Annotated in this window: 369 protein-coding genes, 1 pseudogene and 2 riboswitches (1 of these 372 only partly in view); of the genes and pseudogenes, 174 read left to right on the top strand and 196 right to left on the bottom strand. The window is 68.4% G+C overall.

Annotation, left to right across the window (positions count from 1 at the left end; translation table 11 throughout):
• Positions 1–215: 215 nt before the first annotated feature.
• The 4 genes from ASD72_RS12310 to aceE form a co-directional block, all read right to left on the bottom strand.
• On the bottom strand, positions 216–1,307 hold the full coding sequence (locus tag ASD72_RS12310) for a crosslink repair DNA glycosylase YcaQ family protein (protein WP_056880218.1): 1,092 nt from the start codon (positions 1,305–1,307) through the stop codon (positions 216–218).
• A gap of 34 nt (positions 1,308–1,341) precedes the next feature.
• The gene (locus tag ASD72_RS12305) at positions 1,342–1,698 is read right to left on the bottom strand and encodes an addiction module antidote protein (RefSeq protein WP_081420314.1); all 357 of its coding nucleotides are present in this window, start codon (positions 1,696–1,698) and stop codon (positions 1,342–1,344) included.
• Position 1,699: 1 nt separating this feature from the next.
• Positions 1,700–1,996, bottom strand: a complete 297-nt coding sequence (locus ASD72_RS12300) for a type II toxin-antitoxin system RelE/ParE family toxin (RefSeq protein ID WP_056880217.1) — start codon at positions 1,994–1,996, stop codon at positions 1,700–1,702.
• 143 nt (positions 1,997–2,139) lie between these two features.
• On the bottom strand, positions 2,140–4,833 hold the full coding sequence (gene aceE, locus ASD72_RS12295) for a pyruvate dehydrogenase (acetyl-transferring), homodimeric type (protein ID WP_056880216.1): 2,694 nt from the start codon (positions 4,831–4,833) through the stop codon (positions 2,140–2,142).
• Positions 4,834–5,080: 247 nt separating this feature from the next.
• Here aceE and ASD72_RS12290 point away from each other — a divergent pair, with 247 nt between their 5' ends.
• From ASD72_RS12290 to ASD72_RS12280, 4 genes are all read left to right on the top strand, one after another.
• A complete protein-coding gene (locus ASD72_RS12290) occupies positions 5,081–7,078 on the top strand; it encodes a SpoIIE family protein phosphatase (RefSeq protein WP_162250383.1) in 1,998 nt (665 codons plus the stop codon).
• Complete coding sequence (locus ASD72_RS20635; RefSeq protein ID WP_081420312.1) at positions 7,050–7,487, top strand: ATP-binding protein; 438 nt, start codon at positions 7,050–7,052, stop codon at positions 7,485–7,487. The genes ASD72_RS12290 and ASD72_RS20635 overlap by 29 nt, the downstream gene beginning before the upstream one ends.
• Positions 7,484–7,870 carry an STAS domain-containing protein gene (locus ASD72_RS12285; protein ID WP_155944619.1) on the top strand — a complete coding sequence of 129 codons (387 nt, stop codon included), beginning with the start codon at positions 7,484–7,486 and terminating at the stop codon, positions 7,868–7,870. Before ASD72_RS20635 ends, ASD72_RS12285 begins: the two co-directional genes overlap by 4 nt.
• 101 nt (positions 7,871–7,971) lie before the next feature.
• Positions 7,972–8,355, top strand: a complete 384-nt coding sequence (locus ASD72_RS12280; protein ID WP_056880214.1) for an STAS domain-containing protein — start codon at positions 7,972–7,974, stop codon at positions 8,353–8,355.
• A gap of 185 nt (positions 8,356–8,540) precedes the next feature.
• On the opposite strand, the gene ASD72_RS12275 is transcribed toward ASD72_RS12280, so the two are convergent.
• The 4 genes from ASD72_RS12275 to ASD72_RS12260 all read right to left on the bottom strand — a co-directional run bounded on the left by ASD72_RS12275 (position 8,541) and on the right by ASD72_RS12260 (position 16,753).
• A complete protein-coding gene (locus ASD72_RS12275; RefSeq protein ID WP_056880213.1) occupies positions 8,541–10,838 on the bottom strand; it encodes an NADP-dependent malic enzyme in 2,298 nt (765 codons plus the stop codon).
• 115 nt (positions 10,839–10,953) lie between these two features.
• Positions 10,954–12,261 carry a hypothetical protein gene (locus tag ASD72_RS12270; protein ID WP_056880212.1) on the bottom strand — a complete coding sequence of 436 codons (1,308 nt, stop codon included), beginning with the start codon at positions 12,259–12,261 and terminating at the stop codon, positions 10,954–10,956.
• Positions 12,262–12,278: 17 nt separating this feature from the next.
• Complete coding sequence (locus tag ASD72_RS12265) at positions 12,279–15,359, bottom strand: TonB-dependent receptor (RefSeq protein ID WP_056880211.1); 3,081 nt, start codon at positions 15,357–15,359, stop codon at positions 12,279–12,281.
• Positions 15,360–15,397: 38 nt separating this feature from the next.
• A complete protein-coding gene (locus ASD72_RS12260; protein ID WP_056880210.1) occupies positions 15,398–16,753 on the bottom strand; it encodes a dicarboxylate/amino acid:cation symporter in 1,356 nt (451 codons plus the stop codon).
• A 137-nt stretch (positions 16,754–16,890) separates the two neighbouring features.
• Here ASD72_RS12260 and ASD72_RS12255 point away from each other — a divergent pair, with 137 nt between their 5' ends.
• Positions 16,891–19,533, top strand: coding sequence for a PAS-domain containing protein (locus ASD72_RS12255; protein WP_155944624.1), 2,643 nt, complete (start codon positions 16,891–16,893; stop codon positions 19,531–19,533).
• Between the two features lie 21 nt (positions 19,534–19,554).
• Entirely contained in the window at positions 19,555–20,469 is a 915-nt protein-coding gene (locus ASD72_RS12250; RefSeq protein ID WP_056880208.1) for an AEC family transporter, read from the top strand.
• A gap of 1 nt (position 20,470) precedes the next feature.
• Here the strand turns inward: ASD72_RS12250 and ASD72_RS12245 are convergent, their stop codons facing one another.
• Positions 20,471–21,115, bottom strand: a complete 645-nt coding sequence (locus tag ASD72_RS12245) for a response regulator transcription factor (protein WP_056880207.1) — start codon at positions 21,113–21,115, stop codon at positions 20,471–20,473.
• Positions 21,116–21,163: 48 nt separating this feature from the next.
• A complete protein-coding gene (locus tag ASD72_RS12240) occupies positions 21,164–22,414 on the bottom strand; it encodes a flavohemoglobin expression-modulating QEGLA motif protein (RefSeq protein WP_056880206.1) in 1,251 nt (416 codons plus the stop codon).
• 103 nt (positions 22,415–22,517) lie between these two features.
• Here ASD72_RS12240 and gltS point away from each other — a divergent pair, with 103 nt between their 5' ends.
• The gene (gene gltS, locus ASD72_RS12235) at positions 22,518–23,720 is read left to right on the top strand and encodes a sodium/glutamate symporter (protein WP_056880205.1); all 1,203 of its coding nucleotides are present in this window, start codon (positions 22,518–22,520) and stop codon (positions 23,718–23,720) included.
• A gap of 150 nt (positions 23,721–23,870) precedes the next feature.
• Here gltS and rsgA read toward each other — a convergent pair whose 3' ends face one another.
• A complete protein-coding gene (rsgA, locus tag ASD72_RS12230) occupies positions 23,871–25,004 on the bottom strand; it encodes a ribosome small subunit-dependent GTPase A (protein WP_056880204.1) in 1,134 nt (377 codons plus the stop codon).
• 91 nt (positions 25,005–25,095) lie between these two features.
• Here rsgA and ASD72_RS12225 point away from each other — a divergent pair, with 91 nt between their 5' ends.
• Positions 25,096–26,376: a pyridoxal phosphate-dependent aminotransferase gene (locus ASD72_RS12225; RefSeq protein WP_056880203.1), complete on the top strand. Its 1,281-nt coding sequence runs from the start codon at positions 25,096–25,098 to the stop codon at positions 26,374–26,376.
• Between the two features lie 198 nt (positions 26,377–26,574).
• Entirely contained in the window at positions 26,575–27,228 is a 654-nt protein-coding gene (locus ASD72_RS12220; protein WP_056880202.1) for an SGNH/GDSL hydrolase family protein, read from the top strand.
• Positions 27,229–27,231: 3 nt separating this feature from the next.
• Here the strand turns inward: ASD72_RS12220 and ASD72_RS12215 are convergent, their stop codons facing one another.
• Positions 27,232–28,059 (bottom strand): polysaccharide deacetylase family protein, encoded by an 828-nt coding sequence (locus ASD72_RS12215; RefSeq protein WP_081420311.1) that lies wholly within the window; start codon positions 28,057–28,059, stop codon positions 27,232–27,234.
• A gap of 50 nt (positions 28,060–28,109) precedes the next feature.
• On the opposite strand from ASD72_RS12215, the gene grxD reads away from it, so the two are divergent.
• A complete protein-coding gene (grxD, locus tag ASD72_RS12210) occupies positions 28,110–29,039 on the top strand; it encodes a Grx4 family monothiol glutaredoxin (protein ID WP_056880200.1) in 930 nt (309 codons plus the stop codon).
• A gap of 148 nt (positions 29,040–29,187) precedes the next feature.
• Here grxD and ASD72_RS12205 read toward each other — a convergent pair whose 3' ends face one another.
• The 5 genes from ASD72_RS12205 to ASD72_RS12190 form a co-directional block, all read right to left on the bottom strand.
• Positions 29,188–29,727, bottom strand: a complete 540-nt coding sequence (locus ASD72_RS12205; protein ID WP_056880259.1) for a DUF924 family protein — start codon at positions 29,725–29,727, stop codon at positions 29,188–29,190.
• Complete coding sequence (locus ASD72_RS20975) at positions 29,724–30,017, bottom strand: hypothetical protein (protein ID WP_155944618.1); 294 nt, start codon at positions 30,015–30,017, stop codon at positions 29,724–29,726. The genes ASD72_RS12205 and ASD72_RS20975 overlap by 4 nt, the downstream gene beginning before the upstream one ends.
• Before the next feature lie 34 nt (positions 30,018–30,051).
• On the bottom strand, positions 30,052–30,399 hold the full coding sequence (locus ASD72_RS12200) for a VOC family protein (protein WP_235578003.1): 348 nt from the start codon (positions 30,397–30,399) through the stop codon (positions 30,052–30,054).
• 93 nt (positions 30,400–30,492) lie between these two features.
• Positions 30,493–30,912 carry a hypothetical protein gene (locus ASD72_RS12195; protein WP_056880198.1) on the bottom strand — a complete coding sequence of 140 codons (420 nt, stop codon included), beginning with the start codon at positions 30,910–30,912 and terminating at the stop codon, positions 30,493–30,495.
• 47 nt (positions 30,913–30,959) lie between these two features.
• Positions 30,960–31,736: an AMP nucleosidase gene (locus tag ASD72_RS12190; RefSeq protein WP_056880197.1), complete on the bottom strand. Its 777-nt coding sequence runs from the start codon at positions 31,734–31,736 to the stop codon at positions 30,960–30,962.
• A 113-nt stretch (positions 31,737–31,849) separates the two neighbouring features.
• Here ASD72_RS12190 and ASD72_RS12185 point away from each other — a divergent pair, with 113 nt between their 5' ends.
• Complete coding sequence (locus ASD72_RS12185) at positions 31,850–33,271, top strand: amidohydrolase (RefSeq protein ID WP_056880196.1); 1,422 nt, start codon at positions 31,850–31,852, stop codon at positions 33,269–33,271.
• 113 nt (positions 33,272–33,384) lie between these two features.
• Complete coding sequence (locus tag ASD72_RS12180) at positions 33,385–34,644, top strand: amidohydrolase family protein (protein WP_056880258.1); 1,260 nt, start codon at positions 33,385–33,387, stop codon at positions 34,642–34,644.
• Positions 34,645–34,657: 13 nt separating this feature from the next.
• Here the strand turns inward: ASD72_RS12180 and ASD72_RS12175 are convergent, their stop codons facing one another.
• The gene (locus ASD72_RS12175; protein ID WP_081420310.1) at positions 34,658–36,340 is read right to left on the bottom strand and encodes a diguanylate cyclase; all 1,683 of its coding nucleotides are present in this window, start codon (positions 36,338–36,340) and stop codon (positions 34,658–34,660) included.
• A gap of 260 nt (positions 36,341–36,600) precedes the next feature.
• Between ASD72_RS12175 and ASD72_RS12170 the strand changes: the two genes are divergently transcribed.
• Genes ASD72_RS12170 through ASD72_RS12160 form a run of 3 tightly spaced genes read left to right on the top strand, consistent with a single transcriptional unit; the run spans position 36,601 to position 38,634 of the window.
• Entirely contained in the window at positions 36,601–37,548 is a 948-nt protein-coding gene (locus ASD72_RS12170; RefSeq protein WP_056880194.1) for a DegV family protein, read from the top strand.
• Between the two features lie 55 nt (positions 37,549–37,603).
• Positions 37,604–37,948, top strand: a complete 345-nt coding sequence (locus ASD72_RS12165; protein ID WP_056880193.1) for a hypothetical protein — start codon at positions 37,604–37,606, stop codon at positions 37,946–37,948.
• The gene (locus ASD72_RS12160; RefSeq protein ID WP_056880192.1) at positions 37,945–38,634 is read left to right on the top strand and encodes an ATP-binding protein; all 690 of its coding nucleotides are present in this window, start codon (positions 37,945–37,947) and stop codon (positions 38,632–38,634) included. Before ASD72_RS12165 ends, ASD72_RS12160 begins: the two co-directional genes overlap by 4 nt.
• 60 nt (positions 38,635–38,694) lie before the next feature.
• Here the strand turns inward: ASD72_RS12160 and fghA are convergent, their stop codons facing one another.
• The 3 genes from fghA to frmR are packed head-to-tail and all read right to left on the bottom strand — an operon-like array spanning position 38,695 to position 40,938.
• Positions 38,695–39,525: an S-formylglutathione hydrolase gene (gene fghA / locus ASD72_RS12155; RefSeq protein WP_056880191.1), complete on the bottom strand. Its 831-nt coding sequence runs from the start codon at positions 39,523–39,525 to the stop codon at positions 38,695–38,697.
• Entirely contained in the window at positions 39,525–40,634 is a 1,110-nt protein-coding gene (locus tag ASD72_RS12150; RefSeq protein WP_056880190.1) for an S-(hydroxymethyl)glutathione dehydrogenase/class III alcohol dehydrogenase, read from the bottom strand. The genes fghA and ASD72_RS12150 overlap by 1 nt, the downstream gene beginning before the upstream one ends.
• A 28-nt stretch (positions 40,635–40,662) precedes the next feature.
• On the bottom strand, positions 40,663–40,938 hold the full coding sequence (frmR, locus tag ASD72_RS12145) for a formaldehyde-responsive transcriptional repressor FrmR (protein ID WP_056880189.1): 276 nt from the start codon (positions 40,936–40,938) through the stop codon (positions 40,663–40,665).
• Between the two features lie 171 nt (positions 40,939–41,109).
• On the opposite strand from frmR, the gene ASD72_RS12140 reads away from it, so the two are divergent.
• Positions 41,110–42,777: a hypothetical protein gene (locus ASD72_RS12140; protein ID WP_056880188.1), complete on the top strand. Its 1,668-nt coding sequence runs from the start codon at positions 41,110–41,112 to the stop codon at positions 42,775–42,777.
• Between the two features lie 40 nt (positions 42,778–42,817).
• Here the strand turns inward: ASD72_RS12140 and ASD72_RS12135 are convergent, their stop codons facing one another.
• The gene (locus ASD72_RS12135; RefSeq protein WP_056880187.1) at positions 42,818–44,161 is read right to left on the bottom strand and encodes an amidohydrolase family protein; all 1,344 of its coding nucleotides are present in this window, start codon (positions 44,159–44,161) and stop codon (positions 42,818–42,820) included.
• A 44-nt stretch (positions 44,162–44,205) separates the two neighbouring features.
• Entirely contained in the window at positions 44,206–45,570 is a 1,365-nt protein-coding gene (locus tag ASD72_RS12130) for a glutamate--cysteine ligase (RefSeq protein ID WP_056880186.1), read from the bottom strand.
• A 182-nt stretch (positions 45,571–45,752) separates the two neighbouring features.
• Between ASD72_RS12130 and ASD72_RS12125 the strand changes: the two genes are divergently transcribed.
• Complete coding sequence (locus ASD72_RS12125) at positions 45,753–46,469, top strand: VIT family protein (protein WP_056880185.1); 717 nt, start codon at positions 45,753–45,755, stop codon at positions 46,467–46,469.
• A 4-nt stretch (positions 46,470–46,473) separates the two neighbouring features.
• On the opposite strand, the gene yihA is transcribed toward ASD72_RS12125, so the two are convergent.
• Positions 46,474–47,073, bottom strand: coding sequence for a ribosome biogenesis GTP-binding protein YihA/YsxC (gene yihA / locus ASD72_RS12120; RefSeq protein ID WP_056880184.1), 600 nt, complete (start codon positions 47,071–47,073; stop codon positions 46,474–46,476).
• A 130-nt stretch (positions 47,074–47,203) separates the two neighbouring features.
• Here yihA and ASD72_RS12115 point away from each other — a divergent pair, with 130 nt between their 5' ends.
• The 4 genes from ASD72_RS12115 (at position 47,204) to ASD72_RS12100 (ending at position 50,494) form a co-directional block, all read left to right on the top strand.
• The gene (locus tag ASD72_RS12115; RefSeq protein ID WP_056880183.1) at positions 47,204–47,986 is read left to right on the top strand and encodes a c-type cytochrome; all 783 of its coding nucleotides are present in this window, start codon (positions 47,204–47,206) and stop codon (positions 47,984–47,986) included.
• Between the two features lie 131 nt (positions 47,987–48,117).
• Positions 48,118–48,768 (top strand): thiol:disulfide interchange protein DsbA/DsbL, encoded by a 651-nt coding sequence (locus ASD72_RS12110; protein WP_056880182.1) that lies wholly within the window; start codon positions 48,118–48,120, stop codon positions 48,766–48,768.
• 97 nt (positions 48,769–48,865) lie between these two features.
• The gene (locus tag ASD72_RS12105; protein ID WP_056880181.1) at positions 48,866–49,693 is read left to right on the top strand and encodes a thiol:disulfide interchange protein DsbA/DsbL; all 828 of its coding nucleotides are present in this window, start codon (positions 48,866–48,868) and stop codon (positions 49,691–49,693) included.
• A 24-nt stretch (positions 49,694–49,717) separates the two neighbouring features.
• Complete coding sequence (locus ASD72_RS12100; RefSeq protein ID WP_056880180.1) at positions 49,718–50,494, top strand: endonuclease/exonuclease/phosphatase family protein; 777 nt, start codon at positions 49,718–49,720, stop codon at positions 50,492–50,494.
• A gap of 12 nt (positions 50,495–50,506) precedes the next feature.
• Here ASD72_RS12100 and ASD72_RS12095 read toward each other — a convergent pair whose 3' ends face one another.
• The 3 genes from ASD72_RS12095 to ASD72_RS12085 all read right to left on the bottom strand — a co-directional run bounded on the left by ASD72_RS12095 (position 50,507) and on the right by ASD72_RS12085 (position 55,932).
• Positions 50,507–51,850, bottom strand: a complete 1,344-nt coding sequence (locus ASD72_RS12095; protein ID WP_056880179.1) for an EAL domain-containing protein — start codon at positions 51,848–51,850, stop codon at positions 50,507–50,509.
• A gap of 172 nt (positions 51,851–52,022) precedes the next feature.
• Entirely contained in the window at positions 52,023–54,914 is a 2,892-nt protein-coding gene (locus ASD72_RS12090; protein ID WP_056880178.1) for a TonB-dependent receptor, read from the bottom strand.
• Between the two features lie 220 nt (positions 54,915–55,134).
• Complete coding sequence (locus ASD72_RS12085; RefSeq protein WP_235578002.1) at positions 55,135–55,932, bottom strand: sulfite exporter TauE/SafE family protein; 798 nt, start codon at positions 55,930–55,932, stop codon at positions 55,135–55,137.
• A 62-nt stretch (positions 55,933–55,994) separates the two neighbouring features.
• On the opposite strand from ASD72_RS12085, the gene ASD72_RS12080 reads away from it, so the two are divergent.
• Both ASD72_RS12080 and ASD72_RS12075 read left to right on the top strand, forming a co-directional pair.
• Positions 55,995–57,971 (top strand): transglycosylase SLT domain-containing protein, encoded by a 1,977-nt coding sequence (locus tag ASD72_RS12080; RefSeq protein ID WP_056880177.1) that lies wholly within the window; start codon positions 55,995–55,997, stop codon positions 57,969–57,971.
• 23 nt (positions 57,972–57,994) lie between these two features.
• Positions 57,995–59,221 carry a multifunctional CCA addition/repair protein gene (locus tag ASD72_RS12075; protein WP_056880176.1) on the top strand — a complete coding sequence of 409 codons (1,227 nt, stop codon included), beginning with the start codon at positions 57,995–57,997 and terminating at the stop codon, positions 59,219–59,221.
• 17 nt (positions 59,222–59,238) lie between these two features.
• Here ASD72_RS12075 and ASD72_RS12070 read toward each other — a convergent pair whose 3' ends face one another.
• Genes ASD72_RS12070 through ASD72_RS12060 form a run of 3 tightly spaced genes read right to left on the bottom strand, consistent with a single transcriptional unit; the run spans position 59,239 to position 61,896 of the window.
• The gene (locus ASD72_RS12070; RefSeq protein WP_056880175.1) at positions 59,239–59,883 is read right to left on the bottom strand and encodes an MliC family protein; all 645 of its coding nucleotides are present in this window, start codon (positions 59,881–59,883) and stop codon (positions 59,239–59,241) included.
• 55 nt (positions 59,884–59,938) lie between these two features.
• Positions 59,939–61,171 (bottom strand): HAMP domain-containing sensor histidine kinase, encoded by a 1,233-nt coding sequence (locus ASD72_RS12065; RefSeq protein WP_056880256.1) that lies wholly within the window; start codon positions 61,169–61,171, stop codon positions 59,939–59,941.
• Between the two features lie 32 nt (positions 61,172–61,203).
• Positions 61,204–61,896 carry a response regulator transcription factor gene (locus tag ASD72_RS12060; RefSeq protein WP_056880255.1) on the bottom strand — a complete coding sequence of 231 codons (693 nt, stop codon included), beginning with the start codon at positions 61,894–61,896 and terminating at the stop codon, positions 61,204–61,206.
• 137 nt (positions 61,897–62,033) lie between these two features.
• Between ASD72_RS12060 and ASD72_RS12055 the strand changes: the two genes are divergently transcribed.
• The 5 genes from ASD72_RS12055 to ASD72_RS12035 all read left to right on the top strand — a co-directional run bounded on the left by ASD72_RS12055 (position 62,034) and on the right by ASD72_RS12035 (position 67,359).
• Positions 62,034–63,752: a glycosyltransferase family 39 protein gene (locus ASD72_RS12055; RefSeq protein ID WP_056880174.1), complete on the top strand. Its 1,719-nt coding sequence runs from the start codon at positions 62,034–62,036 to the stop codon at positions 63,750–63,752.
• A 129-nt stretch (positions 63,753–63,881) separates the two neighbouring features.
• The gene (locus ASD72_RS12050) at positions 63,882–64,601 is read left to right on the top strand and encodes a phosphatase PAP2 family protein (RefSeq protein ID WP_081420309.1); all 720 of its coding nucleotides are present in this window, start codon (positions 63,882–63,884) and stop codon (positions 64,599–64,601) included.
• On the top strand, positions 64,598–66,265 hold the full coding sequence (locus tag ASD72_RS12045) for a phosphoethanolamine--lipid A transferase (RefSeq protein WP_081420308.1): 1,668 nt from the start codon (positions 64,598–64,600) through the stop codon (positions 66,263–66,265). Before ASD72_RS12050 ends, ASD72_RS12045 begins: the two co-directional genes overlap by 4 nt.
• A 24-nt stretch (positions 66,266–66,289) precedes the next feature.
• Positions 66,290–67,024, top strand: coding sequence for a glycosyltransferase family 2 protein (locus ASD72_RS12040; protein ID WP_056880172.1), 735 nt, complete (start codon positions 66,290–66,292; stop codon positions 67,022–67,024).
• Positions 67,021–67,359 (top strand): lipid-A-disaccharide synthase N-terminal domain-containing protein, encoded by a 339-nt coding sequence (locus ASD72_RS12035; RefSeq protein ID WP_056880171.1) that lies wholly within the window; start codon positions 67,021–67,023, stop codon positions 67,357–67,359. Before ASD72_RS12040 ends, ASD72_RS12035 begins: the two co-directional genes overlap by 4 nt.
• Here the strand turns inward: ASD72_RS12035 and ASD72_RS12030 are convergent, their stop codons facing one another.
• From ASD72_RS12030 to ASD72_RS12005, 6 genes are all read right to left on the bottom strand, one after another.
• Positions 67,360–68,430: a PQQ-dependent sugar dehydrogenase gene (locus ASD72_RS12030; protein WP_155944623.1), complete on the bottom strand. Its 1,071-nt coding sequence runs from the start codon at positions 68,428–68,430 to the stop codon at positions 67,360–67,362. It lies immediately after the preceding gene.
• A 262-nt stretch (positions 68,431–68,692) separates the two neighbouring features.
• The gene (locus tag ASD72_RS12025; protein WP_056880170.1) at positions 68,693–69,763 is read right to left on the bottom strand and encodes a heparan-alpha-glucosaminide N-acetyltransferase domain-containing protein; all 1,071 of its coding nucleotides are present in this window, start codon (positions 69,761–69,763) and stop codon (positions 68,693–68,695) included.
• Positions 69,764–69,773: 10 nt separating this feature from the next.
• A complete protein-coding gene (gene nagA, locus ASD72_RS12020) occupies positions 69,774–70,919 on the bottom strand; it encodes an N-acetylglucosamine-6-phosphate deacetylase (RefSeq protein WP_056880169.1) in 1,146 nt (381 codons plus the stop codon).
• Positions 70,916–71,953, bottom strand: a complete 1,038-nt coding sequence (locus tag ASD72_RS12015; protein WP_056880168.1) for an SIS domain-containing protein — start codon at positions 71,951–71,953, stop codon at positions 70,916–70,918. The genes nagA and ASD72_RS12015 overlap by 4 nt, the downstream gene beginning before the upstream one ends.
• Positions 71,950–73,017 carry a LacI family DNA-binding transcriptional regulator gene (locus ASD72_RS12010; protein ID WP_056880252.1) on the bottom strand — a complete coding sequence of 356 codons (1,068 nt, stop codon included), beginning with the start codon at positions 73,015–73,017 and terminating at the stop codon, positions 71,950–71,952. Before ASD72_RS12010 ends, ASD72_RS12015 begins: the two co-directional genes overlap by 4 nt.
• A gap of 11 nt (positions 73,018–73,028) precedes the next feature.
• The gene (locus ASD72_RS12005) at positions 73,029–74,342 is read right to left on the bottom strand and encodes a sugar MFS transporter (protein WP_056880167.1); all 1,314 of its coding nucleotides are present in this window, start codon (positions 74,340–74,342) and stop codon (positions 73,029–73,031) included.
• 380 nt (positions 74,343–74,722) lie between these two features.
• On the opposite strand from ASD72_RS12005, the gene ASD72_RS12000 reads away from it, so the two are divergent.
• From ASD72_RS12000 to ASD72_RS11990, 3 genes are all read left to right on the top strand, one after another.
• Complete coding sequence (locus ASD72_RS12000) at positions 74,723–75,754, top strand: glucokinase family protein (RefSeq protein WP_056880251.1); 1,032 nt, start codon at positions 74,723–74,725, stop codon at positions 75,752–75,754.
• Between the two features lie 114 nt (positions 75,755–75,868).
• Positions 75,869–78,559, top strand: a complete 2,691-nt coding sequence (locus ASD72_RS11995) for a TonB-dependent receptor (RefSeq protein ID WP_056880166.1) — start codon at positions 75,869–75,871, stop codon at positions 78,557–78,559.
• Positions 78,560–78,662: 103 nt separating this feature from the next.
• Positions 78,663–80,999, top strand: a complete 2,337-nt coding sequence (locus tag ASD72_RS11990) for a family 20 glycosylhydrolase (RefSeq protein WP_081420307.1) — start codon at positions 78,663–78,665, stop codon at positions 80,997–80,999.
• A gap of 51 nt (positions 81,000–81,050) precedes the next feature.
• On the opposite strand, the gene ASD72_RS11985 is transcribed toward ASD72_RS11990, so the two are convergent.
• Entirely contained in the window at positions 81,051–81,476 is a 426-nt protein-coding gene (locus tag ASD72_RS11985; RefSeq protein ID WP_056880249.1) for a hypothetical protein, read from the bottom strand.
• The gene (locus ASD72_RS11980; protein WP_056880165.1) at positions 81,464–82,648 is read right to left on the bottom strand and encodes an SAM-dependent methyltransferase; all 1,185 of its coding nucleotides are present in this window, start codon (positions 82,646–82,648) and stop codon (positions 81,464–81,466) included. The genes ASD72_RS11985 and ASD72_RS11980 overlap by 13 nt, the downstream gene beginning before the upstream one ends.
• A 119-nt stretch (positions 82,649–82,767) precedes the next feature.
• On the opposite strand from ASD72_RS11980, the gene ASD72_RS11975 reads away from it, so the two are divergent.
• On the top strand, positions 82,768–83,598 hold the full coding sequence (locus tag ASD72_RS11975) for a 20S proteasome subunit A/B (protein WP_056880164.1): 831 nt from the start codon (positions 82,768–82,770) through the stop codon (positions 83,596–83,598).
• A gap of 120 nt (positions 83,599–83,718) precedes the next feature.
• On the opposite strand, the gene ASD72_RS11970 is transcribed toward ASD72_RS11975, so the two are convergent.
• Together ASD72_RS11970 and ASD72_RS11965 are read right to left on the bottom strand one after the other, a co-directional pair.
• Positions 83,719–84,660 carry an alpha-E domain-containing protein gene (locus ASD72_RS11970; RefSeq protein ID WP_056880163.1) on the bottom strand — a complete coding sequence of 314 codons (942 nt, stop codon included), beginning with the start codon at positions 84,658–84,660 and terminating at the stop codon, positions 83,719–83,721.
• Entirely contained in the window at positions 84,660–86,117 is a 1,458-nt protein-coding gene (locus tag ASD72_RS11965; protein WP_056880162.1) for a circularly permuted type 2 ATP-grasp protein, read from the bottom strand. Before ASD72_RS11965 ends, ASD72_RS11970 begins: the two co-directional genes overlap by 1 nt.
• 184 nt (positions 86,118–86,301) lie before the next feature.
• Here ASD72_RS11965 and ASD72_RS11960 point away from each other — a divergent pair, with 184 nt between their 5' ends.
• A complete protein-coding gene (locus ASD72_RS11960; RefSeq protein ID WP_056880161.1) occupies positions 86,302–87,042 on the top strand; it encodes a pteridine reductase in 741 nt (246 codons plus the stop codon).
• Between the two features lie 6 nt (positions 87,043–87,048).
• On the opposite strand, the gene folK is transcribed toward ASD72_RS11960, so the two are convergent.
• The 3 genes from folK to tsaD are packed head-to-tail and all read right to left on the bottom strand — an operon-like array spanning position 87,049 to position 89,023.
• Entirely contained in the window at positions 87,049–87,540 is a 492-nt protein-coding gene (gene folK, locus ASD72_RS11955) for a 2-amino-4-hydroxy-6-hydroxymethyldihydropteridine diphosphokinase (RefSeq protein WP_056880160.1), read from the bottom strand.
• A 2-nt stretch (positions 87,541–87,542) separates the two neighbouring features.
• Entirely contained in the window at positions 87,543–87,902 is a 360-nt protein-coding gene (gene folB, locus ASD72_RS11950) for a dihydroneopterin aldolase (RefSeq protein ID WP_056880159.1), read from the bottom strand.
• Positions 87,903–87,958: 56 nt separating this feature from the next.
• Positions 87,959–89,023 carry a tRNA (adenosine(37)-N6)-threonylcarbamoyltransferase complex transferase subunit TsaD gene (gene tsaD, locus ASD72_RS11945; RefSeq protein ID WP_056880158.1) on the bottom strand — a complete coding sequence of 355 codons (1,065 nt, stop codon included), beginning with the start codon at positions 89,021–89,023 and terminating at the stop codon, positions 87,959–87,961.
• 135 nt (positions 89,024–89,158) lie between these two features.
• On the opposite strand from tsaD, the gene rpsU reads away from it, so the two are divergent.
• From rpsU to ASD72_RS11925, 4 genes are all read left to right on the top strand, one after another.
• Positions 89,159–89,374 (top strand): 30S ribosomal protein S21, encoded by a 216-nt coding sequence (rpsU, locus tag ASD72_RS11940; RefSeq protein ID WP_002808376.1) that lies wholly within the window; start codon positions 89,159–89,161, stop codon positions 89,372–89,374.
• Between the two features lie 109 nt (positions 89,375–89,483).
• Positions 89,484–89,930, top strand: coding sequence for a GatB/YqeY domain-containing protein (locus ASD72_RS11935; RefSeq protein ID WP_056880157.1), 447 nt, complete (start codon positions 89,484–89,486; stop codon positions 89,928–89,930).
• Positions 89,931–89,972: 42 nt separating this feature from the next.
• Complete coding sequence (locus ASD72_RS11930; protein ID WP_056880156.1) at positions 89,973–90,467, top strand: GNAT family N-acetyltransferase; 495 nt, start codon at positions 89,973–89,975, stop codon at positions 90,465–90,467.
• A 58-nt stretch (positions 90,468–90,525) separates the two neighbouring features.
• The gene (locus tag ASD72_RS11925) at positions 90,526–91,419 is read left to right on the top strand and encodes a YihY/virulence factor BrkB family protein (RefSeq protein ID WP_056880155.1); all 894 of its coding nucleotides are present in this window, start codon (positions 90,526–90,528) and stop codon (positions 91,417–91,419) included.
• Positions 91,420–91,422: 3 nt separating this feature from the next.
• Here ASD72_RS11925 and dld read toward each other — a convergent pair whose 3' ends face one another.
• Positions 91,423–93,111 carry a D-lactate dehydrogenase gene (gene dld, locus ASD72_RS11920; RefSeq protein ID WP_056880248.1) on the bottom strand — a complete coding sequence of 563 codons (1,689 nt, stop codon included), beginning with the start codon at positions 93,109–93,111 and terminating at the stop codon, positions 91,423–91,425.
• A gap of 71 nt (positions 93,112–93,182) precedes the next feature.
• On the opposite strand from dld, the gene dnaG reads away from it, so the two are divergent.
• From dnaG to ASD72_RS11905, 3 genes are all read left to right on the top strand, one after another.
• Positions 93,183–94,916 (top strand): DNA primase, encoded by a 1,734-nt coding sequence (gene dnaG, locus ASD72_RS11915; RefSeq protein ID WP_056880154.1) that lies wholly within the window; start codon positions 93,183–93,185, stop codon positions 94,914–94,916.
• A gap of 67 nt (positions 94,917–94,983) precedes the next feature.
• Positions 94,984–96,948, top strand: a complete 1,965-nt coding sequence (locus ASD72_RS11910) for a prolyl oligopeptidase family serine peptidase (protein ID WP_081420306.1) — start codon at positions 94,984–94,986, stop codon at positions 96,946–96,948.
• A 16-nt stretch (positions 96,949–96,964) separates the two neighbouring features.
• On the top strand, positions 96,965–97,468 hold the full coding sequence (locus ASD72_RS11905; RefSeq protein ID WP_056880153.1) for a sulfur transferase domain-containing protein: 504 nt from the start codon (positions 96,965–96,967) through the stop codon (positions 97,466–97,468).
• Positions 97,469–97,472: 4 nt separating this feature from the next.
• Here ASD72_RS11905 and cyoE read toward each other — a convergent pair whose 3' ends face one another.
• Genes cyoE through ASD72_RS11885 form a run of 4 tightly spaced genes read right to left on the bottom strand, consistent with a single transcriptional unit; the run spans position 97,473 to position 100,890 of the window.
• On the bottom strand, positions 97,473–98,381 hold the full coding sequence (cyoE, locus tag ASD72_RS11900; RefSeq protein WP_056880152.1) for a heme o synthase: 909 nt from the start codon (positions 98,379–98,381) through the stop codon (positions 97,473–97,475).
• A 1-nt stretch (position 98,382) separates the two neighbouring features.
• Positions 98,383–99,546: a COX15/CtaA family protein gene (locus ASD72_RS11895; RefSeq protein ID WP_081420305.1), complete on the bottom strand. Its 1,164-nt coding sequence runs from the start codon at positions 99,544–99,546 to the stop codon at positions 98,383–98,385.
• Positions 99,547–99,568: 22 nt separating this feature from the next.
• The gene (locus ASD72_RS11890; protein ID WP_056880151.1) at positions 99,569–100,141 is read right to left on the bottom strand and encodes a hypothetical protein; all 573 of its coding nucleotides are present in this window, start codon (positions 100,139–100,141) and stop codon (positions 99,569–99,571) included.
• A 26-nt stretch (positions 100,142–100,167) separates the two neighbouring features.
• Positions 100,168–100,890 (bottom strand): SURF1 family protein, encoded by a 723-nt coding sequence (locus ASD72_RS11885; RefSeq protein ID WP_056880150.1) that lies wholly within the window; start codon positions 100,888–100,890, stop codon positions 100,168–100,170.
• Between the two features lie 102 nt (positions 100,891–100,992).
• On the opposite strand from ASD72_RS11885, the gene ASD72_RS11880 reads away from it, so the two are divergent.
• The gene (locus tag ASD72_RS11880; RefSeq protein WP_056880149.1) at positions 100,993–101,214 is read left to right on the top strand and encodes a twin transmembrane helix small protein; all 222 of its coding nucleotides are present in this window, start codon (positions 100,993–100,995) and stop codon (positions 101,212–101,214) included.
• Between the two features lie 93 nt (positions 101,215–101,307).
• On the opposite strand, the gene ASD72_RS11875 is transcribed toward ASD72_RS11880, so the two are convergent.
• Genes ASD72_RS11875 through ASD72_RS11855 form a run of 6 tightly spaced genes read right to left on the bottom strand, consistent with a single transcriptional unit; the run spans position 101,308 to position 106,019 of the window.
• Positions 101,308–102,186 (bottom strand): cytochrome c oxidase subunit 3, encoded by an 879-nt coding sequence (locus tag ASD72_RS11875; RefSeq protein WP_056880148.1) that lies wholly within the window; start codon positions 102,184–102,186, stop codon positions 101,308–101,310.
• 27 nt (positions 102,187–102,213) lie between these two features.
• Positions 102,214–102,792, bottom strand: coding sequence for a cytochrome c oxidase assembly protein (locus ASD72_RS11870; protein ID WP_056880147.1), 579 nt, complete (start codon positions 102,790–102,792; stop codon positions 102,214–102,216).
• Positions 102,789–102,923, bottom strand: a complete 135-nt coding sequence (locus ASD72_RS21665; RefSeq protein WP_255357651.1) for a hypothetical protein — start codon at positions 102,921–102,923, stop codon at positions 102,789–102,791. Before ASD72_RS21665 ends, ASD72_RS11870 begins: the two co-directional genes overlap by 4 nt.
• A gap of 19 nt (positions 102,924–102,942) precedes the next feature.
• The gene (gene ctaD / locus ASD72_RS11865; protein WP_056880146.1) at positions 102,943–104,556 is read right to left on the bottom strand and encodes a cytochrome c oxidase subunit I; all 1,614 of its coding nucleotides are present in this window, start codon (positions 104,554–104,556) and stop codon (positions 102,943–102,945) included.
• Between the two features lie 35 nt (positions 104,557–104,591).
• Complete coding sequence (gene coxB, locus ASD72_RS11860) at positions 104,592–105,524, bottom strand: cytochrome c oxidase subunit II (protein WP_056880145.1); 933 nt, start codon at positions 105,522–105,524, stop codon at positions 104,592–104,594.
• An 18-nt stretch (positions 105,525–105,542) separates the two neighbouring features.
• Positions 105,543–106,019, bottom strand: a complete 477-nt coding sequence (locus tag ASD72_RS11855; RefSeq protein ID WP_056880245.1) for a DUF2244 domain-containing protein — start codon at positions 106,017–106,019, stop codon at positions 105,543–105,545.
• A 262-nt stretch (positions 106,020–106,281) separates the two neighbouring features.
• Here ASD72_RS11855 and putA point away from each other — a divergent pair, with 262 nt between their 5' ends.
• From putA to ASD72_RS11840, 3 genes are all read left to right on the top strand, one after another.
• Positions 106,282–109,512 carry a bifunctional proline dehydrogenase/L-glutamate gamma-semialdehyde dehydrogenase PutA gene (gene putA / locus ASD72_RS11850; protein WP_056880144.1) on the top strand — a complete coding sequence of 1,077 codons (3,231 nt, stop codon included), beginning with the start codon at positions 106,282–106,284 and terminating at the stop codon, positions 109,510–109,512.
• Between the two features lie 246 nt (positions 109,513–109,758).
• Entirely contained in the window at positions 109,759–110,919 is a 1,161-nt protein-coding gene (locus tag ASD72_RS11845) for a GGDEF domain-containing protein (protein ID WP_056880143.1), read from the top strand.
• A 13-nt stretch (positions 110,920–110,932) separates the two neighbouring features.
• A complete protein-coding gene (locus tag ASD72_RS11840) occupies positions 110,933–111,883 on the top strand; it encodes an SMP-30/gluconolactonase/LRE family protein (protein ID WP_056880142.1) in 951 nt (316 codons plus the stop codon).
• A 61-nt stretch (positions 111,884–111,944) separates the two neighbouring features.
• Here ASD72_RS11840 and ASD72_RS11835 read toward each other — a convergent pair whose 3' ends face one another.
• Positions 111,945–113,327: an outer membrane protein transport protein gene (locus tag ASD72_RS11835; protein WP_056880141.1), complete on the bottom strand. Its 1,383-nt coding sequence runs from the start codon at positions 113,325–113,327 to the stop codon at positions 111,945–111,947.
• A 225-nt stretch (positions 113,328–113,552) separates the two neighbouring features.
• Here ASD72_RS11835 and ASD72_RS11830 point away from each other — a divergent pair, with 225 nt between their 5' ends.
• The 3 genes from ASD72_RS11830 to ASD72_RS11820 all read left to right on the top strand — a co-directional run bounded on the left by ASD72_RS11830 (position 113,553) and on the right by ASD72_RS11820 (position 115,950).
• Positions 113,553–114,245 carry a rhomboid family intramembrane serine protease gene (locus ASD72_RS11830; protein ID WP_056880140.1) on the top strand — a complete coding sequence of 231 codons (693 nt, stop codon included), beginning with the start codon at positions 113,553–113,555 and terminating at the stop codon, positions 114,243–114,245.
• A 24-nt stretch (positions 114,246–114,269) separates the two neighbouring features.
• Complete coding sequence (locus tag ASD72_RS11825; RefSeq protein WP_056880139.1) at positions 114,270–114,590, top strand: DUF1820 family protein; 321 nt, start codon at positions 114,270–114,272, stop codon at positions 114,588–114,590.
• Between the two features lie 94 nt (positions 114,591–114,684).
• On the top strand, positions 114,685–115,950 hold the full coding sequence (locus ASD72_RS11820; protein ID WP_056880244.1) for a cation:proton antiporter: 1,266 nt from the start codon (positions 114,685–114,687) through the stop codon (positions 115,948–115,950).
• 13 nt (positions 115,951–115,963) lie between these two features.
• Here ASD72_RS11820 and ASD72_RS11815 read toward each other — a convergent pair.
• The 3 genes and pseudogenes from ASD72_RS11815 to gpmI form a co-directional block, all read right to left on the bottom strand.
• Positions 115,964–117,307 (bottom strand): annotated as a pseudogene (locus ASD72_RS11815) (S41 family peptidase); the annotation flags it as partial.
• 115 nt (positions 117,308–117,422) lie between these two features.
• Positions 117,423–118,679, bottom strand: coding sequence for a peptidoglycan DD-metalloendopeptidase family protein (locus tag ASD72_RS11810; protein WP_056880138.1), 1,257 nt, complete (start codon positions 118,677–118,679; stop codon positions 117,423–117,425).
• Positions 118,679–120,205 carry a 2,3-bisphosphoglycerate-independent phosphoglycerate mutase gene (gpmI, locus tag ASD72_RS11805; RefSeq protein WP_056880243.1) on the bottom strand — a complete coding sequence of 509 codons (1,527 nt, stop codon included), beginning with the start codon at positions 120,203–120,205 and terminating at the stop codon, positions 118,679–118,681. The genes ASD72_RS11810 and gpmI overlap by 1 nt, the downstream gene beginning before the upstream one ends.
• Before the next feature lie 159 nt (positions 120,206–120,364).
• On the opposite strand from gpmI, the gene ASD72_RS11800 reads away from it, so the two are divergent.
• The 3 genes from ASD72_RS11800 (at position 120,365) to ASD72_RS11790 (ending at position 123,499) form a co-directional block, all read left to right on the top strand.
• Entirely contained in the window at positions 120,365–121,021 is a 657-nt protein-coding gene (locus ASD72_RS11800; protein ID WP_200948888.1) for a hypothetical protein, read from the top strand.
• Between the two features lie 79 nt (positions 121,022–121,100).
• Positions 121,101–122,804, top strand: a complete 1,704-nt coding sequence (locus ASD72_RS11795) for a M28 family metallopeptidase (RefSeq protein ID WP_056880136.1) — start codon at positions 121,101–121,103, stop codon at positions 122,802–122,804.
• A gap of 302 nt (positions 122,805–123,106) precedes the next feature.
• The gene (locus tag ASD72_RS11790) at positions 123,107–123,499 is read left to right on the top strand and encodes an MAPEG family protein (protein WP_056880135.1); all 393 of its coding nucleotides are present in this window, start codon (positions 123,107–123,109) and stop codon (positions 123,497–123,499) included.
• Positions 123,500–123,639: 140 nt separating this feature from the next.
• Here ASD72_RS11790 and ASD72_RS11785 read toward each other — a convergent pair whose 3' ends face one another.
• Positions 123,640–124,347 carry a pseudouridine synthase gene (locus ASD72_RS11785; RefSeq protein WP_056880242.1) on the bottom strand — a complete coding sequence of 236 codons (708 nt, stop codon included), beginning with the start codon at positions 124,345–124,347 and terminating at the stop codon, positions 123,640–123,642.
• Between the two features lie 103 nt (positions 124,348–124,450).
• Between ASD72_RS11785 and ASD72_RS11780 the strand changes: the two genes are divergently transcribed.
• Positions 124,451–127,237 (top strand): pitrilysin family protein, encoded by a 2,787-nt coding sequence (locus tag ASD72_RS11780; RefSeq protein ID WP_056880134.1) that lies wholly within the window; start codon positions 124,451–124,453, stop codon positions 127,235–127,237.
• A 930-nt stretch (positions 127,238–128,167) separates the two neighbouring features.
• Here the strand turns inward: ASD72_RS11780 and ASD72_RS11775 are convergent.
• Positions 128,168–129,001 (bottom strand): endonuclease/exonuclease/phosphatase family protein, encoded by an 834-nt coding sequence (locus ASD72_RS11775; RefSeq protein ID WP_056880133.1) that lies wholly within the window; start codon positions 128,999–129,001, stop codon positions 128,168–128,170.
• Positions 129,002–129,132: 131 nt separating this feature from the next.
• Between ASD72_RS11775 and ASD72_RS11770 the strand changes: the two genes are divergently transcribed.
• The 3 genes from ASD72_RS11770 to ASD72_RS11760 are packed head-to-tail and all read left to right on the top strand — an operon-like array spanning position 129,133 to position 130,436.
• Positions 129,133–129,531 (top strand): hypothetical protein, encoded by a 399-nt coding sequence (locus ASD72_RS11770; RefSeq protein ID WP_056880132.1) that lies wholly within the window; start codon positions 129,133–129,135, stop codon positions 129,529–129,531.
• A 45-nt stretch (positions 129,532–129,576) separates the two neighbouring features.
• Entirely contained in the window at positions 129,577–130,017 is a 441-nt protein-coding gene (locus tag ASD72_RS11765) for a hypothetical protein (RefSeq protein WP_056880131.1), read from the top strand.
• Positions 130,018–130,052: 35 nt separating this feature from the next.
• Entirely contained in the window at positions 130,053–130,436 is a 384-nt protein-coding gene (locus tag ASD72_RS11760) for a hypothetical protein (RefSeq protein WP_056880130.1), read from the top strand.
• 7 nt (positions 130,437–130,443) lie between these two features.
• Here the strand turns inward: ASD72_RS11760 and ubiB are convergent, their stop codons facing one another.
• From ubiB to oleC, 5 genes are all read right to left on the bottom strand, one after another.
• Positions 130,444–132,096, bottom strand: coding sequence for a ubiquinone biosynthesis regulatory protein kinase UbiB (gene ubiB / locus ASD72_RS11755; protein WP_056880129.1), 1,653 nt, complete (start codon positions 132,094–132,096; stop codon positions 130,444–130,446).
• Positions 132,093–132,734 (bottom strand): SCP2 sterol-binding domain-containing protein, encoded by a 642-nt coding sequence (locus tag ASD72_RS11750; RefSeq protein ID WP_056880128.1) that lies wholly within the window; start codon positions 132,732–132,734, stop codon positions 132,093–132,095. Before ASD72_RS11750 ends, ubiB begins: the two co-directional genes overlap by 4 nt.
• 117 nt (positions 132,735–132,851) lie before the next feature.
• Complete coding sequence (locus tag ASD72_RS20630) at positions 132,852–133,010, bottom strand: DUF1328 domain-containing protein (protein ID WP_081420301.1); 159 nt, start codon at positions 133,008–133,010, stop codon at positions 132,852–132,854.
• A gap of 154 nt (positions 133,011–133,164) precedes the next feature.
• Positions 133,165–134,166, bottom strand: coding sequence for a 2-alkyl-3-oxoalkanoate reductase (gene oleD, locus ASD72_RS11745; RefSeq protein WP_056880127.1), 1,002 nt, complete (start codon positions 134,164–134,166; stop codon positions 133,165–133,167).
• Positions 134,163–135,806: an olefin beta-lactone synthetase gene (gene oleC / locus ASD72_RS11740; protein ID WP_056880126.1), complete on the bottom strand. Its 1,644-nt coding sequence runs from the start codon at positions 135,804–135,806 to the stop codon at positions 134,163–134,165. Before oleC ends, oleD begins: the two co-directional genes overlap by 4 nt.
• 92 nt (positions 135,807–135,898) lie before the next feature.
• Between oleC and ASD72_RS11735 the strand changes: the two genes are divergently transcribed.
• Positions 135,899–136,279 carry a YkgJ family cysteine cluster protein gene (locus ASD72_RS11735; protein ID WP_056880125.1) on the top strand — a complete coding sequence of 127 codons (381 nt, stop codon included), beginning with the start codon at positions 135,899–135,901 and terminating at the stop codon, positions 136,277–136,279.
• Positions 136,280–136,469: 190 nt separating this feature from the next.
• Here the strand turns inward: ASD72_RS11735 and ASD72_RS11730 are convergent, their stop codons facing one another.
• The 4 genes from ASD72_RS11730 to ASD72_RS11715 all read right to left on the bottom strand — a co-directional run bounded on the left by ASD72_RS11730 (position 136,470) and on the right by ASD72_RS11715 (position 141,855).
• Positions 136,470–137,360 carry an alpha/beta fold hydrolase gene (locus tag ASD72_RS11730; protein WP_056880124.1) on the bottom strand — a complete coding sequence of 297 codons (891 nt, stop codon included), beginning with the start codon at positions 137,358–137,360 and terminating at the stop codon, positions 136,470–136,472.
• A gap of 67 nt (positions 137,361–137,427) precedes the next feature.
• A complete protein-coding gene (locus ASD72_RS11725) occupies positions 137,428–138,444 on the bottom strand; it encodes a 3-oxoacyl-ACP synthase III (protein ID WP_056880123.1) in 1,017 nt (338 codons plus the stop codon).
• Between the two features lie 124 nt (positions 138,445–138,568).
• Positions 138,569–138,886, bottom strand: coding sequence for a DUF4156 domain-containing protein (locus tag ASD72_RS11720; protein ID WP_056880122.1), 318 nt, complete (start codon positions 138,884–138,886; stop codon positions 138,569–138,571).
• 104 nt (positions 138,887–138,990) lie between these two features.
• Positions 138,991–141,855 (bottom strand): pitrilysin family protein, encoded by a 2,865-nt coding sequence (locus ASD72_RS11715; protein WP_056880121.1) that lies wholly within the window; start codon positions 141,853–141,855, stop codon positions 138,991–138,993.
• 143 nt (positions 141,856–141,998) lie between these two features.
• Between ASD72_RS11715 and ASD72_RS11710 the strand changes: the two genes are divergently transcribed.
• From ASD72_RS11710 to ASD72_RS21245, 5 genes are all read left to right on the top strand, one after another.
• Entirely contained in the window at positions 141,999–142,703 is a 705-nt protein-coding gene (locus ASD72_RS11710; RefSeq protein ID WP_056880120.1) for an SDR family oxidoreductase, read from the top strand.
• Positions 142,704–143,103: 400 nt separating this feature from the next.
• Complete coding sequence (locus ASD72_RS11705) at positions 143,104–143,481, top strand: hypothetical protein (protein ID WP_056880119.1); 378 nt, start codon at positions 143,104–143,106, stop codon at positions 143,479–143,481.
• A gap of 107 nt (positions 143,482–143,588) precedes the next feature.
• On the top strand, positions 143,589–144,068 hold the full coding sequence (trmL, locus tag ASD72_RS11700) for a tRNA (uridine(34)/cytosine(34)/5-carboxymethylaminomethyluridine(34)-2'-O)-methyltransferase TrmL (RefSeq protein WP_056880241.1): 480 nt from the start codon (positions 143,589–143,591) through the stop codon (positions 144,066–144,068).
• 19 nt (positions 144,069–144,087) lie between these two features.
• Entirely contained in the window at positions 144,088–144,933 is an 846-nt protein-coding gene (locus tag ASD72_RS11695; protein ID WP_056880118.1) for an AraC family transcriptional regulator, read from the top strand.
• A 95-nt stretch (positions 144,934–145,028) separates the two neighbouring features.
• Complete coding sequence (locus ASD72_RS21245) at positions 145,029–145,169, top strand: hypothetical protein (protein WP_164490777.1); 141 nt, start codon at positions 145,029–145,031, stop codon at positions 145,167–145,169.
• 10 nt (positions 145,170–145,179) lie between these two features.
• Here the strand turns inward: ASD72_RS21245 and ASD72_RS11690 are convergent, their stop codons facing one another.
• From ASD72_RS11690 to ASD72_RS11665, 6 genes are all read right to left on the bottom strand, one after another.
• Positions 145,180–146,445: an FAD-dependent oxidoreductase gene (locus tag ASD72_RS11690; RefSeq protein ID WP_162250382.1), complete on the bottom strand. Its 1,266-nt coding sequence runs from the start codon at positions 146,443–146,445 to the stop codon at positions 145,180–145,182.
• Complete coding sequence (locus ASD72_RS21525; RefSeq protein ID WP_162250381.1) at positions 146,442–148,691, bottom strand: serine hydrolase; 2,250 nt, start codon at positions 148,689–148,691, stop codon at positions 146,442–146,444. The genes ASD72_RS11690 and ASD72_RS21525 overlap by 4 nt, the downstream gene beginning before the upstream one ends.
• A gap of 95 nt (positions 148,692–148,786) precedes the next feature.
• Positions 148,787–151,696: a TonB-dependent receptor gene (locus ASD72_RS11680; protein ID WP_056880116.1), complete on the bottom strand. Its 2,910-nt coding sequence runs from the start codon at positions 151,694–151,696 to the stop codon at positions 148,787–148,789.
• Positions 151,697–152,064: 368 nt separating this feature from the next.
• On the bottom strand, positions 152,065–152,841 hold the full coding sequence (locus ASD72_RS11675) for an N-acetylmuramoyl-L-alanine amidase (protein WP_056880115.1): 777 nt from the start codon (positions 152,839–152,841) through the stop codon (positions 152,065–152,067).
• A gap of 139 nt (positions 152,842–152,980) precedes the next feature.
• Positions 152,981–156,010, bottom strand: coding sequence for a TonB-dependent receptor (locus tag ASD72_RS11670; RefSeq protein WP_056880114.1), 3,030 nt, complete (start codon positions 156,008–156,010; stop codon positions 152,981–152,983).
• A gap of 49 nt (positions 156,011–156,059) precedes the next feature.
• Positions 156,060–157,481: a transglutaminase domain-containing protein gene (locus tag ASD72_RS11665; protein WP_056880113.1), complete on the bottom strand. Its 1,422-nt coding sequence runs from the start codon at positions 157,479–157,481 to the stop codon at positions 156,060–156,062.
• Positions 157,482–157,755: 274 nt separating this feature from the next.
• Here ASD72_RS11665 and ASD72_RS11660 point away from each other — a divergent pair, with 274 nt between their 5' ends.
• Genes ASD72_RS11660 through ASD72_RS11640 form a run of 5 tightly spaced genes read left to right on the top strand, consistent with a single transcriptional unit; the run spans position 157,756 to position 163,273 of the window.
• The gene (locus ASD72_RS11660; protein WP_081420299.1) at positions 157,756–159,216 is read left to right on the top strand and encodes an SH3 domain-containing protein; all 1,461 of its coding nucleotides are present in this window, start codon (positions 157,756–157,758) and stop codon (positions 159,214–159,216) included.
• The gene (locus ASD72_RS11655; RefSeq protein WP_056880112.1) at positions 159,213–160,310 is read left to right on the top strand and encodes a dipeptide epimerase; all 1,098 of its coding nucleotides are present in this window, start codon (positions 159,213–159,215) and stop codon (positions 160,308–160,310) included. The genes ASD72_RS11660 and ASD72_RS11655 overlap by 4 nt, the downstream gene beginning before the upstream one ends.
• Before the next feature lie 55 nt (positions 160,311–160,365).
• The gene (locus ASD72_RS11650; protein ID WP_056880111.1) at positions 160,366–161,220 is read left to right on the top strand and encodes a MurR/RpiR family transcriptional regulator; all 855 of its coding nucleotides are present in this window, start codon (positions 160,366–160,368) and stop codon (positions 161,218–161,220) included.
• A complete protein-coding gene (locus ASD72_RS11645) occupies positions 161,220–162,002 on the top strand; it encodes a L,D-transpeptidase family protein (RefSeq protein WP_056880110.1) in 783 nt (260 codons plus the stop codon). Before ASD72_RS11650 ends, ASD72_RS11645 begins: the two co-directional genes overlap by 1 nt.
• Complete coding sequence (locus ASD72_RS11640; protein ID WP_056880109.1) at positions 161,999–163,273, top strand: dicarboxylate/amino acid:cation symporter; 1,275 nt, start codon at positions 161,999–162,001, stop codon at positions 163,271–163,273. The genes ASD72_RS11645 and ASD72_RS11640 overlap by 4 nt, the downstream gene beginning before the upstream one ends.
• 26 nt (positions 163,274–163,299) lie before the next feature.
• Here the strand turns inward: ASD72_RS11640 and ASD72_RS11635 are convergent, their stop codons facing one another.
• From ASD72_RS11635 to ASD72_RS11595, 9 genes are all read right to left on the bottom strand, one after another.
• A complete protein-coding gene (locus ASD72_RS11635; RefSeq protein WP_056880108.1) occupies positions 163,300–163,698 on the bottom strand; it encodes a transposase in 399 nt (132 codons plus the stop codon).
• A 91-nt stretch (positions 163,699–163,789) separates the two neighbouring features.
• The gene (locus tag ASD72_RS11630) at positions 163,790–164,389 is read right to left on the bottom strand and encodes a NapC/NirT family cytochrome c (protein WP_056880107.1); all 600 of its coding nucleotides are present in this window, start codon (positions 164,387–164,389) and stop codon (positions 163,790–163,792) included.
• A 3-nt stretch (positions 164,390–164,392) separates the two neighbouring features.
• Positions 164,393–164,950: a nitrate reductase cytochrome c-type subunit gene (locus ASD72_RS11625; RefSeq protein ID WP_056880106.1), complete on the bottom strand. Its 558-nt coding sequence runs from the start codon at positions 164,948–164,950 to the stop codon at positions 164,393–164,395.
• Positions 164,951–164,960: 10 nt separating this feature from the next.
• Positions 164,961–167,453 (bottom strand): periplasmic nitrate reductase subunit alpha, encoded by a 2,493-nt coding sequence (gene napA / locus ASD72_RS11620; protein WP_056880105.1) that lies wholly within the window; start codon positions 167,451–167,453, stop codon positions 164,961–164,963.
• Positions 167,437–167,766, bottom strand: a complete 330-nt coding sequence (locus tag ASD72_RS11615; protein WP_056880104.1) for a chaperone NapD — start codon at positions 167,764–167,766, stop codon at positions 167,437–167,439. The genes napA and ASD72_RS11615 overlap by 17 nt, the downstream gene beginning before the upstream one ends.
• Positions 167,763–168,275, bottom strand: a complete 513-nt coding sequence (gene napF, locus ASD72_RS11610) for a ferredoxin-type protein NapF (protein WP_056880103.1) — start codon at positions 168,273–168,275, stop codon at positions 167,763–167,765. Before napF ends, ASD72_RS11615 begins: the two co-directional genes overlap by 4 nt.
• 3 nt (positions 168,276–168,278) lie before the next feature.
• The gene (locus ASD72_RS11605) at positions 168,279–168,449 is read right to left on the bottom strand and encodes a periplasmic nitrate reductase, NapE protein (RefSeq protein ID WP_056880102.1); all 171 of its coding nucleotides are present in this window, start codon (positions 168,447–168,449) and stop codon (positions 168,279–168,281) included.
• A 97-nt stretch (positions 168,450–168,546) separates the two neighbouring features.
• Positions 168,547–169,107, bottom strand: coding sequence for a molybdenum cofactor guanylyltransferase (locus tag ASD72_RS11600; RefSeq protein ID WP_056880101.1), 561 nt, complete (start codon positions 169,105–169,107; stop codon positions 168,547–168,549).
• Complete coding sequence (locus ASD72_RS11595) at positions 169,104–170,348, bottom strand: molybdopterin molybdotransferase MoeA (RefSeq protein WP_056880100.1); 1,245 nt, start codon at positions 170,346–170,348, stop codon at positions 169,104–169,106. Before ASD72_RS11595 ends, ASD72_RS11600 begins: the two co-directional genes overlap by 4 nt.
• A gap of 166 nt (positions 170,349–170,514) precedes the next feature.
• Between ASD72_RS11595 and hemN the strand changes: the two genes are divergently transcribed.
• The 10 genes from hemN (at position 170,515) to ASD72_RS11545 (ending at position 179,394) form a co-directional block, all read left to right on the top strand.
• A complete protein-coding gene (gene hemN / locus ASD72_RS11590) occupies positions 170,515–171,912 on the top strand; it encodes an oxygen-independent coproporphyrinogen III oxidase (protein WP_056880099.1) in 1,398 nt (465 codons plus the stop codon).
• 19 nt (positions 171,913–171,931) lie between these two features.
• Positions 171,932–172,687, top strand: a complete 756-nt coding sequence (locus tag ASD72_RS11585; RefSeq protein ID WP_056880098.1) for a helix-turn-helix domain-containing protein — start codon at positions 171,932–171,934, stop codon at positions 172,685–172,687.
• A gap of 879 nt (positions 172,688–173,566) precedes the next feature.
• The gene (locus ASD72_RS11580; protein WP_056880239.1) at positions 173,567–175,840 is read left to right on the top strand and encodes a nitric-oxide reductase large subunit; all 2,274 of its coding nucleotides are present in this window, start codon (positions 173,567–173,569) and stop codon (positions 175,838–175,840) included.
• 306 nt (positions 175,841–176,146) lie between these two features.
• Entirely contained in the window at positions 176,147–176,605 is a 459-nt protein-coding gene (locus ASD72_RS11575) for a hypothetical protein (RefSeq protein WP_155944617.1), read from the top strand.
• Positions 176,602–176,988, top strand: a complete 387-nt coding sequence (locus tag ASD72_RS11570; protein WP_056880096.1) for a hypothetical protein — start codon at positions 176,602–176,604, stop codon at positions 176,986–176,988. Before ASD72_RS11575 ends, ASD72_RS11570 begins: the two co-directional genes overlap by 4 nt.
• 24 nt (positions 176,989–177,012) lie before the next feature.
• Positions 177,013–177,558, top strand: a complete 546-nt coding sequence (locus ASD72_RS11565; protein ID WP_056880095.1) for a hypothetical protein — start codon at positions 177,013–177,015, stop codon at positions 177,556–177,558.
• Positions 177,559–177,583: 25 nt separating this feature from the next.
• Complete coding sequence (locus tag ASD72_RS11560; RefSeq protein WP_155944616.1) at positions 177,584–178,012, top strand: DUF3592 domain-containing protein; 429 nt, start codon at positions 177,584–177,586, stop codon at positions 178,010–178,012.
• 86 nt (positions 178,013–178,098) lie between these two features.
• Positions 178,099–178,644 carry a hypothetical protein gene (locus ASD72_RS11555; RefSeq protein ID WP_056880093.1) on the top strand — a complete coding sequence of 182 codons (546 nt, stop codon included), beginning with the start codon at positions 178,099–178,101 and terminating at the stop codon, positions 178,642–178,644.
• Positions 178,645–178,686: 42 nt separating this feature from the next.
• On the top strand, positions 178,687–178,929 hold the full coding sequence (locus tag ASD72_RS11550) for a hypothetical protein (RefSeq protein WP_056880092.1): 243 nt from the start codon (positions 178,687–178,689) through the stop codon (positions 178,927–178,929).
• A gap of 171 nt (positions 178,930–179,100) precedes the next feature.
• Complete coding sequence (locus ASD72_RS11545; RefSeq protein ID WP_056880091.1) at positions 179,101–179,394, top strand: hypothetical protein; 294 nt, start codon at positions 179,101–179,103, stop codon at positions 179,392–179,394.
• An 85-nt stretch (positions 179,395–179,479) separates the two neighbouring features.
• Here the strand turns inward: ASD72_RS11545 and ASD72_RS11540 are convergent, their stop codons facing one another.
• Positions 179,480–179,722 carry a hypothetical protein gene (locus ASD72_RS11540; RefSeq protein WP_056880090.1) on the bottom strand — a complete coding sequence of 81 codons (243 nt, stop codon included), beginning with the start codon at positions 179,720–179,722 and terminating at the stop codon, positions 179,480–179,482.
• Between the two features lie 164 nt (positions 179,723–179,886).
• On the opposite strand from ASD72_RS11540, the gene ASD72_RS11535 reads away from it, so the two are divergent.
• From ASD72_RS11535 to ASD72_RS11520, 5 genes are read left to right on the top strand one after another with little or no spacing between them, the layout of a single operon-like run.
• Positions 179,887–181,143, top strand: a complete 1,257-nt coding sequence (locus ASD72_RS11535; RefSeq protein WP_056880089.1) for an NnrS family protein — start codon at positions 179,887–179,889, stop codon at positions 181,141–181,143.
• A gap of 5 nt (positions 181,144–181,148) precedes the next feature.
• Positions 181,149–181,550, top strand: coding sequence for a SirB2 family protein (locus ASD72_RS11530; protein WP_056880088.1), 402 nt, complete (start codon positions 181,149–181,151; stop codon positions 181,548–181,550).
• Between the two features lie 5 nt (positions 181,551–181,555).
• A complete protein-coding gene (locus tag ASD72_RS20970) occupies positions 181,556–181,705 on the top strand; it encodes a hypothetical protein (RefSeq protein WP_155944615.1) in 150 nt (49 codons plus the stop codon).
• Entirely contained in the window at positions 181,690–181,956 is a 267-nt protein-coding gene (locus ASD72_RS11525; protein ID WP_056880087.1) for a DUF2249 domain-containing protein, read from the top strand. Before ASD72_RS20970 ends, ASD72_RS11525 begins: the two co-directional genes overlap by 16 nt.
• Positions 181,953–183,191, top strand: coding sequence for a hypothetical protein (locus ASD72_RS11520; protein WP_056880086.1), 1,239 nt, complete (start codon positions 181,953–181,955; stop codon positions 183,189–183,191). The genes ASD72_RS11525 and ASD72_RS11520 overlap by 4 nt, the downstream gene beginning before the upstream one ends.
• A gap of 25 nt (positions 183,192–183,216) precedes the next feature.
• On the opposite strand, the gene ASD72_RS11515 is transcribed toward ASD72_RS11520, so the two are convergent.
• Positions 183,217–185,277 carry a TonB-dependent copper receptor gene (locus tag ASD72_RS11515; protein WP_056880085.1) on the bottom strand — a complete coding sequence of 687 codons (2,061 nt, stop codon included), beginning with the start codon at positions 185,275–185,277 and terminating at the stop codon, positions 183,217–183,219.
• Between the two features lie 216 nt (positions 185,278–185,493).
• On the opposite strand from ASD72_RS11515, the gene nirK reads away from it, so the two are divergent.
• Genes nirK through ASD72_RS11490 form a run of 5 tightly spaced genes read left to right on the top strand, consistent with a single transcriptional unit; the run spans position 185,494 to position 188,708 of the window.
• Positions 185,494–186,552: a copper-containing nitrite reductase gene (gene nirK / locus ASD72_RS11510; protein WP_056880084.1), complete on the top strand. Its 1,059-nt coding sequence runs from the start codon at positions 185,494–185,496 to the stop codon at positions 186,550–186,552.
• Positions 186,553–186,559: 7 nt separating this feature from the next.
• Positions 186,560–187,342 (top strand): formylglycine-generating enzyme family protein, encoded by a 783-nt coding sequence (locus ASD72_RS11505; RefSeq protein WP_056880083.1) that lies wholly within the window; start codon positions 186,560–186,562, stop codon positions 187,340–187,342.
• The gene (locus ASD72_RS11500) at positions 187,339–187,905 is read left to right on the top strand and encodes an SCO family protein (protein WP_056880082.1); all 567 of its coding nucleotides are present in this window, start codon (positions 187,339–187,341) and stop codon (positions 187,903–187,905) included. Before ASD72_RS11505 ends, ASD72_RS11500 begins: the two co-directional genes overlap by 4 nt.
• Before the next feature lie 55 nt (positions 187,906–187,960).
• On the top strand, positions 187,961–188,416 hold the full coding sequence (gene azu / locus ASD72_RS11495) for an azurin (protein WP_056880081.1): 456 nt from the start codon (positions 187,961–187,963) through the stop codon (positions 188,414–188,416).
• Positions 188,417–188,468: 52 nt separating this feature from the next.
• Complete coding sequence (locus ASD72_RS11490; RefSeq protein ID WP_056880080.1) at positions 188,469–188,708, top strand: hypothetical protein; 240 nt, start codon at positions 188,469–188,471, stop codon at positions 188,706–188,708.
• Between the two features lie 37 nt (positions 188,709–188,745).
• Here the strand turns inward: ASD72_RS11490 and ASD72_RS11485 are convergent, their stop codons facing one another.
• The 7 genes from ASD72_RS11485 to ASD72_RS11455 all read right to left on the bottom strand — a co-directional run bounded on the left by ASD72_RS11485 (position 188,746) and on the right by ASD72_RS11455 (position 198,096).
• A complete protein-coding gene (locus ASD72_RS11485; protein WP_081420297.1) occupies positions 188,746–189,540 on the bottom strand; it encodes a MipA/OmpV family protein in 795 nt (264 codons plus the stop codon).
• Positions 189,541–189,698: 158 nt separating this feature from the next.
• A complete protein-coding gene (locus ASD72_RS11480) occupies positions 189,699–191,039 on the bottom strand; it encodes a HAMP domain-containing sensor histidine kinase (protein ID WP_056880079.1) in 1,341 nt (446 codons plus the stop codon).
• Complete coding sequence (locus ASD72_RS11475; protein WP_200948885.1) at positions 191,032–191,712, bottom strand: response regulator transcription factor; 681 nt, start codon at positions 191,710–191,712, stop codon at positions 191,032–191,034. Before ASD72_RS11475 ends, ASD72_RS11480 begins: the two co-directional genes overlap by 8 nt.
• A gap of 76 nt (positions 191,713–191,788) precedes the next feature.
• Positions 191,789–192,775: an aspartyl/asparaginyl beta-hydroxylase domain-containing protein gene (locus tag ASD72_RS11470; protein ID WP_056880077.1), complete on the bottom strand. Its 987-nt coding sequence runs from the start codon at positions 192,773–192,775 to the stop codon at positions 191,789–191,791.
• 100 nt (positions 192,776–192,875) lie between these two features.
• Positions 192,876–195,977 (bottom strand): efflux RND transporter permease subunit, encoded by a 3,102-nt coding sequence (locus ASD72_RS11465; protein ID WP_056880076.1) that lies wholly within the window; start codon positions 195,975–195,977, stop codon positions 192,876–192,878.
• Positions 195,974–197,128, bottom strand: a complete 1,155-nt coding sequence (locus tag ASD72_RS11460; RefSeq protein WP_056880075.1) for an efflux RND transporter periplasmic adaptor subunit — start codon at positions 197,126–197,128, stop codon at positions 195,974–195,976. The genes ASD72_RS11465 and ASD72_RS11460 overlap by 4 nt, the downstream gene beginning before the upstream one ends.
• Positions 197,129–197,226: 98 nt before the next feature.
• Positions 197,227–198,096 (bottom strand): MlaA family lipoprotein, encoded by an 870-nt coding sequence (locus ASD72_RS11455; protein ID WP_056880074.1) that lies wholly within the window; start codon positions 198,094–198,096, stop codon positions 197,227–197,229.
• Between the two features lie 259 nt (positions 198,097–198,355).
• Here ASD72_RS11455 and ASD72_RS11450 point away from each other — a divergent pair, with 259 nt between their 5' ends.
• The gene (locus ASD72_RS11450) at positions 198,356–198,913 is read left to right on the top strand and encodes a diffusible signal factor-reguated Ax21 faimly protein (RefSeq protein ID WP_056880073.1); all 558 of its coding nucleotides are present in this window, start codon (positions 198,356–198,358) and stop codon (positions 198,911–198,913) included.
• Positions 198,914–199,047: 134 nt separating this feature from the next.
• Here ASD72_RS11450 and ASD72_RS11445 read toward each other — a convergent pair whose 3' ends face one another.
• From ASD72_RS11445 to ASD72_RS11425, 5 genes are all read right to left on the bottom strand, one after another.
• Entirely contained in the window at positions 199,048–200,085 is a 1,038-nt protein-coding gene (locus tag ASD72_RS11445) for an NAD(P)H-dependent glycerol-3-phosphate dehydrogenase (protein ID WP_056880072.1), read from the bottom strand.
• Positions 200,086–200,137: 52 nt separating this feature from the next.
• Positions 200,138–200,653, bottom strand: coding sequence for a protein-export chaperone SecB (gene secB, locus ASD72_RS11440; RefSeq protein WP_056880071.1), 516 nt, complete (start codon positions 200,651–200,653; stop codon positions 200,138–200,140).
• A gap of 98 nt (positions 200,654–200,751) precedes the next feature.
• Positions 200,752–201,195, bottom strand: coding sequence for a rhodanese-like domain-containing protein (locus tag ASD72_RS11435; protein WP_056880070.1), 444 nt, complete (start codon positions 201,193–201,195; stop codon positions 200,752–200,754).
• Between the two features lie 64 nt (positions 201,196–201,259).
• Positions 201,260–201,682 carry a hypothetical protein gene (locus ASD72_RS11430; protein WP_056880069.1) on the bottom strand — a complete coding sequence of 141 codons (423 nt, stop codon included), beginning with the start codon at positions 201,680–201,682 and terminating at the stop codon, positions 201,260–201,262.
• Positions 201,683–201,710: 28 nt separating this feature from the next.
• Positions 201,711–202,169, bottom strand: coding sequence for a YiiD C-terminal domain-containing protein (locus ASD72_RS11425; RefSeq protein ID WP_056880068.1), 459 nt, complete (start codon positions 202,167–202,169; stop codon positions 201,711–201,713).
• 16 nt (positions 202,170–202,185) lie between these two features.
• On the opposite strand from ASD72_RS11425, the gene ASD72_RS11420 reads away from it, so the two are divergent.
• Genes ASD72_RS11420 through ASD72_RS11410 form a run of 3 tightly spaced genes read left to right on the top strand, consistent with a single transcriptional unit; the run spans position 202,186 to position 205,294 of the window.
• Entirely contained in the window at positions 202,186–202,953 is a 768-nt protein-coding gene (locus tag ASD72_RS11420; RefSeq protein ID WP_056880067.1) for a uroporphyrinogen-III synthase, read from the top strand.
• A 47-nt stretch (positions 202,954–203,000) separates the two neighbouring features.
• Positions 203,001–204,038 (top strand): uroporphyrinogen-III C-methyltransferase, encoded by a 1,038-nt coding sequence (locus tag ASD72_RS11415; protein ID WP_081420296.1) that lies wholly within the window; start codon positions 203,001–203,003, stop codon positions 204,036–204,038.
• Positions 204,035–205,294, top strand: a complete 1,260-nt coding sequence (locus tag ASD72_RS11410) for a heme biosynthesis HemY N-terminal domain-containing protein (protein WP_056880066.1) — start codon at positions 204,035–204,037, stop codon at positions 205,292–205,294. Before ASD72_RS11415 ends, ASD72_RS11410 begins: the two co-directional genes overlap by 4 nt.
• Positions 205,295–205,303: 9 nt before the next feature.
• Here the strand turns inward: ASD72_RS11410 and ASD72_RS11405 are convergent, their stop codons facing one another.
• Positions 205,304–206,302 carry a DUF4349 domain-containing protein gene (locus tag ASD72_RS11405; RefSeq protein ID WP_056880065.1) on the bottom strand — a complete coding sequence of 333 codons (999 nt, stop codon included), beginning with the start codon at positions 206,300–206,302 and terminating at the stop codon, positions 205,304–205,306.
• 174 nt (positions 206,303–206,476) lie between these two features.
• Here ASD72_RS11405 and ggt point away from each other — a divergent pair, with 174 nt between their 5' ends.
• Complete coding sequence (ggt, locus tag ASD72_RS11400) at positions 206,477–208,225, top strand: gamma-glutamyltransferase (RefSeq protein ID WP_056880064.1); 1,749 nt, start codon at positions 206,477–206,479, stop codon at positions 208,223–208,225.
• 69 nt (positions 208,226–208,294) lie between these two features.
• On the opposite strand, the gene ASD72_RS11395 is transcribed toward ggt, so the two are convergent.
• A complete protein-coding gene (locus tag ASD72_RS11395; RefSeq protein WP_056880063.1) occupies positions 208,295–209,215 on the bottom strand; it encodes a restriction endonuclease in 921 nt (306 codons plus the stop codon).
• 32 nt (positions 209,216–209,247) lie between these two features.
• The gene (locus tag ASD72_RS11390) at positions 209,248–210,528 is read right to left on the bottom strand and encodes an acetyl-CoA C-acetyltransferase (protein ID WP_056880062.1); all 1,281 of its coding nucleotides are present in this window, start codon (positions 210,526–210,528) and stop codon (positions 209,248–209,250) included.
• Positions 210,529–210,635: 107 nt separating this feature from the next.
• On the opposite strand from ASD72_RS11390, the gene ASD72_RS11385 reads away from it, so the two are divergent.
• Positions 210,636–211,520 (top strand): hypothetical protein, encoded by an 885-nt coding sequence (locus ASD72_RS11385; protein ID WP_056880061.1) that lies wholly within the window; start codon positions 210,636–210,638, stop codon positions 211,518–211,520.
• A 116-nt stretch (positions 211,521–211,636) separates the two neighbouring features.
• Here ASD72_RS11385 and ASD72_RS11380 read toward each other — a convergent pair whose 3' ends face one another.
• From ASD72_RS11380 to glnA, 6 genes are all read right to left on the bottom strand, one after another.
• The gene (locus tag ASD72_RS11380; RefSeq protein ID WP_056880060.1) at positions 211,637–212,200 is read right to left on the bottom strand and encodes a superoxide dismutase family protein; all 564 of its coding nucleotides are present in this window, start codon (positions 212,198–212,200) and stop codon (positions 211,637–211,639) included.
• A gap of 79 nt (positions 212,201–212,279) precedes the next feature.
• Positions 212,280–213,722 (bottom strand): nitrogen regulation protein NR(I), encoded by a 1,443-nt coding sequence (gene ntrC, locus ASD72_RS11375; protein ID WP_056880059.1) that lies wholly within the window; start codon positions 213,720–213,722, stop codon positions 212,280–212,282.
• Positions 213,712–214,764 carry an ATP-binding protein gene (locus ASD72_RS11370; RefSeq protein ID WP_155944614.1) on the bottom strand — a complete coding sequence of 351 codons (1,053 nt, stop codon included), beginning with the start codon at positions 214,762–214,764 and terminating at the stop codon, positions 213,712–213,714. Before ASD72_RS11370 ends, ntrC begins: the two co-directional genes overlap by 11 nt.
• Positions 214,765–214,825: 61 nt before the next feature.
• Complete coding sequence (locus tag ASD72_RS11365; RefSeq protein ID WP_081420295.1) at positions 214,826–216,319, bottom strand: ammonium transporter; 1,494 nt, start codon at positions 216,317–216,319, stop codon at positions 214,826–214,828.
• Positions 216,320–216,334: 15 nt separating this feature from the next.
• Complete coding sequence (locus tag ASD72_RS11360) at positions 216,335–216,673, bottom strand: P-II family nitrogen regulator (RefSeq protein WP_056880236.1); 339 nt, start codon at positions 216,671–216,673, stop codon at positions 216,335–216,337.
• Between the two features lie 432 nt (positions 216,674–217,105).
• A complete protein-coding gene (gene glnA / locus ASD72_RS11355; RefSeq protein WP_056880057.1) occupies positions 217,106–218,515 on the bottom strand; it encodes a type I glutamate--ammonia ligase in 1,410 nt (469 codons plus the stop codon).
• Between the two features lie 243 nt (positions 218,516–218,758).
• Between glnA and ASD72_RS11350 the strand changes: the two genes are divergently transcribed.
• A complete protein-coding gene (locus tag ASD72_RS11350) occupies positions 218,759–219,049 on the top strand; it encodes a hypothetical protein (RefSeq protein ID WP_056880056.1) in 291 nt (96 codons plus the stop codon).
• Here ASD72_RS11350 and ASD72_RS11345 read toward each other — a convergent pair.
• The 4 genes from ASD72_RS11345 to ASD72_RS11330 all read right to left on the bottom strand — a co-directional run bounded on the left by ASD72_RS11345 (position 219,042) and on the right by ASD72_RS11330 (position 221,360).
• Positions 219,042–219,593: an N-acetyltransferase gene (locus ASD72_RS11345; protein WP_235578001.1), complete on the bottom strand. Its 552-nt coding sequence runs from the start codon at positions 219,591–219,593 to the stop codon at positions 219,042–219,044. The genes ASD72_RS11350 and ASD72_RS11345 overlap by 8 nt on opposite strands.
• Positions 219,594–219,606: 13 nt before the next feature.
• Positions 219,607–220,146 (bottom strand): tail fiber protein, encoded by a 540-nt coding sequence (locus ASD72_RS11340; RefSeq protein ID WP_056880054.1) that lies wholly within the window; start codon positions 220,144–220,146, stop codon positions 219,607–219,609.
• Between the two features lie 92 nt (positions 220,147–220,238).
• Entirely contained in the window at positions 220,239–220,769 is a 531-nt protein-coding gene (locus tag ASD72_RS11335) for a tail fiber protein (protein WP_056880053.1), read from the bottom strand.
• Between the two features lie 45 nt (positions 220,770–220,814).
• Positions 220,815–221,360: a tail fiber protein gene (locus ASD72_RS11330; RefSeq protein WP_056880052.1), complete on the bottom strand. Its 546-nt coding sequence runs from the start codon at positions 221,358–221,360 to the stop codon at positions 220,815–220,817.
• A 275-nt stretch (positions 221,361–221,635) separates the two neighbouring features.
• On the opposite strand from ASD72_RS11330, the gene ASD72_RS11325 reads away from it, so the two are divergent.
• From ASD72_RS11325 to ASD72_RS11305, 5 genes are all read left to right on the top strand, one after another.
• A complete protein-coding gene (locus tag ASD72_RS11325) occupies positions 221,636–228,610 on the top strand; it encodes a putative Ig domain-containing protein (RefSeq protein ID WP_056880051.1) in 6,975 nt (2,324 codons plus the stop codon).
• 48 nt (positions 228,611–228,658) lie between these two features.
• Entirely contained in the window at positions 228,659–230,278 is a 1,620-nt protein-coding gene (locus tag ASD72_RS11320; protein ID WP_081420294.1) for an NAD(P)/FAD-dependent oxidoreductase, read from the top strand.
• 109 nt (positions 230,279–230,387) lie between these two features.
• Positions 230,388–231,182, top strand: a complete 795-nt coding sequence (locus ASD72_RS11315; RefSeq protein WP_056880049.1) for an undecaprenyl-diphosphate phosphatase — start codon at positions 230,388–230,390, stop codon at positions 231,180–231,182.
• Between the two features lie 62 nt (positions 231,183–231,244).
• A complete protein-coding gene (locus ASD72_RS11310; protein ID WP_056880048.1) occupies positions 231,245–232,063 on the top strand; it encodes an META and DUF4377 domain-containing protein in 819 nt (272 codons plus the stop codon).
• Between the two features lie 61 nt (positions 232,064–232,124).
• Positions 232,125–233,543: a hypothetical protein gene (locus tag ASD72_RS11305; RefSeq protein WP_155944613.1), complete on the top strand. Its 1,419-nt coding sequence runs from the start codon at positions 232,125–232,127 to the stop codon at positions 233,541–233,543.
• A 48-nt stretch (positions 233,544–233,591) separates the two neighbouring features.
• On the opposite strand, the gene ASD72_RS11300 is transcribed toward ASD72_RS11305, so the two are convergent.
• From ASD72_RS11300 to ASD72_RS11260, 9 genes are all read right to left on the bottom strand, one after another.
• Positions 233,592–234,206, bottom strand: a complete 615-nt coding sequence (locus ASD72_RS11300; RefSeq protein WP_056880046.1) for a YbhB/YbcL family Raf kinase inhibitor-like protein — start codon at positions 234,204–234,206, stop codon at positions 233,592–233,594.
• Between the two features lie 26 nt (positions 234,207–234,232).
• A complete protein-coding gene (locus tag ASD72_RS11295; protein WP_056880045.1) occupies positions 234,233–236,308 on the bottom strand; it encodes a tetratricopeptide repeat protein in 2,076 nt (691 codons plus the stop codon).
• Between the two features lie 49 nt (positions 236,309–236,357).
• Positions 236,358–237,347, bottom strand: coding sequence for an alpha/beta fold hydrolase (locus ASD72_RS11290; RefSeq protein WP_200948883.1), 990 nt, complete (start codon positions 237,345–237,347; stop codon positions 236,358–236,360).
• 91 nt (positions 237,348–237,438) lie between these two features.
• Positions 237,439–238,236: a lysophospholipid acyltransferase family protein gene (locus tag ASD72_RS11285; RefSeq protein ID WP_056880043.1), complete on the bottom strand. Its 798-nt coding sequence runs from the start codon at positions 238,234–238,236 to the stop codon at positions 237,439–237,441.
• Between the two features lie 65 nt (positions 238,237–238,301).
• Positions 238,302–238,730, bottom strand: coding sequence for a hotdog fold thioesterase (locus ASD72_RS11280; protein ID WP_056880042.1), 429 nt, complete (start codon positions 238,728–238,730; stop codon positions 238,302–238,304).
• Between the two features lie 89 nt (positions 238,731–238,819).
• Positions 238,820–240,799, bottom strand: a complete 1,980-nt coding sequence (locus ASD72_RS11275; protein ID WP_235578000.1) for a phospholipase D family protein — start codon at positions 240,797–240,799, stop codon at positions 238,820–238,822.
• Complete coding sequence (locus ASD72_RS11270; RefSeq protein ID WP_056880234.1) at positions 240,796–241,380, bottom strand: YceI family protein; 585 nt, start codon at positions 241,378–241,380, stop codon at positions 240,796–240,798. The genes ASD72_RS11275 and ASD72_RS11270 overlap by 4 nt, the downstream gene beginning before the upstream one ends.
• The gene (locus ASD72_RS11265; RefSeq protein WP_056880041.1) at positions 241,377–241,853 is read right to left on the bottom strand and encodes a histidine phosphatase family protein; all 477 of its coding nucleotides are present in this window, start codon (positions 241,851–241,853) and stop codon (positions 241,377–241,379) included. The genes ASD72_RS11270 and ASD72_RS11265 overlap by 4 nt, the downstream gene beginning before the upstream one ends.
• A gap of 21 nt (positions 241,854–241,874) precedes the next feature.
• On the bottom strand, positions 241,875–242,507 hold the full coding sequence (locus ASD72_RS11260; protein ID WP_056880040.1) for a ParA family protein: 633 nt from the start codon (positions 242,505–242,507) through the stop codon (positions 241,875–241,877).
• A gap of 153 nt (positions 242,508–242,660) precedes the next feature.
• On the opposite strand from ASD72_RS11260, the gene ASD72_RS11255 reads away from it, so the two are divergent.
• Positions 242,661–244,175 (top strand): AAA family ATPase, encoded by a 1,515-nt coding sequence (locus ASD72_RS11255; RefSeq protein ID WP_056880039.1) that lies wholly within the window; start codon positions 242,661–242,663, stop codon positions 244,173–244,175.
• A gap of 27 nt (positions 244,176–244,202) precedes the next feature.
• On the opposite strand, the gene ASD72_RS11250 is transcribed toward ASD72_RS11255, so the two are convergent.
• A complete protein-coding gene (locus ASD72_RS11250; RefSeq protein WP_056880038.1) occupies positions 244,203–244,658 on the bottom strand; it encodes a hypothetical protein in 456 nt (151 codons plus the stop codon).
• On the bottom strand, positions 244,658–245,221 hold the full coding sequence (locus ASD72_RS11245; protein ID WP_056880037.1) for a tetratricopeptide repeat protein: 564 nt from the start codon (positions 245,219–245,221) through the stop codon (positions 244,658–244,660). Before ASD72_RS11245 ends, ASD72_RS11250 begins: the two co-directional genes overlap by 1 nt.
• Before the next feature lie 249 nt (positions 245,222–245,470).
• Between ASD72_RS11245 and ASD72_RS11240 the strand changes: the two genes are divergently transcribed.
• The 5 genes from ASD72_RS11240 to ASD72_RS11220 are packed head-to-tail and all read left to right on the top strand — an operon-like array spanning position 245,471 to position 250,613.
• Positions 245,471–246,145 (top strand): ABC transporter ATP-binding protein, encoded by a 675-nt coding sequence (locus tag ASD72_RS11240; protein WP_056880036.1) that lies wholly within the window; start codon positions 245,471–245,473, stop codon positions 246,143–246,145.
• A 49-nt stretch (positions 246,146–246,194) separates the two neighbouring features.
• Positions 246,195–247,106, top strand: a complete 912-nt coding sequence (locus ASD72_RS11235; protein WP_162250380.1) for an efflux RND transporter periplasmic adaptor subunit — start codon at positions 246,195–246,197, stop codon at positions 247,104–247,106.
• Entirely contained in the window at positions 247,103–248,074 is a 972-nt protein-coding gene (locus tag ASD72_RS11230) for an HlyD family efflux transporter periplasmic adaptor subunit (RefSeq protein ID WP_056880034.1), read from the top strand. Before ASD72_RS11235 ends, ASD72_RS11230 begins: the two co-directional genes overlap by 4 nt.
• Positions 248,071–249,366 (top strand): hypothetical protein, encoded by a 1,296-nt coding sequence (locus tag ASD72_RS11225; RefSeq protein ID WP_081420292.1) that lies wholly within the window; start codon positions 248,071–248,073, stop codon positions 249,364–249,366. The genes ASD72_RS11230 and ASD72_RS11225 overlap by 4 nt, the downstream gene beginning before the upstream one ends.
• Positions 249,363–250,613: an ABC transporter permease gene (locus ASD72_RS11220; protein ID WP_056880033.1), complete on the top strand. Its 1,251-nt coding sequence runs from the start codon at positions 249,363–249,365 to the stop codon at positions 250,611–250,613. The genes ASD72_RS11225 and ASD72_RS11220 overlap by 4 nt, the downstream gene beginning before the upstream one ends.
• 1 nt (position 250,614) lies before the next feature.
• Here ASD72_RS11220 and ASD72_RS11215 read toward each other — a convergent pair whose 3' ends face one another.
• The 3 genes from ASD72_RS11215 to ASD72_RS11205 all read right to left on the bottom strand — a co-directional run bounded on the left by ASD72_RS11215 (position 250,615) and on the right by ASD72_RS11205 (position 253,386).
• Entirely contained in the window at positions 250,615–251,769 is a 1,155-nt protein-coding gene (locus tag ASD72_RS11215) for a hypothetical protein (RefSeq protein WP_056880032.1), read from the bottom strand.
• Between the two features lie 97 nt (positions 251,770–251,866).
• Positions 251,867–252,709 carry a PhzF family phenazine biosynthesis isomerase gene (locus ASD72_RS11210; protein ID WP_056880031.1) on the bottom strand — a complete coding sequence of 281 codons (843 nt, stop codon included), beginning with the start codon at positions 252,707–252,709 and terminating at the stop codon, positions 251,867–251,869.
• Positions 252,706–253,386, bottom strand: coding sequence for a membrane protein (locus ASD72_RS11205; RefSeq protein WP_056880030.1), 681 nt, complete (start codon positions 253,384–253,386; stop codon positions 252,706–252,708). Before ASD72_RS11205 ends, ASD72_RS11210 begins: the two co-directional genes overlap by 4 nt.
• A 60-nt stretch (positions 253,387–253,446) precedes the next feature.
• Between ASD72_RS11205 and ASD72_RS11200 the strand changes: the two genes are divergently transcribed.
• Positions 253,447–254,901, top strand: coding sequence for a PLP-dependent aminotransferase family protein (locus ASD72_RS11200; protein ID WP_056880029.1), 1,455 nt, complete (start codon positions 253,447–253,449; stop codon positions 254,899–254,901).
• A 75-nt stretch (positions 254,902–254,976) separates the two neighbouring features.
• On the opposite strand, the gene ASD72_RS11195 is transcribed toward ASD72_RS11200, so the two are convergent.
• Entirely contained in the window at positions 254,977–255,891 is a 915-nt protein-coding gene (locus tag ASD72_RS11195) for an AEC family transporter (protein WP_056880028.1), read from the bottom strand.
• Positions 255,892–256,021: 130 nt separating this feature from the next.
• Here ASD72_RS11195 and ASD72_RS11190 point away from each other — a divergent pair, with 130 nt between their 5' ends.
• The 5 genes from ASD72_RS11190 to ASD72_RS11175 all read left to right on the top strand — a co-directional run bounded on the left by ASD72_RS11190 (position 256,022) and on the right by ASD72_RS11175 (position 259,974).
• The gene (locus tag ASD72_RS11190; protein ID WP_056880027.1) at positions 256,022–256,681 is read left to right on the top strand and encodes an alpha/beta fold hydrolase; all 660 of its coding nucleotides are present in this window, start codon (positions 256,022–256,024) and stop codon (positions 256,679–256,681) included.
• Positions 256,681–257,832, top strand: coding sequence for a cell division protein ZapE (zapE, locus tag ASD72_RS11185; protein ID WP_056880026.1), 1,152 nt, complete (start codon positions 256,681–256,683; stop codon positions 257,830–257,832). The genes ASD72_RS11190 and zapE overlap by 1 nt, the downstream gene beginning before the upstream one ends.
• A gap of 4 nt (positions 257,833–257,836) precedes the next feature.
• Positions 257,837–258,625, top strand: a complete 789-nt coding sequence (locus ASD72_RS11180; protein WP_081420291.1) for an NAD-dependent deacylase — start codon at positions 257,837–257,839, stop codon at positions 258,623–258,625.
• Positions 258,626–258,650: 25 nt separating this feature from the next.
• On the top strand, positions 258,651–259,205 hold the full coding sequence (locus ASD72_RS20965) for a hypothetical protein (RefSeq protein ID WP_155944612.1): 555 nt from the start codon (positions 258,651–258,653) through the stop codon (positions 259,203–259,205).
• Between the two features lie 97 nt (positions 259,206–259,302).
• Entirely contained in the window at positions 259,303–259,974 is a 672-nt protein-coding gene (locus tag ASD72_RS11175; protein WP_056880025.1) for a hypothetical protein, read from the top strand.
• Positions 259,975–260,194: 220 nt separating this feature from the next.
• Here the strand turns inward: ASD72_RS11175 and ASD72_RS11170 are convergent, their stop codons facing one another.
• From ASD72_RS11170 to ompR, 3 genes are read right to left on the bottom strand one after another with little or no spacing between them, the layout of a single operon-like run.
• Complete coding sequence (locus ASD72_RS11170; protein WP_056880024.1) at positions 260,195–261,100, bottom strand: alpha/beta hydrolase; 906 nt, start codon at positions 261,098–261,100, stop codon at positions 260,195–260,197.
• A gap of 26 nt (positions 261,101–261,126) precedes the next feature.
• A complete protein-coding gene (locus tag ASD72_RS11165) occupies positions 261,127–262,392 on the bottom strand; it encodes an ATP-binding protein (RefSeq protein ID WP_056880023.1) in 1,266 nt (421 codons plus the stop codon).
• Positions 262,389–263,108: a two-component system response regulator OmpR gene (ompR, locus tag ASD72_RS11160; RefSeq protein ID WP_056880022.1), complete on the bottom strand. Its 720-nt coding sequence runs from the start codon at positions 263,106–263,108 to the stop codon at positions 262,389–262,391. The genes ASD72_RS11165 and ompR overlap by 4 nt, the downstream gene beginning before the upstream one ends.
• Positions 263,109–263,301: 193 nt before the next feature.
• On the opposite strand from ompR, the gene ASD72_RS11155 reads away from it, so the two are divergent.
• From ASD72_RS11155 to ASD72_RS11140, 4 genes are all read left to right on the top strand, one after another.
• Positions 263,302–263,826 (top strand): hypothetical protein, encoded by a 525-nt coding sequence (locus ASD72_RS11155; RefSeq protein WP_056880021.1) that lies wholly within the window; start codon positions 263,302–263,304, stop codon positions 263,824–263,826.
• A 108-nt stretch (positions 263,827–263,934) separates the two neighbouring features.
• On the top strand, positions 263,935–264,228 hold the full coding sequence (locus ASD72_RS21660; RefSeq protein WP_056880020.1) for a hypothetical protein: 294 nt from the start codon (positions 263,935–263,937) through the stop codon (positions 264,226–264,228).
• Between the two features lie 8 nt (positions 264,229–264,236).
• Complete coding sequence (locus ASD72_RS11145) at positions 264,237–265,088, top strand: sterol desaturase family protein (RefSeq protein WP_056880019.1); 852 nt, start codon at positions 264,237–264,239, stop codon at positions 265,086–265,088.
• Positions 265,089–265,162: 74 nt separating this feature from the next.
• A complete protein-coding gene (locus ASD72_RS11140) occupies positions 265,163–266,527 on the top strand; it encodes a VOC family protein (RefSeq protein WP_056880018.1) in 1,365 nt (454 codons plus the stop codon).
• Between the two features lie 37 nt (positions 266,528–266,564).
• Here ASD72_RS11140 and ASD72_RS11135 read toward each other — a convergent pair whose 3' ends face one another.
• Positions 266,565–267,335 carry a DOPA 4,5-dioxygenase family protein gene (locus ASD72_RS11135; protein ID WP_081420289.1) on the bottom strand — a complete coding sequence of 257 codons (771 nt, stop codon included), beginning with the start codon at positions 267,333–267,335 and terminating at the stop codon, positions 266,565–266,567.
• Positions 267,336–267,560: 225 nt separating this feature from the next.
• A riboswitch (cobalamin riboswitch) is annotated at positions 267,561–267,777 on the top strand.
• 272 nt (positions 267,778–268,049) lie between these two features.
• Here ASD72_RS11135 and ASD72_RS11130 point away from each other — a divergent pair.
• The 4 genes from ASD72_RS11130 (at position 268,050) to ASD72_RS11115 (ending at position 273,915) form a co-directional block, all read left to right on the top strand.
• Positions 268,050–270,401: a ribonucleoside-diphosphate reductase subunit alpha gene (locus ASD72_RS11130; RefSeq protein WP_081420315.1), complete on the top strand. Its 2,352-nt coding sequence runs from the start codon at positions 268,050–268,052 to the stop codon at positions 270,399–270,401.
• Positions 270,402–270,623: 222 nt separating this feature from the next.
• A complete protein-coding gene (locus tag ASD72_RS11125) occupies positions 270,624–271,643 on the top strand; it encodes a ribonucleotide-diphosphate reductase subunit beta (RefSeq protein WP_056880017.1) in 1,020 nt (339 codons plus the stop codon).
• Positions 271,644–271,867: 224 nt separating this feature from the next.
• Positions 271,868–272,284: an acyl-CoA thioesterase gene (locus tag ASD72_RS11120; protein WP_056880016.1), complete on the top strand. Its 417-nt coding sequence runs from the start codon at positions 271,868–271,870 to the stop codon at positions 272,282–272,284.
• Between the two features lie 92 nt (positions 272,285–272,376).
• Positions 272,377–273,915, top strand: coding sequence for a PDZ domain-containing protein (locus ASD72_RS11115; protein ID WP_056880015.1), 1,539 nt, complete (start codon positions 272,377–272,379; stop codon positions 273,913–273,915).
• A gap of 39 nt (positions 273,916–273,954) precedes the next feature.
• Here ASD72_RS11115 and metE read toward each other — a convergent pair whose 3' ends face one another.
• On the bottom strand, positions 273,955–276,246 hold the full coding sequence (gene metE / locus ASD72_RS11110; protein WP_056880014.1) for a 5-methyltetrahydropteroyltriglutamate--homocysteine S-methyltransferase: 2,292 nt from the start codon (positions 276,244–276,246) through the stop codon (positions 273,955–273,957).
• A gap of 199 nt (positions 276,247–276,445) precedes the next feature.
• A riboswitch (cobalamin riboswitch) is annotated at positions 276,446–276,680 on the bottom strand.
• 62 nt (positions 276,681–276,742) lie between these two features.
• Here metE and ASD72_RS11105 point away from each other — a divergent pair.
• Both ASD72_RS11105 and ASD72_RS11100 read left to right on the top strand, forming a co-directional pair.
• Positions 276,743–277,252 carry a hypothetical protein gene (locus ASD72_RS11105; RefSeq protein ID WP_056880013.1) on the top strand — a complete coding sequence of 170 codons (510 nt, stop codon included), beginning with the start codon at positions 276,743–276,745 and terminating at the stop codon, positions 277,250–277,252.
• Between the two features lie 128 nt (positions 277,253–277,380).
• Positions 277,381–278,601 (top strand): serine hydrolase domain-containing protein, encoded by a 1,221-nt coding sequence (locus tag ASD72_RS11100; RefSeq protein WP_235577999.1) that lies wholly within the window; start codon positions 277,381–277,383, stop codon positions 278,599–278,601.
• Here the strand turns inward: ASD72_RS11100 and ASD72_RS11095 are convergent.
• On the bottom strand, positions 278,596–279,654 hold the full coding sequence (locus ASD72_RS11095) for a linear amide C-N hydrolase (protein ID WP_056880012.1): 1,059 nt from the start codon (positions 279,652–279,654) through the stop codon (positions 278,596–278,598). The two genes, ASD72_RS11100 and ASD72_RS11095, sit on opposite strands and share 6 nt — an antisense overlap.
• A 108-nt stretch (positions 279,655–279,762) precedes the next feature.
• Between ASD72_RS11095 and ASD72_RS11090 the strand changes: the two genes are divergently transcribed.
• The gene (locus ASD72_RS11090; protein WP_056880011.1) at positions 279,763–280,080 is read left to right on the top strand and encodes a hypothetical protein; all 318 of its coding nucleotides are present in this window, start codon (positions 279,763–279,765) and stop codon (positions 280,078–280,080) included.
• Positions 280,081–280,099: 19 nt separating this feature from the next.
• The gene (purU, locus tag ASD72_RS11085; protein ID WP_056880010.1) at positions 280,100–280,951 is read left to right on the top strand and encodes a formyltetrahydrofolate deformylase; all 852 of its coding nucleotides are present in this window, start codon (positions 280,100–280,102) and stop codon (positions 280,949–280,951) included.
• A gap of 113 nt (positions 280,952–281,064) precedes the next feature.
• Here purU and ASD72_RS11080 read toward each other — a convergent pair whose 3' ends face one another.
• Positions 281,065–282,402, bottom strand: coding sequence for an APC family permease (locus ASD72_RS11080; protein ID WP_056880009.1), 1,338 nt, complete (start codon positions 282,400–282,402; stop codon positions 281,065–281,067).
• Between the two features lie 149 nt (positions 282,403–282,551).
• On the opposite strand from ASD72_RS11080, the gene ASD72_RS11075 reads away from it, so the two are divergent.
• Complete coding sequence (locus ASD72_RS11075) at positions 282,552–283,868, top strand: amidohydrolase (protein ID WP_056880008.1); 1,317 nt, start codon at positions 282,552–282,554, stop codon at positions 283,866–283,868.
• Between the two features lie 158 nt (positions 283,869–284,026).
• Here the strand turns inward: ASD72_RS11075 and ASD72_RS11070 are convergent, their stop codons facing one another.
• Entirely contained in the window at positions 284,027–284,812 is a 786-nt protein-coding gene (locus ASD72_RS11070; RefSeq protein ID WP_056880007.1) for a TSUP family transporter, read from the bottom strand.
• 133 nt (positions 284,813–284,945) lie between these two features.
• Between ASD72_RS11070 and ASD72_RS11065 the strand changes: the two genes are divergently transcribed.
• Positions 284,946–286,271 carry a M20 family metallopeptidase gene (locus ASD72_RS11065; protein WP_056880006.1) on the top strand — a complete coding sequence of 442 codons (1,326 nt, stop codon included), beginning with the start codon at positions 284,946–284,948 and terminating at the stop codon, positions 286,269–286,271.
• Positions 286,272–286,460: 189 nt separating this feature from the next.
• On the opposite strand, the gene ASD72_RS11060 is transcribed toward ASD72_RS11065, so the two are convergent.
• Both ASD72_RS11060 and folE read right to left on the bottom strand, forming a co-directional pair.
• Positions 286,461–286,844, bottom strand: a complete 384-nt coding sequence (locus ASD72_RS11060; RefSeq protein WP_056880005.1) for a YchJ family metal-binding protein — start codon at positions 286,842–286,844, stop codon at positions 286,461–286,463.
• Positions 286,845–286,986: 142 nt separating this feature from the next.
• On the bottom strand, positions 286,987–287,592 hold the full coding sequence (gene folE / locus ASD72_RS11055; RefSeq protein WP_056880004.1) for a GTP cyclohydrolase I FolE: 606 nt from the start codon (positions 287,590–287,592) through the stop codon (positions 286,987–286,989).
• A 189-nt stretch (positions 287,593–287,781) separates the two neighbouring features.
• Between folE and ASD72_RS11050 the strand changes: the two genes are divergently transcribed.
• The 3 genes from ASD72_RS11050 (at position 287,782) to ASD72_RS11040 (ending at position 290,054) form a co-directional block, all read left to right on the top strand.
• Complete coding sequence (locus tag ASD72_RS11050) at positions 287,782–288,762, top strand: S41 family peptidase (protein WP_056880003.1); 981 nt, start codon at positions 287,782–287,784, stop codon at positions 288,760–288,762.
• A gap of 112 nt (positions 288,763–288,874) precedes the next feature.
• Positions 288,875–289,303, top strand: coding sequence for a hypothetical protein (locus ASD72_RS11045; protein WP_155944611.1), 429 nt, complete (start codon positions 288,875–288,877; stop codon positions 289,301–289,303).
• Positions 289,304–289,358: 55 nt separating this feature from the next.
• Positions 289,359–290,054: a hypothetical protein gene (locus tag ASD72_RS11040; RefSeq protein WP_056880001.1), complete on the top strand. Its 696-nt coding sequence runs from the start codon at positions 289,359–289,361 to the stop codon at positions 290,052–290,054.
• A gap of 31 nt (positions 290,055–290,085) precedes the next feature.
• Here the strand turns inward: ASD72_RS11040 and ASD72_RS11035 are convergent, their stop codons facing one another.
• The 11 genes from ASD72_RS11035 to recC form a co-directional block, all read right to left on the bottom strand.
• The gene (locus ASD72_RS11035) at positions 290,086–290,436 is read right to left on the bottom strand and encodes a PDZ domain-containing protein (protein WP_056880000.1); all 351 of its coding nucleotides are present in this window, start codon (positions 290,434–290,436) and stop codon (positions 290,086–290,088) included.
• 121 nt (positions 290,437–290,557) lie between these two features.
• A complete protein-coding gene (locus ASD72_RS11030; RefSeq protein ID WP_056879999.1) occupies positions 290,558–292,447 on the bottom strand; it encodes a serine hydrolase domain-containing protein in 1,890 nt (629 codons plus the stop codon).
• Positions 292,448–292,705: 258 nt separating this feature from the next.
• Positions 292,706–294,514, bottom strand: a complete 1,809-nt coding sequence (locus ASD72_RS11025; protein ID WP_056879998.1) for a M56 family metallopeptidase — start codon at positions 294,512–294,514, stop codon at positions 292,706–292,708.
• The gene (locus tag ASD72_RS11020; protein WP_056879997.1) at positions 294,507–294,896 is read right to left on the bottom strand and encodes a BlaI/MecI/CopY family transcriptional regulator; all 390 of its coding nucleotides are present in this window, start codon (positions 294,894–294,896) and stop codon (positions 294,507–294,509) included. The genes ASD72_RS11025 and ASD72_RS11020 overlap by 8 nt, the downstream gene beginning before the upstream one ends.
• A 110-nt stretch (positions 294,897–295,006) precedes the next feature.
• Positions 295,007–295,804 (bottom strand): restriction endonuclease, encoded by a 798-nt coding sequence (locus ASD72_RS11015; RefSeq protein WP_056879996.1) that lies wholly within the window; start codon positions 295,802–295,804, stop codon positions 295,007–295,009.
• Positions 295,805–295,922: 118 nt separating this feature from the next.
• Positions 295,923–296,264 (bottom strand): hypothetical protein, encoded by a 342-nt coding sequence (locus ASD72_RS11010; RefSeq protein ID WP_056879995.1) that lies wholly within the window; start codon positions 296,262–296,264, stop codon positions 295,923–295,925.
• Positions 296,261–296,545: a hypothetical protein gene (locus tag ASD72_RS11005; RefSeq protein WP_155944610.1), complete on the bottom strand. Its 285-nt coding sequence runs from the start codon at positions 296,543–296,545 to the stop codon at positions 296,261–296,263. The genes ASD72_RS11010 and ASD72_RS11005 overlap by 4 nt, the downstream gene beginning before the upstream one ends.
• 167 nt (positions 296,546–296,712) lie before the next feature.
• Positions 296,713–297,258 (bottom strand): hypothetical protein, encoded by a 546-nt coding sequence (locus ASD72_RS11000; RefSeq protein ID WP_235577998.1) that lies wholly within the window; start codon positions 297,256–297,258, stop codon positions 296,713–296,715.
• A gap of 29 nt (positions 297,259–297,287) precedes the next feature.
• Positions 297,288–299,147: an exodeoxyribonuclease V subunit alpha gene (recD, locus tag ASD72_RS10995; protein WP_056879993.1), complete on the bottom strand. Its 1,860-nt coding sequence runs from the start codon at positions 299,145–299,147 to the stop codon at positions 297,288–297,290.
• The gene (locus tag ASD72_RS10990; protein ID WP_056879992.1) at positions 299,144–302,761 is read right to left on the bottom strand and encodes an exodeoxyribonuclease V subunit beta; all 3,618 of its coding nucleotides are present in this window, start codon (positions 302,759–302,761) and stop codon (positions 299,144–299,146) included. Before ASD72_RS10990 ends, recD begins: the two co-directional genes overlap by 4 nt.
• A complete protein-coding gene (gene recC / locus ASD72_RS10985) occupies positions 302,758–306,126 on the bottom strand; it encodes an exodeoxyribonuclease V subunit gamma (RefSeq protein ID WP_056880228.1) in 3,369 nt (1,122 codons plus the stop codon). Before recC ends, ASD72_RS10990 begins: the two co-directional genes overlap by 4 nt.
• A gap of 204 nt (positions 306,127–306,330) precedes the next feature.
• Between recC and ASD72_RS10980 the strand changes: the two genes are divergently transcribed.
• From ASD72_RS10980 to ASD72_RS10955, 6 genes are read left to right on the top strand one after another with little or no spacing between them, the layout of a single operon-like run.
• Positions 306,331–307,119 (top strand): ATP-binding cassette domain-containing protein, encoded by a 789-nt coding sequence (locus ASD72_RS10980; protein WP_056879991.1) that lies wholly within the window; start codon positions 306,331–306,333, stop codon positions 307,117–307,119.
• The gene (locus ASD72_RS10975) at positions 307,119–307,871 is read left to right on the top strand and encodes an MlaE family lipid ABC transporter permease subunit (protein ID WP_056879990.1); all 753 of its coding nucleotides are present in this window, start codon (positions 307,119–307,121) and stop codon (positions 307,869–307,871) included. Before ASD72_RS10980 ends, ASD72_RS10975 begins: the two co-directional genes overlap by 1 nt.
• A 4-nt stretch (positions 307,872–307,875) precedes the next feature.
• The gene (gene mlaD, locus ASD72_RS10970; protein ID WP_056879989.1) at positions 307,876–308,415 is read left to right on the top strand and encodes an outer membrane lipid asymmetry maintenance protein MlaD; all 540 of its coding nucleotides are present in this window, start codon (positions 307,876–307,878) and stop codon (positions 308,413–308,415) included.
• Positions 308,416–308,423: 8 nt separating this feature from the next.
• On the top strand, positions 308,424–309,086 hold the full coding sequence (locus ASD72_RS10965) for an ABC transporter substrate-binding protein (protein WP_056880227.1): 663 nt from the start codon (positions 308,424–308,426) through the stop codon (positions 309,084–309,086).
• Entirely contained in the window at positions 309,070–309,372 is a 303-nt protein-coding gene (locus tag ASD72_RS10960; RefSeq protein WP_235577997.1) for an STAS domain-containing protein, read from the top strand. Before ASD72_RS10965 ends, ASD72_RS10960 begins: the two co-directional genes overlap by 17 nt.
• A 29-nt stretch (positions 309,373–309,401) precedes the next feature.
• Positions 309,402–310,424 carry a VacJ family lipoprotein gene (locus tag ASD72_RS10955; protein WP_056879987.1) on the top strand — a complete coding sequence of 341 codons (1,023 nt, stop codon included), beginning with the start codon at positions 309,402–309,404 and terminating at the stop codon, positions 310,422–310,424.
• 71 nt (positions 310,425–310,495) lie between these two features.
• Here the strand turns inward: ASD72_RS10955 and rmuC are convergent, their stop codons facing one another.
• On the bottom strand, positions 310,496–311,842 hold the full coding sequence (gene rmuC, locus ASD72_RS10950; RefSeq protein ID WP_056879986.1) for a DNA recombination protein RmuC: 1,347 nt from the start codon (positions 311,840–311,842) through the stop codon (positions 310,496–310,498).
• A 164-nt stretch (positions 311,843–312,006) separates the two neighbouring features.
• On the opposite strand from rmuC, the gene ASD72_RS10945 reads away from it, so the two are divergent.
• The 4 genes from ASD72_RS10945 to fabV all read left to right on the top strand — a co-directional run bounded on the left by ASD72_RS10945 (position 312,007) and on the right by fabV (position 316,084).
• Complete coding sequence (locus ASD72_RS10945) at positions 312,007–312,657, top strand: suppressor of fused domain protein (protein ID WP_155944609.1); 651 nt, start codon at positions 312,007–312,009, stop codon at positions 312,655–312,657.
• 173 nt (positions 312,658–312,830) lie between these two features.
• Positions 312,831–314,267, top strand: coding sequence for an amino acid permease (locus tag ASD72_RS10940; protein ID WP_056879984.1), 1,437 nt, complete (start codon positions 312,831–312,833; stop codon positions 314,265–314,267).
• Entirely contained in the window at positions 314,264–314,743 is a 480-nt protein-coding gene (locus tag ASD72_RS10935) for a hypothetical protein (protein ID WP_056879983.1), read from the top strand. The genes ASD72_RS10940 and ASD72_RS10935 overlap by 4 nt, the downstream gene beginning before the upstream one ends.
• Positions 314,744–314,866: 123 nt before the next feature.
• Positions 314,867–316,084, top strand: coding sequence for an enoyl-ACP reductase FabV (gene fabV, locus ASD72_RS10930; protein ID WP_056879982.1), 1,218 nt, complete (start codon positions 314,867–314,869; stop codon positions 316,082–316,084).
• A 75-nt stretch (positions 316,085–316,159) separates the two neighbouring features.
• Here the strand turns inward: fabV and ASD72_RS10925 are convergent, their stop codons facing one another.
• Complete coding sequence (locus ASD72_RS10925; protein WP_056880226.1) at positions 316,160–317,329, bottom strand: class I SAM-dependent rRNA methyltransferase; 1,170 nt, start codon at positions 317,327–317,329, stop codon at positions 316,160–316,162.
• Positions 317,330–317,574: 245 nt separating this feature from the next.
• Here ASD72_RS10925 and ASD72_RS10920 point away from each other — a divergent pair, with 245 nt between their 5' ends.
• Positions 317,575–318,534, top strand: coding sequence for a TerC family protein (locus tag ASD72_RS10920; protein ID WP_056879981.1), 960 nt, complete (start codon positions 317,575–317,577; stop codon positions 318,532–318,534).
• 91 nt (positions 318,535–318,625) lie between these two features.
• Positions 318,626–319,432 carry a rhomboid family intramembrane serine protease gene (locus ASD72_RS10915; protein ID WP_056879980.1) on the top strand — a complete coding sequence of 269 codons (807 nt, stop codon included), beginning with the start codon at positions 318,626–318,628 and terminating at the stop codon, positions 319,430–319,432.
• Positions 319,433–319,590: 158 nt separating this feature from the next.
• Here ASD72_RS10915 and ASD72_RS10910 read toward each other — a convergent pair whose 3' ends face one another.
• Positions 319,591–321,885, bottom strand: coding sequence for a TonB-dependent receptor (locus ASD72_RS10910; protein ID WP_056879979.1), 2,295 nt, complete (start codon positions 321,883–321,885; stop codon positions 319,591–319,593).
• 479 nt (positions 321,886–322,364) lie between these two features.
• Between ASD72_RS10910 and ASD72_RS10905 the strand changes: the two genes are divergently transcribed.
• Positions 322,365–323,402, top strand: a complete 1,038-nt coding sequence (locus ASD72_RS10905; protein WP_056879978.1) for a patatin-like phospholipase family protein — start codon at positions 322,365–322,367, stop codon at positions 323,400–323,402.
• 7 nt (positions 323,403–323,409) lie between these two features.
• On the opposite strand, the gene ASD72_RS10900 is transcribed toward ASD72_RS10905, so the two are convergent.
• From ASD72_RS10900 to ASD72_RS10890, 3 genes are all read right to left on the bottom strand, one after another.
• Entirely contained in the window at positions 323,410–324,021 is a 612-nt protein-coding gene (locus ASD72_RS10900) for a hypothetical protein (protein ID WP_056879977.1), read from the bottom strand.
• Between the two features lie 120 nt (positions 324,022–324,141).
• Entirely contained in the window at positions 324,142–324,444 is a 303-nt protein-coding gene (locus ASD72_RS10895; protein ID WP_056879976.1) for a putative quinol monooxygenase, read from the bottom strand.
• Between the two features lie 61 nt (positions 324,445–324,505).
• Positions 324,506–324,985, bottom strand: coding sequence for an Lrp/AsnC family transcriptional regulator (locus ASD72_RS10890; RefSeq protein WP_056879975.1), 480 nt, complete (start codon positions 324,983–324,985; stop codon positions 324,506–324,508).
• A 130-nt stretch (positions 324,986–325,115) separates the two neighbouring features.
• Here ASD72_RS10890 and phhA point away from each other — a divergent pair, with 130 nt between their 5' ends.
• The 8 genes from phhA to ASD72_RS10850 all read left to right on the top strand — a co-directional run bounded on the left by phhA (position 325,116) and on the right by ASD72_RS10850 (position 333,278).
• Positions 325,116–326,000, top strand: a complete 885-nt coding sequence (gene phhA, locus ASD72_RS10885) for a phenylalanine 4-monooxygenase (protein WP_056879974.1) — start codon at positions 325,116–325,118, stop codon at positions 325,998–326,000.
• Between the two features lie 46 nt (positions 326,001–326,046).
• Positions 326,047–326,502, top strand: a complete 456-nt coding sequence (gene azu / locus ASD72_RS10880) for an azurin (protein ID WP_056879973.1) — start codon at positions 326,047–326,049, stop codon at positions 326,500–326,502.
• Positions 326,503–326,653: 151 nt separating this feature from the next.
• Positions 326,654–329,269: a Fe/S-dependent 2-methylisocitrate dehydratase AcnD gene (acnD, locus tag ASD72_RS10875; RefSeq protein WP_056879972.1), complete on the top strand. Its 2,616-nt coding sequence runs from the start codon at positions 326,654–326,656 to the stop codon at positions 329,267–329,269.
• A 43-nt stretch (positions 329,270–329,312) separates the two neighbouring features.
• Positions 329,313–329,777, top strand: coding sequence for an SRPBCC family protein (locus tag ASD72_RS10870; protein WP_056879971.1), 465 nt, complete (start codon positions 329,313–329,315; stop codon positions 329,775–329,777).
• A gap of 83 nt (positions 329,778–329,860) precedes the next feature.
• Positions 329,861–330,247: an endonuclease domain-containing protein gene (locus ASD72_RS10865; protein ID WP_056880225.1), complete on the top strand. Its 387-nt coding sequence runs from the start codon at positions 329,861–329,863 to the stop codon at positions 330,245–330,247.
• A 12-nt stretch (positions 330,248–330,259) separates the two neighbouring features.
• Positions 330,260–331,453 (top strand): 2-methylaconitate cis-trans isomerase PrpF, encoded by a 1,194-nt coding sequence (gene prpF, locus ASD72_RS10860; RefSeq protein ID WP_056879970.1) that lies wholly within the window; start codon positions 330,260–330,262, stop codon positions 331,451–331,453.
• A gap of 92 nt (positions 331,454–331,545) precedes the next feature.
• A complete protein-coding gene (locus ASD72_RS10855; RefSeq protein WP_056879969.1) occupies positions 331,546–332,652 on the top strand; it encodes a sensor histidine kinase in 1,107 nt (368 codons plus the stop codon).
• A complete protein-coding gene (locus tag ASD72_RS10850; protein WP_056879968.1) occupies positions 332,649–333,278 on the top strand; it encodes a response regulator transcription factor in 630 nt (209 codons plus the stop codon). The genes ASD72_RS10855 and ASD72_RS10850 overlap by 4 nt, the downstream gene beginning before the upstream one ends.
• Before the next feature lie 160 nt (positions 333,279–333,438).
• Here ASD72_RS10850 and ASD72_RS10845 read toward each other — a convergent pair whose 3' ends face one another.
• A complete protein-coding gene (locus ASD72_RS10845) occupies positions 333,439–334,674 on the bottom strand; it encodes a DUF4010 domain-containing protein (protein ID WP_056879967.1) in 1,236 nt (411 codons plus the stop codon).
• 98 nt (positions 334,675–334,772) lie between these two features.
• On the opposite strand from ASD72_RS10845, the gene ASD72_RS10840 reads away from it, so the two are divergent.
• Both ASD72_RS10840 and ASD72_RS10835 read left to right on the top strand, forming a co-directional pair.
• On the top strand, positions 334,773–335,804 hold the full coding sequence (locus ASD72_RS10840; RefSeq protein ID WP_056880224.1) for a class 1 fructose-bisphosphatase: 1,032 nt from the start codon (positions 334,773–334,775) through the stop codon (positions 335,802–335,804).
• Between the two features lie 28 nt (positions 335,805–335,832).
• On the top strand, positions 335,833–336,546 hold the full coding sequence (locus ASD72_RS10835; protein ID WP_056879966.1) for a 2OG-Fe(II) oxygenase: 714 nt from the start codon (positions 335,833–335,835) through the stop codon (positions 336,544–336,546).
• A gap of 13 nt (positions 336,547–336,559) precedes the next feature.
• Here the strand turns inward: ASD72_RS10835 and ASD72_RS10830 are convergent, their stop codons facing one another.
• The 6 genes from ASD72_RS10830 to ASD72_RS10805 all read right to left on the bottom strand — a co-directional run bounded on the left by ASD72_RS10830 (position 336,560) and on the right by ASD72_RS10805 (position 344,217).
• Complete coding sequence (locus ASD72_RS10830; protein ID WP_056879965.1) at positions 336,560–337,093, bottom strand: nucleoside 2-deoxyribosyltransferase; 534 nt, start codon at positions 337,091–337,093, stop codon at positions 336,560–336,562.
• 92 nt (positions 337,094–337,185) lie between these two features.
• A complete protein-coding gene (locus ASD72_RS10825) occupies positions 337,186–338,274 on the bottom strand; it encodes a PA0069 family radical SAM protein (RefSeq protein ID WP_056879964.1) in 1,089 nt (362 codons plus the stop codon).
• Between the two features lie 54 nt (positions 338,275–338,328).
• On the bottom strand, positions 338,329–338,718 hold the full coding sequence (locus ASD72_RS10820; RefSeq protein WP_155944608.1) for a hypothetical protein: 390 nt from the start codon (positions 338,716–338,718) through the stop codon (positions 338,329–338,331).
• A 4-nt stretch (positions 338,719–338,722) separates the two neighbouring features.
• The gene (locus ASD72_RS10815; RefSeq protein WP_056879962.1) at positions 338,723–339,193 is read right to left on the bottom strand and encodes a DUF4019 domain-containing protein; all 471 of its coding nucleotides are present in this window, start codon (positions 339,191–339,193) and stop codon (positions 338,723–338,725) included.
• Complete coding sequence (locus ASD72_RS10810; protein ID WP_056879961.1) at positions 339,180–340,010, bottom strand: OmpA family protein; 831 nt, start codon at positions 340,008–340,010, stop codon at positions 339,180–339,182. The genes ASD72_RS10815 and ASD72_RS10810 overlap by 14 nt, the downstream gene beginning before the upstream one ends.
• 40 nt (positions 340,011–340,050) lie before the next feature.
• On the bottom strand, positions 340,051–344,217 hold the full coding sequence (locus tag ASD72_RS10805; protein WP_056879960.1) for a YadA-like family protein: 4,167 nt from the start codon (positions 344,215–344,217) through the stop codon (positions 340,051–340,053).
• Between the two features lie 257 nt (positions 344,218–344,474).
• Here ASD72_RS10805 and cls point away from each other — a divergent pair, with 257 nt between their 5' ends.
• The 3 genes from cls to ASD72_RS10790 all read left to right on the top strand — a co-directional run bounded on the left by cls (position 344,475) and on the right by ASD72_RS10790 (position 347,054).
• Complete coding sequence (cls, locus tag ASD72_RS10800) at positions 344,475–345,929, top strand: cardiolipin synthase (RefSeq protein ID WP_056879959.1); 1,455 nt, start codon at positions 344,475–344,477, stop codon at positions 345,927–345,929.
• A gap of 64 nt (positions 345,930–345,993) precedes the next feature.
• The gene (locus ASD72_RS10795) at positions 345,994–346,260 is read left to right on the top strand and encodes a hypothetical protein (protein ID WP_056879958.1); all 267 of its coding nucleotides are present in this window, start codon (positions 345,994–345,996) and stop codon (positions 346,258–346,260) included.
• Positions 346,261–346,280: 20 nt separating this feature from the next.
• On the top strand, positions 346,281–347,054 hold the full coding sequence (locus ASD72_RS10790) for a pyridoxine 5'-phosphate synthase (protein WP_056879957.1): 774 nt from the start codon (positions 346,281–346,283) through the stop codon (positions 347,052–347,054).
• Between the two features lie 12 nt (positions 347,055–347,066).
• On the opposite strand, the gene ASD72_RS10785 is transcribed toward ASD72_RS10790, so the two are convergent.
• From ASD72_RS10785 to dnaA, 12 genes are all read right to left on the bottom strand, one after another.
• On the bottom strand, positions 347,067–347,465 hold the full coding sequence (locus ASD72_RS10785; protein WP_056879956.1) for a biopolymer transporter ExbD: 399 nt from the start codon (positions 347,463–347,465) through the stop codon (positions 347,067–347,069).
• Between the two features lie 153 nt (positions 347,466–347,618).
• The gene (locus ASD72_RS10780) at positions 347,619–348,029 is read right to left on the bottom strand and encodes a biopolymer transporter ExbD (RefSeq protein ID WP_056879955.1); all 411 of its coding nucleotides are present in this window, start codon (positions 348,027–348,029) and stop codon (positions 347,619–347,621) included.
• A gap of 3 nt (positions 348,030–348,032) precedes the next feature.
• Positions 348,033–348,461, bottom strand: coding sequence for a biopolymer transporter ExbD (locus tag ASD72_RS10775; RefSeq protein WP_056879954.1), 429 nt, complete (start codon positions 348,459–348,461; stop codon positions 348,033–348,035).
• A 46-nt stretch (positions 348,462–348,507) separates the two neighbouring features.
• The gene (gene exbB / locus ASD72_RS10770; protein ID WP_056879953.1) at positions 348,508–349,257 is read right to left on the bottom strand and encodes a TonB-system energizer ExbB; all 750 of its coding nucleotides are present in this window, start codon (positions 349,255–349,257) and stop codon (positions 348,508–348,510) included.
• A gap of 79 nt (positions 349,258–349,336) precedes the next feature.
• Entirely contained in the window at positions 349,337–350,011 is a 675-nt protein-coding gene (locus tag ASD72_RS10765) for an energy transducer TonB (RefSeq protein ID WP_056879952.1), read from the bottom strand.
• 160 nt (positions 350,012–350,171) lie between these two features.
• The gene (locus ASD72_RS10760) at positions 350,172–351,380 is read right to left on the bottom strand and encodes a tetratricopeptide repeat protein (protein ID WP_056879951.1); all 1,209 of its coding nucleotides are present in this window, start codon (positions 351,378–351,380) and stop codon (positions 350,172–350,174) included.
• 132 nt (positions 351,381–351,512) lie between these two features.
• On the bottom strand, positions 351,513–352,319 hold the full coding sequence (locus tag ASD72_RS10755) for a M48 family metallopeptidase (RefSeq protein WP_056879950.1): 807 nt from the start codon (positions 352,317–352,319) through the stop codon (positions 351,513–351,515).
• Between the two features lie 69 nt (positions 352,320–352,388).
• Positions 352,389–353,210, bottom strand: a complete 822-nt coding sequence (locus ASD72_RS10750) for a CPBP family intramembrane glutamic endopeptidase (protein WP_155944607.1) — start codon at positions 353,208–353,210, stop codon at positions 352,389–352,391.
• Positions 353,211–353,220: 10 nt separating this feature from the next.
• A complete protein-coding gene (gene gyrB / locus ASD72_RS10745) occupies positions 353,221–355,686 on the bottom strand; it encodes a DNA topoisomerase (ATP-hydrolyzing) subunit B (protein WP_056879949.1) in 2,466 nt (821 codons plus the stop codon).
• Between the two features lie 101 nt (positions 355,687–355,787).
• Positions 355,788–356,906 carry a DNA replication/repair protein RecF gene (gene recF, locus ASD72_RS10740; protein ID WP_056879948.1) on the bottom strand — a complete coding sequence of 373 codons (1,119 nt, stop codon included), beginning with the start codon at positions 356,904–356,906 and terminating at the stop codon, positions 355,788–355,790.
• A 202-nt stretch (positions 356,907–357,108) separates the two neighbouring features.
• Positions 357,109–358,209 carry a DNA polymerase III subunit beta gene (gene dnaN / locus ASD72_RS10735; protein ID WP_056879947.1) on the bottom strand — a complete coding sequence of 367 codons (1,101 nt, stop codon included), beginning with the start codon at positions 358,207–358,209 and terminating at the stop codon, positions 357,109–357,111.
• A gap of 315 nt (positions 358,210–358,524) precedes the next feature.
• Positions 358,525–359,865 carry a chromosomal replication initiator protein DnaA gene (gene dnaA / locus ASD72_RS10730; RefSeq protein WP_056879946.1) on the bottom strand — a complete coding sequence of 447 codons (1,341 nt, stop codon included), beginning with the start codon at positions 359,863–359,865 and terminating at the stop codon, positions 358,525–358,527.
• Between the two features lie 278 nt (positions 359,866–360,143).
• Between dnaA and rpmH the strand changes: the two genes are divergently transcribed.
• From rpmH to ASD72_RS10700, 6 genes are all read left to right on the top strand, one after another.
• The gene (gene rpmH / locus ASD72_RS10725) at positions 360,144–360,284 is read left to right on the top strand and encodes a 50S ribosomal protein L34 (RefSeq protein WP_027083663.1); all 141 of its coding nucleotides are present in this window, start codon (positions 360,144–360,146) and stop codon (positions 360,282–360,284) included.
• Positions 360,285–360,375: 91 nt separating this feature from the next.
• On the top strand, positions 360,376–360,816 hold the full coding sequence (rnpA, locus tag ASD72_RS10720; RefSeq protein ID WP_056879945.1) for a ribonuclease P protein component: 441 nt from the start codon (positions 360,376–360,378) through the stop codon (positions 360,814–360,816).
• Positions 360,817–360,829: 13 nt separating this feature from the next.
• A complete protein-coding gene (gene yidC, locus ASD72_RS10715) occupies positions 360,830–362,548 on the top strand; it encodes a membrane protein insertase YidC (protein WP_056879944.1) in 1,719 nt (572 codons plus the stop codon).
• An 88-nt stretch (positions 362,549–362,636) separates the two neighbouring features.
• Positions 362,637–363,977: a tRNA uridine-5-carboxymethylaminomethyl(34) synthesis GTPase MnmE gene (gene mnmE, locus ASD72_RS10710; RefSeq protein ID WP_056879943.1), complete on the top strand. Its 1,341-nt coding sequence runs from the start codon at positions 362,637–362,639 to the stop codon at positions 363,975–363,977.
• A gap of 240 nt (positions 363,978–364,217) precedes the next feature.
• On the top strand, positions 364,218–365,213 hold the full coding sequence (locus ASD72_RS10705) for an energy transducer TonB (RefSeq protein ID WP_056879942.1): 996 nt from the start codon (positions 364,218–364,220) through the stop codon (positions 365,211–365,213).
• A gap of 175 nt (positions 365,214–365,388) precedes the next feature.
• Positions 365,389–365,940: a porin family protein gene (locus tag ASD72_RS10700; protein ID WP_162250379.1), complete on the top strand. Its 552-nt coding sequence runs from the start codon at positions 365,389–365,391 to the stop codon at positions 365,938–365,940.
• Between the two features lie 72 nt (positions 365,941–366,012).
• Here ASD72_RS10700 and ASD72_RS10695 read toward each other — a convergent pair whose 3' ends face one another.
• From ASD72_RS10695 to ASD72_RS10685, 3 genes are read right to left on the bottom strand one after another with little or no spacing between them, the layout of a single operon-like run.
• Positions 366,013–367,194, bottom strand: a complete 1,182-nt coding sequence (locus ASD72_RS10695; RefSeq protein ID WP_056879940.1) for an ABC transporter permease — start codon at positions 367,192–367,194, stop codon at positions 366,013–366,015.
• The gene (locus ASD72_RS10690; protein ID WP_056879939.1) at positions 367,191–367,937 is read right to left on the bottom strand and encodes an ATP-binding cassette domain-containing protein; all 747 of its coding nucleotides are present in this window, start codon (positions 367,935–367,937) and stop codon (positions 367,191–367,193) included. Before ASD72_RS10690 ends, ASD72_RS10695 begins: the two co-directional genes overlap by 4 nt.
• A 43-nt stretch (positions 367,938–367,980) precedes the next feature.
• Positions 367,981–369,489 (bottom strand): alpha/beta hydrolase, encoded by a 1,509-nt coding sequence (locus ASD72_RS10685; RefSeq protein WP_056879938.1) that lies wholly within the window; start codon positions 369,487–369,489, stop codon positions 367,981–367,983.
• Positions 369,490–369,704: 215 nt separating this feature from the next.
• Here ASD72_RS10685 and ASD72_RS10680 point away from each other — a divergent pair, with 215 nt between their 5' ends.
• On the top strand, positions 369,705–370,112 hold the full coding sequence (locus ASD72_RS10680) for a hypothetical protein (protein WP_155944606.1): 408 nt from the start codon (positions 369,705–369,707) through the stop codon (positions 370,110–370,112).
• A gap of 49 nt (positions 370,113–370,161) precedes the next feature.
• Here the strand turns inward: ASD72_RS10680 and ASD72_RS10675 are convergent, their stop codons facing one another.
• Positions 370,162–370,914, bottom strand: coding sequence for a ferredoxin--NADP reductase (locus ASD72_RS10675; protein WP_155944605.1), 753 nt, complete (start codon positions 370,912–370,914; stop codon positions 370,162–370,164).
• Positions 370,915–371,014: 100 nt separating this feature from the next.
• Between ASD72_RS10675 and ASD72_RS10670 the strand changes: the two genes are divergently transcribed.
• From ASD72_RS10670 to ASD72_RS10655, 4 genes are read left to right on the top strand one after another with little or no spacing between them, the layout of a single operon-like run.
• The gene (locus ASD72_RS10670; protein ID WP_056879935.1) at positions 371,015–371,983 is read left to right on the top strand and encodes an ABC transporter ATP-binding protein; all 969 of its coding nucleotides are present in this window, start codon (positions 371,015–371,017) and stop codon (positions 371,981–371,983) included.
• On the top strand, positions 371,980–372,750 hold the full coding sequence (locus ASD72_RS10665) for an ABC transporter permease (RefSeq protein WP_056879934.1): 771 nt from the start codon (positions 371,980–371,982) through the stop codon (positions 372,748–372,750). The genes ASD72_RS10670 and ASD72_RS10665 overlap by 4 nt, the downstream gene beginning before the upstream one ends.
• The gene (gene panE / locus ASD72_RS10660) at positions 372,750–373,679 is read left to right on the top strand and encodes a 2-dehydropantoate 2-reductase (protein ID WP_056879933.1); all 930 of its coding nucleotides are present in this window, start codon (positions 372,750–372,752) and stop codon (positions 373,677–373,679) included. The genes ASD72_RS10665 and panE overlap by 1 nt, the downstream gene beginning before the upstream one ends.
• Positions 373,676–374,578, top strand: coding sequence for a hypothetical protein (locus tag ASD72_RS10655; RefSeq protein WP_056879932.1), 903 nt, complete (start codon positions 373,676–373,678; stop codon positions 374,576–374,578). Before panE ends, ASD72_RS10655 begins: the two co-directional genes overlap by 4 nt.
• Positions 374,579–374,599: 21 nt before the next feature.
• On the opposite strand, the gene ASD72_RS10650 is transcribed toward ASD72_RS10655, so the two are convergent.
• On the bottom strand, positions 374,600–376,531 hold the full coding sequence (locus tag ASD72_RS10650) for a winged helix-turn-helix domain-containing protein (RefSeq protein WP_056879931.1): 1,932 nt from the start codon (positions 376,529–376,531) through the stop codon (positions 374,600–374,602).
• A 182-nt stretch (positions 376,532–376,713) separates the two neighbouring features.
• Between ASD72_RS10650 and ASD72_RS10645 the strand changes: the two genes are divergently transcribed.
• Together ASD72_RS10645 and ASD72_RS10640 are read left to right on the top strand one after the other, a co-directional pair.
• A complete protein-coding gene (locus ASD72_RS10645; protein WP_056879930.1) occupies positions 376,714–377,040 on the top strand; it encodes a hypothetical protein in 327 nt (108 codons plus the stop codon).
• A 99-nt stretch (positions 377,041–377,139) separates the two neighbouring features.
• Entirely contained in the window at positions 377,140–378,393 is a 1,254-nt protein-coding gene (locus tag ASD72_RS10640; RefSeq protein WP_056879929.1) for a vanadium-dependent haloperoxidase, read from the top strand.
• 39 nt (positions 378,394–378,432) lie between these two features.
• On the opposite strand, the gene ASD72_RS10635 is transcribed toward ASD72_RS10640, so the two are convergent.
• A complete protein-coding gene (locus ASD72_RS10635; RefSeq protein WP_056879928.1) occupies positions 378,433–379,230 on the bottom strand; it encodes a TatD family hydrolase in 798 nt (265 codons plus the stop codon).
• Between the two features lie 196 nt (positions 379,231–379,426).
• On the opposite strand from ASD72_RS10635, the gene hrpB reads away from it, so the two are divergent.
• The gene (gene hrpB / locus ASD72_RS10630) at positions 379,427–381,913 is read left to right on the top strand and encodes an ATP-dependent helicase HrpB (RefSeq protein WP_056879927.1); all 2,487 of its coding nucleotides are present in this window, start codon (positions 379,427–379,429) and stop codon (positions 381,911–381,913) included.
• A gap of 230 nt (positions 381,914–382,143) precedes the next feature.
• Positions 382,144–382,521, top strand: a complete 378-nt coding sequence (locus ASD72_RS10625; RefSeq protein WP_056879926.1) for a hypothetical protein — start codon at positions 382,144–382,146, stop codon at positions 382,519–382,521.
• Positions 382,522–382,524: 3 nt separating this feature from the next.
• Here the strand turns inward: ASD72_RS10625 and ASD72_RS10620 are convergent, their stop codons facing one another.
• Both ASD72_RS10620 and ASD72_RS10615 read right to left on the bottom strand, forming a co-directional pair.
• The gene (locus ASD72_RS10620) at positions 382,525–383,061 is read right to left on the bottom strand and encodes a pseudouridine synthase (protein WP_056879925.1); all 537 of its coding nucleotides are present in this window, start codon (positions 383,059–383,061) and stop codon (positions 382,525–382,527) included.
• Positions 383,062–383,118: 57 nt separating this feature from the next.
• A complete protein-coding gene (locus ASD72_RS10615; protein ID WP_056879924.1) occupies positions 383,119–383,988 on the bottom strand; it encodes a class I SAM-dependent methyltransferase in 870 nt (289 codons plus the stop codon).
• A gap of 145 nt (positions 383,989–384,133) precedes the next feature.
• On the opposite strand from ASD72_RS10615, the gene ASD72_RS10610 reads away from it, so the two are divergent.
• The gene (locus tag ASD72_RS10610) at positions 384,134–385,162 is read left to right on the top strand and encodes an NADP-dependent oxidoreductase (RefSeq protein WP_056879923.1); all 1,029 of its coding nucleotides are present in this window, start codon (positions 384,134–384,136) and stop codon (positions 385,160–385,162) included.
• 77 nt (positions 385,163–385,239) lie between these two features.
• Here the strand turns inward: ASD72_RS10610 and ASD72_RS10605 are convergent, their stop codons facing one another.
• The 4 genes from ASD72_RS10605 to ASD72_RS10590 all read right to left on the bottom strand — a co-directional run bounded on the left by ASD72_RS10605 (position 385,240) and on the right by ASD72_RS10590 (position 391,533).
• Positions 385,240–386,145 (bottom strand): hypothetical protein, encoded by a 906-nt coding sequence (locus ASD72_RS10605; protein ID WP_056879922.1) that lies wholly within the window; start codon positions 386,143–386,145, stop codon positions 385,240–385,242.
• Positions 386,142–388,847 carry a bifunctional acetate--CoA ligase family protein/GNAT family N-acetyltransferase gene (locus tag ASD72_RS10600; RefSeq protein ID WP_056879921.1) on the bottom strand — a complete coding sequence of 902 codons (2,706 nt, stop codon included), beginning with the start codon at positions 388,845–388,847 and terminating at the stop codon, positions 386,142–386,144. The genes ASD72_RS10605 and ASD72_RS10600 overlap by 4 nt, the downstream gene beginning before the upstream one ends.
• A 67-nt stretch (positions 388,848–388,914) precedes the next feature.
• Complete coding sequence (gene aceK / locus ASD72_RS10595) at positions 388,915–390,624, bottom strand: bifunctional isocitrate dehydrogenase kinase/phosphatase (RefSeq protein WP_056879920.1); 1,710 nt, start codon at positions 390,622–390,624, stop codon at positions 388,915–388,917.
• Positions 390,625–390,654: 30 nt separating this feature from the next.
• Positions 390,655–391,533, bottom strand: coding sequence for a LysR substrate-binding domain-containing protein (locus tag ASD72_RS10590; protein WP_056879919.1), 879 nt, complete (start codon positions 391,531–391,533; stop codon positions 390,655–390,657).
• Between the two features lie 109 nt (positions 391,534–391,642).
• Here ASD72_RS10590 and ASD72_RS10585 point away from each other — a divergent pair, with 109 nt between their 5' ends.
• On the top strand, positions 391,643–391,879 hold the full coding sequence (locus tag ASD72_RS10585) for a hypothetical protein (protein ID WP_056879918.1): 237 nt from the start codon (positions 391,643–391,645) through the stop codon (positions 391,877–391,879).
• 139 nt (positions 391,880–392,018) lie between these two features.
• Here ASD72_RS10585 and ASD72_RS10580 read toward each other — a convergent pair whose 3' ends face one another.
• The 5 genes from ASD72_RS10580 to queF all read right to left on the bottom strand — a co-directional run bounded on the left by ASD72_RS10580 (position 392,019) and on the right by queF (position 396,688).
• Positions 392,019–392,366, bottom strand: coding sequence for a gamma-glutamylcyclotransferase family protein (locus ASD72_RS10580; protein WP_056879917.1), 348 nt, complete (start codon positions 392,364–392,366; stop codon positions 392,019–392,021).
• Positions 392,367–392,466: 100 nt separating this feature from the next.
• A complete protein-coding gene (locus ASD72_RS10575; protein WP_056879916.1) occupies positions 392,467–394,698 on the bottom strand; it encodes an NADP-dependent isocitrate dehydrogenase in 2,232 nt (743 codons plus the stop codon).
• A gap of 241 nt (positions 394,699–394,939) precedes the next feature.
• Complete coding sequence (locus ASD72_RS10570; RefSeq protein ID WP_056879915.1) at positions 394,940–395,422, bottom strand: hypothetical protein; 483 nt, start codon at positions 395,420–395,422, stop codon at positions 394,940–394,942.
• A gap of 36 nt (positions 395,423–395,458) precedes the next feature.
• A complete protein-coding gene (locus ASD72_RS10565; protein ID WP_056879914.1) occupies positions 395,459–395,764 on the bottom strand; it encodes a LysM peptidoglycan-binding domain-containing protein in 306 nt (101 codons plus the stop codon).
• A 108-nt stretch (positions 395,765–395,872) separates the two neighbouring features.
• Positions 395,873–396,688, bottom strand: coding sequence for an NADPH-dependent 7-cyano-7-deazaguanine reductase QueF (gene queF, locus ASD72_RS10560; RefSeq protein WP_056879913.1), 816 nt, complete (start codon positions 396,686–396,688; stop codon positions 395,873–395,875).
• 33 nt (positions 396,689–396,721) lie between these two features.
• Here queF and ASD72_RS10555 point away from each other — a divergent pair, with 33 nt between their 5' ends.
• The 4 genes from ASD72_RS10555 (at position 396,722) to ASD72_RS10540 (ending at position 400,742) form a co-directional block, all read left to right on the top strand.
• Positions 396,722–397,180 carry a protease inhibitor I42 family protein gene (locus tag ASD72_RS10555; RefSeq protein ID WP_162250378.1) on the top strand — a complete coding sequence of 153 codons (459 nt, stop codon included), beginning with the start codon at positions 396,722–396,724 and terminating at the stop codon, positions 397,178–397,180.
• A 73-nt stretch (positions 397,181–397,253) separates the two neighbouring features.
• Positions 397,254–398,564 carry a lytic murein transglycosylase gene (locus tag ASD72_RS21515; RefSeq protein WP_235577996.1) on the top strand — a complete coding sequence of 437 codons (1,311 nt, stop codon included), beginning with the start codon at positions 397,254–397,256 and terminating at the stop codon, positions 398,562–398,564.
• On the top strand, positions 398,561–399,427 hold the full coding sequence (locus tag ASD72_RS21510) for a D-hexose-6-phosphate mutarotase (protein ID WP_056879911.1): 867 nt from the start codon (positions 398,561–398,563) through the stop codon (positions 399,425–399,427). Before ASD72_RS21515 ends, ASD72_RS21510 begins: the two co-directional genes overlap by 4 nt.
• A gap of 40 nt (positions 399,428–399,467) precedes the next feature.
• The gene (locus ASD72_RS10540) at positions 399,468–400,742 is read left to right on the top strand and encodes a TCR/Tet family MFS transporter (protein ID WP_056879910.1); all 1,275 of its coding nucleotides are present in this window, start codon (positions 399,468–399,470) and stop codon (positions 400,740–400,742) included.
• 51 nt (positions 400,743–400,793) lie between these two features.
• On the opposite strand, the gene ASD72_RS10535 is transcribed toward ASD72_RS10540, so the two are convergent.
• From ASD72_RS10535 to ASD72_RS10525, 3 genes are all read right to left on the bottom strand, one after another.
• Entirely contained in the window at positions 400,794–401,252 is a 459-nt protein-coding gene (locus ASD72_RS10535) for a PepSY domain-containing protein (protein WP_056879909.1), read from the bottom strand.
• 128 nt (positions 401,253–401,380) lie between these two features.
• Positions 401,381–402,556, bottom strand: a complete 1,176-nt coding sequence (locus ASD72_RS10530) for a benzoate/H(+) symporter BenE family transporter (protein WP_056879908.1) — start codon at positions 402,554–402,556, stop codon at positions 401,381–401,383.
• Positions 402,557–402,673: 117 nt separating this feature from the next.
• Positions 402,674–403,558, bottom strand: a complete 885-nt coding sequence (locus ASD72_RS10525) for a methylglyoxal synthase (protein WP_056879907.1) — start codon at positions 403,556–403,558, stop codon at positions 402,674–402,676.
• 147 nt (positions 403,559–403,705) lie between these two features.
• On the opposite strand from ASD72_RS10525, the gene ASD72_RS10520 reads away from it, so the two are divergent.
• Positions 403,706–404,761 carry an NAD(P)-dependent alcohol dehydrogenase gene (locus tag ASD72_RS10520; protein WP_056879906.1) on the top strand — a complete coding sequence of 352 codons (1,056 nt, stop codon included), beginning with the start codon at positions 403,706–403,708 and terminating at the stop codon, positions 404,759–404,761.
• Positions 404,762–404,803: 42 nt separating this feature from the next.
• Here ASD72_RS10520 and ASD72_RS10515 read toward each other — a convergent pair whose 3' ends face one another.
• From ASD72_RS10515 to ASD72_RS10500, 4 genes are all read right to left on the bottom strand, one after another.
• A complete protein-coding gene (locus tag ASD72_RS10515; protein ID WP_056879905.1) occupies positions 404,804–406,252 on the bottom strand; it encodes an FAD-dependent oxidoreductase in 1,449 nt (482 codons plus the stop codon).
• Positions 406,253–406,457: 205 nt separating this feature from the next.
• Positions 406,458–410,930, bottom strand: a complete 4,473-nt coding sequence (gene gltB / locus ASD72_RS10510) for a glutamate synthase large subunit (RefSeq protein WP_056879904.1) — start codon at positions 410,928–410,930, stop codon at positions 406,458–406,460.
• Between the two features lie 240 nt (positions 410,931–411,170).
• Positions 411,171–411,536: an I78 family peptidase inhibitor gene (locus ASD72_RS10505; RefSeq protein WP_056879903.1), complete on the bottom strand. Its 366-nt coding sequence runs from the start codon at positions 411,534–411,536 to the stop codon at positions 411,171–411,173.
• 58 nt (positions 411,537–411,594) lie between these two features.
• Positions 411,595–411,854, bottom strand: the 3' portion of a protein-coding gene (locus ASD72_RS10500) for a hypothetical protein (protein ID WP_056879902.1). It continues 1,567 nt past the right edge of the window; 260 of the gene's 1,827 nt are visible here — the last part of the coding sequence; its start codon lies beyond the right edge, outside the window; its stop codon occupies positions 411,595–411,597.

Here is a 411,854-nt window from a genome sequence, read left to right as displayed (position 1 = left end):
GCCGCCATGGACATCTGGGAGGCCTTGCGCCAATGATGTTTGAGGCGGTTAACTCAAAACAAAGCCCCTAACCGTCTACGAAAGCGGGGGCGTACCACTGCCGACATTCGCCCCTCATCTGAATTCACCATACTCACATTGCTATCGTGCAGTTTAGGCGCTCGAAACGCACCGACTGCATCAGGTCGCCTTCGCTCGCTGGGCGGAAGGCATCATCAATGCAGCCTCAGGAAAACGCAAACTCGCTCCAACTCTACTTCAAGCGCAGCTTGAAACTCGGCATCCCTCGGCCCACGCCCATCCACATACCCAAACGTCGACCGCAACTCCCCACCGACCACGCTAAGATTCGCCCACCCGATCACCCGGTCGCCCCACAGCACCGGTAGCGCGTAATACCCCAGCTTCCGCTTCGGCGCCGGCGTGTACGCCTCGAAGCGGTACGTCCAGCCCCAGAACATCTCGAAGCGCCGCCGGTCCCAGACCACCGGATCGAACGGCGTCAGCAGGCGCACCTGGTCGTCAGGCTTCCAGCGCCGTGAGCGCGGATCCTCGTCCGCCGGCCAGTACCAGTCCACCCCATCGACCCGTGCCGTGCCCAACCGCTGGCGCGCACGCTTCAATGCCGCCGCACGCAGGCCCGTCCACTGCGGCACACCGCTGCGCAGGTAACCCAGCAACTGGCCCAGGCTGGCCGCCGGCAACGGCGCGTACTTGTTGACGATGATGTCGAGCAGCGCATCCAGCCGCGCCTCCGCATCGACTGCCGCGACCGGCGTCGCGTCACCGATGCGCGGCGCGTAAACGCGCGTGCCGCCCTCGCGACGCGCGACCCGCAGCAATCCGCGGTAGTGCATGCCGTCCAGCAACTGCGTGCTCGCGTTGGACGAGCCGCCGAACCAGTTGGTCGTCTTGCCATGACCGAAGTACGCATCCACCTCGCGGGGATGCGCCGTGCCGCGCTCGCTGACGAACTCCAGTACCGCACGCGCCTGCTTCCAGCGCGCGGGCGTCCACGCCTCGCGGGCCGTACGCGGATGCATCAGCTGGTGATGCGCGCGCGGCAGGAAGCCGTAGTTGACGAAGAAGTCTTCTTCCAGCGGCAGGCGTGGATACCGCCGCTCCAGGTCGCCGGCGCGATAGCCGGCGACGCGGTGGCGCAGGGTCAGGTCCTGCGCGCGTGCCGGCGCCCGGATCGGGTCCGCCTGCACGAAGCCCAGCCGCTGGATCGCCCGCGGCAGGGTGGTCGGTCTGAACAGGCTGCGGGCGATGGCATAGCGGCGCAGGTGATCGAGGGTAAGCGTCATGCCGAAGCTGCACGCTGCCGGACGGTGTTGGCACTCATCCCAGCTTGGTCGGCGCGTCCTGCGCCATGGCCCGCTTGCCCGCCCTGCGGCTTGGTTTGGCTCGCTTGCTAACCAGCGCAAAACGATAGCCCATCGCATCGGCCACCTTCAGCACCGTGCCGAAGCTTGGGTTGCCACTGCTGGAGAGTGCCTTGTAGAGACCCTCGCGCGTCAGTCCGGTATCGCGCGCCAGCTGGCTCATGTTGCGTGCACGCGCCGCCACACCCAGCGCATGCACCAGGAACGTAGGATCATCGCCGGCCTCCTCGAAGCACGCATCCAGATAGGCGGTGATATCCGCTTCGGTCTTCAGGTATTCCGCCGAATCCCACGGCGTGCTCTTCAGTGTCATGTCAGTTCTCCAACGCGTTCGCCAGCGCCAACGCCGTCTCGATGTCAGCACGCTGCGATGCCTTGTCGCCTCCGCACAGCAGCACCACCCATGCGTCGCCGTAGCGTGTGAAGTAAACACGATAGCCCGGTCCGCAATCGATCTTCATTTCGCACACCCCGCCAATCAGCACGCGGTGCTGTCCAGGATTGCCGAAGGCGAGCCGATCAATCCGCGCCTGTATGCGCATCCTCGCCTGCCGGTCGCGCAGCGAAACAAACCAGTCCTCGAACATCCGTGTCTTCCTGACCTTGACCATGCAGCGTCATCCATGACGTTGACCCAGCCCGGACTGTGAACCTTGGTTCACGGTCTGTCAATCGGTCGGCCAACAAAAAAGCGGCCATGGGGCCGCTTCTTCGTCCGGTCATCCTCTCCGCGTGCGGAGAGCAACGGCGTGCATCACACGGTAACCGGGTTCGCCTTGTCCACGTCGATCTTGTACTGCTTGATCGCGCGGGCGACGTCCTTGCCGGTCATCTTGCCTTCCTTCGCCAGGGCGGCGATGGCGGCGTGGGCGATGTAGTAGCGGTCCACTTCGAAGTGGCGGCGCAGGTTGGCGCGGGTGTCGCTGCGGCCGAAGCCGTCCGTGCCCAGCACCGTATACGCCGCCGGCACGAAGGCGCGGATCTGGTCGGTGTAGGCGCGCACATAGTCGGTCGCGGCGATCACCGGACCCTGGCGGCCTTCCAGCAGTTCCGTCACGTAGGCCTTGCGCGGCGTCTTCGCTTCCGGGTTCAGGCGGTTCCAGCGCTCGGCGTCGAAACCATCGCGACGCAGCTCGTTGAAGCTCGGGCAGGACCAGATGTCGGCGGTGACGCCGAAATCCTTGTCCAGCAGCTCGGCCGCCGCGATCGCCTCGCGCAGGATGGTGCCGCTGCCCATCAGCTGCACGCGCAGCTCGCCCTTCTTCGGCTTGCCGGCATCGGTGAGCAGGTACATGCCCTTGATGATGCCCTCGGCCGCGCCTGCCGGCATTTCCGGATGGGCGTAGTTCTCGTTCATCAGGGTGACGTAGTAGTACTCGTCCACCTGCTCCTGCAGCATCTTCTGCATGCCGTGCTGCAAGACCACCGCGACTTCGAAACCGAAGGTCGGGTCGTAGCTGCGCACGTTCGGGATGCTGCCGGCGATGACATGGCTGAAGCCGTCTTCGTGCTGCAGGCCTTCACCGTTGAGCGTCGTGCGGCCCGCGGTACCGCCCAGCAGGAAGCCGCGCGTCCGCATGTCCGCCGCCTGCCACGCGATGTCGCCGATGCGCTGGAAGCCGAACATCGAGTAGTAGATGTAGAACGGCAGCATCGGCACGTTGCTGACCGAATAGCTGGTGCCCGCCGCCATCCACGACGACATCGCGCCCGGCTCGCTGATGCCCTGCTGCAGCACCTGGCCCGACTGGTCTTCGCGGTAGTACATCAGCTGGTCGGCATCGACCGGCTTGTACTTCTGGCCGAACGGCGCGTAGATGCCGATCTGGCGGAACATGCCTTCCATGCCGAACGTGCGCGCCTCGTCGGCGACGATCGGCACCAGGCGCGGGCCGACCTGCTTGTCGCGCAGCGCGATGTTCAGGCCCTGCACGAACGCCATCGTGGTGGAGATCTCGCGGTCGCCGGTGCTCTTCAGCAGGCGGTCGAACGCCTCCAGCTTCGGCGTCTCGAACGACTCGCTGGCCTTGCGGCGACGCTGCGGCAGGTAACCGCCGAGCGCGGCGCGGCGCGACTTCAGGTACTGGATTTCCGGCGAGTCCTCGCCCGGGTGGTAGAACGGCACCTGCGCCGATTCTTCCAGCTGCTTGTCGCTGACCGGGATGTTGAAGCGGTCGCGGAACGTGCGGATGGCTTCGTCGTCCAGCTTCTTGGTCTGGTGGGTCGGGTTGAGCGATTCGCCCGCCGAGCCCATGCCGTAGCCCTTCACCGTCTTGGCCAGGATCACCGTGGGCATGCCCTTGGTGTTCACCGCCTCGTGGTAGGCCGCGTAGACCTTGTGCGGATCGTGGCCGCCGCGATTGAGGCGCCAGATGTCGTCGTCGGACAGGTTGGCGACCATGGCCGCCGTCTCCGGGTACTTGCCGAAGAAGTTGTCGCGCGTGTACTTGCCGCCGAACGCCTTGCAGTTCTGGTACTCGCCGTCGACGGTTTCCATCATCAGCTTCTTCAGCACGCCGGTGGTGTCGCGCGCGATGAGCGGATCCCAGTAGCTGCCCCACAGCAGCTTGATGACGTTCCAGCCGCCGCCGCGGAACACGCCTTCCAGCTCCTGGATGATCTTGCCGTTGCCGCGTACCGGGCCATCGAGGCGCTGCAGGTTGCAGTTGACGACGAAGATCAGGTTGTCGAGGCCTTCGCGGCCGGCCAGCGCGATCGCGCCGAGGGTTTCCGGCTCGTCGCTCTCGCCGTCGCCGATGAAGCACCACACCTTGCGGTCGGACTTCTCGATCAGGCCGCGGTGCTCCAGGTACTTCATGAACTGCGCCTGGTAGATCGCCGCCAGCGGGCCCAGGCCCATCGAGACGGTCGGGGTCTGCCAGTAGTCCGGCATCAGCCACGGATGCGGATAGGACGAGATGCCCTGGCCATCGACTTCCATGCGGAAGTTGTCCAGCTGCTGCTCGTTGATGCGGCCTTCCAGGTACGAACGCGCGTAGATGCCCGGCGCGCTGTGGCCCTGGATGAAGAGCAGGTCGCCCGGGTGGTTCTCGCTCGGCGCACGCCAGAAGTGGTTGAAGCCGACGTCGTAGAGCGTCGCGCCCGAGGCGAAGCTGGCGATGTGGCCGCCGAGGTCACCGGGCTTGCGGTTGGCGCGCACGACGGTGGCCATCGCGTTCCAGCGGATGATCGAACGGATGCGCCATTCCAGCGCGGCGTCACCGGGGCTCTTGGCCTCGTTCTGCGGCGCGATGGTGTTGACGTATTCGGTGGTCGGCGAGAACGGCAGGTAGGCGCCGGCGCGGCGGGTGACTTCCACCATGCCTTCGAGCAACTGGTGAGCACGCAGGGCGCCGTTCTTCTCGATCACCGCCTGCATGGAATCGATCCATTCGCGGGATTCCTGCGGGTCCGGATCGCTCTGCAACATCTCGTTCAACCAGTTCATTCCCACTCCTGTTGCGCCGCGCGTGGGGCGTGGCGTCGCCGATTCTTGTAGACCTTGAAGTGTAACGCACGCACCCCGCAGAGGACCTGGCTACGCAGGCGTATGGAACGGACACAACGTAGCTGTCCCGGGACAATGGAAGCACCAAAATAAGACCTTTGCCGTATTGCAACATTCCAATGCGCTTATGATCGGCGCAGGGGGAAGGTTCGGGGGCGGCATGCAAGACGCAGTGCCAGGGAACGTCGTGCCAGTTGCCGCCGGTGCTTCGCACTGGCGCAGCAGCCTGCGCACGCGCATCGCCCTGTGGGCGGGCCTGGTGAACGTGGTGCTGCTGGTGCTGCTGGTGCTGGCGACGTCGTGGTTCGCGCGGCGGATGATCCTGGACAACGCGCGCCGCGACACCCAGGCCAGCGCGCAGGAAGCCGTGCAGCGGCTGGACAACGCGATGCGCGTGGTCACCATCACCACGCACGGCATCTCCGACCTGGTGGGCTCGGCCAACCTGGCGCCCGACGAACTCACCGCCACGCTGCGCGCCATGGTCAAGGCGACGCCCGGCTGTGCCGGTGGCTTGCTGGTGCTGGAGCCGCGCACGCGCGAGGACATCCCCTTCGCACGTTACGTGGCGGCGAACGGGCGCGACCGCGACCTCGTCGCCGACGGATACCCCTATCGCGACCAGGGCTGGTACCAGCGCACCGTGGCGTCGCCGAGCGGCTGGTGGTCCGAGCCCTACCTCAACCAGACCGCGGGCGCGGTGTGGATGGTCACCTACAACATGCCGCTGCGCGACCCCGGCCGCGGCGCACGCACCCGCGGCATGGTCAGCCTCGACCTGCCGCTGGCCAACCTCACCGACATGGTCGAGTCGCTGGCGAACCTGCCCGGCTGGCGGGTGACGCTGGTGGCGCCCGCCGGCACGCTGGCGCTCAATCCGGAAGTGGGCGTCGAACGTCTGGAAACGCTGGGGGAGTACATCCGCCGCGCCGGCCGCACGGACCTGCAGGAAGCCGCGCAGGCCGTCAGGCTGCGGCGGCCGCTGCAGCACGCGCACGTCGATGCCGTCACCGGCGAACGGCGCTACACCGTCGTGGAGCCGGTGGGCGATACCGGCTGGAACCTGATGGTCGCGCAGTCGTACGACCTGATCACCGAGCGCCTCAACCAGGCGCTGTGGATGCTCGCCGCCGTGGGCACGCTGCTGGCGCTGGTCTGCATGCTGGTGGTGCGCAAGCTGGCGCGCCACATCAGCCAGCCGGTGGAACGCCTCTCGGCCTCCGCCGCGCGCCTGGCCGAAGGCGACTATGCGATGCCCGTGCCCTACGTGGGCCGGCGCGACGAGGTCGGCCAGATGGCGCGCACGCTGGAACACGCGCGCGGTTCGATCCAGCGGCAGCTGCGCGAGATCGAAGACATGACGGCGGCGCGCCAGAAGCTGGAAAGCGAGTTGTCCATCGCGCGCGAAATCCAGCAGGCGATGCTGCCGCCGGGCCGGGTGATCGACCGCGAGCAGAGCCACCTGGAAGCCTACGCGCGGCTGGAGCCGGCCAAGGCCGTGGGCGGCGATTTCTACAGCTTCATCGAAACCGGCACGGACGCGCTGTGGTTCGCCATCGGCGATGTGTCCGACAAGGGCGTGCCGGCGGCGCTGTTCATGGCCCGCACGGTGACCGTGCTGGAAGTGGCGGCCAGCAGCCATGCCAGTCCCGACCGCGTGCTCGCCGAAGCCTCGCGCCGGCTGGTGCAGGGCAACGATGCCTGCATGTTCGCCACCGTGTTGTGCGGGCGCGTCGACGTGCGCACGGGCGAGTGCGTGCTGGCCAGCGCCGGCCACGATGCGCCGCTCCTGCTGCACGCCGACGGGCGCCACGAAGCGTTGCCGCTGCAGCCCGGGCCACCGCTGGGCTTCGAGGTCGGCGATGCGTTCCCGGTGTGGTCGGGCCGGTTGCCGGCCGGCGCCACGCTGCTAGCCTGGACCGACGGCATCACCGAGGCCTTCGACCCCGAGAATGTCGCGTTCGGCCCCGAGCGCATCCCCGGCGCACTGCGGCCCGGCGCGAACGCGCGCGAACAGTGCGAAGGGCTGATCGCTGCGGTTCACGCATTTACCGGCAGCGCGCCGCAATCGGACGACATCACCGCTCTGGCCATCCGCCGCCGGCTGGACAGCGCCCCCGCTTCCCCCGAAGCTCCGCCATCACAGGAGACCGCGCATGCAGATGCGACTGTTCATTCCCCGTGAGCACGCCCGTGTCGACGACCTCAACGCGTCGCTCGAAGCCGTGCTGGCCAACAACGGCGTCAGCCGCGCGATCCAGGGCGACGTGCGCCTGATCGTCGAGGAGCTGGCGAGCAACGCGATCGATCACGGCGACCTCGCCCGCGTTGATGCCGAGGAACACGAGCTGTGCGTGGACATCGGCATCCGCGACCACCTGCTGACTCTCGAGTTCCGCGAGAGCGGCATCCCGTTCAATCCGCTCGACCAGCCAGCGCCCGACCTGGACGCCGACATCCTCGACCGCCCGACCGGCGGGCTGGGCCTGCACCTGGTGCGGCAGGTCTCCGAGGACGCCCACTACGAACGCGTCGGCAACTACAACGTGCTGCGGCTGACGCTGCGCATCCCCACCGAGGAGACCGCATCATGAGCCTGGGCATCGACATCCTGCCGCCGGGCAAGGGCAGCCAGCGCGTGGCCGTCAGCGGACGCCTGGACACGCACACCTACGAAGACCTCGACGAGGCGCTGGCGCCGATGCTGTCGCGCCAGTTGCATTCGCTGGTGCTGGACCTGTCGGGGCTGGAGTACATCAGCAGCGCCGGCATCCGTTCCATCTTCAAGGCGCGCAAGGCGCTGGCGCCGCATGGCGGCAAGGTGCTGCTGGTCAACCCGCAGCCGCAGATCCAGAAGGTGCTGGACATGGTCAAGGCGGTACCGTTGAACGAGATCTTCTCGTCGACGGCCGAAGCCGACGCCTATCTGGATGCGATGCAGCGCAAGGTCCTGCAGGCCGGGGAGGACGACGACTGACGGACGCGGGCCGCGTCGTCTCGCTTTTGCTTTACGATCCGACCTCCCTCCCCTCCATACCCGGGCCCCCCACCCGGCACATCCGTTGCACGAGATGCCCGATGACATTGGAGATTGAGGTCTACCCGCCGGTGAACGGCAACCAGTACGTGCTGCTCAGCGGCCGGCTGGATACGCTCAGCTACGCGCAGCTGGACGAAGCGCTGGCGCCGATGCTGGCGGCGCGTCCGCAGGCGCTGGTGCTGGACCTCGCCCACCTGGACTACATCAGCAGCGCCGGCGTGCGCAGCATCCTGAAAGCGCGCAAGGCGCTGGCCCCGCACGAAGGCCGCCTGCTGGTGGTGCATCCGCAGGAACAGATCCGCAAGGTCATCGAGATCGTGCAGGCCGTGCCGATGGACGAGATCTTCGAATCCACCGCCGATGCCGATGCCTACCTGGATGCGCTGCAGCGGCGGATCCTGGATGGCGAGGAAGAGGCATGACAGCCCGATGTAGGAGCGACGTGAGTCGCGACCGCATGAATCAAGCGTCTATGGCGTGTCCATGCATCCGGTCGCGACTCACGTCGCTCCTACAACAGCCCAGCCAGAAAAACGCCCCGCATGCGGGGCGTTTTTTATTCCGGCGTAAACAACCTGCTTAACCCGGCCTGCTCAACCCGGCCTACTCAACCCGGCCCGCTGCGCTCGGCTTCGCGCTGCTGGCGGATCTGCGCGTCCACCGCGGCGATCGCGGTCATGTTGATCACGCGGCGCGGCGTGGCGCTGGTGGTCAGGATGTGCACCGGCCGCGAAATGCCCATCAGGATCGGGCCGATCGCCACGCCGTCGGTGACCACGCGCACCATGTTGTAGGCGATGTTGGCCGCATCCAGGTTGGGCATGACGAACAGGTTCGCGCGGCCGGTCAGCGTGCTGCCCGGCATCATCCGGCTGCGCAGCACTTCGTCCCATGCCGTGTCGCCCTGCATTTCGCCATCGACGTTGAGGTCCGGCTTGCGCTTGAGCAGCAGCTCGCGCACGCGGCGCATCTTGATCGAACCCGGCGTCTCGTGGCTGCCGAAGTTGGAGTGCGACAGCAGCGCGATGCGCGGCTCGATGCCGAACAGCTTCAGGCGGTACGCCGCCTGCAGCGTGGCCTCGGCGATCTGCTCGGCGGTCGGATCGTCCTGCACGTGCGTGTCCAGGAAGAAGTACGCGCCCTGGTTGTTGATCACGCCGGTCATCGCCGAGGTGGACTGCACGCCCGGGTCCAGCGGGATCACGCTGCGCACGTAGCCCAGCTTCTTGTGGAAGCGGCCGACCAGGCCGGTGATCATCGCGTCGGCTTCGCCGCGCGCCACCATCACCGCGGCGATCAGCGTCGGCCGCGAGCGCATCAGGTTCTTCGCCGCCGCCGGCGTCACGCCGCGGCGCGCCGTCAGCGCGTGGTAGTGCTGCCAGTAATCGTTGAAGCGCGGGTCGTCGTCCTGGTTGGTGACCTCGAAATCGACGCCGGCGCGCATGCGCAGGCTGAGGCGCTGGATGCGCGCATCGATCACGTCGGGGCGGCCGATCAGGATCGGGAACGCCAGGCCTTCGTCGATCACCGTCTGCACGGCGCGCAGCACGGTCTCTTCCTCGCCTTCGGCGTACACCACGCGCTTCTTGTCGGCGCGGGCGCGGTCATACACCGGCTTCATCATCAGGCTGGTGCGGTAGACGAACTGGCCCAGCTTCTCGCGGTAGGCCCACATGTCCGGGATCGGGCGCAGCGCCACGCCGGAGTCCATCGCGGCCTGCGCGACCGCCGCGGCCACTTCCACCAGCAGGCGCGGATCGAACGGGCGCGGGATCAGGTATTCGGGGCCGAAGCAGGGCACGTCGTCGCCGTAGGCCGAACCCAGGTCGGAGGCCTCGCGCCGCGCCAGCTTGGCGATGGCGTGCACGCAGGCGACCTTCATGTCTTCGTTGATGACGGTGGCGCCGACATCGAGCGCACCGCGGAAGATGTACGGGAAGCAGAGCGCGTTGTTGACCTGGTTCGGGTAATCGCTGCGGCCGGTGCCGATGATGACGTCCGGGCGCACGGCCTTGGCGTCGGCCGGCAGGATTTCCGGATTCGGGTTGGCCAGCGCCAGGATGATGGGCTTGTCCGCCATCGTGGCGACCATCTCCGGCTTGAGGATGCCGCCGGCCGACAGGCCCAGGAAGATGTCCGCGCCTTCGACGATCTCGGCCAGCGAACGCTTGGCGGTGTCGCGCGCATAACGCGCCTTGTCCGGGTCCAGGTGCGGGCGGCCGCTGTAGATCACGCCGTCGCGGTCGAAGGCGAGGATGTTCTCCGGCTTCAGGCCCAGCGCGACCAGCATGTCCAGGCAGGCGATGCCGGCCGCACCGGCGCCGCTGGTGGCCAGCTTCACGTCGCCGATCTTCTTGCCGACCACTTCCAGCGCGTTGACCACGGCCGCGCCGACGATGATCGCGGTGCCGTGCTGGTCGTCGTGGAAGACCGGGATCTTCATCCGCTCGCGCAGCTTGCGCTCGACGATGAAGCACTCCGGCGCCTTGATGTCTTCGAGGTTGATGCCGCCGAAGGTCGGCTCCAGCGAGGCGATGATCTCGACCAGCTTGTCCGGGTCGGTCTCGTCGATCTCGATGTCGAACACGTCGATGCCGGCGAACTTCTGGAACAGCACGCCCTTGCCTTCCATCACCGGCTTGCCGGCCAGCGCGCCGATGTTGCCCAAGCCCAGCACGGCGGTGCCGTTGGTGACCACGGCCACCAGGTTGCCGCGCGCGGTGAGCTCGCTGGCGGTGTTGGGATCCTCGACGATCGCCTCGCAGGCGTAGGCCACGCCCGGGGAGTAGGCCAGGGCCAGGTCGCGCTGGGTCAGCATCGGCTTGGTCGGGGCGACCTTGATCTTGCCGGGCGGGGACAGCCGGTGGTACTCGAGCGCGGCCTGCTTGAAATCGTCGTTCGTCATCGCGGAAACGGTGCCTGTGGTGAAGGCGGGGGAGCGGCAATTCTACCCGGTCCCCGCCGGGGCCGGATTCCGCGGAATGCGGCGCTGCGTCACGCCGCGCGCGCAAACGCCCCGCTCAGGGTGTCATGAAGCGGCAAGCATCGCGTGGCTGCGACGCACGGCCGCAGGTCTCGCGGAACGCGCCTGGCGCGGGCTTCTCGCCGGTGTCCAGCCAGTGCTCCAGCACCTGCAGTACGGTGGTGTAGGTCGCATCCTGCAGACGGCTGTGGTCCTGCTCGTCGGTCAGCGCCTGCAGCAGCAGGCGGCTGCGTCCGGCAGCGGCGACGGTCGCCGCGTACGCCGCGTCGGCTTCGTAGGACACGGTGGGGTCGTGGCGCGCATGCACCGTCACCGTCGGCAGCACGATCAACCCGGACAGGTCGGCGTCGTAGGCCAGCACGGCCACGGCGGCGGGATCGGCGCTGAAGCGCTCCACGCCCGCGTTCAAAGCGGTGTCGTCGCGCGACCCGCGATAGAGAGTGGCGCTGTTGTCGAACGGATTGCGGCCGCCGAGACGCTTCTGCACCACGTCCTGGAAATGGAACGTGCCCCATGCCAGGTGCGCGACCAGTTGCTTCTCGGCCACGCCGGTGACCGCGAGGATGTCGCGCAGGTTCGCCGCCTGCATGGCCGAGCGCTTCGCGGCGGGAAGATCCACGCCCGTGCACGCGTTCACGCGCGCACGCAGTTCATCGCGCGTCATGCGTGCGGCGGCCGGCAGGCCCTGCCAGAGCGGATACTGCACTTCGCCCTTCGCCGGATGGTTGCGGCAGTAGTACTGGTACACCGCACGCAGGTCGGCACGGAACCCGTAGCCGCGCGTGCCGCCATACAGCATGCCGTTGGTGCTGAGCACGCCGTCGTAGTTCGCGCGGCCATCGATCTCCAGCGCGTACAGCTCGGCCGCTTTCGCCGCCACGTTGCCGCCCCACGACTGGCCATGGAGCAGCGTGCGGTCCGGTCGGCCCCAGCGCGCCCAGAACACGCGCCGGCTGTGCTCCACATCGGCCGCCGCCATGCGCACGCCGTAACCGCCGCGGCGATACGTGGTGCCGATCCAGGCATAGCCTTCGCGCACCACCACCGCGAAACGGTCCAGGTCCTCCGCCGAATCGCCCGCCTTCGGCGCGCCCAGGCGCGGCCCGCCGTGCGCATGCACGATGAGCCGCTTGTTCCAGGCCTCGGGCACCGCGACGAGCAGCCACGCGCCCTGCGCATCGCGCCCCTCGTGGCAGGCGACCTTCGCCCCGACGGACGCCGGACACGGCACGGTGGCGAACGCCACGTCGGCGTCGGCCGCTGTCGCCGCCTGCACGGCGGGCGCGGATGCGCCCAGGCAGGCGGCGAGCAGGAGGCCTCGCCAACGGCGGTGCGGAGATCGCATGGCGGGGGGCACCTTCCTCAGAACGATCGGGCGATGTTGACGTAGAAGTAGCGGCCCCACGGATTGTGCAGCGAACCGCGGTAGCCGCCATCGGCCAGCGCCGGACCTTCGTCGGTCAGGTCGCGCACGCCCAGGCGCAGCGCGGTGCCGTCGGGGAAGCGGTATTGCCCGTACAGGTTGTGGAACAGGCGATCGTCCACCACCCACGGGTCGCCCGACGCGCCCAGCAACTGCGGCTGTTCGAACGAACTCATGTACTGCGCGGAATACCCGACGCGCCACGGCCCCTTGTTCCAGGTCAGCGAACCGCTGGCGCGCCACTCCGGACGACCGTTCTGGCCGATCAGCTGGCTCGGGTCCGGCAGGGGCGTCAGCGGATCGATGGTGCCGGCGGCGCGCGCCGCATAGAGCGCGTTGACGATATCGCCCGGATCGCGGGTGAATTCCAGCAGCTTGGTGGCGTTGAGGCTGGCCGAGAAGCTGCCGAAGCGCGTGCGGCGCAGCGACCAGTCCATGCCGATGTCCAGGCCGCCAGCGGTCTGCGGCTGCAGGTTGATGAAGCGGTCGTTGATCGCGATGACCTGGCCGACCGGATCGATGCCGGTGCCGGCGAAGAAGTCGATGTCTTCCTGCGTCGCCGCGGCACGCACGACCAGCGGATTGCTGCCGCCTTCCACCCGGTTGAGGTAGTCCAGCGTCAGCGCGGTCTGCGCGCCGAGCAGGCCGACGATCTGCTCCTGCTTGATCTTCCAGCGGTCGACGGTGAAGGTGAAGTTGCCGAAGCGCTCGGGAATGAAGGTCGGCTGGAACACCACGCCATACGAGGTGTTGGTGCTCTCTTCCGGCTCCAGGTCCGGGTTGCCGGCCACCAGCAGCGAGGCGCCCGCCGTGTTCTGCCCGCAGGCGCTGAACGAGGCGATGCGGCCGGCGCGCAGGTCGGCTTCGCAGCGGATGTGGTCCACGCCGCTGGCCAGGCGCGAATACTGGGTGGCGTTGGTCTGCTCCAGGTTCGGCGCGCGGAAGCCTTCGGAGTACGAACCGCGCAGGCGGACGCCTTCCACCACGTCCCACGCCAGCGCGACCTTGGGCTTGGCCACCGAACCGAAGTCGGAGTAGTGCTCGTAGCGGCCGGCCAACTGCATGTCGAGGCGGTGCACCAGCGGGATGTCCATGTCGGCCGAGACCAGCGGCACCGCGAACTCCACGTAGGCCGAGCCCACGTTGCGCGAGCCGCGCGTGTCGGGATTGGGGCTCACGGCAGCCACGTTGCTGAGGTTGGTCTCGCCGGTGACCATGTCGGTGAACGTGTAGGTGCCGTCGAGGTTGGCGTCGCGGTCGTCTTCCTGCGTCTCGCGGCGCGCCTCGGCACCGAAGGCGACGCCCACTTCACCGGCGGGCAGTGCGAACAGGTCGGCGCGGCTCATCTTGAAGTCGGCCATGGTCAGCGTGGTGCGCGACTTGCGGACCAGGTCGAACACGATGGCGTCGATCGCCGCCTGCGAGCTGGGCGAGCAGTCGCTGTGCATCGGCGTGCCCACGCAGCCGCCGCTGAACGGGTTGTACGCATCCGGCGTGGCCAACGCGAGCTGCTGCTGCAGCGCGGTCATGTTGATGTTGGGCGACCGGTCCTTGGCTTCGGCCTCGGAGTACAGCAGTGCGGTTTCCCAATTCCAGCCGTTCCACTCGCCGCGCAGGCCCGCCAGGAAGCGCGCCTGGTAGTTCTCCACGCGCACGCGCTGGAAGCCGGTATCGACGTAGCGGTAGTTGCTCATCTGCACCGGCAGGCCGGCGGCGGGCACGTTGGTCAGGCCCGGCAGGCGGTTGGGGTTCGGCGTGCCGTCCGGCAGCGTGGTCGCGCCGAAGGGATTCCAGTAGTTGCTGGCGGGGATCCACAGGCTGTTGAGGTTCACCACCGGCGGCTGCAGCGCTTCGCTGACGGCCTGGTAGTAGCCCACTTCGCCGAACGCTTCCACGCCGTTGTCGAGCGCGTAGTGGCCGGTGAGGTAGGCGTTGAAGCGCTCCACCGACGGCCGCACCGTGGTGCCGTAGCGCGTGTCGTAGCGCATCTCGCGGTTGGTGGTGTTGAAGTTGTGGTTGCCGCTGGCCAGGCAGAGATCGTTGCCGAGGCTGACGCCGCAGCCGAAACTCGACGGCTGGATGCGGAACGCGCCGGCGGTGTTCGTCACCGCCACGCCGTTCGAGCGGATCACCGCGCGCGGACCCACGGTCAGGCGCGCCCAGGGCGTATGCGAAGAGCGGCCATCGAGCGCCGTCAGGCCGGCGAAGTCCGGGTAATCGGCGAACAGCGCGCGCAGGTCGTCGGTGGAGGTGAATTCCTGGTCCGCCGCCATCAGCTCGGAACGATCGGTGTAGTTGAGGAACACCGACACGTTGCCGCGATCGAAGTTCTTGCCGGCGAAGACATTCGTCTCGAACTCGTTCATGCCGGTACCTTCCGCGGTGCCGTAGCGCGCACTGGCGCTGACGCCGTCGAAATCGGTCTGCAGCACGGTGTTGACCACGCCCGCCACCGCGTCGGCACCGTAGATGGCCGCCGCGCCGTCCAGCAGGATCTCCATGCGGTCCAGGCCTGAGACGGGGATCGCGTTGGAATTGAAACTCTGCACCGGCACCGTGCCGGTATCGGACGTGCCCTGGCTGGTCGGGTGCTGCACCAGGCGGCGCCCGTTGAGCAGCACCAGCGTGTTGCCGACGCCGAGCGAACGCAGGTTCACCGAATTGACGTCGCCGCGCGCGGCATTGCTCGTCTGCGGGTTGTTCGACGCATCGAACAGCACGTCGCCCATCTGCGGGATGGTGCGCATCAGCTCGTCGCCGGAGATCGCACCGGCGGCATCGATCTGTTCCGCACCGATCACCAGCACCGGCAGCGCATCGGTGGTGGCCGCGCCCTGGATGTGCGAGCCCACCACGACCACCTTGTCGAGCGTCTTGGCGTCGTCGGCAGGCGCGGCTTCGGCCTGTGGCGCGGGCGCGGCCGGAGCCGGCGCGTCCTGGGCCGCGGCCGCATGGATGACGGCCAGCAAGGCCAGGGTGAGACCGCTCCGCAATGGGGCGGCGCGTCGGTTGGTATGCATCGTTCAGTCCCTCCTCTGAAGACGTGGTGTGGCCGGCGTCAGTCGGCCGTGAGTCGTGTCGGGTCGCCCGGGCCTGCGGCCGGATCGGGCGCGGCGGCGATCGGTGCGGACGGCCCGCCCAGCGCGCGCGCCAGTGCGTCGCGGTCCAGCGCGTTCTCCCAGCGCGCGACCACGAGCGTGGCCACCGCGTTGCCGGTGAAGTTGGTCAGCGAGCGGCATTCGCTCATGAAGCGGTCGATGCCCAGGATCAGCGCCATGCCGGCGACGGGCACTTCGGGCACCACGGCGAGCGTGGCGGCCAGCGTGATGAAGCCGGCGCCGGTGACGCCCGCGGCGCCCTTCGAACTCAGCATCGCGACCAGCAGCAGCATGATCTGGTGGCCGAGGCTCAGCTCGGTGTTGGTGGCCTGGGCGATGAACAGCGCGGCCAGCGTCATGTAGATGTTGGTGCCGTCCAGGTTGAACGAGTAGCCGGTGGGCACCACCAGGCCGACGACGGACTTCGATGCGCCGGCGCGCTCCATCTTTTCCATCAGCGACGGCAGCGCGGATTCGGACGAGGACGTGCCGAGCACCAGCAGCAGTTCGGCCTTGAGGTAGCGGATCAGGCGGAAGATCGAGAAGCCGCACCACCACGACACCAGGCCGAGGATGACGATCACGAACAGCAGCGAAGTCAGGTAGAACGAGCCGACCAGCCACGCCAGGTTGACCAGCATGCCGACGCCGTACTTGCCGATGGTGAAGGCGATGGCGCCGAACGCACCGATCGGCGCGGCGCGCATCAGGATGTGCACCAGCCGGAACACCGGCGCGGTCAGCGCCTCCAGCAGGTTCAGCACGGGGCGGCCCTTCTCGCCGACCAGCGCCAGCGACAGGCCGAACAGCACCGCCACGAACAGCACCTGCAGGATGTTGTCGCCCACCAGCGGGCTGACCAGCGTCTTCGGGATGATGTCCATCAGGAAGCCGACCAGCGACAGCTCGTGCGATTTCTGCACGTAGTCGTTGACCGCGGCCTGGTCCAGGTCGGCCGGGTTGATGTTCATGCCGGCGCCCGGCTGCACCACGTGCGCCACGATCATGCCGACCACGAGCGCCAGCGTGGAGAAGAACAGGAAGTACACCATCGCCTTGGCGAACACGCGGCCCACGGTGCGCAGGTGGGTCATGCCGGCGATGCCGGTGACGATGGTCAGGAAGATCACCGGCGCGATGATCATCTTCACCAGCTTGATGAAGGCGTCGCCCAGCGGCTTCATCGATTCGGCCAGCGCCGGCTCGAAATGGCCCAGCGTCGCGCCCAGCACGATGGCCACGATCACCTGGAAGTACAGCTGCTTGTAGAGCGGCTGCTTCGACGGCGGCAGGACGGGCGCTTCGGCCAGGTGCATGGGGAACTCCGGAACGGACGGCGACGCCGCCCGGATCGGCGGCCGGCATGTTGTACCCCTGCTTCGCCGCGGCACCGATAACCTATTGGTACTAGCCCGCGCCCCGGCGGCGGCGTCCCCGTAGACTGGCCGCCATGCTGCGCACGCGCCGCCACCGCCAGACCCTGCTCGTCGTACTGCTCACCGTGGGCGGCGCGATGCTGGCGATGGCGATGGCCTACCGCTGGGCCGGCGCGCGTGCATTGCGCGACGAAACCGCCCAGTTGCATCGCCAGCTGGACCTGCATTCGCAGGCGCTGCAGCAACGCATCGACCGCTACCGCACGCTGCCGCAGGTGCTGGCCCAGGATCCTGACCTGCGCCAGGCGCTCGCCGCGCCGGTGGACGATGCGCGCCGCAACGCGCTCAACCAGCGCCTGGAAGACGCCAACAGCGTCACCCGCTCCTCCACGCTCACCCTGATCGACCGCCACGGCATCGCGCTGGCGGCCAGCAACTGGCGCGAGCCCACCAGCAACGTCGGCGAGGACTACAGCTTCCGCCCCTACGTTCAGCAGGCGCTGCGCGACGGCCGCGGCCAGTTCTACGGCATCGGCCTGACCACCGGCGAGCCCGGATATTTCCTGTCGCAGGCCATCACCGGACCCGATGGACAGGTGGCCGGCCTGGTCGTCATCAAGATCGAACTCGATGCGCTGGAGCAGGAATGGCTGCAGACGCCGGACATCGTCCTGGTCAGCGACGCGCACGACGTGATCTTCCTCGCCAGCCGCGACGAGTGGCGCTACCGCACGCTCCGCACGCTTACCGACACCGACCGGCGAGAACTCACCACCACCCGCCAGTACGCGCGCCAGCAACTCTCGCCGCTGCGCGTGCAGGCGCTGCCCTCGGATGCGGGCGACGCGCGACGCGTGCGCTTGCTGGACCCACCGCTGGCCGACCCGGTGCTGTGGCAGTCGATGGCGCTGCCCGAAGAGGGCTGGCACCTGCACCTGCTGCACGACGCCTCGGCCACCGTCGCCGCCGCACGCACCGCGGCGATCGCGGCCGGTGGCGGCTGGTTGGCGCTGTCGTTCCTGGCGCTGTTCATGCAGCAACGCCGACGCCTGGCCGTGCTGCGCCAGCGCAGCCGCGCCGAACTGGAAGCCGTGCTGCAGCAGCACGCGCAGGAACTACGCACCGCGCAGGACGGCATCGTCGAAGCCGCGCGCTCGGCCGATGCCGGCCTCAGCCGCAGCCTGGAGCACCTGCCGCAGGGCGTGGTGATCATCGATGCCGACTTGCGCCTGGTGGCGTGGAACTCGCGCTACATGGACTTGTTCCGCTTCCCGCCGGACCTGATCCACGTCGGCCGGCCGATCGAGGATGTGTTCCGCTTCAACGCGCGACGCGGCCTGCTCGGGCCGGGTCCGGTGGAAGAGGCGATCCAGCGCCGACTTGAGCATCTGCGCAGCGGCAAGCCGCACATGCGCGAGAGCGAGAAGGACGACGGCGTGGTGCTGGAGATCCGCGGCAACCCGCTGCCGGATGGCGGTTTCGTCACCAGCTACGCCGACATCACCAGCTACAAGAACGCCGCGCGCGAACTGCGTTCGCTGGCGGACGCGTTGGAGCACCGCGTGGAGGAACGCACGCGCGCGCTCGCCGATGCGACCCAGGCCGCCGAAAGCGCCAACCGCTACAAGACGCGCTTCGTGGCCTCCGCGGTGCACGACCTGCTGCAACCGCTCAATGCCGCCCGCATGTTCGTCTCCGCGCTGCGCGGCCGGCTGCCGGACGAGGAAGCGCGCCGCATCGCCGACCACGTGGACAACGCACTGGTCGCGCAGGACGCGATCCTCAACAGCCTGCTGGACATCGCGCGGCTGGAATCCGGCGCGCTGCCGACGCGGGTGCGCGACTTCGCCCTCGCGCCGCTGCTGGAAACGCTGGCGCGCGAGTTCGGCATCGTCGCGGCGGACCGCGGGCTGGTGCTGGACAGCGTGCCGACCGGCGCCATCGTGCGCAGCGACGAAGCGCTGCTGCGGCGCATCCTGCAGAACTTCCTGTCCAACGCGATCCGCTACACGCGGCGAGGCCGCGTGCTGCTCGGTGTGCGGCGCATCCCGCAGGGCGTGCGCATCGAAGTGCACGACCAGGGCCCCGGCATTCCGGAAAGCCTGCAGGCGGAGATCTTCGAGGAATTCCGCCGGCTCGGCGACGGCGTGGTGAACGATCGCGGCGCCGGCCTGGGCCTGGCGATCGTGGAGCGCATCGGCCGGCTGCTCGGGCACCGGATCGGCCTGCGCTCGCAACTCGGACGTGGCAGCGTGTTCTGGGTGGAACTGCCGCGGGGGGCGGCCGACGCGGCGACCCTGGAACCGGCATTCCCCCTCGTCGAAAGCGACGACGGCTCGCCCCTGCGCGGCCGCCGGGTGTGGTGCATCGATGACGACCCGCGCGTCTGCGAAGCCACGCGCGCGCTGCTGCAACGCTGGGAATGCGAGGTGCCGTTGGCCGCCGGACCCGCCGACGCACTGGCCGCTGCCGCGCCGGGGCAGGCGCCGGACCTGCTGCTGCTCGACGTGCGCCTGGGCGACACCGACGGACCGACGGTCTACACCGCGCTGTGCGAACGCTGGGCAGCCTCGCCGCCGGTGATCCTGGTCACCGCCGAACGCGACGATGCCTTGCGCGCGCATGCACAGGCCTACGGTTGGGGTTTCCTGTCCAAACCGGTGAAGCCCGCAGCGCTGCGCGCGCTGATGACCCAATTACACGTGCGACGCACGCGCTGAGGATCGATCGATGGCCCCGCGATGCTGAGCTACGTCATCCCCGTCCTGGCCATCGTGCTGCTTGGCGCCTGGTTGCGGCGGATGCGCGGCGTCCCCGACGGGCTGTTCCCGGCGATGGAGTGGTTTTCCTTTTACGTGGCCTTCCCGGCGCTGCTCTTCGTCGGTGCCGCGCGACTGAAGCTTTCCGCCGCCGATGCACTCGATCTGTCGCTCGCGGCCCTGCTGCCGACACTGCTGCTGACGGCGGTAGTCCTGCTGGCACTGCGGGCAGCGCCGCAGCTGTCCGGCCCCAGCCGCTCCTCCGTCGTGCAGGGCGCGGTCCGGCCGAGCAGCTACTTCGGGCTGGCCGTGGCGGCGCTGCTGTTCCCGCCCGAGACCACCACGATGGTGATGCTGGCGCTGGCGATCTGCCTGCCCGTGGTCAACGTCATCGCCGTCGTCGCGCTGGCGTGGTGGGGCAGCGGCGACGCCAGCGCGCGCGGCATCGCCCTCGCGCTGGCGCGTAACCCCATCATCCTGTCGACCCTGGCCGGCCTGCTGTTCAACCTCAGCGGCCTGCCGCTGCCGGTGCCGCTGGCGGCGGCGCTCGACATCCTCGCCGATGCCGCGCTGGCGCTCGGCCTGCTGTGCGTGGGCGGCGGCCTGCAGTTCCGGCGCGATCACCTGCGCCCTGTGCTGCTGGGCGCGACGTCGGCACTGAAGTTGCTCGCGCTGCCACTGCTCGCCGTACTGGTCTGCCGATGGCTGGATGCCAGCGCGTCCGTGACGACCGCGGCCTGCTTTTACGCCGCGCTGCCGACCGCCTCCAACGCCTACATCATGGCGCGGCAGATGGGCGGCGACGCGCCGTTGATGGCCTCGCTGGTGACGTGGCAGACCTTGTTCGCGGCCGCCACCGTGCCGTTGGTGATGCAGTTGCCGCGCTGGCTGGGCTGACTCATTCCGCCGGCGGGCCTTCCGGCTCCAACGACTTCACCAGCACCGCGGCCTGGGTGCGGCTGTGGCACTCCAGCTTCTTCAGGATCGCGGTGACGTGCACCTTCACGGTGTTTTCGGCCAGGCCGAGTTCGTGCGCGATCTGCTTGTTGAGCAGGCCATCGGCCAGGCACAGCAGCACGCGGAACTGCTGGGGCGTCAGTTGCGCCAGCCGCGCCGCCAGCGCGGCGTCCTGCTCGGAGCGTTCGGCCGTCAGCGGCGGGAACCAGGCCCCGCCCTCCAGCACCGCGACCACCGCTTCACCGATGGTGTCCGCAGGCGAGGACTTCGGAATGAAGCCGGCCGCGCCGAACTGCTGCGCGCGGCGGATCACCCGCGGATGTTCGTTCGACGAGATCACCACCACCGGCACTTCGGGATGCTCGCCACGCACATGCAGCAGCGCCGAGAAGCCGTGCGCGCCCGGCATGGTCAGGTCCAGCAGGACGAGGTCGGTGTCCGGATGCTGGTCCAGGGCCTGGCCCAGCGCGGCGGCGCCCGCCGCTTCCGTCACCGTGGCGGCCGGCAGCGCCTCGCGCAGGGCGTGGATCACCGCATTGCGGAACAGCGGATGGTCGTCGGCGACGAGGATGGCGGGCGCACTCATGCCGCCAGTGTGCCATCCGGCGCAGGCCGGACGGTTAGCACTTTGTGGCTAGTCGGCGGACACCGCGTCCGCCGACAACCGGTCCAGGCGGATGCGGTTGGCGAACAGCGAGAACGCCAGCATGCCGGCCAACCCGCTGGCGCGGCTCACCCAGCGCGGCAACCAGCGCGGCGGCGCCAGCACGCCCGATTCGAACAGGGGCTCGAAGCCCGCGACATCCTCCAGCGTCATCTTGCCGGCGAACAGCCGGCGGCACAGGCGCAACCGATCCTGCTGCAGCGAATGGCGGAAGAACGTGTGCACGCCGACCAGCCCGCGCAGGTACACCGTGTCCTTGGTGAACGCCGCGCCGCCGCTGGTAGGCACGCCGCGGAACACGCGCTGCGCCGACGAGAAGCTCTCGGCCGGGTTCTGTCCGGCGTCGGCGAAGTAGCGGAACACCTCGACGAAGTCTGCGCCGGCCAACGCCATCGCCACCGCTTCGATGCGCAGGCTGATGCGCTTCATCCGCTCGATGTCAATGCTGCCGGTGATCTGCTCGGCGAACGTCGCCAGCCCTTCCTGGGTCGCGGTCACCCGCGGCGAGGACAGCGCCAGGCTCGGCAGGTGCACCTGCTCGCGGCCGTTGAGCGCGGTCAGCGAATGCACCAGCGCTTCGTGCTGCAGCAACTGGCGGCGGTCGTAGTCGCTGAAAGCGGCACCGTGGCGCAGGCGGATGCGGGTGGCGCCGGCCGCCGCCTTCGCGATCAGGGTGGGATCGAGTTCGACGGTGATGACGCGGCCGTCGAAGAAATCGTCCAGGTCCGCCTGCAACTGGAGCTGCAGGGCCGTGGCGGAGACCGGGATCTGTTCCTCCGGCGCCAGCAGCTCGTGGTCCAGGTCGTTGGCGATGGTGATGAAGTGCCGCGCAGCATCGCGCGTGGTGGGGCCGTCGCCGGGCAGGCATTCCTCGGGAGTACCGAAGAGGGCGATCGAATGTGATGTGACCTGTGGCGACCCCAGCGATTCCAGCAGCTGCGCGGCGATGTCCCAGCTATGTGCGGATTCGCGCAGATAACGGCCCAGGGGGTGCGCTTCGTCCGCGGCGGCCGACACGGCGGCCAGTTCGCGCCGTGCATCGCCGAACTCCAGTTTCGGATACTCGATCACCGGCAGCACCGGCTGGCCGCGCGCCACGCCCGCCAGGAACGGGGCCTGCGCGTCGGCGGGCCAGCTGGCCAGGCTGAGCAGCTTGATCCCGCGCACGGCCCTGACCAGGCGCGCGTCGAGCGCGGCATGATGGACGATGTCGGCCTGCATGGTGTCCTCCCTCCAGTCACTTTAGCCCAACGCGTGAGGCCGCCGTCACAAGGGGCCGCGCCTGCACTATGCTCGGCACTCTTCCATCGGTTGCGGGGGCAGCATGCTGGAACTCGATGCGGTACAGACACTGGCCTTTGCGGGCCTGGCGCTCTTCCTCGGTTACGCCTTCTGCCGTTTCATTCCCGTGCTGTCCCGTTACAACCTGCCCGCGCCCGTCATCGGCGGCTTGGCCGTGGCCCTGGCGGTCCTGATCGCGCGCAACCACGACGTCACCCTGTTCACGCTGGACACCAGCCTGCAGACGCCGCTGATGATCGCCTTCTTCACCACGATCGGCGTCAACGCCAGCGTATCGCTGCTGCGCATCAGCGGGCGCCAGGTGATCATCTTCCTGTTGCTGGCCACCGGCTTCGCCGTCGTGCAGAACCTGCTGGGCATGGCGGTGGCGCTGGGCTTCGGCCTGCATCCGCTGTTCGGCGTGCTGGCCGGCTCCACCACGCTGACCGGCGGCCCGGCCACCGGCCTGGCCTTCGCTCCACTGTTCGAACAGGCCGGCGTGACCGGCGCCGAGTCCATCGCGGTCGCCTCGGCGATGGCGGGCATCATCTGCGGCGGCCTGCTCGGTGGCCCGGTGAGCACCGTGCTGATCCGCCGCCACCGGCTGTACGGCGGGGTGAAGCTGGGCGCGCCGGACGAATCCGCCGCCGAGCCCGCCGGCGCGCGCGACAAACCCGACTTCGCCACGCGCGAATCCGACGCGCTGAAGAGCGTCGTCGTCATCCTGGTGGCGATGTGGCTGGGCGCCGGCGTCAGCGCCGGGCTGAGCGCGGCCGGCCTGACCCTGCCCGCCTACGTCGGCGCGATGATGGTCGGCGCGCTGATCCGCTGGTTCGACGACCGCACCGGCTGGCTCCGCCTGCCCGTGGCCACCACCGACCTGATCGGCAACGTGTGCCTGGCGCTGTTCCTGGCGGTCGCACTGATGAACCTCAAACTCTGGGAACTGTCCGGACTGGCCGCGCCGCTGCTGGTGAACCTGGCCCTCCAGGTGATCGTGGTGGCGCTGTTCTGCGTGGTGGTGTTCCGGGTGATGGGCCGCGACTACGACGCCGCGGTGATGGGCGGCGGCTTCATCGGTTTCATGCTGGGCACCACCGCCAACGCGATGGCGGTGATGCGCACGCTGGTCGAACGCTACGGCATGGCGCCGCGCGCCTTCCTCGTGGCGCCGCTGGTAGGCGCGTTCTTCATCGACTTCACCAACGCACTGATCATCACCGGCTTCATCAATCTCTGGGATTGATCGATCTCTGCAATTGATCGCCCGTTGAGTTTATCGACCGTCATCCCGGCGAAAGCCGGGACCCAGTGACTTCCGCGCACGTTCTTCGTCACCCCCACTCCAAAGACGCTGGGTCCCGGCTTTCGCCGGGATGACGGTGTGGGTGTGAGGCTATCGCTTGCCGTATTTGTCGGTGAGGCGCTTGTTCAACGCCTTGTTCTGCACCTTCGCGTTGGCCTTGTCGGCCAGGCGCGAGGCCAGTTTGTCGGCAGCCGCAGCCACTTCGTCGCGCAGCTTGAGGTAGTTGAGGAAGCGGCCTTCGTCCAGTTCCTCGCGCTCGATCGCCGCGCGCACGGCGCAGCCGGGCTCGCGATCATGCGAGCAGTCGCGGAACTTGCACTGCTCGGCCAGTGCCTCGATGTCGGCGAAGCCGCCGTCGGCCAGGTCTTCCTCGCCGGTGGGCTTGAGTTCGCGCATGCCGGGCGTATCGATCAGGCAGGCGCCGGCCGGCAGCGGAATCAGCGCGCGGAAGGTGGTGGTGTGGCGGCCGCGCGAATCGCTCTCGCGCACTTCGCCGGTCTTCATGCGTTCGTCGCCGAGCAGGGTGTTGGTCAGCGTGGACTTGCCCGCGCCCGACGAACCCACCAGCACGACGGTATGCCCCGGCTCCAGCCATGGCGCGAGTTGCGCCACGCTGGCGGCGTCCTTCGCGTTGACCGTGAACACCGGCACGCCCTGCGCGGTGAGGTCGGCCAGCACCTCGACCGCATCGTCCGCATATTCGGTACGGTCGGCCTTGGTCAGCACGACGACCGGCTGCGCGCCACCGCCGCCGACCAGCAGCAGGTAGCGCTCGATGCGGCGCGGATTGAAGTCGGCATCCAGGCCACAGACGATGAACACCGTATCGATGTTCGCCGCGATCACCTGCTGGTGGTAATGCTCGCCGGCCGCGCCGCGCTTGATGCCGGTGTGGCGCGGCAACAACGCGACGATGCGCGGCCGCTTCGAGGCGGCGTCTTCCAGCAGCACCCAGTCGCCGACGGCGGGGCGCTCATGGGCGGGGAAACGGGGGCGCTGCCACTCCGGCAGCGATTCGGCCTTCACGCCCACGCCGGGCGCGTCGGCGACCACGTAGCCGGAGCGGTGCTGCTCGATCACCCGCGCCGGGGTGGCATGCGGGTGGGCGGCCATGGCGTCCCGCCATGCGGCATCCACCGGCTCCCCCGTGTACGGCCAGCCGATGGCGCGCAGAAGGGTGACGTCGGGCACGTTCGGGACGGGGGTTTCGGGCATGGCGCGCATTCTAGACGGGGGCTGAAGCCGGCGGGGCCGGGCAGGCTAAATATCCGTTAAGCTGGCCGTCCCTCCTCCTTGTGCCCCCTGCGGTCCCGCCATGTCCACCCCGCCCGTCAAACCGCTCGCCACGCGCGAACGCCTGTCCGAAGTCCGCTACGAAATCCGGGGCGAACTGGCACGGCGAGCCCGCGAGCTGGAGGCCCAGGGGCAGAAGCTGATCAAGCTCAACATCGGCAACCCGGGCGCGTTCGGTTTCCGTGCGCCAGAGCATCTGCAGCGTGCGATCGCCGACGACATGGGCCGTACCGACCCCTACACGCACCAGCAGGGCCTGCCCGCCGCGCGCGAAGCGATCGCCGCCGCGTACGCCAAGCGCGGCGCGCCCGATGCGCACCCGGACCGCGTGTTCGTCGGCAATGGCGTGTCGGAACTGATCGACCTGTCGCTGCGCGCGCTGCTGAATCCGGGCGACGAAGTGCTGGTGCCCTCGCCGGACTACCCGCTGTGGTCGGCGGCCACCATCCTCAACGACGGCCGCCCGGTGTATTACCGCTGCGATCCGGAGAACGACTTCCAGCCCGATCCGAACGAGATCGAGCAGCTGATCAGCTCGCGCACCCGCGCCATCGTGCTGATCAATCCGAACAACCCCACCGGCGCGACCTACTCGCGCGAGCTGCTGGAGCGCATCGTCGCCATCGCAGCCAAGCACCGCCTGCTGCTGATGGTCGATGAGATCTACGACCAGGTGCTGTACGACGGCGCGACCTTCGTGCCGGTCGCCCCTCTCGCGGGCGACGTGCCCTGCATCACCTTCAGCGGCCTGAGCAAGGTGCACCGCGCCTGCGGCTGGCGCGTGGGCTGGGGCGTCGTGTCCGGCCACGGCGACGTGGTGCGCGACTTCCTGCATGCGATGGACCTGCTCAGCGCGCTCCGCCTGTGCGCGAACGTGCCGGGCCAGTACGCCATCGAGGCGGCGGTCAACGGCCCCGATACCATCAGCGCGCTGTGCGCACCCGGCGGCCGGCTGTACGAGACCCGCCGCGCGGTGATCGACGCCTGCGACGCCAGCCCGTACCTGGACCTGGTGAATCCGGCCGGTGCGCTGTACGCGTTCCCGGCGGTGGTCGGCGATGCCGCCAAGGGTTTCGACGACCACGCCTTCGCGCTGGAACTGATGGAAACCGAAGGCGTGCTGGTCGTGCCGGGCTCCAGCTTCAACGTGCCCTATCGCCACCACTTCCGCGTCACCCTGCTGCCGGAAGCCGCCACGATGCGCGAAGTCTTCGCCCGCATCGACCGCGCCCTGTCGCGCCGCGCCGAGGCCGCCACCAAGGTCGTGCCGATCAAGGGCAAGCCGCGGCCGGCAGCGGCGTAACGCGCGTCGCCATCCCACTGTAGGAGCGACGTCAGTCGCGACCGCACGCCATGACGCATCCCTCGATGCGTGATCGAGCGGAGGCGGGCGGCATCCACCAGTGGCGCTTGAGAGGATCGACATCGTCCTGGCTGTGCTGGTTCGCGGTCGCGACTGACGTCGCTCCTACAACAGGCCAGAAGGGCGCATCATGCGTCCATGACAACGATCTCCGCCCCGCACACCACCGCCCTCACCACCGAGCTGCGTTACCTCGCGCTCGGCGACTCGTACACCATCGGCGAGGCCGTGGACGAGGCAGGCCGCTGGCCGATGCAGCTGGCGCGCCTGCTGCGGCGGGAAGGCGTGCTGGTCGGCGACCCGCGCACCATCGCCACCACCGGCTGGACCACCGACGAACTCGACGCCGCGATCACCGCCGCCGAACCCTTGGGCCAGCACGACTTCGTCAGCCTGCTGATCGGGGTCAACAACCAGTACCGCGGCCGCGACGTGGAGGAATACCGCACGCAGTTCGCCGCGCTGCTGTGGCGCGCCATCGGCTTCGCCGGCGGGCGACCCGACCGCGTGCTGGTGCTGTCGATTCCCGATTGGGGCGTGACCCCGTTCGGCGCGCAGTCGGGCCGCGATATCGAGCAGATCGCGCGCGAACTCGATGCCTACAACACCGCCGCACGCACCGTCTGCGCGCAGCGTGACGTCGCCTTCGTCGACATCACGCCGGTCAGCCGCACACGCGGCACCGAAGCTGCGATGGTGGCGGACGATGGCCTACATCCTTCGGCGGCGATGTACACGGAATGGACGCGACTGGCGTTTCCGGTGGCGCACCACCTGTTGGCCGGCCGCTAGGCGTCAGGCCACTGCGACCGCGGGCATGCGCAGGCCTTCGGGCTCCGGCACCACCGTGCGGTAACCCTGCGCCTCCAGCCACGCCAGCAGCTGCGCCAGGATCGCCACGTTGTGGCCGTGCGTCGCGCCTTCGTGCAACAGCACGATGGCGCCGGGCGCGATGTCGCGGGTGATGCGCGCGAGCACCTTGCTCGGCTCGCAATCGACGCCATCGAAGCCGCGCGCACTCCACGCCACGCGGGCGAGGCCGTGCCGCTTCAGCGACAGGCCGACGAAGGGATTGGTCATGCCGACGACACTGCGGAACCAGCGCGGGGTCTCGCCGGTGATCGCGGTGAGGATCGATTGGTTGCGGCCGATCTGGTCTTCCATGGCGCCGGGCCCCAGGCGCCAGAAACGCGTGTCCGGATGCGAGGCGCTGTGGTTGCCGATGCCGTGGCCGCGGTCGCGGATGGCCTGCACCACCGCGGGCTCCGCCTGCGCGCGCTCGCCGACCACGAAGAAGGTGGCTTTGGCGCCATGCCGGTCCAGCAGGTCCAGCATCGCCGGGGTCTCGTCCGACGGGCCGTCGTCGATGGTCAGCCAGACCACCCGCTCGTCCGTCGGCAGCCGCGACAGCGCCGGGCACAGCAAGGTGGCCCGCGGGTACAGCGTGGCCCAGACCACCGTCAGGTGGGTCGCCAGCATGGCCGGTGCGCCCACGGTCCAGCCCCAGCGCCACCACAGCCAGGCCACGCCCACTTGCGACAGCGCCAGCAGGCCCAATATCAGTCCGGGATGGCGCGGCGGACGATGCAGTGTTCCTGTCGTGCTCATGCCCCATGATGACATGGGGCGTAAAATCCCTTCTTCAGAGTCCTTCACGCATTCCGGTACCCGACATGTCCCTCGACCCCGCCCTGCGCTCGCGCATCGAATCCCTCCTGCAGTCCAACCGCGTGGTCCTCTTCATGAAGGGCCAGCCGACCATGCCGCAGTGCGGCTTCTCGGCCAAGGCGGTGGGCGCGCTGTCGGCGCTGGGCGTGGACTACGCCCACGTCAACGTACTGGCCGACCAGGAGATCCGCGAAGGCATCAAGGCCTACGGCGACTGGCCGACCATCCCGCAGCTCTATATCGACGGCGAACTCGTCGGCGGCAGCGACATCATCGAACAGATGACCAACTCCGGCGAACTGGCCACGCTGCTCGGCCTGCAGGCCCCGGACCGCACGCCGCCGGCGATCACCATCACCCCGGCCGCCGCCGAGATGCTGCAGAACGCCGTGGCCGACGCCGGCCCGGGCGCCTCCCTGGCGCTGTCGATCAACGCGCAGTTCCAGCCGAACTTCCAGCTGGCGCAGTTCGACGCGAATGCGATCGCCAGCGAATCCAACGGCGTGCGCGTGCAGTTCGACCTGGCCAGCGCGCGTCGTGCCGACGGCATCACCATCGACTGGGTCGACGACATCCGCGGCAAGGGCCTGGCGATCGACAACCCGAATGCACCCAAGCCGGTGCAGGCGCTGTCGCCGATGGACGCCGACGCGAAGATCCGTGCCAGCGAAGTGCTGCTGGTGGACGTCCGTCCGGCCGACGAGCGCGCCATCGCCTCGGTGAAGCTGCCGTTCAAGACCTTCGACGGCAACGGCCGCGCCGAGCTGGAAGCGCTGCCGAAGGACACGGCCCTGGCCTTCCTGTGCCGCAGCGGCGGCCGCAGCCAGCAGGCCGCGGAAGAGTTCCGCGCACTCGGCTTCTCCAACGTCTACAACATCACCGGCGGCATCAACGCCTGGGCCGACGACGTGGACGGCACGATCAGCAAATACTGATCGCGCGTCGCGCAGGAAACGGAAAGGCGGGCTTCGGCCCGCTTTTTTTATGGTGGCTGTTGCTGGTGTGGGAGCGACGCAAGTCGCGATGGACCGTCGGTAAAGCCTCATCGCGACTTGCGTCACCCCACAACAAAGAAGCCGGCCGCTATCCGCGGAAGCCTCCGCCAGCCAGATAGTCGCGTTCTTCCTGCGTGGAGATGCGCCCCACCGCCTCGTTGCGATGCGGAAAGCGGCCGAAGCGGGCGATCAGGTCGTAGTGCAACTGCGCGTACTTCACGTAGTTCTCGTCGCCGGTGGCGCCAAACAGGTCCAGCGAGCGCTGCTGGTCGGCCAGCGCTTCGGAATGTTCGAACGGCATGTAGAAGAAGATCTTCAGCACAGGATCGACCTGCGCATCGAAGCCCGCCTCGATGGCGCGCGCGGCGTAATGCCGTGCCAACCCGTCGGTGGCGTAGGAGTGCGCGCTCTCGCGGAAGCAGTTGCGCGGGAACTGGTCCAGCAGCAGCACCAACGCCAGCGCACCGTCGGCATCGCCCATCCAGCCTTCCAGCTCGCGCCGCGCCGCACGGAAGTGCAGCCCGCGGAAACGCTGGTCGAAGTCGGCGTCGAACGCATCGTCGCTGGCGAACCACTTCTCGTAGCCGGCGTTCTTCCAGAAGGCGATGACGTCGTTGGATTCGTTCATGGTGTTCCCTTCGGCTCGCGTGAAGTATCGGTAGACGTCGCTCTGCATGCCCGGCCAGCAAACCAAACGGTCAAGCTGCCGACTATCAGCAATGGGAGACCATAGAAAACAACAACGTGGACCGCGGACATCTGGGCCGTACCCTCGAAGTCGCCCGGCGAGCGATTGAAGAACAGGAACGCGCACAGAACACAGACGAGAAGTCCCGTTGATGCGGCCATCCAGCCGATGGTGCGAGCGACGGTGATCAGTCTCACGCGCCAGTCCTGCACCTCTCTGGCCTCGTTCATGGAAGCACCTCGTGTTCGGATGGAGGGTCGGGCCTCACCCCGGAATGACATGCCCGATGCGCCACAGCACACCGGTCGGATCGATCAGGGTGAAGTCCCGGATCCCCCACGGCCGATCATCCGGTGGGCTGAGGCGGACGGAGAACCGGGCCACGACACCCGACGCTTCAACGTTCCGGTGCCAGTCGTCCGCATTCTCAACGAGCAGGTGCATGAAGAAATTCTCCGCATGCTCGCGCAGGTAGAAGTGCGACAGCAGGAACGCCGTCTTGCCGTGCTGGACATAGGCCAGGTCATCCGACTCCATCGACACTTCGAAGCCCAGCGCCTCGTAAAAAGCCACGGATTCGGCCAGATCCCGTGCGGGAACGAAGGCCTTCATCTCGATCGTTTCAAGATTCATGCAACCGGCTCCCTACGAGGTTGACGTTCGAGGCCAACCATAGCGCGAAGCGGCGTGGGCCTGGATGAACCGTCAGGCCTTGAACCGGCGCTCTGCATAGAGCGCCGGGTAGGATGCGCGCAACGCCTGGCGTACCGCATCGGTGGATCGCCGAAATCCCAACGCAAGCAGCAGCGTCCGGCCGTCGCGCCAGGAGAGCCGCACTTCATTGGCGGTGAAGAGCTGCCTCCGGACCTCGATCTTCTCCAGGTCGTCGACCGCCCAATGCCGTGAGGACTCGCGCCTGACCAAAGACGACGGATTGCTGTCCGGCGCATACGCCGCCTGGGCGGCCGCCTGACTGCCCGTACTCCCCAGGGCTCCGCCCTTGATGGATATCCAGATACCCAGCGGCTCGGCCTCGATGTGCGTCGGGTGCAAATGCAGAAGCCAGTTCTTGAACCCCCAGTGCGAGTAGAAGGGGCCCAGAACCGGAGCGTGCGGAGGCGACAAGGCTGAGGCGCCGGGCCGATCCGTATTGCCCACGGTGGAAGGCCCGGTCACTCGTCGAACCGCAGGTGCCGCACCGACTTCCCGTTGCGGCGGATCAGCTTCAGCGCTTCGATGCCGACGGTGATGTGGTTCTCGACGAACGAGGAGCTGACCTTGGCGTCGCTGGCTTCGGTCTTCACGCCTTCCGGGATCATCGGCTGGTCGCTGACCAGCAGCAGCGCACCGCAGGGAATGCGGTTGGCGAAGCCGGCGGCGAAGACGGTGGCGGTCTCCATGTCGATCGCCATGCAGCGCATCGCGCGCAGGCGTTCCTTGAAGGCGACATCGTGTTCCCACACGCGGCGGTTGGTGGTGTACACCGTGCCGGTCCAGTAGTCGTGGCCGAGGTCGCGGATCATCGTGGACACCGCGCGCTGCAGGGCGAACGCGGGCAGGGCGGGCACCTCCGGCAACAGGTAGTCGTTGCTGGTGCCTTCGCCGCGGATCGCGGCGATGGGCAGCACCAGGTCGCCCAGCTCGTTCTTGCGCTTCAGCCCGCCGCACTTGCCGAGGAACAGCACCGCCTTGGGCATGATGGCCGACAGCAGGTCCATCATCGTCGCCGCGTTCGGGCTGCCCATGCCGAAGTTGATCATGGTGATGCCGTCGGCGGTGGCGCTGGCCATCGGCCGGTCCAGGCCGACGATGGGCGCGCCGGTGAGCTGCGAGAAGACGTTGAGGTAGCCGCCGAAGTTGGTCAGCAGGATGTGTTCGCCGAACTGGTCCAGGGGCACGCCGGTATAGCGCGGCAGCCAGTTGTCGACGATTTCGTTCTTGTCCTTCATGGAAGCCTCTTTTTCTTGTTGTTGTCCGGCAATTCTGGCACGACTGCGGCGCGTGCACTTGGCAGGACACGCCGTCGCCGGTTAGGGTCGGTGTGTCTTCCAGGGGATACACCATGCGAACCACCTTGCTGGCCGGGCTGATCCTGGCCTCGCTGGGCGGCAGCGCGCTTGCCGCCGCGCCCGCCTCCCGCTTCACCCAGGACCCGTACCCGAGCACCTACCGCGCCGTGCCTTCGGGCCCCGTGCTGTTGGCCAATGCCACCGTGCTGACCGGTACCGGGGAGCGCCTGGACGGCGCCGACGTGCTGCTGGCCGACGGCAAGGTCGTGGCGGTAGGCCGCGGCTTGTCCGCGCCCGAAGGCGCTACCCGCGTCGACGCGACCGGCAAGTGGGTGACGCCCGGCCTGATCGACGTGCACTCGCACCTCGGCGTGTACCCCAGCCCCGGCGTGAAGGCGCACAGCGACGGCAACGAGATGACCGCGCCGGTGACGGCGAACGTCTGGGCCGAGCATTCGATCTGGGCACAGGACCCGGGTTTCCACACCGCCCTGGCCGGCGGCGTCACCTCGCTGCAGGTGCTGCCGGGCTCGGCCAACCTCGTCGGCGGGCGCGGCGTGACGCTGAAGAACGTCGCCTCCACCAGCTACCAGGGCATGAAGTTCCCCGGCGCGCCGTGGGGCCTGAAGATGGCCTGCGGCGAGAACCCCAAGCGCGTCTACGGCGGCAAGAGCGGCCCGGCCACGCGCATGGGCAACGTCGCCGGCTACCGCGCGGCCTTCATCGATGCCGCCGAGTACCTGAAGAAGAATGCCCCCAAGGCCCAGCAGCCGAAGAAGAAACGCTGGTGGGAGCGCGCCAGCGGCGGCGAAGGCACGGACAGCGGTGGCGATGCCGGCGGCAAGCGCGACCTGAAGCTGGACACGCTGGCGGGTGCGATCAACGGCGAGATCCTGGTGCACATCCACTGCTACCGCGCCGACGAGATGGCGACGATGCTGGACCTGGCCAAGGAATTCGGCTTCAAGATCGCCGCGTTCCACCACGGCGTGGAAGCCTACAAGCTGGCCGACCGGCTGGCCCAGGAGAACGTCTGCGGCGCGCTGTGGGCCGACTGGTGGGGCTTCAAGATGGAAGCCTTCGACGGCATCCAGGAAAACATCGCACTCGTGGATCGTCCGGCCAACAGCTGCGCGATCGTGCATTCGGATTCCGAGGAAGGCATCCAGCGCCTCAACCAGGAAGCGGCCAAGGTGATCGCGAACGCGCGCCGCGCCGGCATGGGCGAGATCGCGCCGGAGCGCGCGATCCGCTGGATGACCAGCAACGCCGCCAAGGCACTCGGCATCGCCGAACGCACCGGCACGCTGGAGGCCGGCAAGATGGCCGACGTGGTGGTGTGGAACCAGAATCCCTTCAGCGTGTACGCGAAGGCCGAGCAGGTCTACATCGACGGCGCCCGCCTCTACGACCGCAACGACCGCAGCAGGCAACCGGTCTCCGACTTCATGCTCGGCCAGGAGGTGACGCCATGAGCCGCGCCCGTGGTGCTTTCCGTCGTCATCCCGGCGAACGCCGGGACCCAGCGACGTTCGATGGGATGACGTGTACCGCCAGCAAGCGGCACTGGGTCCCGGCGTTCGCCGGGATGACGGTGAAGTCGCTGGTGATGGCCGCGACACTGGCATCCACCTCATTCGCCGCCCTTGCCCAGGACGTACTGATCCGCAATGCCACCGTGCACACCGCCGGCGCGCAGGGCACGTTGAAGAACGCCGATGTGCTGGTGCGCAACGGCGTGGTGCAGGCGGTCGGCAGCGGTCTCGCCGCACCGGCCGCCGCGACCGTGATCGAAGCCGAAGGCCGTCCGCTGACGCCGGCGTTCTTCGGCGGCATCACCGAGATCGGTATCGAGGAAGTCTCGGGCGAATCCTCGACGGTGGATGCCGCGGTCACGCTCGAAGACCAGCCGATGCGGCCGGAATTCGACGTGACGCTGGCCTACAACCCGGCCTCGATCGTGATCCCGGTGGTGCGCGTGGAAGGCATCGGCTTCACCCTGCTGGCGGCGTCGACGGGCGGCTCCTTCATCGCGGGCCAGGGTGGCGTGGTGCGGCTGGACGGCAGCGCCGACCCGGTCGGCCCGCGTGCGTTGTTCGTGCGGCTGGGCAGCGGCACGGCGGAACTGGCGGGCAAGTCGCGCGCCGCGCACTGGATGCTGCTGGACCAGATGGTGGCCGAAGCGCGCGGCCGCGTGTCGGTGGATTCACCGCATGCGCTGCTGACGCCTGCGGGTCGCGCCACGCTGGCGCGTTACCTGGCGGGCAACGGGCGCATCGTGGTGGCGGTGAACCGCGCCGCCGACATCCGCCAACTGCTGCGCTGGGCGCAACGCGAGAACGTGCGCATCGCCATCGCCGGCGGCGCGGAGGCCTGGAAGCTCGCACCGCAACTGGCGCAGGCGAAGGTCCCGGTGTTCGTCGATGCACTGGCCGACCTGCCCTCGGACTTCGACCAGATCGGCGCCACGCTCGAGAACGCCGCGCGGCTGGATGCGGCGGGGGTCAGCGTCAGTTTCTCGCAGGCCGGCGACGCCTCGCACAACGCGCGCAAGATCCGCCAGTTGGCCGGCAACGCGGTCGCCAACGGCCTGCCGTGGGAAGAAGGACTGGCCGGCCTGACCCGCGTGCCGGCGGAGACCTTCGGCGTCGGCGACCGCGTCGGCACCATCGCACCCGGCAAGCTCGCCGACCTGGTGCTGTGGAGCGGCGATCCGCTGGACGTGGCGAACACCGCGCAGCAGGTCTGGCTGGGTGGCCGTGCGATACCGATGCGTTCGCGCCAGACCGAACTGCGCGACCGCTATCTGCAACAGGCAGGACCGCTGCCGCGCGCGTACTCGAAGTAAGCGCGGGCGGGGTTCAGTCCACGGAGGCGCCTTCGGGCGCCTCTTCTTTTTCGGCATCGCGGCACGGCGCGTCTTCCGCCACCACCCGATCGCCGCCAGCGCGCTTGGCCACGTACATGGCCTGGTCGGCACGCGCTATGAGCAATGCCACCGAGTCCCCGTCACGCGCCTGCGCGGCGCCGATGCTGGCGGTGAGACCGACCTCCACGCCGTCCACCCGCGCACAGTCGCGGCGGATGCGGGCGGCCACCTGCTCGGCGATGCGCACGGCCGCCGGCAGTTCGACGCCGGAAAGCACCAGCACGAATTCCTCGCCCCCCAACCGGCCGAGCTGATCGCCGTACTGGAACTGCTCGCTCACCGCGCGCGTCACCGCGCGCAGGCAGGCATCGCCAAGCGCGTGGCCGTGGCGGTCGTTGACCTGCTTGAAGTGATCGAGATCGATGAACAACAGCGAGGCGGGAATGCGCTCGCGTTCGCGCTCGATCAAGGCCCAGTCGAGCCGGTGCTCGATGCCGCCGCGATTGAGCACGCCGGTCAACCCGTCGCGCTCGGCGTGCTGCTTGGCGCTGTCGCGTTCGCGGCGGAACGTCAGCATGCGGTCGGCCAGGCCCAGCGCCAGTACCACGGCAGTGAAGGCGAGCACCCAGGGCAATCCGTATTCGAGCCACGGCTCCGCGCGTTCGCCACCGCTGAAACGCAGGGCGCGCCACATGGTGAACACCAGCAACGGCACCCAGGCGATCAGCACATAGGCCGCGTGTTTCTGGCCGCGCACCCATGCCACCACCAGGGTGACCAGTGCGACGGCGTTGGTCAGCAGGAACACCGCATTCGCCACGTCCGGGAACCAGGCCTTGTCGGCCGGCCACGGCAGCACCAGCAGCACCAGCGTGGCGGCGCAGCCGTAGACGCCGACGAACCGCATCAACAGGCTCAGCCGCGGCGCCACGCGCCGCAGACTGGCGTAGTCCAGCCACAGGTAGACCAGCAGGATCGTCGCCAGCGTGCCGGAGGCCCAGATGCCTTGCGCACCGAAGCGGGCCAGCGCATCCAGGCCCGGCCAGGCATAGGCCTCGCCGTACGAGCAGAGCGCGTAGATCAACTGGAACAGCATCGCCCCCGCGTACAGCAGATAGACGCGTTCGCGCAGCATCGCCCAGAACAGCAGCACCGCCAGGGAAACGCCGAGCACCGCGCCGATCGCAGGCATCACCAGGCGCAGGTGGCGCAGGTCGGCGGCGGCATACCGCGGCCGCGACTCGACCGCGACGTGCAGGGGGTAGCGGGCGCCTTCCACGCGGACGTAGACAGGTCCATCGCCGGCCAGCGGGAACACCAGCGCGCGGCGCGTGTACTGGGGATCGAGGTCGGCGCGGAACATGTCCTGGACACGCGGCGTGCCGGCGGGCGTATCCAGCACGGTCACGCGCGCGGTGTAGGGGTGATAGACCACCAGCAGCGGCTCCGCCACGCCGGGCTGCGGTTGCACGCGCCACTGGCCGTTGCCGATCACGCGCACGCCATCGTCGTCGCCTTCGAAGCGACGTTCCGAGAAGAGCCCGGCACGCTGTCCGGCCTGCTGTTCCAGCGCCAATGGCTGGATCCGGTCGATCCGCGCGATGTTTTCCCCTAACGCGGCGGATGCGGGCAGCAGGGCCAGAAGCAGTAGGAATGACCGCCACCCCTGTTTCATGTTGCCCCTTGCTTTCCGGCGGAGTGTCGGACCCGACCGCGCCCCGGGCAAGCCCGGCTGCGATGTTAATGTGACGATGGTCACATTAATTTCGCGATTCGATGAGCATCTGCGGCGGGACTTGCGACGCGTTCCGACTGTGGCGCGCGTCGTGGAAAGGTGATTGCCTTCACAGTTCACGCGTTTACGCGGCGACGGCCTCGCGGATGTCCGCTAGCGTGGCGGCCGAGGGAGATGCGACGGATGCCGGGAGGGGCAAAATGCGCATAGGGATTGTCGTGGACTCAGCGTGCGACCTGCCGCTGGAGTACCTGCAGCAACACAACATCGTCATCCTGCCGATCACGGTGCGGATCGGCGAAGCCGTACTCGCGGATCATCGCGACGAACAGGCGACGCTGAGCTTCCTGCACGCGCACGTCGCCGAACGCGGCCACGAGGCCGAGACCACGCCGTTCACGGTCAACCAGATCCGGGACCTGTTCCTAGGCCAGCTGGTGATCGACTACGACCACGTGTTCTGCATGACGATCACCAAGACGCGTTCGCCGATCCACGACAACGCGATGCAGGCCAGCTTCGCCATCCTCAACGACTACAAGCCGGTGCGGCAGGCGGCGGGCCACAACTCGCCGTTCGCGCTGCGGGTGATCGACACGCAGAACCTGTTCGCGGCGCAAGGCATCACCGCAGTGGAGGCGGTGCGCATGCGCGACGCCGGCGCCAATGTGCAGCAGATCCGCGTGCGCCTGGAGGAACTGGCGCAGAACACGCACGGCTACATGATCCCGCGCGACCTGTACTACCTGCGCAATCGCGCGCGCACCAAGGGCGACCGCAGCGTCGGCTTGCTCAGCGCGGCACTGGGCAGCGCGCTGGACATCAAGCCGGTGCTGTACGGCCACGCCGGCAACACGGAGCCGGTCGCGAAGATCAAGGGCTTCGAGAACGCGACCGAACAGATGTTCAAGTTCACCGGCAACCGCGTCATGGCCGGCCTGATGACGCCCACCGTGTGCCTGAGCTACGGCGGCGAACTGTCGGAGCTGCGCGCGCTGCCGGGCTACCAGCGCCTGCGGGACATCTGCGAGAACAACAAGGTCGAGGTGTTCGAGAGCGTCATGAGCCTCACCGGCATGGTCAACGTGGGCAAGGGCGCCGTCGTCGTCGCCTTCGCCGCCCCGCCCGCGCCGTTCAAGGCGACATAACGACGGCCTAACGCGTCAGGGCTACGCTATGCCCCTGGCTCGAACCGGGGGCGCCATGGCGGTCCGTTACTACATCAGTCTGCCCGATCCCGCCCGCGCACGCGGCGGCGATCCGGCTTTCAGCTTCGATGCGCACGGCGCGGAAGCATTCGCCGAGCAACTGCAGCACGCGTTGCGCACCAACGGCCTGTTCGAGCGCTGGCGCGCGCGCCAGGACGATCCCGATGAAGTCGATCCCGGCCTCGGCGTCGTGGATCCGGATGCCTCGGTCGCGGGCCAGCAGGACGACCTCAGCATCCTGCTGGTCGCCCGCTCCTCCATTCCCGGCCATGTCCTGAAGCATCGCCTGCGCTTGCTCGCCGGTGGCGCCTGGGAACTGCGCGACGTCGCCGCGGCTTGAGCCACCGTACGCCCGTCCTGCTGGCCTGGAGCGGCGGCAAGGATGCGGCCTGGACGCTGCACGTCCTGCGGCAACGCGATGATGTCGATGTCGTCGCCTTGCTGACGACGGTCACGCGCGAGCACGACCGCGTCTCGATGCAGGGCATCCACCGCCGCGTGCTGCATGCGCAGGCACGCGCGACCGACCTGCCGCTGCTGGAAGCGATGATCCCCGCGCAGTGCTCGAACACCGACTACGAACGCGCCATGGCGGAGGCCCTGGGCGAGGCGACGGCACGTTGGCCGGGGCTGCGCACGATGGCGTTCGGCGACCTGTTCCTCGAAGACATCCGGGCCTACCGCGTAGCGAACCTGGCGCGCGCGGGCTGGGACGTCGTCACCCCGCTGTTCGGCCGCGACACGGCATCGCTGGCGCGGGAGATGATCGATGGAGGACTGCGCGCCCAGCTGTGCTGCGTCGATACCCAGCAACTGGATGCCGGATTTGCGGGCCGCGACTTCGATCGGGCGTTGCTCGCCGCGCTGCCGGGCCAGGTGGATCCCTGTGGCGAGAACGGCGAATTCCACACCTGCGTATCGGCAGGGCCGATGTTCGATGCGCCACTCATGCTCGCGAAGGGAAACACGGAACTGCGCGACGGGCGCTTCGCTTTCACCGACTACGAACTCGCAGGTCCTGCGTAGGGTGGGCCTTGGCCCACCCTCGTGCTACCGGATGGATCCCTCGGCGGGCTCGAGCCCGCCCTACGTTTTCAATGCCGCCGCATGGTGCGCGATGTGCTCGCCGATGAAACTGGCAATGAAGTAGTAGCTGTGGTCGTAGCCGGGTTGCAGGCGCAGTGTCAGCGGATGACCGGCCTTGGCGGCGGCGGCCTGCAACAATTCGGGCTTCAACTGGCCCTGCAGGAATTCATCCGCGTCGCCCTGGTCGACGAGCAACGGCAGCTTCTCCCGCGCCTGCCCGACCAGCTCGACCGTGTCGTAGGCCTTCCAGGCCTCGCGATCGTCGCCGAGGTAGGCGGCGAATGCCTTCTGCCCCCAAGGCACCTGCGAGGGCGCGACGATCGGCGAGAACGCCGACACGCTGCGGTAGCGTCCGGGGTTCTTCAGCGCGATGGTCAACGCACCATGGCCACCCATCGAATGTCCGCTGATGGCGCGCCGGCCGCTGGCCACTGGATCGGCTTCGACCCACGCCGGCAACTCGTCGACGATGTAGTCGTACATGCGGTAGTGCGATGCCCACGGTGCCTGCGTCGCGTTGACGTAGAAACCCGCGCCCTTGCCCAGGTCGTAACCGTCGGCGTCGGCCACGTCCTCGCCGCGCGGACTGGTATCCGGTGCGACGAGGATGATCCCGTGCTCGGCGGCGTAGCGTTGCGCACCGGCCTTGGTGATGAAGTTCTGCTCGGTGCAGGTCAGGCCGCTGAGCCAGTACAGCACCGGGCACGGACCCTGCTCGGCCTGTGGCGGAAGGTACACGCCGACCGTCATGTCGCAGCCGAGCACCTCGGAACGATGACGGTAGACGTCCTGCCAACCGCCGAAGCAGGCACGGTGTTCGAGGCGCTCCATCAGTAGTGCACCACGCTGCGGATCGACTTGCCTTCATGCATCAGGTCGAAGGCCTCGTTGATGCCGTCCAGCGGCATGGTGTGGGTCACGAACGGGGCGAGTTCGATATCGCCCTTCATCGCATCCTCGACCATGCCCGGCAGCTGCGAGCGGCCCTTCACGCCGCCGAACGCGGTGCCCATCCATTTGCGGCCGGTCACCAGTTGGAAGGGACGCGTGCTGATTTCCTGCCCCGCGCCGGCCACGCCGATGATCACGCTCTGGCCCCAGCCGCGGTGCGCGCACTCCAGCGCAGCGCGCATGACGTTGACGTTGCCGATGCATTCGAACGAATGGTCCACGCCCCAGCCCGTCATCTCGACGACGACCTGCTGGATCGGCTTATCGAAGTCCTTCGGGTTGATGCAATCGGTAGCGCCGAACTGCGTCGCCATCTCGAACTTGGAAGGGTTGGTGTCGATGGCGATGATGCGGCCGGCCTTGGCCTGGCGCGCGCCCTGGATCACCGCCAGGCCGATGCCGCCCAGGCCGAACACCGCGACCGAGTCGCCCGCCTGCACCTTGGCGGTGTTGTGCACGGCGCCGATGCCCGTGGTGACGCCACAGCCGAGCAGGCACACGTGCTCCGGATTCGCCTCGGGATTGACCTTGGCCAGCGACACTTCGGCCACGACGGTGTATTCGCTGAAGGTCGAGCAGCCCATGTAGTGGTAGATCGGCTGGCCTTCGTAGGAGAAGCGCGACGTGCCGTCCGGCATCACGCCCTTGCCCTGGGTGGCGCGCACCGACGTGCACAGGTTGGTCTTGCCGCTCTTGCAGAACAGGCACTCGCCGCATTCGGCGGTGTAGAGCGGGATGACATGGTCGCCCGGCTTCACGCTGGTGACGCCTTCGCCCACTTCGACCACGATGCCGGCGCCTTCATGGCCCAGCACGACCGGGAACAGGCCTTCCGGATCGTCGCCCGACAGCGTGAAGGCGTCGGTGTGGCAGACGCCGGTGTGGGTGATCTTCACCAGCACTTCGCCCTTGCGGGGCGGGGCGACGTCGATCTCGACGATCTTCAGCGGTTCGCCTGCGGCGAAGGCGACGGCGGCACGGGATTTCACGATGGCACTCCTGCGGATTTGAAAGGAATTACTTGAGGTACGAACGGACCAGCGCGACGGCGGCATCGATGCCGGCCTCGCGCTGCGCCGGGGTGGACGCCGGGTGCGCGAACTCTTCGCGCAGGTGGCTTTCGAGGATCTCCGACATCAGGCCATTGACGGCCCCGCGCACGGCAGCGAGCTGCTGCAGCACCGGCGCGCAGTCCGCCCCCTCCTCCAGCGCGCGCTCCAGCGCATCCAGCTGGCCGCGCATGCGGCGCACGCGCGTCAGCGCCTTCTTCTTGTCGGCGGGGGAATGGGGCATGTCGGCGACCGGGGTCACGATAGTGGGGGGGAGTATACACCCGCGGCGCCGACCGCCTATCGGCAGGGACCAAAAGACCCCATGACACCTGCTCGGCATCGCGCCAGTCTGTCCGCTTGCCGGGCCTGTCCCGCGTTGTTCCCGGATACACCCGACCGAGAGGAGGCCACGATGATCCATCGATCCCTGCTCCTGCTGCTGGCCGTCGCGCTGGCAGGCTGCGACCCCGCGCCGAAGACGACCGCCGACCCCGCGGCACCGACCGGAACGGACGCGCTGCCGCTGTTCGATCGCTTCGGCGACCTGCACCGCGATGTCGGCACGCGCACCCCCCTGGCGCAACGCTATTTCGACCAGGGCCTGCGGATGGCTTACGGTTTCAACCACGAAGCGGCCGGACGTGCGTTCGCCGAAGCCGCGCGCCTGGATCCGCAATGCGCGATGTGCGTCTGGGGCCAGGCGCTGGTGCTCGGGCCGAACATCAACCTGCCGATGGATCCCGCGCTGGCGAAGGATGCCACCGCTCTCGCTGCGCGCGCCGCGGACCTGGCGACGTCCGCGCATCCAGCCGACCGCGCGTTGATCCTGGCGCTGCAGACCCGCTATGCCGACCCGGCGCCGGAGGACCGGTCGGCGCTCGACCGCGCCTATGCCGATGCGCTGGCGCAGGTGGTGAAGCAATTCCCCGAAGACGACGATGCCGCGACGCTTTATGCCGAAGCGCTGATGGACCTGTCGCCCTGGGCGTACTGGAACGCGGACGGCACGCCCGCGGAGTACACGCCGCGCCTGATCGGCGAACTGGAGCGCGTGCTGGCGCGCAATCCCCGCCACATCGGCGCGATGCACTACTACATCCACGCCACCGAAGCCTCGCCGACGCCCGAGCGCGCGTTGCCCTATGCCGATGCGCTGGCGGCGCTGGCGCCGGGCTCGGGCCATCTGGTGCACATGCCCGCGCATACCTACATCCGCGTCGGGCGCTATCACGACGCGACGCTGACCAACTTCGCCGCCACCACCGCGGACAAGGATTTCCTGGCGGTGTGCCGTGGCAGCAACGGGGTGTATCCGCTGGGTTACGTGCCGCATAACTGGCACTTCGCCACGATGACGACAAGCCTGACCGGCTCGCGCACGCTGGCGCTGCAGGCGGCGACGCAGACGGCACAGCGCGCGGACCATGCCGCGATGGGCGAGGCGCCGATGCAGTTCATGCAGCAGTTCGTGGTCGCACCCTGGCTCACGCAGGTGCGCTTCGGCGATTGGGACGCCATCCTGGCCGACACCCGCGCGCCACCGACGATGCCGTACCCGACCGCGATACGCCACTTCGCCCGCGGCATGGCCCACGCGCGCAAGGGCGCGCTGGCCGAGGCGCAGCGGGAATCCGATGCGCTGCGCGCGATCGCGGCGGATCCGGCGATGGCGCAGGTGAGCTTCTTCGACATCAACAACGCTGCGACGGTGCTGCGCGTGGCCGATGCCCTGCTGCGCGGGGAGCTGTTGCGCGCACAGGGCAAAGACGACGGCGCCATCGCCGCGCTCCGCGAAGCCGCCACCGCCGAGGATGCGCTGGCCTACAACGAGCCGGCGGATTGGCCGCTCCCGGTGCGCCCCTACCTGGGCGCCGCACTGCTGGACGCGGGCGATGCGAAGGGTGCGGCGGACGCGTTCAACCAGGACCTGAAGACCTATCCGCACAACGGCTGGTCGCTGTTCGGCCTGGCCCAGGCGCAGGAAAAGCTCGGGCTGGCCGATGCCGCACGCGAGACCTCGCAGCGGCAGGCGGCGGCATGGCAGTGGGCGGACGCGCCGCTGACCGCGGCGCGCTACTGAGCAGGCATCCGGTTCGTGCGGCGCAGGAAGCGCCGCACGATCACTTCACCCGCTGGCCGTGCTTGACCACGATATCGACGCGTTGCAGCAGGGCGACCTGTTTCAGCACGTCGCCCTTCACCGCGATGATGTCGGCGTACTTGCCCTCGGTGACGGTGCCGTAGTCCTTGTCGGCCTTCATCGCGACCGCCGGCCAGTAGGTGGCGGCGCGGATGGCGTCGATGGCGGGCACGCCGAGCTTGTTGACCCACACGTCGAGCTCGTTCCAGGTGCTGCCGCTGTGGAACTTCATCGGGATGCCGGAATCGGTGCCAATCAGCAGCATCGCCCCGCTCTCGCGCAGCTGCTGGAACTTGCGCTGCAGGGTCGGCCATCGCTGCGGCGTCTGCTGGAAGTAGCTGATGCGCTCGGGATGTTCGAGCGACTGCTTGATGTCGTCGATGATCGCGGGCGTCAGGCCGACGTGCCAGTCGGTGCCGTCGATGAACTCGTGGTTCTTCACCGTGTGGGGAAAGTTGTAGAGCCCCTCGATGGTCGGCGTCCAGAACAGCGGACCGGAGGCCATGTTGCCGGTGCGCTCGCGCAGCGCGGCGATGACGTCCGGCGGATATTCCGGCGAGGCCGCCAGGCCGGTGTGTTCGAAGCAGTCCACGCCGAACTTCAGGCCACGGCGGATCTCCTCCGGCCGGTGCGCATGCGCAACGACGGGAAGTCCATGCTTGTGGGCTTCATCGACGATGGCGGCGAGTTCGGCATCGCTCATGCCGTCCTGGTCGATCAGCTTCACCACGTCCACGCCGGCCTGCGCGATGCGACGGATCTTGGCGCGCGCATCGGCGGGCGAATCCACGCCCCAGCGGAACTGCTCGGTGCCGGGGTAGGGCTTCTTCTGGATGAAGGGCCCCGACACGAACAGCGTGGGGCCGGGGATGCGGCCGCGGTTGATCGCATCGCGCACCGCGATGCTGTCTTCCAGCGGGCCGCCCAGGTCGCGCGCGCCGGTGACGCCGGCCAGCAGCAGCTGCTTGGCCGACGACGGCATGATCACGTCGCGGAACTGCGCGGGATAGGTCTTGTCCCAATGATCGTAGTCGGCGTGCCCGTTGATCATCAGGTGCACGTGCATGTCCCACAGGCCGGGCAACACCGTCATGCCTTCGGTGGAGATGACCGTCGCATCCGCCGGCACCGGCAGCGTCTTCACCGTGCCGACGGCGACGATGCGCTGGCCCTCGATCAGGATGACGCTGTCGCGGATCGGATCACTGAGCGTGCCGTCGACCAGCGTACCGCCCACCATCGCCACGCGCTGCGCCTGCGCGAGCGGCGCGAACGCCAGGCAGACCACGATGCCGCATGCCTTCCACCACGTTGCCGCCCGCATCGGCCTTCCCCTGCATGGAAAGGCCCAGCCTAACCCGGGTCGGGTCAGTACGCGAATTCGCGGAACACGCGATCGATGTCGCCCTGCCAGGGGCCGTTGAACAGCGCGAGCTTGCGCTCGGCGGAGGTCTCGTTGGCCTCGACGATTTCCACCAGCGCATCGAGGAAGCCGGCTTCGTCCACGCCCTTGCTGTTGAGGCGTGCGCGGCGTTGCAGGCCGCCGATGGCGATCTTCACCGCTTCGCGGGCCAGGTCGCGGACCGTGCCGCCGCGGAACGGCAGCTTCAGCGCATGCTTCGGCACGCCGTCGCGCAGCGCGTGGCGCTCGGCCAGCGAGAAATCCTTGACCAGGTCCCACGCCGCGTCGAGCGCGGCATCGTCGTACAGCAGGCCCACCCAGAACGCGGGCAGCGCGCAGATGCGGTTCCAGGGACCGCTGTCCGCGCCACGCATCTCCAGGAACTTCTTCATCCGCACTTCCGGGAAGGCGGTGGTCATGTGGTCGGACCAGTCGCGCAGCGTGGGCAGCGCGCCCGGCAGCACATCCAGTTCTCCCCGCATGAACTTGCGGAACGACTTGCCGCTGGCGTCGTGGTAGATGCCGTCGCGGTAGGAGAAATACATCGGCACGTCGAGCAGATAGTCCACATAGCGCTCGTAACCGAAGCCATCCTCGAAGACGAAATCCAGCATGCCGGTGCGGTCGCCGTCGGTGTCGGTCCAGATGTGCGAACGGTAGCTCTGGTAGCCGTTCGGCTTGCCCTCGGTGAACGGCGAGTCGGCGAACAGCGCCGTGGCCACCGGCTGCAACGCCAGCGACACGCGGAACTTCCTCACCATGTCCGCTTCGCTGGCGTAGTCGAGGTTGACCTGCACGGTGCAGGTGCGCGTCATCATGTCCAGGCCCAACTGGCCGACCTTGGGCATGTACGACTTCATGATCTGGTAGCGGCCCTTCGGCATCCACGGCATCTCGTCGCGGCGCCACTTGGGCTGGAAGCCCATGCCGAGGAAGCCGAGCTGCAGTTCGTCGGCGACCTGCTTCACTTCCTTCAGGTGCGTGCCCACTTCCACGCAGGTTTCGTGGAGGGTCTCCAGCGCCGCGCCCGACAGTTCCAGCTGGCCCGCCGGTTCCAGGGTGACCGAAGCGCCCTCCTTGACCAGTGCGATGACGCGACCCTTCTCTTCGACGGGCTCCCAGCCAAAGCGCGTCAGGCCCTTCAACAACGTTTCGATGCCGCGCTCACCATCGAAGGTGGGCGGGCGCAGGTCGTCGAGGCGGAAACCGAACTTCTCGTGCTCGGTGCCGATGCGCCAGTCGGCGCGCGGCTTCTCGCCCGACGCGACGTACGTCACCAGTTGCGCGCGGTCGGTGATGGGCGTGTCGGCGACGTGGCTGGGGCTGGACAAGGGCGGGACTCGCGGAAGGGGAGACGCAATGTCGGGCCACCGCCTTCCATTGCAAGGCCGGCACTATAACGTGACCGTGCGCACGCGATCGTCGCCATGGGAACGCCGCAGCGTCCCATCCATGCACGCGACGCCGGTGCGCCCGCTCGACGCGGGCCGCCGCGCTGGCCTACGCTGCGGGCATGCCGCGCCATGCCCGCACTGTCGTCCCGCGCCACCGCGAACTGCACCGCACCGACCGGGTTGGCTGGCTGCGGGCCGCCGTGCTCGGCGCCAACGACGGCATCGTCTCGGTCTCGGGGCTGGTCGTGGGCGTGGCTGCCAGCGGCGCAGCGCCCTCGACGATCCTGCTGACCGGCGTGGCCGGACTCGTGGCCGGCGCCATGTCGATGGCGGCAGGCGAATACGTGTCGGTGCAGTCGCAGGCCGATGCGGAAGCGGCCGACCTCGCCGTCGAAAAGCGCGAACTCCACGAGATGCCCGACGGCGAGCTGGCCGAGCTGACCCAGATCTATGTCGGGCGCGGACTGGAACCGGCGCTCGCGCGGCAGGTGGCCGAACAGCTCACCGCGCACGATGCACTGGCCGCGCACATGCGCGACGAGCTCGGCATCACCGACGCCCTGCGCGCGCGGCCGGTGCAGGCGGCGCTGGCGTCTGCGGCAGCCTTCACCGTGGGCGCGCTGTTGCCGATCGCCACGACCCTGCTGGCCCCCGCCGACAAGGTGGCCATCGTGACCACCCTCGCTACCGTGGCGGGCCTGCTGCTGTCCGGCGGCCTGGCGGCGCGCGTGGGCGGCGCACCGGTGCTACGCGGCGCGTGGCGGGTAGGTTTCTGGGGCGCGATGGCGATGGCGGCCGCCGCGCTGGTGGGCCGCCTGTTCCACGTGTCGGTCTGACGACTTACAGCCCCAGCCAGCCGCCCACGACCATGCGCGCCTCGTCCACGCCCTGCTTGGACTCGGCCGAGAACGTCTGCACGCTGACGGTGTCGCCGAATGCGGAGAACAGCTCCTTCTTCACCGCCTGCAGCGCGTTGCCCTGCTGGCCGCGACCCAGCTTGTCGGCCTTGGTCAGCAGCGCGTGGGCCGGCAGGCCCCGCTGGACCGCATAGCCCAGCATCTGCCGGTCGTAGTCCTTCAGCGGGTGGCGGATGTCCATGACGACCACCAGCCCCTTGAGCGCTTCGCGGGTGCGGAAGTAGCGGTCGATGAAGGCCTGCCAGTGGGCCTGCAGGTCCTGGGGCACCTTGGCGTAGCCGTAGCCGGGCAGATCGACCAGGTAGCGCTCGGGCTGGACCTGGAAGAACACCAACTGCTGGGTGCGGCCGGGGGTCTTGGATACCCGCGCCAACCGGTTGTGGTTCACCAGCGCATTGAGGGCGCTGGACTTGCCGGCGTTGGATCGGCCGGCGAAGGCCACCTCGAACCCGCCATCCTCCGGCAACTGGCGCGGGGTGTGGGCGGAGAGCAGGTAACTGGCGGAATTCAGGGGGTTCGACATGGCGATAGGATCGCACGGTGGCGGGCCGGATACCGTTTGAATTGACCGCGAGCGGCCGCCGCGACGATAATTCGCGGGTTTCGCGGCCCCTTCAGGCGCCGCCATCAGTCAAAGGTTTCGGAGCTTTAGCATGCGCCACGCTCGCGTTATGGGACTTGCCGGATTGGCCGTACTGGCCGTGGGCGCAGTCGCTTTTGCACAGACCACGGTGGTCCCGGTGCCGGACAATGCGCCGGTCGAGACCGCGCCGCTGGACATCAACCTCGCCAAGACGACCTGGGGCGATGCCAAGGCCGGCCAGACCAAGGCGGCCGCCTGCGCGGCCTGCCACGGCGCCGACGGCAATCCCAGCGACCCGCAGTACCCCCGCATCGCCGGCCAGAGCGAGCGCTATATCGCCCAGCAGCTGGCGCTGTTCGCCTCGGGCGAGCGCAACACCGGCATGGCGATGGTGATGGCCCCGTTCGCCCAGACCCTCAACGCGCAGGACATGCGCGACGTGGGAGCCTACTTCGCCACCCAGAAGTCGGGCGCCGGCCTGGCCGACGACAGCGTCGTCGCCGACGGCACCTACCAGGGCATGAAGTTCTACGAAGTCGGCCAGCAGCTGTACCGCAATGGCGATGCCAAGCGCGGCGTGCCGGCCTGCCTGGCGTGCCACGGCCCGACCGGTGCCGGCAACCCGGGCCCGGCCTACCCGCATATCGGCGGCCAGATGCAGGACTACACGGTGCGCCGCCTGACCGAGTACAAGGCCGGTACGACCACGCTGAAGGACCCGGCCCACTTCAACATCATGGCCCAGGTGGCCGGCCCGCTGACCGAGCAGGAAATCCAGGCCCTGGCCAGCTACCTGCAGGGCCTGCACGCCCGCGCCGACGACGTCGCCGCGGCCAAGGCCGGCAGCAAGTAATCCCCGACTTCCGCCGCCTGCCGCGGCCGGAAGTGCAAGCTCCTGTTCATCGCGCCGGCCCCACCATGGCCGGCGTTTCTTTTTCCGCGCCCCGCAGCGTGCCGGGGCCAGTACGAAGCTGGAGAGTCCCGATGGCGTCCCGTCTACTGCCCGTCCTGATCACCCTGCTGGCCCTGGTGCCCGCCGTCGCATTGGCCGCGCCGCCGTCGCCCCCGCCGCTGGTCGAGGGCCAGGACTATGTGGTGATCGAGAACGGCACGCCCTACGCCCCGCTCAACGGCAAGGTCGAAGTGGTGGAGGTGTTCGGCTACACCTGCGTCCACTGCGCCCACTTCGAACCCACGCTGGCGGCCTGGAAGAAGACCCTGCGCAAGGACGTGCGCCTGACCCCGGTGCCGGCGGCCTTCGGCGGCTACTGGATCCCGTATGCCCGTGCGTTCTTCGCCGCCCGCCAGTTCGGCGTGCAGGAGCGCACCCACCAGGCGGTGTTCGACGCCCTGCACAAGACCGGCGCGCTGCCGATCCAGAACGTCTCTCCCGACGAGATCGCCGCGTTCTATGCCCCCTACGGCGTGGACCGGGCCAAGTTCAGCGCCGCGCTGCGCGGCGAGCAGGTCGACCGGCAGCTCGAGCACGCGCGGACCTGGGCGATGGCCGCCGGCATCGAAGGCACGCCGACCATGATCGTCAACGGCAAGTACCGCGTCATCGGTGGCCGTACCTACAGCGACATGCTGAAGATCGTCGACCGCCTGGTCGCACGCGAGCGCACCCGCAAGTGATGACGTCGTCATGGCAGCCCCGCCGGGGCCCATGCAGAATGTGAAGTCCCCGCCCTTCGTGGCAGCCCCTTTTCCCCGATACGTTGGAGTCCGCGCGATGAAATCCCGCCACGTCCTGATGCTGTCCCTGCTGTTGCCGATCCTGGCGGCCTGCGGACCCAAGCCCTCCACCGACACCTCGCCGACCGGCGACACCGCGGCTCCCGCGGCGCCGGCCGCCGAAACCGCGCCGGCCACGGACGTCGCACCCGCCCCGGCGGACGCCGGCACGCCGGCCGCCACGCCGCCCGCCGCCGATGCTGCCGCCCCCGCGCCGAACACCAACCCGGTGGTTCCGCCGCAGGGCCCGGCCCCAGTCGCGGGCACCGATTACGAAGAGATCGCCAACGCCCAGCCGTATGCGCCGCTCAACGGAAAGGTCGAAGTCGCCGAAGTCTTCGGCTATGTCTGCCCCGCCTGCGGTGCCTTCGCGCCCCGCATGGCCGCCTGGAAGGCCAAGCAGCCGGCCGACGTGCGCATCACCTACGTGCCGGTCGCGTTCGGCAAGGCGTGGGAGCCCTACGCCAAGGCTTACTACGCCGCCGAGTCGAAGGGCCTGGTCGACAAGACCCATGACGCCGTGTTCGCAGCCATCCACGTGCAGCGCACGCTGCCCGGCGAAGGCAAGCCGCCGGCCGAACCGGCCGAGATCGCGAAGTTCTACGCGGGTTACGGCGCGAACCCGCAGGAGTTCGTGGCACTGATGAACAGCTTCGGCACCAACGCCAAGATGGGCCGCGGCATGCAGCTGGCGCAGAAGTGGGGCGTGACCAGCACGCCGACCCTGGTCGTCAACGGCAAGTACCGCGTGACCGGTGGCCGCAGCTGGGACGACGTGCTGCGCATCACCGACCACCTGGTCGCGATGGAACGCGCCAAGCGCTGAACCCGGCGGAAGCCCCCCACTTCCATGACCGAATCCGCCACCTCCGCCGCGCGACGGTTGCGCCTGCTGAGCGCCAACATCCAGGCAGGCTCCAGCACGCGCCGCTACAGCGACTACGTGACCCGCAGCTGGTCGCATGCGCTGCCGGCGGGCAACAAGCGCGGCAGCCTGGATCTGATCGCGCAGCTGGCCGGCGAGCACGACATCGTCGGCCTCCAGGAAGCGGACCCCGGCAGCCTGCGCTCGGGCTTCACCAACCAGACCCACTACCTGGCCGAGCGCGCCGGATTCGATTACTGGACCCACCAGCCCAACCGCAACGTGGCGCGCGTGGCCGGCAGTGCGAACGGCCTGCTGAGCAAGCTGGAGCCGGTGGAAGTGACCGACCATAGCCTGCCCGGCCGCATCAGCGGCCGCGGCGTGCTGATGGCGCGTTTCGGCGAGGGCGACGAAGGCCTCACCGTGGCCGTCGCGCACCTGTCGCTCGGCGCCAACTCGCGACGCTCGCAACTGGCCTTCATCGGGGAACTGCTGTCGGGCCATCCGCATGCGGTGCTGATGGGCGATTTCAACTGCATGCCCGACACGCCGGAAATGGAACTGCTCTACAAGCGCACCCGCCTGCGCCCGCCGTCGGTGTGCGTGCCTACGTTCCCCAGTTGGCGTCCGCAGCGCGCCATCGACCACATCCTGGTCAGCGATGGGCTGCATGCGGACAACGCGCGCGCGATGCCTGCCGCGAATTCCGACCATCTCGCGCTGGCGATGGACATCGACGTGCCGGACGTCGCGCTGCGCTGAGCCGGCCCCGCGCTAGGCGGCGCCCATGCGACGGTTGAAGGCATCCACGTCCATCGGCCGACCGAACATGTAGCCCTGGAACAGGCGGCAACCCTGTTCCCCCAGCAGGCCGAACTGGTCCTGCTGCTCGATGCCCTCGGCGATCACGTCGATACCCAGGTCCTGCCCGAGTTGCAGGAGATTGCGGGTGATGCTGGCGGCATGCGCATCCCGCACGATGCCCCGCGTGAACGTCCGGTCGATCTTCATCTCGGCGAACGGGAGTTCGCGCAGATAGGAGAGCGACGAATGTCCGGCGCCGAAATCGTCCAACGACAGCCGCACGCCCATCGCATGCAGCGCGCGCATCTTGCCCGCCGCATCCTCCATGTCGTGGACGAGCACGCTTTCGGTCAGCTCCAGCGTCAGTCGCCCCGCATCGATACCGGCGCGCGCCATCGCATCGCTCACCTGCTGCACGAAATCCGGCTGGCGCAGTTGCAACGCACTGATGTTGACCGACAACCGTAGCGATCGCATTGCGGGGTCCGCATGCCACGCACGCAACTGCGTGCAGGCCGCCTGCAGCACCCATTGGCCCAGCGGCAGGATGAAGCCGGTCTCCTCGGCCGCCTGCATGAATTCACCCGGCCGCAGGATGCCGCGCCGCGCATCGCGCCAGCGCAGCAGCGCTTCCGCCCCCACGATGTGGCCCTCGCCATCGACCTGAGGCTGGTAGAACAGTTCGAAGCGCCGCTGCGACAGCGCATCGCGCAACGCGCGATGCAGCGCCCGATGCTCGGCGATGTCGCTCTCGGCGAGCCGCATCACCACCAGGAAACTGGCGACCACCGTCGCCAAGTTCACCCAGATGCCGATCCTGCGCACATCGTCGCTGATGGCGAACGGCGCAGGCGTACCCACCGGCGTCGCGGCGAACACGGCGAAGGCCAGCAGCAACGCGAACACCGCGCCGTAGCGCAACCCGGGCGGCTCCGCGCGAAACACATGGTGCGCGCAGAGGGCCAGCACGAGCAGGAAGAGATGGCTGGTTCCCGGGATCGTCGTCGTCGATGCATCCAGGAACGCCGAGAAGAAGCACAGCAGCGCGGCCATTCCCGCGAAGGCGACCCACGCGGCCGCGCGCGTCCGGCGCAGCCGCGCCATGAGGATGACCACACCCCCCAGCAAGGCGATCGCCAGCTCCACCGCGGCCACGGCCCAAGCGCCGCGCAAGGCGAAGAACACGCCCCAGCCCAGGCCCAGCATCGCCATGATCAGGCCGGTCGCCATCAGCAGGTTGAAGGCACGGCGACGACGACGGCGTTCCGCCGCGTCCGCCCAGTAGCCGGTGCTTCCGTGGACAGGCGCCTCCATTCGATGCGCTTCCTTCCCTCCCCTCGCTGACGCATCGTACTCCTGCCGGCGCCCCTGTCATGCGGGCAACGCCCGGCCCGGGCCGGGCGACGGCGGCAGATGCGGTCGCGATGCCGCAACGGAGAAAGCCGGCCCTGCGGCCGGCTTTCCCGTTTTCATCCACCGCGGTCCGTCAGAAGCGGTAGTCGGCGCTCACGTACCAGAAAGCGCCTGGCAGGTCGTACGTACCGGCGTCGTAGCCGTTGAGCGAGCAGGTCACGCACACCGGCGGGTCCTTGCCGAACACGTTGTTCGCGCCCAGCGACAACTTCAGGCCAGCCAGCGCGAAGGCATCCTTCCAGCCGAACTGCACGTCGTTGTACGTCGTGGAGCCCAGCGTGTTGACGCCCTCGTCGTTGAGGCAACCGGGCACGGCGGAGATGACGGCGTTGCCGCAGTCTTCCTTGACCGCGCTGATGTAGCGCATGTTCCAGGTCGCGTCGAAATTGCCGCGCTTCCAGCCCAGCTGCAGGTTGCCCTGCCAACGCGGGATCGCGCTGTCGGAGACTTCCCAGCCCACCTGCCGCTGCGAACGGTTGCCGTCGATGTCGACCGCTTCGTAATTGAAGACGGTGGTGGCCTGCAGCGCCGCGCTCACCACGCCCCAGCCCCAGTCCGGGCTCGTCCAGTTGACCTTCACGTCCACGCCATCGGTCTCGATGGTGGCCAGGTTGTCCAGGAAGTTCTCGGGCGGGTTGAGGTTGCCGCTGCTGCCGCGGGTGAACGGCGAGCAGAGCGCCGCGTCCTGACCGCCGGCCGCGAGGCAGGCGTTGAGCAGGGCCTGGATGTCGCGCGGCGCGATCGCGTCGTCGATCTTGTGGTGGTAGTAGCTCAGCTCGAAATCCAGCTTGTCCGACCACGACAGGCCGTCCGCCCAGCCCGGGCTGTACACCACGCCGACCGTGTAGCTGTCGGACTTCTCGGGCGAGAGATCCGGATTGCCGCCGGTGAACGTGGTGATCTGCGTGTTGGCCTGCTCGAAGTTGTTCGGCACGCCCTGCGCCACGCACGCCGCCTCGAGGCCGGGCGAGATGCCGTCGGCGGTGTTCACCACCGGCGAGCCGGTCGGGCCGCATGGATCGACCAGCGTCGCGCCGAACTGGGTCAGGCCGTACAGCTCACCCAGGTTGGGCGCACGGAAGCCCTGCGAATACGTGCCGCGGAAGACCAGGTCCTCGATCGGCTGGAAGCGGAAGCCCAGCTTGCCCGTCGTCTCGCTGCCGAAGGTGGAGTAATCCGAGAAGCGCACCGCGGCGCTCAGGTCCAGCGATGCCAGCACCGGGAAGTTGAACTCGGTATAGACCTCGTTGACGTCGTAGTCGGCCGACACCGGCGCGGCGAACGAGTCCTGCGATTCGCCCGTCTGCCGCAGCGGATCCGGATTGAACTCGCCCTTGTAGCGGCGATGCTCCACGCCGGCCGCGAATTGCGCGGAACGGTCGCCGATGCCGAACAGATCGCCGGTCAGGTTGGCCGACGCGATGTCCAGCACCTGCTTGCTGCTGTCGATCTGGCGCGTGCGGATCCAGTCGATCATCTGCTGCGTCATCGGACGGCCCTGGCCGCCGAACAGGTCCAGCGGCACGCAGCCCGGTACCGCCGCGCAGACCGTCGGATCGCCCAGCGCCAGCGCGATGTTGGCCATGTTGTAGCCGTTGAGGAACACCTGCTCGGCCTTGTTCTCGGCATGCACGTAGTTGGCGTCCCAGCTGAAGCTGCGGTCGCCGATGTTGAACAGGCCATCGAGGCCGATGTTGAAGTAGGTGGTGTCGACGTCCTGGTTGAAGATGCGCGGGCCGACTTCCACCGGGCGCTTGGTGATCCAGCCGAAGTTCTGGCCCGGGATCAGGTCGATGCCGAACGGGTTGTACGGGTTGTCCGCCGAAATCATGATGGTGTCGGCGATGCCGCCGGTACCGGCGTACGGACCGACGAAGATCGGTTCCGGCGCGGCCTGGTTGGCCGACTGGCGGTTGTTGTAGAGCATCTTCGCGTGCAGGCGCACGTTGTCGGTCAGGTCGAAGTTGACCGAACCGAACATCGACTTGCGCTTGCTCGGCGTCAGCAGCAGGTTGTACGGCGCGAAGTTGAAGCGGTCCGCACCGGTGAAGTCGTGGTACGTGCCGGTCGAGGGATCGGCCGGATTCCAGACCGGCGTGGTGGTGCCGGTGTTGAGCGCGAGGTCGTAGAAGAACTCCTCACTGGCCGAGCAGGACCCGTAGCTGCCCGCCGGACGCGCCGGATCGCAGAAGGTGAAGCGGCCCTGCGGGATCGCCGAACTGCCCGCCGCCAGGCCGGCGCCGGGTTCCGGCCATGCGGACTGCTCCCAGTCGCCCGCGCTGATGCGCTTCTGCTCGTAGTAGCTCGCGGAGAACACGCCGTTGAAGCGCTCGCCACCGCCACCCAGCGTCAGCGAGGCCTCGGTGGTCTCGCCGCCGCGGCTGTACTCGCCGTAGTAGGTGTGGACTTCCGCACCGTCGAACTTCTTGCGGGTGATGATGTTCACCACGCCGGCGATGGCGTCCGAACCGTAGATGGCCGACGCGCCGTCTTCCAGCACTTCGATACGGTCGACGATGGCCAGCGGGATGGTGTTGAGGTCGGCGCTGCCGCTGACGCCCGACGCGGAGGATTCGTTGACCCAGCGGATGCCGTCGACCAGCACCAGCACGCGCTGCGAGCCCAGGTGGCGCAGGTCGACCTGCGCAGAGCCGGCGCCGATGCCGCCGCCGTCCGAGGGATAGCCGAAGTTGCCCGAGGAGTTGAACTTCGCGTTCAGCGCCTTGCCGCCCGCGGTGAGCTGCTGGAGGATTTCGCCGACGCTCTGCACGCCGGTCTGCTCGATCTTCTGGCGATCCAGCACGTAGACCGGCTGCGCGGTCACGGCATTGGACTGCTTGATGCGGCTGCCGGTCACGGTGACCGTATCGAGGGTGGTGGCCTCCTGGGCCACGGCCATCGCGGGAAAAGCACAAAGCACTGCAAGTTGAATGGCCGAAGCCAGTTTTTGGCGACGCGCTTTCATGGATTCTCTCTCCGGAAGGGGTTGAGCCGCACGGCCAAACGCCTAAAGCGACTCATCTCACGTTTTAAAGAATCGTTAAAAAGCTCACAACAGAAGAAAGTCACCGTTTTGAAGAAGGTAATCTTGATTTTGCTCGAGTAAATGCAATTACCCGAAGTTTCTACACACGATTATCACGATGATTAACAAGTAAACGGAACTACGTCGGCCCGTTGCTTGCTCAACCGCTGGCCAGGATCGCGATGCCCATGACGATCATGAAGGCGGCAAACACGCGCTTCAGTGCCTTGCCCCCGATGCGATGCGCGAGCCGCGTGCCCCAGGGCGCCGCCAGCACCGAGGCGATCGCCACACCGATGGCCGCAGGCAGATAGATGTACCCCACCGCATGCGCGGGCAACGCGCCCGGCGGCGCGTGCAGCGCGTAACCCGCCGCACTCGCGATTCCGATCGCCACGCCGCAGGCGCTCGACGTGCCCACGGCCCGCACCGGCTGCACGCCACGCCACACCAGCAGCGGCACCGTCATGCTGCCGCCGCCGATGCCGACCACGGCCGATACCGCGCCCACGACCGATCCTGCCGCACTCATCCAGGGCCCGCGCGGCGCGGGTACGCCACGCCCTTCCGGATGCGCATGCCCGCCCAGCACCATCTGCGCGCCGGCGATGAAGCAGTAGCCCGCGACGATCCAGCGCAACACGTTGTCGTCGAGGTACACGGCCAGGCCGCTGCCCAGCCAGCCACCGACCAACAACCCGGGCACCATCCACGCGACCGTCGGCCACAGCACGCTGCCGCGGCGATGGTGCGCATACGCGGACGAGGCCGCGGTCAGCACGATGCTCGCCAGCGAACTGGCCAGCGCGGCATGCATCGCCGCCTCCTTGGGCACGCCATGCAACGGCAGGATCCACGCGAGCGCACCGACCAGCACCAGGCCGCCACCGATCCCCAGCAATCCGGCCAATACGCCCGCCAGCACACCCAACAACGGAAACATCCACACACCGTCCACGCGTCCACTCCTCGCCTTGTCTGTCTACAGGGACGTTCAGCCGGCGCCCGTATAGTCCCCGGATGGTCCGTATTCCCCATTTCATCGTACTCGTTGCCGCCCTCGGCGCTGCCATCACGTCGCCCGCGCATGCGCAGGCGACCGATCCACAACGGCTCCAGGTGGCCGCCGCGCTGGAGGCCGCCGATGCCGGCAGGCTCGATCCCGCACAGTCGGCGGCCCTGGTGCGTCATCCGCTGTACGGCTGGATCGAGTTCGCCGCGTTGCGCCGCGATCCCGACACCATCACCACCACGCAGGCACAGGACTTCCTGCGGCGCTACGACGGGCAGGTCGTGGCCTCGCAGTTTCGATCGCTCTGGTTGGCCGCACTGGCGCGGCGCCAGGACTGGCCCACGTTCCTCGCGGCATGGAAACCCACCGACAGCCTCGCGCTGCAGTGCGCCCAGCTGGCGGCGCGCCAGGCCACCGGTCGCACCGATGCGTCCTGGACCGAGCAGGCGCAGGCGGTGTGGCGCAAGGGCGCGAAGTCGTTGCCCGATGGCTGCGACCCCGTCTTCACCGTGCTCGCCAGCCAGGGCGGACTGCCGCCTGCGCTGAGGTGGGAGCGGATCGAGGCCGCGGCTGCGGAGCGCCAGACCGGTGTGATGCGCGGCGCCGCACGCGGCCTGCCCGCCGACGAAGCTGCGCTGGCCAACGACTACGCCGCCTTCATCGATACCGTCCACGCGCGCGCGCTCACCTGGCCGAAGACCGACCGCAGCCGCCGGATGGCCGCGTACGGGCTGGCGAAGCTCGCACAGAATGATCCCGACACGGCCGAGCGCCTGCTGCCGCAGTACGCGGATGCGCTGGGCCTGGGCGAAGCCGAGCGCGGCCAGGTGCTGTACCAGATCGCGCTGTGGACGGTGGCCTCGTACGGTCCCGACTCCGCGCGTCGCCTGGGCAACGTGCCCGAGTCCGCGTACGACGAACGCCTCCACGAATGGCGTGTGCGCGAGGCGCTGTCGCGCGGCGACTGGCCCGCCGCCCTGGCGGCACTGCGGAAGATGCCGGCGTCGCAGCTTTCGGACTCGCGCTGGCGCTACTTCGAGGCGCGCATGGCGGAGAAGACCGGCGACAGCGCCACCGCGCAGCGCCTGTTCCGCGAGACGGCGGGCAGCCCCACCTTCCACGGCTTCCTCGCCGCGGACCGCGTCAACCAGCCGTATGCGCTGTGCGCGTGGATTCCGAACGATCCGGCAACGGCCAAGCAGGCCGTCGCGCGCGACCCCGCCATCGTGCGCGCGATGGCGCTGTGGCAGCTGGAACGACCGGGCTGGGCGACGGCGGAATGGAACGACGCGCTGTCGCGTTTCGACGACACCCAGCGGCGCATCGCGGTGGAAGTGGCGCGCGACAACGGCTGGTTCGACCGCGCGGTGTTCTCGCTGGGCAGCGTGCGCGGCGAGAGCCGGCCCGACGAGCAGCGGCTGTACGAACTGCGCTTCCCGCTGCACCACGGCGACACCATCCGGCGCGAGGCGGCCAGGCATGCGATCGATCCGGCCTGGGTCGCCGCCGAGATCCGCGCCGAGAGCATCTTCAATCCCAAGGCCCGCTCCGGCGCCAACGCGATGGGCCTGATGCAGGTGTTGCCCGGGACGGGCGCGGGCGTGGCGCAGCGGCTGGGCATTCCCTATGCCGGTGCATCCAGCCTGTACGACTCGGATACCAACATCGCGATCGGCACCGCCTACCTGCGCGAGATGGAGGACAAGTACGGCGTGCCCTATATCGCCATCGCCGCGTACAACGCCGGCCCCGCGCCGACCGCCCGCTGGCAGTCGCAGCGACCGGGCTTCGACCCCGACATCTGGATCGAGACCATCAGCTACAAGGAAACGCGCGAGTACGTGGCGCGCGTGCTCGCCTTCAGCGTGCTCTACGACTGGCGCCTCAACGGCAATGCGCTGCCGGTGACCGACCGGATGATGGGCCGCGTGCAGGCCAAGCGGAAAGCGTTCACCTGCCCCACCGCGCAGATGCCGAAGAGCTGAGCGCGGGCCGCTATCATGGCGGCATGAAGACCTATCTCGTCGGCGGCGCGGTACGCGACCGGTTGCTGGGCCTGCCGCCCGGCGATCGCGACTGGGTGGTCGTCGGCGCCAGCCAGGCGGAGATGGAAGCGCGGGGTTTCAAGGCCGTCGGCCGCGACTTCCCGGTGTTCCTGCATCCCGATACCGGCGAGGAGCATGCGCTGGCGCGCACCGAGCGCAAGAGTGGGCGCGGCTACCGGGGGTTCGTCGTCGATGCCGATCCATCGGTGACGCTGGAAGAAGACCTGCAGCGGCGCGACTTCACCCTCAATGCGATCGCGCAGGCCGACGACGGCACGCTCGTGGACCCCTACGGCGGCGCACGCGATGTCGAAGCCCGCGTGCTCCGCCACGTGGGCCCGGCCTTCGTCGAGGATCCGTTGCGCGTGCTGCGCGCGGCGCGCTTCATGGCGCGGTTCGCGCCGCTGGGTTTCTCCATCGCACCGGAAACGATGGCGCTGATGCGCACGATGGTCGACAGCGGTGAACTCGATGCGCTGGTGCCCGAACGCGTGTGGCAGGAACTGCGGCGCGCGCTGGGCTCGGCGCAGCCTTCGGCCTTCCTGTCCACGCTGCGCGATTGCGGCGCGCTGGCCGTGGTGCTGCCGGAAGTGGATGCGCTGTATGGCGTGCCACAGCGCGCGGAGTACCACCCCGAGGTGGATACCGGCCTGCACCAGCAGATGGTCAGCGACATGGCGGCGCGACTCGCGCCCGGCGACGCCCGGATCGGTTTCGCCGCCCTGGTGCATGACCTCGGCAAGGCGCTGACGCCGGCCGACGTGCTGCCCAAACACATCGGCCACGAGCATGCCGGCGTGAAGCCGGTGATGGCGCTGTGCGAGCGCTTGAAAGTGCCGGTCGACCACCGCGAGCTGGCGGTGATGGCCTGCCGCGAGCACCTCAACGTGCATCGGCTCGACGAGCTGCGCGATGCCACCGTCGTCGAACTGCTCACCCGTTGCGATGCGTTCCGGAGGCCGGAGCGCATTCCGTGGCTGGCTACCGTGTGCGAAGCCGACAAGCGCGGCCGCGGCGGCAACGAAGACGCCGACTATCCGCAGGGGCGCACGCTGGTGCGCCTGCACGAGGCGACGCTGCGCGTCAGCGCCCGGGACGTGGCACGCGACGGCATGAGCGGCCCGGAGATCGGCGAGGCCGTGCGCGAGGCGCGCGTGCAGGCGGTGCGGTCGGCGCGCCAGGCGGGCTGACCGGTACTCCGGCGCGATCACGGCATCGGCCGGCAACTCAGCTTGTCGCCGAAGAAGTCCACGCTGGCTTCGCCCTGGTGCTCCCAGTACTCCACACCGGCACGGCCGTACTTGGCGCCGCTGGCGGCCGGTTGCGGGAATACGATGGCGTCGTCATTGCCCCAGGCCATCACGGCCGCCTGCGGATCGATGTCGTGGTAGTACGTCATCGTGAAGGGCTTGGCGTTGTCGCTGCAGCGGTACTTCACGATCTTGGGCACAGCGGCGTCGGGCGCATGCATCGCCAGTTCGACCAGTCGCGTCTTGTAGGCCTCCAGCACGCAGGTGCGTGCGTCGCCGGCCTTCCAGCAGTCGTCGCGCCCCTTCGCCCACCCGCGCTGCACGGCGGGATCCGGCGCCGGCAATGCGGCATAACGTGCGGCCAGCGTGCGGTCCAGCGCGGCCAGCTCCGCGTCGCCGCAGACCTGCTTCTCCGCCGCGGATACCGCCTTCGCGCAGTCGAACGAGGGCGGCGCCATCGCCGGGGCGACGGCATCGGGGGCGGGCGGATCTGCATCGACGGCGGGAGAGGCCGCCGGCGGCGCAGCCTGCACGGGCGCTGGAGCCTCGCGCGCGCACGCGCCCAGCAGGAGGACGAGACTGCACAGCAGCACGGGCTTCATGGAGGTTCTCCTGCAGGCGGAGAGGGCATGCTAGTCCCCCTCGCGTGAAACCGGCTCAGCGGGAGAGGCGCAGCCGACTGATGGTGCCGCGGCCCGGCGCGGACTGGATGGACAACGTCCAGCCGAGGTGTTCGCACAGGCGTGCCAGCAGGTCCAGGCCGATGCCACCGCCCTCACGGCTGCCGCCGCGCGCCATCTGGGCGTAGATGCGGCTGATGTCTTCCGGCGTCATGCCGTGGCCGGGGTCCTCGAGCGTGACCGTGGCGTCGGCATCGAGCCGCACGTGGATCTCGCCGCGATCGCTGTTCTCGATGGCGTTGCGCAACAGGTTGCCGATGGCGGCCTGCACGATGTGCAGCGGCGCGGCCACGCTGCAGGGCGCCAGCGCATCGATGACGATCGTCAGGTCCTTGCCCTGCATCAGGTGCTGGTGGTCCTCGATGATGTCCGGCAGCAGCTCGTGCAACAGCACCACGTCGTTGTTGCGCGACAGGCGCGCAGGATCCTTCGCCAGCGTCAGCAGCAGCGCGATCATGCGCTCGACGTCGCGTGCGGTGCGATGGATCCGCTGCACCTGCTGGCGCGCGGGTCCCGGAAGGTCCGCCTGATCGAGGGCGAGTTCGCTCGCGCCGGCGATGATGGCGATGGGCGTACGGAGCTCGTGGCTGGTGGTGTCGATGAAGACGCGCTCGCGCTCGATGAAGGATTCGTGCCGGCGGAGATAGTCGTTCAGCGCACTGGCGATCACGACCAGTTCGGTGGTCGCTTTCTCCGACACGGCGATCCGCTGGCCCATGCGGTCGGGGGACAGCGCGCCGATGTCGGCGGCGAGTTGGGTCAGCGGGCGCAGCGAGCGCCGCAGGCCCCAGGCGACCGACAGGCCCATCAGCAGCACCAGCGTCACGGCCAGGCCGAACACGATCAGCGTGAGCGTGTCTTCCTGCGATTCCAGTTCGGTGATGTCCAGCACCAGCGTGTACTTCACGCCTTCGACGGTGCGCACGAGGACGAGCACCTCGCGGTCGCCCATCACCAGTTCGTCGTGGATGCCTTCCGGCAGGCCGACCACTTCGCGCGGCAGCGGTCGCGCGTCGGTGGAGGTGTACAGCTGCAGGTCGTCGGTATCGCTCCAGCGGTAGCGCGGATCGTCGGCGTTGCGCTGCAGGTGGTGCTCCAGTTCGGTCTTCAGCAGCGAATCCCAGACCAGCCGTTCGGCGATCTCGTTGACCAGGAACCCGTGCAGCATCACCGCCACGGTCAGCAGCAGGGCGTAACCGCCCAGCCACATCAGGATGTGCGAACGCAGGCTGCGCCGGGAGATCACGGCGTGCCCGCCTCGTGCGGCACGGCGATCCGGTAACCGGTGCGCGGCAAGGTCTGGATGAGCTTCACCGTGAACGGACCATCCACGCTGCGTCGCAACTCGTAGACATGGGAGCGCAGCATGTCGCCATCGGGGGGATGGTCGCCCCAGAGCGCGTGCTCCAGCTGCTGGCGGGTGACCGCGGCGGGACTGGCCTGCATCAGCGTCTCCAGCAGCTTGCGGCAGGCGGGATACAGGTGCAGCGGCTGGCCGGCACGGGTGGCTTCCAGCGTCGCGAGGTCCAGCTTCAGGTCGTGCACTTCCAGCACCTTGCGGCGCTGTCGGCCATGCACGCGCGCCATCAGCGCCTCCAGCCGCACTTCCAGTTCGGGCAGGGCGAAGGGCTTGGTCAGGTAATCGTCGGCCCCGGCGCGGAAGCCGGCGATCTTGTCCGGCAGTTCATCGCGCGCGGTCAGCATGATGACGGGCACGTCGGAGCCGTGCTCCTCGCGCAGCCGGCGCAGCACCTCCGGCCCCTCCAGCCGCGGCAGCATCCAGTCCAGCACGATGGCGTCGTAGACCTGGGTACTGGCCAGGTGCAGGCCGGTGATGCCGTCGGGCGCCGCGTCCAGCGTATGGCCGCGCGCCTCGAAGTAATCGAAGAGGTTCGCCACCAGGCTCCGGTTGTCTTCGATGACCAGCAGCCGCATCGGCAGGGACTCGTGCACGCGGGAAAGGGCCGGCAGCATCGCAGGCCGGATGTCGAAGCGCCGTCGGAGTTCCGACGATTCTCTTACGCTCCATGATCCACCATCATGCGCTCCGCTGCAGGCCACCGCGACCGCCGATGACCCCGATGCACCTCCGCAACGCCCCCCGTTGGCAGACCCCGCTGCTGCTCCTGCTGATGGTCTGGGCACTGCTGGCCGGGCTGGGCCTGCGCGAACCGATGCCGGCCGACGAGCCGCGCTTCGTGCTGGCGGCGCGCACGATGATCGAGACCGGGCAGTGGCTGTTCCCGCACCGGGGCATCGAGTTGTATGCGGAAAAGCCGCCCACCTTCATGTGGCTGCAGGCGGCGAGTTACTTGGTGGTGCGGAGCTGGCAGGTGGCGTTCCTGCTGCCCTCGCTGCTCGCCGCGCTGCTGACCCTGTGGCTGACGGGCGACCTGGCGCGGCGGTTGTGGGGCCGGCACACCATGCCGTACGCGGTGTTCGGGCTGTTCGTGTGCCTGCAGTTCGTCCTGCAGGCGAAGCGGGCGCAGATCGACATGGTGCTGGTGGGCATGACCACGCTGTCGCTGTGGGCCTTGCTGCGCTACCTGCTGGAGAAGCCGAACCCCTGGTTGCTCGCGCTGGGCACGTTCGCCGCGGGCCTGGGCACGGTGACCAAGGGCGTGGGCTTCCTGCCGCTGCTGGTGTTCCTGCCGTGGCTATGGGTACGGCTGAAGTCGCGGCAGACGCTGCCGCCGCATCGCGGCCTGCATGTCCTGGTCGGCGCGGCGGGATTCATCGCCGGCGCAGGGGTATGGCTGGTGCCGATGCTGTCGGTCGCGCTGACATCGGCCGACCCCGCGCTGTACACCTACGCGCGCGAGATGCTGTTCAAGCAGACCGGCACCCGTTACGCGAATGCCTGGCACCACGTGAAGCCGGCCTGGTACTACCTGCAGACGATGCTGACGCTGTGGCTGCCCGGCGTACTGCTCGCGCCCTGGCTGTTGCCGGCATGGTGGCGACGGCTGAAGCGCGTGGATGCGCGGCATGCGCTGCTGCTGGGCTGGGCGCTGCTGGTCCTGGTGTTCTTCAGCGCCAGCCCGGGCAAGCGCGAGGTCTACATCTTCCCGATGCTGCCGGCGCTGGCGGTGGCCGCCGCGCCGTTGCTGCCGGCCTTGCTGCGGCGGCGTGCGGTGCGCGCGACGTTGTGGTCCTACATGGCGGTGCTGGCACTGGTCGCGGGCGGCCTGGGTGGATGGTTGCTGACGGCGTCGCCTGCGCGCCTGCAGTCGCTGATCGAAGGCCGCGGCATGGACATGGCCACCGTCGCCCAGCTGGGCCGGTGGCTGGTGGGCTTCGCGGTGGTGGCCGCGGTGACGATGGTCGCCGTGGCGCGCGCTTCCAGACACCGCGTGGTGGTGGCACTGGTCACCGTGACCGCCGCCTTGTGGACGGCGTACGGCATGGGCTTCATGCCCGCGCTGAGCCCGGACAGTTCCGCGCGCGCGCTGATGCAGCGCGTGGGCCAGCGCATCGGGCCGGATGCGGAGCTGGCCATGCTGGGCTGGCGCGAACAGCACCTGTTGCAGGCGGACCGCCCGGTGACCGACTTCGGCTTCAAACAACCGTGGGTGGACCAATGGCAGCACGCACACGCGTGGTTGCTGGCATCGCCCGACCGCCGCTGGCTGTTCCTGCGCAAGGAGGCCATCGGCCCCTGCCTCGATCCCGCGAAGGTGATCGACATCGGCGCATCGAACCGGCGCGAATGGATCCTCGCGCCCGGCGATGCCTGGATCGCGGGCTGCGACGTACCCGCGGACTGGTCCGCCGACGTCAGCGAAGACTGAACCTCAAACAACGCTACGCGCACGCGAGAATCATTCGCGCGCGCTTTAACGGGCTTCCGACGGAAGTCCTACCGCGCTACGACATCGCGACCACCAGCATGCGCAGGCCCTTCTCCACGCCTGTCCTGCATGTCGGTTTCGCCATCCCTTGTCCTTCCTTCCCGTCGCAGCGATGTATCGCGGCTGTTCGTCGTCTCGATGGCATCGCTGCTGCTCGCCTGGTGGGCCGCGCGACAGATCGACCTGCATTGGGCGACGCGCTTGTTCCAGTGGGAGGGCGGCGCCTGGACGCTCAAGCGCAGCCTGTGGATGGAGACCGTCCTGCATCGCGGGGGCCGCCAACTCAGCCAGGCAGCGTGGGCGGGCCTGCTGGTCGCGACGCTGCTGCGCTGGCGTTCGCCCGACGCCACCTGGACGCGACCGGCGGCGCGCCTGTTGTTGGCCGTGTTCGCCTCCATCGCCTGCGTGGCCGCGCTCAAGGCGCTGACCCAGATGGATTGCCCGTGGGACCTCGTCGGCCTGGGCGGACACCGGCCCCATCTGGGACTGTTCGACGCGCGTCCCGCGTCATCGGGGCCTGCCGCATGCTTCCCTGCCGCGCATGCCGCCGGGGGTTACGCCTGGGTGGCGCTGTACTTCTTCTTCCTGCACACGGCGCCGCGCTGGCGCCATGCCGGGCTGGGCCTCGGCCTGGCGGCAGGCATCGTGTTCGGTCTCGCGCAGCAGCTGCGCGGTGCGCACTTCCTGTCCCACGACGTCGCCAGTCTCGCGGTCTGCTGGGCGGTGGCGTGCACCATCGAATGGCTCCATCAGCGTGGCGCGTGGACGACGGCGGAGACGCAGGCATGAACGCGGCGACCTTGCACGAGAACCCCCTCGTCCGCGCCTGGCACCGTGTGCGTCCCGTCGTACTGGCGCGGCCCTGGATAGGGACCGAGACGCTGATCCTCGTCGCCTGCCTGTACTTCAGCCTGTTCGCGAACGCCGTGTTCTGGCGCGCAGCGGTACCGCAACCGCTGGCGCAGTGGTCGTGGGCGCTTTCGCTGTTCCTCCTCGTGACCGCGGTGCATGGCGTGTGGCTGTCGTTGCTGGTGTGGCGCCGCACCGCGCGCATCGTGCTGTCGCTGCTCGTCGTCACCGCCGCGCTCGCGGGCCACTACATGGCGGCGTACGGCATCTACATCGACGCCGACATGGTGCGCAACGTGTTGCACACCGACTGGCGCGAAGCCAGCGAACTCGCCGGCGGCGACGCATTGCTGCCACTGCTCGCCGCACTGCCCGCGCTGGTGGTGATCTGGCGCGTGCGCCTGCGCGAACGCACCTGGACGCGCACGCTGGGCCTGCGTGCCGCACTGCTCGCCGGCATGGCCGCCATCGCACTGGCCGGCGTGCTGCCGGTCACGCAGCAGCTGACCGCGTTCCTGCGCAACCAGCGCGAGGTCCGCTACCTGGTCACGCCGGCCAACGTCCTGGTGTCGCTGGCGAAGGCGGTCAGCGAGGACCCGCCCGGACGGGCGCGGGTGCAGCTGCCGATCGGCGAAGACGCGGTGCAGTCCCCCGCGGCCACGATGCGCCGGCCGCGCCTGCTGGTGCTGGTGGTCGGTGAAACCGCGCGCGCCGCCAACTGGGGCCTCAACGGCTATGCGCGGCAGACCACGCCGGAGCTGGCCCAGCGGCGCGTGTTGAACTTCCCGCATGTCAGCGCCTGCGGCAGCAGCACCGAAGTCTCCCTGCCCTGCATGTTCTCCCCGTACGGCCGCGCGCACTACGACGAGAAGGCGATCCGTGGCCACCAGTCGGTGCTGCACGTGCTGCAGCGCGCCGGCGTGGCCACGCTCTGGCGCGACAACCAGTCCGGCTGCAAGGGCGTGTGCGCGGGCCTGCCGGTGGAAGACATGCACGCCCGCACGGACGCGGGCCTGTGCAACGGCAAACGGTGCCACGACGGCATCCTGCTGCAGGGCCTGGACGAGGCCGCGCGCCGCCAGGCCGGCGACCAGGTGATCGTCCTGCACATGCTGGGCAACCATGGCCCCACCTACTTCGAACGCTACCCGCCCGCGTTCAGGCGATTCACGCCGGTGTGCGAAACCTCCGACCTCGGCCGCTGCAGCCGGGAACAGATCGTGAACGCGTACGACAACGCACTCGGCTACACGGACCACGTGCTGGCCGGCGCCATCGACGACCTGGCGCGGCTGCCCGGTTACGACACCGCCCTGCTCTACGTGTCCGACCATGGCGAATCGCTGGGCGAGAAGGGGCTCTACCTGCACGGCATGCCGTACTCGATCGCCCCCCGTGAGCAGTTGGAGGTCCCGATGGTCGCCTGGTTCTCCGAGGGCTGGCGCGCATCGGCCGGGCTGGACGCCGGCTGCCTGCGCCGGGTGGCCGCCGCCCCGCACAGCCATGACGACCTGTTCCATACGCTGCTGGGGCTGGTCGATGTGCGGACCGCGCTGTACCAGCCGGACCACGACATTTTCCTGACCTGCCGGGCCGGACAATAATCCGTTGTTCCCGTGAGGTCTGCCATGACGGCCCTTTCCATCGTGATCCCGGTGTTCAACGAGCGCGGCAACATCGGCCCGCTCGTGCACGAAGTGGTGCAGCACCTGCGCGGGCGGGTGCCGTTCGATATCGTCTGCGTCGACGACCAGTCCGAAGACGACACGCGCGACGTCCTGACCGCTCTGAAGGCCGAGGTGCCCGAGCTGCGCGTGCTGGTGCACCACCGCCGCAGCGGGCAGAGCACGGCCATCCGCACCGGCGTGAAGCACGCGCTGTCGCCCTGGATCGCCACGCTCGACGGCGACGGCCAGAATGATCCGGCCGACATCCCCAAGCTGCTGGCCGCGCGCGACGAGGGCGATGCGCAGACCCGGCTGTACGCCGGCTGGCGCGTGGACCGCAAGGACACCGCCAGCAAGCGCTGGGCGTCGCGCTGGGCGAACGGGATCCGCCAGCGCCTGCTGCGCGACGACACGCCGGACACCGGCTGCGGCATCAAGCTGTTCGAACGCGCGACCTTCCTCGATCTGCCCTACTTCGACCACATGCACCGCTATCTGCCGGCGCTGATGCAGCGCGCGGGCTGGAAGACGGTCAGCGTGCCGGTCTCCCACCGGCCGCGCGGTTCGGGCCAGTCCAAGTACACCAACCTGGGACGCGCGCTGGTCGGCATCAAGGACCTGATGGGCGTGTCGTGGTTGATCCAGCGCAGCCGCGTCACCGCGGTCAGCGAAATCGGCACGGGGCGCAAACCATGAGCGTGATGAACCAGGAAATCGTCTGGCTCGGCTGGACCGGCCTGCACATGACGCCGTGGAAGCTGATCGGCCTCACCGGCGCGGCGATGTTCGGCGGCCGCTGGCTGGTGCAGTTCGTCGCCTCGCGACGCGCGCGCCGGCCGGTGATCCCGCGCGTGTTCTGGTACATGAGCCTGGTCGGCAGCCTGATGGCGCTGAGCTATTTCCTGTTCTCGTCCAAGCAGGATGCCGTGGGCGTGCTGCAGAACCTGCTGCCGGCCTTCACCGCGGCGTACAGCCTGTACCTGGACATCCGCCACACCCGCCAGCAGCGCGAAGCGGAAGGCGTCTCCTGATCAACTGCGGTTGGGCGTCAGTTTCAACAAGCGCCCGCCGCTGCCGTCCTCGAGCAGCCACAGCGCACCGTCCGGCCCCTGCTCCACTTCGCGGATGCGTTTTCCCATCGGATAACGACGTGCCTCGCGCGCCTGGGCCCCGTTGAACTCGATCTCGATCAACGCCTGCGAGGCCAGGCCACCGATGAACCCCTTGCCCCGGTACCACGGGAACAGGTTGCCCGAGTAGATGACGAAACCCGCCGGTGCGATCACCGGATTCCACCACGCCTCGGGCGCGTTGAAGTCCGGCCGTGTCGGATGGTCGGGGATCGGCGTGCCGTTGTAATGATCTCCATTGGAGACGATCGGCCAGCCGTAGTTGGTACCGCGCTCGATGAGGTTGAGCTCGTCGCCGCCCGCCGGGCCCATCTCGTGTGTCCACAGCTGTCCCGCGTTGTCGAACGCGATGCCCAGCAGGTTGCGGTGGCCCAGCGTCCACACCTGCGCGGCGATCCCGCCCTGCGCAGCGAATGGATTGTCGGTCGGTACGCTGCCGTCGTCGTTGAGGCGGATCAGCTTGCCGAGCGTCGACTGCAGGTCCTGCGCGGGCGTCATCGCCTGGCGGTCGCTGGACGTCACCCACAGCTTGCCGTCGGCACCGAAGGCGAGCCGATGGCCGTAGTGGGCATCGCCACTGACCTTGGGCATCTGCCGCCAGATCACCTGCAGGTTGGACAGGCTGCCGCCGTTTCCCGTGGCGTCCAGCGCCAGCGTCGCGCGGGCCACGGCCGCACCGCGGGTGCCACCGCTGCCGGCCTCGGCATAGCTGATGTAGACCAGCCGGTTGTCGACGAAGCGCGGATGCAGCAGCACGTCGCCGAAGCCGCCCTGCCCACCGTAGGCGACCGCCGGCACGCCGGTGACCTGGCCCACCTGGCCCGTGACCACGTTGGCCAGCCGCAGGGTGCCGCCTTTCTCGGTCACCAGCAGGCGCCCGTCGGGCAGGAACGTCATCGCCCACGGCTCGTTGAAGGTGGCGACCGGCGTGCTGGTGAAGGGCGGGTTGGGCACGGCGCGCGCAGGCGACATGCCGCCTGCGACGCGCTGCACACCCGGCAACGTCGCGGGCGCCTGGCCATGCGGTGCCAACGCGATTCCCCCGGCCGTCGTCGCCCTTGGTGTGGACGAGACCACGATGCGTGCGCCGTTCTCGTCGACCGTGGCGCGCTGGCAGGACGCCAGGCAGACCACACAGGCAAGCAGCAACGGCATCTTCATGCGGGCGCTCCGGCAGGGGTGATCGCCGTTGTACGCCGGCCGGCCGAAGAAAAGCGTGATGGCCGCCGGGCCTTCAGACCTTCAGGTACCAACCTCGCCGGTCCATCGCCCACACGACCAGCCACCACACGCCGACGAACGACAGCGCGAACGCCAATGACGGCACGTAGGGCCCGAAACGCGGCGCCATCCAGTCGGCGAAGCCGGTGCGGTACAGCGGTTCCATCCACCCCAACCCCAGCAACAGGTAGGTCATGACGGCCGCGCCCACGTAGGCGGCGATCGCATTGGCACCGAAACGCCGGCCCAGCGCAGGCCATCCCCGCCGGTCCACCGCCGCATGCGCGAGCGCCAGCGCCAGCAGGGCACAGCCGGCGGTGAACAGCGCATACGACGAGGTCCACAGCGCCTTGTTCAACGGAAACACGCTGCTCCATGCCAGGCCGATGGCCACGGCCGCCAGGCCGGCCAGCACCAGCGTGCGCAGCGCACCGCCCCGCAACCAGGCGCCGGCCCGCACGCCGAACAGCGTGGTGGCGATGGCAGGCAATGTGCTCAGCAGTCCTTCGGGATCCTGGCCGCGTGCGAGTACTGCATCCCATTGGTACAGCCATGGTGCGAACAGGGCCGTGTCCACCCGCGCAGGCAGATTCGTGTAGGCCGCATAGCCGGACGGCGCGAGCAGCGCCCAGTAGCCGAGCAGGATCGTGCCGATCAATGCCCACTGCAGGCGAGGCTTCACGTACAGCGCGATCAAGCCTGCGGCCGCGAAGCACAGGCCGATCCGCTGCAGCACGCCCCAGGGCCGGAAATGCGGACGGTCCAGCATCAGGTACGCCAACAGGTGCAGCGCCAGCCCCAGCGCGACGATCTTCGCGGCGCGCCACAGCAGCGCGCGCACCAGCACGCCCCGCGCAACGCCCGCCTCCGCACGCGGCACCACGCCCAGCGAGATCGAGACGCCGACGATGAAGAGGAAGAACGGAAACACCAGGTCGGTCGGCGTTACGCCATGCCATTCCGCATGCAGCAGCGGCACATAGACATGCGACCAGTCGCCCGGCGTGTTGACCAGCAGCATCGCGGCCACGGTCAGCCCGCGCAGCGCATCGACGGACGCGAACCGGGCCGGCGCGACGCTCATGCGCGCGGGATCAGGCGCCGCCGATCCACGTGCCGACGACCTGCAAGTCGGCATCCAGCGCCACCAGGTCGGCGCGGTAGCCGGGGGCGATGCGACCGTGCGTCCCGCCCAGGCCGAGGACGTCGGCGGGGTAGGTGGACGCCATCCGCGCCGCTTCGTCCAGCGGCAGGCCGAGCAGCCGCACGCAGTTGCGCACGGCGGTGACCATGTCCAGCGCCGAACCGGCCAACGCACCGGCGGCATTGCGCACCACGCCCTCGACCGCCGTGATGGTTTCGCCATACAGATCGAATGAAGGATCGTCCGAGCCGACCATCGGCATCGCGTCGGTCACCAGGACCACCTTGCCGCGCGGCTTGGCCGCCAGCGCGACGCGCAGGCTGGCCGGATGCACGTGCACGCCATCGACGATCACGCCGCACCAGCAGCCATCGTCTTCCAGCGCCGCACCCACGGCACCCGGCTCGCGGCCCTGCAGGGGCGACATCGCGTTGTAGAGATGGGTGAAGCCCGACACGCCCGCGTCGATGCCGGTGCGGATCTGTTCGTAACTGCCGGCCGTGTGTCCGGCGACGACGATCGCGCCGCGCGCCACCATCGCGCGGATGGTGTCGGCAGGCACCTGCTCGGGCGCCAGGGTCAGCAGGGTCACGCCGTTGTCGAGCGACGTCGCCATCGCGACTTCGTCCGCACCGGGCACGCGGAACTTCGCCGCATCGTGCGTGCCCTTGCGTGCAGGTGCGATGTACGGGCCTTCCAGGTGGATGCCGAGCACGCCCGGCACGCCCTGCGCGATGGCGTCGCGCGTCGCCGCGATCGCGCGCGCCATCACCCCGGCATCGTCGCTGATCAGCGTCGGCAGCAGGCCGGTCGTGCCGAAGCGCCGGTGCGCCTGCGCGATCGTGCGGATCGCGTCCACGCTCGTGTCGTTGTTGAACAGCGCACCGCCGCCGCCATTGACCTGCGCATCGATGAAGCCGGGCAGCAGCGTGGCGCCACGAAGATCGCGGCGGACGGCATCTGCGGGAAGGGCGTCCTCGGCGACGAGATCGGCGATGCGGCCGTCCTGCATCAGCACGGCCAGGCCCTCGACGAAGCCGTCCGGCGTCAGCACGCGGGCGTTGCACAGGGCAGTGGCGGCGCTCATCGCGTTCATACCGTCTCGGTGACCTTGTTGAGGTGCGGCGGCACATCCGGATTGTGGCCGCGGCGCAGCGCGAGCGCATTGATCGCGCGATAGAAGCTCTGGATGGTCAGCAGCGGTGCGCAAGCCGGATGCGGCGCCTCCACCAGCGGCAGATCGCCCTGGCGCGATGCGACCCACACCTGTGCGCCCCGGCCGCGGAATTCCTGCGCCAGCGCCAGCGTGCCGGCTTCGGTTTCGTCCGGCTGGGCGAAGCAGAGCACCGGGAATCCCGGACCCACCAGCGCCATCGGCCCATGCTTCACTTCCGCCGAGCTGTAGGCCTCGGCATGCAGGCCGCAGGTTTCCTTGAACTTCAGCGCGGCTTCCTGCGCGGCGGCGAGGCCCAGGCCACGGCCCAGCACGAACAGGTTGTGCGCGCCCACCAGCCCATCGGTGAGCGGCGACCAGTCGGCCTGCCACGCGCGCCGCAGTGCGTCGGGCAACGCTTCCGTCGCCGCATGCAATGGCGCTTCATCCTTCCAGTACGCGGCCAGCTGCAGGATCGCCGCAAGCGACCCCAGGTAACTCTTGGTCGCCGCCACGCTGCGCTCCGGTCCGGCGCGCAGCGGCAGCACGGTGTCGGCGAGTTGCGCCAGCGGCGAGTCTTCCACGTTCACCAGCGCCACCACGCGCGCGCCCGCGTCCTTGGCCGCGCTCGCGTTGCGCAACAGGTCCGGGCTCTTGCCCGACTGCGAGATCACCACGTACAGCGCATCGGCCAACCGCTGCTTCGCTTCGTATACCGAACCCACCGACGGCGACGCCGACGCGGTGACCACGCCCAGCTGCGTCTCGAACAGGTATTTCGCGTAGGTCGCCGCATGATCCGAGCTGCCGCGCGCGCAGGTCACGACGAACGGGGGCGGATTGCGCCGCAGATCCTCCGCCAGCGTTTTCACGGTGGCGGCGTTGCGGGCGAACTGGTCGGCGACGATGTCGGCGGTCTGGGCCGCCTCCTGGTGCATCAGGGTGTCGGAAGGAGCGGGCAGCGGCGTGTCGGTCATGGCGAGAGCGGTTCGGGTCGGTCCGCGCGCGGCCGGACCGGCGCGGTGGAACCGCGCACCACCAGTTGCGGCACGAAGCCCTGGTTGTGCACGGCGGTGGGATGGTCGTCGTAGGCGTCCTGGCGCAGGCCGGCGATCAGCAGGCGCGCGGCCTGCTTGGCGATGTCCTGCGTGGCCTGCTTGGCCGTGGTCAGCGGCGGCCACGACTGCTTGGAGAACGGGCTGTCCTCGAAACCGGCGATGGAGAGGTCATAGGGCACGTTCATGCCAGCCGACTTCGCCGCCGCCAGCACACCGGCGGCGATCTCATCGTTGGAACCGAAGATCGCGGTGGGCGGTTCGCGCAGCGCGAGCAGGCGGCGCGCGCCACGGAAGCCATCGTCGAAGGTGTAGTCGCCCGGCACGACGAGATGCTTGTCGAGGGTGATGCCGTAGTCCTTCAACGCTTTCTCGTAACCGGCATAGCGTTCGGTACTCGACCGGTGCGCCAGTCCGCCCCACAGGAAGCCGATGCGCTGGTGGCCGAGCTGGATCAGGTGTTCGGTGATCTCGTAGGCGGCGTCGCGGTCGTCGACGTAGACGCACGGCAGGCCGTCTTCCGGATCTTCGGTGGCCGCGATGATGCGCACCAGCTTCACCCCGCGCGCGGCCAGCGCCGTCACCAGGTCGGCGCGTTCGGACATCGGCGCGGTCAGCACCAGGCCGGCCAGGCGCGAGCGCTGGACGAATTCGACCAATTCCTCCGCCAGCAACGGCGAGGTGGAATCCACCGGGTGGATCTGCAGGCCGAAGCCGGTCTCCTTGCAGGCGGCCAGCACGCCGTTCTGCACGCCGATGATGTGGTACGGATTGGGATTGTCGTACACCAGCCCGATCACGAACGGCGTGCCGCTGCGCAGGTTGCGCGCGGACTGGTCCGGTTCGTAGTCGAGTTCGGCGATGGCATGCAGCACGCGCGCGCGCGTGCCCTGCAGCACCGACGGTTCGTTGTTGATGACCCGGGACACGGTCTTCAGCGAGACCTTCGCGCGTTCGGCGACGTCCTTGATGGTGGGTCGGCGCATGGGCGTTTCCGTCATGGAGGCGAGTCCGCCATGATGCCGCGTTCCGGGACGGCCGTCGCCGGCCGCGCCCGGCCCACCCGGTGCCCGGCCAGCGCGTAGTACAGGATGTACAGGTACCCCGGCACGGCGAGCCCGGCGAACACGAGCTGGAAGTCGTAGTGCTGCTTCAGCACGGCGAACAGCTGCGGCACGATCGCCCCGCCGGCGATGCCCATGATCAGCAGGGCCGATCCGGTCTCGGTATGCCGGCCCAGACCCTTGATCGCCAGCGGGAAGATCGCCGGCCACATCATCGCGTTGGCGAAGCCCAACGCAGCGACGAAGCCGACCGACACGTAGCCGTGCGTCAGCAGCGCGCCAAGCGCGAACAACACGCCCAGGGTCGCGGAGATGGCCAGGTAGCGTTCCTGCGAGACGAAGCGCGGAATCAACGCCAGGCCGACGAGGTACCCGGCCAGCATCGCGAACAGCGTGCAGGTGGTGAACAGCTTGGTCTGGTCCAGCGGCAGGCCGAAACCCCTTCCATACGTCCCGATCGCATCGCCCGCCAGCACCTCCACCCCCACGTAGAGGAACAGGCACAGCACGCCGAGCCACAGATGCGGGAATTGCGACAGCCCGCGTTCGCCATCGGCATCGGCCAATGGCGCGGCGTTGACCTCCGATGGCTTCACCTCCGGCAACGGCGAGAACAGGATGCCGATGGCGACCACCACCAGGATGCCGGCCATCACCAGGTACGGCAGATGGATCTTCGCCGCGAACGCGTCCAGCAGCACCGCCCTGGCGACGGGATCGGCCGCCTCGACCTGTGCGGCGAGATCGCCCACGCCGTGCAACACCAGCGTGCCGATCACGATCGGCGCCAGCATGCCGGCGATCTTGTTGCAGATGCCCATCAGCGCAATGCGCTGGGCAGCGCTTTCGATGGGGCCGAGGATGCTGACGTACGGGTTCACCGCCGTCTGCAGCAACGCCAGGCCGCCGCCGATCACGAACAGGCCGGCCAATGCGCCGGGATACCAGCGCTGGGTGGAGAACTCACCGAACATCGCCGCGCCCACCGCCATCACGAACAGGCTGGCGGCCAGCCCCTTCTTCATGCCGGTGCGCTTGAGCAACGCCGCCGCGGGCAAGGCGAGGAAGAAGTACGACAGGTAGAACACCATCAGCACCAGGAAGGCGTTGACCTCATCGAGCTCGAACGCGAGCTGCACGAACGTGATCAACGGCCCATTGATCCAGGTGAAGAACCCGATGATGAAGAACAGCACGCCGACGATGGCGAGCGAGCGGAACGGGCTGGAACCGGCAGCGGTGGTCATGGAATCCCCTTGATCTGGGGTGCCGCGCGATGCACGACACCGGGAACAACGTTGTCAGAGCTTTCAGACGAACGGTGAGAAAGCAGGCCATGCGGGCCGGGTCCTGGCGCCCTCCATGGGTGCACTGACATCGTGCATTGCAGCATCAAGTCCCATCGGACTTCCCCTGTTTTCGCCTTTCGATTCAATCATTAACGCCATTCCTGCCGACAATTGAATGCTGAATACGGTGATTGTTGCCGATTCCGCATATTCCCATGCGGGCTAGACGGCTATTTCATGACAGAGTCTTGACAACGTTGTCAAACAGTTTCCACACTCCGGCCATATCGGGATGACGGGGTCCCGGCCGCGAACATGTGGGGAGACGTGTGGTCGCCATCGCCAATCCATTGCCGACAGATGCCAGCCGCGGGGCGCGCGACGCCTTCATCGCGGCGGATGTCGGCGGCACGCATGTCCGCATCGGCCTGGTGCGCGGCAGCGGCGACGCCGGCATGCCGGTCCACGTGCTGGAGTACCGCAAGTACGCCTGCGCCGACCATGCCGGCCTGGGCGACATCGTCCAGGACTTCCTGCACCACCTGGGCCTCGACCACGGGCGGGTGACGCGCGGCGTGATCGCCAGCGCCGGCTATGCGCTGGAAGACGGCACCGTCATCACCAACAACCTGCCCTGGCGCCTGTCGCTGGCGGACCTGCGCACGCAACTCGGCTTCGACGACGTCCGCCTGGTCAACGACTTCGAAGCGGTCGCGCATGCCGCCGCGCAGGTGGACGCCAGCCAGGTGCTGCAGCTCACCGGCCCGGCCATCGCACCGACCCGCGGCCCCACGCTGATCCTTGGCCCGGGCACCGGCCTGGGCGCAGCGGTGTGGATCCCGGTCGGCGCGCGCGCCGTGGTGCTGGCCACCGAAGCCGGCCAGGCCGCGCTGACCGCCGGCAACGCGCTCGAGATGGCGCTGCTGGCCGAGATGCTGAAGACCCGCACGCACGTGCCGGTCGAACAGGCGCTGTCCGGTCCCGGCCTGCTGAACCTGCACGCCGCGTTGTGCGCCGTCCGCGGCGCAGCGCCGTCGGGCTATACGCATCCGGGCCAGGTCACGGCCGCCGCGCTGTCGGGCGAGGACCCGCTGGCGCGCGAAAGCCTCGATGTGTTCTGCGGCCTGCTCGGCAGCGTCGTCGGCGACATGGCCCTGCTGTACGGCGTGCAGGGCGGCGTGTACCTCGCCGGCGGGATCCTGCCGAAGATCCGCGAATTTCTGATCCAGAGCAGTTTCGTTACGCGATTCCTCAACAAGGGATCGATGCGCGAGGCGCTCGAACGCATCCCCGTGAAGCTGGTGGAACACGGGCAGCTGGGGGTGGTGGGTGCCGCCAAGTGGTACCTGGAGCAACACCAGGACGATTGAAATGGAAGCGTCGGGACAGGCGTGGCGTCGATTGCAGTAAAGGCTTCAAGCACGGCGGAGCAAGCGCGAGCAAGACCTGCCGAAACTCAAACAATGAATGATGGGAGAGACATCATGAATTACCGCAGATCCATCCTTTCCGCCGCCATCGTGACCTGTCTGGGTGTGGCGGTGCAGGCGCAGGCGCAGGACGCTCAACCGGCCGAAACCAAGGCGACCGACCTAGATACCGTGGTGGTCACCGGCATCCGTGGCAGCATCGAGAAGGCCCTCGACGCGAAGCGCGACGCTACGACACATGTCGAAGTCGTCACCGCGGAAGACATCGGCAAGCTGCCGGCCAAGAACGTGGCCGACACCCTGCGCCAGCTGCCTGGCGTCAACATCGCCTCCTCGAGCGCGAGCGAAGGCGGCTTCGATGAAGCCGACCGCGTCAGCCTGCGCGGCACCAACCCCAGCCTCACGCAGACCCTGGTCAACGGCCACACCATCGGCACCGGCGACTGGTTCGTGCTCAGCCAGGTGGGCAACGTCGGCCGCAGCGTGAGCTATTCGCTGTACCCGTCCGAGATCGTCGACCGCGTCGTGGTGCACAAGACGTCGGAAGCGAAGCTGGTGGAGGGCGGCACGGCCGGTTCGGTGAACATCATCACCCGCCGTCCACTGCAGTTCGCGGAGCCGCTCACGATCCAGGGCTCCATCGGCGCCGTGCATTCCGACCTGCCGGGCGATACCAAGCCGCAGCTCGATGCGCTGCTGAACTGGCGCAACGACGAAGGCACCGCCGGCTTGCTGGTACAGGTCTTCAATGAAGAGCGAAGCCTGCGCCGTGACGGCCAGGAAGTGGTGGGTGGCTACGGCACCATCACCTCGACCAACCCCGAACTGAATGGCGTGCTGTACCCCAACCTGCTCGGCGCCGCCTTGTTCGAGCAGGTGCGCAAGCGCCAGGGTGGTGTAGCCAACATCGAAGCCAAGGTCACCGACAACCTGACCTTGAACGTGAACGCGTTCTACTCGCGGCTGAAGGCGGACAACTACAACCGCAACTACATGATGTGGGCCAGCCAGTTCGTCAATTCGCAGACGCCGACCAGCTACACCGTCCAGAACGGCGTGCTGACCAGCGCCACCTACGCGCCGGTCACGTCCGGTACGGTCACGCCCTACGGCGTGTACGACATGATCTCCCGCCCGGGCGCGGTCTCGACATCGAAGTACATCGCGCTCGACGCCGAATGGAATGCCAGCGATGCGCTGAAGTTCGTGTTCCAACTCGGCTCCACCAAGGGCAACGGCAGCAGCCCCACCCAGGACGTGCTGGAAACCGGCGTCGCCGGCAACGCAGGCGCGAGCTGGAGCATGAATGGCGTGGGCAGCCCGATCGACTGGTCGCTGGGCGGCACCAACACGGCCGCCAACCACCTGCCGCAGAACGGCTGGATCTTCGGCGCGCAGGGCATCGACGTGCTCGACAAGGAAGACTGGGCGTCGGCGGACGGCCAGTTCTTCTTCCAGTCCGACGTCCTGTCCTCGCTGGACTTCGGCTATCGCTTCGCGACGCACGAGCGCAGCAACGACTTCTCGCTCGCCCAGGGCCCGAACTGGGCCAGCAACTGGACCGACATCAACGCCTATCCGGCGGCGGGCGGCGCGTACCCGGGCGACTTCGGCGTTGGCGGTAACGTCCCGTCGGGCATCTGGTACTACACGCCTGCGCAGCTGGCGGAACTCAATGCCCGCTTCGCCAACCGCAACAATCCCGAGCGCTTCTACTTCTCGGACGTGTACGGCGTAGAAGAAGACATCAACGCGGTGTATGCCCAGTTGAACTTCCAGGGTGATCGCTGGAGCGGTAATGCCGGCCTGCGCTATGTGCAGACGGAGACGGACGTGAGCTACAACCAGGCGCTTGCGGTCAACTCCGGCATTCCGGGTGCGATCACGGGCTCCGCGTTCGGCGACTACCTGCCGGTCGTGGTGAACAACGACTACAACGAACTGCTGCCCAGCGTGAACTTCAAGTTCGAGCTGACCGACACCCTGGTGGCACGCGTGTCGGGCAGCAAGACCATGACCCGCCCGGACTTCTCCGCGCTGGCCGGTTCGTTGACGCTCAACGATCTGACCCACGAAGGCAGCGGCGGCAACCCGAACCTCGATCCGCTCGTATCGACCAACTTCGATGCTTCGCTGGAATGGTACTTCGCGCCGCGCGCGCTGTTGGCCGCCAGCGTGTTTTCGATGGACATGGACGGGTACGTCGATTTCGGTAACGTCATCGTCCAGTACAAGGACCAGCAGGCCAGCCAGGCTGCCGGCACGGACGTCTACAGCGACTACCTGGTGTCGATCCCGGTCAACTCGAACGGCAAGGCCCGTGGCGTGGAACTGACCTACGAGCAGCCGATCGGCGAGAACTTCGGCATCAACGCCAACTACACCTACGTGGATGGCGAGGCCGACGGTGGCAAGCCGCTCAACGGTACCTCCGAGAACACCTACAACCTGTCGGGCTGGTACGAGAACGATCGCTTCAACGCCCGCGTGAACTACAGCTACCGCAGCTCGTTCTACGCCGGCGTCAGCCGCGCCGACAACTTCTACCAGGATGACTTCGCCACCGTGTCGGCCTCGCTGGGCTTCAAGGCCACCGACTGGCTGACGATCAGCCTGGACGGCCTGAACCTCAACAACCCGAAGCTGAAGTACTACACGGAGAACGATGCGGTGCCGGGTTACCTGCCGCATGCGTTCTACAGCAACGGTCGCCAGTACTACCTGAACTTCCGCTTCAAGTTCTGATCGCGTCATCGATGTAAGGGAACACTCTCCCTCTGCGGGCCTGGATTTGTCCGGGCCCGCTTTTTTTTGGCACTCTTCCGCTCGTTCGCCCACGAGGATTCCGATGAAACGACCCTTCGTCCGTCGCGCCCTGACCGGCATGGCCCTCACCCTGCTGGTCCTGGCCGGCTGCACCAGGACGGGCAGCGATGCCGGCACCGCGTCCGCATCGGCGCCCATCACGCCGGCCCTGATTCCCGCGCCCGCCACGCTGCAGACGGGCGAAGGCAGCTTCGTCATCAACGGCGAGACCCGTGTGTTCGCCGCCGGCGAAGCGGCGACACGCGTCGCCGGCCAGTTCGCGGCCTACCTGGCGTCGGCGGGGGGGCCTGCACTGGCGACCGCTCAGGCCGACGGCAAGGGCGTGATCCGCTTCGTGCTGGAAGCGGGCGGCGCGAACGACGCCTCGCCCGAGGCCTACACGCTGGACATCACGCCCGACGGCGCCACCGTGAAGGCGCGCGACGAGCGTGGCCTGTTCTACGGCGCGGTGACGCTGTGGCAACTCGCCACCCAGGGCGACAAGGGCGGCGTCACCCTGCCGGCGCTGCATATCGAAGACGCTCCGCGTTTCAGCTGGCGCGGCTTCATGCTGGACCCGGCGCGCCACTTCCAGACCGTCGACGACGTGAAGAAGGTCATCGATGCGATGGCCCTGCACAAGCTCAACACGCTGCACTGGCACCTGACCGACGACCAGGGCTGGCGCATCGAGATCAAGCAGTACCCGAAGCTCACCGAGATCGGCGGCTGCCGCATTCCCGCGGGCGACGGCGGCAAGGATCCGAAGACCGGCGAACCGCGCCCCTACTGCGGCTTCTACACGCAGGACCAGATCCGCGACGTGGTGAAGTACGCCGCCGAGCGCCACATCACCGTGGTGCCCGAGATCAACGTGCCGGGCCACGCGACCGCCGCAATCTCGGCGTATCCCGAACTCGGCTCGATCGACACGCCGCTGGTGCCGTCGAACGAGTGGGGCGTGTTCCCCAACCTGGTCAACGTCGAAGAAGGCACGATCACCTTCCTCGAGAACGTGCTGGGCGAAGTGGTGCAGCTGTTCCCGGGCACCTACGTGCACATCGGCGGCGACGAAGCGGTGAAGGACCAGTGGGAAGCCTCCGCACGTGAGCAAGCTCGGATGCAGGCCGTCGGCGCGAAGACCGAGATGGACCTGCAGGGGTATCTGGTCGAGCGCCTGGAGAAGTACCTCGCCGGACACGGCAAGCGCCTGATCGGGTGGGACGAGATCCTGGAAGCCAAGCTGCCGCCGGAAGCCACCGTGATGTCGTGGCGCGGTATCGAGGGCGGACTGCAAGCCGCGCGCCAGGGCCACGACGTGGTGATGTCGCCGTCGAACAAGACCTACCTGGACTATCTGCAGACCGCCTCACCGAACGAACCCCCGGGACGCCCCGCGCTGATCACGCTGCAGGACGTCTACGCGTTCGAGCCGGTGCCGCCGGAACTGGAGGAAAACCAGCGCCACCACATCCTCGGCCTGCAGGCGAACCTGTGGACCGAGCACACCCGCACGTTCGCGCGCCTGCAGCACAACGCGTTCCCGCGTCTCGCCGCGGTCGCCGAAACCGGTTGGTCGCCGGCGGCGAAGAAGGACTTCGGCGATTTCACGAAACGCTTGCCTGCACAGCTGAAGCGCTATGACGCAATCGGGTTGGGCTACGCGAAGACGCCGTTCGAAGCGATGATCGCGACCGAGGACGACCGCAAGGCCGGCACCGTGAAGGTCACGCTGTCCAATCCGCTCGGCTATGCCGTGCACTACACGACGGACGGCAGCGAACCGACATCGTCCTCCACGGTCTTCGCCGCGCCGCTCGATCTGAAGACGCCGGTCACCGTGCGTGCCGCCGCGTTCGCTGAGGGCCGTGCGCTGGCGCCTGCCGCCACGTTCGAACTCACGCCCGCCGCGTTGCTCACGCGCACGGACGAAGCGATGGCCGTCTGCCCCGATGCGGGTCGCCTGCTGCTGCGCCTGGAAGACGATGGCCCGGCCGATGGCGAGCGCGCGATCTTCAATGCGACGATCTTCTACCCGTGCTGGCAGTGGAACCAGGCCGACCTGGACGGCATCGCGTCGATCAAGGTGCGGGCCGGCCGCATTCCGTACTACTTCCAGCTGGCGCACGACGAGCCGCACCGCACGTTCGAACCCGCGAAGTCGCCGCTGGGCGAGCTGGAAATCCTCGGCGGCGGTTGCAAGGGCACGCTGCTGGCGACGGTCCCGCTGCCGGCAGCGCCGAAGGCCGACGGCTTCCTGGACCTGGATGCGCCCCTGCCCGCCGGCACCGCCGGCACGCAGGACCTGTGCGTGCGCTTCACCGGCGACACGCGTCCGCAGATGTGGGTGCTGGACCGCATTACCCTGCAGCCGCGCTGAGTCGCAGCGCACCCGAAGAAAAAGCCGGGCGGTGCCCGGCTCTTTCTTTTCCTACGAGGCGCGTCGCGGACGCAGGCGTGTATCGAACGCCAGCAGCATGCCGCGCAAGGGCGTGAACAACGTGGCCAGGCCGGCGAGTACGCCGAGCGTATTGGCCAGGGCATCGCGCGGATCGGCCATGCGCGTGGTGGTCAGCGCGCCCTGTGCGACTTCCAGGCCGATGCCCATCATGACCAGCAGCACCGCCACCACGATGCACCCGCGACGCGAGGCGAACAGCTGCATCGCCGACAACGACAGCACGCCGTAAGCAAGGAAGTGCTCGACCTTGTCGCCCCCTTCCGGCACCGGCGGCAGACGACTCAGGTTCGCCAGCGACAGCGCGATGACGACGACGATCGCCAGCAACCACAGGCCCAGCCACAAGCGCGGACGCCGGAACGGACGCAGCGCGAACAGGCCGCTCACAGGCGCCAGCTCAGGTCGTTGAACAGGAACGCGGTGCCGAACTCGACGTCGCTGGAGAAGCCCATCACCTGGAAGCGCTCGCCCATCTCGCTGGGCAACGTCAGCCGCTTGGCCTCGTTGCGCAGGCGCAGCAGCGTGGTTTCGTCGGCGCGTTCCTGCGCTTCGTCCAGCCGCTCCTGCAGGCCATTGCCCAGCAGGAAGTTCGCCTGCGTGGTGTAACCGGCCAGATCGAAGCCCGCATTCGTACCGGCCTCGGCCAGCGCGGTGAAATCGACCGACGCCGTGATGTCCTGCAGGCCCGGCCACAGGTACGCGTCGTTGTGGACGCGATGCCGGTAGTACGCACGCAGCGTGCCCTCGTCGCGATCGGCCTGGTAGAACTCGCGACGCGGGTAGCCGTAGTCGGCGAACAACATCGCGCCCCGGTCCAGCCCGCCCATCACCGCTTGCACCCAGTAGGGCAGTTGCGGCAACAGCTCGGACCGGAAGCCATCGGGGAACGGCTGCCCCAGGTAACGTTCGACATGGCGCACCGCGGCGGCCAACAAGGCATCGGCCGGACGATCGGTGCGGATGAAGCGGCCCTCGCCGTCCAACGCCACGCCTTCCTCGAACACTTCGCCATCACGCAGCGTGAAGCGTGGGGTGGGCAAGGCATCGACGACTTCGTTGGCGAACAGCACGCCATTCCAGGTTTCCGAGGGCGGCGCATCCAGCCATTCGACCAGGTCGAACACCGGCGGGATCAGCCGGCGTCCCAGCCGCTCGCGCTGGCGTTCGCGCAGGTCCGCGCTGGGCTCGAGGATGCCGTAGCGCGCAGGCAGCGCATCCAGGTCGAGCAGCCGCTTGAGCACGATCTCGGCGAACGCACCGCTGCCGCCGCCGACTTCGACGAACTCGGCCTGTGGTCCGATCTGCTGCAGGACCGGTGCCACCGCCTGCGCCACGCAGCTGGCGAACAACGGCCCCAGCTCCGGCGCGGTGGTGAAATCGCCCGCCTCGCCGAACTTGGTGCTGCCCGCGCTGTAGTAGCCCAGTCCGGGCGCGTAGAGGCTGCGCTCCATGAAGCGCGAGAACGGAATGCTGCCGCCCTCGGCGGCGATCTCGCTGCGGATGAAGGCGGCGAGGCGTTCGCTGTGGGCGCGCGCTTCGTCGTCGGGAAGGGGGAGATCGGCCTGCATGGCGCACCGAGAACGGAAAACCCGGTCATTGTACGGGCCGTCTAACACTGGAATGTTGGCCCTAGCCAACCCCGGGGGTGGCGCATAGAATCGTGGTGCACAGCAGCAACGGACACGCCATGACCTATTGCGTCGGCATCGAAGTCAACGACGGCCTGGTCTTCGCCGCGGACACCCGCACCAGCGCTTCGTTCGACGATGTGCGCGTGTACCGCAAGATGCACGTGTTCGAATGGCCGGGCGACCGCGTCTTCGTCATCATGTCGGCCGGCAACCTGGCGACCACGCAGCTGACCATCTCGCGGCTTCAGCGCGACGCCGACGACCCCAACGCCAGGCAGAGCCTGAAGACGTTCTCGCACCTGTACGAGGTCGCCGAGTACGTCGGCGACATGCTGGTCGCCAGCCAGGTCAAGATGAACGACGAGGCCCAGCAGAGCGGCGTCAACGTGCAATCCACGCTGATCCTCGGCGGGCAGATCGCTGGCGAACGCCCGGGCCTGTACATGATCTATCCGCTCGGCAACTGCATCGCCACCTCGCCCGAGACGCCCTATCTGCAGATCGGCGAATCGAAGTACGGCAAGCCCATCCTCGACCGCATCATCCGGCCCGAGACGCCGCTGGAAGACGCCGCGCGGTGCGCGCTGGTGTCGCTGGATTCCACCATCCGCTCCAACCTCTCCGTCGGCATGCCGGTGGACATGGCGCTGCTGCGCAGCGGCGACCTGAAGATCACCCAGAAGATGCGCCTGGAAGCCGACACGCCGCTGTACGCCGAGATCCACGACACGTGGTCGCGCAAACTGGAAGCCGCCGTGCACAGCCTGCCCCGCTTCCCGTGGGAGCCGCAGGGCGAGCGCGAAGCCATTCCCACCAGCGTGCCGACCATGCCGCCGCGTCGCGCGCCGTCGCGACAGGATCCGGGCGACGCGCAGGGGCAGCAGTAAGAGGGTAGCTGTGGGAGCGACGTCAGTCGCGACGGTTGAGTACCGTCACCGTCCCGCCTCCCGATGACTCACCGCAAGCGTTCGCGACTGACGTCGCTCCCACAGACGGCGACGCCGGCCTCACCCGTGGAAGTACCCTTCCGCGATCGCGTCGTGCAGCGCGCCCAGATGCACCTGGATCTGGTCCATGAACTGCGCGGGGTTGCGCGTCGCGAGGACGGCGGGATCGGCATTGCGGGTCAGGCCGATGACGCGATTGAGATGGCGGTCCACGCCGGGGCGCGACGGCATCGTCGGCAGCACGCTCTGCACGCGCGACAGGCAGAAGTGCACGCTGCGCGGAAACTCGTTGTTCTGCAGCAGGAACCGCAGCGCCAGTTCGGCGGTGACGCGCTGGCGCACGTGCCGACGGAACATCTGGTAACCGGCCAGTGAGCGCAGCACGCTCATCCACTGCATGTTCTGGAACGCCTCGCGATCGTCTTCGTTGCGTGGCGTCACCAGGCCGGACGCGCCGGCATCCATGATGCGCGTGGTCATGTCGGCCTGCTCCAGGCCGGTGCCCAGGCGCAGGAACTGGTACCCGATGTCGCGGCTGACGTTGGCGCTCAACAGGCCCGACACCTTCAGGCAACCGTCGACGATGCGCTGAAGGAATTCCAACCGGTACCGCCGGCTGAGGCTGCGTTCGCCCTGCGCAGCGATGTAGAGATGCAGGTCGTTGATCGCTTCCCACACATCCTGCGGCAACGTATCGCGGATGCTGCGCAGGATCTCGCGGGCCGAATCCACGGACGTGCGCAGCGAAGAGGGATTGCGTTCGTCCAGCAGGAGGAAACGGATCACGTCCGCATCGCCAGCGGCATCCGCCGTCTCCGGATAGCACTGTTCGAAGCACTCGCCCGCACCGACCGTGTCGATCATCGGCCGCCACGCGAAGCGCACGGAACGCGGCATGTCCAGCTGCAACTGGCTGCCCACGCCGACCAGGCGCGCGGTGTTCTCGGCGCGCCGCACGTAGCGGCTGAACCAGTAGAGGTTGTCGGCGACGCGCGACAGCATCAGCCCTCCTCCCCGTCGTCGTCGGCCAGGTCCACCACCCAGGTGTCCTTGGCGCCGCCGCCCTGCGAGGAGTTCACCACCAGCGAGCCCTTCACCATCGCCACGCGCGTCAGGCCGCCGGTGGTGACGTAGGTATCCTGGCGCGACAGCACGAACGGGCGCAGGTCGATGTGGCGCGGCGACGGCCCCTGCTTGGTGACGATGGGCGCGGTGGACAGCGCCAGCGTCGGCTGCGCCATGTAGTTGCGCGGATTCGCTTCGATCAGCGCCTTGAACTTCTCGCGCTGGCGCTTGGTGGAACGCGGCCCGATCAGCATGCCGTAGCCGCCGGACTCGTTGGCCGGCTTCACCACCAGCTTCTCGATGTTCTCCAGCACGTACTTGCGCTCCTTCGCGTTGTGGCAGAGGTAGCTCGGTACGTTGGGCAGGATGGGATCCTCGTCCAGGTAGTACTTGATCATCTTCGGCACGTAGGCGAAGACCACCTTGTCGTCAGCCACGCCCGCGCCCGGCGCATTCGCCAGCGCCACCTTGCCCGCGCGCCAGCTGCGGATCAGCCCGGGTACGCCGAGCACGGAATCGGGGTGGAACACGTCCGGATCGATGAAGAGATCGTCCACGCGCCGGTACACCACGTCCACGCGCTTGGGGCCGTACACGGTGCGCATGTAGGTGCAATCGTCGTCGGCGACGAACAGATCGCTGCCTTCGACCAGCTCGATGCCCATCGCCTGGGCCAGGTAGGCGTGTTCGAAATAGGCGCTGTTGAACACGCCCGGCGTCAGCAGTGCGATCACCGGCGTGTCGCCGGGACGCGGCGACAGCGCGGCGAGCGTGTCGTACAGCTGGCTGGGGTACTCGTCCACCGGCAGGATCGAACTGGTCTCGAACAGCTCCGGGAACACGCGCTTGGCCACCATGCGGTTTTCCAGCATGTAGCTCACGCCGGACGGGATGCGCAGGTTGTCTTCCAGCGCGTACAGCGTGCCGTCGCCGTCGCGCACCAGGTCCGAGCCGCAGATGTGCGCCCACACGCCGAGCGGCGGCGCGATGCCGACGCACTGCTCGCGGAAGTTCACCGAATCCTTCAGCAGCATTGCCGGGAACACCTTGTCCTTGACGATCTGCTGCTTGCCGTAGATGTCGCCGATGAACAGGTTCAGCGCGCGCATGCGCTGCTTCAGGCCGGCTTCGGTGCGTTGCCACTCGCTCAGCGGGATGATGCGCGGGATCAGGTCGAACGGCAGCGTGCGGTCGACGTTGCGGCCGTCGGAGTACACGGTGAAGGTGATGCCCTGCACACGCGCCACCACATCGGCGGCGAGCTGACGTTCGGCGATTTCGCGGCCGGACAGTCCGGCCAGGTATTCGACCAGGCGGCGCGCGGCCGGGCGCGGCCGTCCATCGGCCTGGATCAGTTCGTCAAAGGTCGTGGTGCGGTACTTCGCCCAGTCCATTCGCCCTTTCCACTGTCCCCGGCCGGCACATCCGGCGAGGGGTGATGCGTCGCAACATGCACGGTCGGTGTGCGCGCCGTCAAGCATTCGCACGACCACGCCCTCGGCTCACATCCGCCGGCATCGCTTTGCGCCATTCCGGTGCAAAGCAGGGACAATGTCGGCCTCTGCACGGGAGCCCGCCATGTCCACCACGCGTCGCGTCGTCCTGATTACCGGTGCCGCCCGCCGCGTCGGCGCGGCGATCGCGCGCCGCCTGCATGCCGACGGTCATGACCTGGCCCTGCATTACCGCGCGTCGTCCACCGACATGCACGCGCTGGCGGACGACTTGGAGGTCGCGCGTCCCGGCAGCACGCTCATGCTGCAGGCCGAGCTGGCCGACTTCGACCGCTTGCCCGAACTCGTCGCGAAGACCGTAGGCCACTACGGCCGCCTCGATGCGCTGGTCAACAATGCCTCGGCCTTCTACCCGACGCCCGCCGGCACGGCCACGCCGGCGCAGTGGGACGAACTGTTCGCAGTGAATGCACGCGCGCCGTTTTTCCTCGCGCAGGCCGCGGCACCGCACCTGAAAGCGGCGCGTGGGGCCATCGTCAACATCGCCGACGTCTACGCGGAGAAGCCGCGCGCGGACCTGGCGGTCTATGCGGCCTCGAAAGCCGCCCTGCTCGCCGTCACCCGCGGACTGGCCGTTTCACTGGGCCCGGACGTGCGCGTGAATGCCGTGTCGCCGGGCGCGATCCTCTGGCCCGATGGCGGCATCGACCCGGACCTGCAGGAGAAACTGCTCGCGCAGACGCCACTGGGTCGGGTCGGCGAGCCCGCCGACATCGCCGCGACCGTCGCCTGGCTGCTCAGCGACGCGGCCAGTTACGTGACCGGGCAGACCCTCCACGTGGACGGCGGCCGCGCGTTGGGCTGAGCGTCGTCAATCCGCTTCGATCGCCACCGGTTCCGGCGGCGACGCATGGTCCGGATGCGCTTCCCACAAGGCCTGCAACGTCTTGCCGCTGCGCGGATCGATCTTGCCGGGCGCGATGTCCGCCAGCGGCAGCAGCACGAACGCATGCTTCAGTTCATCGCGCGGCAGGCGCAGGTTGCCCGGACCCTGCAGCACCAGGTCGTCGTAGAAGACGATGTCGATGTCCAGCGTGCGGTCGGAGAAGCGCGGCCCGCTGCGGTCGCGACCGTGCGCGTCCTCGAGCGCATGCAGCCAGTCGTTGAGCGCGAACGGGTCCAGGTCGCTGTCGATCACCGCGGCGGCATTGAGGAAGTCGGTGCCGTCGAAGCCCACCGAACGCGTGCGGTACGCAGGCGACAGGCGCACGTCGCCGAAACGCGCACGCAGGGCGTCGATGGCGATCCGCAGGTGGCGCTCGGGCGCCACGTTGCTGCCCAGGCTGAGATAGGCGAGGCCCACGGTCAGTCCGGCCGCGTGCCGCGTTCGATCAGCACGCCGACGTTGCGTGCGCCAGTGACCGCACCCGGCTTGCTGAGCTTGAGCCGCACCCAGGCCACGCCGAATTCGTCGCGGATGATGCCGGCGCAGCGCTCGGCCAGCGTCTCGACCAGGCCGAAGTTCGCTTCTTCCACGAAAGAGATCAGCCGCTTCGACACCGCCTTGTAGTCCAGCGTGTGCGCGATGTCGTCGCTGGCGGCCGGCACGCGGTTGTCGAACGCCATTTCCACGTCGAGCGCCACGGTCTGGCGGATGCCGCGCTCCCAATCGTAGATGCCGATGACGGTCTCGATGCGCAGGTCTTCGATGAAAACGATGTCCATGACGGGCTACAGGTGACGGAGTGCGCGCATGGTAACGGCAAACCGCGGCGCGTCCGTCATCCCGCGCGCGCGACCACCTGCGGCAGCGTGGCCATGTCCCAACGCGGGGTCACCTTCACTTCGGGCGTCTCGTGCTGGCCCGCCTCGAGCCGCAGCGCGCCGGCGAAAGCGATCATCGCGCCGTTGTCGGTGCACAGCGAAGGGCGCGGGAAGCACGCGCGGCCGCCGCGCTTGGCGGCGACTTCCTGCAGCTTCGCGCGCAACCGCTTGTTGGCGCCCACGCCGCCGGCGACGACGATGATGTCGCTGCCGGCCGCATCCAGCGCGCGCTCGCACTTGATCGCCAGCGTGTCGACCACCGCGTCTTCGAAACCGCGCGCGATGTCGGCGCGTGTCTGCGGGGCCTGGTCGCTATCGCGCCAGGCCAGCAGCACCTGCGTCTTCAGGCCGGAAAAACTGAAATCCAGCCCGGGACGGTCGGTCATCGGCCGGGCGAACCTGAACCGGCCGGGCGTGCCCTGCTCGGCCAGCGCGGCCAGCTGGGGACCACCGGGATAAGGCAGGCCCATCATCTTGGCGGTCTTGTCGAAGGCTTCGCCCGCCGCGTCGTCCAGGGTCTCGCCGAGCAGCCGGTAGCGGCCGATCGCATCGACGGCCACCAGTTGGGTATGCCCGCCGGACACCAGCAGCGCCACGAACGGGGGCTCGGGCGGGTCGTCTTCCATCAGCGGGGCCAGCAGGTGGCCTTCCATGTGATGGACCGCCACGGCCGGCACCTCCAGCGCCCACGCCAGCGACCGGGCCACGCCGGCCCCCACCAGCAGGGCGCCGACCAACCCCGGGCCGGCGGTATAGGCCACGCCGTCCAGGTCCCGGGTCTCCAGCCCGGCCTCGGCCAGGGTCTGCCGGATCAGCGGCAACAGCTTGCGCACATGGTCGCGGCTGGCCAGTTCCGGGACCACGCCGCCGTATTCGGCATGCAGGGCGATCTGGCTGTAGACCGCATGCGCCCGCAGGCCGACGGCGGCGGACGGAGCCTGCCCCGTACCCGAGACGGGGCCGGTGTCGTAGACGGCCACGCCGGTTTCGTCGCAGCTGGTTTCGATGCCGAGGACTTTCATGGGAACGATGTGGGGTCCGGGGTGGGGAGGGGCAAGCCTGGCTGGCAGCCGGGGTGGGTTGCAGCGACGGCTCCGGTCGCTATAATACGCGGCTCACCCGGCGTGCCCGGGCCGTTTACACCACCGAGATTACGTATGCCCAGCGTCAAAGTCCGCGAAAACGAGCCGTTTGAGTTTGCGCTGCGTCGCTTCAAGCGCACCTGCGAAAAGGCCGGCGTCCTGGCCGAAACCCGCAAGCGCGAGTTCTACGAGAAGCCGACCCAGGAGCGCAAGCGCAAGGCCGCCGCTGCGGTGAAGCGTCAGCTGCGTCGCAGCTCGCGCGACGTCACCAAGCGCCAGCGCCTGTACTGAGCCGCGTCGCTTCGCCAGAAGCCGGCACGCGCGAGCGTCGCCGGCTTTTTGTGTTTTTGGCGTCCCACGGTCCCCGTGCAACGCCTTCCCCGTTCCCCCGGAGCACACCATGTCCCTGAAACAGCAGCTCACCGATGACATGAAGGCCGCGATGAAGGCCGGCGAGAAGCACCGCCTGGGCGTCATCCGCCTGATCAACGCCGCCATCAAGCAGCGTGAAGTGGACGAGCGCATCGAGCTGGACGACGCCGCCGTGCTGGCCGTGCTGGAGAAGATGGTCAAGCAGCGCAAGGACTCGGTCAGCCAGTTCGAGGCCGCCAACCGCGAGGACCTGGCCGCCATCGAACGCGCCGAACTGGCCGTGATCGACACCTACCTGCCGGCCAAGCTGGGCGAAGCCGAGATCCTGGCCGCCATCGATGCCGCCATCAGCGAGACCGGCGCCACGGGCCCGGCCGACATGGGCAAGCTGATGGGCGTGCTGAAGCCGCGCCTCGCCGGCCAGGCCGACATGGGCCAGGTTTCCGCGCTGATCAAGAAGAAGCTGGCGGGCTGAGTCCGCGCCGCCCCGGGGACGTCTCCATGGCATGCTGATGCCATGGACACCCCAGCCATCACCCTGCGCCCGGCCACCCGCGCCGACATCCCGCAGATCCTCGATTTCATCCGCGGCCTGGCCGAGTACGAAAAGCTCGCCCACGAGGCCGTCGCCACGCCCGCGTTGCTGGAAGAACACCTGTTCGGCGCGCGTCCTGCCGCGGAAGTCGTCATCGCCGAAGCCGACGGCACGCCGGCCGGCTTCGCCCTGTTCTTCCACAGCTTCTCGACCTTCCTCGGGCAGCCAGGGCTGTACCTCGAAGACCTGTTCGTCTATCCCCGCTACCGCAACCTGGGATTGGGCAAGCGCCTGATGGTGCACCTGGCGCGGCTTGCGCTGGAACGCGGCTGCGGGCGCTTCGAATGGTCGGTACTGGACTGGAACACGCCGGCCATCGACTTCTACCGCCGCCTGGGCGCCACCGGCATGGACGAATGGACCGTGCAGCGCGTCAGTGGCGACGCCCTGCGTGCGCTGGCCGACGCATCCCCGTAAACGTCCTCACCACGCCGCGCTAACGAAGCGCTGACACGCGGCGGGCCACCCTCGGCCCATGCATACGCCTGCCCGCCTGCCCGCGATCCGGAAACGCCTGCACCATCTCGGCACACGCGCCGAGCGCAGCCTGCCCGTGGCGCTGCTGCGCCGCTTCATCGACACCGATCTGATGACGCAGGCCGCGTCGCTGTCGTTCTATGCGCTGCTGTCGCTGGCGCCGCTGCTGATCCTGCTGCTGTGGCTGACCGCCTCGCTCTACCCGCCTGCACAGCAGTCGCTGCTGGACCAGATCGCCCAGCTCGCGGGTCCCGATGCCGCTGCGGTCGCCGAGACGGTGATCCGCAACGCGGACGCGCGCCCGGACATCGGTTCGCTGGCGGGCCTGTGGAGCACCGGCCTGCTGCTGGTCGGCGCCACCGTCGTGTTCGCCCAGCTGCAGGGCGCGTTGAACCTGATCTTCCGCACCGACGCGCAACGCCTGAACGGCCTGGTGGCGTGGTTGAAGAAGCGGGTGTTCTCGCTGGGCGTGGTGTTCGCGATCGGCTTCCTGCTGATCGTGTCGATGATCGCCACCACCGCGCTGCAGGTGGCCTTCGCACGACTGCCGTCGTTGCTGCCCGCGCTCGGCTACGCCAGCACCCTGCTGTTGTATGCGCTCGCCTTCGCCTTCTTCTACCATTACCTGCCGGACCGTCGCGTGGCGTGGTCGCGCGCATTCCTGGGCGGCGCGATCACGGCCCTGCTGTTCGCGGGCGGACGGTATCTGATCGGCTTCTACCTGGCCGAAGCGGCACCCGGCAGCGCATACGGCTCGATGGGCGCGCTGGTCTTGCTGCTGGTCTGGATCTACTACGCCAGCGTGGTGTTCTTCGCCGGTGCGCTGATCACCGCGGTGATCGATGAACGCCAGCGCGCCCGGACGCTCGCCAGGGCGCAGGCAGCGACCTGAACGTCATTCTCCCCAGCCGGTGCGCTTGCTGGTCTGGCCGATGCCGGGATTGAACGTGTTGGTGGGGTCCAGCGCACGATAGAACGCCGCGAGCGCCGGTTTGGCCGGATAGAGATGGCCGACGTTGTGTTCGGCTGGATACTCCGCGCCGCGCGCGTCCAGCAATGCCCAGATGCCATGTTCCACCGCGAGCGGATCCGTTCCCCGCCGCACGATGTAGTCCTGGTGGAAGACGTGGCAGAAGAAGTGCCCGTAGTAGAGGCGCGCGACCATCGTGTCGGCCAGCGCGGCCGGCAGCGTCTCCACCCAGTCGCGGTCGTCGCGGCGCAGGGCGACATCCAGGGCGACGATGTCTTCCACCTCCGCGCGATGCACCTCGCGGTAGCGCACCGCCGCACCGGCTACCGCGAACCGGTGCAGGAACGCCTTGCGCCCTTCGTCGGCATCGCAAGCGAAGAACGCGCCCTCACGACCCGCGAAGAAGCGGTCGAGGAAATCGCGCGTGGTGTCTGCGTCCTGCGCCGACACCTTGAGCAGCAGGTGATGTTCGTAGCGCGCGCGGAAATCGCGCAGGCGCGGCGGCAGATGATCCGGCAGCCATCCGGACAGCGTCTGCAGCACGCGGTCGGTCAGGCCGCGCACGCCCCAGCGTTCGCACCAGCCGTCGATGCGGCTCTTCAGCGCGAACGCCGCCGGCACCCGGTCGGTGCCGAAGCGGTCGATCAGCAGGAAGGTGTCCTTGCCATACCGGTCGCCGATGTCGAAGGCGTCGCGGTGGATGTATTCGCCCGAGATCGGCAGGCGCTCGGCCGCGGTCAGCAGATGCCGGCGCACGCCGGTGAGATCGTCGGGATCGTTGCTGCCGATGTAGAAGACCGACGCAGCGTCCTTCTCGAACGTGTCCAGCCGCACCGCGAACACCGCCAGGCGGCCCGCGCAGCCGGAGGCTTCGTGCAAGCGTGCGACATCGGCGTTGTAGCGCGCCGGCGTGCCCGCATCGACTTGCCGCACGTGGTCCGCGTAGTGCTGGTCGGATGCGACGCGCGCGGCGTCGTGGACGACGTCCGCCGGTGCGTAATCGCCGGCCTGCAGGCGGGTCAGGATTTCTTCCGGCGTGTCGCCGAGCGCGATGCCCAGGTGGTTGACCAGCCGCAGCACGCCGTCCGCGCCGCGCTGCGCATACAGCGCCAGTTCGGTGTACGCCGGACCGCGCCGCACCAGCGCGCCACCGGAGTTGTTGCACACGCCGCCGAGCACGGACGCGCCGATGCACGACGAGCCGATCACCGAATGCGGCTCGCGACCCCGCGGCGCGAGCGTCTTTTCCAGCACGTCCAGCGTCGCGCCCGGCAGGCAGACCACCTGGCGACCGCCGTCGAGCACCTGCACGCCGGTCAGCCGCTGGGTGCTGACCAGCACGATGCCGCGGTCGTAGCCGTCACCATCCGGCGTGGAACCCCCGGTGAGCCCCGTGTTCGCGGCCTGCATCAGCACGATCCGCCCGGCCTGCACGGCGGCCTCCAGCACGCGCCACAGGGCGAGCAGCGTGCCGGGGCGCACCACGGCCAGCACCGGGCCGTCGCCGAAGCGGTAGCCCTTGCGGTAGCGGCGCGTCGCCCGCGCGCCGGTCAGCACGTGCGCGGCGCCCACGGCCTCGCGCAGGCGGGCCAGCAGGGCTTCGTCGGACGGCATCGGCACAGGCATGGCCGCATGGTAGCGCGCGATCCCGGCGGCCCGGCCGGGCATGGCATCCTATGCGACCCATGGCCCGCATCCCCGACGCCTTCATCGACGAACTGCTCGCCCGGACGGATATCGTCGAGGTGGTGGGTGGGCGCGTCCCGCTGAAGCGCCAGGGCAAGGAATATTCGGCCTGCTGCCCGTTCCACGATGAGCGCTCGCCGTCGTTCACGGTCTCGCCGACCAAGCAGTTCTACCACTGCTTCGGCTGCGGTGCGCACGGCACGGCACTGTCGTTCCTGATGAACTACGACCGCCTCGAGTTCCTCGACGCGGTGGAAGAGCTGGCGCGCCGCAACGGCATGGAAGTGCCGCGCGAGACCCAGCAGCGCAACGAGAACAACGATACCCGCGACCTGTTCAATGCATTGGAAGCGGCCGCGCGCTTCTTCCAGCGCAACCTGGAGGGCAGCGACAAGGCGAAGGCGTATCTCGATGGCCGCGGCGTGGATGCGGCGATCCGCACGCAGTTCATGATCGGCTATGCGCCGGATGGCTACTCGGCGCTGAAAGACGCGCTGGGCACCGACGAGCGCCGGATGAAACTGCTCGACCGCGCCGGCCTGTTCTCCAAGAACGACCGCGGCCATGTCTACGACAAGTTCCGCGACCGGGTGATGTTCCCGATCCACGACCGGCGCGGCCGCGTGATCGCATTCGGCGGGCGCGTGCTGCAGAAGGACGACGGCCCGAAGTACCTCAACTCGCCCGAGACCGCGCTGTTCCACAAGGGCCGCGAGCTGTACGGCCTGTGGCAGGTGAAGCAGGCCAACCAGAAGATCGCGCGGCTGGTGGTGGTCGAGGGCTACATGGACGTGGTTTCGCTGTTCCAGTTCGGCGTGAAGGAGGCCGTGGCCACGTTGGGCACGGCGACCACGCCCGAGCATGCCGAACTGCTGTTCCGCAACGCGCCCGACGTGTACTTCTGCTTCGATGGCGATGCCGCTGGCCAGCGTGCCGCGTGGCGTGCCCTGGAATCGGTGCTGCCGCGCATGAAGGATGGACGCCAGGCGTTCTTCCTGTTCCTGCCCGATGGCGAGGATCCCGACACCATCGTGCGGCAGGAAGGCGCGGCGGGCTTCGACGCGCGCCTGCAGGAGGCGATGCCGCTGTCGGAATTCTTCTTCCAGGAACTGGGCAAGGACATCAAGCTCTCCACGCTCGACGGCAAGGCACGCCTGGCCGAGCGCGCGCGCCCGCTGCTGGCGCAGATTCCCGATGGCGCCTTCGGCGACCTGATGCGGCAGCAGCTGACCGTGGTGACCGGCGTCGGCGCAGGCAGCGCCGCAACACCGTCGGCACCGCCCACGCCGACGCGCCGTCCGCCCGCGACGAGTCCGGGCCAGAAGCCCAGCCTTGTCCGCCACATCATCGTGCGCCTGCTGCACAAGCCCGCGCTCGCGCTGGCGATCGAATCCACGCATGGCTTCTCCGCCCTGCGCCTGCCTGGCATGGAGCTGCTGCTGGAACTGATCGCGCTGGTGCATGCGCGCCCCGACATCACCACCGGCGTGCTGCTGGAGCATTTCGCCGAGCGGGACGAAGCGGCTGCCTTACAGAAGCTGGCGATGCAGGAGCTGCCCGGCGATGAGGAAAGCTGGCGGCTCGAACTGCTCGACGCCGCCGTGCAGCTGGAAAAGCAGATGCTGCAGCAGCGCCTGGAGGAACTGCAGGCCAAGCAGCGCAATGTCGGCCTCGACGAAGCCGACAAGTACGAACTGCGCACCCTGTTGCAGGCCCGCATCGGCCGCCATTGAAGGTCGCGGGTTTCCGCGGCACACAGGGCAGTCTAGACTCCGGGCATCGACTCGCCACGGAGCTGCCATGCGCCTGATCGCCTTGTCCGTCGTCCTCGTCGCGCTGGCCGGTACCGCGGCCGCCGCGCCCGTCGAACGCAAGCACGTGGGCAACCGCGTCAGCGAGGACGTGCCGGAGATCCCGGCCGATCTGCTGGAGCGTCTCAACCGCTACCAGAACACGCGTGGCGCGGCGTTGGCCGGATGGACGAAGGACGGCTGCCTGCTGATCGGCACCCGGTTCGCCGAAACCAACCAGGCGCATCGCGTCTGCCAACCGCTCGGCATGCGCGAGCAGCTGACGTTCTATCCCGAACCGGTCGCCGGCCTCACGCCCGCACCGCCGCAGGCGTGGCGCGACGGTTTCGTCTTCGGCAAGGACAAGGGCGGCGACGAGTTCTCGCAGTTGTACTGGTTCGATACGCAGACGCGCTCGACCACGCTGTTGACCGACGGCAAGCGCAGCCAGAACAGCGGCGTGGTGATCAACCGCGACGGCTCGCTGCTCGCCTATGCCAGCACCGCGCGGAACGGCACCGATCGCGACATCTGGCTGCGCGATACCCGCGCCGGCACCAGCCGCTTGCTGTTGTCGGCAGGCGGTTCGTGGACGCCGCTGGACTTCTCGCCCGACGGCAAGGAGCTGCTGGTGTCGCGCTACGTGTCCGCCGCCGAGTCCTATCCGGGCGCCGTGGACCTGGCCACCGGCAAGCGGGAGGAATTCCCGGTGGACGGCGGCAAGGCGGCGTTCGGCCGTTTCGCTTATGCGCAGTCCGGCAAGGGCGTGTACTTCATTTCCGACGAACCGGTGGCGGGCCAGCCCAGTGAATTCAGCCGCCTGCGCTTCCACGATCCTGCCAGCGGCAAACTCGAGGTGCTGACGGCCGACGTGCCTTGGGATGTCGAAGACTTCGCGCTGTCCGACGACGGCAAGCACCTCGTTTATTTCACCAACGAGGATGGCATCGGCAAGGCGCACCTGCTCGCCCTGCCCAGCCATCGCCCGGTCGCGCTGCCGGAACTTCCGGTGGGCATCATCGATGGCGGTGCGTTCTCGCCGGACGGGAAGCGCCTGGCGGTCACCCTCAACACCTCCACCTCGCCCAGCGATGTCTACGTGATCGGCCTGGCCGACCGCTCGCTGGTGCGCTGGACGCAAAGCGAAGTCGGCGGCCTCGATACGTCGAAGTTCGTATCGCCGTCGCTGATCCGCTATCCCACATTCGACCAGATCGACGGCGCACCGCGTACGATCCCTGCGTTCTACTACACGCCGGCCAAGGTGCCTGCCGGTCGCCGCCTGCCGGTCATCATCAGCATCCATGGCGGGCCGGAAGGCCAGTCGGTGCCTTCGTTCAACGCAGGCACGCAGTTCCTGGTGAACGAGCTGGGCGTGGCGGTGCTCGTGCCGAACGTGCGCGGCTCCACCGGCTACGGCAAGACCTTCCTCTCGCTGGACAACGCGGAAAAGCGCGAGGATTCGGTGAAGGACATCGGCGCGCTGCTGGACTGGATCGCACAGCAGCCCGAGCTGGATGCCTCGCGCATCGGCGTAGTGGGTGGCAGCTACGGCGGCTACATGGTGCTCGCCTCGCTGACCCATTACAGCGATCGCATCCGCGCGGGCATCGACATCGTCGGCATCTCCGACTTCACCACCTTCCTCACCAACACCGAAAGCTACCGGCGGGACCTGCGCCGCGCCGAGTACGGCGACGAGCGCGATCCGGCGATGAAGGCGGTGTTCGACCGCATCTCGCCGTTGCGCAACGCCGCGCGGATCAGGACGCCACTGTTCGTCGCGCAGGGCCGCAACGACCCGCGCGTGCCGTACACCGAAGCCGAGCAGATCGCCAAGGCGGTGCGCGCGAACGGTGAGCCGGTATGGTTCCTGATGTTCGACGACGAAGGCCACGGTTTCCGCAAGAAGAGCAATGCGGACTATTTCGGCGCGGCGAGCATCCTGTTCTGGCAGCAACACCTCCTGGACTGAGCGGAGCGCGCTCACCATGAAGCCACTCGCACGCGTCATCGCCCTGCTGGCCCTCGTGCTGGCCTGCTTCCCGCTCCATGCGGGCGACTTCACCGAACCCCGGCCCGGCCTGCATACCGGCGGGCAACCGACCCTCGACGAGCTGAAGCGGCTCAAGGACGAGGGTGTGCGCACCGTGATCGACCTGCGCGGCCCACAGGAAGTGCGCGGCTACGACGAGGCGGGCGAAGTCGAAGCACTGGGCATGACGTACATCGCGCTGCCGATCAGCGGCAAGGAGGACATCAGCGCGGCGAACGCCCAGGCACTGCACGCCTTGCTGCAAGGCCGCGAAGGCAAGGTGCTGCTGCATTGCGCGTCCGGTAATCGTGTCGGCGCGCTGCTCGCGCTGGGCGCGGCGCAGTTGGATGGCCTGTCCGCGGATGAAGCCCTGGCCCTGGGTCGTTCCGCCGGACTGAAATCGCTGGAACCGGTGGTGGTGGAACAGCTCGCCACGCCTGCCCCGGCGGAATCGAAGTAAGGCGTTAGACCATCGCCGGCCGCAGCAGCGGCATCATCCAGTGGTCGGCGAGCAGGAACGCGAACAACGCCATCAGGTAGACGATGGAATAGTTGAACACGCGCATGGCGAAGAACTCGTCGGGCGGGTTCAGCAGGCGCCACGCGTACCAGAGGAAGACCGAACCCAGCACCAGCGCGCCGCCCAGGTAGAAGAAGCCGCTCATGCCGAACACCACCGGCAGCACGGTCACTTCCACCAGCAGCACCGTGTAGAACAGGATCTGCCAGCGCGTGTACGTCACGCCGTGCGTCACCGGCAGCATCGGCACCAGCGCGCGCGCGTAGTCTTCGCGACGGAAGATCGCCAGCGCCCAGAAATGCGGCGGCGTCCACACGAAGATGATCAACACCAGCAGCAGCGCGTGCGGCCAGTCCCACTCGCCCTGCATGCCGGTCATCGTGGCCCAGCCCAGCAGCGGCGGCGCCGCGCCGGCGATGCCGCCGATCACGATGTTCTGCGGCGTGGCGCGCTTGAGGAACACCGTATAGACCACGGCATAACCGATCAGCGACGCGAACGTCAGGATCGCGGTGATCGTGTTGACCCACAGCACCAGGATCGCCATCGACAACGCCGCCAGCACCAGTGCGAACACCAGCGCCTGCCACGGCTTCACCTGGCCCTGGACCAGCGGACGCCACGACGTGCGCGCCATCTTCGCGTCGATGCGCGCGTCCAGCAGTTGGTTGATCGCCGCCGCGCTGGAGGCCGCCAGCCAGATGCCGAGGAAGCCGAGCGCCCCGCGCACCAGTTGTGCACCATCAGGCAGGCCATCGATCGCGAGGAACATGCCGACGATCGCGGTGAACACGATCAGCGCCACCACGCGCGGCTTGGTCAGGTCCCAGTATTGGCGGTAAGTCGAGGCCATGTCAGTCGGGCCTGCGCAGGCGGGCGACCAGCGACACCATGGTGAACAACAGCAGCACCGCGCCAGCGTTGTGCGCGACCGCGACCGGCAGCGGCAGGTTGAGCTTCACGTTGAGGATGCCCAGCGTGACCTGCGCGCACACCAGCACCGCCAGCGTCAGCGACCAGCTGCGCATGCCCGGCGTGCGGAACAGGCGCAGCGCCAGCGCCAGCACGTAGAGCGCGACGATCACCGCCATGATGCGGTGGGTCAGCTGGATGGCGATGCGCGAGGCGCCATCGAGCACACCGCCTTCGTAGTCCACGCCGATCCCGCGCCAGAGCACGAAGGCTTCGCGGAAGTCCGCCGGCGGCACCCACTGGCCCACGCACTTCGGGAAATCCAGGCCACAGGCCAGCGCCGCATAGTTCGCGCTCACCCAGCCGCCCAGCGCGATCTGCACGCCAAGCAGCACCAGGCCACCGATCAACCAGCGTCGCAGTGTGGTGGTATCGGCCAGGGTGATCGGACGATCGGTGGCGCGCCACGCCATCCACACCAGCAGCGAGAACGTCGTCAGGCCACCGAGCAGGTGGCCCATCACGACGATGGGCTTCAGCAGCCACGTCACCGTCCACATGCCGAGCAGCGCCTGGAAGATGATCACCGCCAGCGTCAGCGTCGCCGCGCGCGCCAGGTCGATGTTCGACCAGCGCAAGGCGGCGAACAGCAGGATCGCTTCGCCCAGGATCGCCAGCGCGGATGCCGCACCGTGTTCGCCGTGCATGTACAGGGGAATCGCAGCGCCGACCAATCCCGCGGCAACCACGATCTGCGCGATGCCCCAGCGCCGGCGGCGTGCGGCCAGCAGCGCGAGCACCAGCACCAGCACGCCCAGCGATGCGGCGAGATGGCGGTGGATCTGTTCGCGCCATGCCTTGTGGGTTTCGAACGGACGGATCTCGCTGGCCACGTGCGAGGCCGCTTCATCGACCGCCTTCGGCCATGCCGCGCGGCCGTAGCAGGTCGGCCAGTCGGGGCAGCTCAGGCCGGCGTCGGACAGGCGCACGAAGGCGCCGAACACGACGACGCACAGCGTCAGTGCCACCGCCAGCCAGGCGATGCGATGGAAGTGTCTGTAGATCACGGGGCGCGCGATCTCGGGACGGTCGTTGGAAGTCATCATGGTCAGGGAGCGTGCGTGCGGCTCAGATCAGCTTGAGCAGCTTGGAGACGTCGGTGCGCAGATGGCCGGGATCGAAGCCGGGCGCGTAGCGCAGGATCACGAAGCCGTGCGGATCGATCACGTAGACCGGCACGCCGGCCGGATCGTCCACCTGCGGCAACGCGGCGCGCAGCGGGTCGTCGGCACGGACCACGCGCAGTGCCGAGTGGCGCGGCGCGCCGTCGGGATACGCGCCGATCCAGAGGATGTCGACGTCGTTGGCGTTGTGGCCGAACAGCTGCCAGACCTTGTCCAGGTCGTTCGCCAGCGTCAGGCACGCCTGCGCGCAGCTGGCCGGCGGTGCGACCACGATGCGCCAGCCACGCTCGGCCGGGTTCCAGTCGTACCGGCTGCCGTCCGCCAGCACGGGCACGATGGCGCGCGCGTCGGCGGGCGGTTGCAGCATCTGGCCGTGGTTCTTGTGCCCGGCCGGCTGCCAGCCGGCGAAGCGCAGCACGCCGGCACCGAACACGGTGCCGAAGAACAGGGCGAACAGGCCGACCAGCATCCAGCGCCCGCGGCGCCGCTGGGCGGGATCGAACGAATTGGAATCCATGCGGCTATTTTCTCACGCCGGGGCGCTCAATGCCCCTGCCGGGCGGGACGCCGGGAGCGCCAGGTCAGCACCAGCGCGGTGGCGAACACGGCGGCAGCCAGCCCGAACCACTGCACGGCGTAGCCGATATGGCGCTCCGGTGGCAGCGTGTTGGGCAGGATATCGAGGTCGCGGGCATAGCCCAGCGGCCGGTCCGGGTCCAGCTTGAGCACGCGCGGCGCCAACGCCGGCAGCCCCAGGGCCTCCTTCAACGCATCCCGCTGCAGTGCGATCACCAGCAGGCTGCCGTCGGGTTGGGCGCTCGGCGCGGCGTGGGCAATGCCTTCCGAGGGGGGCGGCACCAGCAGGCCGGCGACGCGCAGCTCGTTCGGTGGCAGCGGGATCTCCGGCATCCGGCGGTCGCCCGGGATCGGCAGCCACCCCAGTTCCACCAACACCGGTGCGCCGCCGCCCGCAGGCTGGAAGACACGGTACGCACGCACACCGGCCTGGCGGTCGCGGGTCTGGTTGTCGAGCAGGATCGCGGGGCCCGGCGCGAAGCGGCCCTCGCCCTCGGTCCAGTCGTAGCGGTCGGCACGCGCCTCGTCGGCGGCGATGGCCAGCGGCTGCGGCTGGCGCTCGGCCAGCACGCGCGCGGTTTCGGCCAGCATGGCCTGCTTCTGGTCCGCCCGTCCCAGCTGCCAGGCACCCAGGCTGCCGAACAGCGACATCGCCAGCACGGCCAGGGTCCAGCCGATCGGCAGCGGCATGCGCCGGCTCACGGGCTGCGTCCGAATGTCGCACCCACCACGGGCTCACCCTGGCGGAGCGATAATGCGCGCCTCGCCGCTGCGGCACCTCTCGAGGACGCCATGAACGATTCGCTGAAAACCCTGCTGATCATCGCCTTCCTCATCGTCATCGTCTGGAACCTGGGCGCCGGCCTGTACTACATGCTGGTGGACAAGAGCGAGAGCAAGCGCACCGTCAACGCGCTGACCCGCCGCATCGCGTTGTCCGTCGGGCTGATCCTGCTGGTGATCCTGGCGATCAAGATGGGCTGGATCCAGCCGCACGGCGTCAATCCCGGCTGAGCGCGCATTGTCCCGCGCGCCACCGGCCGCGCCAACCACGGAAAAGAAAAGGGCCGGCATTGCCGGCCCTTTCTTCGTCTCGATCGCCCGCGCTTACAGCACGTAGACGAACAGGAACAGGCCCAGCCAGACCACGTCCACGAAGTGCCAGTACCACGCCACGGCCTCGAAGCCGAAGTGGTTGTCCTTCGTGAAGTGGCCCTTGGCGCAACGGAACCAGATGATCGCCAGCATGATGGTGCCCAGCGTCACGTGCAGGCCGTGGAAGCCGGTCAGCATGAAGAACGTGGAACCGTAGATGCCCGAACCCAGGGTCAGGTTCAGCTCCTTGTAGGCGTGGATGTATTCCTCGGCCTGGAAGAACAGGAACGTGCAACCCAGCAGCACCGTGGCGCCCAGCCAGATCAGCAGCTGGCTGCGGTTGCCGGCCTTCAGCGCATGGTGCGCGATGGTGATGGTGATGCCCGAGGTCAGCAGGATCAGCGTGTTGAGCAGCGGCAGGCCCCAGGCCGGGATGGTCTGGAACTGGCCGCCCACCTGGCCCGGACCGGCGGTCGGCCACGCGGCCGAGAAGCCTTCCCACAGCAGGCTGTTGGTCATCACGCCATCGCCTTCGCCGCCCAGCCACGGCAACGCGAGCGTGCGGGCGTAGAACAGCGCGCCGAAGAAGGCCGCGAAGAACATCACTTCCGAAAAGATGAACCACACCATGCCCATGCGGAACGACACGTCCACCTGGCGGTTGTAGTGGCCGCTGACCGACTCGCGGATCACGTCGCCGAACCACATGAACAACGTGGCGCACAGCATCACGACGCCGGCGTAGAACGCCCACATGCCCCAGGCGGAATCATTGAGCCAGTTGGCCACGCCCACCATGGTGACGAACATGGCGATGGAACCCACGAACGGCCACTTGGAGCTGTGCGGCACGAAGTAGATGTTGGCGTCTGGCGAATGGGTTTGTCCCATGGCGTGGCTTCCGTTTGCTAAGCGTGATCAGGGTGCCGCGAGCGGCGAGGGCGATGCGTTGCCCGTGCCGATCTGCGCGGTCAGTGCATCGTTCTTGAAGAAGGTATACGACAGGGTGATCGTCTTCACTTCCGCCGGCAGGTCCGGGTCCACGATGAAGCGGACCGGCATGTCGCGGCTTTCGCCGGCCTGCAGGGTCTGGGCGGTGAAGCAGAAGCACTCGGTCTTGGTGAAATAACCCGACGCACGCGCCGGCGCCACCGACGGCACCGCGCTGCCCACGATCGGGCGCTCGCTGTCGTTGCGGGCGAAATACTTGGCCTCGTACAGCTCGCCGGGCACGACCTGCAGGGTCAGCTGCTCCGGATGGAAGGCCCACGGCAGCTTGGAATTCACGCCGCCGTCGAACTGTACGGTGACCGTGCGCTTGGCCTTGGCGGCGGCAATCGCCGCAGCCTGGCCAGGACCCTGCTCCAGGCGGATGCCGAACACTTTCTCGCAGGCGATGCGGTACAGCGGCACCAGCGAGAACGTCAGCACGAACACGGCGACGGCCACGCCCACCAGCTTGAACAGCCCGGCCGAGTTGGACTTCGCCGCGGTCATGCGCTGAGCACCGCGCGGGCGATGAAGCCCACGAAGATCGCGAACGCGATCCCGCCGATCACCCATGCGGTCCGCAGCACCGCCTTGCGGCGGCGCGCGAGTTCCTCGGGAGTAAGCGCAGGGGCGTTCATGCGGTACGGCTCAACGGTCTCAGTGGGTCACGTCGCCGTGCGCCAGGTCGCCATCCTTGATGACCGGCGGGACGGTGAAGGTGTGGTGCGGCGCCGGCGACGGCACCGTCCATTCCAGGCCACGCGCGTTTTCCCACGCGCGCGCCTCGGCCTTCTTGCCGTTGCGCAGCGACGACCACAGGATCGCGGCCATCAGGAACGGCGTGGCGAACATGCCGAACGCGCCGATCGAGCTGATGAGGTTCCAGTCCGCGAACACCGGGTTGTAGTCCGGGATACGGCGCGGCATGCCGGCCAGGCCCAGGAAGTGCTGCGGGAAGAACAGCAGGTTGACGAACACGATCGTCCACCAGAAATGGAACTTGCCCCAGAACTCGCTGTACATGCGGCCGGTCCACTTCGGCCACCAGTAGTAGGTCGCCGCGATGATGGAGAACAGCGCGCCGGTCACCAGCACGTAGTGGAAGTGCGCCACCACGAAGTAGGTGTCGTGGTACTGGAAGTCGGCCGGCACGATCGCCAGCATCAGGCCGGAGAAGCCGCCGATGCTGAACAGGATCACGAAGCCCACGGCCCACAGCATCGGCGTTTCGAAGGACAGCGAGCCCCTCCACATCGTGCTGACCCAGTTGAACACCTTCACGCCGGTCGGGATCGCGATCAGCATGGTGGCGAACATGAAGTAGATCTCGCCACCCAGCGGCATGCCCACCGTGAACATGTGGTGCGCCCACACGATGAACGACAGGAACGCGATCGAGGCGGTCGCGTACACCATGGCCTGGTAGCCGAACAGCGGCTTGCGGCTGAAGGTCGGGATGATTTCCGACACCACGCCGAACGCCGGCAGGATCATGATGTAGACCTCGGGGTGACCGAAGAACCAGAAGATGTGCTGGTACATCACCGGGTCGCCGCCGCCGGCGGCATTGAAGAAGCTGGTGCCGAAGAACTTGTCGGTCAGCAGCATGGTGACCGCGCCGGCCAGCACGGGCATCACGGCGATCAGCAGGAACGCGGTGATCAGCCAGGTCCAGCAGAAGATCGGCATCTTCAGCAGATCGATGCCCGGCGCGCGCATGTTCAGCACGGTGGCGATGATGTTGATCGCGCCCATGATCGAGCTGACGCCCATCATGTGGATGGCGAAGATGGTGAACGCCACGTTCGCGCCGCCCTGCAGCGACAGCGGCGGGTACAGCGTCCAGCCACCGGCCGGGGCGCCGCCCGGCAGGAACAGCGTGCCCAGCAGCAGGGTGAAGGCGAACGGCATGATCCAGAAGGACCAGTTGTTCATGCGCGGCAGCGCCATGTCCGGCGCGCCGACCTGCAGCGGGATCATCCAGTTGGCCAGGCCGACGAAGGCCGGCATCACGCCACCGAAGATCATGACCAGCGCATGCACCGTGGTCATCTGGTTGAAGAATTCGGGCGTGACCAGCTGCAGGCCCGGCACCATCAGCTCGGCACGGATCACCACCGACATGCCTGCGCCGATGATGAACATGATGAAGCTGAAGATCAGGTAGAGAGTACCGATGTCCTTGTGGTTCGTGGAGAAGAACCACCGCTCGATGAAGCTCTGCTGGTGACCGTGGTGATCGTCATGATGATCGACGGCGGAGTTGGCCATGTGCTTACTCTCTTGAAGCTAATTCGGACGGTCGATCAACCCTGCGCCGTCGGCGCAGGGGTCTCGGCGGTGGGGGCGGTCTCGGTGGCCGGCACGGCATCGGCCGGCGCGGCTTCCGCAGGCGCGGCGACGGGCGCGGGCTCGGCGGCCGGAGCGGGCTTCTTCGACGCCAGCCACTGCTCGAACTCGGCCTTCGGCACGGCCTTCACCACGATCGGCATGAAGCCATGGTCCTTGCCGCACAGCTCTGCGCACTGGCCACGGTAGATGCCGGGTTCCTTGATGTCGGTCCAGGCCTCGTTGACGATGCCGGGGATCGCGTCCTGCTTCCAGCCCAGCGCGGGCACCCACCAGGCGTGGATGACGTCGTCGGCGGTGATCACGAAGCGGATCTTGGTGTCGATCGGCAGCACCAGCTGGTTGTCGACGTCCAGCAGGTAGTGCGGGTTCTTGGCCAGGTCGGGCTTCTCGCCGCTCTGGCGGATGCGGTCGGATTCACGGTCCAGGCGGCTGGTGAACGCGACGTCCTCGCCGAGGTACTCGTACTTCCACATCCACTGGTAGCCGGTGACCTTGACGGTCATCTCGGCGTTGCGGGTGTCGTACATGGCGATCAGCTTGGCGGTCGCCGGCCAGGCCATGACCACCAGGATCAGCACCGGGATGACGGTCCAGATGATCTCGGCCGTGGTGTTGTGGCTGAACTGCGCGGCCACCGCACCCTTGGACTTGCGGAACTTGAACATCGCATAGCCCATCGCGCCGAACACGATGACGCCGATCACGATGCAGACCCACAGCGCCACCATGTGCGCGTCGTAAGCGTGCTGGGACGAGGCGGTGACGCCCTTGCCCATGTTCAGCTGCCACGGCTTCGGGTCCGCCGACTGCGCCCAGGCCAGTGCCGGCATTGCCAGCAGCGAGCACGCCGTCACCAACCGCTTCCACATCCCATTCACTTGCGTCATTGCCTAGACCCCAATGCGTCATCGGTTGCGGCCACTCGCGGCCGCCAGTAAATCCTGCAACGTGTCCGCCAGCTCCCGCCGCTCGGCCGGACCCAGGAAGTCGCCCACCTGGACCTGCTTGCCGCTGGATGCCAGCGAAATCCTTTCGCCTTCCCGCTCGATGTACAGGCGTACCCAGTAGGGATGCGCCCGGAATACCGCCCCGGACCGGGAGGTGCTCACCTCCACGGCGTCCGGCCCGATATGGATGTCCTCGCTCCGTTCGCCGCTGCGCCACAGCGCACGCAGCGCCGTGGCCAGGATGGCCGAATGGAGCAATGCAAAGGCCGGCGCGAAGGCATTGCCTCCCCACCAGCCCAGCATGGCGACGATCCACATCGCACCCGACAGTGCCGCGAACAACAGCACGAACTGGCGGCGCGACAGCGCCCTCGGCGGCCGTAGCCGGAGCCACGCGCCGTGTCCGTCCCACACTGACGGCACCACTTCGATCATGTCGTCCGCCACACGGTTGAGGCTGCGGAAAACCGTTAAATGGTAGCTCCCGACACACTTTGCGGCAAGTTTCATTGATCCAGGACAAGGCGCCCGGCCCCGTCGTGCGCACCTCGCCATGCGCCCGCAACGGCGTTCCGCGACCCCCGTCACTGCATCGCGCGGCAGGAGCGTGCGCGGCCCGCCGCAACGGTGCCCGGCCATATCAAGGCCGGCGCCGCGGCCCTAAACTAATGGACTGCCTTTGGACTGCCCTGCCGTCATGTCGACCCCGTCACCGCTCCCGTCGCCTGCCGCCCTGCCGGCCGGCGGCATCGTCGCTCCCGAACTTCCCGCGCCGCCGCCCGCGCTGCGGGCCGCCATCACGGCCGCCTGGCTGCGCGACGAGACCGAACACGTCCGCGAACTGCTGGAGCAGGCCCGCCTGCCCGCCGCCGAGCAGGCCCAGGCCCAGAAACTGGCCGCGGACCTGGTGAAGCGGGTGCGCGCCCGCGCCCAGGACCAGGGCGCGATCGAGGCCTTCATGCGCCAGTACGACCTCGGCAGCGAGGAAGGCGTGCTGCTGATGTGCGTGGCCGAAGCCCTGCTCCGCATCCCGGACCAGGAGACGGCCGACAAGCTGATCCGAGACAAGCTGGGCGACGCCGATTGGGAAAAGCACCTGGGCCAGAGCGACTCGGTGCTGGTGAACGCCTCCACCTGGGGCCTGATGCTGACCGGCAAGCTGGTCAACCTGAACGACCTGACCCGCGCCGATGTCCCGGGCGCCTTCAAGCGTCTGGTCGGCCGCGTGGGCGAGCCGGTCATCCGCCTGGCCGTGCGCCAGGCCATGCGGATCATGGGCCACCAGTTCGTCATGGGCCGCACCATCGACGAAGCGCTGTCGCGCAGCCGCAAGGGCGACAACGCCGAGTACCGCTATTCCTTCGACATGCTGGGCGAGGGCGCGCTGACCACGAAGGACGCCGCCCGCTATCTGGAAGCCTACCGACAGGCGATCCACGCGATCGGCCGCACCGGTCCGTTCGCGGACGTGCTCGCCGCACCCAGTATCTCGATCAAGCTGTCCGCGCTTCACCCGCGCTACGAGCACGCCAAGCGTGCCCGCGTGATGCGCGAGCTCGCGCCGGCGATCCTCGAGCTGGCGCAGCTGGCCAAGTCCTATGGCATCGGCTTCACCATCGACGCCGAGGAAGCCGACCGCCTGGAACTGTCGCTGGACCTGATCGAAGCCACGTTCTCCGACGCCTCGCTGGCCGGCTGGGAGGGTTACGGCCTGGCCGTGCAGGCCTACCAGAAGCGTACTCCGTACGTGATCGACTTCCTGGCCGACCTCGCCCGCCGCGCCGGTCGCCGCATGCCGGTACGCCTGGTGAAGGGCGCGTACTGGGATGCCGAGATCAAGCGCGCGCAGATCGATGGCCATCCGGGCTACCCGGTGTTCACCCGCAAGCCGAACACCGACGTGTCCTACCTGGCTAACGCACGCCGCATGCTCGACCACGGCGACGCGCTGTACCCGATGTTCGCCACCCACAACGCGCAGACCATCGCTGCGATCCGCTCGATCGCGCAGGGCCGGCCGTACGAGCACCAGAAGCTGCACGGCATGGGCGACGACCTGTACGCCGAAGTGGTGCCGAAGCACCGCCTCGACACGCCGTGCCGCGTGTACGCGCCGGTCGGCTCGCACGAGGACCTGCTGCCCTACCTGGTGCGCCGCCTGCTCGAGAACGGCGCCAACAGCAGCTTCGTCAACCGCATCACCGACGAGAACGTCGCCATCGAGGACCTCGTGCGCGACCCGGTGCAGACGGTGTCGGAATTCGATTCCATCCCGCACCCGCGCATCCCGCTGCCGGTCGATCTCTTCCGGAGCCAGCCGGCTCCTATCGCCTCTTCTGACAGGAACAACTCCATGGGCGCCAACCTCGCCAACGACAACGACCTGCGCGCGCTGGCCGAGCGCATCAACGCGGCGGTCAAGCCGTGGCGTGCGGCGCCGTTGGTGCCGGGCGCCGTCGTGGCCAGCGCCGCGTTGCCGGTGACCAATCCCGCCGACCGCCGCCAGACCGTTGGCGAATGGCAGCCCGCCGACAGCGCCGCCGTCGAGAAGGCGTTGGCGAATGCCGTCGCCGCGCAGCCGGCCTGGGACCGTACGCCGGCCGCCAGCCGCGCCGCGATCCTGGAGCACGCCGCGAACCTGCTGGAACAACGCCTGCCCGACTACATCGCGCTGTGCGTGAAGGAAGCCGGCAAGACCATCCCCGACAGCGTGGCCGAAGTACGCGAAGCGGTGGACTTCCTGCGCTACTACGCCGCGCAGGCGCGTACGCAGTTCGGCGCAGCGGAGCACCTGCCCGGTCCGACCGGCGAATCCAACCAGCTGCAGCTGCAGGGCCGTGGCGTGTTCGTCTGCATCAGCCCGTGGAACTTCCCGCTGGCGATCTTCCTGGGCCAGGTCAGCGCCGCGCTCGCCGCCGGCAACGGCGTGATCGCCAAGCCGGCCGAACAGACCAACCTGATCGGCCATGCCGCGGTGAAGCTGCTGCACGAAGCCGGCATTCCCGAGGCGGTGCTGCAGTTCCTGCCCGGCGACGGCGCCACCGTCGGCGCCGCACTGACGAAGGATCCGCGCGTGGCCGGCGTGGCCTTCACCGGCTCCACCGAGACCGCGCGCGCGATCAACCGCGCGCTCGCCGGCCGCGATGCCGGCCCGATCGCCACGCTGATCGCCGAAACCGGTGGCCAGAACGCCTTCATCGCCGACTCGTCCGCGCTGCCGGAGCAACTGGTGAAGGACGCGATGGGCTCGGCGTTCACCTCCGCCGGCCAGCGCTGCTCGGCCGCGCGCGTGCTGTTCGTGCAGGACGACATCGCCGACAAGGTGATGACGATGCTCGCCGGCGCGATGGACGAACTGAAGATCGGCGACCCGGGCCTGCTGTCGACCGACGTCGGCCCGGTGATCGACGCCGATGCGCTGAAGATCCTCGACGACCACGCCGCCCGCATGTCGGCCGAGGCGCGCCTGATCAAGCAGGCGCCGTTGCCTGATAACGGCCGCGGCGACGAGACCGCGCACGGCACCTTCTTCGCCCCGCGCGCGTGGGAGCTGAAATCGCTCGACCAGCTGCACAAGGAAATCTTCGGGCCGGCCCTGCACGTGGTGCGCTGGAAAGCCGACCAGTTGGATGCGGTGATCGACCAGATCAACGCCACCGGCTACGGCCTCACCCTCGGCGTGCACTCGCGCATCGACGAGACCATCGACCGCATCGCCGCACGGGTGAAGGTGGGCAACGTGTACGTCAACCGCAACCAGATCGGTGCGGTCGTCGGCGTGCAGCCGTTCGGTGGCCAGGGCCTGTCCGGCACCGGCCCCAAGGCCGGCGGCCCGCACTACCTGCCGCGCTTCGCCACCGAGAAGACGGTGACCGTCAACACCACGGCGGCCGGCGGCAATGCCTCGCTGCTGACCCTGGGCGATTGATCCGCCCACGGGCCTGCCCCTCGCTGGTTCCCAAGCCCCGCTCCGGCGGGGCTTTCTTTTTCCTATGCCATGACCAACCGCACTGAATCGTGAGCGGCGGTGGGGTGAAGCTGTGCCTGCGCGCGATGCCATCGCTGAACCGTCACTTCATGCGGGCGAGCATCGGCGGCGACGCGCTGCCGGATCGTGGCGCATTCTGCGTTTAGCCGAAGACAGGGAGCTCCACGGCCATCACGGCCCCATCGCATGACGACCGATTTCTACAACCTGCTGTTGACCGACTGTGCGCTGGCGGCCGTGCTGCTGGCGCTTTTCCTGTACGTGGGGCGCGTCTCGCGCGGCGTGCGCGGCATCGCCACGTGGGGCGTGGCGCACTTCCTCTACTCGCTGGGCGCGGCGATGCTCGACGGCACGGCGCAGGAGTTGGTCCTGGCGGGCAACGACTCGCTCGCGCACTGGACCGCCGGCATCGGCGGCCTGCTGGCCTGCGCCGGCCTGGTCGGCCTGGCCTGGTCGATCATCCAGTTCGTGCAGCAGCGGCCGCTGGCGTTGTGGGAACGGGCGCTGCTGCCGGTCTGCATCGGCTTCTCGCTGGCCGGCTGGGTACTTCGCGGTACGGTCGATGCGCAGGGCGCGGCGATGAGCGCCACCGAAGTGATCGTGCTCGCCGTGATGGTCCGCCACCTGCTGGTGCTGCGTCGCGCACCCGACCACGTGCCCGCGCGCCTGATGATCGCGGGCAGCCTGATGCTGCTGTGGCTGTACGGCAGCGACCTGCTGGCCGCATTGACCGGAACGTACGGACCCAACCCGATCTGGGTAAACCTCGATCTGTCGATCTGGTACCTGCTCAACTTCTGCATGCTGATGCTGGCCAGCTTCCGCGCCGCGGAGCCGCTGCGCCGTGGCGCGCTGTTCGATCCGCTGACCGGCGCACTGAACCGCCGCGGCCTGGACAACGAACTGGAAGCGCGCGGTGCCTGGCATGCGGCGGAGCACGGACTGGCGGTGATCGCGCTGGACCTCGACCACTTCAAGGCCGTCAACGACGACCACGGGCACGAGGCCGGCGACCTGGTATTGCAACGTTTCTCCGACGTGGTCCGCGGCTGCATCCGCAACGACGATCTGTTCGCGCGCCTCGGCGGCGAGGAGTTCATGCTGGTGCTGCGGGATACCCATGCCGAAACCGCGCATGCGCTGGCCGAACGCATCCGCCAGCAGGTGATGGCGCTGGAGTTCTCGCCGATCGGCGCGGATTTCCGCGTCACCGTCAGCCTCGGCATCTCCTTCACCGGAGACCGGCACGCGCAGTACGACACGTTGATGCGGCTGGCCGACGAAGCGCTGTACGCCGCCAAGCACAAGGGCCGCAACCGGATCGAGGTACGCTGGCATCCTGCCTGACCGGAGGATCGCCATGCCGCTGCACCGCCTCACCCTTGCCCTGCTCGCACTGTGCAGCGCCCCCGCCGTCCATGCGTCGGCACAACACGTCGCGTGCCCCACCGACCCGGGCGTTGCGCCGCGCGGCGAGCTCACCGCCGCGCGCGTGGCGGCCGCGACGCCGGGCGATGCGCAGGATCGCCTCTACGAAGGCCCGGTATGGCGCGATGGTGCGCTGTACCTGTCGGACTTCGTGCACAACGGCACCTTCCCGTCGCGCATACGGCGATTCACGCCACCGGACCGGTGGGAGACGGTGCTGGAGGACAGCGGCAGCAACGGGCTGGCCCTCGATCACGAAGGCGCGCTCATCGCCGCGACCCACGACCGCAAGCAGGTCGCCCGCGTGGACCTCGCGCGCGGCACGCGCACCGCGCTCGTCTCAACGTTCGATGGAGCGCCTTTCAACTCGCCGAACGACCTGGTGATGGCCGCCGACGGCACGCTCTACTTCACCGATCCGGACTACCAGCGCAAGGCGGCCCCCGGCGGCCAGCCGCTGACCCGCGTGTACCGCCACCACGACGGCACCACGACGGTGGTGGACGACACGCTGCGCAATCCCAACGGCATCGCGTTGTCGCCGGAGGGCGGCACGCTCTACGTGGCCGGCGGCACGGCCGACGGCGATGTGTTGCGTGCGTATCCGGTGACGGCGGGCATTCCCGGCCCGGGGCGCGACCTGGCCCGCATCTCCGGCGGCGACGGCCTGGCCGTGGACTGCCTCGGCAACGTGTACGTCACCGAGCACGGCGCGCATCGCGTGCGCGTGTTTTCGCCTGCGGGCGACGTGCTGGCGACGATCCGCGTGGATGCCAACATCACCAACGCGGCGTTCGGCGGTGCGGAACGGCGCACGCTGTTCCTCACCGGTGCGGCCAGCCTGTGGTCGATCGACCTGGACGTCGCCGGCCTGCCGTACTGACGCCCTGAAAAGAAAAACCCCGCCGAAGCGGGGTTTTTCATCGGACTGATGCGCAGGGCGATCAGAACTTGTACTGCATCGACACGCCGTACAGGTCGGCGCCGCCCTCGAACTCGCCGACCAGGCGCGCACGCGTGCTGGTGGTCAGGTCGACTTCCGGCGTATCGACGATGTCGATCTTGACGTAGCTGGCGTTGAGCTCGAAGTGCTCGGACAGCGCCCAGGTCAGGCCCAGCGAGTACCACATGCGGTCCTGGTCGGGCAGGCGCGGGGTGCGGTACGGGCGGCTCACCGGGGAGTCGTCGCGCGCCACGCCGGCACGGAAGGTGAAGGCCTCGCTGAACTTGTACTCGCCACCCACCGAGTAGAACCAGTTCTCGCCCCAGTTGTACTCCTCGGCCGAATCCGGCTGGCCGGCGTTGTCGAACTCGATGCGGATTTCCTGCAGCGAGGTCCAGTCGGTGCGGCTGGCTTCGGCCATCACGGTGAAGCGGTCGGTCGCGTAGTACGTGGCGCTGAAGGTGTCCACGGTCGGCGTGGTCAGCTTGGCCAGTGCGCCGCCGTCCAGGAACAGCGGACGGGTCAGCGGATTGGCATCGAACGCGGTGCGCACGCTGGCCGGCACGGTGAAGTCGCCGGTGCCTTCCAGTTCGTGGTCGATTTCGGAGCGGTGCGAGTAACCCAGCGACAGCTTGTCGGTCGGGCGCCAGTTCACGCCGAAGATCCAGCCGATGCCGTTGTCGGTGCCGTTGACGTGGGCCAGGCCATCGTTGCGCTGCGGGCCGTAGGGCGTGCCGGGCGTCAGGCAGGCGGTCGGGTTCTGGCTGCAGATGATGGTGCCGAAGTCGACAGCCTGCGACAGCGTCACGTCGGCGTGTTCGTAGATCAGGCCGGCGCCGATCGAGAAGCGGTCGCTGAGCGCCAGCGAGGCGGCCAGGGTCAGGTCGACGATCTTCACGTCCGATTCCAGCGCGTGGTAGCGACCCACCCAGCCGGCGTCGTATTCGGTCTTCAGGCCGAACGGCGCGCTGATCATGGCGCCGATGGTCAGGTAATCGAAATCGCCGCTCAACGGCAGGATGAAGGACGCGGCCGGCACGGCGGCCACGTCGCCGGCGTCGCCGCCGTTGCCGCCGGTCAGCGGCTGCTGGAACGGGGTGCCGGTGGCGGCGGTGCCGCTGCCGGTGAATTCGTAGGACAGGTCGATCGCGGTGACGTCGGCCTGCAGGGTGCGCTCGGTGAAGGTGGACATGACGGCCGGGTTGTTCACCACGACCGAGGCGTCGCCCTTGGCGGAGGCCGCACCGGCCATCGCACGGCCCTGGGCCTTGACGCTGTTTTCCTTCAACTGGAAGGCGGCGGCGTGCACGTCGCCGTAGGCGAGCACGCCCGCGATGCCGAGGGCAAGCGCGGACACGCGGGTGAGGTTCTTAGCAAATTCCATCAGTGTTCTCTCCGGAGACGTGGGTAAGAAATCGTCTGCGTCGTCGAAGGCCGTGGTGTGTGGTCCACCTTTTCGGCCTGCCGGAAGCCCCTCCCGACATACGACGCCGTATGCAGTATACCCGCTAACCAAACACTAACAATCCACCGTAAGTCCTTGCCCCTATTCAGTTTCGTTGCGTCGCACCATGGGCAGCGGAAGGGGTAGCCGGTACAGTGCCCGCGCATGTTCGTGTCCATTCCCTCCCGCCAGAAACCATCGCTTCGCTGGGCCACGCCCGCGCTGGCCATCGTCCTGCTGGCCGCGTTCCTGTGGGCGCGCTCGCTGGGTGGCGTCGCGCAGAGCGATCTGCTCAGCGAATGGGGCGCCCTGACCGGGGGAATGGTGGCGCCCGAGGTCTGGCTGGCGTCGCTGCAGCGCGGCACGGTGCTGCGGCTGTTCACGGCGTTGTTCCTGCATGCCGACTGGGCCCATCTGGTGGGCAACCTGGTCTTCCTGCTGATCTTCGGCCTGCCTGCCGAGAGGGCCATGGGCCCCTGGCGGTTCCTGCTGCTGTTCCTGGTCGGCGGCGCCGTGGCCAACGTGGCCGCCGTGCTCAGCATCGACGCGCCGGACCGGGTGGTGATCGGTGCCAGCGGGGCCGTCTCCGCGGTGATCGGCGCCTACCTGGCGTTGTTCCCGACCGCACAGCTGGGCGTGGTACTGCCGCTGGGATTGTTCATGGAAGTCGTGAAGGCGCCCGCCTCCGTGTTGATCGGCGTATGGGCGCTGCTGCAGGTGGTGTTCGCCTACACCGGCCCGACCTTCGGCACGGTGGCCTGGCCGGCGCATATCGCCGGTTTCCTGTTCGGCGTGGTGTTCGCGCTGTTCGTGCGCGCCGCCATCGCCCGGCGCATGCGCAAGCGGCAGGGTTACTGAGCGGCGGCGCCTATAATCGGCGCCATGAAGACCACGCTCTACAAAGTCACCTTCCACAACCACACCAAGGTCTACGAGCTGTACGCACGCAAGGTGGCGGCCAGTGGGCTGTGGGGGTTCACCGAAGTCTCGGAACTCGTGTTCGACTTCCACGAGGGCCTGGTGGTCGACCCCACCGAAGAGCGCCTGCGCGACGAGTTCGGCGGCACGCGCGTGCTGCACCTGCCGATGCAGAGCATCATCCGGGTGGAGGAAGTGGAGCGGAAGGGCCAGTCCGCCATCCGCGATGCGGCGACCGGCGAGAAGGTCGTGACGCCGTTCCCGATGCCCGCCAAGCCGCGCTGAGCCGCCCCCGCCGGTACATGCCGGCGTCCGGTTTCCCCCCGCGTGCACGCGCGCGATCGCCTCTATGATGGCGCGTCACGCACAGGGCGCCCGGATGTCCACCTCACAATTGTCGGTCTACTTCTTCCTGCAGGCGGGCCTGATCATCCTGGCGTGCCGCCTGGTCGGAAAACTCGCCCAGCGCATCGGCCAGCCGCAGGTGGTCGGCGAAATGATCGCCGGCGTGATGCTCGGCCCATCGTTGTTCGGCGCGGTGCTGCCGGACGCGCAGGCGGCCCTGTTCCCGAAGGACACCCTGGACATGCTGTACGTCGGCGGCCAGGTGGGCGTGGGCATGTACATGTTCCTGGTCGGTACGGAATTCCAGGCCGACCACATCCGCACCCGCTACCGCAGCGCGATGGCGGTGTCGTGGGCCGGCATCGCGGTGCCGTTCGTGCTGGCCTTCGCGCTGGCGCCGTGGCTGCAGCACGTGCCCGGCCTGTTCGCCGACAAGGCGCGCTTCCTCGAAGTCGCCCTCTTCCTCGGCGCCGCCATTGCGATCACCGCCTTCCCGATGCTGGCGCGCATCATCCACGAGCGCGGCCTGGCCGGCACGCCGCTGGGCACGCTGGCGCTCACCGCCGGCGCGATGGACGACGCGGCCGCCTGGTGCATCCTGGCGATCGTGCTGGCGAGCTTCGGCGGCAGTTGGAACCAGGCGTGGCTGGCGATCGGCGGCGGTATCGCCTACGTGGCCTTCATGCTGCTGGCCGGGCGCCGGCTGCTCGCGCCCCTGGCCGCGCAGGTCCCCGCGGAAGGCCCGCTGCCCACGCCGGTGTTCGCCTGGGTCATGGCGGCGTTCTTCCTTTGTGCGTGGGCGATGGATGCGATCGGCATCCATGCGGTGTTCGGCGGCTTCATCCTCGGCATCTGCCTGCCGCGCGGCGCGCTGACCGAGCGCCTGCGCGAGCGCCTGCAGGGCATGGTGGTGGTGGTCCTGCTGCCGCTGTTCTTCACCTATTCCGGTTTGAAGACCCAGCTCTCCGTGCTGCTCGATCCCGCCATCCTGGTGCCGGCGATCGCGATCCTGCTCGCCTCGTTCGGCGGCAAGGCGATCGCGTGCTGGGCTGCGGCGCGCCTGTCGGGCGAATCGCCGCGCGATGCGAAGGCGATCGGCGCGCTGATGAACGCGCGCGGCCTGATGGAACTCATCATCATCAACATCGGCCTGCAGGCGGGCATCATCAAGCCGGGCCTGTTCACCATCCTGGTGATCATGGCGATCCTGACCACGTTGATGGCCACGCCGCTGTTCAACCGGATCATGCGCGACCGCCGGGCGCCGGCCGCGCCCGCACCGGGCGCATCGCCCGGCTGATAACGGCCGGTCAGCGCGCGGCGGCCGCGGGCTTCGCGCGCGCGGTGACGGCGATCTTCTTCAGTTCCACCAGGGCCGCCTTGATCGGGGCCTCGCCATCGAGCACATCGCCCGGCAGGTAACCGGCCTGGCCTTCGTCGTCGCCGCGCAGGTGGCCCGGCAACGTCGCCTCGGTGATGTAGAGCTGGCCATCCTGGCCGACGATGGCATCGGGCGCGCTGCCCTCCGGCTTGACCACCACGTCGGGGACGATGCCGCTGGCCTGGATCGACTTGCCGCTGGGCGTGTAGTAGCGCGCGGTGGTCAGCTTGACCGAATCGCCGTTGTCGAGCGGCAGCACGGTCTGCACCGAGCCCTTGCCGAACGTGCGGCTACCCACCACGCGTGCGCGGTCGTTGTCGCGCAACGCGCCGGCGAGCACTTCCGAGGCGCTGGCCGAACCCGCATCCACCAGCACCACGACCGGCGCGCCGGAGAGACGGTCGCCCGGCGTGGCGTCGAACTTGGAATCGCTGATCGACAACCGCCCGCGGGTGCTGACGATGTTGCCCTTCTCCAGCAGTTCGTCCGCCACCTGCACGGCGGCGAGCAGCAAGCCGCCGGGATTGCTGCGCAGGTCGAGCACCAGCCCGCGCAGCGGGCCCTTCGCCTGCAGCGTGTCCAGCTGCTTCTGGAAATCGGCGGCGGTGTCGGTCTGGAACGCGCTGATGCGCACGTAGCCGTAGCCGGGTTCGAGCAGCCTGCCGCGCACGCTGGTCACGCGGATGGTGTCGCGAACCAGGGTGACGTCGAATGGCTTGGGCGTGCCTTCGCGGACGATGGTCAGGGTGATCTTGCTGCCGGGCGCGCCACGCAGCGGCTCCATGCCGTCGTCGGCGCTGATCGGCTTGCCGTCGATGGCGGTGATGACGTCGCCGGACTTGATGCCGGCCTTCGCCGCCGGTGTGTCGTCGATCGGCGACACCACCAGCAGGGTGCGGTCGGCCTGCTGCTGCAGTTCCACGCCGATGCCTTCGTAGGCGCCGCTGGCCTGCTCGTCGAAAGCGTCGGAATCCTGTTTGTCGAAATAGGTGCTGTGCGGATCCAGGTCGAGCAGCAGGCCACGGATGGCCGACTGCATCAGCTTCTTGTCCTCCACCGGCTCCACGTACGCTTCTTTCACCGCATTGAACACGGCGACGTAGCGGCGGATCTCGTCCAGCGGCACCTTCGACGGGGCGTTCTCGGCCGCATCCGGATCATCGCTGGGTGCGACCACGGGCGGCCCGTCCGCCTGCGGCGCCTGCTGCTGCGCCGACGCGGGCAACGCCGCGAGCAGGGCAACGGTCAGGAGGGCCAGGGGAAGGCGCTGCAGCATGCGGAAACTCCGGGAGAGGCTTCAAGGGACTTCGCGACGGGCGCGAAGTTCACCCGATTATGCGTGAACCCGTACCGGGCGGATGTTCAAGCCCGGTTACGGCCGGCAGCGACGTTCATCGCCGCTGCAGCCACGAGGACGGATCCACCGGCTGGCCGTTGCGCCGCAGCTCGAAGTACAGCGCCGCCTGGCCCTGTCCGCCCGAGGTGCCCACGCGGGCCACCGCATCGCCGCGCTTCACCCGGTCGCCGCTGTCCTTCAGCAGGCTGTCGTTGTGTGCGTACAGGCTCATGTAGCCGTTGCCGTGGTCGAGGATGAGGATCAGGCCGTAGCCCGTCATCCATTCCGAAAACACCACGGTACCGTCGGCCACCGCCGTCACCGTCGTGCCCGCGGGCGCGCCGATCAGCACGCCGGTACTGGTACGGCCGTCCGGCATGCGGCCGCCATAGCGGGCCAGCAGGCTGCCCGACACCGGCCACCCCAGTCCGCCGACCTTCAGTGCCGGTGCCGAGGCCACGACGGGCCGTGCGGGTGTGTTGTCGCGCGGCGTGCGGGTGCCGCTGCCGGCGTTCTCGCGCTTCTTCGCCGCGGCGGCTTCGGCCGCGGCGCGGCGCGCAGCGGCCCGGCGTTCGGCCTCGGCGCGCGCGGCGGCGGCGCGCAGGTTCTTCAGCAGCGTTTCCAGCGAACGCGCATCCTGGCCCAGCGCCTTTTCCTTCGCCGCACGGTCCTGGTAGCGCTCGTCGAGGTCGGCGACCAGGCTCGCGCGGGTCTTGCGATCCTTCTCCAGCTGCGCGACTTCGCCGCGTTGCCGGGCACGCGCAGCTTCCAACTCTGTGCTGCGTGCGGCGATCTCGCGCTCCACTTCGTCGAGCGATGCCAGGTCGGTGGTCAGCGTATCGATCCGGCGCGTCTGGTCGCGCTGCACGTAGCGGTGGTAGGCCAACAGGCGGTTGGCGTCGGCCACGCGATCCTGCGACAGCAGCACCTTCAACGGCGCATCTTCGCCCTGCTGGTAGGCCGCGCGGACCAGGTCGGTCAGCTGCCCGCGCTGGCGGTCGCGTTGCGCCGTCAGCGTGTCGCGCCGCTGTTGCAACTCGGCCAGGGCGGCGGCTTCCTTGCGCATCGCGGCTTCGGTGTCGGCCAGCGAGCGGGACGTGCGGCCGACCTTTTCATCGGCGTCGCGCAACTGGCGCGAGGCCGCACCACGTTCGCCTTCCAGCTTGCGGCGTTCCTGCGCGATCGATTTCAACTCGCTGCGCACGCGCTCGAGCTTGCGCTCGGTCTCGCGCGAGGTCTGCGCCGGCGCGGACGCCGCCGCGACCACCGCCAGCACGGCGGTAGACAGCGCGATGCGCCAAGGTTGCGCCATCAGCCGGCGATCAGGCTGCGGCCGCTCATGTCGGCCGGTTGCGGCAGCCCCAGCAGGGCGAGCAATGTCGGCGCCACGTCGCACAAGGCGCCGCCGCTGCGCAGCGTGGCCGCGCGTTCGCCGACGTAGACCAGCGGCACCGGGCCCACGGTGTGCGCGGTATGCGGCTGCCCCGTGGCGGGGTCGCGCATCATCTCCAGGTTGCCGTGGTCGGCGGTGATGATCATCGCGCCGCCCGCGGCGCGCACCGCGGCATCGACCTCGCCGATCGCCTTGTCCACCGCCTGCGCCGCCAGGATCGCGGCCTGCAGGTCGCCGCTGTGGCCGACCATGTCGGGATTGGCGATGTTGCAGATGATCGCGTCGAAACGGCCCGAGCCGATCGCCGCCACCAGTTTCTCGGTCAGTTCGGGGCAGCTCATTTCCGGCTGCAGGTCGTAGGTCGCGACCTTCGGGCTCGGCACCAGGATGCGCTCCTCGCCGTCGAACACATCCTCGCGGCCGCCGCTGAAGAAGAACGTCACGTGCGCGTACTTTTCGGTCTCGGCGATGCGCAGCTGGGTGAGGCCGTGCTCGGCCAGCAGCTCGCCGAAGGTCTCGCGCAGGTCGTCCGGCGCGAATGCCACCGGCGCCGGCAGCTTGGCGTCGTACTCGGTCAGGCAGACGTAACGCGCCAGTGCCGGCACGCGCCGCTCGAAGCCGTCGAACGCCGGCGACACGAACGCCGCAGTCAACTGGCGCGCGCGGTCGGCGCGGAAATTCATGAACACCACCGCATCGCCATCGGCCATCGGCGTTGCGCCGTCGATGACGGTGGGCAGCACGAACTCGTCGTTCTCGCCGCGCGCATAGGCGGCTTCCAGTGCCGCTACGCCGCTGGGGGCATGGTGCTCGCTCTTCGCATCGACCATCGCATCCCACGCCAGCCGCACGCGGTCCCAGCGCTTGTCGCGGTCCATCGCGTAATAGCGGCCGCTGACCGAGGCGATGTGCGCATTGCCGAGCTTCGTGCACAGGTCCTGGAGCGCACGCAGGCTGGGCTCGGCCGACTTCGGCGGCGTGTCGCGGCCGTCGAGGAAGGCGTGCACCGCGACCCGCGGCACGCCCTGGCGCTTGGCCAGCTCGAGCATCGCGAAGATGTGCAGTTCATGGCTGTGCACGCCGCCCGGCGACAGCAGGCCGAACACGTGCAAGGTCTTGCCGTCGGCCTTGGCGGCCTCGCACGCGGCGACCAGCTCGGCGTTGGCGAAGAAGCTGCCATCCTCGATGGCGGCGTCGATGCGGGTCAGGTCCTGGTAGACGATGCGGCCCGCACCCAGGTTCATGTGGCCCACTTCCGAATTGCCCATCTGCCCGTCCGGCAGGCCGACATGGCGGCCTTCGGTGTGGATCAGCGTATGCGGCGCAGTGGCCAGCAGGCGGCGCCAGTTCGGCAGCTCGGCCTGTGCCAGCGCGTTGTCGGTGGGGTCCTCACGGTGCCCCCAGCCATCCAGGATCAGCAGCACGACGGGCTTGGGGCGTTTCACGGACGGGGCAGATGCGGACACGGGGGACGTTCCAGTGACTTCAGGCAGGTGACGATTGTAGCGAAGCGTGGTGCCATCCACTCCGGCGCGGCGGCGTTTAAACCCCCGGGCGCGCCGGTGCATCAGACCGATACGAGACCACCCGAGAGGCAACCCATGATCCGTCCCCGCACCGCCCTGCTGCTGACCCTGGCCCTGGCCGCCACGCCCGCGCTGGCCCAACAGGAAATTTCCAAGGTCAACGGCAGCATCACCGCCGAGGCCGGCCAGGCCTATGGCGACCTCGATACCGTCAACGGTTCCATCCGCGTGGCCGACGGCGCCACCGCCGAAGACGCCAGCACCGTCAACGGCAGCATCAACGTGGGCGACAAGGCGCGCGTGGATTCGCTGGAAACCGTCAACGGCTCGATCCGCGTCGGCAAGGACGTCCAGGTCCGCAAGGACGTGGAAACCGTCAACGGCAGCATCTTCACCGATCGCGGCACCACTGTCGGCGGCCGCATCGAAACCGTCAACGGCGCGATCGGGCTGGTCGCCACCCAGCTGGCCGGCGGCATCGAAACCGTCAACGGCGACATCACCGTCGGCGTCGGCTCGCACGTGAAGGGCGGCATCAAGGTGGAGAAGCCGCAGGGCTTCCGCCTGAACGTCAAGCGCGACCCGCGCGTCATCATCGGCCCCAACGCCATCGTCGACGGCCCGCTGGTGTTCGAACGCCCGGTCACGCTGTACGTGCACACCAGCGCCAAGATCGGTGCGGTGACCGGCGCGACCGCCAAGCCGTTCAGCACCGACACCGCGCCGGCCGAGTAAGCGCGAACCGCGGGGCACGGCACAGGCCGGCCCGCGGCCATGAGGCTAGAATCGGGATTCCTTTCGTTGAGGAATCCCGATGTCCCGCAAGTTGATGCTGGTGCTTGCCGCCACGGCCGCACTGGCCGCGTGCAAGCGCGAATCCGAAGCCCCGGCGCCCGCGCCCGAGGCCGCCACCCCGCCCGCCGCGGCGCACGCCTTCACCGCCGACATCACCGAGGGCGATTTCTCCGACCTGGTGAAGACCCTGTCCTCGGACGAGTTCGAAGGCCGCGGCCCGGGCTCGGTCGGCGAAGAGAAGACCGTCGCCTACCTCGAAGCGCAGATGAAGCGCATCGGCCTGCAGCCGGGCAACAACGGCAGCTACTTCCAGGACGTGCCGATGGTGGAAACCACCGCCAATGAAGCGGCCACCACGCTGACCCTGGCCACCGCCAAGGGCGAGCACGCGCTGAAGTTCGGCACCGACTTCGTGATCGGCACCCGTACCGGCCAGACCGAAGTGAAGCTGGATGCCAGCGACCTGGTCTTCGTCGGTTACGGCGTCGACGCGCCGGAGCAGAAGTGGAACGACTACGCCGGCCAGGACTGGACCGGCAAGACCGTGGTGATGTTCGTCAACGACCCGGGCTTCCACAGCAAGGATGAGACGCTGTTCGGCGGCAACCGCATGACCTACTACGGCCGCTGGACGTACAAGTTCGAGGAAGCCGCACGCAAGGGCGCCGCTGCCGCACTGATCGTGCACGACACCGCCGGTGCCAGCTACGGTTGGGACGTGGTGAAGAACTCCTGGGCCGGCCCGCAGTACGACCTGCCGGCGAAGGATGATCCGGAGAAGCGCATCCCGTTGCAGGGCTGGCTGAGCGCCGACGCCGCGAAGCAGCTGTTCGCCGACGCGGGCCTCGACCTCGATGCGGCCTACGCCAGCGCCGGCAAGCGTGGCTTCAAGCCGGTGTCGCTGAAGGCCAAGGCCACGGCCACGCTGACCAGCAGCATCACCGAGAAGACCTCGCGCAACGTCATCGGCGTACTGCCGGGCAGCAGCAAGCCCGACGAAGCCGTGCTGTACATGGCGCACTGGGACCACCTGGGCAAGCACGAGGGTGAGGAAGGCGACAACATCTACAACGGTGCGGTCGACAACGCGACCGGCGTGGCCGGCATCCTGGAGATCGCCGAGGCGTTCGCCCATCAGGACCCCAAGCCGGCGCGTTCGGTGGTGTTCGTGGCGGTGACGCTGGAAGAATCCGGCCTGCTGGGTTCCAAGTACTACGTCGCGCACCCGACCTTCCCGCTGGAGAAGATCGCCGGCGTGATCAACCTCGATGCGATGAGCGTGGGCGGCAAGTCGCGCGACTTCGTCGTCACCGGCAAGGGCAATTCCGAACTGGAGGACATGCTGAAGATCTACGCCGACCAGCAGGGCCGCGTGCTCACCGAGGAAGGCAACCCGGCCGGCGGCTATTACTTCCGCAGCGACCACTTCAACTTCGCCAAGGCCGGCGTGCCGGCGCTGTACGCCAAGGGCGGCAACGACCTGCTGGAAGGCGGCGTCGAGGCCGGCAAGGCGGCGAGCGAGGAGTACGCCAAGCGCTACCACCAGGCCAGCGACGAGATGCACGAAGGCTGGAAGCTGGACGGCGTGGTGCAGGACCTGCAGGCGCTGTACGGCGTCGGCAAGGACCTGGCCGTGGCCGACACCTGGCCGAACTGGTACGAAGGCAACCCCTTCAAAGCCGCCCGCGACAAGATGCGTCCGGCGGCCCCGGCGGCGAAGTAAGCCGCGCGGTTCCTGCGAGTCGAAGACGGCGCCGCGAGGCGCCGTTTTTTGTTGCTTCTCCCCGCATGCGGGGAGAAGGTGCCCGGAGGGCGGATGAGGGGCGCGCACGATAATGTGCCGCGCGATGTCTCTCCGACGGTCGTCGAACGCGGCAATCCAAACGCGCAACTCTCAGATCATGCCTCCGCTCGCCCCTCACCCGCCTTCGGCACCCTCTCCCCGCTGCGCGGAGAGAGGGAAACTTCCCATGGACGCCAACCGACTCCGCGCACTACCCTGCCGCATCCTCGGAGGGAAACGTCATGTCGATCGCTTACTGGTGCATTCTGGTCACCGCGCTGCTGCCGTACCTGTGGGTCTTCATCGCCAAGCGGTCGGGCGAGCGCTACAACAACCGCAATCCGCGCGGCTGGGTCGCCAAGCAGGAAGGCAACTACAAGGTGCAGCGCGCCAACGCCGCGCACCTCAACGGCTTCGAGGCCTTCCCTGCGTTCGTCGCCGGCGTGCTGATGGCGCAGCTGGCCGGCGTGCCCACGGACACCATCACGCCGCTGGCGTTGGGCTTCGTGGCCGCGCGCGTCCTGCACGGCGTGTTCTACCTGGCCGACAAGCATTCGCTGCGCAGCTTCGTCTGGCTGCTGGGCATGCTGTGCGCGGTGGCGCTGATCGTGCTGGCGGTGCTGCGCATCGGCTGACGCCGCCCGTCCAGATGTGGATGTGGATATGGATGTAGATGTGGGAGCGACGTAAGTCGCGATGGGTCGCCGGTAATGCTTCATCGCGACTGACGTCGCTCCCACAACAGAACCCACAGCCACAACCGACCTCTGCACAACTACCGCAGGTCTTCTTCCCACCCGAACAGCGCGAACGCCTTGCGGAACTCCGCATCCAGCGGCGCCACCGCCTCGACGCGCTCACCGGTCAACGGATGCGGGAACGACAACCGCACCGCGTGCAGCAGCATGCGGTGCACGCCCTGCATGCGGAAGTTGCGGTTGTGGCGGCCATCACCATGGCTGGTGTCGCCGATCAGGTGATGGAACGCGTGCTTCAGGTGCCGGCGGATCTGGCGGAAGCGGCCGGTCTCCGGCTGGCACCGCAACATGGCGTAGCGCGAGGTCTCGAAGCCGCCCGACGGCAACGGCAGCTCGCCCGTCGCCAGGCGCACGAAGCGCGTCACCGACGGCTTCTTCTCCGGCTTGCCCGGGCCACCATCCAACGGGTGGTCGACGGTGAAATCCGGCTCCGGCCAGCCGCGGCAGACGGCCAGGTAGTCCTTGTCCACTTCGCGCGACATCAGCACCTTGCCCAGCGTCGAGGCGCTCTCCCGGTCGAACGCCACCAGCAGGCAGCCGCTGGTGGCACGGTCGAGCCGGTGGATCAGGAAGATCGGCTTGCCGAACTGCACGCGCAGGCGGTCGGCGACGAAGTCCGTCTCGCCGCCCGCGAGCTTGCTGTCGTGCGCCATCACGCCCGCGGGTTTGTTGACCACCGCGATCTGCGCATCCGCGTACAGCACGGGCACTGCGCCGTCGTCCATCTTCGTCTCACCGTAATGCATGAATCTGCGTGCCTTCCAAATCTGCGAAACTCGGGGTTCGCCGCACGCGATGGACGCACGCGGCCCTGAAGGAGAATTGAGGATGAAGTCACCCCGTTTCATTGTCGCACTCGGCCTGGCCGTGACGCTCGCCCTGGGCCAGCCGGCCTGGGCCGACGCCGCCGCCGCGCTGCCGAAGGGCGTCGCCGCCGGCCCCAGCATCGAAGGCATCAGCGAGTACACGCTGTCCAACGGCCTGCGCGTGCTGCTGTTCCCCGACGACACCAAGCCCACCGTGACCGTGAACCTGGTCTACGGCGTGGGCTCGGTGCACGAGAACTACGGCGAGACCGGCATGGCCCACCTGCTGGAGCACCTGCTGTTCAAGGGCACGCCCACGCAGTCGGATATCAGCGGCGAGATGAAGAAGCGCGGCATCGACTTCAACGCCACCACCGGCCTGGACCGCACCAACTACTTCGCCTCCTTCCCGGCCAACACCGACACCCTGGAGTGGGTGCTGAAGATGGAAGCCGACCGCATGGTCCACTCGAACGTCGCCAAGAAGGACCTCGACAGCGAGATGACCGTGGTCCGCAACGAGCTGGAAGCCGGCGAGAACAACCCCGGCGGCGTGCTGTTCCAGCGCATCCGTTCCACCGCCTTCCTGTGGCACAACTACGGCAACACCACCATCGGCGCGCGCAGCGACGTGGAAGGCGTGCCGATCGACAAGCTGCAAGCCTTCTACCGCCAGTGGTACCAGCCGGACAACGCCACCCTGGTGGTCGCCGGTCGCATCGACAGCGCCGACGTGCTGGCGCGGGTGGCGCGCCACTTCGGCCCGGTGAAGAAGCCCGCGCGCGTGCTGCCGCGCTTCTACACCAGCGAGCCGGCGCAGGATGGCGAGCGCGAAGTCACCGTCCGCCGCGTCGGCAACCTGAAACTGGTCGCCGCCGCCTACCACACGCCGTCGCTGGCGCATGCCGACAGCGCCCCGCTGAGCGTGCTGGCCAACGTGTTGGGCCACACCCCCAGCGGCCGCCTGCACAAGTCGCTGGTCGAGGCCAAACTTGCCGCAGCCGCCGGCGCCAACGGCGAGTCCATGCGCGACCCGGGCCTGCTCACCGTCGTCGCCGTGGTGCCGAACGATGGCGATTCCGCCAAGGCCGAAGCCGAATTGCTGAAGCAGGTCGAACAGCTCGCTGCGCGCCCGATCACCCAGCAGGAAGTCGACGAAGCCAAGCAGCGCATCGGCAATGCCTACGAGCTCTATTTCACCGACGTCAACGCGGTGGGCATGGGCCTGTCGGAGTTCCAGTCCGCCGGCGACTGGCGCCTGCTGTTCACCAGCCGCGATGCGGTGGAGAAAGTCACCGCCGCCGACGTCAACCGCGTCGCCGCGGCCTACCTGAAATCCAGCAACCGCACGCTGGGCCGCTTCGTGCCCACGCCCACGCCGGACCGCGTGGAGATCCCCGCCGCACCGGCGGTGGCCACCCTGGTGGACGGTTACACCGGGCGCGCGGCGGTCAGCGCGGGCGAGCAGTTCGATCCCTCGCCGAAGAACATCGACGCGCGTACGCAGACCTTCACCCTCGGCAACGGCCTGAAGGTCTCGCTGCTACCGAAGAAGACCCGCGGCGGCACGGTCATCGTCGATGCGAACTTCCGCTTCGCCGACGAGGCCGCGTTGAAGGGCCGCGAAGGCGCCGCCGGTATTGCCGGCGCCCTGCTGATGCGCGGCAGCAAGACGATGACGCGTGAGCAGATCGACCAGCGCCTGGAGCAACTGAAGACCCAGGGCAGCGTGAGCGGCAGCCTGCAGGGCGCGAGCATCGGCCTGCAGACGCGGCGCGAGCACCTGGCCGACGCACTGGCGCTGGCCGCCGACGTGCTGCGCAATCCGGCCTTCCCGGACAGCGAGTTCGAACAGCTGCGCACGCAGGCGGTCACCGGCATGGAGGCTTCGCGCTTCGAGCCCGGCGCCATCGCCGGCCGCGCCCTGTCGATGTACTTCGATCCGTGGCCGGTCGGCCATCCGCTGCACGCCCGCACACTGGACGAATCGCTGGCCGAGCTGAAGGCGCTGAAGCTGGCCGACGTGCGCGCGTTCCATCGCGACTTCTACGGCACCGCCAATGGCGAGATCGCCATCGTCGGCGACTTCGACCCGGCGGCCGTACGTGCGCAGCTGGAACAGCTGTTCGCCGGCTGGACCTCGGGCAAGCCCTACGGCTCGATCGCCACGCAGTACACCGACGTGGCGGCCAAGCAGGCGCGCTTCGAAACGCCGGACAAGCCGAACGCCGTGCTGCTCGCCCGCCACAACCTGCCGTTGAAGGTCACCGATGCCGATTACCCGGCGCTGGTGGTCGCCAACCGCATCTTCGGTGGCGGCGCGCTGAAGTCGCGCCTGGGCGACCGCATCCGCCAGCAGGAAGGCCTGAGCTACGGCGTTTCCAGCGGCGTGCGCGCCGACGACAGCCTGACCGGCAAGGACAACGCCGGCAGCTTCAGCATCCAGGCCATCGCCGCGCCGGAGAACATGGCGAAGGTGGAAGCGCTGGTACGCGAGGAACTGGCCAAGCTGGTCAAGGACGGCATCACCGCCGAGGAACTGAAGGACGCCGTGGCCGGCACGCTGACCGAACGCCAGCAGGCGCGCGCCGAGGACGGCACCGTCGCCGGCATGCTGGCCGACCAGCTGTTCTACGGCCGCACCATGCAGTTCACCGCCGACCTGGATGCGAAGTACGCCGCGCTGACGGTGGACCAGGTGAACGCCGCGATCCGCGCGTACTTCAAGCCGGACGCGCTGAGCGTGTTCCTGGCCGGCGACTTCGCCAAGAAGGCGACGGCCGCACCGGCGGCGGCCCCAGCGAAGTAAGCCGCATGACGTGACACGGAACGGCCCCGCAAGGGGCCGTTTTCGTTTCCGGCACCCCATGAAAGACCCGGTGACCGCTCCCCTCTCCCCGTGCAACGGGGAGAGGGTGCCGAAGGCGGGTGAGGGGCGAACGGAAAGGCGACCCTCCTTCCTACCGCAATGTCGCCAGATGCGAATGCTTCAGCGGTGTATCGGTATCACGCCTGCCCCTCATCCGCCCTTCGGGCACCTTCTCTCCGCGGGCGGGGAGAAGGAAACGCCGGCCCGCGCCGGGCCGATGCATTGATCATGGTTCCCTGTCCGATCTGCCCCATCTCGATTCGAGAAGCCGGTGATCGCTCCCCTCTCCCCGTGCAACGGGGAGAGGGTGCCGAAGGCGGGTGAGGGGCGAACGGAGAGGCGATCTTCCTTCCTATCGCAATGTCGCCAGATGCGAATGCTTCAGCGGTGTATCGGTATCACGCCTGCCCCTCATCCGCCCTTCGGGCACCTTCTCCCCGCGAGCGGGGAGAAGGAAACGTCGGCCCGCGCCTGGCCGATGCATCGATCATGGTTCCGTGTCCGATCTGCCCCATCTCGATTCAAGAAGCCGGAGACCGCTTCCCTCTCCCCGTGCAACGGGGAGAGGGTGCCGAAGGCGGGTGAGGGGCGAACGGAGAGGCGATCCTCCTTCCTACCGCAATGTCGCCAGATGCGAATGCTTCAGCGATGCATCGGTATCGCGCCTGCCCCTCATCCGCCCTTCCGGCACCTTCTCCCCGCGAGCGGGGAGAAGGAGACGTCGGCCCGCGCTCGAGTCGTCTCGCGTTGATGTCCGCCTGCAAGGCAGGTCAGGCCATCGATGACTTTCGGAACGCCATCGATAGGGCTCGGAGCTCCATCTCTCTCACATTGAGCGTCGCCCGCGCGCCTTCGAGATGCAGCGCAGGCTTACGGCAACCGCAGCGTCGCCACCAGCGGGAAGTGGTCGGACGGATAGCGGTTGTTCCAGCGCGTGGTCACCGAGGTGATCGATTCCAGCTGCACACCGCGGACGAAGATCCAGTCGATGCGCTTGTCAGCGTTGCCCGTGAAGCCATGGAACGTGGCCTCGCTGCCTTCCACGCGCGGCGCGGTGGTCCACGCATCCTGCAGCGTGCGGGCGAGCAGCGCATGCGCCTCGCTGTCGGGCGCGGTGTTGAAGTCGCCGGTCAGCACCACCGGCACGCCGGCCGGCAGCGTGGCCAGGCGGCGCGCGATGGCCTGCGCGCCCTTCACGCGTGCGGCCTCGTCCTGCTCGCGGTACGGCAGGTGGGTGTTGAACAGATAGAAGCGCTTGCCGTCGCTGCGCTGTTCGAACAGTGCCCACGTCACCATGCGCGGGTACAGATGGTTCCAGGTGATGCTGCCCGGCACGTCGGGCGTGTCGGAGAGCCAGAAGTCGCCGGATTCGATCACCTTCAGCCGGTCCTTCCGGTAGAACACGCCCATGTGCTCGCCACCGCCATCGGCGTTGCGGCCGCGCCCGAACCAGGCGTACGCGGGCAGTTCGTGCGCCAGGTAATCGGCCTGCGACTTCACCAGTTCCTGCAGGCCGACCACGTCCGGCGCCTGCTCGCGCAGCATCTTCACCGCGAGCGGTTTGCGCGTCTCCCAGTAATCCACGCCGTCGCTCTCGGCCGGCAGGCGGATGTTGAAGCTCATGATGCGCAGGGCATCGGCCGCGTGGGTCGGCCACGGCATCGTACCGAACAGACAGGCCAGCAACAGAAACCAGCGGCGCATGGCGAACTCCTCGCACAGGGGCGGACATTGTCGCGCACGCCGACGATGAATCGACAGCGAATGCATCACGCGCAACGCATCGACCTGCTTTGGGCGCACATGCGAGATTCCCGTACCGGAAAGGAGTTCCCATGCACCCGCTCAGCCTCATCCTGCTGCTTGCCACGACGCCCGACGCAGCGCCGCCGCCCATGCACCTCACCATCGACATGCGTGCGCAGGCCGACGCTGCGGATCCGGTGACGGCCTGCGTGGCATCACGGCTGGCTCCCTTCGTGAGCCCCTATGGCATCCAGCAGGCATGGCCGGTGATGACCCATTGGCCGCGCAAGTTTCTTCAGGTACCAGGCATTCTCTTGTCGGACATGGGCGACATCGCGGATGGATATCAGCACTCCCTGCACATCGATGTTGACGCACGTGCCGTCTACGTGGTCGAACAGGGTGGATTCGCCGGCACGACCAAGATGTATGGGCCGTTGCCGTTATCGCACTGCGCGGGCGCGCCTGCGACGCCTCCCGTCCCGTGAGCGGTATCCTCCCAGCATGGGGTAGCGTCGATACAGGGCGGGGACATGAACAAGACACGGGGCGGTCACTGGCTGCGGCGCAACACCACGGTGGATGACCTGCTGGATGATGGGGTCGAGAACGACAGCGACACGAAAGTCTTCAGCGAGGAGGCGCCTCCCTCGCCTGGTCCGGCCGCCGACGCGCTCCAACGACAACGCACCGCGTATGCCGGCGAACAGCGGACGCAGGCGGTGTCCACCGCACGCCGGGCCCTGCGCCAATCGAGAAGCTTCTGGGGTGCCGGCACCGGCATTGCGTGCATCGTGGCCGGTGCGTTGCTCATCCTGCATCCGGTTGCCATGTGGGTCTCGCACCCCGGCATGAAGCGGGCCTGGCCGATCATGGAGTGGGTGAGCCAGGAGGGGTCCGTGCTTTACGGCGGGGTGCTCGTGTTGTTCGGCGGCGCATTGACGGCCTTCTCGCTGTTCGTGCCGCGCACTTGATTCAATGGCCGTGTCCACCTGTCCGGAGCCCGTCGATGCCTGACCGCCTGAAGATCGTGCTACGCAGCCTCCTCGCGCTGGCGCTCGCCGTCATCGCGGTGCCGGTGGTGAACCTGGCCGGCGGCGAACTTGCGGCGCTGTGGGGCCTGCCGCGCGGTGGCGACGCGCGACTGGCCTACGACCTGCTGTGGGTGTTCCTGGCCGGCGTCGCGGGCGGCGCGCTGATGGTCGGCGTGGCGGCCGTGGCGAAGACGGCGCACGCGTGGGTGTTGTTCGCGCTGTACTTGGCGCTGGACCTGTATGTAACGGTGATGGCGTGGGACGACTTCCCGCGCTGGTTCACCCTCGCCTGCCTGCTGACGCTGCCCGTGCAGGTGTGGCTGGGTTGGTGGCTGGCGTGGGGACGGCGACGCGCCTGATCGCGCGTCAGCGCCGCGGCCACGCCGCCAGCAGGGCCCACAGGCCGCCGATGCCGGCGATCCACGCCGACGCCGGCACAGAGAAGATGCTCGGGCCGCCGGCCTCCAGGCCGTACAGCACCGCCGCGACGATCAGCAGGCCCACGCCGAGGATGGCGGCGACCACGCGGCGCTGCATGCCCTTCATCGTCTGGGCGAGGTCGGTGAGGTCCTTGGAACGCAGCGACAGTTCGTGGCGACCGTCCACCTGCTGGCTCAGCCACGCGTGCACCAGGCGCGGCATGTCCGGCGCGTGGGTCATGATCTCGGGCAGGCGCTTGCGGAACTCCTGCGCGGCGCGCTGCGGGCTGTAGCGCTCCAGCAGGATGCGCTCCAGCACCGGCTTGGCGACGGCCCAGATGTCGATCTGCGGGTCCAGTTGCCGGCCCACGCCTTCGATGTTGAGCAGCGTCTTCTGCAACAGGATCAGCTGCGGCTGCAGGGTCAGTTCGTAGCGCTGCGCAGTGCGGAACAGCTTGGCCAGCACTTCGGCCAGCGAGATCTCGCTGAGCGGGCGGGTGAAGTACGGCTCGCACACCGCGCGTGCCGCGGCTTCCAGTTCGTCGATGCGGATGTACGACGGCATCCAGCCTGCCTGCACGTGCAGTTCGGCGATGCGGCGGTAGTCGCGGTTGAAGATCGCCATGAAGTTCTCGGCGAGCCAGAACTGGTCGTCGCGCGAGAGCTGGCCCATGATCCCGAAATCCAGCGCGATGAAGCGCGGATCTTTCTTGCGTTCCGGATCCACCCAGATGTTGCCGGCGTGCGCGTCGGCGTGGAAGAAGTTGTCGCGGAACACCTGCTGGTAGAACACGCGCACGCCCTTGGCGGCGAGTGCCTTGCGGTCGATGCCGGCGGCATCCAGCGCGGCGATGTCGTCGGACGGAATGCCGCGCACGCGCTCCATCGTCATCGCGCGTTCGGCGGTGTGCGACCAGATCACTTCCGGCACGTATAGGTCGGGCGAATCGGCCCAGTTGCGGCGCAGCAGGCTGGCGTTGCCGGCCTCGCGCTGCAGGTCGAGTTCGGCGGCGAGCGTGTTCTCGATCTCGGCGACGACTTCGCGCGGACGGATCTTGTCGGCGGCGGGGTGCGCGCGCTCGACGATGGCGGCGATGCTTTCCAGCAATGCGATGTCGCCGGCGATCTGCTTGCGGATGTCGGGCCGCAGCACCTTCACCACCACCTCGCGACCGCCGGGCAGGATGGCCGCGTGCACCTGCGCGATGGAGGCGGAGGCGAGCGGCGTGGTGTCGAACTGTTCGAAGGCGTCGTGGATCGGCCGGCCGAGCTCCTCTTCCACCAGCCGGCGCGCGACCTCGCCATCGAAGGGCGCCACGCGGTCCTGCAGCAGGGTCAATTCTTCGGCGATGTCGGGCGGAATCAGGTCGCGGCGCGTGGACAGGATCTGGCCGAACTTGACGAAGATCGGCCCGAGTTCCTGCAGCGCCAGGCGCAGGCGCGCGCCGCGCGGTTGCGCTGCGATCTGGGCCGAGGCGCGCGGCACGAACGGGCGCGCGAGCCGCAGCCAGCGTTCGACCGGCGTGCCTTCGAGCAGGTCGTCGAGACGGTAGCGGAGCAGGACGCGCCCGATGCGGCTGGCCCGCAGCACCGACTTCATGCGCGGTGCTCCACGCGCGCGGCGAGGCGGCCGACGCGCACGGCCAGGCGCTCGACATCATCGCGCACGGCATCGACATCGTCGTGGAAGGCGTTGAGTTCGGCGCGGCCGACGACATCGCGCGATTCCTCGGTGACGTACTCGGCGGCGCTTTCGGCGACGTTGCCGGCGACGATCCGCGCCTGCTGCAGGCCGGCGCGCACGGTGTTGGCCACCTGCACGCCGATCACGTCGCCGAACACGCGGGTGAACGGCAGCGACCAGTCGGGATCGAAGCGGGTGGCGAGCGTCTGCAGGCGGCGGGCGAGATCGGCATCGCCGGAGACGTGCAGCTTGCCCACCGGCGCGGCATCGTCGCGGCGGAAGAACGGGAGCTGGGACAGCAGGCCGCCGAGCGTGCTGCGCACGGCGAGGTCGGCATCGAGCACTTCGCTTGCGGGGCCCACCTGCAACCGGCCACCGCCAACGATGATGTCCATCGCCAGCGCGGGGGCATCGATGCGCAGCTGGATGCGACGGCCTTCCAGTGGCAGCAGCGCCGCCTGGGTATCCGGATCCAGCGTGAGGGCGTGGTTGAGCGCGGTTTCCAGCGCGCGGCCGGCGAGCGGCTTCAGGGCATCGAACGGGGACAGGTCCATGCCGTCATTCTAGCGGCAAAGCCCTTGCGTCCCCGCCCGTCCGCAGGCCGGCATCCTGCCGGACCGGACGGGCGCGGCGGCATCCTGCCGCCCCGGCGGAGAGAGACGGTGATGGCGTCAGACGCGCTTGCCGCGCAGCATCGAGACGACGGCCAGGATCAGGAACACGACGAACAGCACCCACGCGATATTGGTGGCGGCGCCGGCGATGCCGCTGAAACCCAGCACGGCCGCGATGATCGCGACGACGAAGAAGATGACGGCGTAGTGCAGCATGGGGAACTCCTGTTGGCATGCGGCCAGGAAGGCCGGGGGTAGGGCCATGCTGGAATGCCGGGAGTCATCGCCGCGTGAGCGTGGCGCGCATGCAGACGGCCAGGCTTAAGCGTCGTGATCCATGCGTGAAGGGTCGCCGCCTAAGCGCGGCGCGTCAGACCGGATGGTCGCGCAGCCAGGCCTGCAGGCGCGCGAAACCTTCTTCCATCGACACGCGCGGCACGTAGCCGAAGTCGCGACGTGCCGGCGCCATGTCGTACCAGTGCGCGGTGGCGAGCTGTTCGGCGAGGAAGCGCGTCATCGGCGGTTCGCCCTTCAGCGGCAGCACCGTCCACAGGGTTTCGCACACCGCGCCCACGCGGTACGCGGCCTTGAACGACAGGTGCTTGTCCACGCGCGGCGCGCCGGCCGTTTCCAGCAGCGCGTTGAGCAGCTTGCGCATCGGCCACGGCTCGCCGTTGGAGATGAAGTACGCCCTGCCTGCGCAGGCGGCGCCCGGCGCGAGGTGGTCGAACGCATCGAAGTGCGCCTGCGCGGCGTTGTCGATGTAGGTGGTATCGACGTGGTTCTCGCCGCTGCCGACGATGCGCAGCCGGCCGGTGCGCGCACGCGACACCAGGCGCGGCAGGATCTGGTGATCGCCCGGGCCCCAGATCAGGCGCGGGCGCAGCGCGACCGTCGCCAGCGAGGCATCGTTGGCGGCGAGCACGGCCTTCTCGGCGATCGTCTTGGTGGTCGCGTACGGCGCCTTGAAGCCTTCGCCATAGGGCACGTCGGCGGCGGTGCCGCCTTCGACCGGATGGGTCGCGCGGTGGGTCACGCTGGGCGTGGAGGTGTAGACCAACCGGCCGATGCCATGCGCGCGGCAGGCGTCGAGCACGTTCTGCGTGCCGACCACGTTGGCGTCGTGGTAGCTGCGATAGCTGCCCCACGCGCCGGCCTTGGCGGCGTTGTGGAAGACCGCATCGACGCCATCGGCAGCGTGCCGCACCGCGTGCGCATCGGCGAGATCGCCCTGCACCTGGCCTACGCCGAGTTCGCGCAGGATCGGGTAGTAGCCACGGTTGAGGCTGATGACCTCGTGCCCGCGTTCGACCAGGCCGCGGCACAGCGCCTGGCCGAGGAATCCGCCGCCGCCGGTGACGAGGATCTTCATGCGTGTTGCTCCTTCTGGGTGGCGGCCCACACGGCCAGCGTCTCGCGGCCGATCTTGGCGTTATGGCGGATGTCGACGGGAAAACCCGGATGCGGCAGGAACGCGCCGATGCGCGCGGCATGCGGATGGCGCGCACCGATTTCGCGCAGCTCGCGTTCGATGCGCGCGCGATCGGCGACCACGCCGGGCATCCGTTCGTAGCACAGCACCGGTCGCTGGCGGCCCGCTTCGCCCACGCCGACCAGCGCGGTGCGGCGCACCTGCGGATGCGTGTTGAACACAGGCTCGACCTGTTCGGTGTAGAGCGGACCGTCGGCGGTCTCCACGCGCTGCGTCTTGCGGCCGCAGAACCACAACCGGCCTTCGTCATCGAACCAGCCCACGTCGCCCATGCGGTGCACGATGCGCTCGCCGCCGTCGGGCAGCGCTTCGCGGATCTTGGCGATGCGCGTGGCGGCATCGCGGCGGAAATAGGTATCGGTGGCGGTGGGGCCGGCGACGGTGATCTCGCCGACCTCGCCATCGGGCAGCACGTCGACGTCGCGCCAGTCGGCGATCGGCGCATCGACGATGCGGATGATGCGGACCTCGTTCGGCGGCACCGCGCGGCCGACGCAGGTGCCGGCGCCGGCCTCGGTGGCGGCACGGGTGGATTCCAGTTCGCGGCCTTCGATGACGGCCACGGGCAGGCATTCGGTGGCGCCGTACGGCGTCCAGAACTGCGCACCCTCGGGCAGCAGCGTGCGGATCTTCGCCACGGTGTCCGGCGGCACCGGTGCACCGGCGGAGGTCACGCGCTGCACGGTCGGCAACGGTGCGCCGTGGTCGGCGAGGACCTTCATCAGCGCGGGCGAACCGAACAGTTGGGTGACGCCGAAGCGCGCGATGGCCGCGTGCAGCTTGTCCGGATCGGCGCTGGCGGGACGGGTGGGATCCATGTCGGGAATCACCGAGGTCAGCCCCAGCGCGGGATCGAACAGCGCGAACGGCGGGAAGGTCGGCAGGTCCACGCCACCGGGCTGCATGCCGAAGGCGTTGCGCAGCAGTTCGATCTGGGCGACGAAATGGCGGTGGCGGTAGACCACGCCCTTCGGCACGCCGGTAGAGCCGCTGGTGAACAGGATGCCGGCGACATCGTCGGGCGACGTATCGGCCAGCTGCGGGCCGGCGTTCGCGCCGCGCGCTTCGATCTTGGTCAGCGTGGTGCCGCCCCAGGCCCAGCGCGTGCCGACGGTGACGATCTTCTTCGCCGACTTCGCCCAGCCCAGCACGCAGCGCGCGACCTGGGCCAGCGGGATGCCGATGAAGGCCTCGGGCTCGGCTTCGTCCAGGCATTGCTTCAGCGCGCGGCGGTCGATGCCCGGGTCCACCAGCACCGGCACGGCGCCGGCCTTGAACAGCGCGAACATCAGCAGGAAGAACTCCGGCGTGGGCCGCACCATCACCACGGTGCGGTTGCCGCGGCCGATGCCGTACGCGCCCAGGCCGGCGGCGATGGCGTCGCTGCGTGCATCGAGCTGCGCGTAGGTGAGCTCGCGGGTGTAGCGGCCGGCGCCATCGGGGCAGCGCATGGCCACGCGGTCGGGCTGCTCGCGGGCCAGCCGGGGCAAGCTGGCGGCGATGTTGCACGGATCGGTCATGCGGGCATTGTCGCCGCTGGGCGGTACTTGCGTCAGCCCGCGGCGTTGGCAGAATGCGCGTCCCGCCCGCGCCCTGACGCCAGCCCACGCCGATGCACCCCTGCCTGACCTGCGGCGCCTGCTGCGCCCACTTCCGCGTGAGCTTCCACTGGAGCGAGGCGGACCCCGACCAGGGCGGCGTGGTGCCGATCGAACTGACCGAACCGCTGCGCGTGCACGAGCGCGTGATGCGCGGCACCTCGCAGAAGGAGCCGCGTTGCGTGGCGCTGGACGCCGACATCGGCCGCTACAGCCGCTGCACGATCCACGACCGGCGCCCGTCGGTCTGCGCGCTGGTGCCGGCCTCGCTGGAGTTCGGCGAGCGCAGCGCGCAATGCGACAAGGCGCGGCTGGCGCATGGCCTGCCGTTGCTGGTGGAAGCGGACTGGGCGGGCGTGGTGGACGCCGAGAAGAATCCGCTGCCGGTGCTATGACGCGCGTGTAGGAGGGCCTTCAGGCCCGACCGGACTTCTTACCCTTCTCCCCTTGTGGGAGAAGGTGCCGAAGGCGGATGAGGGGGGCTTTTGCTGCTGGCTTGGCGGGTGAACATACCAGCAAGCTCGCTGCGCTCGCGTCCCCTCATCCGGCGCTGCGCGCCACCTTCTCCCGCAAGGGGAGAAGGGCTCAAGCGAGCGGATGGCGATCCAGGAAGTCGCGGATCAGCGGCACCAGGATCTCGTGCTTGTCTTCCAGCACGTAGTGGCCGGCGTCTTCGTACGCGTGCACTTCCGCGTTCGGCAACGCGGCGCGGAAACCGTCGAGGAAATGCTTGTCGAACACGAAGTCCTTCAAGCCCCAACCCAGGAACGCGGGCCGGTCAGCGAACGACGGCAACGCCTTGCCAGCGGCCTCGAGCAGCGGCCACGCCTTGTCCTGCGGCCCGAGCGGGATGTCCTGCATGAAGCGGATCGTGGAGATGCGGTTGGCCCAGGTGTCGTACGGCGACACATAGGCGCGGCGCACGTCGGCGGGCATGCGGCGCTCCACGCCGATCCACGACGCGCCGGCCGAGAAGGCGTTGAAGCCGCGGATGATCCACTCGCCGATCTTCCAGTCGCGGCCCAGCCCGATCTGCCACGGCATCGCCTTCGCGGCGGGCATCGGGAACGCGGCGGTGTTGGTGACCACCAGGCGCTTCACCTGCGCGGCGTGCGAGAGCGCCCAGCCGAAACCGATCATGCCGCCCCAGTCGTGCACGGCCAGCGTCACCGGGCCGGTGATGCCGAGGTAGCGAAGCAGCGCGGCGACATCGTCCACGCGCGACTGCAGGGTGTAGTCGTAGCGGCTGTCGTCGGGCTTGTCGGACAGGCCCATGCCGATGTGGTCGGGCACGATGCAGCGGTAGCGATCAGAGAGGCCGGCCACCAGCGTGCGCCAGTAATAGCTCCACGACGGATTGCCGTGCAGCATCACCACCACCTCGCCGTCGCGCGGGCCTTCGTCGAGGTAGTTCATCGACAGGCCCGGGCGGACTTCGAAACGCTGCGGATGGGAGGGGTAGCCGGGAAGGTTCATCGTGCGTCGCCGCCGTCAAAGAAAAGGGCCGGCGAACCGGCCCCCTGGATACGAAGTGCGGCCGGAATCACCAGACCACTTCGGCCATCGTGCAGTTCAGGCCCGAGCCGATGCCGAGCAGGGCGATGCGGTCGCCCTTCTTCAGCTTGCCCAGTTCCTTCAGCTTGCTCAGCACGATCGGCACGGAGGCCGGACCGATGTTGCCGTGCTCGGTGAAGATGGTCATGACCTTCTGCGGATCGATGCCGAAGGACTTGATGAAGGCCTGCGTGTGCGGGCGGCTGACCTGGTGGATGACGAACTGATCCAGCTCGTCCACGGCCCAGCCCAGCGCGACCTTGGCGGCGGCGAAGGTCTTGTTGGCCAGCTTCATGCCTTCGATCAGCAGCATGCGGGTGTCGGTGACCATGCGGTCGAGGTTGCCGCGGCAGAGCTTGTTCCACTCGGTCGCCGAGCGGGTCACGCCGCCCTTGTAGCGCGGCGCGTCCGGCACCAGCGCGCTGCGCGCCATGACCATGGCGACCGCACCGCAACCCAGGGTCAGCGCGGCCAGTTCGTCGCGGAACTGCTGTTCGGTGATGTCGGGACCGTTGAGGCGCTCGATGGTCTTTTCATAGACCAGGTTGGCGGTCTCGCCGTCGACGACCAGCGCGTAGTCGATCTCGTCGCGCTCGAGCATGCGGGCGGCGATGTCCATACCATTGATGAAGGCCAGGCAGGCATTGGCGACGTCGAAGGTCTGGCAATGTTCGGCCACGCCCAGGTTGCCGCAGACGATGCTGGCGGTGGACGGCTCCAGGTAGTCGCGGCTGACGGAGGTGTTGACGACCAGGCCGACCTTGTCGGCGGTGATGCCGGCATCGACCAGGGCCTTGCGCGCGGCCATGGTGGCGGCGTCGGAAGCCTGGGTGTCGGCGTCCCACAAGCGGCGGGCGTGCACGCCGGCGATGTCGTTGAGGACGTCCGTCTTGATGCCCAGGCGGTCGAGCGTGGGCTGCAGGCGGGCGTTGATCTCGTCCGACGTCAGCGTGTGGGGCGCATCGATATGCGCCAGTCCCGCGATGGAGACATTCTTGAAGAGCATCGAGATTAGCGCCAAGGCTCAGGCGGAAGGGGCCGACAAGGGTACCGGCTTCCCGTCTTCACCGCATCTTTACGCGCCCGGTCGCACCCCGACCCACCCCCTCAAGTGTGACTCATATCACACTTTATCGACCGCACCGATAGGCGGCGAAGCGCTGCTCGCCGTTGGCGGGTTCGCCCAGCGGCTGCACCGTGTCGGCCTGCAGGTCGGGGGCTTCGTTGCGGGCCATGGTCTCCAGCTCGTCCCGCACGCGCAGGGTGTTGCGCTCGTAGAAGGCCAGATTGCCGGGCACCTTCACGGTGACCTCGCCGCGCTTCTCGCAACCGGCGGGCGCCGCGCCGCCCGGGATGACCCGGACGCTCTTCGCGGACGGAGCCAGGTGCACCCAGGTGCAGGCGGACAACAACACGGTGGAAGCCACGGCAAGCAGGGCGAGACGCATCGGGGTCACCTTGGATTGTGAGTCGTGGCCATTCTGGCCGACGCCGGATGAATCGATCCGGGCCGACCGCCGTCCCCCGGCGAGGGACGGCGGCAGGGCCTGTCTTACTTCTTCGTCTTGCCGTCGGCGTCCAGCTCGACCGCTTCGCCCAGCTGCAGCGCGCGCACCGAGGCACCGACCTTGGACAGGTCGCCCACGACCACCCAGGTCAGCGCTGCCGGCGACAGCGTCGCCGCGGCCTTGGCCACGTCGGCGGCGCCGATGGCGTCGTTGCGGGCCTTGTACTGGACGATGTAGTCGTCCGGACGGCCGTAGCGCTGGTTGGAGGCGATCTGGCTGAGCACGGCGGACGCGGTTTCGTAGGCACCCGGCAGTTCCAGCGTGTTCGCCGCGCGGATCTTGGCGATCTCCTCCGGCTTGGCCGGCACCTGGCCGGTGGCGAACTCGCTGATCTCCTTCTGCAGTTCCTTCATCGAATCGGCCGTGCGATCGCTCTGCACCGCTGCGCTGGCCCACCACGGACGCTGGCCCAGCGTGTTGCGGGCGCCGCTGTAGGACCCGTAGGCCCAATGCTTGTTCTCGCGCAGGTTCATGTTGAGGCGCGAGCTGAACTGGCCGCCGAGCACGCCATTGGCGAAGTCGAAGTCGATCGTGCCCGCGTCGCCGGTGGGCGGCACCAGCTGCGCGGCGTAGACGTTGGACTGGATCGCGCCCGGCTGGTCGATCAGGAACACGCGCGGCTTGGCGGCGTTGGCCACCTTGGGCACGGCGGCCAGCTTGGGCGCGTTCGGTGCGGCCTTCCAGTCGCCCAGGCGGGCTTCCAGCAGCGGCACGATCTGCGCCAGCGTGGTGTCGCCGACGATGGTGATGCGGGCCTGGTCCGGCTGCAGCCAGTCGCGGTGGAAGGCGACCAGGTCATCGCGCGTCAGCGAGGCGATCGACGCTTCCGTGCCCGACCCGGTGAACGGGATCGCGTACGGGTGGCCGGCGCCGTACAGCAGCGGTGGCAACGTGCGCAGCGCGGCGGTCTGCGGGCGGGCTTTCTCCTGCTTGATGCCGGCGATCCAGGTGGCGCGCACGCGCTCGATCTCGCCCGCATCGAAGGTCGGTCGACGCAGCACGTCGGCCAGCAGGTCCAGCGAGGGCGCCAGCTTCTCGGTCAGCGCGGACAAGCCGACCGAGGCCGAATCCAGGCCACCGCCCGTGCTCAGTTCGGCACCCAGGGCTTCCTTGCGCGCGGCGAAGGCCAGGGCGCTGTAGTCGCCCGCGCCCTCGTCCATCATCTGCAGCGCGAAGCTCGCGGTGCCCAGCTTCTTGCCCACGTCGGCGGCGTAGCCACCGGGGAACTCGACGTTGAGCTGCACCACCGGCGTCTCATGGCGCTCGGCCAGCACCACCTGCATGCCGTTGGACAGCGTGGCGCGCTGGACGGCGGGGAACTTCAGGTCGGGGAAGGTGGTGGTGGTCGGCACGCCGGTGCTGCGATCGACGTCGGTCTTCACCGTCTTGAACTTCGGGTCGACCTTCGGCGTGGCGGCCGGCGCGGTGGCCGGTGCCGCGAACACGGTTTCCGGCAGCGACGACGCCGGCGTCTCGCTCGGCTGCACGAGGATGGTGTGCGACGCGCCCGCCAGCCACTTCTTCGCGGCGGCCTGCACCTCGGCCGCGGTCGCGTTGGCGAGGATGTCGAGTTCTTCCTGGTAGCAGTCCGGCTTGCCCTGGTAGACGGCGCACGACGCGAGCACGTCGGACTTGCCGCCGAAGCCGCCGATGCGCTCGATGCCGCGCACGAAACCCGCACGGCCGGCGACCTTGGCGCGCTCCAGCTCGTCGGCGGTCGGGCCATTGGCGATCAGGCGCTTCAGCTCTTCGTCCAGCGCCTTCTCCACCTTCGCCGGATCCACGCCTTCCTTCACCGTCGAGACGAGGAAGAAGGTGCCGCTGATCTCGCTGCTCCACTGGTAGGCGCTGGCCTGGTCGGCGATCTTCTCGCCGTGCACCAGCCGGGTGTCGAAGCGCGAGGCCGCGCTGCCGCCCAGCACCTGGGCGAACAGGTCGAGCAGCGCCGCGTCCTTCGAGCCCATCTCGGCCACGGCCCAGCCGCGGTACAGGCGCACCTGCGGCACGCGATCCGGGATGGTCTCGCGCGTGTCCTTGGCATGAGTGGGAATGTTGGTCTTCATGTCGGCCAGCGTGGCGCTGGCGGGAATGTCGCCGAAGTAACGGGTGACCTTCTGCTTGGCGGTGGCCACGTCGATGTCGCCGGCCAGCACCAGCACGGCGTTGTTGGGGCCGTACCAGCTGCGGAACCAGGTCTTCACGTCGTCCAGGGTGGCGGCGTCCAGGTCGGCCATCGAGCCGATGGTCTGCCAGCTGTAGGGGTGGCCGGCCGGGTACAGCGCCTCGAACATGCGGGCCATGATGCGGCGGCCATAGGGCTGGTTCTCGCCCTGGCGCTTCTCGTTCTGGACCACGCCACGCTGCTCGTCCAGCCCCTTCTGGTCGATCGCACCGAGCAGGTGGCCCATGCGGTCGGACTCCATCCACAACGCCATGTCGAGGGCGGTGGTGGGCACGTTCTGGAAGTAGTTGGTGCGGTCCTGGTTGGTGGTGCCGTTCTGGTCGGTGGCGCCGACCAGCTCGAACGGGGTGAAGAACTCGCCCGGCTGGTTCTCGCTGCCCTGGAACATCAGGTGCTCGAACAGGTGGGCGAAGCCGGTGCGGCCCGGGGTCTCGTTCTTGCTGCCCACGTGGTACCAGATGTTCACCGCCACGATCGGCGCCTTGCGGTCGGTGTGCACGATCACGCGCAGGCCGTTGGGCAGGGTGAACTCCTCATAGGGAATGACGATGTCCGCACCGGCGGCCGGCTTCGCGTACGAGGGTGCCGGCGCGTAGGCCAGCCCTCCGAGGGCGGCGGACAGGGCGACGGCAAGCAGGGCGGCGCGGGGCCGGCGGGAAACACGCATCGGACACTCCTTAGTAATACTGAATGGGCAGCAGAACCCTCGATGCTAACCGCCGCTCCGGCTCATTACACTAGGCCACAAGCCATGACGGATGGCCTATGCGGCCTGCGCCGCCGGCCCGTTCCGTCCACCCGGGAGGTGCCATGGACCGCAAGCACTGCCTCGTCACCGGCGCCAACCGCGGGTTGGGTCTGGAGCTCGTCCGCCAACTGCTGGGCCGGCACTGCCACGTCATCGCCACCTGCCGGCAGCCCGGCAAGGCGACCGCGCTGACTACCCTGGCCGGCGACCATCCCGGACGCCTGCACGTGTTGCCGCTGGACATCGCCGACCCGCGCAGCCGCGCCGCGCTGGTGCGCGAACTGCCGCTGGTGACCGACGAAGAACCCCTGCACCTGCTGGTCAACAACGCGGGCATCCTGCGGGGCGGCGAGCGCTTCGGCCAGGTGGCGCCGGACGACCTGGACGCCAGCTTCCATACCAACGCTGCCGGACCGTTCCTGCTGGCCCAGGCCCTCGCACCCCGGCTGGCCGAGGGCGGCGTGGTCGCCAACATCTCGTCGGAAGTCGGCTCGATCGGCTTGCGTCAGGAGTTCCGCACGCCCAGCTATGCCATCGGCAAGGCGGCGCAGAACATGGCCACCTCACTGCTGTCGCAAGCGTTCGCGGCCCAGGGGGTCGTGGTGGTGGCGCTGCATCCCGGCTGGGTGCGCACGGACATGGGTGGACAGAACGCCGCACTGTCGGTGCAGGAGTCCGCCTCGGGCCTGCTGCATGTGATCGACCGGCTCACGCCGGAGGACAGCGGCGACTTCCTCGACTGGCAGGGCGAGCCCCTGCCCTGGTGAAGCTGAACGCCAGCAGCGGCCATGCCGGGGAACTGCAACGGTTCCTAGCTAAACGGCATCACAACCAGCACACCCCGAGCTGACCGGCCTACGACTGAAGCGGCGTGTTCGCAGTCACAACACACACCCCCCGCCGTCTTGTTCAAGCAGGACGGACACCCGGACGGACACGCAACTCGGACACCGGACAGCGAAGAAGCACCTTTTAGTTCAATTGGATCAATAGCTTGCAGTTGGCACGGTTCCTGCGATACCCATAACAAGACTCCCGCTGTTCCGAACCAAACCTGACTGAACCCTGAATCAAAGCACCGAAACGAAAGGTTTCGCTTGACCGTTCTGTCTAGGTGTACTACCTTACTACCACACCACCCAACAACATCACTACAGAGGCATGACAATGAACGCCAAGAACCTCCTCCCGCTGACCGCCGCCGTCGTCTTCGCGCTGTGCGCCGGTTCCATGGTCATCTCGGCCACCCACGCCGACAACAACCACAACGCTGCCCAGGCCACCGCCATCGTCGACCTGCCGACCGTCACCGTGACGCCGGATGCCGCCGACCTGGCGCACTACAACACCTACAAGGACGCCAAGATCGTCGACCTGGCCGCCGTCACCGTGACGCCGGACGCGAGCGACCTGGCCTACTTCGTCGCCAGCCAGGCGGTGCGCGTGGTCGACATGCCGGTGGTCACCGTGCGTCCGTCGGCGGAAGACATGCAGCAGGTCGCTGCGCAGGCGGGTGTGCTGGCCAGCCAGCTGGCTTCGCGTTGATACGCAGGCAACACGTTCCAACCGCGTAACACGCAAGCCGGCTGCGGCCGGAGTACCACCGCACCACCTGCCCGCGAGGCCATGCAGCGCCGCGTAGAATGCGCGCCATGACCGACGCCCTGGACCTCGACGTCCTGCTGTACCAGCCGGAAATTCCCCCGAATACCGGCAACGCCATCCGCCTCTGTGCGAATACCGGCGCGCGACTGCACCTGATCGAACCCCTCGGGTTCACGTTGGAAGACAAGCAGCTCAAGCGCGCCGGTCTGGATTACCACGAATACGCCACGCTGCAGGTACACGCGTCGCTCGACGCAGCCCTGCAGCGCATCCGTCCTGCCCGCCTGTTCGCGCTCAGCACGCGCGGCACCGCGCGCTACGACCAGGTCGACTACCAACCGGGCGATGCCTTCCTGTTCGGTCCGGAAACGCGCGGCCTGCCGCAGGACGTACTCGACGGCCTGCCGCCCGCACACCGCCTGCGCCTGCCGATGCGGCCCGACAACCGCAGCCTCAACCTCTCCAACACCGTCGCCGTGGTGGTGTTCGAAGCCTGGCGCCAGGCGGGGTTCCCCGGCGGCGCGTGATTGCGCGTAGGCTGGCGCCATGGCCTCTCCGGCGCGCCCGCCCGCTGCCTCGCAGTTCGATGTCGTGCGATTGCTCGACACCGCGACCGTCTCGGTGCGCGATGTCCGCTGCCGCGGCGAGTGCCGCCATCGCAGCGAAGAGGAATGCATCGGCGCCACGCACCTGGTATTCCCCTACCGCGGCACCTACTTGCGCCACGTCGGCCAGACCCAGGCCGTCGCCGATGCCAACCACGTACTGCTGTTCAACGCCGGCGAGGGCTACCAGGTCAGCCATCCCGTGGAAGGCGGCGATGCGAACTTCGTCCTCCAACTGGCCGACGCCCTGCTCGACGAGCTCGCACCGGCACCGCTGCGACGCAAGGGCGCGGCGGTCGCCTTCCGCCACCAGGCCCTGCGCATCGATGCCCGCACGCAGGCGCTGGTCGCGCTGCTCGGCCATGCCCTGCGACGCGGCACCTGCGAACCGCTGGAAGCCGAAGGCCTGGCGCTGACGCTGGCCTCGCGCAGCCTCGGCACCCGCACCGCGCACGTGCCGGGTGCGACACGCGGGCGGCAGCGGCTGGTGGACCGGGCCAAGCTGTTGCTCGCCAGCGATCCGGGACGGCGCTGGACCTTGGCCGAGATCGCGAATGAGGTCGGTGGTTCGCCGGTCTACCTCACCCAGGTGTTCCGCCAGGTCGAAGGCCTCCCGCTGTACCGCTACCAGCTGCAATTGCGGCTGGCGCGCGCGTTGGACCTGCTCGCCACGGCCACCGATGTCTCCGCGCTGGCGCACGACCTCGGCTTCTCCAGCCACAGCCATTTCGCATCCGCGTTCCGCCAGGCCTACGGCCGCTCGCCGAGCACCTTCCGCGCTTCGTAAGGACGCCGGAAACCGCTAAAGATTCCGACAGCGCCACGCCGACCCGCATGGTCTCCTGCGTCTGCCCAAACCCGGGTAGCCTTCTGGAGCGTGTCATGTCCGAACAAACCTGCGCCGCCTGCGACTACCCGCTGGACGGCAACGCGATCAAAGTGACCCTGGGTGGTCGCACCGTCGAAGTGTGCTGCGAGGAATGCGCAGAGAAGCTGCGCGAAGCGAACGACGCCGCGGCCTGAGCCGCGACGCTCAGCCGAAGCGCGCCAGTGCGTATGGCGCCAGCGGGATCTCGGTTGCTTCATCCGCCATCAGCCGATCGAGCAGCCGGCCGGTCACCGGCCCCTGGGTCAGCCCCAGGTGGCCGTGGCCGGTGGCGACGAAGATATCTTCACCCGGCACGCGGTCGATGATCGGCAGGGAGTCCGGCGTGCACGGCCGGTTGCCGGCCCATTCGGACAGTGGCTCGCCGGTGATGCCGGGAAACAGCTTCCGCGCTTCCGGATCGAGCCGGCGGATCAGGTGGTAGTGCGGATCGCGGCCAAGCGCGGTCAGCTCCTTGATGCTGGTCATGCGGATGCCGGCCTGCATCGGCGACACCACCATGTAGCGCTCCGCCCACAACGTGGGGCGGCGCGCGACCGCCTGGGCTTGCGGATACATCAGGTGGTAGCCGCGTGCGGGGATCACCGGAATCTTCAGGCCGAACGGCTGCAGCAGCGCATTGCTCCACGCGCCCGCGGCCACCACCACGCGGCCCGCATGCACCGGGCCGTGGTCGGTATCGACCAGGTAGCCACCGTCGCGGCGCGCGATCGCCGATACGCTGGCGGTCAGCGGCACCGCACCGCGTGCGCTCAGGTGGTTGAACAGCCGCCGGCAGAAATCGCCCGGATCGCGCATCGCCAGCGACTCGCGCTGGAACACCGCGCGCTGGAAACCTTCGCCGATGCCCGGCTCCAGTTCGCGCAGCTGCGCCGCATCCAGCACATCGAACGCGACGCCACGGTCGCGCATCAATCCGCGCTCCCATTCGCCTTTCGCGAACGTCTCCAGTTCGGAATACACGTGCAGGTAGCCGGTGTGCGCGATCAGGTCCTGCGCCTGGATGCGTTCGCCCAGTTCGAGCCATGCGCCGCGCGACGCCCGATTAATGGCGCCCAGCGCGTCGATGATCGGCATCACGTGCTGGAGCCGCCCCTGCACCAGGAACTGCAACAGCCAGCGCGCGTACGACGGACTGACCCCCCAATCCAGCTTCAGCGGCGCAAGCGGGTCGGCGAGCATGCGCAACGCCTTGGCCACGATCCCCGGCGTCGACTGCGGCATCACGTTGCCGACGGAAATCGAGCCTGCGTTGCCGAACGATGTCTCGCCGGCCGGTCCCTTCGGATCGATCAGCATGCAGGACAGGCCGCGGTCGAGCAGGTGGTGCGCCGTCGACAGGCCGACGATGCCGCTGCCGATCACCGCAACATCGGTGGTGCGTGGCGGCCGGGAGGAAGGGGAGGAAGTCATCGGATCGGAACGTCGTACGCGGTCTGGGGGGAAGGTTCGGGCCGGAAGGTGAAGTGCCACCATTCCATCGGGTAGTTATGGAACCCGTGGCGTGCCATCGCATCCAGCAGGCGCGCGCGGTTCGCCTTCTGTGCCGGCGACAGATCGGCATGCGCGGTGTTCGCACGGGCATCGAAAAAATCGAACGGCGTGCCCATGTCGAGGTCGGCGCAAGCGCCGTGCTCGCAATGGGTGAGCGTGAGGTCCAGCGTAGCGCCGCGGCTGTGCCCGGAGGTTTCGGCGATGTAGCCGTCGAGCAGCTTCGCCTTGTCGACGTTCGGATAGAACGCGGGCTTGGTGCGCTGGTCGGTGGTGTCGTGCGCCCAGGCGACGAAGTGCTTCACCGACCGCACCGGCCGGTAGCAATCGAACAGCTTCAGCGACAGGCCCTCGCGCTGCACGTCCGCCTGCACCTTCGCCAGCGCCTGGGCGACCGGCGCCAGCAGCAGGCAGGTATTGGCTTCGTAACCCGGCACGCGCGCACCGGTGAAGTTGCCGGCGCCGGCATAGCGCATGTCGAGCTGGACGCCCTTCGCCAGCGAGGCGACATCCACCAGGCCCGCCGTGGCCGCATCGGTGGCACCCGATACCTCGACCTTCGCGGCAGGCGCGGCATCGCACGCGGCCACGCGGGCGAAGTCGAGGTCCTGGTAGTCGTAGCTGAAGTCCGCATCCGGATCGACATGCGACAGCGTCAGCCTGTTCGATCCTCCACTCGCATCGAAGTGCAGCCAGGGTTCGGCATCGACGCTGTCGTCGTCCCAGTCCACCAGCCAGCGCGTGTCCACCTGCATCACCGTGCCGGTCAGCATCGGCGAACGCGCGGAGGCGAAACGGACGCGGTCGCCCTGCGTGCAGATCGCGACGTCGCCGAACCAGGGGTCCCGGTAGCGTCCGGTCCAGGCCGCCAGCGCACGCGCAGGCGCCGGCTTGCGATGGCGGGTATCGGGCTTCGGCTTGGCGGCACGTTCGCTCGCGCGCTCTTCGTCGAGCAACGCGGCATAGTGCGCCACGTTGTGTGTCTGGTCCGGCATCGTGACCTGTTTGGTCAGCACTTCGCCCAACACGGTGCGGGCCGCTTCGCCCTCGCCATTGATCAGGATGACGATGCCGGTGCGCTGGTCGGGCAGCAGGATCACCGACGAGTACATGCCAGCCAGCGTGCCGGTGTGCGCGACCTTCCAGGCGCCGTCCACGTCCGACAGCCGCCAACCATAGCCATATGCGGAAAAATGGCTGTTGTCCCAGGCGCGCATGCGCGCGCTCACCGGCATCGGCATGTGCGGGGTCCACACCGCCTTGCGCTGCGCCGGCGAGAGCCAGGCGGGCGCGGCCTCGGGCGAGAGCCACATGCCGACCCAGGCCAGCATGTCGTTGAGGCTGCAGCGGATACCCCCCGCCGCCATCGAGGTGATGTCCGGCACCACCTCGCCGTCTTCGCGGATGGTGCGATTGCCATCGTCCGTGCGCATGTGCGGCTGCGCCACGTTGCCGACCTGCGCACGGTTCCATTCGCCCACCTGGCAGCGGCGCATGCCCAGCGGCTCGAACAGCTCGCGCTTCACCAGCGTTTCGTAGGGCGCGCCTCCGGCTGCGGCCGCGACTTCACCCGCCACGACGTACAGCAGGTTGTCGTAGGCGTAGTTGGCGCGAAAGCTGTGCGTGGGCTTCAGGTGCTGCAGGCCCGCGATGATGTCATCGCGGGTGAAGCGGTTCGGCTCGGGCCACAGCATCAGGTCGCCCGCACCCAGGCCAAGGCCGCTGTTGTGGATCAGCAGGTCGCGCACCTGCATCTGCTGCGTGACCCACGGATCGTGCATGCGGAACTGCGGCAGGTGCTTCGTGACGGGATCGTCCCATTTGAGCTTGCCGGCATCGACCAGCCGCGCGAGCACGCCCGCTGTCATCGCCTTGCTGTTGGACGCGATCTTGAACAGCGTATCGGCATCGACCTTGTCGCCACTGCCGGCGACACGCTCGCCGGCCGCACGCAGATACACCACCTGGCCGTCGCGCACCACGCCGACCGCGAGGCCGGGCAGCTTGTAGCGCTCGAAGGTGGCATCGAACGCCGCATCGCGCTCGGCGCGCAGCGCAGGCGGCTCCGCTGCGCCGGCGGTACTTGCGATGGCGCCGATCACGCACGCCAGCACGGCGCGCCACCGCTGGCGGGAGCGCGCCTGGAGGTTCGGTTCCGACGATCGCACGCGTGTTCCTTTCTGCTTCTGGCCACCGGGGCACGGGGTGCCCCTCGAATGCGCACGGGCGGCATCGCCGCCCGTGCCATGACACCGTCAACCCCTCAGCGGAACTTGTATTCCATCAGCAGGCTGTACGCGCGGCCACGCGGATCGGCGATGCGGGTTTCCCACGCGGCGCCGGCGGCGAAGTCGTTCTGGTGGGCGGTGAACGGCGGATCTTCGTTGAACAGGTTCTTGATGCCGAAGGTCAGCTTCATCCGCTCGATGCCCGAATACACCAGGCTGTAGTTGTACGTGGTGTAGTTGGAGACGCGCGGATTCCAGTTTTCCGGGATATACGAGTTGTTGCGCACGCTCACCGGCAGCTCGTCGTTGTAACCGTCGCGGTAGATCTGGCTGACGTTGTGCGACCAGTCGCCCTTCTGCCAGGTGAAGGTCAGCGTGTGCTTCCACTTGATCGGCAGGTTGTAGTAGCGGACGTAGTCGCCGACCAGGTTGTCCGTGTACGGCAGGGTTTCCAGCGCCTTCGTCTTGAAGGTGTTGATGTAGCTGCCGTTGAGGTTCAGGCGGAAGGTGCCGCCGGCCAGGTCGCCCATCACGTTGCCGTCGATCTCGATGCCGCGCATCAGGCTGCCGCCCGAGTTGATGTAACGGCGGTCGATGGCCACGACTTCGCCGCTGGCGTCGCGGATCCAGTTGGCGGCGAACACGTCGTAGTACTGGATCAGGATATCGCGCGGCGCGGAGCGGATGGTGTTCTCGCGTTCGATCTCCCACCAGTCGACGCTGACGTTGAGCCAGTCGACCGGCGCCAGCACCACGCCGAAGCTCTTCTGGGTGGACTCTTCCGGCTGCAGGTCTTCCTTGCCGCCGAACAGCTCGACCGGGCGGATCGACTCGCAGCCGGCGACCGCCGGGTTGGCGATGCCGCTGGGGCAGGTCGCCGGGTCGGCCAGGTCCAGGCCGGTGTACTGGGTTTCGGTCACACCGTTGAAGAGCTGGTTGAACGAGGGCACCTTGAAGCCGGTGCTATAGGCGCCGCGCAGTGCGACGCCATCGAAAGGTGCGAACTTGAACGACACCTTCGGGTTGGTGGTGCTGCCGAAGCCATCGTAGTCGTCGTAGCGGCCGGCCACGGTGATGTCGAGGTTGTCGAGCAGCGGCAGATACACTTCCGCGTAGAGCGCCTTGATGTCGCGGCTGACGTCGTTGAGGATGTTCGATTCGTCGAACGGCGCGTTGAAGATCGGGCGCTTGTCCACGCGCGAGTCGCCGTCGAACTTGAATTCCTCGCGACGCAGGTCGATGCCGGTGGCCGCCAGCACTTCGCCACCCGGCAGCGAGAAGCCCAGGCTGCCGGAGAACGTGGCATCCAGGGTGGTGAGGATCGATTCGCCGCCATACAGCATGACGCCGGCGGCCGATGCCGCGTCCAGTGCGGACATCGCGGCGGCGCTCTGCTCCTGGCCCGGCAGCAGGAACGGATTCAGCAGGCCGCTGCCCAGGATCGTGCGCAGCGAATCGGTGTAGTGATAGCCACTGCCCAGCGTGGATTCGGACTTGCTCGATGCGCGCGACAGGCCCACGTTGTAGTCCCACTTGCTGCCCAGCGAGCCTTCGAAAGCGGCGAGGAAGCGGTAGGACTTGGTCGTGGTCTCGATCTGGCGCGGTCCGCAGGCGATACAGCGCCAGCGATAGGCGATCGGCGCGCCATAGTTGAGGTTGCCGGCACCGAAGTACGCCGCGAGCGCGTCGTACACCATGTCGTAGGTGTCCTGCGTCAGCGCATTCAACGGATACCACGTGGTCGGGCCGAGCGCGGTGGTGGCCGCGGACGTGCTGGACGAGATCTGGTTCGGCTCGAACGTCTTCTCAACGTCCACCTGCGACCCGACCAGTTCCACATAGGCCTGGTGGTTGTCGCTGATCTTGAAGGTGGCGCGGCCGATGAAATCGACGCTTTCCTGCGGCTGCTGGATGATCGCTGCGGCCGGATAGTCCCAGGCGCAGGCATAGCGCGAAGCCGCACTGCTCCACAGGCGATGGTCGTACGCACCCATCATGTCGCCGCCGCTTTCGCAGCCCGCCGCACCCGGCAGGTCGAGGATGTTGATCGCGCTCTGGCGCAAGGTGGAGCCCGGCCCGTCCGCCGGATCGAGTTGGCCGTTGCGCAACAGGCTGGTGGCGCCCACGCCCGTGGTGCCCAGGCTGAACACCGTCGCGAAGGGGGTGCCGCGCGTGTCGGGCGAAAGGCCGCGGTCGGCCTGGAAGGTGTTGGAATAGTCGCGGTCCGTACCGCGCAGGATCTCGTTCTTCTTGTAGGTGACCGTGCCGAAGACGTTCCAGCGGTCGTTGTCGAGGTCGCCCCAGCCGCCCAACAGGTTGGCGCGGAAGATGTTGCCGCCGCCATCCTCGGTGACGTCGACGAAGGTCGAGGCCTCGAGGCCCGTGTAGTCGGTCTTGGTGATGAAGTTGATCACGCCGCCGATGGCGTCGGTGCCGTAGACGGCCGAAGCGCCGTCGCGCAGCACTTCCACGCGGTCGAGCGCGGCGAAGGGAATGGAGTTCAAGTCCACCGCGCGGCCCTTGAGGCCGTGGGTGGCGACGCGGCGGCCGTTCAACAGCACCAGCGTCGCGTCGGCGCCCTGGCCACGCAGGTTGGCGCCGGAAACACCGTTGTTGCCGCGCTGCTCCTCGCTGACGATGCCACCGTTGCTGGCGAGGTTGTCCGAGCTGTTGCCCGCGATGTTGAGGAACATCAGCAACTGTTCCGCCGACGAGATGCCGAGTTCGTCGATGCGCTCCTTCTGCAGTACGGTGACCGGCAACTGCGCCTCCACCTCGGTGCGCTTGATGCGCGAACCGGTGACGGTGACGGTGTCGAGCGTGCGTGCGCTGCTTCCGCTGGCGGGCGTCGCGTCCTGCGCCAGGCTGGTGCCCGGAATCGCCAGGCCCAGCACGATGGCGGCGGCAAGATGGCTCGGCTTGAGCGGGCGGGTTCGAGCGGGCATGCGGAATCTCCTGGATGATGGAACGCTGCGAATGCTGCCAGGACGATGTGCTGCGCGGCGCGGCGCGAGTCGCTCGACGGGATCTCCACTGCGGGCTTCTTGCCCGGGCGCGGTCGCATGGATGCGCACGCGCCACAGGAGCATCTGGATTCCCCATACGGACCAACCGACGCGCCCCATCCCGGGCACGCAACGCGGAACATCGCTGACGATCTGGTTGTTGCGCCGGCACCCCGCCGGTTACTGCGCCGCCGGCAAGAACATCACGTCCGGCAGGAAAAACCCCTGTAGTTCGATGTAGCACGCCGCCTGCGGCGAGTCAATAAATTATTCCTAATGTTAGGAGAGGCCGACTTGAATATTCTCGTTCAAGGCGTTGCCGGCGGAGGGTTTGCCGCCGGTGCCGGATGCGTGAGCGCGTACAGGATGCGCAGGTCTTCCGCATCCAGTTCGACGCCCTCGATGCCGCGGAACCGATGGTGGAAGGCACGCACCGTATCGCCCCGATTGTCGATCGCATAACCGATCGCCTGCAGCGCCAGCCAGGGATCGAAACCCGCAGGCGGCTCGCCAGCGTCGGCCGCGGGCCACAGGCCGAAGCCGGCCTCGTGCAGGCGCTTCCAGGGAAACAGCGGGCCCGGATCGATCTTGCGGGTGGGCGCGAGGTCGGAGTGGCCGATGATCTGAGCGGGCGGGATGCGCAGCCGCGTGGTGAGGTCGCGCAGCAGCACGATCAGGCTCTCGACCTGCGCATCGGGGTACGGACTCTTCCCGTCGTTGTCGATCTCGATGCCGATGGATGCGTTGTTGACGTCGGTGATCGCGCCCCAGCTTCCCGCGCCCGCATGCCAGGCCCGCTTCGTGTCGCTGACCAGCTGGTAGACCTTCCCGTCCTTGCCGACGAGGTAATGCGAACTGACGCGCCCACCGCTGTTGCGGCTGCGCAGCGTGTCCAGCGATTGTTCGACGGAACCCTGCTCGGTGTAGTGCAACACGATGACGACCGGTCGCCGTTCGTCGAAGTTCTTCGACGGCACCCAGGTGGCGAGCGGATTGCGCGGGCCGGTATGCGCGCACGCCCCCAGCAGCAGAACCAGTGCGGCCAGGGCGAGCGATCGGGACGCGAACGGAACGGGCTTCGTCATACGGGACACCTCGGAATACGCGCCGGCATAGCAATAGCACGGATCGCGTCGTGGGACGGACACGGCGCGGACAAAGAAAGGCCTGCCGCGAACGGCAGGCCACGGGAGAGACACACGTCCAACCGCATGCACTGTGCGGTCAGAAGTTCCACGTCACCACGAGTTGCGTGTAGCGCGGCGACTGCCAGCGGGTGCCGGTGCCGAAGGTGGTGCGGTATATGCCGGGCTGCTTCTCGTAACGGCCACGGACGTTGATCACTTCCTGGTCGTTGAGCAGGTTGTAGACCGAGAGCCGCGCCTTCAGGTCGATGCCTTCCACCGGCAGCGTCCATGTGAGGTTCGCGCCCAGGTTGTACGTCCACGGCATGCGGCCGAACGCACCGCGCTCGGAATATTCGTAGACGCGCTGGTCGTAGGCGCCGCTGCAGTTCTGCACGCAGATCCAGCCGGTGCCGCCGCCACTGCCTTCGCTGGTGTAGCTGGCCACGGCCAGGTTCTCGTCCGGCCAGGTCACGCCGAACGCCGTGATCGGGCCGCCCGAGAGCGCGGTGAACGTGCCGCCGACCGACCACATCTCGTTGAACTTGTAGCTGGCGCGCAATTTGATCTGGTGCTCGTGATCGTTGAACAGCACGCCGTAGCGTTCGTTGTTGGCCGGGTGGTCCCAGTGCTGGACCATGCCGGTGTCGCCGTAGTTGGTGTCGGAATTGACCGGGCCTTCGTGGTTGCCCTCCGACTTCGACCACAGGTACGACGCGTTGAAGGCCCACTTGTCGTCCCACGCGCGGTCGATCTGGAATTCGACGGCCTTGTAGGTGCGCTTGGGCTTGGAGTAACCGATGATCCGGTTGCTGCCGGTCGTGATGTAGCCCTCTTGCGACGTGTCGATGGTGACCCAGCCATCCTGGGCGCAGCCCATCGCGGTGGTGCCCCACAGGGTGAGCTGGTCGCCCGGGTTGGCGATCGGCCAGATGTTGGCGTGGCGGACGCCGCACAGCGCGTTGATGCGGATGTCGTCCAACGCGTTCGTCATCCGGCGATAGGTCGCGTTGACGCCCCACGACCAGGCCTGGTTGATCATCGTCTGGAAGCCGAGGATCGCTTCGTCCTGGTAGACCGCGTCGATGTCGCGGTCCACGCTCTGGCGAAGATCGCCGACGGTGACGTTGAACTGGTCGTCCACCGGGCCGATCTGGGCGCCCAGCACCGGCTGCATGTAGCTCGTGCCGGTGATCGGATTGGTCTGCGGGCTCCAGCCATTGAGCACGTAGTACGTGCGCTCGTCGATCAAGCCGCCTGCGAACGTGTAGTTGATGTTGTTGGTGACGGGCAGGTAGTAGCGGCCCAGGTTGCCGAACAGCTTGGTGCTGCCATCGCCCTTCATGTCCCAGGAGAACCCGAGGCGCGGCGAGACCAGGTCGTCGATCTTGATGAAGCTGCCGCCGGCCGCGGTCTTGTTGTTGAACGCATCCACGCGCAGGCCGAGGTTCAGCAGCAGGTTCGGCGTGACGCTCCAGTTGTCCTCGATGTACCAGGCGTTGGCGGTGGTGTCGAAGACGCCGCCATCGATGCGCTTGCGACCCATCACGACGGCGTTGACGCCGGCCGGCACGGTGGCGCCGTTGTCCAGCGCCGCGCCCGGGGTCATCGAATAGACCGTGTAGGTCATCTGCGCCGGACCCGGGTAGAAGGAGGAGCGATCGGTCGTCATGACTTCGCGGTCCAGGCCGAACCGCAGCAGGTGGTCGCCCAGCGTCCACTCGAAGTCCAGGCGGCCGACTTCGCGCTCGTCCTCGTGGTTGATGACCGTGCCGCCGGGATGACAGCTGACCGGTGGCCGGCCCATGCCCGCGTAGACGGTGTTGTAGCTGGAATTGATGATCACCTGCGAGCACAGGGCGTCGGCGGGCGAGCGCACGAAGCTGCTGCTGTTGTTCTCGCCGTACATCGCCTTGACGGTGAAGTTGTCGCCGAAGCGGCCCGTGTAGGTCAGCGAACCGCTCTTGCCGCCGCTCTCCGTCGTGCTGACGCCGCTCATGCCGCCGCGCGTGGCGGCGTCCCAGTCGTAGGCATAGGTGGTGCTGTCGGTGTCGCCCTCGTCGGAGAACGCGAGCAGCTCAAGGCGGTGGTTGTCGTTGATGTTCCAGTCCAGCTTCGTGCCCCAGAAGCCGTTGCCCGATTCGCCGGTCGTCCAGGTGTTGCCGTTGCCGTTGGTGTAGCCGGCGCGGTTGTCGCGCTGCTCGAACATCGCGAACAGGAACAGCTTGTCCTTCACCACCGGGCCGGATGCCCACACATTGGTCTTGCTGAATGTGCGGGTATCGTGGCTCGCGCGGTAGTACACCGGCACAGGGTTGCCATTGGCGTCGGTGTCGGAGAACTGGTGGTCGTCGGCCGAGGCGCGCCAGGCTTCGGGTTCGAAGGTCACTTCGACGCCGCCCTGGAACTCGTTGCTGCCCGAACGGGTCACCGCGTTGATCACGCCGCCCGTGCTGCGGCCGAACTCGACGGAGTAGCCGCCGGTCTTGACCTGGAATTCCTGGAAGAACGCGAACGGCGCCGTGGAGAAGCTCTGGCGACGATAGAAGTCGGTGACGTTCAGGCCGTTGATGAACACGGAGTTCTCGGCCACGGACGAGCCGCCGAACGAAATGCCGCCGAAACTGGAGTTGCCCCCGACCACGCCGGGTGCGAGCAACGCCACCGAGCTGAGATCCTGCGCGACCGGCAGTCTGGCGAGTTCTTCGCGGTTGATCGTCGTCGCCGATTCGGTCGAGCGCACGTCCACGCGATTGATCACGCGCGATCCGACCACCTGCACGGCGTTGAGGTTCACCACGCCGCCATCGCTGCCTAGGTTGACGGTGGTGGTGCCGCCCAGCGGCACGTTGACGGCCACCGCCTGGCCCACGTCCTGGCCCGCGCGCTTGACCTGCAACTGATAGTCGCCGACCGGCAACTGGCTCAGGCGGTAACCGCCATCGCCGCCTACGGTGACGGTGCGCGCGGCGCCCGTCGCCGTGTTGGTGATCGTGATCTGGTCGCCTGCGTTCGCACGGCCCGCGACCGCACCGGTCGCGCTCTGCGCCATCGCCAGGGGCGCCATCGACGCCAGGCAGGCGCCGAGCGCCATGCCCAGTGCCGCCTTCTTCAATACCTTGCCTTTCATCCCCGCTCTCTCCTGCTAAAGATGTTGTTTGAATCGTGTGGTGGTGGAATCAGCTGCGCCCGTCCCGGGGCAGGACGGTCCATTCGAACTGGTAATCCCATTGGTCGAAGTAGAGGTTCCCGCCCTTCCACTCCACTTCGCCGCGCTGCAGGTCCACGGTCTCGGAACGCACGTGCTGCTTGGCGGGAATGAAGTCCCGGGAGTAGTCGTCGTTGAAGGCGACGCGGTAGGCATCCAGCCCGCCGAGGTAGAACCAGCGCAGCGCCGGGTCGTCCGATGCGAGCTGGCCGGTGGTCACGTCCATCGGCACCCAGCCGTAGGGCGCGAGGTACAGCGCGCCCCAGTCGTGCATGGTGTCGTGGCCTTCGACGTCTTCGGAGTAGGCCCAGCCGGACTGCCAGCGCGCGGGGATGCCGTTCATGCGCAGCAGCGTGATCAGCAGCAACGTCTGCTGCCCGCAATCGGCATGGCCGGCGCGGAACGCGTAGTCGCTGATGTTGGTGATGGTGGAGTACTCGCGCGCGCCGCCCCAGGGAATGCGGTCCACCGCGGCGAACAGCTTCTGCGCGATGCGGTAGGGATTCGTCTCCTCGCCGACGATCTCCGCACTGAACCGGCGCAGGTCGTCGCTGAAGCGCACGTGCGGCGCGCGTTCGGCCACGAAAGGGACGAGGTCCGGCGTGATCTCCGCCGGCACCACGCGGGCCGGATCGATCGCCACGCGGCGCGCATGCACGGTGACTTCGTACGTCAGCGAGAACGTCGTCGGCTGGCCCGCGATCGCGGGTTGCTCGAGATAGGCGGTGCGCTGCAGCGCGCGTTCCGGCGCGACCTGCGGCCGTGCCGGTTGGCTGTCCACCAGCGCGATGGCCTCCTGCTGGCCCGCGATCGCGCGCGGGTAAGGGATCCAGGCGCGAACGGTCTCGCCTGCGGGAACGGCATCGGGCTTCACGGTGAGGCGGTGGGTGATGCGCACGCGGCGGGGCAGCACGCTGGTGGACGCCGTCGCCTTCGCGATCTGCAATACGTCCCGATGGTGGCGGTGCAGGGTTTCGTAAGGCCCCTGCGCGAACGGCTTCACCGGCGGCGCGCGACGGGCGGCCGCCTCCGGGCTCACGCGGAACAGGTTGGAGACGGACCGGTTGAAGTAACGCGGCTCGCCGTCGATATCCAGCCGCTCGATCAGCCCGGCGGCGTCCCACCGCCGGAACTCGTCCTCGTGCAGGTCCGGCACCTGTGCGCGGATGCGTTCGCGCACGGCGGCGGCGTCGAGGGTGAAGTCCAGGCGGATGCGGCGCATGCGCTCGCGCTGGAACCGCAGGGCCTCGGCTTTCGAAGCCTCCACGCCGCGGACCGACAAGGCCCGGGTGATCGCCGTGTCCGCTTCGGAGAAGCGGCCCCGATCAATGTCGGCGACGATCGCGGCCAGCGGATCGCCGGCCACGGCCACGCCAGGTGCCAGGAGTACCATCGGCCACCCGCCCAGGCACAGCCACGCGGCCAGCCGACGCTGCCGGCGCCTGCCGCGTACTGCTACCGAGTGCTGGCAAACGCTGGCATCCACGTCGAACAACCCCCAGGCCGACAGGTGTGATTTGTGTAACACGACCTGAACACACGGTCAATAATTTATTCTTGATTTTTATATCGGAAGAAATAAATATTCTTGCAGAACCAGCCCCGGCATGGCGTGATGTACTCCAGCAGGCCTTGGGCACAGAGAAGGGGAGCGGATGAACCTAGCGATGCAGCACCGGTCCGTGCCTCGGCCGGCCTCCGGGACGCGCCGACCCGCGATCCTCGGCAGCGCGCTGTCCCTGGCGCTGGCCGTCCTGTTGGCGACCGCGCTACCGGCCCAGGCGCGCGACGCCGGCCTGCCCCTGCCGCGACATGCCGTCATCGGGGTCGAAGACCGGCATCTGGACCCCGCGTACTGGATCGACAAGCTGGCCCAGCCGCAACGCGCGCTCCTGGACACGGCCGGCGTCGCCGCACAGAACCGGCAGATGGTGCAGTCCGACCGCCACGTCCACGATCTCGACGCGGTGCCCGCTTTGCTCACGCGCGACCAGGTCCGCGAATGGCTGGTGCCGCTGTCCGCCACGCCCACCCGCACGCTGTACGACGTACAGGGCCGCGACGTGACGAAAGCGCAGCTGGCATCGTTCACCGCCAATGCCGCCGTGGAACAGGTCCCGGCCCAGACGCCCGCGCGTTATGGCCTGGTCGTGCACCGCGCCGACCTGCGCACCTTCCCCACCCGCGAACGCGTTTTCAGCAGCCGTGGCGACACCGACATCGACCGCTTCCAGGAAAGCGCGCTGTTCCCCGGCACACCCGTGGTCATCGCCCATGCGAGCGCCGACGGCGACTGGTACTTCGTGGTGAGCCCGTTGTACGCCGCATGGATCGAGAAACGGTTCGTGGCCGAAGGCGCGCGCGACGTGGTCCTGGGTTATGGGCGCGGCGCGCCCTCGCTGGTGGTCACCGGCGCCACCGCGCGCACGGTCTACAACCCGGAGGAAGCGGGCCTGTCCGAGCTGCAACTGGACATGGGCGTCCGCGTGCCCGTACTCGACGGCTGGCCCGCCGATGCGCCGGTGAACGGCCAGCATCCGTACACCTCGTACGTCGTGCAGCTGCCGGTGCGTCGCGCCGATGGCACGCTGGCCCTGCTGCCGGCCCTGCTGCCGCGCACCGCCGACGTATCGACGGACTACCTGCCGCTGACGCACGCCAACGTGCTGCGCCAGGGGTTCAAGTTCCTCGGCGAGCGCTACGGCTGGGGCCACAGCTACAACACGCGCGACTGCAGCGGCTTCGTGTCCGAGGTCTATCGCAGCATGGGCATCACCCTGCCGCGCAACACCAGCGCCCAGGCCGTCAGCCCCGCGCTCGAGCGGGTGGGCTTCGACGCTTCCGACAGCCACGAGAAGCGCCTCGCCGTGCTGCGCACGCTGCAGGTCGGGGACCTGGTCTACATCCCGGGCCACGTGATGATGGTGATCGGCCACGACAACGGCACCACCTACACGATCCACGACACCACCGGCATCACCTACCGCGGCGCGGACGGCAACCCCGTGCGCGCCCGGCTCAATTCCGTCGCCGTCACCCCGCTGGAACCGCTGATGTTCAACAGCGAGCAGTCCACCGTCGACCGCATCACCGCCATCCAGAGAATCCGTCCCCAAGGGGCTCCATGAAGATCACCGACATCCGGTTCGGCATGCTGCGCGTGCCGCTGAAAACGCCGTTCAAGACCGCGCTGCGCACCGTCGACACGGTGGAAGACATCGTGGTGCTGGTGCACACCGACACCGGCCACATCGGCTACGGCGAAGCGCCGGCCACCGCCGTCATCACCGGCGACACGCACGGCTCGATCATCGAGGCGATCGGCAAGTTCATCCGGCCGCGCCTGATCGGGCAGGACATCGCCAACCTCAACCGCATCACCGATCTCATCCAGACCGCGCTGGAGCGCAACACCAGCGCCAAGGCGGCGGTGGAGATCGCGGTCTACGACCTGTGGGCGCAGCTCTACGACGCGCCGCTCTACAAGATGCTGGGCGGCGGCGACCCGGTGATCACCACTGACATCACCATCAGCGTGGACTACATCGACAAGATGGTCGCCGACTCGATCAGCGCGGTGGAGCGCGGCTTCGAGTCGCTGAAGATCAAGGTGGGCAAGGACATCGGCCTGGACATCGAGCGCGTCAAGGCGATCTATTCGGCGGTGGAAGGCCGTGCGCTGCTGCGCCTGGACGCCAACCAGGGCTGGACCGCCAAGCAGGCCGTGTTCGCCATGCAGAACCTGGAGGAAGCCGGCGTGGTGCTCGAGCTGCTGGAGCAGCCGGTGAAGGCGCGCGACCTGGACGGCCTGAAGTACGTCACCGACCGCGTGCACACGCCGGTGATGGCCGACGAGAGCGTGTTCGGCCCCACCGAAGTGATCGACCTGATCAAGATGCGCGCGGCCGACATCATCAACATCAAGCTGATGAAGACCGGCGGCATCTCCAACGCCATCCGCATCGCCGACATCGCCTCGCTCTACGGCGTGGAATGCATGATCGGCTGCATGATCGAGGCCGGTGTCAGCGTCGCCGCGGCCGTGCAGGTCGCGGCCGCGAAGGCCAACGTCATCACCAAGATCGACCTGGACGGCCCGTCGCTGGGCCAGTTCAATCCGGTGGAAGGCGGCGTGATCTTCAACGAATCGGAAATCACAATCACCGACGCGCCGGGCCTGGGCATCCGCGAGATCCGCGGCCTCGAGCTGCTGCCGGGTTGATCCCGGCCGCCGGCTGCCGTTGTCAGGCCCACCCCGCCGCCTTCACACTGCCGCCATGACCACGCCCTTGGTGAAGATCCGTTCCGAACGCGACCAGATGTCGGCCATCGAGCGCCGCATCGCCGACTTCATCCTGGACAACGCCCACCTGCTGCGCGACTACTCCTCGCAGCAGTTGGCCAGCGCGCTGGGCATCAGCCAGTCCAGCGTGGTGAAGTTCGCGCAGAAGTTCGGCTTCAAGGGCTATCCCGACCTCAAGTACTCGATCGGCGAGACGATCGGGCGCAACGGCAACGGCCAGGCGGCGCTGCCGGTCGCGGCGCGGGACGACGCCGGCGACGCCTACCTGCGACTGCAGGAAGGGCTGCGCCTGAGCAAGGCCGCCGCCGAGGAGGAAACCCGCGCGCTCAATCCGCGTGCGCAGGTGGAAGCCATCGTCGACATGATCGACGGCGCCGGCAAGGTATTCGTCTGCGGGCTCGGCGACGACGGCCTGTTCGCGCGCGAGTTCGCCATGCGGCTGTCGCTGCTCGGCCTGCTGACGGTGCCGCACGCCGATCCCATCCTGATGATGGCCAACCTGTCGGCCGCGCGTCCGGGCGACGTGCTGCTGATGTTCTCCGAGTTCGGCAAGCTGCCCGAACTCTCGCAGGTCAGCCGGCAGTTCCAGGCATTCGAAGGCAAGGTCATCTCGATCACGCGCCACACCGCCAACCCGCTGCGCGCGCATGCCGACGCGGCGCTGGTCGTGTCCGCGCACGACCACGAGCCGCACGTCGAGCAACTGCTGTACCGCTCCTCGCTGCAATCGCTGCTGGACTTCCTGTTCGTCCTGCTGTGCCAGAACCCCGGCCGGCATCGCCAGCTCGCCCTCAATCTCGAACGCATCCATCACCTGCTGGAGTCGTGATGCCTGTCCTGCACCGTGTGTTCCGCCCCTTCCTGCTCGCAGCCCTGCTGCTGCCCGGTACCAGTGCCTGCGCCAGCCCGGCGACGGCATCGCCGCCGCTGCCGTGGCGCGATGCCCGCCAGCTGGTGCTCGTGCTGACCGACGGCTGGGACGCCACGCAGGGCACGCTGCAGCGCTTCGATTGGAAGGATGGCCAGTGGCGTGCGGCGGGCGATGCCTCGCCCATTGCCGTGGGCCGCAACGGCGCCGCCTGGGGCCTGGGCCTGCATCCGGCGCAGGACGCCGGTCCGCGCAAGCAGGAGGGCGACGGCCGCGCGCCCGCCGGCGTGTTCACCCTGGGCGAAGCGTTCGGCTACGCCGCGAAGGGCGCCACGGCGCTGCCCTACCGTGCGATGCAGGCCACCAGCTATTGCATCGACGTGCCGGATTCGCCGCTCTACAACCGCATCGTCGACACGCGTGAGGTCGGCGAAGCGGCGGCGAAGGGCTCCACCGAACCGATGCGCCTGGACCTGCACGGCAACGGCGACCCGCGTTACCGCGAAGGCCTGGTGATCGGCCACAACGCGAACGCGACGCCGCGCGGCGGCAGCTGCATCTTCGCGCACCTGTGGCGCACGCCCGGCGAAGCGACGGCGGGCTGCACCGCGATGGCCGCGGAGACCATGGACGCGCTGTTCGGCTGGCTGCAGCCTGCGGAACGCCCGGTGTTCGTCCTATTGCCACGTGCGGAGTACGCGCGCCTCGCACGTGACTGGCGACTGCCGGAGGCCGCACGATGAGGTGGCCCGGCGCCACCGCGCGCGTCCTCATCGGTCTGGTCGCCGGCGCGCTCGCCGGCCTTTCCCTCGCCCACTGGTGGCCCACCTCCGCGGGCACCGCTGCGGCGATCGCCCAGCCGATCGGCAAGCTGTGGCTCAGCGGCCTGCAGATGACCGTGGTACCGCTGGTGCTGTCGCTGGTGGTCCTGGGCGTGGCCACCGCGAGCGATGCCGCCGCGTCGGGTCGCGTGGCGCGGCGCGCGATGGTGGTGTTCATCGCGGTGCTGTCGCTGTTCGCCGCCTATGCGGCCATCGTCGCGCCGCTGGTGTTGTCGGCGGTGCCGCCGAGCCCGGCCCTGACCGCGACCCTGCACGGCACGCTGCCCGTGGCCGGCGCGATCGAGACGCCCGGCCTGGCGCAATGGATCGGCTCCATCGTGCCGAGCAACGCGATCATGGCCGCCGCCCAGGGCGCGATGCTGCCGGTGGTGGTGTTCGCGCTGTTCTTCGGCTTCGCGCTGACCCGCGTCGAAGCCGATCGACGCACGCAGATCATCACCTTCTGCCACGGCATCGCCGACACCATGATCGTGATCGTGCGCTGGATGCTGGTGGCCGCACCGATCGGCGTGTTCGCGCTGGTGCTCGCGGTCTGCGCACAGGCCGGCATCGGCGTGATCGGCGCGCTGGCCGGCTACATCGTCCTGCAGTGCGGCATGTACCTGGGCGCGACGTTGATCTGCTACCTGCTCGTGGCGGTGTTCGCGCGGCAGTCGCCGCTCGCTTTCGCCAAGGCCATCCTGCCGGCGCAGGTGGTGGCGGCCAGCACGCAGTCCTCGCTGGCCTCACTGCCGGCGATGGTCGAAACCGCGCGCTTCCGCCTGGGCCATCCACGCGCGGTCGCGGCACTGGTGCTGCCGATGGCGGTGACGCTGTTCCGCATCACCAGCCCGATCCAGTACATCGTCGCCGCGTGCTTCGTCGCGTGGGCCTACGGCATCGATCTCAATGCGGTGACGCTGGCGGGCGGCGCCGCGCTGGCGGTGGTGATCAGCCTGGGCTCGATCGGCCTGCCGGGCCAGGTCAGCTTCATGGCCACAGTGATGCCGGTGACGCAGTCGATGGGCTTGCCGATCGAACCGCTGGGCCTGCTGCTGGCCGTGGACACCATCCCCGATGTGTTCGCCACCACCGGCAACGTCACCGGCGACCTCACCGCGAGCAGCATCGTGGCGCGCCAGTCACCGGACGCCGTCGACGCGGATATCGAAGGCCATCCCGGCGAACCCTGACGCGATGGCGCGGGATTCCGCGCCGCTCAGTCCTCGCAGGACACGGATGCGATGCGGTTCCGTCCGCCGCGCGTGGGATAGCGCGTGGCGCGGTAGCCGGCCAGCAGCCAACGGAGGGGTTCGGCCAGGTCGGGATGCGGCGCCAAGGCCTTCAGCATGTCTTCCCAGATGCCCTCGTGCACCCAGCGGGTAAAGCGCACATAGACGGTGTGCCATGCGCCGTATTCGGACGGAAGATAGCCCCACGGCGCACGGTTGATCGCTACCCAGAGCACCCCTTCGAGAAAGATCCGCGTACGTTCCCCGTTGCGCGCGCGGGCGCGTACCAGCGGCGGCAGACGATCGGCGACCAGGCGCCACCGCGCGTCATCCAGGAACGAGGCCTCGTTACCACCGGCACCCTGCTGCACATCCCCTGTCGCCATCCCCGCCTCCCGTGCGTGTCGCGCGAAATCTTTTTTCGCTGCACAGGAGAATTCGTCGCGTCACAGGCAATGCGGACACGACAAGGCGCGCTCAACCTTGCGGCACGCCTTCCATGTTCGGCAGGTGATGGGCCACGCCCTTGTGGCAATCGATGCAGGTCTTCTTGCCGGTGCCGAGCCACAACTTGTGCACCTGCGCCGCACGCGAGCCTTGGCGCGTGAGGTCCATCGAGTCGTAATCGTGGCAGTTGCGGCACTCCAGCGAATCGTTGGCCTTCAGCCGGTTCCACTCGTGCGTCGCCAGGATCAGGCGCTCATCGAGGAATTCCTCGCGCGTGTCGATCGTGCCGAAGATCTTGCCCCACACTTCCTTGGAGGCCTGCATCTTGCGCGCGATCTTGTCCGTCCAGTTGTGCGGCACGTGGCAATCGGGGCACGTCGCGCGCACGCCGGAGCGATTGCTGTAGTGGATCGTGGTCTTCAGTTCCTCGAAGACGTTGTCGCGCATCTCGTGGCAGCTGGTGCAGAACGCTTCCGTATTGGTCGCCTCCAGCGCCGTGTTGAAGCCGCCCCAGAACATGATCCCCGCCAGGAAACCGGCCACCGTCAGGAAGCCGAGGCTGTAGTGGCGGCTGGGCAGACGCAACGTGCGCCACAGGCCCATCACCCGCGCTTTCGTCCGTGACCACATGGGCTACTCCTTCGCCGCCGGCGGCGACGACAGCACGCTGTCGATGTCGCGGAACTGGTTCGCCACCAGCACCGGCGCGTCGGTCTGCACCACGTGGCACTGGTTGCAGAAGTAGCGCCGTGGCGAGATCGTCGCCAGGAACTGGTCGTCGCGATCCATGTAGTGGGTCACGCTGACCGGCGGCGCCTGGAACGTGGCCGCATTGGCGCGCGCGTGGCAGAGCATGCAGCGATTGCTGTTCCTGTCGATCTGGTAGCCGTCGATCGCGTGCGGGATCGTCGGCGGTTGCATCGGATAGGCGCGTGCGCGCTTGAGGTCGGTGTTCTCCACGCGGGCCATCGGCGGCGGATGGCCTTCCTGGTCGATCGGCACGCCGCGACGGAGGGCATCGATCTGCCCGGCGCCCGGCACGAACACCGCGCGCGCATCCACGGGGGTGGACGCGACCGCCGCCGCGACGTCCGCGTGCTTCGGACGGCCGAACATCCAGCCCGCCACGAACACCAGCGCCATCAGCACCCCGGTCAGCGCCACCGCGATCCACAGCTGCTTGTTCTGCATGGGCGTGCTCCTAGGCGGCCACGACTTTCACGGCGCACTTCTTGTAGTCGGTCTGCTTGGAAATCGGATCGGTCGCGTCCAGCGTGACCTTGTTGATCAGCTGTCCCGCGTCGAACCACGGCACGAACACCACCCCGCGCGGCATCCGGTTGCGGCCGCGCGTCTCCACCCGCGAGCGCATCTCGCCGCGCCGCGACGCCACGATGATCTCGTCGCCACGCTTGAGCCCGCGGGCCTTCGCGTCGTCCGGATTCATGAACACCACCGCCGCCGGGAACGCCTTGTACAACTCGGGCACGCGCATCGTCATCGACCCCGAATGCCAATGCTCCAGCACGCGGCCGGTGACCAGCCACAGGTTGAACTCGTCGTCGGGCGATTCCGCGGGCGGTTCGTACGGCAGCGCCCAGATCACCGCCTTGCCGTCCTTGTTGCCGTAGAACTCGAAGCCGCTCCCCGCCTTGACGTACGGATCCGCGCCCTCGCGATAGCGCCAACGCGTCTCCTTGCCCTTGACCACCGGCCAGCGCAGGCCGCGCGCCTTGTGGTAGTCGTCGAACGGCGCGAGATCGTGGCCGTGGCCGCGACCGAAGGCCGCGTATTCCTCGAACAACCCCTTGTGCACGTAGAAGCCGAACAACGCCGACTCGTCGTTGGCATAGCCGGAGGCGATGTCGGTCGTCGGGAACCGGTCCACGTTGCCGTTGCGGTACAGCACGTCGAACAGGGTCTTGCCCCTGTACTGCGGGTTCGCCGCCAACAGCGCGGGCGGCCAGCATTCGTCGGTGGTGAAACGCCTGGAGAACTCCATCAGCTGCCACAGGTCCGAGCGCGCCTCGCCGGGCGCTTTCACCAACTGGTGCCAGAACTGGGTGCGCCGCTCGGCATTGCCGTAGGCGCCTTCCTTCTCCACCCACATCGCCGCCGGCAGGATCAGGTCCGCCGCCTGCGCCGTCACCGTGGGGTACGCATCGGAGACGACGATGAAGTTGTCCGGATTGCGGTAGCCCGGCCACGTTTCCTCGCGCAGGTTCGCCGCGGCCTGCATGTTGTTGTTGACCATCACCCAGTACGCGTTGAGCTTGCCGTCCTTCAGCGCACGGTTCTGCTCGACGGCGTGGTAACCGACCTTCGGGTTGATGGTGCCGGGCGGGAGTTTCCAGATCTCCTCGGCATGTTTCCGGTGTTCGGGATTGGTCACCACCATGTCGGCGGGCAGGCGATGGCTGAAGGTGCCCACCTCGCGCGCGGTGCCGCACGCGGAAGGCTGCCCGGTCAGCGAGAACGGGCTGTTGCCCGGCGTCGCGATCTTCCCGGTCAACAGATGGATGTTGTAGACCATGTTGTTGCACCACACGCCGCGCGTGTGCTGGTTGAACCCCATGGTCCAGAACGACATCACCTTCGTCTTCGGATCCGCGTACAGCTCGGCCAGCTGCTCCAGCCAACCGCGCTCGGCGCCGGTCATCTCGACCGCCTTCTCCAGCGTGTAGGGCGCGACGAAGGCGGCGAAGTCCTCGAAGCTGATCGGCTCCCCGCCATTCGGGTCCTTGGCGTTCTTCGCCTTGACCTCCAGCGGATGCTCGGGCCGCAGGCCGTAGCCGATGTCGTCGTTGCCGCGCTTGAACGTGGTGTGCCTGCCGACGAAGTCGCGGTTGACCTTGCCGCTGCGGATGATGTGGTTGGCGATGTAGTTGAGGATGACCAGGTCGGTCTGCGGCTTGAAGATGATCGGGATGTCGGCCAGCTCGAAGCTGCGGTGCTCGAAGGTGGACATCACCACCACCTTCACGTGCGGATGCGACAGCCGCCGGTCGGTCACCCGCGTCCACAGGATCGGATGCATCTCGGCCATGTTCGAGCCCCACAGCACGAACGCGTCCGCCGCCTCGATGTCGTCGTAGCAGCCCATCGGCTCGTCCATGCCGAAGGTCCGCATGAACCCCATCACCGCCGAGGCCATGCAGTGGCGCGCGTTCGGGTCGATGTGGTTGCTGCGGAAGCCGGCCTTCATCAGCTTGTTGGCCGCATAGCCCTCGAAGATCGTCCACTGGCCGGAACCGAACATCCCGATCGCATCGCTGCCCTTCTCCTTCAGCACGCGCTTGAACTGCGCAGCCATCACGTCGAAGGCTTCGTCCCACGTCACCGTGGTGAAATCGCCGTCCTTCGCGTACACGCCGTTCTTCTTCCGCAGCAGCGGCTGGGTCAGGCGGTCGGCGCCGTACAGGATCTTCGAGAGGAAGTAGCCCTTCACGCAGTTGATGCCGCGATTGACCTCGGCATGCACGTCGCCGTGCGTGGCCACCACGCGCCCGTCCTTGACTGCGACGTTCACGCCGCATCCGGTCCCGCAGTAGCGGCAGGGGGCCTTGTCCCACTTCAGCGTGGTCAGGTCGCCTTCGGTGACGACGTTGCTGCCGGTCCCGGTCAGCGGCAGGCCGGCCGCGGCGGCGGCCGTGGCCAGTGCGCTGTGGCGGATGAAGTCACGACGTGTGCTCATGGGCCTCTCCGGTCGCGGACAGGATGGACAGGGACGGCAGCGGCTCGTCGAGCGCATGCGCCGGTTCGGCGTGGTGGTAGACCAGCAGTACGTTGAGCACGCCCGGCACCGCCTGCAGCTGGTCGACGCGCTCCATCACCGCATGGCGGTCGGCCGATTCGCAGATCACCACGCTGCGCGTACCGGCGGCGAGCGCGAGGTCGAGATCGGGGTGCTCGCGGATCATCGCCGCCAGCGCGTCGCCCGCCGTGTCGCGATGCTGGATGACGAAACTGGCGATATGGACTTCGGCATCGGGTGCGGGTGCGTTCAAGCGACGGCCTCCATGGCGGATGTGTCCTGCAGGGTGATGGCGTCCACCGGGCACGGCGCGACGCAGGCGCCGCAGCCCGTGCAGGCCTCGACATCGATCGTGGGCGCGCCGCGCGCGCCGGGCGATACGCGGATCGCGGAGGCGGGACAGACCTCGCGGCAGCTGGCGCAGACCACGCCCTGCGCCGACAGGCAGGTGCCGGCGACCTGGGCGACGAGGGTCCAGGGCAGCGTGTCCGCAGGCTCGAAGGCACCGCTGTCGCACGCGGCCACGCAGTCGCCGCAGAACGTGCACTCGCCCGCGCGCGCCTCGAAGCGCGGCAGGCCGTCGGCATCGCGGATCAACACCTGCTCGGGACACGCCTGCACGCAGGCATCGCAGCGCGTGCACGCAGCCAGGAACTCAGGCTCGGCTTTCGCCCAGGGCGGTCGGATTGCAGCAGGCCGCGGTGCGGTCGGCACGCGGCCGAACAGCAGGGCACGACGGGAAGGGGAGCGGATCTCGCTCATCGCTCACGGCCCGGTCGGCGGCCCGGAGAACAGCAGCTGCCACATCCACACCAGGAAGCCGTAGCCGGCGACGATCAGCACGGCCATCAACGGAAAGATGACCACCGTCAGCAGCAGGAACGCCAGGCGCTCCTGTTGTTTGCTCGCAACGGCTGTTCCTTCGCTCTGCTCCATGATGCCTACCTTGCGGTTGGGTACTGGGTGCGACGATGCTGCGGCCGCAGGCTATCACATTCATGTGACCGGCCCGCTCCCGGTCATCGGCCGGTGCTCAACGCGTCGGACGCTGCAGGGCGATCCAGTCGTCCGGCGTGTTGCAGTTGCGCAGGACGTCCTGCCAGGGCGCGGCCGGCAACACCTGTGCAGGCAGCCGTTGTTGCAGCGCGCGCAGCGAGCGCTCGCGCCCCGCGCGCGCGCCGATCTCCACCATCGCCGCGCGCACGTCGGCATCCAGCCGCAATGCCATCGGCAACGCGTGGCCTTCCACGCACGCGCACGCGGCATCGACCGTGCGCAGTGCCCGCAGCAGATCCGCGGACAGCAGCGGCATGTCCACCGGCACCACGATCCATGCGCCGTCGCGCAGGCGCGGCGCGAGTTGCGCCAGCGCACCCATCGGTCCGGTGTCGGGCATTGCGTCGGGCACGCCGCCGATGTCCGGACGATCTCCGCTGACGATCACCTCATCCGCGCCCGCGGCAAGCAGCAGCGCGCGCATATGCGTCAGCAGCGTCCCGTCGCCCCACGGCAGCATGGCCTTGTCCGTGCCCATGCGCGAGGAACGACCACCCGCCAGCAGCACGGCGCGCCAGGGCGGTGGCGAAGCCTTCATTCGCCAGTCCAGGACGGCGCGTGCAGGTGGCTGGCGCCATGCACCTCCACCCGTGTTCCAGCATCGACCCGGCCCACGTTCGCCGGCAGCGTGATCCACGCGGAGGACTGCGAGAACGGCAGCAGCCGGAACGACGCCTGTGCCTCGGTCACGTGCGCACGCAGTCGCCCCTCCGCGTCGCAGCGGAGCGTGCCATGGAAGGCGGCCAGCAGGCCCTCGCGCTTGTTGCAGTCCGCGGCAAGCGGCACGCGCCGCGGCGTTTCCGCGGGAAGGCCCAGCCATGCGCGCAGCAGCGGTTCGACCAGGAAACGGAAACCCACCGCCGTCGACAGCGGATTCCCCGGCAGACCGACGAACAGCGGCCCTTCGCGCAGATGCGCAGCGAGCACCGGCTTGCCCGGGCGTATCGCCACCCCATGGAAGATAACGTCGGCGCCACGCGCGCCGAGCGCGGCCGGCACGAAGTCGTAACAGCCCTTCGATACCGCGCCCGTGCTGAGCACCAGGTCGGCGCCTTCGGCGAGCGCGGCGTCGAGCGCAGCCTGGAAGGCGTCCACATCGTCGCCCACGCGCGTCATGCGGATCGCATCCGCACCGGCCGCCGCCAACGCGACGGCGAGATAGGGCGATGTCGCATCGTGGATGCCGCCCGCCGGCAGCGGCTCGCCCGCCGGCACGATCTCGCGACCGGTCGCCAGCAGCGCCACGCGCGGGCGACGCGCCACGTCGATCCGGTCGATGCCCAGGCCCGCCAGCAACATGCGCGCGCCGGCATCGATGACCGCACCCGCGGCCAGCACGCGCTGTCCGGGTTGCACGTCCTCGCCGCGGCGACGGATGTTCGCGCCCGGCACCGCATCGGCGAGCAGGCGCACGTGCGTCGTGCCCCCCGCGCGCGCGGCGAGCTTGTCGATCTTCTCCACCGGCACCACGGTGTCGGCGCGCGCAGGCAGCGACGCACCGGTCATGATCTCCCACGCCGATGCGGCATCGTGCGGTGGCGCGTCGCCTGCCGCGATGCGCGCGGCGATCTCCCACACGCTGCCTGCGGCGACCGGCACGCCGCCGGTCGCCAGCGCCACGCCATCCAGGGCCGCATTGTCGAAGGGCGGCAGCGCTACCGCACTGGCGACGGCTCCGGCCAGCACGCGGCCGATCGCATCGCCCGGGGCGATACGCTGCGTGCCCAGCAGGCCTGCGCCGTCCGTCAGCCTTGCCACCGCCTCGTGATAGCCGATCACTGCGCCTCCTGTTCCCTGGCCTCGTGGCGGGCACCAGCCTAGTGCGCGCACGCGCGCTTGCCAAATGCGTGCCGACCTTCTTCACGCGCCTGAACCTGCGACGCGCCGCCGCAGGCGGTTGACCCATGTCAAGGACAACCCGGCCACGCGGACCTAGCCTGCACGCATGGCCAGCCTGTCCTCCCTGTTCGATCCCGACCTGCTGCGGCGCTACGACACGCCGGGGCCGCGCTACACCTCCTATCCCACCGCACCGCAGTTCTCGCCCGGCTTCGACGAGGCCGACCTGCGCAGCATGGCGGCGATCAGCAATGGCGACCCCATCCCGCGCCCGCTGTCGCTGTACCTGCACATCCCGTTCTGCACCAGCCCGTGTTTCTACTGCGGCTGCAACCGCATCATCACCCGCGATACCGCGCGCGGCGCCGCCTACCTGACCCGGCTGTACCGGGAGGTGGCGATGGCCTCGGCACTGTTCGACCGCGACCGCGACGTGGAGCAGGTCCACTTCGGCGGCGGCACGCCCAACTTCCTGACGCCGTGGCAGATCGCCGAAGCCATGGACGTGCTGCGCCGGCATTTCTCGTTCGCCGCCCCGTCGCGGCTGGACTGCTCGATCGAGCTCGACCCGCGCTTCATCAGCCCCGACGACGTGGGCGAACTGGCCGCGGCCGGCTTCAACCGCGCCAGCCTGGGCGTGCAGGATTTCGACCCCGAGGTGCAGCGCGCGGTCAATCGCATCCAGAGCGTCGAGCAGACGCTGGCGATCATCGACGCCTGCCGCACGCACGGCCTGCAATCGGTCAACGTCGATCTGATCTACGGCCTGCCGAAGCAGAGCCTGGCCGGCTTCTCGCGCACGCTCGACATCACCCTGGAGGCGCGGCCCGACCGGCTTGCGATCTACAGCTACGCGCACCTGCCGTCGATGTTCCGCCCGCAACAGCGCATCAATGCCGACGACCTGCCCCCGCCGGAAGTGAAACTCGGCCTGCTGCAATGCGCGATCGACAAGCTCGGCGAGGCCGGCTACGTCTACATCGGCATGGACCACTTCGCGCTTCCCGGCGACAGCCTGGCCGAAGCGCAGCGGCGCGGCGGCCTGCACCGCAACTTCATGGGCTACACCACGCACGCCGAAAGCGACCTGGTGGGCCTGGGCGTCAGCGCCATCAGCCACATCGGCCCGAGTTTCAGCCAGAACCCGCGCGACCTCGGCAGTTGGGAGCAGGCCATCGACCAGGGCCACCTGCCGGTATGGCGTGGCATGCGGCTGGAAGAAGACGACGTGATCCGCGCCGATGTCATCCAGCAGCTGATGTGCCACGGCACGCTGGATTACCGCGACCTCGGCCGCCGCCACGTGATCGACTTCACCACCTACTTCGCCGATGCGCTGCAACGGTTGCGCCCGCTGCAGGACGACGGCCTGGTGGAGCTGGAGCGCGACCGCCTGCGCACGACCTCGCGCGGACGCATGCTGTTGCGTATCATCGCGATGTGCTTCGACCGCTACCTGCCCACCGCTACAGCCTCGACGCCTCGCTTCTCGCGCACGGTCTGACTTTCCCGGGAGTGTCCGCATGACCTCGCCGCTGGTCTTCCCGCGCACCGATGCGAGCATCGTCGCCGACGACGGCGATTCGCTGACCTTCTGCTCCACCTGCGCGTTCTCGCAGGCCTGCCTGTCCGAAGGCATGGACAAGCGCGCCCTGATGGACCTGCACGTGCTGGTCGAACACGTCGGCCCGCTGCGGGCCGGCGAGCACGTCTTCCGCGAAGGCGACCCGTTCGGCGCGATCGCCGCGGTGCGCGCGGGCACGGTGAAGACCTACCAGATCGACCGCAACGGGCACGAGCAGGTGCTCGGCTTCCACCTGCCGGGCGAAGTGATCGGCCTCAACGCCATCCACGGCGACCGCTACCCGTGCAACGCGATCGCGCTGGACACGGTGATGCTGTGCCGCTTCTCGTTCCCGAAGATCGCGATGCTGGCCGCGCGCCTGCCCAACCTGCAGGCGCACCTGTTCAAGCTGATGAGCCGCGACATCGGCGTGGCCTCGCTGTTCGCGCGCGACAACACCGCCGACGAACGCATGGCCGCATTCCTGATCGGCCTCTCGCGCCGGCTGGCCGCACGCGGCTTCTCGCCGCGCCGGTTCCAGCTGACGATGGCGCGCACCGACATCGCCAATTACCTGCGCCAGGCGCCCGAGACGGTCAGCCGCGTGCTGCGCCGCTTCGAACAGGACGGCCTGCTGCACATCAAGCAGCGCGATGTCGAGATCCTCGACCTGCCCCGCCTGGAAGCCCTCGCGTTGAGTGTGCTGCGGGATTGAGGGGACGGAATCCCCTGTAGGAGCGACGTCAGTCGCGACCGCACGGCCCCACTGCCGATCAGCTCCACGAAGACCGGACAGGCTCCGGTCGCGACTCACGTCGCTCCTACAGAAAAGCGGCCGGCGCTGAGCGTGCGGCGGGGTTGAAGGGACGGNTGTAGGAGCGACGTCAGTCGCGACCGCACGGCCCCACTGCCGATCAGCTCCACGAAGACCGGACAGGCTCCGGTCGCGACTCACGTCGCTCCTACAGAAAAGCGGCCGGCGCTGAGCGTGCGGCGGGTTTGAAGGGACGGGACCCCCTGTAGGAGCGACGTCAGTCGCGACCGCACGGCCTCACTGCCGATCAGCCCCATCAAGACCGGACAGGCTCCGGTCGCGACTCACGTCGCTCCTACAGAAAAGCGGCCGGCGCTGAGCATGCGGCGGGTTTGAAGGGACGGGACCCCCTGTAGGAGCGACGTCAGTCGCGACCGCACGGCCCCACTGCCGATCAACTCCACGAAGACCGGACAGGCTCCGGTCGCGACTCACGTCGCTCCTACAGAAAAGCGGCCGGCGCTGAGCGTGCGGCGGGTTTGAAGGGACGGAATCCCCTGTAGGAGCGACGTCAGTCGCGACCGCACGGCCCCACTGCCGATCAGCTCCACGAAGACCGGACAGGCTCCGGTCGCGACTCACCCCTGTAGGAGCGACGTCAGTCGCGACCGCACGGCCCCACTGCCGATCAGCTCCACGAAGACCGGACAGGCTCCGGTCGCGACTCACGTCGCTCCTACAGACAGCGACGTCGGCAATTCCCTTTCGGCTTGACCTGCGTCATGGAGCCCCCGGGCTGGCGCGCCGATGATGCGGCCGTTTCCCGAGGAGAGCCGCATCATGAATTCGACACGCAAGTTGTGGGTGGGGTTGGCGGCCCTGCTCATTGCGTCGTTCGCCGTCCTGCTTTGGGTCGGCAGCGAAGTGCATCGCCAGGCGCCGCCGGTACCCGAACGGGTCGTGGCGCAGGACGGCCGGGTGATCTTCACCCGCCAGGACATCGAGACCGGCCGCCAGGTATGGCAGTCCATCGGTGGCCAGCAGCTGGGCTCCATCTGGGGCCACGGCGGCTACGTGGCGCCCGACTGGGGCGCGGACTGGCTGCACCGCGAAGCCGAGGCCATCCTGGATGGATGGGCCAAGCGGGAGGCCGGTGTCGAAGGCTACAAGCAGCTCGACGCGCCCACCCAGGCCGCCTACGCCACGCGCGTGCAGGCGCTGATGCGGCCCAACACCTACGACGCCGCGACCGGCAGCATCACCCTGTCGAACGATCGCGCGGACGCGATCGGCGTGGTCGGTGCGCATTACCAGAGCCTGTTCTCCGCCGATCCGGCCACCGGCGATCTGCGCGAGGCCTATGCCATGCGCAACGACACCGTGCCCGACGCCGAACACCGCCGCCAGCTGACCGCGTTCTACTGGTGGGCCGCGTGGTCGTCGGTAACCGAGCGCCCCGGCGCGGCGATCAGCTACACGGCCAATTGGCCGGCGGACGAGCTGGTCGGCAACACGCCGCCGCCGAGCGCCTTCATGTGGACGGTCTTCAGCGTGCTGTTCCTGATCGCCGGTGTCGCCTTGCTGGGCTGGCACTACGCGGTCAACCACGGCGACGAGATGGCACCGGTGCTGCCGAAAAGCGATCCGCTGGCGAAGATCAAGATCACGCCGTCGATGCGCGCCACCGCGAAGTACTTCTGGGTGGTGATCGCGCTGTTCGTGGTGCAGATCCTGCTGGGTGCGATCACCGCGCACTACCAGGTGGAAGGCCAGGAGGCCTACGGCTTCGCGCTGGCCGACATCCTGCCGTACTCGCTCACGCGCACCTGGCATACCCAGCTCGCGGTGCTGTGGATCGCGACCGCGTGGCTCGGCATGGGCCTGTACATCGGTCCGGCGATCTCCGGGCACGAGCCGAAGTTCCAGCGCCTCGGCGTCAACTTCCTGTGGACCTGCCTGATCGTCATCGTGGTCGGTGCATTCACCGGCCAGTGGTTCGCGGTGATGCAGAAGCTGGGCCTGGAGCACAACTTCTGGTTCGGCCACCAGGGCTGGGAATACGTCGATCTGGGCCGCTTCTGGCAGTGGTTCCTCTTCATCGGCCTGACGTTGTGGCTGGTGCTGGTGGGCCGTGCGCTGTGGCCGGCCATCCGCAACGGCGGCGAATCGCGCAGCATCGTCAGCCTGCTGTTCCTGTCCACGGTGGCGATCGGCCTGTTCTACGCGGCCGGCCTGATGTGGGGCGAGCACACGCACCTGTCGATGGTCGAGTACTGGCGCTGGTGGGTGGTGCACCTGTGGGTGGAAGGCTTCTTCGAAGTGTTCGCGGTGGCGGTGATCGCCTTCCTGTTCACCCGCCTGGGCCTGCTGCAGACGAAGACCGCCACGGTGGCGGTGCTGTTCGCCACCATCGTGTTCATGGCCGGTGGCGTGCTGGGCACGCTGCACCACCTGTACTTCACCGGCACGCCGACGGCGGTGATCGCACTCGGCGCGAGCTTCTCCGCGCTGGAAGTGGTACCGCTGGCCTACGTGGGCTTCGAGGCGTACCACAGCTGGAAGATGGGCAAGGCCACGCCGTGGATGCAGCGCTATCGCTGGCCGATCCAGTTCTTCATCGCGGTGTCGTTCTGGAACCTGGTGGGCGCGGGCCTGTTCGGCTTCCTGATCAACCCGCCGCTGCCGCTGTACTACATGCAGGGCCTGAACCTGACGCCCAACCATGGCCACACCGCGCTGTTCGGCGTGTACGGCATGCTCGGCATCGGCCTGATGCTGTTCTGCCTGCGCGGCCTGAAGCCGGACGTGGTGTGGAACGAGAAGCTGCTGAAGACCGCGTTCTGGTCGCTCAACATCGGCCTGGCCGGCATGTCGCTGCTGACCCTGCTGCCGCTGGGTATCCTGCAGCTCAATGCGGCGCTGGAGCACGGTTACTGGTTCGCGCGCTCGGCGGAGTTCATGCAGCAGCCGATCGTGGACATGCTGGTGTGGATGCGGGTGCCGGCCGACACGCTCTTCAGCGTGGGTGCGCTGGCGCTGGTGTGGTTCGTGGCCAGCCTGTGGCTGTCCCCGCGCCGCGAGCCGCTGCCGGTCGCACAACCCGGCGAAGCCTGACCCTGGAACCGGCCTCTCCGGGTGGGGAGGCCGGGCCACCTGCTGCAGGTTGCAGCCCGAGAGCCGCGCAAGCGGCTCTCTTTTGTGAGAACGGGGCGCCGAAGGCCGTGCGCAAGGCGCGGAATGCCATCGATGGCGCTCAGAACTCCATCCCCGGTCCTGCGATGGCCGAACAACGCCCCGCGGGTGACACCTCCTCACATTTACCTGGGTTGGCGGGTTGTTTCACGTTTAACATCGGGGGACGGCAGGGGTGCCGGCGATCGGACTTGGGGGAAATCGATGCGGCATTGGCAGCGGAGGCTGTTGGGCATCCTCGCGCTCGGCGGGGGCTTTACGGGCTTGGCGGTCGGGCTCAGCCTGCTGGTTGCGCCGGGGGCCATCCTTTCGAAAGTGCTGTCCGTTCCTTTCCTGGCGCTGTTCGCCTGGGGGGTGGTCTGCGGCTTGTGGTTGCTTGAAGGCCGTGACGGCGCACTACGGCAGAACTTCTACTTCTGGCTGGCCCAGGTGCCCTTCCTGATGTCGCCCGTCGCGGGCTACTCGTTCTCGAGTGGCGCATCCCTCCACTTCAAGTACCAGCCAAGCATCTCCACGTGGGATTTCTTCGCGAGGTTCGGCAGCCAGTTCGAGTACTCGCTGCTGCAGGGCAAGCCTTTCATCGTCGGCATCAACGTCGTCGCGGTAGCGGCGTGCTGCCTGCTTGTTTATCTGAGGCGCACGCGCTCGGTCGACCCGGACCCCACCCGGGAGGACGTCGTGGCATGACGCTGGGTACCTGGTACGCATCGTTCGCCGGGGAATTCGAACGATGGCATTACCGCATCACACCCGAAGGCCATGAGCGTTTCGATGCCTGCAGCATCCTTTCCATGCTCCAGGCGTTCAACCTGTTCGGGCTTTCGCTGTGGGGGCCGCATCTCGAGGTATCGCGCTGGGTGTTCGTGCTGATCTTCGCGGGATGTTTCCTCGTCCTGCGGTTCCTCAACGGGCGCGTGTTCGACAGGCTCCAGACACCCGAGTCGTATGCCGCCTGGACGGACCGGGTGCCGGGCGTCAGGGAGTTCCCGCGTGTCTACGCCTACTTCCTCCTGACCATCGCGTTGTTCGTTGCGCCCCTCTACGCCGCCACACAGCGATCGCCCTCCTGAATCCATCGCGCCTCCGCTGAGCCCATGTCGATCTCAACACTGCTTTTCGGGGACTTCGACGTCGTCTACTCGACCGACCTTCCGCTGCACGAGGCGGTAGGCCGGCTCGCCGCCACGACCGACCAGGTCGGACCCGTGGCACGGCGGGGCATCCCTACGCTGCACGGGCACGCCACCGTGCATGACGTAGCCCTGTGGCGGGACGCGCCGTATCTGCTGTCCATGTTCAGTCCTGCCTTCGTCGGTCGTTTCGTGCAGGAAGAAGGTCGAACCCGGTTGCGCGGCCGGTTCAAGGCGGACTTCGTCCTGAAACTGTGGCTGACGCTGCCGGTGGGCGGCTCGCTGTTCCTTGGCGCGCTCTCGCTCTTCGGTGTGAATGTCCACTGGAAAGGCACGCTCTCAGGCGAAGTCGTGTTCGGATTGTCCCTGGTGGCTTTTTTTATCATCCTGCACCGGATGAACCGTCCCGGATCGATCCTGGTGGAGCCGCTCGAACAGGCGATCCTTTCGGCCATCGCGGGGCGCCGTCACGAGCGCGCATCAACGCTCACTCCCGGCGGCCCGGGTTAGCCGTGCACACCCTGCGAGGTCAAGAATGACGATGACGGGTTTTCTCGTTGCGGCCGGCGGGGTGGCGTGCGGCGTTGCACTGCTGGCATTCCTGCGCGCGCGCACGGCTCGGACATGGCCCTCCGCGCCGGCACGTGTCGTGGAAGTGCCGCCGCAGTCGTGGTTCGAGGATTTGGGTCACCGCCAATGGGGCGTCAACACCGACACGGACCATGTGCTTGTCTGGACCGTCGGCGGACTGGAGTACCGCAAGCGCGTAGAAGATCGCGCGGCGGTCCAGGTCGCCGGCTTGAAACTGTGGCGCAGGGCGCCCCTGCTTGAAGAGATCGTCATCCGTTACGACCCGCGGAACCCCGGTACAGGCCTCACGCCCGAAGACATCGGTGCGTGGCGGTGGCTGGTGGCGATATCGGCTGCCTTCTTTGCGGCCGCCGCGTTCGTCCATCTCTTCTGACGTACCGACGCACTCATGCGCAGCGAGTGGCCTCGCCCGGACACTTGCCCCATGATGGCCCTGTCTTCATCGCCCGGGGAGGGGCCATGTCCGAACTGAAGCAACGCTCGACCTTCGTCACCGTCGTGGCATGGATCTTCATCGCGCTGTCGGGCTTCGGCGCGCTGGTCGGGATCCTGCAGAACATCATGCTGCAGACCGTCCTGCGCAGCGAAGAGTTCGGCCAGGCCATGCAAGCGGCGCCGTCGCAACCCGACCTGCCGCCGTTCGTGACCTTCATGTTCGAGAATTTCCAGTGGTTCTTCCTGGTGGCCCTGCTGGCCAACATGGTCATGCTGGTCGTCTCGATCGGCCTGCTGAAGCGTCGCAACTGGGCCCGGCTGTGCTTCATCGGCCTGATGATCCTGAGCATCCTCTGGCAGGTGGCCGGGCTGGCCATCCAGGCCACGATGTTCTCGTTCGTGCACGACCAGTTCGCGGCAGCGCAGGCGCAAGGCGCGCCCGACATGACGCTGTTCTTCGTCGTGATGGCCGTGGTGTGCGTTGTCTTTGCGCTCGCGTTCGGCGCGCTGTTCGGCTGGATCGCATGGAAGCTGGCGTCGAAGCCGATCGCGGCGGAGTTCGGCCGGTAACGTGCAACGCCTGGACCGTCGAAGCCCCTCCTTGGACATCGCGTGAGCATCTACGCGCAGGTGGCGTTGTGCATCGTCGGCATGTCCCTGTACTTCAATGCGGGGAAGATCGAAGCCCGCGGGGGTGGCCCTGACCATGCGGTTCTGTGGGCTGCGCTTTCACTGCTGACGTCGCTGGTCGCGTTCTGGGCCGGTGGCGGGTGGATCGCCTGGGCGCTGGCGCAGGTGGCGTTGCTCTTGGGCATCACGCTGGTTCGCGTGGCCCTCGACGGTCGCGGCGACTAGGCGTCAATGCGCCTGGCCGTCGGACCGCGTACATTCCCTTGTCATGAACCGTATCCATGCAGGCACACCGTGAGATACCCCGGATTCCTGTTGGTCTGCCTGGCGGTCATGTCATCGACCGGGTGCTCGCGTCCGACGCCTTCGCTTCCAGCCCAGCTCGTCGACATCCCGATGGCCGACAAGCCCCTGCTTCCGGAAACCGAAGCCGCTTGCTCCCTGGTTGGCGGATGGTGGGAGCGCCGCGGGCTGCCGCCCGGCGGGCCTTATGTCTGCGATTTCCCCGCACGCGATGCAAGAAAGATCTGCACGGACAATCGGCAATGCGAGGGCCGCTGTCTGGTGGCCGCCGACATCGCCAAGGGCAGTCCTGCCCTCGGTAGCTGTTCGGACTCGATCCGGACGTACGGATGCTTCAAGCAGATCGAAGACGGCGTGGTGCAGCATGTCTGCGTGGACGGCACGTGACGGGCGCCGGGGCCCAGTGCAGCATCCTGGCATCGATCTGACGACGCAGGACGGAATGCCGGGGAACGCCCCGATCATCCATCGATCAGTGCGAACACCCACCGCAGCACTGCCCCGCCTTGTGCCCGCGCGATTCGCTCTCGCCGGCTTCGGCGTGTTCGCCGACGTCCTTGAGGATGGCGATCACGCGGTCGGTGGGCAGCGTGGTCATCACCATCAGGCGGCCGGTGCCGGGCTCGAGGGTGACTTCGGCTTCCGGGTCCCAGGCGCGCAGGGCCTCGGTCATGGCCTGCTGGCGTTGCTCGGTGGGCGGGGCGTGGTCGGACATCGGGATTCCTGTGCGGGTCGGTGCGCGCATGCGCGGGTAGCAGGACTGTAGGGGCTCGCCGCGCGGTCGGCCTTGACCCGGATCAAGGCGGCACCGGCCGCCGGATCGCACCCGGCCTGACCCACGTCAAGGCGGTCGCCGGCCGGCGCGGGCACGCTGGCCGCATGAAGATCGACATCGTTCCCCCGCCCCGTCCCCGCGCCGCGCCGCCATTGCCGGGGCTCTCGCCCGCGTGGCTCGCGCATGCGCCGCACCGGCTGATGTTCTTCGTCGGCGCCGGCAACGTGCTGCTGGCGATGCTGTGGTGGACGTTGTGGCTGGCGGCCACGCGCTGGGGCCTGTGGACGATGCCCGAGACGCCGATCTACGCCGGTTGGCTGCATGCCTTCCTGATGCAGTACCTGGTGTTGCCGAGTTTCATCTTCGGTTTCCTGCTGACCGTGTTCCCGCGCTGGATGGGCATGGCCGACCTGAAGCGCTGGCACTACGTGCCGGTCGGGCTCGGCCTGATGGGCGGGCAGCTGGCGATCCTGCTGGGCGTCGCGGGTTGGCAGGCAGGCCTGACCGTCGGCCTGTGGATGGCGCTGGCCGGTTGGACCGCGGCGCTGCTGACGCTGGGCCGCCTGCTGGCCGACGACACCGCGAAGACCTGGCATGCGCGCTCGTGCTTCGCCGGCTTGCTGCTGGGCTGGCTGGGGCTGGTGATGTTCATCGCCTTCGCGCTGGGCGCGTCGCCGACGTGGGCGTTCGCCAGCATCAAGCTCGGCGGCTTCGGCCTGCTGCTGCCGGTGTACGTGACGGTGGCGCACCGCATGTTCCCGTTCTTCGCCGGCAACGTGGTGCCGGGCTACGTGCCGTGGCGCTCGCTGCCGTGGCTGGGCGCGGTATGGGCGCTGCTGATGGTGCACCTCGGGCTGGAACTGGTGCATGCGTACGCATGGCTGTGGCTGGCCGACGTGCCGCTGCTGGGGCTGACCGCCTGGGCGGTGATCCGCTGGTGGCCGCGCGGTCGCATGCCGGGGCTGCTGGCGGTGCTGTTCATCGGCACCGCATGGTTGCCGATCACCTTCCTGCTGTACGTGGTGCAGAGCGTGACCTTCCTGGCGACGGACGACTTCGTGCTGGGACGCGCGCCGATGCATGCGATGTTCATCGGTTTCTTCGGCAGCCTGCTGGTGGCGATGGTCACGCGGGTGACGCAGGGCCACTCGGGGCGACCGCTGGTGATGCCGAAGGTGGCGTGGTTCGCCTTCGTCGCGATCCAGGCCGTCGCGGTGATGCGCATCGTCGCCGACCTCGCGCCGGATGCGATGGCATGGCAGGCCGCCGCCGCGGTGGGCTGGCTGCTCGCGCTGGCGCCGTGGGTGGGACGGATCGGCGGCATCTACCTGCGTCCGCGTGCGGACGGGCGGCCGGGATGAGCGCCATGATGGCTTTCTACCCCGACATCAAGCTGGTCCACATGGGCGCGGCGATGAGCAGCGGCACGCTGTTCGCGCTGCGTGCGCTCAGCCTGCTCGCCGGCCTGCGCTGGCCGCGCGCCGCGGCCGTGCGCTACCTGAGCTACAGCATCGACACGGTGCTGCTGACCGGCGCGATGATGCTGCTGACGATCCTGCCGGCGGGCATGTTCGCCAACGGCTGGCTGGTGGCGAAGATCGTGTTCCTCGTCGCGTACGTGGCGATCGGCATCGCGGCCTTCCGGCCCGCGCGCGGCCACCGTGCGCGGGCCGTGCTGGTGGTCGCCGCGCTGCTGTGCTTCCTGCAGGTGTACGGCATCGCGCGCGCGCACGACCCGTGGGGCTGGCTGCTGTGGCTGGGGGGCTGACCGGCATGGAGACCGCGTTCGACACCGCGTGGTTGCCCGACGCGTTCGCCCCCTGCGCCTGTTGCGTGCGCGAATCGCTGGATGCCGCGGGCGTGTCGCTCGATTGCACACCGGCGCGCGACGCCGAGGAGCCCGACGCATGGCGCATGCCCTGACCCTGCTGCGCCTGGACCTGCGGGCGCTGGCGGCGCCGGAGCCGATGGAGCGCATCCTCGACTGCCTGCGCACGTTGCGGCGCGGCGAGCGTCTGGTGGCGCTGACGCCGCTGTATCCGGCCCCGCTGCTGCCGATCCTGGACCAATGGGGCTTCGCCTATCGGGTGCGCGATGCCGACGCCGGCAGTGCGTGCATCGCGATCTGCCACGTCGCCGACCGGCACGCGCTGGAGCCTCCGCAGGCCGCATGAGCGGGCTGGCGTTCGCGCAGGCGCCGCCACCGTCGGTGCCGATGCGCTTCCTGGCCACGGCGCTGGCGTGGGGCGCGCTGGCGGGGTGCTGGCTGGCCTGGCACGGCGACGTCGCGCTGCTGTCGCGGTGGACGCCAGCGACGCTCGTGCTGGTGCATCTGTTCGCGCTCGGCCTGCTGGGCAACGCGATGCTGGGCAGCCTGGTGCAGTTCCTTCCCGTCGCCGCCGGCAGTCCGCTCCCCTGCGCGCGCGTCGTGCCGTGCGTGCACGCCACGTTCAACCTCGGCCTGGCCTTGCTGCTGGCGACGCTGGCGACGTCGTCGCACGCCTTGGCCGCGCCGGCGGCCGTGCTGCTCGGTGGATCGCTGGCCCTGTTCGCAGCGCTGGCGCTGGTGGCCGTCGTGCGCGGAAGCGGCGTGCGCGTCGTGCGCGACGGCATCGGCCTGGCCGTGCTCGCGTTGATGGCGACGGCGATGCTGGGGCTGGTGCTGCTGGCGGCCCGCACCGGCTGGCGCATGCCGGCAGCCGCGGGGATGGTGGATGTGCACGCGGCCTTCGGTGTGATCGGCTGGACGATGGGACTGCTCGCGGCCGTGGGCGCGGTGACGCTGCCGATGCTGCAGGGCACGCGCGCGCCGCCGGTCGCGGCCGCGCGCGCCTGGCAAATCGGGGTCCTGCTGACGCTGTGCGTTATCGCGGCGGACACCGCAGGCGCGCTGCCGGTGGAAGCAATGCGTCTTGCGGCGTGGCCGTTCGCGGTGTTCGCGGCAGCGGTGTTCGTCCTGCAGGCACGCGCGCCGCACCGGCGCAACGCGATGTTGCGCGCGTTCTGGCGGGCGGGTTGCGCAGCCTTGCTGCTCGCCGGGGTGCTGTCCGCATGGCCGGGGGCGGCGGTGGTCGTGACCGGCACGCTGGTGCTCGGCGTGGGCCTGCCGCTGCTGGTGGTCGGCATGGCGATGGAGATCACCGGCTTCCTGACCTGGATCGCGTTGCGCCAGCGCGTGCCCCGTGGCGTGCGCGTGCCAGGCGTGGGTACCCTGTTCGACGAAGGCGGGAAGCGGCGCGCGCTTTTCGCGCACGTCATCGCGGGAGGATTGCTGGTGTCGGCGACGCTGGTGCCCGTGCTCGCGCGTATCGCAGGCGGCACGCTGGTGCTCGCCTATGCGATGAGCCTGCACGCGCTCTGGCGCTGCTGGCGGTTGTCCGCGACGTGGCAGGCCCGCGCTTCCGGCTGATCCACCGGAAGCGCGTGCGTACGGCTCAGTAACGCAGGTTGAGCTTCACCCAGGCGGTGCGGCCGGGTTCGTTGATGCGTACCGGATCGGCCGGGTAGCCGAACGCGCTGTTGCCGCCGAGGTTGAGGTGCTCGCTATAGGCGCGGTCGAACAGGTTGTCGATGCCCGCGGTCAGTTGCAGGCGGTCGTTGAAGCGATAGCCGCTGTTGACGGAGAACACCGCGAAGCCCGCGCTCGGCCCGAGGTCGCGGCCGACGATATTGCCCTGGCTTGTGCTGACGCGCTCCTGCGCGGCCGCCACGCGCCACAGTGCGCCCCACGACCACGGCCCGCGTTCATGGCTGACCGAGAAGCGCGCCTCCAGCGGCGGCATCTGCGGCAGCGCCGTGCCGGTGTCGCGCACTTCGCCCCAGGCGTAGGACGCGGCGCCCGAGAGCTTCCAGCCCTGCGCGGGACGCCAGTCGATGCCGGCCTCGCCGCCGCGGATGTTCGCATCCACGTTGTGCGCGCGCGTGCTGCTGCCCATCATCCCGGCCGAATAGTCGAACAGGATGAAGTCCTGCACGCGTCCGGCGTACAGCGACGCCCACGCATCCACCTTCGCGCCCTTGAACTGCAGGCCGATATCCAGCTGCGTGGTGCGCTCCGGCTGCACACCGGCGAAGGCGTTCGTCGCTCCTACCGGACCATAAGTCGGAGAGAACAGCTCCCAGTAGTCGGGCATGCGCTGCGTGTGGCCCAGACCGGCGTAGGCGCCCCAACGACCGCCCAGGTCGTACTCGTAGCGCACGAACGCGCTGGGCAGCGATTCCTTGCGCGTCATGCCGGCGGTGGGGTTCGGCATCGGCATCATGCCGCCGGTGGTGGCGCGCAGGTCCTGCGCTTCGGCGCGATCGAGGCGCACGCCGCTCATCAGGTGATGGGTGTCGGTGATGTGCCAGTGCGATTCGGCGAAGGCGCCCCAGCTCTGGAACTTCGCGTCCACCCGCCACGGCACGGCGAGGTAGGCGCCGCGACCGCTGGCGCTGCGCTGGCTGTGCCGGCTGTCGCGCAGGTCCAGGCCCGTGGTCACTTCCCAGCGGCCGGCTTGCCAGGTGGTGGCGACGCGGCCGCCGCGCGTGCGGTGCGCCACGTTGCTGGCCATCGGCATCGGCATGCTGCTGGTGGGGTCGGGATCGCGCAGGCTGTAGTTGTCCATCACGTGGTCCACGTCGTTCTGGTAGACGTTGGCGACCACGGCATCCAGCACGCCGCCGATGTGCTTCTTCTCGAAGCGCAGCCCCAGGCTGTCGCGGCGGAACTGCGCGCCGTCCATGCCGCGGCCGGCGTAACGCGCCTGCGCATCGCCGATGCCGGCGCTGAGCTCGAGCACGGTGTTTTCGTCGGGCGTCCAGCCGAGTGCCGCGTCGGCGTTCCACTTCTTCCACGCGGACGGCACGAGGTCGCCGTTGCCGTCTTCGTAGTCGTCGGCCTCGGAGCGGTTGGCGGAGAGTCGCGCATAGCCGCGCGGCGTGCCGGCGCTGATGTCGAGCACCTGGTCGTTGCGGCCGTGGCTGCCGGCCAGCACGCTGCCGGAAGCCTGCACGCCGGGTTCGGCGAAGTAGGGAATCTCGCGTTCGAAGCGCACCGTGCCCGCCGACGCACCGCCGCCCCAGAGCACCGTCTGCGGCCCCTTGATGACGACCAGCCGGTCGTAGGTTTCCGGGGCGATGTAGGAAAGCGCGTTGTCCATGCGCGCCGGGCATGCGCCGCTCATCGCGCCGTCGTTCGTCATCAGGTTGATGCGCGAGCCGAACATGCCGCGCAGCACCGGATCGCCATTGGTGCCGCCGCTGCGCAGCGTGGAGAAACCGGGAATGGTCTTCAGGTAATCGGCGCCGTCGCTCGCCGGTACCGGCTGCCGCGGCAGCTTGGGATCGGTGATGACGGTGGTGGCCATCGCAGGCGCCACGCCGACCACGACGACATCGTCCAGCGTGGTCACCGGAAGCGCGTCGGCATGCGCGCCGGCGTGGGCGTCCTGCGCGCGGGCAGGGGTGTGGGCGAGCGCGCCGATCAGGGCGACGGCCAGCAGATTGCGGTTCATGGCGCAGTGCTCCTCGTGGAATGCATGCATTGTCACGACGCACCCTGGAGTGCAGATGCGACACGGTGTCGCAGGCGGTCGCGCGCTTGACTTTGGTCAAGCACACGCGCGAATCCGCGCGATCGGCATGCGCCGATTGATCCAGATCAACGTCGCGGCGCGGATGCGTTTCCACCATGGCCACACACCCACCAACGACCGATCAAGGAAAGCGCCATGAAACGCCTGCATACCTCCCTGCTTGCCTGCGCCCTCGCCGCATTGCTCGCCGGCCCCGCTCTCGCGGCCGGCCCGGGCGGCAAGATCACGCCCGCCGGCGAAACGATCCACGCCGTGCTGACGGCGCCGCCGATGGTGCCGCCCCCGCTGACGCGCAAGACGCCGGCCCACGTCGTCGTCGATCTCGAGATGATCGAGAAGGACATGCGCATGGCCGACGGCGTGACCTACAACTTCTGGACGTTCGGCGGCACCGTGCCGGGCAGCTTCATCCGCGTGCGCAAGGGCGACACGGTGGAATTCAAGTTGAAGAACCGCCACGACTCGCACATGTCGCACAACATCGACCTGCACGCCGTCACCGGCCAGGGCGGCGGCGCGGAAGCCACGTTCACCCTGCCGGGCAAGGAAACGCAGTTCTCGTTCAAGGCGCTCAACCCCGGCCTGTACATCTACCACTGCGCGATGGCGCCGGTGGGCATGCACATCGCCAACGGCATGTACGGGTTGATCCTGGTGGAGCCGGAAGAAGGCCTGCCGCCGGTGGACAAGGAGTTCTACGTGGTGCAGGGCGACTTCTACACCGAAGGCGCGTACGGCGAACCGGGCCTGCAGCCCTTCAGCCTGGAGAAGGCGATCGACGAGCACCCGACCTACGTGGTGTTCAACGGCTCGGTGGATGCGCTGCAGGGCGACAACGCACTGAAGGCCAAGGCCGGCGAGACGATCCGCATGTTCGTCGGCAACGGCGGCCCGAACCTGGTTTCCAGCTTCCACGTGATCGGCGAGATCTTCGACAAGGTCTGGACCGAGGGCGGCAGCAAGTACCAGGAGAACGTGCAGACCACGCTGATCCCGGCGGGCGGCTCGGCGATGGTCGAGTTCAAGGCGGACGTGCCGGGCAACTTCGTGCTGGTGGACCACAGCATCTTCCGCACGTTCCACAAGGGCTCGCTGGGCATCCTGAAGGTGGAGGGCGACAAGAACCCCGACATCTACACGGGCCAGCAGCACGACATCGAGTACCCCGAAGCCAAGCCGGCCGGCGGCAAGTGAGGAACGGATGAAACGGACGCTGCCCCCGACCACCGCGCTGCTCGCGCTCGCCCTGGCGTCGGCCTTCGCCGTCGCGGGCGATGCCGACGACGGTTACCGGCGGATCGAGGGCGGCGACTTCCGTTCTTCCGTGCGCTACGAAGAAACCACCCGCATCGTGCGGGTGGCCTCGTTCTCGCTGATGGCGCGGCCGGTGAGCAACCGCGCGTTCGCCGCGTTCGTCGCCCGCCAGCCGCAATGGCGGCGCGACCGCATTCCCGCGGTGTTCGCCAGCCCGGGCTATCTGGGCCACTGGGCCACGGCGGAGACGCCCGGCCCGGCGCTCGACCCCGAGGCGCCGGTGGTGCACGTCAACTGGTATGCCGCCGACGCCTACTGCCGCGCGCAGCAGGCGCGGCTGCCGCGCTTCGTCGAATGGGAATACGCCGCGGCGGCCGATGCCACGCGCCGCGACGCGCGCGGCGATGCCGCGTGGCGGATGCGCCAGGTCAACGACGGCACGCCGCATGCGATCGACGCCGCGCCCGGCGCACCGGCGAACGTCTACGGCATCCACGGCCTGCATGGCGCGTACTGGGAGTGGAGCGAGGACTATGCCTCGCTGCTGGGCGACGGCGACCGCCGCGGCCAGCAGGACGGCGACGCGCTGCGCTACTGCGGTGCCACCGCCATGAGTTTCAACGATCCCGGCGACTACGGCGTGGTCAAGCGCTTCGTGCTGCTGTCCGCCCTGCCACCCGACGCCACGCTGGGCAACCTCGGTTTCCGCTGTGCAAGGAGCACGCCATGAAGACCGCTTCCCTGTTCCTCTCCGCCCTGCTGGCGTTCGCGGCCCCGCTGCACGCGCAGTCGCTGCCCGGCGATTCGGTCTACCACCTGCAGGCCACCACGCAGGACGCCAACGGCGCGCCCGTGGGCTGGGCGTCGCTGCGCGGGCAGCCGCGCCTGGTATCGATGTTCTACACGCACTGCCACCTGATGTGCCCGCTGATCATCGAGAACGCCAAGAGCGTGCAGAAGCAGCTGTCGCCGCAGGAGCGGGCGAAGCTCGGCGTGGTCATGCTCAGCCTGGACCCGGCCCGCGACACCCCGGACGCGATGCGGGAGGTCGCCCTTCGCCACCGCGTGCCCGGGGGCTGGCAGTTCCTCACCCCGGCCGACAACGACGTGCGCGCCATCGCCAGCGTGCTGGACGTGCGCTACCGGTTCCGCGACGACGGCAGCATCAACCACACCAGCGTGCTGGTGCTGCTCGACGCCGAGGGGCGGGTGCGCGCCCGCAGCGAGGTGACGGCCGCCGCCGCCGACCCCGCCTTCCTGATCCAGATCAAGGCGCTGCTCGCCGGGCCGTGATGACATGGCACCCACACCCCTCCCGATTCCGCCTATCCCTCCAAGGAGCCACACCATGAAACTCTCCCGCACCTTCGCCACCATCGCCCTGCTCAGCGCCGCCGGCATGGCGCAGGCGGCCGGCAACTGCACCGTCAGCCTCAAGGGCGACGATGCGATGAAGTTCGACCTGAAAGAGGCCACCGTCTCCGCCAGCTGCCCCACCATCACCATCGAGCTGACCCATAGCGGCAAGCTGCCGGTGACCGCGATGGGCCACAACGTGGTCGTCTCCAAGACCGCCGACCTGGCCGGCGTCGCCCGCGACGGCATGAAGGCCGGCGCAGCCGGCGCCTACGTACAGGCGAGCGATGCGCGCGTGATCGCGCACACCTCGCTGGTCGGCGGCGGCCAGAAGACCAAGATCACCTTCCCCGGCAAGAAGCTCACCGCCGGCGGCGACTACAGCTTCTTCTGCAGCTTCCCCGGCCACTCCACCCTGATGAAGGGCAAGCTGGTCGTCACCAAGTAAGCCGACCCGATGCGCCGCCCCAGGGCGGCGCATCCGCTTCAGGAGCCTTGCGATGGAATACGTCATCTGCGTGGGCGAGCGACCGGTCGATCTCGCCATCCTGGCGCACCACCTGCTGGACCTCGACCCCGCCATGCTGGTCGATCGCGACGTGACCACCGGCCATCTGCGCTGCTCGACCAGCGCACTCGCCGTGGAGCTGTTGCTGGCGTTCTCGCACGCCGGCTACCGGCTCGTTCCCGACGACATCGTGCGCCTGCCCTCGGTGTGTTGCGGGGGCTGCAGCGGATGATGCCGGCCGGCCGCATCGCAGCGATGACCGGCTTCCGTCAGAACCCGCGCGAAAGTCCGATGAACACCGACGCGGTGCCATCGGTATCCGGTTCGAGCAACGGACTGTCGCTGAGCTCGTCGGGCAGACGGCTGTAGCGGGCGAAGCCCATCACCGACCACGTCTCGCCGATCGGGCGGAAGTACTGCACGCCGACGTGCGGGATGGTGACCGATCCGGGTTTGTAGTCCACCACGCCGCGCGCGACTTCCTCGTCGAGGGTGCCGTAGTAGTAGTTCGCCATGTCCTTGGACTGCCAGGTGATGCCGATGTTCGGGGTCAGCTGGCCGCGCCCGATCTCGATCGGATAGCCGTACTGCAGCGAGGCTTCCTGGCCTTCGCTGGTGCCGGTGGCGTCGGCGAGCAGTTCGACCTCCAGCTCGCCGCCCCGGCCCTTCCACGTCATGCCCATGCCCAGGTCGAAGCCCATGTCGCGGTCTTCGAGCAGGCGGTAGTCGATGCCGTTGCGTGCCAGCTCCACGCGGCCGAGATCGTCGACCTTGAAGCCGTCGAAGCGGAACTTGCCGAGCGCGCTCAGCTCGAATGCATCGGTGTCGATGAAGCGCCAGCCGGCGGTGATCCCGCGGAAGTAGAAGCGCTCGCCCTCGTACGAGACCAGCGGGATGGGCTGCACGTCGGTGCCCTCGCCCGCATAGGGACTGTCCTTGATCATCGCACCCAGGCCCACGCTCCAGCGTGGCGGGCCGCCTTCCGGCGGGCCATCGCCGTCTTCCTGCGCGAACGCCGTCAGGGACAGACTGGACAACAACATGGACAACAGGACCTTCTTCATGGAATGCGCGACCTCGTCGGGGGTGGGATGACGCGTTCGCGACGCGGTCAGCGCATGCGGAGATGCGTGGCGGCGAACGGCCACGGCAGGATGGAGAGGCGATGTCGCCGCAATGTCGTGCGCGACGGCGGCGCGCTGAATGCAGGCTGTCGGCGGGGCTACAGCGGGATGACGCTGGCCGACACGTCCAGGTGCGCACGCGTGCCGGCGGTGCCGCCGGTGTCGATGTCGAGCTTCCAGCCGAAGCGATCGCAGATGCGCCCGATCAGGAACAGGCCCAGGCCCTGCCCGCGCGGTGGCGTGGCGTGGCGCAGGCTGTCGCGGTAGCGACGTGCGGCTTCCACGGGGTTGAAGCCGCTGCCCGCGTCGATGACGGAGATCACGCCGTCCGCCAGGGCGACGTCGATGTCGCCGGCCTCGGTGTGCTCGATGGCGTTGCGGACCAGGTTGCTGACGGCGATGCGCACCATCGCTTCCGGTGCGGCCAGATAGGTCGGCGGCAGCGTGCCGATGCGCAACCGCGTGCGCCGGCCCTGCAGCAGATGCTCGTGATCCTGCACGACGCCGGGCAGGCATTCGTGCAGTGCGGTGACGTCGGCCGGCGCTTCGCCGGCCTCGGGTTCGCGCGCCAGGTAGAGCAGCGCGACCATGGTTTCGGACAACCCTTCGACCGCATGTTCGATGCGGGCCAACGCCGGGCGCGAAGAATCCGGCAACGGCATCTGCTGCAGCACGTCCACCGCACCGGCGATGACGGCGATGGGGGTGCGGAACTCGTGGCTGGCCTGGTCGAGCAGGCTGCGCTCGCGTTCGATGAACTGGCCGACGCGCTCCAGGTGCACGTTGCTGGCCTGCGCGATCATCTGGATCTCTTCGCGCTGGTACGTCGTCGGCAGGCGCGCGCTGCTGTCGCGCGGATCGATGGCCTGCATGCGGTCGGCCAGGTCGCGCACGGGGCGCACCAGGTTCGTGTGCAGCCACGCGATCACCGCGCCGATCATCAGCACGAACGACAGCGCCCACACCACGCTCCACAGCGAGGTGCGGTTCTGCTGGTCCTCGATTTCGCCGATGTCCAGCATGGTCACCAGCCGCCCGGGGGGCAGATCGACGACCGCGGCGTGGAAACTGCCGTGGCCATCGAAACTGTCGAGGGCGGTGAAATTGCGGAACCCGTTTTCCGTGGAGTAGTAGCCGGGCGGCAGGTCCGCCAGGTACGACGGCGCGGAGGTGGTGCGCGGGTCCGGCGCGATGTACCACGACCGCACCAGTCCGGTCTGCGGTAGCGTGTCCGCTTCGCCCGCGCGCACGCGCGCCGCGTGGTCGGCCGATACCGAGCGCAGCAGATCGGCCCAGTACCGGTGTTCGATCAGGCCCTGGCTGCTGAAGTTCTGGAACGTCAGCGAGGCCATCATGATCAGCCCGAACACGACCAGCGCCACGGTGATGCCCCCGTGTACGCCGCGCGGCTTGGCGATCAGGGCGAGCAGCCTATTCAAGCGCGTACAGCCGGTAGCCCGTGCCGGGCACGGTATGCAGCAGCGTCGTCTCCGGCGACTGTTCGAGCGCACGGCGCAGCACGTACATATGGGAGCGCAACAGGTCGGTCCCGGGCGCGCCTTCGCCCCACGCGGCACGCTCGAGCTTCGCCCGCGTGACCACCTGCGGACTCTCGCGCATCAGCAGCTCGAGCAGGCGGCGGCCGGTGCGCGTCAGCACGATGCGGCGCGTGCCGCGATGGATCTCCATCGTGCCCATGTGGAAGCTCAGGTCGCCCACCGTCAGGACATCGTCCGGCGCGGCCGATTGGCGCAGGCGCGCGACCAGCGAACGCAGGCGCACTTCGATCTCCGGCAGCGCCACCGGCTTGACCAGGTAGTCGTCCAGGCCGGCTTCGAAGCCATCGATCTTGTCGGCCAGCTGGTCGCGCGCGGTCAGCATGATCACCGGCACCTTCTTCTTCGCCTCGCCGCGCAGGCGGCGCAGCACGGTCAGGCCGTCGAGGCGCGGCAGGTTCCAATCCAGCACGATGGCGTCGTAGTCCTTCGACGAGGCCAGATGCAGGCCCGATAGCCCATCCGGCGCGGCATCGAGCGTGTGTCCGCAGCCTTCCAGGTAGTCGTAGAGATTCGCCGCGAGTTGCGCGTTGTCCTCGATGATCAGGATCGACAGGGAGTCCCTGCTCATGGCTCGTGCGCCTCGGGATGCGCGGGCGGGCGGAAATAAGGGGCGGAAGATCGCACGGGATTCAGTACAGCGCCGCGATGCCCGCGCGCTCGATCCACTGTAGCACGGCATATACGGGCAGCAAGGCGAGCAGCAGGAGCACCGTGTTGACCGAGTATTTCAGCAGCACGTAGACGCCGCGACGCTGCGATTTCAACGCGAGCGCGTGCGCGCGCCACGGCGCGACGGCGGCGAACACGCGGGTCAGCGGGCCACGGGGATCCTCGTCGGTGTTCGGGACCGCCAGCGCCCGCGCGAGTTGCGCGTAGGCACGGTTGAACGCATGCCCGGCCTCGTTCATCGGCCGCTCGACATCGCACATCAGGATCAGTCGCGGCTGGCCGGTGTCGTTGCGGGCGTAGTGCGGATAGGTTTCGTCGAAGACGAAGTCCTGCCCGTCGCGCCACGACAGGGCCTGGCCGTCGACGTCGATGAAGCAGGCATCGTCGTTCGGCGTGGCCAGGCCCAGGTGGTAGCGGAACGAACAGGCCAGCGGGTCCGAATGCAGGCTGAGTTCCGCGCCCGGCGGCAGCACCGAGAACATCGCCGCGCGGATGCCCGGCACCTGCGCCAGCAGCCACAGCGTCTCCGGGCACAGGCGTTGCGCAGACCGGTGCGGCGCGCCGTACCAGCTGAGGTAGAACTTCCTCCAGCCGCGCTTGTAGAACGTGCGGAAGCCGAGGTCGTGGTAACCCGGCGAATCCGGCCGGCTGGTCGCTTCCAGGTGTCCCGCGCGATGGAGCGCCAGGGCCTCGTCGCGGATGCGAGGCCAGTGCGCGCGCAGGATCGAGATGCCGTCGAGATACGCACTGTCGATCACCGGCCGTCGTGCGAACCGGGACGTGGCCATGTACAGCACGCAGTTGAACGGCGCGAACACCGGCCAGCTCTTGCGCAGGTATTCGCCGAAACCGGCATAGCGACGCCGGCCGCGCCAGCGGTACACATAGCCGATGCTGGCCGTCGCGTACAGGGCGAGCAGGCCGAGTGCGAACGTGCTGAAGCTCATGGGAGATACCCCGGATAAAAAAGCGCGGACGATGGGCCTTGCCATCCCATCGCCGCGCAAGGAAGAGAGGCGACCCATGCGTCAGCAGGCAGGCGCGACGTCATGCGCGCGCCCCGGCACCGCGCGTGGCCGCATCGCCACGCCGCATGCCGGTCCATGCGCGCGCATGGCGGATCACGTCGTCGACGACGCTGTACGCCACCGGGATCACCAGCAGGCACAGCACGGTGGAGGTGAGCAGGCCGCCGATGACGACGATCGCCATCGGCGCGCGGAAGCTGGGGTCGGCGCCGACGCCCAGCGCCACCGGCAACATGCCCGCGCCCATGGCGATCGTGGTCATGACGATGGGGCGCGCGCGCTTGCGGCAGGCATCGACGATGGCGCGGGTCCGGTTCATGCCGTGGTCGCGCCGCGCGATGACGATGTAATCGACCAGCAGGATGGAGTTCTTGGTGGTGATGCCCATCAGCATGATCAGGCCGATCATCGAGGGCATGGACAGCGTCGCGCCGGTGACGGACAACGCGAGGAAGGCGCCCGGGATGGACAGCACCAGCGCGCACAGCACTGTCAGCGGCTGGGCGAAGTCCTTCAGCAGCAGGACCAGTACCGCGTAGACGCACAGCACGCCGGCCAGCATGGCGACGCCGAACCCGGCCACCAGTTCGCCCATCACCTCGGCATCACCGGCGGCGGCCTGGACCACACCGCGCGGTAGCGCCCGCAGGCTCGGCAACGCCTCGGCGGCGGCTTCCACATCGCCCAGCGGCAGCCCGTTGAGTTCCACCTTCAGCGTGACGTTGCGCATGCGATCGAAGCGCGTCAGTTCGGACGGGCCGGTCGACAACTGCAGGTCGGCCACGCTTTCCAGCGGCACCGGCCCGCGCGCACCGGGCACCGGCAGGCGGCGAAGCGTATCGAGATCGTCGCGGCCTTCGTCGGCCAGGCGCACGACCACGGGCACCTGCCGCTCGCTCAGGTTCAACTTCGCCAGGTCCTGGCGGTAGTCGCCGGCGGTGGCGATGCGCAGCGTTTCGGCGATCGCGGCCGAGGTCACGCCGAGTTCCGCCGCACGCGCGAAATCCGGCCGCACCACCAGCTCGGGCCGCACCACGCTGGCGGAAGACGTCACCGCGCCGATGCCGGGAATGCCGCGCAGTTCGCGCTCCACCACGCTGGCGTGGCGCATCAGGGTCGGGCCGTCGTCGGAAGCCAGCACCAGCTCATAGCCTTCGCTGTCGCCCCCGGCACCGACGCCGACGCGTGCGCCGGGCAGGCGGGTCAGATCGTCGCGCAGCCGGCGCTCGATCGCCTGGCGGCGGACGCCATCGCGCTCCGCGCGCGGCACCAGGTTCGCGGTGAGCACGGCGGTGGCGACACTGGCGACCGATGCGCCTTCATCGGGATCTCCTCCACGACTCGGCGCGCCGATGGCGGTGTAGACCGAGACGACCTCCGGATGCGCTTGGATCAGCGCGCGCGCGTGCTCGACCAGCGCGCGCGTGTCCTGCAACGTGCTGCCGGGTGGCAGGGTCAGCGTTACCTGCGTCTGGTTGCCGTCGTCCGGCGGGATGAACTCGCCCGGTAGCCGTGCGGCCACACCCAGGCCGAGCACGACCAGCAGCAGGGCCCCGCCGGCCGTCAGCAGGCGATGCCGCAGGCAGGCACGCACGACATGCAGGTAACGGGTGATCCAGCGTGGCGGCTTGTGCGCCCGTTCCGGCGCCTTCAACAGATAGGCCGCCATCGTCGGCGTCAGCATGCGTGCGACCACCAGCGAGAAGAACACCGCGATCGCCGCGGTCCAGCCGAACTGGACGAAGTAGCGCCCGACCGTACCGCCCATCAACGACGTGGGCAGGAACACCGCGATCAACGTGAACGTGGTCGCCACCACGGCGAGGCCGATCTCGTCGGCCGCTTCGGTGGCGGCGCGCAGGGGCGGCTTGCCCATCAGCAGGTGGCGCTCGATGTTCTCGATCTCCACGATCGCATCGTCGACCAGCACACCGACCACCAGCGACAACGACAGCAGCGACACCGTGTTGAGGGTGAAGCCCATGAGGTGCATCACCGCGAACGTGGGGATGGCCGACAGCGGCAGCGCGACCGCGGCGATCAGCGTGGCGCGCCAGTCGCGCAGGAAGCAGAACACCACCAGCACCGCGAGGACCGCACCCTCGTACAGCAGCATCATGGAACCCTGGTAGTTCTCGGCGACCGGGTCCACGTGGTTCACCGCTTCGGCGAAGACGATCCCCGGATGCGCGGCACGCAGTTCGTCGATCACGGTGCGGGCGGCCTCGGCGACCTCGATCTCGCCGGCGCCGCGCGCGCGCATCACGTCGAAGGCCACCACCGGCCGGCCATCCATCAGGGCCATCGAACGCGGCGCAGCGGCGGTATCGGCGACCGTCGCCACCTGGTCCACGCGCAGCCGGCGGCCGTCGCCGAGCGCGACGTCCAGGCCGGCGATGTCCCGGGCTGCATCGACGGTGGCGATCGTGCGCACGGACTGCTCGGCGCCGCCCACGTCGACGCGGCCACCGGAGGCTTCCTGCTGCAGTTCGCGCAGCTGGCGGGAGAGATCCGCCGCGGTGGCGTTCAGCGCGAGCAGGCGCGCGGGATCCAGCTCCACCCGCACCTCGCGATCCACGCCACCGACGCGCGACACCGCGCCGACGCCGGGGACGGCCAACAGCTTCTTGCTGACCTGGCTGTCGATGAACCACGACAGCGCTTCGTCGTCGCGGGTGGACGAGGCCACCGTGTAGGTGAGGACCGGCGTACCGGCCAGCTCCATCTTCGTGATGACGGGATCCTCGAGGTCGGCCGGCAGCTGCGCGCGCGTCGCGGAGACGGCGTCGCGCACGTCGTCCATCGCGTGCTGCACCGGCTTGCCGACCTGGAATTCCGCGGTGATCGTGGCCACGCCGTCGGTCAGCGTGGTGATGACGTGTTTCAGCCCCTGCACGTTGGCGAGCGAATCCTCGATCTTCCGCGCGACGTCGTTCTCCAGCTGCGCGGGCGAGGCGCCGGGCAACGCCGCCGTGACGGTGACGACCGGGAAGTCGATGTCGGGGAAGTTCTGCACCTTCATCGCCCAGAAGCCGCCGGCACCGGCCAGGGTCAGCAGCAGGAACAGCAGCGTGGTGGCGACCGGGTTGCGGATCGACCAGCGCGAGACGTTGAGGTTCACGGCGCGCTCCGCGCGAGCGCTTCCGCATTCGCGCGCGCGGGACGCGCCTGCGGCGGCGTGTCGAGCACGCGCACCGTGTCGCCTTCGTTGAGGAAGCCGAGGCCGGACGCAATCACGAGGTCGCCCGCCAGCAGGCCGCGGGTGATCTCGATGCGGTCGCCGATCCGACGGCCGACATCGACCTTGACCGCAATCACGCGCGAGGTCGCCCCCACGCGCATCACGTAGTGGAAGCCATCGCGCAACAGCACCGCGGTCTGCGGCAGCGTGAGGGCCGGCGCCTCGCCGACCTCGACATGACCGGTGAGGAATGCACCGGCGCGCACGCCAGCATCCTTCGGCAGGTCCACGTAGACCAGACCGGTGTGGGTCTGGGTGTCGATGTCGGGCGACACCATCCGCAGCCGGCCGCGGATGGACGAGGCAGCGGAGATGCGCAGCAGCACGGACTGGCCGGGCATCAGCGCATCAAGATCGGAGACCGCCACGCGGGCGCGCCACTCCAGCCTGCCGTCCTTGATCATGCGGAACAGCTCCTGGCCCGCCGGTACCACCGCACCCACCGTGGCCGTGCGCGCGGTGATGATGCCGTCGCCCGGCGCGAGTACGCGCGTGTTCGCCAGGCGCACGCGCTGGCGCTGCCCGGCGGCGCGCGCGGCATCCAGGCGGGCCCGTGCCACCACCGCCGCGGCGAGGTACTGGCTGATCTGCTGCGCAGACATGGCGCCGGAGCCCTCCAGCAATGTCGCACGTCGCGCATCGCCTTCGGCTTCGAGCGCCTCGGCCCGCGCCACGGCCACGGCCGCCACCGATTCCGCCACGTCGGCCTGCACCAGCGCGGTATCGAACGTGGCCAGCGGCTGTCCGCGCGTCACCACATCGCCGACGTTGACGCGCACCTCGGTCAGGCGCAGCCCCTCGGTTTCGGCCCCGATGGTCGCCTCCTGCCACGCCGCCACGTTGCCGGTGGCCGGTACCTGCAGCGGCAGTCGCGATGATGCCGGCGCCGTCAGCACCACCGACATCACCGGCGTCGGCGGGGCGGTGGCCGACGCATCCGCACCCCGGGGGAAGGTGGCGAATGCGATCACGATGAGGACGACGGCGACGGCGACGATGGCCGCGATCCAGCGATGTTTCGGGAATGGCATGGGAATCCGGGTGTGCTCGACGCGATACGCGGGGACGGGCGTGCGCCCTGGGGTGCGGAAGGATGGAATCGGGGTGTCGTGCAAATGTCGGGCGCTGCTCAGTCGGACGATGTCCCGTCCTCGATCTGATGGACGCGTCGTTGCGACCACGCATCGCGCACGAAGGCGTAGTCGTCATAGGCGTCCTGCCGTGCGTCATCGAACGCGGAGAGCCGCGCACGGCCGTCGACCACGTCGAGCGCCTGCAGCGCCGCGGCCGCCGTGCCGTCGCTGATGTAGCGCAACGGCGCCATCCGCTGGTCGGCCACCAGCGACAGCGTGTCGCGGACGGTGCGCGGCCCCAGCAGCGGGACGACGAGGTAACGCGAACGACGCCATCCCCAGGTGCCGAGCGTCTGCCCGGCGTCCTCTTCATCACGACGCCGCAGGCCGAACCGCGAGGCGGGATCGAACACACCGCCGATGCCGAGCGTGGTGTTGATCGCGAAGCGTCCGAACGCCGCGAGCGAATGCCCGGGGTGGCCCTGCAACACGTGGTTGATCGCGTTGGCGGGCTCGCCGAGATTGCGGAAGAACCGGCCGACTCCCGCGCGCACCGGTGCAGGCACGGCGCGGGTGTACGCGAGCGCCAGCGGGCGCAGTACGTGCGCGTCCACCACGGTGTTGAAACGATGGACCCGGCGGTTCTGTTTCTCCCACGGATCCCACACCGCGACATCGCCATAGACCAGCGCGAGGTCCTGCTCGATGACGGAAGCATCCGCCTCCGCATCCGCGGCCGACGCGACTTCCACGCTGGGGGACTCGGGGTCCTTCGCCACCGACGCGGGCAGATCGTTCGCTTCGCCCACGGCCGCCACCACAGGCATGTCGGCAGGCGCCGATGGACGCGTCTGCACGGAGCGATTCGCGCAGCCACTGCCGACCAGCAGCACGACGAGAAGAAAGCCGATCTTGATAGCGCGCATGGACGATCACCGGGTACGCCTCCGGCACGTGCGGCCGGATCGACATGCATCACAGCGTGATCTGTCGATGTCGTCGCAATGTGGGCGGAACACCGTGTGGAGGCGGCCTGCACACCTGCCGAAAGTTCCCGTGACGACCGGTTAATTCATGTACTGGTCAGTTTGATATTCAGGGCGTGTTGTGAGCCGGAGCGGATACTGCGCCCACCGTCGCAATGCACCGCGACGGACACACAACAACAACAGAAAGGCGTTCCCCATGAAGAAGTCCTTGCTTGCCCTGACCCTGCTGGCTGCTGCTCCGTTCGCTGCTTCGGCCGCGGAAGGCGTGTCCTACAACTATGTGGAAGGCGGCTATGTCGCTTCCAATCTGAGCAACGGCGTGCCCGATGCCGATGGCTGGGCATTGAAGGGTTCGGTCGCGATCGCTCCCAACTTCCACCTGTTCGGCGACTACGCCACGCAGGAGTTCGACGACATCAATGTCGACATCGACAACTATCGGCTGGGCGTGGGCTACAACCACGAGATCAGCCAGCGCGTCGACCTGCTGACCCGCGTGGCCTATGAGCGTTACGAAGTGCCCGGCGAAGACCTGACCGGCTACAGCGCCGAAGTGGGCGTCAACAGCGCGCTGACCAACCGCCTCAACGGCTATGCCCTGGCCGGCTACGAAGATACCGACCTGTACGACGGCGAGTTCTACGGCCGCCTTGGCGCGCAGGTGAAGTTCAACCAGAACTGGAGTGCGTCGGCCGACGTGAAGTTGATCGACGGCGACACCCAGTGGTTCGTCGGTCCGCGCTTCGCCTGGTAATACGCAGCACCGCTCCCCGCGACGCGTCCCTCTCTCCCCGCGTCGCACCCAGCCCGGCCCTTGTGGCCGGGCTTTTTTGTGCGCCAAAGAAAAAGCCCGGCGGTGAGGCCGGGCTTGTGTTCCCTGCATCGGAATTACTTGAACAGCGTTTCCGGATACTCGGGCTTCTGTTCGCGCGACAACAACTGCTGCAAGCCATCGCGCGGGGTCAGGTCGCCATGCAACACGGCGCGCACCGCACTGGAGATGGGCAGGTCGATGCCATGGCGGTCGGCCTGTCGCATCACTTCGTCCGCTGTCTGCACGGATTCGACCACTTGGCCGATCTCGCGCACGGCATCCTGCAGCGACTGGCCGCGACCGAGGGCCAGGCCCAGGCGACGGTTGCGCGACAGATCGCCGGTACACGTCAGCACCAGGTCGCCGAGACCGGCCAGACCCATCAGCGTCTCCGGCTTGGCGCCGATGGCGGCGGACAGGCGCAGCATCTCGTTGAGGCCGCGCGTGATCAGGCCTGCACGGGCGTTGAGGCCCAGTTGCATGCCATCGGAAACGCCGGTGGCCACGGCCAGCACGTTCTTCATCGCGCCGCCGAGTTCGGCGCCCACCATGTCGTCGCCGGTATAGGCGCGGAAGGCAGGGCCGTGCATCACGTCGGCCACCGCCTGCGCGAACTCCAGGTCGGCGCCATGCACGGTCACCGCGGTGGGCAGGCCCAGCGCGACTTCCTTGGCGAACGAGGGACCGGTGACGACGGCCAGTGGGACGTCGGGGCCGAGGATGTCTTCGGCGACTTCGTGCAGGAAACGGCCGGAACCGGTCTCGAAGCCCTTCGTCGCCCAAGCGACGCCCACGCCGGCCGGGCGCAGCGGCGCCAGCTTGTGCAGCGTCTCGGTGAAGGCGTGCGACGGCACCACGACCAGCACCTGGTCCGCCCCTTCGAGCGAAGTCGCCAGGTCGGTCGTCGCCCGCAGCGTGAGCGGCAGCGGGATGCCGGGCAGGTAGCGGGTGTTCTCGTGCTGCGCGTTGATCGCGTCGGCGACCACGGCATCGCGGCCCCACAGGGTGACCGCGTGGCCATGCCGCGCCATCAGCGCGGCGAGCGCCGTACCCCAGGAACCGGCCCCGAGCACCGCGATCTTCAGCGGTGCGTCTGGTTGCAGATCAGTCATCCGCCACCCCTGTGCGAAGCGTCGCCGCCCTGACGGGATTGTGCATCACGGATCAGGCGTTGCCGGCGGGTTCCGAGCTGGCCAGGCCGGCGTCGCCGCCCTGCGCAGCGCGTTGGCGCAGCGATTCGGCGTACAGGGCCTCGAAGTTGATCGGCTGCAGGAAGAACGGCGGGAAGCCGCCCGCCTGGACCAGGTCGCTGACGATCTGGCGCACGTACGGGAACAGGATGTTCGGGCACTGCGTGCCGAGCAGCACGTCCACGGCCTGCGGGTCCAGGCCCATCAGGCCGAAGATGCCGGCCTGCTGCACTTCCGCCACGTAGGCGGTCTTGTCGCCGGCCTTGCAGGTCAGGGTCACGCCCAGGACGACTTCGAAAGCGTTCTCGCCCAGGCGCTGCACGCGCTGGTTGAGGTTGAGCTGCAGCTCGGGCTGCGCGTTCTCGGTGTAGATCGCCGGCGCGCTGGGCACTTCGAAGGAAACGTCCTTGACGTAGATCTTCTCGACAGTGAAGGCAGGGCCAGCGGCTTCGGCGGACGCGATCGCGCCGTTGGTGGTCTCGTCGGACATTTCGAACTCCGGAATTTCGGGATTGATGCGGTGAATGGGAGATTATGGCATGGCGTCGGAGGCGGCCCGGTTCAAGGGGCCGTTCCGGCCAGACGGGCTCAGCGGCCCTTGATGAGCGGCAGGTCGGCCTGCTGCCAGGCGGCGACGCCGCCATCGAGCCAGTAGACCTTCTCGAAGCCGGCCTTCTTCAGGCGCTTGGCGGCCGCGGCGGACGCCTGCCCGTTGCGGCAGACCAGCACCACCGGCTGGGACTTGGCCCCGGCCAGCAGCTTGTTTTCAGGGTCGAAGCTGCTCGGCAGCACGTTGCGGCTGCCGGCGATGTGGCCTTTCTCGAAGTCGTTGCTGGCCGACAGGTCCACCACCAGGGCGTTCTCGCTGTTGACCAGCTGGGTCAGCTCGGCCGGGCGCAGGGCCTTGTAGCCGCGGAACAGGCGCGAGATCTCCGTGTAGACGATCGCGACCGTCAGTGCGACCAGCGACAGCGACAGGATCTGGTTGAAGGGAGAACGGGTGGCGAAAGCCAGGATTTCTTCGAAATTCACAGGGTTGGCGACCGTGGAGCGGGCGGCGATTGTCGCACAGGACGCCCGCGCGGGCGCCCGGCCGCTACTGGCCCTTCCACAGATCCGGCAGCCCCACCACCAGCCACCACCGCTTGGCCTCGGGGTCCCAGCGCCAGCGCTCGATGTAGCGCTCGGTCCGTTCGGCCATGGTGTGCTTGTTGATGACCCGCAGCTCGACCGCGCGTTCGACGGTGCCATCGGGCCCGCCACGGGTCGAGAGGTCGCGATAGCCGGAAATCTGGACCTGCTGGTAGCGCTCGAATTCCAGGTCGCTCATCGGATGAGCGTCGCGGTAGGCGGGGTCGACCGCCTGCCAGGCGTTTTCGAAGTCGCCCCAGCGGATCGACGCCGCATAGGCATCCTGCACGCCCTGCAGCTTGCCGCGCTGCATGCGGCTCTGTGCACCGGCCGGGGCGAACACGGCCAGCAGCCCCAGGACCAACAGTATTTTCGCGATCGTCCGCATGGCGTCCCCTCCCGTTCGTGACCGCATGCTACCGCTTCGCGATGGCGACGAACCGCCCGCTCAGCGTGGTGGCAAGTCCGCCTTCAGGCAGCAGCACCTTCGCTTCCACCTGGATGCGGGCGCGGCCCCGCTGCACGAGGGTGTCGATGAACGTGTCCCAGGACTGCCCTTCGGCGGACATCGCCTCGGCGACCAGATCGCCATAAAGGGGAGCGAGGTAACGCACCTGGCTGTCGGCCACGTAGACCTCGGCCTTCAGCCCGGCAAGCCGCAGCTTCAACGTGACCAGGCCCCAGCCGGCGACCGTCATCAGCGAGGTCAGGCTGCCGCCGAAGGCGTTGCCCTTGTCGTTGACGTTGGCCGACAGCGGTGCGGTCAGGCACAGCGCATCGCCCCGCATGCCCTCCACGTCGACCCGCATGGCCGCGACGGGCGGCATGCCTTGGCAGTACTCACGCAGTTCCTGCAGGGCTTCTTCCAGACTCATCGCTCATAATCCGCGCATGGGACATCCAACGCCGCCGGCATGGTACGTCATCTCGCTGCGGCCCCAGGGCGGCCACGACGCGCTTCGCCGTGCCGCGCGCCGGCATGGCGCGGGCCTGCTGGCGCTGTCGCCGTGGCGCATCCAGCCCTGCGACGATCCCGCCACGCGCCAGGCGTTGCAGAAAGCGCTCGCGTGCCCGCGGGTGGTGTTCACCAGTCCGGCGGCGGTCGCGGCGGCGCACGCCCTGCAGCCGTTGCAGGCGCAACCTGCACAACGCTGGCTCGCGGTCGGCGCCGGTACTGCCGCCGCGCTGCGGCGTGCCGGCATCCCCGCATCGTCCCCCCACCGCATGGATAGCGAGGGCCTGCTGGCGATGGCGCCGTTGCAGGACGTCCAGGGCATCGACCTCGGCTTCGTCACCGCCCCCGACGGACGCAACCTGCTGATGCCGACCCTGCAGGCGCGTGGAGCGCACGTGCATCGCGCGGAGGTCTACCGGCGCGAGCCGCTGGCGCTGCCGCCGCGCGCACTGACCGCGCTCGCCGCGCTCGACCGGCCGGCCTGCCTGCTGTTGAGCAGTGCCGGCGCACTGGAACAGGCGTTGCCGCAACTGCCGCCTGCGGCGGCGGCACGCTTCCTGGCCGCGAGCGTCGTGGCCGCCAGCGCGCGCCTGGCCGAGGCCGCCCGCGCCGCGGGATTCCGCGACGTGGCACAGGCCGATGGCCCACGTCCGGCGCAGCTCATGAAGACCGCGTCGACCGTCATGGCCCCCCGCATCCGTTAGCATCTGCGGCAGCCATCACGGTTCTGCCTGTCTTCAAGGATGCTTTCGTGAACGACGCGTCACCCACTCCGCCCCGCACTGTCGCCTCGCGTCGCGTCATCGTCGCGCTGCTCGTGCTGATCGTGGCCGGCCTTGGCGCGTGGCGTGGCTGGGCCTGGTGGCAGGCGCGTTCGGCACAGGAACGCACGGCGGCCTCGGAAGCGTCGCTGCGACTCGATGCGCTGGAAGCGCGCGCAGAAGCATTGCGCCGCGACCAGCGCGCACAGGCGCAACGCCTGCTGGACGCTGCGGCCACCAACCGCGTGCTGCGCGATGAAGTGCTCGGCCTGGGCCAGCGCGGCGCATTGCTGGAAGAAAGCGTCGCCAAACTCTCCGACCCCAACCGCCATGGCGCGCAGGCGCTGCGGCTGGACGAGGTCGAACTGCTGTTGTCGCAGGGTGCCCAGCGCCTGGACATCGCCCGCGACCTGGAAGGCGCGAAGCGCGCGTATGCGCTGGCCGCCGGCGCGCTGGATGGCATCGACGATCACCGGCTGCTGAACCTCAAGCAGGCACTGGCGCAGGAGCGCATCGCACTGGATGCCCTGGGCGCCGGCACGCAGGCCGAAGGCAGCGCGCGGCTGGACGCCTTCGTGAAGTCGCTGGCGACCCTGCCTGACGACGCCCACGCTGCGGACGACGGCGTTGCCCGTCCGGCCTGGCAACGCGTCCTGGCGCCGCTGGTCGATGTGCGCCCGACACGCGACAGCACGCTGATCGCGCCTGCGGAACGCACGGCCGCGGATGCCGCGCTGCAGATCGAGATCAGCCTGGCCCGCGCAGCCCTGGAACGCGAAGACGACGCGGCTTATCGCGCGGCGCTGGATCGCGTCGGTACCTGGCTGCCCCGGCTGTGGCCGGATTCGTCGGCACTCCGGCAGGTGCGCGGCCAGCTGCATGCGCTGCGGCAGGCGCCCGCGCCCACGCAACCCGCCGTGCTGGGCACGACGCTGCAGCAGCTGCGCGCGCTGCGCAACGCCGGCGTACGCCTGCGCCTGCCGCCCACGCCCGAGGCGACCCGGGATGTTCCGGAGGTGACCCCATGAAATCGTTCCGCACCGTGATCCTGCTGCTGGCGCTCGTGCTGCTGGGCGCACTCGCTGCGCAATGGATGGCCGGCACCGACCGCGACCTGGGCGAAGTATTCATCCGCTTCGCCGGCTATGACCTGCACACCAACGTGCCGCGCGCGGCGCTGACGCTGCTGCTGGCTGCGGCGCTCGCATGGCTGGCGTGGCACCTGCTGTCGCTGCCCTTCCGCGCGTGGGGGCGCCATCGCCGCAAACAGGCGCGCGCGCGCCTGATCGAAGGCCTCGAGGCCTTGCACGCAGGGCAGTGGTCGAAGTCGGGCAAGCTGCTGGAACGTGCCGCCGAAGACGATGAAGTCGGCACCGTCGCGCGCACCGGCGCCGTGCAGGCTGCGGCCGCGCAAGGCGATGACGCCACCGTGCAACGCCACCTCGTCGCCTTGCGCGAACGCTCGGCCGTGACGCATGCGCTGGCCGCCGCACAGCTCGCCATCACGGCCGGCCGACCCAGGGATGCGCTCGAGTTGCTGGATGCCCCGGCCGTGCAGCCGCTGCCGCCGCGTGGTCTGGCGATGCGGGCGCAGGCGCTCGCGGACAGCGCGCGCGCCAACGAAGCCTATGGCCTGCTCGGTGCGCTGAAGCAGCAGCAGGCGCTGGCCCCGGTCGCCTTCGACGCGCTGGAGCAGCGGCTCGCCGCGCAGTCGCTGCACGAGGCCGCGGATGCCAATGCGCTGGCCGAACGTTGGGAGACGCTCACCAAGGCGCTGCGCCTGCAGCCGGCCGTGGTCGCCGCGTATGCCGAACGCGCCGCCGCGCTGCGCTGGGAAGATGCCGCCACGCGCAGCATCGAACAGGCCCTCGACGCGCGCTGGGACGACGGCCTGGCCGCGCTCTACGGGCGCCTGCCCATCGGCAAGCTCGATTCACGCCGCGCCAGCGCACAGCACTGGCTGCAGGCGCACCCGGCGAGCCCAGCGCTGCTGCTCACGCTGGGCCGGCTGACCCGCTTGCAGGGCCAGTGGGCGCAGGCGCAGGACTTCCTGCATCGCGCGATCGCGCAGGGTGCCGGCGCCGAGGCCTGGGAAGAACTCGGCCACGGCTTCAGCGCCGCGGGCGACGCCGCGCAGGCGCAGCAGTGCTACGCCAACGCGTTGAAAGCCACGCGCGCGGAGGCGCCCGTCGTGTTGCCCGGGCGCGACCTCAGGCAGACGATCCACGACGAAGCCGTCGTCGAAGAGCGCGACGCGCACGGGCTACCGCGCCTGCGCGACTGACGCGCGGTTTCATGCGGCAGGACGCGGGTGCTTCGCGCGCCAGCGACGCCATCCCAGCACGGCCGCCACCAACACCAGCCACAAGGGCCACATCGCGGCCAGCGCGATGACGATGTCCAGCGCGGCACGCCAGCCGACCGCCAAGGATTCGCCGAGGCGGGAGAAGAAACTTGGCCCGTTGTCGCGGAACACCGCATCCACGTCCACCCGTTCGGCACGGCGCACCTGCGCGTCCTGGCGCAACGACAGGGTGATGGTGCTGAAGGCCACGCGGTCCTCGAATTCCTTCTGCGCGATCAGGGCTTCATCGCGAGTGGCGCGCGCTGCACCGCGCGACTGGATCGCATCGGTCTTGTCCCCGAGCTTGCCGCCCGCCTGCACGGCGTCGCCGAGTTCGCGCTGCTCGTCCTGCGCGCGCTGGCTGGCCAGTTGCTGGCGCAACAGGTCGAATTGCGCGTCACGCGCGTTGAACGTTCGCTGGTCCAGGAACTCCATCTGCGCCGCCACGGCCCGCAGGAAGGCCTGCGTGCGCTCGCTCGGCACGCGCACGGTCAGCTCGCCCTGCAGGCTGTATTCGGTCAACTCCAGGCGCTTGCCTTCGCCCAGCGGGCGGCTCAGCACGCGCTGCACCTGCGAGGTGATGTCGTTGTCGACCACGAAGCCACCCTGCGCGGCGACCTCGTCCTCGATCGCCAGCGCGGTGCGGTACACGTCCTTCACCTGGAACTGCGCCTGCGCCGTACGGATGAAGCGACGCTGCGGATCGACCTGGGTCGCCGCGTCCGAGGCCATCTGCGAGGGATCGACTCCTGGCCCCTGCATCACCGGCGATGGCGCGCTCTTTTGCGGTGCCGCAGCCGCCGCGAAATCGTCGGAAGCCGCTTCCGACATCGCCGGCGCGGCGGCAGCCACGGCATCGGCTTCGGCTGCTTCGTGCCTGCTGCATGAAACGACGAGGATCGAGAAAGCCAACAGCGGAACAACGCGGTACATCCTGTGCAGGCGCATGGAAACTCCGGAGGCAGCATGGCAGTGGCCGGCGGTGCCGGCCCGATTACCAACGCCTGGCACGGCCCACCGGGGTTGGACGACATCATTCCATGTCCGGATGCACCGTGGCGGACGTGGCGTCGCGCACGGGTCCCTGTGACAATCCGGTCGACTGCCCTTCGGTGATCCGCGATGAACCGACGCCTGCGCAACGTCTTCCTCCTCGCCCTGTTGGCCACCACGGCTGCTCACGCCAAGGTGCCGGTCGCCACCGGCACCGGAGGCGCAGCGGCCACGATCAGCGACCCCGCCACGCAGTCCGCGATGGCGATCCTCGATCGGGGCGGCAATGCGATCGATGCCGCGGTCGCCGCCGCCGCGACGCTCGGGGTGACGGACCCCTTCAGCTGCGGCATCGGCGGCGGCGGCTTCATGCTGGTCTACCTGGCCAAGGAGAAGCGCGTGGTCGCCCTCGACCATCGCGAGACCGCGCCCGCTGCGGTGACGCCTGCCCTCTTCATCGAAAACGGTCGCGAGATGGATTTCGACACCGCGATCGCCAGCGGACTGTCCGTCGGCGTGCCCGGCACGGTGCGCGGCTGGCACGAAGCCCTGCAGCGCTACGGCACGATGTCATTCGAGCAGGTGCTGGCGCCCGCGATCGCCGTCGCGGAACAGGGCTTCACCGTCGATGCGAATTTCTCCGGCCTGATCGCGCGGAACGAAGGCAAGTTCAATCGCTTCCCTGCGACCGCCGCGCTGTACCTGCGGAACGGCAAGGCGATGCCAGCCGGGACAACGATGCGCAACCCCGATCTCGCGCGGAGCTATCGCCTGCTGGCGCGCGACGGCGTGGAGGCGTTCTACGAAGGACCGCTGGCTCGCGCGATCGTCGATGCAGTCAATCGCCCCCCGACCGCCGCGGGCGTATCGGTGCGCGGCGGCCGGCTGTCGCTGGCGGACCTGGCCGATTACGAGGCGCGCCTGCGTGCGCCCGTGCGTTCGACCTACCGCGGCTACGACCTGTACGGCATGCCGTTGCCGAGCAGCGGCGGCGTGACCGTGTTCGAAGCGTTGAACATTCTCGAAGGCTACGACCTGAAATCGCTGCCGCGCACGCAGGTCGAGCATCTCTATCTGGAAGCGAGCCGCCTCGCGTTCGCCGACCGCGATGCGTACCTGGCCGACCCCGAGTTCGTGGAGGCGCCGGTCGCCGGCCTGCTGAGCAAGGCGTATGCGACGCAGCGTCGAACGTTGATCGATCCGGAACGCGCGGCCGAGGGTGCCGTCACCGCCGGCGACCCGTTCTTCTTCCAGAACGACCCCAGTCATCCACTGCGCCCCGCGCCCCGCGCGCTGCGAACGGAAAGCATGCACACCACCCACCTGACCGTGGCCGACAAGGACGGGAACGTGGTCGCCTACACCTTCACCATCGAGGACTGGGGCGGCAGCGGCATCGTCGTGCCGGGGTACGGATTCCTGCTCAACAACGAACTGACCGATTTCGATTTCGCCGGCCCGCATCCGAACATACCCGAAGGCGGCAAGCGTCCGCGCAGCAGCATGACGCCGACGATCGCGCTGAAAGACGGCAAGCCTGCGTTCTCGGTCGGCAGTCCCGGCGGCTCCACCATCATTACCACGGTGCTGCAGACGATCGTCAATTACATCGACCTCGGCATGCGGATGGACCAGGCGATCGACGCGCCGCGGCTGTCGCAGCGCAACGGCCGGACGACGGACATCGAGCCGGGTTATGCAGACAGTGCCGAGGCGAAGGCACTCGTGCAGCGCGGGCAAGGCTGGTCAGCAGTCCCCGAGGAAATCGGGGCCGCCAACGCGTTGGTGTTCAACCCGGATGGCACGGTGACCGCCGTGAGCGAAGGCCACCGGCATGGCGTGGGCAGTGCGAAGGTGCAGAACTTCCACACCGAGTGATCGTCACCTGCCTCACAACACGGCCACTAAGTCCTGGGCATCGATCTGCTCCAGCACTAACGTAAAAACTTAGACCTCGTCGAAGTAGTCCGAATCCAGTCTTTTCACTACATACGTTGCCACGGGCGTCACGCCAACCCCATGGTCAATCATCAGATTGGCGATCTGAATGCCATCCAGCAACACGACTTTGACGTCGATGTGCGAAACATAGTCTCGTGCGTCGGCTGAAAATGCACTCGTCGTCATGAACACTCCTTTGCGTGCACGCTGGCCATGCAACGCGCCGACAAACTTCTGAATCTCTGGACGCCCCACTGTTGCCTGCCATCGCTTCGCTTGGATGTAGATGACATCCAGACCAAGACGATCTTCTTTGATGATTCCATCTATTCCGCCATCGCCGGATCTCCCAATGCGCTCTCCCGCGTCCCTCCTAGATCCACCGTACCCCATGACCACCAGTAGCTCCACAACAAGCTGCTCGAAGAACTCCGGACTCACCTGCAACAGCCGCTCCAACACTTGCGAGGCAAGCTCACTTCGCAATTGCTGGTAAGCACCCTGCAATGCCTCATCGGGTGTAGCGTGATCTGGAGTTGAGGAGCCAAGGCCACTGTCCGCGTTCGCAGATGGCTCTACCGCGGCACCCGTCAAGAATTCTCGGAACTCTGCGAAATTTGCTAGGAAAGCCTTGTCAATGCTGGCGGGCGGCGATTCAAGAACATCTCTGCCGCGTTGCGTTATCTCGAAGTATCCGCGCTTCGGCTTGATCAACAAGCCTGCCTTCATGAGATAAAAGCTGGCCCAGCCGGTTCGATTCCTTAGCGCGGTCTGTTGCCCGCTCGGCAACCTCGTCGCACGCTCCTCTGGCGTCAGATTGAACTCGTCGCCCAAAAGCCTCTCAGCCGTAGGAAAGTCGCTCGCTATGCGTGCTCCTGCTAGCTTTAGCAGGGGAAGCATCAACTGATCGTACGTCGGAATCCCCATGCCGCCTCCATGCTGGACAGTGAAGCGGTCGGTTACCGCTCGATGATCGCCACCACGCCCATGCCACCGGCGGTGCAGATCGAGACCAGCGCGCGGCCACCGCCGCGTTGCTTCAGTTCCTTCGCGACGGTGGCGACGATGCGCGCACCCGTGGCGGCGAACGGATGGCCCGTCGCCAGCGAGGAACCGTTGGGATTCATCTTGGCCGGATCGATCTTGCCCAGCGGCGCGTCCAGGCCGAGGCGGTTGCGGCAGTAGTCCTCGCTTTCCCATGCGCGCAGCGTGCACAGCACCTGCGCGGCGAAGGCTTCGTGGATCTCGTAGATATCGAAATCCTGCAGCGTCAGGCCGTTGCGCTTGAGCATTTCCGGCACGGCGATCGTCGGCGCCATCAGCAGGCCTTCGCCGTGCACGAAATCGACCGCCGAGACCTGCGCGTCCCTCAGGTACGCCAGCGGCTCGTGGCCGTGCGCCTTCGCCCATTCGTCGCTGGCCAGCAGCACCGCAGCGGCGCCGTCGGTCAGCGGGGTGGAGTTGGCGGCGGTCAGCGTGCCGCGGCCCGACGTCTTGTCGAACGCCGGCTTCAGCGTGGCGAGCTTCTCCAGCGACGTGTCGGGGCGCAGGATGTTGTCGCGCTCCAGGCCGCGGAACGGTGCGATCAGGTCGTCGAAGAAACCACGCTCGTACGCGGCCGCCAGCTTGCGGTGCGAGGCCACGGCCAGCTCGTCCTGCGAATCGCGCGAGATGTTCCACTCCTTCGCCATGTCCTCGCAGTGGTCGCCCATGCTCTTGCCGGTGCGCGGCTCGGCCACGCCGGGGAATTCGGGCTTCAGCTCGCCGAACTTGAAGCCGCTGACCAGCGCCTTCAGCTTGTCCTGCGTGGTCTTGGCGCGGTTGGCGGCCAACAGGCGCGCGCGCAGCTTCTTGCCGTAGACGATCGGCACTTCGGACGTGGTATCCGAACCGCCGCCGATGCCGGAATCGATCTGGCCCAGCGCGATCTTGTTGCCGATATGGATGATCGTGTCGAGGCTGGTGCCGCAGGCACGCTGCAGCGTGATGCCCGGGGTCAGCGGCGACAGGCCAGAGGAGAGCGCGGCTTCGCGGCCCAGGTTCCAGTCGGAGGAATGCTTGATCACCGCGCCCATCGCGACTTCGCCGAGCTGCTGGCCGTGCAGGCCGAAGCGCTCGACCAGCGCACCCAGCGTGCGCACCGACATGCCCAGGTTCCCCACATCCGCGTAGGCCGTGTTCTGACGGCAGAACGGAATGCGGACGCCGCCGAGGATGGCGACGGGGCGGGGTGCGGGCATGGGGACCTCTTTGCGGATGGCGACGATGGAAGGGTGAAGATGCGCCTGCGTACGGCAGGCATAATAGGGGAGTGTAATGCGCCCCTCCACCGCCTCCAACCGCTGACATGACTCGATCCACAACCAGCCCTGTCGTCATGGGCGTGATGGCCCTGGAACTGGCGGCCGGCAGCACGCCGCAGCGCGCGGCGTTGCCCGCCACCGAGGCGAGTGCGCTGGCGGAAAAGTTGGGGCGCGACCTCGCCACGCATGCGCCGCAGATACGTGATCTGGATCTCGTCCTGGCCGCGGCGCATTTCGATCCCGCCGAGGCACTGAGGCCCGGCTGGTCGCTGCACCAGCGCCTGCGCGAACTGCACCAGCGGGCGCCGGGGCGTGGTGAAGGCGCCCGGCTCATCGCGTTCGGCGCCGACGACACCGGTGACATCCCGATGCCGTTGCAGGCGGATGAAGGCTTGCGTGGCGGCCTGCTGCGCGTGCTGCCGTTCCTGCTGGTCGGCGATGACCATACGGTTGCCGCCGTCGATGAACGGTTGGAATCCGTCCTGCTGGAAACCGGCATGGCGCAGGCCGATACCGCACTGCGGGCGCAGAACGCATTCGGCGCGCAGGTCGAGCACGCACGCTACATGACGCTGAACGACCTGGCCGCCATGACCGCCATGCAGTACGAGCATGGTGGGCTCGGCGCACTGTGGCCGGTGATCGAGACCGCGCTGATGGCGCCGGGCGAGGAACAGTGGCTCGATGCCGTGCCGGAGCCGCTGCTGCGCTACGCGAACGGCGAAGTCCACATCGCGCTGTTCGAACCGATGGCCTGGCGCGCGCGTTACGCGACGCAGGAGGCGACCGATGAACGGCTGGAGCGCGCCTACCAGCATTTCCAGGCGCGGCAGCAGCAGATCGCCGCCGTGCTGGAATCCCATGGCATCCCGGTCACGTTCGCGCACTGCCCGGGCAACCGCGACGCCCGCCAGGCGCTGCAGTCCTAACGGGCTGCAGCGTAGCGCCGTTCTGTAGGAGGGGCTTCAGCCCCGACGCTTTTCGCGCATTGCAGGTAAAGCATCGGGGCTGAAGCCCCTCCTACAACTTTCCAGCCGCCGTCCGCTTACTGGGTGACCTTGATGATGCCGCACGCGACGCGTGCACCGGCGTTGCCGGCCGGTTGGCTCGCATAGTCGTCCGCCGCCGCGTGCACGATCAGCGCGCGCCCCGACACATCATTGACCGCGCCGCCGCCCAGGGTGACGCCTTCCAGGTGCACATTGATCTTCGCCACGCCCTCGGCATCGGCGGTGAGGTTGTTCATGTCGCCCGCATGGTGCGCACCGCTGCCGGCCTTGCCGTGCGTGGCATTGAAGGGATTGAAGTGCGGGCCGGCGCTGCTCGCATCGGCGGCGCTGCAGTCGCCCTTCTCGTGGACGTGGAACGCATGCGTACTGTTGGCGGGCAGGCCACCGACTTCGCCGGTCAGGTGGAGGCCCTTCCCCATCGGCACCATCGTGACGCTGCCACTGACGCGGCTGCCAGACGCGGAGGCCAACACCGCGATGGCCTGCTTGGCGGTGCTGGTGGTGGGAATCTCCGGCGTGGAGGCTTTGGGTGTGGACGGCGTGGTACTGCACGCGGCGAGCGCGAGGGCCGACGCGGCGGCCAGCAGGGCGATGCGCATGGGAATCTCCGGAAGCAGGTCGTGGCCCGCTACCGTAACGGCCGCTTCCTTCACGTTCAATGAAAGCAGCGCGCCGCGCTCAACCGCGCTTGCGGCCCGGTCCCAGCTTGCGCGTCACCGTGTTGCGTCCCACGCCCAGCTTCACCGCGGCTTCCGCGCGCCGCCCATGGGTCAGCTCCAGCGCGACCTCGAGCAGCGTGCGGTCCAGCCGCTCGCGCGCTTCGGCGTGCAGCGCTTCCGCGCCTTCCAGCAGGCGCCGACGCGCCCACTCGGCCAGCGCATGGTCCCACTCGCCGCGCCCTCCGCCCGTGACCGGCGCATGCGACAGCGCGCCCTGCAGGTCGGTGGTGTTGATGACATCGGCGGGCGCGAGCGCGGCCAGGCGCCAGCACACGTTCTCCAGTTCGCGCACGTTGCCCGGCCAGTCGTGGGCCTGCAGCAGGTCGAGGGCGGCGTTGGCGAAGCGCTTGGGGGCGATGTCGAGCTTGCGCGTGGCCATCGCCAGGAAGTTTTCCGCCAACTGCGGCACGTCGGCGCGGCGTTCGCGCAGCGGCGGCAGCTGCAGGCGGACCACGTTGAGGCGGTGCAGCAGGTCGGCGCGGAACCGGCCCTCGGCGACGAGGCCATCGAGATCCTGGTGGGTCGCGGCGATCACGCGCACGTCGACGCGGATCAGCTCGCGGCCACCGACCCGGAAGAACTCGCCCTCGGCCAGCACGCGCAACAAGCGCGTCTGCAACGGCAGCGGCATGTCGCCGATTTCATCGAGGAACAGCGTGCCGCCATCGGCCTGTTCGAAACGGCCGATATGGCGCTTGTGCGCACCGGTGAACGCACCGGCTTCGTGGCCGAACAGTTCGCTCTCCAGCAGCTCGGCAGGAATCGCGGCGGTATTCAGCGCCACGAAGGGTTTTCGCGATCGCGGCGATTCGTGGTGGAGCGCATGCGCGACCAGCTCCTTGCCGGTGCCGGTTTCGCCGGTGATCAGCACGGACAGCGGCGCCTGGGCCAGCCGGCCGATCGCGCGGAACAGCGCGCGCATGGCGGGCGTGTCGCCGATCAGCTGCGGCGTGGCGTTGCGCGCATCGGCGTCGGGTGCGGCCTCGGAGACGTCGCCGGCATCCGGCAGGGTACGCGCCGCCAGCGCCACCGCGTCGTCGAGGTCGAACGGCTTGGAGAGGAATTCGTGCGCGCCACCGCGGAAGGCGCCGGCGGTGCTCGCCACGTCGGTGTAGGCCGACATCACGATGACGGGCAGCTGCGGGTGCGTGGCCTTCAGCTTGTCGAGCAGGACCAGCCCGTCGTCGCCGGGCATGCGCACGTCGGTGAACAGCAGGTCCGGCGCACCGCGCGCGCCCAGCGCCTGCAGGGCCGCCGCGGCGCTGTCGAAGCCGTCCACGGAGTAGCCGGCATCACGCAGCGCGGTGGCCAGCACGAACCGCACGGAGCGGTCGTCGTCCACCACCCAGATGCGGCGCGTATCGGTGGCAGGGGCGGCGGTGGCCAGGCGATCAGTGGACATGACGATCCTCGTCGGTGTCGTGCAGCGACTGCGGCAGCATCAAGGTGAAGACCGTATGGCCGGGACGGGAGCGGTAGGCCAGCGTGCCGCGGTGTTCGCGGGCGACCTGCTGGGCCAGGGCCAGGCCCAGCCCGCTGCCTTCGGCACGACCGCTCACGAGCGGCAGGAACAGGTGTTCGGCCAGTTCCTCCGGCACGCCGCGGCCGTCGTCGACGATCTCCACCCGCAGCGCCATCGCGTGCAGGTGGTCGTGGATGCGCGAGCCGTGTTCGACACGGGTGCGCAGGATGATGTTGGCCGCACCCGCCTGGATGGCGTTGCGGACCAGGTTCCAGACCGCCTGGGTGAGGCGGTCCGCGTCGCCGTCGAGCTCGGGCAGGCTGGGGTCGTAGTCGCGCTGCAGGCGCACCGACCAGCCCCCTTCGTTCTCGGCCAGCCGCAGCACGCGCTCGAGCACGGCATGGATGTTGAGCGGCGCATGCGGGCGTTGCGGGGCCGGCGACAGCAGCTGTTCGAGCAGGTTGTTGAGGCGGTTGATCTCGGATTCGATCAGGCTGATCAGCTCGCGCTCGTCGTCGTTGTCCTCGCGCTGCACGGCGCGGCGCGCCAGCAGCTGGGCGGCGCCCTTCAGGCCCGCCAGCGGATTGCGCAGCTCATGCGCCAGGCCCTTGAGTGCGGCGCTGAGGGCATTCGGCAGCGCCTGGGTCGGGTCCAGGGCCGGGAATTCGTCCACGGGATGGGCTTCCAGCAGCCAGCCTCCCCCGTCCAGCCGGGACAGCCAGCCTTCGGCGAAACGCGGCGATTCGCCCGGCATGCCCAGGGCCAGCCGATGCAGGCGCAGGACGTCGCGGTCGGTGTTGTCCAGGAAGCGCGCCATGGCGTCGCCTTCGATCTCCAGGGCCGCCAGCGGTTGTCCCATCAGGCGGCGGGTACTGACGCCCAGCCAGCGGGCGAAGGCGGGGTTCACGCCGAGGACCAGGCCGTCGGCGTCCGCCCAGGCCACCGGCGTACTCAGGGCGTCGGTGGTGGGTTCGAATCGCATGCGGAAAACGTCCGGGGACGACATTGCACCAGTTTAGTGCAAAGCCGTCCCCGGCAAACCGTCAGGCCTCGTAGGCCGATTCACCGTGCGAGGCGATGTCCAGGCCCTCGCGCTCGGCGTCTTCGGCCACGCGCAGGCCGAACACGACCTTGGCGATGAGGAAGGCGATGACCGAGACCACGCCGATCCACACGATCGTCAGGCCCACGCCCAGTGCCTGGGTGGTGACCTGCGCGACCATGTCGAAGTCCTCACCGCCCTGGCCACCCAGGCCGGGTGCGTAGAACACGCCGGTCAGGATCGCGCCGACGATGCCGCCCACGGCATGCACGCCGAACACGTCGGCGGTGTCGTCGACCTTCAGCAGGCGCTTCAGGCCGGTGACGCCCCAGACGCAGACCAGGCCGGCGATGAAGCCGATGGCCACGGCGCCGAACGGACCCACCAGGCCAGCGGCCGGGGTGATGCCGACCAGGCCGGCGACCGCACCCGAGGCCACGCCGAGGGCGGACGACTTGCCCTTGAAGATCTTCTCGGCCAGCGCCCAGGCGATCACGGCGGCAGCGGTGGCGACCAGCGTGTTGATGAAGGCCAGTGCGGCGCCCGCAGTGGCTTCCAGGTTGGAACCGGCGTTGAAGCCGAACCAGCCCACCCACAGCAGCGACGCACCCACGTAGGTCAGGGTGACGTTGTGCGGCTTCAGCGCGGTCTGGCCGTAGCCCAGGCGCTTGCCGACGAAGTACGCGCCGACCAGGCCGGCCACGCCCGCGTTGATGTGCACCACGGTACCGCCGGCGAAATCCAGCGCGCCCTTCTCGAACAGGTAACCGCCACCAGCCCACACGATGTGCGCGATCGGCAGGTAGCCGAAGGTGAACCACAGCACCGAGAACAGGATGACCGCAGCGAACTTGATGCGCTCGGCGAACGCACCGACGATCAGCGCGCCGGTGATGCCGGCGAACGTCGACTGGAACGCGACGAACACGTACTCCGGCAAGGCGACGCCGTCGGTGAAGGTGGCCGCCAGCGTGTCGATGCCGACGCCCGTCAGGAACAGCTTGTCCAGGTTGCCGATCCACGGGCCCGCACCGGAGAACGCCAGGCTGTAGCCGTAGACGATCCACAGCACCACCAGCAGCGAGAACACCGTGATGACCTGCACGAGCACGGACAGCACGTTCTTCGAACGCACCATGCCGCCGTAGAACAGGGCCAGGCCCGGCACCACCATCAGCAGCACCAGCAGGGTGGACGTGAGCATCCACGCCACGTCGCCCTTGTCGACCACCGGCGCGGCGGCCGGGGCTTCTTCGGCGGGCGCTTCAGCAGGCGCCGCCACGGCGTCGGCCGGCGCGGCGGCCGCATCGACCGGCGCAGGCGCGGCATCGGTCGCGGGTGCGACGTCGGCGGCAGGCGCGTCGGTGGTCGGCGCGGCGGTGTCCTGCGCGGCGAACGCGGTGGCGGTCATGCCCACCGTCATCAGGCCGCACAGCGCGGCCAGGCACAACATCCGGGTACGGGTCTTCCACCCGGAGAACAGTCGAGTCTTCATGTGGGGCTCCGAGTGTTAGAGCGCGTCCGCGCCGACTTCGCCGGTGCGGATGCGGATGACCTGGTCGATGGTGGTGACGAAGATCTTGCCGTCGCCGATCTTGCCGGTGCCGGCAGCCTGCTGGATGGCCTCGATGACGGCATCCAGTCGCTCGTCGGTGACGACGGTTTCGATCTTGATCTTCGGCAGGAAATCGACGACGTACTCGGCGCCGCGGTACAACTCGGTGTGGCCCTTCTGCCGGCCGAAGCCTTTCACTTCGGTCACGGTGATGCCGGACACGCCCGCTTGCGACAAGGACTCTCGGACCTCGTCGAGCTTGAACGGCCGGATGATGGCGGTGATCAGTTTCATGCGCATACCCCGATGGTGGATGGAACCGGCCGACCGAAGTCGGCCGGTGGTTTCAAGGCACCCGTGCGCACAACCCCCTGGCGGCGCGCACGTTTCCGGTGCGGAGCGATGCATGAACCGCACCCGTGCCCGCCGCGATCACATGCGACGGAAACGGATGACGTGGGAGGGAGCTGCGGTTCATGGACCTCTCCTGTGTTTCCCCAAGTACAGCGTTGGTGCGATCTCCAGGAATCGAAGACGGGTGTTGCCCCGGTTCCCCAACCGGGCGGACGCATCGCAGCGCGATGCGTTCGAGAAGGTGCGGCGATGGCGACGGGTGGGAGGGGTGATCCGTCGCCATCGCCGCGAGAACTCAGCGTCCGCCTGCCGCGCCGCCGAGGACCGGTGCACGGTCCCCGGCGAACTGGGCGATGACGGGATGCGCGTGCATCAGTTGGCGTAGTACAGCTGGTATTCCAGCGGGTGCGTGGCCGCGCGGAACTTGGTCACTTCCTGCATCTTCAGCGCGATGTACGCATCGATGAAGTCGTCGGTCATCACGCCGCCGGCCTTGAGGAAGTCGCGGTCCTTGTCCAGCGCGTCCAGGGCCTGGTCCAGGCTGGAGCAGACCTGCGGGATGTTCTTCTCTTCTTCCGGCGGCAGGTCGTACAGGTCCTTGTCGGAAGGAGCACCGGGGTCGATCTGGTTCTTGATGCCGTCCAGGCCGGCCATCATCAGCGCGGTGAAGGTCAGGTAGCCGGACTGCAGCGGATCGGGGAAGCGGATCTCGATGCGGCGCGCCTTCGGGTTGGCCACCCACGGGATGCGGCACGAGGCGGAACGGTTGCGCGCCGAGTAGGCCAGCATCACCGGCGCTTCGAAGCCCGGCACCAGGCGCTTGTAGCTGTTGGTGCCCGAGTTGGCGAACGCGTTGATCGCCTTGGCGTGCTTGAAGATGCCGCCGATGTACCACAGCGCCAGCTGCGACAGGCCGCCGTAGCCGTCGCCGGTGAACAGGTTGGTGCCGCCCTTGGCCAGCGACTGGTGCACGTGCATGCCGCTGCCGTTGTCGCCGACGATCGGCTTGGGCATGAAGGTGGCGGTCTTGCCGTTGCGGTGGGCCACGTTGCGGACCACGTACTTCATGCGCTGCAGTTCGTCGGCCTTCTGCACCAGCGTGTTGAACTTGGCGCCGATCTCGCACTGGCCGGCGGTGGCGACTTCGTGGTGGTGCACTTCGACTTCGATGCCGACCTGCTCCAGCGTCTTGCACATCTCGGCGCGCAGGTCGTGCAGCGAATCGGTCGGCGGCACCGGGAAGTAGCCGCCCTTGATGCCCGGACGGTAGCCGCTGTTGGCGCCGTCGTAGCTCTTGCCGCTGTTCCAGGCGCCTTCCTCGGAATTGATCTTGAAGAACGCGTGGCCCATGTCGTTGGCGAACTGCACGGAATCGAAGATGAAGAATTCGGGTTCCGGACCGAAGAAGGCGACGTCGGCGATGCCGCTGGCCTTCAGGTGGGCTTCGGCGCGCTTGGCGATGCCGCGCGGATCGCGCGAGTAGCCCTGCATGGTGGCCGGGTCGAGGATGTCGCAGATCAGCACCAGGGTCGGATCGGCGTAGAACGGATCCAGGTAGGCGCTGCTCGGGTCGGGCAGCAGCACCATGTCGGACTCGTTGATGCCCTTCCAGCCCGAGATGGACGAGCCGTCGAACATCTTGCCGTCCTCGAACAGCGAGGCATCCACGATGCTGACCGGGAAGGTGACGTGCTGTTCAACGCCGCGCATGTCGACGAAACGCAGGTCGACGAACTCGACCTTGTTGTCCTTGATCAGCTTTTCAACATTCTCCACAGACATCTCGGAACCTCGGGTTGGATAAGGATGTACGGAGGTAGAGCAATCCCCGTGCCAACCCCAAAATCAGCCCAAGCTGTTGATTTTCAATGGAGGAATCAAGCACCCTCGCTCACGTTTTCCCCAGATTGGGGATAAATGGATGATGAGCGCACCTGATTGGTGCTCGCCTTGATCTCACGTCGCTTGCCTCTCGCCCGCCGGGCGGAGACGATGCGCAACCCTTCACTTTCTTCCCCGGTACGCATGGACCTCCTGTCGCTCGAGCACTTCGCCGGCTGCCTCAACGAGACGTTTTCGGCAGACCTGCAGGGCATGCAGGCGCCCTTCGTGCTGGTGGAGGCGCAGCCGCTGCCGATCCAGGCGCCGGACGCCCTGCGGGCGCCGTTCTCGCTGGTGTTCCGTAACGGTTCGCCGCTGCTGTTCCCCCAACAGATCTACCGCATGCACCATCCGCGATTGGGCAGCACCGACATCTTCCTGGTGCCGGTGGCGCAGGACAAAGAGGGGTTCCTCTACCAGGCGGTCTTCAACTGACGGGCGCCGCGCGCCAGTCCATCCTCACGTAGGAAGCGGCGCTCGCGCCGGCGACGAATCCCAGGCGCTCGTAGAGCCGCCGCGCGGCCGGGTTCTGCTGCAACACGTGCAAGGTCATGCCGCGGCCCTGTGCGGCTGCGTCCTGCTGCGCCGCCAGGATCAGCGCCGTGCCGAGCCCGCGACCGCGCGCTGCGGGAAACAGGCTGACGTCCACGATCAGGTGGTCCGGAGCGCCGCGCCGGAGGTAGAGCCGCCCCAGCAGGCCGCGCACGTCGCACACGGCGAGGAAGTCCGCATCCGCATAGACCTGCAGGTAGTGCCGGTGTTGCGCCTCGAACTGCTGGTCGAGGAACGCACGCTTGTGCGCGGCGGGCCAGGGCACGGGCGCCATCTCTTCTTCGCGCGTGGTCGCATACAGATCGCGCAGCCAGGGCAGGTCGTCCGCTCGCAGGCCGCGCAGGTGCACGCCAGTCGCGGCAAGGACATCGAACGCCCCCGGCACGCCGGTGCGTGCCGCCGGGAAGTCGCCGGGCGCCCCTGGCAACGGGCCGCCCATGTCAGGAGAAGGAGGGGAAGATGCCCTGCAAGGCGATGCTGAAATTCAGGCCGAGATACGGCTGCTGGTTCGCGTGCGGCAGCCCCCCTCCCGCGTTCGGTTGCAGCATGGTCGGCGCGAAGGTGGTGGTGGGCGCGACCGCCACGAAGGGACGCGAAGTGGTCGCCCCCGGTAGCGAGAGCCCGCCATTGGTGACCGGAGCACCGCCGCGCCTGCTTGTGTCGTTCTGCACGTAGGCATTGATGCCATGCGTGTGGCTCGGCATTTCCTGCTGGGTGAGGGTGACCGTGTTGACGCCGAAGGTCTCACCGATGGTGCGCGGCGTGAGGCCGTTCCCGTTGCCCTGCTGGCAGCCTGCGCGACCGGCGAGGTTGGGGAGCTGGAACGTCGTCTGCCCGTTGCCTCCGTACTGCGTGCCGAGCAGCGCGAACAGCGCGGTGTTCTGCTGGATCGGCAGCGTGGCGCCGTTGCAGAACGCCCAACCGCGTGGATTGAAGTTGAATCCAAACGGCTGGATCTGGCCAACAAAGGGTTCGGTCATGGTCTGGATCCTCCGCCCGGGAAGCGCGCGCCCGTCGGGGCGGCGGCTGCGCCGGCATGGCGTGATGGGAAGGGTTCTTCGCGATTGCGGGCTCAGGCCTGCGACGGAAAAATACCCGCCCAGGCGATGCAGTACTGCACCGTCAGGGTGGGCATGCAGTTTTCGTGCGGCTGGCTTCCGCCGCTGGACGACACGCTCTGCGCCGACATCGCCACCGGCGTCGCACCGGTGATGTCCGTGGCATAGAAGGTGTCGCCGCTGACGGCACCCGGCAGCAGCGTGGGCCCTGGCGAAAGCGCCGTGGCCGCTGCGGTGGTCGCCACCAGCGTGTGCGTGTGGGCGGGCATCTGGTTGGTGGTCAGCGTGACCTGCTCGCTGCCCGACATCTGCCCGATGACATAGCTGCTCAACCCGGGCCCCTGGCCCTGGTGGATGGGCAACCTGCCGCGCAAGTCGGGAACGCCGAACGTGCTTTGGCCATCCCCGCCGTACGTGGTGCCGATCAGGGTGAAGAGCACCTCGTACTCCGCGATCGACCGCAGGCCGCCATCACACGCAAACCAGCCATTCGGGACACGGCTGAACCCGAACATGCGGATTTCGCCTACATAGGGTTGGCTCATGGATGCACTCTCCGGAAGTTCTGGAACCGCTGCACGGGAACGGCCTCAGTTGCGCGAGGGGAATATCCCCTGCAGGGCGATGCAGAAATTGATGGTGGTGTAAGGCTGCACGTTGCTGTGCGGCTGTGTTGCGCCGGCGGCCGCGACGGTTTGCGGATTCTGCGCGACGAGTGCGCCACCGCTCGGGGCATACAGGTTGGGCGCCGTGGCGGTGCTCGCACTGGTGCCGAACAGGCGTCCGGAAGGAATGCGGTTGTTGCCGCTCGTCGTCGTGGCATTCATCGAATGGCCGTGCGAAGGCAGGTTGCTGGACAGCAGGGTGACGTTCTCCGTGCCGCCCACCTGGCCGATCTGCACCGACGGCGGCTGCCATCCGGGATCCACCGACGAGGCATAGCCCACCGGCGTACGGCTGCGCAGGTCGGGCAGCGCGAACGTTGTCACGCCATTGCCACCGTATTGTGTTCCCAGCAGGGAGAACAGCGCCTGGTTCTGCGCGATCGCCAGCTGCTGCCCATTGCACAGCGCCCAGTACCTCGGCGCGAATCCGAAGCCGGCCATCATGACCTGCCCGATGAAGAACTCGCTCATGGACCTTCCCCAAGGTGGTGAGCGCGGCGCCCCGATGCGCCGCGTTGCGTACTGTGAACGCCATTCGCGGCGCCGGCAACCCCTCGGGGTGATCGCGATCGCAGGTTGGGCTTCCCCCGATGGACGGGTTCTGCTCAAATGATGTAGGGGAATTGCGCCAGGCCGTCGGTAGTCGGGGTCCACGACGGCGCGGGATCTGGTCGCCTTCCATCGAGTTCATGCGCGCGCCCTGTCGGGGGCGGAATCGCAAGTCGGTTTTCAAGGGGAATCACATCATGTCGGTCGTTATCGGTCATGCTGCGCGCAGGACGCGCTCGCTCGTTGCCACGCTGTTGTTCGCCTGCGTGGCCCTCTTGTTGCCGGACGCGGCCAAGGCCCAGCACACGTCGTCGGAATGTCCAGCCCAGACGGCGACGGTTTCGAGCGGCGGCTCGGTCACGATCAATGTCACCGATTGCGAATTCGCCAGCGGATTCGGCGGCATAGGGCCCATCGACGGCGGCAGTTTCGGTGCCCCGGACTTCGAGAATCACGGCACCGCCAGCCTCCGGGAATCCGGTGGCCAATGGCTGCTGGACTACAGCCATAACGGCTCCACCGGCATCGGTTCGACCGATGTCTTCGAGTTCAGCGATGGCTCGCTGACCGGCGACGGCGACGTACAGGTGACGATCACCATCACCCCGTCGGCGTCACCCATCACGGTCTCCCCCGCCACCCTGCCGACGCTGACCGCCGGCACAGCGTTCGCGCAGACGCTCACCTCCTCGGGTGGTGTTGCGCCGTACAACTACACGCTGCAGAGCGGCGTGCTGCCCGCAGGCCTGTCACTGAGCAGCGGCGGCGTGTTGAGCGGCACGCCCACGCAACGCGGTAGCTACAGCTTCAGTGTGCGCTCCACGGACGCCACTGCACCGACCGCCCTGTTCGTCGACAAGGGTTACACCGGCAGCGTCCAGAACCCGTCGCTGACCCTGAGCACGTCGGCGGGCACCGCCATCCAGGGCGTCGCGTTCTCGCAGACACTGTCGACCACCGGCGGCGTCGCGCCGCATACGTACCAGCTGGAAACGGGCTCGTTCCCGGCCGGCATCAGTGTTTCCACCGCCGGTGAGGTCAGCGGCACCACCGCGGCCGCACCCGGCAACTATCCGGTCACCCTGCGCGTCACCGATGCGAGCACCGGGCCGGGCAGCTATTTCGAACTCGAGAGCTATACGCTGACGGTCAGTCCGCCGCCGAGCGTCTCCATCGCGGTATCGCCTGCCAGCGTCAGCGAAGACGGCGCCACCAATCTGGTCTACACGGTCACGCGCAGCCTCAATCTCTCGTCGCCGACCGTGGTGAACATCACCACCGGCGGTACCGCGACGGCCGGCATCGACTACACCGGTAGCGTCGCCGCCGTCACCATCCCCGCCGGTGCCACCACGGCGACGATCACCATCGATCCGACCGTCGACGCCACTGTCGAAGCGAACGAGACGGTGATCCTGACGGTTGCGGCCGGCACCGGCTACACCGTCGGCACGCCTTCCAGCGTCAGCGGCACGATCCTCAACGACGACGTGCCGAGCGCCTCGATCAGCGTGGCGCCGGCGTCGGTGTCCGAGGACGGCGCGCCGAACCTCGTCTACACCATCACGCTCAACCAGGCACCGCTGAGCGCCACCTCGGTGAACTTCACCGTGAGCGGCACCGCGACATCCGGCACCGACTACGCGGCCGTCACTTCGCCGCTGGTCATCGCCGCTGGCAGCACCACCGGCACGGTCACGGTCAACCCGACCGCCGATGCGACCATCGAAGCGGACGAGACCGTGGTGCTCACGCTGAACGCGGGCGCCGGCTATACCGTCGGCGTGCCGAACAGCGCGACCGGAACCATCCTCAACGATGACCTGCCGACGCTGTCGATCAACGACGTCACCCAGAACGAGGGCAACGCCGGTACCACCAACTTCACCTTCACGGTCAGCCTGAGCGCCCCCGCCGGCCCGGGCGGCACGACCTTCGATATCGCCACCGCCAACGGCACCGCGACGGCGGGCGTCGATTACGTGGCCAGCAGCCTCACGGCGCAGACCATTCCGGCCGGCAGCAGCACCTACAACTTCACCGTGCAGGTCAACGGCGACGCGCTGAACGAACCGAGCGAGACCTTCTTCGTCAACGTCACCAACGTGACCGGCGCGGTCGTGGCCGACGGCCAGGGCGTGGGTACGATCACCAACGACGATCCGGCGCCGAGCCTGTCGATCAATGACGTCAGCGTGGTCGAAGGCAATGCCGGTACGACGAGTGCCGTCTTCACCGTCACGCTCAGCGCCGCCAGTGGCCAGGCCGTCACCGTCAACTACGCGACCGCCGACGGCACCGCGATCGCCCCCGCCGACTACACCGCGAGCAGCGGTACGCTGAGCTTCGCGCCGGGCGCCACCACGCAGACGATCACCGTGCTGGTGAACGGCGAACTGGTGCCCGAGGCCAACGAGACCTTCTTCGTGAACCTCAGCGCGGCGGCCAACGCGACGATCGCCGACAGCCAGGGCGTGGGCACGATCACCAACGACGATGTCCCGGTGACCGTCAACCCGGCCACGATCCCGAACGGCACGGTCGCCACGGCATACAGCCAGACGATCACCGCCAGCGGCGGCACCGCGCCGTACACCTACGCCGTCACCGCCGGCACCCTGCCGGCCGGCCTGAGTCTGTCGCCCGTCGGCACCATCACCGGCACGCCGACCGCCGGTGGCGCCGTCAACTTCACGATCACCGCGACCGACAGCAGCCCGTTCCCGGGTCCGTTCTCCGGCAACCAGGCGTATACGCTGGTCATCGCTCCGCCGACGATCACGCTGCCGGCGACGGCGCTGCCGGGCGGCACGCTGGGCGCGGCCTATTCGACCAGCCTCAATCCCGCTTCCGGCGGCACCACGCCGTACAGCTATGCGGCGACCGCGGGCGCACTGCCGCCTGGCCTGACGCTCAACGCCGCGACCGGTGCCATCACCGGCACGCCGACCGGGCTGGGGACCTTCAACTTCACCATCACCGCGACCGACGGCAGCACCGGCAGCGGTCCGTACTCGGCGCAACAGGGTTACGCGATCACCGTGATCGACGTGGCCCCGACCGCCACCAACTCGTCGCTGACCGTCGCTTACGACGCGCCGGCCACCAACGTGCCGCTCAGCCTCGGCGGCGGCGCCGCGGTCTCGGTCGCGATCGGCTCCGCGCCAGGCAACGGCACCGCCTCCGTCAGCGGCACCACGATCACCTACCAGCCGAATGCCGGCTACGCCGGTCCGGACAGCTTCACCTACACCGCGACCAACAGCGGTGGCACGTCGTCGCCCGCAACGGTCACGATCACCGTGCAGGACCCGGTGGTCACGATCACCGCCGCCGGTGGCTTCGCGGCCAGCATCGCCGCGCCGTATACGCAGACCTTCACCTTCAATGGTGGCGCACAGCCGTGGTCGGGCCATCAGGTGACCAACCTGCCGGCCGGCGTGAGCATCACCGGCACCACCGCGAACACGGTGACGATCTCGGGCACGCCGACCCAGGCCGGCAGCTTCAACCTCAACGTGTCCGCCACGGACAGCAGCACCGGCAACGGGCCGTACACGGTGGGCCAGGCATTCACGCTCACGGTGTCCGCACCCGCGCTGACGATGACGCCCGCCTCGGGTGCGCTCAACCCTGCGTACGGCGTGCCGTACTCGCAGACATTCACTGCCGCGGGCGGCACGGGCCCGTATACGTACGCGGTCCTGGGCACCCTGCCGGCCGGCGTGACGTTTACGGGCGATACGCTGTCGGGCACGCCGACGGCGCCGGGTAGCTACGCGATCACGATCACCGCCACCGACACCGGCTCGACCGGCACCGGCGCGCCGTTCTCCGTCGCGCAGAACTACATCCTCAATGTCTCCGCGCCGACCATCACCGTCAGCCCGGCGACGCTGCCCAACGCCACCGCGGGCACGGCGTATGCGCAGACCGTGACGGCCGCGGGCGGCGTGGCGCCTTACGGCTTCGCGGTGACCGCCGGCGCACTGCCGACCGGCATGACCCTGTCCAACAGCGGCGCGCTGTCCGGTACGCCCAGCGCTATCGGCACGTTCAACTTCACCGTCACCGCGACCGATGCCAACGGCCAGACCGGCAGCCGCGGCTACACCATCACCCTCGCGGCACCGGTATTGACGATGACGCCGGCCGCCGGCTCGCTGAGCGCGACCTACGGGGCGGCGTATTCGCAGACCTTCACCGCGGGCGGCAGCCCGGGGCCGTACACCTATGCACTGACCGGCGCGCTGCCGGCCGGCGTGACGTTCACCGGCAACACGCTGTCGGGCACGCCGACGGCACCGGGTACCTATCCGGTCACGATCACCGCCACCGACACCTTCGTCACGGGCGTGGGCGCTCCGTTCTCGATCGCGCAGAGCTACACGATCAACGTCTCCGCGCCGACCATCACCGTCAGCCCGGCGACGCTGCCCAACCCCACGGCGGGCACGGCGTATGCGCAGACCGTGACGGTCTCGGGCGGCGTTGCCCCGTACAGCATGGCGGTGACGGCGGGCGCGCTGCCCGGCGGCATCACCCTGTCCACGGCAGGCGCGCTGACCGGCACCAGCTACCAGGTCGGCACGTTCAACTTCACCGTCACCGCGACCGATGCCAACGGCCAGACCGGCAGCCGCGGCTACACCGTCACCCTCGCGGCACCGGTACTGACGATGACGCCGGCCGCCGGCACGCTGACCGCGGCCTACGGCGCAGCGTATTCGCAGACCTTCACCGCGGGCGGCAGCCCGGGGCCGTACACCTATGCACTGACCGGCGCATTGCCGGCGGGCGTGACGTTCACCGGCAACACGCTGTCGGGCACGCCGACCGTGCCGGGCAGCTATCCGGTCACGATCACCGCCACCGACACGGTGCTGACGGGTGCCGGTGCGCCGTTCTCGATCGCGCAGAACTACGTCATCAACGTGCCCACGCCGGCACTGACGATCGCACCCTCCACGCTGCCCTCGACGACGGCAGGCCTGGCGTACAGCCAGACCCTGTCCGCCACGGGCGGCGTCGGACCGTATGCGTTCACGCTGACCTCGGGCGCCCTGCCCGCCGGCCTGTCGCTGTCCGGTGCGGGCGTGCTGTCGGGTACACCGACCCAGGCCGGTACGTTCAACGTGTCGTTCACCGCCACCGATACGCACGGCCAGACGGTCACCGCGGGCTATGCGCTGGTGGTGGCCACGCCCACGCTGACGCTGTCCCCGGCCGCAGGCGCGTTGCCGAATGCCACGGCAGGCGTCGCCTACAGCCAGGCGCTGACGCTCACGGGCGGCATCGCGCCTTACACGACCACGCTCACCGGCGCACTGCCGACCGGACTGGCGTTCGATCCCGCCACGCTGCGCTTCAGTGGCACGCCGACCCAGTCCGGCAACTTCACGGTGACCGTGACAGTGACCGACAGCACAACGGGCATCCCGGCCACCACGACCGCGACCTACACCCTGCAGGTGCAGGTGCCTGCGCTGTCGATGACACCGGACGCCGTTGCCGGTGCCACCGCCGGCGTCGCGTACACGCAGGCGTTCGTCGCCTCGGGCGGCATCGCGCCTTACCAGTACAGCCTGAGCGCCGGCACCCTGCCCACGGGCGTGGCGTTGAATGCATCCACCGGCCAGGTGTCGGGCACGCCGACGCAGGCGGGCAACTTCGACTTCAGCGTCACCGCCACGGACAGCACGACCGGCACCGCCGCCACCATCACCCGCGATTACACGCTGGCCGTCTCGGCGCCGACGATCGTGGTGGATCCGGAAACGCTGCCGGAAGCCCTGCAGTCCGTCGCCTACGACGAAACCCTGTCCGCGCGCGGCGGCACGGCGCCGTACACGTTCGCCGTGGATGCGGGCGCACTGCCGGCCGGCATGACCCTGACCGGCGCTGGCGTGCTGTCGGGCACGCCGACGGCGACCGGCCTGTTCAACATCACCATCCGCGCCACCGATGCGCTGGGCTTCAGCGGAACGCGGACGTACGCGTTCAACGTGATCTCGCGACCGGATCCGACGCAGGACCCGGAAGTCCGCGGGTTGCTGGATGCGCAGGCCGAGGCGACGCGTCGCTTCGCCACCGGGCAGATCACCAACTTCCAGCAGCGTCTGGAACAGCTGCACGGCGGGGCGAAGTCCGGCGGCTCGCGCAATGGGCTGTCGTTCACCACGCGCGAGCAGTGCCCGGACAACCGTGCGTACACCGACATGGATGCCTGCGGCACCGCCGCGCGCGAACGCGCCGCCGATGCCCGACGCGATGCCACGGGCCAACCGCGCCTGTCCGGCGGCGCCAGTCCGGATGAGGAGGGGACGGCGGCACAGGCGGATGCATCCGCGTTCGGCTTCTGGACGGGCGGCACGCTGCGGTCGGGCAACTTCGATGGTCGCTCGGGCCGCAACAGCCTGGATTTCGAAACCGAAGGCGTGAGTGCCGGTGCGGATCGTCGCTTCCATCCCGACCTGGTGGCCGGCCTCGGCCTGGGTTACGGCCAGGACAGCACCTCGATCGGCGACAACGGCACCCAGTTGGATGGCAAGGCGTGGACGCTGGCGATGTATGCCAGCTACCAGCCTGGCGAGCGCCTGTTCGTCGATGGCCTGGTCGGCTTCCAGCGCCTGTCGTACGACCTGGAACGCTTCGTCACCACCAATGAGGCACTGGTCCGCGGCTCGCGCGATGGCGACCAGTGGTTCGCGTCCATCTCCGTGGGCAGCGACTTCACGCGCGGCACGGCCCAGCTGACGCCGTACGCACGACTGGATGCGATGCGGGCGACGCTGGATCCGTACACCGAAAGCGGCGACCCCACCTACGCGCTGACCTACGGCGAGCAGGACGTCGACACCACCACCGGCAACCTCGGCCTGCGCATGGCGTTCCGCCGCAGCGCCACCTGGGGTGCGTTCTCGCCGCAGGTCCGCTTCGAGTACCAGCACGACTTCACCGCGGACAGCCGCACGTTCATGCAGTACGCGGACCTCCTGGGCCCGACCTACGCGACCTCGGTGAGCGGTTACGACCGCAGCCGGTTCATGCTGGGGCTGGGCGTGTTGTTCGACTTCGGCGCCTATTCGCTGCAGGTCGACTACCGCGGCGTGGTGGGCAGCAGCGACCAGCGCGACAACGCGCTGCAGTTGATGTTCCAGACCGGCCGGTAATGCTCGACGGACCGGCCCGCGAAACCCCTGACCAAGGAAAAGACCGACATGACGCGCTCTGACTGGATGGCACAGGTACTGCGATTGGCCCGCATCGGCCAGGACTGCGCACGCACGGGCGACGACGTCAGCGACGCCGTGGGGCGCGGTACGCCCGACAGCCAGGATCGCCGCCGCCTGATGCAGGCGGCCGTGGGCGGCGTGGCGGCGGCAGGGCTCGGCGTGATGGCGCCGCCCCTGCTTGCGGCGACGGCGCAGGACGCGCGCACGATGTATGCGCGCCTGACCAACACGCGCGGGGTGGCGGTCGTGGGCGCGGGCCTGGCCGGCCTGGCCTGCGCGACCGAGCTGACCCGTCTCGGCGTGCCGGCGAAGGTGTTCGAATCGGCCCAACGGGTCGGTGGTCGCTGCTGGTCGGCCCGCAACGTGTTCCCGGGGCAGGTGGCCGAACGTGGCGCCGAATTCATCGGCAGCTCCCACCACGCCATGCTGGGCTATGCGCGCGCGTTGGGGTTGCCGCTGGAAGCCGTCGACGGCGATCGCGGCCGCACGTTCCACCACTTCGCCGGCCAGCGCCACTCCGACGCGGAGATCGCGGATGAGTTCCGTGCGTTCGCCGATTTCATCCGTGAAGACATCGCCCCGCTGGGCGCGCCGCACGCGGAGCGCTTCTGCGCACGCGCCGAAGCGCTCGATTTCATGTCGCTGGACGAATACCTGACGCTCTACGGGGCCAGCGGCCTGCTGCGCAGCGTGCTGGGCAACGCCTTCCTCGGCGAGTTCGGCAGCGACCTGGACGAAGTCAGTGCGCTGGCCTTCCTGCGCTTCACGTACGGCGACCGGCGCAGCAAGTTCGCACTGGAGAGCCCGGGCGAATCGCTGCGCGTGGTGGGTGGCAACGACCTGATCGCGACCGGACTGGCGCAGAAGCTCCCGCAGCCGGTACAGCTCGGCCATCGCCTGGTGGCCCTCAGCCGGCGCACGGGCGGCACGGTGCGGCTCACCTTCGACCTGCGCGGCAAGTATGTGCAGCGCGATTTCGACGCCGTGGTGCTGGCCATGCCCTTCAGCGTGCTGCGCGATGTGGAGATGCGCGGCGTGGAGATGTCGGCGTGGAAACGCCAGGCCATCGACAAGTCGGAAATGGGCGACAGCAGCCGGCTGCTGGTCGGCTTCTCGCGTCCGTACTGGCGCGAGAACGGTGCCACCGGCAGCGGCAAGGCGGACCTGCCGAACCTGCAGAACGCGTGGGAGACCAACCCCTCGCGTGCGGGCCGCACCGGCGCGGTCATCGCGCACCAGGTGGGCGGACAGGCCGCGCGCAGCCTGCTTCCCGCGAGCCTCCAGATGGATGCGGTGGGCTTCGTGGCATCGCTGGAGGAAGTGCTGCCCGGCGCCATGGAGACGGTCTCCCGCGATCGCCGCGGCAAGATCCTCGCCACCAGCCAGAACTGGAGCACCGATCCCAACAGCCGCGGCGCAGTCCCGCGTCCGCAGCCGGGGTACTTCACCCGCATTGCGCACGCCGAAGCCAGCGCCGTGGACAACCTGCTGTTCGCCGGCGACCACACCAGCAGCTTCTACGAATGGCAGGGCTTCATGGAGGGCGCGGTCCTTTCTGGCCTTCGCGCGGCCAGCGAAGCCAGCAACCTGTTCCGCGGCGCCTGAGCACGGACGACACTGACACGCGGACGGCGCGCGGGCGGTCTGCCGTTGGCGAGCACGGGCACGGAAGGGCTTTCCGCTATCCTGCCCGTTCCCCGCCCGAACCTCGCCCATGACCGACCTGCTCGCCGCGCTGCTGCTCGGCATCCTCGAAGGCCTCACTGAATTCCTGCCGGTCTCCAGCACCGGCCACCTGTTGATCGCCCAGCACTGGCTGGGCCCGCGTTCGGACTTCTTCAACATCGTCATCCAGGCCGGTGCGATCCTGGCAACGACGCTGGTGTTCCGCCGCCGCATCTGGGAATTGGCCACCGGCTGGCGCGATGCCGCCACGCGCGACTACGCGATGAAACTGGCGGTGGCCTTCCTGGTGACCGCCTTCGTCGGTTTGCCGGTGCGGCTCGCAGGCTGGGAATTGCCGGAAACCGTCGCCCCGATCGCCTGGGCGCTGATCCTGGGCGGCGTATGGATGCTGGTGGCCGAGCATTTCGCCGAGAAGCGCGGCGACGTGGCCGCCATCACCTGGAAGGTCGCGGTGCTGGTCGGCCTGGCGCAGGTGGTGGCCGGCGTCTTCCCGGGCACGTCGCGTTCCGCGGCGGCGATCTTCATGGCGATGCTGGCCGGCACCAGCCGGCGTTCGTCGGCGGCGGAGTTCGTGTTCCTGGTCGGCATCCCCACCATGTTCGCGGCCAGCGGCTATGCCTTCCTCGAACTGGTGAAGGACAACGCACTGGGCAGCGAGAACTGGGGCGAGGTCGCCCTGGCCTTCGCAGCGGCGACCGCGACGGGCTTCGTGGTGGTGAAGTGGCTGCTGGGCTTCATCAAGGCGCACCGCTTCACCGGGTTTGCGATCTACCGCATCGTGCTGGGCGCCCTGCTGCTCCTGCTGATGCCGGTCGGCAGCTAAGCGCCCTTCACCCCGTTCCAACCGCTCGCGCGTTTGCATAGGCCACCCTTGGAGAAGACGCCATGAAACGACTGCTGCTGCTCGCCCTGCCCCTCGCCCTGGCCGGCTGCCCGAAACCCGCCGAAGACACCCCGGCGCCCCCTGCCGCATCGGCCCCCGCGACGGCCGCCGTCGCCCCCGCCGCGGATCCCGCGTTGCTGCCGAAGTACCACTGGCGCCTGTCTTCGGCGACGGATGCGCGAGGCCGGCGCCTCGACGCGCTGTTCGTCCAGCCCGACAAGCCGGTGACCCTGGAGTTCCGCGACGGGCGCCTGGGCATCGCCAACACCTGCAACCGCATGGGCGGCAGCTACACGCTGGCCGACGGCTCGCTGACGGCCGGGCGCCTGATGTCGACGAAGATGGCCTGCGCCGACGCCAAGGTGATGGCGCTGGACGACGAAGTCGGCAGGCGCCTGGAAGGCACGCTGACGCTGGCGACCGTCGCCACCGGCGATGCGCCCGCGTTGACCCTCACCACGGCCGGCGGCGACACGCTCTCCTTCACCGGCGAGCCCACGGCCGAAACGCGCTTCGGCGGCCCGGGCGAACGCGTGTTCCTGGAAGTGGCCGCGGACACGAAGCCGTGCAACCACCCGCTGATCCCGGACATGCAATGCCTGCAGGTCCGCGAGATCCAGTACGACGACAAGGGCCTGAAGGTCGGCACGCCCGGCGAGTTCCAGCACTTCTACGACAGCATCGAGGGTTATAAGCACGAGCCGGGCATCCGCAACGTGCTGCGCGTGGACCGCTACGCGGTGAAGAACCCGCCGGCGGACGCGTCCAACCGCGCCTACGTGCTGGACATGGTGGTGGAGTCCGCCAACGAGAAGAAGTGACGCCTTCGATGGTGGCGCGTCGCCGGTATAGTGGCGCGCCACCGGAACCGATCCGTCGCTGATGAGCTTCGCTGCAAGGAACGCATCCTCCTTTTCCCTGCTCGCCGTTGTCCTGCTCGCCGCTTCCGCGCTGGCCATGTGGCTGCCGGCGCTGTGGACGCCCTTCTGGGGCGACGATTACGTCTTCCTGCACGCCGCGCATGCGACGAACGCGAGCGGCGCGCCGTGGTGGTCGGACTTCTGGCCTTCGTCGCCCGTGCGTTTCTGGCGCCCGCTGTCGCAGGAAGCGTACTGGCGGCTCATCGACGCCGGCCTGCACGGCAATGCCTTCGCCGCGCACGCGGTGAACCTGGGGCTGCACCTGCTGGCGTCGTCGGGCGTCGCCCTGCTCGGCCATCGCATCGCGCGCGCCTGCGCATGGCCGCACGCCGGCAGGGTCGCCCTGCTCGCCGGCGCCGTGTACGGCGCACTGACGATGCACCTGCTGCCGGTGCATTGGGTCGCGGCCGCCAACAATGCGTTGCTCACGCTGTTCACGACGCTGTCGCTGGCCGCGTGGGTCAGCGCGCGTGATGCCCGCGGAACAGCGCGCGTCGTGCTGTTCGCCTCGGTGCCGGCCTCGCTCGCCCTGGCCCTGCTGTGCAAGGAATCCGCCGTGCTCACGCCCGGCTTGATGCTGGTGGCGGCCGCGTTCGTCGGCCTGCGCCGGCCCACCATCGGGGAGGCCATCGCCTGGCTGGCCTCAGCAGGCGTGGTGGTCGCGTGGCTGCTGTTGCGCGGGCGCTTCACCGCGAACACGGATGCCGCCTACGAACTGGGCCTGGGCAGCCACGTGTTGCGGAACGCGACCTCGTTCGTGGCATGGCTGCTGAACGTTCCGCGCGAAGCGGTGCGCATGGCGGTATCGGGCGAGCGGTTCCAGGGGTCGGCCTGGATCGCGGCCACCGCACTGCCGATGCTCGGCGCGTGGATGCTCGCGTTCTGGTCGGGTCGTCGCGCGCTGTCGCCGACGCAGTGGCTGGCCCTGCCGGTCTTCGCCGTGCTGGCGTACGCACCCTACTTCCTGTTCGCGTGGAACAGCTACGAGTACTACGCCGCCATCGCGGTGATCCTGCCCGTCATCGCGATGGCCCGCGGCATCGCCGGCACGCCGCGCGCGCTGGCGGTGGCGGCGCTCGTCGCGCTGTCTTCATGGATCGCCGTGGAAGGTACGCGCCGCCTCGATCACCCCGGCCTGATCGGGCGCGCGCGCTGGGCGGAGTCCACGCTGCAGGCGCTGGAGCGCCAGCCCACGCCGCCGACGCCCCTGCATGTCGCTGTCGCGGACGGGCAGCGCTTCTACGCCATCGGTGCGTGGGGCCTCGCGTGGCGCCTCGACATTCCGCTGCAGGGCATCAGCGTGGCGCGTGAGTGCCCGCCAACGGGAACATGCCTGGTGATCGATGGCGACGGCGGATCACGCTGGCGCGAAACGCCCTGATACCTCGCGGCGTGGCCACGCGCCTGCGTGGCCATCGATCCGCATGATTCAGGCGCGCAGCGACGGATTCAGTGTGTAAGTCCCGTGCAGCGCGGATTCGGCCAGCACATGGCCCTGCATCGCACGTTCGACATCGGCGGCAGTGAAGCGGGCCGGCAGGTCCAGCGCGGCGACGTCCAGCGCGAACAGGCGGAAGAAGTAGCGGTGCACGCGCAGGTCGTTGAACGGCGGATACGGACCGTCATAACCGAGGTAGTCGCCGCCCATCTGCGCGTCGCCGGCGAACCAGCCGGTGTAGTCGTTCAGTCCCTGGCGTGCGCCGGCCGGCCCCGCGGGCTGCTGCTTGCCGCGCGCGGTGACGCCGTCGCTGCAGCTCCCGGCCGCGATCGTACGCACCTCCGGCGCGATGTCCGCCATCGCCCAGTGGATGAAATGCGCGCGCGGCTGTTCCACCGGGATCTGCAGGTCGTCGCGCCCGACCGTATCAGGCACGGTCGGCGCGTCCGGATCGATGCAGAGCAGGGCGAAGGACGCCGTCCCGTCCGGCACGCCGTCCCACCCCAGGTGCGGATTGCGGTTGGCGGCGAAGCCGTCGGGCTGCCCCATCGCGAACTCGGCCGGAAGGGGACGGGTGTTCTCGAAACTGTCGCTCCACAGACGCATGTGCCGCTCCTGTCGTACGTGAGAGGTCAGGCCTCGGGATAACCCAGGCGCACCGCGACCGGGGTGAGCGTCGCGAACGGCCCGGCGAGCGCATCGGCGTACTGCCGCCAGTGGCCAGGCTGGAAACCTTCGTTGCCGGGCTCCGGCGGCACCGCGAGGCGGAGGCCGCCCAACGCGTCGCTCAGGCGTTCGGCGATGGCGGATGGCGTGCGTTCGATACCGTCCAGGCGTACGACCGTGGCCGGGTACAGGTCCTGCTCCACGATCGTGGCGACATGGTCGAGCACGGCGGCCAACCACGTCGCCGCCTCCTCCGCGGAGGTAATGGCGATCGGGGCCGGCGCGCCGAACGCGAGCCATTCCAGCAGCATGTCCCGCGGATCCCGCAGCGCCACCAGCAGCCTCCCCTCGGGCAGTCGCGGGCGCAATTCATGCAGCAGTGCGTTGTCCCACCACACCAGCCAGTCCACTACATTGCCATCGTAGACACCGCGGGCGGGCAGGCGAGTACGCCAATCCGCAATCAGGCCATCGCCCTTCTTCACGCCATTCACGAGTTCCTGCACAGTCACGTAGCGCTGGAACCCATCGTTGGGCGCTCGCTCCGAGAACCGATCGCCCCGCAGTGGAGCACCACTGGCAAAGAACACGGCCGCCATGCGCTCTACGCCAGAGCCAGGGGCGCCCCACAGCAGCAGCGGCCGGCTCGGCGTTTCCGGGGTAATCGACCCTCTTTCTGGCCATGCCTGCACGGACGCACTGAGGGGGTTGGGGGGCAGACTGTTGGGAAGATAACCCTGCGCACGCTTCAGCCAGCTGCCCAGCGCTTCCGCATGCAGTCCCGCGCGGTCCTGCGCCAGCGCCAGCCATCCCAGCAGCGTCTGCCGGATCTCGTCCTGCTGCGCCTGCAGCAGCAGGCTTTCAACGTGTGCCACCGCCGCCGAGGGATCACGCGCGACCAGTGCATTGACCTTGCGCGCTTGCGCGTCGCTGTGGCCCGGCACGAAATCCAGGATGCGGTCGGCAATGGCGTCTGCGTCCTCGCCACGCCCGGCATGGGCGAGCGCCGCCATCTGGGCCTCGAGTGCAGCGACCGATTCCGGAGCGGCATGCACCCAGCGCGTCGCGAGGGCGAGCGCGGCGTCGCTGCCCATGTCTTCCAGCGCCAGTCGCGCCAGCCAGAGATCCGCCTCGCGCGGCTGCGCCGCCAGGCAGGCTTCCAGCAGGGCCCGGCCGTGCTCCTGCTGGTCCTGCGCATGCCACAGCTGCAGCAGGGCGGAGAGCGTGGCGCGGTCGTGGGCGCCTTGGCCCACGGCGTCTTCCAACAGCGGCTGGGCCTGCTCGAGCTGGCCTGCCCGCAGGCGCAAGTGGCCCGCCAGGCGCTTCAGGCCCGGGGTTGCACGCGCGGGATCGGCGAACAGCGTGCCCAGTGCGTCGGCCGCTTCATCGAAACGGCCCTGGCGCCCCAGCAGGTCGGCGATCAGGCCCCACAGGCTGGAGGCGGCCGGATTCTTTTCCACGATGGCGCGGAAGGCCTGTTCGGCGAAGGCGAGATGTCCCTTGGCCATGTAGATGAAGCCCAGCACGTAGCGCAGCTGCGCATCGTCCGGCGCCGCTTCGATGGCCTGCGACACCCGCTTCAGCGCGGTGTCGGCCTCGCCTCGCTGCAACGCCACCATGCCTTCCACCACCGCCAGCTGCGGATGGTGGGGTGCCACGCGCTCGGCGAGGCGGTTGACCCTTTCGGCCTCGTCGAGGTCGCCGCGCGTCAGCGCCAGCTGGGCCTGCGAGAGGTAGGCGCCGAACTGGTTCGGGTCCAGCCCGGTGGCCTGGTCCAGCGCTGCCTGCGCCTCGTCCGGGCGGCGGCTGCCCACCAGCACGCCGGCACGGGCCAGGTGGAGTTCGGCGTTTTCCGGTGCCAGGGCGATGGCGCGGTCGATGCTCGCCAGCGCTGCGTCGGCCTGGCCGTTCTGCAACTGGGCGGCAGAGAGCCAGCGCATCGCCTGGGCGTCGTCGGGCCGCTCGGCCGCGAGGGCTTCGGCAGCGGTCAGCGCATCGGTCGCCGCGCCGCGGCGCAGGGCTTCGAGGATCGAGTCGTACATGGGACTACCAGCGTTCGGGCAAACGCCGATTGTACCGGCGGTTCCGGCCTCAGGCAGCGTTGCCGGCCAGCCGCTCGGCCACCCAGCGCTCGGCGTAGCCGTCGCCCGCGACGTTCTCGATGAAGGCGCAGTGCCCGCCCCAGGGCGCGATCTCCAGCGTGGCCTGGGCAGGCAGGGACCAGCCGCGGAAGGTGTCGAAGGGGATGACCGGGTCGTCTTCCGCCATCAGGATGTGCGCGGGCACGGACAGCCCGGCCAGCCGCTCGCCGCCGATCGCGTAGCCGTCGAAGTACGCATCCAGCGTGCCGAACGCAGTGTGCCGCTGCACCAGCCAGTCGGTCAGCGCGCGCATGTCGAGCGCCAGCACGGTGTCGTCGAAATCGTGGCGCTGCGGGAACAGGTCGCGCTTGCGTTCCAGCGAGCGCCGCCACTTGCGCGCGAAATACCAGTCGTACAGCGGCAAGCCGTTCTCGATGCGCTCCATCGTCGTCGCCGGGTCCAGCAACGGGCACACCGCCGCCACGTGCGCCAACGCCAGGCCCGCCTGCGGCGCCCGCAAGGCCAGGCGCAGCGCGAAGTTGCCGCCCAGCGAATACCCGGCCACCCGCATCGGCACGCCGCCCGCGAAGCGTCGCGACACGTCCACGGCCGCGTGCACCACTTCATCCAGGCGGTTGGAGTGGAACAGGTCCTCGTTGAGGTGGTGGGTATCGCCGTGGTCGCGGAAGTTCAGCCGGAACACATCGAACCCGCGCGCCAGCAGCTGGGCCGCCGTCAGCCGCATGTAGCTGGAATCGGCGCTGCCTTCCCACCCGTGCAGCAGCAGCACCAGGCCACGCGGTTCGCTGCCCGGCACCTGGCTGAGGAACCCCTGCAACCGCACGCCATCGCCGCCATCGACGATGTGCTCGGCGGTCACCGCGCCGCTGACGGCCAACGCGCGCAGGCCACGCCGGCGGCGCAACGCGCTCGAACCCAGCACCGATTGCAGGTGCGGGTTGCGGAGCCAGCGCGGCGGTCGGTAGTCGGCGGCAGTGATCATGGGCTCATCGCGGCAGCGTCGGGCCGAGGATGGCACCGCGGAACCGAGTATTCCTTCGATTCCGTCGGAAACCCGTCAACGCCATCGGTCAGGCCGCCGCCATCGCCTGCACGATCCGCTCGCGCGAGAGCTCGGCGATGCGCCGGCGCCCTTCGACGTCGGCGATGCGGATCGGTTCGAGGAAACAGATGTCCGCGGTCCGCGCCGGCTCGCCGAGCAGGCGCAGGAAATTGGCGAAGAAACTCTCCTTCGGACCGAACGCCACCACCGGCTGTGCGCTGCCGCGCGCGCCGTAGCGGAGCGCAACGGGCTGCACCGGCACACCGGCTTCGACCGCGGCGAGGAAGATGCGGGCGTGGAACGGGCCGACCTCGCGACCATCGCGCGTGCGGCCTTCGGGGAAGACGCCCACCGACCGCCCCTCCCGCAGCCGCCGCATCATCGCCTGCAGCACGCCGCCCAGCGATTCCTGGCTGCCGCGCTGGTGGAAGATCGTCTGGCCCTGCGCCGCCAGCCAGCCCACTACCGGCCAGCCCCGGATCTCCTGCTTGGCGACGAAGCCCATCATGCGCTGGCTGTGCAGCGCCTCGATGTCGATCCAGCTGACATGATTGGCCACGAACATCGTCGGGCCCGGCAACGGTGTGCCGACCCGGCGCAGGCGGAAGCCGAAGATGCGCATCAGGCCGCTCGACCACCAGCGCACCGCCACGTCGCCTGCACTTTCCTCGCCCACGCGCACCCACACCAGGACCGGCGACAGGCACAGCAGCGTGACCGGCAGGAAGACCAGCAGGTGGATCAGCAGCAGCGGCACGCGATACAGGTAGCGGAATGCCCGCGCCGCACCATGGGCGCGCGCAACATGAACAGGGGGTGGCGTCATGCCGTCACGATAGCAGGAGTGGACGGGGAGGAGTGAGGCGCCGCCGGGCGTTCGCGGCGCCGGGCCTAGCCCTTTGCGACCGGCACCACCGCCAGGGTCAGGCGCGAGACGCAGACCAGCTTGCCTTCGTCGTTCTCGATGCGGATCTCCCACAACTGCGTGCTGCGGCCCACGTGCAGCGCGCGCGCCGTGCCGGTCACCACGCCCCCGCGCATCGCGCGCACGTGGTTGGCGTTGATCTCCAGGCCCACGACCATCTCTTTCGTCGTGTCCACGCACAGGTTGCCGGCCATGCTGCCCAGCGTTTCGGCCAGCGCCACCGAGGCGCCGCCATGCAGGATGCCGTAGGGCTGCACCGTGCGGGCATCCACCGGCATCGTGCCGCGCAGCCAGTCGTCCCCGGCATCGGTAACGACGATGCCCAGGTTGGAGACCAGGGTGTTGGCCGCGTGGGCGTTGAGGGCGGCGAGGTCGACGGGCGCGCGGAAGCTCATGGCGGAACGGAATCCGGAAAAGAAAGCGCAAGGTTACGCCAGCCGGCAGGGTGCCCGTAGCGCCACGGCGCGACGGGTGGACCCCGCCTTCAGAGGATCGGGACCAACCCCGCGCCGAACGCGGTCAGGACGCGCGTGTACAACCACTTCGGCCCGACGTTGACCTCGGGGAAATCGCCCACCGAGACGTAGCAGCGGTGGAAGGCCGGATCCTTCGGCGTCACCGGCAGCGGGCAATCCGGGCCGGGGCGGAACTCATAGCTGGTCGCATAGCGCCACGGCCAGATATCGAAGATGGGCAGCGCCTCGGACACCTTGCCCAGGCTGTAGTCCAGGCCCGAGAACACCACCGGCTTGGCCCGCGGCGCGATCACCCACGCGTTCTTCGGCGACATGTCGCGCCGGATGCTGTTGGCCAACGCCTGCGCGAATGCGGCATCGTCGATCACCACCGCCGCTTCCGTGTTGTAGTTCTCCGAACGCGGGTCGAAGTTGTGCGTGCCGATGACGGCGGTCTGTCCGTCGATCACCATCGACTTCGCATGCAGGCCCATGCGCACGCCGGCGCGCTTCAGCGGCAGCGGCTCGGAACCGGCGCCGCTGCTGAGGAACGACGGCCGCGACTCGGTGCGCTGCAAACGCCGCGTGGTTTCCCCCGAGGACGCATCGGACGAACCGCCGGACGACGGCCCGATCGAACCCGACGGGCCACGGATGCCGCCACTGCCGCCACTCGCCCCGCCCCCAGGCGATGCCAATGGCGGACCTTCCGGCATCAGCGCGGCGTAGTCGACCGGCGCGTCTTCCGGAAAGGGCTTGAACTCGTGGATCCGGAAACCGAACTCGCGCAGGTAGCGGCGCTTGTACTTGAACGACATCGAGTAGACGACCGGGTTGTCGGTGGCCGCCAGGCTGTTGGTCGACACCACCACCTGCGGCGGCGGCTGGCGTTCGCGCATCTCTCGGAACATCGTCTGCGCCTGCTTCGACATCACCAGGTACGGCGTCTGCAGCAGCACCTCGGTCTGCGCACTGCGGATCAGCGCTTCCAGCTCGGGCGCGGCGGGCGCATCGTCGTCGCGACGTTCGCGCCGGTGCTTCTGCGGCAGGTCGGCGATGTAACGCACATCGTTGACCGGATAGGCTGCATCGACGAAGCGCGTCCGCATCACGTCCGGATCGTTCGCATCCTCCTTCGCCGCCTGCACACGCTCCGGCCGCACGTAGCGCGGCACCGGCATCGCCGGCACGCCACCGTCCAGCAGCGTGCGCCCGACGTCGTTCAGACGCTCCGCCGGCACGCTGCGGCGCGCGTTCCAGAAGGCCTCGAAGTTCGTCGCCATCGCGCCGGCCTCGGGACCGGCCACCAGCACGTCGCGGTCACGGAAGTTGTACTCCGCATCCCAGTCGAAATAATCGTCCTGGTAGTTGCGGCCGCCGCTGATGCCCACGCGGCCATCCACCAGCAGCAGCTTGGTGTGCATGCGCTGGTTGAACCGGCGGAAGCAGCACAGCACGCTGCCCGCGTAGTCCAGGTAGTTGAGCTTGGCCTTGCCGAAGCTGGGGTTGTAGATCCGGATGGCGAAGTTCTCGTGCGCACCGGACAGCGCGGCGAGGATCTCCAGGTCGGCGATCGCCGACAGCTGGTCGATCAGCAGCCGCACCTTCACCCCGCGCCGGGCGGCGCCGAGCAGTTCGTCCAGCACGAGCCGCGCGCTGTCGTCCTTGTCGAAGATGTAGGTCTGCAGGTCGATGCGCTCGCGCGCGCTGCGGATCAGGTTCAGGCGCGCCAGCAACGCATCGGATCCCTGGTCCAGGATCACCGCATAGTGGCGCGGCGCTTCGGGTGTCGACGCCGCGCGCGCCTGGTCGCCCAGGTCGTACAGCGGCGAGCGCAGTGCGCAGGCATCGGCCTGCGCGCAATCGACCGCCTGCGAACGCGCGGCCGCGGCGATGCCGGCGGCACGCTCGCGCTGGCGATCGGACAGGCTGGCGCAGGCGCTGCACAGCAGCGCGAGCCACAGGACCGCGCAACGCACGGCGAGTACAGCGGCACTGCGGTGCTTCACGGTGTTTTTCCGCTCCTGATCCGCGCACGCAGCACGAACACCACGCGGTCGCTGACGGCCAGCATCCAGTCGTCCATCTCGTAGTCGCTGCGCCGCACCGCGCCGGTCGCCACCACATCGCAGCTCACCGCAGGGCGCTGGCAGGTCGCCGGCGCCACATCCAGGCTGCGTGGCCGGCTGATGCCCTTGATGCTCAGTTCACCCTCCAGCTTCCCGCCGTCGTAGAGCAGCATCGGGTCGTAGGGTTTGGAGGTGAAGGTGACCACCGGATAGCGGTCGGCATCGAAGAATTTCTCGCTGCGCGCCCAGTCGCTGTAGCGGGGATGGTCGACGATCTCGACATCGCGCGTGTACATGCGCAGGCGCACCTGCTGGCGTCCGTCGGGCAGATGCTCCACCGAGCCTTCGTACTGGCGGAACACGCCGTCCAGCACCTGGCCCCAGCGCGTGCGCAATTCGAACCCCAGCCGGGTGTTGGCGGGGTCGAAGTCGTTGCGTCCCTGCGCCAGCGCCGGGACGGCCAGCAGCGCCCCCACGGCCAGCATGGCCAGCCGCAGGCGCGCGACGGCGAGCTGCGTCATGGCCACCAGAAGGCGGAGAGTTGCGCCACGCCCGGTTCGATCGTGGCGTCCACCGGCAGCGTCAGCACCACCACACCGCCCGGCGGCATGCCGCGGTACTCGCTGGTGACGCCGGAATACATCAGGGCCGCCAACTGCTCGAAGCCGGGGTTGTGGCCCACCATCAGCAGGCGCTCGGCTTCGCGATGCTGGTCGGCAAGGTCCGCCAGCGTGCCGGGCGTGGCCTCGTAGATGCGCTCTTCAAGCCGCTGCTCGACATAGCCGATCGCCCCCAGCACGGCCTCCAGCGTCTCGCGCGCCCGGCGCGCAGGGGAACACAGCACCCGATCGGGCACCAGGCCCTGGTCCTTCAACCAGGTCGCGGCGGCTTCGGCCTCGGCCAGGCCTTGCGGCGAAAGGGGGCGGTCCAGGTCGGACTGGCCGGTCGTGGCCGGTTCGGCATGCGCGTGGCGCAGCAGGATGAGTTCACGCATGGGACGCTTGCTCCTTAGGCCTCAGGCCTTCTTGATCCATTTCAACAACGGTTCCCAGTCGGCCTGGTGGTCGCGGACCTGGGCCGAGCGGTAATCGAACAGGCTGCGCCCCAGCCCCACCAGCACCACGTAGGCCTGGGTGTCGCGCAACTGGGTGACGACCGGGTACGGCCAGGTCTTCAGCATCTCCACGGCCTGCTGCGAGGCATTGGTCCAGGGCTTGGTGCGGTTGACCACCAGCCCCACCGGCAATTTGCGCTTGTGCACGCGCGGCACCTTGGCCAGGGTGTTGAGGAAGCCGACCGTGGCTTCGATGTCCAGGGCCGAGGGCAGCACCGGCACCACCACCGCGTCGGCGTGCTCCAGGAAGCTGTCCAGGTCGTCGGCCATCGCGCCGGCGGGCGCATCGATCACCACGCGCTCGGCGTCGTCCGGCAGCCAGGCGCGCCAGGCGCGCTTGCCGCTGGCATCGATCGGCAGCACCGCGCTTTCCAGTTCGGCGCGGCGTTCGGCCCAGCGGGTGGAGGAGTGCTGCGGATCCGCATCCACCAGCACCGTGCGTTTGCCATCGAGTGCGAAGTACGCGGCCAGGTTGGTCGCCAGGGTGGTCTTGCCCGCGCCGCCCTTGGAGCTGGCGACCAGAATCGTCTTCATGCGCGCACCTCGTTGCCCGGGGAGCCCGCAGGGTACACCGGCCTTGGTGAAGCGGGAACCGGCGTCCGGGAACCGGGCATGAAGCGCTGCCACCGCCGTTCCCCGCATCACCCTGCCTTGCTATCGTGCCCGTCCCCACGGACCGGACGCCCCATGAACGAACTGCAGGACCTCACCGCACTGATCCGCGCCAACACGCCGCTGATCGTCATCGAGACGCAGGACGAGGCCCGCGTGGTGGAGCTGTTCCGGCAGGCCCTGGCCCAGGTGTGGAGGGCGCTGTTCCGCTGGAGCATCACCGAGGGCCTGCGCCGGTTGGACATGGACCGCGAGGACGACGCCGTCGGCCCGCCCGATGCCAGCGCCGCCCTGCAGGCCATCAAACAGGCCGAACAGCGCGGCATCTACCTGTTGTTCGATTTCCATCCCTACCTCGGCTATGCCAGCAGCCAGCGCCAGCTGCGCGACATCCTGCAGCGCCGCCACACCCTGCCCCACGTGGTGGTGCTGGTCGGCGCGAAGATCGAGCTGCCGGCCGAACTCGAGGCGCTGGCGGTGCGCTTCAGCCCGCGCCTGCCGGACGGCCCGGCGCTGCTGAAGATGGTCCGCGAGGAGGCCGAGCACTACGCCCGCGAACACGGCGGCCGCCGGGTCGAGGCCGACGGCGAGGCGGTGAAGCAGATCGTGCGCAATCTGCAGGGCCTGAGCCTGGTCGATGCGCGCCGGATCGCCCGCCAGCTGATCTTCAACGACGGCGCGCTCAGCGCGAGCGACCTGCCGGCGCTGAACAAGCTCAAGTTCGAACTGCTGAACCGCAGCGGACACCTGCATTACGAATACGACACGGCAAGGTTCGCCGATGTGGCGGGCGCGTCGCGGTTGAAGCGCTGGATCGAGCAGCGGCGCGCGGTGTTCGTCTCCGGCAATCCGCCGCCGGGCCTGGACCTGCCCAAGGGCGTGCTGCTGCTGGGCGTGCAGGGCTGCGGCAAGTCGATGCTCGCCAAGGCCACGGCCGCCGGATTCGGCGTGCCGCTGTTGCGGCTCGACTTCGGCACGCTCTACGACAAGTACCACGGCGAGACCGAAAAGAACCTGCGCGCGGCGCTGGCCTCGGCCGAGCAACTGGCGCCCTGCGTGCTGTGGATCGACGAAATCGAGAAGGGCCTGGCCAGCGGTGGCGACGAGGACGGCGGCGTCTCGCGCCGCGTGCTCGGCTACCTGCTCACCTGGATGGCCGAACGCACGGCCGGCGCGGGTAGCGGGCAAGCGGGCTCCCAACAAGTCTTCCTGGTGGCCACGGCGAACCAGGTGCAGGACCTGCCACCGGAACTGCTGCGCAAGGGCCGTTTCGACGAGATTTTCTTCGTCGACCTGCCTTCGCCCGAGGCGCGCGTGGAGGTGCTTCGCGTCCACCTGTCGCGTCGCCAGCTGGACCCGGAGGGCTTCAACCTGCCGGCGCTGGCCGCCGCGGCCAACGGCTTCTCCGGCGCGGAGCTGGAACAGGCCATCGTCTCGGCCCTGTATGCGGCGCATGCGGAACACAAGCCGCTGGACACCGACGTGGTGATGCACGAGATCCGCAACACGCGCCCGCTGTCGGTGCTGATGGCCGAACAGGTGCAGGCGCTGCGCGAGTGGGCGCGCGAGCGGACCGTGCCGGCGGATTGAGCGGCGCCCGCGGGGCGCATGCCGGCTCTACGCCTGCGGTGGCTCGACAGCGGACAGCGCGGCGCAGATGCTTGGCCAACGCCGTGCCAGCCGTCGCGTCAGCCACACGGTAAACACCAGCTGGATCGCCGCGGCCACGAGCCATCCGTAGCCACCCACCAGGTCGAGCCCCCGCACCAGCCATGCCCCATGCGGCAACCCCGCCGCCGCCAGCTGCGGCGCGATGAAGATGCGGTATGCCTCCAGCGGTAGCAGGACGATGCAACCCCACAGGAAGTACACGCCGTACACCAGCGCAGCCACGACTCCCACGAACAGGAAGGGCCGCGGCAGGCGCGTCTTCCCGCGGAACGCCCGCAGGGCCGGCCACCAGGCCGGCATCAGCGCGACGACGAAGTAGGCGACCGCAAGCGCAGCCAGCAGCGCGACCATCTCGATCCCGAGCAGTTCGACGAGGCCCGTCACGCCGGCGAGCGCCGCCATCAACCGGTTTCGCCCGACGAAACAGCAGGAGCTTCCGTGTCAGCGTCGAGAACACTGTCGCAGTAGCCCTTGGGCCCACCCTTGTTCTGCGCGCGCCAGTCCTGCTCGACCGCCTTCAGGACATCGAATGCCTTGTCGTACCCCTGCAGCACCGCCGCCCGCGTCCATCGGCAGAACGCCGCTGGATCGCGCGGCTCCTCGAGGAAGGCGATCCGGCCCAGCATGAGCTGGGCATGCGGGTGCCCCTGGTCCGCGGCGGCCCGGTAGTGGATGCGCGCCTGTTCGACATCTTTCGCCACATGCGTGCCGAGGTAGTACATCTCCGCAAGCAGCGTCTGCGAGCTGGGAATGCCCGTTCGCGCCGCGGCCGAGCACCAGCGGAAAGCCTGTGCAGGATCCGCCTTGCGACCTTCCTCGCCATAGAGGAATCCATAGCAGAGACGATGCATCGCGCCGGCATCGCCCTTTTCCGCATCGGCCAGGGTCGCATCCGGATGCTCTGCGGCGACGGCGAACGAGATCAATGCACATCCGGCCAACACCCAGCGCATCGCGTGCTTCATGTTTATCCCCGCGTACCCATCCTGGGCCGTGGGTGGATGGTCGGCGGCCGGTGCGGATGCGTCAACCCAAGCCCAGCGCAGGGGGAGCGCAGTGGATCGCGAGCGAGGCGCGGTTGCATGTCCGCGCATTCATCTGGGATGCTCCGACCCTCGGAAGTTCGACCATCGCGAGCAAGGTCTTCCGCTTCACGGAAGGAACCTTCGCGCGGGACGAGGGTCGACTGGAGACGAGGGAGCGAAGGGGACGCGATGATCGAGTTGCAGGGCGTGCAGCGCCACTACGCCATGAGCGGACAGACCGTGCGCGCGCTAGCGGGGGTGGACCTGCACATCGGCCAGGGCGAGTTCGTCGCCATCACCGGGCCGTCGGGTTCGGGCAAGTCCAGCCTGTTGAACATCCTCGGCTGCCTGGACCATCCGAATGCCGGCCAGTACCTGTTCGAAGGCCGCGACGTGGCCACCTTCGACGACGAGGCCAGCAGCGACCTGCGCAACCGGCGCATCGGCTTCGTGTTCCAGAGCTTCCACCTGCTGCCGCGGCTGACCGTGCTGGAGAACGTCATGCTGCCGCTGCGCTTCCACCGGCAACCGCCGCCCGGCACGCGTGAACGCGCACTGGCCCTGCTGGATCGCGTGGGCCTGGGCGAGCGTCGCGACCACCGCCCCAGCGAACTGTCCGGCGGCCAGATGCAGCGCGCCGCCATCGCACGCGCCCTGCTGCTGCAGCCGGCCCTGCTGCTGGCGGACGAACCCACCGGCAACCTGGATTCGAAGAGCGCGGCCGACGTGCTGGCGCTGATCGACGAAGTGCATGCCGGCGGCCAGACCGTGGTGCTGGTGACCCACGACAACGACATCGCCGCGCGCGCCCCGCGCCAGGTGAAACTGCGCGACGGCAAGGTGGAATTCGATGCGCTCCAGTAAGACGCTCTGGGCCGCCCTCGCCCTGGCCGCCACGTCGCCCGCGCAGGCGGTGGTACTGACCGGCGAAGTGCGTGCGATCGACGCACAGCAGATCCTCACGCCGCAATCCAACACCTCGCCGGTGGTGATCCGCTACTACGTGCCCGAAGGCGAACGGGTGAAGAAGGGCGAGGTGGTGTTGCGGATCGATCCGGGCCAGTCGGCCAGTCGCATTCCGGAGCTTGCCCTGCAGATTGAGCAGGCGCAGGCGAAAGATGCCAAAGACGTTGCCGAGCTACAGGTCAAGGCCGTGGACGCGGAAATGGCGTTGGTGGATGCGGAAGCCGAACTGGCGGCAGCAAGACTGGATGCGACCATCCCCCCCGACCTGATTTCCGCGTTGGACTACGACCGGCATCAAGGTGAGCTGGACCGCGCAACGCGCGAAGTCGCGCTCAAGCGCAAGGATCTCGAAGGCGCGCGCGTCGCCGTGCGGCGTCGAATGGAGGACGGTCAGCTCCAGGTGCGGAAACTGACCATGCAACGCGACTACCACAGCGCATTGGTACGGACTGCAGAGGTGGTCGCTGATCGGGACGGCGTCGTCGTGCATGGCTTCAACCCCATGTCAGGGGGTCGCATGGACGAGGGTTCTTCGACCATGCCTGGATCCAAGGCGGGCGAAGTCGTGGGCAGCGGCCGCATGAACGTGCGCGCCTGGGCGCTTGAGCCCGATCGTCGTGGGCTTGCCGTGGGACAGCCAGTGGACATCATGTTCGATGCCATTCCCGGCCGTAACGTGACCGGTCGTATCGATTTCATCTCGGGTGCGCCCGATCGCCGCCCTGAGTGGGGGGATGGCCGCTATTTCTCCATCGATATCGTACTGGGCGATCATTCTCTGCCACTGATGCCAGGCATGAGCGTACGCGTGCGGACGCAACCGGCTGCCACGCGTACCGACAAGGAAAAGGCGCCATGAAGATCCGCGTTCTCGCGCTTGCTTGCGTGCTGCTGACCTTCTCGCCCAGCCTCTTCGCGTCCACGCTGCGGATCGACGGCGAAGTTTACGCGCGACGCAGCGCACAGCTGATCCCCCCGGCCGTGGATCGCATGTGGCAGTTCAACATCACCCAGCTTGCGCCCGACGGCAGCTTGGTGAAGAAGGGCGACATCATCATTGCCTTCGACAGCAGCGACCTGATCCGCCAGCTCAGCGAGAAGCAGAGCCTGCTGCAGGAGAAGAAGCGCGAGCTCGAGAACCTGACGCTGGACGTGGCGGAGCGGGAGCGCAGCCAGCGCTTGTTGACCGCGCAGGCGGAAGCGGAGCGCGACAAGGCGGGTCGCAAGACCCAGCAACCGCGCGAACTGATCGCCGCCCTGGAGTACGACAAGCTGGTGGAGGACCGTCGCCGCACCGAGCGCCGCGCCGCGCTCGCGCAGGTGGCCGAGCGTGCCGCTGCCGAGCAGCGCCGCCAGGAGCTGCGGCTGGTCAATGCCGAGCTGCAACAAGCGCAAGCCGACGTGACGCGCCTGCAGACGTCCATTGCCGCACTGAACCTGTCCGCGCCGCGCGACGGCGTGATCATGCACAAGACGAGCTGGAACAACGAGAAATTCGACGTTGGTTCACAGGTCTGGCGCGGCCAGACCGTGGCCGAGATCCCTGACCCGGCCACGCTCGCGGTGCGCGCCCAGCTTCCGGAACGCGATCTGCAGCGGGTGAAAGTCGGTGCGCGCGCGCGCATCGTGGTCGAAGGCGGCGGCGGCAGCGCGTACCAGGGCAAGGTCGTCACCATCGGCAATGCGGTGCGCAGCAAATCGCAAGTGCAGCCGGTACCCGTGCTGGACCTGGACATCCGCCTGGACGATGCGAAGGCGAAGTTGCGCCCGGGCCAGGCGGTGCGCGTGGAACTCACCGTGCCCGACATCGCCGGAGGCGCGAAATGATCCGCACGACGCGCATCGGCGCGCTGCTGGTGCTGGTCGCAGCCCTGGCGGCCTGCGGCGAGGACGACGCGCCCGTCGCCAGCGAGACCGTGGCGCAGGGACCGTTGACGCTCACCGTGCGCGGCGAAGGCGAATTGCGTTCGGCCAAGCCCACGCCGCTGACCGTGCCCGGCAAGAACTGGGCGCAGCGCCAAGTGGAGTGGATGGTGCCGGAAGGCAGCCTGGTGAAGAAAGGCGAACTGCTGGCACGCTTCATTTCGCCCGAAGGCGAGCAGCAGCTGGCGCAGGCGATGATCGACCTGCAGCGCAATGCGTTGGCGCGCGCGGCAAAGGAGAGCGGGCTGGATTCCTCGCAGGGTCGCGTGGAAGTGGACCTCTCGCAGGTCGCCGTGCAACTGGGCATCGCCCAGCGCTACGCCAGTGCGGACCTCAGCACCGTCGCGCGCAACCAGGTGCTCGATGCGGTGGAAGACAAGGAATACCTGCAGGTACGGCAGGGCGTGCTGCAATGGCAGCGCGACCAGTCCGACGTCCGCGGCGGCGCCGAACTGGCGGTGCTCGACGCGCAGCGCGCCACCTTCGACATGAATGCGCAGACCCGCAAGGCCGACCTGGATGCGCTGGAGTTGCGCGCGCCCAACGACGGCGTGCTGCTGCTGGCGACCAACTGGTCCGGCGACAAGCCGATGGTGGGCGCCAACCTGCGCGCGGGGTTCGAGTTCGGCAGCCTGCCGGACACGGCGACGATGGAAGTGGAGATCGACCTGCCGCAGATCGAGGCGCAGGGCATCCAGGCCGGCGATGCAGTGGTGCTGCATCCGCTGGGCCGTCCGGACCAGCGCATCGACAGCAAGCTTTCGTGGGTGGCGAGCGCGGCGAAGGTCCGCAACCGCGAAAGCCCGGTGAAGTTCCTCTCGATGCGCGCGCCGATCCCGAGGGATGCCATCGAGCGCTTCCGGCTGATCCCGGGCCAGCGCTTCGCGGCATCGGTGGTGCTGCTCGCCGCGAAGGACGCCATCGCCGTACCGAACGTGGCCATCGAGCAACGCGACGACCGCCACTGGGTGCAGGTGAAGCAGGGCCGCGACTACGTGGCGCGCGAAGTGACGTTGGGCGTGCGCGGCACTGCGCGCTCGCAGGTGCTCAAGGGCCTGCAGCCCGGCGACCAGGTGAAGCTCACGCAGGCCGACGTGCCCACCCCGGGCGAGGACGGCAAGGACCAGGACGACGCGGGCGCCGGCGACTCGCCCGCCGCCGACGGCGAAAACGACGCACCAGGGAAGAACGCATGACCGGATTGCTCAATCGCCTGCCCACCGTCTGGCGCGAAGCGGTGGAAGAACTCTGGCGGCGGCGCCTGCGCACGCTGCTGACGCTGCTGGGCATGATCTTCGGCGTGGGCGCCATCGTCGCGATGCAGGCGGTGGGCGAAGGCAGCCGGCGCGAGGCCCTGCGGTTGGTCGAAGGCCTGGGCCTGCACAACCTGATCGCCGAGGCGAAGACGCAGGACGAGGACACGCTGAAGGAAACGCGCGAGCGCAGCCTGGGCCTGACCGTCGCCGATGCCGAGGCGGCGCTCAGCGTGGTGCCCGGCGCCGAGCGCCATGCCGGCGAGAAGGAAGTCCGCACGCACACCGTCTTCAGCGATACCGGCCGCAGCGACGCGCAGGCCAGCGGCGTCAGCGCGGACTGGTTCGGCCTGTCGTCGCTGAATGTCGCGAAGGGACGCGCCTTCGACGCCGACGACGAGGCCGCCCTGGCTGCCGTTGCGGTACTGGGCCACCAGGCCGCGGCCGACCTGTTCCCGAACGGCGACGCGGTGGGTGGACTGATCAAGGTCAACCACGTGTGGCTGGAAGTGATCGGGGTGCTGGCCGATCGCGACCTGGGCCAGGACGATTTCGAAGGCGTGCAGCTGGGCTCGGAGAGCAACCGCATCTACGTGCCGCTGGCGAGCGCGCGGGCGCGCTTCCGGTTCCAGCCGCAGGAAGACGAAGTGGACCGCTTCCTGCTGCGCCTGGACGACCCGCAGCGGCTGGCCGCCGGTGCCGGCGTACTCGCCGCGGTGCTGGACCAACGTCACGCGGGCATGGCGGATTTCCAGTTGATCGTGCCGCAGCAGCTGTTCCAGCAACACCAGCAGACCCAGCGCATCTTCCAGGTGGTGATGGGCGCGATCGCCGGCGTCAGCCTGCTCGTCGGCGGCATCGGCATCATGAACATCATGCTGGCCAACGTGCTGGAGCGTCGCCGCGAGATCGGCCTGCTGCGCGCGCTCGGTGCGCGGCGGCGCGACGTGATCGCGCAGTTCCTGCGCGAGGCCACCGTCATCTGCATCGCCGGTGCGGTGCTGGGGCTGGTGTTCGGCGGCGTGCTCGCCTACCTGATCGCCACCTTCGCCGGCTGGCAGGTCGCGTGGGCGCCGCTGCCGATCCTGCTGTCGGCGGGCTTCTGCGCCGTGGTCGGCCTGGGCTTCGGTGTGTACCCCGCGCGCCAGGCCGCACAGCTGGACCCCATTGCGGCGCTACGCCACGACTGAGTCAATGCGGAGCGCGCGCGCCCGTCAACAGGGCGCGCCATTCCGGATTGTCAGGCTGCCAACCGGCGGGCGGTTCTGCCACGACGCCCTCGCGTACCAGCTGGTAACGCATGGCGGCGAGTTCGCCATCCCGGAAAACGCGATCGAGGTGATCCACCGGCAAGCGCCGTGCCTGCACAGGGCGCCGGTACTGGAGCAGCGAGTTTTCGTAGAGCCAGGCGAAGCGACGCAGGCGCTCGCGGGCTTCCGTTCGCTCTTCTTCGGTGTCGGCCCATTCGATCAGGCGCGGCAATGCGACAAGGGGGCCCAGCAGGGTCGATTCGTCGGCGCCCAGCAGGGTGTAGATGTGCTTGCAGGCCACCCGTGTCTCGGCGGGCAGGTGCCCGACCCGAGCGCTGCAGCGCTGCTGGATCGGCTGCAGCGTCGGCATCGCGATGGCCACGTTGAGGCCCATCACCACGACATCCGCCATGTCCGATGCCGTTGCGCCGCGCCCGAGACCAAGGTCTTCGCCCAACGCAGCCGCGAGCGTTGGATCCAGTGCCGGCGCGGGCGCCCGGCGCAACACGGACGCCATCAGCGCGCCAAGTTCATTGATGCGGGGACGATAGTGCGTGCCCCGCGCAGCGGCCTGCCAGTACGATTCGGCGGCCGCTGCATCCTTGCGCTCGATGGCGTCCTGATAGGCAGTCAGCAGGATCTCGGCATTGCCGGGATCGGCGCTCAGGAGGCGTTGGAGCAGCCTCCCTCGATCGCAGGTCGCGCCGGACATGGCACACGCATCGAGCAGCGTCCAGTCCACGAGCGCATCGTCGTCGCGCGCGTTTTCATACGCCGCCTGTATCCACTCGCGAGCTTGCGGCCTTGAGAACACACCGCGCTCCGCGATGCTCGCCTCGTCGCGCTCCATCGGCCACAGCCAACCGGCCGCCAACAGATCACGCGGCGCGCCACGCGCGGCGACGCTGCGCAGATAGACCTCGACATTGTTCCGCCATGCGGCGCGCCAGGCTTCGTCCGCCGCAGCGAGACGTGGATCGGACTCGACCCGGCCTGGCGGTACGGAGCGTGGTCCTTCCTGCGCCATCGTCGATACCGACGTCCATGACGTCGCGATCAGCACCAACCACACCACCACCTGCCCTGCCTTGCGCATGCCCCACTCCTGTCGGGAAACGAACGGGCACGTTCGCATGCGTCACGGCGTCCTTCAAGCGCGGCCCACTGCCACGTCATGTCACGGCATGATCCATTCACTGCACGCGCGCGAGCTCCACGGCGGCACCACTCACCCGCACCCCATCGTGCAGATCACGCGGCACCTCTACCTGCAGCAGGCTCGGGCGGCCGATGTCATGGCCCTGCAGGATGCGGAAGCGACGCGTGTCGGGCAGTTCATCGTGCGTTGCCAGATAAGCGCCCAAGGCGGCCGCCGCCGCGCCGGTGGCAGGATCTTCCACCACGCCGCCGGGCGGGAACGGATTGCGCGCGTGCAGCGTGTGCGCATCCTCGCGCCAGACCAGGTTCACCGTGGTCCAGCCGCGTGCCGCCATCAACGTGGACAGCGCATCGAAGTCGTAGTGCAGGTCGGCGAGTCGGGCGCGCGAGGCGGCGGCGATGACCGGATGCCAGGCGCCCGCGTAAGCGACGGCGGGCGGCAGGGTGGGATCGAGATCGTCGCGATGCCAGCGCAATGCCGCCAGCACGCGGTCGAGATCCGTCGCGTCCAGTGCCTCGACGCGCGCCGCCACGCTGGTGAGGGTGGCGGCGAAGTCGGCATCGACCGTCACGCGTACACGCCCTGCTTGTGCATGCAGTACGAAATCCCCCGGACCTTGCTGATGCGCGTACGCGACCATCGCCGCGATCGTCGCGTGTCCGCAGAAGCTCACTTCGGCCAACGGGCTGAAGTAGCGCACGTCGAGTTCGCCCTCCGCGCGCGGCAGCAGGAAGGCGGTTTCCGAATAGCCCACGCCTGCGGCAATGCGCTGCATGGCGTCGTCGGACAGACTGCGCGCATCCAGCACCACGCCAGCCGGATTGCCGCCCGCAGGATCGGTGGTGAACGCGCTGTAGCGCAGGATCGTGGGGGTCATGGTGTTTCTCCCTCGAACGCGACGGTCGCCGGTGCGTCCAGGCGCACCACCAGGTAGCGCAGGAAGAACTGCGTCAGCGGCCCCACGCCGAAAGCGAACACCAGCGTGCCCACGCCCACGACGCCGCCGAGCAAGACGCCGATGGCGAGCACGGTGACTTCGATCAGCGTGCGGATGCTGCGGATCGACCAACCGGTGCGGCGCGCCAGCCCGGTCATCAGGCCGTCGCGCGGGCCGGGCCCCAGTTGCGCGCCGATGTACATCGCGGTGGCGACGGCGCACAGCACCACCCCGGCCAGCAGGTAGGCGCAACGCAGCGGCAGGCCCTCGGGCGTGGCCAGCAGCGCAAGGTTGAGATCGGCGAAAGGCCCCAGCAGCAGCGTGTTGGCCAGCGTGCCCAGCCCCGGCATCTGGCGGAGCGGAATCCAGGCCAGCAGCACGCCCACCGCGGTGAGGATCATCACCGTGCCGAACGACAGCGGCAGGTGGTGCGACACGCCCAGGTGGAACACGTCCCAGGGCGAAGCCCCGACGGCGCCTTCGATCATCAAGGCGATGGCCAGGCCGTACAGCCACAGGCCGACGAGCAGGCGCAGCACGCGCTCCGGCAGGCGACCGGCCTTGAGTTGGGCGAGGGGGCCGAGGTTGGCCAGTCCGATGGGGGAGATGGATTTCATGGGGCCACCTTCCGCCCGATTGGCTCTTTCCGATAGAGCCAATCATGCGATAGTGGCCCCATGAACCGCTCAATGGCTCCGGATCGTCTCGCCACGCTGGTCGGCGATTTCCCCCGCTCCCCTGCCTATCGCGGCCTGCGCCAGGCGCTGCAGGAACTGATCGGCGACGGCCGCATCCCGTTGGGCACGCGCCTGCCCAGCGAACGTGCCGTCACCGAGGTACTCGGCGTCTCGCGGAATACCGTCACCCGGGCCTACGCGGACCTGGTGGCGGCGGGCTTCGCCAAGGCCCGGCAGGGCGCGGGCACCTTCGCCGCCGTGCCCATCGACCGCCGCCGCGCGCACGACCATGCCCTGCACGCCGTCGGCACCGCGACGTCATCGTTGGACGGCACGATCGACCTCAACTGCGCGGCCGGTGCCGCTACGCCCGGGGTCGCGGCCGCGTATGCGCGTGCGCTGGAGGCGCTGCCTGCCTATCTGGCCAGCGACGGCTACCTGCCGTCGGGCCTGCCCGCGCTGCGGACGCGGATCGCCGCGTCGTACGCCGCGCGCGGATTGCCGACCACCCCGGAACAGATCGTGGTCACCTCGGGCGCGCTCTCGGCCATCGCGATCATCGCGCGTGCGCTGTCGCGCCCCGGCGACCGGGTCATGATCGAGTCGCCGGTGTATTCCAATGCCATCGAAGCGCTGCGGATGGGCGGTGCGCGGCTGGTCAGTTCGCCGATGGGCGATCCGCTGGGCGAGGAGGGTTGGGACCTCGCGTCCATCGAAGCCACGCTGCGGCAGACCTCGCCGCGCGCGGCGTACCTCATTCCGGATTTCCAGAATCCCACCGGTTTCCTGATGCACGACACGCAGCGCGTGCGCTACGCGGCGGCGCTGCGCGCGACGCGCACGATCGCCATCGTCGACGAAACACTGCAGTCGACCCGACTGTCCGACGCCCCGATGCCGACGCCGTTCGCCGCGCACGCCCCCGATGCCTTCACCATCGGCAGCGCCTCGAAACTCTGCTGGGGCGGCCTGCGCGTAGGCTGGATCCGCGCGCCGCGCGAACACGTCGAACGCCTCATCGCCACGCGCGTGCAGATGGACCTGGGCAGCTCGCTGTTCGACCAGCTCGTGGTGGCGCAGATGCTGGATGCCGATGGCGTCCTTGCCGCACGACGCGACCAGTTGCGCCAGCGACGCGATGCCGTGGCACAGGCGCTGCGCGAATACCTGCCCGACTGGCGCTTCCGCCTTCCCGAGGGTGGCCTGACACTGTGGGTGCGGATGCCGCATGGCAGCGCCACCGCGTTGGCCGCCGACGTCGAGCGCAAGGGCGTCTACCTCGCGCCCGGCCCGGTCTTCAGCGTGGAAGGCGGCGCAGACCAATGGCTACGCATTCCCTATGCCAAGCCCGAAGACACGTTGGTGCAGGCGGTACGGGTAATGGCCGACGCATGGAAGGCGAATCCCCGCGATGCACGGCAGCACGGCGACGGAGCGAAGCGCCTGATCGCGTGATGCGCCAGCCGTCGTCGGTACTCGTGGCGACGCGGCGTTCCAGCCACGCCGGCACGAACAGCACGGCGAACGTCATCAGCCCAGGCGCCCCACCACCCAGGCCCACATCGGCAGGGTCGCCAGCGACAGCAGGATGCCGTAGCCGACCAGCGCGGCGGCCAGGCGCGGGGCGAGTTGATGGGAGATCGCGAGCGCGGCGGCGGTGATCATCGTCGGCATGGCGGATTCCAGCACATTGGCCTGCAGCATCTCGCCGCGCATGCCGAAGGCGAGCGACAGCGGCACCGCGAGCGCCGGCATCACCAGCAGGCGCAGCAGCAGGCCGACGGCGAGCGGCTTCAATTCATCGCGCGGCAGTTTCAGCTGCAAGGTCAGGCCCACCGCCAGCATCACCAGCGGCAGCATCGCGTCGGCCAGCTTCTGCAGCGCGGCGGCGATCCATGCCGGCGGCTGCTCCGGCATCAGCGTCAGGCCGAACAGCAGCGCCCATACCGGCGGGAACTTCACGATGCGCAGCCCGATCTCGCGCGCGGTCGGCGGCGCATCGCCGCCGTAGCGCGCCAGCACGTACAGCCCGAACGTCGAGAGCAGGATGAAGGTCCCGAACTGGTCGTAGACCACGGCATAGGGCAGCGCGTGTTCGCCCAACAGCGCGCGCACCATCGGATAGCCGATGAAGCTGCTGTTGCAGAGCGCCACGCACAGCAACAGCACCGCGTGCTCGTCGCGGCGGAAGTTCAGCACGCGCGTCGCCAGCGCCACCAGCGCGACGGTCGCCAGGGTCAGCAGCCACGGCGTGACCACCACGCCCATCAACGACGTATCCAGGCGCAGGCGCGGCACGTAGGTCAGCATGGCCGCGGGCAGGCAGACGTACAGCACGACGCGGTTGATGACGTCGCCCGCGTTGTCGGGGAAGGCACGCAGGCGTGCGAATGCCATGCCGAGCGCCAGCATCGTCAGGATCAGGGCAAAGGCATCGAATGCCATGGTGCAGCGGGATACGACGTGGGGACCGCAGGATCGCATACCCGGCCGCACGATGCGCTTGGGCTTTCGTCGGTAGTGCGTTCCACCGGGATGGCGGAATGCGTCGAGGCGCAGGGCTTATCATGGCCGCATGACGAACCCCGCCTTCCCCACGGCCTCCGGCCCGATCACCCTCGACGGCCCGGACGGCGCGCTCGAAGCCCACGTCGACTGGCCGGAAGACGGCGCGCCGGTGGCACCGGTCACCGCCGTGGTCTGCCATCCGTTACCCACCGAGGGCGGCACCATGCACAACAAGGTCGTGGTGATGGCCGCGCGCAGCCTGCGTGAACTGGGTGCGGTGACCGTGCGCTTCAACTTCCGAGGCACCGGCGCCTCGGCCGGCCTGTTCGACCAGGGCGATGGTGAAGTGGACGACCTGCGCGCCGTCGTGGCGTGGGTGCGCGAGCAGCGACCCGGCACGCGGTTGTGGCTGGCCGGCTTCAGCTTCGGCGCCTACGTGTCGCTGCGCGCCACCGAGGGCCTGCAACCGGATGCGCTGGTGTCGATCGCGCCGCCGGCCGGCCGTTGGGACTTCGCCGCGATCACGCCGCCCACGTGTCCGTGGCTGGTGATCCAGGGCGAGGAGGACGAGATCGTCGAGCCGCAGGCGGTCTACGACTGGATCGACACGCTGAAGCATCCGCCGGAGTTGATCCGCATGCCGGAGACCAGCCACTTCTTCCACCGCAAGCTGATGGACCTGCGCGGCGCCATCAAGCACGCGATGAAAGCCTACGTGCCGGCGTGATGGCGGACGACGCTCAAGGGACGGCCCTGACGCCGTCGCAGGTGTACGCACGCGGTGCGGTGCAGGGCCAGTGGCAGGACGACCCGGCGCAGCATCCCGCGCTCGCCGAGCTGGACCGCATCCACACTGCACTCCTCGCCGGCGACAGCGCGCCGGGCCTGTTCGGCCGACTGTTCGGCAAGGCGCCGGAGACGGTGAAGGGCCTGTACTACTGGGGCGAAGTGGGACGCGGCAAGACCTTCCTGGTGGATCTGTTCTACGACAGCCTGCCGCTGCCGACGTACTCGGTCTCGCAGAACAAGGCGCACGGCGAGGGCGGCGGCAAGTACCGCACGCACTTCCACCGCTTCATGCGCGGCGTGCACGAACGCCTGCGCCTGCATGCGGGCGAGAGCGATCCGTTGGCGAAGATCGTGCGCGAGGCGCGCGGCAAGCTGCGCGTGCTGGTGCTGGACGAGTTCTTCGTCACCGACATCGGCGATGCGATGTTGCTGGCGCGGCTGCTTGAACGCATGTTCGCCGAAGGCATCACCCTGGTGACGACCTCCAACACCGCGCCGCAGAACCTGTACAAGGACGGCCTGCAGCGCGCGGGATTCCTGCCGGCGATCGACCTGCTGCAACAACACTGCGTGGTGCTGCGTTCGGACGGCCAGGAAGACTACCGCCTGCGCGCACTGACGCGCTCGCCGGTGTACCGCGCGCCGCTGGATGGCGAATCCGATGCCTGGCTGGCCTCGCGCTGGCGCGAGCTGACGGGTGGCGAGGACGCGCACGCCGGCAATATCGAGATCGACAGCCGCAAGATTCCGGTGCGCGGCCGCGGCAAGAGCATCGCGTGGTTCGATTTCGCCGCGTTGTGCGAGGGTCCGCGCGGCACGACCGACTACATCGAGGTCGCGCACGAATTCAACACCGTGCTGCTCGGGGGCATCCCGCATTTCGATGCGTTGAACGAGGATGCCGCGCGCCGCTTCGTGAACCTGATAGACGAGCTGTACGACCGCCACGTCAACCTGGTCTGCACCGCAGCCACCGCGCCGACCACGCTGTACACCGGCTCGCGCCTGCAGGGCGCGTTCGAACGCACCGCCTCGCGGCTGATCGAGATGCAGAGCGCCGAGTACCTCGCCACGCCGCACAAGGCCTGAGCCGATGGACACCGTGCCTGCTGCGGTCGCCGGGGCGCTGCGCCGGACGATCGACGGCGGCGGCATCGTCTGCGTGCTGACCGGCGCCGGCATGTCGGCCGAAAGCGGCATTCCCACCTTCCGTGGCACGCGCGACAGCCTGTGGTCGCGCTTCGACCCGATGCGCCTGGCGACCGCCGACGCGTGGCGCGAGGATCCCGCGCTGGTCTGGGGCTGGTACCGCTGGCGCATGCAAGGGGTGCGCGATGCGCAGCCGAATGCCGGCCACCGCGCACTGGCGGAGCTGGCGCGGCACGTGCCGCTGTCGCTGGTCACCCAGAACGTCGACGACCTGCACGAGCGCGCCGGCAGCGTCGTCGATGGGCACGTGCATGGCAGCCTGTTCGCGCTGCGCTGCTTCGCCTGCGGCCGCGCGCACACGGCGCTCGACGACTACATGGAAGGCGCGCAACGCGTCGAACCGATGCGCTGCACAGCGTGCGGCGACCGGATCCGCCCGGGCGTGGTGTGGTTCGGCGAAGCCCTGCCGGACGATGCGTGGGCGTCTGCGGTGGACGCCGCCGAGCGTTGTGCGTTGATGCTGGTGGTGGGGACGTCGGGCCTGGTGTATCCCGCGGCCGGCCTGCCCGCGCTGGCGCGACGCCACGGCGCGACCGTGGTGGAGATCAATCCGGAACCGACGGCGCTGTCCGCGGAGGTGGACCACGTATGGCGGGCGACCGCGGCTGAGGCATTGCAGCAACTTTCAGTGCTACCGCGTTCGATTGACCGCCACTCATCGGCGGGGCGATAGTCGCTCTCAGTGTAGGGGGGTCGTCATGGTCAAGTGGACTGCAGGTTTCTTGTTTGGATTCTCGCTTTCATGCGCGCCAGTTGCGGCGCACGCGTGTTCTTATCCGGACCCTCCGACGTTCCGATCTGCACTGAAGCGTGCAACGGTGGTTTTTGTCTTCCGACTCGATGAAACGCGTTACCGGGAGGAAACCGTTGGCGCCTCTGCTCGCAAGGTTTGGTCTGAAGGCACCATCACGCCTGTGCAGAGTCTCTTTGGAGATGCATCCGGCTACAGGAATCTGACTTTCAAGAGCACATCGTGCGGGGGACTCCATCTTGTTGTTGGACACCACTACCTGATTGCCACGAATGCGAAGGGCGACACGATTCCTTTGGCAGCTGCGGATGGCTCGCTGCTCGATCTCGACGGCTTCTACGATCCCGAAAATCTGAAGAACAACTTGCGCGGCCCCGAGATTCTTCCGGTCATCCAAGCCATCTATGGCATCAAGCCGCTGCCGCAGGCCTATCCCCCAAGCTGGATTGCTGATCGCACGGGAGGGGAACCGCCACCTCCACCTCCTCCGCCTGTCAGATAGGTTTGCTTCGACGCATTCGGTGGTAAGGAAACGATACTGGCACCGGCTTCACGCACGGCTTGGCAGACTCGACGCGACCGTTGCGGAGGAGAGCGCCATGAAACCCATCGTCCGTGTTCCCCTGTTTGCCGCCGTTGCCGCCACGCTCCTCGTCGGCTGCGACCGCGCGCCCAAGCTGGAAGGGGTCGACCCCGCGACGCAGACCGCGGCCGAGATCGCCGATCCGGCGCCGCCGGTGACGGGACGCGAAGCGCCGCAGTTCCAGTTCTCCGACGATGACATCGGCATCGCGCTTGCGCCCACTCCTGGCTTCGCGCTGCGCCGCGACTTCACGCGCGACTCTCTCTCCGGTGGTGCCTGGAAGACCTTCGCCGCCCCCGACGTGCGCGGCGAACCGCTGGTCGCGCTGGTGCTGGACGGCTCTGACAAGATCACCTCCGCCGAACTGCGCGTCGGCACCAGCACCGACAGCCATGCGGTGGTGACGTGCCTGGATCCACCCGAAGGCGCGACCACCGAAGCGCCTGACGAGATCCGCATCGACGGCCAGCCATTCCGTCACTTCCGCGCCGCCGATGCGGCGATGAGCCACTACCAGTCGGTCGATGCCTATCGTTCGGTACGCAACGGGCGCTGCATCGCCATCGACCTGCGGGTGACCGGCACGCGTCCGGAGGTCTACGACCCGCCGGCAACGCCGCCTTTCGATGAAGCGACTGCGCACGCACGCCTGCAAGAGGCGCTGGGCGCGGTGCGGATTACACGGTGACGCATTGCCGAGCTCAGCTCCCTTCTCCCCGCCAGCGGGGAGAAGGTGCCCGGAGGGCGGATGAGGGGCGCAGTTGGCGCGATACGTCCACCGAGCAGCCTCTTCTGTTCGTCGAACGCGGAAGGGTTCCGGCGAATGGGCCGCTTCACGACTTCGTTCGCCCCTCACCCACCTTCGGCACCCTCTCCCCGTTCACGGGGCGAGGGTACTTCGACCACGACTACTGCAGCCGCCCGCGCACGAACGCATCCACTGCCTTCGTGTAATCGGACGGCAATCCCAACTCGCGATTCACCTCGCCATGCGACAAATCCTCCGGCAGCACCTCCATCGCCACGCCCAGCATCTTCGCCTTCTCCACCATCGCGCGACCCTGCGGGCACGCGTCCTTGCGGCGCGAGGAGCACACGAACAGCATCGGCACCGCATCGCGGGTGAGCTGATGGTAAGGCGACGCCGCGATCCAGTCGTTGCGATCCTTGCCGAACGCGCGATCGTAGATGCCGGGCAGCGGCGGCTTCTGCATCGTCTGCGGCACATCGAGCGCGCCGCTGTCGAGCGAGACCACGCCGCGCGGCCGGGTGGCGCCCGCCTCGCGCCACAGCGTAGGGGACGCGCCGACCAGCGCAGCGAGATGCGCGCCGGCCGAGTGCCCCATCAGCATCACGTTCGCCGGATCGGCGCTCCATGACGGCGCGCGCTTCTGCACGTCGGCCAGCGCGCGCGCGACGTCGCGCGCCTGGTCCAGCGGCGCGGTGTCGGGGCGCATGCGGTAGTTGATCGAGACCAGCACATAGCCTTTCGGCAACCAGTACGCCGCCTTGTTCTCGACCACACCCGGATTGTCCTTGTTGCCGTTGGCCCAGCCGCCGCCATGCACGAACAGGATCACGGGCGCGCGCTGGGCCTCTGCGGGCAGGTAGACGTCGTAGCGCTGGCGCGGGTCGTTGCCATAGGACACGTCGCGCACCGCGCGCGCACCGGCTGGCAGCGTCGGCGCGCGTGCCGCGGGCTGGCGGGATGCATCGCGCATGTCCTGCAGGCGTTCGCGGAAGGTCTGCGCGGCCGACGGCAGCGCAGCGAGCAGGGCGCAGGCCAGCAGGCCGGCACGGAACAGTGTCTTCATCGCATCACCTCGCAGGGACATCCGGTTCAACCCGCGCGCAGCACCAGCTGCGCGCGCAGGCCTTGGGGCGTATTCGGCAACAGGCGCAGTTCGCCGCCGTGCTGGCGCGCGACGCGGTCGACGATCGGCAAGCCCAGCCCGCTGCCGCCGCCCGCCTGGTCGTGGACGAAGGGCTGGCGTGCGCGCTTGGCCGCCTCGGCGGACAGACCGGGACCGCCGTCGGCGACCTCGACCACCCATGCCGGTCCCTCGGCCCACAGCTGCAGCGACAACGGCAACGCGCCATGCCGCTCGGCGTTGACCAACAGGTTTTCGACCGCGCGCAGCAACGCCATCGGCTTGCCGGGCAGCAGCGCGTGCTCCGGCAGGTCCACGCGCCAGCCCTTGGCCGCGGCGGCGACGGCATGGCGGCAGATCGCGGCCAGGTCGACGGTCTCGCTGCCTTCGTCGCGCCCATCGCGTGCGAACGCGATGAACTGGCCGAGGATGGCATCCATCTCGGCGATGTCGCGATGCATGCTGCGGGTCAGTGCCGGATCGGTGTCCGGCACCATCTCCAGCGCGAACTGCAGGCGCGTGAGCGGCGTGCGCAGGTCGTGCGAGATGCCGGCCAGCAGCAACGCGCGCTCCTCCGCGGCGGCGCGCACGTCGCGACTGGCATCGCCCAGCGCGTGGGCCAGGTCCGCCACTTCACGCGGACCGCACGCATGCACCGGGGGCGGCGCATCGCCCCGCACGATGGCCGGCGCGGCCGCGGCGAGCTGGCGTAGCGGTTGCACGAGCCGACGGGCGAAGTACGCCGCGGCCAGCCAGACCAGCGCCACGCAGCCCACCAGCATCAGCACCGAGAAGCGGCGCATGCCGGTGCCGGGGCGGTCGTAGGCGAACGACACCCACAATGCTTCCCGCGTGGCGGGCTTCAGCCAGATCACCCGCAATCCACGGCCGGCTTCCATCCGCAGTTCGCGGCCTGCGCCCAGGGTCCCTGTTGCCTGCTCGCGAAGTTCGCGCAACAGCGGGGCGAAACGCGGTCGCGCATCGGCGGGGGGCGTGCTGCGGACCTCCAGTCCGGCCTCACGCAGCTGCGCGACCGTGCGTGCATGCGGCTGGTGTTGATCGAGGGCTTCCACCACCTCGGCGAAGCCCTGCATCGCCCGCAGCAATTGGTCGGCGGCGGGCCGCGTGGCGAGTTCGCGCCCCAACAGCAGCGCCAGCACACCAGCACCGGCGAGCACCAGTGCGATCACCAGCACGAGCTGGCCGAATACGCTGCGCGGTAGCGGCGACCTCATGGCGCGGCCTCCGGCGGTACGAACACATAGCCCACGCCCCATACAGTCTGGATCAGGCGCGGCTGGCGCGGATCGTCTTCCAGCAGGCGACGCAGGCGCGCGATGGTCACGTCCATGCTGCGTTCGAAGGCGTCATGCTCACGGCCGCGCGCCAGGCTCATCAGGCGGTCGCGGCTGAGCGGCTGGCGCGGATGCCGCAGCAGCACCGACAACACCGCGAACTCGCCACTGGTCAGCCGCAGCAGTGCGCCGTCGCGGGTGAGTTCGCGCCGGCCCAGGTCGAGCGTGAAAGGCCCGAACACCACCTCGCCACCGTCGGCCTGCGGTGCGCCGGGTGTCGGCCGCGTACGCCGCAACACCGAGCGGATGCGCGCCAGCAGCTCGCGCGGGTTCACCGGCTTGGGCACGTAATCGTCGGCGCCGATCTCGAGCCCGACGATGCGGTCGATCTCGTCGCCCTTGGCCGTCAGCATGACGATGGGCGTCGCGTCGCCCTGGCCGCGCAGGCGGCGGCAAAGCTCCAGGCCGTTCTCGCCGGGCAGCATCAGGTCCAGCACGATCAGGTCAAAGTGGCCGCGGTCCAGCGCCTGCCGCATCTGCACGCCATCGCCCGCGCCGCGCACCTCGAAGCCCTGCGATTGCAGGTAGCGCTGCAGCAGGTCGCGCAAGCGCACGTCGTCGTCGACCAGCAGCACACGGGGCAGGGCGTCTTCCATGGAGCCACTATCGCCCGGCGCCGCGACGCCCCGCAAACCCCGCGGACGGCCCGTTTGTAAGCAGATGTTTCCGGCACGGCCGGCAGACACATCTGCTGCCAACCGCGACACACCTGCCCGCGTTGCACGCCCTACCGTGGCCCTGCCGCTGCTTCCCCGTGCGGCCATCCCACACCCCGACGAGGATTCCGCCATGAGCAAGACCCCGTTCCTGATCGCCGTGACGTTCGCGTTGTGCGCCACCACCCTGTTCGCCGACCATGCCGAAGCGCGCGAACGCAGCCGGGCCGTGCAGCGCACCGCCCAGGGCGGCAGTGTCGCCACGGAGCGCAGCAACGCGCGCTTCGACAGCCAGCGCCAGCGCACCTGGCAGGCCGATGGCCAGGGCAATGCGACCGCCGCGCGCAACGGCAGCATCAGCGGCGCCAACGGCGGCAGCGCGGGTTACGAAGGCAGCGCCTACCGCAATGCCGACGGCAGCGCCGGCCGCCAGGGCAGCGCGTACGCGAACGGCCCCAACGGTGGCAGCGCCAGCACCCGCGGTGGCATCAGCCGCGACGCGGACGGCAACGTGACCGGCGCGCGCAGCACCACCGCCACCGGCGCAAACGGCAATAGCTACAACGGCAGCACCACGGTGTCCGGCGGCACGGTGTCGCACACCGGCACCTGCACCAATGCCAGCGGCGAGACGATCGCCTGTCCGCGCGGCCACTGAGGACCGCTTCTTTTCCGCAGGCGCGGCGGCATGGCACCCCCTATGCCGCATGGATGCATTCCCGCGCCGTCGCGCCTGCGCCTTTCCTTCCTTTCCCGGAGATTCCCGATGTCCCGTTCCGTCCTGCTTCCCCTCGCCACCGCGATGTCCGTCTTCGCGCTGGTCGCTCCTGCGCATGCACAGCCGCGCACCCTGACCGACGAGCAGAAGGCCACGCTGCAGGAGCGCCTGAAGGCCGCCGACACCAACGGCGATGGCCTGATCGACAAGGCCGAGGCCGACGCCAAGCTGCCGCGCATCGCCAAGCGTTTCGACACCCTGGATGCGAACGGCGACGGCAGGCTCTCGCCCGACGAACTGCGCGCGGCAGGCCAGAAGATGGCCGAGCGGCGCGGGCAGTAAGGCGCACCATGGACGGCATACGCGTCTTTACGGGACTGCCGCTGTTGGTGTTCGCACTGATCGCGGCGGTGGAAGCCGCGTGGCTGGTGCGCCGCGGTCGCCGCTACGACTGGAAAGGCTACTGGGCCTCGCTTGGCGACGCCGCCGGGCGCGCCGTGCTCGGCCTGCTGATCCAGGGCGGCGTGGTGGGCGTGCTGTTGTTCGCGATCTGGGAATTCCGCGTGACCACGATCGCGATGGACCAGGCGTGGCACTGGATCGCGCTCTTCCTCGGCCAGGAGCTCTGCTATTACGCGATGCATCGCACCGACCACCGCGTGCGCTGGTTCTGGCTGAATCATTCGGTGCACCACTCGGCCGAGCAATACAACCTGTCCACCGCCTACCGCCTCGGCTGGACCGGCAAGCTCACCGGCGCGGCAGTGTTCTTCGGCCCGCTGGTGTGGCTGGGCTTTCCGGTACCGTACGTGATCGGCGCGCTGGCGGTGAACCTGCTCTACCAGTACTGGCTGCACACCGAGCTGGTGCCGCGGCTGCCGCGCGCCATCGAGTTCGTGTTCAACACGCCCTCGCACCACCGCGTGCACCACGCCAGCAATCCCGAATACCTGGACTGCAACTACGGCGGCGTGCTGATCGTGTTCGACCGGCTGTTCGGCAGCTGCCGCGAGGAACGGCCCGACGTGCCGATCCGCTATGGCCTGGTCGAGCCCGTGCGCAGCTACAACCCGGTGACCATCGCCTTCCATGCCTGGGTGAAGCTGGGCCGCGACCTGCGCCGGGCACGCGGGGTGCGCGACGTGGCGCGGATGCTGTTCGGTCCGCCGGGCGACGTGCCGGGGACGGACGCAAGGCGCTGAAACTGGCCCGCGCGCGCGCGGCCGGCGACAATACGCACCCCCGGCGGCCCCACGCCGCCCGCACGCCGAATCCCATGACCGCCTTCGTTTCGCCCGACCGCATCCGCGGCCTGTTCGCCCAGGCCATGTCCGACATGTACCGCGCCGAGGTGCCGCTGTACGGCGACCTGATCACGCTGGTCGGCGACATCAACGCCGAGACGCAGCGCCGCGATCCCGCCCTCGCGCAACGGCTGCGACGCACCGGCGAGACCGAGCGCCTGGACCTGGAGCGCCACGGCGCGATCCGCGTGGGCACGCCGGCCGAACTGGCGATGCTGGGCCGCGTGTTCGCGCTGATGGGCATGCATCCGGTGGGCTATTACGACCTCACCGTGGCCGGCGTGCCGGTGCACGCCACCGCGTTCCGTCCGCTGACCGAAGCCGCGCTGGCCGCCAACCCGTTCCGCATCTTCACGTCGCTGCTGCGGCTGGAGCTGATCGCCGACGCCACGCTGCGTGCCGAGGCCGACGCGATCCTGGCCCGTCGCGACATCTTCACCGCCGACGCGCGCGCGCTGGTCGCGCAGGCCGAACAGGACGGCGGGCTGGGCGACGCCGATGCGCAGCGCTTCGTCGCCGAAGTGCTGGAAACCTTCCGCTGGCACGGCGATGCGACCGTCTCGCTGGAGACCTACCACGCACTGCACGGCCTGCACCGCCTGGTGGCCGACGTGGTCAGCTTCCGCGGCCCGCACATCAACCACCTCACCCCGCGCACGCTGGACATCGACGCCGCGCAGGCGGCGATGCTGGAACGCGGCATCCAGGCCAAGGCGCTGATCGAAGGCCCGCCGCGCCGCGCGGTGCCGATCCTGCTGCGCCAGACCAGCTTCAAGGCGCTGGAAGAGGAAGTCGCCTTCCCCGACACCACCGGCACGCTGGTGCCCGGCAGCCATACCGCGCGCTTCGGCGAGATCGAACAGCGCGGCCTGGCGCTGACCCCGGCCGGGCGCGAGCTTTACGACCGCCTGCTCGCGCAGGTGCGCCAGGCCGGCGGCGCCGGCAATACCTCGGCCGACTATCCGCAGCGGCTGGCGGCGGCGTTCAGCGCCTTCCCGGATGACGAAACCACGCTGCGCCGCGAAGGGCTGGGCTATTTCCGCTACCGCCTGACCGACGCCGGCGATGCCGCGCCCGCCGCCGAACGCGCGGCGATGACGCCGGATGCGCTGGTCGATGCCGGCTATGCCGTCGTCGACCCCATCGTCTATGAAGATTTCCTGCCGGTCAGCGCGGCGGGCATCTTCCAGTCCAACCTCGGCGGCGGCGAACAGCGCGCCTACGACGCGCATGCGAACCAGGACGTGTTCGAAGCCGCCTTGGGCGCGACGATCCACGATCCGTTCGCGCTGTATGCGCAGGCGCAGGACGCGTCGATCGCGGCGCTGCGCGTTTGAACGCAGGGCGGGCCTTGGCCCGCCATTGCCACGCGACTCAGGTCTCCAGCGGCACCGTCGGGATGATGTTCGGATTGATGTTCTCGACGTCGCCGCCGCCGCCGTCCACAAAGCGCCGCCATGCGTACGCATTCACCGGCTGCGAGCGGTTCACCCACAACGCGTAGTGCAGGTGGTCCGAACGCGGATCGCCGGTGTTCGGGTGGATGAGGATGGTCAGGCCCAGGCTGTTGAGCTGCAGCCAAGGCACCACGATCGGCAGCAGGTCGGGCGTGAACCCGTAATAGAACGACGGGGTCACGTGCGGCCCGCGCGGCTCCAGGTTCCAGTCGCCGAGCTCCACGGGGAAGCGCTCCACCGTCCAGCGCCGGATCAGCGCCGCCTTCTCGTAACTGTCCTCATCGAAATAGACGTGGGCGTGGTAACTCCGGATGGCGGTGTAGGGCCGCGGCGTGGTCGGCAGCGCCTGTTCGTCCGGACGCACGCTGGCCGGGCGCGGCGTGGGCTGCGCAGCCGTCGCCGTGCCCCAGGGGCTCGTGCCCGGCCCGGCGATCGGCAGCAGGACGCCGCCTGCCGACACGCGCGCGCGCCCTGCACCCGCGGCCCGGGACGTCGGCGAAGCAGGCGCGGCCGCCGTCGTGGCCGCCACGGTCGCCAGTCCGGCGCCGGCCAGCAGTGCACGGCGTCGCGTCGGCGACAGCAACTCGGCCCAGTCGCGATCCGCCGTTGGATCGATGATCCGGGCGACCGCGTCGCGCGGTGTGCCGTCCAGGTCGATGGGAAAGAGCTCGTCGTGATCGTGGGACATCGGCAGCGCGTGATGGGGTGGTACCGCAACTCTAGGGCCACCGGATTCCCGCGCGGGCGCGCGCCTTAGAGGCATTGCTCATCTCGGCATGGCCGACGGCGATGACGGTTTCGCTCACCGGTGGCCTCCAGGCGCGCTCCCGGAACCCGGTAATCCGTGAAACCCGCACCGCACCGTTGCCCGCTGTTTCACACAACATTTGGTGTTGACGCTTCCGGACACCCCCACTATCTTGTGGCTGTCGGTTCCGGGGGTGGCTAGCCTCCGGATGAAAAGGGAAGCCGGTGACGCCTCGCGCCACTCCGGCACTGCCCCGCAGCGGTAATTGGGAACGACCCCGCCACCAGCACTGAGGCCACGCCTCGGGAAGCGGCGGACTAGGAGGAAGGCCAGCCTTCCGCGCCCATGAGTCCGAAGACCTGCCGACAACCGCGCGTTGCACACCGCGCGGTGCCGGCCGCGGAATCTCCGGGGGGAGATGGCTGGCGAAGCAGGGCGTCCGCAGTCCGTCTGCGTGATCTCGCTCCCTGCGACGCCGTTTCCCCACTGTGACTCTCCATCCGGCCGAACGCGACCCCGCGAGGGACGGGCCGCCGCGTGCACCACGCATGGAGGAATCTCGTGACCCAGATCGACAGCGCCGTCGCCGACGCCGGCACCACCCCGTCCCAGAAGGACGCTTTCTCGTTGACCCCGCCGCCCACCGCCACCGCGATGAGCGTGACCAAGCGCAACGGCGGCCGCGAGCCGGTGGACCTCAACAAGATCGTGCGCGCGGTGCAGCGCAACTGCGAAGGCCTGCACGCCATCGACCCGATGCGCGTGGCCACCCGCACCATCTCCGGCCTGTACGACGGCGCCAGCACGCGCGAACTCGACGAACTGTCCATCCGCACCGCCGCGCTGCTGACCGGCGAGGAACCCGAATACAGCCGACTGGCCGCGCGCCTGCTGGCCGCCTACATCGCCAAGGAAGTCACCGGCCAGGAAATCCACGCGTTCTCGCAGTCGGTGACGCGCGGCCACGAGGTCGGCCTGATCAACGACCGCCTGCTGAACTTCGTGCAGACCAACGCGCGCAAGCTCAACGATGCGCTGGACGCCTCGCTCGACCTGCACTTCGACTACTTCGGCCTGCGCACGCTGTACGACCGCTACCTGCTGCGCCACCCGCACACGCGCAAGGTGATCGAGACGCCGCAGCAGTTCTTCCTGCGCATCGCCTGCGCATTGAGCGAGGACGTGCCCGAAGCGCTGGCGCTGTACCGCCGCATGGGCAACCTGGACTACCTGCCCAGCTCGCCGACGCTGTTCAACAGCGGCACCACGCACGAGCAGCTGTCGTCGTGCTTCCTGCTGGACTCGCCGCAGGACACGCTGGAATCGATCTACGCCAGGTACGGCGACATCGCCCAGCTGAGCAAGTTCAGCGGCGGCATCGGCGTGAGCTACACGCGGGTGCGTTCGCGCGGCTCGCTGATCAAGTCCACCAACGGCCACAGCAACGGCATCGTGCCGTGGCTGAAGACGCTGGATTCCTCGGTCGCGGCGGTCAACCAGGGCGGCAAGCGCAAGGGCGCGGCCTGCGTGTACCTGGAAACCTGGCACGCCGACATCGAGGACTTCCTCGAGCTGCGCGACAACACCGGCGACGAAGCGCGCCGCACCCATAACCTCAACCTGGCCAACTGGGTGCCGGACCTCTTCATGAAGCGCGTCGAGGCCGACCAGGAATGGTCGCTGTTCGATCCGCGCTTGGTGCCGGAGCTGACCGACCTGTACGGCGCCACGTTCGAACTCGCCTATACGCAGGCCGAAGCGCAGGGCAAGGCGATGAAGACCATCTCCGCCCGCAAGCTGTACGGCCGGATGATGCGCACGCTGGCCGAGACCGGCAACGGCTGGATGACGTTCAAGGACAAGTGCAACGCGGCCAGCAACCAGACGCTGCGCGCCGGCAACGTGATCCACCTCTCCAACCTGTGCACCGAGATCCTCGAGGTCACCTCGGCGGAAGAGACCGCAGTGTGCAACCTGGGTTCGATCAACCTGGCCAAGCACTTCGACAGCGACCCCGACAACGGCCGCACCTGGTTCGATTTCGACAAGCTGGCCGAGACGGTGCGCCTGGCCGTGCGCCAGCTGGACCGCGTGATCGACCTGAACTTCTATCCCATCGAAACCGCACGCCGCGGCAACCTGCGCTGGCGCCCGGTCGGCCTGGGCTGCATGGGCCTGCAGGACGTGTTCTTCAAGCTGCGCCTGCCGTTCGACAGCGCCGAAGCGCGCGCGCTGTCGGCGAAGATCGCCGAGACCATCTACTTCCATGCGCTGGAAACCTCGGTGGAGCTGGCGCAGGAACGCGGCCGCCATCCGTCCTTCGCCGACACCCGTGCAGCGAACGGGGAACTGCAGTTCGATGCCTGGAACGTGGTCCCCGAGAACGTGGAACGTTGGGATGCGCTGCGCGAGCGCATCAGGGAGCACGGCCTGCGCAACTCGCTGCTGATCGCGATCGCCCCGACCGCGACCATCGCATCGATCGCCGGCTGCTACGAGTGCGTGGAGCCGCAGGTATCCAACCTGTTCAAGCGCGAGACGCTGTCGGGCGACTTCCTGCAGGTCAACCGCTACCTGGTGGACGAGCTGAAGAAGCTCGGCCTGTGGACGCCGGAAACGCGCGACGCCATCAAGCTGTCCGAAGGCTCGGTGCAGGGCCTGGCGCAGGTGCCGGAGGCGCTGCAGCAGGTCTACCGCACGGCGTGGGAACTGCCGATGCGCTCGCTGATCGACATGGCCGCCGGCCGCGGCGCCTTCATCGACCAGTCGGCCTCGCTCAACCTGTTCATGGAAAGCCCGAATATCGGCGCGATGTCGTCCATGTACATGTACGCATGGAAGCAGGGCATCAAGACCACCTACTACCTGCGCTCGCGCCCGGCGACGAAGATCGCCAAGACCACGGTCAGCACCGTGGCGGCCACCGAGCCCAAGCGCGAGTACACGCCGACCGAAGCCATCGCCTGCTCACTGGAGAATCCGGAAGCCTGCGAGGCCTGCCAGTAACGCCTCTCCCACGTCGGCATCCCCGACGGATCACGGCACAGGGAGGTGCCGGGCGCACGGATGCGCCAATCCTTGTTCGAGCCCCTCTCCCGCCGGGAGAGGGGTTGGGGTGAGGGTCCGGCGGTCCAGGAAACTCCACCGCCGGCACCTTCGCCGCACCCTCATCCGCCCTTCGGGCACCTTCTCCCGGGAGGAGAAGGAGAACCAAGAGAACACCGCACCATGTCCGCACAACCCAAGCAGATGCTGCTGGATCCCGGTTTCGAACTGACGCTGCGCCCGATGCGCTATCCGCAGTTCTATGACATGTACCGCGACGCCATCAAGAACACGTGGACGGTGGAGGAGATCAACTTCCAGATCGACATCACCGACCTGCATTCGAAGATGACGCCCGCCGACCGCCACCTGATCCACCGGCTGGTCGCGTTCTTCGCCACCGGCGATTCCATCGTGTCGAACAACCTGGTGCTGAACCTGTACCAGCACCTCAACGCGCCCGAGGCGCGCATGTACCTGTCGCGCCAGTTGTACGAAGAAGCGCTGCACGTGCAGTTCTACCTGACCCTGCTGGACAACTACCTGCCCGACCCGTCGGAGCGGTTCAAGGCGTTCGCGGCGGTGGAGAACATCCCGGCGATCAAGAAGAAGGCCGACTTCTGCTTCAAGTGGATCGACAGTATCCAGGACCTGCGCCGGATCGAGACGCGCGACCAGCGCCGGCAGTTCCTGCTCAACCAGATCTGCTTCGCCGCCTGCATCGAAGGCCTGTTCTTCTTCGCCGCCTTCGCCTACGTGTATTACTTCCGCTCGCGCGGCCTGCTGCCCGGCCTGGCCAGCGGCACCAACTGGGTGTTCCGCGACGAGAGCTGCCACATGGAGTTCGCGTTCGAATGCGTGCGCACCGTGCGCGAGGAAGAGCCGGACCTGTTCGACGACAAGATGCAGCAGCAGGTCTACGACATGCTGGAAGAAGCGATCGAGTGCGAGGTCCAGTTCGCCGAGGACGTGCTGTCCGGCGGCGTGGCCGGCATCTCGACGCGCGACATGCGCCAGTACCTGCAGCATTGCGCGGACCAGCATTTCGCCAAGCTCGGCATGCCCAAGCGCTACGACGTGCGCAACCCGCTGCCCTTCATGGAACTGCAGGACGTGCAGGAGCTGACCAACTTCTTCGAGCGCCGCGTGTCCGCCTACCAGCTGGGCGTGCAGGGCGAAGTGGGCTTCGACCACGCGTTCTGAGCACACTGCTCCTTTGTGGGAGCGACGTCAGTCGCGATCACGGCAATGAAGACTCCATGGCGCTCCGGGGCCATGGAAATGTCGGCGATGTGTGCTGCGGCGTCCTGGACTCGACGGACGTCCGGGTCATTCGTTCATGCGGTCGCGACCGACGTCGCTCCTACACCAGCGCAACATCCGGCGCGCTATGCTGCCGCCGGGAGTACGCGAACCGGAGCACCACCATGACCGAACTGGCCAACGCCGAAGCGCGCCCCCTCGAGGCGCGCCTGCTGCACATGGTCTTCCCCGACCACACCAACCACCTGGGCACGCTGTTCGGCGGCCAGGCGCTGGCGTGGATGGACATGTCCGCCTTCATCGTCGCGTCCCGCTACGCACGCTCCACCGTGGTCACGGCGCGCTCGGAGCAGGTGGACTTCAACCAGCCGATCCACAAGGGCGACCTGGTGGAAGTGGTCGCGCGCGTGGTCAAGGTCGGACGCAGCTCGATGAACGTCGATGTGGAAGTCATCACCGAGAACCTGCTGACCGGCGAGCGCAAGCTGTGCACGCGCGGGCACTTCGTGATGATCGCGCTCGATCCGCTGGGCCGGCCGACGCCGGCCCCGCCGCTGCCGCCCGCCATCGCCCAGGATTGACCGTTTATCCCCGTTGGCGGACCCGCTGCGACAGGCTAGTGTCGCAGCGGGGATAGCGTCGCCGTCCGGCGATGCGGACACAGGGGTTGAACATGCGTCGTTTCGCGATGCTGGCGCTCGTCGCCAGCGCTCTGGTGCCGGGCGTCGTGCACGCTCAAGCCGTACCTGCCACGCAGCAGGGCTACGCCTTCTGCAGCGTCACCGACACCAGCCATGCGCAGGCCACGATCTGGGCGTCGCCAGTCGTTCCGGTGAGGGTGGGTGCGGACGATCCCGGCGGCTTCCGTCGCGGGATGGAGCTGGCCAGCGAGTTCCTGACGCACGTGGGCTCGCTCGGCGGCAGGGGCGACAAGAGCTGCAACGTGATGGCCACCCAGGGCGAGGCCGCGGCCTTTCGCGAAGAACAGCGCGCGCTGTGGGACAAGCGCGTGTACTTCATCAAGGTGGGGGATTGGCGCAACGTCGCGTGGACGCCGGCCGCGTACACGCCTTCGACGCCCGTCGCGAACGCAGCGCCGGTGACGCGCCACTTCCTCTGCCAGGCCACGCAGACCGACATTCCCGACCGCAGCGATCTCAGCCGCACGGTCGCCAGCGGCGTATTCACGATGCCCGTGCCCGGCCCCGATCCGATGCTGGCCATGTACCAGCAGGCCTCCGCCTACGGCATCGAGTTCCAGTCGGTCGTGCAGGCGCACGGCTTGCCGGTGCAGGCCAGCTGCATGCCCTACGACACCGCGGGCGAGGCGCAGTACGCCTACCAGCAGATGGTGCGGTTCTCGAAGGGCTTCAACATGAAGTACACCGAGGTGGCATGGACGCCGACGGGCCGGGCCGTGGTGGCGACCGCGGCCACATCGATGCCGACACAGACGCCGGCCGTCGCCGCATCGCCCACTGCCAAGGGCCGCCTGGGCGTCCGCATCGACGCGCTGTCGCCGGAACTGGCGCAAGGCCTCGGCCTGCCATCGACACAGGGTGCCTGGGTCGTCGAGGTGCTGCCCGACAGCGTCGCGCTGCAATCCGGCATCAAGCCGATGGATGTGGTGTTGGACGTCGCGGGCCAGACCGTGGTGGCAGCGACCGATCTGCCGGCGGCCATCAACCGGCTGCAACCGGGCGTCGCAACGCCGCTGCGCGTCTGGCGCGACCGCCAGATGCACACGCTCAACATCACGCTGCCGCCGGGCGACAACGGTCCGACGACCGTCGCCACGCCGGCTACCGCGACGACGAAAGCCACGTCTGCTACGCCCAGCGACAACCACTATCACTGCACCGCGCAGGTATCCACCACCCGTCCGACGCCACTCGTCCTGCACGCGCCGCTGCACGAGTTCACCGGCACGCCGACCGATACGACGGCGCTCGCGACCACGCTGACCGCGCTGCTCGCCAAGGTGAAGGCCAGCGATCCGGCCTGGGTCGATTTCGCCCCGGTCACGTGCTACCCGAACAACGCGGTGTTTCCCGGCGAAGTGTTCTGCGTCTCCAGCGTCTACAAGCGGCTGCGCAACCTGTCCCAGGTCGGCGCGCTGTTCTGCAACGCCTCCCGCGAACAGGCCGAGAAGCGCTGGCAGGACATGGAAAAGGTAGGCGGCGCGGTCGCCAGGCCGCTGGCGTGGCCATGAAGACAGCGGGACGCCGGAGGGAGTCCCGCCTTCGTCACCTCATGCCGCTTGCGCGTGGCCCGCACGCAGCGCACGGGCCGCGTCCACCATCCGCTCCAGCGCAGTGCGCACCTCCGGCCAGCCGCGCGTCTTCAGGCCGCAGTCCGGGTTGACCCAGATCTGTTCCGGCGCCAGCACCGCGCGGGCCTTGTCGAGCAGGTCGATCATCTCGCCCGTGGTCGGGACGCGCGGCGAATGGATGTCGTACACGCCCGGCCCGATCTCGTTGGGGTAGCGGAATTTCACGAACGCATCCAGCAACTCCATGCGCGAGCGCGAGGTCTCGATGGAGATCACGTCCGCATCCATCGCCGCGACCGCCTCGATGATGTCGTTGAACTCGGAGTAGCACATGTGCGTGTGGATCTGGGTGTCGTCCCGCACGCCCGAGGCGGTGATCCGGAAACACTCCACGGCCCAGCCCAGGTACGCCGGCCAGTCGGCGCGGCGCAGCGGCAGGCCTTCGCGCAGCGCAGGTTCGTCGATCTGGATCACGCCGATACCGGCGGCCTCCAGGTCCAGCACTTCGTCGCGCAGCGCCAACGCGATCTGCCGGCAGGTCTGCGCACGGGCCTGGTCGTCACGGACGAACGACCACTGCAGCACGGTGACCGGCCCGGTCAGCATGCCCTTCATCGGCCGGGCGGTCAGCGACTGCGCGTACTGCGACCAGCGCACCGTCATCGGCGCCGGTCGCGACACGTCGCCATAGATGACCGGCGGCTTCACGCAACGCGAGCCGTAGCTCTGCACCCAGCCGTTCTTCGTGAAGGCGAAACCGTCCAGCTGTTCGCCGAAGTATTCCACCATGTCGTTGCGCTCGAATTCGCCATGCACCAGCACATCGATGCCGATCTCTTCCTGGATGCGCACGCAGCGCGTGGTCTCGGCTTCGAGGAAGGCGTCGTACGCGGCATCGGACAGCTTGCCGCCCTTGTGGCGCGCGCGCGCATCGCGCACGTCGTGGGTCTGCGGGAACGAGCCGATCGTCGTGGTCGGGAATGCCGGCAGCGCGAAGCGCGCCTGCTGGAACACGCGACGCTGCAGGTACGGGGCACCGCGATGGATGTCGGCCGCCTCGGGCGAGGCCAGCCGTGCCGCGACGGCCGGCCGGTGCACGCGCGTCGAGTGCCGGCGCGATTCGATGCGATCGCGCGCCACCGCCAGGGCGGCATCCGCGGCGCGCGGATCGCGCAGGGCGTCGGCCAGCAGGCGCAGTTCCTCGATCTTCTGCCGGGCGAAGGCCAGCCATGACTTCAGGTCGGACGGCAGCGCCTTCTCGCCGGTGACATCCACCGGCACGTGCAGCAACGAGCACGACGGCGCCAGCCACAGGTGGCCCAGCTCCAGGTGGCCCTGCGCGTACTTGGCGAGGATCAGCGCGTTGTCCAGGTTCGTGCGCCAGATGTTGCGGCCATCCACCAGGCCCACCGACAGCACGCGCGCTTTCGGCCACTGCTTCAGCACGTCGTCCAGCTGCTCCTTGCCGCGCACCAGGTCCACGTGCAGGCCATCGACCGGAAGCGCGCAGGCCAGCGGCAACTGCGCATCGAGCCGGCCGAAGTAGGTCGCCAGCAGCAGGCGCGGACGGACCGTCTTCGCCAGCGCCGCGTATGCCCGCACGTAGGCGGCGCGCGCGGGCTCATCCAGATCGAGCACCAGGCAGGGCTCATCCACCTGCACCCAGTCCGCGCCCGCGGCGTGCAGCTTCGCCAGCAGCTCCGCATAGACCGGCAGCAGGCGGTCGAGCAGGGCGAGGCGGTCGCTGCCATCCACCGTCTTGGACAGCAGCAGGAAGCTCACCGGGCCCAGCAGCACCGGCCGCGCGGCATGGCCGGCGGCGCGCGCTTCCAGGAACTCGGCGACCGGCTTGTCGCCGCGCAGGCGGAAGTCCTGGCCCGCATGCAGTTCCGGCACCAGGTAGTGGTAGTTGGTGTCGAACCACTTGGTCATCTCCAGCGCGCGCAGGTCCACGCCGTCCTTCTGCAAGCCGCGCGCGAGCGCGAAGTACCCCGCGAGCGGATCGGCATCGGCCAGCGCGCGGTAGGCATCGGGAATCGCATCGAGCAGGAAAGCGGTATCGAGCACGTGGTCGTACAGCGCGAAGTCGTTGCAGGGCACGACGTCGGCGCCGGCGTCGCGCTGCAGCTGCCAGTGGCGATGGCGCAGCCCGCGTGCGGTCTCCTGCAGGTCGGCGGCGACGGTGTCGCCGCGCCAGTAGCTTTCCAGGGCGGTCTTCAGTTCGCGCTTCGCGCCGATGCGCGGGAAGCCGAGGGTGGTAACGGTGGTCATGGTGCGTGTCCTCATGCGTGGCGGATGAGGAACGAAGGAACCGCGCGCCAGGCCAGGGCCCGCCACGCCAGCGACCTTCGCCCCCGCGGGCGAGCCGGAGTGCCGGAAGGAAGCGGCGCAGGAGGACGCGTCCACGCGCAAAGCAGGGACGCAGGCTCCGGCCGCTCCCCCTCGGAAGCTCCAGGTCAGGCGGAAGACGGTCGTGTCTTCCGGCCAGGGCAGGTCTTCGGGCTCATGGACGGGCGCGGGTGCGCTGGCCTACTTCCCGTCGCTTCCCGGCCCGTGGGGACCAGTGCTGTTGACGGGGTTCGTTTCCAAATACCGCTGCGGGGCAGCGCCGGAATAGGCCCATGGAACAGGCCGCACCGGCTTCCCTTTTAATTCCATCGCTTCATTCGCATGGAGAGATGGAAACCTTGGCGAGGCGAACGTTACCCGCGCCCGCGGGGAGCGTCAAGCACGCGTCTGCGTCCTGCCGTTCCGTTAGAGTCCCGCCATGGACACGGCCGACAGATGGAAGGTGGCGGTTCTGGCGGCGGTCGCGCTGCTCGGGGCCGCGTGGCTCGTGGACCTGCTGCTGCTTTCCCACTATCGGCACCAGGACTACACCGGCGATTGCGGTCCCGGCGCAGCGAACGCCAAGGTGGACCTGATCGGGGGATACGAAGGTTCCTCGAACGAGCGCGGAGCGCCGTACTACATGCGTCTGATACTCAGGGGAGACGATGCGCGCGCGCTGGTGGGGCCGCGACTGGTTTCTGCCAGGACCGGACGGAGCCTTGAACTGCCGGACATGGCGCGTGGCGAAGTATCGGGCGCCTACGAAGGCGAGATCCCCACGGTCTGGCTCTCCCGGGATTTCTCGATTCCCTATGAACACCATCTCTTCGCGGGCACGCTGGAAGCCGCCGGCGGACGACCGACACTCGCTCTCGCGTGCCGGCTGGTGCCCACGCCGACAGAGGAGTGGCGCGTCCCCCTGCTCGACATGCTGATGAGCGTTTGACGCGGCGCCCTCTCGCAGAAGCGGGAGGGGCTTGGGGCGTTCGTTCGTCCTCCTTGTTCAAGCCTCTCGTGGATGCCTCTCCGATGCCACCCGTCGCGCCGCCGCCTTCGCCCTCACGCCGCCGCTGGTTGAACGCCCTTGCCGCCACGCCGTTGGCGGCCCTTGCATGGCCCCGCCTCGCCTCCGCCGCCGCCTGCGACGACGCCACGAACTGGATTCCACCCGACGCCTTCCTCGCCGACCTTCCTCGCCTGATGCAGGCACTGCGCGTACCCGCCATCGGCATGGCGGTGGTCGAGCGTGGCGAGGTGGTGTGGTCGCGCAACCTTGGCGTATTGAATGCAGAGACGCGGACGCCGGTGACGGACGACACGCTGTTCGAGGATGCCTCGCTCAGCAAGCCGGTGTTCGCCTACCTGGTGCTGCAGCTGGCGGACCAGGGCGTGATCGACCTCGATGCCCCGCTGGTGCGCTATCGGCGGATGGACTACCTGGCCGATCACCCGTGGGTGGATCGGGTCACCGCGCGCGACGTGCTGCGCCATTCCACCGGCCTGCCGAACTGGCGCAAGGACCCGGCCCACGAAAAGCTCGTGCCCGCGGTAAAGCCGGGGACGCGCATCGACTATTCGGGCGAAGCGATCTTCTGGCTGCAGCTGGTGGTCGAGACGCTGACCGGCGAGAGCCTGGACGAGTCGATGCAGCGGTTGCTGTTCGGTCCTGCCGGCATGCGGGACAGCAGCTACAGCTGGAGCACGGAACTGGCGGCACGTTCGGTGTACGGCCATCGCGCCGTCGAAGACGAAGAAACGGGCATGCCGCCGCAGATGCTGCGCGACACGTGGAACGCGGCGCAGACCGTCGCGAACCGCTGGGGCAAGCCGCTGTCCGCGTGGCGTTACGAAGATGCCGAGCGCGCGCTGCCGGATGTGCAGGCCATCACGCCGAAGGGCCTGGTGAACTGGCCCGGCGACATCCTCGCCAACGCGGCGGCGAGCCTGCGCACCACCCCGAGCGACTACGCGCGCTTCATGGCGCTGATGGTGCGCACGCCGCGCGCGCCATGGCAAATCAGCGACGCCACGCGCACGGCGATGCTGACGAAGCAGATCGAGGTGCCCGGCCGCTGGACCGACAAGGGCCTGGGCTGGAACCTGGAAGCCACGCCGCGCGGCCCGGTGTTCTACCACTCGGGCAGCAACGGCGGCATCTTCAAGAATTTCGCCCTGGGCGATGCCCGCGGCCAGCGCGCGCTGGTGGCGCTGACCAACGGCGGCAGCGGCAACGTGCTGTACCGGCGCGTGGTGCGCGCCGCGACCGGACACGACCTGCTGGCGTTCGACCTATAGGCCCTGGAACACGAACGGCGCCGCGGGCCGGAAATCCTTCACCGCGTTGCCGGCGAACACGTTGCGCTGGTCCTGGCCCAGGTCAAGCCGCAGCACCTTGCCGGTCTCCTTCGAGAAATCGACGTCCTTGAGATCCACCCAGAACGTATTCGGCGTCAGCGCGGATTCGAAGAAATAGAGCTTGCGCTTGTGGTCGGCGACGGTGCGCCAGCGGGTGGAGGAGATGTTCGGCTCTTCCGGCGTATTGATGCCGAACGGCACCGACGCGTTGCGGATCACGCTGAAGACGCTGGCCAGCGCCTTCACCGGATCCTCGGCCTTGGGAATCGCGTTGACGTAGAACGAGGCGCGCGCGAAACGGTCCGACGCGCGGTTGGTGCCCGGCAGCATCACCGTGCCGCCGATCTGCTTCCAGTAGGTATTGAGCGCGAGTTGCTGGTCGAACACCGGCGAGTTGGTCATCACCTGGTACTGGCGGCCGTGGTGGATCACCTGCTTGCCGTCGATGTACTCGACGATGGCGCTGTCGCCCGTGGCGTCGGACATCGACAGGTGCAGCGTGGTCAGCCGGTCTTCCCCGGGGACCTTGTCGGTCACCACGGTGAAGGGCTGCTTGCGCAGCGCGTTGACGGCTTCCTTCACGGTGCCGTAGTTGTCCAGCACGTACTGCGCCCACGCCGCGATGCTCAGGCCGGGACCGCGACCGTCGTAGGCGGGATACTCGGATTCGACCAGCCACAGCACGTTGGCGACCAGGCCGGCCTCGTTCATGCCGTCGGTGGTGGAGACCTCGTAGCCGGTAGCGATCACGCTGCCGTACTTCGAGGTCCATGTCACCGAATTCGGGCCGGCCTGTCCGCTGCGGGCCATGCCGCGCGGGAAGATCCACAGGTGGGTGGCCACGTCGTTCTTCCAGTCCATCGAGCGCGCGGTGATCACGTCCTCGTCGGCACCGAGGTAGACCACGCGCGTGCACGCGGCGGCGGGCGGGGCGGCAAGGGATGACAGCAGGGTGACGGCGAACGCGAGCGGCAGTACGAAGCGACGATCCATGACGGTCTCCGTGAAGGCGGGAACAGGCGGTGCGCGGCGGTGGCGCCCGCCCTTTATGCCAGCGGGTGTGTTAAACAGCGATCCTCAGCCGCCCCACGAGATGCTGCCATGGCCATCCCCCTGTCGCCGCACCGTTCGTCCACCCGCGCAGCGCTCCTCGCCCTCGCCGCGATGGCCCTCTCCGCCTGCGTCAGCACGCCCGGCCCGCAGGTCGCCGGCAGCGGCACCTGTCGCGACGCCGCGCTGGGCTGGGCCGTGGGGCAGCCGGCGGACGAAGCCACGCTGCGACGCCTGTCCCGCGAAAGCGGCGCGGGGCTGGTCAACCCGATCGGCCCCAGCACGGTGGTGAAGCACGACGCGCGCGACGACCGCCTCCGCGTGTACATCGATGCCAACAACCGCATCACCGCGGCGCGCTGCGAGTAGGACTGCGGCACCCCACCCCATGCGCCGCGACCACATCCTCACCCTGTCCTGCCCGGATACGACCGGCATCGTCTATCGCGTCACCGGGCTGCTGTTCGACGCTGGTTGCAACATCCTCGATGCGCAGCAGTTCGGCGACGAGGAATCCGGCCGCTTCTTCCTGCGCGTGCACTTCGACCTGCCGGAAGGCATCACGGCGGAAGCGCTGCATGCGCGTTTCCAGCCGCTCGCCGATGCGTTCGCGATGGACTGGCAGCTGCACGACGCGCGCCGCAAGGCGCGGCTGATGGTACTGGTGAGCAAGCAGGGGCACTGCCTCAACGACCTGCTGTTCCGCGTGCACAGCCGGCAGCTGCCGGTGGAGATCGCCTGCGTGGCATCCAACCATGCCGATTTCGCGCCGCTGGCGCAGTCGTACGGTGTCGCCTTCCATCATCTGCCCGTATCCGCCGACCATCGCGACGAACAGGAACACCGCATCATCGACCTGGTCGAGCGCGAGCGGATCGACCTGGTCGTGCTGGCGCGCTACATGCAGATCCTCTCGCCGACGCTGTGCGATGCATTGGCCGGCCGCGCGATCAACATCCATCACAGCTTCCTGCCGAGCTTCAAGGGCGCCAAGCCGTACCACCAGGCGCACGCACGCGGGGTCAAGATCATCGGTGCCACGGCGCACTACGTGACGCGCGACCTGGATGAAGGTCCGATCATCGAACAGGACGTCGCGCGCGTGGACCACGCGATGACGCCGAAGGAACTGGTGCGCATGGGCAGCGACATCGAATCGCTGGTGCTCGCCCGCGCAGTGCGCCGCCACGTGGAGCACCGCATCCTGCTCAACGGGCACAGGACGGTGGTGTTCCGCTGACCGCCATGCCGTTCTCTGTGGGAGCGACGTAAGTCGCGAGCTTTTCGGTTCACCGAACAAGAGCTTCGCGACTTACGTCGCTCCCACACCACACCCCCCTTCGCTCCTACAGGTCAGCTGCCGACGCGCCGCCGCAGCCCGACCAGCACTGCGTACACGATCGCCAGCACCACGACCGCCACGCCGATCGCCGTCCACTCGCGCGCGCTCAGCGTGGTGAGGATGGCGACCATGCCGACCACCGCCAAACCCGGCACCAGCGGACCGCCACGCAGCACGAACGGCGCGCCGCGCTCGCGCAGGTCGGTGCGCTGCGCCCGCCAGGCGGCCACGCAGACCATCACGTAGACCAGGCAGACCGCGCCGCCCGAGATCAGCACCAGGGCTTCGAAATTGCCCACCACCGCCAGCAGGCAGGCGAGGCCGGCGTGCGTGGCCAGTGCCAGCAGCGGCACCCGGTGGGTAGCGCTGACGCGACCGAAGGCCTGCGGCAGGTAGCCATCGCGCCCCAGCGCGAACAGCAGCCGCGACGACCCCAGCAGGTTGCCCAGCAGGAAGCCCGCCATCGAGACGCAAGCGGTCACCAGCAGGGCGATGCGTGCCGGATCCCACAGCCGGCCCGCGGCCTCGGCGATCGGCACGCTGCTGCTCGCCAGCGCCGGACCCAGCACGCCCTGGCAGACGATCTGCAGGCCCAGGTACAGCAGCACCACCAGCAGGATGGCGCTCAATGCCGCGCGCGGCACGCTGCGCGAGGGATCGCGCACTTCGCCACCGGGAATCAACGCTGTCTCCACGCCGGAATACGCGAACACCACCATCACCATCGCCGCGCCCAGCGCCGTCCAGGAGGGTACGTCGGTGAACGCGAAGCTGATCTGCGTGGTATCGACGAATGCCAGACCCAGGACCACCAGCAGGAACAGCGGCACCAGTTTCAATGTGGCCAGCGCCATCACCGCGCGTGCGCCCAGCTTCACGCCGAAGGCATTGAGCGCGTAGATCGCGGCGTACACGCCCAACAGCAGCAGCGCGCGCGGCAGCGGCGCATCGAAGACCGGCCACAGGCTGGCCGCCTGCAGCGACAGCGCGGCGGCGACGCCGGCACTGGAGGCCACGTTGCAGATCCACATCAGCGCCCCGGCCAGGAAGCCCGGCAGCGTGCCGAACACCGCGCTGACGTACGTGTACGGCCCACCCGTGGCGGAGGCACGGCTGCCGATGGCGGCGAAGCACAACGCCACCGGCACCATCACCACCGCACCGGCCAGCAGCGCCAGCGGCGCGGCGGCACCGACCTGCGCCGACAGCGCGGCGGGCATCTTGAAGATGCCGCCACCGACGATGATGTTGATGACGGCCGCGGCCAGCGCCAGGCTGCCCACTGCGCGCAGCAGCGCGGCATCGCCCTGCAGCGGACGGGAAGAAGCGGGGTCGGCATCGCGGGTCATGGGCAGGGGCGCTCTCCAGTGGCCTGCGAGCCTGCCATGCACGCGTAGCGAATGCGAGCCGCACACGGGCATGCGCTCATGGTGATTCGCCATTGGACGCGCACGCCGCACGGGCTAGCATCGTGCTCCCCGCCCGCCCGGATGCCGCCATGCTTCGCGCCCATCGCTTGTTCGCCGCCCTGCTCGTCGCCACCGCCGCACTGGTGGGCGCGGAAGAGGCGCGGGCCCAGGACGCCACCGCCTTCACTGCGCTGGAACGCGCGCAGCCCAAGCTCGTGCAGTGGCGTCGCGACATCCACCAGCATCCCGAACTCGGCGAGCAGGAAACGCGGACCGCCGCACTGGTCGCCGACCACCTGCGCGCGCTCGGCCTCACGGTCCGCACCGGCGTCGGCAAGACCGGCGTGGTCGCGGTGCTGAAGGGTGCGAAACCCGGCCCGCGCATCGCACTGCGCGCCGACATGGACGCGCTGCCGGTCACCGAACAGACCGGCCTGCCTTTCGCGTCGACGGTGAAGGCCGAGTACCGCGGCCAGCCGGTCGGCGTGATGCACGCCTGCGGCCACGATGCGCACGTCGCCATCCTGATGGGCGTGGCGCAGGCGCTGGTCGCCGCGAAGGATGAACTCGCCGGCGAAGTGATGTTCGTGTTCCAGCCGGCGGAGGAAGGTCCGCCGGTCGCGGGCGCCGTGTTCGGCGCGGCGTTGATGCTGCAGGACGGCGTCTTCAAGGACTTCAAGCCCGACGCCGTGTTCGGCCTGCATGTGTGGGCCGGCCTGCCCGTGGGCAGCGTGGGCTACCGCAGCGGACCGTTGCTCGCCGCGGCGGACGAGTGGTCGCTGGTGGTGAAGGGCAAGCAGACGCACGGCTCGCGGCCGTGGGACGGCGTGGACCCGATCACCCTGGGCGCGCAGATCCTGCTGGGCACGCAGAGCATGATCGCGCGGCAGGTGAACATCGCCACCAGCCCGGTGGTGCTGACCGCGGGGCAGTTCCAGGCCGGCGTGCGCTTCAACATCATTCCGGACGAAGCGACCCTGGTCGGCACGCTGCGCACGTTCGATCCGACCGTGCGCGAAGACGTGATCACGCGCTTCCGTCGCATCGCCGACGACTACGCGCACGCCAGCGGCGGCAGCGCCGAGCTGAAAGTGGCCAACAACGCGCCCGCCACGATCAACCAGCCTGCGCTCACCCAGCGCGTGCGGCCTTCGCTGGAGAAGGCGGTGGGCGCGGCGAACGTGATCGAGATGCCCTTGGTGACGGTGGCCGAGGACTTCTCGCAGTTCGCCAACACCGTGCCGGGCTTCTACTTCTTCGTCGGTTCGACGTCGAAGGGCATCGACCCCGCCACCGCGCCGATCAACCACTCGCCGCAGTTCCTGCTCGACGAACAGGCGCTGCAGACCGGCAGCAGGACGATGCTGCAGGTGGCGTTGGATTACCTGACTAGCCAACCGAAATGATGTGTTTCCCTCTCTCCGTGCAACGGGGAGAGGGTGCCGAAGGCGGGTGAGGGGCGACGAAGCCGCAGCGCCATGTTCATCCAAGAAGTGACCGAAGGAACGCGTGCGCCCCTCATCCGGCCTCCGGCCACCTTCTCCCCGCCCCGCGGGGAGAAGGGTTAGAGCCGCAGCCAGAGACGCAACGGATGTTGCGGATCCGCCAGCAGGCGGATCGCCAGCGCGATCGACACGGTGACCAGCAGCGGCTTGATGATCCGCGCGCCCTGCTTCATCGCGAAGCGCGAGCCCAGCTGCGCGCCGAGGAACTGGCCCGCGCCCATCAGCAGGCCGATCTTCCACAGTACCGCGCCGTGCAGCAGGAACACACCGAATGCGCCGAGGTTGGAGCCGAAGTTGAGGAACTTGGTGTGTGCGGTCGCCTTGAGGATGCCGAAGCCGGCCAGGGCGACGAAGCCCAGCATCAGGAACGAGCCCGTGCCCGGGCCGAACACGCCGTCATAGAAGCCGATCGCCGGCACGAAGGTCAGCGCGAACACTTGCGGCCGCATGCGCTGGTGCTGGTCCACGTGGCCGATGTCGGGCTTCAGGCCGAAGTACACCGCGATGCCCACCAGCAGGAACGGCAGTGCCCACTTCAACCAGTCCACCGGGATGATCGTGGCCAACAACGCACCACCGACGGCACCCAACGCCGCGGTCAGCACCATCGGCAGCTGGCCCTTGAGATCGACGTGTCCATGACGCGCGTAGGCCCAGCTGGCCGAGCCCGAGCCGAACAGCGACTGCAGCTTGTTGGTGCCCAGCACCTGCAGCGGCGGGATGCCGGCCAGCAGCATCGCGGGAATCGTCACCATGCCGCCGCCGCCCGCGATGGCGTCGATGAAGCCCGCCAGCATCGCGGCGAGGAACAGCAGCAGGAGCACCTGCAGGGCGAGGTCGGGCATGGTGGTTCCGGCGGGGGGCGGAGGCGTCGCCAGCCGTGATCGGCCACACGGAACGCCTGCGCATTCTAAGGCGGCATGCGCGTGGCCGCGACGCAGGCGGTAGCATCGGGGCTTGTCTCCAGGAGCCGACCCGATGCGCCATGCACGTCCTCTCGCCGTTTCCCTGCTCGCCCTCGCCTGCGCCCTGCCCGCCGCCGCCCAGGATGCCGCGCCCACGCAACGGCCGGAGGTCGTCGCCGCAGGCAAGGCGGTGCAGCAGCAGGTGATCGACTGGCGCCGGCACTTCCACCAGCACCCGGAGCTGTCCAACCGCGAGGAACAGACCGCCAAGCGCGTGGCCGAAGAACTGCGCAAGCTGGGGCTGCAGCCACGCACCGGCATCGCGCATCATGGCGTCACCGCGGTGATCAAGGGCGGCAAGCCCGGCCCGCGCATCGCGCTGCGCGCCGACATGGACGCATTGCCGGTCACCGAGCGCAACAGCCTGCCGTTCGCGTCGAAGGCGACCTCCACCTATCGCGGTGAGACCGTCGGCGTGATGCACGCCTGCGGCCACGACGCGCACACGGGCATCCTGCTGGGCGTGGCGAAGGCGCTGGTCGGCATGAAGGACACGCTGCCGGGCGAAGTGCTGCTGGTGTTCCAGCCCGCCGAAGAAGGCGCACCCGCCGGCGAGGAAGGGGGCGCGGAGCTGATGCTCAAGGAGGGCGTGTTCAAGGACTTCAAGCCCGAGGCGGTGTTCGGCCTGCACGTGTTCTCGTCGATTCCGGCCGGCCAGATCGGCGTGCGCCAGGGGCCGCTGATGGCGGCATCCGACAGCTTCACGCTGAAGGTCGTCGGCCGGCAGACGCACGGCTCGCGGCCGTGGGGCGGCGTGGACCCGATCGTCGCGATGGCCGACGTCATCGGCACCACCCAGACCATCGTCAGCCGCCGCACCGACATCTCCAAGCTGCCCGCGGTGGTCAGTTTCGGCGCGATCAAGGGTGGCATCCGCTACAACATCATCCCCGACTACGTTGAAGTGGTCGGCACCATCCGCACCTTCGACGAAGGCATGCGGCAGAAGATCTTCGCCGACCTGAAGAACGTCGCCACCCACGTCAGTGCCGCGCACGGCGCGAAGGTGGAAGCCAGCGTGCCCGACAACGACGGCAATCCGGTCACCGTCAACAACCCGGAGCTCACCGCGCGGATGCTGCCCAGCCTGCAGGCCGTGGTGGGCGCGGACAACGTCATCACGCCGGGCCTGCAGATGGGCGCGGAGGATTTTTCGTTCTATGCGCGCGAAGTGCCATCGATGTTCTTCTTCGTCGGCAGCACGGCCAAGGGCGTCGATCCGGTCACGGCACCGAGCAACCATTCGCCCGAATTCATGCTGGACGAATCCTCGCTCGACATCGGCCTGCGCGCGCTGCTGCAGGTGACGCTGGATTATCTGGACAAGCCGAAGGGCTGAGTGTCCGTGGCATCCCCCTCTCCCCGCAGGCGGGGTGAGGGGCGAGCGGAGACACGATGCCGGGAGCGCGCGTGCCCTCGCCAGAAGCGACGTCGATGTCAGCGTATGACGCTCACCCGACATGGCACGCGCCCCTCATCCGCCCTTCGGGCACCTTCTCCCCGCTTCGCAGGGAGAAGGAGACAGGCTTCAGCGATGCTCGCCATCCAGGTACAGCCAGCGTCCGTCGATGCGGACGAAGCGGCTGCGTTCGTGCAGGCGCACCGCACTGCCGCTCCCGGCGCGGTAGCGGGCGACGAACTCGACCTCGGCGGTATCCGGCCCGGTGACGCGGTGCTGCTTCACCGACAGGCCCAGCCAGGTGGTGCGTGGCGCACCGGGCGCGTCCAGCCCCAGCTCGGCAGGACGGGTATCGGGATGCCAGGTGGCGCGCAGGTAATCCGCGTCGCCGGTGACGAACGCGCTGTAGCGCGAGCGCATCAGCGCTTCGGCATCGGGCGCGGGCTCACCTGCGTGATGGCGGCCACAGCAGGCCGTGTAGTCGCGGCCGGTACCGCAGGGGCAGGGGTTCATGCGGTGGACTTTTGTAGGAGCGACGTAAGTCGCGACCGTACACCCAACGGCTGTAGGGCGCCTTTCTTCGGGCGCGGCAAGCGAAGGGACACCGATGCCATGCGGTCGCGACTCACGTCGCTCCTACAACGACAGCACCTGGTCAACGCTTGCCGTGGCCCGTCTCGATGAAACGCAGGAACTCGGCGCGCGTGCGCGCATCCTCACGGAACGTACCCAGCATCTTGCTGGTCACCATGCTGACGCCGCGCTTGTGCACGCCACGGGTGGTCATGCACTCGTGCGCACCATCGACGACGACGGCCACGCCGCGCGGCTGCAGCACGTCCTGGATGCACTGCGCGATCTGCGCGGTCATCTTTTCCTGCACCTGGAAGCGGCGCGCATACACATCCACCACGCGCGCCAGCTTGCTGATGCCGACCACCTTGCCATCGGGCAGGTAGCCCACGTGCGCACGGCCGATGATCGGCGCCATGTGGTGCTCGCAATGGCTTTCGAATTCGATGTCGCGCAGCACGATCATCTCGTCGTAGCCGGCGACTTCCTCGAAGGTGCGCGCCAGGTATTCGCGCGGATCCATCTGGTAGCCACTGAACCAGTCGCGGTAGGCTTTGGCCACGCGCTTTGGCGTATCCAGCAGGCCTTCGCGCTTCGGGTCTTCGCCCGCCCATTCCAGCAGCACGCGGACCGCGTCCTCGGCCTGCGCCTGGGTGACCTTGCCGGGGTTGTCGTCGGAATGGCTCATCGCATGGATTCCTGCGGGGGGCGTGATGGTAACCCATCGAGGCGACAGGGGCCGTCTTGGCGCCCGCGCTCCACCTGCTACGGCGCAGACGGCTCGATGGATGCGCGCCCGTTGGCGCGGCATCCGGACCTCGCGTAAGTTCACATCCAGCACAGGAAGTCCCATCCCGCCGCCCGCAAGGATGCCGTCATGACGTTTCGCCTCTGTTTCGCTGCGGTCGCATGGGCTTGTCTCGTCTTCGTGCCGTCGGCCCATGCCGCGGATGCCGTGCTCGACAAGGTGATCGGGCTGGCGCGCACTCAGGCCCTGAATGGCGCCCAGCCTGACTGGCCCGCCGTCGAACGCGAAGCCTATGCCCGGCTCGCAGCCACGCCAGGCGAGGATGGCCGCACCGCGGCGATCCGCTTCGTGCTGGCGTCGCTGAAGGAACGGCATTCGGTGTATTACCCGCCGCGGACCGGTGCTGCCCCGGCGAACTCAGGTGGATCACGGTCGCAGGCCATGAGCGCCGTGCCCGCAACCACGACCCCTATCGCCCTCGCGCACACGGATGAGGGTGCCATCGGACGCCTAACGATCAACAGCTGGAGCGGCAACGGCGACGATGCGACAGCGATCGCGGCTCGATCGGTCCGCCATGCGCTCATCGAAGCGCTGGCGGATTCACGCTGCGGCGTGATCGTCGACGTCGCCAACAACACGGGTGGCAACATGTGGCCGATGATGAGCGGCATCGCCCCGCTGTACGACGAAGGCGTGCTGGAGTCGTTCCAGGGTCGCGATGGCGTCCGCCACCCGGTGCGGATGCAGGACGGCAGGATGCTCATCGGCGATGTCGTGCGGGTCGCGGCCATCCCGGCGCCGCTTCCGCGCATCCCCTCGCACGTCGCCGTCATCCTCGGGCCCAGGACGATGAGCTCCGGCGAGATCCTGGCGATCGGGTTCAAGCGCCAGCGCAACGTGCGCTTCTTCGGCCGGCCTACGGGTGGATTCACCACCTCCAACAACAGCTACCGGCTGGAGAACGGCGGGATGCTGGCGCTGACCACCGCGCGCATCCTCGACCGCAGCGGGGCGGTCCAGCACGGTCCGGTGCTACCCGACGAGGTGACCGACCAGCCTCTGGAGGCCGCGCGTGCGTGGCTGCAGGCGCAGTGCACCGAGCGCTGAGGCCGTTGCGCGCAGGTTCCGCGTTGTGAACGGCGTGCATGGGCCGTCGTCACGCGGTGTTTCGGCATCCCTGCCTAGAACGGGAGCGACGATGACGGAACCGAGGTGCGCCATGCCCCAGATCCAGGCCCAGACCGCGCTTCCCGTGCGCGCGATCGACATCGTGCCGGTGGATCCGGCGCTGCTGAGCTTCGGCATCGACGTGTTCCAGGCGGTCATGAACGGTGCGCTGCCCATAAGCGAGTACGACGGTGAAGACCTCGCCTGCGTCGGCATGAACGTCATCGCCCGCCAGGTGGGCGGGCACGGGCTGTCGATGGAAGAGGAGGCGTCACTGGTGCTGCGCGTGGTGGCCTTCGGCGAGCTGGTGACGCGTGCCGGCTCCGACAGCCGCATCGCTGCGCATGTGGATGCGGTGGGCAGCGGCTACCGGGTCACGCCGGCGTTCCTTCAGGCCGCCGCCGGTGCTGAGATCGTGCGTCGCATCGACGGTGGCTTCGGCTACGACCTGGACAGCGTGGCGGCCCGCCTCATGCACTGAACCCGCGCGGGTCCGTTACGCTGGGCACAGGGTCAGCGCCGTCGCGGGGTGGGGTATGGATTTCCTGAAGATCCTCAAGTCGTTCGAAGAGTTCGTCTACGAAGCACTGACGTGGGTGATCCTGCTGCCGCGCACGTTGCTGCGGACGCTGTTGCATCCGGACCGGATGACGGCCTATGCCGCGCATGAGCTGGCGCGTACCGACGACGCGCGCTTCAGCGACGCCATCAGCCCCCCGCTGTTGCTGATCCTCTGCGTGCTGCTGGCGCATCTGTTCGACCTTGGTGTACGGGCGCAGGTACCGGATACCTCGGGCTCGCTGGCGGCAGTGATCCTCGCTTCCGAGGAAACGCTGCTGCTCTATCGCACGATCACCTTCGGTGTGTGGGCATTGGCCGGGGCTACGTATGTGCTGATGCGCGCGCGCCAGCCGGTGAACCGCGAGAGCTTGCGGCAGCCGTTCTACGAACAGTGCTACCTGGTGGCGCCCTTCGCACTGGTACTCTCGTGCGCCATGTCACTGCTGCTGATGCCGGCGCCGTGGACGAACGTGGCCTCCGCCTGCCTGACGCTCGCCGTGCTGGCGTGGTTCTGGGTCGTGCAGGCGGCGTGGATCCGCCGGCGCACCCGGCTGCCCTGGTGGCGCTGCCTCGGCGCAGCGGCCATCGTGCTGATGGTGGGCGGCACCATCAACGCTACTGTCGGCTACCTGCTGGCGCACACGGCGGCAGGCGCGCTCGCCAGCGCCTGAACGCCGCGCCCTGCCGTTGAGACCACCGTCGCTATTCGGCCACCAGCACCAGGACGACGGGCTTGCCGGCGCGCCTCACCGCCAGCGTGACCTTGTCGCCCGGCTCGATGTCGCCCATGGCGCCGAAGAACGTCCGCGCCGAGCTGCCCATCAGCGGCTTGCCGTCCAACTGCTCCAGCACGTCGCCCACCTGCAATCCCGCCCGCTGCGCCGGCGAGGCGGGTGCGACCTGGGTCACCACCACCTGCTTGATGTCGGCATCCAGTACCTTGCGGTCGAATTTCGCATCGACGGTGAAGCCGAGCTTGCCCTGGGCGGCGTGAACTGAGAACGCCAGCAGGGTGGCAAGGAGGAAAGCGGCGATGCGGAGGGCTGACGACATGGACGGCTCCACTCCTGAGTGGCGGTGTCGGCCAACGACGCCATCAAGCGCGCGGCCTGGGCCAGGCGTGTAGTTCAACGCCTCTCATCGTTCTGCTGTGGGCGTCCGTGCCGACGTTGCTTCATCTTGCTTCGTCGAACACGTACTCGCGCTGCTCGTCGTGAAGGATCAGCGTGCGCCGGCCGTCCTGGTCAGCGACGACGAATGCGTAGCCGTCTTCATTCGGAGAGATCGTCACGAACGCGGTCGTCCCATCGCCGTCGCGACGCGTGGCGACCTCGCTCTTCCAGCCGCCAAAGTCGAACCAGGTCCTCGCGCCCTTTCTGGTGACGACGATGTCGCCAAGTGCGGGGCTGCGATAACGCTCCGCCAAGCGACCCGCCGCCGCCTGGTCCGCCGGCACGATGAGCCGGAGGCGCTCGGCGGCCCTGGACTCCTTCATGCTCCTGGCTTCCACGGGGACATTCACCACCGCTTCCGGACGCGCATCGAACAGGACTTCCAGCCAGCGCCGCCGGAACAGATTGCGGATGGCCGAACCGCCGGCCTGCGTGTTGGTCAGGATCACCGCACCCACGTTGTGTTCCGGCAACCACATCATGTTGGAAATGAACCCGGAGGCGACGCCACCGTGTTGGATCAACGGTGTCCCCATGCTGCGATCGATCTTCAGCCCCATGCCGTAGCCGGTATCCTTGCCCGTCGCGACCTGCTGCACGCGGCGTTCCATCAGGGGCGCTTCCGCGATGTAGCGTTCGCCGCCGGGCAGCAGGCCCTTGTCGAGCTCCATCTGGACGTAGCGGAGCATGTCGTTGACGTTGCTCCACGCTCCGCCATCGGGACGGGTCGGGATGGCGGCGTAGTTGAGATCCATGCTGGCCGGCACCGTCTTGCCGTCCACGTCCTCTCCATGCGGTGCGGCGTGGTTGCCACGCTCTGCGCGAGTGAAGTCGAAGGTGGTCGAGGTCATCCCCAGCGGATCGAACACCAGCGCCTGCATGGCCGCGTCGTACGCGGCACCCAGCTCCCATTGCGGATGCAGCGCGTGACCGCCCGCGAAGCCGGCCGCATCGGCCATGAGGTTCGAGTACTGGTACAGCTCGCCGAACTTGCTGGTCGGCTGCATCGTTGCCAGGGTCTCGACCACCGACGCCGGCGTGAGCCGCTCGCCTTCGAAGATCGCTTCCATGTCCTGCCGCGGCATCCCGGTGCAGGCGCAGACCAGGTGTTTCATCAACACCTGGCGGGTGGCGTCGGCATCGCCGAGCCGGAACGCCGGCAGCACCTCGGTGGCAGGCGTTTCCCAGGTGAACCTGCCCGCATCGACCAGCTTGGCCAGCATCAAGGTGGTCATGGCCTTGGTGTTCGAGGCGATCATGAACAGCGTTTCGGAATCCACCTTCTCCGGCTTGCCCAGCGCACGCACACCGAAGCCCGCGGCAAGCATCACCTTGCCATCCTGCACGATCCCGATGGCCACGCCTGGCACGTCGAACTGCTGGCGCGCATCTTCGACGAACTGTTTCAGCGCCTCGATGCGCGCGGCGTCGAGCGTGTGTGCGGTCTTGCCGGCAAAGGTTTCGCGGCTGTACCCCTTCGGCAACAGACGACCGATCAGCTCGATCTGCGCGTCGCGCTTGCCGCTGACGGCATTGGCCATGTCGAAGATCGTCACGGTCCAGCGCTCTCCATGCCGGCGCGCAACGGCCGACGCGCTGCGCTGGTCGTTGACCGGCGTGTCGTACCGGTAGGCGCGGATCTGCTCCCAGCCATCACGCACCAGCCTGTCGCTGGCCAGTTTCAGCGGCCACGCGGCCTTGCCGGCGTAGGCCGCCCACGCGGCCGCCACGGCGGTATCGGCATCCGCGGCCGATCCGACGTCGATCAACGCGACATGGGAGCCGCCTTCGGGCGCGGTCAGGATCATCGCGGACCCTTGCGTCCTGACCGACCATCCGGCGGGTGCCACGAAACCGTTGCCTTCGACCGTGGTGCGTGGGGTGTCGGTCACGACCCTCTCCTCGGCGGCCGATGGTATCGGTGCAGTAGCAGAATCCAAGGGCGTTCCCGCCGTCGCGCCCAGCACGGGCACGGAGACCACGATCAATACACCGGCAAGCAGTGAAGACTTCATCGGACACTCCATGGGAATTTGAGGGGTGCTTACAGATCGCGTCGATGCCGCGCGACGCGGATGTCGGGATCGGGGCCGCCCTCCGTCGCAGACACGACAGAGGAATGGCCAGGGATATCTCTCGGGATGGGCTTACTAAGCGGGTCTCGCCAGGCCCGCCGCCAGCGCTTCGCTTATCAGGCTTCCCACGTCACGGGCTGCGCGCTCCGCAGCATGCTCCTGCTCGCGACGCAGGGCCTCGAACCGCCGTTCGAATGCTTGCAACGGTTCGCTCGCCGTCTCCATTTCACGCGCGAGTCGTGCCATGGGTGCCTGTTGCGACTCTGCCCGTGCGGCCTCAGCGGCGAGTTGCCGTTCGTGCAGGCGGACGCGCTTGTGCATCAGCGCCTCACGCTGCGTCGTCAGTGCGTCCATCTCGCGTTCGAACCTCAGCTGCGCGGCATCGCTCGGCACGGCATCCCGATACTGCTTCTCGACCGCGTTCTGCTTGCGCTCGATATCGTCCTGTTGGCGCACCAGGCCCTCCATTTCGCGCTGCGCTGCGCTGTTGTCGGGCGGGGCCTCGGCAGGAGCGGTCAACGCTTCCATGCGCCCACCGATCGCTTCCACCTTCCTGTAGTGGGCTTCCCTCTGGTTACCCAGCGTCGCCATTCGCCCTTCAAGCGCCTCCGCCTCGCTCCATGCCAGCCGGGCACGGGCGAGCAGCGCTGGATCGGTGATGACATAGTCCCGGCCGTCGCGGCGAACCCAGAGCAGGTCGCCCCTTCCCGCACGTTCCGCGGCCTGCGCCTCCGTCATGTCATCGTCGGGACCCCAGATCGTGATGCGGTGGGTTCCCTGTTGCACCAGGGCGAAGGTCTGGCGCACCGGCGCGTCGGGCGCACGGCTTGCGGGCGCCGTACGAGTGGCAGGCGCCGTTGAGTCGCGATCAGCCTTGCCCATGTGCGCATAGCCGTAGGACACGATGCCGGCGGCGGCGAGGCCCAGGAACGCAAGAGCGAAGCCGGTCACCGGGCGATCGCCTCGTCCCGGACGCACGAGACGTTCGATGCGCGCGCTGAGATGGCCGCCCCTCGCCGCTTGCGCGAGGTGGAAGGGAGGACGTTCACGACGGAGGTCGGCCAACTCCGACAGCGCGAGGGCAAGGCTGCGTGGCGCACAGGCCAATTCGGCCGCGAGCTGGTCGGCGATCTGTTCGCGCTCGATGCGGATGCGGTGCGACAGCCACCAGACCACCGGATGGTAGAACAGCAGGGCCTCGATGGCGTTCTGCAGCAGGTTGACGAGATAGTCGTGGCGACGGATATGCGCGAGTTCGTGAGCGAGTAGGGCTTCGATCAACGCCGTCGGCATGCGGGTGAGCAGCGCGGCGGGCACCACCACCACCGGACGCCACCAACCGGCCGAAACAGGGGAATCGATCGTGTCGACAAGGCACAGCGTTACCGGGCGGTACAAGCCGAAGCGCACGGCCAGCGCGTCGAGGCGTCCCTGCCATGCGGCTTGCGCCACAGGCGGCGGCGCGTTGCGCAGGCCGCGTATCCACACCAGGCCCAACGCCATGCGCGAGAACATGACGGAGGTGCCGGCCATCCAGAATGCGACGACCCAGGGCGACACGGCGTCGAATCGCGACACGGGCGGGACGAACCCGAACAGCACTCCCACGGGGTTCGGCGGGACCATGTCCGGCAAGTGCACGAGTGTCGCGCCCTGTGTCGGCGTGACGGATGTCCCTGCGAACTGCGCGATGACGCTGGCCAGCGGCACCAGCACGCAGGCCAGCAACGCGAGGCATGCGACGGCGTAGCGCGCTTGTGGCCGTGCGTGCCGCAAGACATACAACACGAGCGCGGTGAGCAGGCCGATCAACGCGCCTTGCCAGAGGAAATGCAGCAGCGCATGGCCCAGCGCGGGCACCAGGTTCCCCAGGAACTCAGCCATCCGGATTCTCCTTCAGGAAGCGCTTGATCTCGTCGCGCTCCTTGTCGGTGATATGGCCACTCAGCGCCGCCAGCACCAGATCCTTGCCGGAGCCGGCAAAGGCCTTGTGGATGAGATCCCGGAGCAGGCTGGTCTGCAGCGCATCCTGCGCATGTGCGGCGGCGTATACGTGCGAACGCTGGCTCTCGTCGCGGATGAGCAACCCTTTCCCGTGCATCACCTGCAGTTGGCGCAGCACCGTGGCGTACGTGAGTTCCGGGCGCTCGTGCATGTGTGCTGCATGCACGTCCTTCACCGTGGAGGGCCCGATGCGCCAGATCACCCGCAGCAGGTCGAGTTCACCCCCCGTGGGCTTCGGTGGCTTGGCAGGCTTCTTCGGCATGGGATGCGTCGTCTACGGGAAGGGTCTGAGGCACCATAGGCGAACTAGAACAGTTTGTCTAGACAAATTTGTCTATGTCTGGAGCCGGGCGCCAGACCCGCTGCCGACGCTCACCGCGACCCCTTGCATACGGGAAACGCAGGGCACCCCCAGAACCCCACCCCCGTATGCCGGTTCGTCCTTCGCACCATCACCGCTTTGCATGCCGGGCAACTCGGGGAGCTTGATTCGACGGCGTGATCGATCACGGGTTCGACTTTCCTGGAAGGCTCGGCGCCGCCGACCTGCACCTCCCTGATCATCTCCAGCAACGTTGCGCCATCGATCAATCCGATCGGCTTGCCCTCGGCGAAGCGCGCCGCATCCGCAGTGAAGCCGCCGAGCGCCGCGATGCGCACGGCGTGCGCGCGATGATGCGTCATCAGGCCGAACATCTCGCGCACCACGTTGACCGGCACCTTGTCGCGCCGCCACTGCTTGCACTGCACCAGCGTGCGCTTGCCGTCGCGATGCAGGACCAGGTCGATGCCGCCATCGGCGCCGCCAAGACCGGTTTCCTCCACCGTATAACCGCGGCGACGATAAGCCTCGCCCACCAATCGCTCGAAATCCCGCCATCCCAACGCGGCCAGGCTGTCCAGCCCACGCCGCGTCTCCAGCAACTGGCGCTTGCGCCGCGCATCGAAGAACGACATGCCGGCGGCGATCACGCACAGGCCGAAGAAGACCCAAGCCAAAGGCAGGAAGGGATTCGTGTTCTGGAAGACGCTGCCCAGCGCACTGTTGCGCGAGAACAGCAACGGGATGCCATGCGCGATGGCCAGGTAGCCCGCGACCCCGATAATGAGCCCGATCGGCCACGGCAGCGCGGCCAGGTTATCGATGAAACCGCGACGACCACGTCCCATGTGGCTTCCCCTCTCACCCCGTCGCGGACCATAACGCGATCCGCGGGGAGACGCACGAGCGACCGCGTGCCGTTCGTCGGGAATCAGCGCGAGCGGATGTTGGCCACCCGCAGCGGCTTCAGCGCCAGCTCGCCTTGCGCGAAGGCGGCGGCGTGACCTCGGTGTCGACCACCGGCACCAGCAACGACAGCCGTGCCTTGGCGAACTCGCCGCTGCCGTCCACGTCCAGCTTGCCCACGCTGCTGGCCGTGATCAGCGCGGTATCGAGGAAGACTTCCGCGCCTTCGGCTAGCGGATGGCGCGCACTGCACAGCTTGGCAGGCACCTGCAGCACGCTGATACCGTCGCGCTGCCACTTCGTCTCCGGAGCCAGCCGCCGGACGATGGAGCCGTCCACCCAGACATCCACCGAATCCGATTTCACCGATCGGCATTTGCCGATCCCGACATCAAACGTCATGCGCCCTCCTTCGAGGCGATATGCGTGAGCGTGAAGAGGTACCCGCGCGATTCCAGCAGCGCGCGCATGCGTCGCTCCGCGGGCACGCGATGAAACTGGCGGCCGGCCCACAAACCGAAGCACGGGCGACCGGTGTTCTGACCCTGGCCCGTCGGGCGCCGCGACACCGCGATGTCCAGCGATTCGCACGCCGTGGCCCACATCACCCGCAGGTCGTCAGGTCCAATGGATTGCTGGGATCCGAGATGCAGCAGGAAGACCTGGACGTGCTGGTTCGCCACACACACCTCCTCGGCACGCGGGACCGCGTGGGTCAGGCCGAGAGGGAGGGATTCAGCCAGCGAAACGCGGCGGAGGGTACTGCCAGTCAGCAGGAACAGGTATACGCCGTTGGGGGGGTTATCGCAAACGCCCTGGCGCTCCGGAGAGCAGGCGACGTACCCCGCCTTTACTCAAGCGTATTCGGAGGCAGAGGGACATCCCGCGCGAGGCCCGGCAGAAGCTGATAGATCATCTCGGGGTTCTTCCGCAGGCCAGCACCATCCAGGTACGTCCATGTAGTGCCGCCCTTGGATCGGATCGCAATCATGAAGGTGGTGCTCTTCATCTGCGTGCCGTTCACCGCCATCACCGATACCCGGGGCACGAAGCACACCTCCTCCTCGCCCGCCTGATAGACCTCTGTCGGCATGCCGACTTCCTGGCTGACAAACGAGATGCCGATGTCCCTCAGCTGAGCAAGCGCATGCCGCGTCAGTTCGGCGAAGGCATCAGGCCCACCCGCCATGGCTTTCAGCGACGGATGCGTGCGAGCGATCAGCGGCTCCGCATCGCCGCGCTCGAACGCGGCCGTCATCGACGCGATGTCGGATCGCAGCGATTGGACATCGGCCGCCGTAAGCGGTGCAGCCGATACGCCGCTGCTCAGCAAGGCATACAGCAGCAGCGATGCCAACAAAGTCCGCGCAGCCCGGAAGCGTTCTTGCATCATCATGCGTTCACTGGGTGGAGAATCGGCAGCCGTCACTGTAAGCGATCCAACCGCCACCCCAGCCCCGACCAACGGCCCGCGTGGCGGTCCAGCGCTTCGCGGATCACCGCGTCGCTGCCGGCGACGTGCAGCGCGTGGCGGGCGCGGGTGATGCCGGTGTAGACCAGCTCGCGCGACAGTACGCGGTTGCCGCGCGCAGGCAGCAGCAGCCACACCGTGTCGAACTCTGAGCCCTGCGCCTTGTGCACGGTCATCGCGAACGCGGACTCGTGCGCGGGCAGCGCCGCCGGATGGAACGCGCGCGGATTGACCGGATCCTCGCCGGGGAACCACGCCACCAGCGTGCCGGCCGCATCGCGCAGGCAAACGCCGATGTCGCCGTTGAACAGGCGATGCCGGTAACTGTTCTCGGTGACGATCAACAGCTGGCCATGGAAGTGGCCCTGCGCCGCGCGCACCGGCCCGCCGCTTTCGGCGAGCAAGCGTTCGATGCGTGCATTGAGCGTGCGCGCGCCTTGCGGCCCTTCGCGCACCGCCGTCAGCAAGCGCAGCCGCGTGGACTGCGCCAGCGCATCCGCGGGGGTGGCGGCCTGGCCGAGCGCGCGGAAATGGGCGAGCAGGGCTTCGCGATGCGTGTCCAGCGGATCGATCAGGTCTTCGTGGAAGTGCACGTTGGACAACGTGCCGGCGCGCAGCTGCGACAGTGCGGCATCCGCATCGCCTTCGCGCACGGCGGCCGCCAGCGGCGCGAGGTCCAGCGCTTCGCTCTGGCGCCAGCCGCGCTGCAGGTGCACGCGGACGCCAGGGAAGCGTGTTCCTTCGTCGTGCCGTGCCTGGGCGAGCGCGCCCGTATCGCCGAGCAATGGCTGCAGGGCGTCGGCATCGTCGTGCGCGATGGCATCGCCTTCACCGGCGGCGCCGAGGATGGCGGCCAGCACGTCGCCGGCCTCCACCGACGGCAACTGGTCCGGATCGCCCAGCAGTACCAGTCGCGTGCCGCCGGCAACGGCATCGACCAGCTTGGCCATCAAGGGCAGGTCGATCATCGAGGCTTCGTCGACGACCACGACCTCGTACGGCAGCGGGTTGTCGCGGTCGTGGCGGAAGCGCGGCGAATCCGCGATCGTCCCGAGCAACCGGTGCAACGTGGTGCCGGTGGCGGGCAGCGCGGCGAGCAGATCTGCATCGATGCCGTCCGTCGCCAGCGCCTGCCCTGCGTGGCGCACGCTCTCGGCCATGCGCTCGGCGGCACGACCGGTGGGCGCGGCCAGCGCGATGCGCGGCGGTGCGTGGCCTGCGTGCAATGCCTGCGCGACCAGCAGCACGAGCAGGCGCGCCGTGGTGGTGGTCTTGCCGGTGCCGGGCCCGCCCGTGACCAGCAGCAGCGCATGGCGCAACGCAAGCGCGGCGGCGCGCGCCTGACGGTCGTCGTGCATGGCCTGCGGGAACAGCGTCGCGAACAGCGGCGCCAGGGGTTCGATTCCTGCTTCCGGCACCGGCTGCACGGCGATGCGTTGCAGGCCCCACGCCAGCGCGCGCTCGTATTCGCGGTAACGACGCAGGTAGAGCAGACCGCCTTCCAGCACCAGCGGCGCGTGCGGATCGGCGGCGGCATCGGCATCGTCCGGCGTAGCCACCCAGCGCGAGGCGGCAAGACATGCGCACCACGCATCGGCGGATGGCCAGTCGATGGGGGCTTCGGCATCGAGCAGTGCCTGCGGCTCGCGCAGCGAGAGTCCGGCATGGCCCTTCGCGACGGCGAGCGACGCCAGCGCGGCCGCGGCCAGCATGGCATCGGGCGTGGACGCATCCAGACGGCGCAGGCTCTGCGCGAGGGCGTGGTCCAGGGTGCGCAGGTGGCCGTTGCGGAACAGAGTATCGAGCAGGCTCATGCGGCCGCCTCCTGACCGTGGCCGGCGAAGAGGGCATCGAGTGCGTGCACGAGTTCCGGTGCGAAGCGCTGCGCATGTACACCGAGCGACGCATCGCGCGCGGGTTCGAGCCCGCGGCAGAACACGTAGCGGATGCCGCCGAAGTCGCGTGCGTAGTCGTAGCCGTCGCCCAGGCGGAAACGCAGCCAGCGGTGCAGCGCGACGGTGTAGACCAGGGCCTGCAGGTCGTACTCGCTGTGCGCCATCGCGGCGGCCAGCGCGGGCGCGTCGTAGCGCGGCAGGCGGTTGGACTTGTAGTCGAGCACGTACCAGCGCCCGTCGCGCACGTAGGTCAAATCGATCTTGCCGGTCATCAACCCTTCCAGCCGCGAGCGCAGGCCGAACCCCTGGCGCGCGCGCACCACGCCATGCGCGTGCAGCAGCGCCAGCAACGCCGGCACGGCAGTGGGCGCGAGGGCGAAATGGAATTCGATTTCGGCACGCCGCTCGTATTCGCCCAGCGCATGCAATGCGCCACCCTCGGGCAGCGCGACGGTTAGCGTGCGCCCGATCAGCGAGGTGAGCAGCGCGATGCCGTCGGCCACGTCGTCCTTGGCGTAGCCTTCCCTGCGCAGCGCGGCGAGTAGGGCGGCATGTTCTCCTTCCGGCGCCGCATCACCCACCTGCCACTGCGCCCATGCACTGAAGCGGGTGTCTTCGAGCGCCGCATGCAGCACGTTGCCGAAACGGCTGCCACTGAAACGCGGGTCGTACACGTCGGCGGTGATGTCGGGGGATGCGTCTGCGTCATCAGACTGCTGCAGCGGTTCGTCCGCGGCCGCGCCATCGGCCTCGGTGGAGGCGGCATCGATGGCGTGGCCCGCATCGGCATGTGCGAGCTGGGTGAAGCTGTAGACCCACCAGTCGGGCGCGATGGAACGCCGAGCGATGCGGGCGGCCGGCACCGCGCCCTCGGCCACGGGCGGCAACCACGGCAATGCCGGGGGCGGCGACGTGGGGTCGATGCGGATGCCCGGGTCGCGCGCCCGCAGGGCGTCGACATCGCGCACCATCGACCACAGCGGTGACTGGGCGTGCTGATAGAAGGCGCCCGCTGCCAGCCACAGCGCGTGGCAGGCACGGGTCAGGCCGACGTACAACAGGCGCGCATCTTCGGCGCGCTGTGCCTCGCTCCATTGCGCCTTGGCCGCGCTCCAGCCGGAGACCTCTTCCTGCAGCTTCCATTGCAGCACGCGGCCGTCCGCGTCGGTGACGACGACACGCTGGCCGGGATCGGGCGCCTTGCCGCCGATGCCTGCGTACGGCAGGAACACCAGCGGATACTCCAGACCCTTGCTCTTGTGCAACGTCACCACCTGCACGCGGTGCGCGTCGGATTCCAGCCGCAGCAGCTGCGCGTCGTCATCGGCGCCTGTGCCGGCATCGGCGATGGCAGCGGCCAGCCAGTCGACGAGGCCGGGCAGGCCGAGCGTACGAGCGTCGGCCTCCTGCAGCATTTCGGCCGTCTGCAGGTAGTTGGTGAGCCGGCGCTCACCGTCGAGCAGGCCGAGCAGACGCGGGGCGTGCTCCGCGCACAGGTCGTTCACCAGTGCCAGCGGACCGCCGCGTTGCAGGCGTTCGCGCCAGTCCTGCGCGCGCTGCTGCCAGCGGCGCATCGCATCGCCGTCCGTCTCGAGTGCGGCGATGCCGGTGGCATCCACGCCCAGCAGTACGGTGGACAGCGCGGTGCGCAGATGGCCGTCGTCCGCGCCGTGCATCAACGTGCGCAGCAGCGCGTGCAGTTCGCGCGCTTCCGGCGTGGCGAACAGGCTGAGCTTGCCGGCCGCGACGGCGGGAATCCCGACCTCGGCCAGCGCCTGCCGGATGCGGGTGGCATCCCAGTGCGTGCGGACCAGCACGGCGATGTCGCCGGGCCGCACGGGCCTGCCGGCGATCGTCGCCGCGCCGGACCGCGCCTCGACCAGCACGCCATGGATGGCGGCCACGCAGGCAGCGGTGGCCAGCTCACGCGAGGTGCCTGCGTCCCAGGGCTTGAGCTTGCCGTCCGGGCCGGGCGCTGGCGATGGCGCCTGCCACACGGTCAGCGCGGGTGCGGCCGTGCCATGGCGCTGGAAGTCGTCATCGTGGCGGGTGCCGCCGGGCGCGACCGGATGGAAACGGATGCGCTCATCGACGAACGCGGCGTCGCCGGCCTGTGCGTACAGCGCTTCGATGGCGCGCAGCACCGAGGGCCGCGAACGGAAGTTGTGCGACAGCGGTGGCGCGGCGACGGCATCGGCCTGCGCGGCGAGGTAGGTTTCCACGTCGCCGCCACGGAAGCCGTAGATCGCCTGCTTGGGATCCCCGATGACGAACAGCGCCGACTGCGGACTCCCGCTGCCGAACACGCGGTCGAAGATGCGCCACTGGCGCGAATCAGTGTCCTGGAACTCATCGACCAGCGCGACGCGGTACTGCGCCCGCAGGCGCTGCACCAGGGCGTCCGCATGCGGCGTTTCGAGCGCGTCGGCGACGCCGTCGATCAGGTCGTCGTAAGTCTGCACGCGCAGCTGCTGTTTGCGCAGCACCAGCCGTGCCCGGGCATCGTCGCGCAAGCGATGCAGCAGGGCGACGCGGCGCGCCTCCCGGTAAGCCTCGATGCGGTCCTGCATCTGCAGGTACACGTCGATGGCCTCGCTCAGCGGCGACGCCGGGGTGCCGCCCGTGCCGCCCTTGCTAGTTCTCTGCAGCAGCGCCTCACGGCGCAGCTGCGGCAGCTTGTCGTGCGCGAATGGCACGCCGGCATCATCCGCGAGCGCCCACACACCCAGCGCGTCGAACAGCGCGGCGATCCACTCGAGCTTGTAGCTTCCGCCGTGCAGCACCTTGCCCTCCACCGCGGCGACCAGGGCATCGCGGAACGCGTTCCCGTGGGCGCGGTACGCGGCGGCGAGTGCTTCGCCCGTCGCGCGCAACGCGGGTGCGGGGTCGGCAGGCAGCGGATCTAAGGGGTGCGGCTGCAACTGCTGTTCGCGCAGCAACACGGGCAGGTCGGCCGCCAGGGCCTCGGGGCCGCCCCTCCACAGCGCAAGCAGATCCTCCGCACCGTCATCGTCCACGCCATGCGCGCGCCACAGGTCTGCGGCGATTTCCTGCCGTAGCGATGCGTCGTTGGCGAGCAACTGCGGGGCATCGAAACCGTGCCCGCTTTCCAGGGCGTGTTCGCGCAGTACCCGTGCACAGAAGCCGTGGATAGTGAACACCGCCGACAGGTCCATGCCGTCGGCGGCTTCGCGAAGGCGGCGATGCAGTGCAGCGGGGGATTCGCCACTCCGCGCGAGATGCGCGTCGAGGAGCGCGCGCGTCAATGCCGCTTCCGGCCCTTCATCGGCGACGGCGACGGCGGGTAGCGATGCCGCCAGCAGCAGGCGGGCGCGGATGCGCGCGCGCAGCTCCTGGGTGGCGGCCTCGGTGAAGGTGACGGCCAAGATCTCGCCGATGCGCAAGCCGCCTTCCACCACCAGCCGCACGACCAGCGTGGCCAGGGTGAAGGTCTTGCCGGTACCGGCGGACGCCTCGATGGATTGCACGCCATCGAGCGGCAGCGCGAGATAGGGATCGTGCGCGGCGGTCATCCGGCGTCCTCCGCGTCGAAGAGGGGAGCCAGCGCGCGCAACGCATCGGGATCGGTGCCGGCGTAGACCTCGCCCTGCGTGACCGCGAGATAGATCGACATCGAAAGATCCGCGAACCGCAACCGCGTGGCGTCATCGGTGAACGGATCGCAGCCGCGCAGAGCGAGCCGCAGCGCATCTCCGTTGCCTTCGCTCCAGCTGCGCTCGCTTCCGTACCATTTCTTCGCCGCTTCCTTCAGGCCCGCTTCCATGTCGGGCGCGGCGGCGAAGAATTCCCAACCGCTGTAAGGCGCGAACGGCAGCGGTTCGCGCAGGCCCTGCTCACGCAGCCAGAGCAGGTGCCGGAGCACCGTGCGCGCCTGGTCCGGAGGGAGAGGCAGGCGCACGTGGGGACCGAACGGATGGCCGGACACCGGCTTCCTGCCGCCTTCGTGGAATTGAACCAGGGGCAGCGCCAGGCCGGTCGCACTGGCGAGCAGCCAGTCCAGGCCGTCGCGGATCGCCGCGTTTCCGCCCGGAGCACCGATGCGAACGCGGGCAAGCCCATGCGGATACACGCCCGCTAGCGTGCCGTGCAATGCGACGCCGTCGATGTCCACCTCGATGCGCTGCGTCGCCGGCACGTCGCCGCCGCACCAGTCGGCGAAGGCGCGCGCATACGGCATGACCTCGCTGCGCAGCGCGGTCAACGTGCGCCGCCCCAGCGGACCCGAGGGCAGCAGTGCGCGGGCGCGCAGGGCGGCATGCAGCGTGGCGTCATCGTCGCCCTGCAGCGCTCCGGCGAACACGGCCGCCTGCACTTCACTGCGCGCCAGGCCACGGCCTGGCAGCAGCAACGGTTCGACGTCGTCGCCCGTCTCGTCGATACCGTCCAGCCGCAGGCCGAGCCGCTGGCGCAGGAACTGCTCGGCCGGTGCGGCCAGGAAGCGGCGCAGCAGGTCGAGCGACAGCGAGGAGCCGGCGTCAGCAGGTGGCGGCATCGCGTCGCCCGGGAACCAGCGCGGCAGTGGCGAGCGTCGCCCTGCCAGTTGGCCGGCGGCGGGATGCCATTGCCGAAGGTAGCTGAAGCGGCGTGGGTCGTCGCCGAACGCGGCGGGCGAGAACGGCTGCAGCGAATGGTGCACCACCAGCGCCCTCGCGACAGACGCCGGATCGGCATGCTGCTGCGCGGCGGCGTCGATGAGTTCACTGACCAGCATCGACGGTTCGCGTGCGCTGCCGTCGCGCGGATCGGCGCCGAGATAACTGAGAAGGAACACGTCCTGCGCGGCGGCGAACAGTTGTAGGAACAGAAAGCGGTCGTCTTCGCGCAGCGAGCGGTCGCCATGCCGGCGTTTGTCGGTGCCGAGTTCGGCCGTGAGCTTGCTCAGGCCGGCGGCGGGATCGCGGCGCGGATAGTCGCCATCGTTCATGCCGAGCACGCAGATCACGCGGAACGGCAGCAGCCGCATCGGCACCATGCGGCCGAAGCTGATGCCGCCGGTCAGCAGGGGCGCGCGCGTATCGGCTTCGGCAAGTGTGGTGGTGAAGTGCGCGCGCACCACGTCGGCTGGCACGGTGTCGGCATAGCCCGCTTTCTCCGCCTGCGCGGCGAAGTCGTCGATGAGCATGCGCAGGCGGTCGAGTGCGCGCTGGCTGGCAGGCAGGGAGGGTTCGCGCGGCAGCAGTGCGGCAAGCAGTCCGAGCAGCCGTTCGCGCCATTGCGCGGGCGTGATCGCTTCGCCCAGCGATTTCTGGTGGCGCGCCAGCACGCGCAACAGGCGGACCAGGATGTCCAGCGCATCGAGCGCGCTGCCTTCCAGTTCCGGCCAGGGCGCGACGCCGGCGATGTCGTCCTGCGCGCCGCTGGCGTGGCCCAGCAGCAGGCGGTCAAGCGCGAACTGCCAGGTGTAGGCATCGTCGGCGGGCGCGTCGTGCGCGGCACGGTGCTTCGCATCCAGTCCCCAGCGCGCGCCTGCGGCCTGCAGCCACGCGTGCAGGCGCTCGAAGGCGGGGGCATCGAGACCGGCCGCGTCCGCGATGGGCGCACTGGCGAGCAGATCGAGGATCTCGTGGGTGCCGAAGCGCGAGACCGGCAGGCCGAGCAAGCGCACGAACACGTCGGCCAACGGCTCGCCGGCCAACGGACTGGTGTCGGCCAGCGCGTACGGCAACCGGTCGCCATCGCCCGGTGCGCCGAACACGGCTTCCAGGTAGGGCACGTACGGGTCGATGTCCGGCGCCAGCACCGCGATTTCGCGCGGCTGCAGCGGCGGATCGAAGCGGTCGTCCTCCAGCAACGCACGCAGCTGGTCGTGCAGCACCTGCAGTTCACGCAGGCGCGTGTGGCAGGCGTGCACCTGCAGGCTGGGATCGTCTGTGCGCAGGGCTGGCAGCAGGTCGAGCGGCTGCGCGCGGCGATGGAACAGGTCCGACTGCAGTCGCCGCAGCAGGCTGCCCTGGAACTTGCCGCCCCCCGCACCGGGATCGGCATGGCCACGCACGTCCAGGCTGGGATGCACCAGTTCGTAACCGCCGATCACGGCCATGAAGTCGCGCCCCGCCGCACCCCAGGCCTGCAGCAGGCGGGCGTCCGCGGTCGTGTCGTCCTCGGCGCCCGCGCGCAGGCGTTGCAGGTCGCCCCAGTAGTCCTTCACCGGCGACGGGACATAGAAATGCAGCGTGCCCACGCGCGCCTGCGTGGCCAGCACGCGCAGCACATCTGGGGAGACATTGAGCGTGGCGAACGCGAACACGCGTGGCGGCAGTCCCTGCGGCAACGGCTGGCCTGCGCCCTCGAAGCGGTCGAGATAGCGCTGGATGCGCCGCGCGCGGTAGTCGTGGCCACCGGCGACGTGGCGCCACAGGATCGCCTGCGGGTCGTCGGGATCGGCGCCACTTTCCCAGCGCAGCAACCAGTCGCGACGCCAGGCCTGGTACTTCTCGAACACGTCCGCCAGTTCCCCCGCCAGCGCCCACGGCTTGAGTGGATCGGGCCGGCGCGACGCGGTACCCGCCAGGTAGGCGGCGATCTGCGCCATGGCCGGACGCGCGAGCAGCACGGGGTCGGTCAGCGCAGCGTACAGCCGCCAGTGCAGCGTCGCGGCATCGAGATCGTCGCCCTCGCCCGGCACATTGGCGTCCAGCGCACGTGCGACGAACTCGCCAGGGGTGAGGAATTCCAGGTTCGCGGCGATGCCGTGCTCGGTGGCCAGCGTGGCCTGCAGCCAACGCCGCATCGCGACCTGCGGAATCAGCACGGTGTCCGGCGCCAGCAGCGGCACGCCGGGCGCGGGCGTGCTCAATTCCCGCGCCAGCAGGCCCGCCAGCACCTCCAGCGCGTTGGAGTGGTAGAGGCGGAAGTCGGGCGTGGCGTCGGTCGTCATCGTCGCCGTCATTGTGCCGGATGGCGGTCGCAGCACCGGAGACCGCGGCGCTTTGGGCCACAGCATCCCGCACGGCCGTGCGCGCGGGCCCGATGCGGATGCCACAATAATCAAACTGCGCGGTACGGTTTATGTTCAGCCGCTGGCCGCGAAGCTACGCCGTTGTTTTTCCGTTAACCCGCCTGTGGCCCGCCGACGACGCCCATGACGCCTGCCGACGCCCCTGCCGTGCACCTGTCCGGCCTCCGCCTTGATCGCGGCGGCCGCACCATCCTGCGCGGCATCGACCTGACCGTGCCCCGTGGCAGCATCGCCGCCGTGCTTGGACCGTCCGGCAGCGGCAAGTCGACGATGCTCGCCGCGCTGACCGGCGAGCTGCCGCCCGCGGCGGGCACGGTGGAAGTCTTCGGCCAACCCGTGCCGCACCGCAGCCGTGCGCTGCTGGAGATGCGCAAGGGCGTGGGCGTGCTGCTGCAGGGCAACGGCCTGCTGACCGACCTGACCGTGGCGGAGAACGTGGCGCTGCCGTTGCGCACGCACACGAAGCTGCCGGATGCGCTGATCCGCCGGCTGGTGGATTTCAAGTTGAATGCGGTCGGCCTGCGTGCCGCCGCCGATGCCTATCCGCGCGAGTTGTCCGGCGGCATGGCGCGCCGCGTGGCGCTGGCCCGTGCGCTGGCGCTGGACCCGCCGCTGATGATCTACGACGAGCCGCTGACCGGGCTGGACCCGATCGCGTCGGGCGTGATCATGAGCCTGATCCAGCGCCTCAACGACACCCTCGGGCTGACCAGCATCATCGTGACCCACCATGTGCACGAAACCCTGCCCATCGCCGACCAGGCGGTGGTGATCGCCAACGGCGGGCTGGTGTTCTCGGGCACGCCGTCCGAGCTGGAAGCCACGTCGGACCCGCTGGTGAAGCAGTTCCTGCGCGGCGAGCCCGACGGCCCGATCGCGTTCGATACGGTCAAGCGCGGGGAGGCCGCCTGATGCCCTTCGTCGCCGCCACCCGTTCGCTGGGCCGTGCCGGGCTGTTCTCGCTGTCGGTGTTCCGTGCCTCGGCGCCGACCCGCGATTTCTTCGCCGAACTGACCCGCGAGATCTACAAGATCGGCGGGCGCTCGCTGCCGATCATCGCCGTGGGCGGCGCGTTCGTGGGCCTGGTGCTGACCCTGCAGGGCTACCGCACCCTGACCACATTCGGTGCCAGCGACGCGCTGTCCACGCTGCTGGGCCTCTCGCTCTATCGCGAACTGGGCCCGGTGCTGACCGCGCTGCTGTTCATCGGTCGCGCCGGCAGCTCCATCGCCGCCGAGCTGGGCCTGATGCGCGCCACCGACCAGATCAAGGCGCTGGAACTGATGGCCATCGATCCGGTGGCGAAGGCCGTGGCCCCGCGCTTCTGGGCGGCGGTGCTGACGGTGCCGCTGCTGACCGGCTTCTTCTGTTCGCTGGCGATCAGCGCCAGCTACTTCGAGGCCGTGCACGTGCTCGGCCTCGACAACGGCACCTTCTGGTCCGCGCTGCAGAACAGCGTCGACTTCTGGGACGACTTCGGCGTGGCACTGCTGAAGTCGGCCGTGTTCGGCGGCACCAGCGCGCTGGTGGCGGCCTACGTGGGCTTCCACGCCGAGCCGACCATCGAGGGCACCTCGGTGGCGACCACCCGCGCGGTGGTGAACGCCTCGTTGCTGGTGCTGATGTTCAATTTCGTCATGTCTGCATTGCTGTTCAGGAGCTGACCCCATGTCCGTCCGTGGACCCCGCCTCGAATTCGCCGTCGGCGCCTTCCTCCTGCTGGCCCTGGCCTCATTGCTGGTGCTGGCGCTGGCTTCCACCAATAAACGCTTCGGCGTGGGCGGCGGCAGCTACGAGCTGACCGCACGCTTCACCAACCTGGGCCAACTGCGCAAGCAGGCCCCGGTGAAGATCGGCGGTGTCGTCATCGGGCAGGTGGCCGATATTCAGCTGGACCCGGTCAAGTTCGACTCGGTCGTCACGCTGTCCATCGACAGCCAGTACAAGGACCTGCCGGCCGACACCGCCGCGGGCATCTTCACCAGCGGCCTGCTGGGCGAGAACTACATCGGCCTTTCCCCGGGCGGCGACCCGGAGGTGCTGAAGCCCGGCGAGGAAATCGCCTTCACCCAGCCGGCGGTGGACCTGCTCCAGCTGGCCGGCAAGTACATGTTCAGCGGCGGCGCCAACAATGCCGGCGCAGGCTCCGGGGAAACCCCGGCCAGCGGCGAGACCGCGCCCCCCGTTACGGAAGAACCCACGCCATGAAGACCCTGATGAAGCATTCCTTCCTCTCCATCGCCCTGTCGGCGGCCCTGCTGGCCTCGGCGCCGGTCGCCGTGTTCGCGCAGGCCGCGGCCCCGGCGGCCGCCGCCAAGCAGAACAGCGCCAGCCAGGTGGTGCTGAACAGCAGCACGCGCATCCTGGCCACGCTCGACCAGCGTCGCGCCGAGTTCAAGTCGAACCCGGCCGCGTTGCGCCAGTACGTCACCAGCGAGTTCAACACGCTGTTCGACGGCGACTATTCCGCCCGCCTGGTGCTGGGCGTGCACGGCCGCGGCGCCTCCGACGCCGACGTGAAGCTGTTCGGCCAGGCCCTGACCGAGCGCCTGCTGTCGGCCTACGGCGCGCGCCTGGCGGACTTCAACGCACGGCTGAAGGTGCGGGTGAAGTCCGAGTCGCCGCTGCCCGGCGGCAAGGGCGTCAAGGTCGAGACCGAGTTCATGCAGCCCGACCAGACGGTCACCCCGATCACGTTCTATGCGCGCAACGTCGGCGGCCAGTGGAAGGTGTTCGACGTGCTGCCGGAAGGCGTCTCGTTCGTGCAGACCTTCAAGACCCAGTTCGACACACCGCTGCGTCAGAAGTCCATCGCACAGGTGGCCTCGGACCTGAAGTCCGGCAAGCTCCAGGTCAATGGCAGTGCCAACGGCAAGTGACGCCACCGTCAGGCGGGACGGCGACGCGCTCGTGTTCACGGGCGCGCTGGACCGTGCAGCCGCCGCCGCACTGTGGCCGCAGGCGTCTGCGCAGCTGGCGGGTGCGCAACGCTTCGTCCTGACCAACGTCACTACCGTCGACAGCGCCGGGCTGGCACTGTTGGCCGAACTGGCCGCCCGCGTGCGCGCCACCGGCACCGCACCACGTTTCGAAGGCCAGCCCGCTGGCCTGGCCGACCTGCAGGCCGCGTACCGTCTGACGCCGGAACTGGATTTCCCGGCGTAACCCCACCCCCGCAGTTTTCAGGAATCAGGATGAATCTGTTCCGCCTCAGCACCGTGGTCCTGCTGGCCGCCCTGGCGACGGCCTGCGCCTCGGCGCCCAAGTCGGCCACTGGCGCTCCGCCCGAACCCGTCGTCGTCGACGGCAGTGGCTCCGCCAGCGCCGATGCGACGACCGCCCCTGCGTTGCCCGCCGAACCCCCGATCGATCCGGCGACGACCGCCACCGCGGCGGTCAGCGATCCGGCGACGGCCAGCGCCGAAGACGACTTCGCCGCGATCTATGGCCAGGGCGCCTACGACCCGGTCGCCGATCCCTCGCTGCCCGCCCCTGCGCAGGCGCCGATCGCCTACGACCCGTGGGAGAAGTTCAACCGCAAGGTGCACGCGTTCAACAACGCGGTGGACCGGGCCGTCGCCCGCCCGCTGGCGCGCGCCTATACCGCTGCCGTGCCGCGGCCGGTGCGCCTGGGCGTGAGCAATTTCTTCGACAACCTGCGCCAGCCGCTGACGATGGTGAACCAGTTGCTGCAAGGCCGCCCACGCGACGCCACGCAGACGTTCGGCCGCTTCGTGGTCAATTCCACGCTGGGCATCGGCGGCCTGTTCGATCCCGCCAGCGACCTGAAGATGAAGCGTCGCAGCGAGGACTTCGGCCAGACGCTCGGCACCTGGGGCTGGAAGCGCTCGCGCTACGTGGAACTGCCGTTCTTCGGCCCGCGCACGGTGCGCGACGTGCTCGGCCTGGCCGGCGACATGCCGCTCAGCCCGGTGCGGCAGATCGAGGACGACAAGACGCGCATCTTCCTGCAGGGCCTGAACCTCGTGGACACGCGCGCGCAGCTGCTCTCGCTGGACAGCCTGCGCGAAGGCGCAGTGGACGACTACGCGCTGGTCCGCGATTCCTGGCTGCAGCGCCGCAACTACCAGATCGAGAGCCATCGCACCCAGCGGCAGCCGACCGAAGACGAGTTGCCGGAATACCTGCAGGATGAGAACACCCCAACCGTGCCGGTGGATGCGATGCCGATGCCGGAGATCAGCGGCGGCGGCTGAGGATCACGTCCCGATCCTGATAACGAAACGGCGCCCCTGGGCGCCGTTTTCGTTTCCGCGCGAGAGCGGGCTCACTCCGCTTCGTCGCCGCCAAGCAGCTTCGTGGGTTCGCCGCCGCTGGGCAGCGATTCGACCTCGCGCAGGCTGCGCTCGATGGCGCGCGTGCGCACGCCGGTCTGGTCGATCTGCTTGCTGGCCTGGTCGAGCTTGGTCTTCACCGAATCCATCACGTCGCCGAACTTGCCGAACTCGCGCTTGGCGTTCGCCAGGATGTTCCAGACCTCCGCGGACCGCTTCTCGATCGCCACCGTGCGGAATCCGACCTGCAGGCTGGTCAGCAGCGCCAGCAGGGTCGTCGGCCCGGCGATGGTGATGCGCTGGTCGCGCTGGATCGCTTCGAACAACCCGGGCCGGCGGAGCACTTCGGCATACAGGCCCTCGGTGGGCAGGAACATGATCGCGAATTCGGTGGTGTGCGGCACCGCGATGTACTTGCGGATCTCCTGCGCCTGTTTGCGCACGGCGCGCTCCAGCGCATCGCCCGCCTGCTTGACCGCGTCGGCGTCCGCGCGCTCCTGGGCATCGAGCAGGCGTTCGTAGTCCTCACGCGGAAACTTGGCGTCGATCGGCAGCCATACCACCGAATCGCTGGAGGAGCCGGGGAACCGCACCGCGAACTCCACGCGCTCGCCACTGCCCGGCACCGTGGCCACGTTGCCGGCGTACTGGTCGGGCGCGAACACCTGCTCCAGCAAGCCCGCCAACTGGACTTCGCCGAACACACCGCGGCTCTTCACGTTGGTCAGCACGCGCTGCAATCCGCCGACATCGGCTGCCAGCTTGTTCATGTCGCCCAGGCCCTGGTGCACCTGCGCGAGCATGCGCGTGACGTTGCCGAAGCTCTCGGTCAGGCGGGTTTCCAGCGTCGCGTGCAGCTTCTCGTCCACCGTCGCGCGCATCTGTTCGAGTTTCTGCGCGTTGTCGGCCTGCAGTTCCTTCAGGCGGCCTTCCAGCGTCGCGCGCATCTCGCCGATGCGTTGTTCGTTGCGCTGGGTGAGCTCGTTGAGGCGCAGGCCCAGCGTGTCGGCGAAGCGCTGCTGCGATTCGGCCGACTCCAGGCGCCCCTTGCGCGCGTCCTCGGTCAGGGTGTCGCGCAGCACGTCCAGGCGTTGGTCGGTGCGCGTGCTGAGGTCGCCCAGGTTGCGCGCGAAGCCGTCGATGCGGGCGTCCTGCGCACGCGACAGGCCTTCCAACTGTTCCCGCAACTCGCCGCGGCCCTCGCGCTGTTCATCGCGCAGCGCGCGCTCCAGCAGGTCGCCGATGCGGGCTTCCGGCCGGCGCAGCACCAGCACCGCGAGCAGGACGACGGCCACGGCGACGAGAATCAGCAGGAGGACGAGCAGGGTCTGGGAATCCATTCCCACAGTGTAGCCGCTGGCGTCTCACCGCCTGAGCGGAGGCGCAGCGCGAACCGCCTCGCACGGGAAGCGCGCGCCGCGTCACGGGATGCGGATACGTGGCTTGACCCCCCGGAAGGGCCGGCGCACAGTCGCGGCGCACCGACCGCTTGGGGAAAGCCGGCTTGCTGCAACGCCTCCGCACACTGATGGGCGCCGCGCCCGATCCCGTGCCTGCCCTCGCGGCGGCGCGTGAAGCCGCCCTGCTGGCGGCGCTCGGCGAGCCCGAACGCATCGATCGCGACAGCGACCGGCGGCACCGGGTGGACGTGCACGTGTACGCGCGCACCTTCGTCGAGGCCTGCGTGGACGGCGACGACGAAGGCTACGTGCTGGTCACCAGCGGGATGAGCGACCGGCTGATGCCGATGCCCGACGGCTACGACGGCGACGAATCCGCCGCGCGCGAACTGTTCTGGTACGTGCGCGCACCGCACCCGTCCTTCATCGAACAGCTGCGCTGGCTGTCCAAGCTGCCGTTCGCCGAAGACAGCTGGCTGGGCTACGGCCACACCGTGCCGCTGCCGGAACCGCCCATGGCGGGCTCCCCGTTCTCGACCTTCCTGCTGCTGCCTCCCGTCGTGGCGGCCGACCGCCATCTGTTCGACAACCTGCACCTGCATGGCCAGGGCGTGGAGCCGCTGGTGGTCCACCTGGTCTCCGACGCGGAGTACGACCTCGTCCGCTCGGACGAAGGGCTGGATGTGTTCCTCGACCTGCTGGACGTGCACCGCTACCCGCTGGTGTTCGATCCGGCGCGGCCTTCGTATCTCTGAACCGTCCCGCGCGGCACGCCGCGTGGTGCACCGCCGATTGCCAGCCACGCCGTGCGCGCATAGGCTGCTGGCGGCCCCGGGGCGGGGATGCGCCCGCGGGTCATGCCCCCTCACCTTATCCATGCCGGCCCGCGGTCGGCATACCGCCCCATTGACGCATTCGAGGAGTTTCCATGAGCTGGCTACGGCGTAAATCCATCGACCGGATCACCGAGCACGAAGAAGGCCGCCGGCTGGTGCCCACGCTGAGCTGGCCGCACCTGGTGGCGCTGGGCATCGGCGCCATCGTCGGCACCGGCATCTACACGCTGATCGGCGTGGGTGCCGAGAAGGCCGGCCCCGCGGTGCTGATCTCCTTCGTCGTGGCCGGCGTGGTCTGCGCCTGTGCCGCGCTGGCTTACGCCGAACTGTCCACGATGATGCCGGCCGCCGGCAGCGCGTATACGTACAGCTATGGCGTGCTGGGCGAAGCCATCGCCTGGATCGTGGGCTGGAGCCTGATCCTCGAGTACTCGCTGGTCGTCAGCACGGTCGCGGTGGGGTGGTCGGGCTACTTCGTCGGCTTCCTGGAATGGGTGCAACAGAGTTTCGGCTGGAACGTCACCTTGCCCGCCGCGCTGTCCGCCGGTCCACACGCCGGCGGCGTGCTGAACCTGCCCGCCATCGTCATCACCTTCCTCGTCGCGGGCATGCTGATCGCCGGCACACGCGAAAGCGCCACGCTCAACGCGATCCTGGTGGTATTCAAGCTGATCGCGCTGGCGGTGTTCATCGCGGTCGCGCTGCCGGCGTTCAATGCGGACAACCTGCAGCCGTTCATGCCGTATGGCTTCCCGAAATCGATCGGACCCGACGGTGTCGAGCGCGGCGTGATGGCGGCGGCGGCGATCATCTTCTTCGCCTTCTACGGATTCGATGCGATTTCCACCGCGGCCGAGGAGACCAAGAATCCCGGCCGCGACCTGTCGATCGGCATCATCGGCTCGATGGTCGGCTGCACGCTGATCTACCTGGTGGTCGCGGTGGCCGCCGTCGGCGCGCTGAGCTACACCGTGTTCGGCCAGAGCGCCGAGCCGCTGGCGCTGATCATGCGCGAGTTGGGGCACGGCACGGCCGCGCTGGTGATCGGCGTCGTGGCGATCATCGCGTTGCCGACCGTGCTGCTGGCGTTCTTCTACGGGCAGAGCCGCATCTTCTTCGTGATGTCGCGCGACGGCCTGCTGCCGCGCGGCCTGTCCAAGGTCAACCCGCGTACCGGCACCCCGGTGGCGATCACCGTGTTCACCGCCATCCTCGTGGCGGCGTTGGCCGGCGTGGCCCGGCTGGACGAAATCGCCGCGCTCGCCAACGCCGGCACGCTGGCGGCGTTCGTTGCCGTGGGCGTGTGCCTGCTGGTGCTGCGCAAGCGGGAACCAGACCGTCCGCGCGTCTTCCGCACGCCGCTGGCCTGGGTGGTCGGCCCGGTGGCGATCTTCGGTTGCCTGTACCTGTTCTGGAGCCTGCCGCATCGCACGCAGCTGTGGTTCCTGGTGTGGAACGCGGTCGGCATCGTCGTCTACCTGGCCTACAGCCGCCGCAACAGCATGCTGGCGAAAGGCGGCGATGCGTGACGAAGATCGCGGTGGCAATTCTTTTCATGCTGCTTGCCATGGCATCTGGGTCGTTGGCCAAAGGCAATCCAAATCGCGGAGAGCAGTTCATTTCCACGAACCCGGATCCCGATGCGGTGGCGGGTGTGTGGACCGTCAACTCTGACCTTGTGATCATCCGCATCACTAGAATCAACGGAAAGCGTCTTCGACCTGCACTGTCAAGCTTTAGTCTCGCCCCCGGAACATACACCCTCGACGCCGAGCTCGCGCTGGAGCGCGGACAGAATCCTTTTCTTACTTCAAGCGCGCGGATCAGCGATTTCCGCTTTACGGTAGAAGCCGGCCACACATACGGCTTGAATCATCGCTACAGCGAGGATCGAAGGGCTGTAGGCCTCGTGCTCGAAGACCTAGGGACTAGGCAGTCCTGCGAATACATCGACTTGCCGACGTCCGGTTCCAAGTTCCTTGACTGCACCACCCGTCCCGACTGAACCGGAAACCAACTTCCCGTGCGGTTGAACGACCACATACGCATGCGTGTGGCGTAGAACTTCATTAAACCTTGCGGTAGCACTAAGATGCCGCGCAGGCACACCATCCCCCGGGTTACGACGTTGATCATCCATCCCAAAGTCCGCGGCTTCATCTGCACCACCACCCATCCGCTCGGCTGCGCGCTCAACGTGCGCGACCAGATCGCCGCGACCCGCGCGCAAGGCGTGCGCAGCGACGGGCCGAAGAAGGTGCTGGTGATCGGCGCCTCCAGCGGCTATGGCCTGGCCGCGCGCATCAGCGCGGCGTTCGGCTTCGGCGCGGACACGCTGGGCGTGTTCTTCGAGAAGCCCGGCAACGAGAAGAAGGCTGGCACTGCGGGCTGGTACAACTCGGCCGCGTTCGACAAGGCGGCCAAGGACGCCGGCCTCTACAGCCGTTCGATCAACGGCGATGCGTTCTCGGACGAGGCGCGCGCGAAGGTCATCGAACTGATCAAGACCGAGATGGGCGGCCAGGTCGACCTGGTCATCTATTCGCTGGCCTCGCCGGTGCGCAAGCTGCCGGGCACCGGCGAAGTGAAGCGCTCGGCACTGAAGCCGATCGGCGCGCCGTACACGTCCACCGCCATCGACACGAACAAGGACGCCATCGTCCAGGCCACCATCGAGCCGGCCACCGAGCAGGAAATCGCCGACACGGTCACCGTGATGGGCGGACAGGACTGGGAACTGTGGATCGATGCGCTCGACAAGGCCGGCGCACTGGCCGACGGCGCGCGCACGGTGGCCTTCAGCTACATCGGCACCGACATCACCTGGCCGATCTACTGGCACGGTGCGCTGGGCCGCGCGAAGGTGGACCTGGACGAGACCGCGCAGCGGCTGGACGCGCGCCTGCAGAAGACCGGCGGCACCGCGAACGTGGCGGTGCTGAAATCGGTGGTGACGCAGGCCAGCTCCGCGATCCCGGTGATGCCGCTCTACATCAGCATCGTGTTCAAGGTGATGAAGGAACTGGGCCTGCACGAAGGCACCATCGAGCAACTGGACCGCCTGTTCCGCGACCGCATGTACCGCACCGACGGTGCCCCGGCCGCGACCGACGACGAGAACCGCCTGCGCCTGGACGACTGGGAACTGAAGTCCGAAGTGCAGGCGCAGGCCAAGGCGCTGTGGCCGCAGGTCACCAGCGAGAACCTGTTCCTGCTGACCGACTACGCCAACTACAAGCACGAGTTCCTGAAGCTGTTCGGCTTCGAACGCGATGACGTCGACTACGACGCCGACGTGAACCCGGACGTGCAGTTCGACTGCATCGAGCTGTCGCCGGAGGGCTGATCGCCGTGCGTGGCGTATCAAAAAGGCGGGCTTCGGCCCGCCTTTTTCGTGTCCGTGGAGGAACGCCCTTCCGGCTCAATCCACCACGCGGCAGAACACGGCCTTCAGGTAGCGCGATTCCTGCACGTGCGCCATGAACGGGTGGTCGGGGCCGGCACCGGCGACCTTGAGGATCTGGATGGTGCGGCCGGAGAAGTACGCGGCACGGCGCAGCATGTCGAGGAACTGCTCCTCGCTGACCAGGCCGGTGCACGAGAACGTGGCGAACAGGCCACCGGGCTTCACCACGCCCAGGGCGAGCTTGTTCATGTCGAGGTACTTCTTCAGCGCCGCGATCACCTGCTCGCGGTCGCGCGTCATCTTCGCCGGGTCCAGGATCACCACGTCGTACTGTTCGCCGCGGTTCGCCGCATCGCGCAGGTACGGGAAGATGTCGGCCTGCACGAACTTCGGCCGCACGTTGTTGAGCTTCGCGTTGCCCTTGGCGATCTGGATGACGTCCTGGTCGATGTCCACGCCGACGACCTCGCTCGCACCGCGCGCCGCGGCGTACACCGCGAAGCCGCCGGTGTTGCAGCACAGGTCCAGCACGGTCTTGCCGTCCACCTGCTGGCTCAGCCACTCGCGGTTCTCGCGCTGGTCGGCGAAGAAACCGGTCTTGTGCGCACCCGCCGGATCGGCGCGGAACTTCACCCCGTACTCGCTGATGACGGCCGCTTCGGTGGTCGTGTTGCCGTGGAAGTCGAAGCTCTCCTGCTTCTGCACGTGCTCGTCGGCGAAGCTGTGGAAGCGGCAACCGGGGAACTGCTCGCGCAACGCCTCGTAGATCCATTCGCGATGGCGGAACATGCCGGCAGCGAAGAACTCGACGACGATCAGGTCGCCGTAGCGGTCCACGACCAGGCCCGACAGACCGTCGCCTTCGCTGTGCACCACGCGCCAGGCATCGCTGATGGCGTCCAGCTTCAGCACGTCGCGACGCAGCGAGACCGCGTCGGCGATCTTGCGCGAGAACCAGCCGGCATCCACCGGGATGTCCGGGTGCGTTTCCAGGATGCGCACGGCGATGCGCGAATGGCCGTTGTAGAAGCCGCGGCCGATCCACTCCCCGTCCACCCCGACCACCTCGACGAGGGTGCCGGACTTGGGCTTGGCGACAGGCTTCTCGACCAGTTTCTGGAAGATCCACGGGTGGCTGGAACGCCAGGCGTTCTTCAGGCGTACGGTCGGGTTGGGCGTGTTCATGAACGACATTTTACCTTCGCGGTTGACCCGACCGCGCGCCATCCGGACAATTCCCGCCTGAAGGGGAGTAGCTCCCAACGTGCCGGCCGTCATTTCGAGCAGCGATGCTCCGGTCCCACGGCAGCCCACCGGGCTGTGAGCGAGACCTTCGCCGCGATGGCGAAGGCATGTCCCTGGATCCCCGTTTCCCCGGTTCCCGAGATGTCCGCGCCCGCGGTCGTCCTCCACTTTTTTCGGGAATCTCGATGGAAACGATTGGCAACCCCTGGTTGTGGGCCGGCTTCGGCGGCCTGGTGGTCCTCGCGCTGCTGGTCGACTTGGTGCTGATGCGCCATGGCGGCGCGCACAAGGTGACGTTCAAGGAAGCGATGTGGTGGAGCCTGGGCTGGATCGCCCTGGCGATAGCCTTCAACGGCGGCCTGTGGTGGTACGTCAACGAGACCGCAGGACTGGTGGAAGCCAACCGCGTGGGCCTGGAATTCCTCACCGGCTACCTGGTCGAGAAGGCCCTGGCCGTCGACAACATCTTCGTCTTCCTGATGGTGATGACCTACTTCGCCGTGCCGGAGGAGCAGCGCCAGCGCGTGCTGGTGATCGGCATCCTGGGCGCGATCGTCCTGCGCAGCATCCTGATCTTCGCGGGCGCCGCGCTGCTGGCGAAGTTCCACTGGCTCCTTTACATCTTCGGCGCGTTCCTGCTGCTGACCGGCATCAAGATGTGGTTCGCCGCCGGCAAGGAACCGGACCTGGAGAAAAACCCGGCGCTGCGCTGGATGCGCAACCACCTGAAGCTGACCGACGGTTACCGCGGCGCGGCGCTGAGCGTGCGCGAGAACGGCGTGCGCTGGTTCACCCCGCTGTTCGTGGTGCTGGTGCTGATCGGCGTGACCGACGTGATCTTCGCGGTGGACAGCATCCCGGCGATCTTCGCGATCACCTCGGACCCGTTCATCGTGCTGACCTCGAACGTGTTCGCGGTGCTGGGCCTGCGCGCGATGTTCTTCCTGCTCGCCGGCATGGCCGACCGCTTCCACCTGCTGCCCTACGGTCTGGCGGTGGTGCTGGGCTTCATCGGCACCAAGATGCTGCTGATCGACGTCTACAAGATCCCGGTGCCGTGGGCGCTGGGCACGGTGGCGGCGATCCTGGGCGTCACCATCGCGCTGAGCCTGGCGCGGCCGCAGAAGGCCGATACGGCCGCCTGACGCGGGTCCTGGCGGACCATCCCGTGCGCGGGATGGTCTGTCCATGGGCGCCCGCCCTTGCATTCGTCCGCGCCGCCGCCAGAACGGATCCATGGACCTGCATCCCGACGACCCCGCGTTCGACCCGGAATCCCAGCAGCGCTACGACCGCCGCCGGCTGTTCCGTGCCCTCAACCTGAGCCTGGCGTTCGTGCTGCTGCTGGCCATCGTGTACTCGGCGCAGGGCAGCTTCAACGTGCGGGCCTTCACCATCGCGCCGCGGTCGGCGGACGGCCTGCTCGGCATCCTGACGGCACCGCTGCTGCACGGCTCGCTGGAGCACATCGCCGCGAATGCGTCGGCGCTGCTGATCCTCGGCACGCTGGCCGGCGCGGTGTATCCGCGCGCAACGCTGTGGGCGATCCCGCTGGTGTGGCTGGGTGCGGGCCTCGGGCCGTGGCTGCTGGCCGAACCGGGCACGCACACGCTGGGCGCCAGCGGCCTGACCCACGGCCTGATGTTCATGATCTTCATGCTCGGCCTGCTGCGCCGCGACCGCGCGGCGATCGCCGCGGGCATGATCGCGTTCCTGTTCTACGGCGGCATGGTGCTGACCGTGCTGCCGCGCGAGGCCGGCGTCTCGTGGCAGGCGCATTTGGGCGGCGCCGTGGCGGGCCTGCTGGCCGCGTTCCTGTTCCGTCGCCTGGACCCCGAGCTGCCGAAGAAGAAATACAGCTGGGAAATCGAGGAAGAGGAAGCCGCCGCGCGCGCCGACGAACTCGAACTGCCCGCCCCGCGCGAGGTGCCGATGCTGTGGGTACGCCCCGAACCTGCGGAAGAAGAGCAGCGCGGCGTGGTGCTGCGTTTTACCCGCCATCCGGCGGTTGAAAGCCCGCCGCGAGAGCCACCGACCTCGTGATCCGTCCTGTGGGAGCGACGTAAGTCGCGATGATGTGGCCCGTCGTCGATGCCGTAAAAGAAAAAGGCAGACCGTTCTGGTCTGCCTTTCCTTCTTCCGGATGATGGCTTGGCGCCCTTTCGCGACTCACGTCGCTCCCACGAAGGGCGCCGCGTGCATCAGAACTTCGCGTTGAACTCGACGCCCACTGTGCGCGGCTCGTTGAGGAAGCCGGTCAGGTTGTTGAAGTCGATGCCGCCGACGATGCGGGTCTGGTCGGTGATGTTGCGACCGTACAGCGCCACTTCGTAGTTGCCGTAGTCCCAGCCATAACCGATGCGCAGACCGCCTTCCAGCGACGACTTGCCGGTGAACTCGATCGAGTCGTACAGGAAGAAGTTCACTTCGCTGCGGTAGGCCCAGTCGGTGTAGACATACAACTCGCTGCCTTCACCCAGGCCGATGCTGTAGCGCGCGGTCAGGTTATGCACCCACTTCGGTGCCTGCGGCAACTGGTTGCCGTTGATCAGCGCCTTGCCGCTGGCATCCAGCGGATCGGTCACGGTGCACTGCGCGCAGACCGACACGGCCAGGTCGGGGTCCTTGATCTCGGTGTCGTTGTAGCTGCTGCCAAGCGTCAGCAACAGGTTGTCCAGCACGTACGCCTGCATGTCCAGTTCGAAGCCCTGGCCGGTGCTCTTTTCGGCGTTGAGCAGGATATTGGAGTTGTTGGCGCCGCCGACGGCGGTCAACTGCTGGTCCTTCACTTCGTAGTAGAAGACGTTGGCGCTCAGGCGCGCGCGCTTGTCCCAGAAGTCGGCCTTGATGCCGGCCTCGAACGCCGTGGAGGTTTCCGGACCCGCGACGGTCTTGTTGTTGAAGTCGCCAGCGGCCTGGATGCTGCTGCCGCGATAACCGGTGGCCACGCGCGCGAACAGGTTGGTGTCGTCGTTGAGCTTGTAGACGGCGGACAGGTCCCAGCTCAGCTTCTTGTCTTCCGGCGACGCGGTCAGGAACGGATCGGCGGCATCGCCAGCGGCGAAAGCGGCTTGCTGCGCGGCCAGCAGGCCGGCGAGATCGCCCTTGGTGCCGTTGTAGGCTTCGACCGTCAGCTCCTTCTTGTCGACGGTGTAGCGCAGGCCGCCGCGCAGCTCCAGCTTGTCGGTCGCCTGCCAGGTGGCGGCACCGAAGATCGCGTACGAATCGTTGGTCTGGCGGATGCGCTCGTAACCGCTCTGCGCACCGTTGGTGAAGATCGAGTCGTAGCTGAAGCTCTCGACCTTGTAGTCCTCGTCGAAGTAGAACAGGCCCGCCTGCCAGTTCCACGGACCCGCGTAGGCGGACTCGATGCGGAACTCCTGCGTCCACTGCGCGTGCTCGGGGATGCCGTCGGCGGTCTCGGACGAGAACGGGATGAGGCCCGGACCGTACTGGCCACCCGGCGCGTACGGCGCACCGAAGCCGCCGTCGATGTCGCCGCGGTTCATCGTCTCGACGCTTTCGTAGCCGGTGATCGAGTACAGCTTGTACTCGCCGATGTCCCAGCTCAGCCGCGCACTGGCGCCCTGCGATTCAAGCTGGGAATAGTTCAGGCCGTCCTGGGTGACTTCATCGCGGTCGAAGCCCGGCACCAGGTTGTTGGTGCCTGGCTGGATGATGTTGGCGCGGAACAGGCGCGCGGTGCCGTTGAGCTTGCGCGCATGCGCGTTGAGCAGCGCGTCGAAGCCTTCGCCTTCGTACAGGAACTGCACGCGGCCGGCGGATTCGTCATAGCCTTCGTAGCCGTCGCTCGGGCCCGGATAGGTGTTCTTCACCGAATCGTCGCGGCGCTGGAACAGCACCGAAGCACGCGCCGACCAGTTCGGGCTGAGCGCGCCGCCGATGGCGCCTTCCAGGTTCCACATGTCGTCGGTGCCGTAGCCGACCTTGCCGTAGCCGCTGGTTTCCTGCGACGGCTTGGCGGATTCGAACTTCACCACGCCAGCCGGGCTGTTGCGGCCGAACAGCGAGCCCTGCGGGCCGCGCAGCACTTCGACCTGTTCCAGGTCGAACAGCGGGAAGCCCTTCAGGATCGGGTTTTCCTGCACCACGTCGTCGTACACCAGCGACACCGGCTGCGAGGTATTGAGGCGGAAGTCGGTGTTGCCGTAGCCGCGGATATAGAAGCGCGGAAACGCGCGACCGAACGAGGATTCGATATTGAGGCTGGGCACGCGGCCGGACAGGAAGCGGATATCGGTACCGCCGGAGGCCAACACGCCGAGCTGCTCGCCATTGATCGTGCTGATGGAAACCGGCACGTCCTGGATGTTCTCGACCTTGCGCTGCGCGGTGACCTGCACGGTGTCGAGGGTGGCGGCTTCAGAGGTGGCGGGCGCGGCATCCTGCGCGAGAGCGGTGCCGAAGGGCAGCAGCGCAGCGATGGCAAAAGCGAGGCGGTGCGGCCGGACAGCGGTCGGGCGGAATCGGGACATGGCGGTGGCTTTCCGAGTGGGTGGGAGTCGGGGCGCCGCGAGGGCGCTAGCACGCGAATGTTGCATTACAGCAACAAGGGGGGCAATGGCTGGAAGTCCCGTTCCGGCAAAGGTAATGCAGGTTGCCGCCCGTGGCAGGTCGGGGCCGTACCGCGGGGGCGCCTCCGGTACGTTCAGGGGGTCGATGAGACCCCTGGCAGATGACGGTACGGCGGGGGCGTGGGCTGGACGCCGCGCCCCTTCCCGCCCTCCGGATCGCCGCCATGACCCCGTGGTTTTCCACACCCCCACCGACAACCAACGCCATGGCCGCATGCCGCAGGCCGGTGGACAGGCCCGCGACAACGACCCGGTGCCCGGCGGCCTGGGCCGCATCCTGGACGGCAACAACAGGTTCCGAGGACGCGACGCTGGTTGGCCTTCGTTGCGGCGCTGCGCTGTATGCTCCGCCGCTGGTCGCCCCACCCTACCCCGCCCCCATGCGCCTGATCCGCCGTTCGCGTCCTTTCCTGTTCGCCTGCTGTGCCGTCCTGCTGGCCGCATGCGGCGGCGACAACGTCAAACCCGCGCCGCCACCGGCGGTGGTGAAACCGGTACCCGCTGCACCCAAGGTCAAGGTCGGCATCGCGCTCGGCGGCGGCGCGGCGAAAGGCTTCGCGCACATCGGCGTGATCAAGATGCTGGAGGCCAACGGCATCGAGCCGGTCGTCGTCTCCGGCACCAGCGCCGGCAGCGTGGTCGGTGCGCTCTATGCCAGCGGCATGGACCCGTTCCAGATGCAGACGCAGGCCTTCGCGCTCGACGAAGCGAAGATCCGCGACGTGCGCCTGTTCTCCGGCGGCCTGGTGCAGGGCCAGAAGCTCCAGGACTACGTCAACGACCTGGTCGGCAAGCGCACCATCCAGCAACTGAAGAAGCCGTTCGCCGCCGTGTCCACGCAGCTGGAAAACGGCGAGCGCACGGTGTTCGTGCGCGGCAATACCGGCCAGGCGGTGCGCGCATCGAGCAGCATCCCGGGCGTGTTCGAACCGGTGGTGATCGGCAAGGCCAGCTACGTCGACGGCGGCGTGGTGAGTCCGGTGCCGGTGGATGCCGCGCGCCAGCTGGGCGCCGACTTCGTCATCGCCGTGGACATCTCCACCAAGGCGCCCGGCACCAAGCCCGGCAGCATGCTGGGCATCGTCAACCAGTCGATCAGCATCATGGGCCAGCGCCTGGGCGAACAGGAACTGGCGCGCGCGGACATCGTCATCCGCCCGAAGGTCAACGACATCGGCCCGGCCGATTTCGAACAGAAGAACACCGCCATCCTCGAAGGCGAACGCGCCGCACTGGCGGCGATGCCGCAGATCAAGGCCAAGCTCGCCGAATTGCAGCGCACCCGCACCGCGGCGCATGCGGCCAAGCACGCGCCGCCGAAGCCGGACCCGCGCTGCCTGGAAGAACCCTCGCGCCTGGGCCGCCTGTTCGGCCGCGACGTGAAGTGCGATGCCGCCGGTCAACCGGTGAAGCAATAAGCGACGGTCAGCCGGTCACGCGACGCAGGTTGTCGCGCGCCCTCGCCTCCAGCGCGTCGTGGAAATGCGGCGTGCTGTAGATCGCCGGCCGGTCCAGGAAGCCCTTCAGGATCTCGCGCCGCTTGCGCCGGAACAGGAAGCCCGGCACGTACGCGTATTCCTTGCGGATCTGCTGCTCGTACTCATCGAAGCGCACGCGCGCCGCGCCGAGGATCGACAGGTCGATATCGACCAGCAGCTGCTCGTCGTGCCCGGACGGCACGGCGGTATGCCGCGTCGCCATCACCAGGTCATGCACGCGCTGCGCCGCGGCGGCCGGCACGCCTGCGTCCCGTAGCGCATCGCGCGCCCAATCGGCACTGCGCTCTTCGTTGTCGTGGCCCTTGATGTCGTAGATCGCGTCGTGGAACCACAGCGCGAGTTCGACTTCGTGCGGATGCCCGGCGTGCGCGTGCACGTTGTCGAACGCCGTGAGGCATTCACCGAGGTGCTGGAGCGTGTGGTAGTGGCGTTGCGGTTCCGCATACGCCGCCGTCAGCCGCGCGAACAACGCATCGCCCTCGCCCACCGCGCCGATGCCGGCCCAGGCGCGTTGCCAGGAAGGGAAAAAATCGTCCATGGCGCAGTCTAGGCCGAACGTGTCGTGCCTGGTGGCTTGTGGGAGCGACGTCAGTCGCGATGACGGATCCGCGGCAGATCATCGCGACTGACGTCGCTCCCACAGCGATGCTCCGTGCGCTCACTGCGGAGAGGGCAATCCCTGCCCGCCCACCGGCACCGTTTCGATATGGCTGTCGAATCCGGCGATCATCGGCCGCGCTTTCGCGATGGCCTGCTGCACGGCCGGCAGCGAGAGCGAGGCCTTGTGGCTCGCGGCATCGGTCCAGACCTCGGTGATCCAGATCGCGTCCGCGTCGGCAGGATCCTGTGCGATGACGTAGCTCAGGCAGCCGGGCATGGCGTCGGTGGCTTCCAGCAGGATCGCGAGGAGCGCGTCGCGCTGGCCTGGCGTGGCGCGCATCTTGCCGATCAGTCCGTACATGGCGGGTCCTCGTGGAAACTGCGCGCGTTGTAGCACGCGCCGCGGACAGGGGATGTCCGCGTCAGGCCTTGGGCAGCGGCAGGCCGCCGTCGGTCTTCACCGCGCGCAGCACGAAGCTGGAGTTCACGTCGGCCACGCCGCTGGCGTTGAGCAGGTTGTCGAGCAGGAAGCGCGAGAAGTGCTCCAGGTCCTGCACCACCACGTGCAGCAGGTAGTCCATGTCGCCGGTGAGCGCGTAGCAGGCGACCACCTCGTCCCAGGCCTGCACGCGGTCGCCGAACTGCTGGACGCTCGCCGGGTCGTGCCGCTCCAGTTGCACGCGCACGAACGCCTGCAGGCCCAGGCCGACCGCCTTCGGGTCGACCCGCGCGGCGTAACCGGCGATCACCCCGGTCGCCTCCAGCCGCTGGATGCGGCGTAGGCAGGCCGACGGCGACAGGTTCACCTGGGCGGCGATGTCGGCGTTGGTGGCCCGGCCTTCGCGCTGGAGCAGGGCCAGCAGGCGCAGGTCGATGCGGTCGAGGGTGAGGGCTTCGGTCATTTCGTGCGAATCCTAGCGCATTCATGCAATTTCATTGCGCCATCGGTCGGTACGGACGCAACTTCGCAAGCCTGTTGCGTGGATCTGCGGCTAGGATCGTCGGATCACAGCGTTTTCCCCGGGGAGCCTCATGAACGAGCCGCGCCGCGTCGAGCACCAGCAGACCGACAAGGGCTACGTGCCGGTCTACACCACCGCCATCGTCGACCAGCCGGCCGAGTACCCGGCCGAGGACCATGCGACCTGGGGCGCCCTGTACGAACGCCAGCGCACCTTGCTGGTGGGCCGGGCCTGCGACGAATTCCTGCAGGCGCAGGACGCCATGGGCATGGCGCAGGACCGCATCCCCCGCTTCGACGACCTCAACGAGGTGCTGCGCGCCACCACCGGCTGGACGCTGGTCGGCGTGGAAGGACTGCTGCCGGAGCTGGAGTTCTTCGACCACCTCGCGAACCGCCGCTTCCCGGTGACCTGGTGGATCCGCCGTCCGGACCAGATCGACTACATCGCCGAACCGGACCTGTTCCATGACCTGTTCGGCCACGTGCCGCTGCTGATGAACCCCGTGTTCGCCGACTACATGGAGGCGTACGGCAAGGGCGGCGTGAAGGCGCACGGCATCGGACCGGACGCGCTGCAGCACCTGACCCGCCTGTACTGGTACACGGTGGAGTTCGGCCTGATCAACACGCCCGAGGGCCTGCGCATCTACGGCGCCGGCATCGTGTCGTCGAAGGGCGAGTCGCTGTACTCGCTGGAATCGGACGCGCCCAATCGCATCGGCTTCGACCTGGAGCGGATCATGCGCACGCGCTACCGCATCGATACGTTCCAGAAGACCTACTTCGTCATCGACAGCTTCGAGCAGTTGATGAACGCCACGGCGCCGGACTTCACGCCGATCTATGCGCGACTGGACGCGCAGGACGCCGTCCCGGCCGGTGACGTGCGCGACGGCGACCGCGTGTTCCACCGCGGTACGGGCGAAGGGTGGGCAGACGGCGGGGACGTCTGACCCGCACCGTACAATCGCGGGCATCCCTCTCCGGTTCGGATGCCCCATGCTGCGACGCCTGTTCCCGCTGATCGTCCTCTGCGCGCTGTCGTGCGTCTCAAGCGCCGCGTTCGCGCGCAACTGCGCGATCACGGTGGAAGCGACGGACATGATGACCTTCAACCTGAAGACCATCCGCGTGCCGGGCGACTGCGCGCAGCTGCGGGTGACGCTGAAGCACGTCGGCCGCATGCCGGCGCAGGCGATGGGGCACAACTGGGTGCTGACGGAGACGCGCCATCATCGCGACGTCGGCCTGGCCGGCGGCCGGATGAAACTCGCCGACGACTATCTGCCCCGCAACGACGCCCGCGTGATCGCGCATACGCGCGTGATCGGCGGCGGACAGACCGCCGAGGTCGTGTTTTCCACCGCACGGCTGCGCAAGGGCGGGGCGTACACGTTCTTCTGCTCGTTCCCGGGCCACTGGAACATGATGAAGGGCACGCTGCTGTTCGAATGAGCGCCGTAGGTTGATGGTCTCCGTCAACGCATCGCCGGTTTCTTTCCGACGACGGGCCGTCGTCGCCCGTCGATAACGCCACCCTCCGGTAGCATAGTGGGGCGCGCCAGGCCTGCGCCCGCGCGCGCCTCTTCACAGCAGACGGCACGCCATGAATACCGATTTCCGCACTCCGCTCCCGGGCACCACGCTCGACTACTTCGACGCGCGCGCTGCGGTCGATGCCCTGCAACCCGGCGCCTGGGCCACGCTGCCGTACACCGCGCGCGTGCATGCGGAGAACATCGTGCGCCGCGCCGATCCCGTGCGCCGCGACGACTATCTGCGGCAGCTGGTCGAACGGCGCCGCGACCTGGATTTCCCGTGGTTCCCCGTGCGCGTGGTCTGCCACGACATCCTCGGCCAGACCGCGCTGGTGGACCTGGCCGGCCTGCGCGATGCGATCGCCGACATGGGCGGCGACCCGGCCCAGGTGAATCCGGTGGTGCCGGTGCAGCTGATCGTCGACCACTCGTTGGCGGTGGAATGCGGCGGCTACGATCCGGACGCGTTCGCGAAGAACCGCGCCATCGAGGATCGCCGCAACGAGGACCGCTTCCACTTCATCGACTGGACGAAGCTGGCGTTCAAGAACGTCGATGTGATCCCGCCGGGCAACGGGATCATGCACCAGATCAATCTGGAGAAGATGTCGCCGGTCGTGTACGTCCAGGACGGCGTCGCCTTCCCGGACACCTGCGTGGGCACCGACAGCCACACGCCGCATGTCGATGCCCTGGGCGTGATCGCCATCGGCGTGGGTGGACTGGAGGCGGAGAATGTCATGCTCGGCCGCGCCTCGTGGATGCGCACGCCGGACATCGTCGGCGTCGAACTGCAGGGCAGGCCCGCGCCCGGCATCACCGCGACCGACGTGGTGCTGGCGCTGACCGAATTCCTGCGCAAGGAGAAGGTGGTCGGCGCCTATCTGGAATTCCGTGGCGAGGGTGCCGCGGCGCTGACCATCGGCGACCGCGCGACGATTTCCAACATGGCGCCCGAGTACGGCGCTACCGCCGCGATGTTCTTCATCGACGACAACACACTGGACTACCTGCGCCTGACCGGGCGCAGCGACGAACAGGTCGCGTTGGTCGAGACCTATGCGAAGACCACCGGCCTGTGGGCCGATGACCTGCAGACCGCGCAGTACGAGCGCACGCTGCACTTTGATCTGTCCACCGTCGTGCGCAACATGGCCGGCCCGTCGAATCCGCACAAGCGCCTGCCGACCAGCGCGCTGGCCGAGCGCGGCATCGCCGACGAAGGCAAGTTGCAGGCGGGCAGGGCGGAAGAAGCGCAGGGCCTGATGCCCGACGGCGCGGTGATCATCGCCGCGATCACTTCGTGCACCAATACCTCGAATCCGCGCAACGTGATCGCCGCTGCGCTGCTCGCCCGCAACGCCAACGCGAAGGGCCTGGTGCGCAAGCCGTGGGTGAAGAGCTCGCTCGCGCCCGGATCGAAGGCCGTGCAGCTGTACCTGGAGGAATCCGGCCTGCTGCCGGATCTCGAGAAACTCGGCTTCGGGATCGTCGCCTTCGCCTGCACCACCTGCAATGGCATGAGCGGCGCGCTCGACCCGACGATCCAGCAGGAGATCATCGACCGCGACCTGTACGCCACGGCCGTGCTGTCGGGCAATCGCAACTTCGACGGACGCATCCATCCTTACGCGAAGCAGGCCTTCCTCGCTTCGCCGCCGCTGGTGATCGCCTATGCCATCGCCGGCACCGTGCGCTTCGATATCGAGAAGGACGCGCTCGGTGTCGACGCCGAGGGCAATGCGATCACGCTGAAGGACATCTGGCCCACCGATGCGGAAATCGACGCGGTGGTGAAGGCCAGCGTGAAGCCGGCGCAGTTCCGCAAGGTCTACGAGCCGATGTTCAACATGCGCGTCGAACACGGCGGCCGTGTCGATCCGCTGTACGCCTGGCGGCCGCAGAGCACCTACATCCGCCGTCCGCCGTACTGGGAAGGCGCGCTGGCGGGCGAACGCACGCTGCGCGGCATGCGTCCGCTGGCGGTGCTGGGGGACAACATCACGACCGACCACCTGTCGCCCTCGAACGCGATCCTCGCCTCGAGCGCAGCGGGCGAGTATCTGGCGAAGATGGGCTTGCCGGAGGAAGACTTCAATTCCTACGCCACGCATCGCGGCGACCACCTCACCGCGCAGCGCGCGACCTTCGCCAACCCGCAGTTGCTCAACGAGATGGCCGTGGTCGATGGCGAGGTGAAGAAGGGCTCGCTGGCGCGGATCGAACCGGACGGGCAGGTGGTGCGCATGTGGGAAGCCATCGAAACCTACATGGATCGCAAGCAGCCGCTGGTCATCATCGCCGGCGCCGACTACGGGCAGGGCAGCTCGCGCGACTGGGCGGCGAAAGGCGTGCGCCTGGCCGGCGTGGAAGCGATCGTGGCCGAGGGCTTCGAGCGCATCCACCGTACCAACCTGATCGGCATGGGCGTGCTGCCGCTGGAGTTCAAGGCCGGCGAGACGCGCAAGACCTACGGCATCGACGGCACCGAGACCTTCGACGTGGTGGGTGTGCGCAAGCCGCGCGCGGACCTGACGTTGGTGATCCACCGCGCGAACGGCGAGACCGTGCAGGTGCCGGTGACCTGCCGGCTGGATTCGGACGAAGAGGTCTCGATCTACGAAGCGGGTGGGGTGCTGCAACGGTTCGCCCAGGATTTCCTGGACGCGTCGAAAGCGGCCTGACCCGTTCGTCGTATCGGTACACCCACCGCACAGGAGTCCGATCATGTCCGACAACGCCACCCCCGGGACCGTCCGCCTGCACCGCGTGCTGCGCGCGCCGCCGTCGCGCGTCTACCGTGCCTTCCTCGATCCGGACGCGATGGTGAAGTGGCTGCCGCCGCACGGCTTCACCGGCAAGGTCCATTCGATGGACGCCCGCGTGGGCGGCGGCTACACGATGTCGTTCACCAACTTCGGCACCGGGTCCAGTCATTCCTTCGGCGGCACCTACGTGGAGCTGGTGGAGAACGAACGGCTGCGCTACACCGACCAGTTCGACAACCCCGGCCTGCCGGGCCAGATGCAGGTCACGGTGACGCTGAAGAAGAGCCTCGTCGGTACCGAGCTCAACGTGGTGCAGGAAGGCATTCCCGCCGCCATCCCGGTCGATTTCTGTTACCAGGGCTGGCAGGAATCGCTGGAGATGTTGGCGAAGCTGGTGGAACCCGAGATTCCCGACGGGGCATGACGGTGGGTATGCTCGACGCTCTGCAAACGGATATTGCAAGCCCCTCTCCCCTCGCGGGAGAGGGGTTGGGGAGAGGGGGCTGCATGGAACCAAGGTCGTTCGCGAAGCAGCTTCGCCGCAACATGACGGATGCTGAGCACCGGCTCTGGAAGCATCTGCGGGCACATCGACTCGATGGCCAGAAGTTCCGCCGCCAGCAGCCGATCGGACCTTATATCGTCGACTTCGTGCATTTCGGTGCGCGAGTGATCATCGAGGCGGATGGCGGGCAGCACGCTCAGTCCTCACGTGACGCCGCACGCGATGCCTGGTTGATACGACAGGGGTTCCGCGTGCTCCGGTTCTGGAACGACGAGATCCTCCTGCATACCGACACCGTGCTGGAGTCCGTATGGAAGGCGCTGCGCGAAGGAGCGCCCTCTCCCCCGCCCCCTCTCCCGCAAGGGGAGAGGGGTGAACAGCCCCACTGACAGAGTTCCGACATGCCAAACGTCCCCCAGATCCGTATCCCCGCCACCTACATGCGTGGCGGCACGTCGAAAGGCGTGTTCTTCCGCCTGCAGGACCTGCCCGAACCAGCGCAGGTACCAGGGCAGGCGCGCGATGCGCTGCTGTGCCGCGTGATCGGTTCGCCCGATCCGTATGGCAAGCACACCGACGGCATGGGCGGGGCGACGTCGAGCACCAGCAAGGTGGTGATCCTTTCGCCGAGCGCGCAGCCCGGGCATGACGTGGATTACCTGTACGGCCAGGTGCCGATCAACGAGGCCTTCATCGACTGGAGCGGCAACTGCGGCAACCTGTCGTCGGCAGTGGGCCCATTCGCGATCGCGAACGGGATGATCGATCCCGCGCGCGTGCCGCGCGACGGTCTGTGCACCGTGCGTATCTGGCAGGCCAACATCCAGAAGACCATCGTCGCCCACGTGCAGGTGACAGACGGCGAGGTGCAGGAAACCGGCGACTTCGAACTGGATGGCGTGACGTTCCCGGCGGCGGAAGTGCAACTGGAATTCATCGATCCCGCCGACGAAGGCGATGGCGACGGGGGAGGCGCGATGTTTCCCACCGGGCAACTGGTCGATGATCTCGATGTCCCCGGCGTGGGCGTGCTCAAGGCGACGATGATCAACGCCGGCGTGCCGGTGGTGTTCGTCGAGGCCGCCGCGCTCGGCTACGACGGTACGGAACTGCAAGGTGCGATCAACGAAGACAAGGACGCGTTGGCGAAGCTCGAGGCGATCCGCGCGCACGGTGCGGTGCGCATGGGGCTGGTCGCCGACGTCGCGGCCGCGGCGAAGCGTCCGCTGACGCCGAAGGTAGCCTTCGTCGCACCGCCGCTGGACTACGTGTCGTCCAGCGGCAAGCCGGTACACGCCGCGGATGTCGGCCTGCTCGCCCGCGCCATTTCGATGGGCAAGCTGCACCACGCGATGATGGGCACGGCGTCGGTCGCCATCGCCACGGCGGCGGCGGTGCCCGGTACGCTGGTCAATGCGGCGGCAGGCGGCGGCACGCGCGATGTGCTGGTGTTCGGCCATCCGTCGGGCACGCTGCGTGTCGGTGCCGACGTCAAACAGGTGGACGGTACCTGGGTGGTGACGAAGGCGGTGATGAGCCGCAGCGCGCGCGTGCTGATGGAAGGCGCGGTGCGCATCCCCGGCGACGCGTTCTGACCAGAGTCTGTTGACGCCTGACTGACCTGCCGGAAGTCACCACTTTCGCCCGGACCATTGCCTCGGCCGCGCCCACGCGACAGCATGGGCGCATGTGGACCTCCCTGACCCGACTTCGCGAACCCATGACGCTCGCCGGCGTGTTCACGCTCGGTGCGGTGAGCCTGGGTCTGCGCTTCCTGCCGGCGGACGTGCTGCCCGCTGCTGCTGCCGCGTTGGCGGGATACGCCGCAGGATTCCTCCTGTTCGCCCTGGCCCCCGAACCGTGGCATCGGCCCAGGCTGATCGCCCTGGTCGCGATGGCCGGCCTCTCGCTGCTGCTGGCATCGCTGACGCCGCGGCTCGGCACCGCGCAGGTGTTGCTGGTGATCTGGGTGGCGTGCGCGGTGAACCTGCTGTCGCCGCGTTGGGTCATCGGCGCGGCGCTGCTGTTGAACGTGGCGTTCTATTTCCTGATGGTGCACCACGGGTTCGGCGCGCCGGGCACGATGACGCTGATCAACATCGGCTTCCAGGCACTGGCGGGCCTGTGCGTGTTCTACGCGCGCCGTTCCGAGGAATCGCGCGATGCCCTGGCGCGGGTGAACGCGGACCTGCTGGCCACGCGCGCCCTGCTGGCCGACAGCGCACGCGATGCCGAACGCCTGCGGGTGGCGCGCGAACTGCACGACGTCGCCGGGCACAAGCTCACCGCGATGAAGATCAACCTGCGTGCGCTGGCCAGCGACCCTGCGTTGGCGGGGCGCGAGGAAGTACGCATCGCGCAGCAACTCTCCACCGAACTGCTGGACGACATCCGCAGCGTGGTGCAGGCGATGCGCGATTCGCGCGGGCTGGATCTGCAGACCGCGATCCGGGCGCTGGCGGCCCCGCTGCCGCGGCCGGCGCTGGATCTCCGCATTGCCGACGGCGTGCAGATCGCCGACCCGGCAGTGGCCGAGTCGCTGCTGCGCATCGTGCAGGAATGCCTGACCAACGCCGCCCGCCATGCGAATGCGGACACCCTGACGGTTTCACTCCAGAAAGAGGACGCGGGCATGCACCTGCATATCGAAGACGACGGCAGGCTCAAGGGCCGTGTGCGCGAAGGCAACGGGCTATCGGGCATCCGCGAGCGCGTCGCGGCCCTGGGCGGCGACCTGCGCCTGGGCAGCAGCGCCACCGGCGGCCTGCGCGTGGACGTGAGGCTGCCCGCATGAGCGTGCGCGTCGCCCTGGCCGACGACCAGGCGCTGGTCCGCGCCGGCCTGCGTGCGCTGTTGAAGGCACAGCAGGTGGATGTGGTGTTCGAGGCCGACGACGGCGCCGATCTGCTCGCCAAGCTGGAAGCGCAACCGGTGGACGTGGTGCTGAGCGACATCCGCATGCCGGGCGTGGATGGCATCGATGCGCTCATCCGCCTGCGCGAGCGCGGCGATCGCACGCCGGTGTTGCTGCTGACCACCTTCGACGACAGCGACCTGCTGTTGCGCGCGACCGACGCCGGCGCACAGGGCTTCCTGCTGAAGGACGCGGCGCCGGAAGACCTGCACGACGCCATCCGCCGCGTGGCCGGCGGCGAGACGCTGCTGCAACCGGTAAGCACGGACCCGGTGCGCGCGCGCTACCGCTTCCACGACGAAGGCGCGCCGACCGATACCTTCAGCGAGCGCGAGGTCGCGATCCTGCGCCTGCTCGCCGGTGGTTACTCGAACAAGGAGATCGCGCGCACGCTGTTCCTGGCCGAAGGCACGGTGAAGAACTACGTCTCCACCATCCTCGACAAACTCGGCACCCGCGACCGCACCCGCGCCGTGCTGAAGGCGATCACGCTGCGGATCATCTGAGGGCCCGCTGGTTTTTTGTAGGAGCGACGTGAGTCGCGACCGCACGCCTCGGCCGCTAGTCGCTCGTGCTACGCGACTGATTCCTCTGCGCGAGTCTCAAAGCGCAATGGCATGTTGGTTTCGCGGTCGCGACTCACGTCGCTCCTACAGAAGAGCAACGTCAGAACAAGGCCACCATCGCCACGCCCGCCGCCAGGGCGAGCAGCAGGCCGGCGGACACACGCACTCCGTACGCGGCGCCTCCGCTGACCCAGGCGATCACCGACTTCGCGACGAGGCTGGCAGCCAGCAGCGCCAGCATCCACCAGCGCGCTTCCGACGCCTCCAGTCCGCCACGCGCGAACTGGTTGGCCAACGTGGCCACGGCGGCGTGCAGTTCGGCCAGCGCCGACATCGCGGCGGTGGCCATCGCGCCGCGTGGACCGATCCACGCCGCCAGCGCCGCCGCGATGAGGGTCAACGCTGCGACCAGCAGCGCGAAACCCAGGGCCTGGCCGAAGCGGAACATCCGGCTTTCCGAGGTGGGCGGCCTCACCGTTTCCTCGCGACCCGCGCGCAAGCCGAGCAGACCGCCGGCCAGCAACACGGCGCCGATCGCGCACAGCTCCGGCAGCAGGTCGCGCACCAGCGGCGGCGACACCGCCCACAGGATCGGCACGCACAACGTCAGCGAGGCGAGGTTGGACAGCAGCGCCGCCGCGACTGCCGAACGCAGCAGTGCCGGCGTGTCCTTCGCGCGTTGCCCGAAGCCGATCGTCGCGGCGGTGGACGACACGTAGCCCGCGAAGAAGCCCGCCGCCGCCAGGCCCCAGCGGTTGCCGACCAGGCGCAGCACCACATGGCCCAGCGCGCTGACCGCCATGACCAGCACGACCAGCTTCCAGATGGTCGCCAGGTTGATCGCATCGAAGGGCCCGATCGGGCGATCCGGCAGGATCGGCAGGATCACCAGCGCCGAGGCCAGCAGCAGCAGGCCGTCGAACACTTCGCGCTCGCTCAGCGTCTCGCGGGTCAGTTCATGCAGCGGCTGCTTGGCGTACAGCAGCACGGCGACCACCACGGCCAGGCCGGTCGCCAGCGCGGGCTGGCGCATCGCCAGCGCACCGAGCAGGAAGGTCAGCACCAGCGTCACCTCGCTGGTCAGGCCCGGGTCGTCCTGGTGGGTGGCCCGGTAAGCCATCGCCGCCAGCACGCCGGTGATGGCCAGCGCCACGAGCACGACCGGCAAGCCCAGCCAGGCGGCGACCGCGGCCGCCAGGGCCACCAGCGCGTGGGTGCGCAGGCCGGCGATCCGGTGGCCGCGGCCGGGGCTGCGTTCGCGCACCAGGCCGATCAGCAGGCCCAGGCCCAGCGCGGAGGACAGGGCCAGCCAGGTCTGCGGGGTCGTTTCGTCCATCCCGTCCTTCCTCGTTCAATGCCGCCAGTATCGCGAATGGTCTTGCATTGGTCTCGTCAACCCGGACAATGCGCGCCACCTCCGCCGTGGACCCCATCATGCCCGCTCCCGCTCCGTCCGCCGTCTCGCTGAGCCGCTACCTGATCGAAGAACAGCGCGCCGGCCGCATCAGCGCCGACCTGCGCCAGCTGATCGCGGTGGTGGCCCGCGCCTGCACCAGCATCTCCATCGCGGTCAGCAAGGGCGCGCTGGGCGGCGTGCTGGGCGACGCCGGCACCGGCAACGTGCAGGGCGAGGCGCAGAAGAAACTGGACGTGCTGAGCAACGACATCCTGCTGGAAGCGAACGCCTGGGGCGGCCACCTGGCGGCGTGCGCGTCGGAGGAAATGGACCACAGCCAGCCGATCCCGGACGCCTATCCGCGCGGCGGCTTCCTGCTGCTGTTCGACCCGCTGGACGGCAGCTCCAACATCGACGTCAACGTCTCGGTCGGCACCATCTTCTCGGTGCTGCGTTCGCCGGACGGCGTGACGACACCGGGCGACGAGCACTTCCTCCAACCCGGCCGCGACCAGGTCGCCGCGGGTTACTGCATCTACGGCCCGAGCACGATGCTGGTACTGACGACCGGCAACGGCACGCATGCGTTCACGCTGGACCGCGAGCAGGGCGCGTTCGTGATGACCCAGCGCGACATGCGCATTCCAGAGGAGACGAAGGAATTCGCCATCAACATGTCGAACCAGCGCCACTGGGAAGCGCCGATGCAGGGCTACGTCGACGATCTGCTCGCCGGCAAGGAAGGCCCGCGCGGCAAGGACTTCAACATGCGCTGGATCGCGAGCATGGTGGCCGATGTGCACCGCATCCTGACCCGTGGCGGCATCTTCATCTACCCGTGGGACCGCAAGGATCCGGGCAAGGCCGGCAAGCTGCGCCTGATGTACGAGGCGAACCCGATGGGCCTGCTGGTCGAACAGGCCGGCGGCGCCGCGAGCACCGGCCGCGAGGACATCCTGTCGCTGCGCCCGACCCAGCTGCACCAGCGCGTGCCGGTGTTCCTCGGTTCGAAGAAGGAAGTCGAGGCAGCGGTCGGCTACCACCTGGCGCACGACACGGCGGCGGCCTGACCGGCAGCGCGACGGCTAGAATCCGGGCATGACGCCGAATCCCCATTCCGCCGATTTCATCGAGGTCTATCACGACGCGCTGGATGCGGAGACCTGCCGCGCGATCGTGGCGCGTTTCGATGCCAGTCGGCAGGACCAGCCGGGACAGGTCGGTGGCGGACACCATCCCGAACTCAAGCACAGCCGCGATATCAGCATCAGCGGCCTGGCCGAGTGGCGCGACGTGGAACAGCGCCTCAACCTGGCCGTGCTCGCCGGACTGAAGCAGTACCTGCGCACTTATCCCTTCAGCCTGATCGCGCCGCTGATGCTGCAGCAGCCGGGCGCGGACGGCCAATTGCACCGCCTCGGCTACGAGGACGTCGCGAGCATGGACGACGATGCGCTGATGCGGCTGGTCATGGCGGTGTTCGTGCCGGGCCGGATCAACCTGCAGCGCTATCCCGCCGGCGAAGGCGGTTATCCCTACTGGCACTGCGAACTGTTCCCGAAGGGTGCCGATGCCGAGCCGCTACACCGCCACGTGCTGTGGACGCTCTACCTCAACGACGGCTTCGAAGCGGGCGAAACCGAGTTCTTCCACCAGCAGCGCAAGATCGTGCCGCGCACCGGCAGCCTGCTGATCGCGCCGACCGCCTTCACCCACACCCACCGCGGCAATCGCCCGGTGGGCGGAGACAAGTACATCGCGACCAGCTGGATCCTGTTCCAGCGTGCCGAGCGGCTGTACGGCGGACGCTGACGGAAGCGCGCGCTCAGGCGCGCAGGCGGCGCGCATCCACGTCGTGGCGCAGGCGCTGCAGGGCCGCGTCTGCGTCGCCGATGACGATGACGCACGGTACCGCCAACATCAGGTTGAGCGGCAGACCGAACTCTTCCAGCTCCCAGCCCTGCACGTCGTGGCCGGCCTCCGTGCCCAGGAATTGCGGACAGCGCGCGCGGATGCGTTCGGCCAGGCTGCCGCCTTCCGGCACGTAGCCATAGACCGGTTTGCCCCGCGCGATCGCGTAGCCGACTTCGAAGCAGGTGCCGCTGTCCGGTTCCGCGCCGCGGAAGAAGTCCAGGTTCGCGAGCACCGCATCGGCGGCATCGAGCAGGCCGATGTCGGCACGGTAGATCCAGCGCGCGGTCTCGAGCGGATCGCCGGTGGCGTGATCCGCGACCTGCGCATCCAACGGGAACAAGCCCTCGAAGCCATGGCGCGCGCACAGCGCCTTGAGCTGTTCGCCACGCGCGACTGCATCGGGACGGAAGATGTCGGGGCCGGCCAGGTAAAGGGACTGGATCATCGCGGGCACGCGCAGGAAGGGACGATGGATTGTCCGCGTGCGCCGCGCGGTTGCCCCGTGACCGATCGTCGCAGCGCGCCCGCTTTTTCGCGCTAGAACAGCTCGCCCTGTGGCGATGCGACGCGCGGCGGCACGAAGCGCGTGCAATCGAACGGCGGATGACGCCGCCCCTCGAAGCCGAAGCGCTTCAACGCGAGGGCGAAACGGCGCGACAGCAGGTCGGCATAAACCCCTTCTCCACGCAGGCGGGTGCCGAAGCGGCTGTCGTAATCCTTGCCGCCGCGCAGTTGTTGGACGGTACTCATCACGTGCGCGGCGCGGTCGGGCAGGTGGGTCTGCAGCCAGTCGCGGAACAGCGGCGCGACTTCGTGCGGCAGGCGCAGCAGCACATAGCCCGCCGCGGTGGCGCCGGCGTCATGCGCCGCTTCGAGCACGGCTTCCAGCTCGTGGTCGTTCACCCATGGAATGACCGGCGCGAACATCACGCCGACCGGTACGCCGGCCTCGCTGAGCCGCTTCACCGCCTTCAGCCGGCTGTGCGGCGCGGACGCGCGCGGCTCCAGTCGCGAAGACAGGCTGTTGTCGAGCGTGGTGATGGATAGATAGACATGCACGAGATTCTCGCGCGCCATCGGCGCCAGCAGGTCGAGGTCGCGTTCGATCAGGGCGTTCTTGGTGATCAGCGAAACCGGATGCTTCGTTTCCGCCAGCACCTCCAGGAGGCGGCGGGTCAGTCGCAGCTTCCGTTCGGCCGGCTGGTAGGCGTCGGTGTTGATGCCCAGCGAAATCGGACTGGGCTGGTACCCGCGCTTGGACAGCTCCTTGCGCAGGATCTCGGGTGCGTTCGTCTTGGCGAAGATCTTGGTTTCGAAATCCAGCCCGGGCGAAAGATCGAGGTAGGCATGCGACGGGCGCGCGAAACAGTAGCTGCATCCATGCTCGCACCCACGGTACGGATTCAACGACTGCTCGAACGGGATGTCCGGCGACTGGTTGCGGGTGATGACGCTGCGTGCGACTTCCTCGCGCAGCTCGGTGCGGGGTGACGACGCGATGTCGCCTTCGGTATCGGCCCCGTGCCAGCCGTCGTCCATCGCCTCGGGCGTGGTCACGGCGAAGCGGCCCGGCAGGTAGCCGGTGGAGCCTCGTCCCTTGATGCCCGACGTCTTCGGCGTAGTCATCCGCGCACCGTACGACAAGCGCGTCGCACGCGCGGAGATCCTGGCGGCGAGGGCCTATGGACGACGCTCGTCCAGATGCGCGTTCAGTTCCATCACCAGCCGGCCGATCTGGGGGGTGATGCAGGTATTGAATTGTGCCGGCTCATGGCAGGCCTGCTCGATGCGCGCGGCATGGGTCTTCAGACCATAGCTCGCGAGCAGGTTGCGCGCCTCGCGGAAGCAGGCTTCGCCGCGCGATCCCACGCGCAACGGGCCGTGCACCTTCATGCAGTACGTCATGGCAGTGGCGAGGGACGCGGCATTGACCGCGTAGAGCGATGCGCTGGCGGTGTTCGTTTCCTGTGCGGCGGCCGGCCGGCGGGATTGCGCGTTGGCGGGCGACAGGGTGGAGGCGATCGCGAACAGCGACGCCACCATGATCGGGAGAGTAGTGGGCCGCTGCATCCGCTCACTCCACCACGTAGCCGCTGAAGCGTGCGACGCCGTCTTCGTCCAGGCGCAACGACACGAGTTCCCGCATCTGTTCGCCACTGGCGAGACGGGCGAGCAGTTCGACACTCACATAGTGACCCGCCGGCACACCCTGCGTACCGTCATGACGCTGGCGACGCACGACCCGCCATTCGCGACCGGCCACCGCACCCTTCGGCTTGCGCGACGCCGCCAGGCCGTCGATGAACACCGCGCGTGCGACCACGCGTTTCACGACCGGCGATGCCCCGTCCCACAACTCGCCGGCGCGTCCCGCATCGACCAACGCGGCGACCTGCAACGCGCCATCGACCGCGGCATCCGGCGACAGCATGGGCGCCGTGGTCGACGGCGTGGCGGACGCTGCCTGCGCCCATGCGGACGGCAGCGGCGAAATGGCCAGCAACATGACGAGCAGGCCGCCCCTGAGCAGATCAACGCTGGCCATGGGCCACGATCTCGACGCGGCGGTTCGGCTGTTCGCAGGCGATCCTGGCTGGCTGCGGCATCGCAGGGTCGCACCGTTCGACCGGCTGCGAGCTCCCGGCGCCCGACGTGGTGATCTTGGCGGGCGCGACGCCGTGTTCCAGCAGCAGGCGACGCACCGACTGTGCGCGCTGCTGCGAGAGGGTACGGTTGTAGGCATCGCTGCCCAGCGTATCCGTATGTCCGGTGACCTGGATGGACGTGATGTCGCTGCCCTTCAGCTGGGCGGCAATGGCCGCGATCTGTTCGCGCCCGCCGGACAGCATGTCGGACGCCGCGTGGCGGTCGAACGCGAACAGCGCATCGCCCGACAGATCGAAGCGCGAGACGCGGGGGGTGGCGGTGGACGTCGATGCGGGCACGGCGCTTTCCAGCAAAGCGGCGCACGAGGCGGGCGCCCAATGGAAGCTGCGACCCTTGTACTCGCGATCGAAGATGACCTTGTACTGGCAGGTGGTGATGCCGCCCTCGCCGCGGAAGTGGAACAGGTAGTCCCACTCGCGCGCGCGCAAGCCCTCGCGGAAGTGCGGCCGACCCACCAGGCCGTACAGCTGCGTCTTGGTGATGCCGGTGCCGATCGCACGCAGGTCGTCGCGGTCCGGGAACGTGCCGTTGTCGAGCAGCACATCGGCCGGATCCGGGAACACGATGCCGGCAGCCGCACCGACCGGGGAAATGTCGCGGCTGACATGGCGCGTGCCACACGCGCTCAGCGCAAGCACGATGGCGCAGGCGAGCCAGCGGGGCGCCACCGCTTGGCGCGTGGATGACACGTACATCAGGAAACTCCTCGAAAGATGGGCGTTGCAGCGCATGCGGTCACCATTGCAGGCCCGCGCCGACCGAGAACCCCCAGTCGCGCGTGGTGTTGCCGGTGGCCTGGGCCCGATAGACCCAGCGGCCATTGTCGGTAATGGTCGACAGACCGAACGCCATGCCGTACTCGCCCTGGTAGCCGCCGAACGCCACGGACACCATGCTCTTGCCCGGCAGGTACGCCTGCGGCAAGCCCGCCATCGCCATCGCCGACGCCGTGCCGCCGCGATAGCCACGCTCGAGGTTCCACATGTCGCCATCGAACCGGTTGAAGCGGCTGTCGGTGTAGGCGTTGGCCTGGTCGATCGCGTAATCCACGCCGGCGTCGAGCTGGTTGACGTTGACCGCATCCGTACCCGCGATGCCGGGCGCAACCCCGCTGATCGTGCGGCCGCCGACGTTGACCTCGCCCGTGGAGTTGCTGCGGCCCACGTAGGCGGCGGTGTAGCCGCGCTGCGCACCGACGGTGGTGGCCGAACCACGGCCTAGTGCCACGCTGTTGTCGTGGCTCGCGGTCGCACCCTGTCCGAGCGCCGTGCTGTTGTCGCCGCTGGCCACGGACTGGTTGCCGAGCGCCGTGCTGTTGTCGCCGCTGGCGACCGCGCCATTGCCGCCCGCGCTCGCATTCGTGCCGGTCGGCGTGGGCGCGACGTACGTCTCGCCCTGGGTGACCTGGAACGGTCCGCTGCCGCCGCGCTCGAGATCCGTGACCCGATTGTCGAACTGGTTCACCGTCGTGGTGAGGTTCGCCACGTCGCCTTCCACGTCGCCGACGCGGGTGTCCAGGTTGGTGATGTCGCCTTCGATGCGGACGATGTCGCCCTGGATGTCGGTGATGTCGCCGCGGATGTCGACCAGATCGCCCTCGATCGTGGTCATGCGGGTGTCGAGGTTGGTGATCTGCGAATCCGTATAGCTGTTCGCTTCGTTGATCGCGTACGTCACGCCCCCTTCCAGCTGGCTGACGTTCACGGCATCGGTGGCGGCCGAGCCTGCGGCGACGCCGGTGATCTGGCGCCCGCCGATGTTCATTTCGCCGGTCGAGTTGCTGCTGCCGACATAGGCGCCCTGGTAACCCGACCGGGCGCCGACCGTCGTGGCGGAACCCGCACCGAGCGCGATGCTGTTCTCGTGCGATGCCATGGCGCCCGCACCGATCGCGAGCGCGTTCAGCGACAGCGCCTGTGCATCCGCACCGAGGGCCAGGCTGTACGTGCCGCTCGCCGTGGCGCCATGGCCCACTGAGATCGCGTCGTCGCCCTCCGATTCGGCATCCATGCCCAGCGCGATGGCGTCCTCGCCGATGGCGCCTTCGCCCGCCTCGTTGCCGCCACCGACGGAGTTCACGCCGTAGTACCGGGTCGGCGGCGCCAGGCCGTCGATGATCTCGTCCTGCATCAGCTGCAGTTGTTCTTCCGTGGCCGCCCGCCCGATCGTGGCGAAGGTCGCGTCACCCAGCGTCCTGTTCGACAGGCCCGTCACATCGTTGCTCACGCCGCTCAGCGCCACGTTGCCGGTGGTCAGGCCACTCGCATCGACGACCGTCGTGGTGCCCCCGATGACCGTCAGGCCCGCATTGCCCAGTGCCACGTTCGTGCCCACCGCCACACCGGCGTTGTTCACCACCGTGCCGCCGACGGTCAGGCTGCCCGCCGCGGTCAGATCGAGGTCGTTGCTCAGCGTGATGTCCACTACGCCGTCGTCGTCCACGCCCGTCTGGTTCACCGCGATGTTCGTGTTGCCGCTCTCGAACGTCACCGTTCCATTCGGGCCGATGCTGGCCGCGGCGCCACTGGCGTCGGTGACGTTCCAGCCTGCGTTGGCCGTGGCCTCGACCGCACGCAGCTGGGCCACGTTCACGGCGTCATCGTTGTCGGTACCTGCGGCGACGCCGGTGATCTGGCGGAATTGACCATTGCCCCCCACGCTGACCGCGCCGAGCGTGCCGGTCGTGGCATTGATCGCGGCGATCTGCGCCGCGCCCGCCCCCGTGGGCACGAAACCCGCGATGCCCGCACCGGTATCCGCCACCGATCCCGCGCCGAGGGCGACGCCATCCACGACGCTGGCCGCGGCGTCGCGGCCCAGTGCGATGCCGCCCTCCTGGCTGGCGCGCGCACGCGTCCCGACCGCAACCGTATTGCTGGCCGTCACGCCGTTGCCGGCATCGCGACCCATGGCGAAGTTGAACGACCCGGTGACGTCGCGTCCGGACCATTCGCCGAGCGCGATGTTGCCGTTGCCGGTCACGTTGCTGCCAACCAGTTTGCCGAGTGCGAGGTTGGCCTCACCCGTCACGTCGCTGCCGGCGTTCCATCCGACCGCCGTGTTCGCGATGCCATCGACGTTCTGGCCGGCGCGGGTGCCGATGCCGATGTTCACCCGGTTGCTCGCCACGCCGCCAGCGCCAGCCTGCGTGCCGAGATGGATTTCCGAGTCGCCTTCCGAGACCGCCTGGGTCCCCATCGAGATGGACTCGCGTCCATTCGAGACGGCCTGGTACCCGATGGCGACGGTGAAGTTGCGCGCGGCGGAAGCCCCCACGCCCGCCGCCAGCGCGTAGATGCCCGTGGCGCCGTCGTTGTAGTAGTTGCCACCGGCAGCGCCGCCGTCGTTGACGCTGTAGTAATGCGTGGACGCGGCGACCAGCTGCGCCACGTTGACCGCATCGCTGTCCGCGCTGCCTGCCGCCACGCCCGTGATCTGCCGCGAGTCGAAGCCGCTGCCCACGCTGACCGCGCCCCGCGTACTGACCCAGGTGGTGGACGTAGCGGTGGAGGCCAGGCCGGTCAACGGGTCGTAGCCGGCCACGCCCGCGGCACGGTCCGCGATGGAGTACGCGCCCAACGCCACCGAGTAGTCGGTCGTCGCGGTGGCGAACGTGCCGAGGCTGACCGAGTGATTGACGTTGCCGCGCGCGGGATCGAGGAAGGCCGGGCCGCTCCACGGACCGATCGACACGTTCCCATTGCCGGCGATGTTGTTGCCCGCGTTGACGCCAATGCCGACATTCAGGTGCCCGGAGACCGTGGCGCCGCTGGTCGGGCCCATGGCAACGTTGTTGCTGCCGCTGTTGGACTGTCCCGCTCGGTAACCGAAGAAGGCGTTGAGGCCGCCTCCGCTGGACAGGTTGCCGGCTAAGGTCCCCACGACGGTAGATTGCCCACCCGGCGCATACGCGTTCATGCCGATCGCGATGGCGTCGATGCCAACCGCGCCATCGTTGGCGTAATTGCTGCCGGGCACCGTGCCGGTCGAGTTCACGCTGAAGTAGTGCGTGGTCGCCGCGGCCTGCGCGGCGACCAGCTGCGCCACGTTGACCGCATCGCTGTCCGCGCTGCCCGCCGCCACGCCGGTGATCTGCCGCGAAGCGATGCCCCAGCCCGGGATGGCGCTGCCCACGCTGACCGCGCCCCGCGTACTGGTCCAGGTGGTGGAGGTACTGGTGGAAGCCAGGCTGGTCAGCGGATCGTAACCGGCCACGCCTGCCGCCCGGTCCGCGATGGAACCCGCGCCCAACGCCACCGAGCCATCGGTCAAGCCCCCGGAGCCCGCACCGAGGCTGACCGTGAGGTTGGCACCGGCGTACAGCCAAGCGCTGCGGTTGCCCGCACCGGCGTTCGCGCCAATCGCCACGTTCGCGTTGCCGGACATGTAAAGGCCCGCGTTGTAGCCAACCGCGACGTTCTGCATACCCGATACGTTAGCGCCCGCCTGGGTCCCTACGGCGAGGTTGATGTAGCCGCTGTTCTGAATTCCCGCCTCAGCACCGAAGTAGGCATTGCGGCCAGCGGCTCCTGTTGATCCATAGCCCGCGCGATGGCCCACGGCGATATCGGACTCTCCCAGCGCACGGGATTGGTACCCGATCACCACCGTCCAAGGCGCTGTCGCCACCGCATCGTCGCCGCAGGCCACGCCAACGGGGCCCGGGGTGCCCACTGGCGTGCCCGACACGGGATCGACACAGACCCCGTCGTAGGCCAGCGCAGCAAGCGGCATGGCGCCCAGTGCCACCAGCACCGCCCAGGCCAATGCCGCTCGCTGCAGGCCATGCCCGATACGCGGGGTGCGTGCCGTGCCTCCCGCGCCTGCCTGCTTGGCGAACTCCGACGCCACGACCCATGCGCCCAACGCGCGGCTCCACACCTTGCTGTAGATTCTGTTCACGCCCTTCCCCTGTTCCGTGACGACATCGCCCCCGCACGCATGCCCATTTCTGTGATGGGCGTCCCGAAGGCGTTCGTGGTCAATGTCGGCGGACGTTCGTCGCACAGGACACACACGGAAACCGGTTTCCACGACGAACGGCGTGATGTGAACTGAAGGATCTCCGGGCACGCCGAGCGACGTTGCTCGATGCCGCCTCTGGTTGGCCGCCGTGCGGTGCGCCGCACACATGTCACACAGGCCTCTAGAATCGCGACATGCCCGAGGTCCATCACGTCATCCGAGAAGCCCTGTCCACGCTGCCCCATCTCACATGGTGGGTGACGCTGGCCTGGTTGCTGTACCTGGTGCCGCTGTGCGCCTGGATCGTCCTGCAGAAGCGGGAGCCGGTCGCCACGCTCAGCTGGTTGTTGTCGCTGGCGCTGCTGCCATACGTCGGCTACCTGATCTACTTCCTGCTGGGACCACAGCGGATCAAGCGCCACCAGCTTCGCCGCACGCGCTCGCGCGAGGGGCTGGAAAGCTACGAGGTGTTCGCGCCGACCGATAGCAACAGTGCCGAGTTGCCGATGCTCGCGCAGAAAACGACCGGCTTGCCGCCTTCCACCGCCACCTCGGTGCAACAGCTGGTCGATGGTTGCGCCACATACCAGGCCATCCTGGATGCCATCGCGGTGGCCGAGAACCACATCCACGTCGAGTACTACATCTTCAACGGCGACCGCACCGGCCAGCGCATGCTGGAGGCGCTGACGGCCAAGGCGCGCGAGGGCGTGAAAGTCCGGCTACTGTTGGACGCGGTGGGCTCCAACCGGCTGCGCAAGCGTGCCCTGGGTCCGCTGGTCGCGGCGGGCGGTGAGTACGCGTGGTTCCATCCGACCAGGTTCAGGCCCTTCACCCGGCCGTGGCTCAACCTGCGCACGCACCGCAAGATCGTCGTGGTCGACGGGCGCGTCGCCTTCACCGGCGGCATCAACGTCACCGACGACGAAGACGAATCGCTGCGCGAGGACGCCTACCGCGACCTGCACCTGCGGCTCGAAGGCGAAGTCGTCCGCAGCATCCAGCAGGTGTTCGTCGAGGACTGGGTCTACGCTACCGGCCAGCAGCGCAGGGATTTCCAGGGGACGCGCCTGTGGAGCGCGACCGAGTCCAACGTGCAGGGCGGCATCGCGGCACAGGTGCTGGTGTCGGGGCCGGATTCGGCATGGGAGCCGATCCACCGCATGAAGGTGGCGGCCATCCACGAAGCCAAGCAGCGCGTGTGGCTGGTGACGCCCTACTTCGTCCCGGGCGAAGCCGCGCGCATGGCGCTGACCTCCGCCGCGTTGGGCGGGCTGGACGTGCGCCTGGTGGTGCCCAAGGTCAGCGACTCGCGGCTCGTCACGCTGGCGGCGCGCTCCTACTTCGACGAACTGCTCGCCGCCGGCGTGAAGGTCTACGAGTACGGTCCGCGGATGATGCACAGCAAGGCGCTGCTGTGCGACGACAGCATGGCCATCATCGGCAGCGCCAACTTCGACCATCGCAGCTTCCGCCTGAACTTCGAGATTTCGATGATGTTCCGCGACCGCGGCGTGGCCGGCACGCTCGGCCAATGGCTGGAATCGGAGATCGCCGCCAGCGAGCCGGTGCGGATCCAGCGCGACCGTTCCCTGTGGCGCCACCGCCTGCCGGAGGCATTGGCCCGACTGATGTCGCCATTGCTGTGAAGCAGGGCGTTTTTTGGTCCGGGGTGGAGGCGGTAAGATGCGGCACCAACCCCGGGGGTGGACGATGCACTGGCTCTTCCTGTTGATGGCGATCGCCAGCATGGTGATGGCCATGCGCACCACGTCGATGGCGCTGATGGTCGCCCTGATGCTGGCGTCGCTCGCGCTGTTCGTCGCCTGGATCGTCGGCTGGTACGGTCGCCGCGTCGGCGACAGCAGCCGCGATCAGTCGATGATGATCGATCCCACCGAACTGCGCCGCCTGCGCGAAGTGGCCGAGGCCAGGCGCAACGCCGTGGTGCCGCCCTCTGAGCCTCCCTCCGCTGCCTGACGCGTGCTCCAAGGACGGTCATGACCCTGCTAAGCGTCAACGTCAACAAGATCGCGGTTCTGCGCAACTCGCGCGGCGGCCTGGAGCCGGATGTCGTGCGTGCTGCGCGCACCTGCCTGTATGCGGGAGCCCATGGCATCACCGTGCACCCGCGCCCGGACCAACGCCATATCCGTCCCGACGATGTGCTCGCGCTGGCGGCACTGGCCGATGAGAGCGGCGTCGAACTCAATATCGAAGGTAATCCGTTCGCGCCACCGCGTGACGGCTACCCCGGCTTCATCGCCCTGTGCGACGCCGCCCGCCCGGCACAAGCCACGCTGGTGCCGGATGGCGATGGCCAGATCACGTCGGACCACGGCTTCGATTTCGCCCGTGATGGCGAGCGGCTGGCGCCGCTGATCGCGGAGCTCAAGGCGCTCGGCTGCCGGGTGAGCCTGTTCGTCGATGCTGGTTGCGAAGGCCTGGAGACGGCCGCAAGGATCGGTGCCGACCGGATCGAGATCTACACCGGCCCGTTCGCCGACGCGGCGGCGCGAGGGGATGCTTCGGCCGAGCTCGCCCATTGCGTGCGGACGGCGCGCGAGGCCCAGGCGCTCGGCTTGGGCGTCAATGCCGGCCACGACCTCAGCCAGGGCAACCTGGAGGAGTTCCTGGAAGCTGTGCCGGAGGTGCTGGAGGTTTCCATTGGCCACGCACTGATCGGCGAAGCCTTGTATGCCGGCCTGCAGCGCACGGTGCAGGCCTACCTGGCCATTCTCGACGACGCGACAGCGGCGGCGAACCGCCGCTGAGCGCCGCACCGGTCAATCGCGCATGACGATGCTGCGGATGCCGCTGGCTTCCGCCTGCGCCAGCGCGCTCACCAGTTCCTGGTACTCGGCGCCATCGACCGCTTCCACCTGCAGCACGGTCTTGGGATCCGACACGCGTGCGTCTTCCAGCAGGCTGCGCAGGGTAGCCAGCGTCACTGGCCTGTCATCCAGCGTATAGGCGCCTGCCAGGCCGACCTTGAGCACCAGATCGTTAGGGGGCTGCTGTTCGACCTGCCGGTCCGTGCGCTGCGGCAGGATCGTGTCGATCGGTTGAGACAGCATCGGCGCGGTAACCATGAAAATGACGAGCAGGACCAGCATCACGTCGACCAACGGCGTGATGTTGATCTCGGCCAGTTCCGTACGACCTGCAGGAGCGGAGAACGCCATCGCACACCTCCTTTCGTCGGGATACGCCATGGACGCTACGCCGGTGGGCCGGAACCCGCAAGAGCCCGGCGGACCAGGCGCCCCCAGGGCTTCTGTCGGGCAAAGAAAAACGCCGCCCTGGAGGGCGGCGTTCAAAGGTATTGCGCGTCAGGATTACTGTACGAAACCGATCTTCAACATCTGCGCGTTCTTGGCGGACGCCAGGACCTTCGCCATCACGTCGTAGTGCGCTTCCGAGTTGGCCTCGATGCGCAGCTCCGGCTGGTTGGTCGGGTCGCGCTGGACTTCCTGTTCCATCCGCTGCTGCAGGTCGGCCACATTCACCGGACTGTTGTTCCAGTAAATGGTGTTATCGGCCTCGATGCGCAGGTCGATCGGCGGCGGCGGCTCACGCACCTGCGGCGGCGGGTTGATCACGCGCTGCGGCAGTGCCACCTCGATCGGGTACGTCATGATCGGCGCGGTCACGATGAAGATGATCAGCAGCACCAACATCACGTCCACGAGGGGCGTGACGTTGATGTCGGCCATGGGGCCCTTGCTTCCACCACTACTGAATGCCATGGCTTACTGCCCCTTCTCTTTCGTGGCCACGTAGCCGATATCCAGCATGCCCTGGCTCTGCGCGATCTTGGTGACGTCGGCGATGGTGCCCATCTTCGTCGTCTTGTCGCCACGCAGGTTCAGCTTCGGCTGCGGTTGCAGCTGGGCGACGCTGGACAGGCGGGATTCCAGGATTTCCTTGGACACCGGCTCGTCGCCCCAGAACAGGTCGCCGTTCTCCTTGACGGAGATGGTGATCGGCGGGGTCTTGGGACCACCGTCGTCTTCCTTCTTCGCGAGCTGGGGAGTTTCGGGCAGGTCGATCTTCACCTTGTGCGACATCAGCGGCGCCGTGATGATGAAGATGATCAGCAGCACCAACATCACGTCCACGAGGGGCGTGACGTTGATCTCGGCCATCGGGCCACCGCTATTACCACTACTGAAAGCCATGACGGGCTCCGTCTAGAACGTTGCGTTGACTGCTTGTACCGCCGGCTCAGCGAACGCGCGAGCCGGTGGCGAAGAAGTCGTGCAGGTCGTGCGCGAACGTGTCGAACTTGGCGATGACGGCCGCGTTCGTCTTGCTGAAGAAGTTGTAGGCGAACACGGCCGGGATCGCGACGAACAGACCGATGGCGGTCATGATCAGCGCTTCACCCACCGGGCCGGCAACGGCGTCGATCGAGGCCTGGCCGGTCGCACCGATGCGGATCAGGGCGCCGTAGATGCCCCACACCGTACCCAGCAGACCCACGAACGGCGCGGTCGCACCGACGGTGGCGAGCAGCGTCATGCCGCCCTGCAGGTTGGTGCTCTCACGGGTCACGGCCTGGCGCAGGGCGCGGTCCACGAACTCCGAACGGCTCAGGGTTTCGCCCGAACCTTCCGAACGCTGGTGGTGCGCGGCGGCCTGGGCGGCGTCCAGGGCGATCTTGGAGAACGGCTCGTTCTTCGGCTGTTCTTCCATCAGACGGATGGCGTCCTGCGCGTTCGGGGTTTCCCAGAAGGCGCTGGTGACGCGGTCAGCCTGGCCCTTGAGGCGGGTGCTGCGCAGCACGTTGATGACGGTCCAGTACCAGGACATCGCGGACATGATGACCAGGGTGAGCAGCACGACCCAGGAGACGATGAACTCGCCGGGCTTGCTGATCATTTCGCTGATCATGTGCTCGAAGCCCATCTGCGACAGGGCATTCGCGGCGTTGGTGCCCCCGGCGGCGGCGGCGAAAAGGGTTTCCTGCAGCATGACGCTTACCTTTATATAAGTGTTGATTGAGGGTGTTGCGGGTTACGAGCGAAACTGGGGACGAGAACGGAGACCGTCCTCAACCACCCATGTTGAAGTCGACCGGCACGCGGACGCGGCCTGCGGCCTTCTGGCCATTGACCACGGAGGCATTGAAACGCCACTTGCGGGCGGCTTCCATGGCCGCGCGATCGAGATCGCGGTTACGGCTGGACTTCTCCACCGACACGTTGGTCACGTTGCCGTTGGCGTCCACGTCGATCACCAGGATGACCGTGCCTTCGATACCGGCGCGCGCGGCGGCGGGCGGGTAGCGGGGCGGATTCATGTTCTTCGACGAGATGTCGACGCTGGCGGTGATGTCCGGCGTGGGCGACGGCGGCGACGGCGGCGACGGCGGGGTCACGATGTCGGTCGGGCGCGGCTCGGCGATGTCGACCGGCGGTGCTTCCGGCGGCGGCGGCAGCGGCGTGGTCTTCGGCGGCGCCAGGTTCTTCACCGGCGGCGGCGGGGTGTCGTCCTTCGGCGGCGGCGGCGGCGGCGGCGGCGGCGGCGGCGGCGCGTCGACGATCACCACGGAGGTGCGGCGCTCCTGCTCCTTCTCCGCCGGCGGGGCGACGGCCGGGATCAGCAGTGCGAGCAGGGCCGCTGCGTGCAATGCGATCACGAAAGCAATACCGATGATACGAGGCCAGTTGAGGCCCGTGTCCTCTTCTTGGTCCCGATACCTGTTGATGACCAGTTGTTCAGCCATGCGCCAATTAACTCAAGGTTGATACGGACGCCAGGGCGTCTCGTTAGTTCTGGGTTCTGCCGGCAAGCTTTTCACCGGCGGAACCCTCAGCTTATACCAATCCGGCTCCCCGGTGCCATCATCCGTACGGATTTTTGGCCTTCGGTGTCACGGATTGCCGTTACGGCAGCGCGATGATCTTCTTCGCGTCTTCCGGCTTCTTCAGACCCTTTTCCAGCGCGGCGCGGGCCGCGACCTTGGCCTCCGGGATCCGGCCTTCCTGCCACAGCACGCGGGCGAGGTTGAGGTAGGTGTCGCCGTTGGGTCCCTGGGGGGCCGCCTTCTGCCAAGCGTCGATGGCTTGCGGGATCTGCTCGCTGTAGTAGTAAGCCTGCGCCAGGGCGAGCTGGGTCTGGAAATCCGGCTTCAGCAGGCCCTTCTGGAGGCCTTCGTTGACCACGGAGATGACGTCCTTCTCCTTGCCGTCCATGTTGGCGTAGGTGATGAAGAGCTGCTTGTAGTCGCGCTCCTCGGTCATCAGGCCGGAGGCGCGCATCTTCTCGAGGACGGCCGCGGCCTTGGCCTCCTGTTCGGTGTTCAGGTAGATGGTGGCCAGGTTCATCTGGGCGCGCTTGTCGTTAGGCGACTTGGCGGCCAGCCCCTCGGCGACCTTCAGGGCGTCTGCGGTCTGGCCGGACTCCTGGTAGCAGACCATCAGGATCTGGGTCCAGTTCTCGACCTTGTCTTCCGGGTTGGTCGAGGTCTCGATCGCCTGCTTCAGCGGCGGGATGCAGTCGGCGTAGCGCTCGGCCTGGTAGAGGTACTGTCCCTTGAAAGCGAGGTCACCCGGGCGCTTGCTCTTGGATTCGGCCAGGTACTTGTCCAGCGTGGCGAAGCCGTTGGTGTAGTCGTCTTTCTGGAGCTGCAGCTGCGCGAGCTGGAGCTGCAGCTGGAAGTGCTGGTTGTTTCCCAGCGCATTCGAGTCGATCGCCTGCTTCAGGTAGCCCTCGGCGCCGGCATCGTCGTCGCTGTTCATCGCGATCTGGGAAGCGATCTGCGCGGCCACGGCCTTGTCGTACTCGTTGGCCGACGCGTTGCCCAGGATTTCGTCGGCCAGGCCACGGGCCGTCGCGTAACCCTGTTCCGCCTTGGCGTCGTCTTCCTGCTCGAGCGCCTTGTTGTAGGTTTCGATGAGCTTGTTGAGCTTGGTCTGGACCTTGGGAGAACCCTTGGCGTTCGGCTCTTCGCGCGTTGCGTCCGGATAGAGGGCTTCTTCCTTCTTCGTTTCGCCGCGGCGGGCGGCGTCAGCGTCGAAGGAGGCGATGCCACCGGCAAAAGCGCCCAGCAGCGCGAGGCTCAGCAGGGTGGTCTTGGGGGTCAGGAGCTTCATGTCAAACCTCATGGGGCCTTGCGGGAGATGCCTTCGCATCCCGCCGACGTGCGGGGCCGGCAAAACTAACAGAAACCGAGGTGGGGCGGATACCATTCCATGTGTTGCTAAGCAGCAATACCGGAGCGTGTGTCAGCCGCATTTCGGCGCGTTTCCGGCCTTCCTGGCCGCCTCGTACGTGGGAACGAGGCTGGGCGCATCGCGCTCCAGTTCCCGGATGCGGTTGGCCGGATCCGGGTGGGTCGACAGCCATTGCGGCGAGCGGCCGCCGCTGGCGGCCATCATGTTCTGCCAGAGGCCGACGGCCTGGCGCGGATCGAAACCCGCTTGCGCCATCAGGCGCTGCCCGACCACGTCGGCTTCGCTTTCCTGCTCCCTCGAACCCGGCAGCAGAAAGACCGTTTGGGCGGTCATGCCGCCAATCTGGTTGGCCGTATTGGCAGCGCCCTGACCATAGCGCGCACCCAGGAGTGCACTGATGACGCCTACGCCCGTCTGCGCGCCCATCTGGCGGGTAATGCGCTCCTCGTGATGGCGTGCAATCACATGGCCGATTTCGTGTCCCAGCACTGCGGCCAACTGGTCCTGATTCTTGGCGACGGTAAAAATGCCGGTGTTCACGCCGACCTTGCCCCCCGGCAGAGCGAAGGCGTTGGGTTCGTTGTCGGTGAAGACGGCGGTCTCCCAGGCGACGCTGCGCTGCTCGGGCGGAAGCTGCCGCACCAGCGCATTGACCACGCACGTGACGTACGCGTTCTGCCTTGCGTCCCGGTTGAGGGTTTCCTTCGCCTTGGTTTCGGCGAAGGCCTGCGCGCCCAGCTGGTCAAGCTGTGCCTGCGAAACACCCCCCACCATCTGCGTACGGCCGGTGGGCGAGGTGGTGGTCGCGCAAGCCGTCACGCCCAATGCGATGGCCAAGGCCAGTATGCGGACTTTCATGCGCGCCCCCTGCGGCGTTGAACATGTCGGGAGTCTGGGCAAGCGCGTCTTAAACTTTCGTCAATCACATTAGGCCTGCGCACCGCCGTACACCTGCAGGACAGCGAGCGCTAGCGCATTGTTCAGGATATGCGCGCCTATCGGGGCCCAGAGCGTGCCCGTCGCCCGGTAAACGGCCGCGAACACGGCCCCCATGCCGGCGTAGACGGCGAGCAGGAACAGGGTGCTGCCGACCGGCTTGCCATTGAGGCCGGGCATCTCGTGGACCAGGGCGAACACGGCGCTGCTCAGCGCCAGGCCCAGCAGCGGCCAGCCGGCCTGCCACAGGCGGCCGAACAGGACGCGTCGGAAGAGCAGTTCCTCGTACAGCGGCGCGAGGACGACGGCAAACAGCGCCAGGAACAGCGGGTACTGCGCGAATCCGGCTTCGATCAATTCCAGGTTGCTCGGCGTGAGGTCCAGGCCGAGCGCCCGGCCGGCCCAGGTCATCAGGGAGCTCAGCAGGAAGGTCGCCACGCCGGCCAGCAGCGCCAGCCACCACGTGCGGAAGCGCTGGACCGCCGCCCACGAAGCCGACCGCTCCAGCGGCGTCGCGCGCCGACGCCAGACGTACAGCACCAGCGCCGCTCCCCCGGTACTGACGAGCGTCAACAGGATCAGGAACAGGACCGGCGGCGTTCCGATCGCGGACTGCAGCTGGACTGCATCGAGATCGTTGCCCTGCCGTGCCAGCTGCACGCCACGCCACGCGGACCAGGCGAACACGCCCAGCATCATCGTCGAGAACGACAGCGCGATCGCCAGCACGACATCCAATGCGAACGCGGACAGCGCGGTGCGCAGCGATGCGTTGCCGCCAGCGCGCGCCATGTCGTTCGCGATCATCGTCATCGGCGTTGCGTCACACGTCGAGGTTGGACACCTTGAGTGCGTTGTCCTCGATGAACTCGCGGCGCGGCTCCACGACATCGCCCATCAGCGTGCTGAAGATCTGATCGGCGGCCACCGCGTCTTCGATGCGGACCTGCAGCAGGCGGCGCGTGTCGGGATTGACGGTCGTATCCCAGAGCTGCTCGGGATTCATTTCGCCCAGGCCCTTGAAGCGCTGGATGCTGCGACCCTTCTTGGCTTCCTCCAGCAACCACGCCTGCGCATCGGCGAACGTGGAAACCGGTTGCGCCTTGTTGCCGCGGATGACCTGCGCACCGTCGCGCACCAGGCCGTGGAGCAGTGCGGCGGCTTCGCGCAGCGGACGCAGTTCGCCGCTCTCGAACGCCGACAGCGACAACACCTGCACCAGCTCCTCGCCCATGTGCCGGCGCATGGCCAGCAGCGCGGCGGGGCGCTGTTCGGTGGCCGGCTGCAGGGTCAGCGCGTAGCGCGCCGTGCCGAGGCTGCCGCGGTTGAGCTTGGCTTCCAGCGCAGCCAGTTCGTGGCGCTCGTCGATGTTCTTCTGCAGATGCTCGGCATCGAGCGGCGTGAAGTCGATGAGCGCTTCGAGCAGCACCGGATCGTAGCGGTGCGCGTTGCGCGCGATCACGTCGCGCGCGGTGGTGAAGACGAGCAGCAGCTTCTCCAGCGCTTCGCCGGAAATCGGCGGCTCGCCATCGGCGGGCACCAGCGACGCGCCTTCGACCGCGTTGTTCGCCAGATAGACGTTGAGCGCCGCATCGTCCTTCAGGTAGAGCTCCTGCTTGCCCTGCTTGAGCTTGTACAGCGGCGGCAGGCCGATGTAGACGTGACCGCGCTCGATCAGCTCCGGCATCTGCCGGTAGAAGAACGTCAGCAGCAACGTGCGGATGTGCGAACCGTCGACGTCGGCGTCGGTCATGATGATGATGCGGTGGTAGCGCAGCTTGTCCGGGTTGTATTCGTCCTTGCCGATGCCGGTGCCGAGCGCGGTGATCAGCGTGCCGACTTCGGCGCTGGCCAACATGCGGTCGAAGCGCGCGCGTTCCACGTTGAGGATTTTTCCCCTCAGAGGCAGCACGGCCTGGTTCTTGCGGTTGCGACCCTGCTTGGCGGAACCGCCTGCCGAGTCGCCCTCGACGATGAAGAGTTCCGACAGCGCCGGATCCTTTTCCTGGCAATCGGCGAGCTTGCCCGGCAGGCCGGCGATATCCAGCGCGCCCTTGCGGCGGGTCAGGTCGCGCGCCTTGCGGGCGGCCTCGCGGGCACGGGCGGCGTCGACGATCTTGCTGGCGATCGCGCGGGCCTCGTGGGGGTGTTCTTGCAGGAACTCCTCCAAACGTGCACCGAACGTGCTCTCAACGACCGGCCTGACATCGGAACTGACCAGTTTTTCCTTGGTCTGCGAGGAAAAGCTCGGGTCCGGCACCTTCACCGACAGCACGGCAATCATGCCTTCGCGCATATCGTCGCCGGACAGGTTGACCTTCGCCTGCTTGGCGATGCCGTTCTGTTCGATGTAGTTCGTCAGCGTGCGCGTCAGCGCGGCACGGAAGCCGATCAGGTGGGTACCGCCATCCTTCTGCGGGATGTTGTTGGTGAAGCAGAACATCGTTTCCTGGTAGGCGTCGGTCCACTGCAGCGCAACGTCCACAACGATGCCACTGGCTTCGCCGGTGACCGAGATGACGTTCGGATGCAGCGGCGTCTTCAGTTGCGCCAGGTGCTCCACGAAGCTGCGGATGCCGCCCTCGTAGTGGAAATCGTCGTGACGGCCGTCGCCGCGCTCGTCGACAAGCACGATCTTGACGCCGGAATTGAGGAACGACAGCTCGCGCAAGCGGCGGGCCAGGATGTCGTAGTGGAACTCGACGTTGCCGTGGAAGGCCGTTACCGAAGGCCAGAAACGCAGCGTGGTACCGCGCTTCGTGGATGTTTCGACCTGGTTCAACGGACCCAGCGCCGCGCCGTTGCTGTATTCCTGGTGGTAGTGGAACCCGCCCTGGAAGATATCCAACTGCAGCTTCTGGGAGAGTGCGTTGACCACACTCACGCCTACGCCGTGCAGGCCGCCGGACACTTTGTAACTGTTGTCGTCGAACTTGCCGCCCGCATGAAGGACGGTCATGACGACTTCGGCCGCAGACACCTCGCGGCCGAGCTTTTCGCTCATCTGCCCATGCTTGCCGACCGGAATACCGCGACCGTTGTCGGACACCGAGACCGAGCCATCTGCATGGATCGTCACCGCGACATGGTCGGCATGACCTGCCAGGGCTTCGTCGATGGAGTTGTCGACGACTTCGAACACCATGTGGTGAAGGCCCGTGCCGTCGTGCACGTCGCCGATGTACATGCCGGGACGCTTGCGAACCGCTTCCAGACCTTCCAGGGCGGTGATGCTGTTGGCGTCATACGTGTTGCCGTTCGGTGCAGAAGAGGTCGTTTCGTCGGTCATTCGCTTCGTGTCGGCTACATGGGCAGGCGCCGCGCCACCGGGTCGGTAGGCGCACTGCGCGAGCCAAAGGATCAATGCGGAATTATAGCACCGTGAGGCACTTAGGCCCCGCTACAGGCGTCCGTGAGGCGCTGCACGGTGCCTTGTTCCACGTGGAACAGGGTGGGTTGGATGTCGGCATCCGCGAGGCCGGCCGGCGCCTCGGTCCCCGTGATGAACACCTGGGCGCCACTGGCCAGCAACCGTTCCAGGATCCGCCGCTGGTGATGCCGGTCCAGCTCGGACGCGAGGTCGTCCAGGGCAATCACCGGCCATTCCCCGCGCCGACGGGCGAAATCCTGCGCCTGGGCCAGCAGGCAGGACAGGGCAGTCAGCTTCGCTTGGCCCCGCGACAGGGTTTCGCGATGGGGAAGGGCTGAGTAGTCGATACGCCAGTCGGCCCGATGCGGCCCTACGGTCGTGTAGCCCGCCGCACGGTCCCGGTCCCGCGACAGCAGCAGGGCGTCGGCCAGCGACAACTCATGCCGGCGCCATCCCGGCTGGAACTGCAGCGATGCGGCCCCAAGGGACGGCGCCAGCTCACGGACGACGACAGCCAGGTCATCCTGGAGCGCATCGAGATAGCTCTGACGATGGCCGGTAAGCGGTTCCCCCGCTTCGGCGAGCTCATGGTCCCAGGCATCGAGTTGTCCCCCTCCGATACCCGCCTTCAACAGCGTGTTCCGCTGCTTCAAGGCGCGGGCATAACGCCGCCACAAGGGCAGGAAGCCCCCTTCGCGGCCCTGTTCCACGTGGAACAACCCCCAATCCATGAACCGACGGCGCGGTTCGCCGCCGCCGGTGACGAGGGCATGGCTTCCCGGTTCGAAGCTGACGACCGCCAGGGCCGCGCACAGATCGCCCAGTTGGGCCACGTTCTCGCCATCAAGCCGGCCCGTCCATGCCTGTCCGCTGTGCCGCAGCCCGGCCCGGCGCTGGCGTCCCTGGGACACCTCACGCCATTCGACGAAGACTTCGATGGCCTCCGCGCCCGTCCGCACCAACCCGTCACGCACCCGGCCCCGGAAACTCCTGCCATAGGCCATCACGTGGAGGGCCTCCAGCAGGCTGGTCTTTCCGGCGCCGTTGTCGCCGGTAATCAGGTTGAGTCCGGCTTCCGGTGCCAGCGACACCTGGGGAAAACGCCTCAACCCGCTGGCCTCCAGGCGGGTTACCTGCATGCGGGCAGCCTCCGGTGCGCGGTCCGGGAAGTCTCGGGAGCGCGACTCGACAACGGCGTGGGGCAGGCGAACAACGGCGACATGGCGGAAATTCTACGTGAGCCGTCTCCGGCATCGGGGAGGTGGGGTTTGTACGGACCCTGAAACGACATCGCCCGGCAAAAGCCGGGCGATGTGCCGTGTTCCACGTGGAACAGCCTTGTCAGAGTCGCAGCGGCATGACGACGTGGCGGGATTTCTCGCTGCTGGCCTCGCGGACCAGGGCCGACGAGTTGGCATCGCGCAACTGCAGCACGATGTGCTCGTCCCGCAGCGCCGACAGGGCATCCAGCAGGTAATTGACGTTGAAGCCGATCGCCAGGCCATCGACCTTGGTGTCCGCCTCGATCTCTTCCTGCGCTTCTTCCTGTTCCGGGTTGTGCGCGCTGATCTTCAGCTGACCCGGCGACACTTCAACGCGGACGCCGCGGTACTTCTCGTTCGACAGGATGGCGGCACGTTGCAGGGCAGCGCGCAGCACTTCGCGATCCAGCAGCACCTCACGGTCCGCACCGATCGGAATCACCGCCGCGTAGTCGGGGAAGCGGCCATCGATCAGCTTCGAGGTGAAGGTGACATCGTCGCGCTTCACGCGGATGTGGCTGCGGCCGACTTCCAGCTCCAGACTGCGATCGCCGCCTTCCAGCAGGCGCTGCAGCTCGGTCACGCCCTTGCGCGGCACGATGATCTGGCGCTTGCCGACAGGCGCGCCTTCCAGCTGCGATTCGCACAGCGCCAGGCGATGGCCATCGGTCGCCACGCAGCGCAGGGTGCGCTCACTGAGGTCGAACAGCAGGCCGTTGAGGTAGTAGCGGACATCCTGCTGCGCCATCGCGAACGAGGTGCGCTCGATCAGTTCCTTCAGCGTCGCTTCCGGCACTTCGATCCGCTCGGTGGCTTCCACCTCGTCCACCGAAGGGAAATCGTTGGCGGGCAGTGTCGCCAGCGTGAACCGGCTGCGCCCAGCCTGCACGGTGACCTTGTCGCCGGTCTGGCTCACGGTCACCTTGCTGCCGTCAGGCAGCGCACGAATGATGTCGAACAGCTTTCGGGCGGGGATCGTTGTTTCGCCGTCCTCCGCGTCGTCCACGGCGCTGCGGGAAATCATCTCCACTTCCAGGTCGGTACCCGTCAGCGATAGCTGGCCGTTCTGCACCTGCACCAGGAAATTCGCCAGGACCGGCAGTGTCTGCCGGCGTTCGACCACGTTGACCACTTGGGCCAAGGGCTTGAGGAAAGCTTCGCGCTGCAGACTGAAACGCATGAGTGTGGGAGCCCCTTCGCTTTTGATTTTAGGACTAAAAACTTAAAAGCTGGTGGTGGTGGTAGGGCGCAAATCGCGGGAAAACCTACTTAACACCTTGATTATTTTAACTTTTTAACACCTTCAACCCGGTGGACAGGGTCGAGTCAACCCGTGCGGGAACTTGTGGATAACTTTCACCCCCAAAACCTTGCACATCTTGTCCACAACCCATCCCGCCGATTGTCCACGAAGTTGTGCGTTGCGGCCGTCATCGGGGTTGCCGACAATGGCCTCACGGTTTTCGCAGGCCCGGTGCGGAGGCCTCAGGGGCCTTCACTCGCTGAGCTTGCGGATCAGCTTGTCCCAGTCCTCACGCAGCTTGCCGTCGGCCTCCATGAGGCTGCGGATCTGGCGGCAGGCGTGCAGCACGGTCGTGTGGTCACGACCGGCGAACGCATCGCCGATCTCCGGCAGGCTGTGTTCGGTCAACTCCTTCGCCAGGGCCATCGCCACCTGCCGCGGACGCGCCAGTGAACGCGTACGCCGCTTGGACAACAAGTCCTTGATCTGGAGACCGTAGTAGTCTGCCACGGTCTTCTGGATATTGGGGATGCTGATGGCCTGCTGCTGCGCGCGCAGCAGGTCGCGCAGGGTTTCCTGGGCGAACTCGGTCGTGATCGCCCGGCCGGTGAAATTGGCCCGCGCCGCCAGCGTATTGAGCGCGCCTTCCAGATCGCGGACGTTGCTGCGCATCTTCTTGGCCAACAGGAACGCCACGTCATCCGGAATCTGCGCGCCGCGCTCATGCGCCTTGGCCAGCACGATCGCCGCACGGGTTTCGAAATCAGGCGGATCGATCGCCACGCTCAGGCCCCAGGCCAGGCGCGACTTCAGGCGCGGCTCCAGGCCTTCCACTTCGCGGGGATAACGGTCGCAGGTCAGGATGATCTGCTGGCGGCCGTCGAACAGCGCATTGAAGGTGTGGAAGAACTCTTCCTGCGTGCGGTCCTTGCCGGCAAAGAACTGGATGTCGTCGATCAGCAACGCATCCACCTGCTGGAAGCGGCGCTTGAACTGGTCCATCGACTTTTCGATCAGCGCCTTGGTCATCGCGCTGAAGAACTGCTCGCTGCGCAGGTACAGCACGCGCGCGGCCGGGTTCTGCCGGCGCAACTCGTTGCCGGCGGCGAACATCAGGTGGGTCTTGCCCAGGCCGGTGCCGCCGTAGAGCAGCAGCGGATTGTGTGCCCGATCGCCCGGCTTTTGCGCGGCCTGCCATGCGGCGGCACGGCCCAGCTGGTTGCTGCGACCCTCGACGAAGTTGTCGAAGGTGTAGTGCGTGTCGAGATTGCCGTCGAACGGTTCCACCGGTGCGGCGGCGGCGGCGGCGCGCGGGCTGCCCGTGTTCGGCGCCAACGGCACACCGGGTTCGGCCGGCTTGTGGCGCGAGCCGATTTCCAGCGAGACATCGCCGTGCCCGGCGAAATAGTCGAGCAGCTCGCGGATGCGGCCGAGATAGCGCTCGCGCACCTGCTCCACGATGAAGGCGTTGGGTGCGTACAGCACCACGGCATTGCTGCGCTGCTCGGCCTGCAAGGGCTTCAGCCAGGTATGTACGTCCTCGGCCGGCAGTTCGGCTTCCAGGCGTTCGAGGCAACGGGGCCAGGCATCCATCAGGTGGAACAACTCGCGAAAGGAATGGGGTCGAACACGCTGTCCCGCGATGCCGGGGCCGGCAGCACGGGGGTGTCGTCGATGGGGTCGGCCAGACTACCACCGGGGCCCGGACCCGCCAACGATCCTGTGCATAAGATGTGGATGAAAGGACGAACGGCGCGCCGGACGTGGATCGTTCCGGCGGCGCATTGCGAAAGTGCAGGGGGAGTTGACCGTAAGCCGGTGCTTCCTATAGAATTTCCGGTTCTTTCCACCCGAACACGCCCGAGGGCCCCATGGCCACCAAGCGCACTTACCAACCCAGCAACCTGAAGCGCAAGCGCGACCATGGCTTCCGCGCCCGTATGGCCACTGCCGATGGCCGCAAGATCCTGGCCCGTCGTCGTGCCAAGGGCCGCAAGCGCCTGACCGCCTAATGGCGGCTTGGTCGCGTCATGCGGCCAAGGCACCCATGCGTTCCTTGCATCATCAGAAGCCCGCCCGGTCACGAGCGGGCTTCTTGCTGAGATGAGCACCGGCTTCCCGCGTTCCGCGCGGGTACGCGCACGCGCCGACTATGCGCGCGTGTTCGACGCGGCCCGCCGCACGTCCGATCCCCTGATGAGCCTGCACTGGTTGCCGGGCGACGGTCCTGCGCGCCTCGGCCTGGCTGTTTCGCGCAAGGTGGATACGCGTGCGGTGATGCGCAACCGCATCAAGCGGCAGCTGCGCGAGCATTTCCGTCGGTTGCGCGACCGGCTCCCCGGTGGCGACTACGTCGTGGTCGCGCGTGCGCCGGCCGCCAAGGCCGACGGCCTCCTGCTGCGGACCACCTTCGAGCGCGTCCTCGCGCGCGCCGGCGCATTGCCGGCATCGGCACCGGGCGGCACAATGCCGCCGGGCTTGAATTCGCCGCCGCCGCCACCCACTCCTCTTTTTCCGACCAAACCGGTTCCCGACGCCGGTTGAGACTGCCTGCCTGATGAACCAGACCCGTGTATTCCTGATCTTCGCCTGGCTGATGGTGGCGACCTTGTTGTGGTTCGAATGGAGCCGGGATAAGGCAGCGCCCGCGCCCGTCGCACCTGTGGCAGCCCAGACCACCGGCACCACGCCGGGCAGCACGGTGCCGACGGCGACCGCCGCGGCGGCGACGCCCGCCGGAACGGTACCGGCCGCACCGACCGCGGCGCCCGCGGTGGCCGGCGCCTCGCCTGCCGCTCGCTCCGCGGCTGCGCGCGTGACCCTCAGCAACGACGTGCTTCGCCTGGTGCTGGATGGTGGCAGCGTGCTGCAGGCCGACCTGTTGCATTACCCCGCCAGCAAGACCCCCGGCAGTGGCCCGGTGCGGTTGTTCAGCGACGATCCGCAGCACTACTACGTGGCGGAAAGCGGTTGGGTCAGCAGCGGCGCCAAGGCTCCCGACCATCATGCGTTCGTGCCGGAGAACGGTGCGGGCGAAGCCGTTCTTGCCCAGGGCAGCGACAGTATCAGCGTGCCGTTCGTGTGGCAGGGGCCGGATGGCGTCACCATCCGTCGTACCTACACGCTCAAGCGCGCCAGCTACGAAATCGAAGTCAGCGACCAGGTGATCAATGCCGGCGCCGGCACCTGGCAAGGCACCGTCTACCGCCAACTGCTGCGCACGCCGCCGCAGGTGAAGAGCGGCATGACGAATCCGGATTCCTTCAGTTTCAACGGCGCCACCTGGTGGGACGGCGGCTACCAGCGCCGCAAGTTCAACGAGGACTACTTGGAAGACGGCCGCGTCGACAAGCAGGTCAAGGAAGGCTGGATCGCGATCCTGCAGCACCATTTCTTCAGTGCGTGGATCCCGCAGGCCACCGACACCACCACCATCTCGCTGGATACGCCCGAAGGCAACACGCGCGCGCTGATCCGCGAAATGGGTCCCGGCGTGAACGTCGGCCCCGGCCAGCAGGCCACCACGACCGCACGTTTGTGGGTGGGCCCCAAGCTGGTCGACAAGATCAAGCAGACCAACGTCACCGGCCTGCACCGCGTGGTGGACTACAGCCAGTTCGCGATCTTCGACTTCATCGGCCAGGGCCTGTTCTTCGTCCTCAACCTGTTGCACGGCTTCATCGGCAACTGGGGCTGGTCGATCATCGGCCTGGTGATCCTGGTGAAGCTGGCGCTGTATCCGCTGTCCGCGGCGCAGTACAAGAGCTTCGCCAAGATGCGCAAGTTCCAGCCGCGCATCCAGCAGTTGAAGGAACGCTACGGCGACGACAAGCAGAAGTTCCAGGTCGCCATGATGGAGCTGTACAAGAAGGAGAAGATCAACCCGATGGGCGGCTGCCTGCCGATCCTCGTGCAGATGCCGGTGTTCCTGGCGCTGTATTGGGTGCTGGTGGAGTCGGTCGAACTGCGCCAGGCACCGTGGTTCGCCTGGATCCAGGACCTCACCGCGCGCGATCCGTACTTCATCCTGCCCGTGCTCAACATGCTGGTGATGTGGCTGACGCAGAAGCTGACGCCGGCGCCGGGCATGGATCCGATGCAGCAGAAGATGATGCAGTTCATGCCGCTGGTGTTCGGCGTGATGATGGCCTTCTTCCCCTCCGGCCTGGTGCTGTACTGGGTGACCAACGGTACGCTCGGCCTGCTGCAGCAGTGGTGGATGACCAAGCGCCACGGCGAATCGGCCACGCCGCCGAAGACCGCCATCGCGAAGTGATCCACGACGCGAGCACCGCCACGAAGCCCGCCCTCCGGCGGGCTTCGTGTTTCCGCTACGCTAAAAGCCCTTGTTGGCGCGATATCCCATGACGGCAACGCAGGACACCATCGTCGCGATCGCCAGCGCCCCCGGCGCGGGTGGCGTCGGCATCATGCGCCTGTCGGGTCCGGATGCCCGCCGTATCGCGCAGGCGATCTCGACCCGTGCGCTACAACCGCGTCGCGCGCACCACGTCCGTTTCCTGGAGGTGGATGGCAGCGTCATCGACGACGGCATCGCGCTGTCGTTTCCCGCACCGGCCAGCTTCACCGGCGAGGATGTCGTGGAATTGCAGGCCCATGGCAGCCCCGTCGTGCTGCAGCAGTTGGTCGCGCGCGCCTGCGCGCTCGGTGCCCGTGCGGCGAGGCCGGGCGAGTTTTCCGAGCGCGCGTTCCTCAACGGCAAGCTGGACCTGGCGCAGGCGGAAGCCATCGCCGATCTGATCGCGGCCGCCGATACGCGCGCCGCCCGTGCCGCCCGGCGATCGCTCGACGGCGCGTTCTCGCAGCGCGTCGACGCGCTGGGCGCGCACCTGCTCGCGCTGCGCGTGCACGTCGAAGCTGCGATCGATTTCGCCGACGAACCGCTCGACACGCTCGGCGGCGAGCAGGTACGCGCACGGTTGGCTGTCGCACGGGAAGGGCTCGACGCGCTGATCGTCGATGCCGAACGCGGGCGCAAGCTGCGCGACGGCGTGCATGCGGTGATCGTCGGTCCACCCAACGCGGGCAAGAGCTCGCTGCTCAACGCGTTGGCGGGAAGCGACCGCGCCATCGTCACCGATGTCGCTGGCACCACGCGCGACACGCTGCGCGAAACCATCCGGCTCGATGGGCTGGAGCTGCACCTGGTCGATACCGCCGGACTGCGCGAGGGCGGTGACGCCATCGAGCGCGAAGGCATGCGTCGCGCCCGCGCCGAACTGCAGCGCGCCGACGTGGCGCTGGCGGTGGTCGATGCGCGCGACCCCGATGCCGGCCGCGCCGCCGTCGCCGACGACATCGCCGGCGTGCCGGCCGTGCTGTGGATCCACAACAAGGTGGACCTGTTGCCCGAGGTGCCGCCAGACGCCGCCGCCGCCGTGCACGTCTCGGCGGCACGCGGCATCGGACTGCCGCAGCTGCATCAGCGCCTGCGGGCGCTGGCCACGGGCCACGCGGTCGAGGGCGCCGAGGGCGAGTTCTCCGCGCGGGCGCGCCATGTCGAGGCCCTCCACCGGTCGGCGGGCCATGCCGGGATCGCCCACCTGCACCTGCGGCACGAGCATCTGGAGCTGGCCGCGGAGGAGCTGCGACTGGCCCACGACGCCCTTGGGGAGATCACCGGCCGGATCAGTGCCGACGACCTGCTGGGCCACGTGTTCTCCACCTTCTGCATCGGCAAGTAGCGTTCGCGCCCCGAATCGCGACAAAAGTGTGACGCGCATCAAGTGTGGTCGGTGAGGCGCCGACGTACCCTGAGCATCGGGTAGGGGTACCCGAAACAGGCATCGCACCGCTCTCCACTGGGCCTTCGGCCGGGAAGAGGTGTCCGGAGAGCGGGCCCGCATCGACCGATCCGCCCCGAAGCCGCACACCGGCGCCGGGGCATCGCCATCATTAGAAACGTTCTTGGGGGAGTAGAAACGATGTCCTTGATCCGCATGACCGGGCGCCTGCGCTATGCCGCGCCGCTGTTGCTGGTCGTCGCCGTTGCCGCCTGTTCGAAGCAGGACGAAGCCGCAGCGCCGGCCGCCACCACCGCCGCGACCCCGGCCGCCACGCCGCCGCCGCCGGCCGTGTCCGCCGAAGTCCAGGCGATGAACGCCGACGCCCTGCGCGAGGCGGCCACGAAGGCGCTGCGCGAGAACCGCATCTACGCCCCCGGTGGCGACAACGCGATGGAGTACTACCTCGCGCTGCGCGACAAGCTCCCCAACGATCCGGGCGTCACCAGCGCGCTGACCGACCTGTTGCCTTACACCGTGATCGCCGCCGAACAGAGCATCGCGCGCGAGGAGTTCCCCGAAGCGCAGCGCCTGGCCGCCATCATCGAGAAGGCCGATCCGAAGCAGCCGGCGTTGCCTCGCCTCCAGCAGAGCATCACCTCGGCGCAGCAGGCCGTGGCTGCGCGAGCCGTCACCGATGAAGCCGCCAAGACCAAGGCTGCCGAGGACGCGAAGCTGAAGGAGCAGCAGCGCCTCACCCAGCAGGCTGACCAACAGCGCGCGACGGAAGCCGCCGCGGCCCAGCAGCTGGCACAGCAGCAGGAAGCCGCCCGCGCCGAGGCCGCTCGCCAGGAAACCGAACGCCAGGCCGCCGCCCAGCGCGAAGCCGCCGAGCGCCAGGCCGCGGCCGCCCGCGCCGCTGCGCCCGCAGCTGCACCCGCGCAGGCACTGCGCGCGGTCAGCACGCCGGCCCCGCGCTATCCGCCGGAAGCATTGCGTTCCGGCACCCAGGGTGAAGTGCTGGTCGAGATCACCGTCGGCACCGACGGTTCGGTGACCAACGCCCGCGTCGTACGCGCCACGCCGGCGCGCGTGTTCGATCGCGAAGCGCTGAACGCCGTGCGTCGCTGGCGCTTCGAGCCGGTGGATGCGCCGGTGACCACGCGTCGCACCATCGGCTTCAGCCCGGGCACCTGATACATCGCCCAGCGTTGCCAGAAAAAACGCCGGCCTCGCGCCGGCTTTTTTTTTGTTTGCGTCGCGACAGGTCGGCTAACAATAGTCAGTGATATCTGGACGAAGCGGGATAGCTCCGCGTAATGTGCGCCGCCCGCACGACGGGCTACCCATAACAATACGGAAGGATTCCATGATGAAGCGATTCACTCTTGCCTGCGCATGTACGCTGGCATGCCTGACCCTGTCTTCCACGGCGGCTGCCACGCAGGCTGGTCAATGGTACGGACGCGCCGAAATCGGCCATACCGATCTGGAAGTCGCCGTCGGCGACCTCAGCGCGGACGATACCGACACGGCTTACAGCTTGCGCATTGGTCATTACTTCACGCCCCATGTCGCGATGGAGGGGTTCTACTCGATCCTGGGCGATCGTTCTTTCGGCGACGCCGCCTACGACATGGATGCTGCCGGTCTGGGCGTGGTGGGCAAGAAGAACTTTGGTGCCGACAACACGGGCTTCTTCCTCGCGGGCCGCGCCGGCGTACAGAGCGTCAACAGCAAGCTCCGCTCGGGCGAACTGCAGTTGCGCGAGCGCTCGACCAAGCCCTATTTCGGCGTGGGCGCGGGCTACGACTTCGACCACCACAACGGTGTGAGCCTCAACTACGACTACAACAAGGGCGACCTGTACAACGCCGATGTCACGGCGCAGACGCTCACCTTGGGGTACGAGTACCGCTTCTGAGGCGATCAGGGGCCATCCCGATGCAAAAACGGCCACCTTGCGGTGGCCGTTCGCGTCCAGCGTGTGCGCCCATCATCCGGCGATGGCGAGCTTCTCCTGCTGGTAGCGGCGCACCGCGGCGAACCACAGCAACGCCGCCACACCGAACGCGGCCGCCACGTAGATCAGCCATGTCTGGGCGCTGATGTACTCGTTGCGGATCACTTTCAGCAACAGCTGGTTCTGCGCCAGGAACGGCACGGCGAACTGCCACAGTTGGCTCTTCACCGGATTCGCCATCAGCGCGAAGGTCGGAATCATCGGAAGCAGCATCAGCCAGGTCATGTGGCTCTGCGCTTCCTTCATGCTCTTGGCCGACGCCGCCAGGTAAGTGAGCAGCGAGGTACCGATGAACAGCATCGGCAGCAGGACCACCAGCATCTTCGCCATCGCGATGAAGGAGACATCGAGTTGCCTTGCCACGCCGGTCGAGAACTGCGAACTGAACTTCAGTGACAACAGCGTCAGCACGACGGTGCACATGCCGATCACGCAGGCGGCCGCTATCTTTCCACTGACAATGGCACTGCGGGCGGCAGGCGTGGCCAACAGGGGCTCGAGGGACTGGCGTTCGCGCTCGCCGGCCGTGGCGTCGAGGATGAGATACACACCACCGATGAAGGACGTGAGGATCAACAGGTAGGGCAGCATCACCGACAGCAGCATCCCCTGCTTGGCTTCCGGCGTGGCCATGTCCTGCAAGCCGACGTTGACCGGCCGCGCGACCGACGCGTCCACGCCGCGGGCCAGCAACCGCAACGCACCCACCTGTTGGCTGTAGGCGTTCAACGCCGCCTGCAGGCGCTGGGTCGGGATGTCGGCATCGCGTCGCGTACTGTCGCGGATGATCTCCACCAGGGCAGGGCGGCCGTTGCGCCAGTCCTCGGCATAGTCCGGGCTGATGCGCAGCGCCGCGTCGATTTCCTGCGAGCGGATCGACGCGTCCAGGCTCGCTGGCGCCGGCGCCGGGGTGATGCCGTTGGTGGCGAGGAACTTCACCAGGTTCGGCGCGTGCTCGGCGCCGACCACGGGAATCGACAGCGTCTTGTCGACCTGCGTACGAACACGCTTCTCCGTCAGATAGCCCATGCCCAGGATGAGCGCGGGGTAGAGCAGTGGCGTCAGCAGCAGCGAAAGGGCCAGTGTGCGGCGATCGCGTGCCAGTTCGCGCAATTCCTTGCGCATCACGGTGAAAACGGTGCGGAACATGTTCATGCCAGCAGGCCCTCCTCCGAACCGATTACCTTGACGAACGCATCCTCCAGGTTGTCCTCGCCTGCCTGTTCGCGCAGCTCGTCCGCCGTGCCGGCGGCGACCACCGTGCCCTTGGCGATGATGACGATGCGGTCGCAGAGCGCGGCCACCTCCTGCATGATGTGGCTGGAGAAGATCACGCAACGGCCTTCGTCGCGCAGCTGGCGCAGGAAGCCGCGCATCGCACGCGTGGTCATCACGTCCAGGCCGTTGGTGGGCTCGTCGAGGATGACGTTGCGCGGATCGTGGACCAGCGCGCGGGCGATCGCGGTCTTGGTGCGTTGGCCCTGGCTGAAGCCTTCGGTCTGGCGATCGAGGATGTCGCCCATGTCGAGCGCATCGGACAGCGCCTGCGTGCGTGCCGCGATCTGCGCGGCCGACAGACCGTGCAACTCGCCGAAGTAGGCGATGTTCTCGCGTGCCGTCAGGCGCTTGTACACGCCGCGCGCGTCGGGCAGCACGCCGAGCGCCCGACGCACCGCGACCGGATCCTGCGTGGCGTCGATGCCGTCCACGGTGACCTGCCCGCGATCGGGCGACATCAGCGTGTACAGCATGCGCATGGTGGTGGTCTTGCCCGCGCCGTTGGGTCCGAGCAGGCCGGTGATCTGGCCGTCGCGGGCGGTGAAGCTGACGCCGTCCACGGCGGTGACGGTGCCGGTCTTCGTCTTGAAGGTCTTGTGGAGATCGTTGGCGATGATCATGAGGTCATGTCCATGAAGATAGGTCGGGCGCGCGGGGCGCGGCTCACGGCTCCCAGCCGTTGAAGCTGGTGAAAGGCGGCACGTAGTCGAGGCTGTCCAGGCATTTCGCATCCAGGCCTTTCGCGTCGGCCGTCTCCAGGAAACGGCCGAGCAGCTTGGGCATGCAGCCGACCGCGAACGTGCCGTGGCCCTGGCCTTTCAGCACCAGGTGGCGGCCGTTCGACAGCGTGCGCAACACCTGCTCGCCGTAGCGCGGCGGCGTCACGGGATCCATCTCGCCCGACGTCAACAGCGTGGGGATATCGGAGGTCCACGCGGTGTGGAAATCCGCCGGGCGCGTGCCCGTCGGCCATGCGCCGCATTGCGACTTCAGCGTGTCGCCCAGCGTGCTGCCGAGCACTGTGCCGGCGTCGCCGGGGTCGGCCTTCAGCAGGTCTGCGTCTTCGGCGCAGATCACCGACAGCTGCATGCCATGCATGAACTGGTCGCCGACCTGCGTCTCCAGCAGCTTGGCCAGCGACATCAGCGAGCCGTACCGGCCCTGCTGGGCTTCGTTCAACACCAGCGGCAACAGGGCGGCGCCCTGCGGGTAGTAGGAGTACATGCGGGTGATGCCCGCGACAGTCCCGGCATTCACTTCACCGGTGACCAATTCGCCTGTCGAAGGGTCGCGGTACTCGGTGCTCACCGGGGTGGCGGCCAGGCGCGCCATCAGCGTGCCCAGTTGGCCGCGTAGGTCGTCGCCGAAGCGCTTCTTGCACGTCTCGTTGGCCTGGCAATGCTGGAACTGCAACGCCAGTGCGGCGTCCAGGTTGCGCGCATGCTCACTGCCCAGCACGAGCTCGTTGGGCACCACGCCGTCGATCACCACGCTGCGCGTGCTGTCGGGGTGGTGCATCGCGTACTGCTGCGCCACGCGCGTGCCGTAGGAGCCGCCGACCAGGTTGATCTTCGCCGCGCCCAGCGCCTTGCGCACGCTGTCCAGGTCGCGCACGGCATCGCTGGTGGTGTAGAAGCGCGGATCGGCCTGCAGCGACGTGGCGCAGGTGCGGGCGAATTCGACCGCAGAGGCTTCGCTCATGTCCTCGGCGTCGCCGTAGGCGTTGCGGCCTGCGTCGTCCTTGCAGGACAGCGGGTTCGATTTGCCGGTGCCGCGCTGGTCCACCAGCACGATGTGGCGCGACTTGCGCACGTCGCGGAAGGCGCCATCGATGGCCGGCCACACCTGCACGGCCGACTGGCCCGGGCCACCGGCGAGGAAGAACACCGGGTCCTCGGTGGCCGCGCCCTCGTTGGTGGCGGGCAGCCAGGCGATGTTGAGCGCGACCTTGCGGCCCTCCGGCTTGGCCGGATCCTCGGCCACCTCGAACGTCGTGCATTGCGCTTCGACGTTGGTGGTCAGGTAGGGCGCGGTCAGCGTGCAGGGCTTGAAGGCAAGCTCACCGTAATGGCGGACGGCCTGCTGCTCGGGGCCCGGAGCCGCGCCATTGCAGCCGGCGAGTATCAGGGCGCCCAAGGCCGGCGCGAGTGTTCGACGAAACTGGAATTCCATGTATCTGTCCCGTTGTAGGCTGGTTCCAGCATGCCATGACGGAGCAGAGGGGCGGATGTGACCGAAGGCCCCCGCAAGTTGCTGGGCCTGGCCGGAGCGAGGTTCCATTGACGACGATGAAGGGGGCAAAGAGAATCCTTGGTCAATGCCAGGAAGGTTTCCGACTGCTTGGCTGTTCGCTCAAGACACTTGGAGACGCAATGGGAAGGACCTTGGTGAATGCCCTGCTGCTTGGCTTCGTCGCATTGATGGGCGGCTGCGCAATCGTCCCGGATCCCAATGAATCGTTGGACAATGTGGCGCTTATCAGGGGCGTCACCGAAGATCAGTCCATGTGGATGGCCGGCTTGACGGCAGTCTTCGTCGGGCACGTCGATTCGATCTACGATGCAAGGACTGGACAACGGCTCGAGGCGCCGACGCTGCGTCGGCAGCGGAATCTTTTCTATGTTCCGCCTGGAACCTATGTCGTCCGCATGGACTGCAACGGGGGCGGCTTCGTGGTGAGTCTGAATTTCCCCGAGTTCACAGCCAAAGCCGGGTCGGAGTACCAGCTGCGGTGTTCGGGTAACCTGCGCAACATCACGCCCGAGATCATCGAAGTGCCGCACCCGGTGCGTTGAGGGTAGAAGACGCTGGCGATGCGTGGCGGCGGACGCCGGGAACGCAGTGTTACTTGCTGCTGACGTACTTCTCGCGCCGGATCTGCGGGATCGGCAGGCCGTGCGCCTTCAGCGCCTCGAAGCACGCATCCACCATGTTGGGGTTGCCGCAGAGGTAGGCGATGTCGCGCGCGGGATCGGGTACGAACTCTGCCAGCTGCTGCTGCACGTAGCCCTGGCGCACGTCGGCATGCGGATCGGCGGGCAGCTCGCGCGAGAAACACGGGACGAAGCGGAAACCGGGATGCGTATCGGCGAAGGCACGGAAATCGTCGCCGTACAGCAGTTCCTCTGGCGTGCGCGCGCCCTGCAGCAGGACCACCTCCACGCCACGCTCGCGCATCAGCGCTTCCAGCTGCGGCAGCATTGCGCGGTACGGGGTCACGCCCGTGCCGGTGGCGATCAGCAGATACCGCCGGTTCTGGTCGCCGGGCATCAGGCAGAAGCGGCCGAACGGACCGCTCGCCTCGACGTGGCCGCCTTCCGGCAGGCCTTCGAACAACGCCGTCGCCGCGCCGCCAGGCACGTAGCTGACCGCGATCTCCACGGCTTCACCCGGACCCATCGCATGGTCATGGATCGTCGCTAGCGAGTAGCTGCGCTTGGTCGCCGTGCCGTCGGCGTAGCTGAAATGCACCTGGATGAACTGGCCGGGGATGAAGTCCAGCGGCTGCCCGTCGTCGCGCACGAAGCTGTAGTGGCCCACGCTGGGCGCCAGCATGCGCCGGCCGACGAGCTTCAGGGGAAAAGGAACGATCGCCAAGGCGGCTGGAACACTGTGTGGCCCGGGGCGGCCCCGGCGGGACGCCTATAATAAGCGTTCGCCCTCCCACCGCGCCCCCGCGGCGCACCGCAAGGCTCCCATGGCGTCTCCCTCCGCGGCATCGGCCGCTGCTCCCGCGCTGGCCATCACCGACCTGCGCAAGGTCTACGACACCGGCGTCCAGGCCCTCAAGGGCGTGTCGCTGCAGGTCGAACCCGGCGATTTCTTCGCCCTGCTGGGCCCGAACGGCGCCGGCAAGTCCACCCTGATCGGCATCGTCAGTTCGCTGGTCAACAAGAGCAGCGGCCAGGTCGGCGTGTTCGGCGTGGACATCGACCGCGACCGCGACGGTGCGATGCGCCTGCTCGGCCTGGTGCCGCAGGAAATCAACTTCAACATGTTCGAGAAGCCGCTCGACATCTGCGTGAACTACGCGGGTTTCTACGGCATCCCCCGCGCCGAGGCGCTGGTGCGGGCCGAAGAGGAACTCAAGCGCGCACAGCTGTGGGAAAAGGCCCACGTCATGAGCCGCACGCTGTCGGGCGGCATGAAGCGCCGGCTGATGATCGCGCGCGCCATGATGACCCGGCCGAAGCTGCTGATCCTGGACGAACCCACGGCCGGCGTGGACATCGAGATCCGCCGCGGCATGTGGAAGACGCTAAAGGACATCAACGCGGCCGGCACCACGATCATTCTGACCACGCACTACCTGGAAGAAGCCGAAAGCCTCTGCCGCAACCTCGCCATCATCGACCACGGCGTGATCGTGGAGCAGGGCCCGATGCGGGCGCTGCTGGCCAAGCTGGACGTGGAAGGCTTCCTGTTCGACATCGACGGTGAGCTGCCCGCGCAGCTGCCCGTGATCGAGGGCACCACGCTGGTCGCCACCGACGCGCACACGCTGGACCTCGACATGCCGCGCGCGATGGACCTCAACCGCGTGTTCGCCGCGCTCAACGACGCCGGCATCCGCGTGCGCTCGATGCGCACCAAGAGCAACCGGCTGGAGGAGCTGTTCGTGCGCATGACCGGCAATGGCGACGCGGGCAAGGAGAAGGCGGCATGAGCCACCCCAACCTGGTCGCGCTGGGCACCATCGTCCGCCGCGAAGTCGCCCGCATCCTGCGCATCTGGGGCCAGACCCTGGTGCCGCCGGCCATCACCATGACGCTGTACTTCCTGATCTTCGGCGGCCTGATCGGCAGCCAGATCCGCAACATGGGTGGCTACAGCTACATGGAGTTCATCGTCCCCGGTCTGGTGATGATGAGCATCATCCAGAACAGCTACGGCAACATCTCGTCCTCGTTCTTCGGCGCCAAGTTCGGCCGCCACGTCGAAGAATTGCTGGTCAGTCCGATGCCGAACTGGGTGATCCTGCTCGGCTACGTGGCCGGCGCGGTGCTGCGCGGGCTGATGGTGGGCGTCATCGTGCTGGTCATCGCGATGTTCTTCACCAAGGTGCGCATCCCGCATCCGCTGGTGACGATCTCCACGGTGCTGCTGGGCGCGACGATCTTCTCGCTGGCCGGCTTCGTCAATGCGGCGTATGCGAAGAAGTTCGACGACATCGCCATCGTCCCGACCTTCATCCTCACCCCGTTGACCTACCTGGGTGGCGTGTTCTATTCGGTGACGCTGCTGCCGCCGTGGGCGGAAGCGCTGACGCACGCCAACCCGATCTTCTACATGGTCAACGCGTTCCGCTACGGCCTGCTCGGCACCAGCGACGTGCCGCTGTGGATCGCCTACGCGCTGATGCTGGGCTTCGTCGTCGGCCTGGCTGCGCTCGGCCTGTGGCTGCTGAAGAAGGGCGTGGGGCTGCGCAGCTGATGCGCCTGCTCGTGCTCGGCGCCGGCGGCACCGGTGGTTATTTCGGCGGCCGCCTCGCGCAAGCCGGCATCGATGTCAGCTTCCTCGTGCGTCCGGCACGCGCGGCGCTGCTGCGCGAACGCGGCCTGCGCATCCGCAGCCCGCTGGGCGATGCGGATGTTCCCGCCCAGGTCATCACCGCGGACGAACTCCGCGATGCCGCGCCGTTCGATCTGGTCCTGCTGAGTTGCAAGGCCTACGACATCGAGAGCGCCATGGAGGCCATCGCGCCCGCGGTTGATGCAGGTGCCCGCGTGCTGCCGCTGCTCAACGGCCTGCGCCACTACGAAGCCCTCGATGCGCGCTTCGGCTTCGACAACGTCCCGGGCGGCCTGTGCTTCATCAGCGCCACGCTGGGCGCCGACGGCGAGATCCTGCACCTCGGCAAACCCGCATCGATGACCTTCGGCGAACGCGCCGGGCAGGCGTCGGATGGCCGCCTGCAGGCGCTCGCCGCCGCGTGCGCGCAGGCCGGCGTCGATCATCTGCGCACGGCGGACATCGCACAGGCACAGTGGGTGAAGTACAGCTTCCTTACCGCGCTGGCGGCCGGTACCTGCCTAATGCGCGCGCCGATCGGCACGATCGTGGCGGGCGAGGGCGGCGCGGAGTTCATGGCCGCACTGCATGACGAATGCCTGGCGGTCGCCGCCGCGTCGGCCCAGCCGGTGCCCGAGCCTGCACAGGCCTCGGCGCGCGAAACGCTGACGGCCGCCGGTTCGCCGATGAAGGCCTCGATGCTGCGCGACCTGGAAGCAGGCCAGCGCGTCGAAGCCGCGCACATCGTCGGCGACATGGTGCACCGCGCTGCGGCACACGGCATCGCCGTGCCCTGCCTGCGGGCGGCGTGGACGCACCTGCAGGCCTACGAGGCCCAGCGGGACGCATGAGCACGACCGCACCGCCGCCCTGGCTGCGGCGGATGGTCGTGCTGGGCATGGGATACACCGGCACGCACTTCGTGCAGCGCCTGCGGGCACATGGCGTGGACTGTATCGGGACCACGCGGACGCCCGCTCCTGCGGACGCCTCGCGTCGCCGTTTCGATGGCGGTACGCCGGTCGATACGGTCCTGCTCGCGGCCCTGGTGAACGCCGATGCGGTCCTCGGCTCGATGCCACCGGAGGCGAACGGCGATCCCGCGCTGTCGTTGCTCGCCGATGCGCTGGCCTCGAACGATCGGCTGCGCTGGTTGGGTTATCTCTCTTCCACCGGCGTCTATGCGGACCGGCAAGGCGGCATCGTCGATGCCTCGTCCCTTGCCGATGGCAGCGACGACGCGGCGCGTTGGCGACTGCGTGCCGAAGCGCAATGGCAGGCGCTGGCGCACCGGCGCGGCATCGCATGCGGCGTGTTCCGGCTCGCGGGTCTCTACGGTCCCGGGCGCAACGCGTTGCGCCAGCTCGCCGACGGCAAGGCGCGGCACGTGGTGAAGCCGGGGCTGGTATTCAACCGCATCCATGTCGAAGACGCGTGCGACGCGCTCATCGCCTCTCTATGGCATACCTGCATGCCCGATGCGATCTACCTGCTCCCCGACGAACTGCCGGCGCCGCCGCAGGACGTGCTCGCCTATGCCGCCGAACTCAGCGGCCTGCCGCTGCCGCCGGCCGAGCCCTACGACGCCGCGCGCGCATCGCCCGCACGGCAGCGCTTCTACGGCGCAAGCAAGCGCATCGATGCGCGGCACACGCAGGAGGCGCTGCACTGGCGGCCGCGACACGCGGACTATCGCCAGGGGCTGGACGCGTTGTGGCAGGCGGGCGAGGGGCGCGGAGCTTCGGTCTGACGCGGCCGCGAAGACGACGGCTCAATCGCAGACCGCACCCTCACCTTCCGGACGGCATTGCACGGGAAAGCCATGCGCGCGCCAGTAGGCGAGGATGCCGTTGTCGCGCAGGAAGCGCTGGAACGCCGGGTCGCGCCGCAGATAGGCCAGGTCCTTCGTCCATAGCAGCAAGTCCCACGTGGAATAGCCGCGTTGGCGCACTTCATTGAGTTCCTCGATCAGGGGGGCCGCGTTGTCGGCGGCACCGGGCACCAGCACGCGAGAGAAGTTCGCCATGCCGGTCGCCTTCTCGTACGCCTCGAACTCGGCGACGGCGTGCGGCCAGCGGGAAGGATCGATCAGCGCCTCCGAGGCGGCGACGTATCCGGGCGCGAGCCGTTTCGCATACGCGTCGGGGTGGTTCGGTCCGCCGATCTCCGCTTCCGCGATCCGTAACGCGCCGGCGTAGTCCTTGCGCCACACCGCGTTGAACCACCGCGCGTAGGCGGCATAGGCGGGAAGAGGCTGCAGCAGGCGGTGGGCTTCATCGTGCCGCCCCAGGGTATCCAGCACGCGCGCCATCATGAAGCCGCCGTTGCGGCCCAGCGGATCGCGCGCCTGCAGTTCGCGCGCACGTGCTTCGGCGCGGTCGAGATAGCCCAACCTCGCCAGCGAGAGGGTCAGGCCGAAGCCCATCTCGGCGTTACTGGGATTCACGTGCAATGCCCGCTCCTGCAGGGACAGACAGCGCGCCCAGTCGTCCGCGATGCAGGCGTTGGCGGCGAGCACGAAATACGGCTCGGCGAGCGTCGGATCCAGGCGTTGCGCCAGCGTGGCCTCGCGAACGGCTTCCTCGCGCAGGGTGGTGGCCAGCGTTGGCCTTCGTTGGGCGCGTATCTCGAGCGACAGTGCCAGGCCGGCATGGGCACGGGCATCGTCGGGACGTTCGCGCAGCAGCGCGCGGAACTCGCGTTCGGCGCGCTCGGTGGAGGCTTCGGGCGGCAGGTCCCGCAAACTGACCAGCGCGCGCGCGATATGGTAGCGGCGCAGGAATTCGGCATCGCCGCTGCGCGAGGGTGCCTCCGTCAGTCCCAGGCGCAGTGCCAGCGAGCCCGCGACGGTTTCGGCGATGTCCCGTTGCAGCAGCAATACTTCGGACGCGTCCCGATCGAAATCCTTCGTCCACAGCGTGCCGCCGCCGTGCGCATCGACCAGGCGCAACCGCACACGCAAAGACTGGCCGGCCTGCTGCAGATTGCCTTCCAGGGCATGGGTGATCCCGAGTCGCTGCACCAGCGTGGCCGGGTCGGCCGACGCATCGGTGGCCAGCCGGGTGGAATCGCGCGCGATCACCCGCAGGCCTTCCACCTGCGCCAGGCTGCAGATCAGTTCCTCGCCCAGCCCATCGGCGATGATCCGCACGCTCTCGCCGTCGCCGATGGGCTTCAACGGCATCACCACCAGCGTCGGCGGCGCGACCGCGGCCGCGACGGGTGGCACGGGGCGCGTCGTGATCGTCCGGCTGGAAGACCACCACCATGCGAACACGGCGCTGGTCGCCACCAGCAATGCGACGTACCAGAGGGCTGCGGGCACGGTGCGGCGCCGTGTCCTCGGCGTGAGTTCCGGTACGTCATCGCCCGTCGTGGATTCGCTGGCGACCGGAAGATCGAAGCGATAGCCCACGGCATGCAAGGTGTGCAGCACGCGCGGATGGTGGGCGTCTTCGCCCAGCGCATGCCGCAGCAGGGTGACGATCCGGTTCAGCACACCCGGGGTGACGTGGCGGTGGCCCCAGACGGCATCCAGGATCTCATCGCGGGTGAAGACGCGACCGGGCTCGGCGGCCAGCAGGGCCAGTACGGCGAACGCCTTCGGCTCCAGCGCCTGTTCTTCGCCCGCGCGCCACAGCCGCCGACCGGTGAAGTCGATGGTGGTGTCGCCGAAGCGCAGTTCATGGGCAGGCGAGGACATGGCGGCGCGGCATCCCCGGGATCGGTCTTCCTTCAACGGAGCGCGCGGGGAGGGTCGGCCTAAGCATTCCCCAAGCTTTCGGGCGGTTTTTCCGCGCCCGCCTCAGCGTTTCCTCAAGACCGGTCGTCCCGTGGGGCGGACGCTGGTCGCCGACGCCCGATCCCCGGGCCGAGGAGAACGCCATGAAGCTTCACGCCGCCATCGTCGTCCTGGCCGTCCTGTCCACGGCCGCGCCGGCCATCGCCGGGCCCGTCGGCCCTGATGACGCCGCCGCGCCGCGCATCGTGATCGACTGCGCCCATCCACGCTTGCCGCCGCAGCACGAGGTGGGCGCGCTGCTGGGCCAACACAACATCGGCCAGGTCTATGCCAGCCGCGCGGCGTTGATGGCCGAGGCCCGCCGCGCCTGCCGCCGCCACGACGCGCGCCCGCACCGCGTGGTGTTCGAACGCGCGCTGCCCCGTTCGTCGGAAGCGCGCCGCGTGGCCGACAACCGGCGCAGCGATTGAGCTGCGCCGCCGTGCACGCCGGCTCGGATAGCCATCCTCCGGCGCGGATCGATCGCCGCCCTGCGAGGCGGCCCTCCACCACCATGAAAGGAGTCCACCATGAACCTGATGTCCACCGCGGCCCGGCGAAGCTTCGCTCGTCGCCACCGTCTCGTCCTGTTGCTTGCGGTCCTGCTGCCCGGCCTGGCCCAGGCCGACGCCGTCACCGACTGGAACACCACGGCCTGGCAGGCCGCCACCGCCGCCGGTGCGCCGCCGATCCAGACGCGCGTCAACGCGATCACCCATCTGGCGATCCACGATGCGCTGAATTCGATCGAGCCGCGCTACGAGCCGTATGCGGGCACGCATCCCGCCGTGCGCGGCGCTTCTCCCGAAGCGGCGGTCGCTACCGCCGCCTACATGACGCTGTCGATCACCGTGCCTTCGCAAGCGGCCGCGCTGGAGACCACGTACGACACCTATCTCGCCGGGCTCTCGTGTCCCGCGGCGTATCCGAGCTGCGTGAGCGACGGCATCGCGGTCGGTGCCGCGGCAGCCGAGGCGATCCTTGCGCTGCGGGCCAACGACGGTGCCGCCACGCCGCACGCGCCGTACGCGGCCCCGCTGTTGCCGGGCGTGTACCAGCCAACGCCGCCCAATTTCGCGGCCCCGCTATTCGGCAACTGGGGCAAGGTGAAGCCGTTCGCGCTGGGTCGCGTCACCCAGTTCGGCGCCGGACCGTCGCCGCTGATGAACCTGCGCAGCGGCACCTACCGGCGCGACTACCAGGAAGTGATGGCGGTCGGCAGCGCGGCAGTGCGCGGCGCGCCGCAGAATGTCGATTCGTACGAAAGCCGCGCGGCGCGCTACTGGGCCGGCGGTGGCGCCAATGCCAATGCCATCGCGCAGCAGGTCGTCGCGGGACGCGGCCTGGACCTCTGGCAGCACGCGCGCCTGTTCGCCCTGATGAACATGGCGCAGGCCGATGCCTCCTTCGGTCTGTTCGAAGGCAAGTACCGCTACCTCTTCTGGCGGCCTGTCACCGCGATCCAGGCGGCCGGCAACGCGCAGTGGTTGCCGTACCTGGTCACGCCCCCGTACCCGGACTATGCCAGTGGCCTGTCGGGGCTGACCGCCAGCGCGATGGAAGTGCTGCGCCGCCTGCTGGGCACCGACGCGTTGCCGTACACGCTGTCCGCCGCGGGGATCGAACGCCACTTCGACACGCTGTCGCAGGCCGAACATGAGGCGGCGATGTCGCGCGTGTACGCCGGCATCCACTTCCGTACCGCATGCATGGACGGCCTGAAACAGGGCAACAAGATCGGCAACTACGTGGTCCGCCACTACCTGCGGCCGAGGCGTCGCTGATGCGGACGCCCGGGGTAGAGCGCTACCCGACCGTGGCGCTCACCCTGTCGGCGGCAGCCGGAAGAACGCGCGCGCCGTCGCCGTCGTGGCGGCGGCGGTGACCTCGATGTCCTCGCCGCGGTCGCGCGCCAGTTCGGCGACGATGTGGGCCAGGTACATCGGCTCGTTGCGGCGGTGCGAAGGCTGCGGCTTCACCGTGCGCGGCAGCAGGTAGGGCGCGTCGGTTTCGATCATCAGCCGGTTCGCCGGGATGTTCTTCACCAGCTCGCGCAGGTGCAGGCCGCGGCGTTCGTCGCACAGCCAGCCGGTGATGCCGATGTGCCAGTCCTGGTCCAGGCAGTCGAACAGTTCCTTCTTCGTGCCGGTGAAGCAGTGCACCACGGCCGGGCCCAACTGGCCGTCGAAGTTCTTCATCATCGCCACGAAGTCGTCGTGCGCGTCGCGCTGGTGCAGGAACAGCGGCTTGCGGGTGTCCACCGCGATCTGCAGCTGGCGCTCGAACGCCTTGCGCTGCGCCGGCCGCGGCGAGAAATCGCGGAAGTAGTCCAGTCCGCATTCGCCCACCGCGACGACGTCGGCATGCGCATGCAGCGCGCGCATCTCGGCGTCGCATTCGTCGGTGTACTCGGTGGCGTGGTGCGGGTGCACGCCTGCCGTGGCGAACAGCTCGCCCGGATGCGCCTGCGCCAGGCGCAGCGCCGTGGGCGAATGCTCGCGGCTGGCGCCAGTGACCACCTGCTGCACCACGCCGGCTTCGCGCGCGCGCTGCAGCACCGCGTTGCGGTCGTGGTCGAAGCTCTCGTGGGTGAGGTTGGCGCCGATGTCGATGAGATCCATGGCGGTATTTTAAGCCCTGGTGCCTGCTGTTGTAGGAGCGACGTGAGTCGCGACCGGATGAGTGAATGGTCCGGGCAGCCGGATTCGCCATGTGCACGGATGTCCCGGCCGATGCTTGCCATGGGCGCACAAGCCGTGCGGTCGCGACTCACGTCGCTCCTACAGTAGGACCGCATGCGTTTATCCTTCCCACCGCATGCCGTCGCCCGCCTTCCCGATCACCCCGCTGCTGCCGGACATCGTCCGCAGCCTGTCCGACCATCCGCGCCTGGTGCTGGAAGCCCCGCCCGGTGCGGGCAAGACCACGCAGGTGCCGCTGGCGCTGCTGGACGAGCCGTGGCTGCAGGGCCGCAAGATCGTGGTGCTGGAACCGCGCCGCGTGGCGGCGCGCGCGGCGGCCGGGTTCATGGCGAAGCAGCGGGGCGAAGCCGTCGGCGACACGGTCGGCTATCGCATCCGGTTCGAGAACAGGATCGGGCCGGACACGCGGATCGAGGTGGTCACCGAAGGCATCCTGACCCGGATGATCCAGGACGATCCGATGCTGGAGAGCGTCGGCGCGATCCTGTTCGACGAATTCCACGAACGCCACCTGGCAGGCGACCTCGGCCTGGCGCTGGCGCTGGACGTGCAGGCGCAGCTGCGCGAGGACCTGCGCATCGTCGTCATGTCCGCCACGCTCGACGGCGAGAAGCTGGCGCGGTTCCTCGACGCGCCGCGGCTGAGCAGCGAGGGCCGGGGCTTCCCGGTCCAGGTCGCGCACTTCCCCGCGCGCCGCGACGAGGCCACCGACGTGCAGGCGCGCCGCGCCATCGAACAGGCCGTGCAGGCGCATCCCGGCGACGTGCTGGTATTCCTGCCGGGCCAGCGCGAGATCGCGCGCGTGGCGACGATGCTGGCGGACGTCCTGCCGCAGGACATCCTCGTCCTCGCCCTGCATGGCGAACTGCCGGTGGAGAAGCAGGCCGAAGCGCTGCAGCCGGATCCGCAGGGCCGTCGGCGCGTGGTGCTGGCGACCAACGTGGCCGAATCGTCGGTGACGCTGCCCGGCGTGCGCGTGGTGGTAGACAGCGGACAGGCGCGCGAGCCTTCGTACGACCCGAACAGTGGCTTTTCGCGCCTGGAAGTGACGACCATCTCGCAGGCCTCCGCCGACCAGCGCGCCGGTCGCGCGGGTCGCGTGGCCGACGGATGGGCCTACCGCCTCTGGCCGCAATCGCAGCGGCTCGATCCGCAGCGGCGACCGGAGATCGCACTGGTCGAACTCGGCGCGCTGGCGCTGGAACTGGCGGCGTGGGGCAGCGACGAGCTGCGTTTCGTCGATGCGCCGCCGCCCGGCGCGATGAATGCGGCGCGCGATCTGCTGCGCCGCCTCGGCGCACTGACGGCGACGAACGCCATCACGCCGCTGGGCAAGCGCATGCTCGCGCTCGGCACGCATCCCCGGCTCGCGGCGATGCTGCTGTCGGCAGGCGAGGGCGAGGACCGCGCGCTCGCCTGCGACCTCGCCGCGCTGGTCGAAGCGCGCGATCCGCTGCGGATGGGCGGCGACGCGTTGGCCGCGCGCTGGCGTGCGCTGGCGGCGTTCCGTAGCGGCCGCGCGCCGCAGGAGGCGAACCGCTCGGGCCTCGCCGCGATCGAGGCCGCTGCGAAGCAGTGGCGCCGCCGGGTCCGCGAGGCCGCCGCGCCGCCGTCCTCGGTGGAGGCCCATCGCTTGGGCGACGTGCTGATGCACGCGTTCCCGGATCGCATCGGTTTCCAGCATCCGCAGGACGCGCGCCGCTACCTGCTGGCGAACGGGCGCAGCGCCCGGCTGTTCGACGACAGCGCACTGGTCGGCGAGCCGTGGATCGTGGTCAGCGAGCTTCGCCATGAAGCGCGCGACGCGCTCGTGCAGCGGGCCGCCCCGCTGGACGAACGGCGCCTGCGCCGCGACTTCGCCGATCGCTTCGTCACCGAGGACACCGTGCGCTGGGATGCGTCGCGGCGCGCGCTGTCGGCGCAACGCGAATCGCGCTTCGACCAGATCGTGTTCGACGCGCGGCCGGCCGGCCGCGTGGATCCCGCGCTCGCCGCCGCCGCGCTGACCGACGCCGTGCGCGACCTCGGTCTGGACGCGTTGCCGTGGCCCGAATCGCTGCAGCAATGGCGCGAGCGCGTGCGCTGCCTGCACGAGTGGATGCCCGACCTTGGCCTGCCCGACCTGTCCGACGACGCGCTGATGGCGACGCTCGACACCTGGTTGAAGCCCGCGTTCGCCGGCAAGACGCGGCTGGATGCGCTCGGCGAGGACGATCTGGCGAACGCGCTGAAGTCCGGCCTTGACTGGTCGCTGCGCCAGCGCATCGACGCGCTGGCGCCCACGCGGATCACCGTGCCGTCGGGCATGGAGCGCCGCATCGAGTACGCGCACGGCCAACCGCCGGTGCTGGCGGTGAAGCTGCAGGAACTGTTCGGCCTGGCCGACACGCCGCGTGTGGCCGACGGCCGCGTGCCCGTCCTGCTGCATCTGCTCTCACCGGGCGGCAAACCGCTGCAGGTGACCTCCGACCTGCGCAACTTCTGGAACTCGACCTATGCCGAGGTGAAGAAGGAGATGAAGGGGCGGTACCCGAAGCATCCGTGGCCGGATGATCCCTGGAGCGCCCAGGCCACCCATCGGGCGAAGCCGCGCGGTACGTAGCGCGTCGTTATCGCCTGCCGCGGCGGCGGCGCACCCATTACATTGACGGTGGGTTCCACTCGGCGCGGCCCGACGACCCGTGGAGCGCCCAGGCGACCCATCGGGCGAAGCCGCGCGGCACCTGACGAAGTCGTTCAGCCCGCGGCCAGCGCCGCGTGGGCGAACTAACATCCCGTAAACATCCTCGCCCGGACACTGGCGATCTACCCACCTCTTTCAGGGAAGGCCCCATGAGCAAGCTGACCACCATTACCGACCGTGCGTTGGAACTCGCCAGCCAGGCCGGTAGCAGCCTCAAGCATGCAGTCCCGAGTGCGGACAAGCTGCTGCAGACCGGCGCCGCGCTCGGCGTCGCGAAGACCGGCGGCAAGCTCGCGGTGAACTTCGTCAAACGCAACCCGGCGGTCGCGGTCGCGGCCGGCATCGGCGTGGGCCTGCTGGCCCTGGTCGCCTATCGCAAGCGCAAGCGCGATCAGGCCAGCGCGCCGATCGAAGGCAAGTCGCGCCGCGTGGAAGCGCGCAAGGTCAACGGCAACGGATCGTCAGCTCGCAAGACCGGCACGCCGCGCCGTCCGCGCAGCACTGCGTCGCGTTCCGCCGATACCTGATCGTTACAGCACCCGCCACGTGCCGGGCGCGAGACCATCGAGCCGTACATCGCCCATCGCCGCGCGCACCAGCCGCAGCGTGGGCAGGCCGACCGCGGCGGTCATGCGGCGCACCTGGCGGTTGCGGCCTTCGGTGATCGTCAGCGCGAGCCACGCATCCGGCACCATCTTGCGGAAGCGCACCGGCGGATCGCGCTCCCATAGCGGGGGGGCGGGGTCCAAGCGTTCGACCTTCGCGGGCAGCGTCGGTCCATCGTTCAACACCACGCCCAGGCGCAGCTGCTCGAGCTGCGCGTCCGTCGGGGTGCCTTCCACCTGCACCCAGTAGGTCTTGGGCTGCTTGTGGCGCGGATCGGTCAGGCGGTTCGCCAGCGCGCCATCGTCGGTGAGCAGCAACAGGCCTTCGCTGTCGTAGTCGAGACGGCCCGCGGCGTATACGCGCGGCGGCAAGCCGAACGCCGCCAACGTCCGCCGCGGCGGATCGCTGCGGTCGGTGAACTGGCAGAGCACGTTGAACGGTTTGTTGAAGGCGACGAGCATCGGCGAAGACGACAACGCCGCCGCGACCATGCAGGCCGCGACGGCGCGCGTTCCAGCTTACTTGGCGGCCGGCTTGATGAAGCGCAGCGTCATCCGGTCGCTCTCGCCGATGGCCTGGTACTTGGCGCGGTCCGCTTCCGGATGGTCGTTGGTGGGCGGCAGCGTCCACACGCCGTTCGGATGGTCCTTGGTGTCCTTCGGATTGGCGTTGACCTCGCTCTTGCCCGCCAGCTGGAAACCGGCGGCGGTGGCCAGCGCGATCACCTGCGCTTCGCCGACATAGCCGGTGCCATCGTCGGCCGGCACGTCGGCTGTCGCGCGATGCTCCACCACGCCGAGCACGCCGCCGGGCTTCAGCACCTCGTAGAAGCCCTTGAACATGCCTTCGGCCTGGCCGGCCTTGCGCCAGTTGTGCACGTTGCGGAACGTCAGCACCACGTCGGCCGAACCCGCGGCACCGAACACCGGCGCGGCCGGGTCGTACTTCACGGTCGCGGCCTTGTCGAACTGCGCCGGGCCGTCGGTGAACTTCTTCGCCAGATTGTCCACGCCACGCTGGTAGTAGTTGCGGCTCTTCTCGGCCACGGCGGCGGGATCGACGACGGCGGCCACGTACTTGCCTTTCGCCTTCAGGTAAGGCGCCAGCACTTCGGAATACCAGCCGCCGCCGGGCGTGATCTCGACGACGGTCTCCGACGGCGTGACGCCGAAGAACGACAGGGTTTCCTTCGGATGGCGATACGCATCGCGCGCGACGTTCTTCGGATCGCGCCAGTCGCCCTTCAGCGCGGCATCCAGTGCGGCGACATCGGCGGCGGGCAGCGCCTTGGCCGCAGCGTCGGTCTTCGCCGGCGCCGCGGCGAACACGGCGGGCGATGCGGCGAGTGCGGCCACGAGTGCCAGGGACAGCGAAATACGGGTCGTCATGCGTCAGCCCTCCAGAAAGGTGCGCGGAGCCTAGCACGCGCCATGTTCAGGCGGCATGGCGGTCGTCGCAGCACGGGCACGCTTCACCGCATGCCTCGGTGGCATCGTTAGACTGACGCCCATCCGCACTTTCGGAGCCATCGCCATGACGCGCCACGACGCCACCCAGAACACCCGCATCGTGCTGGCATCGCGGCCGCGCGGCGAGCCGACCGCCGATGACTTCCGCTTGGAGCACGTGCCGCTACCCGAACCCGCGGACGGCCAGGTGCTGCTGCGCAATCGCTATCTGTCGCTGGATCCGTACATGCGCGGCCGCATGAATGCCGGACGTTCGTATGCGAAGCCGGTGGAGATCGGCGAGGTGATGGACGGCGGCACGGTGTCGGAAGTGATCGCCTCGCGCCACCCGGACCTGCAGCCCGGTGATCTCGTGCTCGCGCACGGCGGGTGGCAGACCCATGCCGTCGCGCAGGGCGGCATGCTGAAGCGCAAGCTGGATGCGCGTGCCGCGCCGCTGACCACCGCGCTGGGCGTGTACGGCATGCCGGGCTTCACCGCGTACGTCGGCCTGCACGAGATCGGCAAACCGCAACCCGGCGAAACCGTCGTGGTGGCCGCGGCCAGCGGTCCGGTCGGGGCGACGGTCGGGCAGATCGCGAAGCTGCAGGGCGCGCGCGCCGTCGGCATCGCGGGTGGCGAAGCCAAGCGTGCCTACCTGCGCGACGAACTCGGCTTCGACGTCGCGCTGGATCATCGCGCGCCGGATTTCGCCGAGCAGCTGCGCGCCGCCTGTCCCGACGGCATCGATGTCTACTTCGAGAACGTCGGCGGCGCGGTCTTCGACGCGGTGCTGCCGCTGCTCAACGATTTCGCGCGCATCCCGGTCTGCGGCCTGGTCGCGCACTACAACGACACCGCTTTGCCGCCCGGGCCCGATCGCATGGCGCTGCTGATGGGCCAGATCCTGTCCCGGCACCTGACCGTGCGCGGCTTCATCCAGTACGACTTCATCGCGCTGTACCCGCAGTTCCTGCGCGACATGGGCGCCTGGCTCGCCGACGGGAAGATCCGCTACCGCGAGGACCTGGTGGAAGGTCTGGAGAATGCACCGCGCGCGCTGATCGGCCTGCTGCGCGGGGAGAACTTCGGCAAGGTGGTGGTGGCGCTGTAAAGCGCCGTCATCCCCGTCTTCGCAGGAATGACGAGAAATTCCCTACGCGCTCGCAGGCACCGGCAGGCTGACGTTCATCAGCGCACGATGCCATGCTCGGCTTCGTAGGCCTGCATCTTCGCGATGGCGCCCAGCAGATACGCGTACCACGCCTTCTCGATCTCCTCGATCGGCCCGATCAGGCGTTCGAAGTCGGGTGTAGCGGCACCCAGGGCAAGCAACTGCTTGTAGGCGTCGGCGTATGTCCCGTCCTCGTGATGGAACAGGAAGTGCGAGAGGCTCCAGTAGTGCAGGTAGTACAGATTGACGTGCTGGTCGATGCCGGGGCCGCGGCCCTCCACCAGCTCCCGCAACGGGATGAAACGCACGGCTGCGACGTCGGCGTCGAGGCTCCCTGTGAGCTTCATCCGCGACAGCCACCAGATGGGGTAGGTATCGGGATCGCTGCGGCCCGGTGTCAGGACGCCTTCTTCCAGCCAACTCGCACCGAGGTAGCCGGCGATGCCTTCGTTGGCCCACGCGGGCAACCGCCAGCCGGCGACTTCGGTGTTCAGTTGGTGCACGGCCTCGTGCAGCATCCAGTGGTACGGATTCGCGTTTCCGCTCCCGTAGTACGCATAGCAGGCGGGCCGCAGGTAATAGGCTTCGGCCCATGGCCGGCTGCGGTTGTTGCGCGCAAACTCGTCCGCGTCGCGATAGAGCACCAGGATCAGTGGCGTGGTGGACGGCGCCACGTGGCCAGCGAACAGCGACAGGTAGGCGGCATGCAGGCTTTCCGCGGCGGCGGCGATCTCCCGGGTCTGTGCGGGCGTCGCCGTGCTGTGCACGCGGTAGTGAGCGGTCTGCAGGAGGCTCGCGTCTTCCGGGATCGATGCCCTGGGTGCGGAATTGCGCTTCGTGGGTGCAGCCTTCCATGCCACGACGCCGGCGACCGAAGCCACCAGCGCCAGTGACGTCGCGACGAGCACGGTGCGGCGCTTCATGCGGAGGAGGGCACCGGCAGGCTGACGTTCATCAGCGTGGGGTCGTCCGGGTCCAGCTTCACGGTGAAGCCCAGGCTTTCGCACATCGCGAGCATGGTGCGGTTCTCGCGCAGCACCTGGCCTTCGATCAGCTTCAGGCCCTGCCATTGCGCGTACTCGATCATGATCTGCATCAGCTTCCAGCCGATGCCGTGGCCCTTGAGGTCCGAGCGCACCAGGATGCCGTACTCGCCCTTTTCGTAGTTCGCGTCGGCATGCAGGCGCACCGCGCCGAGCATTTCGTGGGTTTCCGGATGGACCGCCACCAGCGCGATCGAGCGCGCATAGTCGAGCTGGGTCAGGCGCGCGATGAACTCGTGGCTGAAATGGCGCACCGACTGGAAGAAGCGCAGGCGCAGGTCTTCATCTGTCACGTGGGTGAAGAATTCCCGGAACATCGCGTCGTCTTCCGGCCGCACCGGGCGGATCAGCGCGGGCTGGCCATCGGCCAGTTCGATGGTCCGCTCCCATTCCGTCGGATACGGGAAGATCGCGAAGCGCGGATGGCCGCGGCCCTTGTGCAGTGCGCGACCGCGCGCGACGGCGATGCGCGCGTCCACCGCGACCACGCCATCGCGGTCGGCCAGCAGCGGGTTGATGTCGAGCTGCTGGATTTCCGGGATGTCGGCCGCGAGCTGCGCCAGCTTCACCAGCACCAGCGCGACCGCGCGTTCGTCGGCCGCGGGCACGTCGCGGTATGCCTTCAGCACGCGCGATACGCGGGTGCGCGCGATCAGTTCGTGCGCCAGGCGCAGGTCCAGCGGTGGCAGGGCGACGGCCTGGTCGTTGATGACTTCCACGGCGGTACCGCCACGGCCGAACGCGATCACCGGGCCGAACACGGGATCGTCGGCGATGCCGGCGATCAGTTCGCGCGCCTTCGGACGCAGCACCGTCGGTTGCACCAGCACACCTTCGATGCGCGCCTCGGGACGGCGTTCGCGCGCGCGCTGCAGGATGCCGGCGGCGGCTTCGCGCACGGCGTGTGCGTTCGGCAGGTTGAGGCGCACGCCATCCACGTCCGACTTGTGCGGGATGTCGGGCGACAGGATCTTCACCGCCACGGTCCTGCCCTCGGCGAGCAGCGGCGCCGCAATGCGCGCGGCATCCTCGGCGTCGGTCGCGCGCCACAGCGGCGCCATCGGAATGCCGTAGGCGGCGAGCAACTGCGTGGTGGCCAGCGGATCAAGCCAGGTCTGGCCGGCGTCCAACGCGGTATCGACCAGTGCGCGGGCCATCGCCACGTCGGGGCTGAAGTCTTCCGGCAGGCTCGGCGGCGTTTCCATCAACGCGGCCTGCACCTCGCGATGGCGGACCAGGTGCATGAAGCCGGCAACGGCGTCGGACTCGTTGGGATAGCGCGGCACGTGCGCGGCATCGAGCACGGCTTCGGCCTGCGGATCGTTGCCCAGCCACACGGTGAACACCGGCTTGCGCGAGGCGGCGGCGGCGCCACTGCCCAGCACGCCGACCACGGCATCGGCCGCCTCCGCGGAGGACGACAACACGGTGGGCACGTTGACCGCCAGCAGCGCATCGTTCCCGGGGTCCGCCAGCAGCGCTTCGATCGTCGCGGCGTAGCGTTCGGCGTCGATGTCGGTCAGCAGGTCCACCGGATTCGTGCGCGACCAGCCGACCGGCAGGATGCGATCCAGCGCATCGCGCGTGGCATCGGACAGCGTGGCCAGCGTGCCGCCCTGTTCGTACAGGTGATCGACCGACAGCGCACCCACGCCACCGCCGTTGGTGAGGATGGCGAGCCGCCGGCCCTGGAACGGGCGGACCTGCCCCAGCGTGCGTGCGGCGGCGAACAGCTCGTGCAGCGAACGCACGCGCAGCAGGCCGGCGCGTCGGAACGCCGCGCCGTAGACGGCATTCGGCTTGGCGAGGTTCTGCGTATGCGTGCTGCCGGCCGGCGTGACCTTGACGTTGCCGCTGTGGCCGGACTTCACCACGACCACGGGCTTGGTGCGCGCGGCCGCGCGTGCGGCGGACATGAATTTGCGCGCATCGCGGATCGCTTCCACGTACAGCAGGATCGCGCGCGTGCGGTGGTCGGTGGCGAAGTAGTCCAGCAGGTCGGCGAAGTCGACATCCAGCGCATCGCCCAGCGACACCACGGCGGAGAAACCGACCGGCTGGCTCATGCTCCATTCCACCAGGCCGCCGGAGATGGCGCCCGACTGCGAGATCAGCGCCAGATCGCCGGCCTTCGGGAAGCGGCTGGCCAGGCTGGCGTTGAGGCGCGCATGCGGCGCGATCACGCCCAGGCAGTTCGGGCCGAGCACGCGCAGGCCTTTCTCGCGCGTCAGCGCTTCCAGCTGCGCCGCCGGTGAACCGGGGCCACTGCCCATCGCGGCGGTGAGCACGACGACGGCGGCTGCGCCTTTCTCCGCGGCTTCGGCGGCCAGCTGCGGCACGGTCGCCGCGGGCGTGGCGATCACGACCAGGTCGGGTGTCCACGGCAGGTCGCGCAGATGGCGCACCGTCGCCACGCCGTCCATCGGCGACGGATGCTTGTTGACCAGGCCGATGGGACCGGCGAAGCCGGCATCGCGCAGGTTCTCCACCACCGCGCGGCCCACCGAGCGCGGACGCGACTGGCTGCCGACCACGGCGACGGCGCGCGGACGGAAGATCGAGTCGAGGCGGTAGGTGCTCATGGCGGGAGGGCGGTTTCCATGTGGCGGCTAGGGTAGCGCGCTGCCTGTTGCAGGGGCATGCGCACGGTCACGCGAGCTTGAGCGTGTCCGGGTAAGGCGGAGTATCCGGGTAGTCGCCCGCCGCGAGGTGCGACTGAAGGTCGCGCCACCAGCCAGGCTGGAACAGCGCGCCGTGCGCGGCCTTCAGCGCTTTCGCCTGCGGCCCGGGCAGGCCGAGGAACTGCGGGAAACGCTCCGGGAACACATCGCCCGCGTCCACATGGAACCACGGTGCATCGGCCATCTGTTCCTCGTAGCTCTCCGCCTGCGGCCAGTCGCGGAACCGGCAGTCGGTGACCAGCCGCAGTTCGTCGTAGTCGTAGAAGACCACGCGGCCGTGCCGGGACACGCCGAAGTTCTTCAGCAGCATGTCGCCGGGGAAGATGTTGTTGCGCGCCATGTCGCGGATCGCCTGGCCGTAGTCGAGCGCGGCGGCGCGTGCCGCCTCGGGCTTCTGCTCGCGCAGGTAGAGGTTCAACGGCCGCAACCGGCGCTGCACGTAGCACAGGTCGATGACGAGGTCGTCGCCGTCCTCGCTGACGCTCTGCCCACAGCTCTCGCGCAGTTCCTGCAGCAGGGCCGGCGCGAATCGCGCGCGCGGAAAGCGCAGGAAGCGGAACGCCTGCGTGTCCAGCAGGCGACCGACGCGATCCAGGTGGAAGACCAGGTCGTACTTGTCTTCCACATCCTGCCGGCTCATCGCCTTGGGATAGGCGAAGCGGTCGCGGATCACCTTGAACACCAGCGGATAGCTGGGCAGGGTGAACACCGCCATCACCATGCCGGGCGTGCCTTCGGCATGCACCAGCCGTTCGTCCGGATGCGCGGCGAAATGGTGGAAGAAGGTGCGATAGCGCTCGGTCTTGCCCTGCTTGGCGCGGCCGAGCACGGTGTAGATCTCGTCGATCGGTTTGCCCGGCAACAACGAGCGCAGGAACACCACCGCATCGCCGACCGTCGCCAGGTCGGCATGGAAGTAGCTGCGCGAGGTGCCGAACAGGTGCGCCACGTCGGCGCGATGGGTCAGCACGGCTTCCGCCTTCAGTTGGCCGCCCTCGTTCACCAGCGCGATCACGCAGGGCGAGAACCGGTGTTCGCCGAACACCCGGCCGACCAGGTAAGCGCGGCGCTCGCGGTAGAACACCGTGTCCAGCAGTTCGATGCCGCGTACCGGCTGCGCGCCCCAGTGCGCCAGGTCGTCCTGCAACCGCACCGCGATCGCCGCCGCGCAGCGGGTGCGGTGCGCGTAGGGCACGTCGAAGCCGTAGTCCGCCAGCACGCGCGCGAAGGTATCGGTGGGTCGCTGTTCGGAGACCGCATAGCTGTGGCGCGCGACCGGGTGGGTGATCGCGTCGGTGGGTTCCACATCGAGCGCGACGAACTCCAGCGCCGGATCCACGCCGCGGATACGCAGGAAGCGGCGGCTGAGCGTGTTGTAGAAAGTCTTGTAGAGCTCGCGGTCGATCTGGCCGGCGACCAGCGTCTCGAAGGCCGCGCGCGCGGCGATCCACAACGTCCGGTCGTGCGCCCGTCCCAGCAACGCCGACTGCAGGCGCAGGGCGCACTCGGCGATGCACTGGTCGTACAGCGCGATGCGTTCGACGGCATCGCTGCGGGCAGCGGCCCAGTCCTGCGTTTCGAAGCGGTGCTTCGCGCGCTGCGTGATCTCGGCGAACCGCGCGTGGTAGTCCGCGAAGGCGTCGTGGATCAGGCGGGCGATGGCATCGGCAGGGACCATGCGCACGATGTTAGCCGGCACGCGCTGGAGTCATCGCTCCACCGCGATGCCGGCCTGTTCCAGCAGCCAGCTGCGCACCTTGCGGAAACCGGGATGGGCCAGGCTGCGTTCCGGATACACCAGGTAGTGGGCGAAGTCGGCCTGCAGCCGTTTCTTCGTCAGCGTCACCAGCCGGCCGGCCTTCACCAGCGGCTCGGCCAGCGTCCAGCGGGCCAGTGCCACGCCCACGCCTTGCGCCGCTGCCTGGTGCAGCGTTTCGGTGTCGTCGAACTGCGCGACATAGCGCGCTGGCGGCTGTCCGCCGAAATGCTCGAACCAGTCTTTCCACCGATTGGCCGGATCGCCGAGCAACGGCAGCTTCGCCATCTGGTCCGGGGCCGGCCGGCCGTGCTGCTTCAGCAAGCCGGGGCTGGCGACCGGGGTGATCCATTCGTGGAAGAGGAACTCCGCGTGCACGTTCGGCCAGCGTCCACCGCCGAGCCGCAGCGCCAGGTCCACCGGCTCGCGCTCGAAATCCACCACGTGCGTGCTCGATTGCAGATTGAGGCCGAGTTCCGGATGCTGGGCCAGGAACGCCGGCAGGCGCGGCACCAGCCAGGCGGTGGCCATGGAGGGGATCAGGCTCAGCGTCACGGTGTGGTCGTTGCGCAACGTGGCGCGCCGCAGTGCGTGATCGATGGTGTCCAGCGGTCCGGAGATCGCATCGAACAGCCGCTGGCCTTCGGGCGTCAGTTCCACGCCGCGGGGGCCCCGCGCCAGCAGCTTGTGGCCCAGCCGCTGTTCCAGCAGCCGCATGCGATGGCTCAACGCGCTGACCGTGAGGTGCATCGCTTCGGCGGCACGGGTGAGATTGCGCAGGCGCGCCGCCGTCACGAAGGCGTCCACCTGGTCCAGCGGCAGTCGGCTCATCTTGAATCCATCTCAAGGCTGGCTTGCGGAGCTTTCGCTTTTTAGGCGCCGATCATGCGCCTACCTTGGGAGTCCTTCAAGCCGGACACCGGCGCCGCGGAGCAGTCCCATGCAAACCGAAACCAAGAAGCAGTGGTGGCAGCAGCTGGGTGGAATGAGCCAGGGCATGTTGTTCCTGCAGGGTCATATCGCCCACCCCGACAGCCCGCCGCCGGAATCCGCCCACCGGCACCACGTCCATGACGCGGCGGGCAAGGCGAGGCATCAGCGGGCGGTGCAGCGGTTGGGCGCCCGGCGCCTGCATTTCATCGTCTCGTTGCTGTCCGCCGAGCGGCCCGTTCCCTGAAGGATGCTCGGCATTTCGGCGCCGGGTCGCAGAGGGCGTTGAAGCATGTCCTCGTGGGAGCGACGTGAGTCGCGATGGACTGCCGCGGAGGCCCGACGCGATCTATGTCGCTCCCCCGTCGATCCCGATGCCCGTCGGCTCATGCCTTCACGTAAACCCAGGCATCGCGGCCGGATCTCAGGCGCACCTGCACGCGCTGGTAATCGGCGACTTCGTAACGGTCCGCCGCCGCGAGTTCCTCGGCGCTGATGCGGAAGACGGTCCCGTCCACTTCATCGGACGGATCGCCGCTGGCGCTGACGATGGGATGGAAGCGTTCACCGCTGGCGGCGAGCACCGCGGGGTCGGTGATCTCCACCATCGTCCGCGCGTAGCCGGGCACCGCATCGGGTTCGCCGTCGAGGCGGCGGCCGAACGAGGACAGCTGCACGCTTTCGAGCTGCAGCGTGCCGTAGGAAAACAGCAGGATGTCGGTGGTGTCGGTCATCGCGGGATGCGTCGGATAGCGGCAACGAGCATGATGGTCGCCGAAAACACGACGCCCGGCACGAGGCCGGGCGTCGGGTGCGACGGTAAAGGCAGCGCCGTCAGGCCGACAGCGTCGCCAATGCGTCGTTGAACGTCTTGCTGGGACGCATCGCCGCGGCGGTCTTCGCGATGTCGGGGTGGTAGTAGCCACCGATATCCAGCGCCTTGCCCTGCGCGCCGTTCAACTCGCCGAGGATCGTGGCTTCGTTGTCCGCCAAGGCCTTCGCCAGCGGCGCGAACGTCGCCTTCAGTTCGGCATTCTCGTCCTGCGCGGCCAGCGCCTGCGCCCAGTACAGGGCCAGGTAGAAGTGGCTGCCACGGTTGTCGAGCTCGCCGACCTTGCGCGCGGGCGAGCGGTTTTCGTCGAGGATGCGGCCGTTGGCCACGTCCAGCGCGTTCGCCAGTACCTTGGCGGGCGTGTTGAGGTAACGCTGGCCCAGGTGCTCCAGCGATGCGGCCAGCGCGAGGAACTCGCCCAGCGAATCCCAGCGCAGGTAGTCCTCTTCCAGGAACTGCTGCACGTGCTTCGGCGCCGAGCCGCCGGCGCCGGTCTCGAACAGGCCGCCACCGGCCATCAGCGGCACGATCGACAGCATCTTCGCGCTGGTGCCCAGCTCCATGATCGGGAACAGGTCGGTCAGGTAGTCGCGCAGCACGTTGCCGGTCACCGAGATGGTGTCCTCGCCCTTGCGGGTGCGTTCCAGCGACACCTTCATCGCCTCGACCGGCGGCAGGATACGGATGTCGAGCGCGTCCGTCGTGTAGTCCTTGAGGTACTGCTCGACCTTGGCGATCACCTGCGCATCGTGCGCACGGTCCTTGTCCAGCCAGAAGATCGCCGGCGTCTTGCTCAGGCGCGCGCGGCCGACGGCCAGCTTCACCCAGTCCTGGATCGGCGCATCCTTGGTCTGGCACATGCGCCAGATGTCGCCGGCTTCGACCTTCATGTCGAACACGACCCGGCCCGCGTCGTCGGTGACGCGCACGCTGCCGTCGGCGGGGATCTGGAAGGTCTTGTCGTGGCTGCCGTATTCCTCGGCCTTCTGCGCCATCAGGCCGACGTTGGGCACGCTGCCCATCGTGGCGGGGTCGAACGCGCCGTGCGTACGGCAGTCGTCGAGCACCGCCTGGTAGATGCCCGCATAGCAGCGGTCCGGGATGACGGCCTTGGTGTCCTGCAGCTTGCCTTCGGCGTTCCACATCTTGCCGGAGTCGCGGATCATCGCCGGCATCGAGGCGTCGACGATCACGTCGCTCGGCACGTGCAGGTTGGTGATGCCCTTGTCGGAATTCACCATCGCCACGGCGGCGCCATCGGCGTAGACGGCCTGCAGGTCGGCCTTGATCGCTTCCTGCTGGTCGGCGGACAGCGTACCCAGGCGCGCGTACAGATCGCCGATGCCGTTGTTGGCATCGAAGCCGATCTGCTCCAGCACGGCGGCATGCTTGGCCAATGCGCCCTTGTAGAACTCGTTGACGACCACGCCGAACATGATCGGGTCGGAGACCTTCATCATGGTGGCCTTCAGGTGCAGCGAGAACAGCACGCCCTGGGCCTTGGCATCGGCGATCTCGGCAGCGATGAACGCGGCCAGCGCCTTGCGGCTCATCGACGCGGCATCGACGATCTCGCCGGCCTTCACCTTCACCTTGTCCTTCAGCACCGTGACGGTGCCGTCTGCGGCGACCAGCTCGATCTTCAGCGCGCCTTCGTTGGCCAGCGTGGCCGACTGCTCGCTACCGAAGAAATCGCCGGCCGCCATGTGGGCGACGTGCGACTTCGAATCGGCGCTCCACGCGCCCATGCGGTGCGGGTGCTTGCGGGCGAAGTTCTTGACCGACAGTGGCGCGCGGCGGTCGGAATTGCCTTCACGCAGCACCGGGTTCACCGCGCTGCCCTTGACCTTGTCGTAGCGCGCCTTGGCGTCCTTTTCCTTCTCGTCCTTCGGCTCGTCCGGGTAGTCCGGCAGCGGGTACCCCTGCGCCTGCAACTCCTTGATGGCGGCCTTCAGCTGCGGCACCGAGGCGCTGATGTTGGGCAGCTTGATGATGTTGGCTTCCGGCTGCGTCGCCAGCTGGCCCAGTTCGGCCAGGTCGTCGCTGATCTTCTGCGCGTCGGCCAGGTACTCGGGGAACTGCGACAGGAGGCGGCCGGCCAGCGAGATGTCGCGGGTTTCCACGGCGATGCCGGCGGGGGCGGTGAACGCCTCGACGATCGGCAGCAGCGACTGGGTGGCGAGGAACGGGGCTTCGTCGGTAAGGGTGTAGATGATGCGGGGCGTATCCGACATGGGGATCAGGACTCTCGACAAGGGGCGATGGGGAACTCAGCGCGCCATTGTCGCGTGTCGCCGCACGCAGGGCAAAACGAGGGGGTATGGATGGGGCCTATGTGTCCCGGGACAGCATCCCGTGCCGGGACGGTTGCGGTTGGAACCGACCGCTGCCGGGCGCCGCACAAAAAAAGCGGGCGTGGATTACTCCACGCCCGAGCTTGCCCCACACACGTGGGAGAGAGACTTGCCTTGCTGGTTACTTGATTTCGATTTCCTGCGTCATGCCGACCGACTGACCATTGAGGGTCACGTCGACCTTGTACTTGCCGGCAGGCCAGTCGGTGGCTTTGGTGAACTCGACGTTGGTGGTGCCGCCGTCTTCGGCCTTCACCGTCGTGGACTGCTTGCCGGCCTCCTGGCCATCCTGATACGTCAGCTTGGCGTCGATCGCGGCATTGGCCGGCGTCGCAGCATCGGTCTTCACCGACACGATGATCTTGTCCTTCACACCGAAGGTGCTGACCGCGGCGACAGACTTATCGGCGGCGGCGGCGTTGCCGACCGTGACGCTGGTCGCGCTGACCGGGGCCGGTGCCGGTTCGACAGGCGCTGGTGCCGGTGCGGGCTCCACGACGGCTGGCGGCGTGGCAACGGGCTCTTCCTTCTTCTTGCAGCCGACCAGGGCAACGGTACCGACGAGCGCGGCGGCCAGGGCATAGGAGATGCGGTTCTGCTTCATGGGTTCTCTATCCTTGTGGATGAAGTGGAGGGGCGATCAGGCTTCGGCGGGCTTCGGCGGCAACTTGATCACCTGCCCCGGGAAGATGCGGTCCGGATCCTCGATGACGTCGCGGTTCGCTTCGAAGATCTGCTTCCATGCATTCGCGCTGCCGTAATGCGCCTTGGCGATCTTCGAGAGCGTGTCGCCCTTCTCGATGGTATAGCTCTGCTCACCGATGATCTCTTCGGTGCTGTCGACGCGTGCGGTGACGTCGGAGAAATCAGCCTTCTCGACGATCTGTTCGGTCGACGTTACCTTGGCGCTGACGTCCGAAAAGTCGGCCTTCTTCTCTGTGCTCATTGCAACCACCCTTCCTGGCGGGCTGTGGGATGCGCAAAGCGTTGCACGCGCTCTGTTAAGAATCCATAGCGCGCGCGTGAAATCGCCTCAAGTGTTAGTTGAGTAACGCTACTGTCGTAAATCGCGTTTCATGAGCGGGACATTCATGTCGGCGGTAGCCCGCCAGGGATTGATGTCCAGGCCGCCCCGGCGGGTGTAACGGGCTTCCACCGACAGCGAGGCCGGGTGGCAATGCGCCAGCACGTCGTGAAAAATCCGTTCGACGCATTGTTCATGGAACTCCGCGTGGTCGCGAAAGCTCACCAGATAGCGCAGCAGCTCGACGCGGTCGATGCGCGGACCCCGGTAGCGGATTACCACCGTGGCCCAGTCGGGCTGGCCGGTGACCGGGCAGTTCGATTTGAGCAGTTCGGACGACAGCACCTCATCGACCTGCACTTCCGGATCGGCGGCCAGGAATTCCGCACGCGGCGGCCCGTAGTGGTCGATCTCCACGTCCAGGCCATCGAGGGATTCGCCCTCCGGCGCCTCCGCCATCGGCGGCAGGCCGAACACCACGCCCACGTCCGCGCCGGCACGCGCCGACAGGTCGGTGGCGATGCGCTCGAGCACCGCGGCATCGCTGTTGAAGCGCGTGCTGTTGAGCGAGTTGAGGTAGAGCTTGAGCGACTTGGATTCGATCAGGCACGGCGACGTGCACGGCACGGTCAACGTGGCGGTCGCCACCCGCGGCTTGCCCCGGGCATCCAGCCAGCTCAGTTCGTAGGCGTGCCAGCGATCGTGGCCCGCGAACGGCAGGGCATCGGCGGCGATGCCGATTTCGTCGCGCGCGCCCTGGCGCGGGATCGGGAAGAGGAGGGTGGGGTCGTAGTGCGCGGGATACGCGACCTCGCGACCCAACGAGGAATCCTGGGGAGTGCTCATGCCGTCATTCTACGGACGGCGCCTAAAGCGGCGGTGTATAACTCCCCCGTCTCCAGCGAGGACGCGACGATGAAGGCATGGGTGGCCACCGGGTTGTGCGTACTGCTGTCGGCCTGCGCCAGCGGACCGGCCACGGGCGGCGGACCGCCGTCCGACACGTTGCCGGACGACGGCATCGTCCGGCCCCAGGGCAAGGCACCGGTGGAGATGCGCGTCGGGCAGGTGCTGGAGATCGCCCTGACGTCCAATGCAAGCACCGGCTATCAATGGACATTCACCGCAGACGGCACCCCGATGCTGGCGCGCACCACCGGCCCCGCGACCCCGCCGCCGATGGATACGCAACCCCCGATGCCTGGCGCCTCGTCGATCGCACGCTGGTGGTTCCGCGCGGAGAAGCCGGGCCAGACAGCGGTGCGGCTCGAATACCGGCGGCCTTGGGAGAAAGTGCCGCCGGTGGAAGTGGCCGAGTACGAGATCCACGTCCGCTGACGGCGCCGCAGGGTCGCATTCGCTTTCCGCGCAAGGCAAAGTGAAGCCTCCCCCGAAGGCCAGGGAGGCCGACATGACGTTCAACGCGACCTTCCTGCTGTTGTCGATGGCGGCGGCGGTTCCCGGCATCGCGCAGACCCCGCCCGCCGCCAGCGCGACGCCGGCGGTTCCACCTTCTGTCCCCCCGGCGCCTGTGGTGATCTCGCCCGTGCCCGCGCCCGATCCCCTGTACGCCACGTGCCTCGGCGATCTCCGCATGCTCGCAGAGAAACAGGGCATCGCGCCGGCCAGCTTCGATACCTACACACAGGGCCTCGCCGCCGACATGAGCGTGCTGGACCTGCTGGATGCGCAGCCGGAATTCACTACGCCGCTGTGGGACTACCTGGCGGCCCTGGTCGATGACCAGCGCGTCGCCGATGGCCAGGCCATGCTGGCGACGCATCGCGACCTGCTGGACCGCGTGGCGCTGGCCTACGGCGTCGATGCCGCCACGGTGGTCGCGGTCTGGGGCGTGGAGAGCGACTACGGCCGCGTGTTCGGCAAGCGCCCGTTGCTGGTGTCGCTGTCGACGCTCTCGTGCTTCGGTCGGCGGCAGGCGTTCTTCCGCGGCGAGTTCCTCACCACACTGAAGCTGCTGCAGGCCGGCGACATCCGCGCCGAGGGCCTGACCGGATCGTGGGCCGGGGCCTTCGGCCACACGCAGTTCATGCCCAGCACCTATGCGCGCATCGCGGTCGATTTCGACGTCGATGGACGGCGCAACCTGATCGACAGCATTCCCGATGCGCTGGCCTCGACCGCCAACTACCTGGTGACGTCCGGCTGGCGCACCGGCGAGCCGTGGGGCTACGAAGTGAAACTGCCACCGGGCTTCGATCCCGCACAGGCCGGCCGCACCAATCGCAAGCCGCTGCCGCAGTGGACCGCGCAGGGCATCGCCCGCGTCGATGGCCAGCCGTTGCCTGCGGATGATCGCGCCGCGGCGGTGCTGGTGCCGACCGGCATCGCGGGCCCTGCGTTCCTCGTGTTCAAGAACTACGACGCGATCTATTCGTACAACGCGGCCGAAAGCTACGCGCTGGCGATCGCATTGCTGGCCGATCGCCTGCGCGGCGGCACGGGGTTGGTGACGGCCTGGCCGACGGACGATCCCGGCCTGGGCCGCCCGCAGCGCCGCGAACTGCAGACGCTGCTGCTCGCGCGAGGGCACGCGATCGGCGCCGCCGACGGCATGATCGGCACGCAGACGCGGCGCGCGATCGTCGTTGAACAACAGCGTCTTGGTCTGCAGCCCGCAGACGGCCGCGCCGGTGCGAAAATACTCGCCGCGCTGAAGGCGGAAGGGCCGCCCGTCGCGCTACCGGAGCCGCGAAAACCGTGAGGGCATTACCCGAAGGCATCACCCAGGAACGCTGGCAAGGCATCGAGGTGCTGCGGGTGGAAACCCCGTCGTCCCTCGCGCACATCAGCCTGCACGGCGGACAGGTGCTGTCGTTCGTGCCGACGGGTTTCGACGACCTGCTCTGGGTGTCGCCGACCACGACGATGCCGCCGAAGGCGATCCGCGGTGGCGTGCCGGTGTGCTGGCCCTACTTCGGCCGGCAGGGACAGCCCGACGACGCACCCCAGCATGGGCATGCGCGCATTTCGCGCTGGCCGCTGACGGACGTGCGGCGCGAGACCGATGGCAGCGTCGTGCTCAAGCTCGCGTTGCCGCTGCGCGATGGCGTGCCGCTGGAACTGATCCAGACCGTGCACGTCGGTCGCGACCTTCGACAGAGTCTGGATACGCTCCATCGCGGTGAAGCCCCCATCGTGCTGACCCAGGCGTTGCACACCTACTTCCGTGTCGGCGACGCGCTGCAGGTGCGTGTCACCGGCCTCGATGGCCTGCGCTATGCGGACAAGTTCGACGGGCGTACGCATGTGCAGACGGATGACTGGACGCTGCACGACCCGCGCGATCCAGGCCGCAGCGACCGCATCTACACGGGTACCGGCCATCGCTTCGATCTGCTCGATCCCGTGGGCAGCCGACGCATCCGGCTGGACACCTTCGGCAGCCGTTCGCTGGTGGTATGGAACCCGGGCGAAGCCGGCGCGGCCGCCATCGGCGACCTGCCCGACGACGGCTGGCGCTCCTTCGTCTGCCTGGAGGCCGCGAATGCCGGCGAGGACGCGATCGAGCTGGAGCCCGGCCAGCGCCACCGCCTGAGCCACGTGATCTCCGCGACCCCGCTGTAACCCGCCGCGGCGCGCCATCGGCAAGGGCGATGCCCTACACTTGCGCACCTTTTCGCCGGTTCGCTCCGTGAACGCCGAAGCTCCCGCACACGCAGGCCGCCGCGCCGCCCTGGTCTTCATCTTCGTCACGGTGCTGATCGACATCCTGTCGTTCGGCGTGATCATCCCGGTGTTGCCGGATCTGGTGAAGCAGTTCACCGGTGGCGATGCGGCGCGCGCTGCGATCTGGGTCGGGATCTTCGGCACGGTGTTCTACGCCATCCAATTCATCAGCTCGCCCGTGCAGGGCGCGCTGTCCGACCGCTTCGGACGCCGGCCGGTGATCCTTCTTTCGTGTCTGGGCCTGGCCGCCGACTTCGTCCTGATGGCGGTCGCCGGCACGTTGCCGCTGCTCCTGCTGGCGCGAGTCTTCTCGGGTGTCTTCTCGGCGAGTTTCACCACGGCGAACGCGTACATCGCCGACGTCACTCCGCCGGAGCGGCGCGCGCAGGCCTTCGGCATGATCGGCGCGGCGTTCGGCGTGGGGTTCGTCATCGGTCCCCTGATCGGTGGCGCGCTGGGCGACATCGATCTGCGTCTTCCGTTCTGGTTCTCCGCAGGGTTGGCGATGTTGAACTTCCTCTACGGTTGGTTCGTGCTTCCCGAATCGCTCGCGCCGGAGAAGCGGACCAGCCGCATCGACTGGAAGCACGCCAATCCCTTCGGTTCGCTGGTGTTGCTCAAGCGCTATCCGCAGGTGTTCGGCCTGGTCGCCGTCGTCTTCATCGCGAACCTCGCGCACTTCGTCTATCCCAGCGTGTTCGTGCTGTTCGCCGGCTACCGCTTCCAATGGGGCCCGAAGGAAGTCGGCTGGGTGTTGGCGGCGGTGGGCGTCCTGAGCGTCATCGTGAACGCCCTGCTGATCGGACGCGTGGTGAAAAGACTCGGCGAGCGCAGGACATTGCTGCTTGGCCTGGCGTGTGGCGCGCTCGGCTTCGTCGTTTACGGCTGGGCACCGGCCGGCACCGCCTTCCTGCTCGGACTGCCCATCAGTGCGCTATGGGCGCTGGCGACGCCCGCGACACAGTCGTTGATCACGCGTGAAGTGGATGAGCGTGAGCAGGGACGCATGCAGGGCGCGCTGATGAGTCTCGCAAGCCTGGCGGGCGTCATCGGCCCGCTGTTGTTCGCGGGCACCTTTGCGCTGTTCATCGGCAAGCAGGCGCCCGCCCATGTCCCCGGTGCCCCGTGGTTTCTTGCCGCGATCCTGCTGTTCTGCGGCATGCTGGTCGGATGGCGATTCGCGCGGCCCAGACCGCAGACGCCCACGATATGAAAGAAGGCCGCCCTGGGGCGGCCTTCTTCGTTGCGCAGCGAGGGCGATGGATCAATCGTTCTCGACGTGGATGATCTCGCCGGTGTTGGCGGCCAGGTGGATCTCGACGTCGTTGCCGTCGGCGCGTTCGGCCTCCGCCTTCCAGACGCCGTCGTCGAAGTCGACGTCATGCACCTTGGAATAGCCGGCGGCCGCCAGCTTCGCCTTGACGTCGTTCTCGCTGAGATTGGAGACCAGCTTCTCGGCCACGATGTCGCCGCTGGCCGGGTTGATGCGCACATCGACGCGGTCTCCGTTGGCGCTGGTCGCATCGGTCTCCCACTGGCCGTCTTCGAAATCCAGGTCGTCGATGCTGGTGTAGCCCTTCTCGGTCAGCAGGGCGCGCACCTGCGGCTCCTTCAACGCGTCCTTGCCGGCGGTCGGCGCAGGCGCCTGCGCGAACGCGGCGCCGGACAGCGCGGCGAGGGCGGCGAGCGTCAACAGGCGATGGCGGTGGCGAATGGTCTGCATGGAAATCTCCTATCGGGATGGCGTGGACCGATCCTGCCCGCGCGCCCATCACCCCCAGGTGAATCCGTGCCGCTGAAACTGAACACTCCACGCCGCGTTCACCCGCATGAGCGGCGCACAAACACGCGCTAGGTGCGACGCAGCACCAGCAGCGTCACCACGCCCGCGAGCAGGCCCCAGAACGCGGAACCGATGCCCGCGAGCGACAACCCCGATGCGGTGACGAGGAACGTCACCAGTGCGGGCTCGCGCTCTGCTTCCTCGCGCAATGCCGCCGCCAGGCTGTTGCCGATGGTGCCCAGCAGCGCGATGCCGGCGATGGCGAGGATCAGTTCCTTCGGGAAGGCGGCGAACAATGCCGCCACCGTCGCACCGAACAGGCCGACGATCAGGTAGAACACGCCGGCCGCGATGGCCGCCACATACCGGCGCGCTGCATCTTCATGCGCTTCGCGGCCCATGCAGATCGCCGCCGTGATCGCGGCCAGGTTGAGCGCGAACGCACCGAACGGCGCCAGCACCAGGTTGACCACGCCGGTCCAGCCGACGACCGGCGAGATCGGAATCGGATACCCGGACGCGCGGATCACCGCCACGCCGGGGACGTTCTGCGAGGCCATCGTCACGATGAACAACGGCAGCGCGATGCCGACGATGGCGGCGAACGAGAACGTCGGGGTCGTGAAGATCGGCTTCGCCAGCTGCAACGACAATCCGTCCACGCGCAGCAGCCCCAGCGCACCCGCGAACGCGATACCGACCAGCAACGTGAGGATCACCGCATACCGCGGCAGCAGGCGGCGTGCGAGCAGGTAGACCGCGAACATCGTCAGCACCATGCCGAGTTGCGTCTTCATGGACGCGAACGCGTCGATGCCGAAGCGCAGCAGCACGCCGGCCAGCATGCCGGACGCGAGCGACACCGGGATGCGGCTGATCATCCGTTCGAAGAAGCCGGAGAATCCGCACACGGTGATCAGCAGCGCCGACAGCAGGAACGCGCCGATCGCATCCGACAGCGGTAACCCGGCGACGCTGCTGATCAGCATGGCCGCGCCGGGCGTGGACCACGCGGTCACCACCGGCATGCGGTAACGCAACGACAGGCCGATGCAGGTCAGGCCCATGCCCAGGCCGAGCGCCCACATCCACGACGAGATTTCTTCCGGCGACGCGCCCAGCGACTGCGCCGCCTGGAACACGATCACGGCCGAACTGGCGAAGCCGACCAGCACGGTGACGAAGCCGGCCGCGATGGCGGAGGGTGAGAGGTCTTTCAGGAGATGGCGAGGTGTGGCGCTCATACGTTGCTGCTGTTCCTGTAGGAGCGACGTAAGTCGCGACCGCGAGAATGAAACTATCCGTTTCTATGAATCTGCTGAAGGGGTCATCCGCAGGAGGTCCGGGCGTGCGGTCGCGACTTACGTCGCTCCTACAACAGCATGGCGCTTGTTGACCGCTTCGCACCATCGTCGCGCGACGGCCAGCGACGTGGTGCACACCGCTTCGTCGGTCACCGTGGTCACCGCGCGCTCCAGCAACTGGATATCGGCCTCGTGCTGGCGCGCCACGTGCGGATCCTCGAAGAAGATCACGCGCTGGCAGCGATGCTCCAGCACGCGGTCGGCGATCTGGGCGTCGCCGCCGAGCGGGCCGCTCTGGAAGCGCTCCACCCAGGGCACGTCCTGCGGCCAGCCGCGGCTCCAGGCCAGTTCGTTGAGGCGCAGGCCGGTGGTGCCGGTCGCCATGCGGTGCGCGAAGCGCGACAGCACATCGAAGTGCGCGTCGGCGAACGCGAGCATCTGCGGCTTCATCGCATCGTGCGCGATCAGCGCCAGCGTCTGCGACTCCAGCGCGTGGAAGCGGTCCGCGCCACGGTCGGGCGCGAGGCCGGCGTGGATGCGCTCCATCTCGATCCAGTCGCGCGCCGAGGCCACCGTCGACAGGAACGGCTTGCCGTGGATCACGCACTGGCGCTTCAGCGCCGTGGCTTCGGGGAAGATCGAGGACGGATCGACCGGATCGATGAAGTAGATCGCACCGTCGAGGCTGCGCTCGGCGCCTTCCAGGCCGACGACCTCCGCCACCAGCTTCATCAGCCCGCCATCGCGGCCGTACGGATACCGCTTGAGCCCGTCGTAGCCGCGCAGCATGCCGGCGGCGGCGATCGCATCATGCGTGCGTCCCACCGCATGCAGCGCGAGCCGCAGGTCGCGGATGCCGGGCTCGCACGCCCGCAGCCAGCGGAACAGCGCCGCGTCCTCGGTGTGGTGGTGAAGACGGTTGGCGGCCAGTCCGAGGCGCATGCGACGACATCGTTGAGTGGGAGAACGCCAGTCTAAGCCAAGCCCCGCGGGCCGTGCAGGATCAGGCAAGGACGCGCGGGAAATCGGCATTGTCCGTAACAGAGGGCTACCTAGAATGGCCTGCCCATTCCCCGACCGGAGAATTCCATGAGTGCTGCTCACGGTTATGCGGCGCGCAGCGCCGATCAACCCCTGACCGCGTTCGCCTTCGAGCGCCGCGAACCCGGCCCGCACGATGTGCGCATCGATATCCTGTATTGCGGCGTCTGCCATTCGGATCTACATACCGCCCGCAATGAATGGCGCAACACGCTGTATCCATCGGTCCCGGGCCACGAGATCGTCGGCCGCGTCAGCGCGGTCGGTAACTCGGTAAGGGACTTCAAGGTCGGCGACCTGGCCGGCATCGGCTGCATCGTCGACAGCTGCCGCGAATGCGCCTCCTGCCGCGCGGGAGACGAACAGTACTGCGAGACCGGTTTCACCGGGACGTACAACGGTTCCATCTTCGGGGGTACCGAGAACACCTACGGCGGCTATTCGGACCAGATCGTCGTCGATGAGAAGTACGTGCTGCACATCACCCACGACGAAGACCAGTTGGCCGCGGTGGCGCCGCTGCTGTGCGCCGGCATCACCACCTATTCACCGCTCGCCCACTGGAAGATCGGTCCCGGCAAGAAGGTGGGCGTGGTCGGCCTCGGCGGCCTGGGCCACATGGCGGTGAAGATCGCCAAGGCGATGGGCGCGCACGTGGTGCTGTTCACCACCTCGGAGAACAAGCGCGAGGACGCGCTGCGCCTCGGCGCGTCGGAAGTGGTGGTGTCGCGCGATCCGGATCAGATGGCGGCCCAGGCGGCCAAGCTCGATTTCATCATCAACACGGTAGCCGCGCCGCATGACCTGGATGCGTTGCTCAATACGCTGGCGCGCGACGGCACCATGGTGCTGGTAGGCGCACCGGCCACGCCGCATCCTTCGCCGAACGTGTTCGGCCTGATGCTCAAGCGGCGGTCGCTGGCCGGCTCGGCCATCGGCGGCATCCGTGAAACCCAGGAAATGCTGGAATTCTGCGCCAAGCACGGGATCGTGTCGGACATCGAGGTGATCCCGATGGACGCGATCAACGACGCCTACGAGCGCATGCTGAAGGGCGACGTGAAGTACCGCTTCGTCATCGACATGGCGACGCTGAAGGCTTGAGCCACGCCGACGAAAAGAGCCGGGCATCGCCCGGCTCTTCGTTCAGGAGTTCAGCAGCAACGTCGCGATGCTGCCCGCCGCGTCGCGTCCCTCGGCGACCGCGGTGACCACCAGGTCGGCGCCACGCACGGCGTCGCCGCCGGCGAACAGCTTCGGGTGCGTGGTCTGGAAGGGCAGGCGATCGCCGCCGCCGGCGACGATGCGGCCGTTCGGCGTGCCTTCCACGCCCACGTCCGCCAGCCACGACGGCACGGTCGGCGAGAAACCGAACGCGATGATCACCACGTCCGCTTCCAGCACCGATTCGCTGCCTTCGACCGGCACCGCGTTCTGGCGGCCGCGTTCGTCGGGCTCGCCGAGCTTCGTTTCGACCACCTGCACGCCGGCGACCTTGCCGTCGTCGCCGGCCACGATGCCGAGCGGCTGGCGGTTGAACAGGAAGCGCACGCCTTCCTCGCGCGCATTGGCGACTTCACGCGCGGAACCGGGCATGTTGGCCTCGTCGCGGCGGTAGGCACAGGTCACCTTCGCCGCACCCAGGCGGATCGCACTGCGCACGCAGTCCATGCCGGTATCGCCGCCGCCGAGCACGACCACGCGCTTGCCTTGCAGATCCGGCAGCTGCAGCTTGTCTTCCCAACCGGCGATGGCGCGGCCCCAGGGATCGTTGCCGCTGACGATGCGGCCGTTCTGCACCAGGAAGGGCAGCGCCGGCAGCACGCCGTCCAGGTCCTGGCCGGGCAGGCCACCGTCGGTATAGCGGTACGCGCCGGTGCCGAGGAAGACCGCGTCGTACTCTTCCAGCAGCTGCGCGAGCGTCAGGTCGCGGCCGATCTCCACGCCCAGGCGGAATTCCACGCCCATGCCTTCCAGCACCTCGCGACGCTGCGCGATGACGCTCTTGTCGAGCTTGAAGCTGGGAATGCCGAACTGCAGCAGGCCGCCGATCTGCTCGTAACGGTCGTAGACCACGGCCTGGATGCCGGCGCGCGCCAGACGATCCGCGCAACCGAGGCCGGCCGGCCCCGCCCCGACGACGGCGACGCGCTTGCCGGTCGGTTGCACGTCGCTCAGGTCCGGGCGCCAGCCATTGGCCAGCGCGGTATCGACGATGTACTTCTCCACTGCACCGATGGTGACCGCGCCGAATTCCTCCAGCGTGCAGCTGCCTTCGCAGAGGCGGTCCTGCGGGCACACGCGGCCGCAGACTTCCGGCAGCGGGTTGGTGGAATGGCAGAGCGCCGCAGCTTCCTCGATGCGGTTCTCCTGCACCAGCTGCAGCCACTGCGGGATCGCGTTGTGCACGGGGCATTTCCAGCTGCAGTAGGGATTGCCGCAGTCGAGGCAGCGACCCGCCTGGTACTGCGCTTCCTCCTTGCCGAACTTGCCGTACAGCTCGCCCCAGTCGCCGGACGTGCGCAACTCGAGCGGGATGCGCTGCGGCATCGTCCGCGGCAGGTCGAGGAACTGGAATACCTGCTTCTTGCTCATGAGGACAGTACCTGCTGTCCCTCTCCCTTGACGGGAGAGGGTGGCCGAAGGCCAGGAGAGGGTGAGCCGGAGCCCGTTGCAGCAAAGCGCCACGTCATCGCGTCGAGTGCACGGAGAGGAAGGCACGCGTCGCTGCGCTCGCGTCCCCTCTCCTGCCCTGCGGGCATCCTCCCCCGCAAGGGGGGAGGAGAGAGGTGGAGCGTGCTCACGCCGCCCTCCGCAGGGTCTCGTTCAACGAATCGATGCTCGCGGCCTTCGGCTTCACCAGCCAGAACTTGCCCACGTAGTCGCGGAACTCATCGAGGATCTGCTGCGCCCAGATGCTGCCGGTCAGTTCGCGATGGCGGCTGATCAGCGTGTGCAGGTGCTGGCGATGGCTCTCGAAGCCTTCCGGGCTGATGCGGTGGATGTCGATCAGTTCGTGGTTGTAGCGGTCGACGAAATCGCGGTCCAGGTCGAGCACGTAGGCCAGGCCACCGGTGAAACCGGCGCCGAAGTTCAGGCCCACCTTGCCCAGCACCAGCACGATGCCATCGGTCATGTACTCGCAGCAGTGGTCGCCGGCGCCTTCGATCACGGCCAGCGCGCCGGAATTGCGCACGCCGAAACGCTCGCCCGCGCGACCGGCGGCGAACAGCTCGCCACCCGTCGCGCCGTACAGGCAGGTGTTGCCGATGATGGGTGTGTTGCGAGCCTCGAAGCGCGCGCCGCGCGGCGGACGCACGACCAGCCGGCCGCCGGCCATGCCCTTGCCCACGTAGTCGTTGGCTTCGCCTTCCAGCTCCATCTGCAGGCCGCCGGCGTTGAATGCGCCGAAGCTCTGCCCCGCGGTGCCGCGGAAGCGCAGGTTGAGCGGCGCATCGGCCATGCCCTGGTTGCCGTGCTGGCGCGCGATGGCGCCGGACAGGCGGGTGCCGATGCTGCGGTCGGTGTTGTGGATCAGGAAGCGATGGTCGCCGCCGCTCTTCTTGCGGATCGGCTCGGCGAGCAAACCATCGAGCTGCGTGGCCAGGCTGTCCGGCGATTCGTACAGGCGTTGCGCCGCGCAGCTGCTGCTGTCGAACTGCGCACCCTTCAGCAGGCGCGACAGATCGACGTTCACGCCTTCGCGGGGCGACACGTCGAGTTGCTGCAGCAGGTCGGTGCGGCCGACGATCTCGTCGAGCGAACGCGCACCCAGGTACGACAGCCACTGCCGCACTTCCTCGGACAGCAGGCGGAAGAAGTTCTCCACGCGCTCGGGCAGGCCGGTGAAGTACTGCGTGCGCAGGCGCTCGTCCTGCGTGGCCACGCCGGTGGCGCAGTTGTTGAGGTGGCAGATGCGCAGGTACTTGCAGCCCAGCACGATCATCGGACCGGTGCCGAAGCCGAAGCTGTCGGCGCCGAGCAGCGCGGCCTTGACCACGTCCAGGCCGGTCTTCAGGCCGCCGTCGGTCTGCAGCACGGTGCGGTCGCGCAACTGGTTCACGACCAGCGCGTGGTGCGCTTCGGCCACGCCGAGTTCCCATGGCACGCCCGCATAGCGGATCGAGCTCACCGGGCTGGCGCCGGTGCCGCCGTCGTGGCCAGAGATGGTGATCAGGTCCGCGCCTGCCTTCACCACGCCGGCGGCGATCGTGCCGACGCCCGCATGGCTGACCAGCTTCACCGAGACCAGGGCCGTCGGGTTGATCTGCTTGAGGTCGTAGATCAGCTGGGCGAGGTCTTCGATCGAATAGATGTCGTGGTGCGGCGGCGGCGAGATCAGGCCGATGCCGGGTTTGGCGTAGCGCAGGCGCGCGATCAGCTCGTTGACCTTGTGGCCCGGCAGCTGGCCGCCTTCGCCGGGCTTGGCGCCCTGCGCGACCTTGATCTGCAGCACTTCGGCATTGACCAGGTACTCCGGCGTCACGCCGAAGCGGCCGGAAGCCACCTGCTTGATCTTGCTGCGCTTCTCGGTGCCATAGCGCGCGGGGTCTTCGCCGCCTTCACCGGAGTTGCTGCGGCCGCCGAGCCGGTTCATCGCGATGGCGAGCGCCTCGTGCGCTTCCGGCGACAACGCGCCCAGCGAGATCGCCGCGGTGTCGAAGCGACGCAGCAGGTCGGTGGCGTCGGCTACTTCGTTCAGCGGGGTCGGCGTGTCGGCTTTCTTCAGCTGCAGCAGATCGCGCAGTGCCGAAGGCGGGCGCGAGTTCACGGCGTCCGCGTAGGCCTGCCAGTCGCGGGCGTCGCCGGTGCGCGTCGCGCGCTGCAGCGTCATCACCACGTCCGGGTTGTACATGTGGTACTCGCCGCCGTGCACGTACTTCAGCAGGCCGCCGACTTCCGGCGATTCGCGGTCGTTCCACGCACGCGCATCGAGCTGGCGCGCCTCCAGGTCGAGGCGTTCGAACCCCACGCCGCCGATCCGCGACGGCGTCTCGGCGAAGCACAGGTCGACGACGTCCGGATCCAGGCCGACGATTTCGAACAGCTGCGCGCCGCGGTAGCTGCTGATGGTGCAGATGCCCATCTTCGAAATGATCTTCGACAGGCCCTTGTAGATGCCCTTGCGGTAGCTGCGGCCGATCTGCGCCTGCTCGCCGCCCTTCTTGATCTGCAGGATGCCGCGCCGGCCCAGGTCGAACAGCGTCTGGTAGGCCAGGTACGGATACACCGCGGTGGCGCCCACGCCGATCAGGCAGGCCATGTGGTGCGGATCGCGTGCGGTGCCGGTCTCGACGATCAGGTTGGCGTCGCAGCGCAGGCCCACGCGGCAAAGGTGGTGGTGCACGGCGCCGGTGGCGAGCAGCGCATGCGCCATCGGCCGGCCCGGCTGCGGGTAGCGGTCCGACAGCAGCAGCATGACGTCGCCGTCGCGCGCCGCCTGTTCGGCCTCGCGGCAGATCCGCTCCAGGCCGGCCTTCAGGCCTTCCTCGTGCGAATAGGACAGGTCGATCAGGCGGTTCTTCTCGACGTACTGCGGCATCTTCAGCAACTGCCGCAGCTTGCGCTGGCTCAGCACCGGCGAATTGAGGATGACGTGGTTCACCGTCTCCGGGCCGGCGTGGAAGATGTTGGTCTCCCGGCCCAGCTGGGTGGTCAGCGACATCACGCAGTCTTCGCGCAGCGGATCGATCGGCGGGTTGGTGACCTGCGCGAACGCCTGCCGGAAGTAGTCGTACAGCGGGCGCGTCTGCCGGCTGAGCACCGCCATCGGGGTGTCGTCGCCCATCGAGCCGGTGGCTTCCTGCTCGGTCTCGGCGAGGGGACGCAGCACCTGCTCCACTTCCTCGGTCGAGAGCTGGAACAGCTTGTGGTAGCCGCGCAGCGTGCGTTCGTCGAAGGGTTCCTCGACCAGCGACGGATCGATCAGCTCGGTCTGCAGGTAGGTCACGCCCTGGTGCAGCCACTGCTTGTACGGCGCGCGGCCGCGGTTGATGCGGTCCACCGCTTCGCTGTCGAGCAGGTCGCCGCGGCGCAGGTCGATGGCCATCATCTCGCCCGGACCGAGCTTGCCCTTGCGGGTGACGCGTTCGGCCGGCACTTCCCACACGCCGGCTTCGCTGGCGACGATGAAGTGGCGGTCGCTGGTCAGCATCCAGCGCGCGGGACGCAGGCCGTTGCGGTCCAGCGTGCACGCGGCATAGCGCGCGTCCATCGAGACGATGCCGGCCGGGCCGTCCCACGGTTCGGTGTTGAGGCCGTAGAACTCGTAGAACGCGGCCAGGTCGGCGTCCTTGAATTCCAGCGACTGCGTCGCCGGCGGCACCAGGATGCGCAATGCCTGGATCAGCTCCATGCCCCCGGCGACCAGCAGCTCCAGCATGTTGTCCAGGCTCTGGGAATCGGAGCCGTGCATGGAGATGACCGGGTCGAACTCGCCGATGTCGAAGCGCGGCGTCTTCCACACCTTGCTGCGCGCCTGCGCCCAGCGGCGGTTGCCCTCGATGGTGTTGATCTCGCCGTTGTGCGCCAGCAGGCGGAACGGGTGCGCCAGCGGCCAGCGCGGCAGCGTGTTGGTGGAGAAGCGCTGGTGGAACACCACCGCGCTGCTGGCCAGCTCGCTGCGCTGCAGGTCCGGAAAGAACGTCGACAGCTTGTCCGGCAACACCATGCCCTTGTAGCCGATCGCATGCGGCGACAGCGTGACCACGTAGAAATCGGGCACGGTCGTGCGCAGCTGCTGTTCGGCCCGGCGGCGCGCGAGGAACAGCGCCAGCGCGAAGGCTTCGTCCTTTTGCCCTTCGTCGGCCTCGACGTAGAGCTGTTCGATGCGCGGCAGCGTGTCCTTGGCCAGCTGGCCGCAGACGGCGTCGTTGGTGGGCGGCACGCGCCAGCCCTTCACCGCCACGCCGGTGCGGAACAGTTCGGCTTCCAGGGCGGCCCGGCACTGCGCGGCCTGCACCTCGTCGTGCGGCAGGAACACCAGGCCGGCGGCGAAGCGCGCGCCCAGCGCGATGCCGGATTCGGCGGCGAGCGCGCGGAGGAAAGCCTCCGGTTTGCGGATCAGCAGGCCACAGCCGTCGCCGGTGAGGCCGTCGGCGGCCACACCGCCACGATGGGTCATGCGCGAGAGCGCGGCGATGGCGGTATCGACCAGCGCACGCGAGGGCTGGTCGTCGAGCTGCGCGATCATGCCGAAGCCGCAGGCGTCGCGTTCGTCGTTCGGGTCGTAGAGACCCTGGTCAAAGCCGCCTTGGCGATTGCGAGGGGCCATGTCTTGCCTCAAACCGGAGTGACGGCGACACCGTGCCCTGCCCGCGCAGCGGCACTTCGAAATGTCACCGGAAATCCGACTAGACCATAGATGTTGCGACGCCGCAACAACACCTCTGACGCACCACTCATTGGTTGCAAAGGCAACTTTTCGCGAGGCAAAACCGTGTCCGCCGGACAACAAAAAACCGCCCGCGGCGACGCGGGCGGTTTCGTCGTCCGATGGACGCGGGGCGAGGCGTCAGCCGCAGTTGACCGAGGTCGCCGCGCCCTTCTCGTCGAGGATGATGTTCAGGCGGTTCGGATTGAAGTCCATCGTCGCGGCGTCGCCCGGCTTCAGCGCGCGCACGGCTTCGGACTTGCTGTCGGTCTTGGCCTGTTCGATGTCCGCCTCGCTCGCGGTCTTGCCGATGATCCACTGCGCCTGGGTGTCGTCGCAGCTGCCGGCGAGTTCGGCCGGCGCGGGCTCGGCGGCGGGCGGCGTGGCCGCTTCGCTGGCCGCGGCCTGGGACTGTTCGGCGGCGGCGGTCTGTTCGTCGGCCTCGGGCGAAGAGCAGGCGGCCAGCGACAGGGTCAACAGCAGGGCGGGGATCGCGGTTCGGATCATGCGGAACTCCGGAAGGTGAGATTGCAGGAAGGATTGCGCACCGGACATTCGAGAGTCGTTAACCGACCGGGGTGCGCCTGCGTTCGAGCCACCATAGCAGCGCGCTCGCGCAAAGCCAGGCGAGGAACCAGGGCCAGGCCGGCCCGCGTGCGCCTTCCGTGGCCGATGGCGATGCCATGTCCGTACCCTTCGCACCCGCGCGGGATCGTGTTTGCGCCTGGAGGTCGGCGCGGTGCAGCGACGGCGCATCGTCTTCGCCGCGGACAAAGAACGGCGTCGCGGCGTCGCCCACCCTCAGCTGATGCCAGCCCGCGCTTC

Origin of the sequence: Pseudoxanthomonas sp. Root630 (assembly GCF_001427585.1) — a bacterium.
Classification (GTDB): Bacteria; Pseudomonadota; Gammaproteobacteria; order Xanthomonadales; family Xanthomonadaceae; genus Pseudoxanthomonas_A.
This window is presented reverse-complemented; position numbering and strand designations above follow the sequence as displayed.

Coding starts and splice junctions, on each gene's coding strand:
- hemN (WP_056880099.1), top strand. CDS start 170,515: ATGGCCAGCCTGTCCTCCCTGTTCGATCCCGACCTGCTGCGGCGCTAC.
- recD (WP_056879993.1), bottom strand. CDS start 299,147: ATGAGCCTGCTCGATACTCTGTTCCGCAACGGCCACCTGCGCACCCTG.
- ASD72_RS10810 (WP_056879961.1), bottom strand. CDS start 340,010: ATGTACGTGTCATCCACGCGCCAAGCGGTGGCGCCCCGCTGGCTCGCC.
- ASD72_RS10965 (WP_056880227.1), top strand. CDS start 308,424: ATGAAGCATTCCTTCCTCTCCATCGCCCTGTCGGCGGCCCTGCTGGCC.
- ASD72_RS11715 (WP_056880121.1), bottom strand. CDS start 141,855: ATGCGTGTTTCCCGCCGGCCCCGCGCCGCCCTGCTTGCCGTCGCCCTG.
- ASD72_RS12180 (WP_056880258.1), top strand. CDS start 33,385: ATGACGGTGAAGTCGCTGGTGATGGCCGCGACACTGGCATCCACCTCA.
- ASD72_RS11840 (WP_056880142.1), top strand. CDS start 110,933: ATGCCGCTGCACCGCCTCACCCTTGCCCTGCTCGCACTGTGCAGCGCC.
- ASD72_RS20630 (WP_081420301.1), bottom strand. CDS start 133,010: ATGCTGCACTACGCCGTCATCTTCTTCGTCGTCGCGATCATCGCGGCC.
- ASD72_RS12205 (WP_056880259.1), bottom strand. CDS start 29,727: ATGAACGAATCCAACGACGTCATCGCCTTCTGGAAGAACGCCGGCTAC.
- frmR (WP_056880189.1), bottom strand. CDS start 40,938: ATGCCCCATTCCCCCGCCGACAAGAAGAAGGCGCTGACGCGCGTGCGC.
- ASD72_RS11640 (WP_056880109.1), top strand. CDS start 161,999: ATGAGGTGGCCCGGCGCCACCGCGCGCGTCCTCATCGGTCTGGTCGCC.
- recC (WP_056880228.1), bottom strand. CDS start 306,126: ATGACGACCGACGCCACGCCCGACTTCCGCCTCTACCACTCCAACGCG.
- ASD72_RS10565 (WP_056879914.1), bottom strand. CDS start 395,764: ATGAGCACAGAGAAGAAGGCCGACTTTTCGGACGTCAGCGCCAAGGTA.
- ASD72_RS10890 (WP_056879975.1), bottom strand. CDS start 324,985: ATGACCGAAGCCCTCACCCTCGACCGCATCGACCTGCGCCTGCTGGCC.
- secB (WP_056880071.1), bottom strand. CDS start 200,653: ATGTCCGACGAGACCACCAACGGCGCGATCGCGTCCGCCGAAGCCGCT.
- putA (WP_056880144.1), top strand. CDS start 106,282: ATGTCGACCCCGTCACCGCTCCCGTCGCCTGCCGCCCTGCCGGCCGGC.
- ASD72_RS11180 (WP_081420291.1), top strand. CDS start 257,837: ATGGACACCGTGCCTGCTGCGGTCGCCGGGGCGCTGCGCCGGACGATC.
- ASD72_RS11625 (WP_056880106.1), bottom strand. CDS start 164,950: ATGCAGAACAAGCAGCTGTGGATCGCGGTGGCGCTGACCGGGGTGCTG.
- ASD72_RS11200 (WP_056880029.1), top strand. CDS start 253,447: ATGAACCGCTCAATGGCTCCGGATCGTCTCGCCACGCTGGTCGGCGAT.
- ASD72_RS11340 (WP_056880054.1), bottom strand. CDS start 220,146: ATGACCGAACCCTTTGTTGGCCAGATCCAGCCGTTTGGATTCAACTTC.
- ASD72_RS10705 (WP_056879942.1), top strand. CDS start 364,218: ATGTCCTTGATCCGCATGACCGGGCGCCTGCGCTATGCCGCGCCGCTG.
- ASD72_RS11445 (WP_056880072.1), bottom strand. CDS start 200,085: ATGACTGATCTGCAACCAGACGCACCGCTGAAGATCGCGGTGCTCGGG.
- ASD72_RS11875 (WP_056880148.1), bottom strand. CDS start 102,186: ATGGGACAAACCCATTCGCCAGACGCCAACATCTACTTCGTGCCGCAC.
- ASD72_RS12045 (WP_081420308.1), top strand. CDS start 64,598: ATGAACGCGGCGACCTTGCACGAGAACCCCCTCGTCCGCGCCTGGCAC.
- ASD72_RS10845 (WP_056879967.1), bottom strand. CDS start 334,674: ATGGACGAAACGACCCCGCAGACCTGGCTGGCCCTGTCCTCCGCGCTG.
- ASD72_RS11120 (WP_056880016.1), top strand. CDS start 271,868: ATGACCGAACTGGCCAACGCCGAAGCGCGCCCCCTCGAGGCGCGCCTG.
- ASD72_RS11265 (WP_056880041.1), bottom strand. CDS start 241,853: ATGCGTGAACTCATCCTGCTGCGCCACGCGCATGCCGAACCGGCCACG.
- ASD72_RS11810 (WP_056880138.1), bottom strand. CDS start 118,679: ATGGCGCAACCTTGGCGCATCGCGCTGTCTACCGCCGTGCTGGCGGTG.
- ASD72_RS12135 (WP_056880187.1), bottom strand. CDS start 44,161: ATGCGGGCGGCAACGTGGTGGAAGGCATGCGGCATCGTGGTCTGCCTG.
- ASD72_RS11260 (WP_056880040.1), bottom strand. CDS start 242,507: ATGAAGACGATTCTGGTCGCCAGCTCCAAGGGCGGCGCGGGCAAGACC.
- ASD72_RS12125 (WP_056880185.1), top strand. CDS start 45,753: ATGCCGCGCCATGCCCGCACTGTCGTCCCGCGCCACCGCGAACTGCAC.
- exbB (WP_056879953.1), bottom strand. CDS start 349,257: ATGCTGCAGGAAACCCTTTTCGCCGCCGCCGCCGGGGGCACCAACGCC.
- ASD72_RS11095 (WP_056880012.1), bottom strand. CDS start 279,654: ATGGATCGTCGCTTCGTACTGCCGCTCGCGTTCGCCGTCACCCTGCTG.
- ASD72_RS11090 (WP_056880011.1), top strand. CDS start 279,763: ATGGCCATCCCCCTGTCGCCGCACCGTTCGTCCACCCGCGCAGCGCTC.
- ASD72_RS10990 (WP_056879992.1), bottom strand. CDS start 302,761: ATGACCGCCGCGCACGATCCCTATCTCGCGCTGCCGCTCGATGGCGTG.
- ASD72_RS12030 (WP_155944623.1), bottom strand. CDS start 68,430: ATGTCGCCTGCGCGCGCCGTGCCCAACCCGCCCTTCACCAGCACGCCG.
- ASD72_RS11210 (WP_056880031.1), bottom strand. CDS start 252,709: ATGACCCCCACGATCCTGCGCTACAGCGCGTTCACCACCGATCCTGCG.
- ASD72_RS11295 (WP_056880045.1), bottom strand. CDS start 236,308: ATGTACGACTCGATCCTCGAAGCCCTGCGCCGCGGCGCGGCGACCGAT.
- ASD72_RS12305 (WP_081420314.1), bottom strand. CDS start 1,698: ATGACACTGAAGAGCACGCCGTGGGATTCGGCGGAATACCTGAAGACC.
- ASD72_RS20975 (WP_155944618.1), bottom strand. CDS start 30,017: ATGAACGAGGCCAGAGAGGTGCAGGACTGGCGCGTGAGACTGATCACC.
- ASD72_RS12070 (WP_056880175.1), bottom strand. CDS start 59,883: ATGAAGCCCGTGCTGCTGTGCAGTCTCGTCCTCCTGCTGGGCGCGTGC.
- ASD72_RS12095 (WP_056880179.1), bottom strand. CDS start 51,850: ATGGAGGCGCCTGTCCACGGAAGCACCGGCTACTGGGCGGACGCGGCG.
- ASD72_RS12065 (WP_056880256.1), bottom strand. CDS start 61,171: ATGTGGCTGGGCGGTTACGCCCTGCTGCTGACCGTGGCGGTGATGCTG.
- ASD72_RS11155 (WP_056880021.1), top strand. CDS start 263,302: ATGAGCAAGACCCCGTTCCTGATCGCCGTGACGTTCGCGTTGTGCGCC.
- ASD72_RS10750 (WP_155944607.1), bottom strand. CDS start 353,210: ATGACGATGATCGCGAACGACATGGCGCGCGCTGGCGGCAACGCATCG.
- ASD72_RS10590 (WP_056879919.1), bottom strand. CDS start 391,533: ATGAGCCGACTGCCGCTGGACCAGGTGGACGCCTTCGTGACGGCGGCG.
- ASD72_RS12215 (WP_081420311.1), bottom strand. CDS start 28,059: ATGTCATCATGGGGCATGAGCACGACAGGAACACTGCATCGTCCGCCG.
- ASD72_RS11795 (WP_056880136.1), top strand. CDS start 121,101: ATGTCCCGCAAGTTGATGCTGGTGCTTGCCGCCACGGCCGCACTGGCC.
- ASD72_RS11450 (WP_056880073.1), top strand. CDS start 198,356: ATGAAGAAGTCCTTGCTTGCCCTGACCCTGCTGGCTGCTGCTCCGTTC.
- ctaD (WP_056880146.1), bottom strand. CDS start 104,556: ATGGCCAACTCCGCCGTCGATCATCATGACGATCACCACGGTCACCAG.
- ASD72_RS10695 (WP_056879940.1), bottom strand. CDS start 367,194: ATGAACATGTTCCGCACCGTTTTCACCGTGATGCGCAAGGAATTGCGC.
- ASD72_RS11425 (WP_056880068.1), bottom strand. CDS start 202,169: ATGAGTCTGGAAGAAGCCCTGCAGGAACTGCGTGAGTACTGCCAAGGC.
- ASD72_RS11775 (WP_056880133.1), bottom strand. CDS start 129,001: ATGCGCCGCTGGTTTCTGTTGCTGGCCTGTCTGTTCGGTACGATGCCG.
- ASD72_RS11960 (WP_056880161.1), top strand. CDS start 86,302: ATGTCCACCACGCGTCGCGTCGTCCTGATTACCGGTGCCGCCCGCCGC.
- rmuC (WP_056879986.1), bottom strand. CDS start 311,842: ATGGATTCCCAGACCCTGCTCGTCCTCCTGCTGATTCTCGTCGCCGTG.
- ASD72_RS10525 (WP_056879907.1), bottom strand. CDS start 403,558: ATGCGCCTCGGACTGGCCGCCAACCGTCTTCACCACCACACCGAGGAC.
- ASD72_RS11515 (WP_056880085.1), bottom strand. CDS start 185,277: ATGAACCGCAATCTGCTGGCCGTCGCCCTGATCGGCGCGCTCGCCCAC.
- ASD72_RS11010 (WP_056879995.1), bottom strand. CDS start 296,264: ATGACGTTTGATGTCGGGATCGGCAAATGCCGATCGGTGAAATCGGAT.
- ASD72_RS12175 (WP_081420310.1), bottom strand. CDS start 36,340: ATGAAACAGGGGTGGCGGTCATTCCTACTGCTTCTGGCCCTGCTGCCC.
- acnD (WP_056879972.1), top strand. CDS start 326,654: ATGAATACCGATTTCCGCACTCCGCTCCCGGGCACCACGCTCGACTAC.
- ASD72_RS11530 (WP_056880088.1), top strand. CDS start 181,149: ATGATGGCTTTCTACCCCGACATCAAGCTGGTCCACATGGGCGCGGCG.
- ASD72_RS11190 (WP_056880027.1), top strand. CDS start 256,022: ATGACGAACCCCGCCTTCCCCACGGCCTCCGGCCCGATCACCCTCGAC.
- ASD72_RS11585 (WP_056880098.1), top strand. CDS start 171,932: ATGACCTCGCCGCTGGTCTTCCCGCGCACCGATGCGAGCATCGTCGCC.
- ASD72_RS11035 (WP_056880000.1), bottom strand. CDS start 290,436: ATGTCGTCAGCCCTCCGCATCGCCGCTTTCCTCCTTGCCACCCTGCTG.
- prpF (WP_056879970.1), top strand. CDS start 330,260: ATGCCAAACGTCCCCCAGATCCGTATCCCCGCCACCTACATGCGTGGC.
- ASD72_RS11230 (WP_056880034.1), top strand. CDS start 247,103: ATGAAGATCCGCGTTCTCGCGCTTGCTTGCGTGCTGCTGACCTTCTCG.
- yihA (WP_056880184.1), bottom strand. CDS start 47,073: ATGTCGAACCCCCTGAATTCCGCCAGTTACCTGCTCTCCGCCCACACC.
- ASD72_RS11325 (WP_056880051.1), top strand. CDS start 221,636: ATGTCGGTCGTTATCGGTCATGCTGCGCGCAGGACGCGCTCGCTCGTT.
- napF (WP_056880103.1), bottom strand. CDS start 168,275: ATGAGCGAGATCCGCTCCCCTTCCCGTCGTGCCCTGCTGTTCGGCCGC.
- ASD72_RS11660 (WP_081420299.1), top strand. CDS start 157,756: ATGCAGCACCGGTCCGTGCCTCGGCCGGCCTCCGGGACGCGCCGACCC.
- ASD72_RS11430 (WP_056880069.1), bottom strand. CDS start 201,682: ATGCGGACGATCGCGAAAATACTGTTGGTCCTGGGGCTGCTGGCCGTG.
- ASD72_RS12300 (WP_056880217.1), bottom strand. CDS start 1,996: ATGGTCAAGGTCAGGAAGACACGGATGTTCGAGGACTGGTTTGTTTCG.
- ASD72_RS11015 (WP_056879996.1), bottom strand. CDS start 295,804: ATGGGACGTGGTCGTCGCGGTTTCATCGATAACCTGGCCGCGCTGCCG.
- ASD72_RS11910 (WP_081420306.1), top strand. CDS start 94,984: ATGCGCCTGATCGCCTTGTCCGTCGTCCTCGTCGCGCTGGCCGGTACC.
- ASD72_RS11240 (WP_056880036.1), top strand. CDS start 245,471: ATGATCGAGTTGCAGGGCGTGCAGCGCCACTACGCCATGAGCGGACAG.
- purU (WP_056880010.1), top strand. CDS start 280,100: ATGCGCCGCGACCACATCCTCACCCTGTCCTGCCCGGATACGACCGGC.
- ASD72_RS11675 (WP_056880115.1), bottom strand. CDS start 152,841: ATGACGAAGCCCGTTCCGTTCGCGTCCCGATCGCTCGCCCTGGCCGCA.
- oleC (WP_056880126.1), bottom strand. CDS start 135,806: ATGACCGATCCGTGCAACATCGCCGCCAGCTTGCCCCGGCTGGCCCGC.
- ASD72_RS10670 (WP_056879935.1), top strand. CDS start 371,015: ATGGCGTCTCCCTCCGCGGCATCGGCCGCTGCTCCCGCGCTGGCCATC.
- ASD72_RS10915 (WP_056879980.1), top strand. CDS start 318,626: ATGGACCTGCATCCCGACGACCCCGCGTTCGACCCGGAATCCCAGCAG.
- ASD72_RS10865 (WP_056880225.1), top strand. CDS start 329,861: ATGGAACCAAGGTCGTTCGCGAAGCAGCTTCGCCGCAACATGACGGAT.
- gltS (WP_056880205.1), top strand. CDS start 22,518: ATGCTGGAACTCGATGCGGTACAGACACTGGCCTTTGCGGGCCTGGCG.
- ASD72_RS11720 (WP_056880122.1), bottom strand. CDS start 138,886: ATGCGTCTCGCCCTGCTTGCCGTGGCTTCCACCGTGTTGTTGTCCGCC.
- ASD72_RS21660 (WP_056880020.1), top strand. CDS start 263,935: ATGTCCCGTTCCGTCCTGCTTCCCCTCGCCACCGCGATGTCCGTCTTC.
- phhA (WP_056879974.1), top strand. CDS start 325,116: ATGAACGAGCCGCGCCGCGTCGAGCACCAGCAGACCGACAAGGGCTAC.
- ASD72_RS11105 (WP_056880013.1), top strand. CDS start 276,743: ATGGACACGGCCGACAGATGGAAGGTGGCGGTTCTGGCGGCGGTCGCG.
- ASD72_RS10640 (WP_056879929.1), top strand. CDS start 377,140: ATGAACCTGATGTCCACCGCGGCCCGGCGAAGCTTCGCTCGTCGCCAC.
- ASD72_RS12140 (WP_056880188.1), top strand. CDS start 41,110: ATGATCCATCGATCCCTGCTCCTGCTGCTGGCCGTCGCGCTGGCAGGC.
- gyrB (WP_056879949.1), bottom strand. CDS start 355,686: ATGACCGACGAAACGACCTCTTCTGCACCGAACGGCAACACGTATGAC.
- ASD72_RS10535 (WP_056879909.1), bottom strand. CDS start 401,252: ATGCAGACCATTCGCCACCGCCATCGCCTGTTGACGCTCGCCGCCCTC.
- ASD72_RS11365 (WP_081420295.1), bottom strand. CDS start 216,319: ATGAAGACTCGACTGTTCTCCGGGTGGAAGACCCGTACCCGGATGTTG.
- ASD72_RS20965 (WP_155944612.1), top strand. CDS start 258,651: ATGGTCAAGTGGACTGCAGGTTTCTTGTTTGGATTCTCGCTTTCATGC.
- ASD72_RS12185 (WP_056880196.1), top strand. CDS start 31,850: ATGCGAACCACCTTGCTGGCCGGGCTGATCCTGGCCTCGCTGGGCGGC.
- aceE (WP_056880216.1), bottom strand. CDS start 4,833: ATGAACTGGTTGAACGAGATGTTGCAGAGCGATCCGGACCCGCAGGAA.
- ASD72_RS11635 (WP_056880108.1), bottom strand. CDS start 163,698: ATGGCGACAGGGGATGTGCAGCAGGGTGCCGGTGGTAACGAGGCCTCG.
- ASD72_RS11770 (WP_056880132.1), top strand. CDS start 129,133: ATGCACCCGCTCAGCCTCATCCTGCTGCTTGCCACGACGCCCGACGCA.
- panE (WP_056879933.1), top strand. CDS start 372,750: ATGCGCCTGCTCGTGCTCGGCGCCGGCGGCACCGGTGGTTATTTCGGC.
- ASD72_RS11020 (WP_056879997.1), bottom strand. CDS start 294,896: ATGCCGAAGAAGCCTGCCAAGCCACCGAAGCCCACGGGGGGTGAACTC.
- ASD72_RS10835 (WP_056879966.1), top strand. CDS start 335,833: ATGACGCCGAATCCCCATTCCGCCGATTTCATCGAGGTCTATCACGAC.
- ASD72_RS10650 (WP_056879931.1), bottom strand. CDS start 376,531: ATGTCCTCGCCTGCCCATGAACTGCGCTTCGGCGACACCACCATCGAC.
- mlaD (WP_056879989.1), top strand. CDS start 307,876: ATGTCCGTCCGTGGACCCCGCCTCGAATTCGCCGTCGGCGCCTTCCTC.
- ASD72_RS10910 (WP_056879979.1), bottom strand. CDS start 321,885: ATGTCCCGATTCCGCCCGACCGCTGTCCGGCCGCACCGCCTCGCTTTT.
- ASD72_RS11890 (WP_056880151.1), bottom strand. CDS start 100,141: ATGGATTCCAATTCGTTCGATCCCGCCCAGCGGCGCCGCGGGCGCTGG.
- ASD72_RS11975 (WP_056880164.1), top strand. CDS start 82,768: ATGACCTATTGCGTCGGCATCGAAGTCAACGACGGCCTGGTCTTCGCC.
- ASD72_RS11790 (WP_056880135.1), top strand. CDS start 123,107: ATGTCGATCGCTTACTGGTGCATTCTGGTCACCGCGCTGCTGCCGTAC.
- ASD72_RS11670 (WP_056880114.1), bottom strand. CDS start 156,010: ATGAAAGGCAAGGTATTGAAGAAGGCGGCACTGGGCATGGCGCTCGGC.
- ASD72_RS11310 (WP_056880048.1), top strand. CDS start 231,245: ATGAAACGACTGCTGCTGCTCGCCCTGCCCCTCGCCCTGGCCGGCTGC.
- ASD72_RS11995 (WP_056880166.1), top strand. CDS start 75,869: ATGAATTACCGCAGATCCATCCTTTCCGCCGCCATCGTGACCTGTCTG.
- azu (WP_056879973.1), top strand. CDS start 326,047: ATGCTGCGACGCCTGTTCCCGCTGATCGTCCTCTGCGCGCTGTCGTGC.
- ASD72_RS11250 (WP_056880038.1), bottom strand. CDS start 244,658: ATGGCGGCGCTCGCCGGCGTGACGGGCCTCGTCGAACTGCTCGGGATC.
- ASD72_RS11315 (WP_056880049.1), top strand. CDS start 230,388: ATGACCGACCTGCTCGCCGCGCTGCTGCTCGGCATCCTCGAAGGCCTC.
- ASD72_RS10830 (WP_056879965.1), bottom strand. CDS start 337,093: ATGATCCAGTCCCTTTACCTGGCCGGCCCCGACATCTTCCGTCCCGAT.
- ASD72_RS10665 (WP_056879934.1), top strand. CDS start 371,980: ATGAGCCACCCCAACCTGGTCGCGCTGGGCACCATCGTCCGCCGCGAA.
- ASD72_RS11385 (WP_056880061.1), top strand. CDS start 210,636: ATGACTCGATCCACAACCAGCCCTGTCGTCATGGGCGTGATGGCCCTG.
- nirK (WP_056880084.1), top strand. CDS start 185,494: ATGAAACGCCTGCATACCTCCCTGCTTGCCTGCGCCCTCGCCGCATTG.
- ASD72_RS11205 (WP_056880030.1), bottom strand. CDS start 253,386: ATGAAATCCATCTCCCCCATCGGACTGGCCAACCTCGGCCCCCTCGCC.
- ASD72_RS11785 (WP_056880242.1), bottom strand. CDS start 124,347: ATGGACGACGGCGCAGTGCCCGTGCTGTACGCGGATGCGCAGATCGCG.
- ASD72_RS11565 (WP_056880095.1), top strand. CDS start 177,013: ATGTCGATCTCAACACTGCTTTTCGGGGACTTCGACGTCGTCTACTCG.
- azu (WP_056880081.1), top strand. CDS start 187,961: ATGAAACTCTCCCGCACCTTCGCCACCATCGCCCTGCTCAGCGCCGCC.
- ASD72_RS11780 (WP_056880134.1), top strand. CDS start 124,451: ATGAAGTCACCCCGTTTCATTGTCGCACTCGGCCTGGCCGTGACGCTC.
- ASD72_RS12105 (WP_056880181.1), top strand. CDS start 48,866: ATGAAATCCCGCCACGTCCTGATGCTGTCCCTGCTGTTGCCGATCCTG.
- napA (WP_056880105.1), bottom strand. CDS start 167,453: ATGAGCACACGTCGTGACTTCATCCGCCACAGCGCACTGGCCACGGCC.
- ASD72_RS10755 (WP_056879950.1), bottom strand. CDS start 352,319: ATGAAAGTCCGCATACTGGCCTTGGCCATCGCATTGGGCGTGACGGCT.
- ASD72_RS12280 (WP_056880214.1), top strand. CDS start 7,972: ATGACATTGGAGATTGAGGTCTACCCGCCGGTGAACGGCAACCAGTAC.
- hrpB (WP_056879927.1), top strand. CDS start 379,427: ATGCCGTCGCCCGCCTTCCCGATCACCCCGCTGCTGCCGGACATCGTC.
- rsgA (WP_056880204.1), bottom strand. CDS start 25,004: ATGCGCGCCATGCCCGAAACCCCCGTCCCGAACGTGCCCGACGTCACC.
- ASD72_RS12190 (WP_056880197.1), bottom strand. CDS start 31,736: ATGAAGGACAAGAACGAAATCGTCGACAACTGGCTGCCGCGCTATACC.
- ASD72_RS10530 (WP_056879908.1), bottom strand. CDS start 402,556: ATGAGCGCCACACCTCGCCATCTCCTGAAAGACCTCTCACCCTCCGCC.
- ASD72_RS11545 (WP_056880091.1), top strand. CDS start 179,101: ATGGCCGACAAGCCCCTGCTTCCGGAAACCGAAGCCGCTTGCTCCCTG.
- ASD72_RS10855 (WP_056879969.1), top strand. CDS start 331,546: ATGTGGACCTCCCTGACCCGACTTCGCGAACCCATGACGCTCGCCGGC.
- ASD72_RS10920 (WP_056879981.1), top strand. CDS start 317,575: ATGGAAACGATTGGCAACCCCTGGTTGTGGGCCGGCTTCGGCGGCCTG.
- ASD72_RS11175 (WP_056880025.1), top strand. CDS start 259,303: ATGAAACCCATCGTCCGTGTTCCCCTGTTTGCCGCCGTTGCCGCCACG.
- ASD72_RS11165 (WP_056880023.1), bottom strand. CDS start 262,392: ATGAGGTCGCCGCTACCGCGCAGCGTATTCGGCCAGCTCGTGCTGGTG.
- ASD72_RS12225 (WP_056880203.1), top strand. CDS start 25,096: ATGTCCACCCCGCCCGTCAAACCGCTCGCCACGCGCGAACGCCTGTCC.
- ASD72_RS11140 (WP_056880018.1), top strand. CDS start 265,163: ATGACCGCCTTCGTTTCGCCCGACCGCATCCGCGGCCTGTTCGCCCAG.
- ASD72_RS11305 (WP_155944613.1), top strand. CDS start 232,125: ATGAGCTTCGCTGCAAGGAACGCATCCTCCTTTTCCCTGCTCGCCGTT.
- ASD72_RS11215 (WP_056880032.1), bottom strand. CDS start 251,769: ATGCGCAAGGCAGGGCAGGTGGTGGTGTGGTTGGTGCTGATCGCGACG.
- ASD72_RS11680 (WP_056880116.1), bottom strand. CDS start 151,696: ATGCCCGCTCGAACCCGCCCGCTCAAGCCGAGCCATCTTGCCGCCGCC.
- oleD (WP_056880127.1), bottom strand. CDS start 134,166: ATGAAGATCCTCGTCACCGGCGGCGGCGGATTCCTCGGCCAGGCGCTG.
- ASD72_RS10870 (WP_056879971.1), top strand. CDS start 329,313: ATGTCCGACAACGCCACCCCCGGGACCGTCCGCCTGCACCGCGTGCTG.
- glnA (WP_056880057.1), bottom strand. CDS start 218,515: ATGTCTGTGGAGAATGTTGAAAAGCTGATCAAGGACAACAAGGTCGAG.
- ASD72_RS12165 (WP_056880193.1), top strand. CDS start 37,604: ATGGCGGTCCGTTACTACATCAGTCTGCCCGATCCCGCCCGCGCACGC.
- ASD72_RS10840 (WP_056880224.1), top strand. CDS start 334,773: ATGCCCGCTCCCGCTCCGTCCGCCGTCTCGCTGAGCCGCTACCTGATC.
- ASD72_RS11690 (WP_162250382.1), bottom strand. CDS start 146,445: ATGACTTCCTCCCCTTCCTCCCGGCCGCCACGCACCACCGATGTTGCG.
- tsaD (WP_056880158.1), bottom strand. CDS start 89,023: ATGAAAGTCCTCGGCATCGAAACCAGCTGCGACGAAACCGGCGTGGCC.
- ASD72_RS11905 (WP_056880153.1), top strand. CDS start 96,965: ATGAAGCCACTCGCACGCGTCATCGCCCTGCTGGCCCTCGTGCTGGCC.
- ASD72_RS11410 (WP_056880066.1), top strand. CDS start 204,035: ATGAAATCGTTCCGCACCGTGATCCTGCTGCTGGCGCTCGTGCTGCTG.
- gltB (WP_056879904.1), bottom strand. CDS start 410,930: ATGGCCCCTCGCAATCGCCAAGGCGGCTTTGACCAGGGTCTCTACGAC.
- ASD72_RS11025 (WP_056879998.1), bottom strand. CDS start 294,514: ATGGCTGAGTTCCTGGGGAACCTGGTGCCCGCGCTGGGCCATGCGCTG.
- ASD72_RS10610 (WP_056879923.1), top strand. CDS start 384,134: ATGACGCGCCACGACGCCACCCAGAACACCCGCATCGTGCTGGCATCG.
- ASD72_RS11125 (WP_056880017.1), top strand. CDS start 270,624: ATGTCCGCACAACCCAAGCAGATGCTGCTGGATCCCGGTTTCGAACTG.
- ASD72_RS11040 (WP_056880001.1), top strand. CDS start 289,359: ATGGATTTCCTGAAGATCCTCAAGTCGTTCGAAGAGTTCGTCTACGAA.
- ASD72_RS11225 (WP_081420292.1), top strand. CDS start 248,071: ATGATCCGCACGACGCGCATCGGCGCGCTGCTGGTGCTGGTCGCAGCC.
- ASD72_RS10515 (WP_056879905.1), bottom strand. CDS start 406,252: ATGAGCAAGAAGCAGGTATTCCAGTTCCTCGACCTGCCGCGGACGATG.
- ASD72_RS10765 (WP_056879952.1), bottom strand. CDS start 350,011: ATGGCTGAACAACTGGTCATCAACAGGTATCGGGACCAAGAAGAGGAC.
- ASD72_RS11525 (WP_056880087.1), top strand. CDS start 181,690: ATGGCGCATGCCCTGACCCTGCTGCGCCTGGACCTGCGGGCGCTGGCG.
- ASD72_RS11390 (WP_056880062.1), bottom strand. CDS start 210,528: ATGCCCGCACCCCGCCCCGTCGCCATCCTCGGCGGCGTCCGCATTCCG.
- dnaA (WP_056879946.1), bottom strand. CDS start 359,865: ATGGATGCCTGGCCCCGTTGCCTCGAACGCCTGGAAGCCGAACTGCCG.
- ASD72_RS10605 (WP_056879922.1), bottom strand. CDS start 386,145: ATGAAGCGCCGCACCGTGCTCGTCGCGACGTCACTGGCGCTGGTGGCT.
- dld (WP_056880248.1), bottom strand. CDS start 93,111: ATGCCGTCCGACGAAGCCCTGCTGGCCCGCCTGCGCGAGGCCGTGGGC.
- ASD72_RS10520 (WP_056879906.1), top strand. CDS start 403,706: ATGAGTGCTGCTCACGGTTATGCGGCGCGCAGCGCCGATCAACCCCTG.
- ASD72_RS10905 (WP_056879978.1), top strand. CDS start 322,365: ATGCGCCTGATCCGCCGTTCGCGTCCTTTCCTGTTCGCCTGCTGTGCC.
- ASD72_RS12075 (WP_056880176.1), top strand. CDS start 57,995: ATGAAGACCTATCTCGTCGGCGGCGCGGTACGCGACCGGTTGCTGGGC.
- ASD72_RS12285 (WP_155944619.1), top strand. CDS start 7,484: ATGAGCCTGGGCATCGACATCCTGCCGCCGGGCAAGGGCAGCCAGCGC.
- ASD72_RS11330 (WP_056880052.1), bottom strand. CDS start 221,360: ATGAGCGAGTTCTTCATCGGGCAGGTCATGATGGCCGGCTTCGGATTC.
- ASD72_RS11115 (WP_056880015.1), top strand. CDS start 272,377: ATGCGTCGTTTCGCGATGCTGGCGCTCGTCGCCAGCGCTCTGGTGCCG.
- ASD72_RS12220 (WP_056880202.1), top strand. CDS start 26,575: ATGACAACGATCTCCGCCCCGCACACCACCGCCCTCACCACCGAGCTG.
- ASD72_RS10795 (WP_056879958.1), top strand. CDS start 345,994: ATGCACTGGCTCTTCCTGTTGATGGCGATCGCCAGCATGGTGATGGCC.
- ASD72_RS11855 (WP_056880245.1), bottom strand. CDS start 106,019: ATGATCGAAGTGGTGCCGTCAGTGTGGGACGGACACGGCGCGTGGCTC.
- ASD72_RS11460 (WP_056880075.1), bottom strand. CDS start 197,128: ATGCCATTCCCGAAACATCGCTGGATCGCGGCCATCGTCGCCGTCGCC.
- ASD72_RS10895 (WP_056879976.1), bottom strand. CDS start 324,444: ATGTACGGACTGATCGGCAAGATGCGCGCCACGCCAGGCCAGCGCGAC.
- ASD72_RS10635 (WP_056879928.1), bottom strand. CDS start 379,230: ATGGATCTCATCGACATCGGCGCCAACCTCACCCACGAGAGCTTCGAC.
- ASD72_RS12055 (WP_056880174.1), top strand. CDS start 62,034: ATGACCCCGATGCACCTCCGCAACGCCCCCCGTTGGCAGACCCCGCTG.
- ASD72_RS11045 (WP_155944611.1), top strand. CDS start 288,875: ATGCCCCAGATCCAGGCCCAGACCGCGCTTCCCGTGCGCGCGATCGAC.
- ASD72_RS10790 (WP_056879957.1), top strand. CDS start 346,281: ATGACCCTGCTAAGCGTCAACGTCAACAAGATCGCGGTTCTGCGCAAC.
- ASD72_RS10685 (WP_056879938.1), bottom strand. CDS start 369,489: ATGGAATTCCAGTTTCGTCGAACACTCGCGCCGGCCTTGGGCGCCCTG.
- metE (WP_056880014.1), bottom strand. CDS start 276,246: ATGACCACCGTTACCACCCTCGGCTTCCCGCGCATCGGCGCGAAGCGC.
- ASD72_RS12250 (WP_056880208.1), top strand. CDS start 19,555: ATGCTGAGCTACGTCATCCCCGTCCTGGCCATCGTGCTGCTTGGCGCC.
- ASD72_RS11270 (WP_056880234.1), bottom strand. CDS start 241,380: ATGACGCAGCTCGCCGTCGCGCGCCTGCGGCTGGCCATGCTGGCCGTG.
- ASD72_RS12245 (WP_056880207.1), bottom strand. CDS start 21,115: ATGAGTGCGCCCGCCATCCTCGTCGCCGACGACCATCCGCTGTTCCGC.
- ASD72_RS12060 (WP_056880255.1), bottom strand. CDS start 61,896: ATGCGGCTGCTGGTCATCGAAGACAACCGGAGCCTGGTGGCGAACCTC.
- ASD72_RS10575 (WP_056879916.1), bottom strand. CDS start 394,698: ATGTCGGATACGCCCCGCATCATCTACACCCTTACCGACGAAGCCCCG.
- ASD72_RS12260 (WP_056880210.1), bottom strand. CDS start 16,753: ATGCACCTGGCCGAAGCGCCCGTCCTGCCGCCGTCGAAGCAGCCGCTC.
- ASD72_RS11255 (WP_056880039.1), top strand. CDS start 242,661: ATGAACGAACTGCAGGACCTCACCGCACTGATCCGCGCCAACACGCCG.
- ASD72_RS11655 (WP_056880112.1), top strand. CDS start 159,213: ATGAAGATCACCGACATCCGGTTCGGCATGCTGCGCGTGCCGCTGAAA.
- ASD72_RS10655 (WP_056879932.1), top strand. CDS start 373,676: ATGAGCACGACCGCACCGCCGCCCTGGCTGCGGCGGATGGTCGTGCTG.
- ASD72_RS11350 (WP_056880056.1), top strand. CDS start 218,759: ATGGACCTCCTGTCGCTCGAGCACTTCGCCGGCTGCCTCAACGAGACG.
- queF (WP_056879913.1), bottom strand. CDS start 396,688: ATGAGCACTCCCCAGGATTCCTCGTTGGGTCGCGAGGTCGCGTATCCC.
- ubiB (WP_056880129.1), bottom strand. CDS start 132,096: ATGAAGTCGGTGCTGCGGGCCAGCCGCATCGGGCGCGTCCTGCTCCGC.
- rnpA (WP_056879945.1), top strand. CDS start 360,376: ATGAGCACCGGCTTCCCGCGTTCCGCGCGGGTACGCGCACGCGCCGAC.
- ASD72_RS12100 (WP_056880180.1), top strand. CDS start 49,718: ATGACCGAATCCGCCACCTCCGCCGCGCGACGGTTGCGCCTGCTGAGC.
- coxB (WP_056880145.1), bottom strand. CDS start 105,524: ATGACGCAAGTGAATGGGATGTGGAAGCGGTTGGTGACGGCGTGCTCG.
- ASD72_RS11930 (WP_056880156.1), top strand. CDS start 89,973: ATGGACACCCCAGCCATCACCCTGCGCCCGGCCACCCGCGCCGACATC.
- ASD72_RS11560 (WP_155944616.1), top strand. CDS start 177,584: ATGACGATGACGGGTTTTCTCGTTGCGGCCGGCGGGGTGGCGTGCGGC.
- ASD72_RS11320 (WP_081420294.1), top strand. CDS start 228,659: ATGACGCGCTCTGACTGGATGGCACAGGTACTGCGATTGGCCCGCATC.
- ASD72_RS10815 (WP_056879962.1), bottom strand. CDS start 339,193: ATGGCCAGCGTTGATCTGCTCAGGGGCGGCCTGCTCGTCATGTTGCTG.
- ASD72_RS11760 (WP_056880130.1), top strand. CDS start 130,053: ATGCCTGACCGCCTGAAGATCGTGCTACGCAGCCTCCTCGCGCTGGCG.
- ASD72_RS11335 (WP_056880053.1), bottom strand. CDS start 220,769: ATGAGCCAACCCTATGTAGGCGAAATCCGCATGTTCGGGTTCAGCCGT.
- ntrC (WP_056880059.1), bottom strand. CDS start 213,722: ATGTCCACTGATCGCCTGGCCACCGCCGCCCCTGCCACCGATACGCGC.
- dnaN (WP_056879947.1), bottom strand. CDS start 358,209: ATGCGTTTCAGTCTGCAGCGCGAAGCTTTCCTCAAGCCCTTGGCCCAA.
- ASD72_RS11535 (WP_056880089.1), top strand. CDS start 179,887: ATGAAGATCGACATCGTTCCCCCGCCCCGTCCCCGCGCCGCGCCGCCA.
- ASD72_RS11420 (WP_056880067.1), top strand. CDS start 202,186: ATGGGACATCCAACGCCGCCGGCATGGTACGTCATCTCGCTGCGGCCC.
- ASD72_RS11455 (WP_056880074.1), bottom strand. CDS start 198,096: ATGCGCGCTATCAAGATCGGCTTTCTTCTCGTCGTGCTGCTGGTCGGC.
- ASD72_RS11965 (WP_056880162.1), bottom strand. CDS start 86,117: ATGGACTGGGCGAAGTACCGCACCACGACCTTTGACGAACTGATCCAG.
- ASD72_RS11555 (WP_056880093.1), top strand. CDS start 178,099: ATGTCCGAACTGAAGCAACGCTCGACCTTCGTCACCGTCGTGGCATGG.
- ASD72_RS10625 (WP_056879926.1), top strand. CDS start 382,144: ATGAGCAAGCTGACCACCATTACCGACCGTGCGTTGGAACTCGCCAGC.
- ASD72_RS12005 (WP_056880167.1), bottom strand. CDS start 74,342: ATGACCACCGCTGCCGGTTCCAGCCCGTTCCGCTCGCTCGCCATCGTC.
- grxD (WP_056880200.1), top strand. CDS start 28,110: ATGTCCCTCGACCCCGCCCTGCGCTCGCGCATCGAATCCCTCCTGCAG.
- ASD72_RS12310 (WP_056880218.1), bottom strand. CDS start 1,307: ATGACGCTTACCCTCGATCACCTGCGCCGCTATGCCATCGCCCGCAGC.
- ASD72_RS11080 (WP_056880009.1), bottom strand. CDS start 282,402: ATGACCCGCGATGCCGACCCCGCTTCTTCCCGTCCGCTGCAGGGCGAT.
- ASD72_RS12035 (WP_056880171.1), top strand. CDS start 67,021: ATGAGCGTGATGAACCAGGAAATCGTCTGGCTCGGCTGGACCGGCCTG.
- ASD72_RS20635 (WP_081420312.1), top strand. CDS start 7,050: ATGCAGATGCGACTGTTCATTCCCCGTGAGCACGCCCGTGTCGACGAC.
- ASD72_RS11395 (WP_056880063.1), bottom strand. CDS start 209,215: ATGGGGATTCCGACGTACGATCAGTTGATGCTTCCCCTGCTAAAGCTA.
- ASD72_RS11370 (WP_155944614.1), bottom strand. CDS start 214,764: ATGCGATTCGAACCCACCACCGACGCCCTGAGTACGCCGGTGGCCTGG.
- ASD72_RS10620 (WP_056879925.1), bottom strand. CDS start 383,061: ATGCTCGTCGCCTTCAACAAACCGTTCAACGTGCTCTGCCAGTTCACC.
- ASD72_RS11075 (WP_056880008.1), top strand. CDS start 282,552: ATGCTTCGCGCCCATCGCTTGTTCGCCGCCCTGCTCGTCGCCACCGCC.
- fghA (WP_056880191.1), bottom strand. CDS start 39,525: ATGGAGCGCCTCGAACACCGTGCCTGCTTCGGCGGTTGGCAGGACGTC.
- ASD72_RS11570 (WP_056880096.1), top strand. CDS start 176,602: ATGACGCTGGGTACCTGGTACGCATCGTTCGCCGGGGAATTCGAACGA.
- ASD72_RS11220 (WP_056880033.1), top strand. CDS start 249,363: ATGACCGGATTGCTCAATCGCCTGCCCACCGTCTGGCGCGAAGCGGTG.
- ASD72_RS21665 (WP_255357651.1), bottom strand. CDS start 102,923: ATGAACGCCCCTGCGCTTACTCCCGAGGAACTCGCGCGCCGCCGCAAG.
- ASD72_RS11970 (WP_056880163.1), bottom strand. CDS start 84,660: ATGCTGTCGCGCGTCGCCGACAACCTCTACTGGTTCAGCCGCTACGTG.
- ASD72_RS12110 (WP_056880182.1), top strand. CDS start 48,118: ATGGCGTCCCGTCTACTGCCCGTCCTGATCACCCTGCTGGCCCTGGTG.
- recF (WP_056879948.1), bottom strand. CDS start 356,906: ATGCAGGTAACCCGCCTGGAGGCCAGCGGGTTGAGGCGTTTTCCCCAG.
- ASD72_RS21245 (WP_164490777.1), top strand. CDS start 145,029: ATGTCCGAACAAACCTGCGCCGCCTGCGACTACCCGCTGGACGGCAAC.
- ASD72_RS11705 (WP_056880119.1), top strand. CDS start 143,104: ATGAACGCCAAGAACCTCCTCCCGCTGACCGCCGCCGTCGTCTTCGCG.
- ASD72_RS11600 (WP_056880101.1), bottom strand. CDS start 169,107: ATGAAGGCTTCGCCACCGCCCTGGCGCGCCGTGCTGCTGGCGGGTGGT.
- ompR (WP_056880022.1), bottom strand. CDS start 263,108: ATGGAAGACGCCCTGCCCCGTGTGCTGCTGGTCGACGACGACGTGCGC.
- ASD72_RS11065 (WP_056880006.1), top strand. CDS start 284,946: ATGCGCCATGCACGTCCTCTCGCCGTTTCCCTGCTCGCCCTCGCCTGC.
- ASD72_RS11825 (WP_056880139.1), top strand. CDS start 114,270: ATGAAGACCACGCTCTACAAAGTCACCTTCCACAACCACACCAAGGTC.
- ASD72_RS12200 (WP_235578003.1), bottom strand. CDS start 30,399: ATGAAGGCCTTCGTTCCCGCACGGGATCTGGCCGAATCCGTGGCTTTT.
- ASD72_RS11000 (WP_235577998.1), bottom strand. CDS start 297,258: ATGATGATGCAAGAACGCTTCCGGGCTGCGCGGACTTTGTTGGCATCG.
- ASD72_RS10785 (WP_056879956.1), bottom strand. CDS start 347,465: ATGGCGTTCTCCGCTCCTGCAGGTCGTACGGAACTGGCCGAGATCAAC.
- yidC (WP_056879944.1), top strand. CDS start 360,830: ATGAACCAGACCCGTGTATTCCTGATCTTCGCCTGGCTGATGGTGGCG.
- ASD72_RS11170 (WP_056880024.1), bottom strand. CDS start 261,100: ATGAAGACACTGTTCCGTGCCGGCCTGCTGGCCTGCGCCCTGCTCGCT.
- ASD72_RS11765 (WP_056880131.1), top strand. CDS start 129,577: ATGAACAAGACACGGGGCGGTCACTGGCTGCGGCGCAACACCACGGTG.
- ASD72_RS11895 (WP_081420305.1), bottom strand. CDS start 99,546: ATGATGACTTCCAACGACCGTCCCGAGATCGCGCGCCCCGTGATCTAC.
- ASD72_RS12040 (WP_056880172.1), top strand. CDS start 66,290: ATGACGGCCCTTTCCATCGTGATCCCGGTGTTCAACGAGCGCGGCAAC.
- ASD72_RS11710 (WP_056880120.1), top strand. CDS start 141,999: ATGGACCGCAAGCACTGCCTCGTCACCGGCGCCAACCGCGGGTTGGGT.
- ASD72_RS11505 (WP_056880083.1), top strand. CDS start 186,560: ATGAAACGGACGCTGCCCCCGACCACCGCGCTGCTCGCGCTCGCCCTG.
- ASD72_RS11070 (WP_056880007.1), bottom strand. CDS start 284,812: ATGCCCGACCTCGCCCTGCAGGTGCTCCTGCTGCTGTTCCTCGCCGCG.
- ASD72_RS12015 (WP_056880168.1), bottom strand. CDS start 71,953: ATGACCGACACGCCGCTGCCCGCTCCTTCCGACACCCTGATGCACCAG.
- ASD72_RS10980 (WP_056879991.1), top strand. CDS start 306,331: ATGACGCCTGCCGACGCCCCTGCCGTGCACCTGTCCGGCCTCCGCCTT.
- ASD72_RS11665 (WP_056880113.1), bottom strand. CDS start 157,481: ATGGTACTCCTGGCACCTGGCGTGGCCGTGGCCGGCGATCCGCTGGCC.
- ggt (WP_056880064.1), top strand. CDS start 206,477: ATGAACCGACGCCTGCGCAACGTCTTCCTCCTCGCCCTGTTGGCCACC.
- ASD72_RS11520 (WP_056880086.1), top strand. CDS start 181,953: ATGAGCGGGCTGGCGTTCGCGCAGGCGCCGCCACCGTCGGTGCCGATG.
- rpmH (WP_027083663.1), top strand. CDS start 360,144: ATGGCCACCAAGCGCACTTACCAACCCAGCAACCTGAAGCGCAAGCGC.
- ASD72_RS20970 (WP_155944615.1), top strand. CDS start 181,556: ATGGAGACCGCGTTCGACACCGCGTGGTTGCCCGACGCGTTCGCCCCC.
- ASD72_RS11885 (WP_056880150.1), bottom strand. CDS start 100,890: ATGCCGCTGCCGATCGGCTGGACCCTGGCCGTGCTGGCGATGTCGCTG.
- ASD72_RS10780 (WP_056879955.1), bottom strand. CDS start 348,029: ATGGCATTCAGTAGTGGTGGAAGCAAGGGCCCCATGGCCGACATCAAC.
- ASD72_RS12080 (WP_056880177.1), top strand. CDS start 55,995: ATGGTCCGTATTCCCCATTTCATCGTACTCGTTGCCGCCCTCGGCGCT.
- dnaG (WP_056880154.1), top strand. CDS start 93,183: ATGGCCCGCATCCCCGACGCCTTCATCGACGAACTGCTCGCCCGGACG.
- ASD72_RS12115 (WP_056880183.1), top strand. CDS start 47,204: ATGCGCCACGCTCGCGTTATGGGACTTGCCGGATTGGCCGTACTGGCC.
- folB (WP_056880159.1), bottom strand. CDS start 87,902: ATGGACATCGTTTTCATCGAAGACCTGCGCATCGAGACCGTCATCGGC.
- ASD72_RS11500 (WP_056880082.1), top strand. CDS start 187,339: ATGAAGACCGCTTCCCTGTTCCTCTCCGCCCTGCTGGCGTTCGCGGCC.
- ASD72_RS21515 (WP_235577996.1), top strand. CDS start 397,254: ATGACGTTCAACGCGACCTTCCTGCTGTTGTCGATGGCGGCGGCGGTT.
- mnmE (WP_056879943.1), top strand. CDS start 362,637: ATGACGGCAACGCAGGACACCATCGTCGCGATCGCCAGCGCCCCCGGC.
- ASD72_RS12270 (WP_056880212.1), bottom strand. CDS start 12,261: ATGCGATCTCCGCACCGCCGTTGGCGAGGCCTCCTGCTCGCCGCCTGC.
- ASD72_RS10925 (WP_056880226.1), bottom strand. CDS start 317,329: ATGAACACGCCCAACCCGACCGTACGCCTGAAGAACGCCTGGCGTTCC.
- ASD72_RS11750 (WP_056880128.1), bottom strand. CDS start 132,734: ATGGACCTGTCCCCGTTCGATGCCCTGAAGCCGCTCGCCGGCCGCGCG.
- ASD72_RS10615 (WP_056879924.1), bottom strand. CDS start 383,988: ATGACGACCCGTATTTCGCTGTCCCTGGCACTCGTGGCCGCACTCGCC.
- ASD72_RS10690 (WP_056879939.1), bottom strand. CDS start 367,937: ATGATCATCGCCAACGATCTCCACAAGACCTTCAAGACGAAGACCGGC.
- ASD72_RS10775 (WP_056879954.1), bottom strand. CDS start 348,461: ATGGCTTTCAGTAGTGGTAATAGCGGTGGCCCGATGGCCGAGATCAAC.
- rpsU (WP_002808376.1), top strand. CDS start 89,159: ATGCCCAGCGTCAAAGTCCGCGAAAACGAGCCGTTTGAGTTTGCGCTG.
- ASD72_RS11830 (WP_056880140.1), top strand. CDS start 113,553: ATGTTCGTGTCCATTCCCTCCCGCCAGAAACCATCGCTTCGCTGGGCC.
- ASD72_RS11380 (WP_056880060.1), bottom strand. CDS start 212,200: ATGCGCATCGCCCTGCTGGCCGCCGCGTCGGCCCTCGCGCTCGCCGCG.
- trmL (WP_056880241.1), top strand. CDS start 143,589: ATGACCGACGCCCTGGACCTCGACGTCCTGCTGTACCAGCCGGAAATT.
- ASD72_RS11130 (WP_081420315.1), top strand. CDS start 268,050: ATGAGCGTGACCAAGCGCAACGGCGGCCGCGAGCCGGTGGACCTCAAC.
- nagA (WP_056880169.1), bottom strand. CDS start 70,919: ATGAACGCGATGAGCGCCGCCACTGCCCTGTGCAACGCCCGCGTGCTG.
- ASD72_RS12050 (WP_081420309.1), top strand. CDS start 63,882: ATGTCGGTTTCGCCATCCCTTGTCCTTCCTTCCCGTCGCAGCGATGTA.
- ASD72_RS11980 (WP_056880165.1), bottom strand. CDS start 82,648: ATGCAGGCCGATCTCCCCCTTCCCGACGACGAAGCGCGCGCCCACAGC.
- ASD72_RS10580 (WP_056879917.1), bottom strand. CDS start 392,366: ATGACCGACACCACCGACATCCTGCTGTTTTCCTACGGCACGCTGCAG.
- ASD72_RS11580 (WP_056880239.1), top strand. CDS start 173,567: ATGAATTCGACACGCAAGTTGTGGGTGGGGTTGGCGGCCCTGCTCATT.
- ASD72_RS11735 (WP_056880125.1), top strand. CDS start 135,899: ATGCACCCCTGCCTGACCTGCGGCGCCTGCTGCGCCCACTTCCGCGTG.
- cyoE (WP_056880152.1), bottom strand. CDS start 98,381: ATGGCCTCGACTTACCGCCAATACTGGGACCTGACCAAGCCGCGCGTG.
- ASD72_RS10900 (WP_056879977.1), bottom strand. CDS start 324,021: ATGGACGATTTTTTCCCTTCCTGGCAACGCGCCTGGGCCGGCATCGGC.
- ASD72_RS11990 (WP_081420307.1), top strand. CDS start 78,663: ATGAAACGACCCTTCGTCCGTCGCGCCCTGACCGGCATGGCCCTCACC.
- ASD72_RS11285 (WP_056880043.1), bottom strand. CDS start 238,236: ATGACGCCACCCCCTGTTCATGTTGCGCGCGCCCATGGTGCGGCGCGG.
- ASD72_RS10850 (WP_056879968.1), top strand. CDS start 332,649: ATGAGCGTGCGCGTCGCCCTGGCCGACGACCAGGCGCTGGTCCGCGCC.
- folE (WP_056880004.1), bottom strand. CDS start 287,592: ATGAGCCATTCCGACGACAACCCCGGCAAGGTCACCCAGGCGCAGGCC.
- ASD72_RS11870 (WP_056880147.1), bottom strand. CDS start 102,792: ATGACCGCGGCGAAGTCCAACTCGGCCGGGCTGTTCAAGCTGGTGGGC.
- ASD72_RS11650 (WP_056880111.1), top strand. CDS start 160,366: ATGACCACGCCCTTGGTGAAGATCCGTTCCGAACGCGACCAGATGTCG.
- ASD72_RS11300 (WP_056880046.1), bottom strand. CDS start 234,206: ATGCGTCTGTGGAGCGACAGTTTCGAGAACACCCGTCCCCTTCCGGCC.
- ASD72_RS11360 (WP_056880236.1), bottom strand. CDS start 216,673: ATGAAACTGATCACCGCCATCATCCGGCCGTTCAAGCTCGACGAGGTC.
- ASD72_RS10820 (WP_155944608.1), bottom strand. CDS start 338,718: ATGCAGCGGCCCACTACTCTCCCGATCATGGTGGCGTCGCTGTTCGCG.
- ASD72_RS11470 (WP_056880077.1), bottom strand. CDS start 192,775: ATGAGCTTCAGCACGTTCGCACTCGGCCTGCTCGCCCTGTACGCGACG.
- ASD72_RS11630 (WP_056880107.1), bottom strand. CDS start 164,389: ATGTGGTCACGGACGAAAGCGCGGGTGATGGGCCTGTGGCGCACGTTG.
- ASD72_RS11645 (WP_056880110.1), top strand. CDS start 161,220: ATGCCTGTCCTGCACCGTGTGTTCCGCCCCTTCCTGCTCGCAGCCCTG.
- ASD72_RS11135 (WP_081420289.1), bottom strand. CDS start 267,335: ATGTCCCACGATCACGACGAGCTCTTTCCCATCGACCTGGACGGCACA.
- zapE (WP_056880026.1), top strand. CDS start 256,681: ATGGCGGACGACGCTCAAGGGACGGCCCTGACGCCGTCGCAGGTGTAC.
- ASD72_RS11280 (WP_056880042.1), bottom strand. CDS start 238,730: ATGAGCTTCCGCGCGCCCGTCGACCTCGCCGCCCTCAACGCCCACGCG.
- ASD72_RS10570 (WP_056879915.1), bottom strand. CDS start 395,422: ATGAAGCAGAACCGCATCTCCTATGCCCTGGCCGCCGCGCTCGTCGGT.
- ASD72_RS10600 (WP_056879921.1), bottom strand. CDS start 388,847: ATGAGCACCTACCGCCTCGACTCGATCTTCCGTCCGCGCGCCGTCGCC.
- ASD72_RS11730 (WP_056880124.1), bottom strand. CDS start 137,360: ATGAACCTTCCCGGCTACCCCTCCCATCCGCAGCGTTTCGAAGTCCGC.
- ASD72_RS11605 (WP_056880102.1), bottom strand. CDS start 168,449: ATGGAGCAGAGCGAAGGAACAGCCGTTGCGAGCAAACAACAGGAGCGC.
- ASD72_RS10700 (WP_162250379.1), top strand. CDS start 365,389: ATGAAGCGATTCACTCTTGCCTGCGCATGTACGCTGGCATGCCTGACC.
- aceK (WP_056879920.1), bottom strand. CDS start 390,624: ATGGTCCCTGCCGATGCCATCGCCCGCCTGATCCACGACGCCTTCGCG.
- ASD72_RS10975 (WP_056879990.1), top strand. CDS start 307,119: ATGCCCTTCGTCGCCGCCACCCGTTCGCTGGGCCGTGCCGGGCTGTTC.
- ASD72_RS10760 (WP_056879951.1), bottom strand. CDS start 351,380: ATGAAGCTCCTGACCCCCAAGACCACCCTGCTGAGCCTCGCGCTGCTG.
- ASD72_RS11060 (WP_056880005.1), bottom strand. CDS start 286,844: ATGAACCCCTGCCCCTGCGGTACCGGCCGCGACTACACGGCCTGCTGT.
- ASD72_RS10825 (WP_056879964.1), bottom strand. CDS start 338,274: ATGACTACGCCGAAGACGTCGGGCATCAAGGGACGAGGCTCCACCGGC.
- ASD72_RS11405 (WP_056880065.1), bottom strand. CDS start 206,302: ATGCGCCTGCACAGGATGTACCGCGTTGTTCCGCTGTTGGCTTTCTCG.
- ASD72_RS11145 (WP_056880019.1), top strand. CDS start 264,237: ATGGACGGCATACGCGTCTTTACGGGACTGCCGCTGTTGGTGTTCGCA.
- ASD72_RS11050 (WP_056880003.1), top strand. CDS start 287,782: ATGACGTTTCGCCTCTGTTTCGCTGCGGTCGCATGGGCTTGTCTCGTC.
- ASD72_RS11725 (WP_056880123.1), bottom strand. CDS start 138,444: ATGCTCTTCAAGAATGTCTCCATCGCGGGACTGGCGCATATCGATGCG.
- ASD72_RS12265 (WP_056880211.1), bottom strand. CDS start 15,359: ATGCATACCAACCGACGCGCCGCCCCATTGCGGAGCGGTCTCACCCTG.
- ASD72_RS11880 (WP_056880149.1), top strand. CDS start 100,993: ATGAACGATTCGCTGAAAACCCTGCTGATCATCGCCTTCCTCATCGTC.
- ASD72_RS10585 (WP_056879918.1), top strand. CDS start 391,643: ATGCAAACCGAAACCAAGAAGCAGTGGTGGCAGCAGCTGGGTGGAATG.
- ASD72_RS12240 (WP_056880206.1), bottom strand. CDS start 22,414: ATGCAGGCCGACATCGTCCATCATGCCGCGCTCGACGCGCGCCTGGTC.
- ASD72_RS11490 (WP_056880080.1), top strand. CDS start 188,469: ATGGAATACGTCATCTGCGTGGGCGAGCGACCGGTCGATCTCGCCATC.
- ASD72_RS11835 (WP_056880141.1), bottom strand. CDS start 113,327: ATGGAATTTGCTAAGAACCTCACCCGCGTGTCCGCGCTTGCCCTCGGC.
- cls (WP_056879959.1), top strand. CDS start 344,475: ATGCCCGAGGTCCATCACGTCATCCGAGAAGCCCTGTCCACGCTGCCC.
- ASD72_RS11485 (WP_081420297.1), bottom strand. CDS start 189,540: ATGAAGAAGGTCCTGTTGTCCATGTTGTTGTCCAGTCTGTCCCTGACG.
- ASD72_RS12170 (WP_056880194.1), top strand. CDS start 36,601: ATGCGCATAGGGATTGTCGTGGACTCAGCGTGCGACCTGCCGCTGGAG.
- ASD72_RS11820 (WP_056880244.1), top strand. CDS start 114,685: ATGTCCACCTCACAATTGTCGGTCTACTTCTTCCTGCAGGCGGGCCTG.
- ASD72_RS10940 (WP_056879984.1), top strand. CDS start 312,831: ATGAGCTGGCTACGGCGTAAATCCATCGACCGGATCACCGAGCACGAA.
- ASD72_RS12025 (WP_056880170.1), bottom strand. CDS start 69,763: ATGAGCGTCGCGCCGGCCCGGTTCGCGTCCGTCGATGCGCTGCGCGGG.
- ASD72_RS11935 (WP_056880157.1), top strand. CDS start 89,484: ATGTCCCTGAAACAGCAGCTCACCGATGACATGAAGGCCGCGATGAAG.
- ASD72_RS12010 (WP_056880252.1), bottom strand. CDS start 73,017: ATGCGCCGACCCACCATCAAGGACGTCGCCGAACGCGCGAAGGTCTCG.
- ASD72_RS10645 (WP_056879930.1), top strand. CDS start 376,714: ATGAAGCTTCACGCCGCCATCGTCGTCCTGGCCGTCCTGTCCACGGCC.
- ASD72_RS11195 (WP_056880028.1), bottom strand. CDS start 255,891: ATGGCATTCGATGCCTTTGCCCTGATCCTGACGATGCTGGCGCTCGGC.
- ASD72_RS11245 (WP_056880037.1), bottom strand. CDS start 245,221: ATGAAGCACGCGATGCGCTGGGTGTTGGCCGGATGTGCATTGATCTCG.
- ASD72_RS11695 (WP_056880118.1), top strand. CDS start 144,088: ATGGCCTCTCCGGCGCGCCCGCCCGCTGCCTCGCAGTTCGATGTCGTG.
- ASD72_RS12275 (WP_056880213.1), bottom strand. CDS start 10,838: ATGACGAACGACGATTTCAAGCAGGCCGCGCTCGAGTACCACCGGCTG.
- ASD72_RS11845 (WP_056880143.1), top strand. CDS start 109,759: ATGACGACCGATTTCTACAACCTGCTGTTGACCGACTGTGCGCTGGCG.
- ASD72_RS10505 (WP_056879903.1), bottom strand. CDS start 411,536: ATGATCCGAACCGCGATCCCCGCCCTGCTGTTGACCCTGTCGCTGGCC.
- ASD72_RS11540 (WP_056880090.1), bottom strand. CDS start 179,722: ATGTCCGACCACGCCCCGCCCACCGAGCAACGCCAGCAGGCCATGACC.
- ASD72_RS10955 (WP_056879987.1), top strand. CDS start 309,402: ATGAATCTGTTCCGCCTCAGCACCGTGGTCCTGCTGGCCGCCCTGGCG.
- ASD72_RS12090 (WP_056880178.1), bottom strand. CDS start 54,914: ATGAAAGCGCGTCGCCAAAAACTGGCTTCGGCCATTCAACTTGCAGTG.
- ASD72_RS11925 (WP_056880155.1), top strand. CDS start 90,526: ATGCATACGCCTGCCCGCCTGCCCGCGATCCGGAAACGCCTGCACCAT.